The organism is Pseudomonas sp. (assembly GCF_002796985.1).
Classification (GTDB): Bacteria; Pseudomonadota; Gammaproteobacteria; order Pseudomonadales; family Pseudomonadaceae; genus Pseudomonas.
The window spans coordinates 1,034,526-1,445,940 of record NZ_PEKX01000007.1 but is presented as its reverse complement, the minus strand read 5'-3'; the positions used below and the strand labels follow the sequence as shown (position 1 = coordinate 1,445,940).

The 411,415-nt window shown below is 64.8% G+C and carries 392 protein-coding genes, 5 tRNA genes, 3 other RNA genes and 5 pseudogenes (1 of these 405 running past the window's edge); 214 read left to right on the top strand and 191 right to left on the bottom strand.

Going from position 1 to position 411,415, the window contains the following annotated elements:
• Window positions 1-24 precede the first annotated feature (24 nt).
• The 4 genes from CTR55_RS12480 to CTR55_RS12465 all read right to left on the bottom strand — a co-directional run bounded on the left by CTR55_RS12480 (window position 25) and on the right by CTR55_RS12465 (window position 10,580).
• Window positions 25-7,275: an Ig-like domain-containing protein gene (locus CTR55_RS12480; RefSeq protein ID WP_296286526.1), complete on the bottom strand. Its 7,251-nt coding sequence runs from the start codon at window positions 7,273-7,275 to the stop codon at window positions 25-27.
• Between the two features lie 150 nt (window positions 7,276-7,425).
• Entirely contained in the window at window positions 7,426-8,250 is an 825-nt protein-coding gene (locus CTR55_RS12475) for a sulfotransferase (RefSeq protein ID WP_296286465.1), read from the bottom strand.
• 327 nt (window positions 8,251-8,577) lie between these two features.
• A complete protein-coding gene (locus tag CTR55_RS12470; RefSeq protein WP_296286464.1) occupies window positions 8,578-9,900 on the bottom strand; it encodes an ATP-binding protein in 1,323 nt (440 codons plus the stop codon).
• Window positions 9,897-10,580 (bottom strand): response regulator, encoded by a 684-nt coding sequence (locus CTR55_RS12465; protein ID WP_296286462.1) that lies wholly within the window; start codon window positions 10,578-10,580, stop codon window positions 9,897-9,899. Before CTR55_RS12465 ends, CTR55_RS12470 begins: the two co-directional genes overlap by 4 nt.
• A gap of 158 nt (window positions 10,581-10,738) precedes the next feature.
• On the opposite strand from CTR55_RS12465, the gene dsbD reads away from it, so the two are divergent.
• Together dsbD and dsbG are read left to right on the top strand one after the other, a co-directional pair.
• Window positions 10,739-12,490 carry a protein-disulfide reductase DsbD gene (gene dsbD, locus CTR55_RS12460; RefSeq protein ID WP_296286460.1) on the top strand — a complete coding sequence of 584 codons (1,752 nt, stop codon included), beginning with the start codon at window positions 10,739-10,741 and terminating at the stop codon, window positions 12,488-12,490.
• A 199-nt stretch (window positions 12,491-12,689) separates the two neighbouring features.
• A complete protein-coding gene (gene dsbG, locus CTR55_RS12455; RefSeq protein ID WP_296286459.1) occupies window positions 12,690-13,454 on the top strand; it encodes a thiol:disulfide interchange protein DsbG in 765 nt (254 codons plus the stop codon).
• Between the two features lie 110 nt (window positions 13,455-13,564).
• Here dsbG and CTR55_RS12450 read toward each other — a convergent pair whose 3' ends face one another.
• Both CTR55_RS12450 and CTR55_RS12445 read right to left on the bottom strand, forming a co-directional pair.
• Window positions 13,565-15,334 (bottom strand): AMP-binding protein, encoded by a 1,770-nt coding sequence (locus CTR55_RS12450; protein ID WP_296286458.1) that lies wholly within the window; start codon window positions 15,332-15,334, stop codon window positions 13,565-13,567.
• Window positions 15,335-15,426: 92 nt separating this feature from the next.
• The gene (locus CTR55_RS12445) at window positions 15,427-16,329 is read right to left on the bottom strand and encodes a crotonase/enoyl-CoA hydratase family protein (protein ID WP_296286457.1); all 903 of its coding nucleotides are present in this window, start codon (window positions 16,327-16,329) and stop codon (window positions 15,427-15,429) included.
• Window positions 16,330-16,452: 123 nt separating this feature from the next.
• Between CTR55_RS12445 and CTR55_RS12440 the strand changes: the two genes are divergently transcribed.
• From CTR55_RS12440 to CTR55_RS12410, 7 genes are all read left to right on the top strand, one after another.
• Entirely contained in the window at window positions 16,453-17,076 is a 624-nt protein-coding gene (locus CTR55_RS12440) for a TetR/AcrR family transcriptional regulator (protein WP_296286455.1), read from the top strand.
• Between the two features lie 247 nt (window positions 17,077-17,323).
• The gene (locus tag CTR55_RS12435; RefSeq protein ID WP_296286454.1) at window positions 17,324-18,151 is read left to right on the top strand and encodes a PaaX family transcriptional regulator C-terminal domain-containing protein; all 828 of its coding nucleotides are present in this window, start codon (window positions 17,324-17,326) and stop codon (window positions 18,149-18,151) included.
• Window positions 18,152-18,167: 16 nt separating this feature from the next.
• The gene (locus CTR55_RS12430; protein WP_296286453.1) at window positions 18,168-19,187 is read left to right on the top strand and encodes a fatty acid desaturase family protein; all 1,020 of its coding nucleotides are present in this window, start codon (window positions 18,168-18,170) and stop codon (window positions 19,185-19,187) included.
• A 755-nt stretch (window positions 19,188-19,942) separates the two neighbouring features.
• Window positions 19,943-21,238, top strand: coding sequence for an OmpP1/FadL family transporter (locus CTR55_RS12425; protein WP_296286451.1), 1,296 nt, complete (start codon window positions 19,943-19,945; stop codon window positions 21,236-21,238).
• Window positions 21,239-21,307: 69 nt separating this feature from the next.
• On the top strand, window positions 21,308-21,976 hold the full coding sequence (locus CTR55_RS12420; RefSeq protein ID WP_296286449.1) for a DUF3313 domain-containing protein: 669 nt from the start codon (window positions 21,308-21,310) through the stop codon (window positions 21,974-21,976).
• Window positions 21,977-22,133: 157 nt separating this feature from the next.
• Complete coding sequence (locus CTR55_RS12415) at window positions 22,134-24,155, top strand: alkyl sulfatase dimerization domain-containing protein (protein ID WP_296286447.1); 2,022 nt, start codon at window positions 22,134-22,136, stop codon at window positions 24,153-24,155.
• A gap of 228 nt (window positions 24,156-24,383) precedes the next feature.
• Window positions 24,384-25,379, top strand: coding sequence for an AraC family transcriptional regulator (locus CTR55_RS12410; RefSeq protein ID WP_296286445.1), 996 nt, complete (start codon window positions 24,384-24,386; stop codon window positions 25,377-25,379).
• Between the two features lie 331 nt (window positions 25,380-25,710).
• On the opposite strand, the gene CTR55_RS12405 is transcribed toward CTR55_RS12410, so the two are convergent.
• The gene (locus tag CTR55_RS12405; protein WP_296286444.1) at window positions 25,711-26,112 is read right to left on the bottom strand and encodes a glycine zipper domain-containing protein; all 402 of its coding nucleotides are present in this window, start codon (window positions 26,110-26,112) and stop codon (window positions 25,711-25,713) included.
• A gap of 395 nt (window positions 26,113-26,507) precedes the next feature.
• Here CTR55_RS12405 and CTR55_RS12400 point away from each other — a divergent pair, with 395 nt between their 5' ends.
• The 3 genes from CTR55_RS12400 to CTR55_RS12390 all read left to right on the top strand — a co-directional run bounded on the left by CTR55_RS12400 (window position 26,508) and on the right by CTR55_RS12390 (window position 28,755).
• Entirely contained in the window at window positions 26,508-27,098 is a 591-nt protein-coding gene (locus CTR55_RS12400; protein WP_296286442.1) for a c-type cytochrome, read from the top strand.
• Between the two features lie 9 nt (window positions 27,099-27,107).
• Window positions 27,108-28,163 carry a c-type cytochrome gene (locus CTR55_RS12395; protein ID WP_296286441.1) on the top strand — a complete coding sequence of 352 codons (1,056 nt, stop codon included), beginning with the start codon at window positions 27,108-27,110 and terminating at the stop codon, window positions 28,161-28,163.
• A 61-nt stretch (window positions 28,164-28,224) separates the two neighbouring features.
• Complete coding sequence (locus CTR55_RS12390; RefSeq protein WP_296286440.1) at window positions 28,225-28,755, top strand: hypothetical protein; 531 nt, start codon at window positions 28,225-28,227, stop codon at window positions 28,753-28,755.
• Window positions 28,756-29,044: 289 nt separating this feature from the next.
• Here the strand turns inward: CTR55_RS12390 and CTR55_RS12385 are convergent, their stop codons facing one another.
• From CTR55_RS12385 to CTR55_RS12375, 3 genes and pseudogenes are all read right to left on the bottom strand, one after another.
• Window positions 29,045-29,389, bottom strand: coding sequence for a cupin domain-containing protein (locus CTR55_RS12385; RefSeq protein ID WP_296286438.1), 345 nt, complete (start codon window positions 29,387-29,389; stop codon window positions 29,045-29,047).
• 196 nt (window positions 29,390-29,585) lie between these two features.
• A pseudogene (locus tag CTR55_RS12380) lies at window positions 29,586-29,798 on the bottom strand (LysR family transcriptional regulator); the annotation flags it as partial.
• A gap of 88 nt (window positions 29,799-29,886) precedes the next feature.
• The gene (locus CTR55_RS12375) at window positions 29,887-31,815 is read right to left on the bottom strand and encodes an LTA synthase family protein (protein ID WP_296286437.1); all 1,929 of its coding nucleotides are present in this window, start codon (window positions 31,813-31,815) and stop codon (window positions 29,887-29,889) included.
• 291 nt (window positions 31,816-32,106) lie between these two features.
• Here CTR55_RS12375 and CTR55_RS12370 point away from each other — a divergent pair, with 291 nt between their 5' ends.
• Both CTR55_RS12370 and CTR55_RS12365 read left to right on the top strand, forming a co-directional pair.
• The gene (locus CTR55_RS12370) at window positions 32,107-32,766 is read left to right on the top strand and encodes a hypothetical protein (RefSeq protein WP_296286436.1); all 660 of its coding nucleotides are present in this window, start codon (window positions 32,107-32,109) and stop codon (window positions 32,764-32,766) included.
• 94 nt (window positions 32,767-32,860) lie between these two features.
• Window positions 32,861-33,271, top strand: a complete 411-nt coding sequence (locus tag CTR55_RS12365) for a hypothetical protein (RefSeq protein ID WP_296286434.1) — start codon at window positions 32,861-32,863, stop codon at window positions 33,269-33,271.
• A 9-nt stretch (window positions 33,272-33,280) separates the two neighbouring features.
• On the opposite strand, the gene CTR55_RS12360 is transcribed toward CTR55_RS12365, so the two are convergent.
• Complete coding sequence (locus tag CTR55_RS12360; RefSeq protein WP_296286433.1) at window positions 33,281-33,793, bottom strand: ATP-dependent zinc protease; 513 nt, start codon at window positions 33,791-33,793, stop codon at window positions 33,281-33,283.
• 223 nt (window positions 33,794-34,016) lie between these two features.
• A complete protein-coding gene (locus CTR55_RS12355; protein ID WP_296286431.1) occupies window positions 34,017-35,006 on the bottom strand; it encodes a zinc-dependent alcohol dehydrogenase family protein in 990 nt (329 codons plus the stop codon).
• A gap of 161 nt (window positions 35,007-35,167) precedes the next feature.
• Here CTR55_RS12355 and CTR55_RS12350 point away from each other — a divergent pair, with 161 nt between their 5' ends.
• Both CTR55_RS12350 and CTR55_RS12345 read left to right on the top strand, forming a co-directional pair.
• Window positions 35,168-35,722 carry a GNAT family N-acetyltransferase gene (locus CTR55_RS12350; RefSeq protein ID WP_296286430.1) on the top strand — a complete coding sequence of 185 codons (555 nt, stop codon included), beginning with the start codon at window positions 35,168-35,170 and terminating at the stop codon, window positions 35,720-35,722.
• On the top strand, window positions 35,709-36,392 hold the full coding sequence (locus tag CTR55_RS12345) for an AraC family transcriptional regulator (protein WP_296286428.1): 684 nt from the start codon (window positions 35,709-35,711) through the stop codon (window positions 36,390-36,392). The genes CTR55_RS12350 and CTR55_RS12345 overlap by 14 nt, the downstream gene beginning before the upstream one ends.
• A gap of 199 nt (window positions 36,393-36,591) precedes the next feature.
• Here CTR55_RS12345 and CTR55_RS12340 read toward each other — a convergent pair whose 3' ends face one another.
• Together CTR55_RS12340 and CTR55_RS12335 are read right to left on the bottom strand one after the other, a co-directional pair.
• Complete coding sequence (locus CTR55_RS12340; RefSeq protein WP_296286427.1) at window positions 36,592-37,485, bottom strand: sterol desaturase family protein; 894 nt, start codon at window positions 37,483-37,485, stop codon at window positions 36,592-36,594.
• A gap of 96 nt (window positions 37,486-37,581) precedes the next feature.
• Window positions 37,582-38,439, bottom strand: a complete 858-nt coding sequence (locus CTR55_RS12335) for a LysR substrate-binding domain-containing protein (RefSeq protein WP_296286425.1) — start codon at window positions 38,437-38,439, stop codon at window positions 37,582-37,584.
• Between the two features lie 111 nt (window positions 38,440-38,550).
• On the opposite strand from CTR55_RS12335, the gene phnD reads away from it, so the two are divergent.
• The 7 genes from phnD to phnX all read left to right on the top strand — a co-directional run bounded on the left by phnD (window position 38,551) and on the right by phnX (window position 45,596).
• Window positions 38,551-39,423, top strand: a complete 873-nt coding sequence (gene phnD, locus CTR55_RS12330; protein ID WP_296286424.1) for a phosphonate ABC transporter substrate-binding protein — start codon at window positions 38,551-38,553, stop codon at window positions 39,421-39,423.
• Entirely contained in the window at window positions 39,420-40,220 is an 801-nt protein-coding gene (gene phnC / locus CTR55_RS12325) for a phosphonate ABC transporter ATP-binding protein (RefSeq protein ID WP_296286422.1), read from the top strand. The genes phnD and phnC overlap by 4 nt, the downstream gene beginning before the upstream one ends.
• The gene (gene phnE / locus CTR55_RS12320; RefSeq protein ID WP_296286420.1) at window positions 40,217-41,035 is read left to right on the top strand and encodes a phosphonate ABC transporter, permease protein PhnE; all 819 of its coding nucleotides are present in this window, start codon (window positions 40,217-40,219) and stop codon (window positions 41,033-41,035) included. The genes phnC and phnE overlap by 4 nt, the downstream gene beginning before the upstream one ends.
• 229 nt (window positions 41,036-41,264) lie before the next feature.
• Complete coding sequence (gene psrA / locus CTR55_RS12315; RefSeq protein ID WP_296286419.1) at window positions 41,265-42,353, top strand: iron-containing alcohol dehydrogenase PsrA; 1,089 nt, start codon at window positions 41,265-41,267, stop codon at window positions 42,351-42,353.
• A 110-nt stretch (window positions 42,354-42,463) separates the two neighbouring features.
• Window positions 42,464-43,759 carry an MFS transporter gene (locus tag CTR55_RS12310; RefSeq protein ID WP_296286418.1) on the top strand — a complete coding sequence of 432 codons (1,296 nt, stop codon included), beginning with the start codon at window positions 42,464-42,466 and terminating at the stop codon, window positions 43,757-43,759.
• A 56-nt stretch (window positions 43,760-43,815) separates the two neighbouring features.
• The gene (locus CTR55_RS12305) at window positions 43,816-44,676 is read left to right on the top strand and encodes a LysR substrate-binding domain-containing protein (RefSeq protein WP_296286417.1); all 861 of its coding nucleotides are present in this window, start codon (window positions 43,816-43,818) and stop codon (window positions 44,674-44,676) included.
• 92 nt (window positions 44,677-44,768) lie between these two features.
• Window positions 44,769-45,596 carry a phosphonoacetaldehyde hydrolase gene (gene phnX / locus CTR55_RS12300; protein WP_296286416.1) on the top strand — a complete coding sequence of 276 codons (828 nt, stop codon included), beginning with the start codon at window positions 44,769-44,771 and terminating at the stop codon, window positions 45,594-45,596.
• A 231-nt stretch (window positions 45,597-45,827) separates the two neighbouring features.
• On the opposite strand, the gene CTR55_RS12295 is transcribed toward phnX, so the two are convergent.
• Window positions 45,828-46,118: a DUF6021 family protein gene (locus CTR55_RS12295; RefSeq protein ID WP_296286414.1), complete on the bottom strand. Its 291-nt coding sequence runs from the start codon at window positions 46,116-46,118 to the stop codon at window positions 45,828-45,830.
• A 194-nt stretch (window positions 46,119-46,312) separates the two neighbouring features.
• Between CTR55_RS12295 and CTR55_RS12290 the strand changes: the two genes are divergently transcribed.
• Complete coding sequence (locus CTR55_RS12290; protein ID WP_296286412.1) at window positions 46,313-47,599, top strand: OprD family porin; 1,287 nt, start codon at window positions 46,313-46,315, stop codon at window positions 47,597-47,599.
• A 325-nt stretch (window positions 47,600-47,924) separates the two neighbouring features.
• Here CTR55_RS12290 and CTR55_RS12285 read toward each other — a convergent pair whose 3' ends face one another.
• Window positions 47,925-48,047 carry a hypothetical protein gene (locus CTR55_RS12285; RefSeq protein WP_296286410.1) on the bottom strand — a complete coding sequence of 41 codons (123 nt, stop codon included), beginning with the start codon at window positions 48,045-48,047 and terminating at the stop codon, window positions 47,925-47,927.
• A gap of 718 nt (window positions 48,048-48,765) precedes the next feature.
• Here CTR55_RS12285 and CTR55_RS12280 point away from each other — a divergent pair.
• On the top strand, window positions 48,766-49,047 hold the full coding sequence (locus CTR55_RS12280) for a hypothetical protein (protein WP_296286409.1): 282 nt from the start codon (window positions 48,766-48,768) through the stop codon (window positions 49,045-49,047).
• On the top strand, window positions 49,044-49,538 hold the full coding sequence (locus tag CTR55_RS12275) for a hypothetical protein (RefSeq protein ID WP_296286407.1): 495 nt from the start codon (window positions 49,044-49,046) through the stop codon (window positions 49,536-49,538). The genes CTR55_RS12280 and CTR55_RS12275 overlap by 4 nt, the downstream gene beginning before the upstream one ends.
• Before the next feature lie 122 nt (window positions 49,539-49,660).
• On the opposite strand, the gene CTR55_RS12270 is transcribed toward CTR55_RS12275, so the two are convergent.
• Both CTR55_RS12270 and CTR55_RS12265 read right to left on the bottom strand, forming a co-directional pair.
• Window positions 49,661-50,347 carry a hydrolase gene (locus tag CTR55_RS12270; RefSeq protein ID WP_296286405.1) on the bottom strand — a complete coding sequence of 229 codons (687 nt, stop codon included), beginning with the start codon at window positions 50,345-50,347 and terminating at the stop codon, window positions 49,661-49,663.
• A gap of 97 nt (window positions 50,348-50,444) precedes the next feature.
• Entirely contained in the window at window positions 50,445-51,311 is an 867-nt protein-coding gene (locus CTR55_RS12265) for a pirin family protein (RefSeq protein ID WP_296286403.1), read from the bottom strand.
• Window positions 51,312-51,412: 101 nt separating this feature from the next.
• Here CTR55_RS12265 and CTR55_RS12260 point away from each other — a divergent pair, with 101 nt between their 5' ends.
• The 3 genes from CTR55_RS12260 to CTR55_RS12250 all read left to right on the top strand — a co-directional run bounded on the left by CTR55_RS12260 (window position 51,413) and on the right by CTR55_RS12250 (window position 53,598).
• Window positions 51,413-52,318 (top strand): LysR family transcriptional regulator, encoded by a 906-nt coding sequence (locus CTR55_RS12260; protein WP_296286402.1) that lies wholly within the window; start codon window positions 51,413-51,415, stop codon window positions 52,316-52,318.
• A gap of 245 nt (window positions 52,319-52,563) precedes the next feature.
• Window positions 52,564-52,938: an NUDIX domain-containing protein gene (locus tag CTR55_RS12255; RefSeq protein ID WP_296286400.1), complete on the top strand. Its 375-nt coding sequence runs from the start codon at window positions 52,564-52,566 to the stop codon at window positions 52,936-52,938.
• Between the two features lie 72 nt (window positions 52,939-53,010).
• Window positions 53,011-53,598: a hypothetical protein gene (locus tag CTR55_RS12250; protein ID WP_296286399.1), complete on the top strand. Its 588-nt coding sequence runs from the start codon at window positions 53,011-53,013 to the stop codon at window positions 53,596-53,598.
• On the opposite strand, the gene CTR55_RS12245 is transcribed toward CTR55_RS12250, so the two are convergent.
• On the bottom strand, window positions 53,585-54,229 hold the full coding sequence (locus CTR55_RS12245) for a histidine phosphatase family protein (RefSeq protein ID WP_296286397.1): 645 nt from the start codon (window positions 54,227-54,229) through the stop codon (window positions 53,585-53,587). The two genes, CTR55_RS12250 and CTR55_RS12245, sit on opposite strands and share 14 nt — an antisense overlap.
• Before the next feature lie 298 nt (window positions 54,230-54,527).
• Here CTR55_RS12245 and CTR55_RS12240 point away from each other — a divergent pair, with 298 nt between their 5' ends.
• From CTR55_RS12240 to CTR55_RS12225, 4 genes are all read left to right on the top strand, one after another.
• Complete coding sequence (locus CTR55_RS12240) at window positions 54,528-55,508, top strand: diguanylate cyclase (protein WP_296286395.1); 981 nt, start codon at window positions 54,528-54,530, stop codon at window positions 55,506-55,508.
• Window positions 55,509-55,708: 200 nt separating this feature from the next.
• On the top strand, window positions 55,709-58,357 hold the full coding sequence (aceE, locus tag CTR55_RS12235; RefSeq protein WP_296286394.1) for a pyruvate dehydrogenase (acetyl-transferring), homodimeric type: 2,649 nt from the start codon (window positions 55,709-55,711) through the stop codon (window positions 58,355-58,357).
• An 11-nt stretch (window positions 58,358-58,368) separates the two neighbouring features.
• Window positions 58,369-60,003, top strand: a complete 1,635-nt coding sequence (aceF, locus tag CTR55_RS12230; RefSeq protein ID WP_296286391.1) for a dihydrolipoyllysine-residue acetyltransferase — start codon at window positions 58,369-58,371, stop codon at window positions 60,001-60,003.
• A gap of 394 nt (window positions 60,004-60,397) precedes the next feature.
• A complete protein-coding gene (locus tag CTR55_RS12225; RefSeq protein WP_296286390.1) occupies window positions 60,398-63,745 on the top strand; it encodes an autotransporter domain-containing protein in 3,348 nt (1,115 codons plus the stop codon).
• A gap of 72 nt (window positions 63,746-63,817) precedes the next feature.
• Here CTR55_RS12225 and CTR55_RS12220 read toward each other — a convergent pair whose 3' ends face one another.
• The 4 genes from CTR55_RS12220 to CTR55_RS12205 are packed head-to-tail and all read right to left on the bottom strand — an operon-like array spanning window position 63,818 to window position 65,869.
• Window positions 63,818-64,681 (bottom strand): MBL fold metallo-hydrolase, encoded by an 864-nt coding sequence (locus CTR55_RS12220; protein WP_296286387.1) that lies wholly within the window; start codon window positions 64,679-64,681, stop codon window positions 63,818-63,820.
• Entirely contained in the window at window positions 64,678-65,112 is a 435-nt protein-coding gene (locus CTR55_RS12215) for a DUF6691 family protein (RefSeq protein WP_296286385.1), read from the bottom strand. The genes CTR55_RS12220 and CTR55_RS12215 overlap by 4 nt, the downstream gene beginning before the upstream one ends.
• On the bottom strand, window positions 65,109-65,543 hold the full coding sequence (locus tag CTR55_RS12210) for a YeeE/YedE thiosulfate transporter family protein (RefSeq protein ID WP_296286383.1): 435 nt from the start codon (window positions 65,541-65,543) through the stop codon (window positions 65,109-65,111). The genes CTR55_RS12215 and CTR55_RS12210 overlap by 4 nt, the downstream gene beginning before the upstream one ends.
• Window positions 65,540-65,869: a metalloregulator ArsR/SmtB family transcription factor gene (locus tag CTR55_RS12205; RefSeq protein ID WP_296286380.1), complete on the bottom strand. Its 330-nt coding sequence runs from the start codon at window positions 65,867-65,869 to the stop codon at window positions 65,540-65,542. The genes CTR55_RS12210 and CTR55_RS12205 overlap by 4 nt, the downstream gene beginning before the upstream one ends.
• 384 nt (window positions 65,870-66,253) lie before the next feature.
• On the opposite strand from CTR55_RS12205, the pseudogene CTR55_RS12200 reads away from it, so the two are divergent.
• Window positions 66,254-67,738 (top strand): annotated as a pseudogene (locus tag CTR55_RS12200) (RimK family protein); the annotation flags it as partial.
• Between the two features lie 21 nt (window positions 67,739-67,759).
• Entirely contained in the window at window positions 67,760-67,903 is a 144-nt protein-coding gene (locus CTR55_RS12195; RefSeq protein WP_296286378.1) for a hypothetical protein, read from the top strand.
• On the opposite strand, the gene CTR55_RS12190 is transcribed toward CTR55_RS12195, so the two are convergent.
• Window positions 67,882-68,985, bottom strand: a complete 1,104-nt coding sequence (locus CTR55_RS12190) for an exo-alpha-sialidase (RefSeq protein WP_296286377.1) — start codon at window positions 68,983-68,985, stop codon at window positions 67,882-67,884. The genes CTR55_RS12195 and CTR55_RS12190 overlap by 22 nt on opposite strands.
• Window positions 68,986-69,013: 28 nt before the next feature.
• Window positions 69,014-69,283 (bottom strand): MoaD/ThiS family protein, encoded by a 270-nt coding sequence (locus CTR55_RS12185; protein WP_296286376.1) that lies wholly within the window; start codon window positions 69,281-69,283, stop codon window positions 69,014-69,016.
• 232 nt (window positions 69,284-69,515) lie between these two features.
• Here CTR55_RS12185 and CTR55_RS12180 point away from each other — a divergent pair, with 232 nt between their 5' ends.
• The 8 genes from CTR55_RS12180 (at window position 69,516) to CTR55_RS12145 (ending at window position 78,282) form a co-directional block, all read left to right on the top strand.
• Window positions 69,516-69,704 (top strand): hypothetical protein, encoded by a 189-nt coding sequence (locus CTR55_RS12180; protein WP_138521641.1) that lies wholly within the window; start codon window positions 69,516-69,518, stop codon window positions 69,702-69,704.
• A 173-nt stretch (window positions 69,705-69,877) separates the two neighbouring features.
• Window positions 69,878-71,242 carry a glutamine synthetase family protein gene (locus tag CTR55_RS12175; RefSeq protein ID WP_296286374.1) on the top strand — a complete coding sequence of 455 codons (1,365 nt, stop codon included), beginning with the start codon at window positions 69,878-69,880 and terminating at the stop codon, window positions 71,240-71,242.
• A gap of 227 nt (window positions 71,243-71,469) precedes the next feature.
• Window positions 71,470-72,783: an FAD-binding oxidoreductase gene (locus CTR55_RS12170; protein ID WP_296286373.1), complete on the top strand. Its 1,314-nt coding sequence runs from the start codon at window positions 71,470-71,472 to the stop codon at window positions 72,781-72,783.
• A 496-nt stretch (window positions 72,784-73,279) separates the two neighbouring features.
• The gene (locus CTR55_RS12165) at window positions 73,280-74,203 is read left to right on the top strand and encodes a LysR substrate-binding domain-containing protein (protein WP_296286372.1); all 924 of its coding nucleotides are present in this window, start codon (window positions 73,280-73,282) and stop codon (window positions 74,201-74,203) included.
• A gap of 140 nt (window positions 74,204-74,343) precedes the next feature.
• Window positions 74,344-75,429 carry an ABC transporter ATP-binding protein gene (locus tag CTR55_RS12160; RefSeq protein WP_296286371.1) on the top strand — a complete coding sequence of 362 codons (1,086 nt, stop codon included), beginning with the start codon at window positions 74,344-74,346 and terminating at the stop codon, window positions 75,427-75,429.
• Window positions 75,430-75,486: 57 nt separating this feature from the next.
• On the top strand, window positions 75,487-76,602 hold the full coding sequence (locus CTR55_RS12155; protein ID WP_296286370.1) for an ABC transporter substrate-binding protein: 1,116 nt from the start codon (window positions 75,487-75,489) through the stop codon (window positions 76,600-76,602).
• 15 nt (window positions 76,603-76,617) lie between these two features.
• Window positions 76,618-77,454 (top strand): ABC transporter permease, encoded by an 837-nt coding sequence (locus CTR55_RS12150; protein WP_296286369.1) that lies wholly within the window; start codon window positions 76,618-76,620, stop codon window positions 77,452-77,454.
• Window positions 77,455-77,466: 12 nt separating this feature from the next.
• Complete coding sequence (locus tag CTR55_RS12145) at window positions 77,467-78,282, top strand: ABC transporter permease (protein ID WP_296286368.1); 816 nt, start codon at window positions 77,467-77,469, stop codon at window positions 78,280-78,282.
• 130 nt (window positions 78,283-78,412) lie between these two features.
• Here the strand turns inward: CTR55_RS12145 and tusA are convergent, their stop codons facing one another.
• Window positions 78,413-78,652, bottom strand: coding sequence for a sulfurtransferase TusA (tusA, locus tag CTR55_RS12140; RefSeq protein ID WP_015477744.1), 240 nt, complete (start codon window positions 78,650-78,652; stop codon window positions 78,413-78,415).
• A 150-nt stretch (window positions 78,653-78,802) separates the two neighbouring features.
• Here tusA and CTR55_RS12135 point away from each other — a divergent pair, with 150 nt between their 5' ends.
• Window positions 78,803-80,359, top strand: a complete 1,557-nt coding sequence (locus tag CTR55_RS12135) for an alpha/beta fold hydrolase (protein WP_296286367.1) — start codon at window positions 78,803-78,805, stop codon at window positions 80,357-80,359.
• 153 nt (window positions 80,360-80,512) lie between these two features.
• On the opposite strand, the gene CTR55_RS12130 is transcribed toward CTR55_RS12135, so the two are convergent.
• On the bottom strand, window positions 80,513-81,391 hold the full coding sequence (locus CTR55_RS12130) for a MaoC family dehydratase (protein WP_296286366.1): 879 nt from the start codon (window positions 81,389-81,391) through the stop codon (window positions 80,513-80,515).
• Window positions 81,392-81,491: 100 nt separating this feature from the next.
• Entirely contained in the window at window positions 81,492-82,559 is a 1,068-nt protein-coding gene (gene rlmM, locus CTR55_RS12125; RefSeq protein ID WP_296286365.1) for a 23S rRNA (cytidine(2498)-2'-O)-methyltransferase RlmM, read from the bottom strand.
• Window positions 82,560-82,919: 360 nt separating this feature from the next.
• Between rlmM and acnA the strand changes: the two genes are divergently transcribed.
• Together acnA and CTR55_RS12115 are read left to right on the top strand one after the other, a co-directional pair.
• A complete protein-coding gene (gene acnA / locus CTR55_RS12120; protein ID WP_296286364.1) occupies window positions 82,920-85,652 on the top strand; it encodes an aconitate hydratase AcnA in 2,733 nt (910 codons plus the stop codon).
• Window positions 85,653-85,846: 194 nt separating this feature from the next.
• Entirely contained in the window at window positions 85,847-87,412 is a 1,566-nt protein-coding gene (locus tag CTR55_RS12115; RefSeq protein WP_296286363.1) for a PAS domain-containing methyl-accepting chemotaxis protein, read from the top strand.
• A gap of 126 nt (window positions 87,413-87,538) precedes the next feature.
• On the opposite strand, the gene cprA is transcribed toward CTR55_RS12115, so the two are convergent.
• Both cprA and CTR55_RS12105 read right to left on the bottom strand, forming a co-directional pair.
• Window positions 87,539-88,696 (bottom strand): cationic peptide resistance protein CprA, encoded by a 1,158-nt coding sequence (gene cprA / locus CTR55_RS12110; RefSeq protein WP_296286362.1) that lies wholly within the window; start codon window positions 88,694-88,696, stop codon window positions 87,539-87,541.
• Window positions 88,697-88,806: 110 nt separating this feature from the next.
• Entirely contained in the window at window positions 88,807-89,508 is a 702-nt protein-coding gene (locus tag CTR55_RS12105; protein ID WP_296286361.1) for an alpha/beta family hydrolase, read from the bottom strand.
• A 123-nt stretch (window positions 89,509-89,631) separates the two neighbouring features.
• Between CTR55_RS12105 and ccoN (CTR55_RS12100) the strand changes: the two genes are divergently transcribed.
• From ccoN (CTR55_RS12100) to CTR55_RS12020, 17 genes are all read left to right on the top strand, one after another.
• On the top strand, window positions 89,632-91,056 hold the full coding sequence (ccoN, locus tag CTR55_RS12100) for a cytochrome-c oxidase, cbb3-type subunit I (RefSeq protein WP_296286360.1): 1,425 nt from the start codon (window positions 89,632-89,634) through the stop codon (window positions 91,054-91,056).
• 10 nt (window positions 91,057-91,066) lie between these two features.
• On the top strand, window positions 91,067-91,675 hold the full coding sequence (gene ccoO / locus CTR55_RS12095; RefSeq protein ID WP_296286359.1) for a cytochrome-c oxidase, cbb3-type subunit II: 609 nt from the start codon (window positions 91,067-91,069) through the stop codon (window positions 91,673-91,675).
• A 5-nt stretch (window positions 91,676-91,680) separates the two neighbouring features.
• Window positions 91,681-91,872, top strand: coding sequence for a cbb3-type cytochrome c oxidase subunit 3 (locus tag CTR55_RS12090; protein ID WP_296286358.1), 192 nt, complete (start codon window positions 91,681-91,683; stop codon window positions 91,870-91,872).
• Window positions 91,869-92,792, top strand: a complete 924-nt coding sequence (gene ccoP / locus CTR55_RS12085) for a cytochrome-c oxidase, cbb3-type subunit III (protein ID WP_296286357.1) — start codon at window positions 91,869-91,871, stop codon at window positions 92,790-92,792. Before CTR55_RS12090 ends, ccoP (CTR55_RS12085) begins: the two co-directional genes overlap by 4 nt.
• Before the next feature lie 342 nt (window positions 92,793-93,134).
• The gene (gene ccoN, locus CTR55_RS12080) at window positions 93,135-94,577 is read left to right on the top strand and encodes a cytochrome-c oxidase, cbb3-type subunit I (RefSeq protein ID WP_296286356.1); all 1,443 of its coding nucleotides are present in this window, start codon (window positions 93,135-93,137) and stop codon (window positions 94,575-94,577) included.
• The gene (ccoO, locus tag CTR55_RS12075) at window positions 94,577-95,185 is read left to right on the top strand and encodes a cytochrome-c oxidase, cbb3-type subunit II (protein ID WP_296286355.1); all 609 of its coding nucleotides are present in this window, start codon (window positions 94,577-94,579) and stop codon (window positions 95,183-95,185) included. The genes ccoN (CTR55_RS12080) and ccoO (CTR55_RS12075) overlap by 1 nt, the downstream gene beginning before the upstream one ends.
• Before the next feature lie 5 nt (window positions 95,186-95,190).
• A complete protein-coding gene (locus CTR55_RS12070) occupies window positions 95,191-95,382 on the top strand; it encodes a CcoQ/FixQ family Cbb3-type cytochrome c oxidase assembly chaperone (RefSeq protein ID WP_024763940.1) in 192 nt (63 codons plus the stop codon).
• A complete protein-coding gene (gene ccoP / locus CTR55_RS12065; RefSeq protein WP_296286353.1) occupies window positions 95,379-96,344 on the top strand; it encodes a cytochrome-c oxidase, cbb3-type subunit III in 966 nt (321 codons plus the stop codon). Before CTR55_RS12070 ends, ccoP (CTR55_RS12065) begins: the two co-directional genes overlap by 4 nt.
• Window positions 96,345-96,555: 211 nt before the next feature.
• Window positions 96,556-97,971, top strand: a complete 1,416-nt coding sequence (ccoG, locus tag CTR55_RS12060) for a cytochrome c oxidase accessory protein CcoG (protein WP_296286352.1) — start codon at window positions 96,556-96,558, stop codon at window positions 97,969-97,971.
• A gap of 141 nt (window positions 97,972-98,112) precedes the next feature.
• Complete coding sequence (locus CTR55_RS12055) at window positions 98,113-98,646, top strand: FixH family protein (RefSeq protein ID WP_296286350.1); 534 nt, start codon at window positions 98,113-98,115, stop codon at window positions 98,644-98,646.
• Entirely contained in the window at window positions 98,643-101,120 is a 2,478-nt protein-coding gene (locus CTR55_RS12050; protein ID WP_296286349.1) for a heavy metal translocating P-type ATPase, read from the top strand. The genes CTR55_RS12055 and CTR55_RS12050 overlap by 4 nt, the downstream gene beginning before the upstream one ends.
• Before the next feature lies 1 nt (window position 101,121).
• A complete protein-coding gene (gene ccoS, locus CTR55_RS12045) occupies window positions 101,122-101,337 on the top strand; it encodes a cbb3-type cytochrome oxidase assembly protein CcoS (protein WP_296286347.1) in 216 nt (71 codons plus the stop codon).
• Window positions 101,330-102,055: a sulfite exporter TauE/SafE family protein gene (locus CTR55_RS12040; protein WP_296286345.1), complete on the top strand. Its 726-nt coding sequence runs from the start codon at window positions 101,330-101,332 to the stop codon at window positions 102,053-102,055. Before ccoS ends, CTR55_RS12040 begins: the two co-directional genes overlap by 8 nt.
• Window positions 102,056-102,127: 72 nt before the next feature.
• Window positions 102,128-103,510, top strand: coding sequence for an oxygen-independent coproporphyrinogen III oxidase (hemN, locus tag CTR55_RS12035; RefSeq protein WP_296286344.1), 1,383 nt, complete (start codon window positions 102,128-102,130; stop codon window positions 103,508-103,510).
• Window positions 103,511-103,768: 258 nt separating this feature from the next.
• A complete protein-coding gene (gene anr, locus CTR55_RS12030) occupies window positions 103,769-104,503 on the top strand; it encodes a transcriptional regulator Anr (protein ID WP_296286343.1) in 735 nt (244 codons plus the stop codon).
• 115 nt (window positions 104,504-104,618) lie between these two features.
• Complete coding sequence (locus CTR55_RS12025) at window positions 104,619-105,167, top strand: adenine phosphoribosyltransferase (RefSeq protein WP_045209111.1); 549 nt, start codon at window positions 104,619-104,621, stop codon at window positions 105,165-105,167.
• A 291-nt stretch (window positions 105,168-105,458) separates the two neighbouring features.
• The gene (locus CTR55_RS12020; RefSeq protein WP_296286341.1) at window positions 105,459-106,289 is read left to right on the top strand and encodes a metal-dependent hydrolase; all 831 of its coding nucleotides are present in this window, start codon (window positions 105,459-105,461) and stop codon (window positions 106,287-106,289) included.
• Between the two features lie 165 nt (window positions 106,290-106,454).
• Here CTR55_RS12020 and CTR55_RS12015 read toward each other — a convergent pair whose 3' ends face one another.
• Window positions 106,455-106,850 carry a GFA family protein gene (locus tag CTR55_RS12015; protein WP_296286340.1) on the bottom strand — a complete coding sequence of 132 codons (396 nt, stop codon included), beginning with the start codon at window positions 106,848-106,850 and terminating at the stop codon, window positions 106,455-106,457.
• Between the two features lie 30 nt (window positions 106,851-106,880).
• Window positions 106,881-107,576, bottom strand: a complete 696-nt coding sequence (locus CTR55_RS12010; RefSeq protein WP_296286338.1) for a TetR family transcriptional regulator — start codon at window positions 107,574-107,576, stop codon at window positions 106,881-106,883.
• Window positions 107,577-107,690: 114 nt separating this feature from the next.
• On the opposite strand from CTR55_RS12010, the gene CTR55_RS12005 reads away from it, so the two are divergent.
• Together CTR55_RS12005 and CTR55_RS12000 are read left to right on the top strand one after the other, a co-directional pair.
• Window positions 107,691-109,235, top strand: coding sequence for an NAD(P)/FAD-dependent oxidoreductase (locus CTR55_RS12005; protein ID WP_296286336.1), 1,545 nt, complete (start codon window positions 107,691-107,693; stop codon window positions 109,233-109,235).
• The gene (locus CTR55_RS12000; RefSeq protein WP_296286335.1) at window positions 109,232-110,122 is read left to right on the top strand and encodes an SDR family NAD(P)-dependent oxidoreductase; all 891 of its coding nucleotides are present in this window, start codon (window positions 109,232-109,234) and stop codon (window positions 110,120-110,122) included. Before CTR55_RS12005 ends, CTR55_RS12000 begins: the two co-directional genes overlap by 4 nt.
• 101 nt (window positions 110,123-110,223) lie before the next feature.
• Here the strand turns inward: CTR55_RS12000 and CTR55_RS11995 are convergent, their stop codons facing one another.
• Window positions 110,224-111,036 carry a class I SAM-dependent methyltransferase gene (locus CTR55_RS11995; RefSeq protein ID WP_296286334.1) on the bottom strand — a complete coding sequence of 271 codons (813 nt, stop codon included), beginning with the start codon at window positions 111,034-111,036 and terminating at the stop codon, window positions 110,224-110,226.
• 28 nt (window positions 111,037-111,064) lie between these two features.
• Entirely contained in the window at window positions 111,065-111,337 is a 273-nt protein-coding gene (locus CTR55_RS11990) for a DUF4242 domain-containing protein (protein WP_296286333.1), read from the bottom strand.
• 183 nt (window positions 111,338-111,520) lie between these two features.
• Here CTR55_RS11990 and CTR55_RS11985 point away from each other — a divergent pair, with 183 nt between their 5' ends.
• Together CTR55_RS11985 and CTR55_RS11980 are read left to right on the top strand one after the other, a co-directional pair.
• Window positions 111,521-112,054, top strand: coding sequence for an OsmC family protein (locus tag CTR55_RS11985; protein WP_296286331.1), 534 nt, complete (start codon window positions 111,521-111,523; stop codon window positions 112,052-112,054).
• A complete protein-coding gene (locus CTR55_RS11980) occupies window positions 112,054-113,028 on the top strand; it encodes an AraC family transcriptional regulator (protein WP_296286330.1) in 975 nt (324 codons plus the stop codon). Before CTR55_RS11985 ends, CTR55_RS11980 begins: the two co-directional genes overlap by 1 nt.
• Window positions 113,029-113,119: 91 nt before the next feature.
• Here the strand turns inward: CTR55_RS11980 and CTR55_RS11975 are convergent, their stop codons facing one another.
• The 4 genes from CTR55_RS11975 to dnaX form a co-directional block, all read right to left on the bottom strand.
• Window positions 113,120-114,268 carry an acyl-CoA dehydrogenase family protein gene (locus tag CTR55_RS11975; RefSeq protein WP_296286329.1) on the bottom strand — a complete coding sequence of 383 codons (1,149 nt, stop codon included), beginning with the start codon at window positions 114,266-114,268 and terminating at the stop codon, window positions 113,120-113,122.
• 132 nt (window positions 114,269-114,400) lie between these two features.
• A complete protein-coding gene (recR, locus tag CTR55_RS11970) occupies window positions 114,401-115,000 on the bottom strand; it encodes a recombination mediator RecR (RefSeq protein ID WP_296286327.1) in 600 nt (199 codons plus the stop codon).
• Between the two features lie 131 nt (window positions 115,001-115,131).
• On the bottom strand, window positions 115,132-115,458 hold the full coding sequence (locus tag CTR55_RS11965) for a YbaB/EbfC family nucleoid-associated protein (RefSeq protein ID WP_045209089.1): 327 nt from the start codon (window positions 115,456-115,458) through the stop codon (window positions 115,132-115,134).
• Window positions 115,459-115,495: 37 nt separating this feature from the next.
• Entirely contained in the window at window positions 115,496-117,661 is a 2,166-nt protein-coding gene (dnaX, locus tag CTR55_RS11960; RefSeq protein WP_296286325.1) for a DNA polymerase III subunit gamma/tau, read from the bottom strand.
• A gap of 152 nt (window positions 117,662-117,813) precedes the next feature.
• On the opposite strand from dnaX, the gene CTR55_RS11955 reads away from it, so the two are divergent.
• Window positions 117,814-118,536 carry a transporter substrate-binding domain-containing protein gene (locus tag CTR55_RS11955; RefSeq protein ID WP_296286324.1) on the top strand — a complete coding sequence of 241 codons (723 nt, stop codon included), beginning with the start codon at window positions 117,814-117,816 and terminating at the stop codon, window positions 118,534-118,536.
• Window positions 118,537-118,597: 61 nt separating this feature from the next.
• Here CTR55_RS11955 and ffs read toward each other — a convergent pair.
• An RNA gene (ffs, locus tag CTR55_RS11950) (signal recognition particle sRNA small type) lies at window positions 118,598-118,694 on the bottom strand.
• Window positions 118,695-118,934: 240 nt separating this feature from the next.
• Here ffs and CTR55_RS11945 point away from each other — a divergent pair.
• Complete coding sequence (locus CTR55_RS11945) at window positions 118,935-119,303, top strand: hypothetical protein (RefSeq protein ID WP_296286322.1); 369 nt, start codon at window positions 118,935-118,937, stop codon at window positions 119,301-119,303.
• Between the two features lie 6 nt (window positions 119,304-119,309).
• Here the strand turns inward: CTR55_RS11945 and CTR55_RS11940 are convergent, their stop codons facing one another.
• The 6 genes from CTR55_RS11940 to CTR55_RS11915 form a co-directional block, all read right to left on the bottom strand.
• Window positions 119,310-119,687 (bottom strand): hypothetical protein, encoded by a 378-nt coding sequence (locus tag CTR55_RS11940; RefSeq protein WP_296286320.1) that lies wholly within the window; start codon window positions 119,685-119,687, stop codon window positions 119,310-119,312.
• Window positions 119,688-119,757: 70 nt separating this feature from the next.
• Window positions 119,758-120,060 (bottom strand): HU family DNA-binding protein, encoded by a 303-nt coding sequence (locus CTR55_RS11935; protein WP_256204898.1) that lies wholly within the window; start codon window positions 120,058-120,060, stop codon window positions 119,758-119,760.
• Window positions 120,061-120,089: 29 nt separating this feature from the next.
• Window positions 120,090-122,477: an NAD-dependent DNA ligase LigA gene (gene ligA, locus CTR55_RS11930; RefSeq protein ID WP_296286319.1), complete on the bottom strand. Its 2,388-nt coding sequence runs from the start codon at window positions 122,475-122,477 to the stop codon at window positions 120,090-120,092.
• Between the two features lie 89 nt (window positions 122,478-122,566).
• Complete coding sequence (zipA, locus tag CTR55_RS11925; RefSeq protein WP_296286317.1) at window positions 122,567-123,457, bottom strand: cell division protein ZipA; 891 nt, start codon at window positions 123,455-123,457, stop codon at window positions 122,567-122,569.
• A 299-nt stretch (window positions 123,458-123,756) separates the two neighbouring features.
• The gene (smc, locus tag CTR55_RS11920; protein WP_296286316.1) at window positions 123,757-127,245 is read right to left on the bottom strand and encodes a chromosome segregation protein SMC; all 3,489 of its coding nucleotides are present in this window, start codon (window positions 127,243-127,245) and stop codon (window positions 123,757-123,759) included.
• A gap of 36 nt (window positions 127,246-127,281) precedes the next feature.
• Window positions 127,282-127,941 carry a GntR family transcriptional regulator gene (locus CTR55_RS11915; protein ID WP_296286315.1) on the bottom strand — a complete coding sequence of 220 codons (660 nt, stop codon included), beginning with the start codon at window positions 127,939-127,941 and terminating at the stop codon, window positions 127,282-127,284.
• Window positions 127,942-128,124: 183 nt separating this feature from the next.
• Here CTR55_RS11915 and CTR55_RS11910 point away from each other — a divergent pair, with 183 nt between their 5' ends.
• The 5 genes from CTR55_RS11910 to guaD all read left to right on the top strand — a co-directional run bounded on the left by CTR55_RS11910 (window position 128,125) and on the right by guaD (window position 136,080).
• Window positions 128,125-129,261, top strand: a complete 1,137-nt coding sequence (locus tag CTR55_RS11910; protein WP_296286312.1) for an alkane 1-monooxygenase — start codon at window positions 128,125-128,127, stop codon at window positions 129,259-129,261.
• Window positions 129,262-129,732: 471 nt separating this feature from the next.
• On the top strand, window positions 129,733-131,196 hold the full coding sequence (gene xdhA / locus CTR55_RS11905) for a xanthine dehydrogenase small subunit (RefSeq protein ID WP_296286309.1): 1,464 nt from the start codon (window positions 129,733-129,735) through the stop codon (window positions 131,194-131,196).
• Window positions 131,189-133,579, top strand: coding sequence for a xanthine dehydrogenase molybdopterin binding subunit (xdhB, locus tag CTR55_RS11900; RefSeq protein ID WP_296286308.1), 2,391 nt, complete (start codon window positions 131,189-131,191; stop codon window positions 133,577-133,579). Before xdhA ends, xdhB begins: the two co-directional genes overlap by 8 nt.
• A gap of 183 nt (window positions 133,580-133,762) precedes the next feature.
• Complete coding sequence (gene xdhC, locus CTR55_RS11895) at window positions 133,763-134,614, top strand: xanthine dehydrogenase accessory protein XdhC (protein ID WP_296286307.1); 852 nt, start codon at window positions 133,763-133,765, stop codon at window positions 134,612-134,614.
• 161 nt (window positions 134,615-134,775) lie between these two features.
• The gene (gene guaD / locus CTR55_RS11890) at window positions 134,776-136,080 is read left to right on the top strand and encodes a guanine deaminase (RefSeq protein ID WP_296286305.1); all 1,305 of its coding nucleotides are present in this window, start codon (window positions 134,776-134,778) and stop codon (window positions 136,078-136,080) included.
• 210 nt (window positions 136,081-136,290) lie between these two features.
• Here the strand turns inward: guaD and CTR55_RS11885 are convergent, their stop codons facing one another.
• On the bottom strand, window positions 136,291-136,713 hold the full coding sequence (locus CTR55_RS11885; RefSeq protein ID WP_296286303.1) for a universal stress protein: 423 nt from the start codon (window positions 136,711-136,713) through the stop codon (window positions 136,291-136,293).
• A 164-nt stretch (window positions 136,714-136,877) separates the two neighbouring features.
• On the opposite strand from CTR55_RS11885, the gene CTR55_RS11880 reads away from it, so the two are divergent.
• The 4 genes from CTR55_RS11880 (at window position 136,878) to CTR55_RS11865 (ending at window position 142,090) form a co-directional block, all read left to right on the top strand.
• The gene (locus tag CTR55_RS11880; protein ID WP_296286301.1) at window positions 136,878-137,801 is read left to right on the top strand and encodes a LysR family transcriptional regulator; all 924 of its coding nucleotides are present in this window, start codon (window positions 136,878-136,880) and stop codon (window positions 137,799-137,801) included.
• A 163-nt stretch (window positions 137,802-137,964) separates the two neighbouring features.
• On the top strand, window positions 137,965-139,545 hold the full coding sequence (locus tag CTR55_RS11875; RefSeq protein ID WP_296286299.1) for an MFS transporter: 1,581 nt from the start codon (window positions 137,965-137,967) through the stop codon (window positions 139,543-139,545).
• A gap of 11 nt (window positions 139,546-139,556) precedes the next feature.
• Window positions 139,557-140,636: an HlyD family secretion protein gene (locus CTR55_RS11870; RefSeq protein ID WP_296286298.1), complete on the top strand. Its 1,080-nt coding sequence runs from the start codon at window positions 139,557-139,559 to the stop codon at window positions 140,634-140,636.
• Window positions 140,633-142,090 carry an efflux transporter outer membrane subunit gene (locus tag CTR55_RS11865; protein WP_296286297.1) on the top strand — a complete coding sequence of 486 codons (1,458 nt, stop codon included), beginning with the start codon at window positions 140,633-140,635 and terminating at the stop codon, window positions 142,088-142,090. Before CTR55_RS11870 ends, CTR55_RS11865 begins: the two co-directional genes overlap by 4 nt.
• 153 nt (window positions 142,091-142,243) lie before the next feature.
• Here CTR55_RS11865 and CTR55_RS11860 read toward each other — a convergent pair whose 3' ends face one another.
• Window positions 142,244-143,020 (bottom strand): GntR family transcriptional regulator, encoded by a 777-nt coding sequence (locus tag CTR55_RS11860; protein WP_296286296.1) that lies wholly within the window; start codon window positions 143,018-143,020, stop codon window positions 142,244-142,246.
• Between the two features lie 395 nt (window positions 143,021-143,415).
• On the opposite strand from CTR55_RS11860, the gene CTR55_RS11855 reads away from it, so the two are divergent.
• Window positions 143,416-144,762, top strand: a complete 1,347-nt coding sequence (locus tag CTR55_RS11855; protein WP_296286295.1) for an NCS2 family permease — start codon at window positions 143,416-143,418, stop codon at window positions 144,760-144,762.
• Window positions 144,763-144,863: 101 nt separating this feature from the next.
• On the opposite strand, the gene CTR55_RS11850 is transcribed toward CTR55_RS11855, so the two are convergent.
• Window positions 144,864-146,663 (bottom strand): ATP-binding protein, encoded by a 1,800-nt coding sequence (locus CTR55_RS11850; RefSeq protein ID WP_296286293.1) that lies wholly within the window; start codon window positions 146,661-146,663, stop codon window positions 144,864-144,866.
• 166 nt (window positions 146,664-146,829) lie between these two features.
• Window positions 146,830-147,183, bottom strand: coding sequence for a hydroxyisourate hydrolase (gene uraH, locus CTR55_RS11845; RefSeq protein ID WP_296286291.1), 354 nt, complete (start codon window positions 147,181-147,183; stop codon window positions 146,830-146,832).
• A gap of 408 nt (window positions 147,184-147,591) precedes the next feature.
• Here uraH and puuE point away from each other — a divergent pair, with 408 nt between their 5' ends.
• The 5 genes from puuE (at window position 147,592) to CTR55_RS11820 (ending at window position 152,783) form a co-directional block, all read left to right on the top strand.
• The gene (gene puuE, locus CTR55_RS11840; RefSeq protein ID WP_296286289.1) at window positions 147,592-148,527 is read left to right on the top strand and encodes an allantoinase PuuE; all 936 of its coding nucleotides are present in this window, start codon (window positions 147,592-147,594) and stop codon (window positions 148,525-148,527) included.
• Window positions 148,524-149,039: a 2-oxo-4-hydroxy-4-carboxy-5-ureidoimidazoline decarboxylase gene (gene uraD, locus CTR55_RS11835; RefSeq protein WP_054910388.1), complete on the top strand. Its 516-nt coding sequence runs from the start codon at window positions 148,524-148,526 to the stop codon at window positions 149,037-149,039. Before puuE ends, uraD begins: the two co-directional genes overlap by 4 nt.
• A 68-nt stretch (window positions 149,040-149,107) precedes the next feature.
• Window positions 149,108-149,614, top strand: a complete 507-nt coding sequence (locus CTR55_RS11830) for an ureidoglycolate lyase (RefSeq protein ID WP_138214778.1) — start codon at window positions 149,108-149,110, stop codon at window positions 149,612-149,614.
• Window positions 149,615-149,667: 53 nt separating this feature from the next.
• Complete coding sequence (locus CTR55_RS11825) at window positions 149,668-150,981, top strand: urate hydroxylase PuuD (protein WP_296286284.1); 1,314 nt, start codon at window positions 149,668-149,670, stop codon at window positions 150,979-150,981.
• Between the two features lie 455 nt (window positions 150,982-151,436).
• A complete protein-coding gene (locus tag CTR55_RS11820; protein WP_296286283.1) occupies window positions 151,437-152,783 on the top strand; it encodes a nucleobase:cation symporter-2 family protein in 1,347 nt (448 codons plus the stop codon).
• Between the two features lie 92 nt (window positions 152,784-152,875).
• Here the strand turns inward: CTR55_RS11820 and CTR55_RS11815 are convergent, their stop codons facing one another.
• Both CTR55_RS11815 and CTR55_RS11810 read right to left on the bottom strand, forming a co-directional pair.
• Window positions 152,876-154,435: a methyl-accepting chemotaxis protein gene (locus tag CTR55_RS11815; RefSeq protein WP_296286282.1), complete on the bottom strand. Its 1,560-nt coding sequence runs from the start codon at window positions 154,433-154,435 to the stop codon at window positions 152,876-152,878.
• Window positions 154,436-154,583: 148 nt separating this feature from the next.
• A complete protein-coding gene (locus CTR55_RS11810; protein ID WP_296286281.1) occupies window positions 154,584-154,925 on the bottom strand; it encodes a hypothetical protein in 342 nt (113 codons plus the stop codon).
• A 192-nt stretch (window positions 154,926-155,117) separates the two neighbouring features.
• Here CTR55_RS11810 and dusA point away from each other — a divergent pair, with 192 nt between their 5' ends.
• On the top strand, window positions 155,118-156,122 hold the full coding sequence (gene dusA / locus CTR55_RS11805; RefSeq protein WP_296286279.1) for a tRNA dihydrouridine(20/20a) synthase DusA: 1,005 nt from the start codon (window positions 155,118-155,120) through the stop codon (window positions 156,120-156,122).
• 62 nt (window positions 156,123-156,184) lie between these two features.
• The gene (gene tal, locus CTR55_RS11800; RefSeq protein WP_296286277.1) at window positions 156,185-157,105 is read left to right on the top strand and encodes a transaldolase; all 921 of its coding nucleotides are present in this window, start codon (window positions 156,185-156,187) and stop codon (window positions 157,103-157,105) included.
• Window positions 157,106-157,170: 65 nt separating this feature from the next.
• Here tal and rssC read toward each other — a convergent pair whose 3' ends face one another.
• The 4 genes from rssC to CTR55_RS11780 all read right to left on the bottom strand — a co-directional run bounded on the left by rssC (window position 157,171) and on the right by CTR55_RS11780 (window position 160,607).
• The gene (rssC, locus tag CTR55_RS11795) at window positions 157,171-157,653 is read right to left on the bottom strand and encodes an anti-sigma factor antagonist RssC (RefSeq protein ID WP_296286275.1); all 483 of its coding nucleotides are present in this window, start codon (window positions 157,651-157,653) and stop codon (window positions 157,171-157,173) included.
• On the bottom strand, window positions 157,650-158,834 hold the full coding sequence (rssB, locus tag CTR55_RS11790; RefSeq protein ID WP_296286274.1) for a two-component system response regulator RssB: 1,185 nt from the start codon (window positions 158,832-158,834) through the stop codon (window positions 157,650-157,652). The genes rssC and rssB overlap by 4 nt, the downstream gene beginning before the upstream one ends.
• A 182-nt stretch (window positions 158,835-159,016) precedes the next feature.
• Window positions 159,017-159,721, bottom strand: coding sequence for a VacJ family lipoprotein (locus CTR55_RS11785; RefSeq protein WP_296286273.1), 705 nt, complete (start codon window positions 159,719-159,721; stop codon window positions 159,017-159,019).
• Window positions 159,722-159,890: 169 nt separating this feature from the next.
• Window positions 159,891-160,607, bottom strand: coding sequence for a UTRA domain-containing protein (locus tag CTR55_RS11780; protein WP_296286272.1), 717 nt, complete (start codon window positions 160,605-160,607; stop codon window positions 159,891-159,893).
• 112 nt (window positions 160,608-160,719) lie between these two features.
• Here CTR55_RS11780 and CTR55_RS11775 point away from each other — a divergent pair, with 112 nt between their 5' ends.
• From CTR55_RS11775 to CTR55_RS11765, 3 genes are all read left to right on the top strand, one after another.
• The gene (locus CTR55_RS11775) at window positions 160,720-161,463 is read left to right on the top strand and encodes an HAD family phosphatase (RefSeq protein ID WP_296286270.1); all 744 of its coding nucleotides are present in this window, start codon (window positions 160,720-160,722) and stop codon (window positions 161,461-161,463) included.
• On the top strand, window positions 161,460-162,041 hold the full coding sequence (locus CTR55_RS11770) for a phosphonate degradation HD-domain oxygenase (protein WP_296286268.1): 582 nt from the start codon (window positions 161,460-161,462) through the stop codon (window positions 162,039-162,041). The genes CTR55_RS11775 and CTR55_RS11770 overlap by 4 nt, the downstream gene beginning before the upstream one ends.
• A gap of 78 nt (window positions 162,042-162,119) precedes the next feature.
• Window positions 162,120-162,383, top strand: a complete 264-nt coding sequence (locus CTR55_RS11765) for a DUF4404 family protein (RefSeq protein ID WP_205336445.1) — start codon at window positions 162,120-162,122, stop codon at window positions 162,381-162,383.
• A gap of 81 nt (window positions 162,384-162,464) precedes the next feature.
• Here the strand turns inward: CTR55_RS11765 and queF are convergent, their stop codons facing one another.
• The 5 genes from queF to CTR55_RS11740 all read right to left on the bottom strand — a co-directional run bounded on the left by queF (window position 162,465) and on the right by CTR55_RS11740 (window position 166,765).
• The gene (queF, locus tag CTR55_RS11760) at window positions 162,465-163,295 is read right to left on the bottom strand and encodes an NADPH-dependent 7-cyano-7-deazaguanine reductase QueF (RefSeq protein WP_296286264.1); all 831 of its coding nucleotides are present in this window, start codon (window positions 163,293-163,295) and stop codon (window positions 162,465-162,467) included.
• A 201-nt stretch (window positions 163,296-163,496) separates the two neighbouring features.
• Window positions 163,497-164,204 (bottom strand): copper resistance protein B, encoded by a 708-nt coding sequence (locus CTR55_RS11755; protein ID WP_296286262.1) that lies wholly within the window; start codon window positions 164,202-164,204, stop codon window positions 163,497-163,499.
• A gap of 9 nt (window positions 164,205-164,213) precedes the next feature.
• Window positions 164,214-165,899 (bottom strand): copper resistance system multicopper oxidase, encoded by a 1,686-nt coding sequence (locus CTR55_RS11750; protein WP_296286260.1) that lies wholly within the window; start codon window positions 165,897-165,899, stop codon window positions 164,214-164,216.
• A gap of 10 nt (window positions 165,900-165,909) precedes the next feature.
• Complete coding sequence (locus CTR55_RS11745; RefSeq protein WP_296286258.1) at window positions 165,910-166,461, bottom strand: cupredoxin family protein; 552 nt, start codon at window positions 166,459-166,461, stop codon at window positions 165,910-165,912.
• A gap of 172 nt (window positions 166,462-166,633) precedes the next feature.
• Window positions 166,634-166,765: a co-regulatory protein PtrA N-terminal domain-containing protein gene (locus CTR55_RS11740; RefSeq protein ID WP_296286256.1), complete on the bottom strand. Its 132-nt coding sequence runs from the start codon at window positions 166,763-166,765 to the stop codon at window positions 166,634-166,636.
• A 126-nt stretch (window positions 166,766-166,891) separates the two neighbouring features.
• Here CTR55_RS11740 and CTR55_RS11735 point away from each other — a divergent pair, with 126 nt between their 5' ends.
• Together CTR55_RS11735 and CTR55_RS11730 are read left to right on the top strand one after the other, a co-directional pair.
• Entirely contained in the window at window positions 166,892-167,572 is a 681-nt protein-coding gene (locus CTR55_RS11735; RefSeq protein WP_296286254.1) for a heavy metal response regulator transcription factor, read from the top strand.
• Window positions 167,569-168,885: a heavy metal sensor histidine kinase gene (locus CTR55_RS11730; protein WP_296286253.1), complete on the top strand. Its 1,317-nt coding sequence runs from the start codon at window positions 167,569-167,571 to the stop codon at window positions 168,883-168,885. The genes CTR55_RS11735 and CTR55_RS11730 overlap by 4 nt, the downstream gene beginning before the upstream one ends.
• A gap of 177 nt (window positions 168,886-169,062) precedes the next feature.
• Here CTR55_RS11730 and CTR55_RS11725 read toward each other — a convergent pair whose 3' ends face one another.
• The 4 genes from CTR55_RS11725 to CTR55_RS11710 form a co-directional block, all read right to left on the bottom strand.
• Window positions 169,063-169,842, bottom strand: a complete 780-nt coding sequence (locus CTR55_RS11725; protein WP_296286252.1) for an ABC transporter permease — start codon at window positions 169,840-169,842, stop codon at window positions 169,063-169,065.
• Window positions 169,839-170,771: an ABC transporter ATP-binding protein gene (locus CTR55_RS11720; protein ID WP_296286251.1), complete on the bottom strand. Its 933-nt coding sequence runs from the start codon at window positions 170,769-170,771 to the stop codon at window positions 169,839-169,841. Before CTR55_RS11720 ends, CTR55_RS11725 begins: the two co-directional genes overlap by 4 nt.
• A 107-nt stretch (window positions 170,772-170,878) precedes the next feature.
• Entirely contained in the window at window positions 170,879-171,496 is a 618-nt protein-coding gene (locus tag CTR55_RS11715; protein WP_296286250.1) for a glutathione S-transferase, read from the bottom strand.
• 129 nt (window positions 171,497-171,625) lie between these two features.
• On the bottom strand, window positions 171,626-172,318 hold the full coding sequence (locus CTR55_RS11710; RefSeq protein WP_296286524.1) for a transglutaminase family protein: 693 nt from the start codon (window positions 172,316-172,318) through the stop codon (window positions 171,626-171,628).
• A 252-nt stretch (window positions 172,319-172,570) separates the two neighbouring features.
• Here CTR55_RS11710 and CTR55_RS11705 point away from each other — a divergent pair, with 252 nt between their 5' ends.
• From CTR55_RS11705 to CTR55_RS11690, 4 genes are all read left to right on the top strand, one after another.
• Window positions 172,571-175,006 carry an acyl-CoA dehydrogenase gene (locus tag CTR55_RS11705; protein WP_296286249.1) on the top strand — a complete coding sequence of 812 codons (2,436 nt, stop codon included), beginning with the start codon at window positions 172,571-172,573 and terminating at the stop codon, window positions 175,004-175,006.
• A 159-nt stretch (window positions 175,007-175,165) separates the two neighbouring features.
• A complete protein-coding gene (locus tag CTR55_RS11700; protein ID WP_296286247.1) occupies window positions 175,166-175,582 on the top strand; it encodes a PA2816 family glutamine-rich protein in 417 nt (138 codons plus the stop codon).
• 73 nt (window positions 175,583-175,655) lie between these two features.
• A complete protein-coding gene (locus CTR55_RS11695; RefSeq protein ID WP_296286246.1) occupies window positions 175,656-176,066 on the top strand; it encodes a PA2817 family protein in 411 nt (136 codons plus the stop codon).
• 296 nt (window positions 176,067-176,362) lie between these two features.
• Window positions 176,363-182,698, top strand: a complete 6,336-nt coding sequence (locus CTR55_RS11690) for a DUF5801 repeats-in-toxin domain-containing protein (protein ID WP_296286244.1) — start codon at window positions 176,363-176,365, stop codon at window positions 182,696-182,698.
• A 79-nt stretch (window positions 182,699-182,777) separates the two neighbouring features.
• On the opposite strand, the pseudogene CTR55_RS11685 reads toward CTR55_RS11690, so the two are convergent.
• The 10 genes and pseudogenes from CTR55_RS11685 to CTR55_RS11640 form a co-directional block, all read right to left on the bottom strand.
• Window positions 182,778-183,535 (bottom strand): annotated as a pseudogene (locus CTR55_RS11685) (response regulator transcription factor).
• 649 nt (window positions 183,536-184,184) lie between these two features.
• Window positions 184,185-185,564, bottom strand: coding sequence for a TolC family outer membrane protein (locus CTR55_RS11680; RefSeq protein WP_296286243.1), 1,380 nt, complete (start codon window positions 185,562-185,564; stop codon window positions 184,185-184,187).
• Window positions 185,565-185,566: 2 nt separating this feature from the next.
• Window positions 185,567-186,880, bottom strand: coding sequence for an HlyD family type I secretion periplasmic adaptor subunit (locus CTR55_RS11675; protein ID WP_296286242.1), 1,314 nt, complete (start codon window positions 186,878-186,880; stop codon window positions 185,567-185,569).
• On the bottom strand, window positions 186,861-188,636 hold the full coding sequence (locus CTR55_RS11670; protein ID WP_296286241.1) for a type I secretion system permease/ATPase: 1,776 nt from the start codon (window positions 188,634-188,636) through the stop codon (window positions 186,861-186,863). Before CTR55_RS11670 ends, CTR55_RS11675 begins: the two co-directional genes overlap by 20 nt.
• 319 nt (window positions 188,637-188,955) lie before the next feature.
• Window positions 188,956-189,996 (bottom strand): TerC/Alx family metal homeostasis membrane protein, encoded by a 1,041-nt coding sequence (locus CTR55_RS11665; protein WP_296286240.1) that lies wholly within the window; start codon window positions 189,994-189,996, stop codon window positions 188,956-188,958.
• A gap of 55 nt (window positions 189,997-190,051) precedes the next feature.
• On the bottom strand, window positions 190,052-190,759 hold the full coding sequence (locus tag CTR55_RS11660; RefSeq protein WP_296286238.1) for an HAD-IB family phosphatase: 708 nt from the start codon (window positions 190,757-190,759) through the stop codon (window positions 190,052-190,054).
• A 321-nt stretch (window positions 190,760-191,080) separates the two neighbouring features.
• Window positions 191,081-191,156: transfer RNA gene (locus tag CTR55_RS11655), tRNA-Gly, on the bottom strand.
• 74 nt (window positions 191,157-191,230) lie between these two features.
• Window positions 191,231-191,306: transfer RNA gene (locus CTR55_RS11650), tRNA-Gly, on the bottom strand.
• A gap of 84 nt (window positions 191,307-191,390) precedes the next feature.
• Window positions 191,391-191,466 (bottom strand) — tRNA-Gly (locus tag CTR55_RS11645).
• A gap of 2 nt (window positions 191,467-191,468) precedes the next feature.
• Window positions 191,469-191,544: transfer RNA gene (locus tag CTR55_RS11640), tRNA-Glu, on the bottom strand.
• 216 nt (window positions 191,545-191,760) lie between these two features.
• Between CTR55_RS11640 and CTR55_RS11635 the strand changes: the two genes are divergently transcribed.
• Window positions 191,761-192,534, top strand: a complete 774-nt coding sequence (locus tag CTR55_RS11635) for a hypothetical protein (protein ID WP_296286236.1) — start codon at window positions 191,761-191,763, stop codon at window positions 192,532-192,534.
• A 45-nt stretch (window positions 192,535-192,579) separates the two neighbouring features.
• Window positions 192,580-193,242 (top strand): glutathione S-transferase family protein, encoded by a 663-nt coding sequence (locus tag CTR55_RS11630; protein ID WP_296286234.1) that lies wholly within the window; start codon window positions 192,580-192,582, stop codon window positions 193,240-193,242.
• A 55-nt stretch (window positions 193,243-193,297) separates the two neighbouring features.
• On the opposite strand, the gene CTR55_RS11625 is transcribed toward CTR55_RS11630, so the two are convergent.
• A complete protein-coding gene (locus tag CTR55_RS11625; protein WP_296286233.1) occupies window positions 193,298-193,780 on the bottom strand; it encodes a GAF domain-containing protein in 483 nt (160 codons plus the stop codon).
• A complete protein-coding gene (locus CTR55_RS11620) occupies window positions 193,777-194,673 on the bottom strand; it encodes an ATP-binding protein (protein ID WP_296286232.1) in 897 nt (298 codons plus the stop codon). The genes CTR55_RS11625 and CTR55_RS11620 overlap by 4 nt, the downstream gene beginning before the upstream one ends.
• Before the next feature lie 125 nt (window positions 194,674-194,798).
• Here CTR55_RS11620 and CTR55_RS11615 point away from each other — a divergent pair, with 125 nt between their 5' ends.
• Window positions 194,799-197,135, top strand: a complete 2,337-nt coding sequence (locus CTR55_RS11615) for an ATP-binding protein (protein WP_296286231.1) — start codon at window positions 194,799-194,801, stop codon at window positions 197,133-197,135.
• Between the two features lies 1 nt (window position 197,136).
• On the opposite strand, the gene CTR55_RS11610 is transcribed toward CTR55_RS11615, so the two are convergent.
• The 3 genes from CTR55_RS11610 to msrB form a co-directional block, all read right to left on the bottom strand.
• A complete protein-coding gene (locus CTR55_RS11610; protein ID WP_296286229.1) occupies window positions 197,137-197,607 on the bottom strand; it encodes a MarR family transcriptional regulator in 471 nt (156 codons plus the stop codon).
• Window positions 197,607-198,089, bottom strand: a complete 483-nt coding sequence (locus CTR55_RS11605) for a glutathione peroxidase (protein ID WP_296286227.1) — start codon at window positions 198,087-198,089, stop codon at window positions 197,607-197,609. The genes CTR55_RS11610 and CTR55_RS11605 overlap by 1 nt, the downstream gene beginning before the upstream one ends.
• Window positions 198,090-198,338: 249 nt before the next feature.
• The gene (gene msrB / locus CTR55_RS11600) at window positions 198,339-198,734 is read right to left on the bottom strand and encodes a peptide-methionine (R)-S-oxide reductase MsrB (protein WP_296286226.1); all 396 of its coding nucleotides are present in this window, start codon (window positions 198,732-198,734) and stop codon (window positions 198,339-198,341) included.
• Window positions 198,735-199,025: 291 nt separating this feature from the next.
• Here msrB and CTR55_RS11595 point away from each other — a divergent pair, with 291 nt between their 5' ends.
• From CTR55_RS11595 to htpX, 3 genes are all read left to right on the top strand, one after another.
• Window positions 199,026-200,237: a pyridoxal phosphate-dependent aminotransferase gene (locus tag CTR55_RS11595; protein ID WP_236170798.1), complete on the top strand. Its 1,212-nt coding sequence runs from the start codon at window positions 199,026-199,028 to the stop codon at window positions 200,235-200,237.
• A gap of 28 nt (window positions 200,238-200,265) precedes the next feature.
• Window positions 200,266-200,706 (top strand): hypothetical protein, encoded by a 441-nt coding sequence (locus CTR55_RS11590; protein WP_296286224.1) that lies wholly within the window; start codon window positions 200,266-200,268, stop codon window positions 200,704-200,706.
• A 172-nt stretch (window positions 200,707-200,878) separates the two neighbouring features.
• Window positions 200,879-201,754, top strand: coding sequence for a protease HtpX (gene htpX / locus CTR55_RS11585; protein ID WP_296286222.1), 876 nt, complete (start codon window positions 200,879-200,881; stop codon window positions 201,752-201,754).
• Between the two features lie 57 nt (window positions 201,755-201,811).
• On the opposite strand, the gene CTR55_RS11580 is transcribed toward htpX, so the two are convergent.
• Complete coding sequence (locus tag CTR55_RS11580; protein ID WP_296286221.1) at window positions 201,812-202,468, bottom strand: thiopurine S-methyltransferase; 657 nt, start codon at window positions 202,466-202,468, stop codon at window positions 201,812-201,814.
• Between the two features lie 11 nt (window positions 202,469-202,479).
• Window positions 202,480-202,674, bottom strand: coding sequence for a hypothetical protein (locus CTR55_RS11575; protein WP_296286220.1), 195 nt, complete (start codon window positions 202,672-202,674; stop codon window positions 202,480-202,482).
• A 328-nt stretch (window positions 202,675-203,002) separates the two neighbouring features.
• Between CTR55_RS11575 and CTR55_RS11570 the strand changes: the two genes are divergently transcribed.
• Window positions 203,003-203,773, top strand: a complete 771-nt coding sequence (locus CTR55_RS11570; protein ID WP_296286219.1) for a class III extradiol ring-cleavage dioxygenase — start codon at window positions 203,003-203,005, stop codon at window positions 203,771-203,773.
• Between the two features lie 197 nt (window positions 203,774-203,970).
• Here the strand turns inward: CTR55_RS11570 and CTR55_RS11565 are convergent.
• Window positions 203,971-205,703: pseudogene (locus tag CTR55_RS11565) on the bottom strand (DEAD/DEAH box helicase).
• A gap of 302 nt (window positions 205,704-206,005) precedes the next feature.
• Here CTR55_RS11565 and CTR55_RS11560 point away from each other — a divergent pair.
• The 3 genes from CTR55_RS11560 to CTR55_RS11550 all read left to right on the top strand — a co-directional run bounded on the left by CTR55_RS11560 (window position 206,006) and on the right by CTR55_RS11550 (window position 210,464).
• Window positions 206,006-206,797, top strand: a complete 792-nt coding sequence (locus tag CTR55_RS11560; RefSeq protein WP_296286218.1) for a crotonase/enoyl-CoA hydratase family protein — start codon at window positions 206,006-206,008, stop codon at window positions 206,795-206,797.
• A 259-nt stretch (window positions 206,798-207,056) separates the two neighbouring features.
• Entirely contained in the window at window positions 207,057-208,712 is a 1,656-nt protein-coding gene (locus tag CTR55_RS11555) for a collagen-like triple helix repeat-containing protein (protein ID WP_296286217.1), read from the top strand.
• Window positions 208,713-208,796: 84 nt separating this feature from the next.
• Complete coding sequence (locus CTR55_RS11550) at window positions 208,797-210,464, top strand: POTRA domain-containing protein (RefSeq protein WP_296286216.1); 1,668 nt, start codon at window positions 208,797-208,799, stop codon at window positions 210,462-210,464.
• Window positions 210,465-210,483: 19 nt separating this feature from the next.
• On the opposite strand, the gene CTR55_RS11545 is transcribed toward CTR55_RS11550, so the two are convergent.
• Window positions 210,484-211,260: a spermidine synthase gene (locus CTR55_RS11545; protein ID WP_296286214.1), complete on the bottom strand. Its 777-nt coding sequence runs from the start codon at window positions 211,258-211,260 to the stop codon at window positions 210,484-210,486.
• A gap of 400 nt (window positions 211,261-211,660) precedes the next feature.
• Here CTR55_RS11545 and CTR55_RS11540 point away from each other — a divergent pair, with 400 nt between their 5' ends.
• A complete protein-coding gene (locus CTR55_RS11540) occupies window positions 211,661-213,007 on the top strand; it encodes a class II 3-deoxy-7-phosphoheptulonate synthase (protein ID WP_296286213.1) in 1,347 nt (448 codons plus the stop codon).
• A 130-nt stretch (window positions 213,008-213,137) separates the two neighbouring features.
• The gene (locus CTR55_RS11535) at window positions 213,138-213,899 is read left to right on the top strand and encodes a M48 family metallopeptidase (protein ID WP_296286211.1); all 762 of its coding nucleotides are present in this window, start codon (window positions 213,138-213,140) and stop codon (window positions 213,897-213,899) included.
• A 34-nt stretch (window positions 213,900-213,933) separates the two neighbouring features.
• Here the strand turns inward: CTR55_RS11535 and CTR55_RS11530 are convergent, their stop codons facing one another.
• The 3 genes from CTR55_RS11530 to CTR55_RS11520 form a co-directional block, all read right to left on the bottom strand.
• Window positions 213,934-215,154 carry a winged helix-turn-helix domain-containing protein gene (locus CTR55_RS11530; protein WP_296286209.1) on the bottom strand — a complete coding sequence of 407 codons (1,221 nt, stop codon included), beginning with the start codon at window positions 215,152-215,154 and terminating at the stop codon, window positions 213,934-213,936.
• 60 nt (window positions 215,155-215,214) lie between these two features.
• The gene (locus CTR55_RS11525) at window positions 215,215-215,685 is read right to left on the bottom strand and encodes a DUF3291 domain-containing protein (RefSeq protein ID WP_296286207.1); all 471 of its coding nucleotides are present in this window, start codon (window positions 215,683-215,685) and stop codon (window positions 215,215-215,217) included.
• A gap of 87 nt (window positions 215,686-215,772) precedes the next feature.
• Entirely contained in the window at window positions 215,773-216,003 is a 231-nt protein-coding gene (locus tag CTR55_RS11520; RefSeq protein WP_296286523.1) for a DUF1127 domain-containing protein, read from the bottom strand.
• 97 nt (window positions 216,004-216,100) lie between these two features.
• Here CTR55_RS11520 and CTR55_RS11515 point away from each other — a divergent pair, with 97 nt between their 5' ends.
• Window positions 216,101-216,952: a LysR family transcriptional regulator gene (locus CTR55_RS11515; protein WP_296286206.1), complete on the top strand. Its 852-nt coding sequence runs from the start codon at window positions 216,101-216,103 to the stop codon at window positions 216,950-216,952.
• Between the two features lie 3 nt (window positions 216,953-216,955).
• Here the strand turns inward: CTR55_RS11515 and CTR55_RS11510 are convergent, their stop codons facing one another.
• Window positions 216,956-217,702, bottom strand: coding sequence for a sulfite exporter TauE/SafE family protein (locus CTR55_RS11510; protein ID WP_296286203.1), 747 nt, complete (start codon window positions 217,700-217,702; stop codon window positions 216,956-216,958).
• A gap of 105 nt (window positions 217,703-217,807) precedes the next feature.
• Between CTR55_RS11510 and CTR55_RS11505 the strand changes: the two genes are divergently transcribed.
• The 3 genes from CTR55_RS11505 (at window position 217,808) to CTR55_RS11495 (ending at window position 219,876) form a co-directional block, all read left to right on the top strand.
• Entirely contained in the window at window positions 217,808-218,764 is a 957-nt protein-coding gene (locus CTR55_RS11505; protein WP_296286202.1) for a LysR family transcriptional regulator, read from the top strand.
• A gap of 61 nt (window positions 218,765-218,825) precedes the next feature.
• Window positions 218,826-219,275, top strand: coding sequence for a MarR family transcriptional regulator (locus CTR55_RS11500; protein ID WP_296286200.1), 450 nt, complete (start codon window positions 218,826-218,828; stop codon window positions 219,273-219,275).
• Window positions 219,276-219,447: 172 nt separating this feature from the next.
• Entirely contained in the window at window positions 219,448-219,876 is a 429-nt protein-coding gene (locus CTR55_RS11495) for an organic hydroperoxide resistance protein (RefSeq protein ID WP_296286197.1), read from the top strand.
• 76 nt (window positions 219,877-219,952) lie between these two features.
• Here CTR55_RS11495 and efp read toward each other — a convergent pair whose 3' ends face one another.
• Both efp and earP read right to left on the bottom strand, forming a co-directional pair.
• The gene (efp, locus tag CTR55_RS11490; protein ID WP_296286195.1) at window positions 219,953-220,519 is read right to left on the bottom strand and encodes an elongation factor P; all 567 of its coding nucleotides are present in this window, start codon (window positions 220,517-220,519) and stop codon (window positions 219,953-219,955) included.
• 42 nt (window positions 220,520-220,561) lie between these two features.
• Window positions 220,562-221,689: an elongation factor P maturation arginine rhamnosyltransferase EarP gene (gene earP, locus CTR55_RS11485; RefSeq protein ID WP_296286193.1), complete on the bottom strand. Its 1,128-nt coding sequence runs from the start codon at window positions 221,687-221,689 to the stop codon at window positions 220,562-220,564.
• A 172-nt stretch (window positions 221,690-221,861) separates the two neighbouring features.
• Here earP and CTR55_RS11480 point away from each other — a divergent pair.
• Window positions 221,862-221,951 (top strand) — tRNA-Ser (locus tag CTR55_RS11480).
• 412 nt (window positions 221,952-222,363) lie between these two features.
• Complete coding sequence (gene oprI / locus CTR55_RS11475; protein WP_017517003.1) at window positions 222,364-222,615, top strand: outer membrane lipoprotei OprI; 252 nt, start codon at window positions 222,364-222,366, stop codon at window positions 222,613-222,615.
• Window positions 222,616-222,761: 146 nt separating this feature from the next.
• On the opposite strand, the gene CTR55_RS11470 is transcribed toward oprI, so the two are convergent.
• From CTR55_RS11470 to CTR55_RS11460, 3 genes are all read right to left on the bottom strand, one after another.
• Window positions 222,762-223,745 carry a L,D-transpeptidase family protein gene (locus CTR55_RS11470; protein ID WP_296286192.1) on the bottom strand — a complete coding sequence of 328 codons (984 nt, stop codon included), beginning with the start codon at window positions 223,743-223,745 and terminating at the stop codon, window positions 222,762-222,764.
• Between the two features lie 73 nt (window positions 223,746-223,818).
• Window positions 223,819-224,097 carry a hypothetical protein gene (locus tag CTR55_RS11465; RefSeq protein WP_296286190.1) on the bottom strand — a complete coding sequence of 93 codons (279 nt, stop codon included), beginning with the start codon at window positions 224,095-224,097 and terminating at the stop codon, window positions 223,819-223,821.
• Window positions 224,098-224,184: 87 nt separating this feature from the next.
• A complete protein-coding gene (locus CTR55_RS11460; RefSeq protein WP_296286189.1) occupies window positions 224,185-224,790 on the bottom strand; it encodes an arylesterase in 606 nt (201 codons plus the stop codon).
• 10 nt (window positions 224,791-224,800) lie between these two features.
• Here CTR55_RS11460 and CTR55_RS11455 point away from each other — a divergent pair, with 10 nt between their 5' ends.
• Genes CTR55_RS11455 through greB form a run of 3 tightly spaced genes read left to right on the top strand, consistent with a single transcriptional unit; the run spans window position 224,801 to window position 228,538 of the window.
• Window positions 224,801-225,484 carry an ABC transporter ATP-binding protein gene (locus tag CTR55_RS11455; RefSeq protein WP_296286187.1) on the top strand — a complete coding sequence of 228 codons (684 nt, stop codon included), beginning with the start codon at window positions 224,801-224,803 and terminating at the stop codon, window positions 225,482-225,484.
• Window positions 225,485-225,497: 13 nt separating this feature from the next.
• Complete coding sequence (locus CTR55_RS11450) at window positions 225,498-227,999, top strand: ABC transporter permease (RefSeq protein WP_296286185.1); 2,502 nt, start codon at window positions 225,498-225,500, stop codon at window positions 227,997-227,999.
• A gap of 41 nt (window positions 228,000-228,040) precedes the next feature.
• Entirely contained in the window at window positions 228,041-228,538 is a 498-nt protein-coding gene (gene greB, locus CTR55_RS11445; RefSeq protein WP_236170820.1) for a transcription elongation factor GreB, read from the top strand.
• Between the two features lie 96 nt (window positions 228,539-228,634).
• Here the strand turns inward: greB and CTR55_RS11440 are convergent, their stop codons facing one another.
• Window positions 228,635-228,955 carry a hypothetical protein gene (locus CTR55_RS11440; protein WP_296286182.1) on the bottom strand — a complete coding sequence of 107 codons (321 nt, stop codon included), beginning with the start codon at window positions 228,953-228,955 and terminating at the stop codon, window positions 228,635-228,637.
• Between the two features lie 181 nt (window positions 228,956-229,136).
• Between CTR55_RS11440 and thpR the strand changes: the two genes are divergently transcribed.
• Complete coding sequence (gene thpR, locus CTR55_RS11435) at window positions 229,137-229,655, top strand: RNA 2',3'-cyclic phosphodiesterase (RefSeq protein ID WP_296286180.1); 519 nt, start codon at window positions 229,137-229,139, stop codon at window positions 229,653-229,655.
• On the opposite strand, the gene CTR55_RS11430 is transcribed toward thpR, so the two are convergent.
• Complete coding sequence (locus tag CTR55_RS11430; protein ID WP_296286178.1) at window positions 229,641-230,540, bottom strand: LysR family transcriptional regulator; 900 nt, start codon at window positions 230,538-230,540, stop codon at window positions 229,641-229,643. The two genes, thpR and CTR55_RS11430, sit on opposite strands and share 15 nt — an antisense overlap.
• A gap of 93 nt (window positions 230,541-230,633) precedes the next feature.
• Here CTR55_RS11430 and CTR55_RS11425 point away from each other — a divergent pair, with 93 nt between their 5' ends.
• Window positions 230,634-231,662: a YeiH family protein gene (locus tag CTR55_RS11425; protein ID WP_296286177.1), complete on the top strand. Its 1,029-nt coding sequence runs from the start codon at window positions 230,634-230,636 to the stop codon at window positions 231,660-231,662.
• Between the two features lie 95 nt (window positions 231,663-231,757).
• On the opposite strand, the gene CTR55_RS11420 is transcribed toward CTR55_RS11425, so the two are convergent.
• Together CTR55_RS11420 and CTR55_RS11415 are read right to left on the bottom strand one after the other, a co-directional pair.
• Window positions 231,758-232,192 (bottom strand): DoxX family protein, encoded by a 435-nt coding sequence (locus tag CTR55_RS11420; protein ID WP_296286175.1) that lies wholly within the window; start codon window positions 232,190-232,192, stop codon window positions 231,758-231,760.
• 141 nt (window positions 232,193-232,333) lie between these two features.
• The gene (locus CTR55_RS11415; RefSeq protein ID WP_296286173.1) at window positions 232,334-233,758 is read right to left on the bottom strand and encodes a transglycosylase SLT domain-containing protein; all 1,425 of its coding nucleotides are present in this window, start codon (window positions 233,756-233,758) and stop codon (window positions 232,334-232,336) included.
• 224 nt (window positions 233,759-233,982) lie between these two features.
• Here CTR55_RS11415 and CTR55_RS11410 point away from each other — a divergent pair, with 224 nt between their 5' ends.
• The 5 genes from CTR55_RS11410 (at window position 233,983) to CTR55_RS11390 (ending at window position 239,043) form a co-directional block, all read left to right on the top strand.
• The gene (locus CTR55_RS11410; protein WP_296286172.1) at window positions 233,983-234,783 is read left to right on the top strand and encodes a TatD family hydrolase; all 801 of its coding nucleotides are present in this window, start codon (window positions 233,983-233,985) and stop codon (window positions 234,781-234,783) included.
• 136 nt (window positions 234,784-234,919) lie between these two features.
• Window positions 234,920-236,398 carry a methyl-accepting chemotaxis protein gene (locus CTR55_RS11405; protein ID WP_296286170.1) on the top strand — a complete coding sequence of 493 codons (1,479 nt, stop codon included), beginning with the start codon at window positions 234,920-234,922 and terminating at the stop codon, window positions 236,396-236,398.
• A 129-nt stretch (window positions 236,399-236,527) separates the two neighbouring features.
• Complete coding sequence (locus tag CTR55_RS11400) at window positions 236,528-236,887, top strand: Mpo1-like protein (protein ID WP_296286168.1); 360 nt, start codon at window positions 236,528-236,530, stop codon at window positions 236,885-236,887.
• 174 nt (window positions 236,888-237,061) lie between these two features.
• On the top strand, window positions 237,062-237,466 hold the full coding sequence (locus CTR55_RS11395; protein WP_296286167.1) for an oxidoreductase: 405 nt from the start codon (window positions 237,062-237,064) through the stop codon (window positions 237,464-237,466).
• A 5-nt stretch (window positions 237,467-237,471) separates the two neighbouring features.
• Window positions 237,472-239,043: a GGDEF domain-containing protein gene (locus CTR55_RS11390; RefSeq protein WP_296286166.1), complete on the top strand. Its 1,572-nt coding sequence runs from the start codon at window positions 237,472-237,474 to the stop codon at window positions 239,041-239,043.
• A gap of 56 nt (window positions 239,044-239,099) precedes the next feature.
• On the opposite strand, the gene CTR55_RS11385 is transcribed toward CTR55_RS11390, so the two are convergent.
• The 6 genes from CTR55_RS11385 to CTR55_RS11360 all read right to left on the bottom strand — a co-directional run bounded on the left by CTR55_RS11385 (window position 239,100) and on the right by CTR55_RS11360 (window position 245,705).
• Entirely contained in the window at window positions 239,100-239,900 is an 801-nt protein-coding gene (locus CTR55_RS11385) for an acyl-CoA thioesterase domain-containing protein (protein WP_296286165.1), read from the bottom strand.
• A gap of 98 nt (window positions 239,901-239,998) precedes the next feature.
• Window positions 239,999-240,769, bottom strand: coding sequence for a CHAD domain-containing protein (locus CTR55_RS11380; protein WP_296286164.1), 771 nt, complete (start codon window positions 240,767-240,769; stop codon window positions 239,999-240,001).
• Between the two features lie 68 nt (window positions 240,770-240,837).
• Window positions 240,838-242,853 carry a DUF3488 and transglutaminase-like domain-containing protein gene (locus CTR55_RS11375; protein WP_296286163.1) on the bottom strand — a complete coding sequence of 672 codons (2,016 nt, stop codon included), beginning with the start codon at window positions 242,851-242,853 and terminating at the stop codon, window positions 240,838-240,840.
• Window positions 242,850-243,803, bottom strand: a complete 954-nt coding sequence (locus CTR55_RS11370) for a DUF58 domain-containing protein (RefSeq protein ID WP_296286162.1) — start codon at window positions 243,801-243,803, stop codon at window positions 242,850-242,852. Before CTR55_RS11370 ends, CTR55_RS11375 begins: the two co-directional genes overlap by 4 nt.
• 10 nt (window positions 243,804-243,813) lie before the next feature.
• The gene (locus CTR55_RS11365) at window positions 243,814-244,731 is read right to left on the bottom strand and encodes an AAA family ATPase (RefSeq protein WP_296286160.1); all 918 of its coding nucleotides are present in this window, start codon (window positions 244,729-244,731) and stop codon (window positions 243,814-243,816) included.
• Window positions 244,732-244,844: 113 nt separating this feature from the next.
• Window positions 244,845-245,705 (bottom strand): LysR family transcriptional regulator, encoded by an 861-nt coding sequence (locus CTR55_RS11360; RefSeq protein ID WP_296286159.1) that lies wholly within the window; start codon window positions 245,703-245,705, stop codon window positions 244,845-244,847.
• A gap of 120 nt (window positions 245,706-245,825) precedes the next feature.
• Between CTR55_RS11360 and CTR55_RS11355 the strand changes: the two genes are divergently transcribed.
• On the top strand, window positions 245,826-246,275 hold the full coding sequence (locus CTR55_RS11355; RefSeq protein WP_296286157.1) for a multidrug/biocide efflux PACE transporter: 450 nt from the start codon (window positions 245,826-245,828) through the stop codon (window positions 246,273-246,275).
• Window positions 246,276-246,448: 173 nt separating this feature from the next.
• On the opposite strand, the gene pyrF is transcribed toward CTR55_RS11355, so the two are convergent.
• Both pyrF and CTR55_RS11345 read right to left on the bottom strand, forming a co-directional pair.
• On the bottom strand, window positions 246,449-247,147 hold the full coding sequence (gene pyrF, locus CTR55_RS11350) for an orotidine-5'-phosphate decarboxylase (RefSeq protein ID WP_279831226.1): 699 nt from the start codon (window positions 247,145-247,147) through the stop codon (window positions 246,449-246,451).
• 100 nt (window positions 247,148-247,247) lie between these two features.
• Complete coding sequence (locus CTR55_RS11345; RefSeq protein WP_296286154.1) at window positions 247,248-247,391, bottom strand: hypothetical protein; 144 nt, start codon at window positions 247,389-247,391, stop codon at window positions 247,248-247,250.
• Window positions 247,392-247,660: 269 nt separating this feature from the next.
• Between CTR55_RS11345 and CTR55_RS11340 the strand changes: the two genes are divergently transcribed.
• Both CTR55_RS11340 and CTR55_RS11335 read left to right on the top strand, forming a co-directional pair.
• Window positions 247,661-247,831: a DUF2897 family protein gene (locus CTR55_RS11340; RefSeq protein WP_296286152.1), complete on the top strand. Its 171-nt coding sequence runs from the start codon at window positions 247,661-247,663 to the stop codon at window positions 247,829-247,831.
• 100 nt (window positions 247,832-247,931) lie between these two features.
• Entirely contained in the window at window positions 247,932-248,696 is a 765-nt protein-coding gene (locus CTR55_RS11335) for a CPBP family intramembrane glutamic endopeptidase (protein WP_296286151.1), read from the top strand.
• Window positions 248,697-248,844: 148 nt separating this feature from the next.
• On the opposite strand, the gene CTR55_RS11330 is transcribed toward CTR55_RS11335, so the two are convergent.
• A complete protein-coding gene (locus CTR55_RS11330) occupies window positions 248,845-249,465 on the bottom strand; it encodes a TetR/AcrR family transcriptional regulator (protein WP_296286150.1) in 621 nt (206 codons plus the stop codon).
• Between the two features lie 219 nt (window positions 249,466-249,684).
• Between CTR55_RS11330 and CTR55_RS11325 the strand changes: the two genes are divergently transcribed.
• From CTR55_RS11325 to CTR55_RS11290, 8 genes are all read left to right on the top strand, one after another.
• Window positions 249,685-251,484 (top strand): acyclic terpene utilization AtuA family protein, encoded by a 1,800-nt coding sequence (locus tag CTR55_RS11325; RefSeq protein WP_296286149.1) that lies wholly within the window; start codon window positions 249,685-249,687, stop codon window positions 251,482-251,484.
• A 182-nt stretch (window positions 251,485-251,666) separates the two neighbouring features.
• Window positions 251,667-252,542 carry an SDR family oxidoreductase gene (locus tag CTR55_RS11320; RefSeq protein WP_296286148.1) on the top strand — a complete coding sequence of 292 codons (876 nt, stop codon included), beginning with the start codon at window positions 251,667-251,669 and terminating at the stop codon, window positions 252,540-252,542.
• Between the two features lie 3 nt (window positions 252,543-252,545).
• Window positions 252,546-254,162, top strand: a complete 1,617-nt coding sequence (atuC, locus tag CTR55_RS11315; RefSeq protein WP_296286146.1) for a geranyl-CoA carboxylase subunit beta — start codon at window positions 252,546-252,548, stop codon at window positions 254,160-254,162.
• Window positions 254,163-254,266: 104 nt separating this feature from the next.
• On the top strand, window positions 254,267-255,427 hold the full coding sequence (atuD, locus tag CTR55_RS11310) for a citronellyl-CoA dehydrogenase (protein WP_296286145.1): 1,161 nt from the start codon (window positions 254,267-254,269) through the stop codon (window positions 255,425-255,427).
• 127 nt (window positions 255,428-255,554) lie between these two features.
• Window positions 255,555-256,352 carry an isohexenylglutaconyl-CoA hydratase gene (gene atuE / locus CTR55_RS11305; protein WP_296286144.1) on the top strand — a complete coding sequence of 266 codons (798 nt, stop codon included), beginning with the start codon at window positions 255,555-255,557 and terminating at the stop codon, window positions 256,350-256,352.
• Between the two features lie 68 nt (window positions 256,353-256,420).
• The gene (gene atuF, locus CTR55_RS11300) at window positions 256,421-258,412 is read left to right on the top strand and encodes a geranyl-CoA carboxylase subunit apha (RefSeq protein ID WP_296286143.1); all 1,992 of its coding nucleotides are present in this window, start codon (window positions 256,421-256,423) and stop codon (window positions 258,410-258,412) included.
• Window positions 258,413-258,558: 146 nt separating this feature from the next.
• The gene (locus CTR55_RS11295; RefSeq protein ID WP_296286142.1) at window positions 258,559-259,380 is read left to right on the top strand and encodes an NAD(P)-dependent oxidoreductase; all 822 of its coding nucleotides are present in this window, start codon (window positions 258,559-258,561) and stop codon (window positions 259,378-259,380) included.
• Window positions 259,381-259,612: 232 nt separating this feature from the next.
• Entirely contained in the window at window positions 259,613-261,430 is a 1,818-nt protein-coding gene (locus CTR55_RS11290; RefSeq protein WP_296286141.1) for a long-chain-acyl-CoA synthetase, read from the top strand.
• Between the two features lie 210 nt (window positions 261,431-261,640).
• On the opposite strand, the gene CTR55_RS11285 is transcribed toward CTR55_RS11290, so the two are convergent.
• The 9 genes from CTR55_RS11285 to CTR55_RS11245 all read right to left on the bottom strand — a co-directional run bounded on the left by CTR55_RS11285 (window position 261,641) and on the right by CTR55_RS11245 (window position 269,846).
• Window positions 261,641-262,186: a hypothetical protein gene (locus CTR55_RS11285; protein WP_296286139.1), complete on the bottom strand. Its 546-nt coding sequence runs from the start codon at window positions 262,184-262,186 to the stop codon at window positions 261,641-261,643.
• Between the two features lie 127 nt (window positions 262,187-262,313).
• Complete coding sequence (locus CTR55_RS11280) at window positions 262,314-263,045, bottom strand: hypothetical protein (RefSeq protein WP_296286137.1); 732 nt, start codon at window positions 263,043-263,045, stop codon at window positions 262,314-262,316.
• The gene (locus CTR55_RS11275; protein ID WP_296286136.1) at window positions 263,042-263,635 is read right to left on the bottom strand and encodes an RNA polymerase sigma factor; all 594 of its coding nucleotides are present in this window, start codon (window positions 263,633-263,635) and stop codon (window positions 263,042-263,044) included. Before CTR55_RS11275 ends, CTR55_RS11280 begins: the two co-directional genes overlap by 4 nt.
• A gap of 1 nt (window position 263,636) precedes the next feature.
• On the bottom strand, window positions 263,637-265,373 hold the full coding sequence (locus CTR55_RS11270; RefSeq protein ID WP_296286135.1) for a VWA domain-containing protein: 1,737 nt from the start codon (window positions 265,371-265,373) through the stop codon (window positions 263,637-263,639).
• A 147-nt stretch (window positions 265,374-265,520) separates the two neighbouring features.
• Window positions 265,521-266,960 carry a PLP-dependent aminotransferase family protein gene (locus tag CTR55_RS11265; protein WP_296286134.1) on the bottom strand — a complete coding sequence of 480 codons (1,440 nt, stop codon included), beginning with the start codon at window positions 266,958-266,960 and terminating at the stop codon, window positions 265,521-265,523.
• A gap of 105 nt (window positions 266,961-267,065) precedes the next feature.
• The gene (locus tag CTR55_RS11260) at window positions 267,066-267,701 is read right to left on the bottom strand and encodes a response regulator transcription factor (RefSeq protein WP_296286133.1); all 636 of its coding nucleotides are present in this window, start codon (window positions 267,699-267,701) and stop codon (window positions 267,066-267,068) included.
• A gap of 153 nt (window positions 267,702-267,854) precedes the next feature.
• Window positions 267,855-268,667, bottom strand: a complete 813-nt coding sequence (locus tag CTR55_RS11255) for an OmpA family protein (protein WP_296286132.1) — start codon at window positions 268,665-268,667, stop codon at window positions 267,855-267,857.
• Entirely contained in the window at window positions 268,664-269,023 is a 360-nt protein-coding gene (locus tag CTR55_RS11250; protein WP_296286131.1) for a DUF4398 domain-containing protein, read from the bottom strand. The genes CTR55_RS11255 and CTR55_RS11250 overlap by 4 nt, the downstream gene beginning before the upstream one ends.
• Window positions 269,024-269,036: 13 nt before the next feature.
• Window positions 269,037-269,846, bottom strand: a complete 810-nt coding sequence (locus tag CTR55_RS11245; RefSeq protein ID WP_296286522.1) for a transporter substrate-binding domain-containing protein — start codon at window positions 269,844-269,846, stop codon at window positions 269,037-269,039.
• 115 nt (window positions 269,847-269,961) lie between these two features.
• Here CTR55_RS11245 and CTR55_RS11240 point away from each other — a divergent pair, with 115 nt between their 5' ends.
• Entirely contained in the window at window positions 269,962-270,909 is a 948-nt protein-coding gene (locus tag CTR55_RS11240; protein ID WP_296286130.1) for an alpha/beta hydrolase, read from the top strand.
• A gap of 55 nt (window positions 270,910-270,964) precedes the next feature.
• Here the strand turns inward: CTR55_RS11240 and fabV are convergent, their stop codons facing one another.
• The 3 genes from fabV to CTR55_RS11225 form a co-directional block, all read right to left on the bottom strand.
• Window positions 270,965-272,161, bottom strand: coding sequence for an enoyl-ACP reductase FabV (gene fabV / locus CTR55_RS11235; protein ID WP_296286129.1), 1,197 nt, complete (start codon window positions 272,159-272,161; stop codon window positions 270,965-270,967).
• A gap of 215 nt (window positions 272,162-272,376) precedes the next feature.
• Entirely contained in the window at window positions 272,377-273,306 is a 930-nt protein-coding gene (locus tag CTR55_RS11230) for an FAD-binding protein (protein ID WP_296286128.1), read from the bottom strand.
• The gene (locus CTR55_RS11225) at window positions 273,306-274,055 is read right to left on the bottom strand and encodes an electron transfer flavoprotein subunit beta/FixA family protein (protein WP_026078867.1); all 750 of its coding nucleotides are present in this window, start codon (window positions 274,053-274,055) and stop codon (window positions 273,306-273,308) included. Before CTR55_RS11225 ends, CTR55_RS11230 begins: the two co-directional genes overlap by 1 nt.
• Before the next feature lie 323 nt (window positions 274,056-274,378).
• Between CTR55_RS11225 and CTR55_RS11220 the strand changes: the two genes are divergently transcribed.
• Complete coding sequence (locus CTR55_RS11220) at window positions 274,379-276,052, top strand: electron transfer flavoprotein-ubiquinone oxidoreductase (protein ID WP_296286521.1); 1,674 nt, start codon at window positions 274,379-274,381, stop codon at window positions 276,050-276,052.
• Window positions 276,053-276,158: 106 nt separating this feature from the next.
• Here CTR55_RS11220 and CTR55_RS11215 read toward each other — a convergent pair whose 3' ends face one another.
• The 5 genes from CTR55_RS11215 to CTR55_RS11195 form a co-directional block, all read right to left on the bottom strand.
• Window positions 276,159-276,737 carry a DUF1285 domain-containing protein gene (locus CTR55_RS11215; RefSeq protein WP_296286125.1) on the bottom strand — a complete coding sequence of 193 codons (579 nt, stop codon included), beginning with the start codon at window positions 276,735-276,737 and terminating at the stop codon, window positions 276,159-276,161.
• On the bottom strand, window positions 276,734-277,345 hold the full coding sequence (locus CTR55_RS11210) for a DUF4823 domain-containing protein (RefSeq protein ID WP_296286124.1): 612 nt from the start codon (window positions 277,343-277,345) through the stop codon (window positions 276,734-276,736). Before CTR55_RS11210 ends, CTR55_RS11215 begins: the two co-directional genes overlap by 4 nt.
• Before the next feature lie 64 nt (window positions 277,346-277,409).
• Window positions 277,410-278,303, bottom strand: coding sequence for a radical SAM protein (locus CTR55_RS11205; RefSeq protein WP_296286123.1), 894 nt, complete (start codon window positions 278,301-278,303; stop codon window positions 277,410-277,412).
• Window positions 278,304-278,328: 25 nt separating this feature from the next.
• A complete protein-coding gene (locus CTR55_RS11200; RefSeq protein ID WP_296286121.1) occupies window positions 278,329-279,297 on the bottom strand; it encodes a radical SAM protein in 969 nt (322 codons plus the stop codon).
• Between the two features lie 94 nt (window positions 279,298-279,391).
• Window positions 279,392-280,030, bottom strand: a complete 639-nt coding sequence (locus tag CTR55_RS11195) for a TetR/AcrR family transcriptional regulator (protein ID WP_296286119.1) — start codon at window positions 280,028-280,030, stop codon at window positions 279,392-279,394.
• Window positions 280,031-280,114: 84 nt separating this feature from the next.
• Here CTR55_RS11195 and CTR55_RS11190 point away from each other — a divergent pair, with 84 nt between their 5' ends.
• Entirely contained in the window at window positions 280,115-281,248 is a 1,134-nt protein-coding gene (locus CTR55_RS11190; RefSeq protein ID WP_296286118.1) for an aminotransferase class V-fold PLP-dependent enzyme, read from the top strand.
• A 280-nt stretch (window positions 281,249-281,528) separates the two neighbouring features.
• On the opposite strand, the gene CTR55_RS11185 is transcribed toward CTR55_RS11190, so the two are convergent.
• The 13 genes from CTR55_RS11185 to CTR55_RS11125 form a co-directional block, all read right to left on the bottom strand.
• On the bottom strand, window positions 281,529-282,305 hold the full coding sequence (locus CTR55_RS11185) for a TatD family hydrolase (RefSeq protein WP_296286117.1): 777 nt from the start codon (window positions 282,303-282,305) through the stop codon (window positions 281,529-281,531).
• Window positions 282,306-282,406: 101 nt separating this feature from the next.
• Entirely contained in the window at window positions 282,407-282,763 is a 357-nt protein-coding gene (locus tag CTR55_RS11180) for a PilZ domain-containing protein (RefSeq protein ID WP_009621447.1), read from the bottom strand.
• A gap of 36 nt (window positions 282,764-282,799) precedes the next feature.
• Window positions 282,800-283,786 (bottom strand): DNA polymerase III subunit delta', encoded by a 987-nt coding sequence (locus tag CTR55_RS11175; RefSeq protein ID WP_296286115.1) that lies wholly within the window; start codon window positions 283,784-283,786, stop codon window positions 282,800-282,802.
• Window positions 283,779-284,411 (bottom strand): dTMP kinase, encoded by a 633-nt coding sequence (gene tmk / locus CTR55_RS11170; protein WP_296286113.1) that lies wholly within the window; start codon window positions 284,409-284,411, stop codon window positions 283,779-283,781. Before tmk ends, CTR55_RS11175 begins: the two co-directional genes overlap by 8 nt.
• Window positions 284,412-284,436: 25 nt before the next feature.
• A complete protein-coding gene (gene mltG / locus CTR55_RS11165; RefSeq protein ID WP_296286519.1) occupies window positions 284,437-285,531 on the bottom strand; it encodes an endolytic transglycosylase MltG in 1,095 nt (364 codons plus the stop codon).
• A gap of 6 nt (window positions 285,532-285,537) precedes the next feature.
• A complete protein-coding gene (gene pabC / locus CTR55_RS11160; RefSeq protein WP_296286112.1) occupies window positions 285,538-286,353 on the bottom strand; it encodes an aminodeoxychorismate lyase in 816 nt (271 codons plus the stop codon).
• The gene (fabF, locus tag CTR55_RS11155) at window positions 286,353-287,597 is read right to left on the bottom strand and encodes a beta-ketoacyl-ACP synthase II (protein WP_296286111.1); all 1,245 of its coding nucleotides are present in this window, start codon (window positions 287,595-287,597) and stop codon (window positions 286,353-286,355) included. The genes pabC and fabF overlap by 1 nt, the downstream gene beginning before the upstream one ends.
• Window positions 287,598-287,715: 118 nt before the next feature.
• Window positions 287,716-287,952, bottom strand: a complete 237-nt coding sequence (gene acpP, locus CTR55_RS11150) for an acyl carrier protein (protein ID WP_015477931.1) — start codon at window positions 287,950-287,952, stop codon at window positions 287,716-287,718.
• A 190-nt stretch (window positions 287,953-288,142) separates the two neighbouring features.
• Window positions 288,143-288,886: a 3-oxoacyl-ACP reductase FabG gene (gene fabG, locus CTR55_RS11145; protein WP_296286109.1), complete on the bottom strand. Its 744-nt coding sequence runs from the start codon at window positions 288,884-288,886 to the stop codon at window positions 288,143-288,145.
• Between the two features lie 14 nt (window positions 288,887-288,900).
• The gene (gene fabD / locus CTR55_RS11140; RefSeq protein WP_296286107.1) at window positions 288,901-289,839 is read right to left on the bottom strand and encodes an ACP S-malonyltransferase; all 939 of its coding nucleotides are present in this window, start codon (window positions 289,837-289,839) and stop codon (window positions 288,901-288,903) included.
• Between the two features lie 104 nt (window positions 289,840-289,943).
• A complete protein-coding gene (gene plsX, locus CTR55_RS11135; RefSeq protein WP_296286106.1) occupies window positions 289,944-290,951 on the bottom strand; it encodes a phosphate acyltransferase PlsX in 1,008 nt (335 codons plus the stop codon).
• A 3-nt stretch (window positions 290,952-290,954) separates the two neighbouring features.
• A complete protein-coding gene (gene rpmF / locus CTR55_RS11130; RefSeq protein ID WP_184586892.1) occupies window positions 290,955-291,137 on the bottom strand; it encodes a 50S ribosomal protein L32 in 183 nt (60 codons plus the stop codon).
• A 13-nt stretch (window positions 291,138-291,150) separates the two neighbouring features.
• On the bottom strand, window positions 291,151-291,681 hold the full coding sequence (locus CTR55_RS11125; protein WP_296286104.1) for a YceD family protein: 531 nt from the start codon (window positions 291,679-291,681) through the stop codon (window positions 291,151-291,153).
• Between the two features lie 112 nt (window positions 291,682-291,793).
• Between CTR55_RS11125 and CTR55_RS11120 the strand changes: the two genes are divergently transcribed.
• Window positions 291,794-292,372: a nucleoside triphosphate pyrophosphatase gene (locus CTR55_RS11120; RefSeq protein WP_296286102.1), complete on the top strand. Its 579-nt coding sequence runs from the start codon at window positions 291,794-291,796 to the stop codon at window positions 292,370-292,372.
• Between the two features lie 69 nt (window positions 292,373-292,441).
• Here CTR55_RS11120 and CTR55_RS11115 read toward each other — a convergent pair whose 3' ends face one another.
• Genes CTR55_RS11115 through rluC form a run of 3 tightly spaced genes read right to left on the bottom strand, consistent with a single transcriptional unit; the run spans window position 292,442 to window position 295,072 of the window.
• Entirely contained in the window at window positions 292,442-293,437 is a 996-nt protein-coding gene (locus CTR55_RS11115) for a S49 family peptidase (protein ID WP_296286100.1), read from the bottom strand.
• Window positions 293,437-294,123, bottom strand: a complete 687-nt coding sequence (locus tag CTR55_RS11110) for an HAD-IIIA family hydrolase (protein ID WP_296286099.1) — start codon at window positions 294,121-294,123, stop codon at window positions 293,437-293,439. The genes CTR55_RS11115 and CTR55_RS11110 overlap by 1 nt, the downstream gene beginning before the upstream one ends.
• Complete coding sequence (gene rluC / locus CTR55_RS11105) at window positions 294,116-295,072, bottom strand: 23S rRNA pseudouridine(955/2504/2580) synthase RluC (RefSeq protein ID WP_296286097.1); 957 nt, start codon at window positions 295,070-295,072, stop codon at window positions 294,116-294,118. Before rluC ends, CTR55_RS11110 begins: the two co-directional genes overlap by 8 nt.
• A 591-nt stretch (window positions 295,073-295,663) precedes the next feature.
• On the opposite strand from rluC, the gene rne reads away from it, so the two are divergent.
• Entirely contained in the window at window positions 295,664-298,825 is a 3,162-nt protein-coding gene (gene rne / locus CTR55_RS11100; protein WP_296286095.1) for a ribonuclease E, read from the top strand.
• 382 nt (window positions 298,826-299,207) lie between these two features.
• Here rne and murB read toward each other — a convergent pair whose 3' ends face one another.
• The 8 genes from murB to CTR55_RS11060 all read right to left on the bottom strand — a co-directional run bounded on the left by murB (window position 299,208) and on the right by CTR55_RS11060 (window position 306,058).
• Window positions 299,208-300,227 (bottom strand): UDP-N-acetylmuramate dehydrogenase, encoded by a 1,020-nt coding sequence (gene murB / locus CTR55_RS11095; RefSeq protein ID WP_296286094.1) that lies wholly within the window; start codon window positions 300,225-300,227, stop codon window positions 299,208-299,210.
• Window positions 300,224-300,688: a low molecular weight protein-tyrosine-phosphatase gene (locus CTR55_RS11090; RefSeq protein ID WP_296286093.1), complete on the bottom strand. Its 465-nt coding sequence runs from the start codon at window positions 300,686-300,688 to the stop codon at window positions 300,224-300,226. The genes murB and CTR55_RS11090 overlap by 4 nt, the downstream gene beginning before the upstream one ends.
• Window positions 300,688-301,452 carry a 3-deoxy-manno-octulosonate cytidylyltransferase gene (gene kdsB / locus CTR55_RS11085; RefSeq protein ID WP_296286092.1) on the bottom strand — a complete coding sequence of 255 codons (765 nt, stop codon included), beginning with the start codon at window positions 301,450-301,452 and terminating at the stop codon, window positions 300,688-300,690. Before kdsB ends, CTR55_RS11090 begins: the two co-directional genes overlap by 1 nt.
• A gap of 4 nt (window positions 301,453-301,456) precedes the next feature.
• Window positions 301,457-301,642, bottom strand: a complete 186-nt coding sequence (locus tag CTR55_RS11080; RefSeq protein WP_081519465.1) for a Trm112 family protein — start codon at window positions 301,640-301,642, stop codon at window positions 301,457-301,459.
• A 54-nt stretch (window positions 301,643-301,696) separates the two neighbouring features.
• Window positions 301,697-302,695: a tetraacyldisaccharide 4'-kinase gene (gene lpxK / locus CTR55_RS11075; RefSeq protein WP_296286090.1), complete on the bottom strand. Its 999-nt coding sequence runs from the start codon at window positions 302,693-302,695 to the stop codon at window positions 301,697-301,699.
• Window positions 302,695-303,144, bottom strand: a complete 450-nt coding sequence (locus CTR55_RS11070) for a biopolymer transporter ExbD (RefSeq protein ID WP_045211644.1) — start codon at window positions 303,142-303,144, stop codon at window positions 302,695-302,697. The genes lpxK and CTR55_RS11070 overlap by 1 nt, the downstream gene beginning before the upstream one ends.
• A complete protein-coding gene (locus tag CTR55_RS11065; protein ID WP_017519262.1) occupies window positions 303,141-303,776 on the bottom strand; it encodes a MotA/TolQ/ExbB proton channel family protein in 636 nt (211 codons plus the stop codon). The genes CTR55_RS11070 and CTR55_RS11065 overlap by 4 nt, the downstream gene beginning before the upstream one ends.
• Window positions 303,777-303,847: 71 nt before the next feature.
• Window positions 303,848-306,058 carry a DNA internalization-related competence protein ComEC/Rec2 gene (locus CTR55_RS11060; protein ID WP_296286517.1) on the bottom strand — a complete coding sequence of 737 codons (2,211 nt, stop codon included), beginning with the start codon at window positions 306,056-306,058 and terminating at the stop codon, window positions 303,848-303,850.
• A 152-nt stretch (window positions 306,059-306,210) separates the two neighbouring features.
• On the opposite strand from CTR55_RS11060, the gene CTR55_RS11055 reads away from it, so the two are divergent.
• Complete coding sequence (locus CTR55_RS11055; protein ID WP_296286088.1) at window positions 306,211-306,741, top strand: DUF2062 domain-containing protein; 531 nt, start codon at window positions 306,211-306,213, stop codon at window positions 306,739-306,741.
• Between the two features lie 172 nt (window positions 306,742-306,913).
• Here CTR55_RS11055 and CTR55_RS11050 read toward each other — a convergent pair whose 3' ends face one another.
• Genes CTR55_RS11050 through CTR55_RS11040 form a run of 3 tightly spaced genes read right to left on the bottom strand, consistent with a single transcriptional unit; the run spans window position 306,914 to window position 310,117 of the window.
• Complete coding sequence (locus CTR55_RS11050; RefSeq protein WP_296286086.1) at window positions 306,914-308,161, bottom strand: lipoprotein-releasing ABC transporter permease subunit; 1,248 nt, start codon at window positions 308,159-308,161, stop codon at window positions 306,914-306,916.
• Window positions 308,162-308,172: 11 nt separating this feature from the next.
• A complete protein-coding gene (gene lolD / locus CTR55_RS11045) occupies window positions 308,173-308,871 on the bottom strand; it encodes a lipoprotein-releasing ABC transporter ATP-binding protein LolD (RefSeq protein WP_296286084.1) in 699 nt (232 codons plus the stop codon).
• Complete coding sequence (locus CTR55_RS11040) at window positions 308,864-310,117, bottom strand: lipoprotein-releasing ABC transporter permease subunit (RefSeq protein ID WP_296286083.1); 1,254 nt, start codon at window positions 310,115-310,117, stop codon at window positions 308,864-308,866. Before CTR55_RS11040 ends, lolD begins: the two co-directional genes overlap by 8 nt.
• Window positions 310,118-310,241: 124 nt before the next feature.
• Here CTR55_RS11040 and CTR55_RS11035 point away from each other — a divergent pair, with 124 nt between their 5' ends.
• Genes CTR55_RS11035 through CTR55_RS11025 form a run of 3 tightly spaced genes read left to right on the top strand, consistent with a single transcriptional unit; the run spans window position 310,242 to window position 311,865 of the window.
• Window positions 310,242-310,817: a PilZ domain-containing protein gene (locus tag CTR55_RS11035; protein WP_296286081.1), complete on the top strand. Its 576-nt coding sequence runs from the start codon at window positions 310,242-310,244 to the stop codon at window positions 310,815-310,817.
• Between the two features lie 14 nt (window positions 310,818-310,831).
• The gene (locus tag CTR55_RS11030; protein WP_296286079.1) at window positions 310,832-311,146 is read left to right on the top strand and encodes a phosphodiesterase; all 315 of its coding nucleotides are present in this window, start codon (window positions 310,832-310,834) and stop codon (window positions 311,144-311,146) included.
• Window positions 311,143-311,865, top strand: a complete 723-nt coding sequence (locus CTR55_RS11025; protein WP_296286077.1) for a glycerophosphodiester phosphodiesterase — start codon at window positions 311,143-311,145, stop codon at window positions 311,863-311,865. Before CTR55_RS11030 ends, CTR55_RS11025 begins: the two co-directional genes overlap by 4 nt.
• 42 nt (window positions 311,866-311,907) lie before the next feature.
• Here CTR55_RS11025 and sthA read toward each other — a convergent pair whose 3' ends face one another.
• From sthA to CTR55_RS11005, 4 genes and pseudogenes are all read right to left on the bottom strand, one after another.
• Window positions 311,908-313,302 carry a Si-specific NAD(P)(+) transhydrogenase gene (gene sthA, locus CTR55_RS11020; protein WP_296286075.1) on the bottom strand — a complete coding sequence of 465 codons (1,395 nt, stop codon included), beginning with the start codon at window positions 313,300-313,302 and terminating at the stop codon, window positions 311,908-311,910.
• Window positions 313,303-313,512: 210 nt separating this feature from the next.
• Window positions 313,513-314,535 (bottom strand): FAD:protein FMN transferase, encoded by a 1,023-nt coding sequence (locus CTR55_RS11015; RefSeq protein WP_296286074.1) that lies wholly within the window; start codon window positions 314,533-314,535, stop codon window positions 313,513-313,515.
• A 174-nt stretch (window positions 314,536-314,709) separates the two neighbouring features.
• A pseudogene (locus CTR55_RS11010) lies at window positions 314,710-316,068 on the bottom strand (amino acid permease); the annotation flags it as partial.
• A 108-nt stretch (window positions 316,069-316,176) separates the two neighbouring features.
• A complete protein-coding gene (locus CTR55_RS11005) occupies window positions 316,177-317,643 on the bottom strand; it encodes a glyceraldehyde-3-phosphate dehydrogenase (protein WP_296286073.1) in 1,467 nt (488 codons plus the stop codon).
• A 140-nt stretch (window positions 317,644-317,783) separates the two neighbouring features.
• Between CTR55_RS11005 and mfd the strand changes: the two genes are divergently transcribed.
• The 3 genes from mfd to CTR55_RS10990 are packed head-to-tail and all read left to right on the top strand — an operon-like array spanning window position 317,784 to window position 325,232.
• The gene (gene mfd / locus CTR55_RS11000) at window positions 317,784-321,248 is read left to right on the top strand and encodes a transcription-repair coupling factor (RefSeq protein ID WP_296286071.1); all 3,465 of its coding nucleotides are present in this window, start codon (window positions 317,784-317,786) and stop codon (window positions 321,246-321,248) included.
• Window positions 321,249-321,259: 11 nt separating this feature from the next.
• Complete coding sequence (locus CTR55_RS10995) at window positions 321,260-321,922, top strand: CsiV family protein (protein WP_296286069.1); 663 nt, start codon at window positions 321,260-321,262, stop codon at window positions 321,920-321,922.
• 19 nt (window positions 321,923-321,941) lie between these two features.
• The gene (locus CTR55_RS10990) at window positions 321,942-325,232 is read left to right on the top strand and encodes a DEAD/DEAH box helicase (protein WP_296286067.1); all 3,291 of its coding nucleotides are present in this window, start codon (window positions 321,942-321,944) and stop codon (window positions 325,230-325,232) included.
• 61 nt (window positions 325,233-325,293) lie between these two features.
• Here the strand turns inward: CTR55_RS10990 and CTR55_RS10985 are convergent, their stop codons facing one another.
• Genes CTR55_RS10985 through CTR55_RS10970 form a run of 4 tightly spaced genes read right to left on the bottom strand, consistent with a single transcriptional unit; the run spans window position 325,294 to window position 328,356 of the window.
• Window positions 325,294-326,040 (bottom strand): S-methyl-5'-thioinosine phosphorylase, encoded by a 747-nt coding sequence (locus tag CTR55_RS10985; protein WP_296286066.1) that lies wholly within the window; start codon window positions 326,038-326,040, stop codon window positions 325,294-325,296.
• Between the two features lie 9 nt (window positions 326,041-326,049).
• Window positions 326,050-327,048, bottom strand: coding sequence for a beta-N-acetylhexosaminidase (nagZ, locus tag CTR55_RS10980; RefSeq protein WP_296286065.1), 999 nt, complete (start codon window positions 327,046-327,048; stop codon window positions 326,050-326,052).
• Between the two features lie 10 nt (window positions 327,049-327,058).
• Entirely contained in the window at window positions 327,059-327,583 is a 525-nt protein-coding gene (locus CTR55_RS10975) for a L,D-transpeptidase (RefSeq protein WP_296286063.1), read from the bottom strand.
• Window positions 327,584-327,639: 56 nt separating this feature from the next.
• Complete coding sequence (locus CTR55_RS10970; RefSeq protein WP_296286061.1) at window positions 327,640-328,356, bottom strand: TetR/AcrR family transcriptional regulator; 717 nt, start codon at window positions 328,354-328,356, stop codon at window positions 327,640-327,642.
• Between the two features lie 264 nt (window positions 328,357-328,620).
• On the opposite strand from CTR55_RS10970, the gene lexA reads away from it, so the two are divergent.
• The gene (lexA, locus tag CTR55_RS10965) at window positions 328,621-329,235 is read left to right on the top strand and encodes a transcriptional repressor LexA (protein WP_296286060.1); all 615 of its coding nucleotides are present in this window, start codon (window positions 328,621-328,623) and stop codon (window positions 329,233-329,235) included.
• A gap of 13 nt (window positions 329,236-329,248) precedes the next feature.
• Window positions 329,249-329,722, top strand: coding sequence for an SOS-induced cell division inhibitor SulA (gene sulA, locus CTR55_RS10960; protein WP_296286059.1), 474 nt, complete (start codon window positions 329,249-329,251; stop codon window positions 329,720-329,722).
• Window positions 329,723-329,772: 50 nt separating this feature from the next.
• On the opposite strand, the gene CTR55_RS10955 is transcribed toward sulA, so the two are convergent.
• The 6 genes from CTR55_RS10955 to fadB form a co-directional block, all read right to left on the bottom strand.
• On the bottom strand, window positions 329,773-330,012 hold the full coding sequence (locus CTR55_RS10955) for a hypothetical protein (RefSeq protein WP_296286057.1): 240 nt from the start codon (window positions 330,010-330,012) through the stop codon (window positions 329,773-329,775).
• A 109-nt stretch (window positions 330,013-330,121) separates the two neighbouring features.
• On the bottom strand, window positions 330,122-330,643 hold the full coding sequence (locus CTR55_RS10950) for a DUF6586 family protein (protein WP_296286055.1): 522 nt from the start codon (window positions 330,641-330,643) through the stop codon (window positions 330,122-330,124).
• Window positions 330,644-330,710: 67 nt separating this feature from the next.
• Window positions 330,711-333,317 carry a type I DNA topoisomerase gene (gene topA, locus CTR55_RS10945; RefSeq protein WP_296286053.1) on the bottom strand — a complete coding sequence of 869 codons (2,607 nt, stop codon included), beginning with the start codon at window positions 333,315-333,317 and terminating at the stop codon, window positions 330,711-330,713.
• A 92-nt stretch (window positions 333,318-333,409) separates the two neighbouring features.
• Window positions 333,410-333,673, bottom strand: a complete 264-nt coding sequence (locus CTR55_RS10940; RefSeq protein ID WP_296286051.1) for a DUF1653 domain-containing protein — start codon at window positions 333,671-333,673, stop codon at window positions 333,410-333,412.
• Between the two features lie 121 nt (window positions 333,674-333,794).
• Window positions 333,795-334,970 carry an acetyl-CoA C-acyltransferase FadA gene (fadA, locus tag CTR55_RS10935; protein WP_296286049.1) on the bottom strand — a complete coding sequence of 392 codons (1,176 nt, stop codon included), beginning with the start codon at window positions 334,968-334,970 and terminating at the stop codon, window positions 333,795-333,797.
• Window positions 334,971-335,000: 30 nt separating this feature from the next.
• Window positions 335,001-337,148 (bottom strand): fatty acid oxidation complex subunit alpha FadB, encoded by a 2,148-nt coding sequence (gene fadB, locus CTR55_RS10930; protein WP_296286048.1) that lies wholly within the window; start codon window positions 337,146-337,148, stop codon window positions 335,001-335,003.
• A 476-nt stretch (window positions 337,149-337,624) separates the two neighbouring features.
• Between fadB and CTR55_RS10925 the strand changes: the two genes are divergently transcribed.
• Window positions 337,625-338,431, top strand: a complete 807-nt coding sequence (locus CTR55_RS10925) for a hypothetical protein (protein ID WP_296286047.1) — start codon at window positions 337,625-337,627, stop codon at window positions 338,429-338,431.
• Window positions 338,432-338,458: 27 nt separating this feature from the next.
• Here CTR55_RS10925 and CTR55_RS10920 read toward each other — a convergent pair whose 3' ends face one another.
• Window positions 338,459-338,893, bottom strand: coding sequence for a hypothetical protein (locus CTR55_RS10920; RefSeq protein ID WP_296286045.1), 435 nt, complete (start codon window positions 338,891-338,893; stop codon window positions 338,459-338,461).
• Between the two features lie 81 nt (window positions 338,894-338,974).
• On the opposite strand from CTR55_RS10920, the gene CTR55_RS10915 reads away from it, so the two are divergent.
• Window positions 338,975-339,415 (top strand): universal stress protein, encoded by a 441-nt coding sequence (locus CTR55_RS10915; RefSeq protein ID WP_296286044.1) that lies wholly within the window; start codon window positions 338,975-338,977, stop codon window positions 339,413-339,415.
• 64 nt (window positions 339,416-339,479) lie between these two features.
• On the opposite strand, the gene CTR55_RS10910 is transcribed toward CTR55_RS10915, so the two are convergent.
• Together CTR55_RS10910 and CTR55_RS10905 are read right to left on the bottom strand one after the other, a co-directional pair.
• Window positions 339,480-340,166 (bottom strand): hypothetical protein, encoded by a 687-nt coding sequence (locus CTR55_RS10910; protein WP_296286043.1) that lies wholly within the window; start codon window positions 340,164-340,166, stop codon window positions 339,480-339,482.
• A gap of 66 nt (window positions 340,167-340,232) precedes the next feature.
• Window positions 340,233-342,143 carry an ATP-binding cassette domain-containing protein gene (locus tag CTR55_RS10905; protein WP_296286042.1) on the bottom strand — a complete coding sequence of 637 codons (1,911 nt, stop codon included), beginning with the start codon at window positions 342,141-342,143 and terminating at the stop codon, window positions 340,233-340,235.
• A gap of 210 nt (window positions 342,144-342,353) precedes the next feature.
• Here CTR55_RS10905 and CTR55_RS10900 point away from each other — a divergent pair, with 210 nt between their 5' ends.
• Window positions 342,354-344,279, top strand: coding sequence for a transglycosylase SLT domain-containing protein (locus CTR55_RS10900; RefSeq protein ID WP_296286040.1), 1,926 nt, complete (start codon window positions 342,354-342,356; stop codon window positions 344,277-344,279).
• A gap of 59 nt (window positions 344,280-344,338) precedes the next feature.
• Complete coding sequence (locus CTR55_RS10895) at window positions 344,339-344,719, top strand: lysozyme inhibitor LprI family protein (protein ID WP_296286038.1); 381 nt, start codon at window positions 344,339-344,341, stop codon at window positions 344,717-344,719.
• Between the two features lie 178 nt (window positions 344,720-344,897).
• Here the strand turns inward: CTR55_RS10895 and CTR55_RS10890 are convergent, their stop codons facing one another.
• Complete coding sequence (locus tag CTR55_RS10890; protein WP_296286036.1) at window positions 344,898-345,707, bottom strand: MOSC domain-containing protein; 810 nt, start codon at window positions 345,705-345,707, stop codon at window positions 344,898-344,900.
• A 265-nt stretch (window positions 345,708-345,972) separates the two neighbouring features.
• On the opposite strand from CTR55_RS10890, the gene CTR55_RS10885 reads away from it, so the two are divergent.
• The 4 genes from CTR55_RS10885 (at window position 345,973) to CTR55_RS10870 (ending at window position 350,227) form a co-directional block, all read left to right on the top strand.
• Window positions 345,973-346,992, top strand: coding sequence for an ABC transporter ATP-binding protein (locus CTR55_RS10885; protein WP_296286035.1), 1,020 nt, complete (start codon window positions 345,973-345,975; stop codon window positions 346,990-346,992).
• A 47-nt stretch (window positions 346,993-347,039) separates the two neighbouring features.
• Window positions 347,040-347,891, top strand: coding sequence for an ABC transporter permease (locus CTR55_RS10880; RefSeq protein WP_296286515.1), 852 nt, complete (start codon window positions 347,040-347,042; stop codon window positions 347,889-347,891).
• The gene (locus CTR55_RS10875; RefSeq protein ID WP_296286033.1) at window positions 347,881-348,702 is read left to right on the top strand and encodes an ABC transporter permease; all 822 of its coding nucleotides are present in this window, start codon (window positions 347,881-347,883) and stop codon (window positions 348,700-348,702) included. The genes CTR55_RS10880 and CTR55_RS10875 overlap by 11 nt, the downstream gene beginning before the upstream one ends.
• Window positions 348,703-348,802: 100 nt before the next feature.
• Window positions 348,803-350,227 (top strand): gamma-aminobutyraldehyde dehydrogenase, encoded by a 1,425-nt coding sequence (locus CTR55_RS10870; RefSeq protein WP_296286032.1) that lies wholly within the window; start codon window positions 348,803-348,805, stop codon window positions 350,225-350,227.
• Between the two features lie 147 nt (window positions 350,228-350,374).
• On the opposite strand, the gene CTR55_RS10865 is transcribed toward CTR55_RS10870, so the two are convergent.
• The 6 genes from CTR55_RS10865 to CTR55_RS10840 form a co-directional block, all read right to left on the bottom strand.
• Window positions 350,375-351,079, bottom strand: a complete 705-nt coding sequence (locus CTR55_RS10865; protein WP_296286031.1) for a type 1 glutamine amidotransferase — start codon at window positions 351,077-351,079, stop codon at window positions 350,375-350,377.
• Window positions 351,080-351,272: 193 nt separating this feature from the next.
• A complete protein-coding gene (locus CTR55_RS10860; protein WP_296286030.1) occupies window positions 351,273-351,611 on the bottom strand; it encodes a ribonuclease E inhibitor RraB in 339 nt (112 codons plus the stop codon).
• 289 nt (window positions 351,612-351,900) lie between these two features.
• Entirely contained in the window at window positions 351,901-352,584 is a 684-nt protein-coding gene (locus tag CTR55_RS10855) for a hypothetical protein (protein ID WP_296286029.1), read from the bottom strand.
• 155 nt (window positions 352,585-352,739) lie between these two features.
• On the bottom strand, window positions 352,740-353,498 hold the full coding sequence (locus CTR55_RS10850) for an SDR family oxidoreductase (RefSeq protein ID WP_296286027.1): 759 nt from the start codon (window positions 353,496-353,498) through the stop codon (window positions 352,740-352,742).
• Window positions 353,495-354,487, bottom strand: coding sequence for an alpha/beta hydrolase (locus CTR55_RS10845; protein WP_296286025.1), 993 nt, complete (start codon window positions 354,485-354,487; stop codon window positions 353,495-353,497). Before CTR55_RS10845 ends, CTR55_RS10850 begins: the two co-directional genes overlap by 4 nt.
• Window positions 354,471-355,946, bottom strand: a complete 1,476-nt coding sequence (locus tag CTR55_RS10840) for an NAD(P)/FAD-dependent oxidoreductase (RefSeq protein WP_296286022.1) — start codon at window positions 355,944-355,946, stop codon at window positions 354,471-354,473. The genes CTR55_RS10845 and CTR55_RS10840 overlap by 17 nt, the downstream gene beginning before the upstream one ends.
• 146 nt (window positions 355,947-356,092) lie before the next feature.
• Between CTR55_RS10840 and CTR55_RS10835 the strand changes: the two genes are divergently transcribed.
• On the top strand, window positions 356,093-357,109 hold the full coding sequence (locus tag CTR55_RS10835) for an AraC family transcriptional regulator (RefSeq protein ID WP_296286021.1): 1,017 nt from the start codon (window positions 356,093-356,095) through the stop codon (window positions 357,107-357,109).
• Window positions 357,110-357,128: 19 nt separating this feature from the next.
• On the opposite strand, the gene CTR55_RS10830 is transcribed toward CTR55_RS10835, so the two are convergent.
• The 3 genes from CTR55_RS10830 to speE form a co-directional block, all read right to left on the bottom strand.
• Window positions 357,129-357,914: a sulfite exporter TauE/SafE family protein gene (locus CTR55_RS10830; RefSeq protein ID WP_296286019.1), complete on the bottom strand. Its 786-nt coding sequence runs from the start codon at window positions 357,912-357,914 to the stop codon at window positions 357,129-357,131.
• Window positions 357,915-358,203: 289 nt separating this feature from the next.
• Window positions 358,204-360,279 (bottom strand): LTA synthase family protein, encoded by a 2,076-nt coding sequence (locus CTR55_RS10825; RefSeq protein ID WP_296286018.1) that lies wholly within the window; start codon window positions 360,277-360,279, stop codon window positions 358,204-358,206.
• Window positions 360,280-360,600: 321 nt separating this feature from the next.
• Window positions 360,601-361,461: a polyamine aminopropyltransferase gene (gene speE, locus CTR55_RS10820; protein WP_296286016.1), complete on the bottom strand. Its 861-nt coding sequence runs from the start codon at window positions 361,459-361,461 to the stop codon at window positions 360,601-360,603.
• A 193-nt stretch (window positions 361,462-361,654) separates the two neighbouring features.
• On the opposite strand from speE, the gene CTR55_RS10815 reads away from it, so the two are divergent.
• Window positions 361,655-362,560 (top strand): DNA-3-methyladenine glycosylase, encoded by a 906-nt coding sequence (locus tag CTR55_RS10815; protein WP_296286012.1) that lies wholly within the window; start codon window positions 361,655-361,657, stop codon window positions 362,558-362,560.
• A gap of 2 nt (window positions 362,561-362,562) precedes the next feature.
• On the top strand, window positions 362,563-363,039 hold the full coding sequence (locus CTR55_RS10810) for a methylated-DNA--[protein]-cysteine S-methyltransferase (RefSeq protein WP_296286010.1): 477 nt from the start codon (window positions 362,563-362,565) through the stop codon (window positions 363,037-363,039).
• A 22-nt stretch (window positions 363,040-363,061) separates the two neighbouring features.
• Here CTR55_RS10810 and CTR55_RS10805 read toward each other — a convergent pair whose 3' ends face one another.
• Window positions 363,062-363,595 carry a methylated-DNA--[protein]-cysteine S-methyltransferase gene (locus tag CTR55_RS10805; protein WP_296286008.1) on the bottom strand — a complete coding sequence of 178 codons (534 nt, stop codon included), beginning with the start codon at window positions 363,593-363,595 and terminating at the stop codon, window positions 363,062-363,064.
• A 24-nt stretch (window positions 363,596-363,619) separates the two neighbouring features.
• Window positions 363,620-364,198 (bottom strand): helix-turn-helix domain-containing protein, encoded by a 579-nt coding sequence (locus CTR55_RS10800; protein ID WP_296286006.1) that lies wholly within the window; start codon window positions 364,196-364,198, stop codon window positions 363,620-363,622.
• A 67-nt stretch (window positions 364,199-364,265) separates the two neighbouring features.
• Between CTR55_RS10800 and CTR55_RS10795 the strand changes: the two genes are divergently transcribed.
• Window positions 364,266-364,793: a dihydrofolate reductase family protein gene (locus tag CTR55_RS10795; protein ID WP_296286005.1), complete on the top strand. Its 528-nt coding sequence runs from the start codon at window positions 364,266-364,268 to the stop codon at window positions 364,791-364,793.
• 265 nt (window positions 364,794-365,058) lie between these two features.
• Here the strand turns inward: CTR55_RS10795 and CTR55_RS10790 are convergent, their stop codons facing one another.
• Window positions 365,059-365,775, bottom strand: a complete 717-nt coding sequence (locus CTR55_RS10790; RefSeq protein ID WP_296286004.1) for a helix-turn-helix transcriptional regulator — start codon at window positions 365,773-365,775, stop codon at window positions 365,059-365,061.
• A gap of 180 nt (window positions 365,776-365,955) precedes the next feature.
• On the opposite strand from CTR55_RS10790, the gene CTR55_RS10785 reads away from it, so the two are divergent.
• The 17 genes from CTR55_RS10785 (at window position 365,956) to CTR55_RS10705 (ending at window position 373,785) form a co-directional block, all read left to right on the top strand.
• Window positions 365,956-366,294, top strand: a complete 339-nt coding sequence (locus CTR55_RS10785) for a helix-turn-helix domain-containing protein (protein ID WP_296286003.1) — start codon at window positions 365,956-365,958, stop codon at window positions 366,292-366,294.
• A 2-nt stretch (window positions 366,295-366,296) separates the two neighbouring features.
• Window positions 366,297-366,740 carry a hypothetical protein gene (locus CTR55_RS10780; protein ID WP_296286002.1) on the top strand — a complete coding sequence of 148 codons (444 nt, stop codon included), beginning with the start codon at window positions 366,297-366,299 and terminating at the stop codon, window positions 366,738-366,740.
• The gene (locus tag CTR55_RS10775; RefSeq protein ID WP_296286001.1) at window positions 366,737-366,976 is read left to right on the top strand and encodes a hypothetical protein; all 240 of its coding nucleotides are present in this window, start codon (window positions 366,737-366,739) and stop codon (window positions 366,974-366,976) included. The genes CTR55_RS10780 and CTR55_RS10775 overlap by 4 nt, the downstream gene beginning before the upstream one ends.
• Window positions 366,973-367,167 carry a hypothetical protein gene (locus tag CTR55_RS10770; protein ID WP_296286000.1) on the top strand — a complete coding sequence of 65 codons (195 nt, stop codon included), beginning with the start codon at window positions 366,973-366,975 and terminating at the stop codon, window positions 367,165-367,167. The genes CTR55_RS10775 and CTR55_RS10770 overlap by 4 nt, the downstream gene beginning before the upstream one ends.
• The gene (locus CTR55_RS10765; RefSeq protein WP_296285998.1) at window positions 367,160-369,205 is read left to right on the top strand and encodes a Mu transposase C-terminal domain-containing protein; all 2,046 of its coding nucleotides are present in this window, start codon (window positions 367,160-367,162) and stop codon (window positions 369,203-369,205) included. Before CTR55_RS10770 ends, CTR55_RS10765 begins: the two co-directional genes overlap by 8 nt.
• A 17-nt stretch (window positions 369,206-369,222) precedes the next feature.
• Complete coding sequence (locus CTR55_RS10760) at window positions 369,223-369,942, top strand: ATP-binding protein (protein ID WP_296285997.1); 720 nt, start codon at window positions 369,223-369,225, stop codon at window positions 369,940-369,942.
• Window positions 369,943-369,944: 2 nt separating this feature from the next.
• The gene (locus tag CTR55_RS10755) at window positions 369,945-370,742 is read left to right on the top strand and encodes a hypothetical protein (protein WP_296285995.1); all 798 of its coding nucleotides are present in this window, start codon (window positions 369,945-369,947) and stop codon (window positions 370,740-370,742) included.
• On the top strand, window positions 370,739-371,125 hold the full coding sequence (locus CTR55_RS10750; protein WP_236199953.1) for a helix-turn-helix domain-containing protein: 387 nt from the start codon (window positions 370,739-370,741) through the stop codon (window positions 371,123-371,125). Before CTR55_RS10755 ends, CTR55_RS10750 begins: the two co-directional genes overlap by 4 nt.
• The gene (locus CTR55_RS10745; RefSeq protein WP_296285992.1) at window positions 371,109-371,435 is read left to right on the top strand and encodes a hypothetical protein; all 327 of its coding nucleotides are present in this window, start codon (window positions 371,109-371,111) and stop codon (window positions 371,433-371,435) included. Before CTR55_RS10750 ends, CTR55_RS10745 begins: the two co-directional genes overlap by 17 nt.
• A gap of 17 nt (window positions 371,436-371,452) precedes the next feature.
• The gene (locus CTR55_RS10740) at window positions 371,453-372,070 is read left to right on the top strand and encodes a DUF3164 family protein (protein WP_054906990.1); all 618 of its coding nucleotides are present in this window, start codon (window positions 371,453-371,455) and stop codon (window positions 372,068-372,070) included.
• Window positions 372,071-372,072: 2 nt separating this feature from the next.
• Window positions 372,073-372,378 (top strand): hypothetical protein, encoded by a 306-nt coding sequence (locus tag CTR55_RS10735; RefSeq protein ID WP_296285991.1) that lies wholly within the window; start codon window positions 372,073-372,075, stop codon window positions 372,376-372,378.
• Window positions 372,379-372,380: 2 nt separating this feature from the next.
• A complete protein-coding gene (locus tag CTR55_RS10730) occupies window positions 372,381-372,653 on the top strand; it encodes a hypothetical protein (RefSeq protein WP_296285989.1) in 273 nt (90 codons plus the stop codon).
• A gap of 1 nt (window position 372,654) precedes the next feature.
• Entirely contained in the window at window positions 372,655-372,873 is a 219-nt protein-coding gene (locus CTR55_RS10725; RefSeq protein WP_065083977.1) for a hypothetical protein, read from the top strand.
• Window positions 372,870-373,088: a hypothetical protein gene (locus CTR55_RS10720; protein ID WP_064979741.1), complete on the top strand. Its 219-nt coding sequence runs from the start codon at window positions 372,870-372,872 to the stop codon at window positions 373,086-373,088. The genes CTR55_RS10725 and CTR55_RS10720 overlap by 4 nt, the downstream gene beginning before the upstream one ends.
• Before the next feature lies 1 nt (window position 373,089).
• Window positions 373,090-373,455, top strand: a complete 366-nt coding sequence (locus CTR55_RS10715) for a hypothetical protein (RefSeq protein WP_296285987.1) — start codon at window positions 373,090-373,092, stop codon at window positions 373,453-373,455.
• 8 nt (window positions 373,456-373,463) lie between these two features.
• On the top strand, window positions 373,464-373,715 hold the full coding sequence (locus CTR55_RS10710) for a hypothetical protein (protein ID WP_236202351.1): 252 nt from the start codon (window positions 373,464-373,466) through the stop codon (window positions 373,713-373,715).
• An RNA gene (locus tag CTR55_RS10705) (hammerhead ribozyme type II) lies at window positions 373,714-373,785 on the top strand. Before CTR55_RS10710 ends, CTR55_RS10705 begins: the two co-directional genes overlap by 2 nt.
• Before the next feature lie 108 nt (window positions 373,786-373,893).
• Here the strand turns inward: CTR55_RS10705 and CTR55_RS10700 are convergent.
• Window positions 373,894-374,253, bottom strand: a complete 360-nt coding sequence (locus CTR55_RS10700) for a hypothetical protein (RefSeq protein WP_296285981.1) — start codon at window positions 374,251-374,253, stop codon at window positions 373,894-373,896.
• Window positions 374,254-374,315: 62 nt separating this feature from the next.
• Here CTR55_RS10700 and CTR55_RS10695 point away from each other — a divergent pair.
• The 31 genes from CTR55_RS10695 (at window position 374,316) to CTR55_RS10545 (ending at window position 397,498) form a co-directional block, all read left to right on the top strand.
• Window positions 374,316-374,387, top strand: an RNA gene (locus CTR55_RS10695) — hammerhead ribozyme type II.
• 5 nt (window positions 374,388-374,392) lie between these two features.
• The gene (locus tag CTR55_RS10690; protein WP_296285980.1) at window positions 374,393-374,671 is read left to right on the top strand and encodes a hypothetical protein; all 279 of its coding nucleotides are present in this window, start codon (window positions 374,393-374,395) and stop codon (window positions 374,669-374,671) included.
• Window positions 374,668-375,072 carry a regulatory protein GemA gene (locus CTR55_RS10685; protein WP_296285978.1) on the top strand — a complete coding sequence of 135 codons (405 nt, stop codon included), beginning with the start codon at window positions 374,668-374,670 and terminating at the stop codon, window positions 375,070-375,072. The genes CTR55_RS10690 and CTR55_RS10685 overlap by 4 nt, the downstream gene beginning before the upstream one ends.
• Entirely contained in the window at window positions 375,069-375,506 is a 438-nt protein-coding gene (locus CTR55_RS10680; RefSeq protein ID WP_054906983.1) for a Mor transcription activator family protein, read from the top strand. The genes CTR55_RS10685 and CTR55_RS10680 overlap by 4 nt, the downstream gene beginning before the upstream one ends.
• 80 nt (window positions 375,507-375,586) lie before the next feature.
• Entirely contained in the window at window positions 375,587-375,931 is a 345-nt protein-coding gene (locus CTR55_RS10675; RefSeq protein WP_296285976.1) for a hypothetical protein, read from the top strand.
• Window positions 375,921-376,424, top strand: coding sequence for a lysozyme (locus tag CTR55_RS10670; RefSeq protein WP_196913507.1), 504 nt, complete (start codon window positions 375,921-375,923; stop codon window positions 376,422-376,424). The genes CTR55_RS10675 and CTR55_RS10670 overlap by 11 nt, the downstream gene beginning before the upstream one ends.
• Entirely contained in the window at window positions 376,421-376,684 is a 264-nt protein-coding gene (locus CTR55_RS10665; protein ID WP_296285972.1) for a hypothetical protein, read from the top strand. The genes CTR55_RS10670 and CTR55_RS10665 overlap by 4 nt, the downstream gene beginning before the upstream one ends.
• Entirely contained in the window at window positions 376,681-377,316 is a 636-nt protein-coding gene (locus CTR55_RS10660; protein WP_296285971.1) for a hypothetical protein, read from the top strand. The genes CTR55_RS10665 and CTR55_RS10660 overlap by 4 nt, the downstream gene beginning before the upstream one ends.
• Entirely contained in the window at window positions 377,316-377,690 is a 375-nt protein-coding gene (locus CTR55_RS10655; protein WP_296285970.1) for a hypothetical protein, read from the top strand. Before CTR55_RS10660 ends, CTR55_RS10655 begins: the two co-directional genes overlap by 1 nt.
• The gene (locus CTR55_RS10650; RefSeq protein WP_065083988.1) at window positions 377,683-378,003 is read left to right on the top strand and encodes a hypothetical protein; all 321 of its coding nucleotides are present in this window, start codon (window positions 377,683-377,685) and stop codon (window positions 378,001-378,003) included. Before CTR55_RS10655 ends, CTR55_RS10650 begins: the two co-directional genes overlap by 8 nt.
• 1 nt (window position 378,004) lies before the next feature.
• A complete protein-coding gene (locus CTR55_RS10645; protein WP_296285969.1) occupies window positions 378,005-378,523 on the top strand; it encodes a DUF3486 family protein in 519 nt (172 codons plus the stop codon).
• Window positions 378,524-378,525: 2 nt separating this feature from the next.
• Complete coding sequence (locus CTR55_RS10640) at window positions 378,526-380,226, top strand: hypothetical protein (protein WP_296285968.1); 1,701 nt, start codon at window positions 378,526-378,528, stop codon at window positions 380,224-380,226.
• A complete protein-coding gene (locus tag CTR55_RS10635; RefSeq protein ID WP_296285967.1) occupies window positions 380,226-381,797 on the top strand; it encodes a DUF935 domain-containing protein in 1,572 nt (523 codons plus the stop codon). Before CTR55_RS10640 ends, CTR55_RS10635 begins: the two co-directional genes overlap by 1 nt.
• A gap of 23 nt (window positions 381,798-381,820) precedes the next feature.
• Window positions 381,821-382,621: a phage minor head protein gene (locus CTR55_RS10630; protein ID WP_296285966.1), complete on the top strand. Its 801-nt coding sequence runs from the start codon at window positions 381,821-381,823 to the stop codon at window positions 382,619-382,621.
• 85 nt (window positions 382,622-382,706) lie between these two features.
• A complete protein-coding gene (locus CTR55_RS10625) occupies window positions 382,707-382,979 on the top strand; it encodes a hypothetical protein (protein ID WP_296285965.1) in 273 nt (90 codons plus the stop codon).
• 250 nt (window positions 382,980-383,229) lie between these two features.
• Window positions 383,230-384,249: a phage protease gene (locus CTR55_RS10620; protein WP_296285964.1), complete on the top strand. Its 1,020-nt coding sequence runs from the start codon at window positions 383,230-383,232 to the stop codon at window positions 384,247-384,249.
• A gap of 2 nt (window positions 384,250-384,251) precedes the next feature.
• Complete coding sequence (locus CTR55_RS10615) at window positions 384,252-385,169, top strand: Mu-like prophage major head subunit gpT family protein (protein ID WP_296285962.1); 918 nt, start codon at window positions 384,252-384,254, stop codon at window positions 385,167-385,169.
• A 12-nt stretch (window positions 385,170-385,181) separates the two neighbouring features.
• On the top strand, window positions 385,182-385,667 hold the full coding sequence (locus CTR55_RS10610) for an HI1506-related protein (RefSeq protein WP_296285961.1): 486 nt from the start codon (window positions 385,182-385,184) through the stop codon (window positions 385,665-385,667).
• A gap of 5 nt (window positions 385,668-385,672) precedes the next feature.
• Window positions 385,673-386,083 carry a phage protein Gp36 family protein gene (locus CTR55_RS10605; RefSeq protein WP_192401378.1) on the top strand — a complete coding sequence of 137 codons (411 nt, stop codon included), beginning with the start codon at window positions 385,673-385,675 and terminating at the stop codon, window positions 386,081-386,083.
• A complete protein-coding gene (locus CTR55_RS10600) occupies window positions 386,080-386,523 on the top strand; it encodes a phage virion morphogenesis protein (RefSeq protein ID WP_296285957.1) in 444 nt (147 codons plus the stop codon). The genes CTR55_RS10605 and CTR55_RS10600 overlap by 4 nt, the downstream gene beginning before the upstream one ends.
• Entirely contained in the window at window positions 386,516-386,983 is a 468-nt protein-coding gene (locus tag CTR55_RS10595; RefSeq protein ID WP_296285956.1) for a hypothetical protein, read from the top strand. Before CTR55_RS10600 ends, CTR55_RS10595 begins: the two co-directional genes overlap by 8 nt.
• Window positions 386,984-386,991: 8 nt before the next feature.
• Window positions 386,992-387,186: a hypothetical protein gene (locus CTR55_RS10590; RefSeq protein WP_024767746.1), complete on the top strand. Its 195-nt coding sequence runs from the start codon at window positions 386,992-386,994 to the stop codon at window positions 387,184-387,186.
• A gap of 3 nt (window positions 387,187-387,189) precedes the next feature.
• The gene (locus CTR55_RS10585) at window positions 387,190-387,927 is read left to right on the top strand and encodes a hypothetical protein (RefSeq protein ID WP_296285955.1); all 738 of its coding nucleotides are present in this window, start codon (window positions 387,190-387,192) and stop codon (window positions 387,925-387,927) included.
• A gap of 51 nt (window positions 387,928-387,978) precedes the next feature.
• On the top strand, window positions 387,979-388,329 hold the full coding sequence (locus CTR55_RS10580; protein WP_065083999.1) for a hypothetical protein: 351 nt from the start codon (window positions 387,979-387,981) through the stop codon (window positions 388,327-388,329).
• Window positions 388,330-388,595: 266 nt separating this feature from the next.
• Entirely contained in the window at window positions 388,596-391,841 is a 3,246-nt protein-coding gene (locus CTR55_RS10575; RefSeq protein ID WP_296285952.1) for a phage tail tape measure protein, read from the top strand.
• 1 nt (window position 391,842) lies between these two features.
• Window positions 391,843-392,370: a hypothetical protein gene (locus CTR55_RS10570; RefSeq protein WP_296285951.1), complete on the top strand. Its 528-nt coding sequence runs from the start codon at window positions 391,843-391,845 to the stop codon at window positions 392,368-392,370.
• A gap of 107 nt (window positions 392,371-392,477) precedes the next feature.
• The gene (locus CTR55_RS10565; RefSeq protein WP_296285950.1) at window positions 392,478-394,124 is read left to right on the top strand and encodes a hypothetical protein; all 1,647 of its coding nucleotides are present in this window, start codon (window positions 392,478-392,480) and stop codon (window positions 394,122-394,124) included.
• 3 nt (window positions 394,125-394,127) lie between these two features.
• Window positions 394,128-394,469: a hypothetical protein gene (locus CTR55_RS10560; protein WP_296285949.1), complete on the top strand. Its 342-nt coding sequence runs from the start codon at window positions 394,128-394,130 to the stop codon at window positions 394,467-394,469.
• Window positions 394,462-396,135 carry a hypothetical protein gene (locus CTR55_RS10555; protein WP_296285948.1) on the top strand — a complete coding sequence of 558 codons (1,674 nt, stop codon included), beginning with the start codon at window positions 394,462-394,464 and terminating at the stop codon, window positions 396,133-396,135. The genes CTR55_RS10560 and CTR55_RS10555 overlap by 8 nt, the downstream gene beginning before the upstream one ends.
• 8 nt (window positions 396,136-396,143) lie before the next feature.
• Entirely contained in the window at window positions 396,144-396,614 is a 471-nt protein-coding gene (locus CTR55_RS10550; RefSeq protein WP_296285947.1) for a hypothetical protein, read from the top strand.
• 2 nt (window positions 396,615-396,616) lie between these two features.
• On the top strand, window positions 396,617-397,498 hold the full coding sequence (locus CTR55_RS10545; protein WP_296285946.1) for a hypothetical protein: 882 nt from the start codon (window positions 396,617-396,619) through the stop codon (window positions 397,496-397,498).
• A 365-nt stretch (window positions 397,499-397,863) separates the two neighbouring features.
• Here CTR55_RS10545 and CTR55_RS10540 read toward each other — a convergent pair whose 3' ends face one another.
• The 6 genes from CTR55_RS10540 to aroC form a co-directional block, all read right to left on the bottom strand.
• Entirely contained in the window at window positions 397,864-398,055 is a 192-nt protein-coding gene (locus tag CTR55_RS10540) for a PLD nuclease N-terminal domain-containing protein (RefSeq protein ID WP_296285945.1), read from the bottom strand.
• A 73-nt stretch (window positions 398,056-398,128) separates the two neighbouring features.
• Complete coding sequence (mtnC, locus tag CTR55_RS10535; protein ID WP_296285944.1) at window positions 398,129-398,812, bottom strand: acireductone synthase; 684 nt, start codon at window positions 398,810-398,812, stop codon at window positions 398,129-398,131.
• Window positions 398,813-398,954: 142 nt separating this feature from the next.
• Window positions 398,955-399,500 carry an acireductone dioxygenase gene (locus CTR55_RS10530; RefSeq protein WP_296285942.1) on the bottom strand — a complete coding sequence of 182 codons (546 nt, stop codon included), beginning with the start codon at window positions 399,498-399,500 and terminating at the stop codon, window positions 398,955-398,957.
• Between the two features lie 46 nt (window positions 399,501-399,546).
• Window positions 399,547-400,173, bottom strand: coding sequence for a methylthioribulose 1-phosphate dehydratase (locus CTR55_RS10525; protein WP_296285939.1), 627 nt, complete (start codon window positions 400,171-400,173; stop codon window positions 399,547-399,549).
• The gene (locus tag CTR55_RS10520) at window positions 400,157-401,317 is read right to left on the bottom strand and encodes an MFS transporter (protein WP_296285938.1); all 1,161 of its coding nucleotides are present in this window, start codon (window positions 401,315-401,317) and stop codon (window positions 400,157-400,159) included. Before CTR55_RS10520 ends, CTR55_RS10525 begins: the two co-directional genes overlap by 17 nt.
• A 55-nt stretch (window positions 401,318-401,372) precedes the next feature.
• Entirely contained in the window at window positions 401,373-402,464 is a 1,092-nt protein-coding gene (gene aroC, locus CTR55_RS10515; RefSeq protein ID WP_296285936.1) for a chorismate synthase, read from the bottom strand.
• Between the two features lie 122 nt (window positions 402,465-402,586).
• Here aroC and CTR55_RS10510 point away from each other — a divergent pair, with 122 nt between their 5' ends.
• Together CTR55_RS10510 and CTR55_RS10505 are read left to right on the top strand one after the other, a co-directional pair.
• Window positions 402,587-403,621 (top strand): alpha/beta fold hydrolase, encoded by a 1,035-nt coding sequence (locus CTR55_RS10510; RefSeq protein ID WP_296285935.1) that lies wholly within the window; start codon window positions 402,587-402,589, stop codon window positions 403,619-403,621.
• Window positions 403,622-403,669: 48 nt separating this feature from the next.
• Window positions 403,670-404,449, top strand: a complete 780-nt coding sequence (locus CTR55_RS10505) for a hypothetical protein (RefSeq protein WP_296285934.1) — start codon at window positions 403,670-403,672, stop codon at window positions 404,447-404,449.
• Window positions 404,450-404,839: 390 nt separating this feature from the next.
• Here CTR55_RS10505 and prmB read toward each other — a convergent pair whose 3' ends face one another.
• Window positions 404,840-405,754, bottom strand: a complete 915-nt coding sequence (prmB, locus tag CTR55_RS10500; protein WP_296285933.1) for a 50S ribosomal protein L3 N(5)-glutamine methyltransferase — start codon at window positions 405,752-405,754, stop codon at window positions 404,840-404,842.
• A 181-nt stretch (window positions 405,755-405,935) separates the two neighbouring features.
• On the opposite strand from prmB, the gene CTR55_RS10495 reads away from it, so the two are divergent.
• The 4 genes from CTR55_RS10495 to folE all read left to right on the top strand — a co-directional run bounded on the left by CTR55_RS10495 (window position 405,936) and on the right by folE (window position 408,341).
• On the top strand, window positions 405,936-406,532 hold the full coding sequence (locus CTR55_RS10495) for a cysteine hydrolase family protein (protein WP_296285932.1): 597 nt from the start codon (window positions 405,936-405,938) through the stop codon (window positions 406,530-406,532).
• Window positions 406,533-406,705: 173 nt separating this feature from the next.
• Window positions 406,706-407,026: a hypothetical protein gene (locus CTR55_RS10490; protein ID WP_296285931.1), complete on the top strand. Its 321-nt coding sequence runs from the start codon at window positions 406,706-406,708 to the stop codon at window positions 407,024-407,026.
• A 77-nt stretch (window positions 407,027-407,103) separates the two neighbouring features.
• Window positions 407,104-407,661: a Smr/MutS family protein gene (locus CTR55_RS10485; RefSeq protein ID WP_296285929.1), complete on the top strand. Its 558-nt coding sequence runs from the start codon at window positions 407,104-407,106 to the stop codon at window positions 407,659-407,661.
• A 134-nt stretch (window positions 407,662-407,795) separates the two neighbouring features.
• Window positions 407,796-408,341: a GTP cyclohydrolase I FolE gene (gene folE / locus CTR55_RS10480; RefSeq protein ID WP_024765420.1), complete on the top strand. Its 546-nt coding sequence runs from the start codon at window positions 407,796-407,798 to the stop codon at window positions 408,339-408,341.
• Between the two features lie 66 nt (window positions 408,342-408,407).
• On the opposite strand, the gene CTR55_RS10475 is transcribed toward folE, so the two are convergent.
• The 4 genes from CTR55_RS10475 to CTR55_RS10460 form a co-directional block, all read right to left on the bottom strand.
• On the bottom strand, window positions 408,408-409,259 hold the full coding sequence (locus CTR55_RS10475; RefSeq protein ID WP_296285927.1) for a cache domain-containing protein: 852 nt from the start codon (window positions 409,257-409,259) through the stop codon (window positions 408,408-408,410).
• Window positions 409,260-409,356: 97 nt separating this feature from the next.
• Window positions 409,357-409,818, bottom strand: a complete 462-nt coding sequence (locus tag CTR55_RS10470) for a bacteriohemerythrin (protein ID WP_296285926.1) — start codon at window positions 409,816-409,818, stop codon at window positions 409,357-409,359.
• Between the two features lie 367 nt (window positions 409,819-410,185).
• Window positions 410,186-410,788: a glutathione S-transferase family protein gene (locus CTR55_RS10465; protein ID WP_296285925.1), complete on the bottom strand. Its 603-nt coding sequence runs from the start codon at window positions 410,786-410,788 to the stop codon at window positions 410,186-410,188.
• A gap of 9 nt (window positions 410,789-410,797) precedes the next feature.
• On the bottom strand, window positions 410,798-411,415 hold the 3' portion of the coding sequence (locus CTR55_RS10460; protein ID WP_296285924.1) for a PLP-dependent aminotransferase family protein. The gene runs 546 nt beyond the window's last position; the window shows 618 of its 1,164 coding nt (coding positions 547-1,164); its start codon lies off the right edge, out of view; it ends in the stop codon at window positions 410,798-410,800.

Below are 411,415 nucleotides of genomic sequence, written 5' to 3'. Positions count from 1 at the left end.
TGAAGTTGTCCAGCCCGGTTGCCTTCAACTGGCCGGCCGTACCTGGCCGAGCTCGCCGAAGGCGTGCGCCAGGTCGGCGACCTGGCGCTGCTCGCGCTGATTCATTTCCTGCAATTGCTGGCCGAGACCGGCCGAACCGAACACACCCCGCAGCCCCTGGCTGATATCGGCCTGGCGCTGGCCGAAGGCCGACAACGCCTGCTCGTCGCCCTCGCGGGCGGCGCTGAAAATCGCTCCAAGGGTGCTGTTGCCGAAGACACCGGCATCACCGCCACCGAAGCCGAGGAAGCCATGACCGCTGCCGTCGCCGAAGGCGCTGTTGCCGTGGTTGGCGAAGATCAGCGCAAGCTGGCTCTGGCTCGGGCCCTCGCGGAACACACTGCCCAGCCCCGACTGCGCCGTGCCACGGTTGCTGCTGTCGAGCAGCGGTGCCTGGCCGAGCGCTGGCGGACCGGCGTTCTGCAGCACCGACGAAACCTGCGGCGCACTGCCCGCCATACCGCTGCCCGGCACCACAGGGCGAACGCCCTGCTCGATACGGTATTGCGGGTCGCCTTGCTGGGCGATGCTGTTGATCGCGTAGCTGTTGGACTGGCTGACGCCGACGCCGGTATTGCCAGCGGCATCGGTGTAGCCGAGGTTGTTCAGCGTTACCACGTTGTTCGAGCCGAGCACATTGACCAGCGGCGTCAGCGTCGCCGTCCAGGTCAGGCCACCGTCGCTGCTGCTCAGGCCGGACAGCGTGGCGTTGCTGGCGCTCAGGTCGGACAGGTCCAGGTCGATGACCGGCTCGCTGAAGGTGATGGTCACCTGCGAAGACTGCCCCTGGCGCAGGTCGGTGTTGGCCACTACGACGGTGGCGCTGGGCCGCACGGTATCGATGCTGAAGTTGGCCGAATGGGTCACGCCGGCACCGGCGTTGCCCGCCAGGTCGTCGACTCCGGCGTTGTCCAGGCTGATCAGGTTGCCAGCGGCGGTCAGGTCGGCGCTGGGCGTGAAGGTGGCCGTCCAGGTAATACCGCCGTCAGCGCTGCCGAGCCCGCTCAGGGTGCCGTTGGTCACGCTCAGGTCCGCCAGGGTGAAACCGCTCACCGCCTCGCTGAAGGCAATGGTCACCGTGGTCGTTTCCCCGGCCTTGAGCTGCGTATCGGCCAGTGTGATGGTGGCTGTCGGGCGCGCGGTGTCGATGGCGAAGGTGTTGGAATCGGTGGTTCCGGTGCCGGTGTTGCCGGCGTCGTCGGTGTAGCCGGTATTGTTCAGGCTGATGACGTTGCGGGTATCGCTGACGCCGGCATTCGGGGTGAAGGTGGCCGTCCAGGTCAGGCCGCCATCGCTGGAGGTCACCGCGCTGAGCGAACCATTGGCGACGTTCAGGTCGGCGTTGTCGAAGCCGCTGACGGCCTCGCTGAAGGTGATGGTGACCTGGCTGGTCTGGCCGATGGCCAGGGTCGGTTCCGCGACCACGATGGTCGCGGTCGGGCGCGCCGTATCGATCACGAAGCCGTTCGACACGGCGCTTCCGCCCAGGGCATTGCCCGCGGCGCTGTGCACGCCGGTGTTGTCCAGGCTGATGTGGTTGCCGGCCTGGGTGATATCGGTGCCCGGCGTGAAGGTGGCGGTCCAGGTGATGCCGCCGTCGCTGCTGCTCACCGCGCTCAGGGTGCCGTTGGCGACACTCAGGTTGGCATTGCTGAAACCGCTCACCGCCTCGCTGAAGGTGATGGTGACCAGCGAGGTTTCACCGGCCTTGAGCGCAGGCTCGGCGAACACGATGTTGGCCGTCGGCACCACAGTCTCGACGCGGTAGTTGGCCGACACGGAAACGTTCACCCCTTCGTTGCCCGCCAAATCGGTGCAGCCAGCGTTGTCCAGGATGATGATGTTGTTCAGGCCATTGATGCCGGCGGTCGGCGTGAAGGTCGCCGTCCAGGTCTTGCCGCCGTCGCTGCTGCTCACAGCGCTCAGGGTGCCATTGGTCAGCGTCAGGTCGTCGTTGCTGAAGCCGGTCACCGCTTCGCTGAAGGTGATGGTCACCAACGAGGTCTCGCCGACTGTCAGCGTCGTGTCGGCCATCACGATGCTGCTGGTTGGGCGTGTGCCGTCAATCCTGTAGTTGTTGGAGATGGCAATTCCCAAGCCGGAGTTGCCGGCGCCGTCGCTCACCAGCGCGTTGTCGAGCAGGATCAGGTTGGTCGCATCGTTTATCGCGGCGGTGGGCGTCAGGGTCGCTGTCCAGGTCCTGCCGCCATCGCTGCTGGCGAGGTTGGACAGGGTGCCGTTGGCAACGCTCAGGTCCGACAGGTCGAAACCGTTGACCACTTCACTGAAGGCGATAGTCACGGTGGTGGTCTGGCCGATGCCCAGGTTGTTGTCGGCAACCGTGATGGTGGCGGTGGGCTGCTGGGTGTCGATCGCGTAGTTGTTGGACGTGGTGGTACCGCTGCCGGTGTTGCCCGCAGCGTTCTCCACGCCACTGTTGTTGAGCGTGATGATGTTGCTGGTGTCGGTCACGTTGCTGTCCGGCGTGAAGGTGGCCGTCCAGGTGATGCCGCCGTCGCTGCTGGTCACCACGCTCAAGGTGCCATTGGTTACCGTCAGGTCGTCGTTGCTGAAGCCGCTCACCGCCTCGCTGAAGGTGATGGTCACCCGGGAGTCGGAGCCGGCAATCAGTGCTGGGTTGCCGACCACGATGGTCGCGGTCGGGCGCACCGTATCGATGGTGAAGCTGGCCGAGTTGGTCACACCGATACCGGTATTGCCGGCCAGGTCGGTATAGCCGGTGTTGTTCAGGGTGATCAGATTGCCGCTGCTGCGGATGTTGCTATTGGGCGTGTAGGTCGCCGTCCAGGTAATGCCGCCATCGCTGGAGCTGAGAGTGCTCAAGGTGCCGTTGGCCACGGACAGGTCGTCATTGCTGAAGCCGGTCACCGCCTCGCTGAAGGTGATGGTCACCGTGGAGGTCTCACCCGCCAACAGACTCGAGTCACCCAGTACGATGGTCGCCGTCGGCCGCACGCTGTCGACCCAATAGGCGTTCGAAATGGCACCGGTACCGACATTACCTGCGATGTCGACTACAGCGCCGTTATTCAGGGTGATGTGATTGTTGCCCTGGTTGATACCCGCCGACGGCGTCAGGGTGGCGGTAAAGGTGATGTTGTCGCTGGTGGTCAGGTTGCTTAGGGTGCCGCTGTTCGACGTCAGGTCGGCCAGGGTGAAGTCGGTCACCGGCTCGCTGAAGGTAATGGTCACCAGCGAACTGCTACCGATGCCCAGGAGATCGTTCGCCACCACGATGGTCGCGGTCGGCTGCTGGGTATCGATCGCGTAGTTGTTGGAGGTGGTGATGCCCATCCCGGCGTTACCTGAAGCTGCCGCCTGGATGCCGCTGTTGTCCAGGGTGATGTGGTTGCTCGGGCTGGTGATGTTGCCGGCCGGGGTGAAGGTCGCGGTCCAGGTGATGCCACCGTCGGAGCTGCTCACCGCACTCAGGGTACCGCCGACCACGGTCAGGTCGGCGTTGGTGAAGCCGGTCACCGCCTGGTCGAAGCTGATCGTGACCAGCGACGTGCCGTTGATCCCCAGCGTAGGATTTGCGACCACGATGGTCGCGTTGGGGCGCACGGTATCGATGCTGTAGTTCGTCGAACTGGTCGTGCCCACGCCGGCGTTGCCAGCCAGGTCGGCGACTCCGGTATTGGCCAGGTTGATGACGTTGGCCGCGCTGTTGGTGTTGGCGTCCGGTGTGAAGGTCGCGGTCCAGGTGACGCCGCCATCACTGCTGCTCAGGTTGCTCAGAGTGCCGTGACTGGCGCTCATATCGGCCAGGGTGAAGCCGCTGACCGCCTCGCTGAAGGTGATGGTCACCAGGCTGGTTTCGCCGGCGGTGAGCGTTGGGTCCGACACGACGATGGTGGCAGTCGGCCGCTGGGTATCGATGGCGTAGTTGTTGGACGTGGTGGTGCCAGTGCCGGTATTGCCGGCGGTGTCGTTGTAGCCGGTGTTGTTCAGGGTGATGACGTTGTTGGCGTTGGTGATGTTCGAGGTCGGCGTGAAGGTCGCCAACCAGGTGACGCCGCCGTCACTGCTGCTCACCGCACTCAGGGTGCCGTTGGTCACCGTCAGGTCGGCGTTGCTGAAGTTGGCGACCGCTTCGCTGAAGGTGATGGTCACCTGCGCAGTCTGGCCGATGTTCAGCGAGCTCCGGTCGATGGTCACGGTCGCGGTGGGTCGTACGCCATCGATGGCGTAGTTGTTGGAGCTGGTGGTGCCACTGCCGGCGTTGCCGGCGGCGTCCTGTACACCGGTGTAGTCCAGGGTGACGCTGTTGCTCGCGCTGTCGATGCCCGCGGTCGGTGTGAAGGTGGCGGTCCAGGTGACACCGCCGTCACTGCTGCTCACCGCGCTCAAGGTGCCGTTGTCCACCGTCAGGTCGCTGTTGGTGAAGCCGGTCACCGCTTCGCTGAAGGTGATGGTCACCTGCGCGGTCTGGCCAACGCCAATGTTGGTCTTGGAGAGCACGATGCTGGCGATCGGCCGCTGGGTGTCGACCGAATAGGCGTTGGAGACACTGCTGCCGACCCCGGCGTTGCCCGCCAGGTCGTCGACCCCGGAATTGGCCAGGGTGATGACATCGCCGTATTGGGTGACGTTGCTGTTCGGCGTCAGGGTCGCGGTCCAGGTGATGTTGTCGCTGGTGGTCAGGTTGCTCAGGGTACCGTCCTGGGCGGTCAGGTCGGCCAGGGTGAAATTGTTCACCGCCTCGCTGAAGGTGATGGTCACCTGGGAGGTGCCACCGATGTTCAGCGAAGTGTTGCTGACCGTGATGGTCGCGGTCGGACGCGTGGTATCGATCGAGTAGGTGTTGGACAGGGTCACGCCGCTGCCGGTGTTGCTCGAGGCATCGGTATAGAGGGTATTGTCCAGGAAGATGACGTTGCCACTGCTGTTGTTGCCAGCGTTTGGCGTCAGGGTCGCGGACCAGTGGATGTTGTCGCTGGTGGAGAGGTTGCTCAGGGTACCGTTGGTCGCCGACATGTCGCCCAGGGTGAAACCCGCCACGGCCTCGCTGAAGGTAATGCTCACCGTGGCTGGCGCCGTGGTGTTCAGGGCCGAGTTGGAAACCACGATGGTCGCGGTCGGCCGTACGGTATCGACGGTGTAGTTGTTCGACTGCGTGGTGCCGGTGCCTGCGGTGTTGGTGGACACGCTGGTGACGCCGGAATTGTCCAGGGTAATGGAGTTGCTGCCGCTGGTGACACTCGGATTCGGCGTAAAGGTCGCGGTCCAGGTGATGCCACCGTCACTGGAGCTCACGGTGCTGAGCGTACCGTTGGATACCGTCAGGTTGCCATTGGTGAGGCCGGTTACCGCCTGGTTGAAGGTGATGGTCACCAGCGACGTGGTACCGATGTGCTGGGAGGTGTTGCTGACGACGATGGTGGCGGTGGGAGCCGGGTTGTAGGCGGTATTCATGACGCCTCCGTCGTTGTAGAGACCGTCAACCGACGACGGCGTGCTTCCCATACCGCCCGCGCCCGGGCCGCCGAAACCGCTGCCACCCTTGTTGTTGCCAATGCTCAGCGCGTTGAAGTTGGCTGCGGTAATCAGCAGGGTGCCCTTGTTCCAGATCGCTCCGACGCCCTTGCCACCCACGCCGCCGGGGTCACTGGAAGCACCTGCTCCATTACCGCCGCCACCGCCACCGCCGCCACCGGCCGCAATGTTGCTGGAGATGAGCGAGTTGCCAACAATGGTCAGGGTGCCTGTGGTGTCGTTGAATATACCGCCAGTGGCAGCGGCGCCCGTGCGCCCGATGTTGTCCCAGCCGGAACCACCACCACCGCCACCGATGGAAAGCGAGCCACTGCTGGCGGTGCCACCCGCGCCACCATTGCTGTAGCCAAATGCACCCGCACCACCCGCACCACCCGCGCTGCTGCCGCCTCTTCCGCCTATGACGGTCAGGTTGTAGCCACCGCCATTACCGCCCGTGTTGGCGGTGCCGTTCCTGCCGGCGTAGTACCCCAGGCCGTTGCCCGTATCACCGCCACGTCCACCGGTCTGCCCGCCAAGAGCGCCGCCGCCCCCGCCAGCGCCGCCAAAGCTGCCGCCCCTGATACCGCCACCAGCACCGCCGCCAGACGCCGCGTTGGCCGTCACCGTGACGTTGTTGAGGGTCAGGTTACCGGCATTGGTAATAGCGCCGCCCATGGCCGCAGTCGCATCGGAGCCAGCGTTGGCGCCGTTGCCGACCACCAGGCCATGCTGGATGACCAGCCCGTCAAGGTTCACTGTACCCGCCCTGACTTCCAGCACCCGGCCGTTGTACTGGCCATCCAGGGTAATGTCGGCCGAACCGTTGCCATCGATATCACCCTCGATGGTCAGGCTCTTGTCGATCACCAGCAGCGAAGCGCTACTGGCATGGCCGGAAAGCGCAATGGTGTTGCCACTGAGCCCCGGGGCGAACTGGATGGTGTCACCGCTGACGGCCCAGTTGATCGCTTCGCGCAACGACAGCCCCGTGCCGTCCGCAAAGTCGGCGTCCTGATCAGCGCCGAAGGTCTGGTCGAGGCCGGTGTCGCTGACGGTAGTCACCGTGATGATCGCCAGGTTGTGCTGGTAAGCCGCTTCGGCAGCGGTCGACAGCACCGGGCGCACCTCGATGGTGCCGGTGGTCACTTCCAGATCCCAGTCGGAACCCTGGCCGGTGCGGTCATCGGAAGCGGCAATATCGCGGCCGGTCAGGCTCGCCAGTTCATCGACGAAGGTCTGCCCGCGCTCGCCCTGGGCGGTGTTGCAGGCGTAGATGAGGATGTCGCCGCCGGCTTGCATGCTGGCGCCGAGTTGGCTGAGCGAGTTGCCGTAGTCGGCGATATTCTCGGCACTGACGTAACTGTTACCCAGCCACAGATCGCCGGAATTGCCATGGGCGATGATCTGCACCGAAGCCGCGCCGGGGTGCGCGGCCAGGTACTGGGCCATCTGCTGCACACCATTTCCACGGCTGTCGAGGAACACCACGTCGGTGTTGGCGGCTACGCCTTGCAGCAGTTGCTGGGCATCTTCCACTCGGGAGTCGACGAAAACCACGTTGCGCCCGCTACCGGCTTCCGCGCCCTGCCCCGCATCGCTACGCGCGTCGCTGGTGGCGGCATGGCTGGTATCGGCGTTGTCCTTGCTGGCGGCGGCGTTGTCGGCGGCGGCATCCTGGGCATCAGTGGATTTGGCCACTTCGGCAGCAGTCGCAGCGACCGCACCGTCGAACATCATGCGCGGTTCCAGCGCCATGATCAGCGTCGGCGAAGGCGTCCGGGTTTCCTGCGGGCGACGCACGGCATCGCCGAACACGCGCTTGATCCACTGCATGCAATGCACCTCTTGGCTCCGCGCGGCTACCTGCCGCCGCGGTCATTCTTGTTATCAGTTGTTCTTGGTGCGAATCACGTTGGCCGCGCTGGCGCTGCCGTCTTCCCAGAAGGAAAGCTTGCTGTACTGCTCGAACAGGTCCGGTGGCAACAGGGTACGGCGCTCCTGCACAGTCACCTGCGGCCGCACCCGGTGCAGGCCGCTTACGCCCAGCGCGGCATCGAAGTCCGGCGCGTCGTAGGCGAGGTTGTCGAAGTCGTGCTCGAACCAGGGCTCGTCGATGAACTGGTAGACCAGCTGCAGCACCTTCTCCGGGCTCTGCACCAGCAGGTCATAGTCGACCACCAGCAGCGAGTCGGCCTGTTCGCCGTAGTACGCTTCCTTGAGCGCGCTCCAGGCGAAGCCGACCAGACGATCGCGCTGGGCCAGGGTTTCGGTGCGGCTGTAGACGGAGTTGCGCTCGGCGGCATCGGCGAACAGCTTGGTGTTCTCGAAGGGGTTGGCGCGGAACAGTTTTTCCAGGCTGTCCATGATCCAGGCGACGTTGCGCACGCAGGCGATGACCTTGCCCTGCGGGAACATCTCGCGCAGGGCCGGCAGGTTGGCGCACCAGAGTCGATTGGTGTCGAACACCACCGACTTGTCATGCTGATCTGCGTAGTAGGAGTCGAACAGCCCGCGCAACAGGCGACGGCGCTGATCAGCACTGATCAGCGGAGCGAATTCACTGCCGGCGCTGCATTGCTCGCGAACACCGGTAAACAGCCCGCCGACGGGGCTGGACATGCCGGCGTGGAAGCGTGGGTTCTGCAACAGAATGGCCGCCAGCAGCGTACTGCCGGAGCGCGGCAAACCCGAAATGAAGTGGAATTTCTGCATCCCTGCGCAACAACTCAATGGCACTTTGCAATTGTGGGATGCTATTCGTTTCAAGAAAATTCGTACAGATGTTTCATACAGCAATCGACAGCGTCGACAGCCCCGCCACTGCCCTGCATTCGGTAAGGCCCGGACTAGAGCCCTGCCCTCCTCCGGAGCGTTGGAAACCGCTCTCTCGAATTCCCACATCGCAGGCCGCCGCCGGGCGAGCGAAGGCAGACTCCGCCGCCTACCAGGCGCTGGATCAGAATGCTCACTTCCACTACAACGACCCGAACGCCAAGCTGGGTCAGCAGGCAATGGAAAGGATCATCGGCAACTGAACAGTCAGTGACGCAGCGGCAGTTCCAGAGTGACGCACAGGCCCTGCGCGGAGCTGTCGAATCGGAGCTGCCCGTGGCAACGCTCGACGATGGCCTGGACAATGGCAAGACCCAGGCCGCTGCCACCTTTGCCGTCCATGCGCCAGAAGCGCTCGGTCAGGCGCGGTAGCAGCTCGGCGCTGACACCGGGGCCTTGGTCCATCACGCAGGCCACCAGGCCGCCATTTTCCGTATGCAGCTCCAGCGTAACGGTGGTGCCGCTGCGGGTATGGCGCATGGCGTTTTCCAGCAGGTTGCGCAGCGCCAGGATGGCCAGCACCGCAGGCGCTTCGAAGCGTTGCCCGGCCGTTACCCCCTGGTTGACCACCTCGATGCTTCCGGGGCACCCGTGCATGGCGTCTTCCACGGCGTGGCGCACCACTTCCAGTACCGTGCTCGCGCCACCATCCTCGAAGGAAAGGCTGCCCTCCACCTTCGCCAGCATCAGCAACTGCTCCAGCGTCCGATGCAGACGATCCGCGCCCTGCTCCGCATAAGCCAGGGCCTGTTGCGCCTCTTCTCCGCGGGTCAGCCGGGCGACTTGCAGGTGGGTCTTGATCGCGGTGAGCGGGCTGCGCAACTCGTGGGCAGCATCCCCGGCAAAGCGACGCTCGCGCTCGATCGCCTTGGCGATCCGCGCAAACAGCTGGTTCTGCGATGCCACCAGCGGGCGGATTTCCGCTGGCAAGCGGCTCAACGACAGCGGCTCCAGTGAGTCCGCCCCGCGCCGGGCGATGGCCTCGCGGATTCGTCGCAAGGGGCTCAAGCCCTGGGTGACGCCGAGCCACAACAAGGCGAGGCTGCCGAGCAAGGCCAACACCACGGGCACCGCTGCGGCAAGCAGGATGGAGCGATTGAGCACATCGCGCTCCTCCATCCGGTCGGCAGTACTGACGCGCATGTCACCGACCTGCAGGGTGAAGCTGCGCCACTGCGAACCGTCGATCTCCTGCGTGTGAAAGCCTGTCCCGGACTCGCCCAGGGAGTGGTCCGGCGTGGCGTGGCTCTGCGCAAGCACCTCACCACGCAGGGATACCACCTGGCAGGCCAGGCCGTCTGGAATTCCCAGTTGCTCCGCCGTCAGGCGACTCGCCTCGTTCCTGCCGGGGAGTGGCTGCGGGAGCTGCTGCAACAGGCCTGCGACCATGCGGGCGGAAGCCGCCAGGCGCTCATCCAGCGAGTGCGACACGCGCTCGCGCAGGTCGCAGAGCATCCACAGCGCGGCAACCGACCAGAGCAGCAGGAAGGTGGTGCCCAGGATCAGGCTCAGCCGCGTGCGCAGGCTCATGCGTCGGGCTCGCCATCGAGGCCCGCCGCGCCGAGGCGGTAGCCAAGGCCACGGATGGTTTCGACGATACCGTTGCCGAGCTTGCGCCGCAGGTTATGGATGTGCACGTTCAAGGCATTGCTTTCCACATCGTCGGTCAGGCCGTAGATGCTGTCTTTCAGCTGGTCCGCGGTGAGGATGCGCCCGCGATTGTCGAGCAGCGCCATCAGCAGCGCCTGCTCACGGCGCGACAGGTCGACGGGCTGGTCCGCCAGCAGGGTTTCACGGGTACTGGGGTCGAAGCGCAGGCAGCCATGCACGATGACATTGACGCTTCGCCCCGCCGCGCGGCGCTGCAGGCTATGCAGCCGGGCGTGCAGCTCGAGCAGGTCGAAGGGTTTGAGCAGGTAGTCGTCAGCGCCCGCCTGCAGCCCCGCCACCCGGTCACTCACGGCATCGCGTGCGGTGAGGATCAGCACCGGCAGGTCTTCGCCGCGCCGCCGCAACCGGCGCAACAGTTGCAAGCCATCCTGGTCGGGCAGGCCCAGGTCGAGCACCAGCACATCGAAGCGAGCGACCTGCAGCAGGGCGTCGGTATCGGCGGCATTGCCGACCCGGTCGACGGTCATGCCCTGGGCGCGAAGCCCGGAGACGATGCCGGCGGCGATGAGGTCATCGTCTTCGGTGAGAAGTATGTGCATGGCGGAATTCGGTGATGGGGTTGCGGCACGCTGCCAGGCGAGGATTAAGCGAACGTTATGCGATGGGCACGATAACGTCGACCTCGGGCCGATCAGCTAATGCTGAGTTAATCCCCACGGATCAACCTCGCCGCCGATCGATCTGGCGAGAGGACTTCATGCAACGCTTCCTGTTACTCCTGATATTACTGCTGCCCGGCGTGGTGCTGGCACAAGCTGACGACCCGCTGTTCGGGCCGCGCAGCCAAACCACGAGCGACTTCCTGCCAGTGGAGCGGGCCTTCGCCTTCGACCAGACGCGCCTGGCGGATGGCCAGGTCAGGCTGCACTGGCGCATCAGCCCAGGCTACTACCTCTACCGCGACCGCCTGCGTATCGAAGGCGCGCCGAGTGCCCCGAAGCTGCCTCAGGGGGAAGAGCATTCGGATGCCTTCTTCGGCAACTCGACCATCTACCGGGACGATCTCGAAATCGTTCTGTCGCCAGGTTCGGCAAACTCACTGCAAGTGAGCTGGCAAGGATGCGCCGATGCAGGCCTGTGTTATCCCCCGCAACACCAAACCGTGGCGCTGCAAGCAGGCGTCTCCTCCATGCCGGTGACCAGCGACAGCGAAGTGGCTGCCGACCAGGGCTTTGCCGCGCAACTGGAGCACTCCGGGCTGGCCTATGGCCTCGCCCTGTTCTTCTCCCTCGGCCTGCTGCTGGCTTTCACGCCCTGCTCGCTGCCCATGCTGCCCATCCTGGCCTCGGTCGTCGTCGGCAGCGGCGCGCGCACCTGGCGCTCGGCCCTGCTTGCCGGCAGCTTCGTGCTGAGCATGGCACTGGTCTACGCCGCGATGGGCACCCTCGCCGCCGCGCTGGGCACCAATCTGCAAGCCTGGCTGCAGCAACCCTGGCTGATCGCTGGATTCGCCGCGCTGTTCGTCATTCTGGCGCTGCCAATGTTCGGCTTCTTCGAGCTGCAATTGCCGTCGGCACTCAGGCAGCGCCTCGATGCCGCCGGGCAACAGCGCAAAGGCGGGAGCCTCGGCGGTGCGGCGGCCCTCGGGGTGCTCTCGGGTTTGCTCGTCGGCCCCTGCATGACGGCGCCGCTGGCGGGAGCGCTGCTGTATATCGCCCAGTCAGGCGACCTGCTGCTGGGCGCTTCCGTACTGTTCGCCCTCGGGCTGGGCATGGGCCTGCCACTCATTCTGGTCGTGTTGTTCGGCCAGCGTTGGCTGCCGCGCCCTGGGGCCTGGATGGATGCGGTCAAGGGGCTGTTCGGCTTCCTGCTGCTGGCCAGCGCGTGGCTGCTGCTGCGGCCCCTTCTGGACTCGATGATCTGGCTCGGCCTCGGTGGCGCTCTCCTGCTGACCTTCGGTTGGGCCGCGCTCGAAACCGCTCGGAACCTGCCCAGAAGGCGAACGGCAGCGGGCGCCGCCGGAGTGACGGCGATCCTCTGGGGCGCGGCGATGTTGCTGGGTGCCGCGGGCGGCGCGGACGATCCGCTGCAGCCACTGAAGGTCTATGGTGCCGTGCGCGCTTCCGCGACCACCCCGTCGAACGGGTTCGTCACCTTGCGCACGCCCGCCGAGCTCGACGCGCAACTGCAGGAAGCGAAGGCACAGCAGCAATGGGTAGTGCTCGACTACTCGGCGGACTGGTGCGTGTCGTGCAAGGTCATCGAGCGGCAGGTCTTCGAGCAACCAGACGTACAGCAAGCCCTGAAAGGTGCCCGGTTGCTGCGACTCGACATCACCGCCGACGGGCCTGACAGCCGCGCCTTGCTGCGGCACTATCGCGTGCCGGGCCCACCCAGCATCCTGTGGATCGGCCCGGACGGCAGCGAACGCCGCGGGCAGCGGATCACCGGCGAGATCAGCCGGGTGGACTTCCTGGAACGCTGGCAACGCACCCGGAGCAATGGTTGATGCTGCGCCTCTCGACCTTCCTCGAACCGCTGCCGCATGGACGCCGGCGAACCGCCGACACAAGCCAGGTCACGCCTTTTGCCAAACCGTTGCCGACCCTGGAGCAACCTCCCCCGCTTCCCGCTACCCGCTCCGAGCCGCCACTGAAAAAAGGCGCTGGAGCGGACTCCTGACTTCAACATCCCACCAGAGGCTTTTCATGAACCGCAGAAACTCACTCACTCTCGGCCTGCTCGTCACCCTCGCGCTCGGTAGCGCGCAGGCGGCAGAAGAGCTGCCAGCTCCGATTCGCATGGTGGAGTCCAAAGGTGCCCGGGTCGTCGGGCAATTCGACGCGCCCGATGGCCTCAAGGGCTATGCCGCCGAGTACCAGGGGCAGGCCATGGCCCTGTACCTCACCGCGGACGGTAAGCATGTGGTGAGTGGTCGCCTGTTCGACGCGCAGGGCAACGACCTGAGCCGCGAACCCCTGGAGCGCCTGGTGTTTGCGCCCATGGCCAAGGAAATGTGGGCGAAAATGGAAAAATCGGCCTGGATCGCCGATGGCAAGGACAGCGCGCCACGAACCGTCTACGTCTTCACCGACCCCAACTGCCCCTATTGCACGATGTTCTGGCAACAGGCCCGGCCCTGGGTCGAAAGCGGCAAAGTCCAGCTCCGCCACGTCATGGTCGGCATGATCAGGGCGGACAGCATGGGCAAGGCTGCCGCGCTGCTCGCCGATGCCGATCCGGCTCGGGCCCTGCACAGCCACGAGCTGGCCGGGAAATCCAGCCCGCTAAAACCGGCGGGCAAGATTCCCGAAGCGATCCAGCAGAAGCTCGATGACAACATGGCCCTGGCCGAACAGATGGGCGTCACCGCCACGCCCTCGATCTTCTACCTCAACGAAAAGGGCCGGATGGAGCAGGTCCAGGGCGCGCCGCGACCGGAGCAGCTCGAACAGTTACTCGGCGCAAAGTGAGCTCAGGCCTTGCCCGCTCCTGCGCAATAGCCCAAGGCGCCAGCGGGCATTGCGCAAGAGCGGGCAAAGCCTGACCGCGTCGAAAACTCAGCCGTCTCTCGGGAGTTTTCCTAATCCTCTACCTGGAGATCGAAGCGCTTCAACATGCGCTCGATGTCCTTCCTCTGAGCGGCTGTCAGGCGCTTTTCCGAAGCAATGCCTACGCGCTTGGCCATGGGGTCGCTGCACGTCACGGAGGCGGCGTCGAAGACCTCTGCCAGCAGCTCCTTGACCCGATGTTCAACGGCCAGTTGGCGCAGGCGGAAGCGCGCGACCTTGCCGAAAGGGGTCAGGGGCAGTTCGTCCAGCACGAAGATGTGTTTAGGCCGAGCCGGCGGCTCGGCGATGTGCTGGGTCACAAAGCTGGAAAGCTCGGCAGGCCAGACCGCCATCCCGGTGCGGGCGACCACGAAGAGCACGGGTACTTCGCCGGCATACTCGTCGGGCATCGCCACCGCCGCCGCCTGAGCCACGCAGAGGTGCTGATGAGCTACGTCTTCGATGACCTGAGGATCGATGTTGTGCCCGCTGCGGATGATCACATCCTTGGAGCGGCCGACGATCCTCAGCTCGCCATTCGCCGCGACCGCCCCCAGATCGCCCGACGAGAACCAGCCACCCTGCGGGTCATCGATGACCCCCTGGGCGGTCAGGTAGCCCTGGAAGATGTTCGGCCCCCGGATCAGGATTTCGCCTTTTGCCCCTGGGCAATAGTCAGCGCCCGGCTCGCCCAGACTCACCTCGACGCCCGGCACGGGAGTGCCCGCCGCGTGCGCCGCACGCTGGCCATCGATCAGTTGCGCAGTCGCGATCCCGCTGGACTCGGTCATCCCGTAGAGCTGGTAGATGGGCTTGCCGACCCGGGCCTGCATCTGCAGGGAAAGGTCTTCCGGCAAGGAGGAACCGCCCGTCATGATCGCCCTGAACTGACTCAAGTCCGATACCCCGAGCGGGCTCTCTCTGATGGCCGCGAGCGAAGTCGGGACAACCCCCAGCAAGGTGATCCTGTGGCGAGCGATGACCTCCCAGATTCGCTGGATGACCGCAGGGTTGCGCATTCCCAGCGCCGTCGGAAAGACGACTGTTGCGCCAACCGCCAGGGCCGCCAAGAGGGCATCGATGGCACCGCCCACATGAAACAGCGGCAGCCCCGTCAGCAAGCGCTCGGACGAGTTGATACCCAGGCCTGCACTGGCCATGAGTGCCGCCACCGCCATATTGCGCAATGAGAGCCGAGCCAGTTTGGGATGCCCGGTCGTGCCGCCGGTATGAACCAGCGCGCCCACGCGATCCGGCGAACCTGCCGGTTCAAATGCCGAGCCTGAGTCGATGACCCCGTCCCACGGCACCCCGCCCTGAACATGCCCAGCCACGGGCACCTCGACCACGATTGGCGCGCTATCCATTGACTCGACAGCCTGCATGACCCGCGCATGCACATCCAGGGCTGGATGTGGCCCCAGGGTTACCACGACCCGGCAGCGAGCGAGGGTGAGCTGCGAGCGTATGGCTTGTGCCGACAGCAACAGATTGACGGGAAACGCCACCGCGACGGCACTGGCAGCGATGAGAGCCGACACGGCCTGGGGAACGAATGGCAGCAGAATGGCGACGGATTCATCCTCGCGAATTCCCGTCGCCTTCAGAGCGGCCGCGACCGACTGCACGTCCTGCAGCAACTGCTGATAACTGATCTTGAGAGGGGCCCCGTCAAGGTCGTTGGGAAGAAATTCCAGCGCGGTCTGCTGGGGCAACTGCCGCGCGGTATCGGCCAGCAGCTCAAAAGGGGTGGGCATCAATTCCATGCGGCGTCGCAGGCATGTGCTGGTGACAATCGACATCAAGCATCTCCTAGGGCCAGGCGGGATCCATCACGGCGCAGCGAGAACAGACGCTGCACTGTGCGTCAGGGTTGCAGCGAGCGACGGACACCTCACAGGTTCAGTCGCGCCTCCAGCTCCTTGATCAACGCCCGTGCCTCTTCCCGCTCCGGGATCGGACGACCGCTGTCGCGCCACTGCACCGCCGCCTTGAAGCCCTCCGCCTGGGCATAGCGGCGGAACCAGACTCCCTCCGGGTTGTGGCGAGTAATGCCATCGAACACCGTGGCCATCATCTGGGTCTGCTCCAGGCCCATGGTCAGCATCACCTGGTTCACCACCATCTTGTGCATGGCCAGGTGCGACTTGGGCACGCCGGCAATTCGTTCGGCGAGCTTCAGGGTGGCCGCCTCCAGGTTTTCCCGTGGTACCACTTCGTTGGCCAGGCCCCAGGCGGCGGCAGTGACGCCATCGATGGCGTCCCCGGTGAACATCAGTTGCTTGGCCCGCGCAAAGCCCAGGCGGAAGGTCCACATGGCGGTGGTCGGGCAGCCCCAGACGCGCGTCGGCATGTAACCGATCCTGGCATCCTCGGCCATCACCAGCAGGTCGCAGCTCAGCGCAATGTCACTGCCGCCTGCCGCCGCATAGCCATGCACTTTGGCGATGGTCGGTTTGCTGCAGCGCCAGAGGCTCATGAAGTCCTCGGTGTTGCGCTTCATGTAGGCGTAATCGACCATGGGGTCCCAGGGGCTGCTTTCCTGCTGGCACGGGTGCTCCTGCATCTGCTCGGCAGAATCGGCGAGGTCGTAGCCACCGCAAAACCCCTTGCCAGCTCCCTCGACGATGATCACATGGACCTCATCATTGGCCTCCGCCCAAGCCACCGCGGCCCTGATGTCGCGAGGTGTCTGATCGGTAATGGCGTTAAGGCGCTCCGGGCGATTGAGCAGCAGGCGCGCTACACGAGGTGACTGAGGATCTTGTTCGATCTGGACGGTTTCGAAAGTCGGCATCGCAGGCTCCAGGGAGTAGGTTCTTGGTTGACCAGAGGAAAACAGTCAGAATTGACTGTATGAGCCAGACCCAAAACAGTCAACGCTGACTGTACCTATCATTCACCGAGTAAATGTCCCTTCATGCAGACCGCCCCCCGCCCCGCAGCCCCCGCCAAGAAACTCGCCACCCGACAGCGCCTGCTGGATGCGGCGGTGTCCTCACTGATCGAACGAGGCGCCGCCGCCACCACGACACTGGAGGTGCAGCGCAGGTCCGGAGCGAGCCGAGGCGCGCTGCTACACCACTTCCCCACCCATGCTGCGTTGCTGTCGGCCACGATCGAGGAATTGGTCCGGCGTAACGACCAGGCAGTGCGCGAGGCGGAACTGACGATGGCGGATGTCTTGAATCCAGTGGAGCGGGCTATACGCATCCTCTCCGCCATGAGCCTACAGCCCGCATTTCTTGCAGAGCTGGAGCTTTGGGCAGCCTCCCGAACAGACTGTGATCTGCAGGCCGCTATCCGAGGAGCCGAGAGAGAGGCGCGAACGGAGCGAGAGCGGGTCGTGGAGAGCCTCTTCTCGGCCGTGCAGGAAAACCCGAACTACGAGGCAGTCAAATCACTGAGCGTTGAGTTTCTGCGCGGGATGGCGCTCTCGAGTGTTCTGGTGAGCAATCGGGAATACCACGAAAAGCTCATTACCCAGTGGGTATGGGCAGTGCGGGTGCTGCTCGAAGCCCCGCCATTCAAGGCAGGCAACTGAGGTCGACGAACCGGGTTGTGGCCTCGCCCACCAATGCCTGCGCGGCAGTCAGTGCAGGGCTACGCAGATAGCTCATCAGCCCTGAGCGCCGCACCCTCTCGGAGGGACCAGCCAGCGGATTTCCGCGTGAACGCCTGTCTGTCCTGGGCCCATCTTTAGGCCTGGGTAAAGTTACTCAAAATCAATTGATATGCACGGACAAGTAACATTACAGTGATGAGCACAACCTGAAACTAGAAGTCACCCCATGACACCCTCACCCCGCGACTTGATCCTCAAGTTCCTCCTGACGGCCGAGGAAGGTGTATTGACCGCCCGTGATGCGGTGGCCGCGTGCGCCCTGTTCGGCATTCGCGAGAACAGCGTGCGTGTCGCCCTGGTACGGCTGGCCGCCGCCGGCATGATCGAGGCCGCCGAGCGCGGCGCCTATCAACTGGGTGCCAACGCTACCGACCTGGCAGAAGACGTACGCGACTGGCGAAACACCGAAGCGCGGATTGGCCGCTGGAGCGGCGGCTGGATAGTCGCGCACTGTGCGGGCTTGGGCCGCACCGACCGCGCGCAGTTGCACCGGCGCGAACGCGCACTGGAACTGCTGGGTTTTCGCGAGCTGGAGCGTGAACTGTTCGTGCGTCCCGACAACCTCGTGGGGGGTGTAGCCCTGGTGAGGGCGCGGCTGCACAAACTGGGGCTTGAGGCAGCCGCCGCCGTCTTCCTGGCAACAGAATTCGACCCGGAACGCGAAGCGCAGGCCCGCAGGCTGTGGGACGGCAAAGGGCTGAACCGCGCTTACCGCAAGACGGCCGAAAAGCTCGGCCAGTGGCTGGCGCGCGTCGAGACGATGGAGCTCGAGACGGCGGCGCGTGAATCCTTCCTGCTGGGCAGCGCGGCAATTCGCCAACTGGTTTATGACCCACTGCTGCCCGCGCCGCTGGTGAGCCCGCCAGAGCGCAGCGCCTTCATCGAAGTCCTGCTGCGCTACGACGATGTCGGTCATGCCGTCTGGCGTGGCCTGAAAGCGCCGTCACTCGGCGAGCCTTCGCTGGGCGCCACCGCGAAACCCGTTCGCCACTGACAGTCACGAGGTTGCCATGCTCCAGGATTCCGCCGTTAGCCAGGAACGCTCATCCAGCATACGTCGCAAGGTCACGGACATTTTCAGTCGGGACGAGATCCGCATGCTGACCGAGCGTTCGGACGCCATGGGATTTGCCGCCGTCGGCTTTACCTGGGGTGTCATCGCCCTCGCCTTCGCCGCCATGGCCTGGGCGGGCGCGCAGCCGCTGATCGTGGCGATACCGGTGTTCCTGATCGCCATCGCCCTGCTCGCCGGCCGCCAGTTGGCCCTGGCGATCCTGATGCACGATGCCTCCCACGGCACGCTGTTCAAGCGCCGCTGGCTCAATGAGGTCTTTGTCGACTGGGTTTGCGCCAGGCCGATCTGGAACGACCTGAAGAAGTACCGCGCTCACCATCTGCTGCATCACTCCAGAACCGGCCAGGCGGAGGACCCCGATCTCTCGCTGGTCGCCCCTTTTCCGACGACGCGAGCATCGCTCGTCCGCAAGCTGCTGCGCGATGTCAGCGGCCTGACGGGCATCAAGTTCTTCGTCGGCCGCTTCCTCATGGACGCCGGCTATATCAAGTGGACAGTGGCCAACGAACAACTCAGGTTGCCCGCTGACGACCAGACGCTCATCAGCCGTAGCCGGATGTTCCTGCGCAACGTGACGCCGACCGTCCTCACCAACGCGGTGCTCTTTGGCCTGCTCTGGGCGCTGGGCCATCCCTGGCTGTACCTCGCCTGGATTCTCGCCTACATGACGCCCTTCTCCGCGTTCGTGCGCATTCGCTCCATGGCCGAACACGCATGTACCGACACTGCGGCGGACAACTTCCTCAATACCCGCACCACGCACGCCGGCTTGATTGCCCGCGCCACGGTGGCGCCCATCAATGTGAACTACCACATCGAGCATCACGTCATGGCCTCGGTGCCTTACTTCCGCTTGCCGTTAATGCATCGGATGCTGCGCGAACGCAACGCAACCAGTGCGCCGCCGGGCTATCTGGAGGTACTGCGGCTGGTGTCCTCGCATCACGCGGCCTGAAGAATACGGGGAGTCGGCGTAGGTCCCTGCCCTTGCACGGTGCTGCCCTCCGTTCACTGGGGCGCTGGCGGGCCAAGGCCAATCAGCCCCTGACACGGAGCGCTCTACGCTCGACGCAAAGCCCCGGCTCAGGTGCGCTGCCACCAACCACGCTTCTCTCATCAGGCGCGGCACATCGCTGAGCATGCCTCACACCTCGCCTTGCCGATGGCGAGGCGCCCCTCGCGGTATCGGTGACCGAGGGCGCTGTATTTCTATACGCCCCGGAAGGGTTCCCTCTCCGTCGAGGCCTTGCAGCATTCGTATTCGCTCAAGACGTCAATTGGGCCCCAATACACACTTGGAAAAAATGACGGCTACTCCCTCCGCGCGAACGCCAAGGCCGCCGGTTAAAGGGTTTCGAATCCCAAGCTCGGTTGGTGGCGCACTAAAAAACATAATCATTTGGCGACATTTTTTTGACCCTGCTTTGTGCTGGACCGGCTCGACAAAAGTGCGTTGCTTATCGCTAATCGCAATGAAATCAACGTCTACGCGGTTCTCTTTGCCCTCCAATCAGCGTCGTGAATTGCACAGAAAACTGTTCACAAACTGGTGTGCTGCGGTTGCAGAAGCGACATCTCTGACTAGGCTGACCTCTCACAGCCAAGCTGCATGCGCGCAGCTTGAGAGGTCGTCTCCAGAAAGTATTCGGAGCGAAGTAATCAGGCCCTCACGGCCTGACAGCCAATCCGAGAACGTTCAGGGGATGCGCAATGAAGGGATACCGTTTTCACGCGAAACAGGCTCTATACGGCACCGCTTTGGCCTATGGGCTTTGCGCTGGCTACGCGCAGGCCGGCGGCATCATGATCTACGAGGCCGGGCAGGAAGGCATGGGCCTGGCCAATGCCGGCTCCGCCGCCCTCGCCAGCGACCCCAGCATCCTGATGAGCAACCCCGCCGGCATCGCCCAGCTCAAGGGGACGCAGATCAGCGCCAACGCCCAGGTGATCCTGGGTGACATCCGCTTCTCCCGCGACGCCAACAACCAGTTCGACGGCAACGAGGGCGGCAATGCCCTGCAATGGCTGCCCGGCGCCAGCTTCTTCGTCAGCCAGCAGATCGACGAGCGTTCGGCCATCGGCTTCGGCATGTACGGCAACTTCGGCCTGGCGCTGAACTATGACGACGATTGGGCCGGCCGCTACTTCAGCCAGGAGACGGCGATTATCGGCGTGTCCTTCCAGCCCACGATCGCCCACCAGTTCACCGACGACCTCACGGTCGGCATCGGCCCGCGCATCGTCTACGGCTACTACCGCACCGAGATGGCCATCAACAACAACCTGCTCGGCCTGCGCGACAACCCCGACGGCCAGCTGGAGTACAAGGACACCGACGTTGGCGTCGGGGTCAACCTCGGCCTGCTCTACCGGCTCAGCGACAGCACGCAGATCGGCCTCGCCTACACCAGCAAGGTGAAGCTGGAGTTCGAGGACAGCCCGGACGTGAGCAAGGTCAGCAACCCCATCATCAACGCCGCGCTGAACCGCCTGGACGTGGGCTCTCTGGAACTGGACGTGAACATCCCGCAAACGGCGACCCTGAGCATCGCCCACCAGCTCGACCCGCAGTGGAAGCTGCTGGGCAGCCTGGGCTGGCAGGACTGGAGCGAGTTCGGCGAAATCGGCGTGGACGTGGACGCCAACGCCGGCGGCGTGGACCGCACCGTCGACCGCAAATACAAGGACACCTGGCACGCCTCCGTCGGCACCCAGTACCAGGCCACCCCGCAATGGCGCTGGAGCCTGGGCCTGGGCTACGACAGCTCGGCGGTGGACGACAAGGACCGCACCGTGGACAACCCCATGGCCGAGAACTGGCGCCTGGCGACCGGGGTGAACTACCAGGTCGAGGAAGGCCTGGACCTGCACCTCGCCTACACCCTGGTCTGGCTCGGCGACATGGACGTCGAGCAGAGCAAATCGCGCTCTGGCGAAACCCTTTCAGGCACCTACCGCAATGCCGCTCTGCACATCATCGGCGGCGGTGCCACCTGGCGCTTCTAAACCCTTGATACGGCTCGTTCGGAGCCGCGCACCTCACAGACTTCGGAATCGTTCACAAGGAGCTATACGATGAAGTTGATCCACACCGCAGTACCGCTGTCCCTGGCTTTCATGCTGTTGACCGGCTGCGCGAGCAAGTACGTCGAGCCCGAGAAATACTCAGGCTTTCTCAAAGACTACAGCGTCCTCAAGGAAGAGAAATCGCCCACCGGCGCACCGGTCATGCGCTGGATCAAACCGGGCATCGATGCCAGCCAGTTCACCAGCGTCTATGTCGAGCCGAGCCAGCTCTACCCGCAGCCGCAGCCCAGCGAGAAGATCCCGCAGGGCACCCTGGACGGCATCACCAAGTACTACGACCAGGTACTCCAGACGCAATTCTCCAAGGTCCTCCCCCTCGCCAGCGGCCCTGGCGCGGGTGTGCTGATCGTGCGCCCGGCGATCACCGCCGTCAGCGCCTCGACCAAGGGCCTGCAGCCGTATGAAGTCATCCCGATCGCTCTGATCGCCGCCGGCGTCAGCACCGCCACCGGTATCCGTGACCAGGACACCAGCCTGGCCACCGAAGCCGCTTTCCTCGATGGCAGCGATGGAAAGGTCGTGGCCGAAGTCGTGCGTAAAGGCGCGGGTGCCGAGCTGGATAACTCCTCTCAGGTCATGACCGCCAATGACGCCAAGGCCGTACTCGATGGCTGGGCGCGGGACATGGTCAAGTCGTTCGAACAACTGAAGAAGTGACCCTGCCATCGCGCCAGGGCGCCTGGCGCAAGCCAGGAGCCCAGCGCTCGCAGACGGCCGGAAAATGCCGCCGCTGAAATACTCGGGAAGTACCACAACACACAATGCTGGCAGTTGCCTCGAAGGGTACAGCGCGTCACGCAAGAAGGAGCTTGAAATGAAAGCGATCGATCGAAACTCGAACCCGCTTGGACACTCGCAGGCTAGCAGCCTCTGGAAGTTCAGTACCTCGTTCGCCCTGGCGGCGGCCATCTCGATGACCACCCAGGCCTGGGCCGCCGAGTCGCCCAAGGCGGCCACCGAGGCAACCAAGGCCGCCAACGATGCGTTGCTCAAGGAACTGCCCTTCAGTGACAAGACTTCGTTCGAATTGGCGCACAAGGGCTTCATCGCCCCGCTGCCTTCCGAGCCGATCAAGGGCGAGAAAGGCAACATGATCTGGGACCCGGCCAAGTACAACTTCATCAAGGAAGGTGAAGCGGCGCCTGCCTCGACCAACCCGAGCCTGTGGCGGCAATCGCAGCTGATCAACATCTCCGGTCTGTTTGAGGTCACCGACGGTATCTACCAGGTACGTAACTACGACCTGTCGAACATGACCATCGTCGAGGGCAAGAGCGGTATTACCATTTTCGACCCGCTGATCTCCGAGGAGACGGCCAAGGCCGCACTGGCGCTGTACTACAAGCATCGGCCGAAAAAACCGGTAGTGGCGGTGATCTACACCCACAGCCACGTTGACCATTACGGCGGCGTGCGCGGCGTAGTGGACGAGAAGGACGTCAAGGCTGGCAAGGTCAAGATCTACGCGCCACTGGGCTTCCTCGAACACGCCGTGGCCGAGAACGTGATGGCCGGCACCGCCATGAGCCGCCGCGCCAGCTACATGTACGGCAACCTGCTGCCGCCCAGCGATACCGGCCAGTTGGGCGCCGGCCTGGGCACCACCACTTCCGCCGGTACCGTGACCCTCATTCCGCCCACCGACATCATCAGCAAGACCGGTGAGAAGCGCGTGATCGACGGGCTCACCTATGAGTTCCTCTATGCGCCGGGCAGCGAAGCGCCGGCCGAGATGATGTACTACATCAAGGAGAAGAAGGCCCTCAACACGGCCGAGGACTCCACCCACACCCTGCACAACACCTACTCGCTGCGCGGCGCGAAGATCCGCGAGCCGCTGCCCTGGTCCAAGTACCTCAACGAGGCGCTGAAGATGTGGGGCGACGACGTGAAGGTGATGTACGCCATGCACCACTGGCCGGTCTGGGGCAACAAGGAAGTTCGTGAGCAGCTGTCGTCGCAGCGCGACATGTACCGCTACATCAACGACGAGACCCTGCGCCTGGCCAACAAGGGCTACACCATGACCGAGATCGCCGAGCAGGTGAAACTGCCCGCATCGATCGCCTCGCACTTCTCCAACCGCGGCTACTACGGCTCGCTCAACCACAACGTCAAGGCCACCTACGTGCTGTACCTGGGCTGGTTCAACGGCAACCCCGCCACCCTGAACGAGCTGCCGCCGGACGAGGAAGGCAAGCGCTACGTCGACATGATGGGCGGCGCCGATGCCGTGCTGAAGAAGGCCAAGGAGTATTACGACAAGGGTGACTACCGCTGGGTGGCCGAAGTGGTGAACCACGTAGTGTTCGCCGACCCGAACAACCAGGCCGCGAAGAACCTGCAGGCCGACGCACTGGAGCAACTGGGCTACCAGGCCGAAAGTGGCCCGTGGCGCAACTTCTACCTCACCGGCGCGAAAGAGCTGCGCGAGGGCGTGCAGAAGCTGCCGACCCCGGATACCGCCAGCCCGGACACCGTGAAGGCCATGGACCTGGACCTGTTCTTCGACTACCTGGCCATGCGTCTGAAAGGGCCTGAGGTGGCGGACAAGCACATCGCCCTCAACCTGGACTTCACCGACCTGAAGAAGAAGTACCTGCTGGAAATGGGCAACGGCGTGCTGAACCACACCGAGGGCCTGCAATCCAAGGAAGCCGACGCCACGCTCACGCTGACCCGCGACACCTTGAACAAGCTGATGCTCAAGCAGACCACGCTCAAGGACGCGGTCGCTTCGGGTGAGCTGAAGGTCGACGGCAACCAGGAGAAGCTCGGCGAACTGATGGGCTACATGGACAACTTCGACTTCTGGTTCAACATCGTCACGCCGTAACACCCGTCAGGGCACAACGGCACCTACCGCAAGCCACCGGCAGAAGCCGGTGGTTTGCTCTGCAAAGCGCTGTTATGGCCTTGCCGCAAGCAACGGCTCCAGGTCAACGCGACTCCAGCGTTTCGATGCCCTGCTCCATCCAGCCTACATCGACGAATCAAGGAATTTTCGTCGCCACGCACTGAGCGCCGTACTCGCTATCCGGCGCCAATTCGGGCGTTACAGACTATGGATACCATCCGCGGTACAGCCTTTCTTCAGTTTGGCGAACTTCTCTCTGAACGCGGAGCCTCGCTACGCGATCACCTGGCCCCTCATCGAATCGGGATGGACGTTGTCGGCGACTATGAGAAGAAATTCTCTTACCGGAGCCTCGTGCAGATCTTCGAAGGCAGCGCCCGAGCATTGAGCATGCCGGAGTTCGGCATGGAGCTGGCAAAACGTCAAAAATCTACGCTCCTGGGCCCGCTCCAGCATCTTGCCCAAACGGCGCCAACCGCTGGGGAAGGGTTGGCTGCAGTGGTGCGCTACATGCGCATCTACAGCCCCTCGATCATGTTTCACATCGAGCGGCGTCCCGGATGCCAGCTTCTCGTTTTCAGGAATGCATTGCCCTGCATCGAAGAGATCCCTCAGATCGTCGAGAAATCGCTCCTGCATGGTCGACTGCTGATGGCTGAAATTCTGGGCACACCGTTCCAGCCAGTGACCGTGCTCCTGCGGCATCAGCCCCAGGCAGAAGCCGAGGTTTACCGAGAATACTTCGGATGCCCCGTTCTGTTCGGGCAGGAACACAACGCCTTGGTGATCAGCAGGAAGGACATGCAGCGCCCCAGCGCCAGACACGATCCGATGCTCCATTCGATCGTTCGCTTCTATCTCGAAGCACACTCCACGGCAGACGAGAAACTCAGTCTTGAAGTGGAGCGCCAGATCCATGCCCTGCTACCGGTACAGCGTTGCAGCCTCGAACAGGTTGCGCTGGCGCTGAGATTGCACCCGAGAACCCTCCAGCGGCGATTGGCCAACGACGGCATCGACTTCGAGGAGCACGTCGACGCAATCCGCAAACATCGCGCGGAACAGTTGCTCTCCCAGTCGAATCTGACGATCGGGCAGATCTCTCTTCAATTGGGCTATACACGAGCCACCTCTTTCTGCCGCGCTCATCAGCGCTGGTTTGGCATGACGCCCGTTGAGCACCGACGACAGCTAAAGCATTAGTTGCGCCAAGAAAAGAGAGCACTTCTTTTGCGGAGAAAAGAGACATGCAGCTTGTGACGGACCAGCCGGGACCAATCGAGTAGATTCACTCGAACGGCAAGCGTGCATCAATTGAGTTTTTGTGGGGCGCCAACGGTGATCCGGCCCCCATTGAATGACTGGCATGCGTTTCCGGACACCGATCATTTGCGCGGAGAGGGGCCATGAAAGAACTTTGCCGAGGTAAAGCGCTACGGCCATGAGCCAACGTCAAGCTGGCTCGATCGAACAGGCCTTTGGACGAGGACAATGGCCCGCTAGTACACGGGCTCTCCAGCATCGCCAATAGCAGTTAACGGCGGTGCTTGTGGTGGTGATTGTCGTGATGGTCGTGGTCGTCATCAGCAAGGTTGTTGCCAATGGCGCTTCCTGCTGCCCCACCCAAACCGGCACCAATCAGTCCACCTGTCGAGCCGCCCACCTTGTTGCCTACGACCTGACCACCCGCCGCGCCAAGGCCCCCGCCAATCGCCGCCTCGGTCTTCTTTCCATCTTTCGCGGACATCGCTCCGCCTGCAGCACCCCCAACCCCGGCACCGATTGTGGCGCCAGTACTACCACCGACAGCATTACCCACTACGCTTCCCAAAGCGCCGCCGAGACCGCCACCGACAGCAGTGTTGGTGGTCTCGCCGGCCATAGCGCCCTGGGACGCCAGGAGGGTAAAAGCAAGTGCAGACAAGGACTTTCGCATCATTAACTCCAGAAACTGTATACAGAGCGACCAGTCTCCAGCATGCAAAACTTGCGAACAAATCGACCTTCACAGTTCATGGACCTGGGTCAATCAATCGGCACGTCAGCCACCCGCCTGTCGCTTCAGCGAACCATTTTCCGGGTATCTGCACCCAATCACTCAGCGGGTTGCATGCGCTTCCTCCTGGGGGCGCCCGTTATCGAGCTTGGGCATCAAATCATTGCGGGCAACGGGGATGAACATCTCCAAGCCACGGCGGCCAGGTTTGGATTGCGTCAGGGAGAGCGATAGTGGGCACCCACTCAGCAACGGCAGCCAGGCACAACTCGTTCTGCGCCTGTCGAAGCCGTCTACACTCAGCGCTGTTGCAGCATGAAGAGGCGGGAAACTCGATGCTCAGATGGACTTCTGTCGTACTTTTTTCATGTATTGCCGGAGCGGCCATCGCCGACGGAGTACCGGATGCTGTTCAAGCCTGCGCGGTCTGCCATGGCATGCAGGGCGAGGGGACCGCACAAGGACCGGTGCTGGCCGGGCTATCGGCCAGCTACATCTCCGCGCAGGTCACGAATTTCAATTCAAAACGGCGTAGCAATGCGCTGATGGGGCCGATGGCGGAAGCCTACGCCTCGGCCGATCTGCTGCAGCCTGCCGCTGCCTATTTTGCGGCGCAAGGCAAGCCACCCGTGCTCCAGGTGCGAGGCCAGAACCTGGCTGCCACCCCGGCGGAAAAGCTCTATTACCAGGGCGACATGGCGCGCGACATTCCAGCCTGCTTCAGTTGTCACGGCCCCTCCGCCATCGGAGATGGGCCCTTCCCAAGATTGGCCGGGCAGCAGGCTGCCTACCTGGAAGCCCAACTGCACGCCTGGCGCAAGGGCGAACGCAGCGGCGATCCCGACGGCATGATGGGAGCTATCGCCAAGCGTTTGAACGACAAGGACATCACTGCGCTGGCCAGCTATCTGGCGGCGATTCGCTGAGGAGCGCTCATGAACAGGCCCTTGCTCTATCTGTCGCTGGCGGGATGCATCGCCCTGCCCGTCCAGGCAGCCGACCCAGTGACCACCGCCATGGAAGAAATCACCGCGCAACCCAAAGCCAAGGACGCTCATTACTTCACGCCGCGGGATCTTTCGAGAATCCCGGATGGCGCCTTTGGCGACAAGATCCGCCGCGGCTATCAGCTCATCGTCAACACCCAGCGGCTCAAGGGGCGCAATGTTGGCAACCAGCTCAACTGCACCAACTGCCACCTCGATGCAGGCACCAAGGCCTATGCCGCCCCCCTGTGGGCGGCTTACCTCGCGTACCCGGCCTTTCGCAAGAAAGACAATCGGGTGAACAACTTCGCTGAACGCGTCCAGGGCTGCTTCAACTACTCCATGAACGGCAAGGCCCCCGAGCTGGGCTCGCCCGAGCTGGTGGCTATCTCCGCTTACTCGTACTGGCTGTTGATGGGCGGCCTGCTGGACATGTACGGCCTGCAGGACAAGCCAGTGCCTGAACTCAGCGATGAAGCGCTGCAACACGGTGGCCGCGACGAATCCTTCGAGCTGCCGGGGCCGCTGACAGGCAAGGTGAAGATGGAAGGACGCGAACGGATGCCCGGACGCGCCTTCGCCGCCCTGCCCGAGCCACCGCAGGCCTACTCGCCACAACGGGGTGAACAGGTTTACACGCAACACTGCGCCATCTGCCATGGTGCGCAAGGCGAAGGACGCAAGATGGCTGACGTACCAGTGATTCCGGCCTTGTGGGGAGCCGACTCGTACAACTGGGGCGCCGGCATGCACCGCGTCAATACGGCGGCCACCTTCATCTACGAGAACATGCCGCTGGGCAAGGCCGTGCAACTGAACGTCCAGCAAGCCTGGGACGTGGCGGCCTACCTCAACAGCCAGGAGCGACCACAGGACCCGCGGTTCAACGGTGATGTCGCCAGCACGGCCAAACGCTTCCATGGCTCCGATCAGGGTTATTACGGCAAAACCGTCGACGGCGCACTGCTCGGCAGCCAGGCCTACCCAGCCGGAATCGCCCCTTGAGCTGGCCGGCTCGACCGATGCACGCAAGCCCGAGAATCCGACAAATCAGACGGTGAAACCCATGGCATCGATACTGCTCAAGGCAAAACACGAACTCATCAAGGCGCTCCCGCCGACCATCTTCTTCTTCGTCATCCTGCACATCGTGGCCGTCATTCGCGCGCTCATGATCAAGGGATCGGGTGTTCCGCTTCCTGTGACCGCCTCGGTTCTGATCGCCTCCCTGGTGCTGGGCAAATCGGTTCTGGTAGCCGACATGCTGCCTTTCATCAATCGCTTCCCCGAAAAGCCGCTGATCTGGAACGTCAGTTGGAAGACCGTGATGTATGCGCTGGTCGCCCTGTTCGTGCATTACCTGGAGCGCCTCTACGAATACTGGAAAGAAGCCCCCAGCCTGGTAGATGCAAACTCCATGTTATGGACATCCATGAACTGGCCACGCTTCTGGGCGGTACAGATACTGCTCGTCACCTTGATCTTCATGTACTGCGTCATCTCGGAACTGGCGCGCGTGATAGGCCATGAGCGACTGAGGAAAATGTTCCTCGGACCACTTCCACCCCGCCCCACAGACGACAAGCCGGCTCAGTGAGAAACGTATCCGGCTGCAAGACAGCCAGACACCGATCGGAAAGCAGCCAAAGCGCACCGGGTGTGCTGGCAATGCCCAAGCTGGGTATCACGCGCAAACAGTTAGACAGCCCGTGGCCGCTTGAGTCGCGTGCACTGTCGAGGGCTAATCGCAATTCCGGTTCTGGTGCAAGCACTTCGAGGTTTCACCCAGCATGGGTCGGTAGCTACCGCTCCTGAGCGCCAGCAAACGACCAACAGGGCACCTCGGAGAAGTGCTGCAGTGGTCAAGGAAAGGATCGGGAAGCGCCCTACCCCAGCCGGACGATATCGACCGAGATTTCCACCGCCGTGACGCTGCCACGGTTCTCCAGCCAGTGCCGGGTGTTGTGGTCCTCGGGCCAGCCGACACCCGGCCCGTAGTCCGTGGCGATGCCATTGCGGTGGTCGGTGAGGGTGCCCTGCAGGATGAACACCGTGCCTGGCCGGTCGATGTGGTCATGCAGCGGGCCGAAGACGCCGCCGGGTTCGATGGTCACCCGGCGCATCCGCAGCTGACGGCCCGTCATGCCTTCGATCTCGGGGCCGAGATCGACCGTCGACAACAGCTCCACCGTCACGCCCCGTGTCTCGGGTACCACCTCTTCGCCGTTCATCACGCCAGCCTCGCTGATCGACAGGCCCTCTGTGCCAGTAAAGACCCTGGCGCGCGGGCTTCCCAGTGGCGCAACGGGCGGCGCGAAGCGAGGCGACAAAGGGTCGTTCAGCCCTCGGCCGGGGGAAGCGTCAACGCGCTATTGCAGAATCGCCACGGCCCGCACGAAGCCAGCGGAGGCATGGCGGATCTTGTAGGGGAAGCAGCTGACGCGCCAGCGAGGTCAGCTCCAGGCCCCGACCCAGGGGCACCAGCAGCGGGTCCTGGAAATGTTCGCGCAGACGGCCCAGCGCGGCACTGGTTGCCGACTGGCCGAGGTTGAGGCGCTGCGCCGCCCGGCTGACGCTGCCCTCTTCGAGCAGCACATCCAGGGCGACCAGCAGGTTGAGGTCCAGACGTCGGTAGCGCATGGGCGTCTTATACCCAAGCGCCGCGCCGGCAAGTGGCGTATTTCGAGCTGGCAGGTATCGCATCGCGCGATACCTGCCAGCTCAGGGCTCACTGCCCCGCCGTCGGTTTCCAGTCCAGCAGGTGATGGGTGAAGCCGTAGCTCGCCGACTGGTAGTAGCTGATCGCCCGGTCCACCAGCGGGTCGTCCGCTTTCTCCGGCACTTCCGTGCTCGCGCCGAGGGCCTGGTTGTGTCGGCGCAGTTCACCGCGCGGGCTGAGGATCGCCAGGTCCTGGCCGTCGAACAGCCCCAGGTGCTGGTAGTTGCCGATCACCACGCGCGGCGGCAGGGTGTTCGGCACCATCAGGTTGCGCCCGTAGAAGGTCGAGGTGTAGCTCAGGTTGAGGATCGACAGCAGGCTCGGCGCCAGGTCCAGCTGGCTCGCCAGTTCCGCGCGCTCCCCGGCCGGCAGCAGCTTGGGCGCATAGATGAACAGCGGGATCTGGTAGTTCGCCACCGGCAGGTCTTCCTTGCCGGCGCTGCCCGCGGTGTGGTCGGCGACGAACACGAACAGGGTGTTGTCGAACCAGGGCTTGCTCTTCACCGCCTTGAGGAACTGGCCAATGGCGTAGTCGGTGTACTTCACCGCGCCGTCGCGCCCTTCGCCGGAAGGGATGTCGATGCGGCCATTCGGGTAGGTGTAGGGCCGATGGTTGGAGGTGGTCATCAGTTGCAGCAGGAACGGCTGCTGGCGGGCATGGTCCTGGTCCGCCACCTTGATCGCCTGGGCGTAGAGGTCTTCGTCGCTCATGCCCCAGGCGTTCTTGAAGTGGATGTCCGACTCCTGGACGCTGGACTGGTCGACGATGCGGTAGCCGTTGCCGCCAAAGAAGGCGTTCATGTTGTCGAAGTAGCCGCGCCCGCCGTACAGGAACACGGCGTCGTAACCGACGTTCTTCAGCTGCTGGCCGAGGCTGGCGAAGCCGCTTTCGCGGCCGACGCGCTTGACGATGGAGCGGCCGGGCGTCGGCGGGATCGACAGGGTAATGGCTTCCAGGCCACGGTCGGTACGGGTGCCGGTGGCGTAGAAGTTGTTGAAGTAGAGGCTGTTGCGGCGCAGTTCGTCGAGGTTGGGAGTGAGGTTGCGCCCATCGCCGTTGCTGCCCATGTACTTGGCGCTGAAGCTCTCGATGGTCACCAGGACGATGTTGTAGCGCTTGGGCGCGCCTTCGCTGGAAATACTCCGGCGGATGTCCAAGGGGTCCGTGCCGACGAAACGCGCGTTGGGCTCGGCCAGCTCCGCGCGCATCTGCCGGGAGACTTCCTGCGCCGGCAGGGTGGAGTAGAACTGCGGGTAGTCCAGCTCGTTGTTACGGAAGGCGGCGAAGAACTGATACGGGCCGTTGCTCGCCAGCTCGCGGAAGTAGGTATTGCCGCTCTGGCCGCGCGGGGAATCCTGGTCCACCAGCAGGCCGGCCACCAGCGCCAGCACCACCAGGCCAACGCAGCCCAGCAGACGGCGCGGCGGGGACGCCACCTCGGCGTCGCGCAGACGGCCGATGACCTTGAACAGCGCCAGGGTCACGACCAGCGAAATGGCTGCCAGGATGCTCAGCAGCAGACCGATCGGGTAGGACTCGAGGATGTTGTTCAGCACCTCGTCCGAGTAGACCAGGTAGTCGACCGCGATGAAGTTGAAGCGCACCCCGAACTCGTCCCAGAACAGCCATTCGGCCACCGCGGTGAAGAGCATCACGTAGACGCTGACAAACAGCGTGGCCGTCAGCAACCAACGCCAGGTAGTGCTGCGCCAGACACGCGCGGGCATCAGCAGCAGGACCACGCCCATCGGCAACAGGGCATAGACCAGGAAACTCAGGTCATAGAGCAGGCCGACGGCAAAGACCGCCACGTGGGCCGTGCCGACTTCGGACAGATGGCCAACCAGGAGGACCAGGCGGGTCAGGAAGAAGACGGTCAGCCAGAGCAAGGCGATCAGCGCCAGGAAGCGCGTCGGAGCCGAGCGGAAGAGTTGCATGGGGTGGTCCTTGTAATGGTGCATCGAGCTGGACGGGTTGCAGCGCCAGTGGGGTGCCAGAGCCGGCAATCGAGCGGCACTCTACGGTGCGAAAGGAGAAGAATTCGTCAAATGGCGTCAGCGTATTCCGCGAACCTCATCAGTAGAGATAACAACCGAGCCCCTATCCAACGTCGGACAATCGCCAGAACCCAACCACGCCGCCCCGCCTCACGACGTCTTTTTCACACGCGCTTGACGAGTCCTTGATCGCGTAACTCGACAATGGCGGTAACTGACGAGTCCGCGCCCATGAACGAACCCCAACGCCTGTTTGTCCCCGCCGCCCATTGCGAGAACGCTGTCGTTGCCGGCAGCTCGGTCGTTGGCGGACTTCGCCAGCGCCTTCGCCAGTGGCGGTACAAACGCCTGCTCCGGCTTGCCCTGCGCCTGGCCGAGGAGCCGATCCTGATGCTCGAGGTTTCAATGTGCCCGGGCGTTGCCTGGCCGGTACTGCTGGAGCACAGCAACCGCATCATCGTGACGACCTGCCCCTCCACCGAGTCGTTGGTGGCGGCACATCAGAAGCTCCCCGAAACCCTGAAGCGACGGATCAGGGCGCTGCCCGCGCCCCAGGGCGAGGCCGAACTGCGCCAGGGTGCGGTGGACTGCCTGCTGCTCCCGGAAATCCCCCAGACCACCTGCAACGTGCCGAACATCCGGCTGCTCAACGAATGGATCCCGGTGACCCGCGACAGCGTGATTCTCTTCGCCCGTATCGGCCAACCCGATTCGACTGGCAGCGATCTCCAGGCTTGTCCCTGCGGCGTCGAGCCCCACCCCATCGGCCCGGATTTCGCCAGCGCCCGCGCCCTGGAGCGCGAGTTCCAGCGCCTGGGCTTCTCGCAAATCCGCCATCACAACGTCATCCCCGGCGTGGACGGGGTGCGGGTCTACTTACTGCGCAAGTGACGTTTGTCGAACTCCCCGGGCCTGCCCAGCAAATTCGAGGGTGCCGACTACACTGCCACTTTGCCATCACCTACGTTTCCAGGGGGCCTTCCCAATGCAGAACAGCACGGTTTTGCGCTATGTCCCCTGGTTCGCCGTGGCGCTGTTGCTGGGCAGCCTGACCGGCTGGTTCATTGGCAACGTGCTGGGGCTCAAGGGCAGCCAATGGTTCGCCGAGCCGGAATTCACCTTTGAGATCCTCGTGGCCCTCAGCGGTACGCTCTGCGGCGCACTGCTTGCTTACACCAGCGGGAGAGGGCCGGGGTGGCGAGCGGCCGGGGTGCTGACGGGCACCAGCTTCATCGTGGCCGTTCTGGCGTACTGCCAGCACAGCCTCGGTGTGCCGGCCCCGGACATGGCGCTGCTCGCTTACGCCCGGCAGTTCATCCTGGAGACCTTCGGCATCTGGATCTCACCGCTGTTCGGCGCCGCGCTGGTCGCCCTGCTGCGCGTGATCCTGCGCTGACCTTCCCGACTAGCCAGCGCCCTGGCATTTGGGCTGCTGGGTAAAGGTGCGGCGGGTGTCGACCGGGCCGATCCGATCCAGCGTCTTACGGCCGAACAGGATCGGGTAGATCATGTTCTTCCGATCCCGCAGGGAAAACTCCTCATCCAGCAACTGCTGGCCAATGCAGACCTGCATCTTCACCACGGGCCGGTGATCAGTGCCGCCAGCCCCGCGCAGCTTCACCTTGCGAATCAGCGGCCGCTCGAAGGTCTGGGAGGTTTCCTGCCCCGTGTCGCTGTTCTTCGCAACCACCTTGAAGCGCACCCACTTCTTCGAGCCCTTCTCGAAGTACTCGACATCCTTCGCATCCATGGACGAGGTCAGCGCGCCGGTATCGAGCTTGGCTTTCACCGGCACGGCTTCGGGATAAATCTCGGCTTCCTCGACCCAGCCATGCACGGTGCGCTCGTCCGAGTGCGCCTTGAACGGGATTGCCACGGCCAGGAGCAGCATGGCGATCAGGGGGGAGTTCTTTTCCACGGGAATCGTCCAACAGGTCAGAGATCGGGCGATCTTCCAGCGGAGCGCGTCAAGCCCGCGTCAAGACCGGGTCAAATCCCGGTCGTGAGCTCGACGCGCAGCGCGCCCCCGGAGAACGACCTGCCAAGCCGGGGTTTTAGCGCCGCTCCCGGACCGTCACTCCAGTCGCAAAAACCGGCGCTTCGGCATCGAAAACCGAGCGCCCGCTTCTGACTATCCGGGCTCAGACCGTCACGACAATCTTGCCCACCTGCTGGTTGGCTTCGAGGAAGCGATGCGCGTCCTGGATCTGCTCCAGCGGGAAGGTCCGCGCGATCACCGGGTACAGCGCGCCAGACTCCAGGCCCTTGACGATGAACGCCTTGGCGCGCTCCAGCGCGGCCGGATCAGCAACGATCTCGGCGTAGAGGTAGCCCTTGAGCGTCAGGCTCTTGCCCAGCACGGTGAACAGCGGGAACGGCGTCGGCTCCGGGCTCAGCGCGCCGTACTCGAGGAGAATGCCGCCACGGGCCATGGCCTGGGTCAGTACCTCGACGCCGGGGCCGCCGATCGGATCGAACACCACGCGGGCGCCCTGCCCGCCGGTCAGCGCCATCACCTTCTCGACGATGCTCTCGTCATCGCTGACGATCACATGATCAGCACCGGCCTCCAGCAATGCCTGTTTCTTGGCCTGGGTGCGAGTCACGGCGATGGACGTGGCGCCGACCATCCGCGCAACCTGGGAGGCGGCCAGGCCCACGCTGCTGGACGCCGCGGTGACCAGCACGAACTCGCCCTTCGCCAGCTTCGCCTGCTCCACCAGCGCGCCCCAGGCCGTGACGTATTGCATCCAGGACGCAGCGGCCTGCTCGAAGCTGAGGCTCTGCGGGTGCCTCACCACCAGGTACGCCGGCACGTTGGCCACTTCGCCGTAGGTACCCCAGCGGGCGATATCCAGCGGCGGAATCAGGCTCACCGCATCGCCGACCTGGATGTTCTTCACGCCGCCGCCCACCGCGCTCACCACACCGGAGGCTTCATAGCCCAGGCGGCTGGGGAACTCCGCTTCCTGCAGGTAGGCGTGGTTGCGGAACATCACTTCGGCGCGGTTCAGGCCGAACGCTCTGACCGCGATCTGCACCTCGTCCGCCGCTGGGGCGGCTACCTCCACCGCCTCCAGTTTCAGGACGCTGGCGTCACCGTATTGGTGGATTCTGACAATGCGGGCCATGGCAACCTCTCTTGAGCGGGGCCTACGCGAATGCGCCGACCGGAATGGGAGTGTAGAAAACTCATGTCGGCGCGCCCGGCTGTTCTTCCCGCTCAGGTTGTCCGGCTGGCCAAGCGCGCGCGAAAACCCGCAGACTGATCATCCGAATACAGGACTTCGACATGGATCGCCTGCCCACTCTGCCTACCGAACGCCTGCTGCTCACGCCCGTGCAGTTGAGCGACGCGCCGCTGATCCAGCACCTGTTCCCGCGCTGGGAAGTGGTGCGCTACCTCGACCGCCGCGTGCCCTGGCCCTACCCCGCCGACGGCGCGCTGGTCTACGTGCGCGACGTGGTGCTGCCGGCCATGGCCCGTGGTGAGGAATGGCACTGGATGATCCGCCTCGCCAGCGAGCCGGACGGCGCCATCGGCAACATCTCGCTCTTCGACCAACCGGGTGGGCACCGTGGCTTCTGGCTGGCGCCGGCCTGGCAGGGTCGCGGCTACATGAGCGAGGCCTGCGAAGCGGTCAACCGCTTCTGGTTCCAGACGCTGGGCCGGCCGCTGATGCAGGTGCCCAAGGCCGTTGCCAACGAAGGTTCGAGGCGTATTTCCGAACGCGAGGGCATGCGCCTGGTGGGCCGCGACGAAGGCCACTTCGTCAGCGGCGTACTGCCAAGGGAAACCTGGGAACTGACCCGGGAAGAGTGGCTGGCACGCCATGCAGCCGACTGAACAGGCCTGGCAGGGCGAGCTCTGGCTCGGCGCGGACTTTTGCCTGGTCGCCGGCACCACCGGCCATGCGCGCTCCCATGCGCACTACGCACACCAGTTGCTGATGGCCTGCGAGGGTGAAGTGAAGGCGCTGATCGACGGCCAGCCGCAGCAGGCATCGCTGCTGGTGATCGGCTCCAACCAGCGCCACGCGATCCTCGACAGTGACCAGCGTGTCATCACCCTGTTCGCCGAGCCGCTGGCGTTCGAACTGGGTGACCTGCAACGGCTCTGCCGGCAAGCCGGAGCGGACCTGCAAAAGCTCGCGGCAGGCTTATGCGCGCTGCCGCGCCGTGAGCTCGACCCGCGCCTGGAAAAAGCCCTGCAACGCATCCGCGCGCTGGACGACGGTGCCCTGCCCGCCCAGGCGCTGGCCGAGGCAGCCTCGCTCTCGCTGAGCCAACTGGAGCGGCTGTTCAGCGGCACACTGGGCCTGTCGGTGCGCCGGCTGGTGCTCTGGCAACGGCTGCGCCAGGCGCTGCGGCTGGCCATGACCGGGAGCAGCCTGACCAGCGCCGCCATCGCCGCGGGCTTCGCAGATTCCGCGCACTTCTCACGGAGTGTGCGTAGTCAGTTCGGGATTCGTGCTGATCTGACGTTGCGCCGCCTGAAGTTTCGCGTGCTGAGCTGAATATCGCAGACAAAGCGCGCTCCGAAGGTGAGGTTGGACCTCAGCGATCGGCAAGTCGTGGGGGCTTTTCGTAGGAGCGAGCTTGCTCGCGAATCCGCTTCACACCGAATGCTCCGGGAGCAATACGTTCGCGAGCAAGCCCGCTCCTACAGTCTGCATCTGGCTTTGTGCTGGCCTGCAGGAACAGGCCTTGCTCGCATCAGCGCGCGCCGACTCCCGCACGCCGCAGCCCCGCCGGCAGCGGCGCCGGCGGGTGCGCCACATCAACACGGCGAAACGGCTCGGCCAGTTGCGCGAAGTACGCCACCGGGTAGTCCGGGCGGTCGCCGATGCCCAGGTCATCCTCCGCCAGCGCGTAGTCCGGCAGGTACAGCGCGGTGCCCAGCAGGCGATCCCAGAAGCTGAAGAACAGCGCGAAGTTCACATCCCCCGCCGTGCCGTATTTCAGGTGATGCAAGCGATGCAGCGGCGCCCAGGCAAACAGGTGGCGCAGTGCGCCGATGCGCATGTCCACGTTGCTGTGCTGCAACAGCAACTGGATGGCAATGGCGAACGCCAGCAGCGCGGCAACCTCCACCGGAATCCCCAGCACCAGCAGTGGCAGCGTGCCGCCCAGTGCTTCCAGCATCTGATGCAGCGGGTGCTTCATCAGCCCGTTGAAACCGTACATGCGCGTGACGCTGTGGTGTACCGCGTGCAACCGCCAGAGCAACTGCGAACGATGACTGGCGTAGTGGACCAGGGTGATGCCGAAGTCGGCGATCAACAGCGCTGCCAGCAGTTGCAACGCCAGCGTCCAATCGTTTGGCCACAGCCCGACATGCGGCAGCCACAGGGCCATCAACGGGATCGCAGCAATGCCCAGGCCGTTCAGCGTCTCGTTGACCAGCGCGTGGAGCAGGTCACGGGCGCCGTCGCCGTGGCTCTCGTTCCAGCCCGCGCGATAGGGCCAGAGCCGCTCGGCGAGGAAGGCCAGCAGGATCGCCAGCGGCAACAGCGCCGGCAGGCAGAGCAGCGATACGCCTGCACCGACCAGGGTCAGGGCCAGGCCGATGAAACCGAAGAAGAACGCAGGGGCGTAGAGGTATCGCATGGGGCAGCTCCAGTGCAGTGGGAGCCGCCAGTGTTCCCGCGGCGCCCTCCGCTGCGCTTGAACAATCCGCGCATGTCGCCGGCACCGGCTGCTGTGCTATTGCGCGAGCGAGCGCAGGAAGGAGGCGATCACCTGGCTGCTGCGGCGCTCGGCGAGGTAGTACAGGTAGGTCTCGGTGCACACCGGGTCGCCGCTGATGCGGATGGCCTTCAGGCGCGGGTCGGCGATGTACTCCGCCTCGGACACCACGCCGATGCCGATGCCGCGAATCGCCGCCTCGCGCAGGGCCTCGCGGCTGCCGATCTCCATGGCGATGCGCGGCGTGACATCGGCCTTGTCCAGCTCGCGCTCCAGCGCCACGCGGGTGGTCGAGCCCTGCTCGCGGCGCAGCAGCGGCTGGCCCTGCAAGGCTTGCAGGCGAACTTCATCGTGGCGCGCGAACGGGTGGTTGACGTGGGCGAAGAGGATCACCGGGTGCCGCGCGTACAGCTGCGCGACGAAGGCCGGGTCATCATGCAGCCCGGCTAGCACGCCGACGTCGGTGACGTAGTTTTCCAGGTCGGCCAGCACCGAGGCAGAGTTGCCAATGCGGATCGATACGTCGATCTGCGGGTAGTCGCGGCGGTACAGGTCGACCATCTCGATCACATGGAACGGCCCCACTGCGCCGACCTTCAGTTGGCCGCGATTGAGCTGGCCGGAATCGCGCAGCAGGTTGCTCGCCTCGGCTTCGAGCATCGACATCTGCTGGGCGATGGGCAGCAGCGCGCGGCCCACGGCGGTCAGCTCGATGCGCCGGCCACGGCGATGGAACAGCTCGACGTTGAACTCCCGCTCCAGGCCCTGGATCTGCGTGGTCGCCGTCGGTTGGCTGAGGCCGATGGCCCGTGCCCCCGCGCTGAAGCTGGCGTGGCGGGCCACGGCGAGGAAAGTACGCAGGCGGGCGGTCGACATCCATAGCTCCTATCAATGGTTTTGTGCTCGAACCCATATTGATTTGATGGCGTGACTGTCACATGACAGCCCTAGCTTTGGCGCTACCGAACACAACCTCCGGGTAACGCCATGACTTCGCTGACCAGACTGTTCCGCTTCGCCGTGCTGCCGCTCGCCTTCGCCGCTGCCCTGCTGCCGACCGCCCAGGCGCAGGACGCTCTCACCATTGGCCTGATCCCCTCCGAGGATTCCCAGGCCATGATCAAGAGCAGCCAGCTGGTGCTCGACCAGTTGCAGCAGCGCCTGGGCATGCCGGTGAAGCCCTTCGTCGCCACCGACTACAACGGCGTGATCGAAGCGCTGCGCGCCGGCAAGCTGGACGTCGCCTACCTCGGCCCATTCTCCTACGTGCTGGCGAACAAGGTCGCCGGTGCCGACGCCTTCGCCGTGGCGGTGACCAAGAAGACCGGCACCAGCGCCTACCACAGCCTGATCATCGCCCGGAAGGACAGCGGCATCCGCAGCCTGGACGACCTCAAGGGCCATACCTTCGCCTTCGTCGACCCCAGCTCGGCCTCCGGGCACCTGTTCCCCAAGGCGGGCCTGGAGCAATCCGGGCATGACCCGAAGGCGCTGTTCTCGGGGGTGATCTTCTCCGGCTCCCACGACGCCAGCATCCTCGCCGTGGAGAACCGCAAGGTGGACGCCGCCGCCGTGGCCGACCGCATCCTCGCCGGCGCCATCAGCGCGGGCCAGGTGCAGCAGGACGACTTCCAGGTCGTCTGGAAATCCGACGACATTCCCGAATCGCCCATGGTCTGGCGCAAGAACCTCGACCCGGAATTGCAGCAGAAACTGCTTGCCGCGTTCGCCTCGATCAAGGACGTACCGTGGGGCGACCAGGGCATGCTCAATGGCTTCCAGCCCACCAACGACGCCGCCTACAACGTCGTGCGCGACACCGCCAAGGTGCTCGACCTCGACCTGCGGAGCCTGAAATGATCCGTGTCGCCCAACTGACCAAAGGCTACGGCGACAACCCGGTGCTGCGCGGGATCGACCTGCGCATCGAGGCCGGCGAGTTCGTGGTGATCCTCGGTCAGTCCGGCGCCGGCAAGTCCACCCTGCTGCGCTGCATGAACCGCCTGGCCCAGGCCGACGGCGGCGAATTGCAGGTGGCCGCCGTCGATGCCATGCAGGCGCGCGATACCCGCGAGCTGCGGCGCCGGGTGGCGATGATCTTCCAGCACCACAACGTGGTGCCGCGCCTGTCGGTGCTGAAGAACGTGCTCACCGGGCGGCTGGGCTGCGTCGGTACCCTCGCCTCGGTGCTGCAATTGTTCAGCCGCGAGGACGTCGCGCTGGCCCGCGAATGCCTGCGCCGCGTGGAGCTGGAACACAAGGCCGAAGCCCGCACCGATTCGCTCTCCGGCGGGCAGATGCAGCGTGTGGGCATCGCCCGTGCGCTGGCCCAGCGGCCGCAGGTGATCCTCGCCGACGAGCCGGTGGCGAGCCTCGACCCGAAGACCGCGCAACTGGTCATGCACTACCTGCGCGAGGCCACCCGCACCCTGGGCATCACCGTGGTGTGCAACCTGCACCAGGTGGACCTGGCGCGAGAGTTTGGCGATCGCATCGTCGGCCTGGCCAACGGCTGCGTGGTCTTCGACGGCAGTGCGGAGCAACTGGATGACTCCGCACTACGACGGATTTACCAGCAACGCCCGAGCAGCGAGGCAACCGCCTACCAGACGGCCGCCCGCTCGGTCTACGCCAGCGAAACAGGAGCCGGAGCATGAACCTGCGCCGCCACCACTGGATGGTCGAAACGCCGCACACCAAACGCGGCTGGCTGACCACCGGCGCCGCCGTGCTGGCGGTGCTCTACCTGCTGCACTGGAGCGCCGAGGGCGCGCAACTGAGCTGGAGCGAACTGGCCAGCGGCCTGCCGCAGATCGGCGACTTCCTCAGCCGCTCGCTGCCGCCGGACCTGAGCATCCTGCCGAGCCTCTGGCGCCCGGCGCTGGAGACCCTGCAGATTGCCCTCTGGGGCACCCTGCTGGGCATCGTGTTCGCCGTTCCGCTGGGCTTCCTCGCCGCGCGCAACCTGCACGGCAACCGCTGGCTGTACCTCGCCACGCGTCAGTTGCTCAACGTCATCCGCAGCATCAACGAGCTGATCCTCGCCCTGGTGTTCGTTTCCGCCGTGGGCCTGGGGCCCTTCCCCGGCGTGCTGGCCCTGGCGCTGCACGGCGTGGGCATGCTCGGCAAGTTCTTCGCCGAGAGCATCGAGGAGATCGACCAGGGCCCCATCGAGGCACTGCAAGCCACCGGCGCGCGGCCCTTGCAGGTGATCGCCTTCGGTGTGCTGCCGCAGGTAATTACCGCGTGGATCGCCGTGGTGCTCTACCGCTTCGAGGTCAACCTGCGCTCGGCCACGGTGCTGGGCATGGTCGGCGCCGGCGGCCTGGGCTTCGAGCTGGTCAGCAGCCTGAAGCTGTTCAAGTACCAGGAGACCGCCACCTGCATCGTCGTCATCACCGTCATGGTGGTGCTCGCCGACCTGCTCTCCAACCGCCTGCGCCACGCCATCCAGGGGAAGGGGCGGCACTGACCGCACCCGCTATCGGTTTCAGATCAGCCCCTTCTCACTTCCGCCACAACCTCCTGCCGCGTGCGTCTTCCGGGCGCGCGCCGGGCAGGCGCACGCCTGGAGTTTTCCGAAGATGCCCGCCCCCGCTGTTATCGGTCAGGCCGATGCCCACCTGCGATCAATCGATTGGAACGAAACCGAAGAGGCACCGAGCATGGCCGCACGTTCAAACAACAATAAGGAACTGCCCATGCCTGCCCGATTCCATAATCCGGTCGCCACCGTTTTCGGCGGCGGCAGCCTGGACCGCATCGCCGACCTCTGCGAAGGCAAGGTCGCCCTGGTGACCTTCCCCGAAGCCGCGCAACTGGGGCTGATCGACCGCGTCCGCAGCCTGCTCGGCGAGCGCCTCGCCTACGTCATCGACGACGTGCAACCCAACCCCGACGTGGCCTGGCTGCGCGATGTGCACGAGCGTTTCTGGCGTGACGCAGCCGATTGCAGCACCGTCTTCGCCCTCGGCGGCGGCAGCGCCATCGACACCGCCAAGGCGCTGCTCGTCGGCACCGCGTCCGGGCAGTTCGACGAACTGCTCGACCTGCTGGCCACCGGCAAACCCTTCGCCCCGGCGCGGCACAAAACACTCATTGCCGCGCCGACCACCGCCGGCACCGGCAGCGAGGTCACGCCCTGGGCGACCATTTGGGACGCCCAGCGGCAGAAAAAGTATTCCCTGCACCTGGACTGCACCTGGCCCAAGGTCGCGCTGATCGACCCGGACCTGATGCTCAGCGTGCCCGCCGGGGTGACGGTTTCCACCGGGCTGGACGCGCTGTCCCACGCGCTGGAGTCGATCTGGAACCACAACGCCAACCCGATCTCCGACACCTTCGCCGTGTCCGCCATCGAGGACATCCTCGACTGCCTGCCGCGCCTGCAGCAGGACCTGGGCAACCGCGAACTGCGCTCGCGCATGGCGCTGGCCGCGCTGAAGGCCGGCATGGCCTTCTCCAACACCAAGACCGCGCTGGCGCACTCCATCTCCTACGAGATGACCCTGCGCCACGGCCTGCCCCACGGCATCGCCTGCTCCTTCACCCTGCCACTGGTGCTGGGCCTGGCCTGGGGCCGCGATGCCGACCGCGACCGCATTCTGCAGCGCGTCTTCGGCAATGACCTTGCCGGCGCGCAGAAGCGCCTGTGTGAATTCCTCCATCGCCTCGGGGTCAAGACCGAGTTCGGCGACTACGGCGTGACTGCCACCGAAGCCGAAGCGATGATCGACTTCGCCATGCAGGGTGCCCGCGGCCGCAATTTCATCGGCTCGCAAGCCGCCTGAGGCCGTCCCTCACCGGGCGGCCCCGGCGGCCGCCTTTTCCTGTTGCACCAACAAGAGTGCCGACACGCCGAGCCTTGCTCCGGCGCGAGCGAACAAGAAGGAAAACCACCATGAACCGTGCACAAACCCTGTCTGGGCCTGTCTCCGCCGTCACCCCGTTTCGCCTCGCCCAGTGGCGCATGCTGCTGGCGGCCATGTTCTGCTACCTGTTCTTCTACACCGGCCGCCAGACTTTCGGCTTCGCCATCCCCGGCATCCAGGCCGAGTTCGGCCTGAGCAAGGAAACCCTCGGCTGGGCCTCCAGTGCCATGCTGTGGATGTACGCCATCGGCCAGGCGATCAACGGCAACCTCGCCGACAAGTTCGGCGGCCGGCGCATCATGAGCATCGGCGCGGCGCTGTCCTGCGCGGCCAACTGGGTCACCAGCTTCGCCGGCGGCTTCGGCAGCCTGATCCTGCCCTGGGGCATCAACGGCTACTTCCAGGCCCTGGGCTGGGCGCCGGGCAGCCGCCTGCTGTCGAACTGGTGGAGCGCCGCCGAGCGCGGCAGGGTCTACGGCTTCTATGTGTTCGCCGCCGGCTGCGCCTCGGTGCTGTCCTACGTCACCTCGGTGGTGGTCATCGACGTGTTGCACCTGGAGTGGCGCTGGATCTTCCGCCTGCCGGTACTACTGATGCTGGCCGGTGGCATCGTGTTCTACCTGGTCGCCCGCGAACGCCCGCAGGACCTGGGCTTCGAGCCGCTGACCGACACCGGCGTGGCGAATGCCGAGGACCGCGCCAGCGAAGCTGCCCACGGCGAGGAAGAGACCTCGACGCAACGCTACCTCGCCGTGCTGAAAAACCCGCGCCTGCTGGTCGCTGCGCTGTCGCTGGGCTTCCAGAACGCCGCGCGCTACGGGTTGATCGTCTGGGTGCCGGTGCACTTCCTCGGTGCCGACTGGCAGAAGGGCCAGAGCTTCATCGACCCGAAGTGGATCACCATCGCCCTGCCCGTCGGCATGGCCGTGGGCGCACTGAGCAACGGCTGGGTGTCCGATCGCCTGTTCGGCAGCAAGCGCTACCGCGCTATCGTGCTCTACATGGTGCTGGGCGCCCTCACCAGCCTGTGGATGTGGAGCCTGCCGGCGCACAGCGGCGTCGGCCTGCTCGCGCTGTTCCTCTGCGGCTTCTTCGTCTACGGCCCGGCGTCGAGCTTCTGGGCGCTCTGCCCGGACCTGGTCGGCGCGCGCCGCGCCGGCACCGCCACCGGGATCATGAACTTCTCCTCCTACCTCTTTGCGGGTCTGGCCGAACCCCTGATCGGTCGCATGCTCGACACGACCGGCAATACTTCACTGATCTTCATCGTGGTCACCACGGCCTGCGTGTGCAGCGCAGTGGTCGCCCTGTTCGTCCGGCGCTGAGGGCACGGCCATGCGGCAAGCCCTCGTGCCAGACACCCGCCAGATAAAGAGAAGCCATGTACCAGTACCACAAGTGGTTGCGCTCCTTTCACGCGGTGGCCCGCACCGGCAGCTTCACCCAGGCCGCGGCGCTGCTGAGCGTCGGCCAGCCGACCATCAGCGAGCAGGTCAGCGGGCTGGAGAAGCGCTTTTCGGTGGAGCTGTTCCACCGTCGCGGCCGCTTCATCGAGCTGAGCCCGGCCGGGCAGCAGCTCTACGCGATCACCCAGGGCCTGTTCGGCCAGGAGGACGAAGCCTTGCAACTGCTGCAGAGCTTCCAGCAGCGCAAGCAGGGCATGCTGCGCCTCGGCGCTGTGTCGCCGCCGATCGCCATGAGCCTGACCTATTCGCTGATGCAGCGTTACCCGGACATCGAGCTGGAGACCTCCTTCACCAGCGAGGCCGGCACCCTGGAGCGGCTGTACAACTTCGACATCGACGTGGCGATCCTCGCCCTCTCCGAGTTCGACCAGCGCCTCAGCACGCAGCTCTACCGCACCTGCCCGATCCTCGCGGTAGTACGCGACGACCACCCCTGGGCAGAGCAGGAATCGGTCAGCGTGCAGGAGATCGCGAAGGAGCGCGTGGTACTGCGCGAGCCGGCCTCGCGCACCCGCCAGCTGGTGGAGGAAGGCTGTCGCCAGCACGGCGTGGAGCTGGACTGCGCGATGCAGCTGAACAGCCGCGAGGCGATCGTGCATGCGGTGGTGCACGGCATCGGCGTGGGCTTCGTCTCGGCGGTGGAGTACGCCGACCGGCCGGGCACGCGCTCCATCGCCTTCGCCGAGGACCCGTTCCACATCAGCTACTACCTGTGCTGCCTGGGCATCCGCCGCAAGCGGCCGATCATCGCCGAGCTGTTCGACACCACGGCCTGATCTTCACCGCGAACACCCCTTGAACCCGCGAGCCCGCCATGTCGCCGGGCGGGCCGCACTCAGCCTGAATTTATCCTCACTGGAGTATCGCCATGCATTACCAGCAACCCCAGCAACTGCAAGCCGCCATCCTCGACTGGGCCGGCACCGTGGTCGACTTCGGCTCCTTCGCGCCGACCCAGATCTTCGTCGAGGCCTTCGCCGAGTTCGGCGTGCAGGTCAGTCTGGAAGAAGCCCGTGGCCCGATGGGCATGGGCAAGTGGGACCACATCCGCACCCTGTGCGACATCCCGGCCATCGGCGAACGCTACCGCGCCGCTTTCGGCCACCTGCCCACCGACGATGACGTCACCGCCATCTACGAGCGCTTCATGCCGCTGCAGATCGAGAAGATCGCCGAGCATTCGGCGCTGATTCCCGGCGCGCTGGACGCCATCGCCACCCTGCGCAAAGGCGGGCTGAAGATCGGCTCCTGCTCCGGCTACCCGGCCGTGGTAATGGAGAAGGTCGTCGCCCTGGCCAAAACCAACGGCTACGTCGCCGACCATGTGGTGGCGACCGATGAAGTGCCCAACGGCCGCCCGCACCCGGCACAGGCGCTGGCCAACGTGATCGCCCTGGGCATCAACGACGTGGCGGCCTGCGTGAAGGTCGACGACACCTGGCCGGGCATCCTCGAAGGCCGCAGCGCCGGTATGTGGACCGTGGCGCTGACCTGCTCGGGCAACGCCCTGGGCCTGACCTACGAGCAGTACCAGGCGCTGCCGGCGCACCAGCTGGAGCAGGAGCGCCAACGCATCGGCCAGATGTTCGAAGGCTCGCGCCCGCACTACCTGATCGACACCATCGCCGAGCTGCCGGCAGTGATTGCCGACATCAATGCGCGCCTGGCGCGGGGGGAAATGCCGCAGGGTAGCTGATCCGCACGGCCTAGGCTGGCGGCGCTCCGATCTACTTTTCGTAGGAGCGAGCTTGCTCGCGAACCCGGCCCCGCATCGTGGGTTGTTCGCGAGCAAGCTCGCTCCTACAAGGTCGTGCCACGTACGGTGCAATGGTGCCGGCTGAAGCGAAGGTGCCCCCACGCCGATCAGTCCCCTCTCCCGCTTGCGGAGCGGGGCGCGCAGCCAGGGTTAGGGTGAGGGGCCGTTGCTCTAGTGCTCCGAATACGGCGGATACTTGTCCCCCGGCACGCGCCGCTGGCCCTGCGGGTCCGGGCCATCCTGCGGTACATGGGGCGGGTGCGGCGGGTCGATCTGCGGGTCGGCGAGGTCCGGCGAATCCGGGTCGAAACCCAGCTCGGGATCCACATGGCGCGAGTCGCCCGGTGGGCCCTGACGCTGCGGGTAGCCCGGCAGCCCGCGCTTGTCACCGGGGCCGGACTGGGTTGGCCAACGTTCGGGCGCAACGCCCGGGCGCTCGCTGATTTCACCATGGCCTTTCATGCTCACCTCCAGCGGTTCGGGGAATCGCATGACAGTGGACGCGGGGCGGCGCCGAAGGTTTCAGCCGATTGTCCGACGGTAACGCCGGTGGATACGCCCAGGCGAAAACCCGCGATCTAGACCATGGTCGCAAAGACCCGGCCGCCCATCTGTGACACCTTCGCGCGCTTTTTTAGCGCCCCCGGAGTCACCCCATGCCCTCGCCCCTCTCCTCCAGCCCGCTCGCCCGCCTGAGCGCCCTCGCCCTGCTCGGAGGCATCGCCGCCCCGGCCAGCGCCGACTTCCTGGAGGACAGCAGCGCGCGCCTGGAATCGCGCACCTTCTACTTCAATCGCGACTTCCGCGACGGCAGCTCGTCCAACCCGCAGGGCGCTTCCAAGCGCGAGGAAACCGCGCAGGGCTTCATCCTCAATGTGCAGTCGGGCTACACCGAAGGCACCGTCGGTTTCGGCGTCGACGCCCTGGCCATGCTCGGCGTCAAGCTCGACTCCAGCCCCGCCGACAGCAACAGCGGCCTGCTGCCCTCCAGCGGCCACGACCCGCGCCACTCCGAAGACCAGTACGCCAAGGCCGGCGTCACCGGCAAGCTGCGTGTCTCGCACACGCAGTTCAAATACGGCGCCCTGCTGCCGGACATGCCGCTGCTCAAGTACAACGACGGCCGCCTGCTGCCGAACATGTTCCACGGCGCGCAACTGACCAGCGAGGAAATCGCCCACCTCAAGCTCACCGCCACCCGCCTGGAACGCTACACCGCGCGCGACTCCACCGACGCCCAGGACGTGCGCCTGAACTGCAAGAACAAGCGCTACGCCTGCGACACCACCGGCAACCGCTTCGATTCCTACCAGGCCGACTACCAGGTCAGCGACCAACTCCTGCTGCAATACGCCCAGGGCGGGCTGGAAAACGTCTACCGCCAGCGCTACGTCGGCCTCGTCGGCAAGCAGGCGGTGGGCGCCGGCAAGGTCACCGCCGACCTGCGCTGGTTCGATAGCGACGACGACGGCTCGGCCCGCGCCGGCGAGATCGACAACCGCGCGCTGAGCCTGCTGCTGTCCTACGCCCAGGGCGGCCACATCCTCAGCGCCGGCTGGCAGCGCATGAGCGGCGACAGCTCCATGCCCTACCTCGATGGCAGCAACCCGTACCTGGCCAACTACGTGCAGGTGAACGACTTCGCCAACGCCCAGGAGCGCTCCTGGCAACTGCGCTACGACTTCGACCTGCGCAGCGTCGGCGTGCCCGGCCTGAGCTTCATGACCCGCTACGTCAACGGCGACCACATCGCCCTGGCCAATGGCGACGAGGGCAAGGAGTGGGAGCGCGACGTGGAGTTCAAGTACGTGATCCAGGCCGGCACCTTCAAGGACCTCAGCCTGCGCCTGCGTAACGCCACCTACCGCACCAACTACGAACAGTCGGCGCGGGATGTGGATGAGGTACGACTGATCGCCAGCTACAACTTCTCGATTCTCTGAGGCGGGCAGAGTGCAAGCGGCGGGCCTCGTGCAGCCGCTTCAGACGGACTGCAAGCCCCGAAAGTCGACGAAGATCGAGATCACGTGGAGGACGAGGAAGAGAACCGCGATACAGAAGTTGACGCGCCGTCGACTGAGAAACGCGATGACCGGCAGCACGATGACGCCCCAGCATCATCAGCCCCCACCCGTTCAGGAAATGGTCGCCCCAGTACTCGATCGATTTCAGGAAGTCTTCCAGGAAGTAAACACTCAGGAAGATCAGCGCCCAATGCCCATGGGACTCGAACACTTCCTGGTGCATCGGGATAAGTCCATTCGCGGACTAACTCCTTGAGGTCGCGCGCGAGCGCAGGGTCGCCGCCACGGCGGTCAGCAGCCGCGTGACACCCAGGCCGGTCAGCATGCCGAAGATGACGGCTAGCCATTGGAATTCGGAACCGGACATTGGCAGGCACACTCCTCGCACACAGGGTTGTAATGAAGGGCGCGGATGCTAATCCCGGCGGATGCCGGCAGGCTTTGGCAGAAGCCGGGATGACCGGCGAGATCGCGAAATTGCGGTGTACATCCTGTGGCAGCCGACCCTGTCGGTGATGCACTTGTAGACAGCACCGGGGCGGAATCCGCTCTGACCGGGAAACACCGATGTGCAGCGCCCGTCTGTCGGGCAAGGTTCGCGAGCAAGCTCGCTCCTACAGGTACAAGGCGCGATCAGCCCTACGTATTGGGGAAAGGGATGAGACCCGTTTCATTCTGTCGGCAATGTCCTGCCGTTGCATCGCAGCCATCAACCGAAATGTCCCACGGCCCATTAGCCTTGCGGGCCTACAAGCGCCGTCCCTAGCCTTGTTCCGCCGCAGCGTTATCGCGGTCGGGCGTAGGAACCCGGGATTTAAGGATCAAGGTACGGCAACTCTGTAGTCACGATGCGGGCGAAATCCGCCTTACACATTCGTGCGTCTATGGCGGCCGTGCAGGGAGGCTTCGGCCTACCGGTCCCTTGGTCCCGGCATTCCTACCCTTGCACGGTCCGCCTCTCTCCCCGTAGGAAGGTTGATTGGCGGCTTCTTGATCCTTAGACCAAGTAGTGGCTGACATGAACTATCCCCCTTTCTCCCCCGCGCACCACCACACCCCGCGCCACACCTCCCCGGAGGTACCCCATGCGTGAATTCCTCCCCGTCCCCCTCACCGGCCAGTTCGGCGAGGAAGTCCTCTTCATCAACGCCCTGGCCCCCGCCGCACACCTGCGTGAAGCGGCCCTGCGCCGCCTGACGGCAGTCGAAGACCTCCTGCGACTGATGGAAGACGACAACGATCGTGGCCTCCTGCACGCCACCTCCCGCTTCGCCTCCGCCCTCGCCCCACTGGCCAGCGAAGCCCGCCAACTCTATGAGCTGGCCCTGGAGCGCCCCGGCTACAAAGCGGGGCCCGCAGACCGATGAGCGCCGCCACCGATTCGGCCACGACCCATTACAGCGCCGCCATGCAGGCCATCGACTCGATGCGCCCGCTCCTGCGGCAATACCGCGACCCTCATCTCCTGGCACTGCTCGCCAGCGTGCAGGACCACCTCGAGAGCGGCTTCTGGCTGGCTCACTTGCAGGTACTGAGCAACATTCGGGAAATCCCCGCAACGCCCTACTGCCGGCGTATCCCCCTGACACCGACACAGGCCTACCATCTCGACCTGCTGCGCATCGGCATGCTCGAGGCGCAGAACAGCCTGGCTCCGGACAACCAGGCCGCGCCATGGAATGCATTGTTCAACGCGCGCCTGCGCTTCCCGGCGGGCAAGAAGCGCGCCTGCTTCGAGGCAGGCTTTCTGATCCGCTTCTTCCAGTTGTTACAGGAGGCGCGGCATGGCGTGCCGCAGTGGTCGCTCGGCAAGCAGGGCATTACGCCGGGCGTGCGCCACTATCGCTATCCGAAATGAATCGCCGAGCCGCCGCAGGCAACTCCCCTGCGGCGGTCCGGGTCTTGTCGAGACAGGCGTAGGGCTTGCTCATGGCAGGTCGTTATTGCAGGGAAAGCCCGGCCGGAGCCGGGCAAGCGGACTCAGCGCTGGGAGTCCAGCACTTCGTGCTCGGTCACCACCTGCTGGGCCTTGGTGTAGCTTTCGATCAGCAGGCGATAGTGCGGGAAGATCAGGCTGTAGGCTTCGGCCCACTGCGCGGCGTCGGGGCGGTTCCAGGTGCGCTGGATTTCCGAAGCCACGGCGGCGGTGTCCATGGGCACCACGCCGGCCTGGACGACGCGGGCCAGGGTGATTTCCTGCGCGGCTTTGGAATAGGTGCCGGAAGCATCGATCACGGCGAATACCCGGTAGCCGGCGTTGACCGCGGCAATCGCCGGGAAGGCCATGCACACGCTGGTGATGGTGCCGGCAATGACCAGGGTCTTCTTGCCGGTGGCTTGCACGGCAGCTACGAATTCGGGGTTGTCCCAGGCGTTGATCTCGCCTTTACGCGCCACGTATGTCGCGTGTGGCGCCGCCTCATGGATCTCGGGGATCAGCGGGCCGTTGGGGCCCTGTGGCACCGAGGCGGTGGTGATCACCGGGATCTTCGCCAGGGTGGCGATCCTGGCCAGGGTGATGGCGTTGTTGCGCAGCTCGGTCATGGGCATGTCCTTGACCGTCTGGAACAGGCCACTCTGGTGGTCGATGAGCAGCATGGCGGTGTCGTCGGGGTCGATCACCGGACGCTGGCCGTTGAAGTTGGCAATCTGAGAAAAGTTGCTCATGTCGAGTTCTCCTGGGAGGGCATCCAGCCCGCGTGACCCGCGCTCCCTGCGCAGGTGTTCATCCAGCCCAGGCGACGCCTGAGTCCGGGGTGTGAGATCAGCGGGTCATCTGTCCGAAACGTCCGTGCTGAACGTCGTCGATGGCCTGCCGGATTTCGCTTTCGCTGTTCATCACGAAGGGGCCGTAGCCAACGATGGGCTCGTTCAGCGGCTCGCCGCTGAGCAGCAGCACCAGGGCGTCGCTCTCGGCTTCGAGCAGCAGGCTGTCGCCGCGCCGGTCGAACAGCGCCAACTGGCCTTCGCGCAGCGCTTCACCACTGCCCAGCCGGACATTGCCGCGCAGCACCACCAGGGCGGTGTTGCGCCCGGCCTTGACGGCCAGTTCCAGCGGGTGGCCCGGTTGCAGGCGCAGGTCCCAGACATCCAGCGGGCTGAAGGTGTGGGCCGGGCCGGCATGGCCGGCGTAGTCACCGGCGATCACCCGCAGGCTGCCGGCGCCATCGGCCAGGTCGATGCGCGGTATGTCGCCGGCCAGCAGCGTCTGGTAGGCCGGCGCGGTGCGCTTGTGGCGTGCCGGCAGGTTCACCCAGAGCTGGGCCATGTGCAGGTTGCCGCCATCGCGGGCGAAGTCCGGCGAGTGGTATTCCTCGTGGAGGATGCCGTCACCCGCGGTCATCCACTGCACGTCGCCGGGGCCGATGCGGCCACCACCGCCGCTGGAGTCGCGGTGCTCCAGTTCACCTTCGTAGACCAGGGTCACGGTCTCGAACCCTCGGTGCGGATGCTGGCCGACACCACGGCGCGCCGTGCTGGGGCCGAAGGCGTGGGGGCCGGCGTGATCGAGCAGCAGGAAGGGGCTGAGGTGCTCGCCCAGGCTGTCGTAGGAAAACAGTGTGCGAACCGGAAAACCGTCGCCAACCCAGTGCGGCCGGGCGGCGCTGTAAATGCCAAGAATCTGTTTCATGGGGTGCCTCCTGTAGTGCATGGAGGCAAAGATACGGGCGCAACAATTGCGGCGGTAGACGGCAAAAACTACTATCAGTGTTCCACATGAGGAACACCGAAATGGACGATCTCAACGACCTCTACTACTTCGCCCAGGTGGTGGAGCACGGCGGCTTCACCCCGGCCGGCCGCGCCCTGGACCAGCCGAAGTCGAAACTCAGCCGGCGCATCGCCGCGCTGGAGGAACGCCTGGGTGTACGCCTGATCCAGCGTTCGACGCGGCATTTCTCGGTGACCGAGATCGGCCAGGTGTTCTACCGGCACTGCGTGGCGATGCTGGTGGAAGCGGCGGCCGCCACCGAGGCCATCGAGCAGCACCGCTCGGAGCCGCGCGGGGTAGTGAACCTGAGTTGCCCTACGGCGCTGCTGAACTTCTGGGTCGGCCCGATGCTGGCGCGCTTCATGGTGCAGTACCCGCTGGTGGAGCTGCATGTGCAGAGCACCAACCGCCAGGTGGACCTGATCCAGGAAGGTATCGATATCGCCCTGCGGGTACGCTTTCCGCCGCTGGAAAGCAGCGACCTGGTGATGAAGGTGCTGGGCGAAAGCCGCCAAAGGGTGGTGGGGACCCCGGCGCTACGCGAGCGCCTGCCGACACGGCCGACGCCCGCGGATGTGGCAGCGCTGCCGACGCTGCACTGGGGCGCCGTACAGCGCGAGTATCTCTGGCAACTGGACGGCCCCAAGGGCGCGAGTGCGCAGGTGCGCCATCGGCCGCGAATGGTCACCGACGATCTGGTTGCCCTGCGTCAGGCGGCGCTTGCGGGCGCTGGCGCGGTGCACATACCCGCCGTGGTGGTGTGCGATGACCTGAACAACGGCCAACTGGTGAACCTGCTGCCGGACTGGGCACCGCGGACCGGCGTGGTCCACGCAGTATTTCCCTCGCGACGCGGCCTGCTGCCATCGGTACGAACCTTGTTGGATTTTCTCAGCGAGGAGTTCGAGAAAAGCGACATGTCCTGAACCCTCCAACCAGGTATCCCGCAGGTGCAGCAGAAAGATCGCACGTCAGAAAAGCGGCCTGGCCGATCCAGATACCAGTGAGTCGGAAATCTGAATCAGTGAATTGGGATTCCCCTTACAGACACGTCCGACAACAAATCCTTACCATTTGTCGACATTGTGTTCGTAACCACTTCATCCAACTTGAGTTTTCCGGTAGTTGTCTATGCTTGCCAAGGTAACTGTTTTGTCGCGGAGGTGTCGCCATGGGTAAGTCGCTGAAGGAACGCGCGACCGTTATCTGCCGCCTCGACGACAAGATCCTCTTCGTGCGCAAGTCCAAGTCGAAGTGGAACCTTCCCGGCGGCCGCATCGAGGCCGACGAACGCCCCGGCCAGGCCGCCATTCGCGAGCTGATCGAGGAAACCGGGCTGGCCATCGAGCAGATGAACTACGTGGCGCCGCTGGAGCTGTACCAGACGCTGCACTACGTATTCGAGACGCCGGTCGACCCGGCGCAACAGCCCACCCCGCAGAACGAAATTGCCGACTGCCGCTGGTTCGCCCCCGAAGAGCTGGAGCGTCGCCGCGTGAACAAGTCGGTGCGCCGCCTGTTGCGTACCTGCCTGAAGGCCGGCTGACGGGCTGACGGACGGCGCGGATCAAGGTATCTTCAGCGCCTTCCTACAACGCTCGCTCAGGATTCAGCCTCAATGCTTCGCGCCGCCCTACTCTGCGCCACTGCGCTTTTCACCACTGCGATGGGCTCCAGCCAGGCCTTCGCCCAAGTCGAGGTGAAGCCGGTGCAGCATTCCAAGGTTGGCGAGGTGCTGGCGGTCCGCATCAGCGAGGACATTGCTCCAGGCGACTACGAGCGTCTGTTCAAGGGGCTGCTGGCCAACCCCGGCAAGTTCGCGCGCAAGGTGGCGTTGCTGGACAGCATCGGTGGCAGCGCGGCGGAGTCGATCAAGATGGGCCGCCTGCTGCGCGAATCCGGCTTCGAGACGCTGGTGCCGACCAACAGTGTCTGCCAGGGCTCCTGTGTCTACCTGCTGGCCGCCGGCAAGCACCGCACGGTGCGCGGCTACGTCGGGCTGCATCGCCCGTACTACCCCGCTGGGGATTCGTCCCAGGCGGCGGGCAGCTACAACGCCCGCACCTACTTGCGCGACATGGACATCCCGCTGGAACTGGCCGACACCATGCAGGGCATCGACCCGCAGCGCATGCGCGTGCTGACTCCGCAGGAGTTGCAGCGCTACCGCCTGGGCGCCACACCCAGTCAGATCAGCGCTCGCTGACGTTCAGCGGCCACTGGTCCGCGTCGAGGTAGCCGAGCAGACGCGGCGGCTGGTCCTGCTCACTGAGCACGAAGAGCGTCGACGTGTAGTCAGGTGTCGCCGGGTCTTTCACGCTCACCGAATGTTCGAGGTCCTCGATGCATTCGCTGTGGGTCACCAGGATCAGGTTGCGGTGCGCAACCTTGTGCTGAAGGGCCCGGCTGAGCATCGAGCCTTCGCAGTTGTACAACCACTCCTGCTCTTGCGGGGCCTGGCCGAACATCGAGGTGGCGGTCTGCACGGCGCGGATCTGTTCGCTGCTGAGGATGTCGGCGTTGGCCAGGCCCAGCGCGGCGAAATCCTGGCCGATTTCACGGGCGTTCTCGCCTCCCCGCACGGTGATGCCATCGACGTTGCCCATGCAGGGCGCGCTGGAGCGGTCGCAACGCTCGGCATGGCGCACCAGCACGATCAGGTCGCCCCGCTGCCAGTGTGCGCGCAGCTCCGCCTGGCGCTGGGCGTCTCCCACCAAAGGCGTGGGCCGCGAGAAGTCCAGCGGCAGGAAGCCACTCAGCAGGGCGATGACAGGCACGATCGCCAGCAACGACAGCCAGCCGCGGGACAGTGAATGGAGGAACTTCGGGATGGGCATAGGTCCGGCCGTACTACAGGAATGAGGTCCGCTATCCGTTTCCCTCCTGGAAAGGAGAGAGGCCCGACCCATCCCTGGGATGTCCATCGCACTGCGGGGTTGTCAGATGGCGGGCATGCAAACCCTATCCCCGGATTCGTGAAGATCCCGTTATGAATTACTGAAGAATCCGTATCTGTGAAGTACGACCGTTTGTCACCGCGCCGCTTTCCGTGAGGCGGTGTGGCGCAATCGGTCGGTTTGGCTTCATCGCTTTCGTGGTAGAAACACGGCACAGTGCCATTAGTGGAACGCCGCCATGCCGTACGACGCCTCCCCGGAAAATCCCGTCTACCAGACCCTGCTCGAATCCACCCGCGCCATTCCGTGGAAGATCGACTGGAAAACCATGACCTTCGCCTACATCGGCCCGCAGATCGAAGCGCTGCTGGGCTGGAGCCAGGCCAGTTGGGCTAGCGCCAACGACTGGGCTGAACGCATGCACCCGGAAGACCGTGAGCGCGTGGTGGACTTCTGCGTGACGCAGTCCCGCGAAGGCACCGACCATGAGGCCGACTACCGCGCCCTCACCTCTTCCGGCGACTACGTGTGGATTCGCGATGTGGTGCATGTGGTGCGTGACGACAACGGCGAGGTGGAGTCGCTGGTGGGCTTCATGTTCGACATCAGCGAGCGCAAGCGCGCGGAGGAGCAACTGATCCTGCTGCAACGCCAACTGGAGGAGTACTCCTACAAGGACGGCCTGACCGGCGTGGCCAACCGGCGCATGTTCGATTCGGTGCTGGATACCGAATGGGGCAGTGCCCAGCGCAGCGGCCAGCCGCTGTCACTGGTGCTGCTGGATATCGACTACTTCAAGCAGTTCAACGATCACTACGGGCACATCCAGGGCGACGACTGCCTGCGCACCGTGGGCAAGGCCCTGGCCGGCGCCCTGCACCGCCCACGGGACTTCATCGCACGTTTCGGCGGCGAGGAGTTCGTGTTGGTGCTGCCGGAGACGGACAGCGAGGCCGCCCGTCAGATCGCCGAACGCTGCCGCGGCGTACTGCGCGAGCAGCAGGTCGCCCACGCGAAGTCAGCCATCTCCGAGCGGCTGACCATCAGCCTGGGTGTCGGCACCGCCGTGCCGGCCGCCAGCGACCGCCCGCTGGACTTCGTCGCGGCGGTCGACCGTCTGCTCTACCAGGCCAAGCAGTCCGGTCGTGACCGGCTGGTGGCGGCGCAGTGGAGCCGCGGCGATGACCTGAGACGCGACTCGGTGCGCGGCAAACCCTGATGGAGCCCACTGCGACGTCCTGACACGACGAGCCGGGCAGGCGCCTGCGTCAGAGCTGTCTAAGCTCTATAGCCACACGCGCGTGCCGGCGGCAGCGCGGTGGCCTCACGAGGGTTGCCGCCCACTGCGCCAAATCGAATGAGTACCTGGCCCGGAGCCGGCATTGCGTAGAGCCGACCCCGTAACCAGGATCTCTGACCATGCACGATATCGACCCCGTCGAAACCCAGGAATGGCTGGACGCGCTGGAATCCGTACTGGAAAAAGAAGGCGAAGAGCGCGCCCACTACCTGATGACTCGCCTCGGCGAGCTGGCCAGCCGAACCGGCACGCAATTGCCCTACGCCATCACCACGCCCTACCGCAACACCATCCCGGTGGGCCACGAGGCCCGTATGCCGGGCGACCTGTTCATGGAGCGACGCATCCGCTCACTGGTACGCTGGAACGCACTGGCCATGGTGATGCGCGCCAACCACAAGGACCCGTCGCTGGGCGGGCACATCTCCACCTTCGCCTCTTCGGCGACCCTCTACGACATCGGTTTCAACTACTTCTTCAACGGCCCCACCGAGGAGCACGCCGGTGACCTGATCTACTTCCAGGGCCACGCTTGCCCCGGCATCTACGCCCGCGCCTACATCGAAGGCCTGCTGACCGACGAGCAACTGGTGAACTTCCGCCAGGAGGTGGACGGCAAGGGCATCCCCTCCTATCCGCACCCCCGGCTGATGCCGCACTTCTGGCAGTTCCCCACGGTGTCCATGGGGCTTGGGCCGATCCAGGCGATCTACCAGGCGCGCTTCATGAAGTACCTGGAGAGCCGCGGCTTCATTCCCGCCGGCAAGCAGAAGGTCTGGTGCTTCCTCGGCGATGGCGAAACCGATGAGCCGGAATCCCTCGGTGCAATTTCACTGGCCGGGCGCGAGAAGCTCGACAACCTGATCTTCGTGGTGAACTGCAACCTGCAGCGCCTGGATGGCCCGGTGCGCGGCAACGGCAAGATCATCCAGGAGCTGGAGGGCGTATTCCGCGGCGCCAACTGGAACGTGATCAAGGTGCTCTGGGGTCGCTTCTGGGACCCGCTGTTCGCCAAGGATACTGCCGGCCTGATGCAGGCGCGGATGGACGCGGCGGTGGACGGCGACTATCAGAACTACAAGGCCAAGGACGGTGCCTACGTCCGCGAGCACTTCTTCGGCACGCGGCCGGAACTGCTGGAAATGGTCAAGGACCTCTCCGACGAGGAAATCTGGAAGCTCAACCGCGGCGGCCACGACCCGTACAAGGTCTACGCGGCCTACCACGCAGCGGTGCACCACAAGGGCCAGCCCAGCGTGGTGCTGGCCAAGACCATCAAGGGCTATGGCACCGGCACGGGCGAAGCGAAGAACATCGCGCACAACATCCACGAGATCGATGTGGAGAGCCTGCGCGCCTTCCGCGACCGCTTCGACATCCCGATCAAGGATGCGGACCTTGCCAAGCTGCCCTTCTATCGGCCCGAGGAGGGCAGCGCGGAGGCGCGTTACCTGAAGGAGCGCCGTTCTACCCTGGGCGGTTTCATGCCCCACCGCCACGGCAACAGCCAGCGCATCCCGGCTCCGCCACTGGAGACGCTCAAGGCGCTGCTGGACGGCTCCGGCGACCGGGAGATTTCCACCACCATGGCCTTCGTGCGGATCCTCTCGCAGCTGGTCAAAGACAAGGAGCTGGGCCAGCGCATCGTGCCGATCATCCCCGATGAGGCCCGCACCTTCGGCATGGAAGGCATGTTCCGCCAGCTCGGCATCTATTCCTCGGTGGGCCAGCTGTACGAGCCGGTCGACAAGGAACAACTGATGTTCTACCGCGAGGACAAGAAGGGCCAGATCCTCGAAGAGGGCATCACCGAGGCCGGCGCCATGTCGTCCTTCATCGCCGCCGGCACGGCGTACAGCAACTACCGCCAACCGATGCTGCCGTTCTTCATCTTCTACTCGATGTTCGGCTTCCAGCGCATCGGCGACCTCGCCTGGGCGGCCGGCGACAGCCTGACGCGTGGCTTCCTGCTGGGCGGCACCGCCGGACGCACCACGCTCAACGGCGAGGGCTTGCAGCACGAGGACGGCCAGAGCCATGTGCTGGCCTCGGTCATCCCCAACTGCCGCACCTATGACCCGACCTACTCCTACGAGCTGGCGGTGATCATCCAGGAAGGCGTGCGGCAGATGATGGAAGAGCAGCAGGAGGTCTTCTACTACATCACCGTGATGAACGAGAACTACCCTCACCCGCCGCTGCCCAAGGGCGCCGAGACCGGCATCATCAAAGGCATGTACCTGCTCTTCGAGGACCTCCGCGCTGCCGCGCACCATGTGCAGTTGCTCGGCTCCGGCACCATCCTGCGTGAGGTCGAGGCAGCGGCGAAGATCCTGCGCGAGGACTTCGGCATCGGTGCCGACGTCTGGTCGGTGCCCAGCTTCAACGAACTGCGCCGCGATGGCCTGGCCGTGGAGCGCTGGAACCGCCTGCACCCTGGGCAGAAGCCGCGACAGAGCTACGTCGAAGAATGCCTGTCCGGACGCAAGGGACCGGTGGTCGCCTCGACCGACTACATGAAGGTCTACGCCGAACAGATTCGCCAATGGGTGCCGACCAAGGAATACAAGGTGCTGGGCACCGACGGCTTCGGCCGCAGCGACACCCGCGCCAAGCTGCGCCACTTCTTCGAGGTAGACCGTCACTGGGTGGTGCTCGCCGCGCTGGAAGCCCTGGCGGACCGTGGCGACATCGAGCCGAAGGTGGTGGCCGAGGCCATCGCGAAGTTCGACCTCGACCCGGAAAAACCCAACCCGCTGGACTGCTGAGGAGAGGCACCGTGAGTGAGACCATCCGCGTACCCGACATCGGCAACGGCCAGGGCGAAGTCATCGAACTGCTGGTCAAGGTCGGCGACCGCATCGAGGCCGACCAGAGCCTGCTGACCCTGGAATCGGACAAGGCCAGCATGGAGATTCCCGCGCCGAAAGCCGGGGTGGTGAAGGCCATCAAGGTGAAGGTCGGCGACACCCTCAAGGAGGGCGATGACATCCTCGAACTGGAGGCCGAGGGCGGCGCTGAACAAGCCGCGACTGAGGCAAGGGCCGAGGAGCCAACCGCCGAAGCACCCACGCCAACCCCTGCGCCGCCGCCAGCCGCTGCGGCACCTGGCGGCGGTGGCGTGGACGGTGGCGGCATCGAGATCATCAAGGTGCCGGACATCGGCAACGGCCAGGGCGAGATCATCGAGCTGATGGTCAAGGTGGGCGAGCGCATCGAAGCCGATCAGAGCCTGCTGACGCTGGAGTCCGACAAGGCCAGCATGGAAATCCCCGCGCCGAAAGCCGGGGTGGTAAAGGCGATCAAGGTGAAGATCGGCGACACCCTCAAGGAAGGCGACGAGATACTCGAACTGGAAGTCGCGGGTGGTGCGCCGGCGCCGGCAGCCGCTGCCGCCGAACAGCCCGCCGCTGCACCGCCGGTGAAAGCCGAGCCAGCTCCTACTGAGCAGGCCAGGGCGCCGGAAGTGACTCCGGTGGGCGCCCCCAGTCGCGATGGCACCAAGGTTCACGCCGGGCCCGCCGTACGCATGGTCGCCCGCGAGTTCGGTGTCGACCTGGCGCAAGTCACCGGCACCGGGCCCAAGGGCCGCATCCTCAAGGAAGACGTGCAACTGTTCGTCAAGGAGCAACTACAGCGCGGCAAGTCCGGCGCGTCGGCAGGCGCAACCGGCGGCGCGGGCATCCCGCCGGTGCCGGAAATCGACTTCAGCAAGTTCGGCGAAGTGGAAGAAGTGGCAATGACCCGGCTGATGCAGGTCGGCGCCGCCAACCTGCATCGCAGTTGGCTGAATGTCCCTCACGTCACCCAGTTCGAGTCCGCCGACATCACCGAGGTGGAGGCCTTCCGCATCGCGCAGAAGGCAGCGGCGGAAAAGGCCGGGACCAAGCTGACCATCCTGCCGATCCTGCTCAAGGCGTGCGCTCATCTGCTGCGCGAACTGCCGGACTTCAACAGCTCGCTGGCCCCCAGCGGCAAGGCGCTGATCCGCAAGCAGTACGTGAACATCGGCTTCGCCGTGGACACGCCGGACGGCCTGCTGGTGCCGGTGATTCGCGACGTGGACAAGAAAGGGCTGCTGCAGCTTGCCCTCGAAGCGGCCGAGTTGGCGGAAAAGGCGCGCACCAAGAAGCTTTCTGCCGACGCCATGCAGGGCGCCTGCTTCACCATTTCCAGCCTCGGCCATATCGGCGGTACCGGCTTCACGCCGATCGTCAACGCACCGGAAGTGGCAATCCTCGGGGTGAGCAAGGCAGCCATCCAGCCGGTATGGGACGGCAAGGCCTTCCAGCCTCGGCTGATGTTGCCGTTGTCGTTGTCCTATGACCACCGGGTGATCAATGGCGCGGCGGCGGCGCGGTTTACCAAGCGACTTGGGGAAGTGCTGGGGGATATTCGTAGTTTGCTGTTGTAGACCACTCCGCGAACTACAAAACAGCCCCGCTTGCGCGGGGCTTTTTCACTTTCCGGAAGATCAAGATAAGCAATGAAACACCTTGCCGAATAAGCCGCTAAAACACCCTAACGTCGAGAAACTTATTCACACTCCTGTCACCTTCCGCACCATCGTTTCTACTTCACACTTAATTATTCGCTGAAGTGGGCAATACCACTTTGGGCCTTCGGAAAATACCGACGTACCATAAGCTACGACACCGATACTTCCACTACCAGACTTCCCTCAAGGTTAAAAGGAACGCGTCTGGAATGCTGGTTATAGCGATGCTCTGTCGTCACTTCCCGCACACCTTGCGCGCCAGATTCCGCATTGCGGAATGTCCCTGGAGCATTGAAGCGAGAAGTTCAACATGAAAAGAAAACGCACTTTCCTGCCCAACAAGATCACCTTTGCCCTGTCACTGGCTACCGCATTGCCCGGCCTCTCGGCAGAAGCCATGGAAACTCGAACGATCAATAACCCACAGGGTGCCCCGGTATTCCAAGTGAGGTACTTCGATGTGGGCGATGGTCCGTTCATGCAGGATGACCCGGTGCCTATGTCCTCGACCTGGAACCTGAATTCACTTCAGAAGGACAAGATCGCCAGCGCCATTAACTACTGGGCCACCGTGATCACTCCGGCTGCCGGACAGCCGCTGGCAATCGTTAACGTAGGAACATCGGACACCAAGAACAATGCATCGGGCACTAGCGACATGGTCAGTGGGGAAACGGAACCCAGCTTGACTCAAGCGCAGGCGGTACTGACTGGCCAACCCGTTGGTGAGCTGACGTTCGGCTCGCACGCACAATTCGAGTTGGGCCGGATGGACTTCGACACGCTCCCCTTCGTCCCCTCGCAACTGCCACGTACGGACAAAACGGATGTCACCGCCATCGCCTTGCACGAACTCGCCCACGGCCTGGGAATCATCAACTCCACCGAGCAGAGTAGAGAGGACAAGACCAAGCCGGCCTTCGGTGATCGGCTCGACAGTTGGGCCCAGCATCTGCGGGATGACAACGGCAATCCAGCGCAGGCAAAGAAAGAGATTCTCTGTTCGCTCTGCACCAATGAATACGACCCGACATCGTTCGATGTCCGCAAGGATCAGGGCTACTTCACCGGAGAAAATGTGAACGAAGTGCTCGCCGGGGCCATGCCGGGTGTGCCGGTAAGAATGTTGGGTGTGCTGACCGACGGCACCAGCGTACTGGACCCCGACTACATGAGCCACATCGAGCTGAAAAACAGCCTGATGAGCCACCAGAGCTACCGCAACTACATGACCTTCATGGAGGCCGAGTTGGCGGTCCTTCAGGACCTCGGCTACCAGATCGACCGGCGCAATATGTTCGGCTATTCGGTGTACGGCGACGGCCAGACGCTCTACAACCAGCACGGTTACTACCAGCGCAATGCCGAGGGCACTGATTATCTGGTGGGCGCCTATAGCACCACCACGCTCGGTCTGGGCCTGCATGTCTACGGCAGTCACAACCGGATCTTCCAGCAGGCCGACCTGCTCACCCGTGGTGATGGCGCTGCCGGGGTACGCATCGATGGCGAAGGCAACACCCTCATCGTTGAGCCCGGCACCCGCATCCATGCCGATGGCCTGAATGGCCGGGGCCTGCTGTTCGCGTACGGCAAGGATCACAACCTGATCCAGCGTGGCGATGTCGAGGCGCTGGGTGAGCTGGGTGTCGCCGCCGAATTCAATTTCGGCAATAACTTACTGCGCAATAGTAAGGAGTATCGCGGGTCCTTTATCCGTACCACCGACGACGAGCCAGCCGATCCACTGCCCGAACTCCAGGGCGCCTTGGTCAATACCGTCGACATCAGCGGCCGCCTGGCCGGCAGCGCGGCAGCCATCTCCATCTCCGACAACGCCTTGGTCAAGCAGATTAACGTGCTCTCCGGTGCGCAAATCGAGGGCAATATCCTCTCGGCTTACAACCAGAAGGACGAAGCCGGCCAACAGCGCCTGACCCAGCTCAGCTTCGGCCGCCTCAATGATGGCCAGGGTGTGGCGCTGGACCAGACCGACCCGAACTTCCGCATGCGCTACGACGGCAATATCCAGGGCATCAACAACCTGGCGCTGAACCTGCGCGGCGGCGAAACCTCCCTCGGCGGCCAGCACCAGCTCTACAGCGTCGACGTGAGCGAAGGCGCGACCCTGGCCGGCACGGGTACCTACCAGATAAATGGCAACGGCGCCTTCATCAACCGCGGCACCGTGGCACCGGGTAACTCCTTCGGCACCCTCACGGTCGACGGCAACTACCAGCAGACCGATTCCGGCCAGTTGCTGGCGGAAGTCAACGACAAGGGCCAGCACGACACCCTCAAGGTCAACGGCAACGCCGCACTTGGTGGCCGCCTGACCGTCGCACCGCTGCGCGGCTGGTACTCGCCGCAATGGACGATCAACTCCAATCAGTTGCTCTCCGCCACTTCTACTACCGGTGCGTTTACCGAGATGAACGCTGCGCCGATCTCGCCAACCCTGTCCCTGCTGGCCACCCCGCAAGGTGATGGCAACCAGTTACTGAGTTTCGCCCGTACCACTGACGCCTACAGCCAGTACGCCACCAGCCAGAACGGCCGCTCCGTCGGTGAAGGCCTGAGCCAAAGCGCCACCGCCAACGCCAACGCCAGCGCCAGCGCTGACCGCCAGCAGCTCTACACCACCCTGGACTTCTCCGCCGCTGACGGCAGCACCATCGCCAAGGCACTCGACCAGCTCTCCCCGTCCGCCTACAGCGCCATGATGGCCAGCTCCCTGCAACGCGAGCAGCAGGTCGCCGACGCCATCAGCGCCCGCGAACCGGGCAAGCTGCGTGACGATGAGTGGCAAGCCTTCATCCAGCCCTTCGGCGGCAATACCCGGCAGAACAGCGACAACCACACCGTCGGCTACACCACCAACAGCTATGGCGTGATCTTTGGTGCGGAAAAAGCTGCCAGCAGCGACGGCAACCTGGTCATCGGCCTGCACGGCGCGGCCAGCAAGCAGAACCTCAGCCTGAAGGACCCGCAGAACGGTGACGGCGACACGTCCGCCCTCGAACTCGGCGTACACGCCCGCTACGCGCAGGACCCCATGGCCGGCAGCTACATGCTCGGCAGCGCCCGCGTCGGCTACGAAAGCGGCGAGCTGAAACGCAAGCTGAGCTTCGACGACTATTCCGCGCAGAACAAAGCCGACTGGACCGGCAAGAGTGCGTCCGTGGTCGGTGGCGGCGGTTATCGCTTCAAGCTGAACGAAAACGTCAGCATGGGCCCGCTCGCCACCCTGACCTACACCAGCCTGTGGCGCGACGGCACCCACGAGAAAGGCGCCGATGGCTCAGCGTTGAAGCTCAAATCGCAACAGTTCGATTCGCTGCGCTCCAGCGTCGGCCTGAACAGCGCGATGAAGTTCCCGCTGGCCGGCGGCCGTGCGATCAAGGCTGAAGGCCAGATCACCTGGGACCACGAGCTGCTGAACACCGACCTGATCCAGGACGCGACCTTCGCCAACTACCAGGGCAACAGCTTCCGCAGCAAGAACACCGTGATGGACCGTGACTCCATGGGCCTGCGCGGCAACGTGCGCTACTCGCTGAGCGAGAACGTCGATATCGGTGCAGGGGTTTCCAGCAACCTGTTCCGTACCGGCTACAACTCGGTGGCGGGCAACCTGTCGCTGGACTGGCGCTTCTGATCCACCCTCCCCGCGCATGCGCGGGGAGTTCTGAACTTCCTCAGTGCTTGCCGCCCTTCGTGGGCGGCTTTTTTACATCCGGTCCAGCGGAATCCGCAGATAACGTACGCCGTTGCTCTCGGCCTCCGGCAACTCGCCGCCGCGCATGTTCACCTGGATCGACGGCCAGATCAGCGCTGGGGCATGGAGTGTCGCGTCGCGTTCGTTGCGCATGGCAACGAAGGCCTCCTCCGTTATCCCTTCATGCACATGAACATTGGTTGCACGCTCGCTTGCCACGGTCGTTTCGTACTGATGCTCGGCGCGCCCGGCCGTCAGGTAGTCATGGCACATGAACAGCCTTGTCTCGCCCGGCAGCGCGAATAGCCGCTGGATCGAGCGATACAGCTGGCGCGCATCGCCACCGGGAAAGTCACAGCGGGCAGTGCCGTAGTCAGGCATGAACAGCGTGTCGCCGACAAAAGCGGCATCGCCAATGAGATAGGTCATGCAGGCCGGCGTATGGCCCGGCGTATGCAGTGCCTGGGCCGGCAGCTCGCCGATGCTGAAGCGCTCACCGTCTTCGAACAGATGGTCGAACTGACTGCCGTCGCAGGGGAAGCCGTCCCCTAGATTGAGCAGGCCGGCGAAAGTGCGCTGCACCTGGGCAATGCTCGCGCCGATGGCCAGCCGGCCACCCAGCTCGCGCTTGAGCCAGGCGGCGGCAGACAGGTGATCGGCATGCAGATGAGTCTCCAGCAGCCACTCCACGGTCAGTGCCTGCTCGCGCACGTAGTCGAGGATGCGCCGGGCGCCGGCATTGCCAACCCGGCCAGCGGCGGCATCGTAGTCCAGCACCGGGTCGATGATGGCGCAGCGCCCGGTACTGTGATCCGCCACCACGTAGCTGTAGGTGGACGTGGCCGGATCGAAGAAGTGCTGGATAGTGGCGCTCATACGGGTTTCCTCTTTGTCTCGCGTTGCCATTCGTAACCGGCGTGCAATCCCATTCCCGCCAGCATGGCCAGGCAGAACAGCGCCCCCTGCCAGTAGCCGGCGGCGAAGGTCACCAATGCAGGACCCGGACAGATACCGGCGATGCCCCAGCCAACGCCGAACAACAGGCTACCGCCGACCAGCCGGGCGTCCAGGTCGCGACGCTGCGGCAGTTGCATCAGGCCGCCCAGCAGCGAGCGATCCTGCCGCCGCGCCCAGGTGAAGAACGGCAGCGCCACGGCGATGGCCGCCAGCATCACCAGCGCCAGTGACGGGTCCCAATGCCCGGCAAGATCGAGGAAGCCCAGCACCTTGGCCGGGTTAGCCATGCCGGCGAGCAGCAGGCCGAAGCCGAAGAGTAGCCTGGCCAGCAATGCGACGATCTTGCTCATGCTCCACCTCCCAGCAGATGACGCACGACGAAGACGGTGAGGAAGCCGGTGCCCATGAAGCACAGCGTCGCCACCAGCGAGCGGCCGGACAGCCGTGACAAGCCGCAGACGCCATGCCCGCTGGTGCAGCCGGAACCGAAACGGCTGCCAACGCCGACCAGCACGCCAGCCACCAGCAAAGTCATCCAGCCGGCCTCGAAGCGAATCTCCGGCAATGGGCGCAGCACCGCCCACAACAGCGGGGCGGCCAGTATTCCGAGCAGGAAGAACAGCCCTTCGCCCTTCCAGCCAGTGCTCTTGAACAGTCCGCCAAGCAGGCCGCTGATGCCGGCGACGCGGCCATCGAGCACGGCGTAGAGCCCGGCCGAAAGCCCGATCAGCGCGCCCCCGGCAAGGGCGCTCCAAGGCGTGAATTGGCTCCAGTCAATCATTTGGCCTCCTCCGCGCAGAACAGTCGGTACAAGGTCTCGATCACCGCCAGCGCCTGCTGGCTGGCGATGCGGTAATAGACCTGCTTGCCGTCGCGGCGGGTCTCCACCAGTTCCTCGCGACGCAGTACGGCCAGCTGTTGCGACAGGGTGGGCTGGGAAATGCCGGTGCGGGCTTCCAGTTCGCCGACATTCAACTCGCCCTGGGCCAACTGGCAGAGCAGCATCAGGCGATCGGCGTTGGCCAGGGCCTTGAGCAACTGGCTGGCGGATTCAGCGGATTGGTGCAAACGCAGGGCGTCGGCGGGGTCGAGCGTGGTGGCGGTCATGGCAATGATCTACAAATAAACAATCTATACTTTTATAGATTGTTTTCGATGCAATGACCAGCCCCTTCTCGTTCGCTCAGATCAGCGGCTTCTCGTAACGCCAGTCTGCGCAGCCATCCTCGTCGAAAGTGCTTTCCTCCAACGCCACAAGACGCGGTAAATCGGTGCGCGTGGCAAGGCGGTATAACAGCGATATGGGTTCCCGTAAAACTTTCGTCATGAACCGGGACATTTCAGGAAGTTGCTGCTTAATAGACACACGGCAACTTTCAGACAGGCCCTTCAACCATGTCTTCGCTACAGACCAACGCCCATGAAAAGTTCAACGAAAGTTCCCTCCAGCTAGTCGACGAGGCCGCTCCGGAGCCGCCATCCGCCCGTTTCAGCAGGGTTCTGATCATCGTCGAGCGCAAGGAAGACTGGGCTTCTTATATTCCCAGCGAGGACATGCTGACCGCGCGGGAATATCTGGAAGACTCCCGCCAGTTCGAAGCGGGAAAGCGCTTCCAGGTCATCAACCTGTGTCGCAACTATAAATATCTCGGCCACGGTTATTATTGTTCGCTGCTCGCTGAAGCACGCGGCCACAAGGTAATTCCGTCGGTGCGCACTATCAGCGAACTGGCGAAGAAATCCCTCTACGGTCTGGCGCTGGATGGCCTGGAAAAGACCCTGGAAAAAGCCCTCGACCAGCATCCCTGTGCCAGCACCGACGGCTTCACTCTGCGCCTGTACTTCGGCCGTACTGACCTGGAGCCGCTGCAACCCATCGCACGCCAGTTGTTCGAGGCCTTCCCCTGCCCGATCCTGCTGGTGGACTTCCGCCGCACCGACGCCTGGCACATCGCCGGCGTGCGCCCCGGCGCCCTGCACAAGCTGCGGGAAAACCAGGAAGACCAGTTCGCCGACGCACTCGACCGATTCAGCCGGCGCGTCTGGCGCCAGCCCAACTCACGACGCCTGGCGCGCTACGACCTGGCCATCCTGCACAACCCGGCGGAGAGCCTGCCGCCGTCCAATGCCCGCGCGCTGGAAAACTTCGTCCGGGTCGGCCGGCAGTTGGGCATCGACGTCGAACTGATCGAGAAGAAGGACTACTCGCGCCTGGCCGAGTACGACGCGCTGCTGATCCGCGAGACCACCCGCGTCGACGACCACACCTACCGCTTCGCCAAGAAAGCCGAGCGCGAGGGGCTGATCGTGATGGACGACCCGGCCTCGATCCTGCGTTGCACCAACAAGGTCTATCTCACCGACCTGCTGCGCAGCCAGGGCCTGGGCATGCCGGACACGGAAATCCTCTACAAGGACACCCCCCAGGAACTGGAGCGCGTCGGTGCGCGACTGGGCTTCCCCCTGGTGCTGAAGATCCCCGACGGCTGCTTCTCCCGTGGCGTCTACAGGGTCGAGGACGCCCAGCAATTGCGCAGCGTCAGCGCCGAACTGTTCGAGCACTCGGTACTGCTGCTCGCCCAGGAGTACCTCTATACCGAGTACGACTGGCGCATCGGCATCCTCAACCGCAAGCCGGTGTTCGCCTGCCAGTACTTCATGTCGCGCGGGCACTGGCAGATCGTCGAGCACAAGGCCGACGGCGAGGCGATCGGCGAATGCCGCACGCTGCCGGTGGAAAGCGCGCCGCCCGCCGTGGTGGAGCTGGCGCTGAAGACCGCCAGCCTGATCGGCGACGGCCTGTATGGCGTGGACCTCAAGCAGGTCGACGGCGAAGTGGTGGTGATCGAGGTGAACGACAACCCCAACCTCGACGCCGGCATCGAAGACGCCTGCCTCAAGGACGACCTCTACCGCCAGGTGCTGGAGGAGTTCATCCGCCGCTTGGAACTCAAGCGGCGCGGCCTGGCGCTGTGATCCCCGCCTCAAGGAGAACCCATGGAAGCCACGCACATCGGCCTGAGCATCCTGATCGCCATCGTCGTGTTCGGCACCGCGATCAACTATTTCGACCACCGCATGAAGCCGCGCGAAGTACGCGAGCAGGCCAGGCGCAAGGCTCAGCCGAAGCGCACGCAGTAGATCGGCGGCAGGTTCATCGACAGGCACTGCCAGTGGTCGCCGCCGTTCTCCGACAGCCACAGCCCGCCGGTGGTGGAGCCCATCGCCAGGCACACGCCGTCGTCATCCACCGCCAGGCCGTGGCGATACACCAAGTCGAAGGCCGCCCCCTGCGGCAGGCCGCTGTCGAGCACCTCGAAGCTGGCGCCGCCGTCACGGGTACGGGTGACGACGAAGCGCGCGTCCACCGGAATCCGGCAGACGTCCTTCACGGCGGGGACGAACCAGGCGGTGTCCGGCTGGGTCGGGTGGACGGCGACGGCGAAGCCGAAACTCGACGGTTTGACCTGCACGTCGCTCCAGCGCGCGCCGCCGTCGGTGGAGGTGAAGATGCCGTTGTGGTGCTGCACCCACAGGCGCTGCGGCTGCGCGGGGCATTGCACCAGGCGGTGCGGGTCCTGGATGGCGCCCTCCTCGCGCAGCTCCGGCGGCATGTAGTCGGCATACATGCCGCTGGTGGTGAGGCGCCAATCGGCGCCGCCATCGTCGCTCTGCCACACGCCGCCGCAGGACACGGCGACGGTCAGGTGCTGGCTGTCGCGCGGGTCGACGCTGACCGAGTGGATGCCCGGCCAGTCGTAGCCGCCGCCCATCCAGCGCGAGCGCTCGGGGCGATCCCAGAGCGGGCGATTGAGCTCCCAGCTATCGCCTGCATCGTCACTGCGGAACAGGCCGCCGGGAATGGTCCCGGCCCACAGCACGCCGGGCTCGGCGGCGCTGCCGGTCTCCAGGCACCAGATCTGTTGCAGGACCCAGGGCGCGGGTGGAGCTTCGCCCTCTTTGGGCTCGGGCAGCGGATCGGGTTGCGGCGGATAGGTCGGCACGGCCACCTCCTGCCAGTCCTCACCTGCGCGCTGACGCCACAGCTTGCAGCCAAAGTGGCCGAGGTTGAGTGCGGCGTAGAGGGTTTCATCGCGCGGGTCGGCGAGCACCGTGCTCAGCGGTTCGCCAATGAAATCCCGGCAGATTTCCTGCCAGCCCTCCGCACCACGCTGGAAGGTGAACAGCCCTTTGCGGGTCGCCACCAGCAGTCGATCGTCCATTTTGCTCTCCTGAAATTCCGCCTGGTCCTCAACCGCCACTCAGCGCCTGCACCACGTAGACCTCACTGTCCGCTGCCAGCGCATCGCTGAGGCGGGCACGGTCACGCAGGCGCAGGCCGTCGATGAAGATCGTCAGGTGCCGGCGCAGCCCGCCCTGGTCATCCAGCAGGTAGCCGCGCAGTTTCGGCGCCTCGGCGAACACCGCCTCCAGCGCGCCGGCCAGCGTATCCGCCGGCAACTCGCGCTCGGCTAGCGGAACGTGGCGCTGGATCGATGGGGCGAAGGCAATACGACACATGGGCAAACCCGCAACGGCGGCTGATGGCACCAGTCTAGGGCAGGCAGGGCGTGGGTTCCGGTTGCTTCGACGGACTGCGCGATGACGGCCGCAAAGGCTCTGGGGCGGCATTCATGGCGATGCGAGACGTGCATTCGGTTTCGATTTTGTAAAACTGAACGTCTTGAAAATCACATTTAACAAACGCATACGCCGTGCGAGTCTGCGGGAATCGTCAGCCAAATCCTTCGACATGCATCTGCTCGTTTCGCCCGCACCGCTGGAACCCGTCGCCGCCCGCAAGGCCGGCAGCGCCGTCCGCCTGCCGCGCAAACATGCCCGCTGGCTCGAACTGCAACCGCTGACCCTGCCTCTGGAACTGGCCTTCTGGGCGCTCTGGCATTGCCGCCACGCGCGCCCACCGGATAGCACCTCTCGCTGACCGGGCACCCCGCCCGACTTCGCCCGACGGAACTACGTTTACTCAAGGCCCCCGCGCCTTTGGAACAAGACGTAGCCCGTTGCATCGCTTGCCTGCCTTCAACCCCGTGCCCTTGGGCGCGGCCCTGGCCTGCAGGTCGTCAGCGCATCCGCGTGGATGCTAACGAGAGCCCCATGAATTTCGCCTCCGTGCAAGAAGCCCAGTATTTCCTGGCCCAGAACCCCGATATCGAGATGGTCGAGCTGTTCATCCTCGACGCCAACGGCGTGCCGCGCGGCAAGCTGCTGCACCGCGAGGAACTGCTCGCCGTGTACCAGTCGGGCCGGCCGCTGCCCAGCACCATCCTCGGCCTCACCCTGCACGGCGAGGATGTAGAGGATTCCGGGCTGGTCTGGGAGGTGGGCGATATCGACTGCCGCGCCTACCCGCTGGCCGGCAGCCTGGTGCGCCTGCCCTGGCGGCAGATTCCCACGGCAGCGGTGCAGGTCAGCATGCATCCCGAACAGGGCAAGCCGGCGGACATCGCCGACCCGCGCCATGTGCTGATCCACGTGATCGACGGCCTCAAGGCTGCCGGCTACCACCCGGTGATGGCCTGCGAGCTGGAGTTCTACCTGCTGGACGCCAAGCGCGATGCCAACGGCCGCCCGCAACCGGCGCTGGACGCCGACGGCGGCCGTCCGCGTGCAACCCAGGTCTACGGCCTGCGCGAGCTGGAGCAGATCGAACCGTTCCTCGCCGACCTCTATGCCGCTTGCAAGGCCCAGGGCATTCCGGCGCGCACCGCCATCTCCGAGTACGCGCCGGGCCAGGTGGAAATCACCCTGGAGCACGGCGACGCACTGGTCGCCATGGACCAGGCCGTGCGCTACAAGCGCCTGGTGAAAGGCGTGGCGCACAAGCACGGCATGCAGGCTTGCTTCATGGCCAAGCCGTTCGACGACCTGGCCGGCACCGGCATGCACATGCACGTTTCCCTGGCGGACGCCGAGGGCAACAACCTGTTCGCCAGCGAAGACCCGGCAGGCACCCCGCTGCTGCGCCAGTCCGTGGGCGGCATGCTGAAAAGCCTGCTCGACTCGCTGCTGCTGTTCTGCCCCAATGCCAACTCCTACCGCCGCTTCCAGGCCAACAGCTACGCGCCGCTGGCGCCGACCTGGGGCTGCGACAACCGCACCGTGAGCCTGCGCGTGCCCGGCGGTCCGGCCAACACCCGGCATGTGGAGCACCGCATCTGCGGCGCCGATGCCAACCCTTATCTGGCCGCCGCGGCCATCCTCGCCGGTATTCATCGCGGCATCCGAGAAGAAATCGACCCGGGTGCGCCGGTGGAAGGCAACGGCTACGCCCAGGCCAAGGAACTGCTGCCCACCGACTGGCTCACCTCGCTGCGCGCGCTGGAGCGCTCCAGTTGGGCGCGGGATGCGCTGGGCCACGAATTCCTCGGCGTCTATCTCAAGGTGAAGCAGGCCGAGTACCGCCAGTTCATGGGCGAAGTCGGCGAGCAGGACTGGCGCTGGTATCTGACGCAGGCGTGAGGGCGCTCTGTTGAGTCGTGGACTCAGGAGCCCCTCACCCCAGCCCAGGCTGCGCGCCCCGCTCAGAGGGAGAGGGCGCCGAATGTGCCGAGATGAGCTTTTCGCTCACTGAGGCACCCGGCGACAACCAGACATCAAGGCTTGCTCCGATCAGTCCCCTCTCCCTCTGGGAGAGGGTTAGGGTGAGGGAAGCAGGCGAAACGAACGAACAAGAAAGGAACACCGCAATGAACGCCGCTGTTAACCCCGCCACGCCAGCCCCCGAGCGCGCGAAGTCGTACTACTCCGCGAGCCTCAACGAAGAGACCGGCTACCCCACGCTGCAAGGCGAGGTGAACGTTGACATCGCCATCATCGGCGGCGGCTTCACCGGCGTCGCCACTGCCGTGGAGCTGGCCGAGCGCGGCTACAAGGTCGCCATCGTCGAGACCAACAAGGTCGGCTGGGGCGCCAGCGGGCGCAATGGCGGGCAGGTCACCGGCAGCCTCTCGGGCGACTCCGCCATGGAGAAGCAGATGCGCCAGTGGCTGGGCGACGACGTTGACGATTTCATCTGGCACCTGCGCTGGCGCGGCCACGAGATCATCAAGAACCGCGTGGAAAAGTACGGCATCCCCTGCGACCTGAAATTCGGCCACCTGCATGCGGCGATGAAGCCTGTGCACATGGACGAACTCAAGGCTGCCTACGACGAGGCCCAGCGCCGTGGCATGGGCGACCAGGTCAGCCTGCTCGATGGCGCCGGCGTGCGCGCCCATCTGGAAAGCGACCTGTACTGCGGAGCGGTGAAGAACACCCGCAACATGCACCTGCACCCGCTCAACCTGTGCATCGGCGAAGCCAAGGCCGCCGCCAGCCTGGGCGCGCTGATCTTCGAGCACTCCGAAGTGCTGGACATCATCCACGGCCCGCGCCCGGCGGTGGTGACATCGGGCGGACGGATCAACGCATCCCAGGTGATGTTGGCCGGCGACGTCTACCACAAGCTGGAGCGCAAGCAGCTCAAGGGCATGATCTTCCCGGCCATGGGCGGCATCGTCACCACCAAGCCGCTGGGCGAACTGGCCAAGCGCATCAACCCGCAGGACCTGGCGGTCTACGACTGCCGCTTCGTGCTCGACTACTACCGCATGACCGGCGACGGCCGCCTGCTGTTCGGCGGCGGCGCCAACTACTCCGGCCGCGACTCGCGCGACATCGCCGGCGAGCTGCGCCCGTGCATCGAGCGCACCTTCCCGGCGCTCAAGGGCGTGGACATCGAGTTCCAGTGGAGCTGCGCCATGGGCATCGTGATGAACCGTATCCCGCAGCTGGGCAAGCTGTCGGAGAACGTCTGGTACTGCCAGGGCTACTCCGGCCATGGCGTGGCGACCACCCACATCATGGGCGAGATCATGGCCACGGCGATGAGCGGCGACCTGGAGCAGTTCGACACCTTCGCCCAGTGCAAGCACGTCCGTGTGCCAATGGGCGACGTGTTCGGCAACCCGATGCTGGCGGCGGGGATGTGGTACTACCAGATGATGGAGAAGCTGCGCTGATTTGCTGAAAAGCGTTCGCGAGCAAGCTCGCTCCTACGAAGGGCGCTGAGACCAACCTGTAGGACCGAGGGGGACGCCTAGTCCTTGCTCGCGAACCAAGCCCTGCCGGCCTACCCGGCAAACGCCTACGTTGGATGGGTCGGGCGGCGTTCCGCGAGCTTGCGATACCCATGCTGCCGGCGCCCGGTCATCGATGGGTATCGCTGCGCTCCACACCATCCTACGTTCGTGCTCCGCCGTGATTTAGATGCAGAACGTAGGGCGCATAACCCGGAACGGGTTATCCGCCGATACCTCAACGGCGGATAACGCTGACGCGTTATGCGCCCTACGTACTGTAGGAGCGAGCTTGCTCGCGAACCCGGCCGCGCCGTTGCCCTCGTTCGCAAGCAAGCTCGCTCCTGCCAAGGTCCGCCCTCTCCGCCCGTACCCGCAGCCACTCGACACCACCGCTGCGCTCAGGGATAAAGGCTCCACTTCGAAATGGGAGTGAGCCATGCGTTTCCCCTCGATGACCGCCCTGCGCGTGCTGGACGCCGTCGCCCGCCTGGGCAGCCTGTCCGGCGCGGCCAGCGAGCTGAGCCTCACCCGCAGCGCCGTCAGCCATCAGTTGCACAGCCTGGAAGACTGCCTGGGCATCCCGCTCACCGAGCGGGTCGGCCGCGGCATTGCGCTGACCTACCACGGCGAGTGCTTCGCCCGCGAGACCCAGCGCGCCCTGGCGATCCTCAACGAGGCGCGGCGCTTCGCCAACGCCGAGGAAGTCTCCGGCCGCCTGTGCGTGAGCTGCACGCCAGGCTTCGCCACCTACTGGCTGTGCCACCAGATCGGCAAGTTCCAGCGCGCCCACCCGCAGGTGGAGCTGAACCTGGTTTCGCCACGGGTGCCCGACGACGTCAGCGACCGCGACGTCGACCTGTTCGTCGCCTACGGCGTGGGCGACTGGACCGACCTGCACGTGGACCTGATCGCCACCCTGGATACCTTCCCCGTGTGCAGCCCCTCGCTGATCAACTCGGTGGGCGGCCTGGACTCGCCGGAAGACCTCGCCAGCCTGCCCTTCCTGCACATGGTCGATCACTCCGACTGGCTACTGTGGACCGCCGCCGCCGGGGTGAAGAACCTCAACGTGCGCAACGGCATCGTCTTCTCCGACGCGCATCTGGTGCAGTCGGCGGCCATTGCCGGGCAGGGCGTGGCCATGGGCGATGCGCTGGTCAGCGGCGACGCCATGGCCAAGGGGCAACTGGTGCGGTTGTTCAACGTCGCCATCGAGCCACCCAATCGCTACTACTTCGTCACCGATCCGGCCAAGTCCGAACGACCCGACGTGCGGGCCTTCAAAACCTGGATGAAGGCCGAGTTGCGCATGTCCGAGCAGTTCCGCCAGAACAAGCGGACCGCCGTAATTGGTGAATGATTTCGAACAATGAGGGCGAAAAAACGCGATTGAAGCGGAGAGAGATTTAACAATACTGCATTAAAAAAAGGCCGCTGATTTTTACCCAGATCCTCACCCAGCGACCGCTCGAACAAGAACAAGAAATCGAGGTAAGTGCAGTGGAGCGACAGCCCCAACTACGTGCCATCGGCATCGGCAAGAGCTACGGCAGTTTCAACGCGCTGGACAATGTGTCCATCGACATCCAGCAGGGCGAGTTCCTCACCCTCCTCGGGCCTTCGGGCTCCGGCAAGACCACCTTCCTGATGATCCTCGCCGGCTTCCAGGACCCATCGCGCGGCAAGCTCGAAGAGGGCGGCGCCGACATCACCAAACGCCCCGCCGAGAAGCGCAACTTCGGCATGGTGTTCCAGGGCTACGCCCTGTTCCCGCACATGAGCATCGAAGACAACGTCGCCTTCCCGCTGAAGATCCGTGGCGTGAAGGCTGAGGAGCGCAACCGCCGCGTGCGCCACATGCTCGACGTGGTCGGCCTCGGCGAACACCTGGGCAAGCGCCCCGGCGAGCTCTCCGGCGGCCAGCAGCAACGCGTGGCCATCGCCCGCGCCCTGGTGTTCGAACCGGACATGCTGCTGCTCGACGAACCCCTCTCGGCGCTGGACAAGAACCTGCGCGAGCAGCTGCAGGCCGAACTGCAGCGCATCCACCGCCAGGTCGGCACTACCTTCGTCTTCGTTACCCACGACCAGAACGAAGCCCTCGCCCTGTCCACCCGCATCGCCATCTTCAACCGTGGGCAACTGGCACAGGTCGACGACCCGCAGACCATCTACAACCAGCCGAGCAACCGCTTCGTCGCCGAGTTCCTCGGCAAGATGAACCTGTTCCCGCTGAGCCAGGTGGGCCGCGCCGGCGAGCTGGCCTGCGGCCGCTTCGGCGAGGCCGAACTGCGCGCCAGTTATTCCAACGCCGTGCAGGCCGAAGCACCGCTGCTGGCGGTGCGCCCGGAACACATGCAGCTGCACAGCGCCCCGCCGCAGGTGAACGGCCACAACGTGGTGCAGGCCGTGCTCACCGCCAAGACCTACCAGGGCGCCAGCACCGAGCTGTGCCTGGGCGCCGGTACCGAAGGCAAGCAACCGATGAGCCTGGCCGTGCATGCCGACCACCAGGCCTCGCGCCTGGAACACGGCGCGAAGGTCTGGCTGAGCTGGCCCATCGAGAAAAGCCTGCTGATCGCCTGAGCCGCCGAACGCGTTCGTCCCCCTATTCGCCATCCCACCTGATCGGGAGCTGCACCCATGTTCAATCCGCACCAGCAAGACTGCATCGAAGTCCTCATCGAAAAAGCCCGCCGCGGGCAGATCGACCGCCGCACCTTCCTCAAGGGCATGGGCCTGATGGCCGCCCTGCCGCTGGCCTTGCGCAGCGGCGTGAGCTTCGCCGCCGGCGACAAGCCGCTGGTGGTGGTGAACTGGGGCGGTGACGCCATCAAGGCGTTCGGCAAGGCCTGGACCGAGGGCTTCGCCAAGGCCACCGGTATTCCGGTGAAGATCGACGGCAGCGGCCCCACCGAAGGCGCCATCCGCACCCAACTCTCCAGCGGCCGGGTGAGCTGGGACGTGGTCGACGCGGAAAGCTCGATCCTGCAGAACCTGGGCAAGGAAGGCCTGGTACAACCCATCGACTACAACGTCGTGTCCCGGGACAAGGTGCTGCCCGGCTTCGCCTACGAGTACGGCATCGCCGACTACATGCTCAGCTATGTGATCGCCTACGACAGCGAACGCTTCGGCGACAAGGCGCCCAAGACCTGGGCCGACTTCTGGGACGTGAAGACCTTCCCCGGCAAGCGCACCCTCTACAAATGGATGAACGGCATGCTCGAGGCCGCGCTGCTGGCCGACGGCGTGGCGCCGGACAAGCTCTACCCGCTGGACGTGCCGCGCGCGCTGAAAAAGATCGAGGAGCTCAAGCCTCACGTACTGGCCTTCTGGGGCTCGGGCGCAGAAACCCAGCAACTGCTGATCGAGGGTGAAGTCTCCATGGGCGCCATCTGGAACACCCGCGCCCAGGTCATCACCGACGACAGCGAAGGCCGCATCAAGTGGACCTTCGACAACGCCCTGCTGGGTTGCAGCAACTGGGGCGTACTCAAGGGCAACCCGGCCGGCACCGAGGCCGCGATGAAATTCATCGCCTACGCCCAGGACCCGCAGTCCCAGGTGGAGCTGTTCAAGATGTTCGGCAACGGCCCGGCCAACCCCGCCGCCGCCGCGCTGATCCCGGACGACCGCAAGCACCTGAACTGCACTGACCCTGCGAACCTGTCCAAGCAGGTAATGCTCAGCCACGAGTGGTACACCGACCACTACGGGGCGACCCTGGAGCAGTACCTGACCCACATTTCCAAGTGACGCGGAGCGCAGGTCATGGCCGATAACGCCCCCTCGCGGCTCAAGCTGGGCGCCCTGCTGCTGCCGCTGCCAGTGGTTCTGATCGTGTTCTACGTACTGCCCTTCCTCGGCGTGCTCGGCTGGAGCGTGACCCTGCCGGAGCCGGGGATCGAGCAGTACCAACGGATCATGACCGACCCGGCGATCCACGACGTGCTCTGGCGGACCTTCCGCCTGTGCACCACGGTCAGCGTGATCTCCCTGGTGATCGCCTACCTGATGGCCTACTGCTGGGTCTACAGCCCGCCGTTCTGGCAGCGCGTGGTGGAAATCTGCGTGTTCATCCCGTTCTGGCTGTCGGTGCTGGTGCGCGCCTTCGGCTGGCTGATCGCCTTGCGCAGCAACGGCATGCTCAATGGCTGGCTGCAGCAACTGGGGATCATCAGCGAACCGTTGCAACTGACGCGCAATGAGCTGGGCGTGGTGATCGGCATGGTCCACTTCATGGTGCCCTTCGCGCTGTTCCCACTGGTCTCCACCATGCGCCGCCTCGACCCGCGCGTGCTGCTGGCCGCGCGGGGCCTGGGCGCCGGGCAGATGCGCACTTTCTGGAGCATCTTCGTGCCGCAGACCATCCCCGGCATCCTTGGCGCCTTCATCATCGTCTTCGTGTTCTGCCTGGGCTTCTTCATCACCCCGGCGATCCTCGGTGGCGGGCAGACCGTGATGGTGGCCGAGTACGTCTACCTGCAGATGTTCCAGACCAGCAACTGGGGCCTGGGCGCCGCACTCTCGGTGGTACTGCTGGCGCTGGTCAGCGGGATGATCTGGGCCCTGCTGCGCATGACCCGCGTCGACAAGTTGGTGGGATAAGGAGCCGCAGAAATGAACGCACACGAAACCAGAGCCCCCAGCCGCCTGCTGGCGACCATGGCGATGATCTTCATGGTCTTCCCGCTGCTGGCGGTGATCCCGGTGTCCTTCACCAGCAAGCGCTTCCTGTCGATGCCCAACGGCAACTGGTCGCTGCGCCACTACCAGGCGCTGCTGGACAGCCCCGAATGGCTCTCGGCAATCGGCCAGAGCCTGATGGTCGCCACCGCCACCTGCATCATCGCCACCGCGTTGGCGGTGAGTTTCAGCCTTGGCATCTGGTACCTGCGCTCGCGCCTGGCGACCCTGCTGATCGGCCTGGTGCTGCTGCCCATGGCGATCCCGCCGATGATCTCGGCGATGGTCCTGTACTTCATGGAAACCAAGGTCAGCCAGTTCGCCCCGGGTCTGGGCTACGACACCCTGTTCGGCCTGACCATCGCGCACATCGTGATGGTCGTGCCCTACGGCGTGGTGACCATGCTGGTGGCACTCAGCCAACTGGACCGGCGCATCGAGCTGGCCGCGCGCAACCTCGGCGCGAGCCTGGGCCAGACCACCTTCATGGTGGTGTTGCCGAACCTCAAGCTGGGCGTGGCGAGCACGGCGCTGCTGTGCTTTGCGCTCTCCTGGGAGGAAATCGCGGTGACGCTGTTCGTGACCAGCACCGAGGTCAACACCCTGCCACGGCAGATCTGGTCCGGCCTGCGCGACAACATCGACCCGGCCGTGGCGGCCATCTCGGTGGTGCTGATCGCCCTGACCTTCGTCGCGCTGATCGGGCGGATGATCGCCCAGCGCATCGCCACGCGCCCAGTCGGCAGCTGAGAAATGCCCTTGTAGGAGCGAGCTTGCTCGCGAACCGCCCAGCGCTGAAGCTGACGGAAAACTGTTCGCGAGCAAGCTCGCTCCTACGAAGAGCCGTGTACGTCTCTACAGCCAATCCAACATCAGCGGATCACTCCGCCTTCTTGCGAATCCAGTACAGGTAGGTCCCCGCCTCTTCCTGCTGCTCCACCAGTTCGTGACCGAGGAAGACGCAGAACTTGGGGATGTCGCGGCGGGTGGAAGGGTCGGTGGCGATCACCTTGAGCAGGCCGCCAGCCGGCAGGTCGCGCACCTTGTTGTGCAGCATCATGACCGGCTCGGGGCAGTTCAGGCCGGTGGCGTCGAGAATCGCATCGACTGGCTGGGACATCGCATCACTCCAGAAAAACCAATGGCGCATTGTCGCGCAAAGCGCACCACGCGGTCACCCCGCGTCCGTCCGGGTCACCAATCCTTGGTTGGGGGTGGGCGCTGCAAACGCCGGGCATGCTGGCGCACCCGCCCCCACCATGGAATGTCGATGCGCGCCCTCCTCTGCCTGTGCCTTGTGCTGCTCGCCGGCTGCGCCGCCCGCGACCAGGTGCCCGACTTCAACGCCAGCACCGGCCAGGACCTGCCGGCCACCTGGTTCGAGGCGGTGATCATCGCCCGCGACGGCACCCGACTCTCCGCCACCGTGTTCCAGCCCGCACTGAAGGCCGGCGAGAGCGCTCCGCTGATCGTCCACACCCACGGCTGGGGCGGCTGGCGAGTCACCGGGCCGGACGGCTATTACGGCAAGAACATGATGTCCGGCCGCGCCGCTCTGCGCGCCTGGAAGGCCGGCTTCTGGGTGGTCAGCTACGACCAGCGCGGCTGGGGCGGCAGCGACGGGCGCATCGAGATGATGAACCCGCAGTTCGAGGTACAGGATGCCAGTGCGGTGATCGACTGGGCCGCCACGCACCTGGCCCGGCTGACCATGGACGGCCCGAACGATCCGCGAGTAGGCATGCTCGGCGAAAGCTACGGCGGCGCCGTGCAACTGCTGGCCTCCGCGGAAGACTCGCGTATCGACGCCATCGTCCCCATCGCCACCTGGTACGACCTGGCCGACGCCCTGGCGCCGGATGGCCAGCTGAAGATCGGCTGGGGTGGCGTGCTGGTGAGCCTGGGGCTGGCCACCGGTTACGACCTGGGCAAGTTCGTCCAGGCTGATTACCTGCACACCACCGGCGGGCGCATGGCGGCGCCGATACAGGCCGAACTGCACGCCAACAGCCTCGCCAGCTATTGCGCGGCCGGTCGCCTGCCCCACGCCGACGCCCTGCTGATCCAGGGCCTGCGCGACACGCTGTTCCCGCTGGACCAGGGCCTGCAAATCCGCCAATGCCTGAAGCAAGGCCAGGCCGACGTACGTCTGCTGGGCATGCAGGGCGGGCACATCCTGCCGCCCCCGATGCAAGGCTGGAGCGGGCTGCCGCCGTTCAACAACGAGCCGGTGATCCATTGCGGCTCGCGGGCGATCAACCTCTACACCGGTATCGTCGCCTGGTACGAGGAAAAGCTGCGCAAGCGCCCCGGCGCCGCCGACAGCGTGCCGGACCTGTGCATCAGTCTCGACCTCGATCAGGGCGTGGCGCTGGACGACCTGCCGCCGCCCGGCCCCACCGTGGCGCTGCCGACCGTAGCCATCCGCCCGGCGGTGAGCGGCTTGCTACAGCCGTCTCGATTCATTCCCTTGCAGCGTATCAGCGAGAGCAGCGCCCTGCTGGGTAGCGCCGAAGTGCGCCTGAGCCAGCCGTTGGCGGAGCGCCCCGACGCGCAGCTGTTCGCCGCCCTGGCGATCCGCAGCAGCGATGGACGTACCCGGCGCCTGGACGAGCAGGTGAAACCGCTGGCGAACCACGGCAGCACGCGGCTGAACGCCGTCAGCGCCAGCCTCGCCCCAGGGGATGAGATTGGATTGCTGGTAAGTGGATTCAGCGACCAGTACCTGTTCAACAGTTCCTGGCGGATTGCGCCGGTGCAGTTGCAGGGCGAGGTGCAACTGCCCAGTTTGCTGCCCTTACAGCCGCAGGTGGCGAATCGCCGATAGCCCCCTATGCGTCGTCGAATCGTAGGATGGCGTGGAGCGAAGCGATACCCATCAATGCCCTTCGACAGTGGCGATGGGTATCGCAAGCTCCACCCATCCTACGAAGAGCGCATCTGCGCACCAACAACAGCAGGAACGGGCCAGTCCGGCCGCTCAGCGCAACGGCCCGTCCGGCGCTTCGTCCAGCTGTGCCAGCAGCATCGGCTGGCCATCGCCGTCGACCGGCAGCAGCGCCCATTGCTCTTTCTTGCCCAGGCGGCGGTAAACCTGCTTCACCTGACTGCCCAACGGCAGCGGCGCCTTGAAGTGGGCGTCCAGCCGAACGTTCTCGGCCAGCCGGCGGCCAGTCAGGCTGCGCGCCAGGCCCCACATGCCATGGGCGAAAGGTTTGCCGAAACCGTAGTGAGAGGCCATCAGCCGTGACAGGTGCAGCGGATTGAAGTCGCCGCTCAGCCCCGCGTAGCGCCAGCCGACGATCTTCGGCACGCGCCACTGCACGCCGGAGTGAACCGGCGCTTCCAGGGTGCGCCACTGGGCGCGTTCGGGCAGCGGGTCGGGTTCGGCTTCAGGGTCTAGAAAATCGCCGCGGCGCAGGTAGGTGGTAATCGACTGCCAATAGAGCATGTCGTGGTGCCAGGCCTCGGTGACCACGTCCACCTCCAGGCCCGATTCGCTTCGGCGGCTGGTGAGGATGCGGCAATCGAACTGCAGCGGCTCGTTCTCGTCGAGCAGGCGGTAGCGCTGGATATGGCTGCGCAGGTGGATCAGCCCGACTATCGACAGCGGCATGCGCGAACGGCTGAGCAGGCGCAGGTGCAACGGCAGGCTGATCACCTGCGGATAGAGCAGCGGCACGCCCAGAGTCGGATCGAGACCGAAGTGCTCCCGGTAGGCGCGCAGGTGGCGCAGGTCGAAACGCAGTGTTCGACGGTCCATCGCCAGATAGGGAACGCGCTCGCCCTGGCCAAGGCCACGGCGCGGCAGCAGCATACGGCTGTAACTGCCCAGGAGGGAGGGCAACTTTCGCTTCACGAAGGTCTCCGGAGGATCTCGCGCCACATAGCATGGGCAATGCCGCGTAGGGCGGCAAGTCACCAAAGGTCGGGTGGCGCTGCCGAATGCTTCCGAGTCGCTAGCGCTCGCCCTTCTCGATGCGGCGCAGGTGGCAGGTCACTTCCTCGCGGTCGTGGTAGAGCTGCTTGCAGCCGATCTGCACCTTCAGCCCGCGCTCACGGAAGGACTCTTCCAGGCGGTCGAGGATGCGCCGCACCTCGGCGTAGCGCTGCTTCATCGGCAGCTTGAGGTTGACGACGGCCTCGCGACACAGCCCCTCGCCGATCCAGGTTTCGATCATCGCACCCGTGCGCGCGGGCTTTTCGACGATGTCGCAGACCATCCAGTCCATGCGCTGGCGCGGGCGGAAGGCGTAACCGTCCACACGCTGGTGCTCGACCAGCCCGGAGTACATCAGGTTCTCCGCCATCGGCCCATTGTCCACGGCGACCACGCGCATCTCCCGGTTCACCAGTTGCCAGGTCCAGCCACCGGGCGATGCACCCAGGTCAACGGCGAGCATGTCCGGGGCCAGGCGGCGATCCCAGTCGGCACGAGGAATGAAGTGGTGCCAGGCCTCTTCCAGCTTCAGCGTCGAGCGGCTGGGCGCCTCGCGGGGGAACTTCAGGCGCGGGATGCCCATGGGCCACATGGCGCAGTTGCGCGCCTCGGCCAGGCCAATGAAAGCCTCGCGACCTGAACGGAAGGTCAGCAGCAGGCGAGGCAGGCTGGGGTCTTCCACCAGCTTGCCGGCTTTCACCAGGGCAGCGCGCAGGGGCTTCTCGAACTTGCGGCAGAAGGTCGAGAGTTCCTTGCCGTCGTTGGTGTCGAACACCTCCAGCCAGAGGCTGCCGCATTGCGGGAAACCGGCCAGGGCCTCGAGGATCGCGCCAATGCGGTCCGTTTCCGGGAGCGCAGTAAAGCCGTTACCACGCGCCCACTGGCGCGGGAAGATCAGCTCGGAGAAGCGCAACTGGCGCATCAGGCGATCGGCACCGTCGTCCTCGGTGCAGATGAATTCGGCGTAGGCGGTAGCCGGCTTGGCGCGGGCGTAACCGGGGATGTCCAGGCGCGCGGCGTGCTCGGACAGCTCGGCGCAGACCTCGTTCTCGAAGCCCGGGCGGCAATGCAGTAACAGGGTATTCATCGGGGTGTCTCCTTGGCCGCGCACTATAGAGGCTGCCCGCGAAGGTTTCATGCAGATTCGCCAGAAATACCCCACGACCGCAGTCACTTATTCTGAACCCCGCCCAGGGACCCGGAGTCCAGAACAGATGGCAATCCCGCCGCGGGCGGTCTAGCTTGAGTGGTCTGGCCCAGATCGCCAGAAGACTGCCCGATGATTGCCCTGCCTGGTGAAGATTGCCACCGATCGCGGCCTGTCTACATGGAGTAGGCCTGCGATGGATCAGGACGTTAACGCCCTCCTTCGCCAAGTATCGCCAGTCCGCCGTTGAATCGGCCGCGCTGCCGATCACGAGCAGATTCCAAGCCTGAGGAGAATGTCATGCCCGCCGTGGATAGCCTGAACAGCCTGCGCACCCTGGAGGTCGCCGGCAAGACCTATCACTACTACAGCCTGCCCGAAGCGGCGAAGAGCCTGGGGGACCTGGGCCAACTGCCGATGTCCCTGAAAGTCCTGCTGGAGAACCTGTTGCGCTGGGAGGACGACAACACCGTCACCGGCGATGATCTCAAAGCCCTGGCCGGCTGGCTGAAGACCCGCAGCTCCGAGCGCGAGATCCAGTACCGCCCCGCCCGCGTACTGATGCAGGACTTCACCGGCGTACCGGCGGTGGTCGACCTCGCCGCCATGCGCGACGCCATGGCCAAGGCCGGCGGCGACCCGCAGAAGATCAACCCGCTGTCCCCCGTCGACCTGGTCATCGACCACTCGGTGATGGTCGACAAGTTCGCCAGCCAGTCCGCCTTCGCCCAGAACGTCGAGATCGAGATGGAGCGCAATGGCGAGCGCTACGCCTTCCTGCGCTGGGGGCAGAACGCCTTCGACAACTTCCGCGTGGTGCCGCCGGGCACCGGCATCTGCCACCAGGTAAACCTGGAGTATCTGGGGCGCACCGTGTGGACCAAGGATGAGGACGGCCGCACCTACGCCTTCCCCGACACCCTGGTCGGCACCGATTCGCACACCACCATGATCAACGGCCTCGGCGTGCTCGGCTGGGGCGTCGGCGGCATCGAGGCGGAAGCGGCCATGCTCGGCCAGCCGGTATCGATGCTGATTCCCGAGGTAATCGGCTTCAAGCTCACCGGCAAGCTGAAGGAAGGCATCACCGCCACGGACCTGGTGCTGACCGTCACTCAGATGCTGCGCAAGAAAGGCGTCGTCGGAAAATTCGTCGAGTTCTATGGCGACGGCCTCGCCGACCTGCCCCTGGCCGACCGCGCCACCATCGCCAACATGGCCCCGGAATACGGCGCCACCTGTGGCTTCTTCCCGGTGGACGACATCACCCTGGGTTACCTGCGCCTGTCGGGCCGCCCGGACGACGCCGTCAAGCTGGTGGAGGCCTACAGCAAGGCCCAGGGCCTGTGGCGTGAGAAAGGCCACGAGCCGGTGTTCACCGACTCCCTGCAACTGGACATGGGCGACGTCGAGGCCAGCCTCGCCGGGCCCAAGCGCCCGCAGGACCGCGTCGCCCTCGGCCACGTCAGCGGAGCCTTCGACGACTTCCTCGGCCTGCAGATCAAACCCGCCTCCAGCGAGGAGGGCCGCCTGCTCAGCGAGGGTGGCGGTGGCGCCGCCGTGGGCACCTCGGCGCAGACCGGCGAGGCCGACTACCAGCACGACGGCCACACCTATCGACTGAAGAACGGCGCCGTGGTCATCGCCGCCATCACCTCCTGCACCAACACCTCCAACCCCAGCGTGATGATGGCCGCAGGCCTTCTGGCGAAGAAGGCGCTGGAGAAAGGCCTGCAGCGCAAGCCCTGGGTGAAGAGCTCGCTGGCCCCCGGCTCCAAGGTGGTCACCGAGTACTTCCATGCCGCCGGCCTGACCCGCTACCTGGATGAACTGGGCTTCGACCTGGTGGGCTACGGCTGCACCACCTGTATCGGCAACTCCGGCCCGCTGCTCGACCCCATCGAGAGGGCCATCCAGCAGGCGGACCTGACCGTCGCCTCGGTGCTCTCCGGCAACCGCAACTTCGAGGGCCGCGTGCACCCGCTGGTGAAAACCAACTGGCTGGCCTCGCCGCCACTGGTGGTCGCCTACGCGCTGGCCGGCACCGTGCGTACCGACCTGACGAAAGATCCGCTGGGTACCGGCAAGGACGGCCAGCCGGTGTATCTGAAGGACATCTGGCCGACCCAGCAGGAAATCGCCGACGCCGTACAGAAGGTCGACACGAAAATGTTCCACAAGGAATACGCCGAAGTCTTCCAGGGCGACGAGAAATGGCGTGCGATTCAGGTGCCGGACGCCAAGACCTACACCTGGCAGGACGACTCCACCTACATCCAGCATCCACCGTTCTTCGAACACATCGCCGAGGCGCCACCGAAAGTCACGGACATCCAGGGCGCCAATATCCTCGCGGTGCTGGGCGACTCGGTGACCACCGACCACATCTCCCCCGCCGGTAACATCAAGAAGGACAGCCCCGCCGGCCGCTACCTCAGCGAACACGGCGTGGCCTACGCCGACTTCAACTCCTACGGTTCGCGCCGTGGGAACCATGAGGTAATGATGCGCGGCACCTTCGCCAACATCCGCATCAAGAACGAGATGCTCGGCGGCGAAGAGGGCGGCAACACACTTTATGTACCCACCGGCGACAAGCTGGCGATCTACGACGCCGCCATGCGCTACCAGCAGGACGGCACCCCGCTGGTGATCGTCGCCGGCAAGGAATACGGCACCGGCTCGTCCCGCGACTGGGCGGCCAAGGGCACCAACCTGCTGGGTGTGAAAGCAGTAATCGCAGAGAGCTTCGAGCGTATCCACCGCTCCAACCTGGTGGGCATGGGCGTGCTGCCGCTGCAGTTCAAGGACGGCCAGGACCGCAAGGCACTGAAGCTGACGGGCAAGGAAGTGCTGAGCATCAGCGGCCTGTCGGGCGAGCTGAAGCCGCACATGAGCCTCAAGGTTGCGGTGAAGCGCGAGGACGGCAGCCAGGACAGCTTCGAGGTGCTCTGCCGCATCGATACGCAGAATGAAGTCGAGTACTTCAAGGCCGGCGGCATCCTTCATTACGTGCTGCGCAGCCTGATCTAAAGCGTCGCGGCGGCCTGCAACGGGCCGCCGCCTCCTGCTTTCATTTCATTTTCGTGACCAGTGGCGATAGGCTATCGCCCTTCCCCCGGAGTCACACTCCTGACATTTTTCTGTGACAGCCATCAAATTTCCGATCCGGCGGCCGACAAGCTGGACAGACGTACCCATTCGCTTTATCCCGAGATCCCAGCCTGATGCGCAACAACCAGCCGGTCACCCAGCGTGAACGCACTTTCCCCGCCGAACAGCGGCTGATTTCCACCACCAACGCCCGCGGCGTGATCAGCTACGTAAACGACGCCTTCAGCGCTGTCAGCGGCTTTTCCCGCGAGGAGCTGGTGGGCGCCGCGCACAACCTGGTGCGCCACCCGGATGTACCGCCCGCCGTGTTCAGCCACATGTGGACGACCCTGAAAAAGGGCCGCCCCTGGATGGGCATCGTCAAGAACCGCTGCAAGAACGGCGACCATTACTGGGTCAGTGCCTACGTCACGCCCATGTACGAGCACAACGAGATCGTCGGCTACGAATCGGTGCGGGTGAAACCCACCGCCGAGCAAGTACGCCGCGCTGAAGCGCTGTACGCGCGGATCAACGCCGGCAAGCCGGCCATTCCCGCACGTGACCGCTGGCTGCCGGTGCTGCTCGACTGGCTGCCGTTCATCCTGATTGGCCAGATCGGCTTCCTTATCGGCGCCTGGCTGAACTCCCACTGGGGCTTCCTGCTGGCTGCCCTGCTGTCGATTCCGCTGGGCCTCGCTGGCCTCGGCTGGCAGCAACGCGGGCTGAAGCGCCTACTGCACCTGGCAGAGCAGACCACGTCGGACCCGCTGATCGCACAGATGTACACCGACAGCCGGGGCGCCCAGGCGCGCCTGGAAATGTCGATCCTCAGCCAGGAAGCACGATTGAAGACCTGTCTGACCCGTCTGCAGGACACCGCCGAAACGCTCACCGAGCAGGCACGCGAGGCCGACTCCCTGGCCCATCACAGCTCCGCCGGGCTGGACCGCCAGCGCCAGGAGACCGAGCAAGTGGCCACCGCCGTCAACCAGATGGCCGCCACTACCCAGGAAGTGGCCGACAACGTGCAGCGCACCGCCGATGCCACTCGCCAGGCCAACGCGCTGACCACCGAAGGCCGACAGATCGCCGCCGAGACCCGCCAAGCCATGCAGCGGCTGTCCAGCTCAGTGGGCGAAACCGGTGAAGCGGTCAGCCAACTGGCCCGTGACAGCGAGCAGATCGGTGGCGTGGTGGACGTGATCAAGGGCATCGCCGACCAGACCAACCTGCTGGCCCTCAACGCCGCCATCGAAGCCGCTCGCGCCGGCGAGATGGGCCGCGGCTTCGCCGTGGTAGCCGATGAAGTCCGCTCGCTGGCCCAGCGCACTGCTGAGTCCACCGGGCAGATTCACCAGTTGATCGCCAACCTGCAGAACACCGCCACCGAGGCGGTGCGCGCCATGGACTCCGGCCGCCGCCAGGCCGATGAAGGCGTCGAGCGCGTGCTGCAGGCGGACAACGCGCTGATGGGCATCAGCGACGCGGTGGCCAACATCACCGAAATGGCCACCCAGATCGCCGCCGCTGCAGAAGAACAGAGCGCCGTGGCCGAGGAGATCAACCGCAACATCAGCACCATCGCCAACCTGGCTGACCAGACCTCCGGCGAGGCCCAGCGTACCGCCCTGCTCAGTGAAGAGCTGACGCAGACCGCGCACCGGCAGTACTCCCTGGTGGAGCGCTTCAACCGATGACAGGCGCGCGAGCCTAGCGGTAGGAGCGAGCTTGCTCGCGAACGAACTGGCCGGCAGCTCCGGTGCGAAAGGGGTTCGCGAGCGAGCTCGCTCCTACAAGGTTCAGCGCTGTAGCGCCCGCCCGCGTTACTTGAAATCCCACTGCATCTGCGCCGGGATGCTTACGTTTCGCGAGGAATGCACGCACACGTCCACGTAATCGGTAAAGCGCGGCGGTGCGGCGATTCCTTCGTCCAGCAGGCGTTGATTGTCGAACAGGTAGTTAAGGTCAGCAAAGCCGCTGTACAAGCGCAGCGCCCGCAGTACCAGACGCGGGTTGGCCTTGCCGATGCGCGCCTCGAAATTGTTGGCAAGCTCGCGCAGATTCTCCGCCGAGACTTTCCGATAACGCTCCCCGACCGGCTCTTCACCCTGGGCATGGGCAAAGGCGCGATCGATCTCGCCGAAGGTGCACGCCGCTTCATTGCCTGCCGAAATGTGATAGAGGCTGTGTTCCAGGCTGGGCTTGAGCGCCAGCGCAACCAGCGCCTGCGCACAGTAGTCAACGGGTATCACGTCGATCTGCTCGTCCAGGTCGCAGGTGAAACTCTCCAGGGCGAAACCCATGCGGAACACCCAGAAGATGCTCCCGGAAGCCTGGCAGCCCAGCCGGCTGTGACCAACGACAATGGACGGCCGCGCCACCACCAGCGGCAGCGACGGCAGCTCCTCGCGCATGCGCCGCTCGATTTCCGCCTTGGACGCGGTGTAGTCCACCAGTTGCTCATCGCTGGGCGGGAACTCCCAGGATTCCCGCACCGGCGAGGGACGATCCGGGCCGCAGCACATCGCCGTCCCCACGTGCAGGAAGCGCTTGAGCCGCACTGACTCGCTCATGGTGCGGGCAAACGTGAAGGTACCTTCGACGTTGACCGGCCAGATGGTCGGGTTCTTCGAGAAGGACGCCACCGCGGCACAGTTGATGACCTGTTCGAGCTGCATCAGGCGCTGCCTCTCGCTCTGCAGCCATCCCGTCTCGAGCAGATCGCCGCAGATGATCTGGCCGACATGCAATCGCTGCAGGTCCATCTCCATCACCGCATGCAGACGCAGGTTATCGCGCAGTCGCGCCAGCCCTTGCTCTCGGCTTTCGGAGCGCACCAGGAATAGCAACGACTCGGTACCGCCCTCCTCGATCAGGTGGGCGGCCACCGAACCTCCCAGAAAACCGGTGGCGCCGGTCAGGAACAGAGAAGCGGGAATGGAGCTGGGAGTGGAGCCGGGAAGTACATTATCGGAGTTCATGCGAGCCTTGCTTCTTTAGCTTTAATCGCGGAAGTCAGCCGTGTCCGAACTGACAGCGAGCAGAGTAGGAAGCTCACATTACGAGAGGCTTAGGAATTGGCTATAGAGGCCTACAAGCAATCGAGAAAATTGGAAATTTCCTTCGCAGCAGACTCCAAATGATCAGCATGCGTGTAGCCACTTGCCTTCAGAGGTTTCAGATCGTGATCGGCGGCAGCCAACCACTGCAGACGGATTGCGGGTGACAACAGGTAACGCTCAACCGTGGGTCGATCACCCAGCGCATCGCGCTCGCCCTGGACTATCAGCGTTGGAGTCTTCAGCTCGGCCAGGTGCGCCACTCGTGGCTTCTCCGGCTTGCCGGCGGCATAGAACGGGTAGCCGAGGCAGACCAGCGCATCCGCGCCCAACTCGTCCGCCAACAGGCTGGCCATGCGTCCCCCCATGGACTTGCCGCCGATAGCCAGCTTGCCCGGCACTTCGGCGCGCACCTGCGCATAAACCCGTCGCCAGCACTCCAGCAACTGCTTTTGTGGGTTAGGCGGACGGCGCTTTCCGTCCTCCCGCCGCATAGCCATATAGGGGAACTCGAAGCGCACCACCGAGATACCTCTTTCGGCGAGGCGCGCGGCGATGTCGTCCATGAACGGACTGTCCATTGGCGCGCCTGCTCCATGGGCCAGAACCAGCGTCGCTGACAGTTCGCGCCGTGGCGGGTTCCGCAGCAGCGACAAAGGACCGCAGGCGCTCGAAACAGGGGTCTCAGGCGGCAATTGATCCGAATCAATATTCCAAGAGATGCCTTTATCCATCCTTCACTCCGCTAATTTCGAAATTAGTACCTATCCCAAGGGGGAGGGGCGGCATACGCCGTAAGCCGTAAAAAAACCTTGCCGGGATGGGCATAGCCCATAACCGTGGATGGAAGCCCATAAATGAGCACAACCAATCAGACCGCTTATAACTATAAGGTGGTCCGCCAGTTCGCCATTATGACAGTGGTGTGGGGGATCGTCGGCATGGCCGTCGGTGTCCTGATCGCCGCGCAACTGGTGTGGCCGGATCTCAACCTCGGCTTACCGTGGACGAGCTTCGGGCGCCTGCGCCCGCTGCATACCAATGCGGTGATCTTCGCCTTCGGCGGCTGCGCACTGTTCGCCACCAGCTACTACTCGGTGCAGCGTACCTGCCAGACCCGCCTGTTCTCCGACACGCTCGCTTCCTTCACCTTCTGGGGTTGGCAGCTGGTGATCCTGTGTGCCGCCATCACCCTGCCGCTGGGTATGACCTCCTCCAAGGAGTACGCCGAGCTGGAGTGGCCGATCGACATCCTGATCACCATCGTCTGGGTTTCCTACGCCATCGTCTTCTTTGGCACGCTGATGAAGCGCAAGACCAAGCACATCTATGTGGGTAACTGGTTCTTCGGCGGTTTCATCCTGACCGTGGCGATCCTGCACGTGGTCAACAACCTGGAAATCCCGGTCAGCCTGACCAAGTCCTACTCGCTGTACTCGGGCGCCACCGACGCCATGATCCAGTGGTGGTACGGCCACAACGCCGTGGGCTTCTTCCTGACCGCCGGCTTCCTGGGGATGATGTACTACTTCGTGCCCAAGCAGGCCGAGCGTCCGGTCTACTCCTACCGCCTGTCCATCGTGCACTTCTGGGCGCTGATCGCCGTCTACATCTGGGCTGGTCCGCACCACCTGCACTACACCGCGCTGCCGGACTGGGCGCAATCGCTGGGCATGGTGATGTCCCTGATCCTGCTGGCTCCGAGCTGGGGCGGCATGATCAACGGCATGATGACCCTCTCCGGCGCCTGGCATAAGCTGCGCACCGACCCGATCCTGCGCTTCCTGGTGGTATCCCTGGCCTTCTACGGCATGTCCACCTTCGAAGGCCCGATGATGGCCATCAAGACCGTCAACGCCCTCTCCCACTACACCGACTGGACCATCGGCCACGTACACGCCGGCGCTCTGGGCTGGGTAGCCATGGTTTCGATCGGCTCCCTGTACCACATGATCCCGAAAATCTTCGGTCGCGAGCAGATGCACAGCGTGGGCCTGATCAACACCCACTTCTGGCTGGCCACCATCGGCACCGTGCTGTACATCGCCTCCATGTGGGTCAACGGCATCACCCAGGGCCTGATGTGGCGCGCAGTGAACTCCGACGGCACCCTCACCTACTCGTTCGTCGAAGCCCTGGCCGCCGGCCACCCTGGCTTCATCGTACGGATGATCGGCGGCGCCATCTTCCTGCTGGGCATGCTGGTCATGGCCTACAACACCTGGCGTACCGTAGCGGCCGCCAAGCCGGCTGAAATGCAAGCCGCGGCGCAGATGGCCTGAGGAGACCGACATGAAACACGAAGTACTCGAGAAAAACGTCGGCCTGCTGGCCCTGTGCATGGCCGTCGCCGTCAGCATCGGCGGCCTGACCCAGATCGTTCCGCTGTTCTTCCAGGATGTCACCAACACCCCGGTGGAAGGCATGAAGCCCTACACCGCGCTGCAACTGGAAGGCCGTGACGTATACATCCGCGAAGGCTGCGTGGGCTGCCACTCGCAGATGATCCGTCCGTTCCGCGCCGAGACCGAGCGCTATGGCCACTACTCCGTCGCCGGCGAAAGCGTCTGGGACCACCCGTTCCTGTGGGGGTCCAAGCGTACCGGCCCGGACCTGGCCCGCGTCGGCGGCCGCTACTCGGACGACTGGCACCGTGCGCACCTGTACAACCCGCGCAACGTGGTGCCGGAATCGAAGATGCCCGCCTACCCCTGGCTGGTCGAAAACCAGCTCGACGGCAAGGACACGGCGAAGAAACTGGAAGTGATGCGTGTCATGGGCGTGCCCTACACGGACGACGACATCGCTGGCGCCAGCGACGCCGTCAAAGGGAAGACCGAAATGGACGCGGTCGTCGCGTACCTGCAGGTCCTCGGCACCTCCATCAAGAACAAGCGGTGACAACCTTGGATATCGGGACCATCCGCGGCCTCGGCACCGTCATCGTGATGGCTGCCTTCGTCGGCGTACTGCTCTGGGCTTACGGCGGCAAACGCAAGGAGCGCTTCGACGAAGACGCGCTGCTGCCCTTCGCGGATGACCCGGTAGCCAAGCGGCACGCTGAGCAAGAGCAAGCTTCTAGGAGCAACAACGCATGACTACCTTCTGGAGTCTGTACATCACCGTTCTAACCGTCGGCTCGCTGATTGCCCTGCTGTGGCTGGTATTTGCCACTCGCAGCGGGCAGTCCTCGAACACCACCGACCAGACCATGGGCCACGCCTTCGACGGCATTGAGGAGTACGACAACCCGCTGCCGAAATGGTGGTTCCTGCTGTTCGTCGGCACCATCGTGTTCGCCGCCGGCTACCTGGTCCTGTACCCCGGCCTGGGCACCTGGAAAGGCATCCTGCCGGGCTACGAAGGTGGCTGGACCCAGGACAAGCAATGGGAGCGTGAAGAAGCACTGGCCAAGGAGAAGTATGGCCCGATCTTCGCCAAATACGCTGCGATGCCAGTGGAAGAAGTCGCGAAAGACCCGCAAGCCATGAAAATGGGCGAGCGCCTTTTCGCCACCTACTGCTCTATCTGCCACGGCTCCGACGCCAAGGGCGCCCAGGGCTTCCCGAACCTGACCGACAGCGACTGGCGCTGGGGCGGCACCGCCCAGGACATCGAGACCACCATCCTCGGTGGCCGCCATGCCGCGATGCCGGCCTGGGGTGAAGTGCTGGGCGACAAAGGCGTGCAGGACGTAGCTGCTTTCATCACCGCCAACCTGGACGGCCGCAAGCTGCCCGAGGGCGTGAGCGCAGACAACGTCGACAATGGTGGCAAGCTGTTCGCCACCACCTGCGTCGCCTGCCACGGCCCGGAAGGCAAGGGCAACCCGATGATGGGCGCGCCTGACCTGACCCACCCGGGCGCCTTCATCTACGGCTCGAGCTATGCGCAACTGCAGCAGACCATCCGCCACGGCCGCCAGGGTCAGATGCCGGCGCAGGAGCAATACCTGGGCAAAGATAAAGTGCATATTCTCGCCGGCTACATCTACAACATTTCCGGCCAGGCGAAGTAAACTCCGCGCCCCTAACTCGCGCCCCTGAAAGTGGGCGCGAGTTTCTTTCTCCCGCAATATCGCGACGAAGTGTCGCACCCTCTCTATCCCCGTTCTTCACACCCTCCCCGTTCGCGTCTAAGCTGGTTTCCATTCGCAAACCTGCAATACGACTAACCTGACCCACTTCCCAGGCTGGTACGTGCGACCCGAAACGAGCGGCGGACAGCGGCATAAAGCGCTCTGAAGCAGGCGTCAAACCGGCATCGGACCAAGGTCCGACGCGTTGCAATGGCTACCTGCTTTCTCCATACTTGCCGCCGTTTTTTTGTCCATAAAATTCAAAAACCGTGGAACCTTAGAATGAGCACAGCAATCAGTCCGACTGCTTATAACTATAAGGTCGTCCGCCAGTTCGCCATCATGACGGTGGTCTGGGGGATACTTGGAATGGGGGTGGGTGTTTACATCGCCTCTCAGTTGGTTTGGCCCCAGTTGAACCTGGACCTTCCCTGGACCAGTTTCGGGCGCCTGCGTCCGCTGCACACCAACCTGGTGATCTTCGCCTTCGGCGGCTGTGCTCTCTTCGCAACTTCCTACTACGTCGTACAGCGCACCTGTCAGACTCGCCTGATTTCTGACAGCCTCGCCGCCTTCACGTTCTGGGGCTGGCAAGCGGTGATCGTGCTGGCCGGCATTACCCTGCCGCTGGGCTACACCTCCTCCAAGGAGTACGCCGAGCTGGAATGGCCGATCGACATCCTCCTGGCCATCGTCTGGGTCACCTATGCCGTGGTGTTCTTCGGCACCATCGTGAAGCGCAAGACCAAGCACATCTACGTGGGCAACTGGTTCTACGGCGGCTTCATCCTGGTGACCGCCATGCTGCACATCGTCAACAGCGCGGAACTGCCGGTCACCTGGTTCAAGTCCTACTCGGTCTATGCCGGCGCCACCGACGCGATGATCCAGTGGTGGTACGGCCACAACGCCGTGGGCTTCTTCCTGACCACCGGCTTCCTGGGGATGATGTACTACTTCGTTCCGAAGCAGGCCGAGCGTCCGATCTACTCCTATCGCCTGTCCATCGTGCACTTCTGGGCGCTGATCACCCTGTACATCTGGGCCGGCCCGCACCACCTGCACTACACCGCGCTGCCGGACTGGGCCCAGTCGCTGGGCATGGTGATGTCCCTGATCCTGCTGGCTCCGAGCTGGGGCGGCATGATCAACGGCATGATGACCCTCTCAGGCGCCTGGCATAAGCTGCGCACCGACCCAATCCTGCGCTTCCTGGTGGTGTCCCTGGCCTTCTACGGCATGTCCACCTTCGAAGGCCCGATGATGGCCATCAAGACCGTCAACTCCCTGTCGCACTACACCGACTGGACCATCGGCCACGTACACGCCGGCGCCCTGGGCTGGGTTGCGATGATCTCCATCGGCTCCCTGTACCACCTGATTCCGAAGGTCTTCGGCCGCGAGCAGATGCACAGCGTGGGCCTGATCAACGCGCACTTCTGGCTGGCTACCATCGGTACCGTGCTGTACATCGCCTCCATGTGGGTCAACGGCATCACCCAGGGTCTGATGTGGCGTGCAATCAACGCCGACGGCACCCTCACCTACTCCTTCGTGGAAGCCCTGCAGGCCAGCCACCCGGGCTTCATCGTCCGTGCGCTGGGCGGTGCGTTCTTCGCCTCCGGCATGCTGCTGATGGCCTACAACACCTTCCGTACCGTACGCGGTTTCAAGCAGGCTGACGCCGACGCCGCCGCTCAGATTCCTGCTGTAGGAGCTCACTGATGAAGCACGAAGCAGTCGAGAAGAATATCGGCCTGCTGGCCTTCTTCATGGTCATCGCCGTGAGCATCGGCGGTCTTACCCAGATCGTTCCGCTGTTCTTCCAAGATGTGACCAACAAGCCGGTCGAAGGCATGAAGCCGCGCACCGCGCTGGAGCTCGAAGGCCGTGACATCTACATCCGCGAAGGCTGCGTAGGCTGCCACTCGCAGATGGTCCGTCCGTTCCGCGCCGAGACCGAGCGCTACGGCCACTACTCCGTCGCCGGCGAAAGCGTCTGGGACCACCCCTTCCTGTGGGGCTCCAAGCGTACCGGTCCGGACCTGGCCCGCGTTGGCGGCCGCTACTCCGACGACTGGCACCGCGCGCACCTGTACAACCCGCGCAACGTGGTGCCGGAATCGAAGATGCCCTCCTACCCCTGGCTGGTGGAGAACAAGCTCGACGGCAAGGACACGGCGAAGAAAATGGAAGCCCTGCGTACGCTGGGCGTGCCTTACACCGACGATGACATCGCCGGTGCCCGTGACGCCGTCAAAGGCAAGACCGAGATGGACGCTGTCGTCGCCTACCTCCAGGGCCTCGGCACCATCATCAAGAGCAAACGGTGACTGTGATGGATATCGGAACCATTCGTGGTATCGGCACCGTAGTAGTGATGGTCGCCTTCGTCGGCGTCCTGCTCTGGGCCTACGGCGGCAAACGCAAGGAGCGCTTCGACGAAGATGCCCTGCTGCCCTTCGCGGATGATCCGGTCGCCAAAAAGCACGTCGAGCAAGAGCAAGCTTCTAGGAGCAACAAAGAATGACAACCTTCTGGAGTCTGTACGTCACCGTACTTACCCTGGGCACTATCTTCGCCCTGGCGTGGCTGCTGTTCGCCACCCGTCGCGGTCAGCGCAGCGAAGCCACCGACGAGACCGTCGGCCACGCCTTTGACGGCATCGAGGAGTATGACAACCCACTGCCGAAGTGGTGGTTCATGCTGTTCGTCGCCACCTTCATCTTCGCCCTCGCCTACCTGGTCCTGTACCCCGGCCTGGGCAACTGGAAGGGCCTGCTGCCGGGCTACCAGGACAAGGCCGAATTCGCCAACGGCGAACAAGGCTGGACTGGCGTGCACCAGTGGGAAAAGGAAATGGCCAAGGCCGACGAGAAGTACGGCCCGCTGTACGCCAAGTTCGGCGCCATGCCGATCGAGGACGTGGCCAAGGACGAGCAGGCCCTGAAAATGGGTAACCGCCTGTTCGCTTCCAACTGCTCCGTCTGCCACGGCTCCGACGCCAAGGGTGCCCACGGCTTCCCGAACCTGACCGACGCCGACTGGCGCTGGGGCGGCGAGCCGAAGGACATCATCGCCACCATCGAGGGCGGTCGCCACGCAGCCATGCCGGCCTGGGGCGAAGTCATCGGCGACAGCGGCGTTCACGATGTAGCCGCCTTCATCACCACCAAGCTGGACGGCCGCAAGCTGCCCGAAGGTGTGACGGACGAGCAGGTTGCCAACGGCCAGAAGGTCTTTGCCACCACCTGCGTGGCTTGCCACGGCGCTGAAGGCAAAGGCACCGCCGCCATGGGCGCACCGGACCTGACCCACCCGGCCGCGTTCATCTACGGCTCGAGCTTCGCCCAGCTGCAGCAGACCATTCGCTACGGCCGCCAGGGCCAGATGCCGGCTCAGCTGGAGCGTCTGGGCAAAGACCAGGTGCACCTGCTCGCCGCCTACGTGTACAGCCTGTCCCATGGCGAAGGTGAGAAGAGCGCCGAATAAGCCTCTCCCCTCCTACACCACTTGCAACACCCCGCGGCGCCGGTTTCTACACCGGCGCCGCTCTATTTCTGGGTCCATAATTCCTTGCGCGACCAACTGTCGCACCGTTGCAATACCCACCACGCCGTATCATTGTTTGGCGTGCAAGCCTATTTCTGACCCTGTCGGCATGTATCGACAGGGCGCCCTCCCGCTGCCGTGGAATGCACTGATGAGCAAACAAATTCCGGTCCAGGACGTCACTCCGCCCACCAAGGGCAAGAGTGAAAACGTCGACCTTTATGCCTCTCGGGAAAAAATCTATACCCGAGCCTTTACCGGTTTCTTCCGAAACCTCCGAATGGCCGGGGGCGCCCTCCTCTTCCTCCTCTACTTCGGCACCGTATGGCTGACCTGGAACGGTCGCCAAGCAGTGCTCTGGGACCTGCCCGAGCGCAAGTTCTACATCTTCGGCGCGACCTTCTGGCCGCAGGACTTCATCCTTCTCTCCGGCCTGCTGATCATCAGTGCGTTCGGCCTGTTCTTCATCACCGTATTCGCCGGCCGCGTCTGGTGCGGCTACACCTGCCCGCAGAGCGTGTGGACGTGGATCTTCATGTGGTGCGAGAAAGTCACCGAGGGTGACCGCAACCAGCGCATGAAGCTCGACAAGGCCTCCATGAGCGGCAACAAGCTGCTGCGCAAGATCGCCAAGCACAGCCTCTGGCTGCTGATCGGCCTGGTGACCGGCCTGACCTTCGTCGGCTACTTCGCCCCCATGCGGGAACTCCTGAGCGACATGGTGACCGGCCAAGCCGATGGCTGGGCCTACTTCTGGGTCGGCTTCTTTACCCTCGCCACCTACGGCAACGCCGGCTGGCTGCGCGAGCAGGTGTGCATCTACATGTGCCCTTACGCGCGCTTCCAGAGCGTGATGTTCGACAAGGACACCCTGATCGTCTCTTACGACCCGCGCCGTGGCGAAAGCCGTGGTCCGCGCAAGAAAGGCGCCGACTACAAGGCCCAGGGCCTGGGCGACTGCATCGACTGCACAATGTGCGTACAGGTCTGCCCGACCGGCATCGACATCCGCGACGGCCTGCAGGTCGAGTGCATCGGCTGCGCCGCATGTATCGACGCCTGCGACAGCATCATGGACAAGATGAACTACCCACGCGGCCTGATCAGCTACACCACCGAGCACAACCTGTCCGGGCAGAAGACCCACCTGGTGCGTCCGCGCCTGATCGGCTACGCCATGGCCCTGTGCCTGATGATCGGCCTGCTGATCACCGCTATCTTCCTGCGCCCGCTGGTAGGCTTCGACGTCAGCAAGGACCGCGTGCTCTACCGCGAAAACGCCGAAGGCCGCATCGAGAACGTGTACAGCCTGAAGGTCATGAACAAGGACCAGAAGGACCACACCTACGTGCTCAGCGCCAAGGGCATGGACGGCCTGGTCCTGGAAGGCAAGAAGGAAATCTCGGTGGCCGCCGGCGACATCTTCACCATGCCGGTGGAACTGTCGATCGATCCGGAGAAGCTGCCCTCCACCACCAACGAGATCAGCTTCACCATCCAGTCGGTGGACGATCCGTCCATCAGCAAGGAATCCTCCAGCCGCTTCATCGGCCCGCGCGTACGTTGAACGCACGCTGAACGAATTGGCACCCCATGTTGCTCATGGGGTGCCAGTACCGATCGAAGCACGTAGAATTCGCCCGCCCCTTCACCGGGTAGCGCCCCGCGCGGCGTTGCCAGCGAGAGAACAAAGAGCATGCAATCGGCCATGAAAACGCCCGTGGAACCCTGGTACAAGCACCTCTGGCCATGGATCATCATCGCCATGCTGGCCACCTCGATCGCCCTCAGCCTGACGATGGTCAACATCGCCGTGAACAACCAGGATTCCCTGGTCAGCGACAACTATTACGAAGCCGGCAAGGGCATCAACCGCTCCCTCGACCGCGAACACCTCGCCCAGCAGCTCAAGCTGCGGGCCAAGATCAGCTTCGACGAGCTGACCGGCGAAGTGGACTTGCGCCTCACCGGCGACAGCCGCCCGGCCACGCTCACCCTCAACCTGCTCTCCCCTACCCTGGAGTCCCAGGACAAGCACCTGGAACTGCGCGCCGCACCCGCCGAGCCGGGCCGCTACACCGCCAGCCTGGACGCTGCCGTGAAAGGTCGCCGCTTCGTCGAACTGCTCGGCGAAGAGAATGGCAAGACCTGGCGTCTGTTCGAGGAAGAGAAGGTCGCTCCCGGCGCTACGCTCGACCTCGGCGACGAGCCCCTCAGCGGAGATGAAGCCGAGCGCCCATGAGCGCCCCGCAGCCCTGCTACCACTGCGCGCTGCCGGTACCGCCCGGCGGCCGCTTCACCGCACCGGTATTAGGCGAGACCCGCGAATTCTGCTGCCCAGGCTGCCAGGCCGTCGCCGAGGCCATCGTCGCCGGCGGCCTGGAAGGCTATTACCGGCATCGCACCGAAGCCGCGCCCAACCCCGATGCCCTGCCCGAACAGCTCACCGACGAACTGAAGCTGTTCGACCGCCCCGACGTGCAGCAGCCCTTCGTCCAGCACCAGGGCGAACTGGCCGAGACGACCCTGATCATGGAAGGCATCAGCTGCGCCGCCTGCGGCTGGCTGATCGAAAAGCACCTCAAGGGTCTCCCGGCGATTGCCGAAGCCGGGCTCAACCTGTCCAACCACCGCCTGCACGTGCGCTGGTCCGACAGCCAGATGCCACTGAGCGAGCTGCTCGCCGAGCTGCGCAAGATCGGCTACGCCGCCCACCCCTTCCAGCCCGACCGCGCCGCCGAGCAACTGCACCAGGAAAACCGCAAGTCCCTGCGCCAGCTGGGCGTCGCCGGCCTGCTGTGGTTCCAGGCGATGATGGCGACCATGGCCACCTGGCCGGAATTCAACATCGACCTCAGCCCCGAGCTGCACGAGATCCTGCGCTGGGTGGCGATGTTCCTCACCACGCCGATCGTCTTCTACTCCTGCCAGCCCTTCTTCCGCGGCGCCATCCGCGACCTGCGCACCCGCCACCTGACCATGGACGTCTCGGTCTCCCTGGCCATTGGCGGCGCCTACCTGGCTGGCATCTGGACTGCCGTCACCGGCCACGGCGACCTGTACTTCGACGCCGTCGGCATGTTCGCCCTGTTCCTGCTCGCCGGCCGTTACCTCGAACGCCGCGCCCGCGAACGCACCGCCGCCGCCACCGCGCAACTGGTCAACCTGCTGCCCGCGTCCTGCCTGCGCCTGGACGACAGCGGCCAGAGCAGCCGCGTGCTGCTGAGCGAGCTGAATGTCGGCGACCGCGTGCTGGTACAGCCCGGCGCGGTGATTCCCGCCGACGGCCTGATCCTCGACGGCCAGTCAAGCGTCGACGAATCCCTGCTCACCGGCGAATACTTGCCGCAGCCATGCCAGAGTGGCGACAGCGTCACCGGCGGCACCCTTAACGTCGAAGGCCCGCTGACCGTGCAAGTCAAAGCCCTCGGCGGCGACAGCCGGCTGTCCGCCATCGTCCGGCTACTGGAACGCGCCCAGTCGGACAAACCGCGCCTGGCTGAACTCGCCGACAAGGCCGCGCAATGGTTCCTCATTGCCCTGTTGGTGCTCGCCGCCGTGGTCGGCCTGTTCTGGTGGCAACACGACGCCTCCCGCGCCTTCTGGGTGGTCCTGGCGATGCTGGTGGCGACCTGCCCCTGCGCGCTATCCCTGGCCACTCCCACTGCGCTGACCGCCGCCACCGGCAGCCTGCACAAGCTCGGCCTGCTAGTCACTCGCGGGCATGTGCTGGAAGGACTGAACCACATCGACACGGTGATTTTCGACAAGACCGGCACCCTCACCGAAGGCCGCCTGACGCTGCGCGCAGTCAGGCCGCTGGGCGCACTGGACAGCGATACCTGCCTGGCCCTGGCCGCTGCGTTGGAGAACCGCTCCGAACACCCCATCGCCCGCGCCTTCGGCCGTGCGCCGCAGCCCGCCGAGAATGTCGAGAGCCATCCCGGCCTGGGCCTGGAAGGCCGGGTTGGCGAACGCCGCCTGCGCATCGGTGAGCCGTCCTTCGTCTGCACACTGAGCGGCAGCGACGCGCCCCGGCACCCACAGGAACCCGGCCAGTGGCTGCTGTTGGGTGACGAAAGCGGCGCCCTCGCCTGGCTGGTGCTGGACGACCGTATCCGCGAAGACGCCGCCGACCTGCTCGAAGCCTGCCGCGCCCGTGGCTGGCACACCCTGCTGCTGTCCGGCGACAGTTCGCCCATGGTCGGCCGCGTTGCCGCCGAACTGGGCATCGACGACTGCCGGGGTGGTCTGCGCCCGGACGACAAGTTGGAAGTCCTGCGCCAACTGCACCAGCAAGGCCACCGCGTCTTGATGCTGGGTGACGGCGTGAACGACGTACCGGTGCTGGCTGCCGCCGACATCAGCGTCGCCATGGGTTCGGCCACCGACCTGGCCAAGACCAGCGCCGACGCCGTGCTGCTGTCCAACCGCCTGGACAGCGTGGTGCAGGCCTTCGGCCTGGCGCGCCGTACCCGTCGGGTGATCATCGAGAACCTGATCTGGGCAGGGCTGTACAATGGCCTGATGTTGCCCTTCGCCGCCCTCGGCTGGATCACCCCCGTGTGGGCTGCGGTGGGCATGTCGATCAGTTCGCTGACCGTGGTGCTCAACGCCCTGCGCCTGACCCGGCTGCCGAAGGGCGCCGGCGCCCCGCCAGCGACCACCGCCCTGCCAGCCGCCCCTCGGGCGACCCAGGCGCTGCCCCGGAGTTGAAATGCCCGCACTCTACATAATGATTCCAGTTGCCGTGGTGATCGTCGGCATCTGCATCGCGATCTTCTTCTGGGCGGTGAACAGCGGCCAGTACGACGATATGGACGGGCCGGCCCACAGCATCCTGTTCGACGACGAAGACCCCAAGCACCAGGCCGGCATCGACGAAGCCGAAGGCCAGGAGCAAAAGGATCAGAAGGACCGGGGCGATGCCTGAACTGGCGCCGCTGCTGGCGTCCGCGCTGATCCTCGGCCTGCTCGGCGGCGGTCACTGTCTGGGCATGTGCGGCGGCCTGATGGGTGCGTTGACCATGGCCATTCCGCCGGAGCAGCGCGGCCGCCGTCTGCGCCTGCTGCTGGCCTACAACCTCGGCCGCATCCTCAGCTACGCCTGTGCCGGGCTGCTGCTAGGCCTCGCCGGCTGGGCCGTGGCGCGCACACCGTTCGCCTCCGCGCTGCGGGTAATCGCCGGGCTGCTGCTGATCGCCATGGGCCTGTACCTGGCCGGCTGGTGGAGCGGCCTGACCCGTATCGAAGCCCTCGGTCGCGGCCTGTGGAAGCACATCCAGCCTTTCGCCAGCCGCCTACTGCCGGTCGCCACCGTGCCGCGCGCGCTGCTGCTCGGCGCGCTCTGGGGCTGGCTACCCTGCGGGCTGGTCTACAGCACGCTGCTCTGGGCCACGAGCCAAGGCTCGGCCGTGGACAGCGCCTTGCTGATGCTCGCCTTCGGCCTCGGCACCTGGCCGGTGCTGCTGGTGACCGGGCTCGCCGCCGAGCGCGTTACCGCCCTGTTGCGCAAGCGCAGCGTGCGCATGGCCGGCGGCATCCTGGTGATTCTTTTCGGCCTGTGGACCCTCCCCGGCCCGCACCAGGCCTGGGTCATGGGCCACGATATGCACGCCAGCGCCGCCCAACCCCACCATAAAGCCGTTTGATACAGGTCAACAGGCCACTGTCGGACTCTCCCTAGACTGCGTGGGAAAAGCTCGCCACCGGGGAACATCGGCATGCTCGACAATATTCGCTGGGACGCAGATCTGATACGCCGATACGATCTGTCCGGTCCGCGCTACACCTCCTATCCCACCGCGGTGCAATTCCACGAAGGAGTCGGACCCTTCGACCTGCTGCACGCGCTGCGCGATAGCCAGAAGGCACAGCGCCCGCTTTCGCTCTATGTGCACGTCCCATTCTGCGCGAACATCTGCTACTACTGCGCCTGCAATAAAGTCATCACCAAGGATCGCGGCCGCAGCGCCCCCTACCTCGCCCGCCTGATCCGCGAGATCGAGATCGTCAGCCGTCACCTGGGCCGCCAGCAGCAAGTCGAGCAACTGCATTTCGGCGGAGGTACCCCAACCTTCCTCAGCCCTGGCCAGCTGCGCGAACTGATGGCGCAATTACGTACCCACTTCCACTTCGTCGAGGGCGACTTCGGCGACTACGGTATCGAGATCGACCCACGCGAGGCCGACTGGTCGACCATGGGCCTGCTCCGCGAGCTGGGTTTCAACCGCGCCAGCATCGGCGTGCAGGACTTCAACCTGGAGGTGCAGCACGCCATCAATCGCCTGCAGAGCCTCGATGAAACACGCGCCATCATCGACGCTGCGCGTACTTTGCAATTCCGCTCGATCAACATCGACCTGATCTACGGCCTGCCCAAACAGACACCAGGCACCTTCGCCCGCACCGTCGAGCAGGTCATCGCCCTGCAGCCCAATCGGCTGTCGGTGTTCAACTACGCACACCTCCCCGAACGCTTCCCGACGCAGCGTCGGATCAAGGCCGAGGACCTGCCCTCCCCCGGGCAGAAGCTGGAGATATTGCAGCGCACCACCGAGCAACTGGAGGCCGCCGGCTACCGCTACATCGGCATGGACCACTTCGCCCTGCCGGACGACGAACTGGCCATGGCTCAGGAAGACGGCACCCTGCAGCGCAACTTCCAGGGCTACACCACCCACGGCCATTGCGACCTGGTGGGTCTGGGCGCATCCTCGATCAGCCGGATCGGCGACCTCTACAGCCAGAACAGCACCGACATCACGGACTACCAGAACACCCTCGACCAGGGCCAGCTCGCCACCCGCCGTGGCCTGCACTGCAACAAGGACGACCTCATCCGCCGCGCGGTGATCCAACAACTGATCTGCCATTTCCAGCTGAATTTCGAGGACATCGAGGACCTCTACAACGTCGACTTCCGCGGCTACTTTGCCGACATCTGGCCCGACCTCGAGCAATTTGCCGCTGACGGCCTGATCATCCTCGGCCCACGAGGCATCGATGTCAGCGCCTCCGGAAGGCTATTGGTCCGCTCGCTGTGCATGCTGTTTGACCGCTACCTGCCGATGCAAAACCTGCAACGTTTCTCGCGAGTCATCTGATCCTTGAGCTTCCCTTCGCACGACCGACGGTACGGGGCCAACTGTCGCACCCTTTGCTACAGGATATGTCTGTAGTCCTCAGATGTAGGAACAGCCCTGAACCGGCACTTTTCGAAAGTATTCGAGTCACAGCGCAACCCTTGAAAAGCCTCCTTCCCGTCGCTGAAAGCAGCGATTCAGACAGGTTGCCAACTGGCGCACGGTCCGCCGTCTGCGGTACCCTTGGTTTTTGTGTGCCATCCCATTCAAGGAACACTCATGGCCGAAACCATCAAAGTGCGCGCATTACCCCAGGCGCACTGCAAGGATTGCAGCCTGGCGCCCCTCTGCCTGCCCCTGTCGCTGAACCACAGCGACATGGACGCTCTCGATGAAATCGTCAAACGTGGCCGACCGCTGAAGAAAGGCGAATTCCTGTTCCGCCAGGGCGATGCCTTCAGCTCCGTCTTCGCCGTGCGCTCTGGCGCGCTGAAGACCTTCAGCATCACCGACGGCGGTGAAGAACAGATCACCGGTTTCCACCTCCCCAGCGAACTGGTCGGCCTGTCCGGCATGGACACCGAGAGCTACCCGGTATCGGCCCAGGCCCTGGAAACCACTTCGGTCTGCGAGATCCCCTTCGAACGCCTGGACGAACTGTCCGAACAATTGCCGCAACTGCGCCGCCAACTGCTGCGGTTGATGAGCCGCGAAATCCGTGACGACCAGCAGATGATGATGCTGCTGTCGAAGAAGACCGCCGACGAGCGCATCGCCACCTTCCTGGTCAACCTCTCCGCGCGCTTCCGCGCCCGTGGCTTCTCGGCTCAGCAGTTCCGACTGGCCATGTCGCGCAACGAGATCGGCAACTACCTGGGCCTGGCGGTTGAAACCGTCTCCCGCGTGTTCACCCGTTTCCAGCAGAACGGCCTGATTGCCGCCGAAGGCAAGGAAGTGCACATCCTCGACTCCATCGAGTTGTGCGCATTGGCCGGTGGCCAGCTGGAAAGCTGACAGACACGAAAGCTGACCAATTGGTTGACTTTCCGGTCATCGAAAACGGGCTCGCCGACTGGCGGGCCCGTTATACTTTGGCCTCTGCAAAAACCGCATCAGGTGCACATCCAGCATGATCCTCAACCAACTCGACCTGAAGTCCGTGATCCGTGCCGTTCCCGACTTTCCCAAGCCCGGCGTCATGTTCCGCGACATCACCCCGCTGTTCCAGTCGCCGCGAGCCCTGCGCTTCGTCGCCGACAGCTTCATCCAGCGCTACGTCGAGGCCGACTTCACCCACATCGGCGCCATGGATGCGCGAGGCTTCCTGATCGGTTCGATCATCGCCTACGAGCTGAACAAGCCCCTGGTGCTGTTCCGCAAGCGCGGCAAGCTGCCGGCCGACGTGCTGGCCCAGGCCTACGAGACCGAGTACGGCGAAGCCCTGCTGGAAGTCCACGCCGACAGCCTGTGCGAAGGCGACAGCGTGCTGATCTTCGATGACCTGATCGCCACCGGCGGCACCCTGCTGGCCGCCGCACAACTGGTACGCCGCATGGGCGCCAGCGTATTCGAGGCCGCCGCGATCATCGACCTGCCAGAGCTGGGCGGTTCGACCAAGCTCAACGACGCACAGATCCCCACCTACAGCCTGACTGCCTTCGCCCTCGACGAGCAGTGACAGATCGCTGTCAATAAAAACGGGCGCTTCGGCGCCTGTTTTCATTTCTGCACCTCCCCCCCTGCACACAACCGCCCCATCCAATGGCTGGTCGTGAGCCCTTTGGCCTGATTCGACCCAGCCACGGCCACATATGACCTTTCGATTGTCCGACAAGGCTCCGAACATGACATCAGCTAATGGCACATTCGCAAGGTGCATAGCGAACTAACGACAGGGCTTGTCCCAGGTCGCGCCCCTGCCGCGTCGCCCTTCGGAACACCAAGCCCGCACAACAAGAAGGAGTTAGTCATGAACGCCACTACCACACCGATCCGCGCCAATTTCCCGGTCCGCCGCATGGACTTCAGCTTCAGCGAAACGCCGAAATACTGGTGGGACGGGCAACCCTTCATGACTCACTTCATGAACAACCTGTCCTCGCTGTTCCCCTATGGCGAGAAGTTCTTCGTCGACAGCGTGCGCGCCGTGCGTGAGCGTATCCAGGACCCGCAGTTGCAGAAGGACGTCAGCGCCTTCATCGGCCAGGAAGCCATGCACTCCAAGGAGCACGCGGCCTACAACGAGTACGCCGACGAGCACGGCATCGACCTGGAAACCCTGGAGCTGCGCATCAAGGTACTGCTCGAATCCATCAGCAAGGTCACCACCAAGAAGCACCATCTGGCGATCACCTGCGCCCTGGAGCACTTCACCGCGAGCATGGCCGAGCAACTGCTTAAGCGTGAAGACCTGAGCAGCCAGATGAAGTCGGACAAGATGTACAAGCTATGGATGTGGCACGCCGTCGAGGAGAACGAGCACAAGGCCGTGGCGTACGACGTCTACCAGCAGGTCTACGGCGGTTACTTCACCCGCACTGCGGTGATGCTGATCACCACCGTGATCTTCCTCAGCGTCATCGGAGGCTTCCAGATCAACCTGCTGCGCCGCGACGGCCAGCTGTTCAACTGGCGCAGCTGGAAGCACGGCCTCGGCGTGCTGCTGCATCCGCGCCGCGGCTACCTCGTCAGCCTGATCCGCCCGTGGCTGGACTATTTCCGCCCCGGCTTCCACCCCTTCGACCACGACACCAAGGCGCTGGAAACCCGCTGGAAGGAAGCGCTGGATTTCGCCGGCTGACCTTCACGCCCCAACGAAAACGCCAGGCATTGCCTGGCGTTTTTCATTCAACCCCACCGTGCCGAATGACGGTTTCTGTAGGAGCGAGCTTGCTCGCGAACGGACGCCGCTCCGGCGCCGAGAGGTTCGCGAGCAAGCTCGCTCCTACAAAAACATGACCGGCCGTCAGCCCTCAGCACGGCGCGGCAGGTCATCCAGCGTCTCGAACCACGACAGCTGCGAAGAGCACCACACATGGCATTGCGGCTCGATCAGCTCAGGCTCGTCCAGGGTCACGGTGTTGAGCCCGACCGTTTCGCCGTCGCGCACGCGGAACTCCATCGGCGTGCCGCATTTCACGCAGAAGCGCCTTTCGCCGTCCTCACTGGAACGCCACATCCCCAGCTCCCCGGCGGTATAGGCAAAGCCCGTCAGCGGGATCACCGCCCAGGGCACCGCCGGCGCGGCATTGGACTTCTGGCAGATGCGGCAATGGCAGTAGCCGGTCTCTTCCGGCTCGGCATCCACCCGGTAGCGCACTGCGCCACAGGCGCAGCCGCCGAACAGGGGCAAAGGCAACATGCTGCAACTCCCGCTACGTCCCAAGAAGACTCAGAGCCTAGCCAGCATGCCGAAGGTCTGCAGCACCGCGACGCCAGTGAAGAGCAACAGGATTTGTCGCTCGGCCAGCACGCAGACCTCTTCGCGCTGCCCAGGTGGGCGTTCCAGGTAATCCAGCGACTGCTGGAACAATTGCCGGCTGATCAGCCGCGACAGCTGATTCAGCTCGTTTTCGTCGATGTCTGGCAGCAGGTGGAACTGGCGGATGTCCTCGGCCATGTCCTCACCGAAATCGTCCATCACCCGCGCCAGCGCTTCGCGAAGTACCGGCGACGGCCCGTGCAATTCACGCACGCCAATGATGAAAGCCTGCGGATTGCCTTCCACGAAATCGAAGAACAGCCGCACCGTCTCCCGCGTCACCCGCTGGCCGCGCTCCAGGTCCAGACCGAAAGGCACGCTGGCGGCGCCCTCCCCCGGCTGCGCCCGCTCGGCGGCTTCGCGGCGCAAATCGCGCAGCGGCTGGCGCAGCTGGGTGGCAATGTCGCGGATGATCGCCAACCCCAGGTCGTCCACGTCACCGAAGTGCCGGTAGAAGGTGTTCGGGTTCAGCCCCGCTTCCCGCGCCAGCTCCCGCAGCCCCAGGCTGCTCAGGCTGCGCCGGGTGGCCGCCAGGCGCAGCGCCGCATCGATCAGCGCGCGCTTGCCGGCGGCTTCCGCTGGCCGTTCTTCCTGTCCAATTTCCATGCGTCTGGTACTCGCCCCCATCTAAGGTTGGTTGCCCCAGAAGTATACAGATGTCTACATTTCATCACGTAGACAGTTGTATACGCCAGCAACAATCATAACAGGAGCTTGGCAATGGGCACCCAACCTAAGTCTGCCGCGAGCAGACACTGCAAAGTCGCCATCATCGGCACCGGGTTTTCCGGGCTGGGCATGGCGATCCGCCTGAAGCAGGAAGGCGAGAACGACTTTCTGCTGTTCGAGAAGGACGCCGGCGTCGGCGGCACCTGGCGGGTCAACAACTACCCGGGCTGCGCCTGCGACGTGCAATCCCACGTCTACTCCTTCTCCTTCGAGCCGAACCCGGACTGGACGCGCATGTTCGCCCGCCAGCCGGAAATCCGCGCCTACCTTGAGAACTGCTGGAAGAAGTACCGCCTGGAAGACAAGACGCTGCTGAACACCGCCATGGAGCGCTTTGAGTGGGACGACGAGCAGCAGCTCTGGCACCTGTTCGACGCCGCCGGCAACCACTACACCGCCAAGGCCGTCGTCTCGGGCATGGGCGGGCTGTCGATCCCCTCGATCCCGCCGCTCAAGGGCCTGGAGAACTTCCAGGGCAAGGCCTTCCACTCCCAGCAGTGGGACCATGACTACGACCTCAAGGGCAAGCGCATCGCGGTGATCGGCACCGGTGCCTCGGCTATCCAGTTCGTCCCGGAAATCCAGCCGCTGGTGGCCAAGCTCGACCTCTACCAGCGTACCGCACCGTGGATCCTGCCCAAGCCGGACCGCGCCATCAGCGACAAGGAGCGCGCGCGCTTCCGTCATTTCCCGGCCGTACAGAAGCTCTGGCGCGGCGCGCTCTACAGCATGCTCGAAGGCCGCGTACTGGGCTTCACCTTCGCCCCCTGGGCGATGAAGCTGGTGGGCAGGCTGGCCGAACGCTTCATCCGCCAGCAGGTCAAGGATCCGGACCTGCGCCGCAAATTGACCCCCGACTACACCATCGGCTGCAAACGCGTGCTCATGTCGCACAACTACTACCCGGCGCTGGCGGCTTCCAACGCCTCAGTGATCGTCGACGGCATCCGCGAGATCAAGGCCGGCAGCATCATCACCAGCGACGGCCGCGAACGCCAGGTGGACGCCATCATCTTCGGCACCGGCTTCACCGCCAACGATCCGATCCCCCGTGGCGTGGTGTTCGGCAAGGGTGGCGTCGATCTGCTCGACACCTGGAACAACGGCCCGGAAGCCTACAAGGGCACCGTCACCCGCGGCTTCCCCAACCTGTTCTTCCTCATGGGCCCGAACACCGGCCTGGGCCACAACTCGATGGTCTACATGATCGAATCGCAGATCGCCTACGTACTGGGCGCCATCAAGCTGATGGACCGCCGCGAGCTGCAGAGCGTCGAAGTCAAGCAAGAAGCGCAGGAGCGCTGGAACGAGAAGCTGCAGCGCGGCCTCAACCACAGCGTGTGGAACACCGGCGGCTGCAAGAGCTGGTACCTGCACCCGGTGAGCGGGCGCAACTGCACCCTGTGGCCGGGCTTCACCTGGCGATTCCGCGCGCTGACGCGCCAGTTCGATCCCAGCGCCTATCATCTGAAGGCCAAGCCGCTGAACAATCCCGTTGTCCAACCGCAACGCCATGCAGAAGAGGTGCCGGCATGAAGAACTTCGAGAACAAGGTCGCCGCCATCACCGGCGCGGGCTCCGGCATCGGCCGTGCCCTGGCGATGGAACTGGCCTCCCGTGGCTGCCACCTGGCCCTGGCGGACGTCAACGCCGCCGGCCTGGAGGAGACCCGCCAGTTGCTCGCTTCCTCCGGTGTGCGCGTGTCGATCGACACCGTAAACGTCGCCGACCGCGAACAGGTGCATGCCTGGGCCGACAAGGCCGTCGGCGAGCACGGCAAGGTCAACCTGGTATTCAACAACGCTGGCGTTGCCCACGCCGGCACCGTGGAAGCCAGCGACTATGAAGAGTACGAGTGGATCACCAATATCAACTTCTGGGGCGTGGTCTACGGCACCAAGGCCTTCCTGCCGCACCTCAAGGCCTCCGGTGACGGTCACATCGTCAACGTCTCCAGCGTCTTCGGCCTGTTCTCCCAGCCGGGCATGAGTGCTTACAACGCCACCAAATTCGCCGTGCGCGGCTTCACCGAGTCACTGCGCCAGGAACTGGACATGGAACGCGGCGGCGTCTCCGCCAGTTGCGTGCACCCCGGCGGGATCAAGACCAACATCGCCAAGACCGCGCGGATGAACGACAGCATGGTCAAGGTCACCGGGCAGAACGCCGAGCAGGCCCGCAGCCAGTTCAACGACCAGCTGCTGCGCACCACTCCACGGAAGGCCGCCCAGGTGATCATTCGCGGCGTGGAGCGAGATTCGCGGCGCATCCTGATCGGCCCGGACGCCCACGCCATCGACGTGATGCTGCGCCTGCTGCCGGTCTGGTACCAGAAGGTGGTCACCGGCAGCATGAAGCTGGCCAAGCGCTTCGCGCCCAAGCCCAAGCGCAAATCAACGGCTGACGGCTACGAGGCCAAGTAGCGCATCGACGTAAAGAGTCCCTTTTTCCCTGTCGGGCCGGCGCCCATCCCCCTTACCCCCGGATGGGCGCCGTTTTTTCACCGCCCCATGACGGGCAGCGGTCAACGACGGGTCAGCACCACCTCCAGGTATTCGCTGGGCACCACCAGCGACGAGGGGCCGGCGCGATTGCTCGCTTCGAGCAGCTGAGTCAGGTCATGCTCCAGCGACTTCCCATCCGCTTCCGGCAGGTTGGCGAAAGCCTTGTGCAGCGGGCCGTACCAGTCGCGGAATATCTCGATGAAATGCGCCGCTGAGCGATAGCGGAAGTTGAAGACTTGCCGCGTCGCGCGCAGCTCGCCGATCGATTCGCCGAACAGCTCGCGCAGATGCTCCTCCCGCCCCCACGCAGACGGCGGACGCACACCCGCCGCCGGCGGGATATAACCCGCAAGCACCTTGAACACCTGGCCGATAAAGCCTTCGGGCGTCCAGTTGGCCAGGCCGATGCGCCCGCCGGAACGACAGACTCGCGCCAGCTCCGACGCTGCCTTGGACTGGTCGGGAGTAAACATCACCCCGAAGGTCGAAACCACCGCATCGAAGCTGTCGGCCTCGAAGGGTAGCGCCTCGGCATCGGCCTCGCGGAACTCGACGTCCAGATGTTCGGCGCGGGCGCGCTCGGCACCCAGCTCCAGCAGCCGCGGCACATAGTCGGTGGACATCACCCGGCAACCGCGCCGGGCGGCAGCCAGGGTGACGTTGCCATTGCCGGCGGCGACATCCAGCACCCGCTCGCCGCAGAGCAGGTCGCAGGCTTCGGCCAGGCGTTCGCCAACGATCTGCAGGGTGGTGCCGATCACGGCGTAGTCTCCACTGGCCCAGGTGGCCATCTGGCGTTGTTTCAGGGCATTGAGGTCTACAGCGGTAGTCATTGTCGTTCTCCTGACAAGCGAGGCGCGCTCATTCGGCGGTGGTCGGATCGAGGGTGGTGACGACCTGCGATATCCGATTGGCCGGGAAGCCGCCCAGTCGCGCGTGCTCTCGCACGGCTGCTTCGTCGGGGGCGATGTACAGGCAGTAGATGCGGTCCGCGACCACATGGCTGTGCAACCACTGCACCTGCGGCCCGAGTTGGCTCAGGACGTTGCAGGACTTCTGCGCGATGGCCTGGAAATCGCGGGCGGTCAGGGCTCCGGCGCCGGGGATCTCGCGCTCTATGACGAACTTCGGCATGACACTCTCCATTAGTGGGCTGATGCGGGTACCGCGACATCCCGCACCTTCATGCTGCGCCGCCGCCTGATCGGCGTCCTGCTCCAGCGTCGGTCTTGCCTGTCCGATCGTCCGGCGGCCCGTCACAGCTGTGCTTTCGCGCCCAGACTTCGAGAAGAACCTCGCCTCGGAGGCGTCTTGGCCATGAGCACGCAAACCATCCTCTCTGCCCAACAGCGCCTGGAGCACCTGGTACGCCAGCGTCCCGGCGTTGCCCAGGTGAAAGACATCCCCGCCACCGCGCTCTGGGAAGGTGGCGGCAAGACCCAGACTCGTCATCCGGACGGCAACCTGATCCACACCGACCTGCCGCAGGAACTGGGCGGCGATGGCGAGCGCGTCAGCCCCGGCTGGCTGCTGCGCGCCGCGCTGGCATCCTGCGCCGTCACGCGTATCGCCATGCTGGCGGCCGAACGCGGTATGCAGCCGCAGCGGCTGGAAGCGGAAGTCACCAGCGACACGGACCTGCACGGCCTGCTCGGGTTGCCCCGCGAAGATGGCCAGCGCATCCCCGCCGGCCCGCTGGCTATCCACGTGCAGATCAGCATCAGCGTGCCGGGCGCCGCGCAAGCAGAGGTGCGCGAACTGGTCGAGCAGGCCATGCGCGTCTCGCCCATGCTCAGCGCCCTGGCCGAAGCCGTGCCGGTGCACCTGGACATCGACAGCGGCACCCCCTGATGGACGCACTGTCGGAAACCCTGCGCGTGGTCCGGCTGGTCGGCGCCATCTTCATCAATGCGCGCTTCACCGCACCCTGGTGCTATCAATCGCCACGGGCGGACTCGGTGGTCGAACTGCTGGAGCCCGGCGCCGAACAGGTGGTGATCTTCCACCTGATCACCGAGGGCGAATGCTTCGTCGAGATGGGCAAGGCCGAGCCGGTGCGGCTGGTGGCCGGCGACGCGGTGATCTTCCCCCAGGGCCACGCCCACCGCATGGCCTCGCAACCCGGCGTCCCGCCCGCCACGGGAGCACGACTGGACGCGGTGTTGGCCCGTCGGCCACGCCAACTGGCCTATGGCGGCGGCGGTGCCACGACGCGTCTGGTTTGCGGCTACCTCGCCTGCGATGCACGACTGGCGAGGCTGCTGCTCACGGGGCTGCCAGCACTGGTCAAGGTCAACGTACGCGGCTCGGCGGCCGGCGCCTGGCTGGAGTCCTCGGTGCGTTATGCGCTGGCCGAGGCACGCTCCCCACGCCCCGGCGGTGCTGGAGTGCTGGCCAAACTGGCTGAGGTGTTGTTCATCGAGGTGCTGCGCCTGTACATGGAGGAACAGGGCGAGGACCGCAGCGGCTGGCTCGCCGGGCTGCACGACCGCATCGTCGGCAGCGCCTTGGGTGCTCTGCACAAGTCGCCGGCGCATCCCTGGAGCCTGGAGGAACTGGCGCGCTGCGCCGGCACTTCGCGCTCGGTACTGGCCGAGCGCTTCCTCGGCCTGGTCGGCTGCCCGCCCATGCAGTACCTCACCCAGTGGCGCATGCTGCTGGCCGCCAACCTGCTGCGCGGCAGCAATGCCCCGCTGGCACGGATTGCCGAAGACGTTGGCTATCAGACGGACACCGCCTTCAGCCGCGCCTTTCGCCGCGAATACGGTTGCCCGCCGGCGGCGTGGCGACGCAGCCAATCCGCTGGCACACGCCCCACCATGTAGGAGCGAGCTTGCTCACGAACGCTTTCCGGCGATTAACGGCGTCAGGCAGATTCGCGAGCAAGCTTGCTCCTACAAGAGCTATCTGTGCGACTTACAGCCCCATCTGCTTGGCGATGATCTCGTTCATGATTTCCCGCGTGCCGCCGCCAATGGAGAGGATGCGGTTGTCGCGGTACAGCCGCTCCACCAGGCTCTCGCGCATGTAACCCATGCCGCCCAGCACCTGCACCGCGTCGTAGGTCACCCGGTCGGCGACGTCGGTGGCGAAGTTCTTGGCCATGGAGATTTCCTTGATCACGCTCTTTCCGACGGCCATCTTCGCCGCCTGGCGGTAGGTGAACTCGCGCGAAACCTCGACCTGCGTGGCCATCTCCGCCAGCCGGTGCTTGAGCACCTGGAACTTGCCGACGGGCTTGCCGAATGCCTCGCGCTCGCGGCTCCAGGCCAGCGCCTCGTCCAGTGCCAGCTGGGCAGTCATGTTGGCCATGATCGCCAGGGCCAGTCGCTCACTCTGGAAGTTCGCCATGATGCAGGCGAAACCCATGTTCTCCGTACCGATCAGGTTCTCCACCGGCACCTTGCAGTCGTCGAAGAACAGCTCGGCGGTGTCCGACGCCCACCAGCCCATCTTCTTCAGCTTGCGGCTGACGGTGAAGCCAGGCGCGCCCTTCTCCACCAGCAGCAGGCTGACGCCGCCGAAGCCATCGCCGCCGGTGCGCACGGCCACGGTGTAGTAGTCAGCGCGCACGCCGCTGGTGATGAAGGTTTTGCTGCCGCTCACGCGGTAGTGGTCGCCGTCGCGCACGGCGCGGGTCTTCAGGCTGGCGACGTCGGAGCCGCCGGACGGCTCGGTGACCGCCAGTGCCATGATCTTCTCGCCAGCCAGCACCTGCGGCGCGATGCGCTCGCGCAGCTCCGGGCGGCCCCACTTGATCAGCGGCGGCAGGCCGATATCCAGCGAGCCCAGCCCCGCCACCAACCCGCCGGAGCCACAGCGCATCAGCTCCTCGCTGGCCGCCACCTTGGCAAACAGGTCGCCCTCGTGGCTGCCGCCGAGCGCCTCGGGGTAGCCGATGCCGAGGATGCCGGCCTCGCCCGCCTTGCGGTACAGCTCGCGGGGAAACTCCTCGGCCTCCTCCCAGTCAGCGACATGAGGGAGGATTTCACGCTCGACGAAGCGCCGCACGCTGTCGCGGACCAGGCGGTGGCTGTCATCGAAGTATTCGGCGAACACGGACATGGCAAGGCTCCAGACGATTTGCCTGAAAACTTACCGAGCGCTTGCTTGGTTTACAAGGCGAGACACCCGCCATCGGCTAGGACAGATGCGCCGTCTACCGCCTAATTGAAGTGGAAATGGCGAAAGCCCGAGTTAGCCGTTGATCGGCCGGCGCCCTGCCAGGGCGTGGGCCAGGGTACCGCCATCCACCAGTTCCAGCTCGCCACCCAGGGGTACGCCGTGGGCGATGCGCGACAGCACCAGATCGCCGCCGCCGAGCAGTTGGGCGATGTAGTGGGCAGTTGCCTCACCTTCCACCGTGGGGTTGGTGGCGAGGATGATCTCGCTGAAGTTGCCCGCCTTGATCCGCGCTTGCAGTTCGGGGATACCGATGGCTTCCGGGCCGAGGCCGTCCAGCGGCGACAGGTGCCCCTTGAGCACGAAGTAGCGGCCGCGGTAGCCAGTCTGTTCGACGGCGAACACGTCCAGCGGGCCTTCCACCACGCACAGCAGGCTGTCGTCACGGCGCGGGTCGGTGCACTGCGGGCAGAAGTCGTCTTCGGACAGGGTACGGCACTGCTTGCAATGGCCGACGCCCTCCATCGCCTGGGTCAGCGCCTGAGCCAGACGCAGGCCGCCGCTGCGGTCACGCTCCAGCAGCTGCAGCGCCATGCGCTGGGCACTCTTCTGCCCCACTCCGGGCAGGGTGCGCAGGGCATCGATCAGTTGGCGGATCAGCGGCGTGAAGCTCATGGGGCGGTCTCGGATTTCCAAGTGGCTAGAACGACTGTAGGAGCGAGCTTGCTGGCGAACCTTGCCAGGCCGTGAGGCCGGGAGAGCGTTCGCGAGCAAGCTCGCTCCTACAGTTCGGGGTAAAGCGTGGATCAGAACGGCATCTTGAAGCCCGGCGGGAGCTGCATGCCAGCAGTCATGCCGGACATCTTGTCCTGGTTGTTCTGCTCGATCTTGCGCACGGCGTCGTTCACGGCGGCGGCGATCAGGTCTTCGAGGATTTCCTTGTCTTCCTGCATCAGGCTGTCATCCAGGGAGACGCGCTTGACGTCGTGGCGACCGGTCATCACCACGCTCACCAGGCCGGCGCCGGATTGACCGGTCACTTCGGCGTTGGCCAGCTCTTCCTGCATCTTCTGCATTTTTTCCTGCATCTGCTGGGCCTGCTTCATCAGGCCGGCCATGCCACCTTTCATCATGTCGAGTTCCTCGATTCGTTCAGTCGTCGGCGCAGGCTCAGGCCTTCGCCTCCAGGGGTTCGATAGTACCGTCGCGGACAACCGCGGCGAACTGTTGCTTCATCTGTAGCACATAAGGGTCGGCGGCAATCGACGCCTCGGCCTGGCGCTGACGCTCGGCGCGCCTGCGCGCTGCGGCCTGGGCCGGGGTTTCCTGCTCGGGCTTCTGCTGGGTGACGTGCAGAGTCAGGGTGCGGCCGTGGAACTGGTTCAGCGCGTCGTTCAGGCGGCGCTGCTGGGTGGCGTTGAACAGCGCGCTCTGCGCCGGGTCCAGGTGCAGGTGCCAGTTGTCGCCGTCCACCGCGACCAGGGTGCAGTTGGCGCCGATGCTCGCGGTCAGGCCGGCCAGGCCCAGGCGCGGGAACAGGTCCAGCCACTCGGCAGCCAGCCCGGTCGCGGGCATGGCGGCGGGTTCGGGTTCCGGTTCAGCCTGTTCTTGCGGCGCCTCGCTCTCGAGATAGCCGTAGGACTCCATGTCGACTTCGTAGTAATCCTCGGCGGGCGGCGGCTCATCGTCGCCATCGTCATCCTCAGCCGGGGCTTCGGCCAAGACCGGGGCAGATGCCGCCACCGGAGCCGGAGCAGCCGCTTGAGCCGTAGTGGACGCTGCCGCTACAGGCGCAGGTGCAGGTGCAGCAGGCTCGACCGGCGCGGGAGCAGCAGTAATCGGTGCCGAGGGTTCGTCCCACGGCAAATCGACCGGCGCTTCGGCAACCGGCGGCTGCGTCTCGACAGCCGGAGCAACAGGTTCTGCGGCAACGACCACTTCCGGCTGCGCTTCAATCGGCGCGGGAGCCGCTTCGACGACCGGCGCAGGATCAACAACAGGCGCTGCCTCCACCACCGGAGCCGGAGCCGGAGCCGGAGCCGGCTGAGGCTGCGGCTGCGGCGCGGCAACGGTCGGGACAACCTCGGCGACCGGAGCAACAGGAGCAGCCGGCGCAGGCGCAACGGGCGGCGGAGCAATGGAGGCAACCGGCGCTGCAACGGCGGCGCCGGCCACTGGGTTCGGGTTGGAATCAGCCGTGGCCTTGCTGATCCCCAGGTCCTTTAGTGGTGACCTCGGTGCTCCGTCGGCATCGGCCGGACGGAACGCCAGCATCCGCAGCAGCACCATCTCGAAGCCGCCACGGGGATCGGGCGCCAGCGGCAGGTCGCGGCGGCCGATCAGGCCCATCTGGTAGTAGAACTGCACGTCCTCGGCGGGCAACGCCTGGGCCAGCGCCAACACGCGGTCGCGATCGCCCTGGCCGTTGTCCACCGCCTCGGGCAGTGCCTGGGCGATGGCCACTCGGTGCAGCACGTTGAGCATTTCCGCCAGCACACCGCCCCAGTCCGGGCCTTGCTCGGCCAGGTGGCGGACGGCTTCCAGCAGTGCGCGGGCATCGCCTTCCAGCAGTGCATGGAGCACGCCGTAGACCTGGCCGTGGTCCAGGGTACCGAGCATGGCGCGCACATCAGCCGCCAGCACCTTGCCTTCGCCGAAGGCAATGGCCTGGTCGGTAAGGCTCATGGCATCGCGCATGGACCCGTCGGCCGCACGGCCGAGCAGCCACAGCGCATCGTCCTCGAACGGCACGTTCTCGGCGCCCAGGACATGGTTGAGGTGTTCCACCACGCGCTCCGGCGGCATGTTCTTCAGGGAGAACTGCAGGCAGCGCGAGAGGATGGTCACCGGCAGTTTCTGCGGGTCGGTGGTGGCCAGCAGGAACTTCACGTGGGGTGGTGGCTCCTCCAGGGTCTTCAACAGGGCGTTGAAGCTGTGGCTGGAGAGCATGTGCACTTCGTCGATCAGATAGACCTTGTAGCGCCCGCGGCTCGGCGAGTACTGCACGTTGTCGAGCAGTTCACGAGTGTCCTCGACCTTGGTGCGGCTGGCGGCGTCCACTTCGATCAGGTCGACGAAACGACCTTCATCGATCTCGCGGCACACCGAGCACTGCCCGCAAGGAGTCGAGCTGACGCCAGTCTCACAGTTCAGGCACTTGGCCAGGATGCGTGCGATGGTGGTCTTGCCCACGCCACGGGTCCCGGTGAACAGGTAGGCGTGGTGCAGGCGCTGGTTGTCCAGCGCGTTGATCAGGGCCTTGAGCACATGGGTCTGGCCGACCATTTCGCGGAACGAGCGCGGACGCCATTTGCGGGCAAGAACCTGATAACTCATTGAAATCCATCGCGACAGGTGAGCAGAAGTGCGCTAATCCTAGCGAAGCGGACCGTAAATTGCACCCGATGTCCGCACCGGTTGTTGCCGCATCTTGGCAAGGGCCGGGCTACACGGCATTGTGTCGTCGTTCTGCCATCAACGGAGCCTTGATGCGCTTCCTCGCCACCGCCCTGCTGCTGACCACTGCCCTCGCCCAGGCCGACGACCGTCCCCTGCGCTTCTCGGTGGTCGACAGCTGGGCAATGCCGCTGGCGCAGATCGAGAATGGCGAACTGACCGGCGGCATCATGTTCGAGCTGTTTCAGGAAACGGCGCGCGAACTGGGCCGCACCCCGGCCTTCCACATCGTGCCCCGCGCCCGCATCGAACAAGCCCTGCTCAGCCACTCCGTGGATGTGCGCTGCTACGTGTCGCGCACCTGGATCGAACACGAATTCAACGACTACCGCTGGACTGCGCCACTGATGGTACAGCGCGACCTGCTGGTGGTCCGCGACGCCCCGGCAGACAAGCTGGAAACCCTTCCCAGTCAGTCCGTCGGCACCGTGCTGGGCTATCACTACCCGCGTCTGCAGCCGCTGCTGGACAGCCACTGGTTGACCCGCGACGACGCGCGCAACCAGGAACTGGTGCTGAAGAAGCTGCGCATCGGCCGCTATCAGTACGCGATCAGCAGCGAGTTCGCGCTGAACTGGTTCAACCGTAGTTTGCCCGAGGCGGAACGCCTGAGAATCGCCAGCGTGATCGAGGAGACGCCGCTGTCATGCATGGTGCTGGATAGCCCGGAGGTACGCGCCGATGAAGTGCTCTCGGCACTGGCGAAGATCAAGGCATCGGGGAAGATCGAGCAGATCCTGGATCACTACCGCTGAGGCGGTTGCTGCGTCGACAGGAGAGGGGCGCGAGATTTTCCTGGCCCCAAAATGGAGGCGGCCCCGCCAGCCACACCCCGGCACACAATGTTCCCGCCATGGCTGCTTCCTTCCGGACCTGACCAGGTTAACGGGTAATCGTTGCGGGGGGACCGACAGGGCCACCATCACGAGAGCTCACCAGTTCGGCGAGCCGCGCCATTGTAGCGGCTTGAGCGCAAGTTACAAGCACTTCAAGCACTTAGCGGCGCCCCTTAAGCAATTTCTGACATCCATCACGAATCTGCCTTTTCATTAAGAGAATCGCCCTACAGCCAATTCAGAAAATTCCAACGGCACCGACGCTAAAGAGAGAACCGCCATCCCATGGCGGCCATTATCGAGCGAGGAATGCCAGCATGTCCGTTGCACTGCGATCCACCCCTCTCGTCGCCCTTCTCTTTTCCGCCCCACTGATGGCCTACGACGGCATCGTTCACTTCAGCGGCGCAGTGGTCGAGCCGACCTGTCAGGTCGGACTGACCGAGGTCACCGTCCGCAGCGCACGCGTGCGGTTGAGCGAGTGCAACCAGGCCATGCTGATGATGCTGAACGAGCCACGCGGCGCGCGGCCCAGCGTGAGCTACCGGCTGACCGATACGCACGGCAAGATGATGGGAAAAGGCATTACGGCCAGCGGCGATACCGACAGCGTCATCCGCGAGATCGCCAAGGATGGCGTCGCCGCGGATCAGCGCAATGTGGTGCTGGTGGCCGAATACCTATAAGCGACGTTACTGCGCCTGAAGCAGCCCTTCGGGCCGAGGCTGGGTGGAGACTTCCAGGTTCGGCCCGATGAACAGGTCCATCTTGCTGTAGCCCGGACGGGTGCTGAAGGTGGAATAGCGCTCCGCCCCCTGGTGGAACTGGAAGGCGACGCGGTATTCACCCGAACGCAGCAGGCGCAGCGGGAAGGCGCGTGCTTCGCCTGGCTTGATCTCACCCGCGAGCGACTCTTCGCCATTTTCCTTGAAGCTGTAGCTCACCGCCGGCCCACCCACGCCTTCGTAGTGAAGGACGATCTGCGGGCGCTCGGTCCAGGCCACATAGGCGCCGAACAGCAGCACCAGTGCCGCCACGCCGAGCAGGCGCTGTTTTCTTGCCTTGTCCATCTCGCTCTCCGTCAATCGTTGGCCCGCCCCGCCCTGCGCCGTAACGCAGGGGCCGGAGCAGGCCCGCCGATCAGTTCAGGCTGTCGACCAGGGCCTTGGCGGGCACCAGGCGTACCGCCTTCTTCGCGGCGATCTCGATGGTCTTGCCGGTCTGCGGGTTGCGGCCGGTACGGGCGGCGCGCTCGCTGACCTTGAGCTTGCCGATACCCGGCAGGGTCAGCTCACCGTCGTTCTCCAGGGCGTCCTGGGCGATCTGCGCCAGTTGCTCGAACACGCCGCGCACGGCGGCCTGGGTCAGGTCGAGGGATTCGGCGATATCGCGAACCAGTTGGTCCTTGGTCATGGGCATGGATTGACTCCTTGATGCGTTGATCTTGATTCTTTGATCGGAAGAAAGGCGTGTCAGGCGCCGAGGCCATGGTCGGCCAGCAGCTTGATCAGCTGCTCTTCGTCCATTACGGCGACGCCAAGTTCCTGGGCCTTGGCCAACTTTGAACCCGCTCCCGGTCCTGCAACGACGCAGTGGGTCTTGGCGGAAACGGAGCCGGCCACCTTGGCGCCCAGGCTTTCGAGCTTTTCCTTGGCGACATCGCGGCTCATGGCCTCCAGGGTACCGGTCAGCACCCAGGTCTGACCGGCCAGCGGCAGGCCTTCGACCACCTTGCGCTCGCTGCGCCAGTGCATGCCGAATTCCGCCAGTTGCGCTTCGACGGCCTTCGCGCGCTCGACCCGAGCGGCATCGGCGAAGTACTCGCGCACCGACTGCTTGGCCTTCTCGTTCACCCCCTTGAGGGTGCTGAGGTCCAGCCAGTCCTGGCTGAGGGTGATGAGCGCATCCAGGCTGCCGGTGCGGTCAGCCAGCTTCTCGGCGCCGGTAGCCGCGATGAAAGGGATGTTCAGCTTGTCGATGAAGCCCGCCAGCGTCGCGACGGCGGCGAACTCGGCGGACACCTCGCCCTCGTCCTGCAGCTCGATGCCGCGCTCCAGCAGTTGCCGGATCACGCTGCGATTGTGCTCGTCATCGAAGAAGTTACGGATTTCGTAGGCCACCTCGCCGCCGACGTCCGGCAGGTAGGTGAGCACTTCCGGCAACGCCTTCTGGATACGCGCCAGGGAGCCCAGTGAGCGGGCCAGCAGCTTGGCGGTTTCCTCGCCCACGTCCGGAATGCCCAGGGCGAAAACGAAGCGCGCCAGCGCCGGCTTGCGGCTGTCGGCGATGGCCGCGAGCAGGTTGCGCGTCGAGACTTCGGCGAAGCCTTCCAGCTCGATGACCTGCTCGAAGGTCAGGGTGTAGAGGTCCGCCGGGGATTTCACCAGACCCTTGTCCACCAACTGCTCGACGATCTTGTCGCCGAGGCCGTCGATGTCCATGGCGCGGCGCGAGACGAAGTGGATGATCGCCTGCTTGAGCTGCGCCTGGCAGAACAGCCGACCGACGCAACGGTAGATGGCGCCTTCGCTGACCGACTCCTTGCCCTTGCTGCGCTTGACCAACTGGGTGCGCTCCACCTGCGAGCCACACACCGGGCACTGGGTGGGGATGGCCACCGGGCGGGCGTCGGCCGGGCGGCGCTCGGTGACGACCTGCATGACCTGTGGGATCACATCGCCGGCGCGGCGGATGATCACACTGTCGCCGATCATCAGGCCCAGCCGGGCCACCTCATCCATGTTGTGCAGGGTGGCGTTGGACACTGTCACACCAGCGACCTGCACCGGCTTCAGGCGCGCCACGGGCGTTACCGCGCCGGTACGGCCGACCTGGAATTCCACATCGAGCAGCTCAGTCAGCTCTTCGCTCGCCGGGAATTTGTGGGCGATGGCCCAGCGCGGCTCGCGGGCACGGAAGCCCAGCTCACGCTGGAAGTCGATGCGATTGACCTTGAACACTACGCCGTCGATCTCGTAGGCGAGGCTGTCGCGGCGCGCACCAATATCTTCGTAATAGGCTCGGCAGCCCTCGACGCCCTTGGCCAGTTTCAGTTCACGGCTGATCGGGATGCCCCAGCCCTTCAGGGCTTCGAGAATATCCACCTGGGTGCCGGGCAGAGTGCCGCCCTCGACACGGCCGAAACCGTAGCAGCAGAACTCCAGCGGGCGGTTGGCGGTGATCTTCGAATCCAGCTGGCGCAGGCTGCCGGCCGCGGCGTTGCGCGGGTTGGCGAAGGTCTTGCCGCCGGCTTCCATCTGCCGCTCGTTGAGCGCCTCGAAACCGGCCTTGGACATGAAGACTTCGCCACGCACTTCCAGCACTGCCGGCCAGCCCTCGCCCTTCAGGCGCAGCGGCACATTGCGGATGGTGCGCACGTTGACACTGATATCCTCGCCGGTGGTGCCGTCACCACGGGTGGCGCCACGGGTCAGCACGCCGTTCTCGTACAGCAGGCTGACCGCCAGGCCATCGAGCTTGGGTTCGCAGCTGTACTCCACCTCGGCACCGCCGCCGAACAGGTCGGTCGCCGGCAACTGGTCCGCCAGGCCTTCGCGCACGCGGCGATCGAAATCGTTGAGATCTTGCTCCTCGAAGGCGTTGCCCAGGCTGAGCATCGGCACTTCGTGGCGCACCTCGCCAAACGCCGAAGCCGCTGCACCGCCGACGCGCTGGGTCGGCGACTCGGGAGTGATCAGCTCCGGATGCTCGGCTTCCAGCGCCTTCAGCTCGCGGAGCAGGCGGTCGTACTCGGCGTCCGGCACGCTTGGCTCGTCGAGCACGTAGTAGCGGTAGTTGTGATCGTCGAGTTCGCTGCGCAGCTGGGCGATGCGTTCGGCAGCGGATTGGGAGTCGGTCATGCGGGAATCTCGGGCGGCTTTTTCTGCTTGAGGTAGAAATGCAAAGCCCCAAGGGTCGCTTGGGGCTTTGCGTGCAGCGTGCGGAAAGCTTAGCGCTTCTGGGTAAGGGCGCGTCGCTCGAAGTCGATGATGCGCTGGCGGTAGTGCTCGATGGTCTGCGCGGTCATCACGCTGCGCTGCTCGTCCTTCAGCTCGCCATTGAGCTCCTGGGCCAGCTTGCGGGCGGCGGCGATCATCACGTCGAACGCCTGCTTGGGATGACGCGGGCCCGGCAGGCCGAGGAAGAAGCTCACCGCACGGGTACTGAACTGGTCGATGTTGTCCAGATCGAAGGTGCCCGGCTTGACCGCGTTGGCCATGGAGAACAGCACTTCACCGTTGCCGGCCATGCTCTCGTGGCGATGGAAGATGTCCATCTCGCCGTAGCGCAGGCCGCTTTCGAGGATGTTCTGCAGCAGCGCCGGGCCCTTGAAGCCATTCTCGTCGCGGCTGATGACGTTGATGATCAGCACTTCGTCGACCGGCGCCTGCGGTGCCGACGAAGAAGCAGCGGCGGGAGCTACGCGCTCCTTGTCCTTCTTGCGGTCCTTTTTCGGTTTGTCCGTCTCGGCCGGCGCTTCGTCCAGCGGATTGGGGAAATCCTCTTCGTCCATCGGGCCGAGCAGGTTCGGCGCCGGGTCGTCCAGGTTCAGGTCGCCCTGGCGCGGTTCGCCGCGGCGCTTGCCGCGCGACTCCTTGACGCTGACCTTGGGCAGATCGTCCTCGTCCAGTCCCGGCTCGCGATGGTCGACCACACGGGACGGCCCGATCAGTTCCGGATTGCTTTCATCTCCGTCATCGGGCTGGTTGGCAAACTGGCGATCCAGCTTGAAACGCAACTTGCCCTTGCCACCCCGCATGCGACGCCAACCGTCGAACAGAATGCCGGCGATGACGATAAGCCCAATGACGATCAGCCATTCGCGCAGACCGATATCCATCTAATCCCGTAGCCCCTGAACAAAAAATGATGATGAAAAAAAGGACATCCTATCCCTTGAAAACGTGGAGCCAACTTCATGTTCTGACAGATGTTTTCCACGCGATACAAAAGTGGGCATTAAGCTAACACGCTCTCACATAACTTTACACTGCCTGCAGCGACACTTCGCCGCGCTCTTTGCAACTTTTCATAGCCGTTACCGGCTTCGTCCGCAGAGTGCATTCTACCCCAATCAAATCAACGTCTTAGACTTTAAATGAGGCACCTTGCCAGCATCGCTCAAGTTTGCTTGCGGCATCAGGCCTCGGCCAGTGCGACAGCTTCCTCCACATCGACCGCCACCAGTCGCGAACAACCCGGCTCATGCATGGTCACGCCCATCAATTGATCGGCCATCTCCATGGCGATCTTGTTGTGGGTGATATAGATGAACTGCACTTTCTCCGACATCTCCTTCACCAGCCGCGCATAACGACCGACGTTGGCATCGTCCAGCGGCGCGTCGACTTCGTCGAGCATGCAGAACGGTGCGGGGTTCAGCTGGAAGATCGCAAACACCAGCGCCAGAGCGGTCAGGGCCCTCTCGCCACCGGACAGAAGATGGATGGTGCTGTTCTTCTTGCCCGGCGGCCGCGCCATGATCGCCACCCCGGTATCGAGTAGATCCTCGCCGGTAAGTTCCAGATAGGCGTGACCGCCGCCGAAAACCTTGGGGAACAATGCCTGAAGGCCAGCATTGATCTGGTCGAAGGTTTCCTTGAAGCGGTTGCGGGTTTCCTTGTCGATCTTGCGGATGACGTTTTCCAGGGTATCCAGCGCTTCCACCAGGTCGTCGTTCTGGTCGTCCAGGTAGCGCTTGCGCTCGGATTGCTGCTGGTATTCCTCGATCGCCGCGAGGTTGATCGGGCCCAGACGGCCAATGCGCGCGGCCAGCTCTTCCAGGCGGGTTTCCCAGACCTTCTCGGCGGCCTCGTGAGGCAAGGTAGCCAGCACGCCATGCAGGTCGTAGCCATCCTCGTGGAGCTGCTCCTGCAGCGACTTGCGCCGTACGCTCAGGGCCTGCCACTCCATGCGCTGCTGCTCCAGCTGGCCGCGCAGCAGTTGCGACTGCTGCTCGGCCTGGGTGCGGCGCTTCTCGGCGTCGCGCAACTGGCGATCGGCGTCTTCCAGCGCCAGGCGCGCGTGCTTGAGCTCGTCTTCCACCGCCATGCGCCGATCGAGGAGCTCTTCCAGACGCATGCGCAGCTCTTCCAGCGGCGCGGCGCCCTCCTCCAGATTGAGGTTGAGCTGCTCGCAACGCTCGACCAGGCGCACGGCCTGGCCATCCAGGCGTTCCAGCGCCTGACGGGTGGATTCGTGCTGGGCACGCAGGGAGCCGACGCGCACCGCCAATTGGTGCGCGTGGTCCTTGTGCTGGCGGGATTCCTGGCGGATGCGGTCGAGCTTCTCGCGCATGCCGTCACGCTCGGCGAGCAGTGACTCGCGGCGCTCGGTGTCCACCGCCATGGCGTCCAGTGCTTCCTGCAGACTCAGGCGGGCTTCGCCCAGCTGTTCCTGCTCGATGGCGTGCTGCTCGGCCAGCTCGACCAGTTCTTCGTCCAGACGGCGGCGGCGCAGGGTCAGCTGCTCGACCTTGGCCTGCTGCGCGGACAACTGCGCCTTCAGCTCGCCCTGGCGGCGGCCTTCGTCCTGCAGGCGGCGGCGTATCTGGTCGCGGCCTTCCTCGGCCTGGCGCTGCTCGTCACGCAGGCGCGCCAGTTGCTCGTCGACTTCGGCAAGGCGCTGCTCCAGCGTCTCGCGCTCGGCGTAAAGGCGCTCCAGCTCCTGGCCACGCGCCAGCACGCCGCCGTCGGCGGATTCGCCACGGCGCACGCGCAGGAAGTTCCGGCCAACCCAGTAGCCATCGCGGCTGATCAGGCTTTCGCCGTCACCCAGCGAGGCACGCTGGGTCAGCGCCTGCTCCAGGGTTTCGACCGGGCGCACGCGACCCAGCCAGTAGCTCAGGTCGACATTCGCCTCGACCTTGTCCAGCAGGCTGCCGGGACGGGAAACAGCGCCAGCGGCCAGATCGAGCAGGCGCAGCTCGCCCTTCTCCAGCGCGTCGAACGGCAGCCCCTTCACGTCATCCAGCAGCACGCCGTGCAGGTCGGCGCCGAGCACGGTTTCCACCGCCAGCTCCCACCCCGGCTGCACGCGCAGGCCTTCGGCAAGGCGCGGGCGCTGTTCCAGCCCTTGCTGACGCAACCATTGCGCGGTCCCGTCGCCCGGATCAAGCGCGGCCTGTTGCAGCGCCTCCAGCGAGGCGATACGGCCATTCAGCCGTTGCAGCGCGCCCTGCGCCTGATGCTGCGCGGCGGTGCTTTCCTGCAGGGACTGGCGCACGCGCTCCAGGCGCTCGGCCAGTTCCTGTTCTTCGATCTGCGACTCTTCCAGCAGCAATTCGATGGCGGCGACCTGCTCGCCCAGTTCGAGGATCGCGGCATCTTCCGGATCGGCGGCCAGCTGCGCGCGCTCGTCGCTCAGGCGGCGCTTGCGCTCGCCCTGGCGCTCCAGGCTCTGTTCCAGGTGCTGGATGCGCGACTGCTGCACTTCCGCCTCGCGGCGCGGCTCGGCGCTCTGCTGGTTGAAGGCCTCCCAGCGCTGCTGCCAATCCTGCATGCGCTGCTCGGCGTCCTCCAGGCCGACGGTGGCCTCCTCGGCGGCGGCGGCGCTGATTTCCTGCTCCGGCGCCAGGCGCTCCAGCTCCTCGCCGAGGGTGGCGAGCAGGGTGCGATCGTGGCCCAGGTGGGATTCGGTTTCCTGGCGGGTCTTCTCGGCATCGCGCAGGTCGTCCTGCAACTGGCGCAGGCGCTGTTGGCCATGCTGGATGCTCTGCTCGACGCGGGCGATGTCGCCACCCACGGAATAGAAACGGCCCTGCACCTGGTTGAAGGTTTCCGACAGCTCGTGGTGGCCGTCACGCAGACGCTCGATGCTGGCGTCGGCGCTGCGCTGCTCGGCGACAAGGGCCTCGAAGGCCACTTCCTGGTCGCCGATCACCTTCTCCTTCTGCCCGACCTGCTCGTTCAGGTCGCGCCAGCGCAGGGCGCCGAGCTGGGCCTTGAGGGTGCGCTCCTCGGCCTTGAATTCCTGGTACTTCTCCGCCGACTGGGCCTGGCGGTGCAGCCGTTCCAGTTGGCGCTCCAGCTCTTCGCGCAGGTCGGTGAGGCGCGCGAGGTTCTCCTGGGTGCGGCGGATGCGGTTCTCGGTCTCGCGGCGGCGCTCCTTGTACTTGGAGATGCCGGCGGCTTCCTCGATGAAGTTGCGCAGGTCCTCGGGCTTGGCCTCGATCAGCTTGGAGATCATCCCCTGTTCGATGATCGAGTAACTGCGCGGCCCAAGGCCGGTGCCGAGGAAGATGTCGGTGATATCCCGACGGCGGCACTTGGTGCCGTTGAGGAAGTAGGTGTTCTGGCCGTCGCGGGTCACCCGGCGGCGGATTGAAATCTCGGCGTAGCTGGCGTATTCGCCCAGCAGGGTCTGGTCGGAGTTGTCGAAGATCAGCTCGATGGAGGCCTGGGTCACCGGCTTGCGCGTGTTGGAGCCGTTGAAAATGACGTCGGTCATCGACTCGCCGCGGAGGTTCTTCGCCGAACTCTCGCCCATCACCCAGCGAACGGCATCGATGATGTTGGACTTGCCGCAACCGTTGGGGCCAACCACGGCCGCCATGTTGCTCGGGAAATTGACCGTCGTCGGGTCGACGAAGGACTTGAAGCCCGCCAGCTTGATGCACTTGAGCCGCATGCGCCCTCTTCCCCCTGTCCGTCTCTTGTTGAGAGCTTATCGTTCAGCCAGTGCGGCCAAGACCAGCTGGCTGTTGTGCCGACCGTAGTCGAGCAGAACCTCGCGGATGCCCGCCTCATCGCGACCCACCACCGCGCGCAGCAGATTTTCGAAGCTGCCGATGAACTGACTCATCTCGCCTTTGCGGCGTTCCAGGGCCAGATGATAGGTGCGACTGATGGCCGGCAGGAGATTTTCCACGGTTTCCTGCAGGTAGGGGTTGGCGGCAAACGGGAAGGCAGCGCGCATGATGTCGAAGCTGGATTCGACGAAGGCGTTGATGTCGCCGCGTTCGAGTTCATCGAGCAGGCGCTGCTGGATCGCCATGAAGGGCGCCAGGTCGGCTTCTTCGCGCCAGGTACGGGCCACGCTGCTGGCGAGCATGATGTACAGCTCCATCACCAGCGAGTAGAGGCTTTCGACGTGCGCGGCAGACAGCTCGGACACCTGCGCCCCCCGGCGCGGCAGGATCACGATCAGATGGCGACGTTCGAGGATCAGCAGCGCCTCGCGGACCGAGCCGCGGCTGACGTTGAGGGTCTGGGTGACCTTCTGTTCCTGGATGCGCTCGCGTTCCTTGAGTTCGCCCCGGATGATGCGCTCGGCAAGGTGATGCGCGATCTGCTCAGCCAGGCTGTCCGGGGCCTTGAACGTCATGGTTGTCCTTAAGAATCGGGGAGCTTTCGAGGGGGTCTTGCGGGCGCGAAGTGTAACACAGGGTGTTACCGCGCCATCCCCCGCGCAGGGAGGACGACTGAACAAAGGTTGGTGCGTCCGCCGGAAGGATCAGGCGCAGGATTGTCTGACAATCCTACGCAAGAGACGTATCGGGAGTCGTCCATGTTCGCTTTGTTCCTTTCCTCTGCCTGGATGTTGCGTCTGAAGAAAGCCGGCTACTGGATCTGGCTGGTCCCGGTCTTTGGCATCCCCCTCAGCTACTGGTGGTCCTACGGCAGCGACTATCCCAATGCCTGGCCTTGGCTGGTGATCACCGTGGTGTTCGGGGTGATCCCGCTGCTGGACTTCGTGGTCGGCCGCGACCCGGCCAACCCCGACGAGGCGGAGGAAGTCCCGCCCATGGAGCGCGAAGGCTACTACCGCTTTCTCAGCCTGCTGACCGTGCCGCTGCTGCTGGGCATGCTGGTCTACGGCGGCTGGGTACTGGCCACCTATGACGCCTGGAACTGGGTCGGCCAACTGGGCTGGATTCTTTCCGTCGGCACGGTGATGGGCGCTATCGGCATCACCGTCTCCCACGAACTGATCCACAAGGACCCGCCACTGGAGCAGAACGCCGGTGGCCTGCTGCTGGCGGCGGTGTGCTACGCGGGCTTCAAGGTGGAACACGTGCGTGGCCACCATGTGCATGTCTCCACGCCGGAAGACGCCTCGTCTTCGCGCTACGGCCAGAGCCTGTACGCCTTCCTGCCCCATGCCTACAAGCACAACTTCCTCAACGCCTGGCGGCTGGAGACCGAACGCCTCAAGCGCAAGGGTCTGCCGGCGCTGCACTGGCGCAACGAGCTGCTCTGGTGGTACGCGATCAGCGCACTGTTCCTGGTCGGCTTCAGCGTGGCCTTCGGCTGGATCGGCGCGCTGTACTTCATCGGCCAGTCGGTGATGGCCTTCACCCTGCTGGAGATCGTCAACTACGTCGAGCACTACGGCCTGCACCGCCGCCGCCTGGAGACCGGGCGCTACGAGCGGACCACCCACGAGCACTCCTGGAACAGCAACTTCCTGTTGACCAACCTGTTCCTCTTCCACCTGCAGCGCCACTCCGACCACCACGCCAACGCCAAGCGCCGTTACCAGGTGCTACGCCATTTCGACGAGAGCCCACAGCTGCCCAACGGCTACGCCGGGATGATCGTCCTCGCGCTGTTCCCGCCGCTCTGGCGCGTGGTGATGGATCGCCGGGTGCGCGCCTACTACGCCGGCGAGGAATACCAGCTGAGCGCCACCCAGCAAGCCTGATCGACCCGATCCACGCCTTGGCGGCAAGCTCTAACCGGGCTTGCCGCCTTTTTTTGCTTATGGCTTTTAGTAGGAGCGAGCTTGCTCGCGAAGCTCTTCGACCTGGGGCCGCCCTCACCCCACCCCTCTCCCAAAGGGCGAGGGGGCGGCATCAGCATGCCCGACAAGGACCGCGCTCACCGGCAATCACGGCGGTTCGCGAGCAAGCTCGCTCCTACAAAAGCGCGCAGTTGCTGAATGTAGGCCCTGCGGCGGATAACGCTGGCGCGTTATCCGCCCTACGGATCTGGGCGCCCCCTGCCATTCAGCGCGTAGTCCGCACGCGGAATAACCCTATCCAGATGCCGTTTATCACCCGCCGAAAAACTTTCTGACCATTGCGACAGAATTTTTATTGACTCTAAAGTCAGCTTTTCATAGATTCGCCATCCAGTGCCCTACCAAAAACAAGAACCAGCCTGGAGGCAAGCCTTGATCAGGTTCCTGCTCAATCGCGAGCTGCGCGTCGAAGACCGCCTCGATCCCAATCTCACCGTGCTCAACTACCTGCGCCAGCACCTGGGCAAGACCGGTACCAAGGAGGGCTGCGCCTCCGGTGACTGCGGCGCCTGCACGGTGGTCGTCGGTGAACTGGTCGGCGAAGAAGGTGCCGAGCGCATCCGCTACCGCACCCTCAACTCCTGCCTGACCTTCGTCTCTTCGCTGCACGGCAAACAGCTGATCAGCGTCGATGACTTGAAGCACCGCGGCGAACTGCACGGTGTGCAGCAGGCCATGGTCGATTGCCACGGCTCGCAGTGCGGCTTCTGCACTCCCGGGTTCGTCATGTCGCTGTTCGCCCTGCAGAAGAACAGTGCCGGCGAGAACGTCGACGAGCGCAAGGCCGAGGCCCATGAAGCGCTGGCCGGCAACCTGTGCCGCTGCACCGGTTACCGCCCGATCCTCGACGCCGCCGAACAATCCTGCTGCCAGAAGCAGCCGGATCAGTTCGACGTCGCCCAGCCCGAGATCATCGCCCAGCTCAAGGCCATCGCGCCCAGTGAAACCGCCGAGCTGAACAGCGGCGACAAGCGCTGCCTGCTGCCGCTGACCATCGCCGACCTGGCCGACATCTACACCGCCAACCCGCAGGCTCGCCTGCTGGCCGGCGGTACCGACCTGGCCCTGGAAGTCACCCAGTTCCACCGCGAACTGCCGGTGATGATCTATGTCGGCCACGTCGAGGAAATGAAGCGCGTCGAAGTCTTCGACGACCGCATCGAGATCGGCGCAGCGACTCCGCTGACCGACTGCTATGAAGCACTGTCCCGCGACTACCCGGACTTCGGCGAGCTGCTGCACCGCTTCGCCTCGCTGCAGATCCGTAACCAGGGCACCCTCGGCGGCAACATCGGCAATGCCTCGCCCATCGGCGACTCGCCGCCGCTGCTGATCGCCCTCGGCGCACGCCTGGTGCTGCGCAAGGGCTCCGAGCGTCGCGAGCTGCCCATCGACGAATACTTCATCGATTACAAGGTCACCGCGCGTCAGGAAGGCGAGTTCATCGAACAGGTGATCATCCCGCGTCCGCAGGCCAACCAGGCGTTCCGCGCCTACAAGGTCTCCAAGCGCCTGGACGACGACATCTCCGCCGTCTGCGCCGCGTTCCAGCTCACCGTCGAAGACTGCAAGATCACCGCCGTGCGCACCGGCTTTGGCGGCATGGCCGCCATCCCGAAACGCGCCAAGGCCTGCGAGGCCGCGCTGCTCGGCCAGACCTTCAACAGCGCCACCTTCGAACGCGCCGCGCTGGCACTGAGCGAGGACTTCGCCCCGCTCACCGACTTCCGTGCGAGCAAGGAGTACCGCCTGCTCACCGCGCAGAACCTGCTGCGCAAGTGCTTCCTGGAACTGGAAGCCCCTCAGGCCGTGACCCGGGTGACCCACTATGCATAAGCCCCAGAAGAGCCAGGAAGAACTCACGGCGCTGTTCCGCGCCGACCTCACCACCGGCGTGGGCCGCAGCGTCAAGCACGAGAGCGCGCCCAAGCACGTCAGCGGCGAAGCGCAGTACATCGACGACCGCCTGGAATTCCCCAACCAGTTGCACGTCTATGCCCGCATGAGCGACCGAGCCCACGCGCGCATTCTGAAAATCGACACCGCGCCGTGCTACGCCTTCCCCGGCGTCACCATCGCCATCACCAAGGATGACGTGCCCGGCCAGCTGGACATCGGCCCCGTCGTGGCCGGTGATCCGCTGCTGGCGGACGGCAAAGTCGAGTACGTCGGCCAGATGGTCCTCGCGGTCGCCGCCGACAGCCTGGAAACCGCGCGCAAGGCGGCCATGGCCGCGATCATCGAATACGAAGACCTGGAGCCGGTGCTCGATGTGGTCGAAGCGCTGCGCAAGAAGCACTTCGTGCTCGACAGCCACCAGCACAAGATCGGTGACTCCGAAGGCCAGCTCGCCACCGCGCCAAACCGCATCCAGGGCACCCTGCACATCGGCGGCCAGGAGCATTTCTACCTGGAGACGCAGATCTCCTCGGTGATGCCCACCGAAGACGGTGGCGTGATCGTCTACACCTCCACGCAGAACCCCACCGAAGTGCAGAAGCTGGTGGCCGAAGTGCTGGGCATCTCCTTCAACAAGGTGGTCATCGACATGCGCCGCATGGGCGGCGGCTTCGGCGGCAAGGAAACCCAGGCTGCCGCACCGGCGTGCCTGTGCGCGGTGATTGCGCGCCTCACCGGTCGCCCGGCGAAGATGCGCCTGCCGCGTGTCGAAGACATGCAGATGACCGGCAAGCGCCACCCCTTCTACGTCGAATACGACGTGGGCTTCGAGGACGACGGCCTGCTGCACGGCATCAACATCGAGCTGGCCGGCAACTGCGGCTACTCGCCGGATCTCTCCGGCTCCATCGTCGACCGCGCGATGTTCCACTCCGACAACGCCTACTTCCTCGGCAACGCCACGGTGAACGGTCATCGCTGCAAGACCAACACCGCGTCGAACACCGCCTACCGCGGCTTCGGCGGCCCGCAGGGCATGGTCGCAATCGAGGAGATCATGGACGCGGTCGCGCGCCATCTGGGCAAGGACCCGCTGGAAGTACGCAAGCGCAACTACTACGGCAAGGACGAGCGCAACGTCACCCATTATTACCAGCAGGTGGAACACAACCTGCTGCAGGAGATGACCGAGGAGCTGGAAGCCAGCGCCGAATACGCCAAGCGTCGCGCCGACATCCGCGAGTTCAACGCCAATAGCCCGGTGCTGAAGAAAGGCCTGTCGCTGACCCCGGTGAAGTTCGGTATCAGCTTCACCGCCACCTTCCTCAACCAGGCCGGCGCGCTGATCCACATCTACACCGACGGCAGCATCCACCTGAACCACGGCGGCACCGAGATGGGCCAGGGCCTGAACACCAAGGTCGCCCAGGTGGTGGCCGAAGTCTTCCAGGTCGACATCGACCGCGTGCAGATCACCGCGACCAACACCGACAAGGTGCCCAACACCTCGCCGACCGCCGCATCGAGCGGCGCCGACCTGAACGGCAAGGCTGCGCAGAACGCCGCCGAAACCCTCAAGCAGCGCCTGGTCGAGTTCGCCGTCAAGCACTGGAAGGTCACCGAGGAAGACGTCGAGTTCCGCAACAACCAGGTGCGCGTGCGCGAGTTGATCCTGCCCTTCGAGGAACTGGTGCAGCAGGCCTACTTCGGCCAGGTGTCGCTGTCCTCCACCGGCTTCTACCGCACACCGAAGATCTTCTACGACCGCAGCCAGGCGCGCGGCCGGCCGTTCTACTACTTCGCCTATGGCGTGTCCTGCTCGGAGGTGATCGTCGACACCCTCACCGGCGAGTACAAGATGCTGCGCAGCGACATCCTCCACGACGTCGGCGCCTCGCTGAACCCGGCCATCGACATCGGCCAGGTGGAAGGCGGCTTCGTCCAGGGCATGGGCTGGCTGACCATGGAAGAGCTGGTCTGGAACGCCAAGGGCAAGCTGATGACCAACGGCCCGGCGAGCTACAAGATCCCGGCCATCGCCGACATGCCCATCGACCTGCGGGTGAAGCTGGTGGAGAACCGCAAGAACCCCGAGCAGACGGTGTTCCACTCCAAGGCCGTCGGCGAGCCGCCGTTCATGCTGGGCATCTCGGTGTTCTGCGCGATCAAGGACGCCGTGGCCAGCCTGGCCGACTACCGCGCCCAGCCGCAGATCGACGCCCCGGCCACTCCCGAGCGCGTGCTCTGGGGCGTGGAGCAGATGCGCAAGCTGAAGCTGGCCCAGGCCGAGAAAACACCGGCTCAGGTCGAGCCGGCGTGATGTGACCATGGGGCACCGCTGGCCGGGAGAGACGTCCCCACTTCCGTCCTCCGCCCTGCCAGCGGCGCCCCTCCTTTCAAGAGTCGTGGAACGCTTCGCGCGCCCCACGAACGGACAAACCGTAGGGCGCATAACGCGGAACGCGTTATCCGCCCTACGACTACACCCTTGAGGTTCGTAACGATGAACTGGATCAGTGCCCTCGCCGACCTGCAACAGCGCGCCGAAGCCAGCGTGCTGGTGACCATCATCGAAGAGCGCGGCTCGACCCCGCGTAACGCCGGCTCGAAGATGGTGATCAGCGCAGGCAACGCCTACGACACCATCGGCGGCGGCCACCTCGAATTCAAGGCCATGCAGATTGCCCGCGACATGCTGCAGGCCCGCGAGCGCGAGCCAAAGCTGGAACGCTTCAGCCTCGGCGCCAGCCTCGGCCAGTGCTGCGGCGGCGCCACCGTGCTGCTGTTCGAACCCATGGGCCAGCCGCAGGCGCACATCGCCGTTTTCGGCGCCGGCCACGTCGGTCGCGCGCTGGTGCCGCTGCTCGCCAGCCTGCCGTGCAAGGTGCGCTGGATCGACTCGCGGGAAGCCGAATTCCCCGGCTACATCCCCGAGGGCGTGACCCGGGTGATCAACGAGGACGTGATCGACGAGATCGACGAGATGCCCGCCGGCAGCTACTTCATCGTCATGACCCACAACCACGCGCTGGACCTGGAGCTGACCGCGAAGATCCTCCAACGCAACGACTTCACCTACTTCGGCCTGATCGGCTCGGACACCAAGCGCGCCAAGTTCGAACACCGCCTGCGTGACCGTGGCTTCGCCGCCGACACCGTGCAACGCATGCGCTGCCCCATGGGCATCAGCGAGGTGAAGGGCAAGCTGCCAGTGGAAATCGCCGTGTCCATCGCCGGCGAGGTGATCGCCACCTACAACGCCACCTTCGGTCAGGAGACCGGCAAGGGTGAGAACACCGTGGCCAAACTGTTACCCACGAGCCGCCGCGCGCGCACTGCCGAAAGCGGCGCCTGAATTCAAACCTGCATGGCTTCGTGATGGGTATCGCTTCGCTCCACCCATCCTACGGAACCATGACCAGCTTTTTGTAGGATGGGTCGGGCGGCGCTCCGCGAGCGAAGCGATACCCATCGAAAAGCGTCGAAAGACGCGCCAATCCGATTTGCGAGAGATTGATGAGCACTCAAGCCAAAGCCTACCGCGCCAGCATCCTGCACAGCGTCGCCGACCCGGCCGAAGTCGGTGTGGAGAAATCCTACCAGTACTTCGAAGACGGCATCCTGCTGGTGGAAGACGGCAAGGTCGCCCGCGTCGGCCACGCCGCCGAGCTGCTGCCGCAACTGGGCGGCGTCGAAGTGGTTCACTACCACGACGCGCTGATCACCCCCGGCTTCATCGACACCCACATCCACTACCCGCAGACCGGCATGATCGCCTCCTACGGCGAGCAACTGCTGGACTGGCTGAACACCTACACCTTCCCCACCGAGAAGCAGTTCGCCGACCCGGCCCACGCCGCCGATGTCGCCGGCATCTTCCTCAAGGAACTGCTGCGCGCCGGCACCACCACTGCGCTGGTATTCGGCACCGTGCACCCGCAGTCGGTGGACGCGCTGTTTGGCGCCGCCGAGAAGCTCGACCTGCGCCTGATCGCCGGCAAGGTGATGATGGACCGCAACGCGCCGGACTACCTGACCGACACGGCCGAAAGCAGCTACACCGACAGCAAGGCGCTGATCGAGCGCTGGCACGGCAAGGGCCGCCTGCTCTACGCGGTGACCCCGCGCTTCGCCCCGACCAGCACGCCGGAACAGCTGGACGCCGCCGGCCGCCTGCTCAAGGAGCACCCGGGCGTCTATATGCACACACACCTGTCGGAGAACCTCAAGGAAATCGAGTGGGTCAAGGAACTGTTCCCGGAGCGCAAGGGCTACCTGGACGTCTATGACCACCACGGCTTGCTCGGCCCGCGCTCGGTGTTCGCCCACGGCGTGCACCTGTGCGACGGCGAATGCCAGCGCCTGTCGGAAACCGGCTCGGCCGTGGCCTTCTGCCCGACTTCCAACCTGTTCCTGGGCAGCGGCCTGTTCGACCTGGCCAAGCTGGAGAAGCACAAGGTCAAGGTCGGCCTGGGCACCGACGTCGGCGCCGGCACCAGCTTCTCCCAGCTGCAATCGCTGAACGAGGCCTACAAGGTGATGCAGCTGCAGGGCATCAAGCTCGACCCGTTCAAATCGCTGTACCTGGCCACCCTCGGCGGCGCCCGCGCGCTGGAACTGGAGGACAAGGTCGGCAGCTTCGCCCAGGGCAACGAGGCCGACTTCGTGGTCCTCGACTACAAGGCCACCCCGCTGCTGGACTACCGCCTGCAGCAGGCCAAGACCCTGGAGGAGAAACTCTTCGCACTGGTCATCCTCGGCGACGACCGTACCGTGAAGGAAACCTTCGCGCACGGTCGCAACGTGCATCGCCGCGGTTGACCCTTTACGGCTTCGGCGCCGGGTCCTCGCTCAGGACCAACCCGGCGCCGGGGCCGCTTTTCTTTCCGCACCCGCCGGCAATATCGGAATCCGGTAGGGTTCGCGAGCAAGCTCGCTCCTACGAAGAGCGCGCCGGCGTGGACCTGTAGGACCGAGGGGGACGCCTAGTCCTTGCTCGCGAACCGCACGGCACCGAACCCAAAGACGCCCCTATTCCCGCACCTCGACCAGCACCGGACACGGCGCTCGCTCGATCACCCGCTGCCCCACCGATGGGTCCAGCAGTCGTTCGATGCGCCCCAGGTGCCGGTGGCCAATCACGATCAGGTCGCACCCCAGCTTCTCGGCCTCGCGCAGGATCGCCCGCGCCGGATCACCCGCCACCACGGCACCCGACGCAACGCAGGGCTGTAACTGCACCACCGCCTCGTCAACAAGCGCCTGCGCCTGGTGCTGCTCCTGTTCGGCCGGCGGGTACTCCAGCGCGTCCTGGCGCGGCATGGTGAAGGCGCGGTCCACCGCGCAGACCACATGCACCTGCGCCCCATTGCAGCGCGCCAGCTCGCCGGCGGTCGCGATGATGCGCGGCGACTGCGCCGCGCCGTCGATGGCCAGCAGAATCCGCTTGAACATGCCTTTCTCCTTCGTGAAACGAAATCCGCCGCCATTCTTCGGGCCAGGGCGCGGAGCGTAAAGGCACGCAAAACGTAATGGACCATTGCATGAAACGCACGCTTGCCCATCGGGCCCGTCGCAATGGAACATGAATGGCATCGCGCCAACCCTCCGGAGTCGCCATGGCCCTGCCCGATCTCAACCTGCTGGTCGCCCTCAACATCCTGCTGGAAGAAGGCAGCGTGGTCGGCGCCGCGCGGCGCATGCACCTCAGCCCGCCGGCAATGAGCCGCACCCTGTCGCGCATCCGCGAGGCGGTGGGCGACCCGATCATGGTCCGCGCCGGCCGCAACCTGGTCCCCACACCCCGTGCGCTGCAGTTGCGCGAGGAAGTCAGCGACCTGGTGGAACACGCCATGCGCCTGTTCAACGCCAAGGGAAACCTGCGCATGGACCAGCTCGAACGCTGCTTCGTGCTGCGTTCCAACAACGTACTGGTGGGCGGCTTCGCCTCGCGCATGCTCGCGGTGATGAAGGACGAGGCACCGCGCTGCAGCCTGCGCATCGCTCCGGAGGCCGACTTCGACGACGAAGCCCTGCGGCAGAACCGTATCGACCTGTACATCGGCGGCGCTTCCACGCTGGAACCGGAAATCCGCACGCAGACCCTGTTCACCACCAACTTCGTCGGCCTGGCGCGGCGTGACCATCCGATCTTCGACGACGAGATCACCGCCGAGCGCTTCGCCTCGTTTCCTCAGATCAGTGTGTCGCGGCGCGGCAAATCCCGCGGGCCGATCGACGAGGAACTGGCCAACCTCGGGCTGCAACGGGAAATTCGCCTGACCGCGCCGACCTTCCACTCCTCGATCTTCGCCCTGCTGGAGTCCGAGCTGGTGCTGCCCATTCCGGAGCATTCGCTGTGGCGCCTGGATCGCCTGGGCTTCGCCCTGCGCCAGTTCGATATTCCGTTGCCACTCAAGTCGGTGGTGATCATCCAGGCCTGGCACCCGCGCTTCGACAATGACCCGGCGCACAGTTGGCTGCGGCAAACGGTGAAGCGCGTGTGCATCGAATTGCGCGAGAGCTCCGGCCTGCTGAGCTGAACGCGCACAAAGTGCGCTGCGCGCACTAATTAGCTGCAATCATTTCAATTTCCACAGCTATCACCCTTCCCTAGACTCGGTCGCAAATACCCGAGTTGATTCCTATGCCTTGCACAGCACCGCCCAAGGGCGGCGGCATCGGCCATCCCCATGGAGGCCGGCCATGACCGCGCTCGCCCCGATTTCCGCCGCCAGCCCGCAACCCGCGAAACCTGCCGCACCCGTTGCCCAGCCATTCGGCCTGCGCATCGTGGTCGGCATGCTTGGCGTACTGATCGCCTCCCTCAGCGCCGGCCTCAACGAGAAGGTCACCGACCTGGCCATGACCGACGTACGTGGCGCGCTGTCCATCGGCCACGACGAAGGCACCTGGCTGATCGCTCTGTACTCGGCGGCGCAGGTCGCCGCCATGGCCTTCGCGCCCTGGTTCTCGGTCACTGTCTCGCTGCGCCGCTTCACCCTCGGCGCCATCGCCTGTTTCGCTCTGCTCGCGTTGCTCTGCCCCTTCGCGCCGAATGTCGAGACGTTGTACCTGCTGCGCCTGCTGCAGGGGTTCGCCGGCGGCTGCATGCCGCCGATGCTGATGACCGTGGCGCTGCGCTTCCTGCCGCCGGGAATCAAGCTCTATGGCCTGGGCGCCTATGCGCTGACCGCGACCTTTGCGCCGAACCTCGGCATGCCGCTGGCGGCGCTGTGGACCGAGTTCGTCGGCTGGCAGTGGGTGTTCTGGCAGGTCATCCCGCTCTGCGCGGTGGCGCTGGCCGCCGTCGCCTGGGGCATCCCGCAGGACCCGCTGCGCCTGGAGCGCCTGCGCCAATTCGATTACCTCGGCCTGGCCCTCGGCCTGCCGGGCATCCTGATGCTGGTGATGGGCCTGCTGCAGGGTGAGCGCCTGGACTGGTTCGAGTCCGACCTGATCATCCTGCTGGTGGTCGGCGGCGCCGGGCTGCTGGTGGCGTTCTTCGTCAACGAATGGACGCACCCGTTGCCGTTCTTCCGTCTGGACATCCTCAAGCGGCGCAACTTCACCCACTCGCTGATCACCCTGGCCGGCGTACTGGTGGTGCTCGGCGCCTGTGCCGGCGTGCCGGCCTCCTACCTCGCCTCGGCCCACGGCTATCGCCCGCTGCAATCGGCGCCCATGGCCTTGCTGGTGGCGCTGCCGCAGTTGATTTCGCTGCCGCTGGTGGCCGGGCTGTGCAACATCCCGCGGGTGGATTGCCGCTGGGTGCTGGCCATCGGCATCAGCCTGTGCGGCCTCTCGGCCTTTGGCATGAGCCAGCTCACCAGCGAATGGACGCGGGAGAACTTCTACTGGCTGCTGGCGCTGCAGATTGTCGGCCAGCCGATGGCCATCGTGCCGCTGCTGATGTCCGCCACCAGTGTCGTCGCGCCCATCGAAGGGCCGTTCGCCTCAGCCTGGTTCAACAGCGTACGCGGTTTCTCGGCGGTGCTCGGCAGCGCCGTGGTGTCGATCCTGATGACCTGGCGCGAGCACTACCACTCCAATCGCCTGGTCGATCACCTGGGCAATGCCCCGCAAGCCCTTGGCCTGCGCCTGGAGCAGCTGGGCGGCGCCGAGAACATCGGTCGCCTGGCCGGCCAGGTGCGGGGCCAGGCCGGCGTGCTCGCCGCCTCCGACACGCTGCTGGCGATGTCCTGGCTGGCCGCCGCCCTGCTCGTCCTGATCCCCCTGCTGCCGCTGCGGGTCTACCCGCCGCGCCCTGTCATTCCTAATCAATGAAAGGTCTGCCCATGCCGAAACTGAGCTCCCGTCGCGGCAGTCTGGCCCTGGTTGCCGTGCTGCTGCTTGCCCTCGTCGTCTACCTCCTGCTGCGCCTGCTGGGCCCCAGCCGCGAGCAGAGCACCGACGACGCTTACATCCATGCCGACTTCACCCTGGTCGCGCCGAAAATCTCCGGTTTCATCGAGCAAGTGCTGGTGGAAGACAACCAGCCGGTGAAGGCCGGGCAAGTCCTGGCGCGCATCGATGCCCGCGACTATCGCGCCGCGCTGGATGCCGCCGAAGCGGACGTGCTGGCCGCCGAGGCGCGCCATCACCATGTCGCCGCCGACCTCGAACGCCAGCAGGCGGTAATCGCCCAGAGCGCCGCCCAGGTGCAGGCCGACCAGGCCGCGCTGACCTTCGCCTCGCAGGAACTGAACCGCTACCAGCACCTTGCCACCCAGGGCGCCGGCACACTGCAGAACGCCCAGCAGGCACGCTCGCGCGTCGACTCGGCGAAGGCCGTGCTGGACAAGAACAAGGCCGCCGCCCTCGCCGCCCGCAAGCAGCTCGATGTGCTGCTGGCCCAGCAGGCCGAGGCCCTCGGCGCGCTGAAGCGTGGTCAGGCACAACTGCAGCAGGCGCAATTGAACCTGTCATACACCGAGATTCGCGCACCTTTCGACGGCATGGTCGGCCGCCGCGCCGTGCGCGTCGGCGCCTACACCACGCCGGGCAATGCGCTGCTCGCGGTAGTGCCTCTGCAGAACGCCTACGTGGTCGGCAACTTCCAGGAAACCCAGCTGACCGACGTACAGCCCGGCCAGGCCGTGGAGATCAGTATCGACACCTTCCCCGGCGAAAAGCTGCGCGGTCATGTCGACAGCATCGCCCCGGCTACCGGCCTGAGCTTCGCGCCCATCGCCCCGGACAACGCCACCGGCAACTTCACCAAGATCGTCCAGCGCATCCCGGTGAAGATCGTCCTCGACGCCGACCAGCCGCTGCGCGACAGGCTGCGCGTGGGCATGTCGGTGATCGCCCGCATCGACACCGGCAAGCAAGCCGACAAGCACGTCGAAAAAGAACAGAAGGTGGCCGTGCAATGATCGCGGCACGCACGCCCCCACTCCTGGTGCTAGGGAGCATCGCCCTGCTGGCACTCGGCGCCTGCAGCGTCGGCCCGGACTTCCAGCGTCCGGACGATGCCGACGCGGTGGACTGGTCTGCCCGGCGCGGCAACGCACCGAGCCAGACCCTCAACGCGCCGCTGGAAGCGCAGTGGTGGACGCTGCTGGGCGACCCACAGCTCAACGACCTGCAACACCGCGTGACGGATGCCAACCTCGACCTGCGCGAAGCCGACGCGCGCCTGCAGCAGAGCCGGGCGATCCGCCAGGCGCTGGGCGGCGATGCCGTGCCCAACGTCGGCGCGGACCTGGGCTACCAGCGCAAGCGCAACAGCGAAGTGGGCCTGAGCGACCCGTCCGGCAAAGCCGGCACGGACAATTTCAACCAACTCGACGGCGGCTTCGACCTGTCGTGGGAGCTGGACTTCTGGGGCCGTGTGCGTCGCGAGCTGGAAGTTGCCGACGCCAATGTCCAGGCCACCGAGGAAAACCGCCGCGACGTGCTGGTCTCGGTGCTCGCCGAGACCGCGCGCAATTACCTGCAACTGCGCGCCGAACAGGACCTGGAAGCCATCATTCGCGGCAATCTGGAGATCGCCCAGCGCAGCCTGGAGCTGACCCGCCTGCGCCGCGCCGATGGCGTCGCCACCGAGCTGGACGTAGCCGAGGCGCTGACCCAGGTCGCCAGCATCGAAGCGCGCCTGCCCGACACCCAGAAGCGCCAGGCGCGGCTGATCAACGCCCTGGGCTACCTGCTCGGCGAAGCGCCCGGCGCGCTGCAGGCCGAACTCGCCCAGGCCAAACCCGTACCGCAGCCTCCGCGTGGCGTGCCAGTCGGGCTGCCCTCGGAACTGGCCCAGCGCCGCCCGGACATCCGCCGCGCCGAAGCCGCGCTGCACGCCGCCACCGCCAGCATCGGCGTGGCCAAGGCGGACTTCTACCCCCGTATCAGCCTCAACGGCAGCTTCGGTTTCCAGGCGCTGCAGCTGTCCAATTTCGGCGACTGGAACAGCCGCACCTTCGGCATCGGCCCGAGCCTGTCGCTGCCGATCTTCGAGGGAGGCCGCCTGAAGGGCATGCTCGCCCTGCGCGAAGCGCAGCAGCAGGAATCGGCCATCGCCTACCGCCGCACCGTGCTCAACGCCTGGCGGGAAGTGGACGACGCGCTCACCGACTACGCCGCCGACCAGCGCCGCCTGACGAGCCTCGATACAGCTGCCGAGCATGGCCGCACCGCACTGGCCAACGCCCGCGAGCAGTACAAGGCGGGCGCCGTGGACTTCCTCAACGTGCTCAGTGCCCAGCGCGAATTGCTGGCTACCGAAGAACAGCAGGTGCGGGGCCGCGAAGCCGTGGCCACCACGCTGGTGCTGCTCTACAAGTCCCTCGGCGGGGGCTGGCAGCAAGGCCAGGAAACCGCGCAGAACCTGTAGGAGCGAGGGGGCGCCCAGTTTTTGCTCGCGAACGCACGGCACCATTGGGTATCGGCGTGAATCAGGTTCGCGAGCAAGCTCGCTCCTACGGAGATCTGTCCGTGCCGAAACGAAAAAGCCCCGCATCGGCGGGGCTTTTTTCTGGCTCGGCGATCAGGCTGCCGAGTCGGCGTCAGCCTTGCTGCGGCGCGGCTTCTTCTTGCTGCCCAGCAGGTGCGAGAACACTGCGTGCAGGTCGCCGGAGGCGCCGTCCACGTCCAGGTTCAGCTTGTCGTCGATGTGCGCCATGTGGTGCATCATCAGTGTCACGGCCTTTTCCTTGTCGCCCTTCTCGATGGCGTCGAGGATCTCGTTGTGCTCGTCGAAGGAGCAGTGCGAGCGACCGCCGCTTTCATACTGGGCGATGATCAGCGAGGTCTGCGACACCAGGCTGCGCTGGAAAACCACCAGCGGCGCGTTCTTCGCCATCTCGGCGAGTTTCAGGTGGAATTCGCCGGAGAGGCGGATGCCGGCGCCACGGTCGCCACGGGCGAAGCTGGATTGCTCCTGTTTCACCATCTCGCGCAGTTCGGCGAGGATGTCGCCGCTGGCGTTGTCCACGGCCAACTCGGTGATCGCGCGCTCGACGGTGCGGCGGGCGAAGAGGATCTGCCGGGCTTCATCGATGCTCGGGCTAGCGACCACGGCGCCACGGTTCGGGCGCAGCAGCACGACCTGTTCGTGGGCCAGGCGCGACAGCGCACGGCGGATGATGGTGCGGCTGACGCCGAAGATTTCGCCGAGGGCTTCTTCGCTCAGCTTGGTGCCGGGCGCCAGGCGCTGCTCGAGGATGGCGTCGAAAATGTGCGCGTAGACGATCTCGTCCTGAGTGCCGCTGCGGGCCTTGCCATTGCGCGGCTGCTTCCTGATCTGTTGCAACTGGTCGGTCATCGGAGTCGAACCCTGCTCAGCCGGGTTGAACCGGCGCGAAATCCGTGGGGACTGGGGTAGAGCTGGCCGCGGGCCAGGCATGGGGCACAGTGTACACAAAGTGGCCACCATCGTGCAGCCGTCACGAATGACTCCCCATCCGCGCCAAAGCCGCACGATGAGGAAACAGGGAGAAGATCAGCCAGCGACCATTCCGAGCCTTTGCTTGTAAAAATCTTTCAGAAAGTCACCAAACATTATTTGAACTTTTTGTACACAACTGCATAATCGCGGCGTGACTTCCTGACCCAAAGGTCAACATTCACACCCTCACAACTCTTTCCGTTAGCGCAAGGGACGCAGGTGAACCAGCCAACGGCAAGGGACCAACAACAAGAGCGTTGAGGAGTACCGCTGTGGAAAGCACCAAACAAGAACAACAAACCTTTGCAACCAGCCCGCCTGCTACCGGCCTGCTCGAACGCCTGTTCAAGCTCAGCCAGCACGGCACCACCGTGAAGACCGAACTCGCCGCGGGTCTCACGACCTTCATCACCATGGCGTACATCATCTTCGTCAATCCCAACATCATGGCCGACGCCGGCATCGATCACGGCGCCGCCTTCGTCGCGACTTGCCTTGCCGCGGCGCTGGGCTGCTTCCTGATGGGCCTGTACGCCAACTGGCCAGTAGGCCTGGCCCCGGGCATGGGCCTCAACGCCTTCTTCACCTACACCGTGGTCAAGACCATGAACTACAGCTGGGAGATCGCGCTGGGCGCGGTGTTCATCTCCGGCATCGCCTTCATGATCCTGACCTTCTCGCGCATTCGTGAATGGTTGCTCAACAGCATTCCGGTGAGCCTGCGCTTCGCCATGGGCGCCGGCGTCGGCCTGTTCCTCGGGCTGATCGGCCTGAAGACTGCCGGCATCGTGGTCGCCAGCCCGGCCACCCTGGTGCACCTGGGTGACCTGACCAGCCCCGGCCCGCTGCTGGCGGCGATCTGCTTCCTGATGATCGCGGTACTGGAATACCGCCGCGTGTTCGGCGGCATTCTGATCAGCATCCTCACCGTCACCGTGGCCGGCATCGCCCTGGGCATCGTCCAGTTCGGCGGCGTGTTCTCCATGCCACCGAGCCTGGCGCCGACCTTCATGGCCATGGACATCAGCGGCGCGTTCAACGTGACCATGATCAGCGTGATCCTGGCCTTCCTCTTCGTGCACATGTTCGACACCGCCGGCACCCTGATGGGCGTCGCCCAGCGCGCGCACCTGGTGCGTGAAGACGGCCGCATCGAGAATCTGTCGAAAGCGATGAAGGCCGACAGCACCTCCAGCGCCTTCGGTGCCGTGCTCGGCGTACCGCCGGTGACCAGCTACGTGGAAAGCGCTGCGGGTGTTGCCGCGGGTGGCCGTACCGGCCTGACCGCCGTGGTGGTGGGCGTGCTGTTCGTCGCCGCGATGTTCTTCGCTCCGCTGGCCGGCATGATCCCCGCCTACGCCACCGCCGGCGCGCTGATCTACGTCGCCATGCTGATGATGGGCGGCATGGCCCACATCGACTGGAACGAGCACACCGAGACCATCCCGGCCATCGTCACCGTGATCATGATGCCGCTGACCTTCTCGGTCGCCGACGGCATCGCCATGGGCTTCGTGACCTACGTAGCGATGAAGGTCTTCACCGGCCGTCACAAGGACGTGACCATCAGCCTGTATGCGCTGTGCGCGATCTTCGTGGCCAAGTTCATCTTCCTCTGAGCCATTCCAGCGCACGATGAAAAAGGCCCCGGCGAATGCCGGGGCCTTTTGCGTTCAGTCGAAGGATCTCGCCGGGGCAGGTTTACCGCCAGCGCATGACTTCACGCCTCGACGCCAGGCAGCAGCAGCCTGACGCTGAACTCGGTCCCTGCGCCAAGACGGCTGCTCAACCCCAGGGAACCGCCCATCAGCCCCACCAATGCACGCGTGAGCGCCAGCCCCAGGCCTGTGCCGCCATGGCGGATGCGCTCAGCATCCAGCGGCAGCGCAAAGGGCTCGAAGGCTTCGTCCTGCTCCTGCTCGGTCATGCCAACGCCGCTGTCGGCGATATCGATCTGCACCTCGACCATCCCCTGTCCCGTCCCTCTGGCCAGTAAGCGCACGCGTACCGAGCCCTGGTCGGTGAACTTCAAGGCATTGCTCAACAGGTTGTGCACCACCTGCCGCAAACGTGGCGCGTCACACCAGACACGGGGGTTGAGCGCCAGGATGAAATCGACCTCCAGCGCCACGCCCTTGCCCTGCGCGGTCGCCTGTATCAGTTCCAGTTGGCGCTCGATCAGCGCACGCAGGTCCGTCTCTTCCGGCACCAGCGCCAGCCGGCCGGTCTTCACCCGATTGAGCAGCGAGATATCTTCCAGCAAGCCCAGCAGATTACCCGCCATGGAATGCGCGACCTGCAGAGGCTCGCGGCGGCGCTCGGGGTCTTCCTGGTTCAGTGCAAGACCGATCATCGCGATGATGTTCTGCAACGGCCCCTGCAACTCACCGCTCATGCCATAAAGGAATTGGCTCTTGCCACGACTGACCGACTCGATCCGGGCGTTGGTGCTGCGCAGGTTTCGCAGCAGGTCGTCACGATGCGTGACATCGATCGCACCGGTGATCGCCCCGACCAGCCGGTCCTGGGCATCCCGATAAGGTCGCGCCCAGAAATGCACGACCCTGCGCTGATACTGAGCCGAATGAAACTCGACATCCGAATCGATGGGGGTACCACTGGCGATAGCAGCCAGGACCTTTTCCCCCAGAAAACGCCCCTCGTCATCGCTGGCGAAGATGCCCAGGTCGGCCAGGAGATGACCGATCATCTCCTCCCTTGTCTTGCCCCACGCAAGATGGGCCGATTCGTTGCAGTACAGGATGCGGCCATCCATCCCCCGGAAACTGACCGGATAGGGAATCGCTTCGAGCATGTTGCGCAGCAGCCCCAGTTCACGGCGCTGCTCGTCGTCCAGTTCATGCTCCGCGGTCTCCAGCCCTTCGCGGGCGCCCCCCTCCACCAAACCATGGCGACGGGCGATATCGATCAGTTCCACCAGCGACTTGGCATGCAGCTTCTGCATCAGCCGCACCTTGTAGGTACTCACCGTCTTGTCGCTGATCGCCAGTTGATCGGCGATGGCGATATTGCTCAGGCCGCGGGCCAATAGCTGCAGGACACTGAGCTCCCGAACCGACAGCCCCTTGAGCAACTCCCCCTGACCAGCCTCTTCCGCGGCGCTGACACTGCCCAGTGCATGGGCCGGAAAATAACTGTGCCCCTGGGCGATGGCTCGCACCGCCTCGCGCACCGCCTGTGGATTCTCCTGCTTGCTGACGAAGCCCGCAGCGCCGGCAGTCAGGCAGCGCCCGGCGAAGTATTCGGAATCCTGCGAGGTGAGCACCAGCACCTTCACCGGCGACTCTTGTGCCACCAGCCGCTGCAAGACTTCCAGCCCGCCCAGGCGCGGAATCGACAACTCGAGGATCATCAGGTCCGGCTTGCACACGCGCACCTGATGCAACGCGTCAGGCCCGTTGTCCGCCTCGCCGACCACCTCATGCCGATCCGCCTCCATCATCAGCCGCAACGCGTGACGGGTCACCGGTTGTTCATCGACGATCAGAATCCTGCTCATACCATCCCTCGAAACAGATTTTCCCTCACTCCTTCTAGCCCAATTACGCCCATCCCGCCCGCGATTCCTAAGCACTTCCCTGAGCGACAGGCAAAAAAAAGCCCGCAGTGTGGGCGGGCTGAGGAAGACTCCACGAAGAGTCAGGGGGAAGACCTACGGGCGGGGACTAGCTGCCGCGGTAGGTGGAATAGCTGTAGGGGGAAATCAGCAGTGGTACGTGGTAGTGGTCGCTTTCCGAGGCAACACCGAAGCGCAGCACGACCTGGTCGAGGAAGGCCGGCTGGGGCAGCTCGACACCACGGGCGCGGTAGTAGTCACCAGCATTGAACAGCAACTGGTAAACGCCGGCGCGCATGTCCTCGCCCTGCAGCAGCGGCTCATCGCAGCGGCCGTCATCGTTGGTCACGCGGGTGGTGATCAGTTCCAGCTGCTGGCCTTCGACGCGGTACAGCTCGATCTTGATGCCGTGGCCGGGGCAGCCGTGGGCGGAATCCAGTACGTGAGTGGTCAGGCGTCCCATGGGCTTAACGGTGTCCTGCGGCGGAGCCGGCCGACACCTTCCTCCTCTGTCTTGTTGATACGGATGAGCGAGTCGCCATCAAGGCAACCCGCCGGTGCGTTTGGTTGAAGCGAATATACCCAGCGGCGCGCTTAATTGTATACAAAAAACTAATTCAACTCGCTAAAAAGCACTTGCAGCACCTCCCGCAACCCTCACGCATAACCGCTCGAAAAGCCGGAAAGCCCGTGTCAGAACAGGGCTCGCTGTGCACCCAGCCTCCATCGACCGGTGGCGAGCGGAATGAAACGACCGTTGCGCAGATTGTATTTACAGACCGCCCTACATTTTGTATACAATGCACCCATCACGGCGACGCCCGGTCCACCGACTCAGCGCCGACCGCCAACCACAAGAAGGAACACTGCAGTGAGCGCTGACTACCCACGCGACCTGATCGGTTACGGCAATAACATTCCTCATCCGCACTGGCCGAACGATGCCCGCATCGCCCTGTCCTTCGTCCTCAACTACGAGGAAGGTGGCGAGCGCAACATCCTCCACGGTGATGCCGAATCCGAAGCCTTCCTGTCCGAGATGGTCGCCGCCCAACCGCTCAAGGGCGCGCGCAACATGTGCATGGAGTCGCTGTACGAGTACGGCAGCCGTGCCGGCGTCTGGCGCCTGCTCAAACTGTTCCGCAAGCACGACCTGCCGCTGACCGTATTCGCCGTGGCCATGGCCGCCCAGCGCCACCCCGAGGCGATCCGCCAGATGGTCGCCGACGGCCACGAGATCTGCAGCCACGGCTACCGCTGGATCGACTACCAGTACATGGACCCGGAACAGGAGCGCGAGCACATGTTCGAGGCCGTGCGCATCCTCACCGAGCTGACCGGCCAGCGCCCGCAGGGCTGGTACACCGGCCGCCTGGGCCCGAACACCCGGCGCATCGTCCGCGAAGACGGCAACTTCCTCTACGATTCCGACACCTACGACGACGACCTGCCCTACTGGGACCCGGCGAGCACCGCCGAGAAGCCGCACCTGGTGATCCCTTACACCCTGGACACCAACGACATGCGTTTCACCCAGGTGCAGGGCTTCAACAAGGGCGACGACTTCTTCGAATACCTGAAAGATGCCTTCGACGTGCTCTACGCCGAGGGTGCCGAGGGCGCGCCGAAGATGCTCTCCATTGGCATGCACTGCCGCCTGCTCGGCCGTCCGGCGCGTATGGCCTCGCTGGAGCGTTTCATCCAGTACGTTAAGGGTCACGAAAAGGTGTGGATCGCCCGCCGCGTCGACATCGCCAAACACTGGCACGAGAACCACCCGTTCCAAGCGCAGGAGAACAAGGCATGAGCCGTTTCCAGACCCTGACCCCGGCCAGCCTCGACCGCGCCGCCTTCGTCGCCGCGTTCGCCGACATCTACGAGCACTCGCCGTGGGTCGCCGAAAAAGCCTATGACCTGGGCGTCGACGACAGCCTGAACGACATCGAGTTGCTGCAGCAGCGCATGGCCGACATCCTTCTGTCCGCCAGCCACGACGCGCAACTGGCGCTGATCAACGCGCACCCGGACCTCGCTGGCAAAGCCGCCGTGCGCGGCGAGCTGACCGCCTCCAGCACCGCCGAACAGGCCGGCGCCGGCATCCAGGACTGCACCGCCGAGGAGTTCGCTCGCTTCACCGAACTCAACGACGCCTACAAGGCCAAGTTCGGCTTCCCCTTCATCAAGGCAGTGAAGGGCAGCAACCGTCACCAGATCCTGGCGGCGTTCGAAGAGCGCATCCATAACACGCCGGAGCAGGAGTTCCAGACCGCCCTGGCGGAGATCAACAAGATTGCGATGTTCCGCCTGCAGCAGCTCTGAGCGAGCGGACCTTCACTCCCCTCCCGAGCGGAGGGGATTACTGCGAACAACGAAAAAGAAGACCAGCCATGCGCACCCTGAAGATCGAGCCGTTGACCAAGGAAGCTTTCGCACCGTTCGGTGATGTCATCGAGACCGAAGGCAGTGACTTCTTCATGATCAACAACGGCTCCACCCGCCGTTATCACAAGCTCGCCACCGTCGAAACGGCGCAGCCCGATGACAAGGCAATCATCAGCATCTTCAGCGCAGAGTCTCTGGAGATGCCGTTGCGCATCCGCATGCTGGAGCGCCATCCGCAGGGCAGCCAGGCTTTCATCCCGCTGCTCGGCAATCAATTTCTGATCGTGGTCGCGCCAGTTGGCGACGTACCTGTATCGGGTCTCGCCCGCGCTTTCCTGTCCAACGGCAAGCAGGGCGTCAATTACCACCGCGGCGTCTGGCACCACCCGGTGCTGACGATCGAAAAGCGGGATGACTTCCTGGTGGTCGATCGCAGCGGTTCTGGCAACAACTGCGACGAGCATTTCTTCACCGAGGACGAACAGCTCCTCCTCGACCCCCAAGCGAACTAATAAGAGAGGCCCGCACACCGCGACGGCGGTCTCCGGGCAAGAGGTAAAAAACTGTGGAAGCACATCTCATCGAATGGCTGAACCTGCTGGTCCGCTGGATCCACATGATCGTGGGTATCGCGTGGATCGGCGCCTCGTTCTACTTCGTCTGGCTGGAAAACAACCTCAACCGCGCCAACCCGCGCGAGGGGCTTTCCGGTGACCTCTGGGCGATCCATGGTGGCGGTATCTACCACCTGGAGAAGTACAAGCTCGCCCCGCCGAAAATGCCGGACAACCTGCACTGGTTCAAGTGGGAGGCCTACTCCACGTGGCTGTCGGGCGTCTGCCTGCTGACCATCGTGTTCTACCTGAACCCGACCCTGTACCTGATCGCCCCGGGCAGCGACCTGGCTCCGGCCGCCGCCGTGGCCATCGGCATCGGCTCGCTGATCGCCGGCTGGTTCGTCTACAGCACCCTGTGCGACTCCCCGCTGGGCAAAAAGCCCGCCCTGCTCGGCGCTATCCTGTTCGGCCTGCTGGTACTCGCCGCCTACCTGCTCAGCCAGGTGTTCAGCGGTCGCGGTGCCTACCTGCACGTCGGCGCCATCATCGGCACCATCATGGTGGGCAACGTGTTCCGCGTGATCATGCCGGCCCAGCGCGCACTGGTTAAGGCCATCGAGGAAGGTCGCGAGCCCGATCCGGTGCTGCCGGCCAAAGGCCTGCTGCGTTCGCGCCACAACAACTACTTCACCCTGCCGGTCCTGTTCATCATGATCAGCAACCACTTCCCGAGCACCTACGGCAGCCACTACAACTGGCTGATCCTGACCGGTATCGCGGCACTGGCGGTGATCGTGCGTCACTACTTCAACACCCGCCACAATGGCAACGGCATGGCCTGGGCGCTGCCCGCCGGCGCTGTCGGCATGATCGCCCTGGCCTTCGTCACCGGCCCGAACCTGCCGACCAGTGACACCAGCGCTCAAGCCGCCAAGGTGGAGTACCAGCCACTGCCGGAAACCGCCATCGGCGGAAAGACTCCGGCCGAGCGTGCCAAGGCAGCGGAAGCCGCCGCTGCACAACAGGCTCCGGCCCAGACATCAGCGGCTGCGGGCTCCGGTGAAGGCTTCAACGAGGTTCACCACGTCATCCAGGAGCGCTGCGCGGTGTGCCACTCCGCCAAGCCGACCAGCAACCTGTTCAGCACCGCGCCGGCTGGCGTGATGTTCGACACCCCGCAGCAGATCCAGCAGCTCGCCCCGCGCATTCAGGCGCAGGCGGTGGCCTCGCAGGTGATGCCGCTGGGCAACATCACCCAGATGACCCCGGAAGAGCGCAAGCTCGTCGGCGACTGGATATCCAGGGGCGCCCAGGTTAATTGAGCCTGCGGCACGGCCGAGAGAACCGCACCTTCGGGTGCGGTTTTTTTATGCCTGAACGGTCCTGCCCCGCCTTGGCTTCGGCGCACGCCATGGCCGATCGCGGACAGAGTCCGCTCCTACGCCAGGGTTGGCATTCGCGTAGGAGCGGACTCTGTCCGCGATTGCTTCCCGCCGGCACCAATGCCCGCAGAAACAAAGAATGTAGTCCACTCGACCAATGGCTACAGAAATCGCAAAACCAGGAAATACGCGGCCTAGAGCCCTACAGCACCACCGAGACAAAACGTGACCGACAAGTTGTATACAAAAATCGATTGAACGTAATACACATCGCGTTTATAAAGTCCCGCACCGCTTCACCCGCTCGGCCCCGGGGGTGAGACCGGCCAGTACTTCCCGGTTGTCGCACCCGTCCGACAACCAGCGACTGACAACAATAAAAACCGAGGTGTTGCATGTCCGTGGTAACTGAGCGCTCCCATACCGGCTCGCCTGTCGACCAGCGTTTGCCCTTGCTGCAGCTGCTGCTGGTCGGGTTCCAACACGTTCTCCTGATGTATGGCGGCGCCGTCGCCGTCCCGCTGATCGTCGGCCAGGCCGCCGGCCTCTCCCGCGAAGATATCGCCTTCCTGATCAACGCCGACCTGCTGGTCGCCGGTATCGCCACGCTCGTGCAATCACTGGGCATCGGCCCGGTGGGCATCCGCATGCCGGTGATGATGGGCGCCAGCTTCGCCGCCGTCGGCAGCATGGTGGCCATGGCCGGCATGCCCGGCGTCGGCCTGACCGGGATCTTCGGCGCCACCATCGCCGCCGGCTTCTTCGGCATGCTCATCGCGCCCTTCATGAGCCGCATCGTGCGTTTCTTCCCGCCGCTGGTGACCGGCACCGTGATCACCTCCATCGGAATGTGCCTGTTCCCGGTGGCGATCAACTGGGCGGGGGGTGGCGAAGGCGTGGCCAACTTCGGCGCCATCGAATACCTCGGGCTGTCCTCCTTCGTGCTGGCCGTCATCCTGCTGATCAACCGCTTCCTGCGTGGTTTCTGGGTCAACGTCTCGGTACTGATCGGCATGCTGCTGGGCTACATCATTGGCGCCAGCATGGGTATGGTCAGCCTGGACGGCATGGAACAGCGCCCCTGGTTCGACGTAGTCACCCCGCTGCACTTCGGCGTGCCGGAGTTCCACCTGGCTCCGGTGCTGTCCATGTGCCTGGTGGTGGTGATCATCTTCGTCGAGTCCACCGGCATGTTCCTCGCCCTGGGCAAGGTCACCGAGACCGAGATCTGCCCCAACCGCCTGCGCCGTGGCCTCCTGTGCGACGCCAGTGCGTCGTTCTTCGCCGGCTTCATGAACACCTTCACCCACTCCTCGTTCGCCCAGAACATTGGCCTTGTGCAGATGACGGGCGTGCGCAGCCGTTACGTCACCGCCGCTGCCGCGGTCTTCCTGATCATCCTGAGCCTCCTGCCCAAGGCCGCCTTCCTGGTTGCCTCGATTCCTCCGGCCGTACTGGGCGGTGCCGGCATCGCCATGTTCGGCATGGTCGCCGCCAGCGGCATCCGCATCCTCCACGAAGCGGACATCGCCGACCGCCGCAACCAGCTGCTGGTGGCGGTGAGCATCGGTATGGGCATGGTGCCGGTGGTACGTCCGGACTTCTTCGCCGCGCTGCCCCAATGGATGGAGCCGATCACTCACAGCGGCATCGCCATGACTTCGATCTGGGCGGTAGTGCTGAACATCCTGTTCAACATCCTCGGTGAACAGGGTCGGGATGCCCTCTGCGGGCATCACTGAAGCCCCTTTCGCGGGCGTCTCCCGGACGCCCGCACCCAAGCCGCGTCCAACTCCTTCGCGGCTTTTTTTCGCCTGCGATTCGGCTTCGGGATTCAGGCTTCCGGTCGGTAGCCCAAACGCAGCCCACCCCACTGGCGCCCACCCACGTAGATCGGCACCGAGAGGTCGTGCATCAGCTCGCCGGTATCGCGGCAGTAGGTCTGCAGCAGCATCGGCTGGTTGTGGCTACCGCAGCGCACGCCGGTGCGGTCATTGAACAGGCGCTTGCTGCGGCTCTTGAGCATGTCCACCTGCAAGTCGCCAGATAGCGAATGGCTGAACGCCTGGTTGTGCGTCGGCACGTAGCCTTCAGCAGTGCAGGCGATGGCGAACACCAGCCCTTCATGGCGCTGCAACAGGTCTTCCTGGATGCGTGGCAGCACTTCGTCGGTATAGCGGTCGAAGCGCGTACGGTACTTCTGCGGGCGCGTGCCGGGCATCGGCTGGTAGTCGCGGTCGAACAGGTCGTCGAAGCCGATCCGACCGCTCTCCACATCCGACTCGAACTTCGCACCGATGGCCTGGGCGCCGGCACGGGCGAGGTCGTAGGCGCGCTGGTGATAGTCATCCAGCGCCACTTCGGCCAGACGCTCGCTGATGGTTTCCGCCTGGCTCTCCAGCTGCATCGCCGCATCGGCCAGGCGATGGGTCTGCTCGTCGCTGGCGCGCAGGTCGCCGCGCACCTGCTCGACGGCGGCGAACAGGCTGTCCAACTGATTGCGGTTGATCTCGGCGCCCTCGGCAATCTCGGTGATCTGCGTTTCCACGATGGCGGCCAGCCCGGCGATATCCTGCAACTGGCGGCCGGTGCTTTCCACCTGGCTGACGCCCAGGCCCAGGTCATCGGTGAGCTGGCGAATCTGCTCCACCACCTCGCCGGTCTGGCGCTGGATATCCTCGACCATCTGCCCGACCTCGCCGGTGGCCTCGGCGGTGCGCCCGGCCAGCCCGCGAACCTCTTCGGCAACCACGGCGAAGCCTCGACCGTGCTCCCCGGCCCGCGCCGCCTCGATGGCCGCATTGAGCGCCAGCAGGTTGGTCTGGCTGGCAATGGACTGGATTACCTGGGTGACGCGCTGAATGTCCTCGCTGCGCGCATTCAGCGTCTCGATCAACGCACGGCTGGCGCTGGCGCGCTGACTGAGTTGGTGCATGCCGTCGATGGCCGCTTGCAGCTCCCCGCGCCCGGCATCACTGCCCGCGCGCGCCAGGGTCGCCGCTTCCTTCGCCTGCCGGGCCAGGTTCGATGTGGCGCGCTCGGTGTGGATCATCACCTCGGCGCTGCCGACGATCTGTTCAGCGGCAACGACCTGGGACTCGAGTTTTTCCACCAGCCGCTGCACCGAGTACGACACCCCGGCGGCGGACAGCGCGTTGCGGCTGGTGCCCTGGGACAGCTCGCGGGTCAGCTCGGCGACGTCCGGCAGCACCGCCAGCGCACTGGCCGGTATCGCGCCCCGGCGGATGAACCACGGCCCCCAGAGCAGCGCGGCGGCGAGCAGCAGGCATAACGACAGCGGCCAGCCACCCAGCGCCTGGGCGATGAACAGCAGCACCAGGCCACAAGTCTGCAGGGTAAGGATGAGGACGATACGCGGACGCGCGATATCCATGGCAACAGCTCTCTTCTGGCGGGCCCGACCGCTGTACAGCGCAGGCGCGCTGTCGGGGAGCCCGATTATTCTTGTCAGAGCCATTAGGCCGCCAGGTTGGCGCGGCGGCTATCGTTCCTTAGTGGTAGACGCGCCGCTGCTTGAGTCGCTAACGGCAGCCGCGTGCCGCCAGGGTGATCGCATCGTCTGGGCTCGGTGAATTGCGGCGATAGAGCAGCACATCGCTGCCCCTGTCCGCCGCCGTTGCCTCCAGCAGCACCTCGGCGGTATCGCCCGAGGCAGCCGGCACCAGCAGCCGGTAGCCGAAACGGATTTCCTTCACCGTCGCCGAGGAGCGGATGGCCTGCCATTTCGGCAGCAGACAGGTCATGTAGGCCGACGGCGACTTGCCGCTCTCCAGCCGCAATGCCGGCGCCTCCTCCTTCAACCTGCCCGGCGAGGAACAGGCGACCAGCAGGATCAACGGCAGTGTCACCAATAGGGCTTTCATCGAGTGAGATCCTTCTGTCAGCAACCCAGAGGGTAGCAGTTGCGTCCCGGCTGACCGCCTTGCCAGGTCAAGCCAGCGGCGGGCCGTTCGCCGGTTTCCGTGCGCGAGGCCGGCAACCTCGGTAAAATCTCCGCCCTTTCCGTGGGCGCGATCGATTTGGCGCCCTCCTGCGAAGCCAGATACGACGTAACCATGACCACTGCCGCACCGACCGCCACCACCCGCCCCGAGCCCTCCCGCCGCTTCTCCGTGGCGCCGATGATGGATTGGACTGACCGCCATTGTCGGTACTTCCTGCGCCAGCTTTCCGGCCACGCCCTGCTCTACACGGAGATGGTCACCACCGGCGCCCTGCTGCACGGCGACGCCGCGCGCTTCCTGCGCCACGACGAGTGCGAGCATCCGCTGGCGCTGCAGTTGGGTGGCAGCAATCCCGCAGACCTGGCGGCGGCGGCGAAGTTGGCCGAGCAAGCCGGCTACGACGAGGTGAACCTGAACGTCGGCTGCCCCAGCGACCGCGTGCAGAACAACATGATCGGCGCCTGCCTGATGGGCCATCCGGCGCTGGTGGCGGATTGTGTGAAGGCCATGCGCGACGCGGTATCGATCCCGGTGACGGTCAAGCACCGCATCGGCATCAACGGCCGCGACAGCTACGAAGAGCTCTGCGACTTCGTCGGCCAGGTGCGCGACGCCGGCTGCCGCAGCTTCACCGTGCACGCGCGCATTGCCATCCTCGAAGGCCTGTCGCCCAAGGAAAACCGCGAAATCCCGCCGCTGCGCTACGACATCGCCGCACAGGTCAAACGTGATTTCCCGGAACTGGAGATCATCCTCAATGGCGGCATCAAGACGCTTGAGGAATGCCGCGAGCACCTGCAGGTGTTCGATGGCGTGATGCTTGGCCGCGAGGCGTATCACAACCCCTACCTGTTGGCCCAGGTGGACGCCGCGCTGTACGGCTCGGAAAACCCTGCCATCACCCGCGCCGAGGCTCTGGCTCGCATGCGCCCGTACATCGAGCGGCACATAGCCGAAGGCGGCGCCATGCACCATGTGACCCGCCATGTCCTTGGCCTGGCCCAGGGTTTTCCCGGCGCGCGGCGCTTCCGCCAGCTGCTTTCGGTGGACGTTCACAAGACCAAGGACTCGCTGGCGCTGCTCGATCAGGCCGGAGAACTTCTCAGCGGTCACTGAGTCCCGTTGAGTGGCGCATCGGCCTCGGGTAAGGTCGATGCACTCTCTACGGAAGACGCGCCATGACCTCCAAGCTGGAACAACTCAAGCAGTACACCACGGTTGTCGCCGACACCGGCGATTTCGACGCCATTGCCCGCCTGAAGCCGGTGGATGCCACCACTAACCCGTCGCTGCTGCTGAAGGCCGCCGCCCTGCCCCGCTACAGCGAGCACCTGGCGCGCGCCACCGAAGGTGCGCAGGGTGATGCCGGCCTGGCGTGCGACCGCTTCGCTGTCGCTGTCGGCAAGGACATCCTCGGCGTGATTCCGGGGCGCATCTCCACCGAAGTGGACGCCCGCCTGTCTTTCGACACCGAAGCCACGCTGCAGCGCGCCCACCGCCTGATCGAGCTGTACGACCAGCAGGGCATCGGCCGCGATCGCGTGCTGATCAAGATCGCCTCCACCTGGGAAGGCATCCGCGCCGCCGAACAACTGGAGCGCGAAGGCATCCAGACCAACCTGACCCTGCTGTTCTCCTTCGCCCAGGCCGCCGCCTGCGCCGACGCCGGCGTGTTCCTGATCTCGCCCTTCGTCGGGCGCATCTACGACTGGTACAAGAAGGCCAACAACCGCGATTACCTGGGGGCGGAAGATCCGGGCGTGCAGTCCGTCTCGCGCATCTACCGTTACTACAAAGCCAACGGCTACGAGACGGTGGTGATGGGTGCCAGCTTCCGCAACCTCGGCCAGATCGAGCAACTCGCCGGCTGCGACCGCCTGACCATCAGCCCGGACCTACTGCAACAGTTGGCCGACGCCCAGGGCGAACTGCCACGCGCACTGCTGCCAGGCGGCGGGGAAGCTCGCCAGGTGCTCGACGAAAGCGCCTTCCGCTGGCAGATGAACGAAGACGCCATGGGTACCGAAAAGCTCGCCGAAGGCATCCGCCTGTTCGCCCGCGACCAGGAAAAGCTCGAGGCGCTGCTCACCAGCCGCTAAAAGCTTCAGACAAGCCAATGCAAACCGGCGCCCCAGGGCGCCGGTTTGCATTTCAGATCATCGAATCAGTGGCGCTCGAGGGCACTCACCAGATCGTGGAAGGCCTCGCGGTTGGTCTCGTTCAAGCCCATCAGGATACGGTGGGCTTCGAGCACCTTGCCGCGCACCACCTCCTCGGACTGGTCCTGGGGAGGCAGATCGGTCAGGCAATCCGAACACGGAATGGGGCGATCGACGATGTTGAACACCTGATCGAAGCCCATCGACTGCAGCAGCCGGGTGATGTCCGCGTTGGTGGTGACCAGCGTGGGCAACAGACCGACCTTTTGCCGCGAAAGAATCGACAACTTCGCCAGCAAGCCGAGCGTCGTGCTGTCGATACTCCGGGTTTCCGTGAGATCGATGATGATCGCCGAGAAATTCAACGCGGCGAAGATTTTTTCAATGGTGGCATCCAGCGCCGAACACAGGGTCAGTCGGACTTCGCCCACGAACTTCAGGACAAATGAGCCATCCTGCTCGGCGAACTGGATTTTACCGGTACTCATGCAAGGTTCCTGCTCAACACCAGCAATGCAATATCATCCGGCATCTCGGACAACTTGGCCAGTCCGAAGACTTGGCGCAGGCCATCCAGAGTTCCGCCGGCAGCGACGACCTGCTCGGGCAGGGCCGTCTCCTTCTCCTTCAGCGTAGCTCCCGGCAGCACGTCGAGAATGCCGTCCGAGAACAGGGAAAGGCTGAAGGACTTGGGAAGATCAAGGACATGATCCTCGTAAGTCGCTTCGTCGAACAGCCCCACCGGCAGGCCGCGGCCTTCCAGGTAACGGGCTTCGCCGTTGACGTAGAGCACAGGCAACGGCAGGTGACCGCCGATGCTGTAGGTCAGACGGTCGGTTTCCAGGTCGATCACGCCACCGAGCATGGTGACGTGCTTGCCCAGGTTGCAGTTGATCAGCCCGCGGTTGATATGACCGAGGACGTCCGACGGCTTGAACTCCGGCAACATGTCGTTGCGCTTTGACTCGTACAGCAGCCGCGTGGTCATGAACTTCAGCAGCACCGTGACGAAGGCGGATGAAGCACCGTGGCCGGAAACGTCGGCCAGGTAGAAGCCAATGCGGCGAGCATCCACACGGAAGTAGTCGACGAAATCCCCGGAGAGATACAACGACGGGATGATCTGGTGGGAAAACACCAGCCCCTCGGACTCCCACGGTGTCTCCGGCAGCATGTTCATCTGCACCTGGCGACCGGCGTTCTGGTCTTCCTGGAGCAGGTTCAGGCTGGCCTGCAGTTCGCGGTTGGCGGTTTCCAGCTTCTCGCGGTAGCGGCGGTTTTCCGAGCGCAGGAAGGCGCGATCCAGGGCGCGGCGAACCGAATGCTCCAGGACGGCGAGGTCTTCCAGCGGTTTGATCAGGTAGTCGGCGGCGCCCAGGCGCAAGGCCTCCACGGCATCGCTCATGACGCCGGCACCGGACAGCACGATCACGGGGGTTTCCACCGCCATCTCGCTGACACGACGGATCAGCTCTAGGCCGTCCATCTGCGGCATGCGCAGATCGCAGATCACCAGATCGGGAAGTTGGTGCTCGAAGACTTTCAGGCCTTCCAGACCGTTGGTGGCCTGTGTGACCTTGAATCCGCTGTCTTCCAGGTAGGCGGCGAGGCTTTCGCGGACGACGTCGTCGTCATCGATGATCAGCAGCGAGGCACTGGCTTTGTGCATGGGTCATCCAGGCAAACGGCGCCGGGGTTGTGGTTTGGCGCTCATTCTAGGGAACAGCAGCGCGGGTGGGTCGCGACAAGGCGCAGACACTACTCCCATCCGCTCAAGGGTTCAAGCAGGCGCAGCCCACGCCGCCAATGGCGCGGGCTGGAGGACAGAAGCAGGTTTGCGTTCAGGGCCGATCAGAAGTCATCTTCGACTTCGCCGTCCTTGACCTTGAACTCGCGGTTCTGCAGGTAAGCGTTGCGGATGAAGGTGTATTTGTCGCCGCTGATGAGCTTCTCGGACTTCAGCAGGTCGGCGCGGGTGTCCACCACATCCACGCCGCGCAGGCTGTTACGCACCGGCACGTTGTCGATGTACGGGTACGGTTCGGTGAAGGAGTCCGGGATCAGCGACGGCGCATCGCGCAGGGTGCTCGGGCCCAGCAGCGGCAGCATCACGTAGGGGCCGCTGCCCACGCCGTAGTGGCCGAGGGTCTGACCGAAGTCTTCGTCGTTGCGGCGCAGGCCCATGTGGGTGGCCACGTCGATGAACCCAGCCAGGCCGAAGGTGGTGTTGAACAGCAGGCGGCTGGTATCGACGCCGGCATTCTGGAATTTCAGTTGCAGCAGGTCGTTGACCAGGTTCTTCACGTCACCGAGGTTGCCGAAGAAGTTGTGCACGCCGTCCTGCACCACGTTCGGGGTGATGTACTGGTACCCCTGGGCCAGTGGCTTGAGCGCATAGGTGTCCAGGGTGTCGTTGAAGGTGAAGATCGGGCGGTTGACGCTTTCCCACGGGTCATCTTCGCTGGCGGCCTGGGCCACGAACGGGACCATGGCAATGCCGGCGGCGGCGAGCAGGCTGAAGCAGCGTTTCGTCCATTGGACGCCTGGTTGGCGCATCGGGAATTCTCCAGTAAATGTCTTTCGGGCCAGCCTGGGCGGCCCCGCTATGCGGGCAGATTATATAGAGACGAAACGAGTTTGCAGACCCGGACCGATATCGCAGAACTTCGATTTAAGGTCGTGGATTGCCGTTTCGCTTGCTTGCAGCAGAAAGCATAGTGCCACTTCAGTCCGGATACCGTGCGTCGATGACAATTTCCAGCGCATCGGAGCGCCAGAACTCCTGATCCCACTCCACCAGCCGGCCGTCTTCGACATGGCTGGCGCGTTCCACGTAGAGGCCCGGCGAACCCGGCGTGAGCTGCAACGGCGTGGCCCGTGCCTCCACCAGCGCCGTAGAGTGCATGGCCAGCTCGGAGCGCGACAGGCTTAGCCCCAGCTGTTCGCGCAACACGCGGGTGAGCGAAGTATCCAGCCCGTGATCGAGCAGGCCAGGGCACCAGCTCGCATCCAGATTGATTTCCTCCAGCATCACCGGGCGCTCGTCGACCCAGCGCCGGCGCAGGATGTGGAACACCTCAGCATCTTCCGCCAGCCCCATGCGCCGCGCCAATGCCGGCCCGGCGGCGCGGCGTTCGGCGGCCAGGACTTCGGTACGCGGCACGCGGCCCTGGGCCTCGACGTAATCCATGAAGCCCGTGGTGCGGGTCGGGTTGTAGCGGATGCGCGGCGGCGAGACGAACCAGCCACGGCGGTTCTCGCGGTACAGCACGCCTTCGGTCTCCAACTGCTGCAAAGCCTCGCGCAGGGTCACGCGGGTGCAGCCAAAGCGCTCGGCCAACTCACGCTCGGCGGGCAGGCGCTGGCTCAGGGTGGCGTTGGCGAGGTCCTGCGCGAGCTGGTCGCGGATGCGCAGGTAATGAGGCATGGGCTCGGCCGGCATGGGCATCTTCCGCAAAAGGGCGCGGCGATTATAACGGCAAGGCGGCGGACTTCATCGGACCGTCACATTGCCCCGCTAGCCTGGCCTAGACCAATCATCAGAAAAGCTCACCATGCCCGCGACCGCCGACCTTCCGCGCTTCACGACCCTGCTGTTCGGACTGTCGGGCGACCTGGTGGACTTCGGCGCAAGGACGCTGCCGGTTGCCCTGCAACGCACCTGCCCCGATTGCCCGCCTGAGCGCCTGACCAGCGCCCTCGCCCTGCCCCCGCTGGATGCCCTGGACCTTGCCCTGGGCCGCTGCGCCGATCCCCAGGAGCGCAACCGCTTCCTGTCCGCCTTGGACGCCGCCGCCCAGGACCACGCCGAGGCCACCCCTGGTGCTTTGGACGCACTGCAGGCATTGCACCAGCGCGGCGTGCCCTGCGCCTGGCTCGACGAGCTACCCAGCGACACCACAATCCACCTGGCTGCCGCCTTTGACGACCACCTCGCCAGCGGTCTGGCGATCGCCGGCCGCCAGTGGCCAGCGCCGGACTCCTGCTGGCACGCACTGATGCAGCTTGGCAGTCAATCTCTGGACGGCTGCGTGCTGGTCAGCGGCCAGCCCCGCCTGCTCCAGGCGGGCCTCAACGCCGGCCTGTGGACCATCGGCCTGGCCGCCAGCGGCCCCCTTTGCGGCCACGCGCCGGGGGACTGGGACGCCCTCGGCAACCTCGACCGTGACCGCCTGCGCGCCCAGGCAACGCTGGGCCTGTATCGCCTCGGCGTGCACTCGGTGATCGATCATCTGGGCGAGCTGGATTCCTGCCTGCAGGACATCGCCGGTCGCCGCCTGAAAGGAGAAAAGCCATGAAGCACGAGCGCCACCGCTTCCTCGACGAACTGGCCGAGCGCTTCGCCAGCCACGGCGCCGAACCCTACGGCGAGGCCGTCAGCCAGGCCGAGCACGCACTGCAATGTGCCACCCTGGCCGAGCGCGCCGGCTGCTCCGATAGCCTGGTGATCGCCGCCCTGCTCCACGACATCGGCCACCTCTACGAAGACCCGCAACTGATCGACGATCAGGACCAGCGCCATGAGGAGTTCGGCGCCAACCTGTTGCGCGAGCTGCTACCTGACTCCGTCTGGCAGCCGATCCGCCTGCACGTCGCCGCCAAACGTTACCTCTGCGCGGTGGACCCGGCCTACCACGCCGGCCTTTCCTGGGCTTCGCGGCAGAGTCTGGCACTGCAGGGCGGGCCGTTCGACGAGCACGGCGCCAGTGCCTTCCTCACGGCACCTTTCTCCCAGGACGCGCTGACCCTGCGTCGGCTGGACGACCTGGGCAAGGACCCGGCCATGCGCACACCGGAGCTGGAGCACTACTTCCCCCTGCTCGGACGTCTCCTGCGTGTTGATCGGCATCAGGCAAGGGTGCGCGCGGCGAGTTAAGCTCAAGGGCATGGCGATGGACCTTTTCCCCGCGTGGCGAGGTCCATCTTGGCGTACGTACCGCAGAAGGACACCACCATGCCGACCCAACGTCTCCAGGAAGAACTCCAGGCCCTGCGCGAGCAGCTGGAACGCCAGCCGCCGCTGAACGAGGAGGAGCGCGCCTCGCTGCAAGCCCTGATCAAGGACATCGAGTTGCAGTTGGCCAACGAAGAGGCGCTGGCCGACGAGACCCTGATGGACAACGTCAACCTGGCCGTGGAGCGCTTCGAGGCGAGCCATCCGACGCTGGCCGGCACACTGCGCTCCATCGTGCAGAGCCTGGCGAACATGGGGATCTGATTCCCGGACAGGCTCTCCCGACATGAAAAACCCGGCCAAGGCCGGGTTTTTCGTATCCGCGTTTTACAGCCGCGCCGACCGTTACTGGCGCACCAGCCGGCGATTGTCCGGCTGCACGGTTTCACTGCTGCGATAGGGGTTGATGTCCAGGCCGCCACGACGCACATAGCGCGCATAAACGGTCAGGCGGGTCGGTTGCAGCAGGCGTTGCAGGTCGAGGTAGATGCGCTCGACGCACTGCTCGTGGAAGTCCTGGTGCTGACGGAAGGACACGACGTAGGCCAGCAGGCTCGCGGCATCCAGCGCCGGGCCAGTGTATTCCACGACCAATGTGCCCCAGTCCGGCTGGCCGGTGACCGGGCAGTTGGATTTGAGCAGGTGGCTGTAGAGCACTTCGTCGACGCGGCGGGTGTCGTCGCAGCGCAGCAGTTCCGGGCGTGGGTGGTCGTAGCTCTCCACCGCGACGTCCAGGTCGTCGACGCAGGTGCCGTCGATGACGGCCACACCCTCGCTCGCCACTTCGTCCAGACCGCGCACACGCACGCCCACCGGCGCGCCAGCGGCAGCAGACAGGTCGCGCTCCATCACCGTGCGCACGGCGTCAGCGCTGTCGAAGGCGCTCTGGTTCAGCGAGTTGAGGTAGAGCTTGAAGGACTTGGACTCGATGATGTTCGGCGACTGCGCCGGGATCGAGAACTCGCCAATGGCGACCACCGGCTTGCCCGAGGCGGTCAGCCAGGACAGCTCGTAGCAGTTCCACAGGTCCACGCCCTGGTACGGCAGAGTCTGGGCGGTCAGGCCCAGCTCCGCCCACTTGGTGCTGCGGGCGATCGGGAACAGCAGCTCCGGCGCGTAGGTGGAGACGTATTCGCTGGATTTGCCCAGCGGCGAGTGTTCGGCGGGGTGCTGCATGTAGGGACCTGCTGGATCGGCGATACGGGTGGTGGCGCGAGGCGGCGAGTGTATACAAGTCCGCCGCCCCTTTCAGCAGCTCGCGGACGAGCTGGATGCCAAACCTGTAGGAGCGAGCTTGCTCGCGAACGGGTTTCCCCGCGACGCCGATGCTTGGGCGGTTCGCGAGCAAGCTCGCTCCTACGAAGAGCAGCAGAGGCGTCAGAACCACATCCGCACACCGGCGACCCAGTAGCCTTCCTCGTCGTCCTCGCCCTCCGCGCGGGCGATGTCGCCGCTGCGGCCGTAGGTCTTGCTCCAGACATAACCGAAGTACGGCGCGAACTCCCGGCGCACTTCGTAGCGCAGGCGCAGGCCCGCCTCCAGTTCGCTGCCACCGGCACCCACGCCGATGTCGCGGTCATCGGCCAGCGCCAGGTTGTACTCCAGCGACGGCTCCAGGATCAGCCGCTGGGTCAGCAGCAGCTCGTACTCGGTCTCCAGGCGCAGGGACGGGTCGCCGCGCTCGCTGAGAAACAGGTTGGCGTCCACCTCGAACCACTGCGGCGCCAGGCCCTGGATACCCAGCACCGCATAACTGCGCGACGGTCCCGGCTGGTCGTCGTGGCGCACACCCACCTGCCAGTCCCAGAAGTCCGCGACCATGCGCTGGTAAAGCAGCTGCACTTCGTTATCGGTGGTCGGGCCGCCGGCGTCGCGCTCGCCCTCCAGCTTCAGGCGCAATTTCTGGTAATCGGTGCCGTACCAGCCCTGGGCTTCCCAGCCCAGGGCCTGGTCGTTGCCGTGGAAGCGGCTTTCCAGGCGCTGGATCAGCAGCGAGCCCATGGGCATGTCGTCCATCTCGGCACTTTCGGCGGGCAAGGCCAGGCCCAGGGTCGCCGCGCAGGCCACCGTTGCTATGCGTTTCATGGCGGTTCCTCAGAGGCTGGCGCTGGCGGGGGCCGGCTCGACGATGACCTTGCGCATCATGCCGGCGGCCATGTGGTAGATCAGGTGGCAGTGGAAGGCCCACTCGCCCAGCGCATCGGCAGGCACATCGACATCCAGGGTGCTGCCCGGCGCCACGCTGACCACATGTTTGAGCGGGTTGAAGCGGCCGTTGCCCTTGTCCAGTTGCATCCACATGCCGTGCAGGTGCATGGGGTGGGTCATCATGGTGTCGTTGACGAAGCGGATGCGCACCCGCTCGCCGTAGGTCAGGCGGATCGGCTCGGCCTCGGAGTACTTCTTGCCGTCGATGGACCAGAAGTAGCGCTCCATGTTGCCGGTCAGGCGGAACTCGATGGTGCGATCCGGCGCACGGTAGTCAGCGTAGGGGCGCATGGCCTTGAGGTCCGCATAGACCAGCAGGCGGTTGCCTGGCTCGGCCGGCTGCGGCGTCAGCCCGCTACCCGGCGCGTAGTCGGACTTCGGCGCGGCCATGGCCGAGTGATCCATACCCGCCATCTGTGAATGGTCCATGCCGGCCATGCTGGAGTGATCCATGCCAGCCATGTCCCCGGCGCCAGCGTCGGCGCCCTGCCCCGCCATCGCCATACCGCCGTGATCCATACCTTCGTGGCTCATGCCCATGTCGGCCATGGTCAGCAGCGGCCGTTCGCGCAGCGTCGGCACCTCGGCCTGCAACCCGGCACGCGGTGTCAGGGTGGCGCGGGCGTAGCCGCTGCGGTCCATGGCTTCGGCGAAGAAGGTGTAGGCACGGTCTTCCTGCGGCTGGACTATCACGTCGTAGGTCTCGGCCACGGCGATGCGCAACTCGTCCACCGTCACCGGCTGCACGTCGTTGCCGTCGGCCTGCACCACCGTCATTTTCAGGCCGGGAATGCGCAGGTCGAAGTAGCTCATGCCCGAGCCGTTGATGATGCGCAGGCGCACCCGCTCGCCGGGCTTGAACAGGCCGGTCCAGTTCTGCTCCGTGTCCTGGCCGTTGACCAGGAAACGGAAGCCGGCGATGTCGGCGATGTCCGTCGGTGTCATGCGCATGCCGCCCCAGTCCAGGCGGTCACGCAGGGTCGCCATGAAGCCATTGGCGCTGGAGTCGGCGATGAAGTCGCCCAGGGTGCGCTGGTTGCGGTTGTAGTAGTCGCTCTGCTTCTTCAGGTTGGCGAACACGGTTTCCGGTTTCGTGTCGTGCCAGTCGGCCAGCAACAGGGTGTACTCGCGGTCGTAGCGGTACGGCTCGCGCGCCTTCGGCTCGATCACCAGCGGGCCGTAGAGCCCTTCGATCTCCTGGAAGTCGCTGTGGGCGTGGTACCAGTAGGTGCCGGACTGCTTCACCGTAAAGCGGTAGGTGAAGGTCTCGCCGGGCTTGATACCGGGGAAGCTGATGCCCGGCACGCCGTCCTGGGTATAGGGCAGGATCAGCCCGTGCCAGTGCAGCGAGGTGTCGCGATCGAGGGTGTTGGTGACGCGCAGCTCGACGTCTTCGCCCTCCTTGAAGCGCAGTTCCGGTGCCGGCGTCTGGCCATTCACCGTGAGCGCCTTGCGGGCGCCGTCGGACAGTTTCAGCTCGCCCTCGCCAATCGTCAGGTCATACACGCCCGCCTGCACCGCCAACGGTGCCAGCAGCAGCGCCCCCAGAGCCCATTCCCTTGCGCGGATCATCTTGGCGCGCTCAAGGCTTGACGGTGAGTTTGCCGACCATGCCGGCCTGGTAGTGCCCCGGAATGTTGCAGGCGAACTCCAGGCTGGTGGCCTTGCTGAAGGTCCAGGTCAGTTCGGCGGTCTTGCCCGGCTCCACCAGCACGCTGTTGGGGTCGTCATGCTTCATCATCTGGCCCATCGGCTTGTCGCCGTGGCCCATTTTCGAATGATCCATCTGGCTCATGTCGTGCTGCATGCCGGTGGGAGTGAGCATCCCGGAGTCCATCATCTGCTGCATCTCCTTCTGGTGGCCGGCGTGCATGGCGGCGCTGCCCAGGTTGAATTCGTGCAGCAGGCTGCCGGTGTTGTGGATGACGAAACGCACGGTCTCGCCCGGCTTCACGTCGATGCTTTCGGGCTCGAAGAACATCTCGCCCAGCTTGATCTCCACGGTGCGGGTGGCCTGGGCGGCCTTGGCCGGCTTGCCGAAGTCGTAGGCGTGCCCGGCATCGGCCAGGGCCGGCAGGCTGATGGCGGCGGCGAGGCCGAGGACGGAAGCTTGAAACAGATGACGCAGGGACATGGCGGTTCTCCTTCAGGGGACTGTGGCCATGGTCGCTGTCGGCGGCTGAGGGTTACCTGTCGGGAAGATTACAACGCTGTCAGCTTGGCGCTCGCCCGCCCGTCGCGGGGTATAAAGGGGGCGAAAAAAAGCCCGCCGGAGGGCGGGCAAGAGGCAGCACGATGAATCGAGTTCAGCAGGCCTGGCGTGCCGTGGCGGCTTGTTCCTGCATACGCTGGAAGGTGATGTCCCCTCCCCCATCGGCCAACGCCGGCGCGACGGGGAACAACAGCACGGCAAACAGCGTGGAGATGATCAGGTGCATGGCGGACTCCTTGAGGACGCTGGAAAATGAACACGCCGTCAGTCTGCGATACCGACGCTGTCAGCTCGCTGACCGCCCCATTACCCTGATGACAGCTGCGCCCCGAGCGCCTGAATGGATAACCGGATGAAACTTCTCATCGTCGAAGACGAACCACGCATCGGCCAGTACCTGCGGCAGGGCCTGAGCGAGGCCGGCTTCGCCGTCGACCTGACCGCCGACGGCGACGAAGGCCTGCAACTGGCCCTGGCCGGCGAACACGACCTGCTGATTCTCGATGTGATGCTGCCCGGCCGCGATGGCTGGCAGATCCTCCAGGCCGTGCGCCAGACCGGCAGCGCCGTGCCCGTGCTGTTCCTCACCGCGCGCGACGCCGTGGAGGACCGCGTGCGCGGCCTGGAACTCGGTGCCGACGACTACCTGGTGAAGCCTTTCGCCTTCGTCGAACTGCTGGCCCGCGTGCGCACGCTGCTGCGCCGCGGTGGCCAACAGTTGCAGGAAACCACCCTGCAACTGGCCGACCTGGAAGTGGACCTGCTACGCCGCCGCGTGCAGCGCGCCGGCAAGCGCATCGACCTGACCGCCAAGGAGTTCGCCCTGCTGGAGCTGCTGCTGCGGCGCAGCGGCGAGGTGCTGCCCAAGTCGCTGATCGCCTCGCAGGTGTGGGACATGAATTTCGACAGCGACACCAACGTTATCGAAGTCGCCATCCGCCGCCTGCGCGCCAAGGTCGACGACGACTTCCCGCAGCGCCTGATCCACACCGTGCGCGGCATGGGCTACGTGCTGGAAGAGCGCGAAGCATGAGCGCGCGCCTGTCCCTCGGCCTGCGCCTGAGCCTGCTGTTCGCCGCCTGTACCGCCGCCGTGTCGCTGCTGGCCGGGATCATCTTCAGCCGCGCCAGCGAAACGCACTTCATCGAGCTGGACCACCAGCTGATGGCCGGCAAGCTGGCGATCTTCCGCGATGTGCTGGGCGATGTCGGTGGCCCGGAGCAGTTGGCACCGCACACAGCCGAACTGCGCCGCGAGCTGCGCCGCCACCCCGACCTCGGCCTGCGCCTGCAGGGTGCGGACGGCAGCACCTGGTTCGAGCAGCGCCCGGCGATCAACATGGCCAACGGCGAGCAGCAGTCCTTCCGCGAGTTGCAGGCTCCGCTGGACGCCAAGCAGCGCGATGGCGCGCAGCTGACGCTGATCCTCGACATCACCCATCACCAGCACTTCCTGCAGCGCATGCAGCGGCTGATCTGGATGACCATGGGGCTCTCCGCCCTGGCCACTGCCCTGCTCGGCGCCTGGGCCGCCCGCGCCAGCCTGCGCCCGTTGCGGCGCATGAGCGAGGTGGCGGCGCAGGTCAGCGCGCACTCGCTGACCACCCGCCTCGACGCCGGGCAGATGCCGCAGGAACTGCGCGGCCTGGCCGGCGAGCTGAACGCCATGCTGGCGCGCCTGGAAGAAGCCTTCCAGCGCCTTTCGGCCTTCTCCGCCGACATTGCCCACGAGCTGCGCACGCCACTCACCGGGTTACTGACCCAGACCCAGGTGGTGCTGTCGCGCTCGCGCAGCCTGGACGACTACCGCGAGGCGCTGCACGGCAACCTGGAGGAGCTGGAGCGGCTCACCGCGATGGTCAATGACATGCTGTTCCTGGCCAAGGCCGACCACGGTCTGCTCACCCCCAGCAGCCAGTCTTTGGTGCTGGCCGACGAGGTAGACGAGTTGCTGGAGTTCTACGGGCCGCTGGCCGAGGAAAAGTCCATCCGCCTGGAGCGCGAGGGCGAGCTGTCAGTACAGGGCGACCGCGCCTTGTTGCGCCGGGTGCTGGCCAATTTGCTGGACAACGCGCTGCGTTTCACCCCGGACGGCGGGCAGATCCGCGTGCGCCTGGAGCCGGGCCGCCTGAGCGTGGAGAACCCGGGGCGGGAGATTCCCGCCGAGCGCCTGCCGCGCCTGTTCGACCGTTTCTACCGCGCCGATCCGGCCCGCCGCGAAGGCCAGGGCGAACATGCCGGGCTGGGGTTGGCGATCTGCCGCTCCATCGTGCGCGCCCATGGCGGGGAGATTCGTTGCGAGTCGGCCAATGGGTGGACGCGGTTCGTTATCGAGTTTCCGAAATAGCGCTTTTCGTAGGAGCGAGGGGGACGCCCAGTTCTTGCTCGCGAACGGATTCACCGGCAGCTCCGGCGTTGGGCGGTTCGCGAGCAAGCTCGCTCCTACAGGGGACTCACCCGCCGCGAATTGCCAAAAAAGCAAAAGGCCCCAACCGGGGCCTTTTTCATCAGCGCAACGCGCCGCTCACTGCCGCATCCCGCGTCCGCTCACCAGCAGGCGAATGCAGAACACGTAGAGCAGCACAGTCGCCACCAGCATGAAGATCACCGCCGTGCCGATGCGGATGTCGGACACGCCGAGGATGCCGTAGCGGAAGGCGTTGACCATGTGCAGGATCGGGTTGGCCAGCGACACGGTCTGCCAGAACGGCGGCAGCAGCGTGATCGAGTAGAACACCCCGCCCAGGTAGGTCAGCGGGGTCAGCACGAAGGTCGGGATGATCGAGATGTCATCGAAGTTGCGAGCGAACACCGCGTTGACGAAGCCGCCCATGGAGAAGATCGCCGCGGTCAGCACCACCACCAGCACGGTGATGCCGAAATGGTGAATCTGCAGGTCGGTGAAGAACAGCGACAGGATCGTCACGATCACCCCCACCGCCAGCCCGCGCAGCACGCCGCCGCAGACAAAGCCGAGGAGGATGGTGTGCGGCGAGACCGGCGAGACCAGCAGCTCTTCGATGTTGCGCTGGAACTTGCTGCCGAAGAAGCTCGACACCACGTTGCCGTAGGAGTTGGTGATCACCGACATCATGATCAGCCCCGGCACGATGTACTGCATGTAGGTGAAGCCACCCATGTCGCCGATCTGCCGGCCGATCAGGTTGCCGAAGATGACGAAGTACAGAACCATGGTGATCGCCGGCGGCAGCAGCGTCTGCGGCCAGATGCGCAGGAAGCGGCGGACTTCGCGGTAGACGATGGTGTTGAGGGCGACCCAGTTGGCGCGCAGTTCGCTGCTCATACCGCCACCCTCGACAGATTCTTCTCCACCAGCGACACGAACAGCTCCTCCAGGCGATTGCTCTTGTTGCGCAGGCTCAGCACCTGCACGCCCTGGGCGTTGAGCTGGACGAACAGGCCGTTGATGCCCAGAGACTTGTCCACCTGCACTTCCAGGGTGTGGTCATCCACCAGGCGCGCCGGGTAGCCATCGAGCTTCGGCGTTTCGCCCAGGGTGCCCTGCAGGTCGAGGTAGAAGGTCTCCACATGCAGCTTGTTCAGCAGCTTGCGCATGCTGGTGTTCTCCACGATGGTGCCGTGGTCGATGATCGCGATGTTGCGGCACAGCTGCTCGGCCTCCTCCAGGTAGTGCGTGGTGAGGATGATGCTGATGCCTTCGCCGTTGAGCTCGGTGAGGAAGTTCCACATCGAGCGGCGCAGTTCGATGTCCACGCCAGCGGTGGGTTCGTCGAGGATCAGCAGGCGCGGCTCGTGGACCAGCGCGCGGGCGATCATCAAACGGCGCTTCATGCCGCCGGAGAGTTCGCGGGAGGCGGAGTTGCGCTTGTCCCACAGGCCCAGCTGGGTCAGGTACTTCTCGGCGCGGCCCTTGGCCACGCTCATCGGGATGCCGTAGTAGCCGGCCTGGGTGACGACGATGTCGAACACCTTCTCGAACTGGTTGAAGTTGAACTCCTGGGGCACCACGCCCAGGCAGCGCTTCAGGCCGTACGGGTCCTTGTCCAGGTCGTGGCCGAACACGTTGACCGTGCCGCCGCTCTTGTTCACCAGGGTGGAGAGGATGCCGATGGTGGTGGATTTGCCGGCGCCGTTGGGGCCGAGCAGGGCAAAGAAATCACCTTCGGCGACATCCAGGTCGATGCCCTTGAGGGCCTGGAAACCGTTGCCGTAGGTCTTCGTCAGTTGACGGATGGACAGCGCGGAACTCATGGGGATTCCCGTTGCAAGGCGGTGGAAAGACGCATGTCTTTGGAAAAAGGGCCTGCTTGATAAAGGGCCGCCGCGAGGATTGCAACCTCCGGGGCACGCACAGGCATTCAGGTCAGGTCGGTCATCACCGCGTCACGGTAGGCCCGGCGCGCCTTCAGGCGTTCGTACCAGGCTTGCAGGTGCGGCTGCGGCGGGCGCGCGATGGGCATTTCGAACCAAGCATAGATGAAGCTGCCCAGCGGAATGTCACCCATGCCCAATTGTTCGCCGGTGAGGTACGGCTGTCTGGCCAGCGCGGCCTCGGGGATTTCCAGCAGTCGCACGCAGGTATCGATGGCGGCCTGGATGGCAGCGACATCGCGCTGCTCCGGCGGGGTACGCAAGGTACCCCAGAACACGGTGCGGAACGGCGCGGCGAAGGATGAGGTGGTCCAGTCCATCCACTTCTCGGCGTTGGCGCGTTGCTGCAGGTCCTGCGGGTACAGGGCCGGCGCGTAGCGAGCGGCAAGGTAGCGGACGATGGTATTGGATTCCCAGAGGACGAAGCCGTCGTCGTCCAGGGTCGGCACCACGCCGTTGGGATTCAGCGCGCGGTAGGGCGCGTCGTTGACCAGACCAAAAGCGCCGCCGGCGTCGATTCGCTCATAGGTCAGGCCCGCCTCTTCCGCGCACCAGAGCGCCTTGCGCACATTGGAGGAATTCTTCCGGCCCCAGATCTTGAGCATGCTGCGCCTCTCTTGTTGTCGTCATTCATTGGTCACACGCCCAACGGACGCGATTTCGGATGACGGCACCCTACCGGCTAAGGCGCGAGGAAAAAAGACACACGTACTGATGGTTACTATCGATTGCGTTCATGGGCGATTGCGTTCATGGGGGCGATCGCTTTCATGCCTTGCCGCTTCACTGCGCATGTCGCCGCCCAGCAGCGTGGTCTCACCGTTGAACAGGTGCGGATAGCACTGCTTGAGGTAGCCGAAGAAGAACTCCTCGGGCACATCGGGGAACTGACCGTGGTCGCGCAGGTATTCCATATGCCGCTCACCATCGCGGTTGAACGGGTGGAAGACGCTGTCGTTGCGCCCGTCGAACTCCAGCGGCAACACGCCGAAGGCCTCGCACAGGCCGATATCGAAGGCCGGCGTGGCCTTGACCCAACGGCCTTCGAGGAACAGTTCGGTGTAGCCATGCATGGCGAACATCTCGCTGCGCAGCAGTTCCAGCAGGCGCGGCGTGGCCAGGTGGTTCTTGACGTCGGCCAGGCCGATGCGTGCCGGGATACCGCAGTGCCGAGCGCAAGCCGCCAGCAGTGTTGCCTTGGGCACGCAGTAGGACTGCCCGGCCTCCAGGGCATGGCTGCCCTTGAGCGTCTGCGGGTCGCGGCTGAACACATAGGGGTTGTAGCGAATCTGGTCGCGCACCGCGTAATACAGGGCCACCGCCTGTTCCAGCGGGGTGGCGCCATCGCCCCGGTGATTCTGAGCGAACTCGATGACCCCGGGGTGGTCACTATCAACGAAGCGGCTGGGCGTGAGGTAAGGCTGCATGGCGTTGTCTCCGGGCTTGTCGTCCTTGGCTTGGAGCTTGAGATCGGACATCAGTCTAACCAGCGCCGGCGCCTGCACGACAAGGCGATCCGGCCAAGCTGTCCGGCCATGCGGCCATCGGTTCGGTTCAGCCAGCTAAGCTTCCGGTGCATGGTATGAGGCGTTCGCACTATCGCTCTGCTCGCGCATTGTTCGTCACCAAGCCCGCCGCGGCCTGCGGTCGCCGGGGCTGGCTGTCATGGAGGAATCCGCATGCTGCTCGTCTGGTTACTCGTCCTGATCCTTGGCGCCGCCTGGCTCGCGCACCGTCGCGCCGCTCCCCTCAAGGCACTCGGCATCGTCGCCGTGTACCTCGCACTGATGAGCCTGTTCAGCCACGCCCACGGCTGGATGGTGCTGTTGTGGCTGCTCTGGGCCGTGGTCGCGGTGACGATTCTCGCCACCGACCTGCGTCGCAGTCTGTTCACTTCACGGTTGTTCGCCTGGTTCAAGAAGACCCTGCCGCCGATGTCCGAAACCGAACGCGAGGCCATCGAGGCCGGCACCGTCTGGTGGGATGGCCAGCTGTTCAGCGGTCGCCCGGACTGGCAGACGCTGCTGGGCTATCCCAAGGCGCAATTGACGGAAGAGGAACAGGCCTTCATCGACGGCCCCACCGAGCAGCTCTGCGCCATGATCGACGACTACCAGGTCGGCAAGGACATGGACCTGCCGCCCGAGGCCTGGGCCTACATCAAGAGCCAGGGCTTCTTCGGCCTGATCATCCCGAAGGAATATGGCGGCAAGGGCTTTTCAGCCTTCGCCCACTCCCAGGTGGTGATGAAACTCGCCACCCGCAGCGGCGACCTCGCCTCCACCGTGATGGTGCCCAATTCCCTCGGCCCGGCCGAACTGCTGCTGCACTACGGCACCGACGCCCAGCGCCAGCGCTACCTGCCGCGCCTGGCCACTGGCGACGAGATTCCCTGCTTCGCCCTGACCAGCCCGCAGGCCGGCTCCGATGCCGGCGGCATGACCGACGTCGGCGTGGTCTGCAAGGGCCAGTGGGAAGGCGAGGAAGCCCTCGGCCTGCGCCTGACCTGGGAGAAGCGCTACATCACCCTCGGCCCGGTGGCCACCCTCCTCGGCCTGGCTTTCAAGTGCCATGACCCGGACCATCTGCTGGGCGAGGAAGAAGACCTCGGCATCACCCTGGCGCTGATCCCCACCGACACCGACGGCGTGCAGATCGGCCGTCGCCATGTGCCGCTGGGCGCCGCCTTCATGAACGGCCCCAACTCCGGCAAGGACGTGTTCGTGCCGCTGGACTACATCATCGGTGGCCAGGACATGATCGGCAAAGGCTGGATGATGCTGATGAACTGCCTGTCGGTGGGCCGCTCGATCTCGCTGCCGGCGGTGGGCACCAGCGCCGCCAAGGTCGGCAGCTACGTCAGCGGCCGCTACGCCCAGGTGCGCGAGCAGTTCAACGTGCCGCTGTCGGCCTTCGAAGGCATCCAGGAAGCCCTCGCCCGCATCGGCGGCAACGCCTGGATGATGGACAGCGCGCGGATCCTCACCGCCAACGCGGTGGACCTGGGCGAGAAGCCCTCGGTGCTCTCGGCGATTCTCAAGTACCACCTCACCGAACGCGGCCGCGAGTGCATCGCCCACGCCATGGATATCCACGGTGGCAAAGGCATCATCCTCGGCCCGAACAACTACCTGGGCCGCTCCTGGCAGGCCGCGCCGATCTTCATCACCGTCGAGGGCGCCAACATCCTCTCGCGCAACCTGATGATCTTCGGCCAGGGCGCCATCCGCTGCCATCCGTACGTGCTCAAGGAGATGGAACTGGCCCGCCGCGAGGACCAGGACCAGGCCGAGCGCGAGTTCGACGAGCTGCTGCTCAACCACGTCGGCTTCGCCGTCAGCAACGCCGCCAGCAGCCTGCTGCTGGGCCTGGGCTTCGGCAGCTTCGACCCGGTGCCGGGTGACCGCATCAGTCGCCCGTACTACCGCGCGCTGAACCGGCTCGCGGCATCCTTCGCCCTGCTGGCGGACTTCAGCATGATGCTGCTCGGCGGCGAGCTGAAGCGCCGCGAGCGCCTCTCCGCGCGCCTGGGCGATGCACTGAGTCACCTGTACCTCGCCTCCGCCGCGCTCAAGCGTTACCACGACCTGGACAACCCGGACTACCTGCACCCGCTGCTGCACTGGACCATGCAGGAAAACCTGGAGAAGGCCGAAGCCGCACTGGCCGACCTGATCGACAACTTCCCCAATCGCGCCTTCGGCTGCCTGCTGCGGGTGCTGGTACTGCCGCTGGGTCGCCGCCACCGGGGCCCGAGCGACACGCTGGACGCGGAGATCGCCGATATCCTCGGCCGCCCGCTCAGCGACCCGGCGTTGCAGGCGATCCTCGCCGGCGCTCATCTGCCTTCCGGCCCCGATGATCCGGTGGCCAAGCTCACCTTCGCCTATGACCAGCTCGCCGCCGCCGCGCCCTTGCAGAAGAAGCTGCACAAGGCGCTCAAGGAACACGGGGTGAATCCCAAGCCGGGACAGTCGCCGATCGATGCCGCGCGCGACGCCGGCGTGCTGGAGGCCGCGGAAGCGGAAACCCTGCACACCGCCGAACGTGCGCGTCGGGCGGTGATCGATGTGGACGATTTCTCGAAAGAGGAACTGGCCGGCAAGGCTGGATGACCTGCGGCTTTCAGCTACGGGGCGCCTTCTGGCGCCCTTTTTCTCCGACGCATAGCTCTGTAGGGCGGATAACGCTACGCGTTATTCACCCTACGGGGCATTATCGGGCGCACACTGAAGGCTTCACCGTCATGGACGCTCGCAATGGAGAACCGCACCATGCGTCGATCCCTTTTCCTCCTGCTGGCCATGCTGCTGATGGGCAGCGCCCAGGCCGACCCCTGGCTCTACCCCAGCCGGCCGCGCCCAGCGCCGACGCCCAGCCCGGTCATCGACCCGATCCAGCAACAGCAGGACAGCCTGCGCCGCCAACAGCAACTGCGGCAGAACCAGCTGGACAGCCAGCGCCTGAACTACGAAGACCAGCGCCTGCAGATGCAGCAGCAGGACCTGCAGCGCCAGCAGGACAACCAGCGGCGCTGGAACGAGCAGCGTCGGCAGAGCGACCAGATGATCCAGCGGCAGAAGAGCGAGCTGCAGCAGGACCAGTTGCAACAGCAGCAGCGGATACTCGACCAGCAGCGCCAGCAGATCGACAACCAGCGCCGGCAGATCCAGATGCGCCCCATCCGCTGATCGCACCGACGGCAGCGGCAGGGAAACCCGATATACTCCCCGGCCGTTTGCACACAGCTCCAGAGGAACCCCCATGGCCAGCGCCTATCTCGACCACCACATCGCCCTGCTCAACCACCTGCGCATGATCCTTGGCGCCCTGGGCGAAGCCGAGCAGGTTCCCGAGGACAACCACGGCCTGTTCCTCGAACGCTTCGATGAGCTGATGGCAGAACTGCCGCGCGACCCGGAAGGCGCCCAGTACCTGGGCCAGGACCTGATCAGCCAGATCTTCCACCGCTACCCGCAGATCGCCCACCTGATCCCGCGCGACCTGCTGTGGTTCTTCGGTGGCGACTGCCTGCACTACATGCCCGACGAAGAGCTGCAGATGTACCAGCAGCTCGACGAGCGTCGCTTCGAAGCCGAAGAAAACGGCGAACCCTTTGACTGGAACCGCGAGAAGCAACTGCTCGCCCTGCCGGACGACACACCGAAGCACTAAGCGCCGACCTGCACGAAAGAAGCCCGCATGATGCGGGCTTTTTCATGGGCGATCGCCAGCTATTCGCCACCTCCTTCCCCCAAACACCGGCGCCTCTACCTCTCGTCGGCCGGTGCAGCACCGCAACCCGCGCAGCGCCTGCGCTCCCCTGCCCTCCTAGTCCGAAACTCCCAGCCCGCCTGGGAGTATCGGCCGATGCGCATTCCCCGGAGCGTCCCCATAGTCGTGGCATGTAGCAGTAAAAGGCCAGCAGTCGAGGTCTGGCCGCCACGCATGGAAATGCTCGGGAGAACATCATGACCCTCCATAAGAAGATTGCGTCGCCAACGCGCCCCACCGCAGATGACACCAGCGCTCCTGCCGTTACCACCGACCAGAACGACTACGCCCCCGGCAGCACCGCCATCATCACCGCCAGCGGCTTCACCGCCGGCAGCACCGTGAAGATCGAGGTGGACCACGCCACCAGCCCCGGCGCCGACGGCGTATGGGGCACCCCGGATGACGTGCTCAACACCAGCGCCGGTGCCGGCCACGATCCCTGGTACGTGACCGATGGCGGCGCCGGCGACCTGGACGGCCAGGTCAACGGCAGCGTCACCACTTCCTGGTACGTCGACCCGGACGATTCGGCCGGGGCACGCTTCCTGCTCTCCGCTTCCAGTGACGGCGCCACAGCGACCGCCACCTTTACCGACGCCGGCCCCTCCGTGGTGGCGACCGGCGTGGAAGTCTCATTAGACGAAACCGCCGGCCTGCAGAACGCCACCGCCAGCCCATCCCCGGCGGGTGACGCGAACGACAATGACATCCTCATCGCCGCCCTGCCCTCGGTCTTCAGCGCCCGCCTGACCGCTCTGGGCGCCGGTACTGCCTCGGGCGCCGCGCTCAGCGGATATACCGGCGCGGCCGGCAACACCGGCAGCAATGCCTTCACCATCAGCGCCGCGCCCGGCGGCGCGATCACCGACATTCTCTTCACCGGCAGCGGCGGCGCGCCGCTGAACGGCCTGGACAGCGGCTTGGATACCCTCGCCGGGGTGGACATCCTTCTCTACACCGATACCACCAACAACAATGTCCTCGTCGGACGTGCCGGTGGCCCCGCCGGCGCCATCGTGTTCGCCGCCTACATCGAGGAGACCGGCTCGCCAGTCAGCGGCGGCAAGATCTGGACGGTGGAATACCAGCCGCTCAAGCACCCGGACGGCACCAACGCCGATGACGCCCTCAACCTGCTGAACAAGGTCTACATCGGCACCAGCCAGGACCTGACCTTCAGCCTGGCCGACGCGCCCTCCGGACAGAATCTGTTCCTGATGTTCACCACGGCGAGCCCGACCACGGTCAATGACAACGGGGTGATCCGCATCACCGACCCGACCATCATCGCCACCGGCAAGGACCCGGCCAACCAGTCCACCGGGGCCAACATCACTACCGGCGACACCATCAACACCAGCCAGGCCGGCGGCCCGACCACCTTCGGCACCAACAACCAGATGATCGTCGAGCAGGAAGGCATCCGCTTCACCTTCGTCACTGGTGCCCGGCAGAACGTGACCATTCCCAACCTGGACCAGAACGAAGCGGACGTTGAAGCCAACGTCGACTTCACCCAGATGTTCAACGCCAAGACCGCCAGCTTCGATGTCGTGCAGTTGCAGAGCGGCAAGAGTGCCGTGGTCAAGATCAGCGCCTTCAGCACCGCCGTCGAAGCGGGTAACGCCTTCATCGATGGCTACGGCAATGACAGCGCCGTCGCCATCACCAGCGTCCGGGTCATCAACAACGCCACCGGGCTAGTGGTGAACGACGGCAGCATCAGCATCACCCTCAACGGCGGAGTGGCAACCATCACCGGCGTGCTGGCCAACTACAAGATCGAGTACACCACCACGACGGATCACAACCGCGTACTGGTGGAGAACGGCGCAGCCGTCGACGCCAAGGGCAATAACCACGCCGACTTCGATATCGGCGGCTTCAAGCTGCTGCAGGTCTCTACCGCCACCACGGAAATCGGCTCGAAGATGGTCTTCGAGGACGACGGCCCGAGCATCAGCACCACCGGCACCGAACCCACGCTGACGGTAGATGAATCCGTCCTCACCACCGATGCCTCGCAGAGCTTCGCCGCGAACTTCACCTCGGCCTTCGGCGCCGACGGCGCCGGCACCCTGACCTATGCGCTGAGTGTGATCGCCGGCGCCTCCGGGCTGGTCGACACGGCCACCGGTCAAGCCGTGAACCTGGCCATGAACGGCGCCGTGGTGGAAGGCCGCACGGCCATCAGCAACGACCTGGTGTTCACCGTCAGCGTGGCCGCCAACGGCACGGTGACGCTGGACCAGCAGCGCGCCATCGTCCATGCCAACACCAGCGATCCGGATGACTCGAAGACCCTGACCGCCGACAACCTGGTGAAACTCACCGCGACCAAGACCGACGGTGACGGCGACAGCGCCCAGGCGACCCTGAACATCGGGCAGAACCTGGTGTTCAAGGATGACGGTCCAAGCATCAGCACCACCGGCGTCGAGCCAGTCATGACGGTGGACGAAACGGTCCTGACCACCGACTCCACGCAGAACTTCGCCGCCAACTTCAGCTCGGCCTTCGGCGCCGACGGCGCCGGTACCCTGACCTACGCACTGAGCGTAGTGGCTGGCGCTTCCGGGCTGACCGACACAGCCACCGGCGAAGCGGTGAACCTGTCGATGAGCGGCGCCGTGGTCGAAGGCCGCACCGCCACCACCAACCAGTTGGTGTTCACCGTCAGCGTGGCGGCCAATGGCGACGTCACCCTCGACCAGCAGCGCGCCATCGTCCACGCCAACACCAGCGACCCGGATGACTCCAGGAGCCTCACCGCCGACAACCTGGTGAAACTCACCGCGACCAAGACCGACGGCGACGGCGACGGCGCCCAGGCCACCCTGAACATCGGGCAGAACCTGGTGTTCAAGGACGACGGCCCGAGCATCAGCACCACTGGCGTCGAGCCAGTCATGACAGTGGACGAATCGGTGCTGACCACCGACTCCACGCAGAACTTCGCCGCCAACTTCACCTCGGCCTTCGGGGCTGACGGTGCCGGCACCCTCACCTATGCGCTGAGTGTGATCGCCGGCGGGTCGGGGCTGACCGATACGGCCACGGGCGAGGCAGTGAACCTGTCGATGAACGGCGCCGTGGTCGAAGGCCGCACCGCCACCACCAACCAGCTGGTGTTCACCGTCAGCGTGGCCACCAATGGCGACGTCACCCTCGACCAGCAGCGCGCCATCGTCCACGCCAACACCAGCGACCCGGATGACTCCAGGAGCCTCACCGCCGACAACCTGGTGCAACTCACCGCAACCAAGACCGACGGTGACGGCGACAGCGTTCAGGCCACCCTCAACATCGGCCAGAACCTGGTGTTCAAGGACGACGGCCCGAGCATCAGCACCACCGGCGTCGAGCCCACCCTGACAGTGGACGAATCCGCCCTGGCCACCGACGCTACTCAGAGCTTCGCCGCCAACTTCACCTCGTCCTTTGGCGCGGACGGCGCCGGCACCCTGACCTATGCACTGAGCGTGATTGCCGGGGCATCCGGGCTGGTCGACACGGCGACCGGCCAGGCGGTCAACCTGTCCGTCAACAATGGCGTGGTGGAAGGCCGCACGGCTGTCAGCGACGCTCTGGTGTTCACCGTGAGCGTGGCCGCCAATGGCGACGTCACCCTCGACCAACAGCGCGCCGTGGTCCACCCCAATACCGGCGATCCGGATGACTCGAAGACCCTGACTTCCGACGACCTGGTGAAGCTCACCGCGACCAAGACCGACAAGGACGGCGACAGCGTCCAGGCCACCCTCAACATCGGCCAGAACCTGGTGTTCAAGGACGACGGCCCGAGCATCAGTACCACCGGCGTCGAGCCCACCCTGACAGTGGACGAATCCGCCCTGGCCACCGACGCAACACAGAACTTCGCCGCGAACTTCAGTTCAAGCTTCGGCGCCGATGGCGCCGGCACCCTGACCTACGCGCTGAGCGTGATTGCCGGAGGATCCGGGCTGACCGACACAGCCACCGGTGAGGCGGTGAACCTGTCGATGAGCGGCGCCGTGGTCGAGGGCCGCACGGCCACCACCAACCTGCTGGTGTTCAAAGTGAGCGTCGCCGCCAATGGCGACGTCACCCTCGACCAGCAACGCGCCATCGTCCACGCCGACACCAGCAATCCGGACGATTCCAGAAGCCTCACCTCGGACGACCTGGTGAAACTCACCGCGACCAAGACCGACGGCGACGGCGACAGCGCCCAGGCGACCCTGAACATCGGCCAGAACCTGGTGTTCAAGGACGACGGCCCAAGCATCAGCCCCGCCGGCACGGAGCCTGTGCTGACGGTGGACGACTCGGACCTCAGCGCCAACGCCCTGCAGGCCTTCTCCTCCAACTTCACCTCGTCGTTCGGCGCCGACGGCGCGGGCACCCTGACCTACACCCTGGGCTGCGTCTCGGGCGCCTCCGGGCTGACCGACACGGCCACCGGCCAGTCGGTGATCCTGTCGCTCAATGGCACCGTGGTGGAAGGCCGCTGCGCGATCAGCAACGATCTGGTGTTCACCGTCAGCGTCGCTGCCAATGGTGACGTCACCCTCGACCAGCTGCGCGCCATCGTCCACGCCAACACCAGCGACCCGGATGACTCGCGGACCCTCACCTCGGACAACCTGGTGACCCTGACCGCGACCAAGACCGACGGTGACGGCGACAGTGCCGCAACCACGCTGAACATCGGCCAGAACCTGATCTTCAAGGACGACGGCCCGAGCATCAGCACCACCGGCACGGAACCGGCGCTGACCGTAGACGAAAGCGTGCTGGCAACCAATGCCACGCAGAACTTCGCCGGCAACTTCACCTCGTCCTTTGGCGCGGACGGCGCCGGCACGCTGACCTATGCACTGAGCGTGATTGCCGGGGCTTCCGGGCTGGTCGACACGGCCACCGGGCAAGCGGTCAACTTGTCCATCAACAATGGCGTGGTGGAAGGCCGCACCGCCGTCAGTGGCGTACTGGTGTTTACCGTCAGTGCGGCCACCAACGGTGATGTCACCCTCGACCAGTTGCGGGCGGTGGTCCATCCCAACGCCAGCAACCCGGATGACACCAGGACGCTGACTTCCGACAACCTGGTGGCACTCACCGCGACCAAGACCGACAAGGATGGCGACAGTGCCCAGGCGACGCTGAACATCGGGCAGAACCTGGTCTTCCACGATGACGGCCCGTCCCTGGCGTTCGGCAACATCGTCGGCACTGGCAGCACCCTGGCGCAGACCGGATACTGGGACAAATCATTCGGCGCCGACGGCAGTAGCGCGGCGGGCCTGGATATTGTCCTGGCGAACGGGCAGTTCACCCTGGTACGACCCGATAGCACGACCACCACCGGGACCGGCACGCTCGTCGAGCAGTCGCCATCGCCGGACGCCAATGGCGCGTACCACTTCGCCGGCACCTTGACCGGCGACTTCGACAACAACGCCGCCACGGCGAATACCAGCGTCGACTACACCCTGACCGCGCTGGCTGACGGCACCTACACCCTGGATCTGGTGCAGGGCTTCAGCTCCACTTTGGTACTGAGCACCGCCAACGGCCAGCTCGGCGCCGGCGGCCCGGACCCGGTGCAAACACTGACCATCGGCACTGACGCCGTGGTGTTCTTCGCCGCCAAGGCACTGGCACCGCAGACGGGCGCGGACAGCATCCTGACCGGCATCGGCCTGGGCCTGCCCGACCCGACCGAAGCGCAGTTGCAGACCGCCGTGCTGCCGTCGTACATCGACGATCAGAAGGCCCTCAACGTCAGCACCTCCGGTATCGGCGTGAAGAACAACGTCCTGCAGGGCAGCGGCGCCGGCATCACCGCCGGTGACGACAGCTTCGTTGCCAACCCGCAGACGCTGCTGACCTCGGTGAAGGTGTTCATCGACAACTCGGTGGGCGGCTACGACCCGACGTCGGAATCGCTGTACTACGTCGCCTACTACGACGACGGTACGACGTCCGGTGCGCCGATCAAGGTGCTGGCAGCCAACCTGCAGAGCGAGAACGGTGGGCAGAAATCCTTCACCGTGCAGACCGTCGCCGGCAAGCTGATCGACGCGATCCAACTGACCATGGCCGAGGGCATGATCAAGATCCCGACCATCCAGTTCATCAAGCAGGTCGAGAACCTGGCCAGCGACGTCAAGCTGTCGTTCAACGCCACGGTCACGGACAAGGACGGCGACGCGGCGACCAGCGCCTTCAGCGCCAATCTGTTCGCCAACAAGGCCGCCGGCGGAGCCTTCGACTACACGCTGGCGGGCCTGACTGGCACGAAAGAGGCCTTCAACATCGACTTGGCACGCACCGAGAACAAGTACCAGGTCACCGGCTTCGACACCACAGGCCAGCGTGACAAACTGGTCCTCAACGGCGATGCCACCTCGACCGTGCAGAACATCGACAACAGCGGCGCCAACAGCATCGTGACGATCCACGAGACCGGCGGCCAGCTGACGACCATCACCCTGGTCGGGGTCGACGTCCTGAATACCGACATCGTGCACGGCAGCGCCTGACAGTTCGCACGCGGGAAAGAGACGGGGGTGGTTTGGAAACCACCCCCGTCTCGTTTTATACCCGCCGCCGGTCAATGCTTCAGCTGTTGCGCAGGGGCGAACCGTTACCCTGGTGCGGCCCCCGATCCAGTTCCACCCAGGCGGACTCCGGCGGCTCTTCACTGCCGGCGAGCCTATGCTTCAACGCATACATCAGCAGGTCCATGCGATTGATCAGGTTGAGCTTCTGGTAGATGTTGCTCAGGTGGTTGTGCACCGTGTGTTCGCTGATGCCCAGACGCTCGGCGATGCTCATGTACTTGGCCGACGGGTCTTCGACGATGGCGCTGATCAGCTCCCTTTCGCGCAAGGTCAGGCGTGCCTGTTTCGCCTGTTCGTGATTGCACTTCAAGGGTACATGCCCGCTCGCGGCATAGCCGGAAAGCCCGCCCGCCCAGGCACGGTCCAGGCCGATATCACGGTGGTGGACATTGACGATCGCCTGGACGATCGACTCGGTCGGGTCTTCCGCCAGCACGATGCCCCGCGCGCCCGCCTCGATCGCCTGGGCAACGGGACCGCTTCATACAACCCCTTGAGCACCAGCACTTTCATTGCCGCGCTGCGGGCCAGCTCGGCGACCACTTCCAGCGGGTTCAGGGCATCGGGAAAGAAGCTGAAGAAGATCACGTCGGGGCGCTGCTGATCGGCCAGGTCCAGCGCATAGGTATAGGTGCTGGCCTGGCCAGTGACCTCCATGCTCGGCTTGCTGGCGTTGATCAGGTCATGCAGGCCGATCAGCACCAGGGGGCGGCAATCGATCAGCATCACCCGTATCGGCTTTCCGTGGTCAGACATGATTTTCTGACCCCCTTGGTGGCTGCACTCGCACGCGCTCTTCTCTTGGTGTTGTTCTCAGCGGCCCACAACGATTGGAAAGCACGAACAAGCGGCGACAGGATTTGACGGAGCCAGCCCCGTAGCTGGCCAAGGGGGACTTCTTTGGTGCGGGCGCTCCCTTCACCTGCTCGGTCGACAGGGGCCTTCCCGGAGCTATCGAAACGACATGAATACGAATATCTATCAATAACTTGCACATGATTCTGTGCTCCCTTACCGGTCACCTGAGTCTAGGTCAAGCCGGCACGCTGCCGACCTGCCCACCCGGCGACCAACGGTTCAGTTTCACAGCAGGCCGTGCGCTGACTCCCTTCGGCGACGAACAGGAAGCCCCAGAAAATCAAACACCTGGATAAGCCAACCAACGGGGGCGGCGCTTCAGCGACCTCGGCCGATATCGTCAATTAAACGACGAATGGCTTGCGAGAAATCACGATAAGCACAATCTCGTCAAAATATCGTCAAGCGCGGCGCCTTGCGCCCTGCCCCTTCAGGGAAAAGCGACAGCCGGCCAGGCCTTGCGCGACGAAGCAAGAGAGAACGCGGAGAAGGGAACGTAAACGACGAGGGCGCCGCAGGCGCCCTCGCAAAGCCCCGATCCGACGGATCAGGGGCGCATGAAGTCCTGGCTGGAGCTACCGGGGCCGAGCCATCCGTTTACGCTCTGTACGCTCTCGATCGGCGGCCTGCCGGCCCAGCGGTTGAGGGTGAAGACATTGCTGAGGAATTCGTACTGGGTCTTGAGCAGATCGCGTCGGGCGCGAAACTCATTGCGCACCGCCGCCAGCACGTCGACGGCGTTGACCATGCCGTAGCCCAGCGCCTTTTCCGCCGATTCGCGCGACTTGTGCGCCGACACCAGCGCCAGGCGGTTGGCCTGGATTTTCTCGCCATTGGAATTGGCCGTGAGGTAGGCGCTGGTGATCTCCTTGACCACCCGCCGGCGGATCTCCTCCAACTGCTCCTCAGCCACCAACTGATCCTGATACAGCCCGCGAACCCGCGCCGAGGTCGAGCCGCCGCTGTAGATCGGTACCTGCAGGCCGACACCGGCGACATAACTGTCGGTGCGCGGCGCCAGGGAGTTGTTGTAGCCCTCGTTGGTCTGCTGCGCGCTGAGGTTCAGGCTCAGGGTCGGGTAGTGGCCGCCCTTGCCGCTGCGCAGTGCAGCGTTGGCCACTTCGACGCCGCTTTCCCGGGCCTTGAGTGCCGGGTTCAGCGCAATACCGTCACGCACCCAGTTATCCAGAGTCTGCTCCGACACATGCAGGCGCACGTCGTCGCGGACCCGACTGAGTCGCTCCTTCACCGGGCGGCCGACGATCTCCGTCAGCGCTTCGCGGCTGATGATCGCCTGGTTGCGCGCTTCCAGCTCCTGCGCCGCGAGCAGGTCCACCCGCGCCTGCAGATCGAGCTGATCGGTCACCAGGGCCAACTGTTTGGCAAATAGCGCATTGACCCGATCCAGGCTTTCCTGGGTGGTGCGGCGCTCGGCGATCACCAGCTCCAGTTCGTCCTCGGCCGCCAACGCGGTGAAGTAACGCCGCGCCAGTTCCACCGTGGCCTCTGCCTGGACGTCCAGCGCCTCGGACTCCGACTGCAGGGCCATGCTCTTGAACTTCTGGTAGTTCTCCCAGGCCGCCTTGTTATAGAGGTACTGGCGCAGCACCAGGCTGTAGTTTTCACTGTCGTAGCTCTCGTCGATCAGGTCGTTGCGCTGGTGAATCTGGTTGGTTCCGGCGTTGAGCGACAGCTGCGGCAACAGCACGCCCATGGCTTCGCGCTGGTACTCCTTGCCCGCCTGGGCGTGGGCGTAGGACGCCAGAATCTGCGGATCCTCCAACCGTGCCTCCTGGTAAAGCCGCAGGAGATCGGTGGCCTCGTCCGCGATGCCGACCCCTCCCGGCGCCACCGTCGATGTCTGAGCCAGCGCCGTACCCGCCGCCAGCAGCAGCGCGCCCGCCAGTACAAGGGAAGATGCATCCATGGTCATTCCTCGATCATCGATTGGGCCAGGGCGTTGCGCGCCGGCTGCATGAGGTACTGCAACAAGGTGCGTTGCCCGGTGATGATCAGCACGTCCGCCGGCATGCCCGGCAGCAACTTGCGTTCGCCCAGCGTACGGGCCCCTTTTTCGGTGACCCGGACACGTGTGAGGTAATAGGCGGCGCCGGACTTTTCACTGACCAGGCGGTCCGCCGAGACATTGATGACCTCGCCCTCGATCACCGGAGTAGTGGCGCTGTTGAAGGCGCCGAAGCGAATATCCGCGCGCTTGCCGATGGCCACACGGTCGATGTCCACCGGCGGCACCTGCGCCTCGATGACCAGCTCGGACACCGAGGGCACGATGTCCAGCAACGGCGTCGCCGGGCGCACGACACCCCCGACGGTGTGCACCGTCATGCCGATCACCATGCCGGCATCGGGCGAGCGAATGACGATGCGGCCAAGCCGATCTTCCAAGGACGAGGTCTTTTCCTGCAGGTCGTAGAGACGCGTCTGCACCTCGGCCAGTTGCTTGGCGACCTCGGCATTGAAGTCCTTGTCGATCTGCAGGATCTGTAGCTGCGTTTCGTTGATCTGCAACCGCGTACGGTTGATGGTGGAGCGGTGATCGGCCATTTCCGCGCGGATCATCCCCAGCTTGCGCTGCTGCTCGAGCAGGCGCTGCTTGTCGACGTAGCCCTGCTTGAGCAGGTCGGACAACTCGCCGATCTCGCCACTGTAGGAGTTCGCCAATTGGCCCTTGGCGCCGATCATCGCCTCCAGCCCACCGATCTGCTGATTCAGCTGGCCGATGCGTTCGCGCAGCACGGAAATCTGCCCCTGACGTGAACCCTGGCGAGCGTTGAACACCTGGGCTTCGCTCTGCCGCGCTTCCACGCCGCGCGGGCTGGCCAGATCGCCGATTGCCGCGAAATCGATCGTCGTCTGGGCATCGCGCTCGGCCTTGAGCCGCGCCTCCATGGCCTCGGCCGCGATCATCTGGCTGCGGGTCATCTCGTATTCGAAGCGCAGCTGCGCATCGTCGAGCACGATCAACGGGGCGTCGCGTTTGACGATATCGCCGTCATGCACCAGCACTTCCTTGACGATGCCTCCCTCGGGGTGCTGCACCGTCTTGCGGTACGCCTGCACGGTCACCACACCGGGTGCGTACACCGCGCCATCGAGGGGCGCGAATGCCGCCCAGGTGCCGAACAGGCCGAAGGTCAGCACGACGATGGCCAGCCCCAGGCGACGGACCTTGAGGTCCGATACCGGCAGGTCGGTGAAACGCTCAATTGGATGACTGGACATCGACGTCACCCTTGTGGGTATCCACCGGGGAGATGCTGGCGCCCGCCGGCATCGAGCGTTGCTGCACCTGTTGCTGCTGTTTGGCGGTGAGCTCGGCCAGCACCTGGTCGCGGGAGCCATAGAGTGTGATGGTGCCGTCGTTCATCAGCATCAACCGGTCGAGCTGCGCGACGAGGTTGGTGCGGTGGGTGATGACGAACACGGTCGCACCGGTCTGCTTGAGCTGGTGGATAGCCGCCGCCAGGGCCCGATCGCCGACGTCGTCGAGGTTGGAGTTGGGTTCGTCGAGCACGATCAACCGCGGGCTGCCGTACAACGCGCGGGCTAGCCCGATGCGCTGACGCTGCCCGCCGGAGAGCATCAGCCCCTCGCTGCCGATGACGGTGTCGTAGCCATCGGGCAGCAACAGGATCATCTCGTGGACGCCGGCGACTTTCGCGGCCTGGATAACCTTCTCCGAATCCACCTCGGCGAAGCGGGCAATGTTCTCGGCGACGGTGCCCTCGAACAGCTCGATGTCCTGGGGCAGGTAGCCGATGTGCGGGCCGAGATCGTGCTTGTTCCAGGTACTGATGTCCGCGCCATCCAGGCGGACGACTCCGTGCAGCGGCGGCCAGACACCCATCAGCGCCCGCACCAGGGTGGACTTCCCCGCCGCGCTGGGCCCGATGATGCCGACCACGCAACCGGCCGGCACGCTGAAGCTGATGTTCTTGATGATCGCCGTCATCGAGCCCGGCGCAGCGACCACAAGGTTCTCTACCTGGATGTTCCCCTGGGGGGCCGGCAGCGGCATGCGCTCGGGTTGCGCCTGCAGCTTGTCGAGAATGTCGTTGAGCCGGCTGTACTGCGAACGGGCGGAGATGAACCCCTTCCAGCTGCCGATGATCAGGTCCAGCGGCGCCAGCGCGCGGCCCAGCAGCACGGCACCGGCGAACACCATGCCCGGCCCCACCTGGTGATCCACCGCCAGGTACGCGCCCAGCCCAAGCACCAGCGACTGCACCAGCAAACGGAAGGTACGCGAAAGGGTGCTGATGATCGCGCCCTTGTCGCTGGCCGTGGACTGCAGCAACAGCACACTACGCTGCCGACTGCCCCAGCGCTCCATCAGGGTTTCCAGCATGCCCATGGATTCGATGACTTCGGCGTTGCGCAGGCTCTTGGTGGTATGCAGCGTCGCGGCGATGTGTTCCTTGTTGGCCTGGGCCAGTGCCGGCGCGGTCAACTTCTCGTTGATGATGGCAAGTACCAGCAGCAACACGGCGCTGCCCACCGCGACCCAACCGAGCCAGGGATGGAACAGGAACATCACCGCGATATAGATGGGCAACCAGGGCGCATCGAAGAAAGCGAACAGGCCGCTGCCGGCGAGGAACTGGCGCAGGCCCGTCAGGTCGTTGAGCGGCTGAGCCGAGGCGTCCATCCCGCCACTGTGCAACGCGCGCTTGAAACTGGCCTTGTAGACCTGGCGGCTAAGCAGCACATCCAGCCGTGTACTGACCCGCACCAGGATGCGCGATCGAATCCACTCCAGGGAGCCGAGCGTGATCACCAGCAGGCTCATGATCAGCGTCAGCATGGTCAGCGTGGTCAGGCTGCCGCTGGTGATCACCCGCCCATACACCTGCAGCATGTAGAAGGTCGGCACCAGCATCAGCGCGTTGATGAACAGGCTGAAAAAGCCCACGAACAGGAAGCTCTCGCGGCAGGCCTTCAGTGCGCTTCGGAGGCTTTCTTCAGGAGTATTTCGCATGAAAACCTCTGCGCGAGAGGCCGACTTGAGTGGAGCTTAGATCAAGGAAAATACCGGCGTGCGGCCATTGGCCATGCCGCCACGGCGTTGGGTCAGGGTCCGTGAAGAACTCGTGAAAAATCCATGAAGATCTTGTTCAGCAAGGGACTCCCTGCATCTGACGAAACCCGCTCGGGCCGCTCTGCACTGGACCTTCATGCCATGAGCGATCAGGTTTCTCCCAGCCCTGAAGAATCCGATCACCGGCATGCAGCCCACCAGGTTCCAGGCACGAAAAAGCCCGCGGCGAGGCGGGCTCTCCAAAAGACGGCACGGCCGATCAGCGATCGGACACCTCAGCGGCCGGCTCGTCCTTCGCCGGGAACAGCACGCTGGCGCCGATACCCAGCGCCAGCACCACCAGCACGACGATCAGGCTGGTGTTCGGATCAATGCTGATGCCGTGATGGAACAGGTGATCGGTGGCGTTCAGGCCCAGCTTGGCGGCGATGAAGAACAGCAGCACGATCACTGCCTTCTCCAGGTGCACCAGGTAGCGCTTGAGCGCTTCGAGCACGAAGTACAGCGTGCGCAGGCCGAGGATGGCGAACAGCATGGCCGAGTAGACAATCAGCGGCTCGCGGCTGACAGCGATCACCGCCGGCACCGAATCGAAAGCGAACAGCACGTCCGACACTTCCACCACCACCAGGCAGAGGAACAGCGGCGTGGCGAACAGCGCGCCCTTGGCGGCGAGGCTGATGCCCTTGTTCTCAGGCTTGCGGATTTCCCCTTCGAGCTGTTTGCGCGCCACGAAGAAGCGCCCGCCCAGCAATTTCGGCCAGACCGGGAACAGCTTGCTGGCGAATCGGTAGGCCAGGTGCCGGGAGTAGTCTTCCTCCTCGTCGTCATCGCCGCCGCCCTTGAGCATCATCACGCCAGTCCAGCCAACGATCAGGGCGAAGACGATTTCCACCCAGGGCCCGAAGGCCAGCAGGCCGGTGCCGATGGCGACAAAGATGGCGCGGAACACGATGGCGCCGAGGATGCCCCAGTACAGCACGCGGTGGCGCAGGCCGTCCGGCACCTTGAACCAGGCGAAGATGGCGATGAAGACGAACAGGTTGTCGACGCTCAGCACCTTTTCCAGCGCATAGCCGGTGAGGAACAGGCTGGCCACCTGCGCGCCATGCTCAATATAGAGAAAGCCGGCGAAGCCCAGGGAAATCGCGACCCAGAAGATCGACCAGCCCACGGCACCCGCCAGCGATATCGCCTTGTTGTCACGGTGCGTCAGCAGGTCCAGCACCAGGGCGGCCAGGGCCAGTCCGATAAAGACCGCCAGGGTCAGCGGGGGAAAACCTATGTGTGTCTGTTCCACGATTGCGATTCTCGAAAAAGGAATGTCAGCCGGTGCGACCCGGCCATGGGTCGGATCAAGCGGCCGGGCGTGATGGGCCGGCGGTGCGCCGCCAATGGGGATGGAAGACCCGCCAATGCGGGTCCTGGGCAGCGCGCAATAGCGCGTCGTCGCCCTGCGTGTCGCCCCAGGCACGCAACCGGTAACGGGCAAGGGAGCCGTACTTCGCCTGCAGGCGCAGCACCTTGTTCTCGGCGCGGCAGTTGCCGCCAACGATGCGGCCGCTGAGCCGGCCATCGACAACCTCCAGCTCGGTACCGATCAGCCCCACGCCCAGACGCTCGGCGAAGGGCCGCAACACCAGCGCCGGGGAAGCCGAACAGAGCGTCACTTCGGCGCCCGAATCCAGCTCCGCCGCCACGCCGCGCAAACCCTCGGGGCGCAGCAGATAGCTCCAGATGAAGCGGCAATAGGCTTCTGCCCTGGCGGACAACCATTGCGCGTCGACGCCCCGAAGGAAAACCGCGATCAGGCGGGCCTTGAGCTCATCGCGGCTCCGCCGGCGAACGAGAAATGCCAGGCACGGAAACACCATGGCCGGCAGACGGCGCAAGCAGCCGAGCGTGCCGAAGGCAAACCACAGGAACGGCAGGAAGCTGTCATGCCGGGTCAGGGTGCCGTCGAAGTCGAAAACCGACAGCACGCTGACGCTGTCAGCCCTGCCTGCAACAGCCGGCACCGACTCGTGTCGATCCGGCTCGCGGCGACTCAGCAATTCCGACATCGGCGTAACGTCCTCAGCAGAACGACCTCCAGGAAATTCCGTCCAAGCAGCCGACAGGCAACCGGAACGGGCCCCGCTCCATCGCATGGCGATCGAGCGCTGGCATTCTCAGGGGCCTGTCCAGGCCGACAAACGGGATTCCCCTCAGGGCTGCGTCAGAATTTTCTTCAATGCAGGCACACGAGCAGCAAAGGCGGGTCAGCGACCGTAGAAAACTTCTTAGGCGGAGGACGCCTGGGCTGGATCAACCCAGGAGAGAAGGCGGGGAAACTTTTCTGCGCACAAACGAAAACGCCGCCCTGATGGGCGGCGTTTCGATTCTGGAGCGGGAAACGAGACTCGAACTCGCGACCCCGACCTTGGCAAGGTCGTGCTCTACCAACTGAGCTATTCCCGCATCAACTTGCTGTAACCTTCAGCTTACGCCGAGGGTTAACGAAAACGCCGCCCTGATGGGCGGCGTTTCGATTTTGGAGCGGGAAACGAGACTCGAACTCGCGACCCCGACCTTGGCAAGGTCGTGCTCTACCAACTGAGCTATTCCCGCATCAACTTGTTGCAACCTTCAGCTTTCGCCGAAGGGTAACGCCATTTCATCTTTCGTTCACCGCCTGGGCGATGATCGAGAATCTGGAGCGGGAAACGAGACTCGAACTCGCGACCCCGACCTTGGCAAGGTCGTGCTCTACCAACTGAGCTATTCCCGCAATGGCGTCCCCTAGGGGACTCGAACCCCTGTTACCGCCGTGAAAGGGCGGTGTCCTAGGCCACTAGACGAAGGGGACGCGGCCCGGAACTTAACATCTTTCCGACTTCGTCGTTCCGGCAAGTTCTGCGTTTCGCGTCGAAGTGGCGCGCATTCTAGGGAGGCTTTGAAGAGGCGTCAACCCTTCGTAGAAATATTTTTTAAATCAATGACTTCTGAGTAAAAACTGAGCTGCCGCTATCAGCAGTATCACTAAGACATTACACTCGCGGAAAAACATCCGGAGCACTCCACGGTGTCGCCAATCGTCATTACGGTCCTGGTTCTCGTCGGTATCGCCCTGCTGGTCGCCATCGGCTACATCAACCATCTGGTGGAAAACCGCAAGCTGGAGCAGGCGCGCCTGAAGGCCGATCTCTCCGACCGCTGCCGGCGTTGCTCCGATATCTCCGAATCCATGCCCGGCCAGTTCATGTCGCCGGCACTGAAGCTGCTGCTCAGTGGCTTCGAGCTGAATCTCAGCGAACGCCTGCTGGCCGTCGATAAACAGAACGCCACGCTGAAGCAGCGCATGGAAGAACTGCGCGGCCTGGTCGCCAAGGGCGAAGCCATCCCGGTCAGGAATGCGCCGCAGCCGATCCTCACCGAAGCCAAGGCCAAGGACGTGCGCTTCCTCTTCGAGGCACTGCATGCCCAGCTCACCCGCTGCGCCCAGGACAACATGCTGCCGCGGGTCGAAGCGCAGAAGTGGGTCAAGGAAATCCGCCACCTGCTCGCCCTGCTCCATATAGAGTTCTTCGGCAACCTCGGCCAGCACGCGCTGCAACAGGGTCAGCCGCGGCAGGCGCGCCTGGCCTTCGAGCGCGGCGCGCAGTACCTGCAGAAACAACCGGAAATCGGCCGCTACCAGGCACAGCTCAAACAGATGGAAGCCCAGTTGGCCCGCGCCAACGCCCTGGTACTGGAGACCTCGCAGCCCACGGCCGATGAGCAAAGCGAGCTGGGCGACGGTCTCAAGGCGCTGGACGAAGACGATATCTGGAAGAAGAAGAACCTTTACGACGACTGACCCGTCGAACCATCACCCCGGCCACCTTCACCCCAGGAGCCTTGCATGAGCCTCGTCGTCTTCGGCGCCCCGCTGTCCCCTTTCGTTCGCAAAGTCCGTCTGTTCGCGGCAGAGAAAGGCTTCGACTACCAGTTGGAGAACGTCAACCCGTTCAACCAGCCGGACTGGTACCGCGAACTCAACCCGCTGCGCCGCGTGCCGGCGATCCGCGATGGCGATTTCACCCTCGCCGACTCCAGCGTCATCTGCCATTACCTGGAAGACCGCGACCCGCAACGCGCTCCGCTGTGCGGCACAGGCGCCGAGTCCCGCGCGCGGATCAACTGGCTGGAGAAGTATGCCGACTACGAGCTGGCTCCACTGACCACCTTCACGGTCTTCCGCAACCGTCTGCTCAAACCGCTGATGGGCAAGGTCTGCGATGAAGCGGCCGTCAAGGGCGCCATGCAGGAGAAGCTCCCCGAGCACTTCGACTACCTGGAGAAATGCCTGGGCGAGCAGCAATGGTTCGTCGATGACCGTTTCAGCCTTGCCGACATCGCCATCGCCTGCCAGTTGGTCAACCTGCGCCACGGTGAGGAAGAGCTGGACGCGCAACGCTGGCCGAAACTGGCCGCGCATTTCGAACGCACCCTGGCCCGCCCTGCTCTGGCCGAGATCGTCCAGGGCGAGTTGCAGATCATCGCCAAGATCATGGCCAAGCGCTGAGCTGGCGCCAGCAACGAAAAGCCCCGCCTAGGCGGGGCTTTTTCATGAGCGCGGATCAGCAGTCGGAAAGACGCAGGAATATGTCCGCCAGACGCTCGATACCGGCCTGGTCGTCTTCGCTGAAGCGACCGACCTTCGGGCTGTCGAGGTCCAGCACGCCGATCAGGCGGCCGTCCTTCACCAGCGGCACGACCAGCTCGCTGTTGGAGGCGCTGTCGCAGGCAATGTGGCCGGGGAATGCATGCACGTCTTCGACGCGCTGGGTTTCACGGGTACGCGCCGCAGCGCCGCACACGCCCTTGCTGAAGGGAATGCGCACACAGGCCACCTGGCCCTGGAACGGGCCGAGCACCAGCTCTTCGTTGCGGTTCAGGTAGAAGCCAGCCCAGTTCAGGTCCGGCAGCTCGTTGAACAGGAGCGCGGAAAACTGCGCCGCGTTGGCGATGAAATCGCGCTCGTCGGCGAACAGCGACTCCGCCTGGGCGGCCAGCAGCGCGTAGCCGCCAAGGCCAGCGCCGGCCTGTTGCAGATCGATCATGGGGTCTCTCCTTCCAGCAATTGTCGGCCCACCCAGTAGCGGGCGAATTGATAGGCACAGCGGCCATTACGGTTGCCGCGGCCGAGCGCCCAGCGGATGGCTTCCTTCTCCAGCGCCTCGTCCCAGGTCCAGGCCGCCAGCCCGGACTTCTGCGCGAGCACCTCGACCCAGTGGCGCACCACGCTGAGGAAGTGCTCCTGGGTGAAGGGATAGAAGGACAGCCACAGGCCGAATCGGTCGGACAGGGCGATCTTGTCTTCGACAGCTTCGTTGGGGTGCAACTCGCCGTCGACCATCTTCCAGTTCTCGTTGTCGCTCTGTTTTTCCGAGACCAGGTGACGGCGGTTGGAAGTGGCGTAGAGCAACACATTGTCCGGCGCCTGCTCCAGCGAGCCGTCGAGCACGCTCTTGAGGACGCGGAACTCGCCTTCGCCCGCGTCGAACGACAGGTCATCGCAGAACAGCACGAAGCGCTGCGGCAATCCCTGGATCTGCTCCACCACGCGTGGCAGGTCGGCCAGGTGGTCGCGCTCGATCTCGATCAGACGCAGCCCTTCGCCGGCCAGTTCCGCCAGCAGCGCGCGCACCAGCGAGGATTTGCCGGTGCCACGGGCGCCCCAGAGCAACGCATGGTTGGCCGGCTGGCCAGCCACGAACTGGCGGGTATTGCGCGCGAGCTGTTCGCGCTGCTTGTCGACGCCCAGCAGGTCATCCAGGCGCAGGTCGAGGCTGACCTTCAGCGGCTGCAGGTAGCCGCTGCGCCCGTCACGGTGCCAACGCGCGGCCAGGCTGTGGTGCCAGTCCACCGTTTCGCGCACGGTGGGCAGTAACGGCTCCAGACGCGCCATCATGGCTTCGGCACGAGCGAGAAAATCGTTCAGACGGGAATCCACGCCAATCTCCATGTTCTCCAGGGAACGCCCGAGGAATTTCTTCGCCTGAGGGCTATCCCGACAGACGGTTCTGATGGGCTATGCTACGCCGCAGGAAAGCTTCTGCGAGGCGACGCTCCACAACCATGGATATTGCGCTCACACATCGCCTCTCGTTCAAGCAGGCCAGCCTGACGGTGCTGGTGGCGTTCATCCTGGGCACCTTACTGAGCCTCATCCAGGTAGGCGTCGATTATGCCAGCCAGGACGCCTCCATCAACCGCGAAGTACGCGCCCTGCTGGACGTCAGCCACAACCCTGCCGCGCGCATTGCCTACAACATCGACGCCGAACTGGCCCAGGAGCTGGTCGTAGGACTGTTGCGCTCGCCGGCAGTCATCCGCGCCGAGATCATCGATAACGCCGGCGTCCCCCTGGCCAGCGCCGAGCGCCCGCCAGCGGAAAGCCACCTGCGCGGCCTCAGCGACTTCCTCTTCGGTGAGCAGCGCTCCTATGAGGAGCCGCTGTTCGTCGAGCACGCGCCGGCCGAATCCCTCGGCGTACTGCGCCTGGAGATCGACACCTTCGTCTTCGGCAACGACTTTCTGCGCCGCGCCGGGATGACATTCATCTCCGGCTTTGTGCGCAGCCTGATGCTGTCGCTGATCCTGCTGGTGCTCTTCTATGCGCTGCTGACCAAGCCGCTGGTGAGTCTGATCGACGCCCTCTCCCGCCATGACCCGCGCTCGCCCTCGCGCTTGCGCCTGCCCTGCCCGCGCGGCCATGAGCGCGACGAGATCGGCGTGCTGGTGGAGGTTACCAATCGCCAGCTCAATCGCATCTCGGTGGAAATGGAGCAGCGCCGCGAGGCAGAGGATCGACTGACCCAGTACCTGGAGGAACTGGAAAGCATCGTCGCCGCGCGCACCGCCGAACTGAAAGCGGCCAACGCGCGCCTGACCCTGTCCAACCAGGAACTGGAACAGGCGCGCCAGACCGCCCTGGGCATGGCCCAGGCACGCGGCAGCTTCCTGGCCAACATGAGCCACGAGATCCGCACCCCGCTCAACGGCCTGCTGGGCATGCTTGGCCTGGCGCTGGACGGCCCGCTGACCGCCGAACAGCACCAGCAGCTGTCCATCGCCCACGATTCGGGCAAGGTGCTGGTGGAACTGCTCAACGACGTGCTCGACCTGTCCAAGTTCGAAGCCGGCCAATTGGAGCTGGAGCAGATTCCCTTCGACCTCGGCACCCTGGTGGAAGACACCGCCAGCCTGCTGTCGCAGAACGCCGGCCCGGCCGTGGAGCTCACCTGCCTGATCAGCCCGCAGTTGCCGACGCAGCTCTGCGGCGACCCGACGCGGGTTCGCCAGGTGGTCAGCAACCTGCTGTCCAACGCCCTGAAGTTCACCCGCCTCGGCCGCGTGGACGTGCGTGTCGAACCCTGGGGTGTCGAAACCCAGGATCAAGGCGTGCGCATCAGCGTGCGCGACACCGGTATTGGCGTGGCACCCGAGGCCCTGCTGAAGATCTTCCAGCCTTTCACCCAGGCCGACGCCGGCATTACCCGCCAGTACGGCGGCACCGGGCTGGGCCTGGCGCTGACGCGCAAGCTCTGCGAGGCAATGCAGGGCGAACTGAGCGTCACCTCGGAGCCAGGCCTGGGCAGCGAATTCGTCGTCACCCTGCCCCTGCCGGCGCTGGAGCCGGCACAACCGCTGGCGAAGCTCGAGGGCAAGCTGATCGTGCAATGCGCCGCCAGCAGCGGGCTGGCTGTGCTGCTGCAGAACTGGCTCCCGGAATGGGGTGTGAACTACCAGCGCCTGGACATCGACGCGAGCCTCGCCGGCGTGGAGCTGGACGTGCTGCTCTCGGACTGCCCGGATTGCCTGGTCGTGCTGCGCCAGAACGTCACCAAGCCGGTGCTGCTGGTGACGGCGTACGGCAACTTCCTCGAACCGGAACTTGCCCAGCGTCTCGCACCCTTGCGGCAGTTGGCGCGGCCACTGTCGCGCGCCGTGCTCTACCAGGCGCTGCAGCAAGCCTTCGAGCACCAGCCGCCGCCCTCCGCGAAAGCACCGGGTACGACTCCTCAGGAGCAGTTCTCCGCCCGCGTGCTGCTGGTGGAAGACAACCCCGTCAACCAGCTCGTCGCACGGGGCTTGCTGCAGAAACTAGGCTGCCAGGTAGACATCGCCATCAACGGCGAGGAGGCCCTGAAGCAGCTCGATGGTGCCGAGTTCGACCTGGTGCTGATGGACTGCAACATGCCGGTGATGGATGGCTACCAGGCCACCCATGAAATTCGCCAGAGCGGTCGTTGGCCGGGCTTGCCGGTGATCGCCCTGACTGCCAACGCGCTACCGGACGAACGCGAGCGCTGTCGCGCCGCTGGCATGGACGATTACCTGGCCAAGCCCTTCCACCGTGACGAACTGGCGGCCATCCTCGAACGCTGGGCCGGACAGCCGTCGCGCAGCTGATTCAGGCGTCCAGCTTCGCCAGTTGCAGCAATAAACCATCAAGCTGCTCGCGCAAGCCATCGGTGACGCTCAGGTCGATACCGCTGCGGCACAGCAGTTCTTCACGCAGCGGCAACACTTTCTCGCGCAATGCCCCCCCTTCGGCAGTCAGGCCCAGATGCACTTCACGCTCGTCATGCTGCGCACGGCGGCGCAGCACCAGACCGAGTTGCTCCAGGCGCTTGAGCAACGGCGTGAGGGTGCCGGAGTCGAGCATCAGGCGCTCGCCCAAAGCCTTTACCGACGGCTGTTCGGGTGGCTCGGCCTGCCACTCCCAGAGCACCAGCATGGCCAGGTACTGCGGGTAGGTCAGGCCGAGCACTTCGAGCATCGGCCGGTAACCACGGATCACCGCGCGGGACACGGCGTACAGGCGGAAGCACAGCTGGTTGTCCAGCTGCAGTTCGGCCGGCAGGGAGACAGCGTCTTTCATCACAGCAGCGCTTCGATCTCGGCGGACAGTTGTTCGGGCTTGGTGGTCGGGGCGAAACGCTTGACCAGTTGGCCGTCCTGGCCGATCAGGAACTTGGTGAAGTTCCACTTGATGCCCTGGCTGCCCAGCAGGCCGGGAGCGCGCTTCTTCAGTTGCACATAGAGCGGGTGGGCCTCGGCTCCGTTGACGTCGATCTTCCTGAACAGCGGGAAGCTCACGCCGAAGTTCAGCTCGCAGAACTGGGTGATCTCCCCTTCGCTGCCCGGCTCCTGCTTGCCGAACTGGTTGCAGGGGAAGCCGAGTACCACCAGCCCCTTGTCCTTGTACTGCCGCCAGAGTTTTTCCAGCCCCTTGTATTGCGGGGTGAAGCCGCACTGGCTGGCGGTATTGACCACCAGCAGGGCCTTGCCGCCGAAGTCGGCGAGGGTCTTCTGTTCGCCCTTGATCGTGGTCACGGGGATATTCAGCAGTGCGTCGCTCATCGGACATGGCTCCGGCGGAAAGTGGGAAATCAAAGAATAGCGATCAATTCAATTGCGCACAATTCGATTGATCACGAACCACTCGATGAATACTGCAGTATCAAGGGACATCCTGCAGGAGCGAGCTTGCTCGCGAACAAGGTTCCCGGGGATAACTGAGCCGGGCTGTTCGCGAGCAATAACGATGGCGTCCCCCTCGCTCCTACGAAGAGCCCAAAAGAAAAGGCCCGCTTGTGGCGGGCCTTGAGGTCACGCTTTCGGCACCAGCTTCAACGATGCCGAGTTGATGCAGTAGCGCAGCCCGGTTGGCCGCGGGCCGTCGGGGAAGACGTGGCCCAGGTGCGCTTCACACTTGCCGCAGCGCACTTCGATGCGATGCATGCCGTGGCTGAAGTCCTCCAACTCCTTGACCACCTCGCCGTTCACCGGCTGGAAGTAGCTCGGCCAGCCGCTGCCCGAGTCGTACTTGGCGTCAGAGTCGAACAGCGCGGTACCGCAGCACACGCAGTGGTAGATGCCCGGGGTCTTGGTATCGTGGTATTCGCCAGTGAAGGCGCGCTCGGTGCCGCCCAGACGGCAGACATGGAACTGCTCGTCGGTGAGTTCGTCACGCCAGGAATCCAGGGGCTTTTCCAGCTTTTCCATTGATCTGCCTCCATTAATGGAAAAAATGCCCGATGCCTCCTTTTCCGGGAATCGGGCCGCACGTATGATGCGCGTGGTTAACGTCATGTTCAGAATCTGCCGCACAGAGACATTCTCGCGATAGAAAAGCCTTAAAAACTCTACTTTTTCGAGAAATCCACTGTTTTCCTGTCGATTTTCAGGGTCGATACCAGGGAAAAGCACTTCCGAACCGATCATTTGACGCCAGTCTGTCACCCGCGTTACAGCCTGCCAAGTCGCCGGCCGCGGACTATTTCGGAATCCCAGATCATGCAGGTCACCAAATCGAACAAGCTCGCCAACGTCTGCTATGACATTCGCGGGCCCGTGCTCAAGCACGCCAAGCGCCTGGAAGAGGAAGGCCACCGCATCCTCAAGCTGAACATCGGCAACCCGGCGCCGTTCGGTTTCGAGGCGCCGGACGAAATCCTCCAGGACGTCATCCGCAACCTGCCCACCGCCCAGGGCTACAGCGACTCCAAAGGCCTGTTCAGCGCGCGCAAGGCGGTGATGCAGTACTACCAGCAGAAGCAGGTGGAAGGCGTTGGCATCGAGGACATCTACCTGGGCAACGGCGTGTCCGAGCTGATCGTCATGGCCCTGCAGGCGCTGCTCAACAACGGTGACGAGGTGCTGATCCCGGCGCCCGACTACCCGCTGTGGACCGCCTCGGTCGCACTCTCGGGCGGCAAGCCGGTGCACTACCTGTGCGACGAGCAGGCCGGCTGGTTCCCCGACGTTGCCGACATGAAGGCGAAGATCACCAGCAACACCAAGGCCCTGGTGCTGATCAACCCGAACAACCCCACCGGTGCGGTGTACTCGAAGGAAGTGCTGCTGGACATCGTCGAATTGGCGCGCCAGCACAACCTGGTGATCTTCTCCGACGAGATCTACGACAAGATCCTCTACGACGAGGCCCAGCACATCTCCACTGCGTCGCTGGCGCCGGACGTGCTCTGCCTGACCTTCAACGGCCTGTCCAAGTCCTACCGGGTGGCGGGCTTCCGCTCCGGCTGGATCGCCATTTCCGGCCCGAAACACAAGGCACAGAGTTACATCGAAGGCCTGGATATCCTCGCCAACATGCGCCTGTGTGCCAACGTGCCAAGCCAGCACGCGATCCAGACCGCGCTGGGCGGCTACCAGAGCATCAATGACCTGGTGCTGCCGGGCGGACGCCTGCTGGAACAGCGCAACCGCGCCTGGGAGCTGCTCAACGACATTCCCGGCGTCAGCTGCGTGAAGCCCATGGGCGCGCTCTATGCCTTCCCGCGCATCGACCCGAAGGTCTGCCCGATCCACAACGACGAGAAATTCGTCCTCGACCTGCTGCTTTCCGAGAAGTTGCTCATCGTTCAGGGCACCGCCTTCAACTGGCCCTGGCCGGATCACTTCCGGGTGGTTACCCTGCCCCGTCTCGATGACCTGGAACAGGCCATCGGGCGCATCGGTAGCTTCCTGAAAACCTATCGCCAATAAATCATCGCCAGTGAATCCCCGCGCATAAATGGACCTGCAGATCGACGACTTCTACAAGGATGCCGCTTCCGGCCTGCTGACCCTCTACCAGGCCTTCCCGCGCAAGATCGCCCTCTACGTCGAGGACCTGATCGGCCGGGAAGAGCCCGACGAGTTCGGCCTGCCCAGCACCCGCCACCAGAGTTGCCTGGGCGCGCTGCTGTGGCTGGCCGATGAAGGCTACCTGCGCTTCGAGGCAACGATTCGTTACGAAGCGCTGGACCAGGCGGTGCTCAGCGAAAAGGCCTTCATGCGCCTGACCCGCATCGTCCCCCAGGCCGTGCGCGACGGCGAAGAACTGCCGCCCAGTGTGCGTCGCGATCAGGCCACGCTGGCCAACCAGCTGCGCGAAGCCCTGGCCACCCGCCACGGGGAACGCATCGCGCGGCTGACCCGTCTACTCTTCGAGAGCGACCTGGGGCGCCCGTAATACGGGCAGGCGACACAAGTTGAAATAGTCCCCGAGTTGAATCGCCTGGGGGCCAACCGTATATACCCCGCATACTATTCAGCGATCCTGGGCGCGCTTGTGCCTGGCGATCCGGAAAGCCGCGTTCCCAGGCGGTTTTCCCCAATGTCACCGTGAGGAGAAGCTTTACGCCATGATGCGCATCCTGTTGTTCCTGGCCACCAACCTGGCAGTTCTGGTGATCGCCAGCATCACCCTGAAACTGCTCGGCGTGGACCGTTTCACCGGCCAGAATTACGGTAGCCTTCTGATTTTCTGTGCCGTCTTCGGCTTTGCCGGCTCGCTGGTTTCGCTGTTCATCTCCAAGTGGATGGCGAAGATGAGCACGGGCACCGAGATCATCAGCCAGCCGCGCACCCGTCACGAACAGTGGCTGCTGCAGACCGTGGAAGAGCTGTCCCGCGAGGCCGGCATCAAGATGCCGGAAGTGGGCATCTTCCCCGCCTACGAGGCCAACGCCTTCGCCACCGGCTGGAACAAGAACGACGCACTGGTCGCGGTCAGCCAGGGCCTGCTGGAGCGCTTCTCGCCTGAAGAGGTGAAGGCCGTGCTGGCCCACGAGATCGGCCACGTAGCCAACGGCGACATGGTCACCCTGGCGCTGATCCAGGGCGTGGTGAACACCTTCGTGATGTTCTTCGCGCGGATCTTCGGCAACTTCGTCGACAAGGTCATCCTGAAGAACGAAGACGGCCCGGGCATCGGCTACTTCGTCGCGACCATCTTCGCCGAGCTGGTCCTGGGCATCCTCGCCAGCATCATCGTCATGTGGTTCTCGCGCAAACGCGAGTACCGCGCCGACGAAGCCGGCGCCCGCCTGGCCAGCACCGGGGCGATGATCGCCGCCCTGCAACGCCTGCGCGCCGAGCAGGGTGTGCCGGTGCAGATGCCCGACTCGCTGCAGGCCTTCGGTATCAACGGCAACCTCAAGCATGGCCTCGCCGGCCTGTTCATGAGCCACCCGCCGCTGGAAGAGCGCATCGAAGCCCTGCGCGCCGCTGCCCGCTAAGCCTCAAGGCAATAAAAAAGGGCGACCCTCGGGTCGCCCTTTTTTCATGCCGGCGGCTCAGCCACGACGGAGCGCGAACACCACTTCGTCAAGGTGGCTGACGCCGCGCTTGAGGAACTTGGGGTTCTCGGCCAACACATCCAGGCGCTCCACTTCTTCCACTTCCCAGCCGTCGGCGAAGAACCCGCGCACTTCATCCGCCGGCACGGCGAACGGCGGGCCATCCATCTCGGCCTGGGGGTATTCCAGGCTGATCACCAGCCCACGCGCCTGATGCGGCAAGATGCGCTGCAAATGCGCTGTGTAGTCGGCACGCAGATCCGGCGGCAAGGCAATCAGCGCCGCGCGGTCGTACAGCGCGCTGCAGCCGGCCACCTGCTCGGCCGTAACGTCGAAGAAATCGCCCTGGAGAATCTCCAGGCGCTCAAAGCTGTAGCGACGCAGCGCTCCCTCCTGAGTGATCTGCGGCTCGACGCCCAGTTCGGCGAAGAAGTCCACGGCGGCCCGCTCGGCCAGCTCGACACCCAGCACGCGGTACCCCCATTGCGCCAGCCAAAGCATGTCCAGGCTCTTGCCACACAGTGGCACCAACACCTGCGACTCCTCGGGCAAACCCAGACTCGGCCAGTGCCGCTGCAGACCGGGGTTCACCGATTGCTGATGGAAGCCGATTTCATTTTGCGCCCAGCGCGACTGCCAGAATTCATGCTGCATAGGTCACCTGCTCAAACACTGCGCAACGCGCGGGGCAGCAGCCAGCGCCACCAGGCGCCGCGCCGCTCGCGCTGACTTTCTCCGTCGTCGAGGATCTTCAGCCGCACCTGGTCACCACGGACTCGCTGCACGCAGATTTCGGTGCCGTCCTCCAGCCGGAGGCAGTCGCCAATAGCGAGCACGAGGACTTGTTCGACTTGTTGCATAGCTAAATTCGCCATTCGCTTCGGAAATTTCCGCAGACTCTAACGCATCATCCGACTGACATCCCACCAAAGTTCTCCATAGCGATTGGCGCCCTGACTCTGTAATCGAGTTCGCAATTTCCTGCACTTTGTAGTGTGAGCCTGCTCGCGAACGAGGGTCGTCGGCCAGCACCGGCGTCGAGACGATTCGCGAGCCCGTTCGCCCCCACATTCAGCCCCTCGCCCGCTATTTACCATCGACAAGCTCGATCATCATCTTCAAAAACCTATACTGGATTTCGATCTTTTCGCGCGTAAACATAGGGGTATTCCAGTAGCGAGGTTCGCCATGCTCCCTGCCCTGTTCATTTCCCACGGCTCCCCCATGCTGGCCCTGGACCCCGGCGCCAGCGAAGCTCCCCTGAAGCGCCTGGCCCACGAGCTGCCGCGCCCCAAGGCCATTCTGGTGGTCTCCGCCCACTGGGAAGCCCCGGACCTGCGCGTCACCGCTTCCCCCACGCCGGACATCTGGCACGACTTCTACGGTTTCCCGCCTGAGCTCTACGCCGTGCAGTACCCCGCCATCGGCTCGCCGGAACTGGCCAGGCGCGTCGTCGAACTGCTGGCGGAAGACGGCCTGCCGGCCACCCTCGACTCGGAACGCCCGCTGGACCATGGCGTCTGGGTGCCGTTGAGCCTGATGTACCCGGATGCCGACATCCCCGTCGTGCAGCTTTCCCTGCCCAGCCGCCTCGGCGCGCCCATGCAGCACCGCATTGGCCAGGCCCTGCGTGCGCTGCGCGAAGAAGGCATCCTGCTGATCGGCTCGGGCAGTATCACCCACAACCTGGGCGAGCTGGACTGGCATGCCGGCCCCGAGGTCATCACGCCCTGGGCCAAGGCCTTCCGCGACTGGATGGTGGAGCACCTGGAAGCCGACGACGAAGCCGCCCTGTTCGACTACCGCCAGCAGGCGCCCTATGCGGTGCGGAACCACCCGCGCGACGAACACCTGCTGCCGCTGTATTTCGCCCGCGGGGCCGGCGGTTCGGCAATGACGGTGGAACATGCCGGATTCACGCTCGGCGCGCTGGGCATGGATATCTACCGCTTCGACTGAAGCAAAGGCTCTTCTGTAGGAGCGAGCTTGCTCGCGAATTCGTTCCCGGCAACTCCTGCATTGTGAGGTTCGCGAGCAAGCTCGCTCCTGCAAGGGCGCACCTGCACCCCCGCCTGGCAACGAATATCGATCGCTCCGCCGGAAACGAAAAAGCCCCGCCAATGGCGGGGCTTTTTCATGCGCGAGAGACTGACGGATCAGTCTTCGCGGTAGCGGCGCAGGCGCAGGGCCTTGCCGGCAACGCGGGTGTCCTTGAGCTTGGTCAGCAGGCGTTCCAGGTTCTCTTCCGGCAGCTCGATCAGGCTGAAGGTTTCGCGAATCTGGATACGGCCGATGGCCTCGCGGGACAAGCCGCCCTCGTTGAGGATGGCGCCCAGCAGGTTCTTCGCCTGTACGCCGTCACGGGCGCCCAGGGCGGTACGGCAACGAGCCTTGCCTTCCGACGGTGCAGCCATCGGACGACGCTCGCCACTGCGCTCCGGGCGATCACCGCGCTCGGGACGATCACCACGCTCGCTGCGCTCGTAACGGTCACTGCGCTCACGCGGGGCGGCCGGGGTCAGCGGCTGTTCGCGACGAACCGATTCCAGGTCCAGCGCCTTGCCTTCGGCCAGCTTGGCCAGCAGCACGGCGGCCAGGGTGTCCATGTCGGTACCCAGGCGACGGCACAGCTCGTCACGCACGGCGCCACGGCTGGCCACGGCGTTGGCCAGCAAAGGTTGCAGGCTGTTGGCGAGACGGGTCAGGCGCGCTTCGAGCACGGTTTCGGCGTCCGGCAGGCGAACTTCGCCGACTTTCTGGCCGGTCACACGTTCGATCACCTGCAGCATGCGGCGCTCGCGCGGAGTCACCAGCAGCAGGGCGCGACCTTCGCGGCCGGCACGGCCAGTACGGCCGATGCGGTGCACGTAGGATTCGGGGTCGTAGGGCATGTCCACGTTCAGTACGTGGGTAATGCGGGCTACGTCCAGACCGCGGGCAGCGACGTCGGTGGCGATGACGATGTCCAGCGAGCCGTCTTTCAGCGACTCGATCACGCGCTCACGCTGGGCCTGCGGCATGTCGCCGTTCAGTGCGGCGGCACGGTAGCCCTGGCGCTCGAGCAGCTCGGCGATATCCAGGGTGGCCTGCTTGGTGCGGACGAAGCCGATCAGCGCGTCGAACTGCTCGACTTCCAGCAGACGCAGGATCGAGGCCGGCTTCTGGTCGGCATGGACCATCAGGTGCACCTGCTCGATGCGGGCGACGGTCTGGGTCTTGGCAGCGATGCGGACGTGCTTGGGTTCTTTCAGGTGGCGTTCGGCGATGCTGCGGATCGAGGCCGGCAGGGTCGCGGAGAACAGCACGCTCTGGCGGCTGGACGGCATGGCTTCGAAGATCACTTCGAGGTCATCCATGAAACCGAGCTTGAGCATTTCGTCCGCTTCGTCGAGCACCAGGCTCTTGACGGTGGACAGCAGATTCTCGTCGCGGCGCAGGTGGTCGCACAGGCGGCCCGGCGTGGCTACCACGACCTGAGCGCCCTGGCGCAGGGCCTTGAGTTGCGGGCCCATGGGCGCGCCGCCGTAGACGGCAATGACGCCGACGCCCGGCATCTGCTTGGAGTAGGTTTCGAAAGCGGTGGCCACCTGCAGGGCCAGCTCGCGGGTCGGGACCAGCACCAGCACCTGCGGAACGCGGCGGCTGGGCTCGATCTTCGACAGCAGCGGCAGCGCGAAGGCAGCGGTCTTGCCGGTACCGGTCTGGGCCTGGCCGATCATGTCGTGGCCTTCGAGGATCACCGGGATCGACTGGGCCTGGATCGGCGACGGCTCTTCATAGCCGACAGCGGCAATGGCAGCGAGAACATTGGGGTGAAGACCGAGCACGGCGAAGCCGGCGGTTTCCTGGGTCATGGGTTTTGCCTCTAAGTACATCCGCAAAGACCCAATAGCCGAGCTGCGCATGCCCTGTACGACAATAAAGTCACCCAGGCAGCTGGAAGCGGGGATTTGCGAAATGAAGATTGGAAGAATGCGTCAAGGAAGTCCGCACTGCGGACGCACAGCCCGAGCGTGAAAGCTGCGAAAAATGCGGGATCCGAAACGAGGCCAGCGTTTGGCCGGCGCGTATCATACCGGAAAATCCTGACCAATGTGTTTCTTTTCGGAACAAGCCCGGCGAACGGTCATTGCGTGGACAACCACGACCCCGCCGGCTATACCGTGCAAGCCACTTCACCGGAGCCCGCCGATGACCGCCAGCAGCGAACCACGCATCACCGTCGAACGCCAAGACCACGTCCTGCTGCTCGGCCTGAACCGAGTGGACAAGCGCAATGCCTTCGACCTGGAGATGCTCACCCAGCTGGTACTGGCCTTCGGCGAATACGAGCGCAACGACGACCTGCGCTGCGCCCTGGTATTCGCCCACGGCGAGCACTTCACCGCGGGCCTCGACCTAGCCAATATCGGCGAGACCTTCCGCACCGGCTGGAGCATGCCCGAAGGCTCTGCCGACCCTTGGGGCACCTTCGGCGGGCGGCGTCTGACCAAGCCACTGCTGGTGGCCGCGCAGGGCTACTGCTTCACCCTTGGCATCGAGCTGATGCTCGCCGCCGACATCAACCTCTGCGCCAGCAACGCGCGCTTCGCCCAACTCGAAGTGCAACGCGGCATCTTCCCCTTCGGCGGCGCCACCCTGCGCATGCACCAGGTAGCCGGTTGGGGCAACGCGATGCGCTGGCTGCTCACCGGCGATCCGTTCGACGCCCACGAGGCCTACCGCATTGGCCTGGTGCAGGAAGTCACTGCGCCGGAAGAGCTGATGCCCCGCGCACTGTGGCTGGCCCAGCGGGTCGCCGCCCAGGCGCCGCTGGGTATCCGCGCCACCCTCGCCTCGGCGCGCCGCAGCCTCGACGAAGGCGAGGAAGCAGCCGCGAAGCTGCTGCCGGCGATGGCCAGCGAACTGCTGTCCACCGACGATGCGCAGGAGGGGCTGAACGCCATGCTCGAACGCCGCGAAGGCCGATTCCAGGGCAAATGAGCAAGCCTTGGAAAAGCGAAACGCAGGCCTCGTGCGAAAAGCGCTATATCCAAGGTATTAAAAAGCCCCGAAAAGCCATCATAATTCTTTAGTTTTCCCTTAAAAATCAGATACCTGCAAATCACAAAACGACTATATACAAGTTCCAATTTCGCGCCTGAAAACAAACCTCTAGAACTGACTCCAGAGCAACGCAGCGACTCACCGGAATACCGACCGGGAACCCCGCTGGTTGACGTTCGTCATGGAGGAATTTCCTATGTCAGGCCCGATTCGTGTTTTCGCACTTTCCCTTCTCGTCGTAGCCCTGTCGCTGCAAGGTTGCAGCAGCCACGGTGGCAGCAGTCATCACCGAGCTTCCGATAGCAGCAGCACCGACGATGGTTCCGGCGCGGGCGGCGATGGCAGTGGCGGCAGCGGTGGTACCGATGGAAGCGGCGGCACGGGCGGGACAGGCGGCACCGATGGAACTGGCGGTACCGGTGGCACGGGCGGGACAGGTGGCACCGACGGAACCGGCGGTACTGGTGGCACGGGCGGGACAGGTGGCACCGACGGAACCGGCGGTACTGGTGGCACGGGCGGCACTGACGGAACCGGCGGTACCGGTGGCACAGGCGGTACAGGTGGGACAGGCGGCACCGGTGGTACTGGTGGCACGGGCGGCGGCGATGGCACCGGAGGCGGCGGCACCACTCCGCCGGCCAGCACCACCGGCAACATCCTGACCAATACCGGCGAGGCGGTCTCCAATGTCGGCGATACGGTGAGCACCGTGGGCGCTGTGGTGAAGTCGGTCGATCTGCCGGTGCTGGGTAATGGCGTCACGCAGAACGCCGGCACCCTGATCCAGGAAGTCGGCGCCGGTGTGGACAGCGTCGGCGCCGGCGTCACCAACGGCCTCGGCCAACTGGGCAACAACCCCAATGCCCTGGGCACCACGGTCGTTGGCGCTACCGGCCTGGTCAGCCACACCGGCGGCGCAGTGAGCAGTCTGGGCGATACCGTAGCGGCCATCGGCGATGCTCCGGTACTGGCCAACACCCAGCTCAACGGTCTGACCGGCCAGGTCGGAGGCCTGGTGGATGGCGTTGGCGGCAAGATCACCATGCTTGGCGACTCCCTCAGCGGCGCAGTCACTACCGGCCCGCTGAGCCAGCTGACCACCCAGCTCAGTGGCACCACCGCCGGCCTGGTCGGCAAAGTCGAAGGAACCACTCGCGGCCTCGGCGCCGCCACCGGACTGGGAACGCCGGTGAACAACCTGTTGACCACCGTCGGCGGCGTTGTGACCCAGACAGGCAACCAGGTCGCCAGCCAGAATCCGGCGCTGGCCCCGGTCGGCGGAATCGTCAGTGATGCGGGTCAGGCAGTCAGCGCGGCCGGCGGCTTGGTCAATGGCAGCAACCCGGGCGGCGGCCTGCTCGGCGGCGTCACTGGCGCGCTGGGTGGCGCGGCAGGTGGCAGCAACCCGGTGGGCGGCGTCGTCAGCGGTGTGACCGGCGCGGTCGGTGGCATCACCGGCTCCCTGGGCGGTGCCACGGGGGGTAGCAATCCAGTCGGTGGCCTGGTCAGTGGCGTGACTGGCGCGGTCGGTGGCATCACCGGCTCGCTCGGTGGCGCGACCGGAGGCAGCAACCCGGTAGGCGGCCTGGTCAACGGTGTGGCCGGCGCCGTCGGCGGCGTCACCAGCAGCCTCACCGGTGGTGGCGGCCTGGTCGCCGGGGCGGGTGTAGGCATCGGCAGCAACAGCCAGGGTTCGGGCGTGGCAGTCGGGGCCGGTGCCGGTACGACTGGCGGTACCAGCGGCCAGGGAGGCCTGCTGGGCAATACGCTGGGCGCCGTGGGTGGCGTGCTGGGCGGTGTGACCGGCGGACTGGGTGGTGGATTGGCGATCGGTACGCCCAAGCAATAATCCGAATTCCACCCATACTGTGGTTACCAGGAGCCGCCCACGGCTCCTGGTCCTTTATCGAAGTCGGTCTCATGGAGGAGCCAGATGCGCAAGCTTGCTGTCCTGCCCCTGTTGTTGGCTGCACCTTTCGCCTGGGCCGATCGCCCGATCCAGCTTCCCGGCTCCGATATCGAACAGACCCTGCCCCGCCCCAACCTTCCCGGCGGCGATATTCGCCCCAAGGCCCCCAAGGTCACCGCACCGGAACCTTCGGCCACCCAGCCCGCACAGATTCTCCAGCAACGCATCCGTATCAAGCGCATCGAGCTGGCTGGCGGCAAGCACTACCCCGTCGAAACCTGGAAACCCCTGCTGGAGCCCCTGACCCAGCGCACCATCCAGGTCAGCGAACTGGTGGCCGCCGCCAAGACCATCACCCAGCGCTACCAGGACGACGGCTACTTCATCTCCTTCGCCTACGTGCCCAACCAGGACTTCCGCAACGGCGTCGCGCGGATCGTGCTGGTCGAGGGGCACATCAGCCAGGTTCGCGCGGCCGGCGACCTGGGTGTGCACCAGCAGCGCGTGGACCGCTGGATCGAAAAGCTCAAGGCGGAAAAACCCCTGACCCGCGCAAGCTTCGAGCAATTCAGCGTACTGATGAGCCGCGTGCCCGGCATGCAGATGGCCATGGCGCTCAACCCGCCCACCACCAGCGACGGCGGCGCCGTGCTGGAACTGGCCGGCAAGCAGAAGCGCTTCGATACCGGGATGAACCTCGACTCGCGCCGCGGCGAGCAGCGCGGGCTGTTCAATGCCGAGGTGATGTCAATGCTCGGCTGGGGCGAGCAGCTGCAGTTCAGCTACCTCTATCCGCCGGGCGACGACCACGAGCATTACCGCGCCTGGAACTACAGCCAGTTGCTGAACGACAACGGCCTGCAGCTGCTGGCCGGCTACAGCAAGTACAACTCGCGCCCCGGCGAAAACCTGCGCCTGGCCAGCGGCCTGGAGTTCGAGCGCAAGCGGCAGAACGAGCGGGTCAGCGCCGGCCTCGGCATTCCGCTGGTACTGCGCCGCGACCTGACCTGGGACCTCAACCTGCGCGGCTACACGGTCAACGACACCAGTACCTACGATCTGGTCTATCCGGCCATCCCCTTCCGCATCGAGCAGAAGAGCAAGCTGCGCGTGGTGGGCATCGAAAGCGTCGTCCAGCAGTTCGCGGAAAAGCGCGTGCGCGCCGGCAGCGTGGCGGTCTACCAGGGGCTGAACGGCATGGGCGCGGAAGCGCCGGAGCCGATCAAGAAGAACTTCACCCGCCTGCTCGGTTACGGCGCGCAGCAGGACCAGTTCGGCTCCAACTGGCAGGGAGTGGTGAGTGCCGCCTTCCAGTGGAGCGACGACGTGCTGCCCGACTCAGAGCAGGTCACCTACGGCGGCGGCAACTTCGGCCGCGGCTACCCGGACGACCAGGCCAGCGGCGACAAGGGCTGGGGCGCCTCCTACGAGGTGAACTATTCGTTCCTGCGGCAAAGCGTGGTGCTCAACCAGATCCAGCCCTACTTCGTCGTCGACACCGCACGCACCCGATACAACCAGGACGGCCTGAGCGAAGGCAAGCTCGGCTCGGCGGCGCTGGGTGTGCGCCTCTCCAACCGCAAGCACTACCTGGTGTCGATGGAAGTGGCCAAGCCCTTCGGCGACCGCGCGCTGGACAACAACGAACGCAGCCCGCGACTGAACTTCGCCTTCAGCTACCAGATTCCGTGAAGGATTCCCCTGCGGAGAGTCACTGCGCCGGGCGCAGCGACTCGATATAGGTCCGCAACGAATAGCCCAGCTTCGGCTCAAGCTGGCCGACGCGCTTCTTCAGGCCGCGCAGGTTGAGCTTCTGATCCAGCTCGGCAGGGACGAAGACAATCACGTTGCCCTCGGGCACCGGGCACTCCCAGTAATGCCGATGGAAGCGCCCGCGCAGCAGCGCGGCACCCAGCGGCCGGCCATCGTCGGTGCTCCACTGGTTGATCACCAGCCAGCCGCCCGGCCGCAGGCGCTCGCGGCAGGCACCGAGAAAATCCCAGCCGATATGCGCTGGCGCAGGCCCGGTGTCGGTGTAGAGATCGAGGAAGATCAGGTCCGCCGGCTCACACTCGGCCAGTTCCTGCACGGCGTCGCCGATGCGCAGGTGCAGGCGCTCATCCTCCACCAGCCCCAGGTGCTCGCGGGCCAGACGCGGAATGGACGGGCGCAGCTCGATGGCTTCCACCTCCTCCAGCGGCAGGTACTTCAGGCAGGCCTGGGTCAGGCTACCCGCGCCAAAACCGAGGAAGAGCGCGCGGCGCGGGCGCGAATGACACAGCGCGCCGACCAGCATGGCGCGGGAGTAGTCGTACTCCAGCCAGCTGGGGTCATCCATCAGCACACAGCTCTGCTCAACTTCGTCGCCGAACTCCAGGTAGCGAAACGCACCGCTTTCCACGACGCGGATCACGCCGAAGTCATCGCGTTCCTCGGCGATCAGCCGCTCTTCGCTCAGCAGCTCTTCCGTCAGCAACTCCTCGGTCATGGCCGGCTCCAGCAAGGAGCGGACATGACAAAGCGGTCCGCCAGGAACGGCGAACGGCACGGATTGCCATTGAAATACAGGGGCTCGCGCACGCAATAATCCTTGAATCAAGACGGCCAACCGCGACCGCCCGGTCGGTAAGGCCGCAAGAATAACAGCCCAAGAGGCACAACCGAGCATGCCCCCGCGCAACACCCTTCGCGATTCAGCCGAACGAATCTCCGTCCCGCCGACATTCCAGCACCCGTGCGCCCCCGCGTGCTGCGCAGGCGGCTGATCGTCATCCAGAGTTCCCCTGGACAAGGATGTCCCCCCTCTTTGCACGCCAGCGATCACGCGCGGGGCAAAAGCCGAGCTGATACCATGGGCGGATACCGTCCACAGCCGCGAAGACCCGCCGATGAGCCTGCCCTGGAGCCCCGATAGCTGGAGAAGCAAGCCGATCCAGCAACAGCCCGCCTACCCCGACGCCAACCGCGTGAGCGAAGTCGAGCGCACCCTGGCTGGCTTCCCGCCGCTGGTGTTCGCCGGCGAGGCGCGCGAGCTGCGCCGGCAGTTCGCCGAGGTCACCGCCGGCCGTGCCTTCCTGCTGCAGGGTGGCGACTGCGCCGAGAGCTTCGCCGAGTTCTCCGCAGCGAAAATCCGCGACACCTTCAAGGTGCTGCTGCAGATGGCCGTGGTGATGACCTTCGCCGCCGGCTGCCCGGTGGTGAAGGTCGGGCGCATGGCGGGGCAGTTCGCCAAGCCGCGCTCCTCCGGCGATGAAACCATCGGCGGCGTGACCTTGCCCGCCTACCGCGGCGACATCGTCAACGGCATCGGCTTCGACGAGAAGAACCGCGTACCCGACCCCGAACGCCTGCTGCAGGCCTACCACCAGTCCACTGCCTCGCTGAACCTGCTGCGCGCCTTCGCCGGGGGCGGCTTCGCCGACCTGCACCAGGTCCACCAGTGGAACCTGGACTTCATCGCCAACTCGGCGCTGTCCGAACGCTACCAGCAACTGGCCGCGCGCATCGACGAGACCCTCGCCTTCATGCGCGCCTGCGGCCTGGACACCGCGCCGCAGCTGCGCGAGACCAGTTTCTTCACCGCCCACGAAGCGCTGCTGCTGAACTACGAGGAAGCCTTCATCCGTCGCGACAGCCTCACCGGCGACTGGTACGACTGCTCGGCGCACATGCTGTGGATCGGCGACCGCACCCGCCAGCTCGACGGCGCCCATGTGGAAATGCTCCGCGGCGTCGGCAACCCCATCGGCGTGAAGGTCGGCCCCAGCATGGACAGCGAAGAGCTGATCCGCCTGATCGACCTGCTCAACCCGGACAACGACCCCGGCCGCCTCAACCTCATCGTGCGGATGGGCGCGGACAAGGTCGGCGACGGCCTGCCGCGCCTGATCCAGACCGTGCAGCGCGAAGGCAAGCAGGTGCTGTGGAGTTCCGACCCCATGCACGGCAATACCATCAAGGCCTCCAGCGGCTACAAGACCCGCGACTTCGCGCGCATCCTCACCGAGGTCCGGCAGTTCTTCGAAGTGCACCAGGCCGAAGGCAGCTACGCCGGCGGCATCCACATCGAGATGACCGGGCAGAACGTCACCGAATGCATCGGCGGCGCCCGGCCGATCACCGAGGATGGGCTGAGCGACCGCTACCACACCCACTGCGACCCGCGCCTGAACGCCGATCAGTCGCTGGAGCTGGCGTTCCTGATCGCGGAAACGCTGAAACAGGTCCGTCGCTGAATCCGACGCGGACCTCAGAGCAGTCCTAAAACCACTTCCCGCAATTGACGCTGCCGGGGCGGCTGCCTAAGGTGGCGCCCCGCGCGGCAGCCGCCGCGCCATGGAAAACCGTCAACCAAGGAAGATTCCGATGCAACTGCACCGCTCCCTGCTCGCCCTGCTGATCGGCGCCAGCGCCACCCTCTCCGGCTGCCAGAACATGAACACCGACAGCCTCGTGCAGTCCGGTATGATGGCCATGAAGGCGGCCACGCTGAGCGACGCCGAGATCAAGCAGGTCGCCGACGAAGCCTGCGCCAAGCAGGACGCCGAAGCGCAGATCGCGCCGGCCTCCAGCCCCTACGCGCAGCGCCTGGACAAGATCGCCGCGGCCCTGGGCAACCCGCTTACCGGCACCTCGATCAGCTACAAGGTCTACCTCACCGACGACGTCAATGCCTTCGCCATGGCCAACGGCTGCGTGCGCGTTTATTCCGGCCTGATGGACCTGATGAACGACAACGAAGTGGAAGGCGTGCTCGGCCACGAGATCGGCCACGTTGCCCTGGGCCACATCAAGAAGGCCACCCAGACAGCCTACGGAACCGCTGCCGCACGCTCCGCCGTGGCCGCCTCGGGCAATGCCACCGTGGCCGCGCTGTCGCAGTCGCAACTGGGCGAGATCGGCGAAGCCCTGGTCAATGCGCAATTCTCCCAGTCGCAGGAGTCGGCCGCGGACGACTACTCCTTCGACCTGCTGAAGAAGCGCAACATCCCGCTCGAAGGGCTCGCAACCGCGTTCGACAAGCTGGCCAAGCTGAGCGGCGGCAAGGAAAGCAGCATGTTCGACTCCCACCCCGGCTCGCAGCAGCGCGCGGACCACATCCGCCAGCGCATCGCCAGCGGCAAGTGATCCCAGGCGGGCCTCTTCGGAGGCCCGTTTCTTTTCAGGCCTGCGCCAACAGGCCCTGCAAACGCAAGCCGGACGGCCGCCGGCAGTTCACCGCCACCCGCTCCAACCCCAGCCAGCTCGCCATCTCGCCCAGTTGCTGCGCCAGCGCGACGCGCCCCTCTTCGCCCAGCCCCTTTTCCTCCTCGTGGACGGCATGCACCACCAGCTTTCCGGAAGCGCGATCGGAGCGCAGATCAACCCGTGCGGCCAGGTGTTCGTCGAACAGGAACGGCAGCACGTAGTAGCCGTAAACCCGCTTGTGCTGCGGCGTGTAGATCTCCAGGCGGTAGCGGAAGTCGAACAGGCGCTCGGTGCGGGCGCGCTCCCAGACCAGAGAATCGAAGGGCGAGAGCAAGGCACTGGCGCGCACCTTGCGCGGAATCACCGGGTCCGCCAGGCAGTAGGCCGGCGCCTGCCAGCCCTGGACCTGCACTGGCAACAGCTCGCCGGCCTCCAGCAACTCAGCCAGCCGCGCCTTGCTGTCGGCAGGGTCGAGGCGGAAGTAATCGCGCAGGTCCTTCTCGGTAGCCACGCCCAGCGCCTGTGCCGAATGCAGCAGCAACTGGCGCTGCGCCTCGTCTTCATCCAGCTCGGGCTGCCGCAACAGGTCGGCGGGCAGGACTCGCTCCGGCAAATCGTACAGACGCTCGAAACCGCGCCGCCCGGCGACCGTCACCTCGCCCGCAGCGAACAGCCACTCCAGCGCGTGCTTCTCGTCGCTCCAGTCCCACCAGGGGCCGGCGCGTTCTTCGCGGGTAGTCAGGCTGCCGGCACCCAGCGCGCCCTGCTCGCGCACGGCATTGAGTACCCGTTGGATCACCGGCTGCTGCTCACGCCCGAAGCGTGCCAATTGTTGGTAGATGCCACGCCCTTCCGCCGCGCGGCGCATGCGCCAGCGCATCAGCGGATAAAGCTCCAGCGGCAGCAGAGAAGCTTCATGCCCCCAGTATTCAAACAGCCGACGATGCCGCCCGCCGCTCCAGGCCGCCTCTTCCAGCAAGGTCGGCGCGTAGTTGCCCAGGCGCGAGAACAAGGGCAGGTAGTGTGAGCGCACCAGCGCGTTCACCGAGTCGATCTGCAGTACGCCCAGTCGTTCCAGCAGGCTGCGCACATGACGGCGCTGCACCTCACCGCCGGGCTTGCGCAGGGTAAAGCCCTGGGCCGCCAGGGCGAGGCGGCGGGCCTGCTTGAGGGACAAGGATTCGACGGTCGGCATCGTGGACTCCAGGGCTGGGCAAGCCCTAGAGCCTAACGCCAATCGCAGCGCCTGGCTGCATCAGGCGGGTTCGCCCAGTCGCTCGGGCATCGGGAAGGGCCGGGCGAAAGTGAACACGTCCGCCGAAGGGCCTTCCAGTCGCAAACGCTCCAGACGCTCGCGGGCCATCGTCACATCGGGCAGTTGACCATCGGGCAGCCACCAGAGCGCGAGGCTCGGCGACGACAGACGCTCCATCCACTCGCGCTTACTGCGCAGCACCTGCAGGTGCTCGCCGGCATAGACGTAGTCCTTGAGCGCCTCCACCGACTCCCACACCGACAGGTTGACGATGATCAGCGGGTCGTCGAAGACGCGGATGGCAGTGGCGTCGCCCTCCTCCGTCTGTAGGCGCCAGATGAAGCCTGGGCTGCGCTCGGCGAGGGCGTTGATGTAATCGAGCTGGTCGACAAAGCCCTTCATCAGCGGGTGACCCAGCGGGGCGCGGGCCTTGGCGATGTTGACCTGGGCGAGGTGGTAATGGGTGGACATGGGCTTCCTTGTCATCTTGCGGGTCATGGGCCTGATCAGACTTGCAGGAGCGGGCGGCACGACGAGGGTCCATGCCGCCCGGCGGGTTCAACGACGGACATAGTCCATCCAGAACGGGCGCTCGACTTCCTGCTGGATATCGGCACGACTCAGGCCGATGTCCTTGAGCGCCTCATCGCTCATCGATGCCAGCTCATGGCGCTGGCGGGCCAGTTCGTGCCAGTGCAGGACACGTTGCATGGCGCGCTTCCACAACGGCGCGGCCGGCACTTTATGCACATGGTAGGACGCTGCTACGAAACCGAGTTGACCTTTCATCATGCTTCCCTCCCTGTGGGGTTGGATGCAGTTTCAGGCTCGCGCTAAGATCAATCCAACGAATCATTCTTATGCGACCCATCTCGGAGATTGATGAATGAGCAGCTTCCCCAGCATCGACAGCGAACTGCTGCGCACCTTCGTCGCCATCGCCGACCACGGCGGTTTCACCCGCGCGGCCGAGATGGTCAACCGCACCCAGTCGGCGGTGAGCATGCAGATGAAACGCCTGGAAGAAGACGTGCTCGAGCGCAGCCTGTTCGAGCGCGAAGGCCGCCAGGTGCGGCTGACGCCGGAGGGGCAGATCCTGCTGGGCTATGCGCGGCGCATCCTGCGGTTGCAGGGCGAGGTCTTCAACACCTTCCGCCAGCCGCATATGGTCGGCTCGGTGAAGATCGGCACGCCGGACGACTACGTGATGCGCTTCCTGCCCAGCATCCTCTCGCGCTTCGCCGAGGCTTACCCGCTGGTGCAGGTAGAGGTGCACTGCGATTCGTCCGCGCAGCTGCTGATGCGCAACGACCTGGACCTCTCCATCGTCACCCGTGAGCCAGGCACCGAGATCGGCCAGTTGCTGCGCCAGGAATCCTTCGTCTGGATGGCCGCCGAGAGCTTCTGCCCGCAGGACCAGCGCCCGCTGCCCCTGGCAATGTTCAACAGCGCCTGCTTCTGCCGCGCCTGGGCCTGCAATGCCCTTGAGGCAATGGAGGTGGACTACCGCATCGCCTACAGCAGCCCGAGCCTGTCAGCCCTGTTCGCGGTGGCCAGCGCCGGGCTGGCGGTGACCGCCCAGTTGCGCAGCCTGCTCACCGGCAACCTGCGCATCATCGGCGAGGACGAGGGACTGCCAGTGCTGCCAAACGCCAGCATCGTGCTGCTGCGCGGGCAGAAGATGACGCCGGTGACCGACAAGCTGGCCGAGTACATCGTCGAAGGGTTCCGTTCGTAAGACTCAACGCACCGCCAGCAGCGCCGCGCAGACGATCAGGAAAGCGCTGAAAGCCATGCGCAGCTGGCGCTCCGGCAGCACATGAGCCAGGCGCACGCCCCAGGAAATGCTCACCAGCCCGCCCAACGCCAGCGCGCTGCCCATGTGCCAGTCCACGTGGCCGTGCAGCGCATAGGTCGCCAGCGCCACGCCCGTGCTGGGCGCCGCCAGTGCCAGCGCGAGGCCCTGGGCGATCACCTGGGTCAATCCAAAAATCGAGGTCAGCACCGGCGTCGCCAGTACACCACCACCCACGCCGAACAGCCCGCCGAGAGAACCAGCCCCCAGCCCCAGCACGCCCATCCACGGCAAGCCGTAGCGAGGCGTACTGCCGCCCTGCGGCACGCGCTGGAACAGGCGCACCAGCAGATACAGCGCCAGCAGCACGAGGAAGACCACGAAGGCTGTACGCATGCTGCGGGCATCCAGGTTCACCGCAATGCTGGAGGCGAAGAACGCGCAGACCAGACCGGTCAGCGCCAGCACGCCGGCCTGGGCGAAGTCGATGCGGTTGCGCTGGTGGTAACGCCAGATCGCCAGCAGCACGTTCGGCACCACCATCACCAACGCGGTGCCCTGCGCCAATTGCTGATCCAGCCCGAACAGCACGCCCAGCGCCGGAATCGCCAGCAGCCCGCCACCGATACCGAACAGCCCACCGAGGCTGCCCAGCACGACGCCGAGCAGAAAGTCCAAAACCAGGTCCCACATGACGCACCTCCACCACAGTGCATCCATGCTAGAAAAACTCGGCTGGATGGGAAACGCAAAGCGCAGCACAATGGTTTTGCCATTTCTGCACAGCCTTGACGCGCCATGAACCCTTCCAGCCTCGAAGAGCAGCTCGACCTCTACCTGGACGTGCTCGACAACGGCAGCTTCTCCGCCGCCGCCCGCCTGCGCCAGCTCACACCCTCGGCGGTGGCGCGACGCATGGACACGCTGGAACAGGGATTGGGCTCGACCCTGCTGGTGCGAAGCACCCACAGCGTGCGCGCCACACCGGCGGGCCTGGCGTTCGCCGAGCGGGCAAGGCGGATCGTCAGCGAACTACGCCAGGCACGAGCGGAAGCGGTATCCCTGAGTACTGCACCGGAAGGCCTGATCCGCATCGACGCTCCCGTGCCTTTCGGCCGCCGCCACCTGGCCCCGGCGCTGGCGGACTTCCTCACTGCCAACCCCGGCCTGGACGTGCAACTGCGGCTGATCGACAGCTTCACCGACACCCGCGGGGAAAACCTCGGCCAGGTCGACCTGGTCCTGCGCATCGGCACCCTGCCCGACAGCCGCCTGGTAGCCACCCGCCTGGCGCCCATGCGGCGGATCGTCTGCGCCAGCCCCGCTTATTTGGAGCAGCACGGCAGACCTACATCGCCCCTGGAGTTGCCGGAACATATCGGTCTCGACTGGGAGGGCCTGGCGCCGCCGCTGGCGTGGCGCTTCCTCATCGACGGCAAGCTGCAGCACCTGCGGCCGCGCCGGCTGCGCATGACCGCCAACAATGCGGAAACGCTGGTGGAAGGCGCGCTGCAAGGAATTGGACTGGCCCACCTGCCGACCTGGCTGTGCAGCGAATACCTGATCAGCGGCGAACTGCTACCGATGTTCTGCGAGAGCGGCCTTCCAGAGCCTGAGCCCGGCGTGGTCCACGCATTGCGCCTAGAGCGCGGCACACACCCGCGCAGCGAACGGCTGCTGGCCTTCCTGCTGGAGCGTTTCGGCTTCCCACCGCCCTGGGATGCCGCGCTGGCGGAAGCGCTGTCCAAGAATTAACCGCCGCGCTAAATTAAGGCGTAATCACCTACTCGCTGCGAGCGCCATCCGGGAGCACGTCATGACCCAGTCCGATCCGACCTGCAAAGCACTCAAGCTCGATAACCAGCTGTGCTTCGCCCTCTACTCCACCTCCCTGCAGATGACCAAGGTCTACAAGCCCCTGCTGCAGGAGTTGGGCCTCACCTACCCGCAATACATCGCCATGCTGGTGCTGTGGGAAGAAGACGGTATCACCGTGGGCGAGATCAGCTCGCGCATGCTCACCGACCCCGGCTCCCTCACGCCGCTGCTCAAGCGTCTGGAGGCCGAGGGCCTGATCACCCGCACCCGCAGCCAGGCGGACGAACGCGTGGTGCAGTTGCGCCTGACCGACAAGGGCCGCGAATTGCGCCGACAGGCGGAGAGTATTCCGGCCTGCATCCTGGCCAGCAGCGGTCTAACGTTGGACAGTCTGAAGCGCCTCCAGGAGGAGCTCGTGGACCTGCGCGGACATCTGCAAGCCCCGTAATCCGGGGCTTATGCCAAGGCTGCAGGTTCTTTAGTCAGAAATCTTCCAATAATTATCTTGCGCACAAAATTAAATCGAACTAACTTTCATCTCACGAACTGCTTAGCGCACAAGACTTTAAGCAGCAAGACATTTCCAACCAGACACACCTGACAGCGAATCGGAGACCACCATGCAAACCATCAAAGCCCTCTACACCGCCACCGCTACCGCCACCGGAGGCCGTGATGGCCGCGCCGTTTCCTCGGATGGCATCCTCGACCTGAAACTGAGCACCCCGCGTGAACTGGGCGGTGCGGGCGGCGAAGCCACCAACCCGGAGCAACTGTTCGCCGCCGGCTACTCGGCCTGCTTCATCGGCGCCATCAAGTTCGTCGCCAGCCAGAGCAAGAAGCAGATCCCGGCGGACGCCTCGATTACCGGCAAGGTCGGCATCGGCCAGATCCCCGGCGGCTTCGGCCTGGAAGTAGAGCTGAACATCAACCTGCCGGGCCTGGACCAGGCCGAGGCCGAAGAGTTGGTCGCCAAGGCCCACCAGGTCTGCCCCTACTCGAACGCCACCCGCGGCAACATCGACGTGCGCCTGAACGTCAGCGTCTGATTGCCCTCTGGCCAACCAAAACGCCAGAAACGAAAAAGCCCGGCATCTGCCGGGCTTTTTGTGTCTCGGGTCAGGCTCAGGCCTTGACGCGGGACTTGTACTCGCCAGTGCGGGTATCGATCTCGATCGAGTCGCCGATTTCGCAGAAAGCGGAAACCTGGACTTCAGCACCGTTCTTCAGGCGAGCGGTCTTCATCACCTTGCCGGAGGTGTCGCCACGAACGGACGGCTCGGTGTAGACGATTTCGCGAACGATGGTGGTCGGCAGTTCTACGGAGATGACTTTCTCGTTGTAGAAGACCGCTTCGCAGACGTCGCTCATGCCGTCTTCGATGAAGGTCAGCACGCCTTCCAGGTCAGCCTTTTCGATCTCGTACTGGTTGAACTCGGTGTCCATGAAGACATACAGCGGGTCCGCGAAGTAGGAGTAGGTCACTTCCTTGCGATCGAGGATGATCGGCTCCAGCTTGTCGTCGGCCTTGAACACGGTCTCGGTGCCAGCGCCGGTCAGCAGGTTCTTCAGCTTCATCTTGACGACCGCAGAGTTACGGCCGGATTTGTTGAACTCGGCTTTCTGGATCACCCAGGGGGTGCCATTGATGTTGGCAACCTGGCCAGCGCGGAACTCTTGTGCGGTTTTCATACGATTATCCGATTGGATTGGAGACAAAAATCAGGGGCCATATCATAGCCAATTTGTATAAAAACGCACCAGCCCCGCAGCAAGATCGGTTTGTTCGCTCAGACGTCGCTGCCAATTGCCAATCCACCCAGCCCATTCGGGCAGCCGGTTTTCCAACTTTCGCCATGTTGCCCCCACGTCACCCTGGCCGTTCCAGGCTTGCCAGAATTCGCCCAGTGCCTCCCGCAGCGAGTCGTCCATTCCCGCACCGAACCGAGCCAGGAATGCCTCCAGCTTCTCCAGGTGAACGCTCTCGTCCTGCTGATAGATGTGCCACACGAACGGCCGCCCCGCCCACTGTGCGCGCACGAACGAATCCTCGCCACGCACCGCGTTGAAGTCGCAACTCCAAAGCAGCCGGTCGTAGTCTTCCTGACGTACGAACGGCAGCACCTGCACCCGCAGGGCATCGCGCGGGTACTGCTCGCCGACGCTCAGCGCTCTTCCCGCCCAGCGCTCGACGTCGGCAAGCACCCTCCCCTCGGGCACCAGCAGCAGGGTTGCGGTGGCGCTCGCGGCCAGCGCATCCAGCCAACTGCCCAGCGCGGCATTTTCATAGGCGAACAACGAGATGCGCCGCTCATGGGCCTGCGGGTGCACGCCCAGGCTTTCCAGGAAGCCTAGGCTGAGCGCTGGATCGGCCTGGAAGGCGTCACGCCGGGCAAGCAGATCGCTCTCGCGCAGCAGCCCCCCTGTCGCCGGAGTGAAACCGGGGAAATAGAAGTACTTCTGCAAGCCGCTGACCTGCATCGACGGCAGCCCATGGCAGGATTCCACCCAGGACTCGGCGCTGAGGTATTCCAGGTTCAGCCAAAGGGAAGGTGTCTGGCGCCGCGTCATCGCTTCTATATAGGCGGCCGGCATCTCACAGGCGAAGGCTTCGATCACCACGTCCGCTGCGGGAGTGTCCTGCCAGGGCTTGGGCCACAGGCAAACTTCCACACCCGATTGCCGCTGCGACGCAGCCGCGCCATCGGCTGCCGGGCAGATGCGCACGAAAGCCGCCAGGTCGTCGACCCATAGCCTCACCTGCTGCCGATGCTCTGCGGCCAGTTGGCGGGCCAGCCGCCAGGTGACGCCAATATCGCCATAGTTGTCGACTACGCTGCAGAAGATGTCCCAGCTGGCCATGCGCTTTCCTACGTACCAGAGCGTGTTTCAGAAGGCGCCAGTGTACCCGCGATCCGCCTTTGCTCCTTAAGCCGATGAATCCGTTGGGAAAAATTTTAAAAAAACATTTGCCAACCCGGAAGCCTTTGAGTAAAGTGCGCGCCTCGACAGACACAGCGCTGTCGAGAAATCTGGTGAGGTGTCCGAGCGGTTGAAGGAGCACGCCTGGAAAGTGTGTATACGAGAAATCGTATCGAGGGTTCGAATCCCTCCCTCACCGCCAGATTCATGAAAAAGCCCGGCTAAGCAATTAGCCGGGCTTTTTCGTTTTCCGCTTCACACTTTCTTCACTCGTTGCGGCCTTGTTGCAAGTTGTCAGTTGGACAAATGCGCAACGGCGATTAAACAGTTGTTCGACCATTGACGACAGTCATCTGACAGCTTGGTTCCGCGGGCCGGAAGCCTATCTCAGTCCCTTCCTGACACCCTCTGGAAACACTCCTTTGCCAGATTGGACAGTTTTTGCCCAAATCGGCCTCGCATAACTGCGAAGAGCAGCCTTACATGAAAAAAAAGTGCCGTACTTGCGCTTGGTCAGTTTACTTACTACAAGTAATGGGTACTATGTAGTCCGGCTAATTTCCCAGTCATGGGAGATTGCTTTTAATGGAAATGTCCACCTTAAGGGGAACACGATGAACAACGTTCTGAAATTCTCTGCTCTGGCTCTGGCTGCTGTTCTGGCCACCGGTTGCAGCAGCCACTCGAAAGAAACCGAAGCACGTCTGACCGCTACTGAAGACGCCGCTGCTCGCGCTCAAGCCCGTGCCGATGAAGCTTATCGCAAGGCTGACGAAGCTCTGGCCGCCGCTCAGAAAGCCCAGCAGACCGCTGACGAGGCTAACGAGCGCGCCCTGCGTATGCTGGACAAAGCCAGCCGCAAGTAATAGATCTTCGGATCTGTTAGAAAAAGCCGACCCTTCGGGGTCGGTTTTTTTATGCCCGCAGTTTGTCTCCACAGCAAAGCAGGCCGGCAACAAAAAGCCCGCTCGACCAGTCACGGCCAGCGGGCTCCTTGATTGCGCGCTGCTAGTTACTGCAGCGGCATGGCGTCCTGATCAACAGTCGCGGCAACCGAACCACCCTGCTGCACTTGCTGCGGCTGGGCAATGGCCACCGGCAGGCCGTCTTCGGCGGCTACCACTTCACGCACCACATTCCAGTCCATCTGCATCTGGCTGGCAATGTCTTCGCGCTTGAGCAGGGCATTGATCACCGCAGTGTGCTTGTCGACGACCGACGGATCGCCGTTGTCATCGATTGGCGCATGGGCCTCAAGGTAGATCTTGCCCTCACTGCGACCGAACTTGTACGGCTCGTTGATGATGCGCACCTTGGTGCCCACCGGAATCATCGAGAACAGCTGGGTCACATCCGAGTTGTACATGCGGAAGCAACCATGACTGGTGCGGGTGCCGATACCGAACTTCTTGTTCGAACCGTGGATCAGGTAGCCGTGGAAGCCCAGGCTCATCTTGTACGGGCCCAGCGGGTTGTCCGGACCCGGCGGAACCACGGATGGCAGCGGGTCGCCATCGGCGGCGTGCTCGGCACGGATCGACGCCGGCGGGTACCAGGCCGGGTCCTTGGTCTTGGCAATCACGCTGGTGCTGCCGACCGGGGAGCCCCAACCTTCACGACCGATACCCAGGGCGTAGGTATAAACCACATCCTTGCCCTTGGGGAAATAGTAGAGGCGGTATTCGGCGAGGTTGATCACCACGCCTTCGCGCGGCCCCGCCGGCAAGACGAAGCGGGTCGGAATGATGACCTCGGTGCCCACACCCGGCAGCCAGGCATCGACACCCGGGTTGGCGGCGATCATCTCGGAGTAGCCGAGGCCGTATTTCTCGCCCAGATCGGCGAAGGTGTCTTCGTACTTGGCCTTGATTACCTGGACCTGGCCGACGATATCGTCGCCCGGTGCCGGCAGTGGCAATTCAATGGCGGAAACGGGGCCGGCCGAGAGCAGCGCGGCGAGGGACAGCGAGCAGGCGGCAATGACGCGCGACAACATCCGAGGATCCTTGACGTGAGCAATGAGCAAAGGGTGATCAGTTTACCACCGCAAGCCCCGTCAACGGGAGATATCAGACGAGCCAGGAACTGCGCGCGCCGCGCTTTTCCTCTTCCAGTTGTTTCAGGCAGGCCGCACAGATGCGCCTATCACGCAGCAGCGGCCGCTCAGCTCCGCGCCACAGGGGCTGCGCTGGCAGCAGGCTGCCGCACAACGTGCGGTCCGCCGGAGTCCCCAACTCCAACTGGCGCGCGACCAGGTGCACCCGGATCTCGCGGCAGGCGAACAGGTCCAGCTGCTCATCGGGCTCGATCAGTTGGTAGGCGAACAGGGTCCAGGCGGGGCGCGACATAGGGGGTTCCAGAAGGGTGCGCAAACATAGCCGAAAGGCCGTGCGCGGGGAAGCCTCGATTCCGGGGTTTATCAAAGCAGCGATTGATCACAGCAGAGGCTTGAGCGTCGGCCACACGTTGTCGAGCAGTTTGGGTTGAGCAGCCACCGCCGGGTGGATCCCGTCGGCCTGCATCATGTCCGGTACACCCCCTACCCCTTCGAGGAAGAACGGCACCAGTGGAATCTGCTGCTCGCTTGCCACGGTATCGAAGACCTTGGCGAAAGCATCGGTGTAGCGCTGCCCATAGTTGGGCGGCAGGCGCATCCCCAGCAGAACGACCTTGGCCCCCACCTTCTGCGACTGCTGAACCATACCGTTAAGATTCTGTTGCAATTGTGCCGGCGCCATTCCGCGCAGACCGTCGTTGCCACCCAACTCGATCACCACCAGCTTCGGCTTCTGCTCCGAAAGCAGCACAGGCAGGCGCGCGAGGCCACCTGCGCTGGTGTCGCCGGAGATCGACGCATTGACCACCTGGTAGTCGAAACCCTGCTCCTTCAGACGTTTGTCCAGCAGGCTGACCCAACCCTGGCTGGTATCCAGCCCCAAACCGGCGCTGATACTATCGCCGACGACCAACAGCGTCTGCGCCGCGGCCTGCTGCGTGATCAGAAGCAACGCCAGGCAGCCGCCCATTAGCCATGCACGCATCGGATTCTCCATGAGCGAAAGCATTCTCACCGCGCGGAACCTTAGCAAGGTTGTTTCCAGCGCGGAAGGCAAGCTGACCATCCTCCACGACCTCTCCCTCGACCTCGCCCGCGGTGACAGCCTCGCCATCGTCGGCAGCTCCGGCTCGGGCAAATCCACCCTCCTCGGCCTGCTCGCCGGGCTGGACCTGCCCAGCGGCGGCGAGATCGTTTTACTCGGCCACGCCCTCGGCAGCCTCGATGAGGACCAGCGTGCACGAGTGCGCGCCGCCCACGTAGGCTTCGTCTTCCAGTCGTTCCAGTTGCTCGACAGCCTCAACGCGCTAGAGAACGTCATGCTGCCGCTTGAACTGGATGGCCGGAAAGACGCTGGCGAACGCGCTCGTGAACTGCTTGAACGGGTTGGCCTCGGCCAGCGCCTGACCCACTACCCGCGCCAGCTCTCCGGGGGCGAACAGCAGCGCGTCGCCATCGCCCGCGCTTTTGCCGCCGAACCGGATGTACTGTTCGCCGACGAGCCCACCGGCAACCTCGACACCCACACCGGCGAGCGCATCAGCGACCTGCTCTTCGAGCTGAACCGCGAACGCGGCACCACGCTGATCCTGGTGACCCATGACGAGCGCCTCGCCCACCGCTGCCAGCGCCATATCCGCCTGGAAAGCGGCCACCTGATCGACCACGTCGAACCCTGACGGACGAGAGCCGATGAAACCACTGTCGCTGCCCAACCTGTTCCGTCTGTCCCTGCGCCAGCTCTGGCGCGAAGGCCGCAGCGGCGAACTGCGCGTGCTGTTCTTCGCCCTGCTGGTGGCAGTGGCAGCCAGCTCCGCCATCGGCTATTTCAGCGCGCGCCTGAACGGCGCCATGCTGGTGCGTGCTGCCGAATTCCTCGGCGCGGACCTGGTGCTCACCGGTACCCAGCCGGCGCAACAGCAACAGATCGACAGCGGCCTCAAGCTCGGCCTGCAACACGCACAGAGCGTGGAGTTCTCCAGCGTGGTAGCCACCGATAACGGCATCCAGCTGAGCAGCGTGAAGGCCGTGGGCGAGAGCTACCCCCTGCGCGGCGAACTGAAGAGCGCGCCGGCACCACTTCAGCCGGAAGTCGAAGGCGGCCGCCCGGCGCCGGGCGATATCTGGGTCGAGTCGCGCCTGCTGGCGAGCCTCGACCTGAAGATCGGCGACAGCGTCGACATCGGCCGCAAGTCCCTGCGCATCGCCCGTGTACTGACCTATGAACCAGACCGTGCCGGCGACTTCTACAGCCTCACCCCGCGCGTGATGATGAGCCTGCAGGACCTGGACGCCACCGGCGTGGTGCAGCCCGGCAGCCGGGTGCGTTATCGCGACCTCTGGGGTGGCGCGCACGACGCACTGCAAACCTATCGCCAGGCCACCCAGGGCAACCTTGCCGCCAACCAGGAACTGCAGGACGCCCACCACGGCAACCGGCAGATCGGCGATGCCCTGGGCCGCGCCGAACGTTACCTGAACCTCGCCAGCCTTGCCGCGGTGCTGCTCGCCGGCGTGGCCGTGGCGCTGTCGGCCAACCGCTTCGCCACCCGCCGCTTCGATGCCAGCGCACTGCTGCGCTGTCTCGGCCTGTCGCGCCGCGAAGCCCTGCTGCTATATGGCAGCCAACTGTTCGTGCTGGGGCTGGTCGCCAGCGTCTGCGGCGCCTTCCTCGGCTGGCTCGCACAGCTCGGCCTGATGCACCTGCTGGGCAACCTGCTGCCACCGGAAATCCCCGAAGCCGGGATCGTCCCGGCGCTCGCCGGCATGGCAACCGGCTTGGTAGCGCTGGCCGGCTTCGCCCTGCCGCCGCTGGCCGCCCTCGGCCGCGTGCCACCACTGAGAGTGCTGCGCAGCGACCTGCTGCCCGTACCGATGCGCACCTGGGCCGCCTACGGCTGCGCCCTGCTTGCCCTGGGCCTGATCATGTGGCGGCTGAGCCTGGACCTGAAACTCACCCTCGCCCTGCTCGGCGGCGGCGCCATCGCCGCAGTGATCCTCGGCTTCATCCTGCTGCTGGCCTTGCGCGGGCTGCGTCGTGCGCTCCAGGGCGCCAGCCTGCCGTGGCGACTGGGCCTGGGCCAGCTGCTGCGCTACCCGCTGGCCGCCGCCGGGCAGAGCCTCGCCTTCGGCCTGATCCTCCTGGCCATGGCGCTGATCGCGCTGCTGCGCGGCGAACTGCTGGACACCTGGCATTCACAACTGCCACCCAACGCACCGAATCACTTCGCGCTGAACATCCTGCCGGCCGAGAAAGACGGTTTCGAGCAGCGGGTGAAGGCACTGTCGCCCAACGCCGAAGACCTCTACCCGATGGTGCCGGGCCGGCTGGTGGCAGTGAACGGCAAGCCCGTCCAGACATTGAAGGAGGACGTCCGCAGCGAGCGCGCCTTGCACCGCGACCTCGGCCTGACCTGGTCGGAGCGCCTGCCTGCAGGCAACCAGATAGTCGCTGGCGACTGGTGGAAGGCCGGCGAGAAGAGCGAGCTGCCGGGCGTCTCGGTCGAAGAGAAGCTCGCCGGCAACCTCGGCCTGAAGGTCGGCGACCACCTGAGCTTCACCGTCGCCGGGCAGACCCGCGAGGCACAGATCCGCAGCCTGCGCTCGGTGAAGTGGGACAACTTCCAGCCCAACTTCTTCATGGTCTTCGAGCCCGGCACCCTGACCGACCTGCCGGTGACCTACCTGACCAGCTTCTACCTGCCGGCCAGCCAGGAGCGCCAGCTGATCGAACTGGCCCGCGCCTACCCCACCGTCACCCTGCTGCCGGTGGACGCGCTGCTGGCGCAACTGCGCAGCATCCTCGACCAAGTGACGCTCGCCGTGGAATACGTGCTGGTGTTCGTCCTCGCCGCCGGCTTCGTGGTGTTGTTCGCCGGCCTGCAGGCGACCCTCGATGAACGCCTGCGCCAGGGCGCACTGCTGCGCGCACTGGGCGCCGAACGCGGCCTGCTGATGCGCACGCGGCGCAGCGAATTCGCCCTGCTCGGCGCGGTCAGCGGCCTGCTGGCGGCGCTGGGCTGCGAGCTGATCAGCTACCTGCTCTACCGGCTGGTGTTCGACCTGCCCTGGAGCCCGCACCTCTGGTTGCTGGTACTGCCGGTCCTGGGTGCGCTGCTAGTGGGCGGAGCCGGCTTACTGGGCACCCGCCGCGCACTCAACGTGAGTCCGTTGCGCCTGCTGCGCGAGAGCTGATCGGGTAGACTGCCCCGATCACTCTCGCCGCACTGGATGCCATGAGCCGCTATCGTCCGCCCCGCCCCGCCGGTACCCCGCTGATCACTCCCGAAGGCGAAGCGCGCCTGCGCGCCGAGCTGCATGAACTGTGGAACGTGCGCCGGCCACAGGTGACCCAGTCGGTCAGCGAGGCTGCCGCACAAGGCGACCGCTCGGAGAACGCCGAATACACCTACGGCAAGAAGATGCTGCGCGAGATCGACAGCCGCGTGCGCTTCCTGCGCAAGCGCCTGGAAAACTGCAAGGTGGTCAGCGAGCGCCCGGCCGATCCGAACAAGGTCTACTTCGGCGCCTGGGTCACCCTGGAAGACGAGGACGGTGAGCAGGCCCGCTACCGCATCGTCGGCCCCGACGAACTGGACCTGCGCAACAACCACATCAGCATCGACTCGCCCCTGGCTCGCGCCCTGGTGGGCAAGGAACTGGACGCCGAGGTGATGGTGCGCAGCCCGTCCGGCGAGAAGCTGTGGTTCGTGGTGGAAATCGAGTATCCCTGAAAGCCTGTCCCTGTAGGAGCGAGCTTGCTCGCGACCCCGTCTCAGCGTTGGTGCTGCCGGTAAAAAGCGTTAGCGAGCAAGCTCGCTCCTACAAGATCAAAGCGGCAGCGGACGGCGAGTAATCAGCCCCTGCCGGGCAACACGGGTCAGCTCGTGAACAGCGGACTCCAGTTGCTCGGCCACCGGCGACTGGACCACCGCGAAGTCGAAGCTATCGGACGGAAAACGCGCGAGATCGGCAAAGGTTTCGGCGAACTGGATCAGGAAGGTACGCGAGCCGTTCCAGCGCTTGGGCCAGCCATCGAGGTAACGGACGAGGGTGGGCTGGTGATTGCCGCCCAGGAGAATCTTCGGATTGCGGCGTACCAGACCCGTGGTGATCGGGGCCAGGCGCACATGCGGGTTGGGACAGGTCATGGTGTCACGTCTCCGCCTCAGGGGTCCTGCTGGACGCGGCGAGAGGCACACCGAACCAGCGCTTTAGCGGTATTTCGATGTCAGCCATCGCTGCATCCGCGCCCCGCAAGTTGCTACTTAAATCGGCGCTGTGCGGCATCCTAGAGAAGCCCCGGCAAAGCTGTCAAGGAGACTTCAGTCGATGACCACCCCACCCCTGCGGCTATTCTTCGCCCTGCCCTGCCCGCCGGAACTGGCGGCGCGGATCTGTGCCTGGCGCGATGGCCTGCACCATGACGGCCAGCCCGTCGCCCAGGCCAACCTGCACCTGACCCTGGCCTTCCTCGGCTCGGTGCCACGCGGCCGCAAGGCAGAGCTGCGCGCTATCGGCGAACGCCTGCCACGCCAGGGCTTCAGCCTGGAATTGGACCATCTTGCGCGCTGGAACAACGGCATCCTGCACCTGGCACCCAGCAGCGTGCCGACCGCCCTGCATGAACTGGTGCAAGCCCTGCTCGAGGCACTGCGGGCTGGCGGATTCGAGGTCGAGGCTCGCCCGTTCCACCCCCACATCACCCTCGCCCGCCACGCTCACCACACACCGGCCACCACTGTCTGCTTCCCCCTGCCAGCCCAGGCCGTGACGCTGTTCAGCTCGGAAAACAGCCCCACCGGCGTGCGCTACCGCGCCATTGGCGAATGGCCGCTAGAGAGCGCCTGAGCGCGCCGCCCAGCCCTGGGCGTAATCGAGGAATCGGCGCAGGCCCGTCGTGGGGTACTTGTCGATATGCAGCGCGCGGAAGAAGGTGCGCCGCAGCGGCCCCAGCGGGTTGTGCAGGCGCACCAGTTCGCCACGATCCAGCTCCGCCTGCACCACTCGTTGTGACAGGCAGCCAAGGCCGAAGCCGCTGCCGACCAGGTACTTGATCGCCTCGGCATTGCTCACTTCCAAAGGCGCGTTGACGCTCCCCAGGTGCGGCAATACCTGTTGTTCAAAAGTCACCCGCGTGCCCGACCCCGCCTCGCGCAGCACCCAGCGAGCCGCCGCGAGGTCTTTTAGCGTGATGCGCTCAGCCAGCGCCAAGGGGTGATGCGGTGCCACCACCAGCAGCAGTTCATCCGCCATCCAGGGCGTGAGCTGAATTTGCGGGTGCTGGATCGGCGCCTCGATGAAGGCTACGTCCAGCCTGAACTCGGCCAGCGCCTCGATCACGCCGCCGCTGTTGGCCACCTGCAGCTCCAGGCGGCTCTCGGGCAGCTCGCCGAGAAAGCCGGACATCACCTGCGGCAGCAGATAGCCGCCGATGCTACGGCTGGCGCCCAGACTCAGCTGTACCGGCGCCGACTCGAACAGGCTCTCCAGCTCGGCGCTCTGCGCCAGCAGCGCACTGGCCCTGGGATAGAAGGCGCGGCCGTTGTCGTTCAGCGCCAGGCGCTTGCCGCTACGGTCGAACAGGCGCGTGCCGAGCGCGCGCTCCAATTCCTGCAGCGCCTGGCTGGCGGCAGACTGCGAAAGCGCGATGCGCACCGCCGCCTGGGTCACGTTGCCCAGCTCGGCGATAGCAGTGAAGGTCGCCAACTGGCGAAGGGTGATGCGCGGGCCCATATCGATAAAACCGGTCAACCTAATAAGAACAATCCGTTTTTACACTAAGCGAGCCCACGGCACCATGGCTGCACCTTACACAAGGAGCCTGCAATGAACGCCCTTCGCCGCCTGCCCTATTACGTCCCCGGCGCCCTGCTCTGCCTGGCCATCGCCTTCGGCGCCCGCCAGCTCATGGAAATCCCCGCGCTGCAGCACCTGGGGCTCGGCAGCCTGACCCTGGCGATCCTGATCGGCCTGCTGGCCGGCAACCTGGGCCTGGCCCGGTTCGGCAGCATCCGTCCCGGCATCGACCTGTCGCGCCAGCAACTGCTGCGCCTGGGCGTCGTGCTGTACGGCCTGCGCCTGACCTTCCAGGACATCGCCGCGCTCGGCCCGGCCGCCCTGATCATCGACGTGCTGATGGTCACCAGCACCCTGACCGTGGCCTGGTGGATCGGTGTTCACTGGCTCAAGCTACCGCGCGAAAGCGCCCTGCTGATTGGCGCCGGCAGCGCCATCTGCGGCGCGGCGGCCGTAATGGCGAGCAGCCCGGTGCTCAAGGCACGGGCCGAGCACACTGCTGTCGCCGTAGCCACCGTGGTGCTGTTCGGTACGCTGGCGATGCTGCTGCACCCGTTGATCTATGCCGCACTGCCCAACCTGTTCGGCAGCGAGCAGGCATTCGGCATCTTCACCGGCTCGACCATCCACGAAGTCGCCCAGGTGGTTGCCGCCGGCCGCGCCATGGACCCGGCCGCCGCCGATGCGGCGCTGATCAGCAAGATGCTGCGCGTCCTGCTGCTGGCACCAGCCCTGCTGATTCTCGGCCGCTTCGGCAGCACCGAAACCGCCGAGCCAGGTACGCGCCGCAAGCTGCACATTCCCGGCTTCGCCGTGGCCTTCGTGCTGGTGACCGGCCTGCGCTCGCTGGGCTGGGTGCCAGAAAGCTGGTTGGCACCGCTGCAGCAGCTGGACGACGTGATGCTGGGCATGGCAATGGCCGCCCTGGGCCTGGCCACCCGCCTGGGCGACCTGCGCAAGGAAGGCCCGAAACCGCTGCTGCTGGGCGCCGGGCTGTTCGTCTTCCTGCTGGTGGGCGGCGGCCTGATCAACGGTGGGGTGCAATATCTCCTCCACTGAATCGGGCTCCACTGATTCTCGCGGCAAACAAAAAAGGGCGGGCACCTGAGGTGCCCGCCCTTTTCACTTCTGTGTTTTCGTTCTGGCCTGGGCGATCAGCTGGACAGTTTGCGGTCCAGGGAGAACGGACCGGCGCCGCTGATCAGCAGCGCAACGCTGATCATGATCAGGGTGAAAGCGTATTCGAAGCCGTTCTCGGTGATGAAGAAGCCGTTGGCCAGGTGCACGCTGAACACGGCGACCAGCATGGCAACGATCAACGGAATGCTCGCCAGACGCACCAGCAGGCCGAGGACCAGGGCCAGGCCGCCGAAGAACTCGGCGCTGCCGGCCAGGGCAGCCATCAGGTAGCCCGGGGTCACGCCGAGGGATTCCAGCCAGCCCGCCATGCCTTGCAGGCCTGGGCCACCAAAGGCGCCGAAGAGTTTCTGCGAGCCGTGGGCCATGAAGGTCAGGCCGGTGGTGATGCGAAGGACCGCGATGCCGGCGCCAGCGTTGGTGGTCAGGATGGATTTGATCAGCGAGTTCATGATGCGTCCTTGTGGGAGGCTCGTCGAAGAGCGGGGCTGCGTAGGAAGTAGGTGACAACCGTGGTTGCTTGGCGACCAATATATCCAGTTTTTCCGATATAAAAAGCGCAAATTGGCGCTAATAACTATCGAATAAACAGATTACTTCTTGATTGCCGCCACGCTTTCACGTGGCTCGAGGCCATCACGTTCCCGCTGATATGCAAGATAGTACTTGTTGACGCTGCTGACATAGTTCACCACGCCCATACCCAACTGCTCGGCCGCCACGCGCTCGACCTGGAAGAACCATTGATTGGGGTTCAGGCCCTGGCGCTTGGCCTCCGCGCGCAGGCTTTGCACCCGCTCGGGACCGGCATTGTAGGCAGCTAGAACGAAGGCCATGCGGTCACGTTCGTTGATGCGCGGGCTGGAGAAGAAGCGCTTGCGCAGCATGGCCATGTAACGGCTGGCGGCCTGCACGTTGCTCTCCTTCTGGTGCACGGTACTCACGCCCACGGAGCGGGCCGCCGCCGGGGTGATCTGCATCAGCCCGGTGGCGCCGCCAGCGCCGCGCGCGCTGGCATCGAGATTGGATTCCTTGAAGGCCACGGCGGCCAGGGCCAGCCAGTCGACCTTGCTCTGCTCGGCATAGCGCTGCAGGGTCGGGCGCACCGCTTCCAGGCGCTTGCGGTCGGTCACCACCAGCGGGTTGCGCACCTGGTAGGCGCGGCGGTAGAGGCGCTGGAAGGCCACGTCCTGGTCCGCTGGGGCGCGGTAGTCCTTGAGGAAGCGGTTGACGCTGGCGCGCAGCATCGGAGCATCGCGGCGCACGTACCAGGCCATCGGCTCGCTGTTGTCCAGCACCAGATGGCGGTCGACACGCAGCTTGGTGAAGACCTTGCTCCAGCGCTCGGCGATGGGCTGCTCGACCACGGTGTAATTGAAGATGCCGGCCTGGACCATCTCCAGCACGTCTTCCACGGCCAGGGAGGAATCGGTCCACTCCAGCACCAGCGGCGCCAAGCGCTTCTGCGCCAGGCGCTCGTTGACCTTGCGCACGGCCTCGCCGGCAGCGCTGCCAGCCGGCAGGGTGATGGTGCGACCGGCCAACTGCTCCAGGCGGACGAACTTGCGGTTGCCCTGCTTTGTCACCAGCACCAGCGGCACGTTGGTTTTCCACGGCAGACTGGGGCTGACGTTCTGGCCATCACGGGCCAGCAGGACTTCCCCAGGCGCGACCAGGTCGCCTTCGCCGCGCTGTAGCGCGCCGAGCAATTGATCCTTGGCCTTGGGAATGAATTTGACAGTGAGCGGCTTGCGCCCTGGGGCGCTGTCATTGAGGTACTGCTCGAAGGCGCGCAGACGGCGGTACTCGACGCCGATGGGCTCGCCCTTGATTTCACCGGAACTGTTGCGGCTCTGATTGACCAGGACCCGGAGGGTGCCACCGGAGCGAATGCTGGCGAGGTCACGGGCGTCGCTGCTTTCCTGCTCCCAGTTTTCCGGCTGGGCCGTCAGACGCGCGGCCGCCGGCAGTGGCGTCAAGGCCACGAGGCACAGCAGTAGCAGCAACAGTCGGGTCATCCAGCTCTCCGGGGGCTCGCACTCGGCGATGGGCCGTTTAGAGTGCGGTTTCGGCCGGTAGTTCCCGACCGCCAAGGGCGCGCAAGACTCTCACAGGAGGGGCTCGATACCAACCCGAAACGTCCGATATACACTCGGAAATTTCCTCAACCTGCTGTTTTTGAAGAATTTTCGCCAGAAACGGGGTATTTGCTATGCTTCGAATCCGGACAAAAGGAACAAAAATGCAACTGATCGACATCGGCGTCAACCTCACCCACCCGAGCTTTGCCTCGGAACGTGAAGCTGTCCTCGCTCGCGCCATCGAGGCGGGTGTCGCGCAACTGGTGCTTACCGGAACCAGCCTGGACGACAGCGAACAGGCCCTGGAACTGTGTCGGCAATTGGACGAAGAACAGCGTCTTTACTGCACCGCTGGCGTCCATCCGCATGAAGCCAGCCATTGGGATAGCAGCAGCGCCAAGGTACTGCGCGGCCTGCTCGCCGAGGATCGGGTGAAGGCCGTGGGCGAATGCGGGCTGGACTTCAACCGCGACTTTTCGCCGCGCCCGCAGCAAGAGAAGGCTTTCGAAGAACAACTAGGCCTGGCGGTGGAACTGCAATTGCCAGTGTTCATCCATGAGCGCGATGCCGGCCAGCGCCTGTTGTCGATCCTCAAGGACTTCCGCGACCAACTGCCCGCCGCCGTGGTGCATTGCTTCACCGGCGAGCGCCGCACTCTTTATTCGTACCTCGACCTCGACCTGCACATCGGCATCACCGGCTGGATCTGCGACGAACGCCGCGGCACCCACCTGCAGGAACTGGTGCGGGAAATTCCCGAAGGCCGGCTGATGCTGGAAAGCGACGCGCCTTATTTATTGCCGCGCACCCTGCGCCCGAAGCCGAAAAACGGCCGCAACCAGCCGGCCTACCTGCCCGAAGTATTGACCTGCGTGGCCCAGCACCGGGGCGAGAGCGCAGAGCGGGTCGCGGCTCACACCACCGAGTGCGCGCGGCGCTTCTTTGCCCTGCCGGAAGTTTGAACCAGCGCTCAAGATTGCCCTTCGTCGGTCGATAAGTCGGGAGCGGAAGGTGGCTTGATGCCCATCAATGGCCACCTTCATCCTTTTCACGACAATAATGGCACCCAGCCACTATTCGACCGACAAGAAGAGATTTATGGCCGCCTGGATCCGCGATATTTCCCTCAAGTACAAGTTCTGGGCCGTCAACGCGGTCGCCTTCGTCACCACCCTGCTGCTGGTGCTGTTCGCCATGCACCAGGAACTCGACGGGCGCAACCTGCAGGCACGCCAGGGTGCCGAAGCCCAGGCCCAGTTGCTCAAGAACTGGCCGGCCGGCTCGCCCCTGCCGACGTCGTCGAATCTCGTCAGCTTCGCCAGCGGCAGCGCGCCACAGATCGCCGGCGTCGACGGCTCCGCCCTCGCCCGCGCCAATGGCTGGGTCGACCTGCCGGGTGCCCAGACCCGCACCGGCGCGCTGGCCGGCGCCTATGTGCAGGACATCGGCAACGGCCAGCGCGTTGCTGTGCTCGCCCCCGGTGCTGACTTCTGGACCGTCTTCGAGGACCGCGCCCTGCCCTTCGCCGGTGCCGTGCTGGTGCTGATGCTGGCCCTGCTGGCCGCCTCGCAATTGCTGATCCGCTTCATCCTCACCCACCTGCTGACCCTGCGCGACGTGATGCTGCATGTGGAGAAGAGTGGCGACCTGGCCGCCCGCGTGCCGCTGGAAAGCCGCGACGAAGTCGGCCAGATGGCCACCGCCTTCAACGCCATGCAGGCCGGTTACCAGCGCGTGGTTGGCACCGTGGCCCAGGCTGCCGGCCGCCTAGACGAAGGCGCGCGCAGCCTCGCCAGCAGCATGGGCCAGGTACGCCAGGGCATGCTCGGCCAGCAGAGCGAGACCGACCAGGCCGCCACCGCCATCAACGAGATGTCCACCACGGTCCATCACATCGCCCAGCACGCCGCCGACACCCGCGACCAGTCGCAGGAAGCCGACCGTCTCGCCGGTAATGGCCAGCAGGTCGTCGGCCGCGTCGGCCAGTCCATCGCCGGGTTGTCCCAGGGCGTGCAGCAGACCGCCGAGATGATCCAGCAACTGGCCCAGGACAGCCACAAGATCAGCAGCGTGGTCAGCGTGATCCACGGCATCGCCGAGCAGACCAACCTGCTCGCCCTCAATGCCGCCATCGAGGCTGCTCGCGCTGGCGAGATGGGCCGTGGCTTCGCCGTGGTTGCCGATGAAGTGCGCAACCTCGCCAAGCGCGTACAGGACTCCACCGACGAGATCACCCAGATGATCGGCGCCTTGCAGTCTGGCACCCGCGACGCCGTGGAGTTCATGCAGGAAAGCTCGATCAAGGCCGACGGCTGCGTCGAGGAAGCCCGCGAGGCCGGCGAAGCCCTGGCGGCCATCGCCTCGGCCGTGGCGCTGATGCGTGAGAGCAACACGCAGATCGCCGTAGCCGCCGAGCAGCAGAGCCAGGTGGCCGAGGAAATGACCCGCTCGGTGGTGGGCATCCGCGACGTCACCGAGCACACCGTGCAGCAGACCGTGGACTCAGCCGGCACCAGCCACCAGCTGGCTGACCTCGCCGGCGAACTCAGCCGCGCCATCCGCCAGCTGCGCCTGTAATCGCTATCGCCCACATAGCCTGCGCCGATTGGCGCGGGCTTCAGGGTGGCACCTAGACTGCTGATATTCCGCCCGCCTGCGCTCAGGCGGGCTTGTCTGTTTCGGGCTTGCAGTCCAAGGAGATGCGCCATGGGCAAACGTCACCCCAACCTCCTCGCCTGGCAATGGCAGGGCTACGCTGCCAACCACCGCAACTCGACTAACCTGGCGCTGCACATCATCGCCGTACCGCTGTTCATTCTTGGCGCCCTGACGCTACTCAGCGGGCTGTTCGGCCTGAGTCTGTCGTCCATTCTGCTGGGGCTGATCGGCATGATCGCTTCGCTGGCCATCCAGGGCCGCGGGCACAAGCTCGAAGCGCTGGCGCCCGAACCCTTCACCGACCGCAAGGACGCCATCAGCCGGCTATTGGTCGAACAATTCGTCACCTTCCCGCGCTTCGTTCTCAGCGGCGCCTGGTGGCGCGCCTGGCGCAACCGCAGGCGCTGAAAGCGGGCGCGGCATTTCGGCCATTCAAGTCCGGGGTGGGTTCGCCGATATAATCGTCGGAATTTCGTCACGAGCTGTTGAGATGTCGGCTTTCGTCATTTTATTGGCATTTTTGCCTGCCTGTTTATTGTCACGCCCGCGCACTCTGCACCGGAAACGGCGGCCGAGCGCATCGTGCTGACCATTGCGGTGAAGGACCAGCCAGAGCTTCAGCGCCACTACAGCCTGCGTGACCTCGAAGCGCTGCCGCCGATAGAGCGGCGCGCCATGCTTCCGAATGAAACCCACGTCTACAGCTGGCGGGGCGTGCGCCTGAGCACCCTGCTCGCAGGCCTCTATCGCAGCAGCACCCAGCGCTTGCGCATCGAGGCGCTGAACGACTACTCCGCGCTGATTCCGCTGAGCGACCTCGACGCCTTCGATCCGATCCTTGCCTACCGCCGCGACGGCCAATCCATCGGTATCGCCGAGCGCGGCCCGCTGCTCGTCATCTACCCGATGCTCGATCGCCCGGAGTTGCGGACCCAGGTCTATTTCAACCGCAGCGTCTGGCAGGTCAGCCGCATGACCCTGGAGTGATCGCCGTGCCCCCGCAACCTCCCAGACGGCGTCGGCACCGCCTGATCGTCATCATCCTCAGCGGCCTGATCGCGGCGCTGACTGTCGGCGCCGGCGCGGCGCTGCTGATGGTGCACCAGCACATCCGCCAGCGGTCGCATCCCGATACCCATGACGAGCTGTGGCAGGCCTACCAGTTGCGCACCGAGCTGGAACGCTCGCTGACCACCGCGCGGCAGGTGCTTGCAGGCAAGAGCGACAGCGATGCCCTGGCAACCCGCGTCGAAGTACTCGCCAGCCTCCTGCCGCCACTGCGCAATACGCCCGTCTACAGCTGCCTGGTCGTGCCGCGCCCGGAGGCTCAGGCCACCCTGGAGAAGATCCAGCGCCTGAGCGATGCCTGGCTCACCCGCGCCCCCTGGGGCCAACCGGCGGCAGCGAAGCTTCTGGCCGGCGAGATGCTGCGGGACCTGCCGCCACTGCTCGAACCTACCCATGAACTGGTGGTGGTCACCCACATCGCCCTGACCAACTACATGGATGCCGAACGCCTGGACCTGCAGCGCGCCTTCAGCCTGCTGGCCTGGGTGCTCTTCGGCCTCGGGCTGTGCAGCGTGCTGCTGGCCCTGCGGGTGATTGCCAACTCGCGGCGCAAGCTGCTGCTGACCCAGCGTCTGCATGACCTCAACCAGTCCCTGGAACAACGCGTCGAACAGCGCACCCAGGAACTGAGCGAACGCAAGGCGCTGCTGCGCTACATCCTCGACACCAGCCCCAGCGATGTGGCGCTGCTCAGCGACGAGGATTCCCACGCCCACTACGTCAGCCCACGCCTACTGCAGCGCACCGGCATCCGACCGCATGAGCCGTTCACCCTGCGCCGGCTGTTCGACGACCCGGACGAGGAAGCACGCTTCCGCCAGTCGCTGGCCGACCACGGCCAACTGGACAGTTGGGAAACCCGCCTGGCCGGCGAGCCCTCCTACTGGGCGATCGTCTGGGCGCGGAAGATGGACGTGGACGGCCGTCCCGCCTCGCTGGTGTGGAGCTTCGACATCAACCAGCGCAAGGCCATGGAGCAGGAACTGCGCCTGCTGGCCACCACCGACCCGCTGACCGGTCTGCAAAACCGCCACGCCTTCGTCAAACGCGGCGTGGCCCTGCTCAAGAGTGCGCAGCGCTACGAGCGCCAGTGCTCGGCGCTGATGCTCGACATCGACTTCTTCAAGCCGATCAACGACAGCCATGGCCATGCCTTTGGCGATGCGGTGCTGCAGGCCGTGGCCAAGGAGCTGACGCAAGGATTGCGCGAAGTGGACCTGCTCGGCCGCCTGGGCGGCGAGGAGTTCGCCGCGATCCTCCCGGAAACCGACCTGCCGCAGGCATTGCTGGTGGCCGAACGGGTGCGCACCAGCGTGCAGGCGCTGTCCTTCACCAGCGCGGACGGCAGCCGCGTGCGCCTGACCCTGAGTATCGGCGTGGCGGTACGGCGCGAGGGAGAACTGCGCCTGGAAGACCTGCTCGCCCGCGCCGACCGCGCGCTCTACCGAGCCAAGGCTGGCGGACGCAATCGCACGGAAACCACTCCGGAGCTCTAGCTGAAGGGGCTCTAGCTGAAGGGGCTCTGGCTGAAGGGGTTCGGGTTGAAGAGCCTCTAGCCGAAGATGGTCACCGTCTGCCGGCCGATCGCCAGCAGTTGGCCGTCGGCGGACCAGGTCTGCGCGGCAATATGGCCGTAGCCGTCACGGGCATGTTCGATGGTCGCCAGGTACTGGCACCAGCCGTTGGCCGGCATCGCGGGCAGCGGCTGGACGAACTCCACGGTCCAGGTCAGCGAACTGGAGGGCGCTGGTGCTTTCAGATGCGGCAGGTTGGCCGGCGGCCACGCATCGATCAGCGCCAGCAGATGGCTGATCTCCATCGGCTCGTCACCCACATCATCACCGCGAAAGCGCATCCAGCCGCCCATCTCACGCTCGCGGCTGGACGAGAACGGCATGTGCCCGACCGCCCAACGCATGGCGATGTTCTGGGTGAAAGCCGGCATCAGCCGGCGGATATAGGGCAGCTCCTGGCAGTCTTCCACGGCCTTGAAGGCCGGTGGCGACAGGCCATCCATCTGCACAGTGGATTCGCGCGCCACCCCGAAGCTGCCTTGCGCCAGTAACACCACCTGGCCGTTCTGCACGGCGCGGCAGAACACCTGGCTGACCGACTTGCCCTCGCGCAGGACTTCGGCCTCGAAGCTCACCGGCACCTCCACTTCGATAGGGCCGACGAAAGTGATCGCCAGCGAACGCACCGGTCGCCCGGCCTCGGCCACTGCCGCCATGGCCTCGTAAGCCAGCGCTGCCACCAGACCGCCAAAGCTGGCGCGACCCTGGGCCCAGGTGGCGGGAATGACGATGGAAAGTGGCGCGGAGCGCACTGCCTGGAGCATTTCGCTGAAGGACATGGTCGACTTCCTTGAAAGGGATTGGCTGCGATCTTAGGGGCACCGGCAGCGCCGGCAAACCATCCAAAGCCTTGTCCCTTCCAGGAAATACCCTGCCATCAACGGGCTCTATGCAGCGCCTTCTGCAGGGCCTCGAGGCTCTCGTCGGCGAGACGCTCGGCGAGGTCGTGACGGGCGTTCCAGTGCGGCTGCAGGGGCATCAGGTCCAATTCGCGCTCACTGCGGATCAGCCACTGCTCGTAGTCGTGCCATTCACCGAGGGCGGACTGCGCGTCCTTCAGCGGCGCCAGCAAACGCTGCGGCACGGCGGATTCGCGCGGATAGGCTTCCAGCGAATAGCGCACCCGCTTGATCAGCAGGCGCAGGCGATGGCGGTCGTGGGCAGGGTCTTTCAGCGCATCGCGCAGCTTCTGCCATTCCTTGGCCAAACGCTTCTCCACCTTGCCGTGCAGCCCCTTGAGCACGCCGTGCCGCTCGGAGGTGCGCCACAACTGCGGCCAGCCATCCAGGCGCATCATCAGGCGCTCCCACTGCGGGCTGGCGAGCAGCGTGGCGTAGCCGGAGATCAGCGCCGGACGGCGTAGCGCGGCCGCGTGCTCGTAACCTTCGGCTTCCAGGACCGGAAGCAACACCTCCAGGTCACGCAGCGGGCCGCTGAGCCGCCCCATCTCGCCCAGCGACTGCTCCAGCTCGTCGATACCCGGCATGCCCCGCACCGGATGCAGCAGGCTGCGCAGCCGGCGCACCGCAATGCGCAGGTCGTGCAGCGCTTCGGGATCGGACGAGGCCTGCAGACGGGAAGACGCAGAGATCAAGGCGACCTCCTGCTCGATCAGATGGCTCACCAGGTAATCGCTGAAGGAGGTCACGGCAGGCTCCACTCGATAGTTGAAATATCAGGTTAGCCCCCGCCAACGCCGCGGCAAGGGGCGCGATGTCACGTCGGGTTTCTGCGCGAAATTCGCCAGTGCCAGGGCAGCTCGCGGCGCAGGCGCGTCAGGTGCGCACGCAACTCGGCCGGCGATGCGGCTGCACCACCATAGCGCTGCGCCTCGAAGGCGTTCAGGTACTCGTGAATGGCTGGCGCATGCGCCGGCAGCAACCTGATGGCGCGCTGGCAGAAGTCCCGCGCGCCCTCCCCCGGCTGACGGCGCATGCCCAACGGTGCCAGCATCCACTCGAACCGCTGGAAGCTGCGTAGTTGGGCATCAGTGGAGCGCTGCCAGGGCTTGAACAGCAGCAACGCCAGCAGACCCAGCAACAGTGCGCCACCTCCCACCAGCAGTACGCCGACCCATTGCCGATCCAGCCCGCCAAACCATCTCTTCAGCATGTCGCCCTGTTGCTCGGCCTGGTAGCCCAGCACCCAGCGCTGCCAACCGTAATTGGCGTTATCCCAGGCCATGCGCAACGTGTTGAGCAGGGCGAAGTTGCGGTAGCGCAAGGGAGAAAACGGATCCCCTTCGAGGAAGCTGCCTTCCCGGCTCATGGCAGCCTCCAGCCCTTGCTCGATACGTTCGGGCGCCACGGCGCCGGTGGGATCGACTCGCGTCCATCCCCGGCCGGGCTGCCAGTACTCCACCCACGCGTGGGCATCGAACTGGCGTATCGCCAGGTAATTACCCGAGGCACTCGCCTCGCCGCCCTGGTAACCCGTCACCACGCGCGCCGGAATGCCAGCGGCGCGCAGGACGAACGTCATGGCGCCGGCATAGTGTTCGCAGAAGCCGGCCTGGGTGTTGAACAGGAAGCCGTCAATGCGCTGCGGGCCGGCATCCGGCGGCCGCAGCGTGTAGCGGAACGGCTGCTCGCGGAAGTGCCGCAGCATCGCCTGCACCAGCTCGGCAGGCTGCGGGTAACGCTTGTGCAGCTGCTCCGCCCAGGCCTGGGCCTGCGGGTTGCTGCCCCGAGGCAAAGCGAGGTTGACCCGCTGTGCGCGCGCGGCGTCCTCCGGTTCCAGCAATGCATCCGGCCAGGAGGTCGCGCGATAAAGCAGCGCCTGGCGCACCGGCAAACGCCGCTCCAGATGGAAGTCACTCATCATCCGCGTATCGCCGAGCGGGGTCTGCGCCACATCCAGGGCGAACAGCCAGGGCCGACCGTTGGGCTCCATGATCACCTGGTAAGCCAATGGCTGCCCCTGCTGCTGCCATTGCGGCTCGCGGTCGCCGCGCTGGAACGCCGTACTCCAGCGCACACCGTCGAAGCGCTCCAGGGTCAAGGCACGCCAGTACAGCTGCGAGCGAGGTGGCGGACTGCCGTCGAAGGTCACCCGGAAGGCCAGCGCCGAAGACTGGCTCAACTCCACCATGTCGCCCGGCGCCATGCTGTCGCTCAGCCCGGTCATGGCCTTGTCGCCAGGCATCGGCAACGACCACAGCGGCCCCAGTCGCGGGAACAGCAGGAACATCAGCAGCATCAGCGGCAAAGCCTGCAACAGCAGACCACCGGCCAGGCGCAGAGTGGACATCGGGCGCGCGGCGAAACTGCTCTGCTGCAGCCCGATGGCCGCCGCCAGCAGGGCCAGGACCGGCAACAGGCTGAAGGCGGCGGCAAGGATGTCGTCCTGGAACAGGTAACTGGTGGTCACCGCGAAGAACCCCAGGAGGATCAGCACCCAGGCGTCGCGGCGGGTCTTGAGTTCCACCAGCTTGACGACGAAGGCGGCGATCAGCAGCACCACGCCGGCATCCAGACCGAGCAGCGAACCACGGGAGAACCACACGCCGACGCCAGCCAAAGCCACCAGCGCCAGCTTGGCAATGCCGCTGGGGTAGTTGGCGCGCATGCGAAACACCTGGATGCGCCAGAAGCCGCAAGCCAGCCAGAGACCGACGATCCAGATCGGCAGGTGCTGCAGATGCGGGATGATCACCACCGCCTGGGCCACCAGCAGCCAGGTCAGCGCTACCCGTGGAATCGGTTGGGCGGAAGTGGCGGTCGCACTGCTCATCGCTGAGTCCCATGCAATGCCAAGGCACGCAGGCAGGCTTCGCAATGGGCATCATCCTGCCCCACCGGCAGTTGCGCATCTGGCAGGCGCAGGCCGAACGGCTGCTGACGCTGCGAGAGTTGCAGCACCCAGTAGCACAGCCGTGACAGGCGCCCTTCGGTGTCCCCGCCCAGACTATCGAACTCAAGCCAGACATTGCGCCCAGCCAGTGCCGAGAAGTCCTTCACCAGCAACCCCTGGCCGCGCGAATAGGCTTTCCAGTGCAGGCGCCGGCGCGAGTCGCCCGGCTGGTAGGGCCTCAGCCCCTGAAAATCATCGACGCCACGCCCACTGGGCCGCACGCCTTCGTCGTCGTTTTCCGCCAGCCCGCTATCCAGCGGCAGGTCGCCGGGCTGCGGATGCGGGTAAACGAGCGCCGACTGGTCCAGGTCCACCCAGCTCCAGGCCACCAGCAGGCCCAGCGGGAAGCGACTTTCCACCCGCAGGCGGCCGGGGCGCAGCCAGCCGCGCCGGGGCGCCGCCATGCTGAGCAGCAGTTCTTCGGCGTGGTCCGCCGCGACATCGGCGAACTGCATGCGCTCGGCTTCCCAGCCCAGGCCGATGGCCTGTCGCGGGCGCCCTTCGCCTTCCAGACGCACGCGGAACGTGGCCTGCTCGCCGACGAACACCGGCGGCGCGCCGAGGGCCGTCAAGCGCAGGCCACCCAGATTGCGGTACGTGTGCAGGATGGCGACGATGAACAGCGACAACAGCAGGAAGGTCAGGCCATACGCCAGGCTGTTCTGGTAGTTGATCGCCGTGAGCAGCATCAGCAACAGGGCGACGCCGAACGCCAGGCCCTGCCGCGTCGGAATGATGAAGATGCGCCGCTGATTGAGCTGCAACGACGGCGACGGCGGTATGCGCCGGGCTATCCAGCTCTGCCACAGCGGCCTGACTCTGACGAACATCGCGTGCCCCTCAGAGAGCCGGGACTTCGCGCAGCAACCACTGCACCAGCGCACCGCCACCATGCCCCGCCGGGTCGGCCTGGTCGCGCAGGCGGTGGCCGGCCACCGAGGGCAGCACGGCCTGCACGTCTTCGGGAATCACATAGTCGCGCCCGGCGAGCAGCGCCCAGGCGCGGGCTGCCGCCAGCAGTGCCAGGCTGCCGCGCGGCGACAGGCCGAGGGCGAAGGCCGGCTGGCCGCGCGTGGCTTCCACCAGGCGCAGCACGTAATCCACCAGCGCGTCGCTGGCACGCACTGCCAGCACCTCAGCTTGCAGGGCCTGCAGCTCCTGCGGATCGAGCATCGGCTCCAGGCGCGGCAGCAGGTCGCGGCGCGCCTCACCCAGCAGCAGTGCCTTCTCCGCCGCGCGGCCGGGGTAACCCAGGGACAGACGCATGAGGAAGCGGTCCAGCTGGGATTCGGGGAGCGCGAAGGTGCCGCCCTGGGTCACCGGATTCTGCGTAGCGATGACGAAGAAGGATTCGGGCAGCGGACGGGTCGCCCCCTCGATGGTCACCTGCCCCTCCTCCATGGCCTCGAGCAGCGCGCTCTGGCTCTTGGGCGTGGCGCGGTTGATCTCGTCGGCCAATACCAGCTCGGAGAAGATCGGCCCGGGGTGGAAGACGAACTGCCCGGTGTCCTTGTCGAACACCGAGGTGCCCAGCACGTCGCCGGGCAACAGGTCGGAGGTGAACTGGATACGCTGGAAGCTCAGGCCCAGCACCCGCGCCAGGGCGTGGCTCAGGGTGGTCTTGCCCATGCCGGGCAGGTCTTCGATGAGCAGGTGACCACGGGCCAGCAGGCAGGTCAGGGCCAGCCTCACCTGCACTTCCTTGCCGAGCAGGACCTGATCGACTGCCTTCAGACAATTCTCCAGCTTGGCGTGCATCCTGACCCTCTCATCCCCGGAAAACTCCGATCCTACTGATCCGCGAGGGAGCATCAAAGGCCTCGACACATTTAGTCCGCAATCTGTGATGTAGAGCTGTGATCCAGAGCGCCTCAGCGCCCCAGCAGGCGCTCCGCCAACCAACTCGCGGCCGGCCCCAGCCGGCGCTGCCGCGACCAGATCACATCCACCGCCACCCGCCGCGGCCAGCCAGCGACCTTCAGCTCGCACATACGCCCGCTGGCGAAGCGTCCTACCATCCAGCTGGGCAATTCGATCCAGCCAAAGCCCAGTACCGCCATATCCAGCAACAGCAGGTAGTTCGGTGCGCTCCAGCAGCGGCCGCCGAGCATCGGCGCGGCGTCGTCCAGGTAGGTGTTCAGGCGCAGCGCGCGGTAAGCCAGCAGATCCTCGCGCTCGACCCGCTCGCGACCAGCCAGCGGATGGTCACGGCTGACGAACAGACCAAACTCGGCCTGTTCGCTCAGGGTCGCCGAGCTGATATCCGGCGCGTACTCCGACTGCGCCGCCAGCAGGCCAAGGCTGGCGCGGCCCTGGACGACCAGGTCGAGTACATCGCTGTCTTCGGCGATCAGCCATTCGAATTCCAGGTCCGGATAACGCGCGTCGATCTCCGCCAGCCGCGCTTCGAATTCGGCGGACTGGTAGGTGTCCGACATCGCCAGGGTCACCCGCGACTCCAGCCCGCCAACGAGCTGATGGGCCAACTGGCCCAGGCGGTCGTTGGCCATCAGCACTTCCTCGACTCGGCCGAGCAGTGCGTGGCCGGCTTCGGTCAACTGCGGCTGGCGGCTGCTGCGATCGAACAGGGTCAGGCCGAGGTCGATCTCCAGGCGGGCGATGGCCTCGCTGACGGTGGACTGGCTCTTGCCCAGCTTGCGCGCGGCGGCGCTGAAGGAGCCCAGGCAGGCCGCCTCGGCGAAGGCCTGCAGGGATTCGGGGGAGTATTGCATCACGGCACTCTCTTCCATCGGTTAAGCCGATGGTATCCAACTTAGATCCAGCCGGTCGACCGATGATAATGGCGCCGGACCGACGGAGTCGGCCTGTATTTCTGATCGTTGGAGACACCCATGAGCCCGAATAAAACACTGAAAGAACGGATGTTCCATGCCGGCCTTTTCGAACTGCTGGCGGTCGTCATCTGCGCGCCGACCCTGGCCTGGCTGATGGACAAACCGCTGGGCCACATGGGCGCGATGACCCTGATGTTCTCGGCCATCGCCACCGTGTGGAACATGCTGTTCAACACCGCCTTCGACCGCGCGCAGAACCGTATGGGTTTCAGCCGCACCCTGTCGGTGCGCGTGCTGCACGCCTCGCTGTTCGAGCTGGGCCTGATCATCCTGCTGGTGCCGCTGGCCGCCTGGTGGCTGTCGGTGAGCCTGCTGGAAGCCTTCATCCTCGACATCGGCCTGGTGCTGTTCTTCCTGCCCTACGCGCTGGTGTTCAACTGGGTGTACGACGTGCTGCGCGAGCGCTGGGTCGGCCGGACTCAATCGACTGCCGAAGCACACGGCTGAACCTTACTTTTGTAGGAGCGAGGGGGACGCCATCGTTCTTGCTCGCGAACGGATTTCCCGGCAGCGATTGAGCTGGGCGGTTCGCGAGCAAGCTCGCTCCTACAGAAATGAAAAAGCCCGCAGCGATGCGGGCTTTTTCATTTCCGGCGGCTTTCTCAGTGCAGAGAAAGCACTCAGGCCAGGCTGGCGGCGATCTCGGCCAGGGCCTTGGCCGGGTCGGCGGCCTGGCTGATCGGGCGGCCGATCACCAGGTAGTCCGAACCGTTGTCCAGCGCCTGGCGCGGGGTGAGGATGCGCCGCTGGTCGTCCTGGGCGCTGCCGGCCGGGCGGATGCCCGGGGTGACCAGTTGCAGCGCCGGGTGCGCGGCCTTGAGCGCCGGCGCCTCCTGGGCGGAGCATACCAGGCCGTCCATGCCGGCCTTCTGCGCCAGTGCAGCCAGGCGCAGCACCTGCTCCTGGGGCTCGACGTCCAGGCCGATGCCGGCCAGGTCCTCGCGCTCCATGCTGGTCAGCACGGTCACGCCGATCAGCAGCGGCGACGGGCCATTGAAGGCGTCCAGGGTCTCACGGCAGGCGCTCATCATGCGCAGGCCGCCGGAGCAGTGCACGTTGACCATCCACACGCCCATCTCGGCGGCGGCGCGCACGGCCATCGCGGTGGTGTTGGGGATGTCGTGGAATTTCAGATCGAGAAAGACTTCGAAGCCACGGCTGTTCAAGGTCTCGACGATACCGGCGGCGCAACTGGTGAACAGTTCCTTACCCACTTTCACCCGGCACAGTGTCGGGTCCAACTGGTCGGCCAGCGCCAGCGCGGCTTCGCGGGTGGGGAAATCCAGGGCGACGATGATCGGGGTCTGGCAGGCGGACATGGGCTCTCTCGCGGGTATCGAAAAAATCGGCGCGCATTGTCGCAGAAACACGCCAACTTCCGTAGCCCGCCCTGCAGGAATGCTGCATCGCCGACAGCAATCAGGCACTCGGCCGCTCGCGTTCCTCGCGCGGCACCTCGGCGCGGCCCGCAACCTCCTGCTCGGGCTGCGCGCGCCACAGCAGCGCCTGCTCCAGGCCGAATTTTTCCATTGCCTGGGCGGCGTTGGTCAGCAGATTGAGCAAGCACCTGATTGATCTAGCTGGAAGCGCGGACCATCGCCATTGCCGACGGCCTCTCCTCTGTACCTCCAACCAACGCGCGCCTGCAAGGTCTGCCCATACGAACTGGCGGCGCACAAGCTCGCCCATCTGCTGCAACAGGCCCTGCACCTGCGGGGCAGTGGAAAGACGACAGCGACCTGCCCGCAGCGATCGGTCTGAACCGGCGCGCCTGACAAGCCCTGAAGCACAGCGTATCGTGATGTTTCACTGCCACTGTCGGAGACGGGACCATGCCCTGGTATGCCTGGTTGATCATCGCCCTAGCCATGGGTTCTATCGTCGGCGCGCTGATGATGCTGCGCGATACGGCGAAAAAACTCCCGCTCACCGAGGAGCAGCTCAAGCGCATCCACGAGCGCAACGCCGAAATGGATGCCAAGGACGCCGACGAGAAACGGTGAAAATCACCTAACCGACTGACGCCTCAGTCAAAAACTGGCCGCAGGCATGGCCAGCGGCCGTCGAAATTGCCTAGACTGCGCCTCCTTGATGGAGGAAAGAATGCCCAGGAAACTCCTGCCGCTGCTGCCAATCCTGTTGTTGCTCTGCGGATTCGCGCTGGGTTTCGTCCAGCCGGTGGGGTTGCTGATCGGCGCCGCCTACATCACCTGGACGCTCTACGGCGAGCCGCGCATGCCGCGCTTGCTCTGGTGGCTGGTGTGCCTCGTGCTCAGCATCGCCCTGGCTGCGCACCTGCTGCCGGGCACTACTTCGTGGACGCTCTGGCCGGTGCGCCAGCTCAGCCCCGATGCACCGGTTTACGCCCTGCACCTGTCCTGGGACAAGGCACTGGTCGGCGCCACCCTGCTCGCCTGGTGGCTGCGCCGCGAGCCGGTACCGGTGGAGAAACGTTCGCCGGACTTCGCCGCCATCGTCATCGTCACCACGCTGTTCGCCGTGCCAATGGTAGCGGTGGCCGGCGGGCTGGTGGTGTGGAATCCGAAGTGGCCGCCCGGCTTCTGGCTGTGGATGCTGGTCAACGTCTGCGTAATCTCGCTGACCGAGGAAGCCTTCTTCCGCGGCCTGCTGCAGAGCGAGCTGGTGCGCCGCTTCGGTGCCTTCGCCGGAGTGGCGGCCGCCAGCGTGCTGTTCGGCATGGTGCACTGGCCGATCAATCCGCTGTTCGCCGTGGTCGCCGGTATCGCCGGCCTGGGTTACGGGCTGGCCTTCCACTTCAGTGGAAGGCTGGCCGTACCGGTGCTGCTGCATGCGGCAGTGAACTGCCTGCACCTGCTGCTGTTCAGTTATCCGTTGCGGATTATCTGAACCGAGGCGCTTTTCTGTAGGAGCGAGCTTGCTCGCGAACCGGGCCTGCAGCGGCCTGAAGACAATCGCGGATAAATCCGCTCCTACGAAACCTGAACCCTGCGTAGGAGCGGACTCTGTCCGCGATCGATTTCCCCCAACGCCAAACTCACTCGCGCATCACCAGCAGCAACGCCTGCTCGGCCAACTCGTCCAGGGTCAGGCTGCCCTCGGGGCGGAACCAGGTGATGGACCAGGACAGCGCCCCGGTAAGGAAGCGCCGCAGGATGAACGGGTCGCCCTGGCTGACCCCCGCCAGGCGTGCTTCTTCCAGTACCTCCAGCCACATCTGCTCGTAGATGTCGCGCAGGCTGAGGATGTAAGCCTGGCCCTCTTCCGACAACGAGCGCCATTCGTAGACCAGCACCGCCATCGCCTCGCCGGTGCCGCCAGTGATCGACTGCAACTCGCAGCGGATCAGCGCCAGCAGCCGCTCGCGCAGAGTCGTCGCGTCGGCCAGGGCCGCGCGCATCAGGGCGGTGTTGTAGAGGATGGTTTCCTCCATCACTGAGCGGAGGATTTCGTCCTTGCTCTTGAAGTGATGGAAGATGCTGCCGGACTGGATGCCCACCGCGCCGGCCAGGTCACGCACCGTGGTGCGTTCGTAGCCCTTGCTGCGGAACAGATGCGCGGCCATGTGCAACAGCTTGCCGCGAGCGCTCTCCGGGTCGGTGATCTGCCCGGTCGCGACCAGCTCCAGCATTACTTCGCGGGCTTTGCGGTCATCCACGCTGTTCTCTCCCCATGGGGCTCATCGGCCGGTCTGCTCAGGGCGATTCATCGAAACGCCCTGCAAGTGCTTGTGTTGTCTGACGAAATGTAAGCCCGCGAGCACCAACCAAGCAAGCGCTTGGCCATCCATTGGTTGGGGTTGTTGCTCCGCCGGGGCTTTTCAACCAAGCGCTTGCTTGGTAATGTCATCCCATCACTCAGCGTCACGGGCAGAACAATGACTAGAACCGTACGTATCGGCTGCGCCTCCGCCTTCTGGGGCGACACCTCCACCGCTGCCGCCCAACTGGTGCGCGGCGCGCAGATGGATTACCTGGTCTTCGACTACCTCGCCGAAGTCACCATGTCGATCATGGCCGGCGCCCGCCTGAAGAATCCCGAGGCAGGCTACGCCACCGACTTCATCGAAGTGATGACACCCCTGCTGGGCGACATCGCGGCGAAGCAGGTGCGCGTGATCAGCAACGCCGGCGGCGTGAACCCGCAGGCTTGCGCCAGCGCCCTGGCCGCCGCCTGCGAGAAGGCTGGCGTGGCGCTGAAGATCGCCGTGGTGCACGGCGACAACCTGCAACCGCGCCTCGGCGAGCTGGCCAAGGCCGGCATCCGCGAGATGTTCTCAGGCGCACCGATGCCGCCCATGTGCGTGTCGGTCAACGCCTACCTCGGCGCCCCCGGCATAGTCGAAGCGCTGAAGGCCGGTGCCGACATCGTGATCACCGGCCGCGTGGTGGACAGCGCAGTGGTCAGCGCCGCCCTGGTCCACGAATTCGGCTGGGCCTGGAGCGACTACGACAAGCTGGCCCAGGCCGCGCTGGCCGGGCACATCATCGAGTGCGGCGCGCAGTGCACCGGCGGCAACTTCACCGACTGGGAAAGCGTGCCGGACTACGAGCACATCGGCTTCCCCCTCGTCGAAGTACAGGCCAGCGGCGACTTCGTGGTGACCAAGCCGCAAGGCACCGGCGGGCTGGTGACACCGCTGTCGGTGGGCGAGCAGATGCTCTACGAGATCGGTGACCCGCGCGCCTATCTGCTGCCCGATGTGGTCTGCGATTTCACCCATGTGCAACTCACCCAGGTAGGCGACAACCGCGTGGAAATCAGCGGCGCACGCGGCCTTCCGCCCACCGGGCAATACAAGGTCAGCGCCACCTACCCGGACGGCTTCCGCTGCACCGCCAGTTGCCTGATCGCCGGCATCGACGCAGTGAAGAAGGCCGAGCGGGTCAGCCAGGCGATCATCGCCAAGACCGAGGAAATCCTCATGGAACGCGGCTGGGGCCCGTACCGTGAGGTGAGCGTCGAACTGCTCGGCAGCGAGTCCACCTACGGCCCGCACGGGCGCCGCAGCGACAACCGCGAGATCGTGGTGAAGCTCGCCGTGCGCCACAGCCGCAAGGAAGCCCTGGTGCTGTTCTCCCGCGAGATCGCCCAGGCCGCCACCGGCATGGCGCCGGGCCTGACCGGCATCGTCGGCGGCCGCCCCACCGTTTACCCGGTGATCCGCCTGTTCTCCTTCCTGATCGACAAGCACCACTGCGAGTTGGCCGTGGACATCGATGGCCAGCGCCAGATCGCCGCCCTGCCCGCCCTCGATGCCTTCGACCCCGCCGCGCTGGCCGACGACATTCCCGTACCGGCCGCCAGCGGCCCGGCCCTGGCCAGCGTGCCTCTGGTCAAGCTGGCCGTGGCGCGCTCCGGCGACAAGGGCAACCACAGCAACATCGGCGTAATGGCGCGCAAGCCCGAGTACCTGCCGTGGATCGCCGAGGCATTGAGCGAAGGCGCGGTGGCCGAGTGGATGCAGCACGTGCTTGACCCGCAACTGGGCCGCGTCAGCCGCTGGCACCTGCCGGGCAGCCACAGCCTGAACTTCCTGCTGGAAAACGCCCTGGGCGGCGGCGGCGTCGCCAGCCTGCGCATCGACCCGCAGGGCAAGGCCTTCGCCCAGCAACTGCTGGAATTCCCGGTGTCGGTGCCGCAACACATCGCCGATGAATTGAACTCGCGCCGATGAAGGCCCCTCACCCTAACCCTCTCCCAAGGGGAGAGGGGACTGTTCGGCGCAGGGTGAAACCGTAGCATCAGCCGGCACGGACGGCCCCCTCTCCTAGGGGAGAGGGCTGGGGTGAGGGGAAATTGCTGGCACAGGAATTCCTCAAAACGCACATAGAACGATTGAGCAGGACGAAAACAACAATGAGCTACGACTCGATCTTCAAACCCGGCCTGTTCGACGGCCAGACCATCATCGTCACCGGCGGCGGCAGCGGCATCGGCCGTTGCACCGCCCACGAGCTGGCGGCCCTCGGCGCCCATGTGGTGCTGGTCGGGCGCAAGGCGGAAAAGCTGGAGAAGACCGCCGGCGAAATCATCGAGGACGGCGGCAGCGTCAGCTGGCACAGCTGCGACATCCGCGACGAGGAGGCGGTGAAGGCGCTGGTGGCGCAGGTCATCGCCGAGCGCGGGCCGATCCACCACCTGGTCAACAACGCCGGAGGCCAGTACCCCGCGCCGCTGGCCTCGATCAACCTGAAGGGCTTCGAGGCCGTGGTGCGCACCAACCTCGTGGGCGGCTTCCTGATGGCCCGCGAAGTGTTCAACCAGAGCCTGAGCAAGACCGGCGGCAGCATCGTCAACATGCTCGCCGACATGTGGGGCGGCATGCCCGGCATGGGCCACTCCGGTGCCGCCCGCGCCGGCATGGAAAACTTCACCAAGACCGCCGCCATCGAGTGGGGCCACGCCGGGGTGCGGGTCAACGCCGTGGCGCCGGGCTGGGTCGCCTCCAGCGGCATGGACACCTACGAAGGCGCGTTCAAGGCCGTGATCCCGACCCTGCGCGAACACGTGCCGCTCAAGCGCATCGGCACCGAGTCGGAAGTCTCCGCCGCCATCGTCTTTCTGCTCTCCCCCGGCGCCGCCTTCATCAGTGGCAACACCATCCGCATCGATGGCGCCGCCAGCCAGGGCAGCCGCGCTTTCCCGCTGGTGAAGGGCAAGCCGGGGCAGAGCCGCTCCTACAACGGCTTCCACCGCGCCTACCTGCCGGACGTCCTCAAGGATCAGGAGTAAGCGATGCCGGTCATCCAATCCGAACTCGACCCCCAGGGCGAAGACTTCGCCCGCAACCGCGAGGCCATGCTGGCCGCCGTGGCGAGCTTCCGCGAGGTTGAACAGAAGGTGCTGGACAAGGCCGCCGAGGCCAAACCCAAGTTCGACAAGCGCGGCCAGTTGCTGCCGCGCGAACGCCTGAACCTGCTGCTGGACGCCGGCGCGCCGTTCCTCGAACTGTCCTCGCTGGCCGGCTACAAACTGCATGACGACAAGGACGGCACCCAGGCCGGCGGCGGCATCATCTCCGGCATCGGCTACATCGCCGGCGTGCGCTGCCTGGTCACCGCCAGCAACAGCGCAATCAAGGGTGGCACCATCTCCCCCACCGGGCTGAAGAAGACCCTGCGCCTGCAGCAGATCGCCTTCGAGAACAAGCTGCCGGTGGTGGCGCTGACCGAGAGCGGCGGCGCCAACCTGAACTACGCGGCGGACATCTTCGTCGAGGGTGCACGCGGCTTCGCCAACCAGGCGCGCATGTCGGCGATGGGCATTCCACAGGTCACCGTGGTGCACGGCTCGTCCACCGCCGGCGGCGCCTACCAGCCGGGGCTGTCGGACTACGTGGTGGTGGTGCGCGGCAAGGCCAAGATGTTCCTCGCCGGCCCGCCGCTGCTCAAGGCCGCCACCGGCGAGATCGCCACCGATGAAGACCTCGGCGGCGCCGAGCTGCACGCCCAGGTCGCCGGCACCGCCGAGTACCTGGCCGAGAACGACGCCGACGGCGTGCGCCTGGCCCGCGAAATCCTCGCCGCGCTGCCATGGAATGCGCAGTTGCCGGCGCGCCCGAAGCAGGAATGGGACGCCCCGCTGCACCCGGCCGAGGAGTTGCTCGGCGTGGTCCCGGCCGATGCGAAGAAGCCCTATGACGTGCGCGAGATCGTCGCGCGCATCGCCGACGGCTCGCGCTTCCTCGACTTCAAGAACGAGTTCGACAGCCAGACCGTCTGCGGCCACCTGCACATCGAAGGCCACGCCTGCGGCCTGATCGGCAACAACGGCCCGATCACCCCGCAGGGCGCGGCCAAGGCGGCGCAGTTCATCCAGCTGTGCGAGCAGAGCAACACGCCGATTCTGTTCCTGCACAACACCACCGGCTTCATGGTCGGCACCGAGTCCGAGCGCCTGGGCGTGATCAAACACGGCTCGAAGATGATCCAGGCGGTGGCCAACGCCACGGTTCCCAAGCTCACCCTGGTGGTCGGCGGCTCCTACGGCGCCGGCAACTACGCCATGTGCGGCCGTGGGCTGGACCCGCGCTTCATCTTCGCCTGGCCCAACAGCCGCACCGCCGTGATGGGCGGCGCCCAGGCCGGCAAGGTGCTGCGCATCGTCACCGAGGAGAAGCACGCCAAGGAGGGCAAGGAGCCCGACCCGAAGATGCTCGATATGCTCGAACAGATGACCGCGCAGAAGCTCGACGCCCAGTCCACCGCGCTCTACGGCACGGCGAGCCTGTGGGACGACGGGCTGATCGACCCGCGCGACAGCCGCGCGCTGCTCGGCTACCTGCTGGACATCTGCGCGGAGGCGGCCGTGCGGCCGCTGAAGAACAACCGTTTCGGCGTTGCACGATTTTGACCGTAGGGCGCATGACGCCCCCGGCGTCATCTGCCAAGCCGGCGGATAAAGCGTTCCGCTTTATTCGCCCTACCTGACTTGAAAGATCCCACGGAGAACAAGAAATGATCTTCACCCAGGAACACGAAGAACTCCGCCGTACCGTGCGCAACTTCGTCGAGCGCGAGATCAACCCCTACGTCGACGAGTGGGAAAAGGCCGGTCGCTTCCCGATCCATGAGGTCTTCAAGAAGGCCGGCGACCTGGGCCTGCTGGGCATCTCCAAACCGGAGAAATTCGGCGGCATGGGCCTGGACTACAGCTACTCGGTGGTCGCCGCCGAAGAGTTCGGCACCATCCATTGCGGCGGCGTTCCCATGGCCCTCGGCGTGCAGACCGACATGTGCACCCCGGCCCTGGCGCGCTTCGGCTCCGACGAGCTGCGCGAGGAATTCCTCCGCCCGGCGATCGCCGGCGAGATGGTCGGCTGCATCGGCGTCTCCGAAGTCGGCGCCGGTTCCGACGTGGCCGGGCTGAAGACCACCGCGCGCAAGGATGGCGACGACTACATCATCAACGGCAGCAAGATGTGGATCACCAACTCGCCGTCCGCCGACTTCATCTGCCTGCTGGCCAACACCTCCGACGACAAGCCCCACGTCAACAAGTCGCTGATCATGGTGCCGATGAAGTCCAAGGGTATCAGCGTCAGCCCGCACCTGGACAAGCTCGGCATGCGCAGCTCGGAGACCGCCCAGGTGTTCTTCGACGACGTGCGCGTACCGCAGCGCAACCGCATCGGTGCCGAAGGTTCGGGCTTCATGATGCAGATGCTGCAGTTCCAGGAGGAACGCCTGTTCGGCGCCGCCAGCGGGATCAAGGGCATGGAGTACTGCGTCAACGCCACCATCGAGTACTGCAAGGAGCGCAAGACCTTCGGCCAGTCGCTGATCGACAACCAGGTCATCCACTTCCGCATGGCCGAGCTGATGACCGAGATCGAATGCCTGCGCGCGCTCACCTACCAGGCCACCGAGCAGTACATCCGGGGCAAGGACGTGACCCGCCTGGCCTCGATGGCCAAGCTCAAGGTCGGTCGCCTGTCCCGCGAGGTCACCGACGCCTGCCTGCAGTACTGGGGCGGCCAGGGCTTCATGTGGGAGAACCCGATTGCCCGCGCCTACCGCGACACCCGGCTGGTCTCCATCGGCGGCGGCGCGGACGAAATAATGCTGGGCATCATCTGCAAGCTGATGGGCACCCTGCCGGGCAAGAAGAAGGGCTGATGCCGCTTTTGTAGGAGCGAGCTTGCTCGCGAACCGCAAGGCACCTCGGCGCCAAGTGAAACTCCGTTCGCGAGCAAGCTCGCTCCTACAGAAAGCCTGCCGACACCGAATTGACGAGGATTCCGGCATGAGCCAATTGCCGAACTGCGAAACCCTGCTGCTGGAACGTGACGGCGGCGTGCTGCACGTCACCCTGAACCGCCCGGATAGCCGCAACGCCATGAGCCTGGCGATGGTCAGCGAGCTGCGCGCGGTGCTCGCTGCCGTGCGCGACGACCGCGGCGTACGTGCCATCGTCCTGCGTGGCGCCGGCGGGCACTTCTGCGCCGGCGGCGACATCAAGGACATGGCCGGCGCCCGCGCCGCCGGTCCCGATGCCTACGCCGCGCTGAACCGCGCTTTTGGCGGCCTGTTGGAAGAAGCCCAGGCGCAACCGCAAGTGCTGGTCGCCGTGCTGGAAGGCGCGGTGCTCGGCGGTGGCTTCGGCCTCGCCTGCGTCTCGGATATCGCCATCACGGCGGCGGACGCGCAATTCGGCCTGCCGGAAACCAGCCTCGGCATCCTGCCGGCGCAGATAGCGCCCTTCGTAGTGAAGCGCATCGGCCTGACCCAGGCACGCCGCCTGGCCCTCACCGCCGCCCGCTTCGACGGCCGCGAGGCATTGCGTCTGGGCCTGGTGCATCTGTGCGCGGACAGCGCCGAGAACCTCGCTGAACAACTGGTGCAAAGCCTGGAGCAAGTGCGCCGCTGCGCCCCCGGGGCCAACGCCGCCACCAAGGCGCTGCTGTTGGCCACCGAGAGCGAAGCCCTCGGCCCGTTGCTGGACGACGCCGCGCGCCAGTTCGCCGCCGCGGTGACCGGCGCGGAGGGCGCCGAAGGCACCATGGCCTTCGTACAGAAACGCAAACCGAACTGGGCGCAGTGACCCAACGCGCGCACCGAACAACCCCCTCTCCCTTCAGGGAGAGGGCTGGGGAGAGGGAAACAGCCACCATGCCCAGCTTCGACAAGATCCTGATTGCCAACCGTGGCGAGATCGCCTGCCGGGTGATCCGCACCGCCCATGACCTGGGCTACCGCACCGTGGCCGTGTACAGCGAGGCCGACGCCAACGCCCGCCATGTGCAACTGGCCGACGAAGCCGTGTGCATCGGCCCGGCGCCGGTGGGCCAGTCCTACCTGAAGCCGGAAGCAATTCTCGATGCGGCGAAACGCACCGGCGCCGGCGCCATCCACCCCGGCTACGGCTTCCTTTCGGAGAACGCTGACTTTGCCCGTTCCTGCGAAGCTGCCGGCATCGTCTTCATCGGCCCAGGTGTGGAAGCCATCCACCTGATGGGCAGCAAGCGCCTGTCGAAGATCGCCATGCTCGAAGCGGGCGTGCCCTGCATCCCCGGTTACGAAGGCGCGGAGCAGGACGACGCCACCCTCACCCGCGAAGCGCAGCGCATCGGCTACCCGCTGATGATCAAGGCCAGCGCCGGCGGAGGCGGGCGCGGCATGCGCCTGGTGACCCGCAGCGAAGACCTCGCCGAACAGCTGCGCACCGCGCGCTCGGAAGCGCAGAACGCCTTCGGCAGCGGCGAGCTGATCCTGGAGAAAGCCGTGGTGCAGCCGCGCCACGTGGAAATCCAGGTGTTCGGCGACAGTCACGGCCACATCGTTTATCTCGGCGAGCGCGACTGCTCGGTGCAGCGCCGCCACCAGAAGGTGATCGAGGAAGCGCCCTGCCCCGTACTCAGCGAGGAGCTGCGCGCGGCCATGGGCGAGGCCGCGGTGAAGGCCGCCGCCTCGGTGAACTACCTGGGCGCCGGCACCGTGGAGTTCCTGCTGGACGCCAGCGGCGCCTTCTACTTCCTGGAAATGAACACCCGCCTGCAGGTGGAGCACCCGGTCACCGAACTGGTCACCGGCCAGGACCTGGTGGCCTGGCAGATCCGCGTCGCCGAAGGCCACCCGTTGCCCCTGAAGCAGGAAGAAATCCAGCTCAAGGGCCACGCCATCGAAGTGCGCCTGTACGCCGAGGATGCCGGTAACGGCTTCCTTCCGCAGACCGGCCAGGTACTGCGCTGGAGCCCGCCGCAGCTGGACGGGATCCGCATCGACCACGGCCTGCGCGAAGGCCAGCCGGTGACGCCGTTCTACGACCCGATGCTGGCCAAGGTCATCGCCTACGGCGCTACCCGCGACGAGGCTCGGCGCAAGCTGGTGCGCGCCGTGGAAGACTGCGTACTGCTGGGCGTGACCGGCAACCAGCGCTTCCTCGCCAACCTGCTCAAGCACCCGGACTTCGCCGCAGGCAAGGCCACCACAGCGTTCATCGGCGAGCAGTTTGCCGGCGACCCGAGCCTGGCCCCGCGCCAGCCGCAAGCGCTGGAACTGGCCTGCGCCGCCGCCCTGCTCTACCAGGCCTCGGCCAGCGACCGCGCGCACCAGCCCGGCCTTTCCGGCTGGCGCAGCGCGGGCAGCGCACCGTGGCGCTTCACGCTCAAGCATGGCGAGGAGAAATTCGTCGTCGAACTGCAAGTCCGCGAGCACGGCAGCCAGCCGGCATTGCTGGCGCGCATCGGTGACACCGAGATCGCCCTGCGCCTGCTCGGCGAAGACAACGGCGATGCCATCCTCGAAGCCGACGGCATCCGCCGCCGCCTGCCCTTCCACCGCGACGGCGCAAGCCTGTGGCTGTATGGCGCGGACGGCAACCTGGAGCTGCTCGACGTCACCCACGAACCGGCCGGCGCCGCCGCAGGCGCGGGCTCCGGCACAGTGAAGGCGCCGATGGATGGCGCCATCGTCGACGTACTGGTGGCCGAGGGTACGCGGGTCAGCAAGGGCCAACTGCTGCTGGTGCTGGAAGCGATGAAGATGGAGCACCCGCTCAAGGCCGGCGTCGACGGCATCATCCGTCGCGTGCAGGTGAGCAAGGGCGAGCAGGTGAAATCCCGGCAGTTGCTGGTGGAGGTCGAGGCGCTGGAGTCCGCCTGAAACGCTTTTCGCTTTTCGCTTTTCGCTTTTCGTAGGAGCGAGCTTGCTCGCGAACAATCCCCGCTGCGAGGGCGGGTTCGCGAGCAAGCTCGCTCCTACAGTTCCCATCCGTCAGAACAAGACAACAAGAACACGGAGCCCCAACCATGTCCCTCAAAGGCAAAACCCTCTTCATCACCGGCGCCAGCCGTGGCATCGGCCGCGAGATCGCTCTGCGCGCCGCCCGCGACGGCGCCAACATCGTCATCGCCGCCAAGAGCGCCGAACCGCACCCGAAACTCGAAGGCACCATCTTCAGCGTCGCTGCGGAAGTCGAGGCCGCGGGCGGCAAGGCGCTGGCCCTGCAACTGGACGTGCGCGACGAGAACGCCGTACGTGAGGCCATGGCTCGCGCCGCCGAGCACTTCGGCGGGATCGACGCGGTGGTGAACAACGCCGGCGCCATCAAGCTGGTCGGTGTGGAGCGCCTGGAGCCCAAGCGCTTCGACCTGATGTACCAGATCAACACCCGCGCGGTGATGGTCTGCAGCCAGGCTGCGCTGCCCTACCTGAAAGAAAGCAAGGGCCACATCCTCAGCCTGTCGCCGCCAATCAACCTGGCCGGCAAGTGGTTCGCCCAGCACGGCCCCTACACCGTCACCAAGTACGGCATGAGCATGCTCACTCTGGGTATGCACGAGGAGTTCAAGCGCTACGGCATCAGCGTCAACGCCCTGTGGCCGAAGACCATGATCGCCACTGCCGCCATCGAGTTCGAACTGGGCAGCCGCGACGCCTTCAAGCGCGCGCGCACCCCGGCGATCATGGCCGATGCGGCTTACGCGATCCTCGCCAGCACGGAGCGCAGTATCAGCGGGCGCCTGCTGATCGACGAGGACATCCTGCGCGAACAGGGCCAGAGCGACTTCGAGCAATACCGCTTCGACCCGCAGGGCGGCAGCCTGATCCCGGACCTGTTCCTCGACTGACCGCTCGCCCCCTCACGGACTCCCGCCCCGGGAGTCCGTTTACCATTCGACACAATCCCCGCCTGGCCGACCCGCCATCCCCTCCTAGACTGCGATGAACGCTCTGCCGGCCAGTTTGCCGATCTGCCCGGCCGCACGCGCGCCGGGGCCATAGCCTCCCGCCGGGGGCCGACCTAGAGTCGCGCTGGAGCGTCTGCACGCCAGACAACAATGACAATAAGGGCACGCGTCAATGAGCCACGCCGACATCATCACCCCGACCCGCTTCCTCGCCCACCTGCCGGCTACTCTCGGCCGCGTGCCGCGCATGCTGCGCGGGCTGTATTACACCGGCATCCGCAACCGCGAGAAGAACCTCTCCCTGGGCTGGGCCCTGGAGCGTGCCGCGCGCCTCTACCCGGACAGCCCGGCGCTGATCGATGAACGCCGGCGCCTGTCCTACGCCCTCTTCAACGGCTGGGCCAACCGCCTGGCGCGGGCCTTCCAGGCCGAAGGCGTGGGCCACGCCAGCGTGGTCGCGGTGATGCTGGAAAACCGCGCCGAACTGATGGTGGTGCTCGCCGCCCTGGCCAAGCTCGGCGCCATCGGTGCGCTGGTCAACACCACCCAGCGCGGCCAGGTGCTCAGCCACAGCCTGAACCTGGTCAAGCCCAGCCACTTCGTGGTCGGCGAGGAACTGCGCGAAGCCTTCGAGGACGTCCGCCCGGCGCTGGAGAACAGCGGCGGTCGCTGCTACTGGATCGCCGACAGCGACGAATCGGCACCCGCGCCCATCGGCTGGCAGAGCCTGATGCGCCTGGCCCAGGAGCAGGACTCGAACAACCTGGCCGAGACCGCGCAGGTGCGCCTGAAGGACGCCTGCTTCTACATCTACACCTCCGGCACCACCGGCCTGCCAAAAGCCTCGATCATGAGCCACGGCAAGTGGATCAAGGCCTATGGCGGCTTCGGCCATTCCGGGCTCGCGCTGACCAACAGCGATGTGCTCTACCTGACCCTGCCCTGCTACCACAACAATGCCGTGACCGTCTGCTGGAGCGCCGTGCTGGCTGGCGGCGCCGCCATTGCCCTGCGCCGCAAGTTCTCCGCCAGCGCCTTCTGGAAGGACGTGCAGGCCTATCAGGCAACCTGCTTCGGCTACATCGGCGAACTCTGCCGCTACCTGCTCAACCAGCCCGAATGCGCGGAGGAGCGCGGCAACAGCCTGACGAGCATGATCGGCAACGGCCTGCGCCCGTCGATCTGGAACGAGTTCAAGGAGCGCTTCGGCATCGAGCGGATCACCGAGTTCTATGCCTCCAGCGAAGGCAACATCGGCTTTACCAACGTGTTCAACTTCGACAATACGGTGGGCTTCTCGCCGGCAACCTACGCAATCGTTCGCTATGACCTGGAGAACGACCAGCCGGTGCGTGGCGCCAAGGGCTTCATGGAAAAGGTCGACAAGGGCGAAGCCGGCCTGCTGATCAGCGAGATCAGCGACAAGTGGCCATTCGACGGCTACACCGACCCGGCCAAGAGCGAGGCGGTGATCTACCGCAACGTGTTCAAGGAAGGCGACACCTGGTTCAACACCGGCGACCTGATGCGCGACATCGGTTTCAAGCACACCCAGTTCGTCGACCGCCTGGGCGACACCTTCCGCTGGAAGGGCGAAAACGTCTCCACCACCGAGGTGGAAAACGCCCTGGGCGCCTTCCCCGGCGTGGAGGACGCGGTGGTCTACGGCGTGGAGATTCCCGGCACCAACGGTCGCTGCGGCATGGCCGCACTGCGCCTGGCCGACGGCGCCAGCCTGGACACCGCGCTGCTGGCGGCACACCTGGATCGCGAACTGCCGGCCTACGCCGTGCCGCTGTTCCTGCGCCTGCTGGCCCAGGTGGAGACCACCGGGACCTTCAAGTACAAGAAGACCGACCTCAAGCGCAACGCCTACGACCCGGCAGCCGTCACCGAGGCACTGTTCGTGCGGCTACCCGGTGAGGCGAAGTATCGGACGCTGGATGGGGCGCTGTTCGAGGCGATTCGCGGCGGCGTGCACCGCTTCTGAGTTGGTCCATGGCGCTTACAGCCGCTCACGGTTGCAGGCCATTGCGCCAGAGCTTTCTGCCGGAGCGCGCCATGCGCACGATCGCGACGTGGCCCGCTACCTGAAGTCAAATGCCAGGGCCTGCCCTCTCCCTTCAGGGAGAGGGCTGGGGTGCGGGGAGGCGCTGGCACAGTTATCCCAGAAGAAGACAGTTGCTCCTGCATGGGGAGCTCAGTTGCGGAACTGAAACAGCACCTCGGCGCCGCGGATATCCGAGTGCCAGCTGTCGTCATTGGATTCGCGCTCGTTGGGCTCGCGTGAGATCAGCCGCCCCCCCACCTCGAACGGACTCTGCCCGGCCTTCTCACCGAACATCTGCGGCAGGATCGGCTTGTCTTCCAGCTCGGTCACCGGCTTGTCCGTGTCCATCTGGTGGGTAAAGTCCCTGGGCAGGCGCAGGTCGAGCTTCACCGGTGGTAGCGGATGCTTGACGATCGGGTCGACCGGCTTCTTCACCTGCGCTGGCGTCTTCGAGGGCGCCTTGGCCTCGGGCTTGACGGAGGCCTCGACGGCGGGCGCCTTGGGCGACGCGACGGCCTTGGCCGCGGCGGGCTTGGCTTCCGACTCGCGCGGCTGCTCGGCGGACGGCTGGGGCGCGGGCACACTGGCCGGTGCAGGGGCAGAAACTGGCGCGGCAGCCTTGTCCTTGTGCTCGTCGCCACAGGCGGCGAGCAGCAGAGACAGACTGGCAAAAACGAGAATTCGGATTGTCTTCATGGAGCGGACCGTCAGAAAAACCGCGCAATGCTGGCGCGAGATGCGTGGCAGAGCAATAGGTTTGCCATGACAAACCGTTACGACGGATCAGTCTGACAGGCACAGCCTGAACTCGGCCTGTCATTGATCAATCGGATATGTCAGGCAACTCCTTTAACGCCTGGTCGATATCCAGGTCCGGGAAGCGCTGACGGAGGCTCTCGCGCACCCGCTCAGCCGCCTCCTTCTGCCCCTTTTCCTGCAAGTCACGCAGGTGCAGCAGACTGGCGCGCGGCTCGGCGCTTGCGAGCGAATCCTCCGCGAGCGCCTGCAGCTTGCCCTGAGCTTGCGCAGCAGGCTGTGCCTTGGCGTCGGCAAGTTCACGGTGCGAGGCCTGGGCTTTGGCCTTAGCCGCCTCTACAGCCAGTTTCTTGCTCATCGGCGCAGGCTTGGCCAGCTCTTCCACCGAAGCCCCCGCGGTGGCACTGTCCATCTGCGGCGCGGCCATGCTCGGCTCCGCCGCATAGGGTGCGGCAGCCGGAGCGGCCGGCGGCGCCATGGCCGGAGCGGGAGCCGGCGAGCGCATCATCGCCGGAGCGACTGGCGCATCGAAGCGATTGGGCGCCTCCTCGTAGGTACGCAGCGTCAGACTCAGGCCGATGCCCAGGGTCGCCAATCCGGCCACAGCAACACCCCAACGCTGGCGGCTGCCAGCGCCCAGCAGCCAGTGGTGCAGGCGCTGGGCGAAACTCGGTTTTTTCTCCTCCACGGCAGCGCGGGCGGCGGCCAGGATGCGCGCGTCCAGCTGCTCCGACGGCTGCTCAGCGCTGTGCCGGCGGTAGTGCTCGAGCAGTTCCTGCTCGTGCGGGTCGCGGTTCATGGGTTCACCTCCTGGGTCTGCGCCGGGTCCGACAGCAATCGACGCAATTTCTGCATCGCATAGCGAAGACGGCTCTTCACCGTTTCGGCCGGAGTCTTCGTCAGCTCGGCAATTTCGTTCAGCTCCAGATCACCGTGGGCGCGCAGCAGGAACACTTCGCGCTGCTCCTGTGGCAAGGACTCCAGCGCGCCCTGCAGGCGCTGCTGATCACGAGCGAGGCTCAGCTCGCGCTCAGGGTCGATGCTCTCGCCGGCCAGCGCCTCGCCGTGCAACTGCTCGTCGAAGCTTTCCTGGCGGCCCTGGTGGCGACCCAGCTTGCGCCAGTGGTCGATCAGGCGGTTGCGGCCGATCTGGTACAGCCAGGTCTTGAAGCTGGCCGCGCCCAGCGGCTGGCTGTCGCTGCGGATCAGGCTCAGCCAGGTTTCCTGGAACACTTCCTCGGCCTGGGCATTGTCGCCGCACAGGCCGCAGAGGAAGCGGAACAGGCCGAGGCGATGGCGAGCGTAGAGCTCACCGAAGGCCTCGGCGTCGCCTTGTCGGTAGCGCCGCAGCAGCGCGGCGTCACTGTCGTCCGTGAGGGGTTTGTTCAAATCACTCGATCCGTGCCTGTTCGGGTACCGGGGTCTGCAGGCTCTGCGCCAGCTCGGCGAGCTGGACGAACTCGGCGCGCAGGCCGAAGCGATCCTCGCCTCGCGCGGCGCGAGCCAGCTGCACAGTATCGCCGATGTCGAAGCCGCCGGTGTAGCGCCCGCCTTCCAGTTGCTGGGCAAAGGCCGCGACGGCGGCGGCGAAGCGCAGGTCGTCGCTGGCCTGGGCGATGTTCGCGCGCTGCTCGGCGGCACGAATCGGCCGTTCGATCAGCTGGCTGGCGCCACCCTGCGGGCCTTTGTAGCGCAGGCGCAGCAGGGCCAGCTCGTCTCCCTTGGCGTCAGTCTTCGCCGCCCCGTTCTGGTAGCGCAGCGGTTCCAGCCAACCCTTGCCGCCGGCCGGGACAATCTCGTAGAGCGCGGTGACGGTATGCCCAGCACCGATCTCGCCGGCGTCCACCTTGTCGTTGCTGAAGTCCTCGCGCTTGAGGGCGCGGTTCTCATAGCCCAGCAGGCGATACTCGCTGACTTGAGCCGGGTTGAATTCGAGCTGGATCTTCACATCCTTCGCCACCACCGCCAGGGTCGAGCTGAGCTGGTCCACCAGTACCTTGCGCGCTTCGCGCAGGTTGTCGATGTACGCGTAGTTGCCATCGCCAGCGTCGGCCAACTGCTCCATGAGCTGCTCGTTGTAGTTGTCCACGCCGTAACCGAGGGTGGTCAGCGAGACGCCGCTACGGCGTTTCTCGGCAGCCATCTGCTTGAGCGTCTCGAAGTCACTGATGCCGACGTTGAAGTCGCCGTCGGTGGCCAGCAGGATGCGGTTGATGCCTTTGGCCAGGTAGCCCTTCTGCGCCATCCGGTAGGCCAGCTCGATGCCCGAGGCGCCGGCCGTGGAGCCGCCGGCCTGGAGCTGCTCGATGGCGCTGCGGATGGTTGCCTTGTCGCGCCCGGAGGTCGGTTCCAGCACCACTCGCGACTCACCGGCATAGACCACCAGAGAGACCTTGTCCTGGTCGCGCAACTGGTCCACCAACAACTTCAGCGTGCTCTTCACCAGCGGTAGGCCCTCGCGGCGGTCCATGGAACCGGAGACATCCACCAGGAATACCAGGTTGGCCGGCGGCAACTCGGCAACACTGCGGTCCGAGGCCTTGATGCCGACGCGCAGCAGGCGGGTGTTAGGGTTCCACGGCGTCGGCGCCAGCTCGGTGGTGATGCCGAAGGGCGAGTCACCCTCGCCAGCCTGCGCGTATTCGTAGGGGAAGTAGTTGACCATCTCCTCCAGGCGGACCGCGCCCTTGGGTGGCAAGCGCCCTTCGTTGAGGATGCGCCGGACATTGGCGTAGCTACCGGTATCCACGTCGACGCTGAAGGTCGACACCGGTTCCTGGGCGACGGCGTGGACCGGGTTGTCCGGCAGGCTCTGGTACTGCTCGCGGGGCACATCCACGTAGCCGGGTTGCTGCAGGTCCGCCATGGGCGCGGGAGCGATGCTGGCGATAGGAGCCTGTGCTACATAGCCGGCGGAGCGCTGCAGCTTGGCGCTTTCCTCCCTCATCTGTACCGGTGGTGGGCTGGCAGGCTTGGCCAGCGGCTCGACCTGAGCCGCGGCGTCCTGGGCGGCAGCCTTCTGCTTCGGCTCGCCCTCTCGGGAGATACCACAGCCGGCGACGGCGATCAGCAGACCGATGGCAAAGCCCTGGGCGGCAGGGCGGAGGAAATGAACGGGTAGCGACATGGCGGCAGCCTCGTGGAGGGATTCAACTCCTCAGACGAGGCGGAGCGGGGAAACGGGTTAAGGCGGTTCGGACTGTAGCGCTCGGGCAGGAACTGTCGCGGGCATGGCCCGCTCCGTTGCAGGAGTGAGCCATGCCCGCAACAACGGTCACGCCGCGATCAGTTCCTCCTGGCACAGCTGGCAGGCCAGCATGCCGAGGGTCATGATCGCCCGCTCCGCTTCGCGATCCCATGGGATGCCGCAGGTCAGGCGCAGGCAGTTGTTGAACTGCTCCGTATTACTGAAGATAAGCCCCGGCGCGATGCTGATGCCCTGCTCCAGCGCGCGCACGTGCAGCTCCTTGGTGTTCACCTTGGCCGGCAGGCTGACCCAGAGGATGAAGCCGCCCTTGGGCCGGGTCATCTGCGTGCCTTCGGGGAAGTACTGTTGCACCGCCAGTTGGTAGGCGGTCATGTTCTTGCGGTACTCCTGGCGGATGTAGCGCAGGTGCCGGTCGTAGCCACCGTTCTCCAAGTACGCCGCCACGCCCATCTGGGTGACGGTGCAAGCCGAATGCGTGGTGAAGGTCTGCAACCGACGGATCTCCTCCTGATAACGCTCGGTGATGATCCAGCCGATGCGCACGCCGGGGGAAATCGTCTTGGAGAAGCTCGAGCAGTACACCACCCGGCCATCACGATCGTGAGCCTTGAGCGCCTTGGTCTGGCCCTGGTCGAACATCAGCTCGCCATAGATATCGTCTTCGATCACCCCGATGTTGTGCTCGCCGGTAAGTTTGAGCAGCGCCTTCTGGCGGTCTTCCGGGATGGTGCCGCCCAGCGGGTTGCTCAGGCGCGCGGTCAGCACCAGCGCCTTGATCGGCCACTGGTTGGCGGCCAGTTGCAGGGCTTCCAGGCTGATACCAGTGAGCGGGTCGCTGGGGATCTCGATGACCTTGAGGCCGAGGATGTCGGCCAATTGCAGCAGGCCGTAGTAGCTCGGCGATTCGGTGGCGATCAGGTCACCGGGGCGGGTCATCACGCGCAAGGCCATGTGGATGGCATCCACGCAGCCATGGGTGATGGTCACCTGGGTCGGGTCGACCACCACGCCGGCGTCGCGCATGCGGATCGCCACCTGGCGACGCAGCGGCTCGTAGCCGGGGCTGAACATGTAGCTGAAGGCACGCGGGCTGGAGAAGCGGGTGACCTTGGCCAACTGCTGGTGCAGCGCGCGGACCGGGAGGTAATCCACATGCGGCACCGCGGCGCCCAGCGGGAACACGCCTTCGCGACGCGCCTCGGCGAGCACCTGGTTGATGATGCTGCTGCGGGTGACCAGGCCGGGCCGCTCGACGCGGGCGATATCCGGGGTCGAGGCGGTCAGCGCCGGCGTGCGATGCACGTAGAAGCCCGATTGCGGGCGAGCGCGGATCAGGCCCTGGTCTTCAAGGGTGGCGTAAGCCTGCAGCACCGTGGCATGGCTGACGTTGAGCTGGGTGCTCAACTTGCGCACGGACGGCACACGCTCACCCGGCTGGTAGACACCCCGACGGATGTCTTCCGCCAGTTGCTGGGCGATGCGCTGGTATAGAAGCAGACTGGACATGACGGCCATCCTCGGTCATTGAACCGAAACAGTAGCCAAAAAGTGAAAACTGTTCCAGAACAGTCTTCAGTATTCCGTCCGATACAGTTGCACCGCCCTGCCCGCTCAGATCTCCCCGAGCCAGTCCAGCAACCCTGCCACCACCAGTTGCGCGTCGGTGGTCAGGCCGAGCTTCTGCATGGCGTTGCGCTTGTGGGTGCTGATGGTCGAGACGCTGCGGTTGGTGCGCTCGGCGATCTCGCCAACCGTGGTGCCGTGGGCGAGGCGACGGATGATGTCGATCTCGGTCGGGCTCAGCGGCTTGCCGGTGTGCCGTGGCGGTCGCAGCATCGGGTCGATGTAAGTCTCGCCCTTGCGAATGCGCGCGAAGGCATCGTCCAGCAGGCTCAACGGGTTGCGTTTGCAGACGTAGCCCACGGCACCGCACTTCACCGCAGCGCTCGCCAGCAACGGCGCGCCCATGACCGAGTAGACCAGCACCGGCACATCCGGATGGTGGCGCTGCAGCCACTCGATCAGGTGCACGCCGTCACGCCCGCGGGCACCGGGCAGCGCCAGCTCGACGATGGCCAGATCAACCTCGGGATGGGCAGTCAGGACGTCCAGCAGGCTGTCGGTATCGCTGACGAAGGCTTTCACCTGCGCCAGTTCGCGCTCTAGCAGATAGCGTTCCAGGCCCCAACCGATCATCGGTTGCGGGTCCGCCACGATTACGTTCAAAAGCTTCTTTTCGGATGACATCAGGTTCTCTCGTTTACAGCTCCCCTGAGGGGGAATAGTCGCACCCGGCTATTTTCGCCAAGCTACGACTCGAAAGATTTCGAGATCACCCTAACGAAAAACCCCGGCATCGAGAATTCCGGGGCTTCCTGTGTCGGCGTATTGCCTGAAGGCTCAGCGTTCAGCGCCGAGCTGGCCCTTCTCGTCGGAGAAGACGATCTCCACCCGGCGGTTCTGCGCGCGCCCAAGCGACGAGGCGTTGTCCGAGACCGGATAGGCCTCGCCGTAGCCCTGCACCTGCACGCGCTTACTGTCCACGCCCAGGTCGGTCAGGGCGTCCGACACGGACTGCGCACGGTTCCTGGAGAGTTGCAGATTCTGCTCGCGGTCGCCCTCGGCGTCGGTGTAGCCCTCGATGCGAATCACCCGGCGCGGGTTGAGCTGGAGGAACTGCACCACCTTGAGCACGGTACGGTTGGCCGAGGGCTTGAGATCCGCCTCGCCACTGTCGAACAGCACGTCCCCGAGCGTCAGCACCAAGCCACGCTCGGTTTCGTTGGTCGCCAGGCTGACCATCTGCTGTTCCAGCCACTTGTTCTGCTCCTGCACGTTGAGCAGGCGCGCTTCGCGCATCGCCAGTTGCAGGCGCTCGCGCTCCAGCTGCTGCTTGGCCAGGCGCTCCTGGTTCACCGCCAGGTTGCTGTGCTCGCGGGCAATCTCGCTGTAGCGCTGGCTGAGGTAGGAGTACTGCAGCACGTCATCGCTGCTGCCCCAGTAGTTGGACAGCCGCTCGGCCCGGGCCAGGGACTCGCCGGCGCGGATCACGTCCTTGGGCGCGCTGCGCAGCACCGCGGAATCCTCCTTCACGGCCTGGAATTGGCTCCGCGCCTGCTCCAGGGACTTTTCGCTCAGTTGACTGTTGGCGCAGCCCGCCAGAGTGATAACGGAGCCCAGCGCCGCGAAACGCAACAGTTGCAGCGAAGTCATTGCACTTCTCCCAACTGTTTGCGCAGACGATTGATGCTCTTGCCCTGCTCGGCCAACTGATCCGCGCTCTTGCGCGTCAGTTCCTTGGCCTCGGCCAGGCGGGCGTCGAGTTCAGCCTGCTCGGCGAGTTGCCGCGCCTTCTTGTTCGACCCCACCGCCAGGGCGCCCTTGGCGGCCTGGTACTTGTCCTCGGCGAGCTTGAACTCGGCCACGTCATCGGTCGCGCCCACAGCCTTGGCCTGTTCCAGCGCCTGTTCGGTGAGGCGCATCTGCTCGTGGGGTGCCGGGTCGTTCGTCGTGCAGCCGGCCACTGCAAACAAAGCCAGGCCGGCGACCATCATCCGTCGATTGATCACGAAATCTATTGTCCTACTCGGTGGGAGTGCTGGCAGGCTGCAGTTGCTGGGCCTTCCAGCGGGCCAGGTTGTCCTGCAGCAGGCGCTGCGGGACTCCGGCGGCCGTCAATTCTGTCATTTTTTTTGCCAGTTGTCCGCGCAGCCACGGGTCATTGCAGGCCGAGTTGTGCGCCACGGTCAGGTACAGACCTTCGCTGGAGATGGGCGGCTCCAGCGGTTGCAGGTCGTCGGCCATGCCGAGGGTATCGGCGACCGCCAGGCCGGGATAGTGCTCGTAGATCACATAATCCGAGCGCTTGAGCAGCAGCTTCTGGAACGCCTGGGTCAAACTGGGCACCTCTTCCAGCGTCAGTTCCTGCTTGGCAAAAGTATCGAAGTCCGGACCGAAGCTGTTGTTCACCAGGGTGCCGCCCTTCAGGCCGCGCAGGTCGTCACGACCGGTGTAAGGCGTGGTGGCGTCCTTGCGCATCCACACCACGTTGTCGGTGGTGAGGAAGGCGGGGTGTACGTAGTCCATGGTTTCCAGCCGCGGCGGCGTGAGGAAGGCACCGGCGATCAGATCGACTCGCCCCAGTCGTGCCTCTTCCTGCGCACGCGCCCAGGAGCCGGTGTAGATCACCCGAATGTTGACCCCGATGGACTTGCCGATCTGTTCCAGCAGGTCGGCGTTGGTGCCGATCAGGCGCTCCGGCTGCGCCGGGTCACGCCACAGGTAGGGCGGGTATTCCGGGTTGCCGGTGGCCACCAGGCGCTCGCACTTGCCGGCGGCAAAACCGGCCAGGGGCATGGAGAAAGTCACCAGCAACAGTGCCGCACGGAGCATCGTGGAGCAATCAGGCATCGATAGTCTCGCTCGCCAGAAGAAAGAACGGCCATGCTTAGAGCCGCAAAATGCTAGCGTAAAGCACACCGACCTGATTTGGTAATAAGGACTTCTCATGAAGAAAGCCCTTCTGGCCCTTCTCCTGGCGATAGCCGTCGCCGCTGGCGTGCTCTACGCCTTCCCCTCCACCCTGCTGGCGACCGCGCAGTACGTCGAAAGCGCCCGCGCCCGGCTGTCCACCAACAGCCTGCAGGTCGACGACCTGAACATCACCTATTACGAGGGCGGCCCGGAAAAAGCCCAGACCATCCTGCTGGTCCACGGCTTCGGCGCCGACAAGAGCAACTGGCCGCGCTTCGCCCGCTTCCTGACCCAGGACTATCACGTCATCGCCGTCGACCTGCCGGGCTTCGGTGACAGCAGCAAGCCCGCGAACATCAGCTACGACGTCGGCACCCAGGCGGAGCGCCTGGCCGATTTCATGCGTGAGCTGGGCATCGGCCGCTTCCACGTGGTCGGCAATTCCATGGGCGGGCACATCGCCGCGCTGCTGGCTGCGCGGCATCCGCAGGAAGTGCTGTCGGTCGGCCTGTTCGACAATGCCGGAGTGACGGCGCCGCACCCGAGCGAGCTGTTCGAACGCCTCAAGAACGGCGACAACCCGCTGGTGCTGCGATCGGTGACTGACTTCCCTGCCCTGCTCGACTTCGTCTTCGTACAGAAGCCGCCGCTGCCATCGCGGCTGCAGGACTACCTGGCCGAACGTTCGCTGGAGCGCAGCGCGTTCAACGGCATGGTCTTCCAGCAGCTACGTGAGCGCTATATCCCGCTGGAGCCAGAACTGCCGAAGATCACCGCACCGACCCTGCTGCTGTGGGGCGATCGCGACCGCTTGCTGGATGTTTCCAGCATCGACGTGATGAAGCCGCTGCTGAAGAAACCCAGCGTGGCCATCCTGCGCGATTGCGGCCACGTACCGATGATCGAGCGCCCGGAAGAGACTGCCCGCCTGTATCTGGACTTCCTGAAGCAGAACCACGCGCCCGTCACGGCAGCGAACTGACCCTCCCCTGAAAACAGAAACGGCGCCCAAGGGCGCCGTTTCTGCTTCTACGAACTCAGAGCTGGATCAGATTCGGAATCTGTACGTCCGGATTGACGTCCTGCTCGTAGTCCACGCCGGCAATTTCGAAGCCGAACAGGCGCAGGAATTCGGACTTGTAGCCAGTGAAATCAGTCAGCTGGTACAGGTTCTCGTTGGTCACCTTGTCCCACAGATCCTTCACCTGGTTCTGCACTTCGGGTTGCAGTTCCTTGTAGTCGGCGCGCAGGCGGCCATCGGCGTCCAGATGCGGCTCGGCGCCGTACAGGCTCTCACGGAACAGGCCGTCGACCTGCTCGATGCAGCCTTCGTGGGTACCCTGCTCCTTCATCACCTTGAACAGCAGCGACAGGTACAGCGGCATCATCGGGATGGCCGAACTGGCCTGGGTGACCACAGCCTTCAGCACCGAAACACGGGCGTCGCCACCGGTAGCGGCCAGTTTCTCGCGAATGCCCAGGACCTTCTGGTCCAGGTCCTTCTTGGCGGCGCCGATGGAGCCGTTCCAGTACAGATCGTGGGTGATCTCTTCGCCCAGGTAAGTGAAGGCGGTGGTCTTGGCGCCGTCGGCCAGCACACCGGCTTCCTGCAGGGCGTCGATCCACATCTGCCAGTCTTCACCGCCCATTACGGCTACGGTGTTGGCAATTTCCTCAGGCGTCGCCGGCTCCATCACGCTTTCCTTGATCACTTCCTTGTCGGTGTCCAGACCACGGAAGTTGACAGCCTTGCCCACCGGCTTGAGCACGGAGTTGAAGACCTCACCGGTCTTCGGATGGGTACGGCGCGGTGCGGCCAGGCTGTAGACGACCAGGTCGACCTTGCCCAGGTCCTGCTTGATGGTGTCGATGGTGACTTTCTTCACTTCATCGGAGAAGGCGTCGCCGTTGATGCTGCGCGCATACAGGCCCTTGGCCTTGGCGAACTTCTCGAAGGCAGCGGAGTTGTACCAGCCGGCGGTGCCCGCCTTGGTCTCGCTGCCGGGGCGCTCGAAGAACACGCCCAGGGTGTCGGCACCTGCGCCAAAGGCAGCACTGATGCGCGCAGCCAGGCCGTAGCCGGTGGAGGAACCGATGACCAGGACCTTCTTCGGACCGTTGGCGATGGGGCCGTGCGCCTCGACGTACTCGATCTGTTCCTTGACGTTGGCTTCACAGCCGGTCGGGTGGGTAGTGACGCAGATGAAGCCACGCACGCGCGGTTTGATGATCATGAAAACCTCGGTAGCCAGGTGTCGATTGAACACATTCAGGAACTGGAGACGTCGCGCATTGTAGATGAGACACCTTCGCCGGTGGACTTCTCGGCAAAGATTCGTGACCAATGGGTCATCGGCGCAGAAAGACGCTCATTTCCCGAGAAAAATCAGGGACTTGAAATGAAAGAACCCGCCACAGGGGGCGGGTTCCTTCAGCAAGCGGATCGGGCTCAGATGGCCTTTTCCAGCTCCGGTACAGCTTCGAACAGGTCGGCGACCAGGCCGTAGTCGGCGACCTGGAAGATCGGCGCCTCTTCGTCCTTGTTGATCGCAACGATCACTTTCGAATCCTTCATGCCCGCCAGGTGCTGGATGGCGCCGGAGATACCAACGGCCACGTACAGCTGCGGAGCAACGATCTTGCCGGTCTGGCCGACCTGCATGTCGTTCGGCACGAAGCCGGCGTCAACGGCAGCGCGGGAAGCGCCGACGGCAGCGCCCAGCTTGTCAGCCAGGGAGTAGAGGATGCTGAAGTTGTCGCCATTGCCCATGCCACGGCCGCCGGAAACGACGATCTTGGCAGCGGTCAGTTCCGGACGGTCGGACTTGGCCAGTTCTTCGCCCACGAAGGCGGACTTGCCGGCATCGGCCGGGCCGGAAACGGCTTCAACAGCGGCGGAACCACCTTCGGCAGCGACGGCGTCGAAGCCGGTGCCACGAACGGTGATGACCTTGATGGCAGCCGAGGACTGCACGGTAGCGATGGCGTTACCGGCATAGATCGGGCGCTTGAAGGTGTCGGCGCTGACGACGTCGATGATCTCGGAGATCTGGTCGACGTCCAGCAGGGCTGCGACGCGCGGCAGGAAGTTCTTGCCGTTGGTGGTGGCCGGGGCCAGCACGTGGCTGTAACCCTTGCCCAGCTCAGCGATCAGCGGAGCAACGTTCTCCGGCAGTTGGTGAGCGTAGGCGGCGTTGTCGGCGACCAGCACCTTGGCAACACCAGCGATCTTGGCAGCGGCTTCGGCCACGCCACCGACGTTCTGGCCAGCGACCAGAACAGCGATGTCACCACCGATCTTCTGCGCGGCAGCGACAGTGTTCAGAGTGGCAGCGCCCAGTGCGCCGTTGTTGTGCTCAGCGATTACCAGGATAGCCATCAGATTACTTTCGCCTCGTTCTTCAGTTTCTCGACCAGTTCGGCAACGGACTTGACCTTGATGCCAGCGCTGCGCGCAGCCGGAGCTTCGACTTTCACGGTCTTCACGGTGGAAGCGGTGGAAACGCCCAGGGCGTCCGGGGTCACCACGTCCAGCGGCTTCTTCTTCGCCTTCATGATGTTCGGCAGCGACGCATAGCGCGGCTCGTTCAGGCGCAGGTCGGTGGTGACGATTGCCGGCAGGTTCAGGGCAACGGTCTGCAGGCCGCCGTCGATTTCACGGGTGACGTTGACCTTGTCGCCAGCGACTTCGACCTTGGAGGCGAAGGTGCCCTGGGCGTAGCCGGTCAGCGCCGCCAGCATCTGGCCGGTCTGGTTGTTGTCGCTGTCGATGGCCTGCTTGCCGAGGATGACCAGCTGCGGCTGCTCTTTGTCGACGAGGGCTTTCAGCGACTTGGCGATGGCCAGGGAGCTCAGTTCTTCGTTGGTTTCAACCAGGATGGCGCGATCAGCACCCAGAGCCAGCGCGGTACGCAGTTGCTCCTGGGCAGCGGTCGGGCCGACGGAGACCGCAACGATCTCGGTGACGACGCCTTTCTCTTTCAGGCGCACGGCCTCTTCCACGGCGATTTCGCAGAAGGGGTTCATGGACATCTTGACGTTGGCGAGATCGACGCCGGAGTTGTCCGCCTTGACGCGGACCTTGACGTTATAGTCAACCACTCGTTTGACAGCTACAAGAACCTTCATGGATTCCTCGTTTTCTCCGGTGAATAGGAATGTCGCCAGACAGGCCTGGCCGGTAGTGCACGCCATCTGCGACTACATCCAGCGCAACGCGACCGCAAAACCGCAGGTATCTTGACCGCATCGACCGAGCGGGTCAATACACGAAAATACCCCTTCATAAGCCGCGGACCCCGATTCTATCAGGGCTACACGCGATTCAAACAAACGTTTGTATTGCGTTCGATAAAGGGTTTAGATATAGCAACAGGTCTAGCTATAATGCGCCCGCTCTTACTGGGTGGGGGCACGCCCATCCCAATACCTACAAAATACCCAGAGCCTTGATTCAGGAGAGATCGATAGTGGAACGCGAATTTATGGAATTCGACGTCGTCATCGTCGGCGCCGGCCCTGCCGGTCTGTCCGCCGCATGCCGACTGAAACAGAAGGCCGCCGACGCGGGTCAGGAAATCAGCGTCTGTGTGGTCGAGAAGGGTTCCGAAGTGGGCGCCCACATCCTCTCGGGCGCCGTGTTCGAGCCCCGCGCGCTGAACGAGCTGTTCCCCAACTGGAAGGAACTCGAAGCGCCGCTCAACACCCCCGTCAAGCGCGACGACATCTATGTGCTGAAGAGCCCGGAAGCGGCGGCCAAGGTGCCGAACCTGTTCGTGCCCAAGACCATGCACAACGAAGGCAACTACATCATCTCCCTGGGCAACCTGTGCCGCTGGCTCGCCCAGCAGGCCGAAGGCCTGGGCGTCGAGATCTATCCGGGCTTCGCCGCCCAGGAAGCGCTGATCGACGAGAATGGCGTGGTGCGCGGCATTGTCACCGGTGACCTGGGCGTCGATCGCGAAGGCAATCCGAAAGAGGGTTACTACACCCCGGGCATGGAACTGCGCGCCAAGTACACCCTGTTCGCCGAAGGCTGCCGTGGCCACATCGGTAAACAACTGATCAAGAAGTACAAGCTCGACAGCGAAGCCGACGCCCAGCACTACGGCATCGGCATCAAGGAAATCTGGGACATCGATCCGTCCAAGCACGAGCAGGGCCTGGTGGTACACACCGCCGGCTGGCCGCTGAACGACGACAACCCGGGCGGCTCCTTCCTTTATCACCTGGAGAACAACCAGGTGGTGGTCGGCCTGATCATCGACCTGTCCTACACCAACCCGCACCTGTCGCCGTTCGACGAGTTCCAGCGCTACAAGCACCACCCGGTGATCAAGCAGTACCTGGAAGGCGGCAAGCGCGTAGCCTACGGCGCTCGCGCCATCTGCAAGGGCGGCCTGAACTCGCTGCCGAAGATGGTCTTCCCGGGCGGTGCGCTGATCGGATGCGACCTCGGCACCCTGAACTTCGCCAAGATCAAGGGCAGCCACACCGCCATGAAGTCCGGCATGCTGGCCGCCGACTCCGTGGCAGAAGCCCTGTTCGCCGGCCGCGAAGGCGGCGACGTGCTGAACAACTACGTCGATGCCTTCAAGGGCAGCTGGCTGTACGACGAACTGTTCCGCAGCCGTAACTTCGGCGCGGCGATGCACAAGTTCGGCGCCATCGGCGGCGGTGCGTTCAACTTCATCGACCAGAACATCTTCGGCGGCAAGCTTCCGTTCACCCTGCACGATACGACGCCGGACTACGCGACCCTGAAGAAGGCCAGCGAAGCGCCGAAGATCGACTATCCGAAGCCAGACGGCAAACTCAGCTTCGACAAGCTGTCCTCGGTGTTCCTGTCGAACACCAACCACGAGGAAGACCAGCCGATCCACCTGAAGTTGACCGACCCGAACACCCCGATCGCGAAGAACCTGCCGCTCTACGACGAGCCTGCGCAGCGTTACTGCCCGGCCGGCGTGTACGAAGTGGTAAGCAACGACGACGGCAGCAAGCGCTTCCAGATCAACGCCCAGAACTGCGTGCACTGCAAGACCTGCGACATCAAGGACCCGGCCCAGAACATCACCTGGGTCGCCCCCGAGGGCACCGGCGGCCCGAACTACCCCAACATGTAAGCCGTTGGTGGTAACGAAAAAGGCTCCCTCGGGAGCCTTTTTTGCAAGTTCGAAAAAGTTGTAGCGAAGCCGGAATCGAACTACCGGCCGCGTTCAGACCGCCAAGTCACGGCTGCGGCGCGATAGGGAAGAACTCCCCCGAACTCCAGACGCCGAGCCAGGCAACGCCGTCGATCTCGCGGGGAACTGCCAGCTCCACCAGCTGATAGAACACGTTGCGGTGGATCAGCGCTTCCAGGTTCACTCGCACCAACACATACGGCGACGGCTCCTGGGTCTGCGGATCCAGTTCGACACGGATCGGATGCGCGGCATCAGCCACCACTTCGTCCTCGACATTAGTGGCGAAGCGCAGCACTTGCTGCTCGCCCTCCCCTTCGACCGCCAGGGTAACCGCGACGAAAGGTGCGTCATCGACGGTGATCCCGCACTTCTCCACCGGCGTGACCAGGAAATAGTCGTCACCATCGCGACGGATGATGGTGGAGAACAGCCGCACCATCGGCTTGCGGCCGATCGGTGTGCCCAGGTAATACCAGGTGCCGTCGCGGGCGATGCGCATGTCGATATCGCCGCAGCAATCGGGGTTCCACAGATGCACCGGCGGCAACCCCTTGTCCTTGCTGGCGGGAATCTGCGCCAGCAGGTTGCCGGCCCGGTCCGATTGAATCTGTGGATCAGTCATTGGTACTCCTCTCGCATCTTCACCCCCAGCAGGCTGCGGGCATAGTCTTCCAGCGGTCGCCCGATCAGGTCCTCGGGGCTGGCGTCATAGAATGTCAGAAAACCGCCGCGGCTGCGGATAGTCGCACTGTCCACCAGATAGCGGTTGTCGGTTTCGATCAGCATCACCTGGATCACGCTGCGGTCGCGGCCTACGGCATTGTCGGTGTCTTCGTACTGCTCGTAGGTCCCGACATTGTCCTCTCCGCGGGCAAAGCGGGTGTACAACAGATAATTGGCGCCCGCCGTGCGCGCTTCCTGCATCGCCCCTTCCAGGCCAAGCGGGCTCTTGGCCCGGCGCACCAGCGGGAAATACTGGACGAAGCCGTCGAACGCCTCCTCCGCCACCACATTGGGCCGCGCATAGGCGTGCCCCGGCGGAACGAAAGGCCCTTGGGCGATATAGATGAAGGAGTCCTGCTGCAGGCGCCAGTTCGAGGTGCGGCGGGTCTGGCTGTGATCGAGGAAGCCCGAATCGCGCAGGTAATAGTCGGTTCCGTCGGCCAGGTCACTGGGATTCATGCAGCCGCCCAAGGCGGTGAAGGCAAGGATCAGTATCAGTTGGCGCATGCAAAGTCTCCGGAGCCGGCGACGAAAAACCGGCATTCGGACAGGCAATGCAGCTTCCGCGCCATCACAGGCCGCGCTGCCATTCCTGGCGCAGGCTCGCGCGCTGCGGCTGCTCGATGGCCTGGCGAACCTGGGCGAGCAACTTCGCCTTGTCCGCCCCCAGCGTGCCCTTGAGCACCAGGTAGTTGGACGCATGGTCGCTGCGAAACACCGTGTCACGCAGCTCCAGCGCACTCAGCAGCCGCTCGACCTCGACGAACAGTTCGGCCTGGGACAGCGGCTGGAAGTCAGGGAAGCCTGCGCGGTAGCGCTCCTCGCCAGTCGGGAAGCTCACCACCAGGGTGGAGAGAAACTCCGGCTGCGCCTCGTTCATCAGGCGTGCCGAGTTGTCGGCGTGCTGGGCGCTCAGCGTGCTGCCGCCCAGGCCGTTGAGGATCATCACCGAGCGGTTGATCCCCGCCTCGCTCAGCTTCTGCAGGGCATCCAGCGTGGAGGCATAGGTCTCGCCCTTGTTCACCCGCGCCAGAACCTCGTCGTCGCCGGACTCGGCGCCCACGTAGGCCATGCGCAGGCCGGCGTCGGCCAGCTCCTTCAGCTCTTCCACCGACTTCTTGCGCAGATTGCGCGGCAAACAGTAGCTGGAGACGCGGTCCACCTCAGGCATGTGCTCACGGATAGCACGCAGGATGTTGAGCAGCCGGCGCGTCGGCAGCACCAGCGCATCGCCGTCGGCAAGGAACACCCGCTGGACGATCAGGCGCTCGCCACAGCGGCGAATTTCCTCCAGCACTTCGGCTTCGTCGCGGGCGCGGAATTTCTTCTGCGGCTGGGTGTACATCTCGCAGAAACCGCACTGGTTCCACGAACAACCGTTGGTGACCGGAAGAATGAGCGAGTGCGCCTCGCTCGGCGGACGAAACACCGGCTCGATGTAGGCAATGGGGAATTCGTTGGGCATGGGCTAATCAGGTCTGGGGGCGGTCTCAGCCGCCGATGATCTTCATGATGGTGACGCCGCCGGAGAAGGCGATTTCCTGCTTGTCCGCCAGGGCGCGCACCAGCAGCCGTTGCAGGGCCGGGAGCGCCTGGTGGCGTGGCTTGTCCAGCAGGTCACCGACATAGTGGCGGTTACTCGACGACAGGCAACCATGCAGCCAGCCAGTGGACGACAGGCGCAGGCGCGAACAGGTCCGGCAGAATGGCACGCTTTCGTTGGCGATCACGCCGAAGTAGCCCTGGCCCGGCACTTCATAGCGCAATGCGGTGGCATCCACCGGCGCATCAGCCTGGACGTAGGCATGACGTTCGCCGATCAGATCCAGCAAATCCTGCATGCCGACGAACTGCTGGTTGAAGGTATTTGCGTCGCGCGCCAAGTGGCCCATGCGCATCAGCTCGATGAAGCGCAGCTCGAAGCCGTGCTCCAGGCAGTAATCCAGCAGCGGCACCACCTGGTCGAGGTTCTGCCCACGCAGGGGCACCATGTTCAGCTTGATCTTCAAGCCCGCGGCGCGAGCCTCGTCGAGCCCCTTGAGTACGGTCGCCAGGTCGCCGCTACGGGCAATGCGACGGAAGGCTTCGGCATCCAGGGTATCGAGGGAAACATTGAGGCGGCGGATACCGCAGTCCAGCAGCAGCGGCAGCTTCTTCGACAGCAGTTGGCCATTGGTGGTGATGGCGATGTCCTGCAGGCCGAGGCGGCTGACGCCGTGCAGAAAGGCATCCAGTTTCGGACTGACCAGCGGCTCGCCGCCGGTCACACGCAGGCGCTCGATGCCGGCAGCCTCGATCAGGTAGGCGACGCCGTGCACCAGCGATTCGGCGGAAAGCTCATCCTGCGCGGCGACCAGACGCTTGCCGTTCGGCACGCAGTAGGTGCAGGCGTAGTTGCACGCGGCGGTCAGGCTGACTCGCAGGTTGCGGAAACGCCTGCCCTGGCGATCGACGATCATGCTCGGCTCCGGTGGAGATCACTCATGCAAGTATATCCCCACCCTCACCATACGCCCTGTCGCGACAGCGACGATGGGCAACCTGAATGACGACTCAGGCGGCCGGCGTATCGCCGTCGCGCTTGCGCTTGTTGCCCATGCGCACACCAATGTCCATGAGGAACTGGAAGAAGCCTTCCTGGTCCTCCAGCACTTCCCGCCAGAACGGCGAGTGGTACAGCGCCACGGCGCCATGCACCAGCGCCCAGGCCGCACAGTAGTGGAAGTAGGCCGGCACGTCTTCCAGCTTGCCCGCCGCGATGCGTTCCTTGATCAGTTGGCTCAGGCGCTCGAAGTTGGACTCGCGGATCTTGTGCAACTCCTCGACCATCTCCGGGACCTGGCTGGTCTTCACCACCTTCTCTTCCAGGCGGTCGAACAGGCGATAGCGCTGCGGGTCGCGCATGCGGAACTCGAAGTAGGCGCGCGACAGGCGCTCCTTGTCGCGGGCGACGTCTTCGGAGTGGAACAGGTTGGCCAGATCGCGCTCGTAGTCCAGCATCAGGCGCAGGTAAATCTCCGCCTTGGACTTGAAGTGCTTGTAGATGGTGCCTTTGCCGATACCCACGGCATCGGCGATCATTTCGACCGTGACACTGTCTTCGCCCTGTTCGAGGAATAGCTTGAGGGCGGTATCGAGGATTTCCTGTTCGCGACGACGGAATTCGCGAACCTTGCGCGGCTCTTTCTGCATAAAAAGACTGTTTGGTCAAAAATAGTCAAAATTCGAAGCCGCGTATTATGCCTGTTCAGCGCCAAATTGCACGGATCATCCGACATGAATAGCTTTTCTTCCGAGTTTCCCCAACAAACCGGCCTGCGCTACCTGAACCACGCGGCCGTGGCTCCATGGCCCAAGCGCGCCGCAGACGCCGTCGCCGCCTTCGCCCAGGAGAACATCCTGCAGGGCGCCCGCGACTACCCGCGGTGGCTGACCATCGAGAAGCGTCTGCGCGAACGCCTGATGCGCATGGTGAATGCGCAGACCACCGGCGACATCGCGCTGGTGAAGAACACCTCCGAGGCGCTGTCGTTCGTCGCCTTCGGCCTGGACTGGCGCGCCGGTGACCAGGTGGTGATCAGCGACCAGGAATTCCCTTCCAACCGCATCGTCTGGGAAGCGCTGAAGCCACGCGGCGTGGAAGTCATCCAGGTGAGCCTGGACGGCGATGACCCGGAAGGCGACCTGCTGGCCGCCTGCACCCCGCGCACGCGCCTGCTGTCGATCAGCGCCGTGCAGTACGCCAGCGGCCTGCGCATGGACCTGGAGCGCCTTGGCGCCGGATGCCGCCAGCGCGGCGTGCTGTATTGCATCGATGCCATCCAGCAGTTGGGCGCCCTACCCTTCGACGTCCAGGCCTATGACTGCGCCTTCGCCATGGCTGACGGCCACAAGTGGATGCTCGGCCCGGAAGGCCTGGGGGTGTTCTATTGCCGCGCCGCCGAGCGCGACCAACTGGCGTTGCAGGAATACGGCTGGCACATGCTGGAAAACGCCGGCAACTACGACACAGCCGACTGGCAGCCGGCACGCAGCGCGCGGCGCTTCGAGTGCGGCAGCCCGAACATGCTCGGTGCGGTGGCGCTGGAAGCCAGCCTGAGCCTGCTGGAGGAAGTCAGCATGGCAACGGTGGGCGAGTTGCTGCAGGCGCGCGTTCAGCAATTGCATGACGGCCTAGGTCGCATCGACGGAGCCTCACTGCACAGCCCACTGGACCCGGCGCGTCGCGCCGGCATCCTGACCTTCAGCCTCGCCGGCTGGGACAATACCCGTCTGCTGGAGCGCCTGCGCGCCGAGCAGGTGGTATGCATCCAGCGTGGCGCCGGCATCCGCTTCTCGCCGCACTTCTACACCAGCGATGCGGTCATCGAGGAAACCCTGGGGCTGATCGGGGCTCTGGCGGGGCAATAACCCAGGCGCGACCGAGAAAGCTGCTCAGCCCGGTGTGATGTATTCCAAATCCGTTTAAAAAACACCGGGCACCCTGTGGCAGCCGCCGCATCTTGGCCAATACTTGTAGATACCGGTGCGCGGCATCTCCCCCCAAGTGCCCCGCCGGTGAAGGTACCGAGGATCGCGTACCTTATTGTTACACTCCTAATGGTCTTGACCCGGATTCATCCCCCAGAACCCGGGTTTTTTTTGCGCGCAGGAAATGTATCCGCGCCAAGACAATTCCACATCAAGACAATCAGCTAGCGAGCGGGAACAGCCGGCGGAAGTTGGCGGTGGTCTGCTCGGCCAGGGTCTCGAAGCTCACCCCGCGCAGCACGGCCAGGTACTCGGCGACTTCACGCACGTACTCGGGCAGGTTCGGCTTGCCGCGGTGGGGCACCGGCGCGAGATAGGGCGAATCGGTTTCCACCAGCAGGCGATCCACCGGCACCTGGCGGGCCACTTCGCGCAACTGCTCGGCATTGCGGAAAGTAACGATGCCCGACAGCGAGATGTAGAAGCCGATATCCAGCGCCGCCTTGGCCATCTCCCAGTCTTCGGTGAAGCAGTGCAGCACGCCGGCCTGCGGCAACGCTGCCTCGCGCAGCAGCGCCAGGGTGTCGGCACGGGCTTCGCGGGTGTGCACGATGACCGGTTTGCCGGTGACCTTGGCGGCCTCCAGGTGCAGGCGGAAGGCTTCCTGCTGCAGCTCGGCGGCTTCGGGCTCGTAGTGATAGTCCAGGCCGGTCTCGCCGATGGCCACCACGCGCGGGTGGTTCAGCTCGCCCAGCAACCAGTCCAGCGCCGGCGCGGCGCCAGGCTCCAGATCGAGCGGGTGGACACCCACCGAGCAGTGCACGTCGGCATAGCGATCAGCCAGGTCCTTCACTGCCCGGGCGTTGTCCGCACTCACGCCAATGCACAGGAACTGGCTGACTCCGCGGGCACGGGCGGCGTCCAGCGCGGCATCCAGCGACCCGTCATGGGCGGCGAGATCGAGGCGATCGAGGTGGCAGTGGGAATCGACCAGCATGAAAACACTCTCCGGAAATGACGAAGCGCCCGATCGGGCGCTTCGTAGTTGCAGCCTGTATAGCCTGCAATTCTTACATGGTATGAGCTACAGGGTATGAGCTACATGGTATGGGTCGGGCGGTCTGACTTCAGGGCACCGGCGAGATAGGTCTCGATCTTGTTGCGCGCAGTGTTGTCGCCATCATTGAACTGCACGCCGATACCGGCGGCACGGTTGCCCTGGGCGCCCTTCGGGGTAATCCAGACCACTTTGCCGGCGACCGGAATCTTCTCCGGCTCGTCCATCAGGTTGAGCAACATGAAGACCTCGTCGCCCAGCTTGTAGGTCTTGTTGGTCGGAATGAACAGCCCGCCATTGCGGATAAACGGCATGTAGGCGGCATACAGCACGGACTTGTCCTTGATGGTCAGGGACAGGATTCCGTTACGCGGACCCAGATTTGGTGGCAAGCTCATTCAGCTGTCCTGGCAGATTTTTCCGATGGCCGGATTCTAGCCCGGCCCGGGGAGACTTGCCCACTGTACGAGCAAGGCTTCGAGAAGCAAGGCACGGTTGAGGTTGGCCTTATTGAGGACTTTCTGCCGCTGCAACAGCAGCCAATCCTGCATAGCCAGCACTTTGGGCTGCGTCGATTTCTCGGCGAGATACTGCACGACCTTGCGCATGTCGGTCAGGCCCAGACCCTCTTCGTCGCGGGCCAACTGGTAGCGCAGGATCAGCAGGGACCAGTCGCAGAACCAGTCGAACAGGAGTGGCAAAGGTACGGCATTCCAGCTTTCGGCCAACTGACCCGGGGCAACCTGCTGTTTGAGCAGCTTCTTCACCCCCTCTACCACCAGTGCGCGCTGTTCGCGTACGCCCTGGCCCTGCAATCGCAGCGCGGTCAGGGGCGAGCCACCGGCCAGCACCAGCAATTCGTCCAGCGCCTCTACCGATTCCTCCGGCAGCGAACCGGCCAGCCAGGCACGGGCCTGCTCGGCAGTCGGCTGCGGGCAGGCCTGCTGCACGCAGCGGCTCTTGACGGTCGGCAGCAACCGGCTGGGCTGGTGGCTGATCAGCAACAGCACGGTGTCGCCGGAAGGCTCCTCCAGGCTTTTCAGCAGCGCGTTGGCGGCATTGAGGTTCATCGCCTCGGCCGGCTCCAGCAACACCACCTTGCGCCCACCCAACTGCGCGGTCTGCACCACGAAGCCCACCAACTCACGGACCTGGTCGACACGGATGGGCTTTTCCGGCTCTTCCGGCTCCAGCAGGAAGTAATCCGGATGGGTGCCGGCGGCGAGCAGGTGGCAGGCCTTGCACTGCCCGCACGCCGTGCCGCCCTCGGGGCGCTGGCAAAGCAGCAGGTGCACGAGGTTTTCCGCCAGCACGCGCTTGCCGATACCGGCCGGCCCGTGCAGCAGATAGGCATGGGCATGTCGCGGACGGCTGCTGAGCTGCTGCCAGAGACCCTGCTGCCAGGGGTAGATGTCAGCCATTCAGGCGCTCCAGCAGAGCAGGCAGCAGGCCATCCAGGTCGCGCTGCACCTCGGCCAGCGTTTGCGCAGCATCGAGAATGTGGTACCGCGCAGGCTCGGCGCGGGCGCGATCCAGATAGGTACCGCGCACCGCCTCGAAGAAGGCGCGGCCTTCCCGCTCGAAGCGATCCAGCCGACCACGGGCCGCCGCACGGGACAGGCCGATTTCCACCGGCAGGTCGAAGACCAGGGTCAGGTCCGGGCGCAAGCCGCCCTGGACGAACGCCTCCAGTTGGGCAATGCGCTCCACCGGCAGGCCGCGACCACCGCCCTGGTAAGCGTAGGTGGCGTCCGTAAAACGATCGCAGAGCACGACAGCGCCGCGCTGCTGGGCTGGGCGGATGACCTCGGCGATGTGCTGGGCGCGAGCGGCGAAGACCAGCAGCAGCTCGGTATCCACCGCCATCTTCTCCTCGCTCGGATCCAGCAGCAACTCACGGATGCGCTCGGCCAGCGGCGTGCCACCGGGCTCGCGAGTCAGCTGGACTTCAATGCCACGTTCGCGCAGGCGCTCGGCCAGGTACTCACGATTGGTGCTCTTGCCCGCGCCTTCGGGGCCTTCCAGGGTGATGAACAGGCCGGTCACTCGGCTCACTCCTTGTCTTGTCGGGCTACTGCGCTGCAGGAGGTTCTGCGGCGGGTACGTCGGCTTCCGGCGCCTGGGCCGGCAGCGGGACGGGCGCCGGGCTGGAACGATAGTCGGCGCGACGCTTGATCTGGAACTCCTGGACGGCCTTGTTGTGGTCGTCGAGGTTGTCGGAGAAGGTGTGGCTGCCATCGCCACGGGCAACGAAGTACAGGCTCTGCCCCGCCACCGGGTTGAGCGCGGCGTGGATGGCCTCGCGACCAGGCAGCGCAATGGGCGTCGGCGGTAAGCCGGCGACCACATAGGTGTTGTACGGCGTCGGCGTGCGCAGGTCGGCGCGGGTGATCTTGCCGGCATAGCGCTCACCCATGCCGTAGATGACGGTCGGATCAGTCTGCAGCAGCATGTTCTTCTGCAAGCGGCGCACGAAAACGCCGGCGATCTGGCCGCGCTCCTGAGGCACGCCGGTCTCCTTCTCCACCAGCGAAGCCATGATCAGCGCCTGGTAGGAGTCCTTGTAGGGCAGGTCTTGCGCACGCTTGTCCCACTCCTCAGCGAGGATGCTGTCCATGCGCTGGTAGGCGTGCTTGAGGATGTCGACATCCTTGGTGCCACGGACGAAGCGATAGGTATCAGGGAAGAAGCGGCCTTCCGGGAAGACGCCAGGCTGACCGAGCCTGGCCATGACCTCGGCGTCGCTCAGGCCATTCAACGTCTGATCCAGCTTGGGTTGGCGGGCGAGCAGCTCGCGGACCTGGCGGAAATTCCAGCCTTCCACCAGGGTCAGGCCGTATTGCACCACATCGCCTTCGCGCCACAGATCGAGCAACTGGGCGGCGGTCATGCCCGGAGTGAGCCGGTACTCGCCGCTATGCAGCGCCTCACCCGCCAGGTTGAAGCGCCAGTACAGGCGCAGCCAGAAGCCGCCATGCAGGACGTCCTCGTCCTCCAGTCGGGTCAGCAGGCGGCCGGGAGTGGCGCCACTGGGAGCGTCGAGCAGACGCTCCTCGGTGAGCTGGAGCGGCTGCTGCAGCGCACGCTGCTGTTCCCAGGCCGCCAGCCCCAGCACAAGCCCGGCCAGCAGCAGACCGCCTTCCAGCAGCACCAGCAATTTGCGTATCACGTATCAGAAATCCAGAAGTTCGCGGAGTTGGCCCTGCAGTTTACGGGTCAGCGGCCCGACCGGCCAAGCGTGCTCGGCAAAGCTGCGCACCGGCCAGATACCGTAGAGACTGTTGCAGAGAAAGACCTCAGCGGCCTGCGCCAGTTCGCTGGACTCGATGTCGCGAACGATGACCGGCAGACCCTGCTCGCGGGCGCGCTCGATGATTTCGGCACGCATCACACCGGCGACGCCGCAGCGGCTGAGTTCGGCGGTGATCAGTTCACCCTGTTTCACCAGGAACAGGTTGCTGAACACGCCCTCGACGATTCGCCCGGAAACATCACGCATCAATCCTTCGGCAAAGGCGGGGTCGCTCCACTCGGCGCGAGCCAGGACCTGCTCCAGGCGATTGAGGTGCTTGAGGCCGGCGAGCAACGGCTGCTCGGCCAGGCGGGCGCTGCAGGGGAAGAGCTGCACACCCTCCTCCCAGTTCTCCGCCGGGTAGGTCGGCGCAGGCGATGCCAGCAGCAGGCGGCGCACCTGGGCATCGGCCTGCGGGGCATAGCCGCGCGCGCCGTCACCACGGGTCAGCATCAGCTTGGCAACGCCATCGCCGAGCAAGGCGGAAAAACGCAGGAGTTCGTCTTCGACGAGATCGAGAGAGACTGGCAGGGACAGGCGCCGAACGCCCTCCTCCAGCCTTGCCCGATGACGTGCCAGCAGGCGCGGTCGGCCTGCGGACACGCGGAGGGTCTCGAACAGCCCATCGCCGTAGGCCAGCCCGCGATCACGCGCGGACAGGGCCTCGGCGTTCTGGCCGTCGATCCAGCTCAGCATCAGCCGTGGAACCGGCGGAACACCAGGGAGCCGTTGGTGCCACCGAAGCCGAAGGAGTTGGACAGGGCCACGTCGATCGGACGCTCCTTGGCCTGATGCGCGACCAGGTCGAGGTCGCAGCCTTCGCCGGGGTTATCCAGGTTGATGGTCGGCGGAGCTACCTGATCGCGCAGGGCGAGCACGCAGAAGATCGCCTCGACCGCGCCGGCGGCACCCAGCAGGTGGCCGGTCATGGACTTGGTGGAGCTCATCGACAGCTGATAGGCGTGGTCGCCGAAGATCGACTTCACCGCAGCGATTTCCGCGATGTCACCGGCCGGTGTCGAGGTGCCGTGGGCGTTGATGTAGTCGACCTGCTCCGGGTTCAGCCCGGCATCGCGCAGCGCGGCCTTCATGCAGCGCGCAGCACCGGCGCCGTCTTCCGGCGGAGCGGTCATGTGGAAGGCATCGCCACTCATGCCGAAGCCAACGACTTCAGCGTAGATGTGCGCGCCACGGGCCTTGGCGTGTTCCAGCTCTTCCAGCACCAGCGCACCGGCGCCGTCGGACAGTACGAAGCCATCGCGATCCTGGTCCCACGGACGACTGGCCTTGGTCGGCTCGTCGTTGCGGGTGGACAACGCGCGGGCTGCCGCGAAACCGCCAATACCCAGACCACAGGCCGCCATTTCGGCGCCGCCGGCCACCATCACGTCAGCGTCGCCATAGGCGATGTTGCGCGCGGCCATGCCGATATTGTGGGTGCCAGTGGTACAGGCCGTGGTGATAGCGTAGTTGGGCCCCTGCAGACCAAGGTTGATCGACAGGAATCCGGAAACCATGTTGATGACCGAGCCGGGCACGAAGAACGGCGAGATACGCCGCGGGCCCTGTTCGAACAGCGAACGACAGGTGTTTTCGATGTTGGTCAGGCCGCCGATACCCGAACCGATGGCAACGCCAATGCGCTCCCGATTGGCATCGGTGACTTCCAGGCCGGAATCGCGCACCGCCTGGTAGCTGGCGGCCAGGCCGTACTGGATGAACAGGTCGAGTTTGCGAGCTTCCTTGGCGGACATGTATTGCTCGACGTCGAACCCTTTCACCGAGCCGCCGAAACGGGTGGCAAAGGCGGACAGGTCCATGTGTTCGATCGGGGCGATACCGCTGCGCCCGGCGAGAATGCCTTCCCAACTGCTCGGCACATCCACACCCAAGGGCGACAACATACCCATGCCAGTGATGACTACGCGTCTACGCGACACTGTGACTTCCTCTCATGTGTTTCACGGCAATAACGCCGGCAGAAGCCGGCGTTAAAGAAAAGCCGCACGCCTTTGCAGGCCGTGCGGCTTCTTTCGTCGGGGAGCCGACGACTACGTCTTATGCCTGGTGGGCAACGATGTAGTCGATGGCTTCCTGAACGGTGGTGATCTTTTCGGCTTGCTCGTCGGGGATTTCGGTCTCGAATTCCTCTTCCAGAGCCATCACCAGCTCAACGGTGTCAAGGGAGTCGGCGCCCAGGTCTTCGACGAAGGAAGCGCTGTTGGTGACTTCTTCTTCCTTAACGCCGAGTTGCTCAGCAACGATCTTCTTGACGCGTTCTTCGATGGTGCTCATACCTTGTTTTCACTCCTATGGACAATCCGTACAGCTGGGCTGCGGGTAAGTGTATATAAAGGGTTTTCTGCATTTCAAGCTGAACGCTGATGCCCCTTCCCGGCAATCCAGATGCTCTGTCTATTCCAACGTCTATGCGTGGAGAATTTTAGACAGCGCATAGGACATCGCCACGAAGGAACTCGTCACATCAGCTCATGTACATTCCGCCATTCACCGGTACCGTGGCACCCGTTACATAAGCTGCGCCCTCGGAAGCGAGGAATGCTACCACTTTGGCGATCTCTTCGGCTTGTCCCAGTCGACCCAGCGGAATCTGACCGAGAAGCGCTTCACGCTGAGCCTCGGGCAGTTCGCGGGTCATGTCGGTGTCGATGAAGCCCGGAGCAACCGCGTTGACAGTGATAGCACGGGAACCGACTTCGCGTGCCAGGGCACGGGTGAAGCCTTCCAAACCGGCCTTGGCAGCGGCGTAGTTGGTCTGCCCAGCGTTGCCCATGGCACCAACGACGGAGCCAATATTGATGATGCGACCCCAGCGAGCCTTGGTCATGCCGCGCAGGACGGCTTTCGACAGACGGTAGAGGCTGTTGAGGTTGGTATTGACCACATCGAACCACTCGTCGTCTTTCATGCGCATCAGCAGGTTATCGCGGGTGATACCTGCGTTATTGACGACGATAGCCGGTGCGCCGGATTCCTTCTGGATGGCTTCGACAACGGCGGTCACGGACTCGTCGTTGGAGACGTCCAGGACCATGCCCGAACCCTGGATGCCGTTTTCCTTGAGGTACGCGGAAATTTTCTGCGCGCCGGACTCACTGGTGGCAGTGCCAACCACGGTGGCGCCCATGCGACCCAGTTCCAGCGCGATAGCTTGACCGATACCACGGCTCGCGCCGGTAACCAGCGCAACCTTACCTTGCAGACTCATGCCATATCTCCTGTTCAAGCCAGAGCCGCGCGGGCTGCACCGAAGGCGTCCGCGGAGTCCAGGTTGTGGGTGGTCACGCCCTTGGCGCAACGCTTGTTCAAACCAGCCAGCACCTTGCCCGGGCCGCACTCGACCAGATCGGTGACACCTTTTTCTGCCAGCAACTGGACGCTCTCGACCCAACGGACCGGACTGTAGAGCTGTGCCAACAAGTCACGCTTGAGCGACGCCAAGTCGGCGGGAACCTGTGCGGTGACGTTCTGCACCAGCGCAATCTGCGGCATCTGCCACTGGACAGCTTCGACGGCTTCAGCGAAACGCTCGGCAGCCGGACGCATCAGTTCGCAGTGCGACGGCACGCTGACCGGCAGCGCGATGGCGCGCTTGGCGCCACGCGCCTTGCACGCCTCAATGGCGCGCTCGACGGCCTGGGCCGCACCGGCGATCACTACCTGACCAGGGGCGTTGAAGTTCACAGCACTGACCACGTCGCCCTGGGCCGCTTCGGCGCAGGCGGCAAGCACATCAGCGTCTTCCAGGCCGAGAATAGCGGCCATGCCGCCAGTGCCGGCAGGAACGGCTTCCTGCATCAGTTGGCCGCGGCGCTCGACCAGCTTCACTGCATCGGCGAAGGCCAGGCTGCCAGCAGCGACCAGTGCGGAATATTCGCCCAGGCTATGACCGGCGACGTAAGCCGGCTGCACGCCACCTTCGGCCTGCCACAGGCGCCACAGGGCAATGGAGGCCGTGAGAATGGCGGGCTGGGTCTTGTCGGTCTGGTTCAGGCGCTCTTCCGGCCCCTCCTGCACGAGGGCCCAAAGATCGTAGCCGAGGGCGGCGGAGGCTTCGGCGAAGGTATCGCGCACAATGGCGTGCTGTGCACCCAGCTCAGCGAGCATGCCGAGCGACTGCGAACCTTGGCCGGGGAATACGAAGGCGAGGGATGCGGACATTGCAACAGGTCCCTTTTGTCTGTGTCGTCAAATGGATAGCGCCGGCGGAAGCCTGGCGTATTGAACTGACAGTTGGATGACGGCCCGAGGGCCGCGGTCACACATTAGAGCAGATGTTCCAGGCGGCCATGCAGCCGCTGGGGCAGATTCTCGCGAACTTCCAGTAACGCGCGGCGCAATGCGCTCTGGATGCCCTCCTCTTTCGCACTGCCGTGACTCTTCACCACGATACCCTGCAAACCCAGGAAACTCGCGCCATTGTGCTGCGACGGCGTGAGTTCGCCACGCAGCCGACGCAGGAACGGCATCGCCATCAGGCCGACCGCCTTGGCCGGCAGGCTGGAGTTGAACAGCTCCTCCAGACGCGCAGCGACCATCGCCGCCAGCCCCTCGCTGGACTTGAGCAGGATGTTGCCGACGAAACCGTCGCACACCACCACATCCGCCAGTCCGCGATACAGGCCGTCGCCTTCGATGTAGCCGACGTAATTCACGCCACGAGCCTGTTGCAGGAGGCTGGCCGCCAGCTTCACCTGCTGGTTGCCCTTGATGTCTTCGGTGCCGACATTCAACAGCGCGACCCGGGGATTGCTCTTGCCCAACGACTCCGCCGCCACGGCCCCCATGACAGCGAACTGGTAAAGGTGCTCTGCACTGCAATCGACATTAGCCCCCAGGTCGAGCAGATGGCAGTGGCCGCTCTGCGTCGGCACAGCCGTCACCATCGCCGGACGATCAATGCCGGGCAAAGTTTTCAACAGGTAGCGGGACAACGCCATCAGCGCACCGGTATTGCCGGCACTGACGCAGGCATGGGCCTTGCCATCACGAACCAGCTCGAGGGCAACACGCATGGAGGAATCAGGTTTGCCGCGCAATGCCTGGGACGGACGTTCGTCCATCGTGATGACTTCGCTGGCGTGGTGGACATGAAGGCGCTGACGCTCGACCGAGGAAAGGCCGCGCAGATGCTCTTCTATCAGAGAAGCTTGGCCGACAAGGACCAGCTGGAGGGATGCATACTCGGCCAGAAAGGAAATGCAGGCCGGAACAATGCAGTGGGGACCGTAGTCCCCACCCATTGCATCAATCGCGATGATTGGTGCGGACAAAGATTACTCGTCAGAGCCTTTGTCTACGACCTTGCGGCCGCGATAGAAACCGTCCGGGGAAACGTGGTGGCGCAGGTGAACTTCACCAGTGCTCTTTTCCACGGACAGAGCGCTCGCGTCCAGGGCATCGTGCGAACGACGCATGTCACGAGCGGAACGGGATTTTTTGTTCTGCTGAACAGCCATGATTGATTAACTCCTAAACGTTTGGGTCACGCTTCAACTGCGCCAGTACGCTGAACGGATTGGGCCGCTCTTCGACGTTCTCGCTCGGTTCGGGCGCTGTAGCGTATCCCACCGGCTGCTGGCAATCCTCAGGGTCATGGACCGGCACGATGGGCAAGGCGAGCAGCAACTCATCCTCAGCCAGCGAAGTCAGGTCGAGGGGATCTTCCCCCACTTCCAGCGCATCGTAGCCACTGGGCAGATCTTCGATCGACTTGCCTTCCGGGATGATGACGTAATCATACGCACCACCCACCTGGAATTTAGCCGCTTCGAGACAGCGCTGGCATACCATGCTCACCTCGGCGTTGAGCTCGACGTGCATGACCGCCAGCTTCTGCGCATCACGGAAGAAGGAAAACTTCGCGTGAACATCGCCGTCGCTGCTGGTCAGTTGCTCGCTGAGACGTGGCATCCTGGCGATCGGCAGCACACCTTCGAGGGTGGCGGCGCGCTCTACCAGCTTGCGCGGATCAACGTGAGGTGGAATCGGTCCATTCAACATAAGCGCGCCATTATAGGGACGCCCCCGAAGCTGTCAAAGGAAATTAGCCATAAACCGCTGTATGGACAGCCCTTTTCGCTAGAATCCCGCCGTCGCTCCAAAGGAATTCTCCATGCTGCCTCTGATCCTCGCCTCCAGCTCACCCTACCGCCGCGAATTACTGCAGCGACTGCGCCTGCCATTCGAATGCGCGAGCCCCGACATCGACGAAACCCCGCTACCCGGCGAAAGCGCCGAACACCTGGTGCGCCGACTGGCGGAAAGCAAAGCGCGCACCCTGGCACAGCACTACCCCAACCACCTGATCATCGGCTCGGACCAGGCTGCCGTATGCAGCGGCCGAATCCTCGGAAAACCGCATGACATCGAGCGCGCCACCGAACAACTAAGAGCCGCCAGCAGCGAGAGCGTCAGCTTCCTGACCGGCCTCTGCCTGCTCAACAGCCAGAGCGGCAAAGCCCAGATCAGCTGCGTACCCTTCACCGTGCATTTCCGCGATCTCGACGACGCACGCATTCGCCGCTACCTGGAAGCCGAACAACCCTTCGACTGCGCCGGCAGCTTCAAGGCCGAAGGCCTGGGCGTCAGCCTGTTCCGAGCCACCGAGGGCGAAGACGCCACCAGCCTCGTAGGCTTGCCACTGATTTGCCTGGTGGACATGCTGCTGGCCGAACAGGTGCAAATCCCCTGACGCCCCATCGAAAAACAAAAGGCCCGGCAATCGCCAGGCCTTTTTCCTTCTTTATATAAGGGCGCGCACTCAGCGCAGGACCGGCCCCTGCCAGCCCATCCACATCGCCATGCGCTCGGCGACGCTGGCGCCCAGCTTCTTGGTGAAGCGGTCGAAGGCGGTTTCCTGGACGGTGTAGTCCACGATTTCCTTCTCCTTGATGATCTCGCGCGCCACGTAGCTGGTACTGCCCAGGCCATCGATCAGACCCAACTGCAGTGCCTGCTCGCCAGACCAGATCAGACCGGAGAACAGCTCCGGATGATCCTTGTCTTTCAGGCGATCGCCGCGCCCCTTCTTCACCACATCGATGAACTGCTTGTGAGTGGTATCCAGCACCTGCTGCCAGAAGGCCGTTTCATCCGCCTTCTGCGGCTGGAACGGATCCAGGAACGCCTTGTGCTCGCCCGAGGTATAGATGCGGCGATCCACACCCAGCTTCCCCATGGTGCCGACGAAGCCGAAAGTCGCCGCCGTCACACCAATGGAACCGACCAGGCTGGCCTTGTCCGCATAGATCTCATCCGCTGCGCTCGCGATGTAATAGGCACCGGAAGCGCCCAGATCACTGATCACCGCGTAGACCTTGATATCCGGATGCTCACCGCGCAGGCGCTTGATCTCATCGTAAACATAACCGGACTGCACCGGACTGCCGCCCGGACTATTGATACGCAGGACAATGCCCTTGGTGCCAGCATCCTCGAACGCCGAACGCAACGCACCGACGATATTGTCGGCACTGGCCGGCTCATTGTCGGCGATCATGCCTTTCACCTCGATCAGCGCCGTATGACTGGCGCTACGCGAGGCGGACTTGGACAGGCCACCGAAAGGACTGAACAACGCCAACGCGCCGAACAGGTAAACGAAGGTCAGCAACTTGAAGAAAATACCCCAGCGACGCGACCGACGCTGCTCCTGGACGCCAGCCAGCACGGCCTTCTCCAGCAACTTCCAGCTCTTGTCGTCACCCGCCGAGGCTTGAGCAGCCTTGCTATCGCCCGCCTTCCATTCATCCGACATCAGTTGCCTACCTTAAGCAGCGGTTTGACCGAACGCCCGGCCAGCCAGGCGCGCAATTCATTGAAATGATCAACTTCCAGCGCCGGAGCATACTCCCGAAGGATCTCCAGCGACTGAGCACCATAGCCCACCGCCACCGAATCCATGCCGGCGCGGCGCGCCATTTCCAGATCGAAGGGCGAATCGCCCACCATCAGCGCATCGCGGGCATCGACCCGGCAATGCTCAAGAATCTCATGCAGCATGCGCGGATCCGGCTTGCTCGCCGACTCGTCGGCGGCACGGGTGATATCGAAGAAATCGGTCCACCCCTGCCCCGCCAGTACGCGATCCAGCCCACGGCGGTTCTTGCCGGTAGCGACGGCCAGCTGGTAGCCAGCCCCGCGAAACTCGGCCATGGCCTCAGCGACGCCCGGGAACAGCGGCGAAGGCTGCACCTCCAGGCTCAGGTAGTGATTACCGTAATCAAGGCGGAAGCGATCCAGCGGCTCGCCCTCTTCCACTTCCGGGTACAGGGTCTGAATGGCCTCCGGCAGCCCCAGGCCGATAATGCCCTTGATCGCCGCCTCGCTGCGCTCCGGCAGGCCGGAACCGATCGCCGCAACCCGCATCGCCTCGACGATACGGCCGATGGAATCCACCAGCGTGCCATCCCAGTCGAAGATCAGCAGGGAATACTCACGCATCCAGGCGCTCCACGGTGCGCTGCCAGACTTCGTCCACCGGCGCCTCCAACTCGAGCACACCGCCATCAGGCAACGGCACGCGCAGGTAGGCCGAGTGCAGGAACAGACGCTTGCCGCCCAGCTCGCGGATTTCGCGGGAGAAGTCTTCATCGCCGTACTTGGGGTCACCAGCAATGGAGTGGCCGGCGTGCTTGGCGTGCACACGAATCTGGTGGGTACGACCGGTGATCGGACGCGCCTCGACCAGCGTGGCAAAGTCACCGAAGCGGCGCAGCACCTTGAACTCGGTCAGCGCTTCCTTGCCTTCGGGATTCACTTCGACCACTCGCTCACCCGAGCGCAGGTTGTTCTTCAGCAGCGGCACAGCGATCTGCTTCTTCGCCGCCGGCCAGTTGCCACGAACCAGGGCGTGGTAGCGCTTGTCCACGATGCGCTCGCCACGCAGGGCGTCGTGCAGGTGGCGCAACATGCTGCGCTTCTTGGCGATCATCAGCAGGCCGGACGTATCACGATCCAGGCGATGCACCAGCTCCAGGTCCTTGCACTCCGGGCGCAACTGACGGAACGCCTCGATAACTCCGTAGCTCAGGCCGCTGCCGCCGTGCACGGCGATTCCGGTCGGTTTGTTCACCACGATCAGCGCCTTGTCTTCGAAGACAATGGCGGCCTCCAGCCGCTCCAGCAGGCCCTGGGCCAGCGGTACCGGCTCATCGCGCTCGGCCAGACGCAGCGGCGGCACGCGTATCACATCGCCAGCCTGCAGCTTGTACTCGGGCTTGATGCGACCTTTATTGACCCGCACCTCACCCTTGCGAAGGATGCGGTAGATCAGGGTCTTGGGCACGCCCTTGAGCTGGGTGCGGAGGAAATTGTCGATTCGTTGGCCGGCATACTCCGGCGCGACTTCAAGCAGCTGAACGCCGGAAGTCGGAGGGGCGGGATTTGTCATGCGGATATAATAACAATTTTTCATTCAATTGAAGCACTTAATCATTGCTGCTATATTCGGGAGGCCGCCAAAAGTGGCCAGGCCTGCGGATGATCGCGAAATCGCCATCCCCCAACCGCCTGCAAACACATTGAATGGACACGAGGCAGTCCCCGGAAGCGTTGCAACGGCCCGAGCGATTCTCGCGCCGACAGCGCCTCGAAACCCAGGCCTTGAGACATGACCACGACCACCAAGGTAGTCGTGATAAAAGCCAACCCCGCTCCCGGATTCAGCGAGTGGCACCCGGCTCTTAGGGAAATGTGCAGGGCGGAGATGCACAACTGTCGGATTGCGTTGCGTTCATGCCTTGAACGCCTGCCTTGAACGTAGACGCACTTATCGTCCGCATCTGACAGCTAATTCCTCCTCCTGATGAGTGCTTGTTCTTACTCGACAAGCAGGAAACGTAGTCGCGGCACAGCAGATTTATCCTGCTGCCGCTGGACACTGGAATGGTCCGCCATTCCTGAGTACGTGCCTTAGCACCGACCGTGAGAGTCGTGTGTGCCGATCGCCGTTTCCGGTGGCCCCGGAAACCATTGGTACTACATGAAAAGAATGCTGATCAACGCAACTCAACCCGAAGAGTTGCGTGTCGCGCTGGTAGACGGCCAACGCCTGTTCGACCTGGACATCGAGTCCGGTGCGCGCGAGCAGAAGAAGGCCAACATCTACAAAGGCCGCATCACCCGCATCGAGCCGAGCCTCGAAGCCGCATTCGTCGACTTCGGCGCCGAACGCCACGGCTTCCTCCCCCTCAAAGAAATCTCTCGCGAATACTTCAAGAAGAACCCTGAAGGCCGCATCAACATCAAGGACGTCCTGAGCGAAGGCCAGGAAGTCATCGTCCAGGTCGAGAAAGAAGAGCGTGGCAACAAGGGCGCCGCCCTGACCACTTTCATCAGTCTCGCCGGTCGCTATCTGGTGCTGATGCCCAACAACCCGCGTGCTGGCGGCATCTCCCGTCGCATCGAGGGCGAAGAGCGCAACGAGCTGCGTGAAGCCCTGAACGGCCTGACCGTTCCCGGCGACATGGGCCTGATCGTCCGCACCGCGGGCCTGGGTCGCAGCTCCGAAGAGCTGCAATGGGACCTGGACTATCTGCTGCAACTGTGGGGTGCCATCAAGGACGCCTCCGGCGAGCGCAGCGGCCCGTTCCTGATCTATCAGGAAAGCAACGTCATCATCCGCGCCATCCGCGACTACCTGCGCCAGGACATCGGCGAAGTACTGATCGACAGCGTTGAGGCCCAGGACGAAGCGCTGAACTTCATTCAGCAGGTCATGCCTCAGTACGCGAGCAAGGTGAAGCTGTACCAGGACAGCGTTCCGCTGTTCAACCGCTTCCAGATCGAGAGCCAGATCGAAACCGCCTTCCAGCGCGAAGTGAAGCTGCCGTCGGGCGGCTCCATCGTCATCGATCCGACCGAAGCCCTGGTGTCCATCGACATCAACTCGGCGCGCGCCACCAAAGGCGGCGACATCGAAGAAACCGCCCTGCAGACCAACCTGGAAGCGGCCGAGGAAATCGCCCGCCAGCTGCGCCTGCGTGACATCGGCGGCCTGATCGTCATCGACTTCATCGACATGACCCCGGCCAAGAACCAGCGCGCCGTGGAAGAACGCGTCCGCGAAGCTCTGGAAGCCGACCGTGCCCGCGTACAGGTTGGCCGCATCTCACGCTTCGGCCTGCTGGAAATGTCCCGTCAGCGCCTGCGTCCGTCCCTGGGCGAGACCAGCGGCATCGTCTGCCCGCGTTGCAACGGCCAAGGCATCATCCGCGACGTCGAATCCCTGTCGCTGGCCATCCTGCGCCTGATCGAGGAAGAAGCGCTGAAGGACCGCACCGCCGAAGTTCGTGCGCGCGTGCCGTTCCAGGTTGCCGCCTTCCTGCTCAACGAAAAGCGCAACGCCATCACCAAGATCGAACTGCGCACCCGCGCGCGCATCTTCATCCTGCCGGACGACCACCTGGAAACCCCGCACTTCGAAGTTCAGCGCCTGCGCGACGACAACCCCGAGCTTCTGACCGGTCACGCCAGCTACGAGATGGCTCCGGAAGAGCACGAGGAAGTTCAGCCGGTCAGCGCCACCCGCACCCTGGTTCGCCAGGAAGCCGCGGTGAAGACCGTTTCCCCGCAGACTCCTGCACCGCAGCAGACTGCCGCTGAAGCACCGGTCGTCGAAGCCACCAAACCCATGCCGGAACCGAGCCTGTTCCAAGGCCTGGTGAAGTCGCTGGTTGGCCTGTTCGCCGGCAGCAAGCCCGAACAAGCTCCGGTTGCAGCCGCCACCAAGCCGGCCGCCGAGCGTGGCGAAAGCCAGGGCGAGCGCCGCAACGGTCGCCAGCAGAACCGTCGCCGTGACGGTCGCGACGGCGGTCGTCGTGACGACGAGCGCAAAGAGCGTGGTCGTCGCGACGAGCGAGGCGAGCGTGCCGAGCGCCCAGCCCGCGAAGAGCGCCAGCCGCGTGAGGAGCGTCAACCGCGCGAAGAGCGCGCCGAACGCCAGCCACGCGAGGAGCGCCAGCCCCGTGAAGAGCGCGCCGAGCGTCAGCCGCGTGAGGAGCGTCAGCCTCGTGAAGAACGCGCCGAGCGTCAGCCGCGCGAAGAGCGCCAGCCCCGTGAAGAGCGGGCTGAGCGTCAGCCACGCGAAGATCGCCAACCTCGTGAAGAGCGTGCCGAACGTCAGCCGCGTGAAGAGCGCCAGCCGCGTGGCGAGCGCACCGAGCGCCAGCCCCGCGAAGAGCGTCAGCCGCGCGAGGACCGTCAGGCCCGTGATGCCGCTGCCCTGGAAGCCGAAGAGCTGCCGAACGAGGAGCTGCTGGATCAACAGGACGACGAAGGCTCGGATGACGAGCGTCCGCGTCGCCGTTCCCGTGGCCAGCGCCGCCGCAGCAACCGCCGCGAACGTCAGCGTGAAGCCGGCGTCGATGGTGTTGAAGGCGAAGTGAGCGCCGAAGGCACTGCCTCTGAAACTCCGTCGCCCGCCGCCATGGTCGCTGCCGCCGCTACCGTCGTTGCCGTAGCCGAAGCTGCTGCCGAGCAGGAGCCGTCCACTGTCCAAACTCAGGCCGACGTTCAGCCGCTCGAGTCCGGCGTGGTTGAAGCCGTTCGTACCGAAAGCGCCCTGGAGCACACCATCGAGTTCCTGGCCAAGCCCGTGGAACAGGTTGCCGAGCCAGTAGAAGCGACCGCCAACGAAGCCGTTGAAGCTGCTGCCGAATCGGTCGTGGCGGAAGAAGCGCCGAGCCCGGCTGTTGAAACTGTGATCGAGGCCGTCATCCAACGGATTGAAGAGCCTCAGGTGGAAGCTTCGGTTACCGCCGAAGAAGCTCCGGCTACAGCTCCGGCACCTGCCGAAGAAGATGCCCCGGCAGTAGCAGCCAATGCCACTGGCCGTGCCTCCAACGACCCGCGTGAGCGTCGTCGCCAGGAACGCGCCGCCCGCGAAGCCGCAGCAGCTGCAGCTGCTGCCCCGCAGGTCGAGCAGGCTCCTTCGGCCGAAGCCGTGGCCGAAGAGACCGCTGTCGTGGAAGCCGAAGTCGTGGTCGAGCCGGCGACTGAAGTCACTATCGAGGCCGCCGAAGCCGAAGTCGTGAACGAAGCTGCTGAAGCCACCGAGCAACCGGCAGCCGAAGAGGCTGAAGGCGACAAAGCCGAGAAGACCGAGGAAGAAGAAGGCTCCGTGGTGGAAAAACACCACAGCTGATAGCTTCCTGATCTGAAAAAGGGGATGCATCTGCATCCCCTTTTTTATTGTTCTTACACTACGGACCCGCCTCTTTCGTAGGAGCGGACTTTGTCCGCGATAGATTCGCATCGCGCCGGAAGTCATCGCGGACAGAGTCCGCTCCTACCTGGAAACTCTACACGGGCCCCAACCCTCTCCCCACGCCCTGGCTGCGCGCCCCGCTCCGAAGGGAGAGGGCGCGCAGCCAGAGTTAGGTAGAGGGAAATTCCAGGCACGGACTTTCAGAGAAAGACAGTTGCTCCTACGCCCCGCTCATGTCGTCAGCGCGGGGCTAATCGAGAGCCTGGAAGCACAAAAAAGGGGATGCACCGGCATCCCCTTCTTCGCATCCGAAGCAATCTCAGTAGAGATTCGGCTCCATCTCCAACTCCACGCCAAAGCGCTGCTGGATATCGTCACGAATGCGCGTGGCCAACGTGTGCAATTGCACCCCCGTGGCACCTCCGTAATTGACCAGGACCAGCGCCTGTTGGGCATGCACACCAGCTGCCCCGTCGCGAAAGCCCTTCCAGCCTGCCTTGTCAATCAGCCAGCCAGCAGCCAGCTTCATCTGGCCATCGCCTTGCGGATAGGCCACCAGATCGCTGTAGCGCTGATGCAGAGCGTCGGCCTGATCGGCGGACACCACCGGGTTCTTGAAGAAACTGCCGGCATTACCCAACAGCGCCGGGTCAGGGAGCTTCTCACGGCGGATCGCGCAGATTACCCGCGAAACATCGGTCGGGGTCGGCGCGGTCACGCCCTCCTCCGCCAGACGCTGGCGCACCGGGCCGTAGCCCAGATGCAGCTCCGCTGCGCGACTCAGCGCAAAACGCACCCGCAGGATCAGCCAGCGGCCCGGCTCACGCTTGAAGCGACTTTCACGGTAGGCAAAGGCGCAGTCTTCCAGACCGAACTCGTGCAGCTCCCCGCTCTCGCGGTCCAGCGCGGTCAGGCCGGCGAATACATCCTTGATCTCGACGCCATACGCGCCGATGTTCTGCATCGGCGCAGCGCCCACGGTACCGGGAATCAGGCTGAGGTTTTCCAGCCCGCCAAAGCCCTGGGACAGGGTCCAGCGCACGAAGTCATCCCACACTTCGCCAGCTTCCGCCTCCACCACCACGCGCTCGCCATCGTCACTGAGGACGCGGACGCCACGGGAGGCCATGCGCATCACCAGCGCCTCGACGTCTCGGGTCAGCAGCAGGTTGCTGCCGCCACCGATCACCATCAGCGGCAGCCCCTTTTCAGCGGCGCCGGCGATACCCGCACGCACCTCGGCATCGTCGTGAGCCTGGCCGAACCAGCGCGCCGCGACCTCGACACCGAAGGTGTTGTAGGGCTTGAGGGAAACATGCTCTTGCAGTTGCAGCGTCACAGGCGCCCCTTCACTTCCGTCAGCAGGCCGTCGCAAGCCTTTTCGATCAAGTCCAACACCTGCTCGAACCCGTCCTCGCCGCCGTAATACGGATCGGGGACTTCGTCGATTTCCAGCTCGTAGCGGCGCAGGAACAGGTCCAGCTCCGCCTTGCCGATGCTGCCTCGCAGGTGTTTCAGGTCGCGCAGGTTGGCGCTGTCCATGGCCAGGACCAGGTCATAGCGGGAGAAGTCGGCGACGCTGACCTGCCGTGCCCGCAGGTCCGACAGGTCATAGCCACGGCGCAGCGCGGCGGCGCGGGTGCGCGCGTCCGGCGCCTTGCCAACATGCCAGTCACCGGTACCGGCCGAGTCAATTTCGACCCGCTGCTCCAGGCCCGCTTCGCGGACCTTGTGGCGGAATACACCCTCGGCGGTGGGCGAGCGGCAGATGTTGCCCAGGCAAACGAACAGGACCTTCATCAGGCCCCCAGGATGCGCCGCACGCGCTCCAGGTCTTCCGCGGTATCAACGCCGGCCTGCGGCGCCTCCAGGGCGTCAGCCACGTGGATGCGCACGCCATGCCAGAGCGCGCGCAACTGCTCCAGGCACTCGGTATCCTCCAGCCAGCACGGGCCCCAGGCCACGAAATCACGCAGGAAGCGTGCACGGTAGGCGTAGATGCCGATGTGGCGGCGATACGGTACGTTGGCCGGCAGGCTTTCGCGGTTCACCGCGAAGGCGTCGCGCGCCCAGGGCAGCGTGGCGCGGCTGAAGGTCAGCGCCAGGCCGTTCTTGTCGCTCACCACCTTGACGATGTTCGGGTTGAACAGCGCGGCCGGTTCGTGAATTTCCTCGCACAGAGTGGCAATGCCCGCTTCCGGATGCGCCGCCAGGTTGGCGGCCACCTGATCGATGATCGACGGCGGTACCAGCGGCTCGTCACCCTGCACGTTGACCACGATGGCGTCATCAGCCAGGCCCAGCGCGTCGGCGACTTCCGCCAGGCGGTCGGTGCCGGAGTTGTGGTCGGCGCGGGTCAGCACGACCTGCGCGCCGAAGCCCAGGCAGGCATCGAAGATGCGCTGGTCATCGGTGGCAACCACCACCTGGGTGGCCGAACTCTTACCGGCCTGCGCCCAGACGTGCTGGATCATCGGCTTGCCGGCGATGTCCTGCAGCGGCTTGCCGGGCAGGCGCGTGGAGGCGTAGCGGGCGGGAATGACGACGGTGTAGGCCTGGGTCATGGCGTTACTTGTCCAGACGCTCGTCGACGTTCAGGGTGCGCGCCTCGCCTTCGAGCATCACCGGGATGCCGTCGCGCACCGGGTAGGCCAGGCCATCGGTCTTGCAGATCAGCTCGGACTTGTCATCGGTGAGCTTGAGCGGGCCCTTGCACAGCGGACAGGCGAGGATATCGAGGAGTTTCGGGTCCATGGGTGCGTTCCTTGAGCATAAACAGCGAACAGTTTGAATGCGGGCGACGGCGGATCAGCGGGCGAGCAGGCGCTCGAGCTGAACGTCGAACCAGGCGACGAAGGCCGGCGACGGCTGCGCTTCGACGGCGAGGTACCACCAATCGGGCGCGGCGAAGGACCGGCATTTCACCGCGTCCTTCTCGGTCATGACCAGCGGCAGTTCCGGCGTGAAGCGCAGCTGCTCGGCGGTATAGGCCGCATGGTCGGGGAAGGGATGCGGAATCGGCCGCCAGTTTAGCGCCTCGAGCGTCTTGAAGAAACGCTGCGGATTACCGATCCCGGCCAGGGCATGCAGTGCTTGCCCTGCGGGGAAATGCTCGACGCCACGGCGCTCGCCGCTGGCCAGGTTGACCAGGGCAGAAGGTCGCAGGACGAAGGAGAAGGCGCCTGGCGGATCGGACGGCGCGCCGTTGTGCAGCACGGCGTCGACTTCGGCCAGTCGCTCAGCGGGTTCGCGCAGCGGCCCGGCGGGCAGGCAGCGCCCGTTGCCCAGGCCACGGGCGGCGTCGATCAGCACCAGCTCCAGGTCACGTGCCAGACGGTAGTGTTGCAGGCCGTCGTCACAGAGGATCAGGTCCAACGGCTCCTCGGCCAGCAGCGCACGCACGGCGCTGGAGCGGTCCGGGTCGATCATCAGCGGCACGCCGCTGCGGCGCACGATCATCAGCGGCTCGTCGCCCGCCTCCGCCGCCGACTGCTCGGCGCGTACGCGCCAGGGCGTCTGTGGCGGCTTGGCGCCGTAGCCGCGACTGACCACGCCAACCTTCAGCCCACGGGCGCGGCAGTGCTCGATCAGCCAGAGGATCATCGGCGTTTTGCCGGTACCACCCACTGTGATGTTGCCGACCACGATGATCGGCACGGGAGCGCGGTAGGCCGGCTTGGCGCCGGAGAGGAAATCCTGCCGGCGGCCTTGGGCGACGCGCCGGTAGAGCCGTTCGAGCGGCCTGAGGAGAACAAGGGCCGGGTGGCCCTTGTACCAGGCGTCGAGCAGGCGGTCGGAGAAGGCCATCAGGGGGTCTTCTTGTCCGCCCGGGACTCGATGGTGGTGATGCGCAGGTGGGTGAAGCCCAGCTTGCCGGCGGCATCCATCGCGGTGACCACGGACTGGTAGTCCACCTTGCCGTCGGCGGTAATCACCACCGGCAGGCTGTTGTCGCCGGCGGATTCGCGCTGCATGGCGTTCATCAGGTTTTCCAGGTCGTCGCGCGCCAGGCTCTGGCCGTTGAGCGCGTAGTGACCTTCGAGGCTGATGGAGATTTCCAGCTGCTTGATCTCGGTGGCTTCAGGCGGCGTGCCGCTGACTGCTTCGGGCAGTTCGACCTTGAGCTGCGAAGGCTTGGTGAACGAGGTGGCAACCACGAAGAACAGCAGCAGCACGAAGATCACGTCGATCAGCGACGCCAGGTTGATGAAGACGTCCTCGCGGGCCGCTCCGCCCGCTCTACGGCGGAATTTCACGCTTTGCCTTCCTCGACGAAGTCGACTTCGCGGTCACCCTGGGTCACTTCCACCAGCTTGATGGCTTCCTGCTCCATGGCGATGACCAGCTCATCGACGCGGCGCAGCAGGTAGCGGTGGAAGAACACCGCCGGGATCGCCACGATCAGGCCGGCCGCGGTGGTGATCAGGGCCTTGGAGATACCGCCGGCGAGCATCGGCGCGTTGGCCATGCCGTCGCCCATGAAGGCGCTGAATATCTGGATCATGCCGAACACGGTGCCCAGCAAGCCAAGCAGCGGGGCCATGGCGGCGATGGTGCCCAGGGCATTGAGGTAGCGCTCCAGCTCATGGATGACGCGGGACGCAGCCTCCTCGATGCACTCCTTCATGATCTCGCGGCCGTGCTTGGAGTTGGCCAGACCGGCGGCGAGGATTTCACCCAGCGGAGACGACGCGCGCAGGTCCTTGAGGGCCTGGCTGTTCATCTTCTTGTCCTTGATCTGCTTCCACACCTGACCGAGCAGTTGCGGCGGCGCCACACGGCTCAAGCGCAGTGTCCAGAGACGTTCGGCGACGATCGCCATGGCAGCGACGGAGCTCAGCAAGATCGGCAGCATCATCCAGCCGCCAGCTTTGACCAGTTCCCACACAGTGGTGAATCCCCTGAAAAAAAGTGGCGCCACTCTAGCACAGGGGCCATGGCGAGCCGACCGCCCCGGTCTCAATTTTCCTGCCAGAAATGTGCGCCTTCCCGCACTCCCCGGAGCTCGCCATGGGCACCGAGCGTCAGGGTCAGCGCGCCCTGCTCCGCCGTATCCTGAATCCGCATGCCCAGCGCGCGGAAGCGCTCGACGACCGACGGGTGCGGATGGCCGTAAGGGTTGTTGGCGCCGCGGGAGATGATCGCCGTCGACGGCCCGATTGCCCGCAGGAACGCCGGCCCGGAGGAGCTGCGACTGCCATGGTGCCCGGCCAGCAACCAGTCGATATGCTCGCCGGGATGCGCCGCGAGCCACGCCAGTTCGGCGGGTTGCGGCAGGTCGCCGGTGAGCAGGATGCGCTCGCCGTTGGCTTCGATTTCCAGCGCGCAGGAGCGGTCATTGCTTTCCTTGGCGCCCGCCCAGGTCCAACTGCTGAGGCGAACACCGTCGATAGCCCAGCCCTCGACTCGACAGGGGTGCGCCTGCAACTCCCTCGGGAGGCGCTCCGGTTCACCACTGACGACCTGCGCCGGCCGCAGCGAGCGCTTCACCGCCAAGGCGCCGCCGGCATGGTCGTTGTCCGCGTGACTGAGCACCAGCATATCCAGATGACCGATGCCCAGGCTCCGCAGCGTCGGCACGACCACGCGCTCGCCGATGTCGAAATCGCCATTGCGCGCCCCGGTGTCGTAGAGCCAGACCTGACTGCGCGTACGGATCAGCACCGACAGCCCCTGCCCCACATCCAGCACGCGGATCTCGGCCATGCCCGGCGCGGGCAGCGAGACTGTCGGCCAGAACACCGGCAGGAACATCGCCAGCCCCAGCGAACGCAATGGCACGCCGGCCGGCGCAAGCAGCAGGAGCGTCCCCAGCATCGCCAGCGCCACCGCCCAGGTCGGCGCGGCTACCGGCTGCCAGGCGGGTGCCAGCTCGGCCATCCAGCCCAGCAGGCGGAACAGCAATTCCAGAAGACCACCCGACACCCAGAGCAGGGATTCGCCCAGCCAGGGAATGCCAAGCGCCAGACTCCCCAGCAGGGCCAACGGCACCACGACCAACTCCACCCAAGGTACCGCGATCAGGTTGGCGACCACGCCGGAAACGCTCAGCGGCAGGCCCAGGGCGATGGACGCTGGCAGCAGCCCGACCGCCATCAGCCATTGCGCGCGCAGCCAGGTGCGCCAGGCGCTCCAGCGCCCCAGCCGCCCCGAGAAGCCGAAGATCAGCAACGCCACCGACGCATAGGACAGCCAGAAGCCCGGCAACAGCACCACCAGCGGCTCGGCCAGCAGCACCGCCAGCAAGGCGCCCAGCAGAGGCGTCCACAGGCCGCGATGGCGGTAGCGCAGACGCCAGAAAAGGACGATGGAGACCATGACGCACGCGCGCTGCAACGGCACCTCGAATCCCGCCATCAGGCTGTAGGCCCAGGCGCCGATGGCGGCCAGCCCGCAGGCACAGGGCAACCAGGGCAGGCGCACCGGCCAGCAACCGAAGCGCGCCAGCCCGGCAACCAGCGCATAGAGCAAGCCGGCCAGCAGCGAGATGTGCGAGCCGGAGATCACCATCAGGTGCAGGGTTCCGGTGTCCTGCAGGACCTGCCAGTCCGCCGTGGTCAGCCCGGAAGCATCGCCCAGCACCAGGGCCGCCAAAGCCCCGGAACGACCGTGTGCATCTACCGCCAGCAAGCGCTGCCGCCAGGCTTCGCGCCAAGCACGCGGGCCGCTGGAAGCCTCCAGGCGTTGCCCGTCCTTAACACTGCCGGTGGCGCCGATACGCTGGGCGGTGAGCCAGGCCTCGTAATCGAAGCCTGCGCCATTGACCATGCCATGAGGGCGCTTGAGCTTCACTGCCAGCCGCCAGCGCTCGCCGCCCTCCACCGGCGGCCCGCCGAACCAGGACAGACGTAGCGTGGCGGGAACCTTCGCGCGAGGGCTGGAGGCATCAGCGAGCACGAAGCGCACCGAGGCTCCGGAGCGATCCGGCAAGCCCTCCACCCTGCCCTCAAGCCATAGCGTGCGGCCGTCCAGATCCGGCGCCAAACGCTCCTCCAGCGCCCACTGCGCCGACTGGCAGGCCCAGGCGAAACCGAGCAGGAACAGGCCGACGAAGTAACCACGGGTGAACAACAGAGGTAACGCAAGCAGCGCGAGCAGCAGCAGAACCCAGCCGGGTGGAAGCGCCGGCATCCAGCGCAGCGCGAGCAATCCCAGGGCCAGCGCGAACATCCCTGTACGAGGCAACGGAGCGACTCCCTGACTCCGGCGCAACCGCCGATCCGATTGGCAAGCGGCGGTTACACACGGACATAGTTGGCAACGAATGACTGCCACCTAGCTAGGCATAATGGGCCGTCGTCCGTCTGCCAGAGATTTCCTCCATGCCGCGCCGAATCTTCAAGCGCTACATGCCGGATCCGGAGAGCATCAGGCACCACAAGGGCCTGCGCTTTCTCGGACCGCTGATCCAGTCGCCCAACCTCTGGCACCTGAATCGCCGCTCCGTGTCCCGCGCCATGGGCATGGGGCTGTTCGCCGCCTTCATCCCGATCCCACTGCAAATGCTGCTGGCCGCCTCGCTGGCGGTGTGGGTACGGGCCAACCTGCCGATCTCGGTCGGGCTGGTCTGGCTGACCAACCCGATCACCATGCCACCGGTGTTCTACTGCACCTACAAGATGGGCGCCTGGGTCATGGGCATCCCGGCGCGCGTCCTGCCCGACCACCTGACCTGGGAGTGGATCAGCAGCGAGCTGGCAGCGCTGTGGCAACCGTTCCTGCTGGGGTCAGTGATCTGCGGCATCCTGGTGGGCATCCTCGGCTACCTGGCCACCGAGGGTTACTGGCGCTGGTGGATCGGCCGCAGTTGGCGTCGCCGCCGGGCGCTGCGCAACCTGCAGAACGGAATTTGATGGTTCAAACGTAGGAGCGGACTTCGTCCGCGATCGTTTCAACGCCGCTCCGGCCAATCAGAGAGCGCGGCCAGCCAATCGCGGACAAAGTCCGCTCCTACGCCAATCCCCAGCGTCGATAGCAGGTACAAAAAAGCCGCCCCGAAGGGCGGCTTTTTTGCGGACGGATGAATCACTCGTAACGCAGCGATTCCGCCGGCTGGGTCGAGGCCGCGCGCCAGGCTGGGTACAGCGTGGCGAGGAAGCTCATCGACAGCGCCGCGACGCAGATCAGCACGATATCGCTGATCTGCGGGTCCGACGGCAGGTAATTGATGAAGTAGATGTCCGAGTTGAACACGTGAGTACCGGCCACGCGCTCCAGGGTCGAGACGATGGCGGTGACGTTGTACGCCGCCAGCACGCCCAGTACGCAGCCGATGACGGTGCCGATCAGGCCGATCACCGTGCCCTGCACCATGAAGATCGCCATGATCTGCTTCGGCGTGGCGCCCAGTGTGCGCAGGATGGCGATGTCCGCGCGCTTGTCGGCCACCACCATGATCAGCGTGGCAATGATGTTGAAGGCGGCAACCGCGACGATCAGCAACAGCAGCAGGCCGATCATGGTCTTTTCCATCTTCATCGCGCTGAACAGGCTGCCCTGGGTGTGGGTCCAGTCCACCGAGCGATAACCTTCGCCCAGTTGTTTGGCGATGGCCGCGCCGACTTCCGGCGCCTGGAACAGGTCTTTCAGGGCAATGCGTACGCTCTGCACCTGGCCAGGCTGCCAGCGCAGCAGGCTCGCCGCGTCGTCAACGTGGATCAGTGCCAGGGAGCTGTCCAGCTCGGCGCCTACCTTGAAGATACCGACCACATTCAGGCGCTGCATGCGCGGGGTGATACCGCCGGGCGCGGTGCTGGGTTCGGGGACGATCAGCAGCAGGCTGTCACCGACGTTGACGTGGAAGCGCCGCGCGGTGATCTCGCCGATGACCACGCCGAACTCGGTGGCCTTGAGGTCGTCGAGGCTGCCGCGAACCATGTGCTGGCCGATGATCGACACCTGGGTTTCCAGCGCCGGATCGACGCCGTCGACCTCGATGGGCTGCATCATGCCCTTGTAGGAGAGCATGCCGTCGACTTCGGTGTAGGGCACCGCGCCGACGATCTTGGGGTTCTGCTTCGCCACCTCGGCGACATGCTGCCAATTATCCAGCGGACCGCTGGTCTGTTGCAGCACGGCGTGCGGGACCATGCCGAGGATGCGCGAGCGCATTTCCTTCTGGAAGCCGTTCATCACCGAGAGCACCACGATCATGGCCAGCACGCCCAGGGCGAGGCCGATCATCGAGGTCAGGGAGATGAACGAGATGTAGTGGTTGCGTCGCTTGGCCCGCGTGTAGCGGGTGCCGATGAAGATGGATAGGGGTCTGAACATTCCGGTATCCCTCAGGCGGCGACCAGCCGACCCTCCTCCAGGCGCAGCACACGGTCCATCTGCTGGGCAAGGTAAGTGTCGTGGGTCACGACCAGGAAGGCGGTGCGCAGGGACTGCGACAGTTCAAGCATCAGTTCCTGGATACCATGGGCAGTGTGCTGGTCGAGGTTGCCGGTGGGTTCGTCGAGCAGCACCAGTTTCGGCGTGTTCACCAGGGCGCGGGCAATGGCCACGCGTTGGCGCTCACCGCCGGAAAGCTCGGACGGTTTGTGGCTCAGGCGATGGCCCAGGCCAACACGCTCCAGCAACGCCGTGGCACGCTGACGCGCCTCTGGGATCGGCGTCTTGCCGATCAGCAGCGGCATGCAGACGTTCTCCAGGGCGGTGAACTCCGGAAGCAGGTGGTGGAACTGGTAGACGAAGCCCAGTGCGCGGTTGCGCAGCAGGCCGCGCTGCTTCTCGTTGAGCGCCGACAACTGCTCGCCGGCCAGCCAGACACTGCCGGTGCTGGGCGTGTCGAGGCCACCGAGCATGTTCAACAGGGTGCTCTTGCCCGAACCGGAGCTACCGATGATGGCGACGCGCTCGCCGGGCAGCAGCTCCAGTTGCACGTCGGAGAGGACCTCGACCGACTGCGGGCCTTCCTCGTAGCGTTTGCCAAGATCGCGGCAGCTCAGGACAGCCTGGTCGTTGGGGGTCGGCTTACTCATAACGCAGGGCCTCCGCGGGCTGGGTGCGGGCCGCACGCCAGGCCGGATACAGGGTGGCGAGGAAACTCAGGATCAGCGCGGCGCTACAGACCAGGACCACGTCCTCGCTCATCAGCTGCGAGGGCAGGTAGTCGATGAAGTAGACGTCCGCGTTGAGGAATTTGTGGCCCAGCAGGCGTTCCAGCAGGGCGATGGCGGAGCTGACGTTGAGCGCCGCTAGCACGCCAAGCACGCCGCCGATGAAGGTGCCGATCACGCCGATCACCGTGCCCTGGACCATGAAGGTCGCCATGATCTGGCCCGGCGTGGCGCCCAGCGTGCGCAGGATGGCGATGTCGGCCTTCTTGTCGGTGACGACCATGACCAGGGTGGAAATGATGTTGAACGCGGCAACCGCGACGATCAGCAGCAGCAACAGGCCGATCATGGATTTCTCCATGCGGATCGCCTGGTACAGGTTGCCGTGGCTGCGGGTCCAGTCGCGGGCGAAGTAGTCGTTGCCCTTCAGGGTGCGGGCGATTTCCCAGGCGGTGCGCGGCGCCTGGAACAAGTCGTCGAGCTTCAGGCGCAGGCCTTCGACCTGGCCCTCCTTGAGGCGGCGCATGCGTGCGGCGTCATCGATGTTGACCATGGCGACGTATCCGTCCAGCTCGCCGGCGCCAACGTGGAAGGTGCCAACCACGGTAAAACGCTTCATGCGCGGGAACATGCCGGCCGGGGTGACCGAGACCTCCGGGGCGATGAAGGTCACCTTGTCGCCCAGCTTCACGCCGAGGTTCTTCGCCGCCTTGTCGCCGATGATGATGCCGAACTCGCCGGGCTTCAGGCTTTGCAGCGAGCCTTGCTGGAAGAACTGGTCGATGATCGAGACCTTGCTCTCCTCGTTCGGGTCCACGGCGTTGATCAGCACCTTCTGCACCGTGCCACCAGCGCTGAGCAGGCCCTGCATCTGAATGAAGGGGGCGACCTCCAGCACGTTGGGGTGCTGTGTCTTGATCTGCCCGGCGATACCCCGCCAGTCCTGGATGGGCTGGTAGGACTCGACCGTGGCGTGGGGCACCATGCCCAGCACGCGGGTGCGCATCTCGTGGTCGAAGCCGTTCATCACCGAGAGCACCACGATCATCACCACCACGCCCAGCGCGAGGCCGATCATGGAGGTGAGCGAGATAAAGGAAACGAAGTGGCTGCGGCGTTTGGCGCGTGTGTAGCGCGTTCCGATGTAGACGGAAAGAGGTCTGAACATGAGGGGCCGATTGAGAAGATGAAGAGTGCGTCGGGCGTCAGATCCATCTGGCGTGCGACTTCCGTGTGGCGAGGCCAGGCAGGCGGCTTTACACTCAGACCATCACTGCTGCCGTGGGTTCGCCATGTCCACTCCAGACGCGGATGACCGCCGCGAATACTATCGTATTGAAGACACGCTCGCATTGGAATTTCGCCCGCTGCGCGAGGACGAAATCCAGTCGCAAGAAGTGCTTCAGGATGATTCCGCGCTGTTCAATCTGCTCAGCGACCTGCACCTGACCGACTTCGAGTCGCAGCACCTGCTGCGCCATATCAACGAGCGCGACCGCCCGCTGGCCAGCTACCTGAAGGTGATGAACAAGCGCATCGACCTGATCGCCCAGGCGCTGACCCAGAGCCTGCTCCGCGAGATCGGCCCGGCGCGCAAGGTGACGCTGTCCGAAGGCGGCATCAATTTCCGCGACACCCAGCCACTGCTGGTCGGCCAGTACCTGGCGCTGAAGATCGTCCTGCTCCCCCACGGCCTGGGCCTTCTGTTGCGCGCCAAGGTCACCCATTGCCAGCAGCAGCCTGAGGGCGACTACGAGATCGGCACCGAATTCGAGATGCTCGGCGATGCCCAGCGCCAGTTGCTGGCCCGCCACATCCTCCAGCACCAGGCACTGGAACGCCGGCAGGCCAAGGCCCGCGAAGAATGAACGAAAGGAAATCCATGCGCCTTCTGCTGCTCCTGTTGAGCCTTGTCACCCCGCTGCCACTGCTGGCCGATACCATCGAGATTCCCGTGGGCGCCCAGGGCGACCCACACATCTCGCTACCGGCCCGCGGCGAGAGCCAGAAAGCCGTGCTGGAGCGCTTCGGCCTGCCGGACGAGGAGCATCCGGCAGTGGGCAAGCCGCCCATCTCGCGCTGGGACTACCGCGAATTCAGCGTCTATTTCGAGAGCGGGGTGGTGGTCGATGCCGTTCGCCAGCACCGCTCGCACTATCTCAAGGACCTTTCACCGACTCCCAAGGAGCCCCAGTGACTCTGATCTATGGCCATCGCGGCGCCAAAGGCGAAGCACCGGAAAATACCCTGACCAGCTTCCAGCGCTGCCTGGAACATGGCGTGAAGCGCTGCGAACTGGATCTGCACCTGTCCCGCGACGGCGAGCTGATGGTGATCCACGATTCGACGCTCAAACGCACCACCGGCCGGCGCGGCAAAGTGTCCGAGCAACTGGCGGACGATCTGGTGACCATGGACGCCCGTGAAGGCGGCCCGGGCTGGATACGCCCCTGCCCAATTCCGCGCCTGGCGGAGCTGTTCGAGCGCTGCGAGTTCGAGCACTGGCAGCTGGAAGTCAAAAGCGCCTCGAAGGACCGGGCCGGGCGCACGGTGCAGGCAATCCACCAGTTGGTGGGCCGTTTCGGCCTGCGCGACCGGATCACCGTGACCTCGAGCTCACGCACGGTGCTGCGCGCGCTGGACGAGCTGGCGCCGGACCTGCAACGCGGGCTGGTGGCCGAATACGCCTGGCTCGACCCGTTGAAGGTCGCCGCGCACTACGGCTGCCATCTGCTGGCGCTGAACTGGATGCTGTGCACCCCGGAGCGTCTGCTCAAGGCGCAGAAGCAGGGGCTGCATGTGTCGGTCTGGACGGTCAACGAGCCGGCGCTGATGCGCCGGCTCGCCGATTTTGGCGTGGATAGCCTGATTACAGACTTTCCCGGTTTGGCCACTGCCACGATCGGGAATCGCTGAGCAGGTTCCCCCCGACCGGCTCAGGCCGCCGGTCGGGGTACCTCAAAAAATCCGGTTCAGGCCGTCGAACGCCGCTACGCGGTAGGCTTCGGCCATGGTCGGATAGTTGAAGGTGGTGTTGACGAAGTACTTCAGGGTGTTCAGCTCGCCCGGCTGGTTCATGATCGCCTGGCCGATGTGGACGATCTCCGAGGCCTGGTCGCCGAAGCAGTGCACACCGAGGATTTCCAGGGTCTCGCGGTGGAACAGGATCTTCAGCATGCCCACCGGCTCGTTGGATATCTGCGCGCGAGCCATGCCCTTGAAGAAGGCCTTGCCCACCTCATAAGGAATCTTCGCCACGGTCAGCTCCTGCTCGTTCTTGCCGATCGAGCTGATCTCCGGAATGGTGTAGATGCCGGTCGGCACGTCGTTCACGAAGCGCCAGCCATCGTGCTCGACGATGTTGCCGGCAGCCGAACGACCCTGGTCGTAGGCGGCGCTGGCCAGGCTCGGCCAACCAATCACGTCGCCGGCGGCGTAGATGTTCGACACCGAGGTGCGATAGTTCTCGTCCACCTCGATCTGGCCACGGCTGTTGACCTTGATGCCGATGTTCTCGAGGCCCAGGCGGTCGGTATTGCCGGTACGGCCGTTACACCACAGCAGGGCGTCGGCCTTGATCTTCTTGCCCGACTTCAGGTGCAGGATCACCCCGTTGTCCAGGCCTTCCACGCGCTCGTAATCCTCATTGTGACGGATCAGCACGTTGTTGTTGCGCAGGTGATAGCTCAGCGCATCGGAGATTTCGTCGTCGAGGAAGCTCAGCAACTGGTCGCGGGTGTCGATCAGGTCCACCAGCACGCCCAGGCCGCTGAAGATCGAGGCGTACTCGCAGCCGATCACGCCGGCTCCGTAGATGATCAGGCGGCGCGGGGTGTGGCTCAGGGAGAGAATGGTGTCGCTGTCGTAGACGCGCGGGTGGTTGAAGTTGATGTCCGACGGGCGATACGGGCGCGAGCCGGTGGCGATGACGAACTGGTCGGCCACCAGGCGCTCCACGGCGCCGCTGGGGGTCACGACTTCAACGGTACGCTCGTCGACGAAACTGGCGGTGCCGTTGAACATGTCGATGCGGTTGCGCGCGTAGTAGCCGGTGCGCGAGGAGACCTGCTTGGAGATCACCCGCTCGGCGCTTTTCAGTACGTCCGGGAAGGAGAACCAGCGCGGCTCGCCGATCTGGCGGAACATCGGGTTGGTGTTGAACTCGATGATCTGCTTCACCGAGTGACGCAACGCCTTGGACGGGATGGTGCCCAGGTGCGTGCAGTTGCCGCCGACCACGCGACGGCTGTCCACCACCGCCAGCTTGCGCCCGTACTTGGAGGCGTTCATCGCTGCCCCCTCGCCTGCCGGGCCCGTGCCGAGAATCACCACGTCGTAGTTGTAGACAGCCATGCGTACTCCTTCAGAACAGGCCGGGGCGCCCGCGTGGCGCTCCCGGCGAAGCCCCGGCACCACATGCGCCGAGGCGGATCGAAATCATTGGCGCAGCTTAGCCCTGCGGCAAAAGGCTGCACATTAGCGGTTGGTCGGCAGGTAGGCGAATTTTGCCGCCACTACATGCCTTGACCAGCCGGCGGGCCGCCATCATGCCCGCCGAAGCTTTCATTCAGGCGACGGGAACAGCGCCTCGAAGCGCGTCGTCGCGCGGGTCACGAAGCCCTCGCCCTGGTGCACGATGAAGAAGGCCGCCAGCCCGTTGCGCTCGGCAAAGGTATAGCCCTCCTCCGGCCCCAGCACCATCAGCAGGGTCGACAGACCATCGGCATGCAGAGCCTGGGCATCCGCCACCGTGACCGCCGCCAGCGCATGCTTGATTGGCGTGCCACTGCGCGGATCGAAGGTGTGCGAATAGCGCTGCCCACCTTCCTCGAAATAGTTGCGGTAGTTGCCGGAGGTGGACAGCCCGAAGCCGTCCAACGCCACCGAGCGCTCCACCTGACGTTCGCGCTCACCGCTGGGGACTTCCAGGGCGATGCGCCAGGGCGTGCCATCGGGCTTGTGGCCCACGGCCTTGAGCTCGCCGGTGATTTCTACCAGGTAATCCGTCAACCCCAGCTCGGCCAGGCGCGCGCTGACCTGATCCACCGCGTAGCCGGCGACGATGCTGTCGAAGTCCAGTTGCGCGTCAACGTCCTTGCACAGCTGCTCGCCTTTCAGCTGCAGATGCTGATGACCGACGCGGGCCCTTGCCCGCTCCAGCGCAACGGCATCCGGCACCTTCTCGCCGCGCGACTGCGGGCCGAAACCCCAGAGATTCATCAGCGGCTCGACGGTGAGATCGAAGGCACCGCCGCTCTGCCGTGAAAGCTCCTCGCCGTAGCGCCAGAGCTTGAGCATGTCCGCCGGCAAGGCCATGCAACTGCCGGCCGGGCGGGCGTTGAAGCGCGAAATCACGGAGTCGTCGCGGTAGGTGGAGAACTGCTCGTCGAGGCTCGCCAGGATCGACTCGACCTCGGCCTTGAGCCTCGCAGTGTCCGGCGCCTTGTCCGTGGTCACGTACTGCACCGTGTAGCTGCTGCCCATGGTCGGCCCGCCAAAGCGTTCGACCGACTCCCCGCAACCTGCCAGGGCCGCCACCAGGACAGTCTGCACCAACACCGCCAACAGCCAGCTTCCACGCAACACTCGGCACCTCCTGCCGTCCCTCATCTGCCCGCCGCCGGGCATTCTACCGCAAGCACCCCGAGCCACTGTTTCCGCTCTGGCAAAGGTGCATTACCAAAAGAAAACGGGAGCCGAAGCTCCCGTTTCTCAACCGGTTCAGGCGTTGGCCTTGGCCGGGGACTTGCGCTTGAACAGGTAGCACAGCCCCATCAGCACGATCCACACCGGGATCGCATACACCGACACATCGATACCCGGGATCTGCAGCATGATGCCCAGGATGAACACCACGAAGGCCAGGCACAGCCAGTTGCCGAAGGGGTACCACAGCGCGCGGAAGAACGGCTGCACACCCTTGGCCACCATGGCCTTGCGGAACTTCATGTGGGCCAGGCTGATCATCGCCCAGTTGATCACCAGCGCCGCGACCACCAGGGACATCAGCAGCTCCAGCGCCTGGTGCGGGATCACGTAGTTGACCACCACGCAGGCGAGGGTAATGAACGCCGAGACGCCGATAGCCAGCAGCGGCACACCGCGGTCATCGACCTTGGCGAACGCGCGCGGGGCATCGCCCTGCTCGGCCAGGCCGTAGAGCATGCGGCTGTTGCAGTACACGCAGCTGTTGTAGACCGACAGCGCGGCAGTCAGAACCACAAAGTTCAGTACGTTGGCCGCCATGTCGCTGCCCATCAGCGAGAACACCTTCACGAACGGGCTGCCGCTGTAGGGGTCGCCAGCGCTGCTGATGCTCTGCAGCAGCGCATCCCAGGGGTACAGCGAGAGCAGGACCGCCAGGGCGCCGATATAGAAGATCAGGATCCGGTAGATGACCTGGTTGATCGCCTTGGGGATCACCTTCTTCGGCTCCGAGGCTTCGGCGGCGGTGATGCCCACCAGCTCCAGACCACCGAAGGAGAACATGATGATCGCCAGGACCATCACCAGCCCCTTCAGGCCATTGGGGAAGAAGCCGCCGTGCACCCACAGGTTGCTCACTGATGCCTGCGGGCCGCCAGTGCCGGTTGCCAGCAGCCAGACGCCGAGCAGGATCATGCCGATGATGGCAACCACCTTGATGATCGCGAACCAGAACTCGGTTTCGCCAAAGGCCTTCACGTTGAACAGGTTGATGGCGTTGATCAGGACGAAGAACACCGCCGCCGTCGCCCAGGTCGGGAAGTCCGGCCACCAGAACTGGATGTACTTGCCGACCGCGGTCAGCTCCGACATACCCACCAGAATGTACAGCACCCAGTAGTTCCAGCCGGACATGAAGCCGGCGAAACCGCCCCAGTACTTGTGCGCGAAGTGGCTGAAGGAACCGGCGACGGGCTCCTCGACGATCATCTCGCCCAGCTGGCGCATGATCAGGAAGGCGATGAAGCCACCGATGGCGTAGCCGAGGATCATCGACGGGCCGGCGGATTGCAGGACCCCGGCCGAGCCCAGGAACAGGCCGGTACCGATGGCGCCGCCGAGGGCGATCAGCTGGATATGGCGGTTCTTCAGACCGCGCTTCAGCTCGCCTTCATGCAGATGTTGTCCATCCATTTGAAGTCTTTCCAGGTTCGGGAATTGGCAGATTTTATCGATGGTTATGGGGGTGCCACTAACGAAAAACGGGAGCCCGAGAGCTCCCGTTTCCCTAATCCGCCTGAATCAGCACGGGAAAGCCGGCGGGTTTACACCAGCCATGTCTTCCATCACGCGGACAACCTGGCAGCTGTAGCCGAACTCGTTGTCGTACCAGACGTAGAGGACGACGCGGTTGTCGTTGGCGATGGTCGCCTCGGCATCGACGACGCCCGCATGGCGGGAACCGACGAAGTCGGTGGAAACCACTTCCTGGGAGGAGACGAAGTCGATCTGCTTCTGCAGATCCGAGTGCATGGCCATCTGGCGCAGGTACTCGTTGATCTCTTCGCGGTTGGTGGCCTTTTCCAGGTTCAGGTTGAGGATGGCCATGGAGACGTTCGGCGTCGGAACGCGGATGGCGTTGCCGGTCAGCTTGCCTTTCAGAACCGGCAGAGCCTTGGCAGCAGCGGTAGCGGCGCCAGTCTCGGTGATCACCATGTTCAGCGGCGCGGCGCGGCCACGGCGGCTGCCCTTGTGGAAGTTGTCGATCAGGTTCTGGTCGTTGGTGAACGAGTGAACGGTTTCGACGTGACCGTTGATGATGCCGTACTGGTCATTCACAGCCTTGAGCACCGGCACGATGGCGTTGGTGGTGCAGGAAGCGGCCGAAACGATCTTGTCGTCAGCGGTGATGTCGCCATGGTTGATGCCATGCACGACGTTCTTCAGCGCGCCCTTGCCCGGAGCGGTGAGGATCACGCGGTCGATACCCGGGCACTTCAGGTGCTGGCCCAGGCCTTCGGCGTCACGCCACTTGCCGGTGTTGTCGACCAGCAGGGCTTTCTTGATGCCGTACTGGGTGTAGTCGATCGACGCCGGGTCGTTGGAGTAGATCACCTGGATCAGGTTGCCGTTGGCGGTGATGGTGTTGTTTTCTTCATCGATGGTGATGGTGCCATCGAACGGACCATGCACGGAGTCACGACGCAGCAGGCTGGCGCGCTTGACCAGGTCGTTCTCGGCGCCCTTGCGCACGACGATGGCGCGCAGACGCAGGCCGTCGCCGCCACCGGTCTTCTCGATGAGGATACGGGCCAGCAGGCGACCGATACGGCCGAAACCGTACAGGACGACGTCGGTGCCTTCGCGGGCGCCGCCGTTCTGCTTGCCGACCACGTCGGCGAGCTCGTCCTTGGTGAACTGCTCGATGCTGCGGCCGTTACCTTCGGTCTTGAACTTGGCGACCATCTTGCCCAGGTCGACGGAAGCGGCGCCCAGCTTGAGCTCGCTCATCGCCTTGAGGATCGGGAAAGTGTCGTGAACCGACAGCCCGCCTTCTTCGGCCAGGCGGTGACGGGCGAAACGGTGCGCTTTGAGGATCGCGATCACCGAACGGTTGATCAGGCCACGGCCGTAGATCGAGGTCACCACGTTGTTGTTACGGTACAGCTGACCGATCAGCGGAATCATGGCTTCCGCGAGGGCTTCACGATCGATCCACTCACCGAGACACTGGTCGGGCTTCTGGGTCACGGGCAATACCTTCCACATGTAGGAGAAGAAAAAAGGGGCTACATTATGACGGCGTGAACAATCGCCGGCAATCCGCAGCGGTCGTATGACTGACATCCGTCAATCGGGATAGTTACAATCCCCCCGGTCAAATCCCTCGACCGGAGCCACGACTGCCCGTGTCCGTATTGCGCATTCCTACATTGCCGACCGCTGCCGGCAAGCAATCCTGGGGCAACCTCCCCGGAGCCGCCCTGAGCCTGGCCATCGCTGAAGCGGCCGGGCCGGCGAAGCGTTTCACCCTGTTGCTGACTGCCGACAGCCAGAGCGCCGAGCGCCTGGAGCAGGAGCTGCGCTTCTTTGCGCCGGACCTGCCAGTGCTGCAGCTGCCGGACTGGGAAACCCTGCCCTACGACGTGTTCTCGCCGCACCAGGACATCATTTCCCAGCGCGTCGCCACCCTTTATCAGTTGCCCGAGCTGCGCCGCGGTGTGCTGGTGGTGCCCATCACCACCGCCCTGCACCGCCTGGCGCCGGCCAAGTTCCTGCTCGGCAGCAGCCTGGTCCTGGATGTCGGCCAGAAACTCGACGTCGAGCAGATGCGCAGCCGCTTCGAGGCCGCCGGCTATCGCTGCGTGGATACCGTCTACGAACACGGCGAGTTCGCCGTGCGCGGCGCGCTGATCGACCTGTTCCCGATGGGCAGCGAGCTGCCCTACCGCATCGACCTGTTCGATGACGAGATCGAGACGCTGCGCACCTTCGACCCGGAAACCCAGCGCTCCATCGACAAGGTGGAGAGTATCCGCCTGCTGCCGGCCCGCGAGTTCCCGCTGCGCAAGGACGCCGTTACCGGCTTTCGCGGCCGCTTCCGCGAGCGCTTCGACGTCGATTACCGTCGCTGCCCGATCTACCAGGACCTGGCCAGCGGCCTGACACCTGCCGGCATCGAGTACTACATCCCGCTGTTCTTCGAAGATGGCGAGACTTCGACGCTGTTCGACTATCTGCCGCAGGACACTCAGGTGTTCTCCCTGCCCGGCATCGAGACTGCCGCCGAGCAGTTCTGGACCGACGTGCGCAGCCGCTACGAGGACCGTCGCTACGACCCCGAGCGTCCGCTGCTGCCGCCCGCCGAAGTATTCCTGCCGGTCGAAGACTGCTTCGCCCGCCTGAAAAACTGGCCGCGCGTGGTGGTCAGCCCCGAGCCGCTCGAGGCCGGCGTCGGCCGCGAGCGCTTCCCTGCGCAGCCGCTGCCGGAGCTGGCCATCGAGGCCAAGGCCACCGAACCATTGGCGCGCCTGCGCCAGTTCATCGAGCAGTTCGATGGGCGCATCCTGTTCACTGCCGAATCCGCCGGCCGCCGCGAAGTGCTGCTGGAACTGCTGGCGCGGCTGAAGCTGCGTCCGGTGGAAGTCGAGGGCTGGCCGGGCTTCCTGGCGCACAAGGACCGCCTGGCGATCACCATCGCACCGATGGACGAAGGCCTGCTGCTCGACGGCGAGAAGAGTCAGCCGGGCATCGCCCTGGTGGCCGAGAGCCCGCTGTTCGGCCAGCGCGTCATGCAGCGCCGGCGCCGCGAGAAGACCCGCGAAGGTGGCGACAACGTCATCAAGAACCTCACCGAGCTGCGCGAAGGCGCGCCGGTGGTGCATATCGATCACGGCGTCGGTCGCTACATGGGCCTGATCACCCTGGAGATCGACAGCCAGAACGCCGAATTCCTCGCCCTGCAATACGCCGACGAAGCCAAGCTCTACGTGCCGGTGGCCAACCTGCACCTGATCGCTCGCTACACCGGCAGCGACGACGCCCTGGCACCGCTGCACAAGCTCGGCTCGGAAACCTGGCAGAAGGCCAAGCGCAAGGCCGCCGAACAGGTCCGCGACGTCGCCGCCGAACTGCTGGACATCTACGCCCGCCGCGCCGCGCGCAAGGGTTATGCCTTCAAGGACCCGCTGGCCGACTACGCCACCTTCTCCGCCGGCTTCCCCTTCGAGGAAACCCCGGACCAGCAGACCGCCATCGAAGCGGTAGTCGCCGACATGCTCGCCGACAAGCCGATGGACCGCCTGGTCTGCGGCGACGTGGGCTTCGGCAAGACCGAAGTGGCGATGCGCGCGGCCTTCGTCGCGGTCCATAGCGGCAAGCAGGTCGCCGTGCTGGTGCCGACCACCCTCCTCGCCCAGCAGCACTACAACAGCTTCCGCGACCGCTTCGCCGATTGGCCGGTGACGGTCGAGGTCATGAGCCGCTTCAAGTCCGCCAAGGAAGTCGAAGGCGCCGTGGCACAGCTGGCCGAGGGCAAGGTCGACATCGTCATCGGCACCCACAAGCTGCTGCAGGACGACGTCAAGTTCAAGAACCTCGGCCTGGTGATCATCGACGAGGAGCACCGTTTCGGCGTACGCCAGAAGGAACAGCTCAAGGCCCTGCGCAGCGAGGTGGACATCCTCACCCTCACCGCCACGCCGATCCCGCGCACGCTCAACATGGCTGTGGCCGGCATGCGCGACCTGTCGATCATCGCCACGCCGCCGGCGCGCCGCCTCTCCGTGCGCACCTTCGTCATGGAAGAACAGAAATCGGTAATCAAGGAAGCCCTGCTGCGCGAACTGCTGCGCGGCGGCCAGGTGTACTTCCTGCACAACGAAGTGAAAACCATCGAGAAATGCGCCCGCGATCTGGCCGAACTGGTGCCGGAGGCGCGCATCGGCATCGGCCACGGGCAGATGCACGAGCGCGATCTGGAGCGGGTGATGAGCGACTTCTACCACAAGCGCTTCAACGTGCTGGTGGCCTCGACCATCATCGAAACCGGCATCGACGTGCCCAGCGCCAACACCATCCTCATCGAACGCGCCGACAAATTCGGCCTGGCCCAGCTGCACCAGTTGCGCGGGCGTGTTGGCCGCAGCCACCACCAGGCCTACGCCTACCTGCTCACCCCGCCGCGCAAGCAGATGACCCCGGACGCCGAAAAACGCCTGGAAGCCATTGCCAACGCCCAGGACCTCGGCGCCGGTTTCGTGCTGGCCACCCATGATCTGGAAATCCGCGGCGCCGGCGAACTGCTTGGCGACGGCCAGAGTGGGCAGATCCAGGCGGTGGGCTTCACCCTCTACATGGAAATGCTCGAGCGCGCGGTGAAGGCCATTCGCAAAGGCGAGCAACCAAACCTGGAGCAACCGCTGGGTGGCGGCCCCGACATCAACCTGCGCGTGCCGGCGCTGATCCCCGAGGATTACCTGCCGGACGTCCACGGCCGCCTGATCCTCTACAAGCGCATCGCCAACGCCGCCGACGAAGATGGCCTGCGCGAGCTGCAGGTGGAAATGATCGACCGCTTCGGCCTGCTGCCGGAGCCGGCGAAGAACCTGATCCGTCTGACTTTGCTGAAACTGCAGGCAGAAAAGCTCGGGATCGTGAAGGTAGATGCCGGCCCACAGGGCGGACGGGTAGAATTCGCCGCCGATACCTGCGTCGACCCGCTGGTTCTGATCAAGATGATCCAGAGCCAGCCCAATCGGTACAAATTCGAAGGGGCCACCCTCTTCAAGTTCCAGGTGCCCATGGAGCGCCCGGAAGAACGGTTCAACACGCTGGAGGCGCTGCTTGAGCGCCTCACGCCACAGACTCACTAAGGACCTTGTGCATGCGCCTGTTCCAACCCCTGCTGCTGTCGCTGGCGCTTCTCTCGCCAGCCGCCTTCGCCGAGCCCTACCAGGTGGAGCTGATCCTGTTCCAGCAGTCTGGCGACGCCGTGTTCGCCAGCCGCCCCGCGCCCGACGACTGGGCCAAGGGCGCGCAACCGCCGGGCCCGGATAGCTCGCGCCCGACCGCAATGGATGCGCAGGTCGCCAAGCTCAAGCAGAACGAAGGCTTCCAGGTGCTGATGCACAAGGCCTGGCGCCAGGAGATCGATGCCAACCCGGTGAAGATCTCCCTGAGCGAAGGCGCCCAGCGTGACGGCCACTTCCCGGTGGAAGGCACCGTCACCCTGAGCCAGCAGCGCTTCGTGAACACCCAGACCGACTTCTGGATCAACCAATTCGGCCAGGATGGCCTGCTCGCCGCCAGCCAGCACATGGTCCAGGAAGCCAGCCTGAAGAACAGCGTGCTGACCTACCTTGACCACCCCAGCCTGGGCATGCTGATCAAGGTCACCCCGCTCAACGCCCGCCCCGCCTCCGCGCCGCCGCCCGGCATGGAAGACGAGGCGCCCACCGGCCCTGACACCCCGCAGCAGCCGGCACCGGCTGCGCCGGCAGATGGCGGCTTTGAGGCCCCACCGCAAAGCCAGCCCGAACAGCAGTAAAGGGAGATAGGCGTGCGCCATGGGCGAATTCGTAGAGCACTTGCAACGCATTCCCTGGCGCAGGCTTTTTCCAGCCGTCACCCTCGTTCGCGGAGAGAGCTATGCCCGGGAAGGCCGGGCGAGCATTCTGCGTATCGCCGAACGCTCGCTGGAAGGCTCGTGCAAAGGCTCAAGCAGCTATCGCTATCGGCAGAAAATCAGTCTGTCGCAAAGTGGCAACACCCTCGACTGCCGTTGTGATTGCCCGGTCGGCTTCGACTGCAAGCACTGCGTCGCCCTGCTGTTGCGGTTCATTGACGAGCACGGCGAGTCGCCACCTCCGGCACAATCCGCCGGGCCGGCAGCCCCCAGACCGGCGGTCAAACCTGCCGCCCACTTGTCAGCAAACCTGGCAGGTTGGTTGAAAAAGCTTCCGGGGGCGCTCAAGGCTCCCGCCGAAGCCAAGGCTCCCCATACCCAGCCCCTGTACTACCGGCTAACCAATAATGGTCGGGTCTTCATTCACACGCAGTTGCAGGGAGAAGACGGCCGGAGCCTGGGCCATGTCAGGCTCAGCTCGATCTCCACGGCCCTTGGGCGCGGTGTCACCGAGCAGGATCAACGCATCCTGCTGCGCGCACTGGGCTGCACAGGTGTTCAACCCCACGACAACGAAGTGCTCCTGAGCGGCCGGGACGGCTCCGAGTTACTGGAGATGATCGTCCGCAGCGGCCAGCTGTTCTTCGACCTGGAGCATCCGGATGGTCGCTTGCAGGCCGGTGCCGAACTGCCGGCGCAGATGACCTGGCGTGAACAGGCCGATGGCAGCTATGTCGCCGCCTGGCAAGTCGAGAGCGACCCGCAACCCCAACTGCTGACACACCTCTGCCCACCCTGGTATGTCCAGCGCCAGAGCTCGCGCATCGGCCCACTGCGCCACGACCTCCCCGATGCACTGGCAACCCATCTACTCGGCGCACCACCGGTCTACCCCGAGGAGGCGGCGCTGTTCGGCCTGCAACTCAAGCAGTTGGCGCCCCAGGCACCGCTGCCCCTGCCCACCAAGGAGCATCGGCTCGTGGACGTGCAGCCCGTGGCGCACCTGCTGTTGAGCGGGCAACATGACCATTACCGTCGCTCCGATCAGTATCAGGCCAGCCTGCGCTTTGCCTATGGCAAACACTTCGTGCATGGCCCGGCCCGTAGTGATCAGCCGATTCGCACCCTTGAGGATGACACTTTCGTGGTCATCGAACGGCAGCCGAAAACAGAGCAGGCCTTGCGCAAGAAACTGCAACGCCTGAAGCTGAAAAAGCTCGCCAAGTACCACGCCCCCGTCCAGCTCGGGGATCACTATGAATGCTATCGCCCGCTCGACGAGAGCCTGTGGGCGGCCATCGTCCCCCTCCTGCGGGAACTGCGTCATGAAGGCTGGGTAGTCGAGATCGACGCTCGCTTCCCCTTCGATTTCAGCGCGGTCGAGAACTGGTACGCGCATGTCGAGGAGGAACCGGGCCTGGCCTGGTTCGAGCTGGAACTGGGCATCGTGGTCGATGGGCAACGGATCAGCCTGCTGCAGCCACTTCTGGAGATGATCCGACGGCCCCCACCCGCCTTGCTTGGCGGCGATGCGCAGGGTGAATTGCCACTGCGCCTCAATGCCCAGCGCCAAGCCGACGGCGCGCCGCTCACCGTCAGCCTGCCGCTGGCGCGCGTGCGGGCGATGATTCAGCACCTGGAAAGCCTGTTGCTGGCCAGCTCAGAGCACGATGACACCCGCCTGCGCCTGCCCGGCGCCGATGCCAGCCTGCTGACCCTGCTCGACGAACAGCCGCTGCACTGGGAAGGCAGCGACAACCTGCTGCGCCTTGCCCGCCGCCTGCGCGACTACCACCAGCAGCCGTGCGCGACACCCGACGGCCTGCATGCCCAGCTGCGCCCCTATCAGACACAAGGCCTGACCTGGATGCAGGCGCTGCGCAACATGGAATTGGGCGGCATCCTCGGGGACGACATGGGGCTGGGCAAAACACTCCAGTTGCTCGCCCACATCCTCACGGAGAAGAACGCCGGGCGCCTGGACCAGCCCGCCCTGGTACTGATGCCCACCAGCCTGGTGGCCAACTGGCAGGATGAGGCCGCGCGCTTCGCCCCTGAGCTGCGAGTACTCACCCTGCATGGCAGTAACCGCCACAAGGACTTCGACGCCCTTGGACAATACGACCTGCTGCTGAGCACCTACGCCCTGCTACCCCGTGACATCGAGGAACTCTCCCGGCAACCGCTGCACATGGTGGTGTTCGACGAAGCGCAGTACCTGAAGAACGCCCGCAGCAAGTCCGCCAAGGCCGCCGCCCGCCTCACCGCGCGGCAACGACTGTGCCTGACCGGCACGCCACTGGAAAACCATCTGGGCGAGCTGTGGTCGCTGTTCAACCTTGTGCTACCGGGCTGGCTGGGGGATGAACGCAGCTTCGCTCGCCTGTACCGCAATCCGATCGAGAGGGCCGCGAACGGCCAGCGCCTGGCTCACCTGAATACACGGATCAAGCCTTTCCTGCTGCGCCGCCGCAAGGATCAGGTGGCCAGCGAGCTGCCGCCCAAGAGCGAGATCACTCATTGGGTGGAACTCAGCGATACCCAGCGCGACCTCTACGAGACGGTGCGCCTGGCCATGGACCGTAAGGTTCGCGAGGAAATCCAGCGCAAGGGCCTGGCACGTAGCCACATCGTGGTCCTGGAAGCGCTGCTCAAATTACGCCAGGTCTGCTGCGACCCGCGCCTGCTGGACAAAGACCTGGCGGCGGCGGACTCCGGAAAACTCGCCAGCCTGCTGGACATGCTTGAAGAACTGCTGGCCGAAGGACGCCGTGTCCTGCTGTTCTCGCAGTTCACCTCGATGCTCGAGCTGATCCAGGCGGAGCTGGACGAACGCGGCGTCCCCTATTCCTTACTGACCGGCGAGACCCGCAACCGCCGCCAACCCGTGGAAAACTTCCAGCAAGGGCGCGTGCCGCTGTTCCTGATCAGCCTGAAAGCCGGCGGCACCGGCCTGAACCTCACCGCAGCGGACACCGTGATCCACTACGACCCCTGGTGGAACCCGGCCGTGGAGCAACAGGCCACCGACCGCGCCTACCGCATCAGCCAGGACAAGCCGGTATTCGTCTACAAGCTGATCGCCCGCGGCACCCTGGAAGAAAAAATCCAGCAATTACAGGCGAAGAAAGCGGCGCTGGCGGCGGGCGTACTCGAAGACGGCAAGGACAGCGGCCTGCAGTTGCAGAGCAGCGACATCGACGCCCTTTTCGCTCCGCTGCCGAAAGGCTAGAACGCCATCTGCGATATCCCCGCGCGATTGGCAGGCAACACCCTGCCGACGCAGCGCCTGCCTACCGGTCCTGGCCGAGCAAAACTCGCCCCAGCACCTCGCGCACCTTGCCGATGCCGTCGTGCAACGCTTGCTCGATCTCGGCCATGGTGATGATGCCGCTGGATTTGCCGGCCGCCGGGTTCACCACCAGCGACAAGCAGGCGTAAGGCAGGTCCAGCTCGCGGGCCAGGGCGGCTTCAGGCATACCGGTCATGCCGACGATGTCGCAGCCGTCGCGCTCCAGCCTGGCGATCTCCGCAACCGTTTCCAGGCGCGGCCCCTGGGTCGCGGCATACACACCATGACTGCTGTACGCATAGCCCTGCGCCTGCAGTGCGGCGATCAACTTCTGCCGCAGCGGCTCGTCATAGGGATGGCTGAAGTCGATATGGGTGACATGCTCGATGTCCCCGGCGAAATACGTGTGCTCGCGGCCCCAGGTGTAATCGACAATCTGGTGCGGCACGCAGAGGTGACCGCTACCCATCGCCGCATGGATGCCACCCACGGCATTCACCGCCAGGATGGCTTCGGCGCCGGCCTGCTGCAGCGCCCAGAGATTGGCGCGGTAGTTCACCTGGTGTGGCGGGAAGCGATGTGGATGGCCGTGGCGGGCGAGGAACAGCACTTCGCGGCCGGCGAACTCGCCGCGCTGGACGGTCGCCGAGGGCGCGCCGTAGGGCGTATCCAGTTTGATGGCGTCCTTCAGGGTCAGCCCTTCCAGCTGGGTCAGGCCGGTACCGCCGATGATGGCGTAGACAGTCATGGCAAATCCTTAGTCGATCAGTTGTGCGGCGCGTAACTCACCGACGGCCTGCTGCCAACGCGGCAGTTGCTTGTATTCGGTGCCAGGCCAGGCCTTGGCGCGCATGCGTTGCAGGCGCTGCGGCGCGCTGACTTTCAGACGCTGCAATGCACTCAGGGCCAGCTCGGCGGAGGCGCGGTCATTGCACACCAGGCCCATGTCGCAACCGGCGTTCAGCGCGGCCTCGATACGATTGGCGGCATCGCCGACCACGTGAGCACCTGCCATGGACAGGTCATCACTGAAGATCACCCCGTCGAAGCCCAGCTCGCCACGCAGGATGTCCTGCAACCAGCGACGGGAGAAGCCGGCAGGATTGGGATCGACCTGCGGATAGATCACATGGGCCGGCATCAGCGCATCCAGATCGCCGGACAGGCGCTGGAACGGCACCAGGTCGACGGCACGGATCTGCTCCAGCGTGCGCTCGTCCTCCGGAATGCCCACGTGAGAATCCACTTCCGCCCAACCGTGACCAGGGAAGTGCTTGCCAGTGGCGGCCATGCCGGCAGCGTGCATACCACGAATGAAGGCGCCGGCCAGTTCGACAGCGCGCTGCGGATTACCCTCGAAGGCGCGACTGCCAACCACGGCGCTGCGCTGGTGATCCAGGTCCAGCACAGGGGCGAAACTCAAGTCCAGCCCTACCGCCAGCACCTCGGTCGCCATCAGCCAGCCACACTGCTCGGCCAGGCGTTCGGCATTGGCGTTGTCGGCGATAGCGCGCATTGCCGGAAGACGCAGGAAGCCCTGGCGCAGGCGCTGTACGCGGCCACCTTCCTGATCCACCGCCAGCAGCAGGTCCGGACGTACCGCGCGAATGGCCGCGCAGAGCTCGCGAACCTGGCGCGGCGACTCGATGTTGCGGGCGAAGATAATCAGGCCGCCCACTTCCGGGTGGCGCAGGATCTGGCGGTCCTCGGCGGTCAGCCAGGTGCCGCCGATGTCGAGCATCAGGGAGCCGTGCATGTGCATTCCTTTAGTTCAGTTGCGCCGCCTGCCAATCGGGGCAGACAGTCTCTTCGATTCGAACCTGGCAATGGAGAGGAACCTGCGGAAAGAGTTCCAGCAGATCGTCATTGCGAAGGCGGATACAGCCGTGGGAAAGCGGCGTGCCCATGGGCTCGCAGTCCGGCGTGCCATGCAGATAGATATAGCGGCGGAAGGTATCAACCTCACCCAGCCGATTGCGCCCCGGCTCGCAGCCGCTGAGCCAGAGGATGCGCGAGAGAATCCAGTCGCGGCCGGGAAAGGTTTCGTGCAGCTCGGCCGTCCAGGTCTCGCCGGTCCAGCGGCGCCCCCTCAGGACTGCGCCCTTTGGCAAACCATCACCGATGCGCGCACGAACCTGGTGCAAGCCGCGCGGCGTGCAGCCGGAGCCGTTGCGCTCCCCCGCGCCGTTGGCGGCGCTGGATACCGGAACACGCACGACAAGACGCCCCGCGGCAAATCCGTAGAGCATCTGGTCAGCAAGGGAGATATGGAGAAGATCGAGATCAGCCATGGCCGGCTACTGTAGCCGATCAGGCCGGTACAGCCCAGCGCGAAGCCGGGGCTGAATCAGACCTTGGCCGGCGTCTGCGCGACGCTGGATTTGGCGCGCGGCTTGAGCTGCGCCCCGGCAAGCGATGGATCACTGACCCCGCTGTCGGCACGCATGCCGGCGGCCAGGAACGGCACCATCAGACGCATCACCTGCTCGATGGAGGTGTTCACGCCGAAATCGTTCTCGGCCATGGCACGCAGCGCTTTGATGCCGGACATGCTGAACACCGCGGTACCCAGCATGAAGTGCACGCGCCAGAACAACTCCAGCGGCGGCAGGCGCGGCGCGGACTCGTGCACCAGCAGCATGTAGCGGCGGAACACCTTGCCGTACACCTCTTCGAGGTACTTGCGCAGGTGTCCCTGGCTCTGACTGAAGGCCAGGCCCAGCAGGCGCATGAAGATCGACAGATCGTTACCGCTGCGCGGCTTCACCGCCATCGCCTGGACCACGAGCAGTTCGAGCAGCTCTTCCAGCGTGGCACGCGGCGCGTCGGGCTTGGCCTGACGGCGATCCAGTTCCTTTTCGAGGCTGGTGCAGAAAGGGCCGAGGAAGCGCGAGAAAACAGCCTGAATCAGCGCCTTCTTCGAGCCGAAGTGATAGTTCACCGCCGCAAGGTTCACCCCCGCCTTGCTGGTAATCAGACGCAAGGAGGTTTCGGCGAAGCCTTTCTCCGCGAACAGCTGTTCCGCAGCATCCAGGATGCGTTCGACGGTTTCCGACTGGGCCATGGCTACTCCGCCTGACAAACACTTGTTTGAAACATACGTTTCAGCGTCTTGTATTGTCAAGCAAAGTGCGATGGATTGTTACCAATATCATGGCAATGCGACGAGACAGCTGGTTAATTCAATACCTACAAAGCAAGACGCTTGCCAAGCTCCAAAGGTTACATGCACGAACGTTCCACCGACAGCGGCGCGCAACAAAAGCATTGCCAGCCCGCCATCACTGTATATAATCCCAGTCACTGTATAAAAAGCCAGAGTATGGACATGCTGAAGCTCACGCCGCGCCAAGCCGAGATCCTCGCCTTCATCAAACGCTGCCTGGAAGCCAACGGCTACCCGCCCACCCGCGCAGAAATTGCCCAGGAACTCGGCTTCAAGTCGCCCAACGCCGCCGAGGAGCACCTGAAGGCCCTGGCCCGCAAGGGCGCCATCGAGATGACCCCAGGCGCCTCTCGCGGCATCCGTATCCCCGGCTTCGAACCCAAGGCCGCCGCCAATGACGACGAACTGCCGATCATCGGTCGCGTCGCCGCGGGCGCACCGATCCTCGCCGAGCAGAACGTCGACGACACCTGCCGGATCAACCCGACCTTCTTCAACCCGCCGGCCGACTACCTGCTGCGCGTCCGCGGCCAGAGCATGAAGGACGTCGGCATCATGGACGGCGACCTGCTCGCCGTGCACGTCACCCGCGAGGCGCGCAACGGCCAGATTGTGGTCGCTCGCCTGGGTGAGGAAGTAACGGTGAAGCGATTCAAGCGCGAAGGTAGCAAGGTCTGGCTGCTAGCCGAGAACCCCGAGTTCGCCCCGATCGAGGTCGATCTCAAGGAACAGGAACTGATCATCGAAGGCTTGAGCGTCGGCGTGATCCGTCGCTGAACAGGAGATACCCATGCAGTACCCGCAGCCGCTGAACCTGCCGCAACTCCCGCTGTTCCAGGAAGCACTCTGGGCGAGCGGTACTGCTCCTCTGCTCCCGGAGCTGATGGACGATGAACCCACCGACGACGAAAGCGCCTTCAGCGAAATCTCCCTGCGCGGCCTTCCCGGCCAGTGCCTGACGCTGCTGGCGCCGATGCTCCGCGAGCTGAGCGAGGAAAGCGATTCACGCTGGCTGACACTAATCGCCCCGCCCTCCAGCCTGACACCAGACTGGCTGCGCAAGGCCGGCCTGAACCGCGAAGGCATCCTGTTGCTGCCCGCCCGCGATCAAGCCTCCGCCCTCGCCCTGACCTGCGAGGCGCTGCGCCTGGGTAACAGCCACACAGTGGTGAGCTGGCTGAATCTCAACGCGAAAGCACGCACTCAGCTTTCTCGCGCCGCCGTTGCCGGCCAGGCACAAAGCCTGAATATTCGTCTGGGATGATTTGATCGGGAAGCTTCGCCGCGAACGCAGCGAAGCGGAACAGCAGAAACTCAGTGCAGGACGCGCGGGCCTTCTTCGTCCATGTTCATGTCGCCACCCTCGGCGAGACGACCAGCCATCTGCACACCCACATTGAACATCGCCTTGGCGATCTCGATGTGCTGGCCCTGCAGGAAGCCCTTGGCATCGGCAGAGAACTCCAGGGTCACCAGCGCCTCCTCCTCGTCCGCACGACGCAGCACGATACGCCCGTCAGGCAGCTCGACAATTTCCAGAAATGAGGTTGGCATAGCGACGTTCTCCACAGCAGAACGCGTAGTGTAACAGCCACATCCGCTACACCCTAGCCAAAGCTTGCACGGACCGACCGGAAGACCGGCGCTGCGAACAGGGCGTGAATCAGAGTTCGGTGAGCGATGCGCGGAAGCGCAGGACCAGCTCTTTGAGGGATTTGCGCCAGGCTTCCAGCTCGTCATGACCCAACTCGACCGGCGCCTCGTCGTAGACATTCACCGCCTGGATCAGCGGCTGGGTTGGATCGACCTTGGCTTTCTTCGGCTCGCTCGGCGGTTGGAACAGCGCGGCGTAGGCCCCCAGGAGACGGCCCAGCCAGGCTTCCGGAGATTGTGCCAGCTCGACCATCTCTGCCAGCTCCGGGCTCGGCGCGGCGGCCAGCACTTCGGCGTTCAGCAACATGTCGACACGGGGCGCACCGGCCTGAGGCAAGCGATAATAACCGGCGATCTCATGGGCCACGCCCAATACTGCGCCATAGAGGTGGAACAGCGCTGCTTCGCGCTCGGCCTGGATACGTGCCTGGGCGTTCATTGCGCGCGCCGCCTCGGCGCTGCGCCAGGCTTCCAGGGCGAGGCCGGCGAAGAACAGCTTCTGGTTGGTGCGGGTATAGAGTTCGTTCGCCATGGCCAGGCCCTCCAGCATTACAGGTCGCAGTATAAGCACGCCCCACATCTGCGGGGCGTGCCTTCCATCAGCGCTTGTCTTCGACCTTCCACTTGCCGCCGTCGTAGAACGCGCGCCAGCCGGTGGGCTTGCCCTCGACTTCGGACTGCACATACTGCTCCTTGGTCTTGCGGCTGAAGCGGATCACCGCAGGACGGCCATCCGGGTCTTTCGCCGGAGCGGAGAGCAGGAAGTGGTACTTCGGATCCAGCTCGTCCTTGTGCGGTACCAGCTCGGCAACCAGCGGAGCACGGGTCTCGCGGTTCTTCGGGAACTGGCTGGCGGCGAGGAACAGGCCGGAAGCGCCATCACGCAGCACGTAGATGTCATCGACCTTCTCGCACTTGAGTTCCGGCATGCGGATGGCGTCCATTTTCGGCGGCGCCGGCTCGCCACTCTTCAGCAGCTTGCGGGTGTTCTTGCAGGTCGGATTGGTGCAACCGAAGAACTTGCCGAAGCGACCGGTCTTGAGCTGCATCTCGCTGCCGCACTTGTCGCATTCCAGGCTCGGGCCTTCGTAGCCCTTGATGCGGTACTGGCCTTCCTCGATCTCGTAGCCGGCGCAATCAGGGTTGTTACCGCAGATATGCAGCTTGCGCTTCTCGTCGACCAGATAGGCATCCATCGCGGTGCTGCAGATCGGGCAGCGGTGCTTGCCCAGCAACACGAGGGACTCGGATTCACCCTCGTCATCCGCGGCGATTTCGTCGCCGGGGATCAGGTTCACGGTGGCCTTGCAGCGTTCTTTCGGCGGCAGGCTGTAGCCCGAGCAACCGAGGAACACACCGGTGGAAGCAGTGCGGATCATCATCGGCCGGCCGCAGTCACGGCAAGGGATGTCGGTCTGGGTCGGCTGGTTGGCACGCATGCCGTCATTCGAGGCTTCGGCCAGGTCGAGCTTCTTGCGGAAGTCGCCGTAGAACTCGTCCAGCACGTTTTTCCAGTCGCGCTCACCTTGAGCCACGTCGTCGAGGTTCTCTTCCATGCCGGCGGTGAAGCCGTAGTCCATCAGGTTGGAGAAGCTCTCGTTGAGACGGTCGGTGACGATGTCGCCCATCTTCTCCGCGTAGAAGCGGCGGTTATGGGTAGTGACGTAGCCGCGCTCCTGAATGGTCGAGATGATCGCCGCGTAGGTGGACGGACGGCCTATGCCGCGCTTTTCCAGCTCCTTGACCAGGCTGGCTTCGGAGAAGCGCGCCGGCGGTTTGGTGAAGTGCTGGCTCGGATCGAGCTTGAGCAGCTTCATGGCATCGCCCTGGTTCATCAGGGGCAGGACGTCGTCCTCGCCCGGCTTGCCCTGCTGCGGCTGCACCTTGGTGTAGCCGTCGAACTTGAGGATGCGGCCCTTGGCGCGCAGCTCGAAGTCACCGGCAGCTACGCTGACGGTGGTGGACAGGTATTCGGCCGGCGGCATCTGGCAAGCCACGAACTGGCGCCAGATCAGCTCGTACAAGCGCTCGGCGTCGCGCTCCATGCCCGACAGCTGGGTCGGACGCAGATTGACGTCGGAAGGACGGATCGCTTCGTGCGCTTCCTGTGCGCCTTCCTTGCTGGAGTAGAAATTCGGCTTGGCCGGCAGGTACTTGTTGCCGAACTCGCTGTCGATGAAACCGCGCACCATGTCGATGGCGTCGGCCGACAGGTTGGTCGAGTCGGTACGCATATAAGTGATGTAGCCGGCTTCGTACAGACGCTGGGCCATCATCATCGTCTTCTTCACCCCGAAGCCCAGGCGATTGCTCGCAGCCTGCTGCAGAGTAGAAGTAATGAACGGTGCCGAGGGCTTACTGGAAGTCGGTTTGTCCTCGCGCTTGACGACGCTGTAGGAGGACGACTTGAGCTTCTCCAGCGCTGCCGTGGCCTGTGCCTCGTTCAGCGGTTTGAAGGCTTCGCCCTTCTCGCGCACCACTTCGAAGCGGACCTTGTCGCTCTTCGGCGTACCGAGGTCAGCATGCACTTCCCAGTATTCTTCCGGAACGAAGGCACGGATCTCGCGCTCGCGCTCGACCACCAGCTTCACCGCTACCGACTGCACGCGGCCGGCGGACAGGCCACGGGCGATCTTCGCCCACAGCAGCGGCGAGACCATGTAGCCCACTACACGGTCGAGGAAGCGACGTGCCTGCTGGGCATTCACGCGGTTGATGTCCAGCTCGCCCGGCTGGGAGAAGGCTTCCTGGATGGCCTTCTTGGTAATTTCGTTGAAGACCACGCGCTTGTAGCGCGAGTCGTCGCCGCCGATGGCCTCGCGCAGGTGCCAGGCAATGGCCTCCCCTTCGCGGTCCAAGTCGGTTGCGAGATAGATGGTGTCGGCATCCTTGGCCAGGCGGCGCAGTTCCTCGATCACCTTTTCCTTGCCGGGCAGGATCTCGTACTTGGCCTTCCAGCCGTGCTCCGGGTCGACGCCCATGCGGGTGACGAGCTGGCGCTTGGCCTTCTCCTTGGGCGACAGGGCCGGCGCTTCGGAAGCGGTCTTGCGCGCTTTCGCCGCAGGCTCCTTCGACGCGGACGAGCCACTGGTGGGCAGGTCGCGGATGTGGCCGATGCTCGACTTCACCACGTACTGGTTGCCCAGGTACTTGTTGATGGTCTTGGCCTTGGCCGGTGATTCCACGATGACCAGCGATTTACCCATGGATCGGAAGATTCCTGCGTCGAAAAGATGAATTTATAAGGAGGGAGGCGCTTGGAGCGGCACCGCTATATATAGTGGCGGTCGCGCCAAGGTCAAGCTTGGGTTTCGCCGGACGGGCCAGTCTGAAGCCCCAGCGGATCGTCTTCGGCGCTCACCAGAGCGAAGCGCGGAACTCGTTCGCCATTCACTTCAACCGCTTCGATGAACATGCTCAGCGGGCGTACCCAGAGGCCGAATTCGCCGTACAGCGCCTGGTAGATCACCAGTTCTTCCTCGGTTTCGGAATGACGCGCCACAGCGAGTACACGGTACTCCTGCCCCTTGTAGTGTCGATACAATCCGGGCTGCATGTGCATGTCGGTTCTCCCTCGCCGGCCAAAAGGCGGCGATTGTGCTCATTGTGCTGCCGCTGGGCAATCCCACCCGACAAAAACGAAAGCCGGGGCACAAGGCCCCGGCTCTCCCATCCACGAAAGCTTAGACGCGTTCGAAGACGGTGGTGATGCCCTGGCCGAGGCCCACGCACATGGTGGACACGCCCAGGGTACCGCCGTTCTGCTTCATCACGTTCAGCAGGGTGCCGGAGATACGCGCACCGGAGCAGCCGAACGGGTGACCCAGGGCGATGGCGCCGCCGTGCAGGTTGACCTTCTCTTCCATCTTGTCGAGCACCTTGAGGTCCTTCAGCACTGGCAGGGCCTGTGCGGCGAAGGCTTCGTTGAGCTCGAAGAAGTCGATGTCATTGATGGTCAGGCCGGCGCGCTTGAGCGCCTTGTTGGTCGACGGAACCGGGCCGTAGCCCATGATCGCCGGATCAACGCCAGCCACAGCCATGGCACGAACCACGGCCATCGGCTGCACGCCGAGGTCCTGGGCGCGCTGGGCGCTCATGACGATCATGCAGGAAGCGCCGTCGGTGATCTGCGAGGAAGTCCCTGCAGTCACGGTGCCGCCCTTCGGGTTGAACGCCGGCTTCAGGGCAGCCAGGCTTTCCAGGGTGGTTTCCGGACGGATGGTTTCGTCGAAGTCGAAGACCTTCAGGAAGCCATTCTCGTCATAGCCTTCCATCGGGATGATTTCGTCTTTGAACTTGCCTTCCTGGGTCGCTTTCCAGGCCAGCTGGTGCGAACGCACACCAAACTTGTCCTGCGCCTCGCGGGTGATGCCGTGCATCTTGCCCAGCATCTCGGCGGTCAGGCCCATCATGCCCGACGCCTTGGCAGCGTAGAGGGACATGTGCGGGTTCGGGTCCACGCCATGCATCATGCCGACGTGGCCCATGTGCTCCACGCCGCCGATGACGAAGACGTCACCGTTGCCGGTCTGGATCGCCTGCACGGCAGTGTGCAGGGCGCTCATGGACGAGCCGCACAGGCGGCTGACGGTCTGGCCGGCGCTGGTGTGCGGGATCTGGGTCATCAGCGACGCCATGCGTGCGATGTTCCAGCCCTGCTCCAGGGTCTGGTTCACGCAGCCCCAGATCACGTCCTCGACTTCCGCCGGGTCGATCTTCGGGTTGCGCTCCAGCAGCTTGCTGATCAGGTGCGCGGACATGTCCTCCGCGCGGGTGTTGCGGTGCATGCCACCCTTCGAACGGCCCATCGGGGTGCGGCCGAAGTCGACAATGACAGCGTCTCTCGGATTCAGGCTCATAAATTCACTCTCGCTCTATTCGTTGCGCACTCAACCGAAGAACTTCTGGCCGTTCTTGGCCATTTCACGCAGCTTCGCGGTCGGGTGGTACAGCGCACCCAGGTCGGCATACTTGTCCGCCAGGGCGACGAATTCGGCCACACCGATGGAGTCGATATAACGCAGGGCGCCGCCACGGAAGGGAGGGAAGCCGATGCCGTAGATCAGGCCCATGTCGGCCTCGGCAGCGGTTTCAACGATGCCGTCTTCCAGGCAACGCACGGTTTCCAGGCACAGCGGGATCATCATGTAGTTGATGACGTCCTCGTCAGTCAGCTCGCGCTGCTCGGTGACGATGGACTTCAGCAGCTCATAAGCCTGCGGGTCAGTGACTTTCTTCGGCTTGCCGCGCTTGTCGGTCTCGTAGGCGTAGAAGCCCTTGCCGTTCTTCTGGCCCAGACGATTGGCGTCGTACATCACGTCAACGGCGGTCTTGCCTTCCACGGCCATGCGGTCCGGGAAGCCTTCAGCCATGACGTCGCGGCCGTGGTGGCCGGTGTCGATACCGACCACGTCGGACAGGTACGCCGGGCCCATGGGCCAGCCGAACTTCTCCATGATCTTGTCGATGCGCACGAAGTCCACACCGAAGCCCAGCAGCTTGGAGAAGCCGCCGAAGTACGGGAACAGCACGCGGTTGACCAGGAAGCCGGGGCAGTCATTCACCACGATGGGGTTCTTGCCCATCTTCTTGGCGTAGGCCACGGTGGTGGCAACGGCAACGTCGCTGGACTTCTCGCCGCGGATGACTTCGACCAGCGGCATCATGTGCACCGGGTTGAAGAAGTGCATGCCGACGAAGTTCTGCGGACGCTTGAGCGCTTTGGCCAGCAGGTTGATGGAGATGGTCGAAGTGTTCGATGCGAGGATCGCATCTTCCTTCACCACGCCTTCAACTTCAGCCAGAACGATCTGCTTGACCTTCGGATTCTCAACCACGGCTTCGACGACGATGTCGACGTTGCCGAAGTCGCCGTAGGACATTGTCGGGCGAATGGCGTTCAGGGCCTCGGCCATCTTGGCCGGGGTCATGCGACCTTTTTCGACGCGCTTGCCGAGCAGCTTCGAGGCTTCGTTCAGACCCATCTGGATACCGTCTTCACGGATATCCTTCATCAGGATCGGAGTGCCCTTGGAGGCGGACTGGTAGGCGATGCCGCCACCCATGATGCCGGCGCCCAGTACGGCGGCCAGTTTCACGTCCTTGGCAATCTCGTCGTACTGCTTGGCCTTCTTCTTCAGGTCCTGGTCGTTGAGGAACAGGCCGATCAGGCTTTGCGCAACGGAGGTCTTGGCCAGCTTGACGAAGCCCTGGGCTTCGATTTCCAGCGCCTTGTCACGACCGAAGTTGGCGGCTTTCTGGATCGACTTGATCGCTTCGACCGGAGCCGGGTAGTTCGGGCCAGCCTGGCCTGCGACGAAGCCCTTGGCGGTTTCGAAGGCCATCATCTGCTCGATGGCGTTCAGCTTGAGCTTTTCCAGCTTCGGCTGACGGCGGGCCTTGTGATCGAGCTCGCCGGCGATGGCGCGCTTGACCAGGTCCAGAGCGGCGTCCTGGAGTTTCTCCGGAGCCACGACGGCGTCAACGGCGCCGACTTTCAGCGCGTCTTCAGCACGGTTTTCCTTGCCCGAGGCAATCCACTCGACAGCATTGTCGCAGCCGATGACGCGCGGCAGGCGGACGGTGCCGCCGAAGCCTGGGTAGATGCCCAGCTTCACTTCCGGCAGGCCGACCTTGGCGGTGGCGCTCATGACACGGAAGTCGGCAGCCAGGCACATTTCCAGACCGCCGCCCAGGGCGATGCCGTTGATCGCGGCCACGGTCGGAACGTTCAGGTCTTCGAAGTCGCTGAAGATCTTGTTGGCTTCGAGGTTGCCGGCCAGCAGCTCTTCGTCGGACAGCTTGAAGTTGTCGACGAACTCGGTGATGTCGGCACCGACGATGAACACGCCTTTGCCGCTGGTCACGATCACGCCCTTGACGGACGCATCGGCCTTGATGGTATCGACTGCTTGACGCAGCTCATTCAGGGTGAGTCGGTTGAACTTGTTGACGGACTCGCCCTTGAGGTCGAAATTCAGTTCGACGATGCCGCTCTCAAGAGCCTTAACCGTGATGGCTTTACCTTGGTAAATCATCAACTGATCTCCACGCTAGGGAAGCTTGAAATCACACGTCGGACACCGTGTATCGGGACAGCCCGGCAGTCGCCGAGGATAGTCCCAAAGCTTGCGGCACACCCGCCGACGCGATAGCCGGGGCGTTCTGTCCGAGTCGCTGCACATAGCAAACGCTCGATTCATACGCCCGTTTGATTTGGGTGCGCCCACCTTCTAGCAAAAGCCAATGCTTGTCAATCGGCGAGACGTAACAGTCGCAAAGCGGCCGGGGCGTCTGGCCCGGAGCATTCAGCGCAGCCCTGACGCCCTATTCATCCTGCCTATCGTGACAATTGCCACCTGGCACCAGCGTCCCGACAGCCACTGTTCAAACCCCATGACCCGCGCTAGAGTCGGGACGCAATGGCGATCTGCCTGCTGCCAATACCGGCAGACGCCTGGAACCTGTGGAAAACAAAACAACAAGAAGCCCATGGCTCCAAGGAGTTGGATCGATGCCCAGCCGTCCGCTAGTGCGTCTGCTGTCTGCGCTCGCGCTCACCGCCCTGCCTCTCTTCGCTGCTGCCGACACCGCCAGCGACCTGCTCAACGTCCACCAGACGCGCCTCGCCGCCCAGCGCAGTCTTGGCGATTTCTTCATGTTCAATGCGATGGAAGGCGACCAGAAGTACGCGAAGATGGTCGAAGCCTCGTCGCAGAGCGCCAACGATGCCCTGGGCAAGCTCGGGGAAATGCCCGGCAACGAATCGAAGAAGCTGAGAGCCGACCTGCAGGAACAATGGAAAGCCTACGCAGCCCAGCTACAGACCCTCACCGGCACACTGGACAAGAGCGGCTACACCGACCTGCAACCGGTGGCGGACCTCGCCGCGCAGAACCGCAAGCTGCTGGACACCGCCGAGCAGCTCTACGGGAAAATCCAGGAGGAAAGCGGCAGCAAGGTTCCGCCGCTGACCCAGCAGACACGTGAGCAGAGCCTGCTGATGCAGGACATCGCGGTGGACTACGCCTCGCGCAACGCCTCGGTAGGCGCCAGCTTCTTCGGCGGCGGCGAGGAACGCCCGCTGGACGACCTGGCCAACCGCTTCGCGATCAACCTGGTGAAGCTGCAGCAGGCGCCGCAAACCACCCCGGAGATCGGCCAGGAACTGCGCGGCGTGGCGATCAAGTGGCGCTACATCGAGAAATCGCTGCAGAACTACAACCAGAACAGCGTGCCGTTCCTGATCAACAAGTACTCCGACCGCATCATCGAAGACCTGGAGAAAGTCTCCGGCCTGTATGCCGCGCAGCAGAGCTGATCGCTTCAGGCAGGCTGCTTGAGGGCTTCAGGCTTGCTGTTTAAGGAAGGTGGCGACCCGCTCGAGGTCACTACTATCGCCCCGCTCGCCCCAGTACAGCGCGAGGAACTGGGGTGTCGCCTCGACCATGTAGACGTCCTTCGGCAGGCTGGCCAGCGCTTCGGCCAGCTCGGCCGGGGCGCTCGCCTCGCGCCAGCGGTCCAGCCAGACACCCGGCTCGCTCTGCCAGTAGCACCAGGCATCACGGTTCCTGCCACGGGCGCGATGGTACTGCGCGCACTGGCGTGGCGGCTGCCGCTCCAACCAGTGAGGCCATTCCTGCCGCGCCATCTGCATGGCCAGACCCAGGCGCCGCGCCTGCAGGCGCAGGTCCATCTGCCCGCGCTGGCCGCGCGAAGGGATCAGCCAGGTCAGCGGGCTGAGCACCAATGCAATGAGCAGGATTACCATCCACGTGGTCATATCGGTTATACCGGTCCAACAGGTCAAGCACGGCCATTGGGGCCATACTGATTAATAACGAGTCCCCCGGAGGAGACGCTCATGCCCTACCAACACATTCTGGTCGCCGTCGACCTTACCGAAGAATGCGATCCGGTGATGAAGCGGGCGGTCGCACTGGCCAAGGCCAATGACGCCCGGCTCTCGGCGGTGCATGTGGTCGAGCCCATGGCCATGGCCTTCGGTGGCGACGTGCCAATGGACCTGTCGATGCTGCAACAGCAGCAGTTCGACCAGGCCAAGGAGCGACTGCACCAGTTCACCCTTACCTACGCCGAGATCACCGGCTCCCAATGTCACCTGGTCTACGGCCAGCCGCGCCAGGAAATCCACCGCCTCGCCGATGAGCAGGACTGCGACCTGATCGTCGTCGGTAGCCACGGCCGCCACGGCCTCGCTTTGCTGCTGGGCTCTACCGCCAACGACGTGCTGCACGGCGCGCCCTGCGACGTTCTCGCGGTACGCCTGCAGAAAACCAGCTGAGCCAACGGCTAGCTGAACCAACAGAGACAGACAGCGGGCCCTGATGGGCCCGCTTCGTTTCAGATCAGGCCCCGAGCATGTCCCCGCTCATCAGCAGCGGTCGCACCTTCTGCAACTGCGCCTCCAGCGAATAGCTCATGCTCGACGCCATGGAGAAGAAGCTGAGGAAAGCCTTCAGGTTCGAGTCGCCGTCACAGGTTTCGTGAATGCGCTGCCAGAACGCCTGGTTCACCAGCTGCAACTGCTGGAACTGCTTCACCAACCCCTTCAGCTCCCAGTCCGCATGTCGCCCTTCGCGGAAGTTGAAATACTGGCGCATCAGATACAGCGACACCGCGCGCAGGATGAACTCCTGGTTGCTGGCGAATGGCAGGTGCTGCTGCGCCATCGGCTTGAGCCTGCCCAACAGCGGGCAGGCGCTGGTGGCCATGATCACACCCAACAGCGCCCGCAGCCCCTCTTCCAGCCCGGCGTGCTTGACGTACTCACGCTCTGGCGTACGGACCTGTATCGCGACCTTCTTGAAGGCCGGCAAACCACGGAAATCCTCGATCACCCGGTGCAGGTCCACCGCCGCAGGGCAATGGCTGTGCTGCCCGGGGTTCAGCGGGCAGTTACTGCAACGGTTGTAGTCCAGGAGCGTCCAGCGCGGCGCCTCGGCGGCGACCTGCGGGTCGTAGTGGCGCTCCAGTTCGATGCGATAGCTGAACTCGTGCTCATCATCCAGGGTGATGCGGTACTCGATTGCCATTCGGCCATCCCTAACAGTCTTTGATCAGCGATTCGCACACACAGACACATCACCGGACCGAACGGATCACTTTTCCAGCTCGGCCCAGCGCTCGATCAACTGGTCCAACTCCCCCTGCAGCGAACCCAGGCGCTCCAGAACCGCCTGCGCTTCGTTCGGCGGACGCTGGTAGAAATCCGACGACGCGGTTTCTGCTTGCAGCGCGGCCATCTCCGCCTCCAGGGCGTCGATCTGCCCGGGGATGGCTTCCAGTTCACGCTGCAGCTTGTAGCTCAGCTTCTTCTTCGGCGCCGCTTCCACCGGCGCACTCACAGCCGCCGGTTGCTCGGGAGCCGGCGCAGCGGCAGGCTTGTCGCCCTTTTCCTCGCCGACACCGAGCAGCTTCGGCGAGCCGCCCTGGCGCAGCCAGTCCTGGTAGCCGCCGACGTATTCGCGCACACGCCCTTCACCTTCAAACACCAGGGTGCTGGTCACCACGTTGTCGAGGAAGGCCCGGTCGTGGCTGACCATCAGCACGGTGCCATCGAAGGTCAGCAGCACCTCTTCGAGCAGCTCCAGGGTTTCCACGTCCAGGTCGTTGGTCGGTTCGTCCAGTACCAGCAGGTTGGACGGCTTGCTGAAGAGCTTTGCCAGCAACAGGCGTGCCCGTTCACCACCGGAGAGCGCCTTGACAGGGGTGCGCGCACGCTGCGGGGAGAACAGGAAGTCGCCCAGGTAGCTGAGCACGTGGCGATTCTGCCCGTTGATGGTGATGAATTCGCGACCTTCGGAAATGTTGTCGATGACGGTCTTTTCCGGCTCCAGCTGGTGACGCAACTGGTCGAAATAAGCCACTTCCAGTCGGGTACCTTCCTTCACGCTGCCGGAAGTCGGCTGCAGGTCGCCCAGCAGCAGCTTGAGTAGCGTGGTCTTGCCGGTACCGTTAGCACCCAGCAGACCGATACGGTCGCCGCGCTGCAGCACCAGGGAGAAATCACGGATCAGCGCCGGGCCGCCCGGATGAGCGAAACCGGCTTTCTCGACGACAATCACCTGCTTGCCGGACTTCTCCGCCGTCTCCATCTGGAAACTGGCCTTGCCCTGGCGTTCACGGCGCTCGGCGCGCTCGTTGCGCATGGCCTTCAATGCACGCACGCGGCCTTCGTTACGGGTACGGCGGGCCTTGATGCCCTGACGAATCCACACTTCTTCCTGGGCCAGGCGCTTGTCGAACAGCGCATTGGCTGCCTCTTCCGCCGCCAGTTCCTGTTCTTTATGCGCGAGGAAGCTGGCGTAGTCGCCGTTCCAGTCGATCAGGTGGCCGCGGTCCAGTTCGAGGATGCGGGTTGCCACGGCCTGCAGGAAGGCACGGTCGTGGGTGATGAACAGCACGGCGCCGGGGTAGTCGGCCAGGGCGTTTTCCAGCCAGGCGATGGCGCCGATGTCCAGGTGGTTGGTCGGTTCGTCCAGCAGCAGCAGGTCGGGTTCGGCGACCAGCGCCTGGGCCAGCAGCACGCGGCGGCGCCAGCCACCGGAGAGCTCGGCGAGAGTCTTGTCGGCCGGCAACTGCAGGCGGCTCAGGGTGGTGTCCACCAGTTGCCCCAGGCGCCAGCCGTCACGGGCTTCGAGGTCCTGCTGGACGTGCGCCAGCTTGTTCAGGTCCTCTTCGCTTTCGATATGCATGCTCAGGTGGTGATAGCGCGCCAGCAGCTCACCCACCTCGGCCAGGCCTTCGGCGACGACGTCATAGACCGTACGGTCATCTGCGCGCGGCAACTCCTGCGGCAGCTCACCGATCTTCAGCGAGGGCGCACGCCAGATCTCACCGTCGTCGGCCTTCTGCTCGCCCTTGACCAGCTTGAGCATGCTCGACTTGCCGGTACCGTTGCGGCCAATGACGCACACCCGCTCACCCCGAGCGATCTGCCAGGACACCTTATCCAGCAGCGGAGTGGTGCCAAAGGCGAGGGACACGTCGGTGAACTTGAGCAGGGTCATGAGAGCATCTTCCGTAAAACTGGGCGCGCAGTTTAAGGGAAAGCGCGGAAAAGTCAGAGGGGGTCGGACAAAGTGCCGAGGCGAGACATTCGTCCGCCTTTGAGCCAGGCGCCCGTGGTGGCGCTTTCGCCCCGCGCGCGCAACAGGCTAAGCTACCCGGCAGCGGGCGCGCGCCCTCCAGCGCCCACCGATCATCTTCCCGGAAGAGCCATGCGCGGTCGCCTTTTCTCACTGTTTTCCTGCCTGATCCTCAGCCTGTCCGCTTCGACAGCCAACGCAGCGTCCCTGCCTCAGCAGCGCCAGATGTACGACGAGGCGCAGAAAGCACTGGCGCGGGGCGACAGCAGCCCTTACTTCAGCTATCAATCGGCACTGGCCGATTATCCGCTGCAGCCGTACCTGGCCTACGACGAACTGACCAGCCGCCTGAAAAGCGCGAGCAACGCCGAGATCGAGCGTTTCATCGAGCAGCACGGCGATCTGCCGCAGATCAACTGGCTGAAACTGCGCTGGATGCGCCAATTGGCGGATCGAGGCGACTGGAACACCTTCGTTCGCTATTACGATCCGAAGATGAATTTCACCGAGCTGGACTGCCTTTACGGCCAATACCAGCTGGGCCACGGCAACAAGGCCGAGGGCTACGCCACCGCGGAGAAACTCTGGCTGGTGGGCAAGCCGCAGCCCGACGCCTGCGACACCACCTTCGCGATGTGGCAGGCCGACGGTCAGCTTACCGAGGAAAAAGTCTGGAAGCGCCTGAAGCTCGCGGCCGAGAAAGGCAACTACAGCCTCGCCACGGTGCTCTCCAAGCGTCTGCCGACCCTCGGCAGCCAGGGCACGCTGATGGTCAACGTGGCGCAGAACCCCGCACAGCTGAGCCAGACCACCCGCTTCGGCGCCCGCGACCACGCCACCGCCGACGTCGTTGGCCTGGGCCTGCGCCGGCTGGCCAAGCAGGACCCGGAGAAGGCCATCAACCTGCTGGACTACTACAGCTCGGTGCTGCCCTTCTCCAGCGACGAGAAAGTCTCCATCGCCCGCGAGATCGGCCTGAGTCTGGCGCGCCGCTACGATCCACGCGCCTTGCCGATGATGGTCAAGTACGACCCGCAACTGCGTGATGACACCGTCACCGAATGGCGCCTGCGCCTGTTGCTGCGCCTGGGCCGCTGGGAAGACGCTTACGAGCTGACCCGCGCGCTGCCACCGTCACTGGCCGAAACCAACCGCTGGAAGTACTGGCAGGCGCGTTCGCTGCAACTGGCGCAGCCACAGAACAAGCAGGCCATCAGCCTGTACCAGCCGGTGGCGGGCGAGCGTGATTTCTACGGTTTCCTCGCCGCCGACCGGATCAATGCGCCCTATCAGTTGAACAACCGCCCGGTCTCGCCGGACGCGGGAACGATGCAGCGCGTGCGCAACGCCCCGAGCACTCGCCGCGCTCTGGAGTTCTACGCCCGTGGCGAGATCATCAACGCCCGCCGCGAGTGGTACAACGCCGCCCGGCACCTGAGTCACGACGAACTGCTGGCCCAGGCCAAGATCGCCTACGACATGCAGTGGTACTTCCCGGCGATCCGCGCGATCAGCCAGGCCAAGTACTGGGACGACCTGGATATCCGCTTCCCCATGGCCTACCGCAACACCCTGGTGCGCGAGGCACGCAACCGCGGCCTGCATTCGAGCTGGGTGTTCGCGATCACCCGCCAGGAAAGCGCCTTCATGTCCGATGCGCGCTCCGGCGTCGGCGCCACCGGCCTGATGCAGCTGATGCCGGCCACCGCCAAGGAAACCTCGCGCAAGTTCGGCATTCCGCTGGCCTCGCCGCAGCAGCTGATCGTGCCGGACGTGAACATCCAGCTCGGTGCCGCGTACCTGAGCCAGGTGCACGGCCAGTTCAACGGCAACCGCGTGCTCGCCACCGCCGCCTACAACGCCGGCCCCGGCCGTGTGCGCCAGTGGCTGAAGGATGCGCGCCACCTGGCCTTCGACGTCTGGGTCGAGACCATTCCGTTCGACGAAACCCGCTCCTACGTGCAGAACGTGCTGTCCTATGCGGTGATCTACGGGCAGAAGCTCAACGCACCGCAGCCCATCGTCGACTGGCACGAACGCTTCTTCGACGAGCTTTGACTCCCCCGCCCGGCACTTGCCGGGCGGTCTTCATCTCCCCAAGGAAAAAGGAAGTTCCCATGCGCAAGACCGTGCTGTCCCTGACTGCCCTGGCCACAGGCCTGCTGAGCACCGACCTGGCCCTCGCCGCCTGCGAGAAGCCGCGCAACGCCTTCGACAGCGTGTACTGCCTGAGCACCGAGTACGCCCAGGTCGACCGCGAGCTGAACAATGAATTCGGCACCCTGCGCAAGATGCTCAACGATGGCCAGAAGGCCGCGCTGAAGAAAAGCCAGATCGCCTGGATCAAGGACCGCGACGCCCAGTGCAGCTACGAGCGCGACGGCGGCTACTTCGTCAACCTGCAGTGCGCCGTGGACAAGACTAATGAGCGTCTGGCTGTGCTGCGCGAGCGTGAACGCGAGTGCCAGAGCACCGGCTGCGTCGACGCCAAGCTGTAACGCGCCGACGGCGTACAACCGCGAGCGGTTGTACGCCCTGCCGCTACCTGTAGGAGCAAGCTTGCTCGCGAACAGATTTTCCGGCGGCACAGGCGTCAGGCGGGTTCGCGAGCAAGCTCGCTCCTACAAATGCCCTCAATGTTGGGGCCGGGATGCGCCTATCTGCCCTGGCTGCACGCTACTCCAGAACTTCCACGTCCATGCCTACCCGCAGCGCTCCGCTGTTCAGGGCGATCAGGTTCTGGCCGAACAGCGCCTCGCCATTGACGTTGCGGTAGCCCAGCAAGGTCGCCAGCGGCTCGCGGGCGGCATCACGTTCGCCGGTGTGCGGGTCGATGGTGGTGAGGATGCAGCGCGAACAGGGTTTGGCGACCTTGAAGGTGACCTCGCCAATGCGGATGAGCTTCCAGCTGTCTTCGGCGAAAGGTGCTGCGCCGGCCACCACCAGGTTCGGGCGGAAGCGCAGCATTTCCAGCGGGCGGCCGACCTTGGCCGACAGATCGTCCAGCGAGCCCTGGCCGATCAGCAGTAGCGGGAAGCCGTCAGCGAAATGCACGTGCTCGCCGGGTTCGGCGTAGGCGGTATCGACCTGACGCGCACGTTGCTCGGGCATCTGCACCAGGCGCACGTCGCGACCGAGGAATGTGCTCAGCCATTGCGCGGCTTCATCGCCGGCATCCGGCACCTGCAACGTGTCGCGCCAGATCAGCACCCCGCGCAGATCGTCGTCACGGCCCGGCACGCTCACCAGCAGGTCATCCATGCCCGGCGCGCGCAGGCGCAAGGCGGCGAAATCATCCTGCCAGCGCGCCTCGATGCGGCCCATCTGCGGCAGCAGGCGCTGGGTCAGGAAGCGGCCGTTGGCAGCCTCTACCACCATCCAGCGTCGATCCCCCTCCAGGCCCAGAGCGTCCAGGCGGACGGCCTCCAGGGGCTCGTAGGCGGTGGATTTGACCGGGTAGCGGTAGAGCTCACTCAGGCTGTACATCGGTGGCTTCCTTTCATGCGGGCGAAAGCGACCTTATACGGGGTAGAACAGGCGTCTAGCAATGGCTTCGCAAAGGCCAAACCAGGACGGTAGGAGCGAGGGGGACGCCTGGTTCTTGCTCGCGAACCAGCCTCCGTTGCGGGGCTGCTAGCGAGCCCCCTTCGGCCCTACGAAGAGCACGGATGCCTCCGGCACGCAGAACAGGCGCTCCGCCTTCCATGCGCTACCTTTTCTGATGCAGCCCCACCATTCAGGTAGCAGCAGCATGACCACAGCCGTCCAGTTCACTGACGTGAGCCGTCACTACGGCGACGTGCGCGCCGTCGACAAGGTGTCCATCGAGATTCGCGACGGCGAGTTCTTCTCCATGCTCGGCCCCTCCGGCTCGGGCAAGACCACCTGCCTGCGGCTGATCGCCGGCTTCGAGCAACCCACTGCCGGCTCCATCCGCATCCACGGCCACGAGGCCGCCGGCCTGCCGCCCTACGAGCGCGACGTGAACACGGTGTTCCAGGACTACGCGCTGTTCCCGCACATGAACGTGCTGGACAACGTCGCCTACGGCTTGAAGGTGAAGGGCGTGGCCAAGGCCGAGCGCTATAACCGCGCCGAAGAGGCCCTGGGCATGGTCGCCCTGGCCGGCTACGGCAAGCGCAAGCCGGCGCAGCTCTCCGGCGGCCAGCGCCAGCGCGTCGCCCTGGCCCGCGCCCTGGTCAATCGTCCACGCGTGCTGCTGCTGGACGAACCCCTGGGCGCGCTGGACCTGAAGCTGCGCGAGCAGATGCAGGTGGAGCTGAAGAAGCTGCAGCGGCAGCTCGGCATCACCTTCATCTTCGTCACCCACGACCAGAGCGAAGCACTGTCCATGTCCGACCGCGTGGCAGTGTTCAACAAGGGTCGCATCGAACAGGTCGACACTCCCGACAACCTCTACCGCCGCCCTGCCACGCGCTTTGTCGCCGAGTTCGTCGGCACCGCCAACGTACTGCGCGGCGACCTCGCGCAACGCCTGCTGGGTGAGTCACGCCCACACTCGCTGCGCCCCGAGCACGTGCGCTTCGGCCATGCTGGCGAGGGTGAGCTGGAAGTCAGCGGCACGCTGTTCGACGTGCAGTACATGGGCGCCAGCAGCCGCTACGAGATCGAACTGGAAAACGGTGTACGCCTGGTCGCCGCCCTGCCCAATGGCGAGCGCGAGGAGCAGCGGCCGAAACCGGGTGACACGGTCACCGCCTGCTGGGCACGCAGCGCGCTGGTGCCGCTGCTCGAGGAGCCGGCGCCGTGAGGGCGATCTCCAGCTTCCTCTACCGGCGCAGCACGCTCTACCTGCTGATGCTGCTGATCCCGCCGCTGCTGTGGTTCGGGGTGATCTACATCGGCTCGCTGTTCGCCCTGCTCTGGCAGAGCTTCTACACCTTCGACGACTTCACCATGGCGGTGACGCCGGATCTGACCCTGGCCAACTACCAGGCCCTGTTCAACCCGGCCAACTACGACATCGTCCTGCGCACCTTCAGCATGGCGATTGCCGTGTCGTTGGCCAGCGCTATCCTCGCCTTCCCCATCGCCTACTACATGGCGCGCTACGCCGGGCCCAAGGAAAAGGCCTTTTTCTACATCGCCGTGATGCTGCCGATGTGGGCCAGCTACATCGTCAAGGCCTACGCCTGGACAGTGATCCTGGCCAAGGGCGGCATCCTCTACTGGGTGATCGAGCACCTGCACCTGCTCGGCCTGCTGGACCTGCTGCTGCAAGTGCCGGGCGTGGGCGGCAACACGCTGTCCACCTCGCACCTGGGCCGCTTCTGGGTGTTCACCTACGTCTGGCTGCCGTTCATGATCCTGCCGATCCAGGCCGCCCTGGAACGCCTGCCGCCGACGCTGCTGCAAGCCTCGGCGGACCTCGGCGCGCGCCCGCGGCAGACCTTCTTCCAGGTGATCCTGCCGCTGGCCTTCCCCGGCGTGGTGGCCGGCTCGATCTTCACCTTCAGCCTGACCCTGGGCGACTTCATCATCCCGCAGCTGGTGGGCCCCAGCGGGCTGTTCATCGGCACCATGGTCTACGTGCAGCAGGGCGCGGTGGGCAACATGCCGCTGGCGGCGGCCTTCACCCTGGTGCCCATCGTGCTGATCGCCGTCTACCTGTCCATCGCCAAGCGGCTGGGGGCCTTCGATGCGCTCTGACACACACTCCACGGACCGCCCCTCCTGGCTCTTGCGCCTGGCCGCCTGGGGCGGGCTGCTGTTCCTGCACTTCCCGATCCTGGTGATCCTGCTCTACGCCTTCAATACCGAAGAGTCGGCCTACAGCTTCCCGCTGCAGGGCTTCACCCTGAAGTGGTTCAGCATCGCCTTCGGGCGCGGCGACGTACTCGACTCCATCTGGCTGTCGGTGAAGATCGCCTGCGTGGCCACGCTGATCGCCATGGTCCTCGGCACCCTGGCCGCCGGCGCGCTGTATCGCCGCGACTTCTTCGGCAAGGAAAGCATCTCGCTGATGCTGATCCTGCCCATCGCCCTGCCCGGCATCATCACCGGTATCGCCCTGCTGTCGGCGTTCAAGACGCTGGGAATCGAGCCGGGCTTCCTGACCATCATCATCGGCCACGCGACCTTCTGCGTGGTGATCGTCTACAACAACGTCATCGCGCGCTTCCGCCGCACCTCGTTCAGCCTGATCGAGGCGAGCATGGACCTGGGTGCCGACGGCTGGCAGACCTTCCGCTACATCATCCTGCCGAACATCGCCACGGCGCTGCTCGCCGGCGGCATGCTGGCCTTCGCCCTGTCGTTCGACGAGATCATCGTCACCACCTTCACCGCCGGCCACGAGCGCACCCTGCCGCTATGGCTGCTCAACCAGCTGAGCCGCCCGCGCGACGTACCCGTCACCAACGTCGTCGCCATGCTGGTGATGCTCGCCACCATGTTGCCGATCCTCGGCGCCTACTACCTGACGCGCGGCACCAGCGACGTGGCGGGGAGCGGGAAATGACCGGCATTTTGCCAAGCACCCTCACCCCAACCCTGGCTACGCGCCCCGCTCCGAAGGGAGAGGGTTGGGGTGAGGGGAACCCATTGAAGGAGGAGCTCCCATGCAAACCAAACTCCTGATCAACGGCCAGTTCGTCGCCGGCGAAGGCGCCCCGCTGGATATCCTCAACCCATCCACTGGCACGGTGATCGGCCAGATCGCCGAAGCCAGCGAAGCCCAGGTGGACAGCGCCGTGCGCGCCGCCAACGCAGCCTTCGACAGCTGGTCGCAGACCGCGCCGAAAGACCGCGCCCTGCTCCTGCTGCGTCTGGCCGACCGCATCGAGGAACATGCCGAGGAGCTGGCCCGGCTGGAGTCGGACAACTGCGGCAAGCCCTACGCCGCCGCGCTGAACGACGAGATCCCGGCCATCGCCGACGTGTTCCGCTTCTTCGCCGGCGCCTGCCGCGTGCTGCCCGGCTCCGCCGCTGGGGAATACATTCCCGGCTTCACCTCGATGATCCGCCGCGACCCGGTGGGCGTAGTCGCCTCCATCGCACCGTGGAACTACCCGCTGATGATGGCCGCGTGGAAGCTCGGCCCGGCGCTGGCCGCCGGCAACTGCGTGGTGCTCAAGCCTTCGGAGCAGACGCCACTGACCGCCCTGCGGCTGGCCGAATTCATCGCCGAGCTGTTCCCCGCCGGCGTGGTCAACCTGGTCTTCGGCCGTGGCCCGACGGTGGGCGCGCCGCTGGTGAGCCATGACCTGGTGCGCATGGTTTCGCTGACCGGCTCGGTGGGCACCGGCAAGGCCATCATCAAGAGCGCGGCCGACAGCGTGAAGCGCCTGCACATGGAATTAGGCGGCAAGGCGCCGGTGATCGTCTTCGACGATGCCGACCTGGAAGACGTGATCGCCGGCATCCGCACCTTCGGCTTCTATAACGCCGGGCAGGATTGCACCGCTGCGTGCCGCATTTACGCCGGCAAGAAGGTCTACGACAACTTCGTCGCCGACCTGGCCAGCGCAGTATCGAGCCTCAAGACCGGTTTACAGAACGACCCGAACACCGAACTCGGCCCGCTGATCACTGCCGCTCAGCGCGACCGCGTCGCCGGCTTCGTCGAACGTGCCAAGGCCAGCCCGCACATCCAGATCGCTACCGGCGGCAAGGTGGTCAGCGGCAACGGCTTCTTCTACGAACCGACGGTGGTGGCCAACGCCCAGCAGGACGACGAGATCGTCCGCCGCGAAGTGTTCGGCCCGGTGGTCTCGGTGACGCCGTTCAGCGATGCGGACGAGGCGGTGCGCTGGGCGAACGACTCGGACTACGGCCTCGCCTCGTCGGTGTGGACGAAGGACGTCGGCCGCGCCTCACGGGTGGCGGCGCGGCTGCAGTACGGCTGCACCTGGGTGAATACCCATTTCATGTTGTGCAGCGAAATGCCCCACGGCGGCTTCAAGCAGTCCGGCTACGGCAAGGACCTGTCCATGTACGGCCTGGAGGACTACACCGTGGCGCGGCACATCATGTTCAAGCATTGAGCCAGGAAGACGTGCTTTACCTGTAGGAGCGAGGGAGACGCCATCGTTACTGCTCGCGAGCGAATTGGCCGGCGCCTCCGGAGCTGGGCAGTTCGCGAGCAAGCTCGCTCCTACGAAGAGCATCGCACCCGACACAACCTCGCGGGATCAGACCAACCCGGCCAGCTTCAGCCAATGGCTGTAGAAACCTTCCGCCACGCGGTTCATCGCCGCGACCTTCTGCGGCAGGTCGGCCAGCATCACCCCTGCGCTTTCCTGGCTCGGCTGGCTGGGGTCCTGGTATTCCGGGAAGCCATTGACCCAGCCGCTGACCAACTCCTCGGTCATCTCCGGATGGCCCTGCAGGCCAAGGATGCGCTCGCCGAAGCTGAAGCCCTGGTTCTCGCACCATGGGCTCGACAGCAAGCGGGTGGCGCCTTCGGGAATATCAAAGGTATCGCCATGCCACTGGTAGATAGGGAACTCCTCGGGCAGGTGCGCCAGCCACGGGCTCTGCCCTTCCTGACGACGCATCGGCTGCCAGCCCATCTCGGTGTACGGCAGTTGGTGGATGTCGGCGCCCAGCGCCTTGGCCAGCAACTGGCCGCCCAGGCAGTGGCCGATCATTGGCACATCGCGCTCGATGAAACGACGGATCGCGGAGACTTCATCGCGCAGCCACTGCAGGTCGTCGTTCACGCTCATGGGGCCGCCCATGATGGCAACGGCTTTCGGCCGCTCCAGGTCGTAGCCTTGCAGCTCGCCCAGGTCGACGCGACGTACGTCGAACGGCAGTTGCAGACGGTCGAGCAGCGCGCCCAGATGGCCGGGCGGGCAGAAATCGACATGGGTCAGGATCAGGATATCGGTCATGGTCACCTCCGCGCGGCAGTCTGCCGCATCGGTGGCGATGAAGAAACCTGGCGTGTCCGCAAGCTTGTCCTTGCACCACTGCCGCCCAGGCTTGGCTGACCCTGCAAAAAAAACGCGCCGCCACTGCTGGCGACGGCGCGCGTTCTGCTTTGCGGAGCGGGCCGTCGGGTGACGGCTCAACGACGTATTGCGATCAACGCAGGGAAGTGACCTCCTGTGTCACGCCCCAACCATCGAGAATACCGCCCAGTGGCACCACGACTTCCTCAAGGTCGTGCTCGAAATCGCCGATGGCGGCGTGGGTGGCGAACATCACCTTGCTGATCTGCAGGTTCCAGCTGCCGTCATCACGGGCTTCGACCTGGGTTCTCAGCGACTCGCCGCGAAACTGCCGGGCAGCTTTGCGGGCGTTCTGTTCATCGGAAAAGATGGCGAAAAAATCGATGGGATGAATGCGAGCGAAATCGAAGCCACCTTCCTTCATCCGGCGCAACACGTTGACGCTGATATCCTCCGAGAGGGGCTTTTCCATGGTACGCACCTCCTGTCGAGACGTTCAGAGTGTATTCCCCGCCAACGAACACGCCCTGCGAGGGCGTATTCCGGGCACTTCAGTGTGCCGCCAGGAAACGTCATTTAACGCAACGTCCCCCGAAATGGTGGCCAACTCCGCCGAACGCGCCGAGCGGCGCAACGGAATTCCCCGGCCACATTTCTCAGCGTAGCGTCTGCAGGCGCGGCCTGCCGCTCCTTTGACGCTCAGGGCCGCCCAGCGGCGACAGGCGGCAGCCAAGCGGCGCGGGCCGCAGCCTCCAGCAGGTTTACCCGCCCAGCGCCAGGCAGATTCCCGTCATCGCCACGCCCAGAGCGGTGAAGCCAACAGCCCCCTGCCAGGGCCTGCCACCCGCCCAGTGCGCCAGCAGCCAACCCAGGCCGAACATCAACAGCAAACCCGTGGCCTGTGCCAGACGCAGCGCCAGTACGTCATTCGGAACGAAGACCAGCGGCAGGATGATCGGCAAGGTCGCGACGAAGGTATGCCCGGCCAGAATCAGCCACGCGAGCCAATGTTCGCGACCCAGGCTCGGTGTGTCTCCAGTGCCCAGCAACGATTTCAGCAGACTCTGCCGCAGGCGCTGGACGTCGGTCCTCTGCATGTGATCCACCACTGGGTCAGGCAGGAAGCCCCGCAGGCCCTCGCGAAAGCTTTCTTCATCTCCCGACTGACGCAACGCGCGTAGTCCGGCATGACGGTGCTCGCGGTCCACGCGCATGCCCACCAGCGTCATGAGGGCGTCGACGATGCCCCAGGCCAGGTTGCAGCCCAGCGCCGCCAGCACCAGTTGCTCCCGGCCAGCACCGCCCGCCGCGGTGGGAATGACCGTAATGATGGTCAGCGCCATGATCACCCCGAAGGCGACCTCGCTGAGGCGGTCGAACGGGTCGGTCAGATCGTTCCAGGCCTTGTTCCAGGCGGCTTTCCAGGAAAGACGCAATTGCTCCACGAATCTGGCTCCTTCACTGCGTTGTCGCTCTGGCCGTCAGGTGGCCAGGGCGGGTTTCCAAGCACGCAGTCTATAGGGAGCGATCAATGCGAGCCTTGCCAAAACGCATCAGTGCGCGCGGAGCTGAAAGGAGCGTGAACGCTCGTGCGCCGTACTCAACGGCTCAGCCAGGCCATCACCCAGCGATTGATCGCCGGCGGCGACAGCTGGCCGGACCAGTACATGGCGCGGAACATCGCACCGATGGGCCGGTGCACACCGCCGCTCTGCGCCTGGCGCCACGCGGCCTGGGCGATATCCTCGGCCACCAGGGTCACGCCCAGCCGGCGCAGCACCGGTGGCTCGACCGTCTGGCTGGCAACCATCGGCGTGCGTACGAAGGGCGGCATCAGGTCGGCGACTCGGATGCCCAGCTCGCGCCACTCCAGCTCCAGCGCTTCGGTCAGCCCACGCACGGCAAACTTCGACGCCGAATAGCTGGCCATCTGCGGCACGCCATAGAGCCCGGAGGCCGAGCCCATGTTCAGCACCTGCGCACCAGGCGTGCGCTTGAGGTACGGCAACGCGGCATAGCAGCAGTTGAGTACGCCCTGCACGTTGATGGCGATGATGCGGTTGTGCTCGGCCAGGCTGATGTCCTCGAAGCGGCCAAAGCGCAGGATGCCCGCGCAGTTGAACAGCAGCCGCAGGTGACCATCGTGGGCTTGCGCAAACTCGCGCACTGCCGCCGCTACCGCCTCGGCATCGGTGACGTCCAGCGCTCGCTGCCAGGCGCCGCCCAGTTCGGACGCCAGCGCCGCCAGCGGCTCGGGATTCAGGTCGATCAGGCCGACGCGCCAGCCGCGCTGGTGGAACAGTTTTGCGGTGGCGGCGCCGATGCCCGAGGCCGCCCCGCTGATCAGGATGGTGTTCATCGTGGCGTTCCTTGCTCAAGGACGGATTGCATGACGGCGGGTTGCCGATGCCCTGCTTGCAAATGACTGGCAAGAAAATTGGCAACGTCCTGCAAGGCGCGATCCGCCACATCCAGCAGGCCGGCATGGGCCTGGAACACATGCCAGCAACCGGGGAAGCGTTGCAGTTGCACGGTATTGCCGTAGCGCCGCGCGGCATCGACGAAGCGCAGGCTGTCGTTGCGCAGTACCTCGTCCTCACCGACCTGAATCAGCAACGGCGGCAAACCGCTGAGATCAGCGTGCAGCGGTGACAGCTGGGCGTCTGCGCGGGGCACGCCCGGCGGGCAGAACATCTCCATGGCACTGTCCATCCAGGCGCGGGTGATCAGCGGGTCGCCCGCCGCCGGTGCGTGCAGGTGCCCGGCGGAGAGATCAGTCACCGGCGAGAAGGTCACCAGCGCGCCCGGCGCCGGCAACCCCTGGGCCTTGGCTTCCAGCGCCAGTTGCAGGGTCAGGTGACCACCGGCGGAATCCCCGGCCACCGCAATGGCATGGGCAGGAATGCCCTTGTCCAGTAGTGCGCGATAGGCCGCCACGGCGTCTTCGCGCTGGGCAGGGAAACGGTGCTCGGGGGCCAGCCGGTAGTCGATCACCCAGACTTCTGCACCGCAGCGCCGCGCCAGATTGGCGGTGATCGCCCGGTGCGTGGCCGGCGAGCCGATCAGGTAGGCGCCGCCATGCAGGTAGAGGATCACCCTGCCCGTGCCGACACCTTGCGGCCGCCAGACTTCGACAGGCAAGCCGCCCAGTGTCGTCTGCTCACGGTGTACGCCGCGCGGCGTCAGCGTGGCTGCCGTCAACCCGCGCAGCAGGGCGCGCTGCGCCTTCACCGGCAATTGCGGGCCCATCAGCCCACGGAACAGCAAGGTGAGTGTGCCGCGCAGGGTGGCGGTGAGGATTTTCTGGCGTGCCGACAGCGGCACCTGGGGTTCAACGGATGCAGTCATAGTCGGCGAACTCCGGCTGACGGGTCTGTTGGCGATAACGGAAGGTGAAGCCCGGCCAGTTGACGGTGTTGCGCCCACTGGCGGTCTTGTACCAGCTGCTGCAGCCGCGCTCCCAGATGGTGTGCTGCAGGTCGTGCTGCAGCTGGCGGTTGAAGCCCTGCTGCGCCTGTGGCTTGAGGTCCAGGTACTTCAGGCCCTCGCGCTGGATCCGCTGCAGGCAGCCGAGCACGTAGGGGAACTGGCTCTCCAGCATGTAGATGATGGAGTTGTGCCCCAGGTTGGTATTCGGCCCATAGAGAATGAAGAAGTTGGGGAAGCCGCTGACGCTGATGCCCTTGTAGGCTTCGGCGCCGTCGCTCCAGGCCTGGTTCAGCTCGCGCCCGGCAAGACCGGTGATGCGCATCGGCGCCAGGAACTCGGTGGCGGCGAAGCCGGTACCGTAGATGATCGCGTCCACCGGATGCCGCACACCGTCGCGGGTGACGATGGCGTCCGCGGTGACCTCGCGGATACCGGTGTCCACCAGCTTCACATTGCTGCGCGCCAGTGCCGGATAGTAGTCGTTGCTGATCAGGATGCGCTTGCAGCCCATGGGGTAATCCGGTTGCAGCCGCGCGCGCAGTTGTGGATCGCTGATGCTCTTGCGCAGATGCAGATGGAAGCTGATCCGCATGAGTTTCATCATCGGCGGGAACACCGTGAAGGCCAGCGCACGCGCCTCGTGCTGGATGTACTTGAGACCACGGTCCAGACGCTGCAACCACGGCAGACTGGCCTTGATGCGGCGCTCCCAGTCGGCGTAGGGGCGGTCCGGTTTGGGGATCACGTAGGCGGCACTGCGCTGAAACAGCAGCAGCTCGGCCACTTTAGGAGCGATCTGCGGGACGAACTGGATGGCGCTGGCGCCGGTGCCGACCACCGCGACACGCTTGCCCTCCAGCGGCGCGGCGTGGTCCCACTGCGCAGAGTGGAAGGCCTTGCCCTGGAAGCGCTCGATGCCCGGCAATGTCGGGATCAGCGGGCGACTCAGTTGGCCGAGGGCGCAGACCAGCGACTGAACGCGCAACTCCTCGCCGTCGGCGCAGGTCACCCGCCATTCGCCGGCCGCTTCGTCGAAGCTCGCCTCACGCACTTCGCAGTTGAAGCGGATGCGCTCGCGCAGCCCGTACTTGTCGGCGCAGTGCCGCGCGTAGTCGAGAATCTCCGCCTGCGGCGCGAACTTGCGCGACCAGTCGGCCTTGGGTTCGAAGGAGAAGGAATACAGGTGCGAAGGCACATCGCAGGCGGCGCCCGGATAGACGTTCTCACGCCAGCAGCCGCCAACATCGGCAGCCTTCTCGAGGATCAGGAAGTCCTGGATGCCGGCTTTCTGCAAGCGGATCGCCAGGCCCAGGCCGGCGAAGCCGGCACCGATGATCAGCACGCGCGGGGCGGCCGATCGACGGGATGGTGTTGTCATTGTTGTGCTCCCGGTTTCGAAGTCCGCACAGCGGCGGATGACACCATCCTAGTGCGACTTCCCACGACGGGTTATGGCATAGTCGGACATAAAATTGTGACTTTCGGTCACCCCTGATTTTCGGTCATTTGAAAGCCGAGGTTCCAATGCCTGCCACCCCACCCTGGTCGCCCCGGCGCAGCGCCATCAGCGTGCAGCTCATGACCCAGTTCGGCCTCGACCATGGCATGACCCTGGAACAGTGCCTGGACGGCACCGGGCTGGATATCCGCGTGCTCGCCGACCCTGGCGCCGAGGTGGAAGCCGCACAGGAGCTGGAGCTGCTGCGCAACATCAACCGGCAGATCGGCCAGCGCCCCGGCATCGGGCTCAAGGCCGGCTTGCGCTATCACCTCAATACCTATGGCATCTGGGGCTTCGCCCTGCTCAGCAGCTCGACCTTCCTCAGCGCGGCGCACCTGGGTCTGCGCTATCTGGACCTGACCTACGCCTTCCACCGCATGACGCTGGAGGAACACGACGGTGAAGCGCACCTGGTGCTGGACGATTCTGCCGTACCGGAGGACCTGCGCAACTTCCTCATCGACCGCGACGGCGGCGGCGTGCTACGCATCCAGCGCGACCTGACCAACCAGCCGCCGCCGATTCGCCAGGCGCTGTTCCGCCGCGAGAGACCGGCCGACTTGCAGCCCTATATTGATGAACTGGGAGTGACGCCACTGTTCGGCCAGGCGGAAAACCGCATCGTCTTCGACAGCCGCATCCTGGAGATGCCACTGCCAGGCGCCAACCCGGAAGTGGCACGACGCTGCGAGGAACAATGCCGCGCCCTGCTCGCCCGGCGTCAGGTGCGCACCGGTTTGTCCGGGCAGATCCGCGACCGCCTGCTGGGCACGCCGGGGCGGTTGCCGGACATGGAGCAACTGGCGGACGAGCTGCACATGACCTCGCGCACGCTGCGGCGCCGGCTGGAAACCGAGGGCAGTAGCTATCGCGCCTTGCTGGACGAGGTGCGCCAGGCGCTGGCCGAGGAGTTGCTGGCCACCGGGGCGATTCGCCTGGAGGAGATTGCCGAGCGGCTCGGCTATGGCGAGGCGTCGAACTTCATTCACGCCTTCCGCCGCTGGAAAGGCGTGACGCCGGGGCGCTTCCGCCGCGGCTGAGCGTCAGGCAAACGAGCGCTTAGAAGACCAGCTTGTAGCCGATCATCGCCAGCATCACAGCCAGGCACGGACGCAGCACGCCGTCCGGAATGCGCCCGGCCAGGTGGCTACCGACGTAGATGCCCGGCAGCGAGCCGATCAGCAGGTAGCCCAGCAGGCCCCAGTCCATGTTGCCCATGCTGGCGTGGCCGAGGCCGGCGACCAGGGTCAGGGGCACGGCGTGGGCAATCTCGGTGCCGACCAGACGGCGGGTAGCGAGGAAGGGGTAGAGGATGAACAGCGCCACGGTACCCAGCGCGCCAGCGCCGATGGAAGTCAGCGCAACCATCGCACCGAGGATCACGCCGGTGAGTACGGTGAACGCGTTCAGCTTCGGGCCACTGAAGTGGAAGCTGTCGCCGGCATGGCGCTGGGCGAAGGCCAGCACCTGCTTCTTGAACAGCACGGCCAGCGCGGTGAGCAACAGCACGACACCCAGGGCGTTCTTGATCACGGCATTCATCGCCGCGGTATCGGTGTGCAGGCTGTGCAGGAACAGCAGCGTCAGCGCCGCCGCCGGGACGCTGCCCAGGGCCAGCCAGCCGGTGATGCGCCAGTCGATGTTGTCGTTCTTGCGGTGAACCAGGACGCCGCCGGACTTGGTAATGGCGGCATAGAGCAGGTCGGTGCCCACCGCGGCAGCGGGGTTGATACCGAACCAGAGGAGAATCGGCGTCATCAGCGAGCCGCCGCCGACACCAGTCATTCCAACGATAAAGCCAACGACAAGACCCGCGATTACGAAACCGATATTGCCAACTTCCATCTACGCGTCCTGACTGGCGAAACTGATCACCTCGTGGTGTGGGCGGCAGGATAACGACTTTTTTTATAACCCATTAGATCGATGTGGTCTTACTTTATAACTGCTTCTTGCCTGTTTTTCGCTTATCCACTCCTACGCCAAGGCTCTGGCAAGCTGCTTTCCCTGCAGGAGCGAGCTTGCTCGCGAACCAGGCCGTGGCACTGTCGCCAAAGCTGTTCTCAAGCAAGCTCGCTCCTGCGAAGAGCCAAAGAAAAAGGGGCCCGAAGGCCCCTTTTCACTTACCACTCGATCACTTCGCGTCAGGCTTGCCGTCCACGACGCCAGCGGTGTTGTCCAGCAGGCTCTTGGTTGCGGTCTGGATGAAGGACTCCAGGCGAACGCGCAGGCTTTCCTGGTCGGTCGCGCCGTCCACGCGCTTGACGCCGAAGTCACTGCCCAGCTTGTAGTCGTAGACGCGGATGTCGCCTTCCTTGGGGCGGATCAGGATGCGGTTGCCGGAAATCACGGCAACCACCTGCTCGCTGCCCGACGGCTTGATCACGCCGATGCCCTTGTCGCCGGCCGGCAGGTTCAGCAAGTCACGGCCCCAGCACTGGTGGCGCACTTCGCCGCCGAGGCGACCCATGATGGTCGGCACGATGTCGATCTGGGTGCCGACGGTATCGCGAGTAGCACCGAACTTTTCCTGGATGCCCGGAGCGATCAGCAGCAGCGGCACGTTGAAGCGGAACAGGTCCATCTCGGTCAACTGCTCGGGGCTGCCGAAACCATGGTCGCCGACGACCACGAACAGGGTGTCCTTGTAGTACGGCGACTTCTTCGCCTTCTCGAAGAACTGCCCCAGCGCCCAGTCGGAATAACGCATGGCGGTCAGGTGCTCGTCGAGGCTGCCGTTACCGGTCACGCGCTCCACCGGCAGGTCCTTGGGCAGTGCGTAGGGCACGTGATTGGACAGGGTCTGCAGCAGTGCGTAGAACGGCTTGCCGGTGGCTTCGAGCTTGTCCAGCTCCTCGTTGCCGCGAGCGAACATGTCCTGGTCGGACACGCCCCAGGTCGGGTCGGAGAACACCGGATTGACGAAGTCGTTGCGGCCAATGAACGAGGTCATGCCCTGGTTGGCGAAGAAGCCGGACTGGTTGTCCCAGGCGAAGTCGCCGTTGTAGACGTAGACGTCCTCGAACTTGCGCGCCGACAGCAGTTGCGGCAGGCCGGAGAACTTGTGGCCACCCTCGGGCGTCTGCATCAGGTACTCGAAGCCCGGCAGGTTGGGGAAGCACGCCATGGTGGCGAACATGCCCTGGTGGGTGTGGGTGCCGTTGGAGAAGTACTGGGTGAACAGCAGCCCGTCCTTGCTCAGCTTGTCGAAGTACGGCGTGATGTTGCCCTTGCCGCCCAGCGCGCCGACGTAATGGCCGGCGAAGCTTTCCATCAGGATCACCACGACGTTCTTGATCGGCAGCGTGCCATCGGCCGGCGGGGTGTAGTCGCGGCGCACGGCGGCATCGTCGGCGTCGACCAGCTTGTCGTCCGGCATCACCAGCATCTTGCGCACCACGTCGCGCGCCTGGTCCACCGGCAGGGTGGCTTTCCAGATGTTGTCGCGGTCTTCGGAGAAGCGGCTCTCGGCGGCCTTGATCAGGCTCAGGGTGCCGTTCAGGCCGAGCTGGTTGGCGAACATCGAATCGGTGGTGAAGGCATCGCCCCAGCGCAGCGGCGGGCCCTGGCGCAGGGTGCCGCGAGCGGCCACCACGCAGAGCACGATCACCACCAGCATCACGGCCACGCGGATGTACCAGGCGGCGGCGGAGGGACCGGAAGCCTCCGGACGGGTTGCGCGGTCAATGCCGCGGAACAGCAGGTACAGAATCCAGGTGGCGAAGGCCCAGGCCAGCAGGTAGCGGACCACCGGGTAGCCGTACCAGATCATGCTCATGACCGTCTTCGGGTCTTCGGACATGTACTGGAACACCAGGCTGTTCAGGCGCTGGTGGAACTCGCGGTAGAAGTCCATCTCCAGCACGCCGAGGAACAGCGTGATGCTCGCGGCGACCGTCAGCCAGGTCTTCCACAGCCAGCGCCAGCCCATGGCGCGCACGCTGGCGATGGCGAACACCAGCGGGGCGACGATGTAGACCACGGCGCGGATGTCGAAGCGCATGCCGGTGATGAAGGCTTCGACGAAGGTGGACGCCGGGGTGCTGCCGATCAACTCGCGGTTATAGATGAGCAGCGCCACGCGCAGCAGGGAGAACATCACCATCAGCGCAACGACGCTGAGCGCGGTGAACGCCAGGTGGCTGGACAGGGTCGGCCGCGTGAGGCTCGCACCGGTCTGGCGATTGGTCAGGACTTCTGATTGGCCCATTTCTTGGTTCCGTTGTGAACGTTCAGGGTTCGAAGGAGCGTCGCCATGGCCGGGCAGAAGGACTGCCCGCGCGAGCGTGAAAGGCTGCGGCATTACACCGCAAAAGCAGCGGCGTCGCATTCTATTGTGCGCGCCTTAAGCCGGCATTAAGCCTGGCCGGGGATTCGTTTCGAGATGATGCAAGTGTGATCCGGCCCAGCTGGGACCACCTGACGGCGGGCATAGTGCCGGGCGGCCTGTGAAGAAAATGTTCCGATGGGCGGGAAATCCGGGCATTACTCCCCTGCCCGCCGCGCGAGGAGCGCGACGGGCAGCAGCGGATCAGTCGTTGGCCGGCTTGCCGATGGCCTGCAGCACGTACTGCGGCAGGGCGAAGGCGCCCTGGTGGATGGCGGGATTGTAGTAGCGGGTCTGGATGCCGCTGGCGGCGAAACGCTGGGCCAGGGTGGCCACGTCGACCTTGCGCAGCGCCGGGTTGGTCGAGCCCCAGGCGAAGGTCATCGAGCCGCCGATATAGGTCGGCACGGCCGCCTGGTAGAAGTGCCAGTCGGCGAACAGGCCGTTCATGCGGCCGGCGGTGTTGCGCACAGTGTCCAGCTGCATGAACGGCGTGCCGTTCTGGGTCACCAGCACGCCGCCTTCGTTCAGGCAGCGGTGGCAGGCCTGGTAGAAGTTCTCCGAAAACAGCACCTCGCCCGGGCCGATCGGGTCGGTGGAGTCGGAGATGATCACGTCGAACTTCTCGGTGGTGGTGGCGACGAAGCGCATGCCGTCATCGATCACCAAGCTCAGCCGCGGATCGTCGAAGGCGCCCTGGGAATGGTTGGGCAGGAATTCCTTGCACATGTCGACCACGGTGCCGTCGATCTCGACCATGGTGATGTGCTCAACGCTGGCGTGCTTGGACACCTCGCGCAGCATGCCGCCGTCGCCGCCGCCGATGATCAGCACGCGCTTGGCCGCGCCATGGGCGAGGATCGGCACGTGGGTGAGCATCTCGTGGTAGATGAACTCGTCGGCCTCAGTGGTCTGGATCACGCCGTCCAGCGCCATCACCCGGCCCATGCGGGCATTCTCGAAGATCACCAGGTGCTGGTGCTCGGTGCGCACCTCGTGGAGCATCCTGTCGACGCTGAAACGCTGGCCATAGCCGTCGTAGAGGGTTTCCTGGTAATCGTGCATGCGCTGGGCTCCCGTCGGGACAAGACACTAGGAGGGGACGGCCGGGCCGCCCCGAAAGAGGCGCGCATTCTACGTGCCGGAAGATGACAGGTCGAACCCTGCTGTCGGTGCCTTCTATAAAGGAGCTTACCCGCGCCAGTTTGAAAGTCAGGCGCGGGACGACAGCCCGGTGCGCAACAGGTAAGGTCGCTGCATGAAAAACACAGCCGCCGACTCCCGCATTATTCGCCTGCCCTACCAGGCCCCCTGGAACTGGCAGCAGTTCCACGACCACTTCGCCCTGCGCAGCCTGGCCGGCGTCGAATGCCTGTCGCCCCGGCGCTACGCCCGCAGCGTGCGGCTGGGCGCGGACAGCGGCTGGTTCAGCGTCACGCCGCTGGACGACACCGCCGAACTGGAGCTGGAACTGCACCTGCCGGCCCATCACAGCGAGGCGCTGACGGCGCGGGTACGCAAGATGTTCGACCTGGACAGCAACCCCGCGCACATCGCCGGGCACCTGGGTGACGACACCATCCTCGGCCCACTCCTGCTGCAAGCGCCCGGCCTGCGCCTGCCGACCGCGTTCGACCCATTCGAGCAGGCCGTGCGCGCCATCGTCGGCCAGCAGGTCACGGTGAAAGCGGCGGTGACCATCGTCGGGCGGCTGGTGCAGCGCCTGGGCGAAGCGCTGCCCGGTGACGCCGAGGGCCAACCGACCCGCCTGTTCCCTACACCTGAAGCGCTTGCGGAGGCCGACCTCGCCGGCATCGGCATGCCGGGCAAGCGGGTGGAAACACTGCAGCGCTTTTCCGCCGCCTGCGCCAGCGGCGCGCTGCAACTGCATGTGGACGACGGCGCCGACGACCTGGTCAAGCGCCTCTGCGCCCTCCCCGGCATCGGCCCGTGGACCGCCGAGTACGTCGCCCTGCGCGCCTTCGGCGATCCGGACGCCTTCCCCGCCGCCGACCTGGGCCTGCTCAAGTCACCAGTCTGGGGCGCCGAAGGTATCACCGCGCGCGAACTGCAACGTCGCGCCGAAGCCTGGCGACCGTGGCGCGCCTACGCCGCCGTCTATCTGTGGCACGCCTATTCCCAGGCCGGCCGCAGCGGAGGATGACCATGCACTACCGCTACCACGACAGCCCCACCGGCCGCCTGCTGCTGGCCGGCGACGAAGGCGGCTTGCGAATGCTCTACATGGACCTGGAGACCCGTCACTACCCCGAGCCGGACTGGCAACAGGGCAGCCCTTTGCTGGACGACGTGGCGCGGCAGCTGGACGAGTACTTCGCCGGCAAGCGCCAGCGCTTCGACGTACGCCTGAACACTGGCGGTACCGAGTTCCAACGTCAGGTCTGGCAGGCTTTGCTGGAGATCCCCTACGGCTACACCACCGTTTACGCGGAACTCGCGCGGCGCATCGGCCGGGCCAAGGCGATCCGCGCGGTGGGCGCGGCCAATGGTGCCAACCCGATCAGCATCATCGTCCCTTGCCACCGGGTGATCGGCAGCAACGGCAGCCTCACCGGCTACGCCGGCGGCCTGCCGCGCAAGGAACTGTTGCTGCGCCTGGAGGGCGCGCTGCAGCGCACCTAAAAGTCTGGCCTAGAAGACCGGCCTAGAAATCGAAGGCGGTCTGCGCCGCCTGCGGGTCCTCGAAGCCTTCCAGCGCCAGCATGCGCAGCTTCGAGGTACTGCCGCCCGGCGCGGAAAAGCCACCGGTCTTGCCGCCGCTGGCGAGCACTCGGTGGCAAGGAATGATCAGCGGGATCGGGTTGCTGCCCATCGCCTGCCCCACCGCGCGCGACAAGCCGACATCGCCCAGGCGCCGGGCAATCTCGCCGTAGGTCGTAGTTTCGCCGCGCCCCAGCTGGAGAATGTCGTCGTAGACACGGCGGTGGAAATCGCTCACAGCGGACAGGTCCAGCGGCAAGCTGTCGAAGGACACCGCCTCGCCCCGCGCATAGCCCAGGATCAACTGACGCGCCTCATCGATGAACGCAGGCCAGTGGGCAGTCTCGCTGCCGAGCTTGTCGAAGCGCTCACGCACACTGTGCACCGAGTCGCCCGGCAGATAAGCGCGCGTGATCCCCTGTGGGCTCCAGGCGAGCCCGAACCAGCCGAGGTCTGTTTCGATCAGGCAGTAATGCATCGGACGAGTCTCCATCCCTGCGTCTTATCCCGCAACCCTTTCCGCCCTCAGCACGACTTCGCACCAGCGCCGCAACTCTGCGCCGATGGCGCTGGCCGGATCGCCCTGGCGCTCGAAGGCCCACCACAATTGCGCGCCCTGCCATTGGCTGGCCATCAGCCGGCCAAGTACGGGCTGCCTCTGCGGGTCATCGCTCAACCGGCGCCCCAATGCCTTGGCCAATGTGGCGCCCCACTGTGCACCACGCTCGCGAAGCAGCGGATCGCGCATGTCCTCGCGCAGGATCAGCAGCCCCTCCGCGTAGTCCGCCTCGCCCTCGCCCACCGGGAACATCGCCACCAGCATCTGCACTGCGCCTTCCGGGCTCAACTCGGCGCTCTCGTCCAGGCGCGCGGTCTGCTCATCCAGCTGATCCCAGGCGCGCAGCAGCACGGCGCGGAGGAACTCGGCCTTGGTTGCATGCCGCTGCACCAGCGTCGCGGCGGACAGCCCGACCTCGCGGCCAACGGCGGCGAAGGTCACCGCCTCCGGTCCTGCGCGCACCATCAGCACCATGGCAGCGTCGAGTACCGCTTCGTCACTCACCGTTTTGGTCCGAGCCATGAAATCTCCTTTTATAAATGAACGTTCATTTATATATTGATAAGGAGCTTACCCAAGGAGACTCAACATGGCCAGGATTCTCGGCTACATCGCCAGCAGCCTCGACGGCTTCATCGCCACCCCGCAGCACGGGCTGGACTGGCTGTTCAAGCATGACCAGCTACAGCTGGGCGAACATGACTACAGCCTGTTTCTCCAGCGCATTCGCACTCTGGTCATGGGCCGCGCGACCTACGACTTCCTCGCGGCCGACCCCAGCCCCTGGCCCTATGGCGCCCAGCGCGTGCTGGTGGTGACCTCCCGCCCCATCGACGAGCCGAACGGCCCGCTGGAAACCCGCAGCGATGTCGACGCGCTGATCGCGGAACTGCGCGCGCTGGAGGATGGTGATGTGTGGATGCTCGGCGGCGGCCAGTTGCAGATGGCCTTCCTGGAGCGTGAGGCGCTGGATGAGCTGGAGGTCTATGTGATGCCGGAGATCATCGGCGGCGGCTTTCCGCTGTTCCCTGCCACCGGGTTGCGGGTGTCGCCGACGCTGCTGTCGGCCAAGGTCATCGAGCCGGGCTGCGTACGGATGCATTATCGGTTTGATTGATGAAGGCGTTCGCGAGCAAGCTCGCTCCTACGAAAAGCCGCACACCGCTCTGGCTCGGCTCTGGCTGTGAGGAGGTTATGAGGTTGGCACTGGTGGGGTGCTGCCGGAAGAACCCGGATGAAGCCGGACAAGCCCGAATGACGCGGCTTGTAGGCGAATGGGCGGTGCCAAAGGTATGCAAGGTCGAAACGGGCCAGTAACGACCCCGGAGCCTGGATTTCGCAAAGCCTTTGGCATCGCTCCGAGAGGAGGTGCGGGGCGCCCCTCAGATTAGCCAGCCCCCCGCCCACACCACACGCCCGATGATCTGCAGCTGATTCATGCTGGCCCTCGGCACGGTCATCATGGGGTATGCCTTGTTCTCACTGATGATATGGATAGCTCCATCAAACTGACGCTGCAGTCGCTTAGCGTAGAGGTGGTCATCCAGGAGGATGACATAGACACCCTCACCCTCAAGGCTATCGCGGCTCAGGTCGATCATGACGGTGTCATCGTCATCGATCAGACCCAACATCGAATCGCCATCGTTCCGTAGACACGCCAAATTCGCCGGACTGAGTCCCTTCTTACGCAGCGAGTAACGCGTGAACGCCAAGCTGGTAAGCACTTGGGCTCTCTCGTTCCAGGCGCCATTACCAGCACTGCAACGAGCGTCGTAGAGAGGGACGTAGGCGTAGATATCCTCACTGTCGGTCTGAGTCGCCGACTGTCGGGGGAGCTTCTCGCCCTCTCCCGTCATGAGCCAAGCCAAGCTAACGCCAGTGCATTTTGCCAGGCTGATGAGTACAGGCCGCGTTGGTTCCCCGCCTTTCAAATAGCGCTGCAGCCCGCCTTGAGAGATGCCTGCCGCCTTCGCTAAAGCGCTCGCACTACCCGCTATAGAAGCTATCTCACGAAGCCTTTCGATGAAGGCTTTGTCGCTTTCAGGTTCGCCGCCCGAACCTGAAAGCTGCGTAGTGTCTTGACTTTCAAGTTTCAACTTTAGCAACCCTTTGATTTTGCACGTATTTTCTCTATAGGAGTCGCCGCAACCCGCTTTAGAACTTGAAAATGCGCTATCGCGCTTGAGTTTCAACTTCTATAGCGATATGTTTATGCCGTTGGACACGTTAAACATCACCTCAAGACCACCCCGCCAGGCGGTCTATGGATCAACGACATGAACACAGCGGAAATCCCATCTGACCCAGGTCTGCGCTGGGAGTGGATCAAGTTCCAGCTACGCGCCAAGGGCACGTCGCTGGCGAAGCTCGCACGCGACCTGCACGTTTCCGGCCCTGCCGTGAAGAACGTGAAGCGTACTGCCTACCCCCGCATGGAGCGGGCTATCGCCAAGGCCCTGAGCCTTGAGGTCCAGGAGCTCTGGCCGGAGCGCTGGGATGCCAACGGCAACCCCAATCGCATGCGCCCCAAGCGCTCAGAAGCTATGCCGGCACGTACTCAAAAGCATAACCCAGCTTATGTCCTTGGGCACCGTAAAACAGGCACGGAGGCATAAACATGCGTCACGGAAAAGACGACCGCACCATAAACATCGACTTCGATGTGCCGCAGCCCCAGTTGGTTAGCGCCTGCGACTTCCGCGTCCAGGTAAGCGAGATCGTCAGCGAGATGCTGACTGGAGCGAAGGGCACTGGGCTTGAGCGCATTGACGTTGCCGCCCAAATGTCTCGCCTTTCGGGTGAAGACATCAGCAAGGCGATGCTCGACGCCTGGTCATCGACAGCCCGCATCGATCACAACCTGCCGTTCTACCGCGCAGCCCTCCTGGAGCAAGTCTGCGGCAGCCATCAATTGACTGACCTGATCGTCACCGTTCGCGGTGGTCGGGTTAGCTGGGGACGTGACGCCTTGCTGGCTGAGCTGGGCCGCGTAGAGAGCATTAAAGAGGAGGCGACCCGTCAGGCACGTGAGCTGCGCCGCCGCATAGGAGGTGCCGCATGAGACCGTCGCACTTGAAGCCAGGCACCTGGCTGATGATTCGCGATGCCTTTGGCACTGGTGAGTATCGCGCTCGCTTTGAGGGCCGCACTCCCGCTCAAGGCAAAGGACGCCCTGCGATCAACCATCTGTTCAATCCTGAATGGATCGGTTTGTCCGGCCCGGAAGATCGCGGCATGGCGATCATTAGCGACTACGAACTTGCTCGGCGTGGTCGAGTACTGGGAGGTCGCCCATGACTCGTATTCCTCAGGCGCTACTGGATGACCTGCGCCACGCAACCGAGTTCTACAGGTGCGTAGAGGCCGAAAGCGAGGCAGTGGATGTCGGCGCCTGGACCGACGCTCGCGAGTGGCTACGCACTGCAGCCCTGAACCTTGGCGCCGCTCTGATCGCCGAGCTTGAGGCAAGCGAGGCTCCCCATGCGTAAGTGGTTCACCGCCCAAGAACTGGCCGGGCAGCCTGGGCTTCCGGGCACTGTGCAAGGGGTTAATCAGCGTGCGAAGCGCGAGGGGTGGGAGGCTCAACTTCGCCTGGGGCGCGGTGGCGGCCAGGAATACAGCTTCGCCATATTGCCGCCAGAAACCCAGGCAGCCCTGCTGACCGCCGCAGTCAACCTCGAAAAATCGGAAGTCGCCCCGGCCGAAAGCCAGAACATCGTAATGCGTGACGCTATTCCAGCGTCACGCCTGACTGATGATCAGCGTGGAGTGATGATCGCGCGCCTGTCGCTCGTGCGAGAAATCGAGCGCATGAGCCAGGCGGTCAGCCAGCAACGAGCGATCATGACCTTGGTCGGCCTGGCTCGTGATAACCAGCTCAGCCCGTACTTGGCCGAACGCGTCGAGCGTGCCAACGACCGCAAGACTTCCGACCGCTCGCTGTCCGAACGCACCCTCAAGCGCTGGCTGGCAGACTACCGCCGCGACGGCGAGGCAGGCCTTGCTCCAGCTCGGCGTAAGGCCGACATAGGCATCCCGACCTGGGCAGCTGACTTCCTGCGCTGCTACCAGCGCCCGACCAAGCCTGCTGTGGAGCGCGCCTTTGCCGAGTTCACCGAGAAGTACCAGGGCGACCGCCCGAGCATTCACCAGGTGCGGCGCTTCCTCGACAAGCTGAGCCCGGAAGCGCGCGAGCGTGGCCGCTACAGCCCGCAGGAACTGAAGGCCTTCAAGCCGTTCCGACGCCGTACCACGAAGAACCTGCTGCCTGGTGACGTGTACACAGCCGACGGTCACAAGTTCGATGCTGAGGTGATCAACCCGATCACCGGAAAGCCCTACCGGCCGGAGATCACGGCCACCCTCGATGTGGCCACCCGCCGAGTGTTGGGCGTGGCCATCGGCGAGTCCGAGAACAGCATCGACGTGATGTATTCCCTGCGCGATGCCATTCAGCGTGGCGGCATGTTTGCTCTGTTCTATGTGGACAACGGCAGCGGTTTCGCCAATGACGCGGTGCGCGAGGTTGTGGACCGCCTAGGGGGCGAGATGGTCCACGCACTGCCCTACAACAGCCAGGCTCGCGGCCTTATCGAGCGGGCTCACCAGTCCATCTGGGTGGCCGCAGCCAAGAAGCTGACCAGCTACATCGGCGCCGACATGGACAAGCACGCAGGCACCAAGGTGCACCGCATCAGCCGTCAGCAACTGCGCGACCATGGCCGCACCCGCCTGATCCCAACGCACATCGAGTTCATGGCTGCGGCCGAAGTCGAGGTCGAGGAGTACAACAACCGCCCGCACCGTGCGCTGGCGAAGATGCGCGACCCGCAGACCGGGCGTATGCGCCACATGAGCCCTAATGAAGCCTGGGAAGCCGCACGCGGTACAGGCTGGGAGCCGGTGCTCGCACCCCCGGAGCTGGTCAGCGATCTGATGCGTCCGCAGGTGGTGCGCCGCACCCTGCGCGGCGAGGTCACTTGGGACGGTAACCGCTACTTCCTCAATGACCTGCGCGACATCCACGGCGAAGACGTGCGCATTGCGTACGACGTCCGGGACGCCAGCCGGGTATGGGTTCGCTCGATGGATGGCGAGCTGATCGGCGAAGCACTACTCGACGGCAATGCCAGCGACTACATGCCGATGAACCGCATCGAGAAGGGCCGCGAGCGGCGCGCACAGGGTCAGCTCAAGCGCGGCATCGACAAGCTGGAGGGCCTCACTGGTCAGCGTGTTGAGCTGGTGACCACCACCAAAGCGCCGAGCGCCGACCTGGAACCGGCTGCGCTTGAGGAAGCCCGGCGCTATGCCGCCGCGCTGGCAGCCCCCTCCAACACCTTTGAGATTCCGACCGACTCCATGGCGCGTTATCGCCTGTGGAAGCGCGTTGACCGCCGTATCACCGCTGGCGAGCAGATGGAGCCCGAGGCCCATCGCTGGCATGGCGACTACCCCCGCACCGATGAATTCAAGTCCACCCAGGACATGTACGACTTTGCCGAGGCCGGCCTGGCCCGCGCTTGACCACAGGAGTAACGACCATGAATGCCAAGAGAATCGTTCCGCTGACCAACGTCGGCCTTCTCGCCAACGCTATCGACCGTGCTATGCGCCGCCCTGTGGGCCTGCCAGGCCTTGTGGTTGCCTACGGCAAGACCGGCTACGGAAAGTCCTTCGCTGCAGCGTTCGCCGCCACCAAGCACCGCGCCTATTACGTCGAGTGCCGTGAGACTTGGACTCGCAAAGCCTTCCTGCAGGCAGTCCTGCGCGACATGGGCATCACTCCGGCCAGCACCTTGTCCGAGATGGTTGACCAGATCGCAGAGCAGCTCAGCCGTAGCAACCGCCCGCTGCTGATCGACGACGCCCAGTACCTGCTGGACAAGGCTGCTGCGAACGTCATCACCGACATTTTCAACGCCAGCCAAGGAACCATCGTTCTGATCGGGGAAGAGCGCGTACCGACCAGCCTGGCCAAGCTGGAGCGCCTACACAATCGCGTCCTGGAATGGGTTCCGGTACAGCCGGCCACCGCTGACGATCTGCGTGACCTGGTGGACGCTACCTATCCCCACCTCACCATCGCCGACGAGCTGCTTGAAGACCTGCGCAGCAAGACCAAGGGATGCCTGCGTCGCGTGGCCGTAAACCTTTATCGCGTCCACACCGAGGCCCAGGCCATTGGTACGGACAAGATTGACCTTGCAACCTGGGGCAATCGCGAGTGGTTCACTGGCGAAGCCCCGGCGCGGAGGGCTTGAGCATGGCCCGCAAACCCGTGCACCTCACCATGACCGGCGGCAAAAGCCCGCGCCAACACATGTGGGAAGCCATCCGCTCGCTGTCCCGCGACCCGAAGGGCCTGACCACCTACAACGTGTCGCGCCTGTCCAGCCAGGAAGACCAGGCCGTAAGCAGCTACCTGCGCGACCTGCAGAAGGCCGGCATCGTCGAGCGTGTTGAGGTCCTGGTCCAGCGTGATGCCCGCTGGAAGCTGCTTGCGGATGAAGGCGCCGAGGCTCCGCGCGTGAACAAGCGCGGCGAGCGCGTGCCGCCGTCTGCAGTCGAGAACATCTGGCGCACCCTGCGCATCCTAGGTGAGATGAGCGCAGCCGAGGCCGCAGAGCACGCCAGCGTCAACGGCGTAACCATGACCGAGCTGGCTGCCCGCACCTACCTGCAAGGTCTGACCCTAGCCGGCTACGTCACCCGCACCGACGGCACCCCAGGAAAGCCCGCCCGTTACTACCTGGTGCGCCAGTGCTACACCGGCCCGCAGCATCCGGTCTATCAGCGCAGCACCTTCGAACAGGTCTACGACCCGAACCTGGACCAAGTGGTCTGGACCAAGGGCATACCGGACAGCCCCGAGCTGGCTGGCCTGCGGCTGGAGAAGGCTTGCTTGGAGAAAGCGCTAGCCGACCTGATCGCAGCAGCCAAGCCCATCGAGCGCCTGGCCGGCCGGATGGTCGCTCAGTTCCACCCCGACGACAGCGAGCGCGCGGAAGGCATCGAATCGCTGCGCCTGTTCAACGACCTGGTGCGTGAGGTGCGCGCATGAATGCCCGCGTCGATCTGTCCGCATGGGGGGAGCAGCCCCCGCAGTGGGTCTGCCTGCTGGCCGCCGAGGTCGAGCAGACCAACCGCACCCGTGCCGGTGAGCGCATCGGCATGAGCCGCTCTGCCGTCAGCCTGGTGCTCTCCAACCGCTACCCGTCGCCGAGCACCTCGGCCGTGGAACGTCGTGTGGTGGCCGCCCTGGGCGGGCTGGACTGTCCCGCCCAGGGCGAGCCCATCAGCCTGATCGAGTGCCAAAGCTACCGCGAAAAGAAGGCTCCGACGCACAACCCGCAGGCCATGCAGCAGTGGAAGGCCTGCCAGCACTGCACCCACAACCCCAACTGCGCGAATGCCCTGGAGGCGAGCCATGCAAGCCAGCACTAACGCTGTCCTGAAAGTCCTGACCCCGCGCCTGGCTGATCGGCTGCGGACCTTCAACAGCGCGGCGCGTGATCTGCAGCGCATGGGTATCCGCCTGCACCGCATCGAGCCGAACGAAAACCGCCTGACCATCGGGCCGGAAGACGGCCAGCGATTAGTCAGCCTACAGCGGGCCTGGGGTTATCAGCGCCACGGCACTGCTGGCAGCACCCGCTACAGCGCGCAGTTCATGGGCGTAGAGATCGTCTGGTCCGAGCCGATCAGTTACCGCGACTTCGCCAGCCCGTCCCCCATCGACCTCACTTTTCACTGATCAACAGGAGCCATCCCATGAACCAAATCGCAATCCCCGAAGGCTTCCGCCTGGACGCGCAGAAGCGCCTGGTACACGAAAGCCTGATCAAGCCCATCGACCAAGCACGCGACCAGTTGGTGCTGGAGCTTGTGGAAAAGGCCAAGCAACTGCACAGCCTGATCGCCGAGTTCAAGGTGTCGGCGTTCGGTGACGTCGCCGCTTTCGTGGAGCTGTCCGCCGATCAGTACGGCGTCAAGCTGGGCGGCAAGAAAGGCAACGTGAGCCTGGTGTCGTTCGATGGACGCTTCAAGATCACCAAGGCCGTACAGCAGTCCATCCAGTTCGATGAGCGCCTGCAGGCGGCCCGCGCCCTGATTGACCAGTGCTTGCTGGAATGGACCGAGGGCGCCCGCCCGGAGGTCGTCACCCTGGTCAACGACGCTTTCCGCACCGACACCAAAGGCGAGGTACGTACCGCCAACGTCCTTGCGCTTCGCCGCTTGGAAATCACTGACGAGCGCTGGCAACGCGCAATGAAGGCCATCGCTGAGGCCTGCCAGGTCGTCGGGTCCAAGGACTACATCCGCGTCCATGAGCGTGTGGGCGACTCTGACCAGTGGCGGGCGATCCCGCTCGACATCGCGGGGGTGTGACCATGGCCGCACGCAACAGCAAGCAACAGCTCTGCGTCGTCACCTTGGGCTACCAGCGTTTCCTGCTGCCCCAGCCCGACGCTCTCAAGCTCATCGACATCATGAGCCGTGCTGCCCAGGTAGAGCGTGGCTACGCAGACGGCGACTTCAAGTTCGTCGTTGGCGAAGCGCCCGAGGCGGAACTGTCGGTTGTTCGTCCCGGCCAACTGGCCATGCCACAGGCTGCTGCGGCTCCAGTGCCGACGAGTAGTCGCCGGAAGTCTCCGGGCCAGCTCCCGCATCAGACCTTCCTCCTGGAGGGCAAGTGATCATGGTCAAGACCTATGCCGTGTGCCGCATTGACGGCCTGATTGAGCTGCACGACGAGCACCCCGGTGACGGCTACTTCGCCCTCGCCGTGGGCGACTCGGCCGAGTTACGCCGCGTGATCGATCTCAGCGCCGACCCCGTTGCGGGCCTGGCCTGGCGCGTCCCTGGCGTCCGAGCTGGTGCGGAACCGCGCACCAATCTCTGCGCCATCGCCCGCTACATCCGCGATCTGTCCACTCACGATGCGCCCGGTGTCCGGGCGTTGGGGGTGTGACATGGGGCAAGCACCTCTGCTCGATGACATGAACCCGGACAAGAGCATCCGGGACATCATCCAGGACGCCGAGCTGCTCGACGTGGATTGCTTCGACGTCATGCACCTGCAGCTGGACAACGACAAAGAGCTGGTGATGGTCGCCATCACTGGCGAGTACCTGGACCCCGTGGCAAAGGTCCTGGAAGCCCTCCGGGAAATGCGGGAGGCCAAGGCATGAGCAACTCCGTCGAGTTCAACATGCGCCGCGCTGGCGACGGCTACACCGCCACCAGCAAGGGAAAGTCGGCCAGCTGCAGCTGGAGCCGCGAGCAATGCGCCAAGCGCCTGGGCCACAAGCTGTTCCCTGATGCCGCCCTGCGCGTCGAGTGCATCGAAGACGTGCGCGAAGGCAGCCGCGACAGCCGCTGGCGGATCACTGCGGAGGGGCACTGACATGCACGAGCGTGCAGCACAGCTGATCTACCGGACACTCTGCCGCGTCGAGGCACGCCTGGCGCGTCAGGCCCTGGGCATGGACCAGGTGCCGCCAATGCCAGCGCTCCAGGTCGAGGAAGTCGCTGCAGTCGAGCCGGCCGAGCTGGAGGAAGTACTCCAGCCGAAGGCCGCGCCTGTCGACGCCTTCGACGACGAGCCAGCACCGTCGCCCAGCCCGCTCTTGCCGCCGATGGCCGCACGGATCGAGGCGATGGCGAAGCGCGGATGGACGCCGCAGATGGCGGCCCATGACTTGCGCCTTCATCCCAAACGGGTGCGCCAGATCGCCCGCGACTATCACATCACCTTTCACTGCCTGCGCTAGGGGGATTCATGAGCAAGTTCACCATCACCATCACCGAGGAAAGCGACGGCCTGAGCATCCTGCTGGATGGCACGGGCAGAAAGGACGGCCCGGCCGCCATCACCGCATTGGCTCTTCTGCACGTCGCCAAAGACATCGTGCCGAAGGCCACCAAGAGCGCGGCAGAGAAAGGGACTTGCCAGTGCGACAAGTGCAAGGCCGCCCGTGCGGAGGCTCAGGAGCAGGCGCCATCTACCGAAGGGAAACCCACCATCCACTAAGCGAAACCGCCCCGGCCTGGCCGGAGCGGTCTGCCCAGCGTGGTAGCTGGGTACTGATGAGCAGCCGAGGACGTTATGCAGAAACAAACCAGGACCTATCGAGGCGCAGATCATGAGCGTGCCTTTCAAGCTGCACAGTCAATTCCTTCTGATTCGCTGGAGCGAATGGCTAGTGCACTTACTGAGGAAGCATCTGCGGGAATGGCCAGCGATGCTCAGCCATGTACTGCAGAAGCTGAAGGCCAAGAACTGTCTCGGACGTACCTACCAGGAAGTCTGGGGCGAACTTCAGGTCCTTAAACATCGTGAGGAACATGACGTACTGAGTCAGAAACATCGAAAGAACGCTCTTTCTGTCCGGCGCCAGCTTGATCGCTTCCTTGATCGTTAGCGGAGTCCCGGAGAGGCGCTCGAAGAGCCAGTTCTCGGCGCTGGATGAGAACGGCACCTGCTGCAAGGTCTTCAGCTCAGGGCCGTAGGCCATCTGGAGGAAGTTGTACACCGGTTCAAGAACGGTCTGAGCGCTTAGCGATGACATCGAGTAAGTCCCTTTAATGAGGTGATCCCGGATCGTAGTTGATCGGAAATCACCTTTCTACAGAGCGAAACCGTCCCGGCCTGGCTGGAGCGGTCTGCCCAGCGTGGTGGCTGGGTACTGATGAGCAGCCGAGGAAAACATGGCAAAGCCACGCACCGACAAGATTCGCAAGCAAGACGCTATTCGCCAGCGTCGGCTGCGCGCCAATCGCAAGGCCCGTAAGGCCGCCCTGGGCGCCGAGAAGATCAAGCTTGAGGCCTACGCAGGCACTCGGGCCGACATCGAGGCGGTACGCCTGGTGGGTGGCTTCGACGATGAAGCCGAGGCCATCACCCTGGGGCTGCGCCTCCTGGGCAACATGGCCCGCCGTAGCCCCGCGAAGCTCCGCCACGACATCCAGCCGAGGAACCTGGTATGAGCACCAAAGGCCGTCAACTGATCCAGATCGCCCGCCGTCAGCTGGGCATGGAAGACGACGTTTACCGCGCGCTCCTGGAGCGTGTGGCCGGTGTGTCCTCGTCGACCAAGCTGACCCCGCGCCAGATCGGCCGCGTGCTGGCCGAGCTGGAGCGCCTGGGGTGGCAGTCCACCGGCAAGCCGGCAGACCGCCCAGCCCCGCAGGTATCCGATGATCGCCAGCGCCTGGTCGCCAAGATCGAAGCTTTCCTGGCCGAGGCCAAGCGCCCCTGGAGCTACGCCGAGGCGATGGGTAAGCGCATCTGCAAGGTCGATCAGATCGAGTGGATGGACTGCAAACAGCTGGGCAAGCTGGTCGCGGCCCTGGCCTATGACGCCAAGCGTAACGGGCGGCCGGTATGAACCTGGAGCAGGTGCGCGACCAGCTTCCTGGGCAAGTCCTGGAGATTGCCCAGGTTGTCGGGATGAATGCGGCGCTGCGCCTGGTGAGCGAGCTGGGCGGTACAACCTGGGAGTTTTCACGCGGCAAGGGGCGGAACGGCCAGATCAAGGTCGCCGCCCTGGTGGACATCATCGGCGACGAGGCGGCCCAGCGCCTCACCGCCCGCCTTGGCGGCGAAACCATCTACATCCCGCGCTGTGACGCGGCCTTGCGCCGGCTCCGCGACTTGGAGATTCACCGCCAGTTTGAGCAAGCTGTCCGGGAGGGCGTGGGCGCTCGGGTAGTTGTTGCCGAGCTGGCGCGAACTTATCAGCTCAGCGACCGTCGTATCTGGATCATCCTTGACCAGGTACTGCCGCCAGCGCTCGACAGCACGCCTGACCTCTTCGACTAAGCCCCGCACTCGCGGGGCTTTGTCTTTCTGCTGAACCCCTTCCTCTAAATCCGCAGTCGCCAAGTCAGCACCATGGCGGCATGGACAAATCACCGACCCACCACGCCCCCTGCAGCCCGCGCGAGTTCGCCGCGCTGGTCCTGGCTGAGTCGAGCCTGGAGCGCCGCCGCAGCCTGATGGAGCGCTGCCCGTCCCACTGGCGCGACCTGGTGGAAGAGCACGTCCGAACCGGCTGGGCGCAAATCCAGGCCTACCGCCAGTTCATCAGCGGCCGTCGCCGCTCGATGGCCGAAGGCCCGCAGCCTGCACCGCGCCGCGATGACACCAGCTATCGCATCAGCGACTTCAAGAAATCGGCGCCCGAGGTGGGCCAGCGCGAGCTGGCCAAGCTCAAGGCCCTGGTGGGAGGTGGTCATGGGGATTAAGGCGCGGGTCCTGGCGGCGGCGCTGCTGATCGCTACGCCCGTAGTCGGCCACTTTGAAGGCCGCGAGCTGGTCGCCTACCTGGATGCCGTCGACAAGCCGACCATCTGCGACGGCTGGACCCGAGGTGTGAAGCTGGGCGACCAGGCCACGCCCGCCCAGTGCGACGCGCTGACCCGCAAGGGCCTGGAGGAAGCCGCCCAGGTGTTCGGAGCCTGGGTGCCCCAGGACGTCATCGACCGGCTACCGGCCAAGACCATCGCCGCCTTCCTGTCCTTCATCTACAACGTCGGCCCCGGTGGTCCGGGCGTGAAGGACGGATTCGTCTGGCTCAAGAGCGGCACCCACTCAACCATGCTGCGCGAGCTGCAGGCGGGCAGGATCGCCCAGGCCTGCGCGCAGCTTCCCAACTGGACCCGCGCTGGCGGTGTGCAACTTCGCGGCCTGGTCCGTCGACGTGCGGCCGAGCGCGAACTGTGCGAGGCCGACCTGTGAGCGTCTTCTTCAACCGAGTGCCGGCCAGCGAGCTGGGCACCACCTTCACCCACTACGGCCTGTTCTGCGGTTGCGTGCCGATCTACCTGGGCGATCTGGAGACGGACTGCCCGAACGTCGCCGTACGTAACGGCGTTCCTGACTTCCTCCTGGACATGGTGGATGGGCTGTTTTCCGCCTTCTGCCTGGTCTGCTCCTTGGCGAACCCCGCATTCATCGCGGAATACCCGCTGCTGATCACCGGGAGGATCAAACCTTGAATCTCAACCTCTCGCGCCTGATCGCGCCAGTTGCCGTCCTGGTGCTATTCGGGGTGGCGCTCTATGGCCTAGGGCTTCGCCTGCAATCGGTGCAGGACACCGCGCGGGCTCAGGGATATGCCACGGCGCAGGCCGAGGGAAAGGCCGCCCTGGAGCTGCAGCAGCGCAAGTACGCCGAGGCGGAAGCTCGCAGAGCCCAGCAGGTGGCGGCTGATGCCAAAGCCAGCGCGAAGCGTGAGGCCGAACAAGCCACCCGAGCTGACCGCCTCGCCGCCGACCTGGCCGAGCAGAAACGCCAGTACCGCACCACCACCGACCGACTCTCTGGAGAGATTGCCCGTGTCAACGACCTATACCGGGATGCGCTCGATGCCCCGCCTAAGCCTGTGCCTGCTTGCGTGCTTACTCGCGGCTGGGTGCGAATCTACGACGAAGCAACCGGAGCCCGAGTGCCAGCCGCGGTTGATCCCGCAGGAGCTGCTGCGCCGGCCACCGCAGGCGACCCCGCTGAGCAACTCCCCTCAGGCGTCGACCAGCGCGCCGTCCTGGCCCACCACGTCCGCTATGCCGAGCAGTGCCAAGGCACGGCCGCTCAGCTGGACGCTCTGATCAACGTCCTGGAGGGCCATTGATGGCTATGGAAATGATCGGCTGGGCAATCACGCTGCTGTCCACCTTCACCGGGATTGTGGTCGGCCTGGTACGGCTGCTGCTGTGGCAGTTCGAGAAACGCCTCTCCGAGAAGTTCGCCGCCCAGGACGAGGCACGCCGCGAGGCTGGCGAGCACTGGGAGAAGAACTTCGCCAAGGTCCTGGAGCGCCAGGACAAGGACGCGGCCGCCGTGCAGCAGCTGGAGCGCGCCTTCCTCAACTTCAAGGCTGAGCTGCCCATGGAATACGTCCGTCGTGAAGACTGGGTGCGTGGGCAGTCCGTGATCGAGGCCAAGCTGGACGGCTTGGCGCTCAAGTTCGAAAACATCCTGCTCAAAGGAGCGCGCAATGATTGACCCCGCCAAGGCTCGCCGGGAATCCCTCCGCTGGTTCATCCTGCTGACCCTCAACACCTCGCGCCCCGTGGACCCGCACGAAACCGTCGTGCTCTCCACCATCCAGGGCATCTACCCGGACGCCACGCCACTGGAGCTGCGCCGCGAGCTGGACTACCTGGCCGACCGCAGCCTGGTCACTCTGGACAAGAAACCCTCCGGGTTTTGGGTCTGTGGCCTGACCCACTACGGCGTCGACATTGCCGAGTACGCCATCGAATGCCACCCCGGTATCGCTCGCCCCGAGAAGTACTGGGGCAACGGGAGCGCCTGACATGCCGCCCCGTTCGAAGGTCAAGCAACTGCCGGCCAAGGTGAAAGCCTGGCTGGACCAGGCGCTGGTGGAGTCCAACTTCTCCGGCTATGAGGCGCTCTCGGCCGAGCTGGAGGCGCGTGGCTTCAGCATCGGCAAGTCAGCCCTGCACACCTATGGCCAGAACTTCGAAGAGCGCCTGGCGGCCCTCAAGATGGCCCGCGATCAGGCGCAGGCTGTGGTTGCCGTGGCGCCCGACGATGACGGCGCAGTCAACGAAGCCCTGGTGCGACTCACCCAGGAGAAGCTCTTCAGCCTCCTGCTGTCCTCCGAGGGCAAGCTCGACATCAGCAAGGTCGGCAAGACCGTGGCCGAGCTGGTCAAGGCATCGGTGGTGCAGAAGAAGTACGCCGCCGAGGCCGAGGTACGCCGCACGGCGCTCCAGCAAGCGGCCGAGCGCATCGACAACGCCGCCCAGGCCCGAGGCTTGAGCGCCGAGGAAGCCAGCTACTGGCGCGAGCAAGTACTCAAGGGGATGTGACGATGGCAGTTCCTGCAGCGCTGCCGGATACCGAGCGGCTTGTTGACTGGGAAGAGCTTCCTGCGGCTGTCCGCGCGCTTCCTGCTGACTTCGATCCCAGGGCCTCGGGTGTGCTGATGGCCCACCAGGCCGAATGGATCAGCATGCAGCAGGACCTGGACATTGCCGTGTGTGAGAAGGGGCGCCGGACCGGTATCACCTTCGCCCAGGCCCTGACCGATACCATCACCGCCGCGTCCGCCAAGGACGCCGGGGGCTCCAATATCTGGTACATGGCCGACACCAAGGAAAAGGGGCTGGAGTTCATCGGCTACGTCGGCAAGTTCGCGCAGATCGTGGCGCGCGGCCAATGCACGATGGTTGAGCAGCACATCTTCACGGACCAGCTGGAGGATGGCAGCAGCCGGGAAATTCAGGCGTTCCGCGTGCGCTTCGCCAGTGGCTTCCGGGTGACGGCACTGTCGTCCAGGCCGGAGAACATCCACGGCCTGCAGGGCCAGGTCGACATCGACGAGGCCGCGCTGCACAAGAACGTCAGCCACGTCCTGGAGTCGGCCACCGCGCTGCTGATCTGGGGCGGCCGCATTCGCGTCTGGTCGTCCCACCGGGGGAAGAAGAACGCCTTCAACCAACTGGTCCAGGACGTGAACGCGGGGCGCTATGGCAAGAAAGCCCGGTGCATTCGCATCTCCTTCGACGACGCCGTGGCCAATGGTCTGTATGAGCGGGCCTGCTTCATGCGTGGCGCGGTGGCCACCGCCGATGGTAAACGCGACTGGTACACCGCGATCCGCTCGGCCTACGGCCCGCGCAAGGCCGCCATGCGTGAAGAGCTGGACGTGATCCCCAGGGACGGCGATGGCTCGGGCATTCCGGGTGTCTGGATCGAGCGCGCCATGTCCGAGGAAGGACGGCCGATCCTGCGTATCGTCTTCGACGATGACTTCCCCAAGCGCTCCGAGCGTGAGCGCGAGGTGTGGGGCGCCACATGGTGCGCCGTCAAGCTGCTGCCCGAGCTGGAGAAGGCTGCCGAGGGATTCGAGGGCCGCTGGGCTGTGGGCATGGACTTCGCGCGGCACCGGCACTTCTCGGTCATCACGCCCGCACGAATCCCCCAGGACCTGCGCCGCGATGTGCCTTTCGTGATCGAGCTGGCCAACGCACCCACCCGCCAGCAAGAGCAAATCCTCTGGTCAATGCTCGACTGGCTCAAGAATGGGAAGCGGCAATGGACCTTCGCCGGGGATGCCAGCGGCCCTGGCCTGATTCTCATGGAGTACACCGGCGACCGCTACGGCCGCGCGGTGTGGAACAAGGACGAGGCACGCTGGGAAGGCGGCAGCATCCACGAAGTCACGCTCTCCAGGGCGTGGTACGGCGAGTGGATGCCCAAGTACATCGATCTGTTCCAGGACGGCTTCATCTCCCTACCTCGGGACGCCTCCCTGGAGGATGACCACCGGGCCGTGGAGTTCATCGACGGCATTCCGATGGTGCCAAAGCTGGAGCGAAAGGACCTCAAGGACGCCGATCTGGTGCGCCACGGTGACGGCGCCATCGCAGGCGCGCTGATGAACTTCGCCGCGCTCAACCATGTGGCCGGCTGGACCTATGCCTTCCACGCGGTGCCCAAGCCCGGCGCCCGAACTAAAGACGACGATGACCAGGTGTCCCTTGGCTGGGGCATCGGAGGTGTTCTGTAATGGCCGATTCCCCCATTCTCGATAGCGCTGGGCGCCCGATCCCGAAGCTCAACATCCTGGACGAGGTGGTACACGCCAGCGTTACCGGCGTGCGCCAGGCCTGGTCGACTGACAGCATCGCCACCAGCATCGACCCTGGCCGGCTCCGTACCATCCTGCAGGCGGCCGCCCAGGGCGATGCGCGGGACTACCTGACCCTGGCCGAGGAAATGGAAGAGAAGGACCCGCACTACGCGGCGGTCCTGGGCACGCGAAAGCGCGCAGTGTCGGGCCTCTCCATCGCAGTCGAGGCGGCCAGCAGCGACCGGCGAGATGAAGAAATCGCCGACGCGGTGCGCCAGCTGGTGGAGGCGCCGCAGTTCGGTGACATGCTCGATGACCTCCTGGACGCCATCGGCAAGGGCTATTCGGTCGTCGAGCCGCTGTGGGAGTACCGCGACGGCAAGCTCTGGCCCAAGGCCTACAAGCACCGCGACCCGCGCTGGTTCCAGTTCGACCGGGAAACCGGCGAGCGCCTGCAGCTGCTGCAGCTGGATGGAACCCTGACCGAGTTGCCGCCAGATCGGCTCCTGGTCCACACACCACGGCTCAAGTCCGGCCTCGCTATTCGGGGCGGCGTGGCGCGCCTGGTGGCTGTGGCGTTCATGTGCAAGGCATTCGGCCAGAAGGACTGGATGCGCTATGCCGAGCTGTACGGCATCCCGCTGCGGATCGGCCGTTATGATGCCGCTGCGAAGCCTGACGACATCGCCGTGCTGCGCCGCGCCGTGGCCCAGCTGGCGGCCGATGCGGCGGCGGTACTGCCGGCCGGCATGAGAATCGACTTCCAGGAAATCGCCAACGCGGCGGGCGGTGCCGAGCTGTTTGAGAAGCTGGCCGAGTGGCTGGACAAGCAGATCAGCAAGGCGGTCCTGGGCCAGACCATGACCACGGACGATGGGTCCAGCCAGAGCCAGGCGAACGTCCACAACGAAGTCCGCAAGGACATCCTGAAGGCCGACGCCAAGCAACTGGCCGCCACGGTCAACCGCGACCATGTGCGCGTATTCGTCGACCTGAACTTTGGCCCGCAGAAGGTTTACCCCAAGGCGGTGCTGCAGGTCACGGAGCCCGAGGACCTCAAGGCCCTGGCCGATGCCCTTGCGCCCTTCATTGATCGTGGCCTGCAGGTCAGTGCTGACGAGATTCGGGATAAGTTCGGCTTGGCCACCCCCGAGGCCGGCGCGGCGATCCTTCGCCCGGAGGCTGGCGCATTCACCCCTGCTCTGAACCATGAGCAGACCTGCAGCTGTCGCGGCTGCGGCAAACAGCGGCTGGCTCTGAACGCCGAGCAGCTGCAGCGCGACGATCTGGACCAGCTGGCCGACGACGACCTGGGCGACTGGGTTCCGCTGATGCGGCCGGTGCTCGATCCCATCCAGGCGCTGGCCGACAAGGCGAAGGACTTCGACGAGTTCAAGGCTGGGCTCGCGGGGCTGCTCGATGAGATGGACCCTGCTGCGCTGATCGAGGCGCTGGCCTCCGCAAGCTTCAAGGCTCGCGCCCTGGGCGATGTGAGGGACGCGCTTTGACGACAGATCAACCCCAAGTTCCAGTGCCAAAGGAAGCGCTAGATTGGCTGCGCGCCAAGGGCGTCAAGCCCGGCTTTGACCATCGCGACGTGTTCCAGGAAGAGCACGCCACCATCTTCACGGTGGCCAAGGCCATGAAGCTGGACATCCTGGAGGCGATCCGCGCCGCCGTGGACGAGATGGTCCTGGACGGCCAGGACTTCAACACCTTCCGCCGCGAGCTGCAGCCGCTCCTGGTCAAGCAAGGATGGTGGGGCAAGGCCGACCTGCTCGATCCGTTGACCGGGCAGACCCGCGAGGTCCAGCTGGGGAGCCCGCGCCGGCTCCGGGTCATCTATGACACCAACCTGCGCACCGCCAACGCGGCGGGCCAGTGGGACCGCATCCAGCGCACGAAGAAGACTCAGCCCTTCCTCCTGTACCAGCTCGGCCCGAGCCGGCACCACCGGGCGGAGCACCTGGGCTGGGCCGGCATCCTGCTGCCTGCAGACGATCCGTTCTGGCAGACCCACTTCCCGCCCAACGGCTGGGGCTGTAAGTGCTGGGTGCGTCAGGTCAGTCGCCGTGAGGCCGAGCGCCTGCAGGCGAGTGGCAAGTACATCACCGAGGCACCGACCGGCAAGCTCCTGGAGTTCATCAACCAGCGCACCGGCCAGGTGCTCCAGGTGCCCGAGGGAATCGAGCCTGGCTGGGCCTACAACCCAGGCGCAGTGCCCCGGCTGAAGCAAGCCGAGCAGCTCCTGGAAGAAAAGGAAAAGACGTCCACCGTCTTGGCGAAACCGAAACGGCCTCAGAAATCGCGCAGGCGCGACGATCAGGAATGAGGCGCGGCGGATGTACTCGGGAGAAGGGGTTTGCGCGTCCTGCGCAAATCTAACGGCGGTCTAACGGTAGAGCGAGGGTTACGCGATGAGCAGAGTTAAGGCTAGCGGGTGGATTGTTGCGATGAGGGCAGGTGTTCGGAAGGGGCTGCGATTCATTGGCCTGGTGCCCGCCTCTGAGCATAAGTGGGTGGTCGCCGAGTCGGAAGAGTTTCGCATCAGTTCTGATATCAAGCACGCGAACCTGGAGCTGAGCCAGGCCCTGGTGCGGGAACTTGAGCGTCTCGTCTGCAGTCTGCGTAACGACCTGGCCCTGGCCAACCTGCAGGAAGCTAACCGCCAGGAACGAGCGGAACGCTGATCCTCCGGCCGGCATCAGTCGATGCCGGCCGGAAGTCATAGGACGGGGGTCAAACGCGCGCACCACAGAAGATTGACAGAGGGGGGAGTGCTGGGGCCGGAGGGGCCTTGATGCGGACCCCCAAAAAACTGGGGGACGCCATTCTGACTTCCCGCTGCACCTGGTGCAACTTAGCCCCGCCATCTGCCCTGCAGTTCTGCTGAACCCCTTCCTCTAAAACTGGCCCCCACCTGTCGCCGACTATGGCGACATGAAAACGACGCCCCCACTCAAAGCCACCCTCGCCACCGCGCTCTGTTTCGAGCTGGGTACTGACGTGCCCGAGTGGGTCGAGGTCCTTCCTCCTGGTCCAACCATTGGCGGCCGCGATGGCCGTCAGTGGTCCTACGACCCGAACCAGGTCATCACCGAAACGGTTGCCCACACCCAGGGCATCGATCTGCCTTTCGACTACAACCACGGCACAGAGCTGAAAGCCCCCAAGGGCGAGAAGGCCGAGGCCTCCGGCTGGGCGCGTGAGTACCGCGTAAACGAGCGGGGTGCGGTGGAGGCCCGCGTGGAATGGACGCAGAAGGCGCGCAACGCCATCGAGTCGAAGGAGTACCGCTACATCTCCCCGGTGTTCGCCTTCGACGAGCACACCGGGCGCATCGCCCGCTTCAGCAGTTTCGCCCTGGTCAACAAGCCGAACCTGCTCACCAAGGCCCTCAATTCCGAGCAGGCCGCTTTCCTTTCACAACAACCGGAGGAATCCGATATGGCGCTTGCAGCCATCCTGGCGGCCCTTGGCTTGCCCGAAACCGCCACGGAAGAGGAAGCCGTGGCAGCCATCAACAAGCTGCTGGAAGACAAGAAAGTCGCCCTGCAGACCGCAGCCAACAGCGAGAAGGCTCCGTCCCTGGCCCTCTACGTCCCGCGCCAGGACTACAACACCCTGGAACAGCGTGCCCTCAACGCCGAGAACCAGCTGCAGCAGCACCAGAAAAGCCAGCTGACCCTTGCGATCAATGCCGAGATCGAGGGCGCCCTCAAGATCGGGAAGATCACTCCGGCAACCAAGGACTACCACCTGGCGGCCTGCCAGGAAGAAGGCGGCCTGGAGCGCTTCCGCGAGTTCGTGAAGAACGCGCCGTCTGTCACCGATCCCGTCACGCCCAATGGCGAGCACCAGGGCGAGAAGAAGGCGCTCAACGCGGAAGAGCAGGCGGCCGCCAAGGCCTTCGGCTGGACCGATGAGCAGTACATCGAAAACACCAAGGGGGTGAAGTAACCATGGCGACTACCGTCACGCCGGCCGTACTGGCCGCACTGTTCAAGGGCTATCGCGCCGAGTACCAGCGGGCGCTCAGCGACAACCAGACCAAAGCCAAGTGGCAGCAAGTCGCAACGCTGGTGCCCAGCGTCAGCGCTTCGAACCTCTACGCCTGGCTGGGCCAGTTCCCCATGCTCAAGGAATGGGTGGGGGCTCGCGTAGTCAAGGCCATGACGGCTGAAGGCTACGAGGTAGCCAACAAGCTTTTCGAGAGCACGGTGTCGATCCTGCGCACTGCGATTGAGGATGACCAGGCTGGCATCTACATGCCGATGTTCACCGAGATGGCTCGCGCTGCTGCCTATCACCCCGACGCGCTGGTGTTCGCAGCGCTCAAGGCTGGTATGACCTCGGCCTGCTATGACGGCCAGAACTTCTTCGACACCGATCACCCGGTGTACCCGGAAGTGGACGGCACCGGGGTGGCGACCTCGGTCAGCAACGTCGACATTCCCGGCGCGAATCCGGGGCCGACCTGGTTCCTCCTGGACGTCAGCCGCGCGATCAAGCCGATCATCTTCCAGGAACGCACCAAGCCGGAGCTGACCAGCAAGACCAACCCGGAAAACAGTGATCACGTCTTCGATCACGACGAGTTCGTGCATGGCATTCGCTACCGCTGCAACGCTGGATTCGGCTTCTGGCAGATGGCCTACGCCAGCCAGCAACCGCTGACCGGCGAGTTCTACGGCAAAGCCCGTGCAGCCATGGGTCAGTTCAAGGCCGACGGCGGGCGCCCGCTGAACATCACCCCCGGCCTCCTGGTAGTGCCGCCGCAGCTGGAAGCTGCAGCCCGGAAACTGCTGATCAAGGATGAGAACGGCGGCAACGAATGGGCCGGCACTGCCGAGCTGTTCGTATGCAACGAGCTGGCCTAAGGGGGCGCCGCCATGATCGTGCGCATCAAGTCTGCTCGGGACGGCTACCGTCGCTGTGGCGTCGCCCATCCCAGACAACCCACCGACCACCAGGCCGACCGATTCACCGAGGCCGAGCTGGAGCGACTCCAGGCCGACCCGGTGCTGACCGTCACTTTGGTGGATGGCGATCTGGAAGGCGACCGAGAGCCGTCTGGTGGCCCAGGGGCAGTCCCGGCTGGTGCCTCGTCTGAGCCGGCACCGGCACCAGCTCCTGCAGCTGAACCTGCAGCAGCTCCTGCTGCAGCACCGCAGAAGCCGGCGAAAGCTCAGGTGAAAGCTGCGCAGAAAACGCCGGCCAAAAAAGGGAATGCCAAGGTAAGTGCGCGCGGCAAGGGCGGTGCCAAGGCACCCGCCAAGGAAGGCACTGAGGCTGCCCAGGAAGGGCAGTCAGTCGACGATGCCAACTCTTCCGCGAAACCTGCGGAAGGTGAAGGCAGCGAAGGCGGTCAGGAGTAACGGTCATGCCCTACGCCACCCGCGAAGAGCTGATCAAACGCTGGGGCATGGATGCCCTCCTGGTCGTCGCTGATGACGACCAGGACGGCGTGCTCGATGACGTTGTGGTCGATGAGGCGCTGGCTGGTGCCAGCGCCGAAATCGACGCTTATGTGGGCGTGCTGCACCGGCTACCGCTGGCGGAGCAGCCGGCCACCCTTATCCAGCCGTGCTGCGACATCGCCATGTATCGGATGTCGTCGGACGGCGCCAGCAGCACTGACGAGAAGCGCAAGCGCTACGAGGACGCGGTGGGCTACCTGCGCCGGGTCGCCGAGGGCAAGGCCTCTCTAGGCTTGGCCACGCCGCCTGATCAGGAAAGCAGCGGCTTTGCCTACTTCGAGGCCGAGCCCAAGCGATTCGGGAAGCTGCTGTGAGCGGCGCCTCGATCAGCGTCAACCTCCTGGAGGATCAGCGCCTTGCACGGCGGATCGACCGCCTGGCCGCGCTGGACATCCTGCCGCTCCTGGAGGGCATTGGCGCCGAGGTCGTCAGCCAGACCCAGCGCCGGATCGCCGTGGACAAGGCCAGCCCATCGGGCCAGGCCTGGCCGGAGTGGTCCGCTGAGTACGCCGAAACGCGGCACAGCGGGCAAAGCCTGCTCCAGGGCGAGAACCACCTGGTGAACAGCATGACGTTTCAGACCATGGGCGACAGCGTTCTGGTCGGCAGTCCCCTGGTCTATGCCGCCACTCACCAGTACGGCGACGAGGATCGCGGTATTCCGCAAAGGGAATACCTCGGCCTGGAGGGCGTGGACCTGGACGACGTGGTCGGCCTGATCGAGGACTACCTGGAGGAACTGGCAGATGAGTGAGTTAACAGCCGACCAGGTGCTGGATGGCATCAAGGTTTGGGCTGAGAGCGTTTTCTCAGCCAGCGGCCTGACGGTCGAGACGCAACTGCACGGCGGTCGATTCGTGGCCGCCGAACTGGAGCGCTACGCGACGCGGACCATGGCCTGCCGCATTGCCCTGGAGGGGCTCAAGTTCACATTGACCGGCCAAGGGAAGCTGGTGGCCACCGCCCTTGTGGTTGTCGTCGGCCTGGCCGGCGACCAAGGCAAGGCAGGGACCAGGGCCAGCAACGTGCTGCGCGTACTGACTCCCCTGCAGGCGGCACTCCCTGGAACCAAGCACGACCTGGAACTGGTGGACAGCATCGACGCCAAGGATGTGCGTGCAGCGAACCTCTACAACGCCGCGCTGGAAGGCCGCAACTGCGCCGCCTGGGTACTGGCCTGGCCTGTGAAGTTTCAACACCCCCGAGTCCGATAGGAGGACACATGAAAGTAGAAAAGGCCCCCGCCTCGGCAGGGGAAACCAAACCGGCCGACGTGAAGGTGAAGATCACCCACGACAATGGGCACCGTCATGCCGGCACCAAGCACCCCAAGGACGCGGTTATCACCGTGACCGAGGCCGACGCAAAGCTGATCGAAGAGCACTTCAAGGTCGGCGAACGAGTGAAGGGGGAGTAACCCATGGCAGGAGTCAAGGTATTCAAGGGCATTGGCATCGTCTCTGCCCAGCGCCTGGGCATCGAGAACGCACCGATGCGCGATCTGGGCGACGTCGAGCAATTCAAGATCGCGCACCGCACCAGCTCGATCACCTGGAAACAGCATCGCCGCGTGGGTGGCGGCAACCTGGCCAAGCTCGATACCCCTGAGGGTGTCGACCTGACCGTGCAAATGCAGGAGTGGTCCGAAGAGAACCAGGCCATGGTCACTCAGGGCAAGGTCATCGAGCTGGAGCCGGAAACCGTTACCGGCGAGGCCGTCGTCCTGATTCCGGGCAGCCTGGTCCTGACTGACTTCCCCGGCCCCAAAAGCCTGGTCATCACCAAGACCCAGGGCAGTACTCCGGTGCCCAACACCGAAGTCGAGGTGTCGGCCGCAGGCTTCCGCGTCAAGGCAGAGAGCACCGCGATCACCGAGCCGACCCCGGCAACCATCGCCTACACCAGCACCAAGGCGATCCGCATCGAACCCATCGTGGAGGCCGGCGCCGAGTACAAGCTGGTCCTGGACGGCCTCAACGAAGCCGACAGCGGTCGCCCCGTGGTCGTGACGATCTGGCGCTGGAAGGCGCCGCCTGCAGAAGAGCTGGCACTGATCGACGCCGAGAACCCCGGCAAGCTGCTCTCCAAGGGCGAAGTGCTCGCCGACACCACCCGCCCGGTGGGCGAGTCGCCCTTCTACCGCATCGACTGGCTGTAAGCCTTCCACCCTCCCGGCCCCGCAAGGGGCCGGCTCCTGGAGTTCCCGAATATGAGCATGGCCCTAACAAAGACCATTCCCCTGGGCGAGATCAGCGTGGAAGTGCGCGAGCTGACGGTGGGTGAGATTCGCCACCTTCTCAAGATGATGGCCGAGGGCGACAGCAGTGACGTGATCAGCAGCACGCTCCTGCCGGAGATCAGCCTCACCGAGCTGGCCCTTATGACTGACCTCGATGTCGATCAGCTGGATGACCTGGCGCCCAGCCAGCTGCGCAAGGTGTTCGAAGCCACCCGCGAGGTGAACACGGATTTTTTCGTCCTGCGCGAGCGAATCGTGGAGGTGGGGAAACAAGTCCTCGGGAAGCTCTCCGAAGGCTCGAAAGAAACGCTAGTGCCCTGATTCGCCAGGGGCATACAGGGGTGTGGGATTACCCCTGGGGAACGTGGCAGTCAGCTGTAGACGAGGCAATTGAAGCGGCAGAGCGGATGAAGGCAGGAAGCTAGTCCTCCTTCTTCGCCTTCTCCTTGGGGACTAGTGGGGAGACCAACACTCCCATGATCACTAGCGACATGAGCACTATGAACCCAATCGCCACTATCCAAGTTGCGGCCTTGGGAGAAAAGCAGGCTACGACTGCAATCGGAATTACTAGGTGGTAAACCTTCATGACTGATGTCCGTCTCTCATTAAGTGTCGATGCCAGTCAGGGCCGCAACGAACTGCAGCAGTTCAAGGCCGGCTATTCGGCCCTAGTGGAGCAGCTGCGGCGCCCACTGAATCAGATCGCGTCCGTGCGCGATTTACAGGCGAGCCTAGTCGAGAACAGCAAGCAGCTCAATGACGTGAGGGATCGCGTCCGCGACCTGGCTAACGAGCTGATCGCCTCCGAGAAGCCCACCAAAGCCCAGCAGATGGCCTATCGCGCCGCCACGACTGAGGCCAAAACGCTTGAGCAAGCGATCAGCGGTCAGAAGTCGCAGCTCGCCCAGCTGTCCGCCTCGCTCAAGTCTGCAGGTGTCGACACCAACTATCTGAGCAACGAGCAGAAGCGCCTATCGGAAGATTTGGCACAAGCCAGCGCTGCGGCCGACCAGCAGGCGCGGATTGCTGGCGCACGGCAGGCCCTCGGAGTGCGCCCCCATCGCGAGGTGCGTGCCGAGATTGAGAAACTCCGGCAGCAGTACGCGCTCCTGCAGCGCGATGGGCAACTGTCCACGGTTGAACTGGCCCAAGCGCAGATCAACCTGCAGCAACGAACCGAACAGCTGACCCAGCAGACTACTGGCTGGGCAGGTTCGCTGCGCCAGGTGCAGATCGAGGCCGGTCTGGCTGTGGCAGGACTCGGCGCCTTGATCTACGGCGGAAAGCAGCTCCTGGAGTTCTACGCCAAGTTCGCCCAGGCAATGGCTGCGGTCGATTCCATCACCAACCTGACACGCCCCCAACTTAAGGAAATGTCCAAGGACGTGCGGGATCTGGCTGTCGCCTATGGTCGCGATGCCACCGAGTCGGCCGAGGCGCTCAACGACATCCTGTCGTCTGGTGTCTCCGAGGACAACGGCATCAAGGTCCTGGAACTGTCCATCAAGGCGGCCATTGCAGGGATGACCGAGACTGGCACCGCTGCGGCGGGTGGTCTCGCCATCGTCAACGCCTACGGTGAGGGCATCGAGAACCTTGGGCTCCGCTACGACCAAATGTTCCTGGCGGTCAAGGATGGCGTGACCACCTTCCCCGAGCTGGCCCAGTTCATTGGTGATGTGCTGCCCACGGCCAAAGCCGCAGGCGTTGGCTTCGATGAAGTCGCGGCAGCAATCGCTCGGATGACCATTGCGGGGATCAAGACGCCCCAGGCCACGACGGCCTTGAAGGGTGCCATCAACGCCCTCGCCGCGCCGACACCGGACGCGCAGAAGAAACTGGCTGAAATGGGCATCTCCTGGAAGGGGCTCACCGCCACCCTGGAAGACATCGCGTCTCGGAAACTCGGCCTGGATGCAATGCGGCAGATCATCCCGGACGTAGAGGCACGCACCGCAGTGCTGAGCCTCACGCAATACATCAGGGAAATGCGCGCCGAAGTGACGGCAATGGGCGAGGCTGGCGGCTCGATGGAATCGGCCTACGCCAAAATGGCCGACACGCCTCAGGCTGAGCTGGATCGGTTCAATGCCTCTTGGCGGGAGTTCAAGTTGCAGCTCGGCGAGGCTGCTGAGGCATTCGCTCCAGTTCTGGACTTTGGCACGAAGATTCTCGCGCTATTTGGTGAGCTACCAAAGTCAATGCAAGTGACGATCCTAAGCCTTGGCCTTGTAGGGGTCGCGTTGTTCGCTGGCGCAAAAGTCGCGACTGCTATGAAAGACCCGCTCATCATGCTCAAGGCGGCTCTCACTGCTCTGCCTGGTGCAGGTCCTGGTATCTCCTCCCTCGTCGGTCAGCTCGGCACCCTGGTCGCCTCGCTGAAAACCGTCGCCGGCTGGGCATCTGTGGCAAAGGGCTCCCTAGCTCTGGGTCTAGTCGCCTGGACCGGCAGCAATCTCCTGGAGCTGTACAACCTCCACAAACAGAACCAGGAACTCACCAAGAGCCAGCTGGACTACGAGAAGGCGCTGAACGACACCATCACGGCAACGGCCAAGTACGGCGATGTGGTGATCCAGCCAACGCAGGCACTCGCCCGGATGGACGATGAGCAGCGCAAGGCCTACGCCGAGTCGCTGCGCCTGGCGGAAGAGCACTACCGCAAGCAAGCGGAGCTAACCAGTCGCAACGACATGAAGCGCGACGGCCCTACGGCCCCGGTCAGCAACGAGGCACTGGCAGCAGCCAAGCGTGCCCGCGAGTACCGCGAGGCGCTGCAGCAGATGAGCGCTGACCAGGCTGCAGCAGCCGAGGCCCAGGAAGCGGGCGAGAAGCGGCACAACGACAACATGAACAAGATCAGGGCTGACAACCTGGCCAAGCTCCAGACCGCGCTAGCGACTGAAATGCGCATGTACGACGCGGCCAACAAGCGCCTGGAGACTGCGAAGAAACAGCGCGAGACGGTGGCCAAAGAGTTCACCGACCTGGCCAAGGATATGCGCGCGGCGCCCCAGGGTCAGGCCTCGCTGTCGGATGTGTACCGCCTGCAGGCCGGTGCCCGCCAGTCGCTGCAGAAGGGGCGCAACGATGACGCGCTGCGCCAAGCACGCGAGGCGGCCAAGGTGCTGCGCGAGCTGAAGGACGCGGGCGAGAACGGCTATGGGCTGGAAGGCATCGCCGACGAGCTGGGCACCATCGCCAACCAGGCCGCCACAAACATTGAGGGCAATGAGAAAGCCAGGCTCGCGGTCATCAAGGCAGACATGGACGAAATCATCGCCAAGGCTGAGGCGATGAAGCGCGTGAACATTGAGTTCAGCGGAGACGAGAAGAGCATCCAGGAGCTGGAGTCCCAGGCGCTGGCCCTGGCCGACCGACTGAAGAAGTACATGGTCATCCCGATCAACTACGTCGGGGTGGACCCCGGTGTCGCCAGCAGTGAGAAGAGCGCCGGCAAAGTCATCGACGGAGCTGACGGTAGCGTGAACCGCGCGGCAGGCGGCTGGATCGATGGTCCTGGTAGTTACACCAGCGACAGCATTCGGGTGAATGCCTCGCGTGGGGAATACATGCTGCAGGCTCGGGCAGCGCAGCGCCTGGGGGCGATGAACCTGGAGCACATGAACCGAACGGGTGAGCTGCCAGGTCGGGCCGATCTGGTGCCCTACATCCCCAACCTCCCAGCCATGGAACGAAGCGGCGAGCGTCAGCCGCTCAACCTCGCCGTGCCGTGGGGTGGTTCCTACGCCCTGGAAGGTTCGCCTTCTGAGGTCCAGCGATTCGACCAGGACCTGCGCAAGGCCCGCATCAAGTTTGGGAGGGGCTGATATGAGCAACATGCCAACGCCTCTGGTCCTGGGCGGACTGTCGATCATCCAGCACGCGGGCGCCGGTCCGATTCGCCAGAGCTACGAGCCCATCGGCGGCAGCACCGCGCTGCGCCTGAATGGCGGGACCGGGATCAAGATGACCAACTGGGGCAAGACCGCAACCAGCGCCAGTGGGACCGGCAACCTTGACCCCGGCCTGTTCGCCCTCGATGTCAGCCAGCCCCTGGAGCTGCTGTGCGTTGCCCCTCGCGCGATGATTGGCACAGGCCGGCAATTCGTCCTCCCGCCAGCCGCGCAACGTCGCCCTGACGTGGCGCCCTGGGGATGGGCGTTCGCTGGCGGCCAATGGCTGGACGTGGCTGTCCTCATGAACGGTGACAGCGCCGAGCTGCAGGCCGTCGCCGGGGCTACCGCCTACCGAGTGTTCTGGCTGCCGCGCCTGGTGGTGTTCACACCTGGTCTGACTTACGAGTTCGACGAGGCCAGCGGGCTCTATGACTGGTCGCTGAGCGCGGAGGAAATCTGATGTTCGGCGCACCGTTCAACTCGGTCACGTTCAACGGGGCTCTGGTGCTTGGCCAGGCACCAGGTGAGCCCGTTGTCATCCAGCCACCTGAGCCGCCAGGCCTGGGCGTGCCAGCAGCCGGCTATGCGTTCCGCTGGTGGGTATCGGTGCTGATCGGCGGCGCCCAGGTAGCTGCGAACCTGACAGGACGCATGCAGATTGACCGTGAGGAAGGGGCGGCGGGTGTTGCCACCTTCACGCTGTACTACCCGCCAGGTGCCTCGGTGCCGACAGACCTGGGCGGCGATGCCGTCGTGGTCGACTTCATCAGCGAGACAGGCGGCGCCACGACCTCGGCCCGCCGATATACCGGCGTTGCCGTTGAGCCACGCTGGGATGCGGTCAACCGGGTGATGGAGATCACCTGCAGCGACAAGCTGCAGCAGCGCATCGAGCAAATGCAGGTGGCAGAGATCGACGCCCTGGTGGGCGGTTCCTGGTCGCCCGACGTCTTTGAGGCCGTGGAGGGACGTAGCCGCTTCGACTACACCACCGAGCGACTGAGCACTGTGCCAGCGGCCCTGGACGTCAGCGCCGATGGCGTGATCCGCGTGACCTCCTGGTACTCCCAGGCCCCGGCGTTCGTCTTCGCCGAGGGCAGCACCCTTTACCAGACCGTAAACGTCGAACTGGCCCAGGCACAGAGCGCCACCAACCGCATTGAGCTGAACGTCGATTACCGATACAGCCGGCTGTGGGAGCGTCACGACCACTACTCATGGGAGCACCCCGGCACGGGCGGGCTTGGTGGCGTGGGCGGCTTCTGTCATTGGCGGCCGCAGTCCACTGACCTGCCCGACGTCGACATGATCGAGCAGGCGACCTCCAGCGCGGGAATGAAGCTGCTGGCCGACGCGGAGTACAACAGGCTACCGCCATCCAATGGCGACCCCTGCGGCACTGGCCAGGGCTGGACCAACAGGTATCCCAACCTGGTGCTAGGCGCGACCTGGACAGGTGGCCGTCGCTGGTCGCAGTCGATCACTGAGCGCTACGCGATCCTCATGGGTACCCAGGTCGGGCTTGAGGGTGCCAGCGAGGTCCAGGTCCTGAACCGCCAGAGCGCCGCCTTTGAGATCGAGGACAGCCGTAGCGAGTCCTGGGAGAGCGACGACTTCGATGCAGGCGAGCCAGGCGCCGTCGACCTGGTGAGCGACGAGCGCCGCGAGGCCGCCTTCCTCTGCACCCTGCAGCGCGCGGCCGTCTCGGTCATTGGCGCACATCGCGGCACCACCGTGAGCTGGCAAGTACCAACGCCGATGGGCATCGGCTGCGACCTGGTGCACACCCTTGAACTACGCGACCAGGTGAAGGTGCGCGGCAAGTGCCGTCGCATCGTAGATGAGTACGACTTCGACGCCGGCACCGCCATCACCACCCTGGCCATCGCCGTGATGCGGGGCGGCGGTGCCTCCGATCCTTTGACGCCACCGGCTAAGCCGGCCGTCGACGTCGCCCAGGCTGATTTCGTCCACGACCCACTGGCCACCCAGCTGGGCCTACGCAACGAAAGCCCGATCTACGACGACGCCCTGGACGGATTCGCGGGGAACTACGACGACCGCGACGACGATATCAACCCGAACCTGGAAGAGTTCCCCCGCCGTATGACGCTCACCGCGCCGGAGATTGACTCCGGCCTGCGCGACGAGCGCGAGGTACCCGTCTCCGTCATCTATCGCGTCGGCATACCTGACGATTTGCTGGAGCTTTGACACATGGCAGACAACAGCACACGCAGCGCCTCGATTGTCGCGGACCTGCGCGCCCTCACTGGCGGCAACACCACACAGAGCCGGCAGCTGAAAACACTGGAACCACGGGGCGCGCTCGCGGCGCAGCGGGGCCGAGCTGACTACCAGGAGCCCGCCGCCGCATCGACCGGGGGAGGCATTGCCAGCCCCCTGACCGAGACCAGCCGCGAGACGTGGGATACCCAGTACCTGTACAGCTCCGATGGCGTTTACGTCATGGAGCTGAAGCCCATCAAGAGCGTCACCTTCGAAGACGCCAACAACGCCGAGGCGCAGTTCCGCTACCTGGAGCCCTCCGATGATTGAGCAACTGACCAAGGTCAGCGCCTGGGGCTGCCCCTGGCACGGCAAGATCACGGGCAGCACCTTGCGACTGCCGAATGGCGCCACCCGCGCAGGCTATGGCGCAAGCGGGGCTCCGGGCTGGTCCTGGCGGCTGAAAGTGCCAAATGTCGCGCCTATCGAGCGCTCCCTCGAAGAGGCAGTGCAGGACGCGGCACGCGGATGGACCTGGCGAAACGAGGTGATTGTCACGCCTAGCGGTGGGCAGGTACTGCTGCACGGCGTACAGCCTGCAAGGTCGTGCCAATGGTTGTACGCAGCGGCGCCTGGCAACGTCTGGAAGGTCCAGGCCCCGGCATTCGCGATCAACGGCGGTACCTTGGCCCAGCCTTTGACACTCACCCGCTTTGGTGAGCTGCGCCTTCGCAAGTCCACCGACTCCTGGGACCCGCAGTCCGTCCAGGTGCCTGTCGAGCTGGTCGGGATCAGTCCTGCAGACACCTGGATCGAGGAAGCAAACGTGCTTTGGGATGTCGACGCCAGCGGCGGCCGTGGGCTGTTCATCGCGGGTAGCAGTGAGCTGCCAGCCGCAGGGAATGGCGCTCTGATCTTGCGCATCGCCGGCTCTGGCCAGCCAGGCGATGAGTTCAGCGCGCGGCTTGAAGTGCTGAGCGCGCCTGATGCCGGTGATTACAGCGCATCCAATAACTGGGGAGCGGTGCGTAAGAGATGGGGAGCGGAGCCCACGATAAGCGAACGATGGGAGCCTGATTCCGGTTCCTGTCCAAAGGACTTTGTGCGATCCACTGACGCTTACAGCATCGTGCTTGTGCCAGTGACCGAAGGTCTGCCGGTCAATGAGTTCGGGTACTGGGAGGGCACGCGCTCCTGCAGCATCCGCTTCCCGCTTGCCTTCTGGTTCAAGCCTAACGGTGACATCGGGAAGATCGAGCTGCAGGCCGATTACACCCTGGATGAGCAGAACTCCCACACCGGCAGCGCCACCGCAGTGACGCCCGCGCAGACCCGGCAGCACTACGGCCCAAACGCCAGCCATACCGAATGCGTCTTTGAGTCGACCTCTTCATCTGCTGGGCTCTACGACTGGCACACGCTGATCACCAACACCTACGACGAGCACTACGAAGTATCGCTCCTCGTCGACGGTGAGCCCTTCGACAGCGCAACGATTCACTACCACGTTGAGCGGCGGAATGAGGGCACTGGTCAAGCCAGCGATATTTCGCTCGTTCCGTATGAGGGGCGCTCGACGTACCGCCTGGAGCTGAACGGCGAGACCTGGGATACCAGCGTCTCCGATGCCATCGGCCAGTTGTTGGGCTTCCAGCCCTTTGGCAGCCGGATCGCACCGCACATGCTCTTCGAGCTACCGCTTAATCCCGAAGACCGGGCCACCAACACCAGGGCGATGCTGAGCCTGGCTGTCGGCAGTTTCGACGGGAAGCGCGGTCTCAGCGCTCGGCCGTGGGTCTACAGCAACCACCTGATATGCCTGCTCACCACCGGGGCGGGGACCGGCAATCAGCAGCTCTACGGCCCCACTGCGCACCCCTCTGGGGTCGATCCTCGCACCTTCCTTGTCTCCGGCAGCTCGCCGCTCTATGGCAGCTGGAACCCGATCACGGGCGAGGTGGCAGTAGGTGAGCAGCTGCCCGTCAACTTCGCGTAGGTAATCCCATGCAGAGATTCGTAAACGACTACTTCATCCAGCTGACCGGCCCACTGGCTCCAGCTGGAGGCACGCTGCCCATCGCGGCCGCCGATGCGGCCCGCCTTCCGATGGCGGCGGAAGACTTCTACCTGCTGACCCTGGCGGACTCCCTGGACATCCGCGAGCGCACGCGGGTGGAGATCGTGAAGGCGACCGCAGCACCGGGCGGCGGCATCGCCCTGGTGCGACAGCAGGAGAGCACCCAGGCCGGGGCATTCGTGGCCGGGGACTGGGTGCTATGCGGCCCCACTGCGGGAACAGTCGCCGGCCTGGTGGCAAAGGCCGCGCAGGTCGACGCGCTAGCCGCCCAGGTGCTTGAGCTGCAGCAGCGCGTTTCAGCGCTAGAGGGTGGAGAGCCCGAGCCGGAAGACTTGCTGACCGACCAGGGCGGCAACCGCTTGACCGATGAACAAGGAAACTATCTGAAAGGGGTATGACCATGGCAAACGTACAACATATCGTCACTGGCGCTGGGGCGCCCGCAGACGCACCTCCCAGCATCGGCGCTCACTACGTCGACACCACAAGCAAGAGAACCTATGTCGCCACGGGCACCACGGCTGCGGGAGATTGGGGGCAGCCGCTACAGACCGGGGCCTTTCCCATCGTGACCGGCACCAGTGCGCCCGCAGCGGCGCCCCCTGTAGTAGGAGCGCACTACGTCGACACGGAGGCCAAACGTACCTACGTGGCGGTGGGCACCGCCTCGGCCTCCGACTGGCTCCCGATTGTTACCGGCACCAGCGCGCTGGTAACTGGCGCGGGGGCGCCTACCAGCGCCCCGCCCAGCGTAGGCGCGCAGTACGTCGATACGACGAACAAAAAGAGCTACCTGTCCACCGGCACCGCCTCGGCCGCTGACTGGGGCGAGCCCATCTTCAAGGGCACGCCTGCTGGCGGTGGTGGCGGGAGCAATGGCATTGAGTACGCCGTGACCATCAATGACGATGACTTCATGGTGGGCGGCCAGAGCGTTCTGAACTGGCCGGCAGGCCGGCGAGTTGTCGTCTTCCGCATGTCTGGGAGCTACACCACTTACACCATCAATCTGCGCGGCATGGCAGCAGAAGATAACGTCTACGAACTGCTGCTAGTGGTGATAGGCGGCTCTAGCGCGAAGACCTTGAAGATCGTGCCGGGGGTGGATTATTCGGTGAACACCCACGAGGTCTACCTGCTGCCGGAGTCGGCGGGCACGCCGACGGAGAATGGTGACAACTCGGTCACGTTCAGTGTCCCGAGTGGGGTAAACGTGTTTCGGATCATCCGGTATTTCGACGGTACGGTGATCGCCACTCAGATGCAGCCAGCTGTTACCTGACGGGGCCTGACCTAGGCCGAGCTGCGAAGCAGCAGGCGGCGTGCCAAATATCCCGCAAGAACTTAGGGCGCCACCAGCTGGCGCCCTATGCCAAGAGTCCCGCAAGGCAATGCCAAAACCGCCGCGCGCTTACACTGGCTCAGAAAGAATTCCAGAGAAACACCCGCGCACTCCGAACCGCCCCGTTCAGGAGGCCTCGTTGAAGCGGAGTTTCAGGGGTTGAGCGGCATGGATGCCGCGAGAGCTGCGATGGGCCAAGAATGGCCCTTCGTGGGGGGACGCCTGGTTCGTGCCCCTGAAACACCGCTTCAACAGCGCCGGCCTTGCCGGCGGATCGCCAGCAAGGCCGGCTCCGCCAGGGAGCGCTAGCCCTTCACATTCCCCCGCGGCCCGGCAACGGCCCAGATGATCAGCCCCAGCACCGGCAGTATCGCCACCACCAGAATCCAGATGACCTTCTTCGGTATGTCGGCACCGCTTCTTGCGATATTGATGATTGCCCAGATATCCAGGGCAAAGATAATCAGGCTGATCAGGCCACCCAGGGTCGAACCCATATGAAAGATCCCTCTATGAGAATGTCGGCCTGATCATCATAGCTGCCCGCGCCGCAACAGCACGGGCATCGGCTCACACCCGCGCAGGATCGATCACCGCAAAGCTGGCCACGCTGTCGTGGCCTTCCAGCACGCCGCCCTCACGGGCCAGGCCGATGGTCTGCAAGCCGGCTTGCTGCGCGGCGTCCAGCTCCTGCACCACATCGGAAAGGAAGAGGATCTCCTCGCCCGGCAGGCCGATGGCGGCGGCGATGCGCTGGTAGGACGCGGCCTCGCGCTTGGGCCCGCAGGTGGTGTCGAAGTAGCCGGAGAACAGCGGCGACAGGTCGCCCGCCTCGGAACAGCCGAAGATCAGCTTCTGCGCCTGGATCGAGCCGGAGGAATAGACGTACAGCTGGTAGCCCTCGGCGTGCCAATGGCGCAGCGCGTCGACGGCGTCCGGGTAGACGTGGCCCTTGAGCTGCCCGGCGCGGTAGCCCTGTTCCCAGACCATGCCTTGCAGCGCCTTGAGCGGCGTGGCCTTGCGGTCTTCGGCAATCCAGCCGAGGAGGATTTCGATGCAGCGTTCGGTGTCGGCGTTCGCTTCGCCGCTGTCGGCGCGTACAGCGGCCAGTTGTTCGGCGACTGCGGGCTCGGCGGCGTGCTCACGCACGTAGTCAGGCAGGTGCGCGGCAGCATAGGGGAAGAGCACGTCGAAGACGAAGCTGACCGCGCTGGTAGTGCCTTCGATGTCGGTGAGGATGGCTTTGATGGGCATGGAAACTCCAAAGGCCTGCCCCAGGCGCAGGCGGGAATGTGACTGCAGGAGCGAGCTTGCTCGCGAACCAAGTCCGCAGCGGAGCTCGTTCGCGAGCAAGCTCGCTCCTACGAAGAGCAACGAATGCCCTGGCGACTGCGTTTCAGTCTTCCAGCAACGGGAACCGCTTGGCGATCTCGTCACCGGTGAACTTCGCAACCCAGCCCTCGGCGTTGTTGAACAGGCGGATGGCGACGAAGTGCGGGCGCTCGCCCATGTCGAACCAGTGTCGAGTGCCGGCGGGCACCGAGATCAGGTCGTTCTTCTCGCACTGCACGGCGTAGACGTGATCTTCGATGTGCAGGGTGAACAGCCCACGGCCAGCGACGAAGAAGCGTACTTCGTCCTCGCCGTGGCGGTGCTCGTCGAGGAACTTGGCGCGCAGCTCATCCTTCTGCGGGTGGTCGGCGGTGAGGCTGACCACGTCGACGGTGACGTAGCCCTCCTCTTCCTGCAGGCGGCGAATCTCGTGCTGGTAGGCGGCGATCACTGCTTCCTGGCTCGCGCCGGGGACGATGGGGGCGTTGGCCGCCCAGCGTTGGAAGCGCACGCCCAACTCGCCCAGGGTGGAAGCGATGTCCTCGGCGTGGGTCAGCAGTTTCAGTGGCTGCTCGGGATTGGATTCGTGGTAGACGGTCAGGCTGCTCATGGTCGTTATCCTTCTGGGCCTTATCGCAAAAGCGGATCGGATTCGCTCAGCGCGCGCCGCCGCGAAGGCTCAACACTTTCAGCTCGCATTCGAAGAGGAATTCAAAGGCTTCGATCTGGCGCAGGGCATCGGCCATGCGCGGCCCCCAAGTGTACAGGCCGTGGCCGCGGATCAGGTAACCGGGGCAGTCCGGATGCGCATCGAGCCAGGGCTGTACCTTGGCGGCCAGGCGGGCGATGTCCTGGTCGTTGTCGAAGATCGGCACGGTCACGCGCCCCTCATGGGTGCTGACACCCGCGAAGGCCTTCTGCAACTCGTAGTCTTCCAGCTCCAGGCGGTCGCCGAGGGTCAGGCGCGACAACACGGTGGCGTTGACCGAGTGGGTATGCAGCACCGCGCCGATCTCCGGGCGCCACGCATAGAGCTGGGTGTGCAGCAGGGTTTCCGCCGAAGGCTTCTTGCCCGACTCCAGGCTGTTGCCGGCCAGGTCGGTTTCCAGCACGTCGTCCTCGCCGAGCTGGCCCTTGTGCTTGCCTGAAACGGTGAGCAGCGCGCGGTCGGCGGCCAGGCGCGTGGAATAGTTGCTGCTGGTGGCCGGCGACCAGCCGCGGTCATAGAGGAAGCGGCCGGCGTCGATGATCTGCCGGGTCAGCTGTTCACGGGTGTCGTTCATGCGGGTCCTCGTTCAGACGGGTCCAGATGATGAAAGCGGCGGCCAACGCGGCGACGCTCGCGATGGCGAAGGTCCAGGCCGGTCCAAGGCTACCCCAGCTGTAGCCGGAGTAAAGCGCGCCCAGCGCGCCGCCGGTGCCCGCCAACGCGGCGTAGAGCGCCTGGCCCTGGCCCTGCTGGCGCGCCTGGAAGCTGCGCTGGACGAAATGGATAGCGGCAGCGTGGAAGCTGCCGAAGGTCGCCGCGTGCAGCAACTGGGCAAACAGCAACACCAGCAGGTGCCCGGCCAGCGTACCCAGCAGCAGCCAGCGCAAGGCCGCCAGCAGGAAGCTCGCCACCAGCACCTGGCGCAGGGAGAAGCGCTTGAGCAGGCGCGGCATGACCAGAAACAGCAGCACCTCGGCCACCACGCCCAGCGCCCAGAGCTGGCCGATCAGCCCACGGGCGTAGCCGAGCGCTTCCAGGTGCAGGGTCAGGAAGGTGTAATACGGGCCGTGGGACAGTTGCATCAGGCACACGCAGAGGTAAAACGCGAGCACGCCGGGCCTGAGCAATTGCTGGCGGAAGCCGCCGGCACTGGCTTCGTCCAGCCGCACCGGCGGCTGGGCGTTAGGCACCCACCAGCTGGCGCCGACGATGCCGAGCATGATCGCCAGCAACGCCAGCGGGTAGGCGTCCAGGCTGGCGAACTCGAACAGCCAGCCCAGGCCGACCACGGTGCAGATAAAGCCGATGGAGCCCCACAGGCGGATACGGCTGTAGCTCTCGGTGCGCCCGCTCAGGTGCGCCAGTGTGATCACCTCGAACTGCGGCAGCACGGCATGCCAGAAGAACGCGTGCCCGGCCATGATCAACGCCAGCCACGCATAGCTATGGCCGAGGAAGATGCCGGCGAAACACAGCGCCGTGCACACCGCGCCAAAGCGCACGATGGCCAACCGCTGGCCGCTGCGGTCACCCAGCCAGCCCCACAGGTTTGGCGCCACGCAGCGCATCAGCATGGGGATGGCGACCAGCTCGCCGATACGCGCGCTGGAGAAGCCCAGGTGGTGGAAATACAGCGCGAGGAACGGCGCCGTCCCGCCCAGCAGGCAGAAGTAGAAGAAGTAGAAACTGGACAGCCGCCAGTAGGGGACCTGAGTCATCGGCGGCGCGCCAATACCCCCGCGAACCAAGCGGCTCGCGGGGGTATCACGTCAATCAAAGCTGGCCGAGAACCGGAGTGCCGACCTTCACGTCGGCGTTCTGCGCACGATTGCGCAGCAGGTGGTCGAGCAGCACGATGGCCATCATCGCCTCGGCGATGGGGGTCGCGCGGATGCCCACGCACGGGTCATGGCGACCCTTGGTGATCACCTCCACCGGGTTGCCGTTCACGTCGATGGAACGGCCGGGGGTGGTGATGCTGGAGGTCGGCTTGAGCGCCAGGTGGGCAATGATCGGCTGGCCGGAGGAGATGCCGCCGAGGATGCCCCCGGCATTGTTCGACAGGAAGCCTTCCGGGGTCAGCTCATCGCGGTGCTCGGTGCCGCGCTGGGCGACGCTGGCAAAGCCGGCGCCGATTTCCACGCCCTTCACCGCGTTGATGCTCATCAGCGCGTGAGCCAGTTCGGCGTCCAGGCGGTCGAAGATCGGCTCGCCCAGGCCCGGCGGTACGCCTTCGGCGACCACGGTGATCTTCGCGCCGACCGAATCCTGGTCACGGCGCAGCTGGTCCATGTAGGCCTCCAGCTCCGGCACCTTGTCCGGGTCGGGGCTGAAGAAGGCATTGTCTTCGACGCTGTCCCAGGTCTTGAAGGGGATTTCGATCGGGCCGAGCTGGCTCATGTAGCCGCGCACACTGATACCCATGCCCGCCAGCACTTTCTTGGCGATGGCGCCCGCGGCTACACGCATGGCGGTCTCGCGCGCCGAGGAGCGGCCGCCGCCACGGTAGTCACGCACACCGTACTTGTGGTGGTAGGTGTAGTCGGCGTGGGCCGGGCGGAATTGGTCCTTGATTGCCGAGTAGTCCTTGGACTTCTGGTCGGTGTTGCGGATCAGCAGGCCAATCGGGGTGCCCGTGGTCTTGCCCTCGAACACGCCGGAGAGGATTTCCACCTCGTCGGCTTCCTGGCGCTGGGTGGTGTGGCGGCTGGTGCCGGGCTTGCGGCGGTCCAGGTCGCGCTGCAGGTCTTCCAGGGAAATCTCAAGGCCAGGCGGGCAGCCGTCGACGATGGCGACCAGCGCCGGGCCGTGGCTTTCGCCAGCGGTGGTGACGGTGAACAGCTTGCCGTAGGTGTTGCCGGACATGCGAGGCTCCGCGAAAAGACTGGTATCGAAAAGGCCGAGCAGTATACCTGCGTCAATCCGCCCTGCGAACCTTCGCGCCGGTTGAGGATCAAAGCGCCATCAGCCCCGTCGCGAAGCCCCCGATGCGCCGTATTGCCCTGTTCTTCTTCCTGTTCGTCTCGACGCTGGCCCAAGCCGCCCCCACCAGCATCCTGCAACGCCCCTATGACCTGGACACCGGCCACGGCGTGCTGCGCGGCACGCTGCTGCTGCCGCAAACGCCGCCCTCCCAGAGGCAGCCCCTGCCGCCGGTGGCCCTGCTGATCGCCGGCTCCGGCCCCACCGACCGCGACGGCAACAACCCCGAGGGCGGGCAGAACGCCTACCTGCGCAAGCTGGCCGAGGCGCTGGCGGAAAACGGTATCGCCAGTGTGCGCTACGACAAACGCGGCGTCGCTCGCAGCCTGCCGGCGGCACCGCGCGAGGAAGAGCTCAGCGTCGAGGCCTACGTGGCCGATGTGGTGGCCTGGAGCGACAAGCTGGCCCGCGACCCGCGCTTCGGTCGGCAGATTCTCATCGGTCACAGCGAAGGCGCACTGATCGCCAGCCTCGCCGCCCCGAAAAGCCACGCCGAAGCGCTGGTTTCCCTGTCCGGCAGCGCCCGCCCGATCGGCGAAGTGCTGCGCGAACAGTTGCAGGGCCGCCTGCCCCCGCCCCTGCTGGCCCAGGCCGAGCAACTGATCGACGGCCTGCAAGCCGGGCAGCTGCAACCGCGAGTGCCGGAGCCGCTGAACGTGCTGTTCCGCCCCAGCGTGCAGCCCTACCTGATCTCGCTGTTCCGCCAGGACCCGGCCCGTGCCTTCGCCGAGCTCAAACTGCCCACGCTGATCCTGCAAGGCACCAACGACATCCAGGTTGGTGTCGAAGATGCGCAGGCACTCAAGCGCGCCAAGCCCGACAGCGACTTCCACCTGATTTCGGGGATGAACCACATCCTGCGCATCGTTCCGACCAGCGGTCCGCAGCAACTCGCCTCCTACAACAACCCCAATCTGCCGCTGGCCCGCGAACTGGTACAGCGCGTCACGACTTTCATCCGGCAGGCGCAGAGCCTGCCCGGAGGCACACTGGCGACATCTGGAGCGAACGTCTCAAGAAATCCACCGGTGCGTCGATAACCCACGGGAGAGCCCTGGCCACGCCCACCAGGCCCCGAGGTAGATCCCATGACCGAAGCCGAACAGACCGTCGCCGCCGACGAGAGCGCCGCCGCCCGCCCGCACCCGTGGGCGGAGCTGGCGCCGGAACACTATCGCCTGCTGCGCCTGGCGCCGCTGCCCACCGACCGCACCACCGGCGCACGACCACTGCGCTTCGTGCAACTCGGCCGGGTGGAACGCCACAACAGCGAGCAGAGCCTGCTGCGCCTGACCGTGCAGGTGCCCGGCCAGGCGCTGCGCAAGGAGCAGAACCTGCTGGAGGTCTGGGCGGACCACCGCAACAAGGAAGTACGCTTCGGTGCCGACGCAGGCTTCGCCACCGAACCGCAGAACCGCGGCCTGGGGCGCTTTCTGCTGGCCCAGGGAGTGGCCTGGGCGAAAAAGAAGTGGTCGCACTACCGCGTCGAGGGTGGCGCACTGGCGATAAAGGACGTGCCCAGCGAAGAGGCCCGGCAGCGTCGCGACCACTTCCTGCGCGCCCAGGGTTTCGACGTGATCTACGAGGACTCGCGGCTACTGAAGGCGCGCTACAGCGTCGGCCGGGTCAGCGAGCTGTATGACGATTGGCACAAGGACAAAGTCCAGATCGTCCCGCTGCTGGAGGCTGGCTCCATGCTGGAGCAGGCCGACCAGAACCTCGCCACCCAGGCCAACGAGATCCGCCGGCTGGAGCTACGCATCGAAACCTTCCGCCGCGACGACACCAGCCTGCGCTTCACCATTGCCTGCCTGACGGTGTTCGCCGTGTTCCAGGCTGGCCTGCTGATCTGGATCGCCACGCACTGATCCGTGGCATTCAAACGAACGTGCCCCTTTGATGTGTCGAAGGGGCCGTCGAGCAATCGCGGACGGAGTCCGCTCCTACCTGGAATATCACGCGAGGGCATGCCCTCTCCCCCCGCCCTGGCTGCGCGCCCCGCTCCGAAGAGAGAGGGAACCATTCGGCGCTCTCGGATAGGGCAGAGCCAGCCGATGAGCACAGGGTTATTTGTGCGCGTCGGACAGTACCCTCTCCCTTCAGGGAGAGGGTTAGGGAGAGGGAAACACGGGCACGGACTTTCAGAAAAAGACAGTTGCTCCTACCCAAAGCCTGACCTCGCGTAGGAGCGGACTCCGTCCGCGATTGGCTGAAGCCCGCACCAACGCCTCGCAAGGACGCCTCCTACAGGTTCGACGTCAGGCGTTTACCCGAGCCTTGAACAACGCCTGATGCTCGCGGCATTGCTGCGCCGAGAGCAGGAAGACGCCATGGCCGCCGTATTCGAAGTCGAGCCAGGTGAAGTCCACTTCCGGGTAGAGCGCCGCCACATGCACCTGGCTGTTGCCCACTTCCACCACCAGCGTGCCGCGCTCGGTCAGGTGGTCCCCGGCCTCGGCCAGCATGCGCCGCACCAGATCCAGGCCGTCATTGCCGCAGGCCAGTCCCAGCTCGGGCTCGTGGTGGTACTCGGCGGGCATGTCGGCAAAGTCTTCGGCGTCGACATAGGGCGGGTTGGACACGATCAGGTCGAAACGCTGGCCCGGCAGGCCTTCGAAGCCATCGCCCTGCACGGTGTAGACACGCTCGCCCAGCTCATGGCGCTCGATGTTGATGTTGGCCACTTCCAGCGCGTCGAACGACAGGTCGCCCAGCACCACCTCGGAATCCGGGAAGGCGCTCGCGCAGGCAATGCCGATGCAGCCCGAGCCGGTGCACAGGTCCAGGATGCGTGCAGGGTCGGCGGCCAGCCAGGGCTCGAAGCGGCGCTCGATCAGTTCGGCGATGGGCGAGCGCGGCACCAGCACACGCTCGTCCACCACGAAGGGCATACCGCAGAACCAGGCTTCGCCCAGCAGGTAGGCGCAGGGCACGCGGTCCTCGATGCGTCGGCGCAGCAGGTGCATCAGGTACTCGCGCTCCTCGTCCTCGAGGCGGCAGTCCAGGTAGGCATCGGCCATTTCCCAGGGCAGGTGCAGCGCGCCCAGTACAAGCTGGCGGGCTTCATCCCAGGCATTATCGGTACCGTGGCCAAAGAACAGTTCCTCGGCGTGGAAGCGGCTGACGGCCCAGCGGATGTGGTCACGCAGGGTCAGCAAACGGGATTCGGTCACGGCGGTGTGTCCTCGCAGCTCGCAAAAAGGGGCGCATTCTAGCGGAACGCGGGGGCTCTGGGGCGCCTCCGGGCGGTTCCTGAGAAGAATGCCAATACCACTTTGGCGCGAGTTCGCAAAGATTCACAGCGGACGCGTTACGGCCCACAATGAGTGAACATGCATTTACAGGAGTCCAGACATGTCCCATCCGCTCAGCATGCTGCAGATCAGTGGGCGCGGATATCCGCCGGCCACCCTGCGCCAGAGCACTCTGTTGATCATCGATGCCCAGGAGGAGTACCGCAGCGGCGTACTGGCGCTGCCTGACCTGGACGCCGCGGTGGCGCAGATCGGCCTGCTGCTGGAAGCGGCACGGGCCATGGGAACTCCGATCGTCCATGTGCACCACCTGGGCGTGGTCGGCGGCCTGCTCGATCCTCAGGGCCTGCGCGGCCGCTTCCTGCCGGAGCTGGCTCCGCTGCCGGGCGAGGTGGTGGTGGACAAGCGCCTGCCCAACGCCTTCGCCGGCACCGACCTGCATGACCGCCTGCAGGCCGGCGGTCGCCTGGACCTGATCGTCTGCGGGTTCATGACCCACTCCAGCATCAGCACCACCGTCCGCGCCGCCAAGGACTACGGCTACCGCTGCACCCTGGTGGACGCTGCCTGCGCCACCCGCGACATCCCCACTCCCGAAGGTGGCGTGCTCGCCGCCCGCGACCTGCATCGCGCGGAAATCGCCGCCCTGGGCGACAACTTCGCTGCCGTGGTCGCACAAGCGCAGGCGCTGGTCTGAAGCCATTCGTCCCGACGGGCGGCAACGACAAGCGCCCGGGGTTAGGCTCAGCTTAGGCGCGAAAGCCTGTGAACCCGCTCACCCAGCGGGTTCGCCGCGCTTCCCGACCCTGGGGTTGGAACCCCACCCATCCCCACCGGTCATAGCCTCGTTCAACAGATGAGGAAGTCGGGATGAAGATGACCGAAAAATTCGACCCACCCAGCCTGCGCCCGAAACGTCCGGGCCGCTGGCGCTGGCGCTTCGCCGCTGCGATCGCCGCGATAATCGCCACCTTCGGCATCCTGTCCGGCATGGCCGGCGTCGCCGCCCTGCTCCGCCGCCAGCCCGCCGTGGGCGTATTGCACATCGAGCCGGGCGCCGGCGCCGTGCTGTTGGTGGTCGGCCTGGTCTGCCTCTGGCTGGGCGTCACTTTCTGGCGCGCCGCCCGCCGCCGTGCCCGTGGCAGCGAGGGCCTGAGCCTGTCGCCGAGGCTGATGAAGCGCCGCGACTGAGCCTTGTAGGCAATGCAGCGGATTTCCGTAGGAACGGAGCGATCCGCTACACTGCGCGGCTCTTCGAGGAGGTGCGCGTGCAAGACGACGATTTTTCCCAGTTCGCCCGCGAGATGCGCGGCGTCAAGCGCATCACCGTGGACCAGGCCGATACCGGCAAACCCAAGGCCGACCGCAAGCAGCTCAAGGAGCTGCGGCAGAACGCGACCGTGCGCACCGAAAGCATCAGGGTGGACGGCCTCTCCGACCAGTTCGTCATCGACGTCGGCCCCGAGGACGAACTCTACTGGGCCCGCGACGGCGTCCAGGAAGGCCAGATGCGCAAGCTCAAGGCCGGCCAGATCGGCTTCGAGGGCAGCCTCGACCTGCACGGCATGAAGATCGAGACGGCCCGTGAAACCCTCTGGGACTTCATCGCCGAAGCGGCTCGATTCGAGGTCCGCTGCGTCCGCGTCACCCATGGCAAGGCCGCGCGCATCGACGGCCGCAGCCCGATGGTGAAGAGTCACGTCAACACCTGGCTACGCCAGCACCCACAGGTGCTCGGCTTCGCCTCCTGCCTGCCACGCCACGGCGGCACCGGCGCCATCTACGTGATTCTGCGGCGCAACATGCTCGAAGGCCGCGACGAGTAACGCGACCCGCGCCACGAGCGACGCCAATCCGCGCGCCATTACGCGCCAACCGGCGCCGGGGCCTTGCCAGGCAAAGCCGCTCGCCCTACCCTGCGCCTCGGTTTTTCATCTTTGCCATTGCCACAGGTAGATCCATGTCCCTGGAACAAAACTACTCCGCGATCCTCAGCCAGCTGGGTGAGGACGTCACCCGCGAAGGACTGGTCGACACGCCCAAGCGTGCAGCCAAGGCCATGCAGTACCTTTGCCGCGGCTACCAGCAAACGCTGGAGGAGATCGTCAACGGCGCCCTGTTCAGCTCCGACAACAGCGAAATGGTGCTGGTCAAGGACATCGAGCTCTACTCGCTGTGCGAGCATCACCTGCTGCCCTTCATTGGCAAGGCCCACGTCGCCTACATCCCCAATGGCAAGGTGCTGGGGCTGTCCAAGGTTGCGCGCATCGTCGACATGTACGCCCGCCGCCTGCAGATCCAGGAGAACATGTCGCGGCAGATCGCCGAGGCCGTGCAGCAGGTCACCGGCGCGCTGGGCGTGGCCGTGGTGATCGAGGCCAAACACATGTGCATGATGATGCGCGGCGTGGAGAAGCAGAACTCGTCCATGGTCACCTCGGTGATGCTCGGCGAGTTCCGCGAGAACGCCGCCACCCGCAGCGAGTTCCTCAGCCTGATTCGCTGAGCGCAAACCGCCAAACGGAAAAAACCGGCCCAAGGGCCGGTTTTTTTTGTGCCTGCCAGCAACCGATCAGCGGGTGTAGTAACCAACCGCAACCAGGTAGTGGCCGACCTTACGCAGGAAGGCGTGCTTGTTCTCCACCTTGCTGGTCACCGGGTTGCGCCACTGGTACTCGAATTCGGCCTCGCCCTTGGCCTTCACCAGTTCCAGCATGGCGTGGCCGACCGGGTTGCCGCCCGGGTCCTTCAGCGAGTCGAAATCGGTGCCGACCATGCGCGTGTTGAAGCCGTGGGCAACGAACTTGCCGGTGTCCAGGTCGACCACGAAGACGTACAGGTCATCCTCGATAAAGGTCTTGTCCCGCGCATTGATCTGCCTGAAGGTACCCTGCGGGTCGGCCTCGACGGCTTTCGCCGCCTTGTCGAGCATGGCCGCCGCCCGCTCTGCCGAGGCACGCGGAATGTAGTAGCCCACAGCGAGGAAGCGCTCGCCGACACGCTGGTAGTACACGTGCTTGCGCTCCACCTTGCCATCCGCCCAGTTCTTCCAGCGGTAGTCCGCCTGCTGCACCTTGCCGGTTTCCGGTGACTTCAATGCCTTGGCGAACTGTTCCTGGAGCGAGGGATCGAGGGTGGACGACACGTCGCGGTCGATCAGCACCACCGACGGCCCGCCGCTGGCGAGCATGGTGCCCTTGCTGTCCACCACGAAGACATAGAGGTCGCCATCGACGAACTCGCCCTGGCGGCTGAACGCAGCAAAGGCCTTGTCGCCCTCCTCCTTATAGGTGGCCACCGCCTTGGCCAGCAACGCCTTGGCGCGCTGGTCGTCAGCGTTCGGCGTGGTGCCCGACTGAGCGGCGAACAGCCCGAAGGAGGACAGGAAGGAAAGCAGCAGCAGTGACTTCAACAGCGTCTTCATACGCGAATACCCCCGTGGCATTGCTTGTCGTTGTGCACAAAGCATAGTCAGGCGAAGAAGGTTCGCATCGGCATTCGCCGCCGAAGTGGCGGGCTATTCAGCCAAAGAATCGCTTCATCGAGCGCGACAGCCAGCCACCATGGCTCTGGTCGCGGGTCAGCTCGTGCATGCTGGCCCTGACCGCTTCCACGTAATTGGCGTCGTCGTTGCGGATGTGATTGAACAGCCAGCGACCGAGCAGGCCCTTGAGTTCCTCGGCGACATCCTCGCCGGCCTCGAAACGCTGGCGGTAGTCGGAAACGCGCTTGATGAAGAGTTCGTGGACCTTCTTGTGTGCGCGGGTGAACTGATAGCCGGAGTCCTCCAGCAGCGTTTCTTCGAAGGCGAAGTGCGAGAGGGTGTAGTCGACCAGTTCCTCGATCACACCGCCGAGCAGGGCTCGGTCGTGATGGGCCTGGGCCTCGTGCAATTGGTTGATCATTTCGACGATGCGTTTGTGTTGTGCGTCGATCACTCCGATCCCGGTGTCGAGATCCGCCTGCCAGACCAGATAGGCCATCTTTCCCCTCCCCATGCCAGGCGACGACACTGCCTGCCGCTCGCGCCCGGCCACATCGGTACGTCCCGCATGGCAGCCCGTCCAGAGTAGGGAGAGCGGCAAAGCGCCGCCATGATGCCGGTCAACCCCAAAGCGCCGAAATCAGCGGTTTAGAGAGGCTTTTTCGGATTCGCCCGATGGCAACCTGCCGGTTTTCAGCACAAAAACTCAGACAAACTTGTAGGAGCGCGCTTGCTCGCGAATCGCCCAAACTCAGGAGTTGCCGGATACCTGTTCGCGAGCAAGCTCGCTCCTACCGAGAGCACCGGGCGCACAACGAAAAACGCCGCTTCAAGGAAGCGGCGTTTGCAATCACCGGGCGTGGCGATCAGTCCTGCATCCCCACATGCCTCGGGTGATCCGCCACCCGCGCCAGCCAGGCGTTCACCGCCGGGTAGTTCGACAGGTCGAAACCGCCCTGGTGCGCCACATGGGTATAGGCGTACAGGGTGATATCGGCGATGGAATAGCTGTCACCCACCAGGTACGGCGTCTGCTCCAGTTGCCGTTCCATCACCTTCAGCGCCTTGTATCCGCCCTTCTGGCAGCGCGCGTACTCCTCGCGACGCTCCTCGGGCAAGCCAAGGTAGAACTCGATGAAGCGCGCCACGGCCACGTAGGGTTCATGGCTGTACTGCTCGAAGAACTGCCACTGCAGTACCTGGGTGCGCAAGCGCGGCTCGCTGGGCAACAGGTCGCTGCCATCGGCGAGGAAGTTGAGGATGGCATTGGATTCCCACAGGCAGGTGCCGTCTTCGAGCTGCAGCACCGGCACCTTGCCGTTGGGGTTCATCGCCAGGAACTCGGCGGTCTGCGTCTCGCCCTTGAGGATATTGATGTCGCGCCACTGGTAAGGCAGGCCGAGCAGGTGCAGGGCCAGTTTGACCTTGTAGCAGTTGCCGGACAGTTGATCGCCGTAAACGGTGTACATGCTCTCTCCTCAGTGTGCGTGGGCTTGGGCGTCGCGGATCACCGTCGCCAGGCGGCGCAGGCCTTCACCGGCGCGCTCGGGCGCGACGTGGCTGAAGTTCAGCCGCAGGTAGCCGGGGTTGGCGTCCGGGTCGGTGAAGAACGGCTCGCCGGGCATGAAGGCTACGTTCTGTGCCAGCGCCGCGTCCAGCAGCGTGCGCGTATTCAGCGGTTGTTTGAGCTTGAGCCAGAAGAACAGCCCGCCCTGGGGTACGTTCCAGTCGGCCAGATCGGCGAAGTGCTCCTCCAATTGCGTCTGCATGGCGTCGCGGCGGATGCGATAGAAGTCGCGCAATTCGGCCAGGTGGCCACGGTAGGCCTCGGTGCCGAACCACTGCAGCGCCTGCCACTGGCCAACTCGGTTGGTATGCAGGTCAGCGGACTGCTTCAGGCGCAGCAGGTGCGGGAACAGGTCCGGCGTGGCGATCAGGAAACCCACGCGCAAGCCGGGCAGCAGGGTCTTGGACACAGTGCCGGTATAGATCCAGCTGGATTGCTTCAGGCGGCTGACCAACGGAGTCGCGGCGCCCTGGTCGAACATCAGCTCACGGTAGGGTTCGTCCTCGATCAGGGTCACGCCGAACTCGTC

What these genes read in the sequence shown, in the direction of transcription:
- CTR55_RS12480 (WP_296286526.1), bottom strand. Translation starts at nt 7,275, where the DNA reads ATGATGTTCGACGGTGCGGTCGCTGCGACTGCTGCCGAAGTGGCCAAA.
- CTR55_RS12475 (WP_296286465.1), bottom strand. Translation starts at nt 8,250, where the DNA reads ATGCAGAAATTCCACTTCATTTCGGGTTTGCCGCGCTCCGGCAGTACG.
- CTR55_RS12470 (WP_296286464.1), bottom strand. Translation starts at nt 9,900, where the DNA reads ATGAGCCTGCGCACGCGGCTGAGCCTGATCCTGGGCACCACCTTCCTG.
- CTR55_RS12465 (WP_296286462.1), bottom strand. Translation starts at nt 10,580, where the DNA reads ATGCACATACTTCTCACCGAAGACGATGACCTCATCGCCGCCGGCATC.
- dsbD (WP_296286460.1), top strand. Translation starts at nt 10,739, where the DNA reads ATGCAACGCTTCCTGTTACTCCTGATATTACTGCTGCCCGGCGTGGTG.
- dsbG (WP_296286459.1), top strand. Translation starts at nt 12,690, where the DNA reads ATGAACCGCAGAAACTCACTCACTCTCGGCCTGCTCGTCACCCTCGCG.
- CTR55_RS12450 (WP_296286458.1), bottom strand. Translation starts at nt 15,334, where the DNA reads ATGTCGATTGTCACCAGCACATGCCTGCGACGCCGCATGGAATTGATG.
- CTR55_RS12445 (WP_296286457.1), bottom strand. Translation starts at nt 16,329, where the DNA reads ATGCCGACTTTCGAAACCGTCCAGATCGAACAAGATCCTCAGTCACCT.
- CTR55_RS12440 (WP_296286455.1), top strand. Translation starts at nt 16,453, where the DNA reads ATGCAGACCGCCCCCCGCCCCGCAGCCCCCGCCAAGAAACTCGCCACC.
- CTR55_RS12435 (WP_296286454.1), top strand. Translation starts at nt 17,324, where the DNA reads ATGACACCCTCACCCCGCGACTTGATCCTCAAGTTCCTCCTGACGGCC.
- CTR55_RS12430 (WP_296286453.1), top strand. Translation starts at nt 18,168, where the DNA reads ATGCTCCAGGATTCCGCCGTTAGCCAGGAACGCTCATCCAGCATACGT.
- CTR55_RS12425 (WP_296286451.1), top strand. Translation starts at nt 19,943, where the DNA reads ATGAAGGGATACCGTTTTCACGCGAAACAGGCTCTATACGGCACCGCT.
- CTR55_RS12420 (WP_296286449.1), top strand. Translation starts at nt 21,308, where the DNA reads ATGAAGTTGATCCACACCGCAGTACCGCTGTCCCTGGCTTTCATGCTG.
- CTR55_RS12415 (WP_296286447.1), top strand. Translation starts at nt 22,134, where the DNA reads ATGAAAGCGATCGATCGAAACTCGAACCCGCTTGGACACTCGCAGGCT.
- CTR55_RS12410 (WP_296286445.1), top strand. Translation starts at nt 24,384, where the DNA reads ATGGATACCATCCGCGGTACAGCCTTTCTTCAGTTTGGCGAACTTCTC.
- CTR55_RS12405 (WP_296286444.1), bottom strand. Translation starts at nt 26,112, where the DNA reads ATGCGAAAGTCCTTGTCTGCACTTGCTTTTACCCTCCTGGCGTCCCAG.
- CTR55_RS12400 (WP_296286442.1), top strand. Translation starts at nt 26,508, where the DNA reads ATGCTCAGATGGACTTCTGTCGTACTTTTTTCATGTATTGCCGGAGCG.
- CTR55_RS12395 (WP_296286441.1), top strand. Translation starts at nt 27,108, where the DNA reads ATGAACAGGCCCTTGCTCTATCTGTCGCTGGCGGGATGCATCGCCCTG.
- CTR55_RS12390 (WP_296286440.1), top strand. Translation starts at nt 28,225, where the DNA reads ATGGCATCGATACTGCTCAAGGCAAAACACGAACTCATCAAGGCGCTC.
- CTR55_RS12385 (WP_296286438.1), bottom strand. Translation starts at nt 29,389, where the DNA reads ATGAACGGCGAAGAGGTGGTACCCGAGACACGGGGCGTGACGGTGGAG.
- CTR55_RS12375 (WP_296286437.1), bottom strand. Translation starts at nt 31,815, where the DNA reads ATGCAACTCTTCCGCTCGGCTCCGACGCGCTTCCTGGCGCTGATCGCC.
- CTR55_RS12370 (WP_296286436.1), top strand. Translation starts at nt 32,107, where the DNA reads ATGAACGAACCCCAACGCCTGTTTGTCCCCGCCGCCCATTGCGAGAAC.
- CTR55_RS12365 (WP_296286434.1), top strand. Translation starts at nt 32,861, where the DNA reads ATGCAGAACAGCACGGTTTTGCGCTATGTCCCCTGGTTCGCCGTGGCG.
- CTR55_RS12355 (WP_296286431.1), bottom strand. Translation starts at nt 35,006, where the DNA reads ATGGCCCGCATTGTCAGAATCCACCAATACGGTGACGCCAGCGTCCTG.
- CTR55_RS12350 (WP_296286430.1), top strand. Translation starts at nt 35,168, where the DNA reads ATGGATCGCCTGCCCACTCTGCCTACCGAACGCCTGCTGCTCACGCCC.
- CTR55_RS12345 (WP_296286428.1), top strand. Translation starts at nt 35,709, where the DNA reads ATGCAGCCGACTGAACAGGCCTGGCAGGGCGAGCTCTGGCTCGGCGCG.
- CTR55_RS12340 (WP_296286427.1), bottom strand. Translation starts at nt 37,485, where the DNA reads ATGCGATACCTCTACGCCCCTGCGTTCTTCTTCGGTTTCATCGGCCTG.
- CTR55_RS12335 (WP_296286425.1), bottom strand. Translation starts at nt 38,439, where the DNA reads ATGTCGACCGCCCGCCTGCGTACTTTCCTCGCCGTGGCCCGCCACGCC.
- phnD (WP_296286424.1), top strand. Translation starts at nt 38,551, where the DNA reads ATGACTTCGCTGACCAGACTGTTCCGCTTCGCCGTGCTGCCGCTCGCC.
- phnC (WP_296286422.1), top strand. Translation starts at nt 39,420, where the DNA reads ATGATCCGTGTCGCCCAACTGACCAAAGGCTACGGCGACAACCCGGTG.
- phnE (WP_296286420.1), top strand. Translation starts at nt 40,217, where the DNA reads ATGAACCTGCGCCGCCACCACTGGATGGTCGAAACGCCGCACACCAAA.
- psrA (WP_296286419.1), top strand. Translation starts at nt 41,265, where the DNA reads ATGCCTGCCCGATTCCATAATCCGGTCGCCACCGTTTTCGGCGGCGGC.
- CTR55_RS12310 (WP_296286418.1), top strand. Translation starts at nt 42,464, where the DNA reads ATGAACCGTGCACAAACCCTGTCTGGGCCTGTCTCCGCCGTCACCCCG.
- CTR55_RS12305 (WP_296286417.1), top strand. Translation starts at nt 43,816, where the DNA reads ATGTACCAGTACCACAAGTGGTTGCGCTCCTTTCACGCGGTGGCCCGC.
- phnX (WP_296286416.1), top strand. Translation starts at nt 44,769, where the DNA reads ATGCATTACCAGCAACCCCAGCAACTGCAAGCCGCCATCCTCGACTGG.
- CTR55_RS12295 (WP_296286414.1), bottom strand. Translation starts at nt 46,118, where the DNA reads ATGAAAGGCCATGGTGAAATCAGCGAGCGCCCGGGCGTTGCGCCCGAA.
- CTR55_RS12290 (WP_296286412.1), top strand. Translation starts at nt 46,313, where the DNA reads ATGCCCTCGCCCCTCTCCTCCAGCCCGCTCGCCCGCCTGAGCGCCCTC.
- CTR55_RS12285 (WP_296286410.1), bottom strand. Translation starts at nt 48,047, where the DNA reads ATGTCCGGTTCCGAATTCCAATGGCTAGCCGTCATCTTCGGCATGCTG.
- CTR55_RS12280 (WP_296286409.1), top strand. Translation starts at nt 48,766, where the DNA reads ATGCGTGAATTCCTCCCCGTCCCCCTCACCGGCCAGTTCGGCGAGGAA.
- CTR55_RS12275 (WP_296286407.1), top strand. Translation starts at nt 49,044, where the DNA reads ATGAGCGCCGCCACCGATTCGGCCACGACCCATTACAGCGCCGCCATG.
- CTR55_RS12270 (WP_296286405.1), bottom strand. Translation starts at nt 50,347, where the DNA reads ATGAGCAACTTTTCTCAGATTGCCAACTTCAACGGCCAGCGTCCGGTG.
- CTR55_RS12265 (WP_296286403.1), bottom strand. Translation starts at nt 51,311, where the DNA reads ATGAAACAGATTCTTGGCATTTACAGCGCCGCCCGGCCGCACTGGGTT.
- CTR55_RS12260 (WP_296286402.1), top strand. Translation starts at nt 51,413, where the DNA reads ATGGACGATCTCAACGACCTCTACTACTTCGCCCAGGTGGTGGAGCAC.
- CTR55_RS12255 (WP_296286400.1), top strand. Translation starts at nt 52,564, where the DNA reads ATGGGTAAGTCGCTGAAGGAACGCGCGACCGTTATCTGCCGCCTCGAC.
- CTR55_RS12250 (WP_296286399.1), top strand. Translation starts at nt 53,011, where the DNA reads ATGCTTCGCGCCGCCCTACTCTGCGCCACTGCGCTTTTCACCACTGCG.
- CTR55_RS12245 (WP_296286397.1), bottom strand. Translation starts at nt 54,229, where the DNA reads ATGCCCATCCCGAAGTTCCTCCATTCACTGTCCCGCGGCTGGCTGTCG.
- CTR55_RS12240 (WP_296286395.1), top strand. Translation starts at nt 54,528, where the DNA reads ATGCCGTACGACGCCTCCCCGGAAAATCCCGTCTACCAGACCCTGCTC.
- aceE (WP_296286394.1), top strand. Translation starts at nt 55,709, where the DNA reads ATGCACGATATCGACCCCGTCGAAACCCAGGAATGGCTGGACGCGCTG.
- CTR55_RS12225 (WP_296286390.1), top strand. Translation starts at nt 60,398, where the DNA reads ATGAAAAGAAAACGCACTTTCCTGCCCAACAAGATCACCTTTGCCCTG.
- CTR55_RS12220 (WP_296286387.1), bottom strand. Translation starts at nt 64,681, where the DNA reads ATGAGCGCCACTATCCAGCACTTCTTCGATCCGGCCACGTCCACCTAC.
- CTR55_RS12215 (WP_296286385.1), bottom strand. Translation starts at nt 65,112, where the DNA reads ATGAGCAAGATCGTCGCATTGCTGGCCAGGCTACTCTTCGGCTTCGGC.
- CTR55_RS12210 (WP_296286383.1), bottom strand. Translation starts at nt 65,543, where the DNA reads ATGATTGACTGGAGCCAATTCACGCCTTGGAGCGCCCTTGCCGGGGGC.
- CTR55_RS12205 (WP_296286380.1), bottom strand. Translation starts at nt 65,869, where the DNA reads ATGACCGCCACCACGCTCGACCCCGCCGACGCCCTGCGTTTGCACCAA.
- CTR55_RS12195 (WP_296286378.1), top strand. Translation starts at nt 67,760, where the DNA reads ATGGAAGCCACGCACATCGGCCTGAGCATCCTGATCGCCATCGTCGTG.
- CTR55_RS12190 (WP_296286377.1), bottom strand. Translation starts at nt 68,985, where the DNA reads ATGGACGATCGACTGCTGGTGGCGACCCGCAAAGGGCTGTTCACCTTC.
- CTR55_RS12185 (WP_296286376.1), bottom strand. Translation starts at nt 69,283, where the DNA reads ATGTGTCGTATTGCCTTCGCCCCATCGATCCAGCGCCACGTTCCGCTA.
- CTR55_RS12180 (WP_138521641.1), top strand. Translation starts at nt 69,516, where the DNA reads ATGCATCTGCTCGTTTCGCCCGCACCGCTGGAACCCGTCGCCGCCCGC.
- CTR55_RS12175 (WP_296286374.1), top strand. Translation starts at nt 69,878, where the DNA reads ATGAATTTCGCCTCCGTGCAAGAAGCCCAGTATTTCCTGGCCCAGAAC.
- CTR55_RS12170 (WP_296286373.1), top strand. Translation starts at nt 71,470, where the DNA reads ATGAACGCCGCTGTTAACCCCGCCACGCCAGCCCCCGAGCGCGCGAAG.
- CTR55_RS12165 (WP_296286372.1), top strand. Translation starts at nt 73,280, where the DNA reads ATGCGTTTCCCCTCGATGACCGCCCTGCGCGTGCTGGACGCCGTCGCC.
- CTR55_RS12155 (WP_296286370.1), top strand. Translation starts at nt 75,487, where the DNA reads ATGTTCAATCCGCACCAGCAAGACTGCATCGAAGTCCTCATCGAAAAA.
- CTR55_RS12150 (WP_296286369.1), top strand. Translation starts at nt 76,618, where the DNA reads ATGGCCGATAACGCCCCCTCGCGGCTCAAGCTGGGCGCCCTGCTGCTG.
- CTR55_RS12145 (WP_296286368.1), top strand. Translation starts at nt 77,467, where the DNA reads ATGAACGCACACGAAACCAGAGCCCCCAGCCGCCTGCTGGCGACCATG.
- tusA (WP_015477744.1), bottom strand. Translation starts at nt 78,652, where the DNA reads ATGTCCCAGCCAGTCGATGCGATTCTCGACGCCACCGGCCTGAACTGC.
- CTR55_RS12135 (WP_296286367.1), top strand. Translation starts at nt 78,803, where the DNA reads ATGCGCGCCCTCCTCTGCCTGTGCCTTGTGCTGCTCGCCGGCTGCGCC.
- rlmM (WP_296286365.1), bottom strand. Translation starts at nt 82,559, where the DNA reads ATGAATACCCTGTTACTGCATTGCCGCCCGGGCTTCGAGAACGAGGTC.
- acnA (WP_296286364.1), top strand. Translation starts at nt 82,920, where the DNA reads ATGCCCGCCGTGGATAGCCTGAACAGCCTGCGCACCCTGGAGGTCGCC.
- CTR55_RS12115 (WP_296286363.1), top strand. Translation starts at nt 85,847, where the DNA reads ATGCGCAACAACCAGCCGGTCACCCAGCGTGAACGCACTTTCCCCGCC.
- cprA (WP_296286362.1), bottom strand. Translation starts at nt 88,696, where the DNA reads ATGAACTCCGATAATGTACTTCCCGGCTCCACTCCCAGCTCCATTCCC.
- CTR55_RS12105 (WP_296286361.1), bottom strand. Translation starts at nt 89,508, where the DNA reads ATGGATAAAGGCATCTCTTGGAATATTGATTCGGATCAATTGCCGCCT.
- ccoN (WP_296286360.1), top strand. Translation starts at nt 89,632, where the DNA reads ATGAGCACAACCAATCAGACCGCTTATAACTATAAGGTGGTCCGCCAG.
- ccoO (WP_296286359.1), top strand. Translation starts at nt 91,067, where the DNA reads ATGAAACACGAAGTACTCGAGAAAAACGTCGGCCTGCTGGCCCTGTGC.
- ccoP (WP_296286357.1), top strand. Translation starts at nt 91,869, where the DNA reads ATGACTACCTTCTGGAGTCTGTACATCACCGTTCTAACCGTCGGCTCG.
- ccoN (WP_296286356.1), top strand. Translation starts at nt 93,135, where the DNA reads ATGAGCACAGCAATCAGTCCGACTGCTTATAACTATAAGGTCGTCCGC.
- ccoO (WP_296286355.1), top strand. Translation starts at nt 94,577, where the DNA reads ATGAAGCACGAAGCAGTCGAGAAGAATATCGGCCTGCTGGCCTTCTTC.
- CTR55_RS12070 (WP_024763940.1), top strand. Translation starts at nt 95,191, where the DNA reads ATGGATATCGGAACCATTCGTGGTATCGGCACCGTAGTAGTGATGGTC.
- ccoP (WP_296286353.1), top strand. Translation starts at nt 95,379, where the DNA reads ATGACAACCTTCTGGAGTCTGTACGTCACCGTACTTACCCTGGGCACT.
- ccoG (WP_296286352.1), top strand. Translation starts at nt 96,556, where the DNA reads ATGAGCAAACAAATTCCGGTCCAGGACGTCACTCCGCCCACCAAGGGC.
- CTR55_RS12055 (WP_296286350.1), top strand. Translation starts at nt 98,113, where the DNA reads ATGAAAACGCCCGTGGAACCCTGGTACAAGCACCTCTGGCCATGGATC.
- CTR55_RS12050 (WP_296286349.1), top strand. Translation starts at nt 98,643, where the DNA reads ATGAGCGCCCCGCAGCCCTGCTACCACTGCGCGCTGCCGGTACCGCCC.
- ccoS (WP_296286347.1), top strand. Translation starts at nt 101,122, where the DNA reads ATGCCCGCACTCTACATAATGATTCCAGTTGCCGTGGTGATCGTCGGC.
- CTR55_RS12040 (WP_296286345.1), top strand. Translation starts at nt 101,330, where the DNA reads ATGCCTGAACTGGCGCCGCTGCTGGCGTCCGCGCTGATCCTCGGCCTG.
- hemN (WP_296286344.1), top strand. Translation starts at nt 102,128, where the DNA reads ATGCTCGACAATATTCGCTGGGACGCAGATCTGATACGCCGATACGAT.
- anr (WP_296286343.1), top strand. Translation starts at nt 103,769, where the DNA reads ATGGCCGAAACCATCAAAGTGCGCGCATTACCCCAGGCGCACTGCAAG.
- CTR55_RS12025 (WP_045209111.1), top strand. Translation starts at nt 104,619, where the DNA reads ATGATCCTCAACCAACTCGACCTGAAGTCCGTGATCCGTGCCGTTCCC.
- CTR55_RS12020 (WP_296286341.1), top strand. Translation starts at nt 105,459, where the DNA reads ATGAACGCCACTACCACACCGATCCGCGCCAATTTCCCGGTCCGCCGC.
- CTR55_RS12015 (WP_296286340.1), bottom strand. Translation starts at nt 106,850, where the DNA reads ATGTTGCCTTTGCCCCTGTTCGGCGGCTGCGCCTGTGGCGCAGTGCGC.
- CTR55_RS12010 (WP_296286338.1), bottom strand. Translation starts at nt 107,576, where the DNA reads ATGGAAATTGGACAGGAAGAACGGCCAGCGGAAGCCGCCGGCAAGCGC.
- CTR55_RS12005 (WP_296286336.1), top strand. Translation starts at nt 107,691, where the DNA reads ATGGGCACCCAACCTAAGTCTGCCGCGAGCAGACACTGCAAAGTCGCC.
- CTR55_RS12000 (WP_296286335.1), top strand. Translation starts at nt 109,232, where the DNA reads ATGAAGAACTTCGAGAACAAGGTCGCCGCCATCACCGGCGCGGGCTCC.
- CTR55_RS11995 (WP_296286334.1), bottom strand. Translation starts at nt 111,036, where the DNA reads ATGACTACCGCTGTAGACCTCAATGCCCTGAAACAACGCCAGATGGCC.
- CTR55_RS11990 (WP_296286333.1), bottom strand. Translation starts at nt 111,337, where the DNA reads ATGCCGAAGTTCGTCATAGAGCGCGAGATCCCCGGCGCCGGAGCCCTG.
- CTR55_RS11985 (WP_296286331.1), top strand. Translation starts at nt 111,521, where the DNA reads ATGAGCACGCAAACCATCCTCTCTGCCCAACAGCGCCTGGAGCACCTG.
- CTR55_RS11980 (WP_296286330.1), top strand. Translation starts at nt 112,054, where the DNA reads ATGGACGCACTGTCGGAAACCCTGCGCGTGGTCCGGCTGGTCGGCGCC.
- CTR55_RS11975 (WP_296286329.1), bottom strand. Translation starts at nt 114,268, where the DNA reads ATGTCCGTGTTCGCCGAATACTTCGATGACAGCCACCGCCTGGTCCGC.
- recR (WP_296286327.1), bottom strand. Translation starts at nt 115,000, where the DNA reads ATGAGCTTCACGCCGCTGATCCGCCAACTGATCGATGCCCTGCGCACC.
- CTR55_RS11965 (WP_045209089.1), bottom strand. Translation starts at nt 115,458, where the DNA reads ATGATGAAAGGTGGCATGGCCGGCCTGATGAAGCAGGCCCAGCAGATG.
- dnaX (WP_296286325.1), bottom strand. Translation starts at nt 117,661, where the DNA reads ATGAGTTATCAGGTTCTTGCCCGCAAATGGCGTCCGCGCTCGTTCCGC.
- CTR55_RS11955 (WP_296286324.1), top strand. Translation starts at nt 117,814, where the DNA reads ATGCGCTTCCTCGCCACCGCCCTGCTGCTGACCACTGCCCTCGCCCAG.
- CTR55_RS11945 (WP_296286322.1), top strand. Translation starts at nt 118,935, where the DNA reads ATGTCCGTTGCACTGCGATCCACCCCTCTCGTCGCCCTTCTCTTTTCC.
- CTR55_RS11940 (WP_296286320.1), bottom strand. Translation starts at nt 119,687, where the DNA reads ATGGACAAGGCAAGAAAACAGCGCCTGCTCGGCGTGGCGGCACTGGTG.
- ligA (WP_296286319.1), bottom strand. Translation starts at nt 122,477, where the DNA reads ATGACCGACTCCCAATCCGCTGCCGAACGCATCGCCCAGCTGCGCAGC.
- zipA (WP_296286317.1), bottom strand. Translation starts at nt 123,457, where the DNA reads ATGGATATCGGTCTGCGCGAATGGCTGATCGTCATTGGGCTTATCGTC.
- smc (WP_296286316.1), bottom strand. Translation starts at nt 127,245, where the DNA reads ATGCGGCTCAAGTGCATCAAGCTGGCGGGCTTCAAGTCCTTCGTCGAC.
- CTR55_RS11915 (WP_296286315.1), bottom strand. Translation starts at nt 127,941, where the DNA reads ATGACGTTCAAGGCCCCGGACAGCCTGGCTGAGCAGATCGCGCATCAC.
- CTR55_RS11910 (WP_296286312.1), top strand. Translation starts at nt 128,125, where the DNA reads ATGTTCGCTTTGTTCCTTTCCTCTGCCTGGATGTTGCGTCTGAAGAAA.
- xdhB (WP_296286308.1), top strand. Translation starts at nt 131,189, where the DNA reads ATGCATAAGCCCCAGAAGAGCCAGGAAGAACTCACGGCGCTGTTCCGC.
- xdhC (WP_296286307.1), top strand. Translation starts at nt 133,763, where the DNA reads ATGAACTGGATCAGTGCCCTCGCCGACCTGCAACAGCGCGCCGAAGCC.
- guaD (WP_296286305.1), top strand. Translation starts at nt 134,776, where the DNA reads ATGAGCACTCAAGCCAAAGCCTACCGCGCCAGCATCCTGCACAGCGTC.
- CTR55_RS11885 (WP_296286303.1), bottom strand. Translation starts at nt 136,713, where the DNA reads ATGTTCAAGCGGATTCTGCTGGCCATCGACGGCGCGGCGCAGTCGCCG.
- CTR55_RS11880 (WP_296286301.1), top strand. Translation starts at nt 136,878, where the DNA reads ATGGCCCTGCCCGATCTCAACCTGCTGGTCGCCCTCAACATCCTGCTG.
- CTR55_RS11875 (WP_296286299.1), top strand. Translation starts at nt 137,965, where the DNA reads ATGACCGCGCTCGCCCCGATTTCCGCCGCCAGCCCGCAACCCGCGAAA.
- CTR55_RS11870 (WP_296286298.1), top strand. Translation starts at nt 139,557, where the DNA reads ATGCCGAAACTGAGCTCCCGTCGCGGCAGTCTGGCCCTGGTTGCCGTG.
- CTR55_RS11865 (WP_296286297.1), top strand. Translation starts at nt 140,633, where the DNA reads ATGATCGCGGCACGCACGCCCCCACTCCTGGTGCTAGGGAGCATCGCC.
- CTR55_RS11860 (WP_296286296.1), bottom strand. Translation starts at nt 143,020, where the DNA reads ATGACCGACCAGTTGCAACAGATCAGGAAGCAGCCGCGCAATGGCAAG.
- CTR55_RS11850 (WP_296286293.1), bottom strand. Translation starts at nt 146,663, where the DNA reads ATGAGCAGGATTCTGATCGTCGATGAACAACCGGTGACCCGTCACGCG.
- uraH (WP_296286291.1), bottom strand. Translation starts at nt 147,183, where the DNA reads ATGGGACGCCTGACCACTCACGTACTGGATTCCGCCCACGGCTGCCCC.
- uraD (WP_054910388.1), top strand. Translation starts at nt 148,524, where the DNA reads ATGAGCCGTTTCCAGACCCTGACCCCGGCCAGCCTCGACCGCGCCGCC.
- CTR55_RS11830 (WP_138214778.1), top strand. Translation starts at nt 149,108, where the DNA reads ATGCGCACCCTGAAGATCGAGCCGTTGACCAAGGAAGCTTTCGCACCG.
- CTR55_RS11820 (WP_296286283.1), top strand. Translation starts at nt 151,437, where the DNA reads ATGTCCGTGGTAACTGAGCGCTCCCATACCGGCTCGCCTGTCGACCAG.
- CTR55_RS11815 (WP_296286282.1), bottom strand. Translation starts at nt 154,435, where the DNA reads ATGGATATCGCGCGTCCGCGTATCGTCCTCATCCTTACCCTGCAGACT.
- CTR55_RS11810 (WP_296286281.1), bottom strand. Translation starts at nt 154,925, where the DNA reads ATGAAAGCCCTATTGGTGACACTGCCGTTGATCCTGCTGGTCGCCTGT.
- dusA (WP_296286279.1), top strand. Translation starts at nt 155,118, where the DNA reads ATGACCACTGCCGCACCGACCGCCACCACCCGCCCCGAGCCCTCCCGC.
- tal (WP_296286277.1), top strand. Translation starts at nt 156,185, where the DNA reads ATGACCTCCAAGCTGGAACAACTCAAGCAGTACACCACGGTTGTCGCC.
- rssC (WP_296286275.1), bottom strand. Translation starts at nt 157,653, where the DNA reads ATGAGTACCGGTAAAATCCAGTTCGCCGAGCAGGATGGCTCATTTGTC.
- rssB (WP_296286274.1), bottom strand. Translation starts at nt 158,834, where the DNA reads ATGCACAAAGCCAGTGCCTCGCTGCTGATCATCGATGACGACGACGTC.
- CTR55_RS11785 (WP_296286273.1), bottom strand. Translation starts at nt 159,721, where the DNA reads ATGCGCCAACCAGGCGTCCAATGGACGAAACGCTGCTTCAGCCTGCTC.
- CTR55_RS11780 (WP_296286272.1), bottom strand. Translation starts at nt 160,607, where the DNA reads ATGCCGGCCGAGCCCATGCCTCATTACCTGCGCATCCGCGACCAGCTC.
- CTR55_RS11775 (WP_296286270.1), top strand. Translation starts at nt 160,720, where the DNA reads ATGCCCGCGACCGCCGACCTTCCGCGCTTCACGACCCTGCTGTTCGGA.
- CTR55_RS11770 (WP_296286268.1), top strand. Translation starts at nt 161,460, where the DNA reads ATGAAGCACGAGCGCCACCGCTTCCTCGACGAACTGGCCGAGCGCTTC.
- CTR55_RS11765 (WP_205336445.1), top strand. Translation starts at nt 162,120, where the DNA reads ATGCCGACCCAACGTCTCCAGGAAGAACTCCAGGCCCTGCGCGAGCAG.
- queF (WP_296286264.1), bottom strand. Translation starts at nt 163,295, where the DNA reads ATGCAGCACCCCGCCGAACACTCGCCGCTGGGCAAATCCAGCGAATAC.
- CTR55_RS11755 (WP_296286262.1), bottom strand. Translation starts at nt 164,204, where the DNA reads ATGAAACGCATAGCAACGGTGGCCTGCGCGGCGACCCTGGGCCTGGCC.
- CTR55_RS11750 (WP_296286260.1), bottom strand. Translation starts at nt 165,899, where the DNA reads ATGATCCGCGCAAGGGAATGGGCTCTGGGGGCGCTGCTGCTGGCACCG.
- CTR55_RS11745 (WP_296286258.1), bottom strand. Translation starts at nt 166,461, where the DNA reads ATGTCCCTGCGTCATCTGTTTCAAGCTTCCGTCCTCGGCCTCGCCGCC.
- CTR55_RS11740 (WP_296286256.1), bottom strand. Translation starts at nt 166,765, where the DNA reads ATGCACCTGATCATCTCCACGCTGTTTGCCGTGCTGTTGTTCCCCGTC.
- CTR55_RS11735 (WP_296286254.1), top strand. Translation starts at nt 166,892, where the DNA reads ATGAAACTTCTCATCGTCGAAGACGAACCACGCATCGGCCAGTACCTG.
- CTR55_RS11730 (WP_296286253.1), top strand. Translation starts at nt 167,569, where the DNA reads ATGAGCGCGCGCCTGTCCCTCGGCCTGCGCCTGAGCCTGCTGTTCGCC.
- CTR55_RS11725 (WP_296286252.1), bottom strand. Translation starts at nt 169,842, where the DNA reads ATGAGCAGCGAACTGCGCGCCAACTGGGTCGCCCTCAACACCATCGTC.
- CTR55_RS11720 (WP_296286251.1), bottom strand. Translation starts at nt 170,771, where the DNA reads ATGAGTTCCGCGCTGTCCATCCGTCAACTGACGAAGACCTACGGCAAC.
- CTR55_RS11715 (WP_296286250.1), bottom strand. Translation starts at nt 171,496, where the DNA reads ATGCTCAAGATCTGGGGCCGGAAGAATTCCTCCAATGTGCGCAAGGCG.
- CTR55_RS11710 (WP_296286524.1), bottom strand. Translation starts at nt 172,318, where the DNA reads ATGCAGCCTTACCTCACGCCCAGCCGCTTCGTTGATAGTGACCACCCC.
- CTR55_RS11705 (WP_296286249.1), top strand. Translation starts at nt 172,571, where the DNA reads ATGCTGCTCGTCTGGTTACTCGTCCTGATCCTTGGCGCCGCCTGGCTC.
- CTR55_RS11700 (WP_296286247.1), top strand. Translation starts at nt 175,166, where the DNA reads ATGCGTCGATCCCTTTTCCTCCTGCTGGCCATGCTGCTGATGGGCAGC.
- CTR55_RS11695 (WP_296286246.1), top strand. Translation starts at nt 175,656, where the DNA reads ATGGCCAGCGCCTATCTCGACCACCACATCGCCCTGCTCAACCACCTG.
- CTR55_RS11690 (WP_296286244.1), top strand. Translation starts at nt 176,363, where the DNA reads ATGACCCTCCATAAGAAGATTGCGTCGCCAACGCGCCCCACCGCAGAT.
- CTR55_RS11680 (WP_296286243.1), bottom strand. Translation starts at nt 185,564, where the DNA reads ATGGATGCATCTTCCCTTGTACTGGCGGGCGCGCTGCTGCTGGCGGCG.
- CTR55_RS11675 (WP_296286242.1), bottom strand. Translation starts at nt 186,880, where the DNA reads ATGTCCAGTCATCCAATTGAGCGTTTCACCGACCTGCCGGTATCGGAC.
- CTR55_RS11670 (WP_296286241.1), bottom strand. Translation starts at nt 188,636, where the DNA reads ATGCGAAATACTCCTGAAGAAAGCCTCCGAAGCGCACTGAAGGCCTGC.
- CTR55_RS11660 (WP_296286238.1), bottom strand. Translation starts at nt 190,759, where the DNA reads ATGTCGGAATTGCTGAGTCGCCGCGAGCCGGATCGACACGAGTCGGTG.
- CTR55_RS11630 (WP_296286234.1), top strand. Translation starts at nt 192,580, where the DNA reads ATGAGCCTCGTCGTCTTCGGCGCCCCGCTGTCCCCTTTCGTTCGCAAA.
- CTR55_RS11625 (WP_296286233.1), bottom strand. Translation starts at nt 193,780, where the DNA reads ATGATCGATCTGCAACAGGCCGGCGCTGGCCTTGGCGGCTACGCGCTG.
- CTR55_RS11615 (WP_296286231.1), top strand. Translation starts at nt 194,799, where the DNA reads ATGGATATTGCGCTCACACATCGCCTCTCGTTCAAGCAGGCCAGCCTG.
- CTR55_RS11610 (WP_296286229.1), bottom strand. Translation starts at nt 197,607, where the DNA reads ATGAAAGACGCTGTCTCCCTGCCGGCCGAACTGCAGCTGGACAACCAG.
- CTR55_RS11605 (WP_296286227.1), bottom strand. Translation starts at nt 198,089, where the DNA reads ATGAGCGACGCACTGCTGAATATCCCCGTGACCACGATCAAGGGCGAA.
- msrB (WP_296286226.1), bottom strand. Translation starts at nt 198,734, where the DNA reads ATGGAAAAGCTGGAAAAGCCCCTGGATTCCTGGCGTGACGAACTCACC.
- CTR55_RS11595 (WP_236170798.1), top strand. Translation starts at nt 199,026, where the DNA reads ATGCAGGTCACCAAATCGAACAAGCTCGCCAACGTCTGCTATGACATT.
- CTR55_RS11590 (WP_296286224.1), top strand. Translation starts at nt 200,266, where the DNA reads ATGGACCTGCAGATCGACGACTTCTACAAGGATGCCGCTTCCGGCCTG.
- htpX (WP_296286222.1), top strand. Translation starts at nt 200,879, where the DNA reads ATGATGCGCATCCTGTTGTTCCTGGCCACCAACCTGGCAGTTCTGGTG.
- CTR55_RS11580 (WP_296286221.1), bottom strand. Translation starts at nt 202,468, where the DNA reads ATGCAGCATGAATTCTGGCAGTCGCGCTGGGCGCAAAATGAAATCGGC.
- CTR55_RS11575 (WP_296286220.1), bottom strand. Translation starts at nt 202,674, where the DNA reads ATGCAACAAGTCGAACAAGTCCTCGTGCTCGCTATTGGCGACTGCCTC.
- CTR55_RS11570 (WP_296286219.1), top strand. Translation starts at nt 203,003, where the DNA reads ATGCTCCCTGCCCTGTTCATTTCCCACGGCTCCCCCATGCTGGCCCTG.
- CTR55_RS11560 (WP_296286218.1), top strand. Translation starts at nt 206,006, where the DNA reads ATGACCGCCAGCAGCGAACCACGCATCACCGTCGAACGCCAAGACCAC.
- CTR55_RS11555 (WP_296286217.1), top strand. Translation starts at nt 207,057, where the DNA reads ATGTCAGGCCCGATTCGTGTTTTCGCACTTTCCCTTCTCGTCGTAGCC.
- CTR55_RS11550 (WP_296286216.1), top strand. Translation starts at nt 208,797, where the DNA reads ATGCGCAAGCTTGCTGTCCTGCCCCTGTTGTTGGCTGCACCTTTCGCC.
- CTR55_RS11545 (WP_296286214.1), bottom strand. Translation starts at nt 211,260, where the DNA reads ATGACCGAGGAGTTGCTGACGGAAGAGCTGCTGAGCGAAGAGCGGCTG.
- CTR55_RS11540 (WP_296286213.1), top strand. Translation starts at nt 211,661, where the DNA reads ATGAGCCTGCCCTGGAGCCCCGATAGCTGGAGAAGCAAGCCGATCCAG.
- CTR55_RS11535 (WP_296286211.1), top strand. Translation starts at nt 213,138, where the DNA reads ATGCAACTGCACCGCTCCCTGCTCGCCCTGCTGATCGGCGCCAGCGCC.
- CTR55_RS11530 (WP_296286209.1), bottom strand. Translation starts at nt 215,154, where the DNA reads ATGCCGACCGTCGAATCCTTGTCCCTCAAGCAGGCCCGCCGCCTCGCC.
- CTR55_RS11525 (WP_296286207.1), bottom strand. Translation starts at nt 215,685, where the DNA reads ATGTCCACCCATTACCACCTCGCCCAGGTCAACATCGCCAAGGCCCGC.
- CTR55_RS11520 (WP_296286523.1), bottom strand. Translation starts at nt 216,003, where the DNA reads ATGAAAGGTCAACTCGGTTTCGTAGCAGCGTCCTACCATGTGCATAAA.
- CTR55_RS11515 (WP_296286206.1), top strand. Translation starts at nt 216,101, where the DNA reads ATGAGCAGCTTCCCCAGCATCGACAGCGAACTGCTGCGCACCTTCGTC.
- CTR55_RS11510 (WP_296286203.1), bottom strand. Translation starts at nt 217,702, where the DNA reads ATGTGGGACCTGGTTTTGGACTTTCTGCTCGGCGTCGTGCTGGGCAGC.
- CTR55_RS11505 (WP_296286202.1), top strand. Translation starts at nt 217,808, where the DNA reads ATGAACCCTTCCAGCCTCGAAGAGCAGCTCGACCTCTACCTGGACGTG.
- CTR55_RS11500 (WP_296286200.1), top strand. Translation starts at nt 218,826, where the DNA reads ATGACCCAGTCCGATCCGACCTGCAAAGCACTCAAGCTCGATAACCAG.
- CTR55_RS11495 (WP_296286197.1), top strand. Translation starts at nt 219,448, where the DNA reads ATGCAAACCATCAAAGCCCTCTACACCGCCACCGCTACCGCCACCGGA.
- efp (WP_296286195.1), bottom strand. Translation starts at nt 220,519, where the DNA reads ATGAAAACCGCACAAGAGTTCCGCGCTGGCCAGGTTGCCAACATCAAT.
- earP (WP_296286193.1), bottom strand. Translation starts at nt 221,689, where the DNA reads ATGGCCAGCTGGGACATCTTCTGCAGCGTAGTCGACAACTATGGCGAT.
- oprI (WP_017517003.1), top strand. Translation starts at nt 222,364, where the DNA reads ATGAACAACGTTCTGAAATTCTCTGCTCTGGCTCTGGCTGCTGTTCTG.
- CTR55_RS11470 (WP_296286192.1), bottom strand. Translation starts at nt 223,745, where the DNA reads ATGTTGTCGCGCGTCATTGCCGCCTGCTCGCTGTCCCTCGCCGCGCTG.
- CTR55_RS11465 (WP_296286190.1), bottom strand. Translation starts at nt 224,097, where the DNA reads ATGTCGCGCCCCGCCTGGACCCTGTTCGCCTACCAACTGATCGAGCCC.
- CTR55_RS11460 (WP_296286189.1), bottom strand. Translation starts at nt 224,790, where the DNA reads ATGCGTGCATGGCTAATGGGCGGCTGCCTGGCGTTGCTTCTGATCACG.
- CTR55_RS11455 (WP_296286187.1), top strand. Translation starts at nt 224,801, where the DNA reads ATGAGCGAAAGCATTCTCACCGCGCGGAACCTTAGCAAGGTTGTTTCC.
- CTR55_RS11450 (WP_296286185.1), top strand. Translation starts at nt 225,498, where the DNA reads ATGAAACCACTGTCGCTGCCCAACCTGTTCCGTCTGTCCCTGCGCCAG.
- greB (WP_236170820.1), top strand. Translation starts at nt 228,041, where the DNA reads ATGAGCCGCTATCGTCCGCCCCGCCCCGCCGGTACCCCGCTGATCACT.
- CTR55_RS11440 (WP_296286182.1), bottom strand. Translation starts at nt 228,955, where the DNA reads ATGACCTGTCCCAACCCGCATGTGCGCCTGGCCCCGATCACCACGGGT.
- thpR (WP_296286180.1), top strand. Translation starts at nt 229,137, where the DNA reads ATGACCACCCCACCCCTGCGGCTATTCTTCGCCCTGCCCTGCCCGCCG.
- CTR55_RS11430 (WP_296286178.1), bottom strand. Translation starts at nt 230,540, where the DNA reads ATGGGCCCGCGCATCACCCTTCGCCAGTTGGCGACCTTCACTGCTATC.
- CTR55_RS11425 (WP_296286177.1), top strand. Translation starts at nt 230,634, where the DNA reads ATGAACGCCCTTCGCCGCCTGCCCTATTACGTCCCCGGCGCCCTGCTC.
- CTR55_RS11420 (WP_296286175.1), bottom strand. Translation starts at nt 232,192, where the DNA reads ATGAACTCGCTGATCAAATCCATCCTGACCACCAACGCTGGCGCCGGC.
- CTR55_RS11415 (WP_296286173.1), bottom strand. Translation starts at nt 233,758, where the DNA reads ATGACCCGACTGTTGCTGCTACTGCTGTGCCTCGTGGCCTTGACGCCA.
- CTR55_RS11410 (WP_296286172.1), top strand. Translation starts at nt 233,983, where the DNA reads ATGCAACTGATCGACATCGGCGTCAACCTCACCCACCCGAGCTTTGCC.
- CTR55_RS11405 (WP_296286170.1), top strand. Translation starts at nt 234,920, where the DNA reads ATGGCCGCCTGGATCCGCGATATTTCCCTCAAGTACAAGTTCTGGGCC.
- CTR55_RS11400 (WP_296286168.1), top strand. Translation starts at nt 236,528, where the DNA reads ATGGGCAAACGTCACCCCAACCTCCTCGCCTGGCAATGGCAGGGCTAC.
- CTR55_RS11385 (WP_296286165.1), bottom strand. Translation starts at nt 239,900, where the DNA reads ATGTCCTTCAGCGAAATGCTCCAGGCAGTGCGCTCCGCGCCACTTTCC.
- CTR55_RS11375 (WP_296286163.1), bottom strand. Translation starts at nt 242,853, where the DNA reads ATGAGCAGTGCGACCGCCACTTCCGCCCAACCGATTCCACGGGTAGCG.
- CTR55_RS11370 (WP_296286162.1), bottom strand. Translation starts at nt 243,803, where the DNA reads ATGTTCGTCAGAGTCAGGCCGCTGTGGCAGAGCTGGATAGCCCGGCGC.
- CTR55_RS11365 (WP_296286160.1), bottom strand. Translation starts at nt 244,731, where the DNA reads ATGCACGCCAAGCTGGAGAATTGTCTGAAGGCAGTCGATCAGGTCCTG.
- CTR55_RS11360 (WP_296286159.1), bottom strand. Translation starts at nt 245,705, where the DNA reads ATGCAATACTCCCCCGAATCCCTGCAGGCCTTCGCCGAGGCGGCCTGC.
- CTR55_RS11355 (WP_296286157.1), top strand. Translation starts at nt 245,826, where the DNA reads ATGAGCCCGAATAAAACACTGAAAGAACGGATGTTCCATGCCGGCCTT.
- pyrF (WP_279831226.1), bottom strand. Translation starts at nt 247,147, where the DNA reads ATGTCCGCCTGCCAGACCCCGATCATCGTCGCCCTGGATTTCCCCACC.
- CTR55_RS11340 (WP_296286152.1), top strand. Translation starts at nt 247,661, where the DNA reads ATGCCCTGGTATGCCTGGTTGATCATCGCCCTAGCCATGGGTTCTATC.
- CTR55_RS11335 (WP_296286151.1), top strand. Translation starts at nt 247,932, where the DNA reads ATGCCCAGGAAACTCCTGCCGCTGCTGCCAATCCTGTTGTTGCTCTGC.
- CTR55_RS11325 (WP_296286149.1), top strand. Translation starts at nt 249,685, where the DNA reads ATGACTAGAACCGTACGTATCGGCTGCGCCTCCGCCTTCTGGGGCGAC.
- CTR55_RS11320 (WP_296286148.1), top strand. Translation starts at nt 251,667, where the DNA reads ATGAGCTACGACTCGATCTTCAAACCCGGCCTGTTCGACGGCCAGACC.
- atuC (WP_296286146.1), top strand. Translation starts at nt 252,546, where the DNA reads ATGCCGGTCATCCAATCCGAACTCGACCCCCAGGGCGAAGACTTCGCC.
- atuD (WP_296286145.1), top strand. Translation starts at nt 254,267, where the DNA reads ATGATCTTCACCCAGGAACACGAAGAACTCCGCCGTACCGTGCGCAAC.
- atuE (WP_296286144.1), top strand. Translation starts at nt 255,555, where the DNA reads ATGAGCCAATTGCCGAACTGCGAAACCCTGCTGCTGGAACGTGACGGC.
- atuF (WP_296286143.1), top strand. Translation starts at nt 256,421, where the DNA reads ATGCCCAGCTTCGACAAGATCCTGATTGCCAACCGTGGCGAGATCGCC.
- CTR55_RS11295 (WP_296286142.1), top strand. Translation starts at nt 258,559, where the DNA reads ATGTCCCTCAAAGGCAAAACCCTCTTCATCACCGGCGCCAGCCGTGGC.
- CTR55_RS11290 (WP_296286141.1), top strand. Translation starts at nt 259,613, where the DNA reads ATGAGCCACGCCGACATCATCACCCCGACCCGCTTCCTCGCCCACCTG.
- CTR55_RS11285 (WP_296286139.1), bottom strand. Translation starts at nt 262,186, where the DNA reads ATGAAGACAATCCGAATTCTCGTTTTTGCCAGTCTGTCTCTGCTGCTC.
- CTR55_RS11280 (WP_296286137.1), bottom strand. Translation starts at nt 263,045, where the DNA reads ATGAACCGCGACCCGCACGAGCAGGAACTGCTCGAGCACTACCGCCGG.
- CTR55_RS11270 (WP_296286135.1), bottom strand. Translation starts at nt 265,373, where the DNA reads ATGTCGCTACCCGTTCATTTCCTCCGCCCTGCCGCCCAGGGCTTTGCC.
- CTR55_RS11265 (WP_296286134.1), bottom strand. Translation starts at nt 266,960, where the DNA reads ATGTCCAGTCTGCTTCTATACCAGCGCATCGCCCAGCAACTGGCGGAA.
- CTR55_RS11260 (WP_296286133.1), bottom strand. Translation starts at nt 267,701, where the DNA reads ATGTCATCCGAAAAGAAGCTTTTGAACGTAATCGTGGCGGACCCGCAA.
- CTR55_RS11255 (WP_296286132.1), bottom strand. Translation starts at nt 268,667, where the DNA reads ATGACTTCGCTGCAACTGTTGCGTTTCGCGGCGCTGGGCTCCGTTATC.
- CTR55_RS11245 (WP_296286522.1), bottom strand. Translation starts at nt 269,846, where the DNA reads ATGCTCCGTGCGGCACTGTTGCTGGTGACTTTCTCCATGCCCCTGGCC.
- CTR55_RS11240 (WP_296286130.1), top strand. Translation starts at nt 269,962, where the DNA reads ATGAAGAAAGCCCTTCTGGCCCTTCTCCTGGCGATAGCCGTCGCCGCT.
- fabV (WP_296286129.1), bottom strand. Translation starts at nt 272,161, where the DNA reads ATGATCATCAAACCGCGCGTGCGTGGCTTCATCTGCGTCACTACCCAC.
- CTR55_RS11230 (WP_296286128.1), bottom strand. Translation starts at nt 273,306, where the DNA reads ATGGCTATCCTGGTAATCGCTGAGCACAACAACGGCGCACTGGGCGCT.
- CTR55_RS11225 (WP_026078867.1), bottom strand. Translation starts at nt 274,055, where the DNA reads ATGAAGGTTCTTGTAGCTGTCAAACGAGTGGTTGACTATAACGTCAAG.
- CTR55_RS11215 (WP_296286125.1), bottom strand. Translation starts at nt 276,737, where the DNA reads ATGACTGATCCACAGATTCAATCGGACCGGGCCGGCAACCTGCTGGCG.
- CTR55_RS11210 (WP_296286124.1), bottom strand. Translation starts at nt 277,345, where the DNA reads ATGCGCCAACTGATACTGATCCTTGCCTTCACCGCCTTGGGCGGCTGC.
- CTR55_RS11205 (WP_296286123.1), bottom strand. Translation starts at nt 278,303, where the DNA reads ATGCCCAACGAATTCCCCATTGCCTACATCGAGCCGGTGTTTCGTCCG.
- CTR55_RS11200 (WP_296286121.1), bottom strand. Translation starts at nt 279,297, where the DNA reads ATGATCGTCGATCGCCAGGGCAGGCGTTTCCGCAACCTGCGAGTCAGC.
- CTR55_RS11195 (WP_296286119.1), bottom strand. Translation starts at nt 280,030, where the DNA reads ATGCAGAAAGAGCCGCGCAAGGTTCGCGAATTCCGTCGTCGCGAACAG.
- CTR55_RS11190 (WP_296286118.1), top strand. Translation starts at nt 280,115, where the DNA reads ATGAATAGCTTTTCTTCCGAGTTTCCCCAACAAACCGGCCTGCGCTAC.
- CTR55_RS11185 (WP_296286117.1), bottom strand. Translation starts at nt 282,305, where the DNA reads ATGCTGGTCGATTCCCACTGCCACCTCGATCGCCTCGATCTCGCCGCC.
- CTR55_RS11180 (WP_009621447.1), bottom strand. Translation starts at nt 282,763, where the DNA reads ATGAGCTTGCCACCAAATCTGGGTCCGCGTAACGGAATCCTGTCCCTG.
- CTR55_RS11175 (WP_296286115.1), bottom strand. Translation starts at nt 283,786, where the DNA reads ATGGCTGACATCTACCCCTGGCAGCAGGGTCTCTGGCAGCAGCTCAGC.
- pabC (WP_296286112.1), bottom strand. Translation starts at nt 286,353, where the DNA reads ATGCTGAGCTGGATCGACGGCCAGAACGCCGAGGCCCTGTCCGCGCGT.
- acpP (WP_015477931.1), bottom strand. Translation starts at nt 287,952, where the DNA reads ATGAGCACCATCGAAGAACGCGTCAAGAAGATCGTTGCTGAGCAACTC.
- fabG (WP_296286109.1), bottom strand. Translation starts at nt 288,886, where the DNA reads ATGAGTCTGCAAGGTAAGGTTGCGCTGGTTACCGGCGCGAGCCGTGGT.
- fabD (WP_296286107.1), bottom strand. Translation starts at nt 289,839, where the DNA reads ATGTCCGCATCCCTCGCCTTCGTATTCCCCGGCCAAGGTTCGCAGTCG.
- rpmF (WP_184586892.1), bottom strand. Translation starts at nt 291,137, where the DNA reads ATGGCTGTTCAGCAGAACAAAAAATCCCGTTCCGCTCGTGACATGCGT.
- CTR55_RS11125 (WP_296286104.1), bottom strand. Translation starts at nt 291,681, where the DNA reads ATGTTGAATGGACCGATTCCACCTCACGTTGATCCGCGCAAGCTGGTA.
- CTR55_RS11120 (WP_296286102.1), top strand. Translation starts at nt 291,794, where the DNA reads ATGCTGCCTCTGATCCTCGCCTCCAGCTCACCCTACCGCCGCGAATTA.
- CTR55_RS11115 (WP_296286100.1), bottom strand. Translation starts at nt 293,437, where the DNA reads ATGTCGGATGAATGGAAGGCGGGCGATAGCAAGGCTGCTCAAGCCTCG.
- CTR55_RS11110 (WP_296286099.1), bottom strand. Translation starts at nt 294,123, where the DNA reads ATGCGTGAGTATTCCCTGCTGATCTTCGACTGGGATGGCACGCTGGTG.
- rluC (WP_296286097.1), bottom strand. Translation starts at nt 295,072, where the DNA reads ATGACAAATCCCGCCCCTCCGACTTCCGGCGTTCAGCTGCTTGAAGTC.
- rne (WP_296286095.1), top strand. Translation starts at nt 295,664, where the DNA reads ATGAAAAGAATGCTGATCAACGCAACTCAACCCGAAGAGTTGCGTGTC.
- CTR55_RS11090 (WP_296286093.1), bottom strand. Translation starts at nt 300,688, where the DNA reads ATGAAGGTCCTGTTCGTTTGCCTGGGCAACATCTGCCGCTCGCCCACC.
- kdsB (WP_296286092.1), bottom strand. Translation starts at nt 301,452, where the DNA reads ATGACCCAGGCCTACACCGTCGTCATTCCCGCCCGCTACGCCTCCACG.
- CTR55_RS11080 (WP_081519465.1), bottom strand. Translation starts at nt 301,642, where the DNA reads ATGGACCCGAAACTCCTCGATATCCTCGCCTGTCCGCTGTGCAAGGGC.
- lpxK (WP_296286090.1), bottom strand. Translation starts at nt 302,695, where the DNA reads ATGGCCTTCTCCGACCGCCTGCTCGACGCCTGGTACAAGGGCCACCCG.
- CTR55_RS11060 (WP_296286517.1), bottom strand. Translation starts at nt 306,058, where the DNA reads ATGTTCGCGCTGGCCCTGGGATTGCTCGCGCTGCGCTGGATGCCGGCG.
- CTR55_RS11055 (WP_296286088.1), top strand. Translation starts at nt 306,211, where the DNA reads ATGCCGCGCCGAATCTTCAAGCGCTACATGCCGGATCCGGAGAGCATC.
- CTR55_RS11050 (WP_296286086.1), bottom strand. Translation starts at nt 308,161, where the DNA reads ATGTTCAGACCCCTATCCATCTTCATCGGCACCCGCTACACGCGGGCC.
- lolD (WP_296286084.1), bottom strand. Translation starts at nt 308,871, where the DNA reads ATGAGTAAGCCGACCCCCAACGACCAGGCTGTCCTGAGCTGCCGCGAT.
- CTR55_RS11040 (WP_296286083.1), bottom strand. Translation starts at nt 310,117, where the DNA reads ATGTTCAGACCTCTTTCCGTCTACATCGGAACGCGCTACACACGCGCC.
- CTR55_RS11035 (WP_296286081.1), top strand. Translation starts at nt 310,242, where the DNA reads ATGTCCACTCCAGACGCGGATGACCGCCGCGAATACTATCGTATTGAA.
- CTR55_RS11030 (WP_296286079.1), top strand. Translation starts at nt 310,832, where the DNA reads ATGCGCCTTCTGCTGCTCCTGTTGAGCCTTGTCACCCCGCTGCCACTG.
- sthA (WP_296286075.1), bottom strand. Translation starts at nt 313,302, where the DNA reads ATGGCTGTCTACAACTACGACGTGGTGATTCTCGGCACGGGCCCGGCA.
- CTR55_RS11005 (WP_296286073.1), bottom strand. Translation starts at nt 317,643, where the DNA reads ATGTGGAAGGTATTGCCCGTGACCCAGAAGCCCGACCAGTGTCTCGGT.
- CTR55_RS10995 (WP_296286069.1), top strand. Translation starts at nt 321,260, where the DNA reads ATGCGCCTGTTCCAACCCCTGCTGCTGTCGCTGGCGCTTCTCTCGCCA.
- CTR55_RS10990 (WP_296286067.1), top strand. Translation starts at nt 321,942, where the DNA reads ATGGGCGAATTCGTAGAGCACTTGCAACGCATTCCCTGGCGCAGGCTT.
- CTR55_RS10985 (WP_296286066.1), bottom strand. Translation starts at nt 326,040, where the DNA reads ATGACTGTCTACGCCATCATCGGCGGTACCGGCCTGACCCAGCTGGAA.
- nagZ (WP_296286065.1), bottom strand. Translation starts at nt 327,048, where the DNA reads ATGCACGGCTCCCTGATGCTCGACATCGGCGGCACCTGGCTGACCGCC.
- CTR55_RS10975 (WP_296286063.1), bottom strand. Translation starts at nt 327,583, where the DNA reads ATGGCTGATCTCGATCTTCTCCATATCTCCCTTGCTGACCAGATGCTC.
- CTR55_RS10970 (WP_296286061.1), bottom strand. Translation starts at nt 328,356, where the DNA reads ATGGCCCAGTCGGAAACCGTCGAACGCATCCTGGATGCTGCGGAACAG.
- lexA (WP_296286060.1), top strand. Translation starts at nt 328,621, where the DNA reads ATGCTGAAGCTCACGCCGCGCCAAGCCGAGATCCTCGCCTTCATCAAA.
- sulA (WP_296286059.1), top strand. Translation starts at nt 329,249, where the DNA reads ATGCAGTACCCGCAGCCGCTGAACCTGCCGCAACTCCCGCTGTTCCAG.
- CTR55_RS10955 (WP_296286057.1), bottom strand. Translation starts at nt 330,012, where the DNA reads ATGCCAACCTCATTTCTGGAAATTGTCGAGCTGCCTGACGGGCGTATC.
- CTR55_RS10950 (WP_296286055.1), bottom strand. Translation starts at nt 330,643, where the DNA reads ATGGCGAACGAACTCTATACCCGCACCAACCAGAAGCTGTTCTTCGCC.
- topA (WP_296286053.1), bottom strand. Translation starts at nt 333,317, where the DNA reads ATGGGTAAATCGCTGGTCATCGTGGAATCACCGGCCAAGGCCAAGACC.
- CTR55_RS10940 (WP_296286051.1), bottom strand. Translation starts at nt 333,673, where the DNA reads ATGCACATGCAGCCCGGATTGTATCGACACTACAAGGGGCAGGAGTAC.
- fadA (WP_296286049.1), bottom strand. Translation starts at nt 334,970, where the DNA reads ATGAGCCTGAATCCGAGAGACGCTGTCATTGTCGACTTCGGCCGCACC.
- fadB (WP_296286048.1), bottom strand. Translation starts at nt 337,148, where the DNA reads ATGATTTACCAAGGTAAAGCCATCACGGTTAAGGCTCTTGAGAGCGGC.
- CTR55_RS10925 (WP_296286047.1), top strand. Translation starts at nt 337,625, where the DNA reads ATGCCCAGCCGTCCGCTAGTGCGTCTGCTGTCTGCGCTCGCGCTCACC.
- CTR55_RS10920 (WP_296286045.1), bottom strand. Translation starts at nt 338,893, where the DNA reads ATGACCACGTGGATGGTAATCCTGCTCATTGCATTGGTGCTCAGCCCG.
- CTR55_RS10915 (WP_296286044.1), top strand. Translation starts at nt 338,975, where the DNA reads ATGCCCTACCAACACATTCTGGTCGCCGTCGACCTTACCGAAGAATGC.
- CTR55_RS10910 (WP_296286043.1), bottom strand. Translation starts at nt 340,166, where the DNA reads ATGGCAATCGAGTACCGCATCACCCTGGATGATGAGCACGAGTTCAGC.
- CTR55_RS10905 (WP_296286042.1), bottom strand. Translation starts at nt 342,143, where the DNA reads ATGACCCTGCTCAAGTTCACCGACGTGTCCCTCGCCTTTGGCACCACT.
- CTR55_RS10900 (WP_296286040.1), top strand. Translation starts at nt 342,354, where the DNA reads ATGCGCGGTCGCCTTTTCTCACTGTTTTCCTGCCTGATCCTCAGCCTG.
- CTR55_RS10895 (WP_296286038.1), top strand. Translation starts at nt 344,339, where the DNA reads ATGCGCAAGACCGTGCTGTCCCTGACTGCCCTGGCCACAGGCCTGCTG.
- CTR55_RS10890 (WP_296286036.1), bottom strand. Translation starts at nt 345,707, where the DNA reads ATGTACAGCCTGAGTGAGCTCTACCGCTACCCGGTCAAATCCACCGCC.
- CTR55_RS10885 (WP_296286035.1), top strand. Translation starts at nt 345,973, where the DNA reads ATGACCACAGCCGTCCAGTTCACTGACGTGAGCCGTCACTACGGCGAC.
- CTR55_RS10880 (WP_296286515.1), top strand. Translation starts at nt 347,040, where the DNA reads ATGCTGCTGATCCCGCCGCTGCTGTGGTTCGGGGTGATCTACATCGGC.
- CTR55_RS10875 (WP_296286033.1), top strand. Translation starts at nt 347,881, where the DNA reads ATGCGCTCTGACACACACTCCACGGACCGCCCCTCCTGGCTCTTGCGC.
- CTR55_RS10870 (WP_296286032.1), top strand. Translation starts at nt 348,803, where the DNA reads ATGCAAACCAAACTCCTGATCAACGGCCAGTTCGTCGCCGGCGAAGGC.
- CTR55_RS10865 (WP_296286031.1), bottom strand. Translation starts at nt 351,079, where the DNA reads ATGACCGATATCCTGATCCTGACCCATGTCGATTTCTGCCCGCCCGGC.
- CTR55_RS10860 (WP_296286030.1), bottom strand. Translation starts at nt 351,611, where the DNA reads ATGGAAAAGCCCCTCTCGGAGGATATCAGCGTCAACGTGTTGCGCCGG.
- CTR55_RS10850 (WP_296286027.1), bottom strand. Translation starts at nt 353,498, where the DNA reads ATGAACACCATCCTGATCAGCGGGGCGGCCTCGGGCATCGGCGCCGCC.
- CTR55_RS10845 (WP_296286025.1), bottom strand. Translation starts at nt 354,487, where the DNA reads ATGACTGCATCCGTTGAACCCCAGGTGCCGCTGTCGGCACGCCAGAAA.
- CTR55_RS10840 (WP_296286022.1), bottom strand. Translation starts at nt 355,946, where the DNA reads ATGACAACACCATCCCGTCGATCGGCCGCCCCGCGCGTGCTGATCATC.
- CTR55_RS10835 (WP_296286021.1), top strand. Translation starts at nt 356,093, where the DNA reads ATGCCTGCCACCCCACCCTGGTCGCCCCGGCGCAGCGCCATCAGCGTG.
- CTR55_RS10830 (WP_296286019.1), bottom strand. Translation starts at nt 357,914, where the DNA reads ATGGAAGTTGGCAATATCGGTTTCGTAATCGCGGGTCTTGTCGTTGGC.
- CTR55_RS10825 (WP_296286018.1), bottom strand. Translation starts at nt 360,279, where the DNA reads ATGGGCCAATCAGAAGTCCTGACCAATCGCCAGACCGGTGCGAGCCTC.
- speE (WP_296286016.1), bottom strand. Translation starts at nt 361,461, where the DNA reads ATGCACGATTACCAGGAAACCCTCTACGACGGCTATGGCCAGCGTTTC.
- CTR55_RS10815 (WP_296286012.1), top strand. Translation starts at nt 361,655, where the DNA reads ATGAAAAACACAGCCGCCGACTCCCGCATTATTCGCCTGCCCTACCAG.
- CTR55_RS10810 (WP_296286010.1), top strand. Translation starts at nt 362,563, where the DNA reads ATGCACTACCGCTACCACGACAGCCCCACCGGCCGCCTGCTGCTGGCC.
- CTR55_RS10805 (WP_296286008.1), bottom strand. Translation starts at nt 363,595, where the DNA reads ATGCATTACTGCCTGATCGAAACAGACCTCGGCTGGTTCGGGCTCGCC.
- CTR55_RS10800 (WP_296286006.1), bottom strand. Translation starts at nt 364,198, where the DNA reads ATGGCTCGGACCAAAACGGTGAGTGACGAAGCGGTACTCGACGCTGCC.
- CTR55_RS10795 (WP_296286005.1), top strand. Translation starts at nt 364,266, where the DNA reads ATGGCCAGGATTCTCGGCTACATCGCCAGCAGCCTCGACGGCTTCATC.
- CTR55_RS10785 (WP_296286003.1), top strand. Translation starts at nt 365,956, where the DNA reads ATGAACACAGCGGAAATCCCATCTGACCCAGGTCTGCGCTGGGAGTGG.
- CTR55_RS10780 (WP_296286002.1), top strand. Translation starts at nt 366,297, where the DNA reads ATGCGTCACGGAAAAGACGACCGCACCATAAACATCGACTTCGATGTG.
- CTR55_RS10775 (WP_296286001.1), top strand. Translation starts at nt 366,737, where the DNA reads ATGAGACCGTCGCACTTGAAGCCAGGCACCTGGCTGATGATTCGCGAT.
- CTR55_RS10770 (WP_296286000.1), top strand. Translation starts at nt 366,973, where the DNA reads ATGACTCGTATTCCTCAGGCGCTACTGGATGACCTGCGCCACGCAACC.
- CTR55_RS10765 (WP_296285998.1), top strand. Translation starts at nt 367,160, where the DNA reads ATGCGTAAGTGGTTCACCGCCCAAGAACTGGCCGGGCAGCCTGGGCTT.
- CTR55_RS10760 (WP_296285997.1), top strand. Translation starts at nt 369,223, where the DNA reads ATGAATGCCAAGAGAATCGTTCCGCTGACCAACGTCGGCCTTCTCGCC.
- CTR55_RS10755 (WP_296285995.1), top strand. Translation starts at nt 369,945, where the DNA reads ATGGCCCGCAAACCCGTGCACCTCACCATGACCGGCGGCAAAAGCCCG.
- CTR55_RS10750 (WP_236199953.1), top strand. Translation starts at nt 370,739, where the DNA reads ATGAATGCCCGCGTCGATCTGTCCGCATGGGGGGAGCAGCCCCCGCAG.
- CTR55_RS10745 (WP_296285992.1), top strand. Translation starts at nt 371,109, where the DNA reads ATGCAAGCCAGCACTAACGCTGTCCTGAAAGTCCTGACCCCGCGCCTG.
- CTR55_RS10740 (WP_054906990.1), top strand. Translation starts at nt 371,453, where the DNA reads ATGAACCAAATCGCAATCCCCGAAGGCTTCCGCCTGGACGCGCAGAAG.
- CTR55_RS10735 (WP_296285991.1), top strand. Translation starts at nt 372,073, where the DNA reads ATGGCCGCACGCAACAGCAAGCAACAGCTCTGCGTCGTCACCTTGGGC.
- CTR55_RS10730 (WP_296285989.1), top strand. Translation starts at nt 372,381, where the DNA reads ATGGTCAAGACCTATGCCGTGTGCCGCATTGACGGCCTGATTGAGCTG.
- CTR55_RS10725 (WP_065083977.1), top strand. Translation starts at nt 372,655, where the DNA reads ATGGGGCAAGCACCTCTGCTCGATGACATGAACCCGGACAAGAGCATC.
- CTR55_RS10720 (WP_064979741.1), top strand. Translation starts at nt 372,870, where the DNA reads ATGAGCAACTCCGTCGAGTTCAACATGCGCCGCGCTGGCGACGGCTAC.
- CTR55_RS10715 (WP_296285987.1), top strand. Translation starts at nt 373,090, where the DNA reads ATGCACGAGCGTGCAGCACAGCTGATCTACCGGACACTCTGCCGCGTC.
- CTR55_RS10710 (WP_236202351.1), top strand. Translation starts at nt 373,464, where the DNA reads ATGAGCAAGTTCACCATCACCATCACCGAGGAAAGCGACGGCCTGAGC.
- CTR55_RS10700 (WP_296285981.1), bottom strand. Translation starts at nt 374,253, where the DNA reads ATGTCATCGCTAAGCGCTCAGACCGTTCTTGAACCGGTGTACAACTTC.
- CTR55_RS10690 (WP_296285980.1), top strand. Translation starts at nt 374,393, where the DNA reads ATGGCAAAGCCACGCACCGACAAGATTCGCAAGCAAGACGCTATTCGC.
- CTR55_RS10685 (WP_296285978.1), top strand. Translation starts at nt 374,668, where the DNA reads ATGAGCACCAAAGGCCGTCAACTGATCCAGATCGCCCGCCGTCAGCTG.
- CTR55_RS10680 (WP_054906983.1), top strand. Translation starts at nt 375,069, where the DNA reads ATGAACCTGGAGCAGGTGCGCGACCAGCTTCCTGGGCAAGTCCTGGAG.
- CTR55_RS10675 (WP_296285976.1), top strand. Translation starts at nt 375,587, where the DNA reads ATGGACAAATCACCGACCCACCACGCCCCCTGCAGCCCGCGCGAGTTC.
- CTR55_RS10670 (WP_196913507.1), top strand. Translation starts at nt 375,921, where the DNA reads ATGGGGATTAAGGCGCGGGTCCTGGCGGCGGCGCTGCTGATCGCTACG.
- CTR55_RS10655 (WP_296285970.1), top strand. Translation starts at nt 377,316, where the DNA reads ATGGCTATGGAAATGATCGGCTGGGCAATCACGCTGCTGTCCACCTTC.
- CTR55_RS10650 (WP_065083988.1), top strand. Translation starts at nt 377,683, where the DNA reads ATGATTGACCCCGCCAAGGCTCGCCGGGAATCCCTCCGCTGGTTCATC.
- CTR55_RS10645 (WP_296285969.1), top strand. Translation starts at nt 378,005, where the DNA reads ATGCCGCCCCGTTCGAAGGTCAAGCAACTGCCGGCCAAGGTGAAAGCC.
- CTR55_RS10640 (WP_296285968.1), top strand. Translation starts at nt 378,526, where the DNA reads ATGGCAGTTCCTGCAGCGCTGCCGGATACCGAGCGGCTTGTTGACTGG.
- CTR55_RS10635 (WP_296285967.1), top strand. Translation starts at nt 380,226, where the DNA reads ATGGCCGATTCCCCCATTCTCGATAGCGCTGGGCGCCCGATCCCGAAG.
- CTR55_RS10625 (WP_296285965.1), top strand. Translation starts at nt 382,707, where the DNA reads ATGAGCAGAGTTAAGGCTAGCGGGTGGATTGTTGCGATGAGGGCAGGT.
- CTR55_RS10620 (WP_296285964.1), top strand. Translation starts at nt 383,230, where the DNA reads ATGAAAACGACGCCCCCACTCAAAGCCACCCTCGCCACCGCGCTCTGT.
- CTR55_RS10615 (WP_296285962.1), top strand. Translation starts at nt 384,252, where the DNA reads ATGGCGACTACCGTCACGCCGGCCGTACTGGCCGCACTGTTCAAGGGC.
- CTR55_RS10610 (WP_296285961.1), top strand. Translation starts at nt 385,182, where the DNA reads ATGATCGTGCGCATCAAGTCTGCTCGGGACGGCTACCGTCGCTGTGGC.
- CTR55_RS10605 (WP_192401378.1), top strand. Translation starts at nt 385,673, where the DNA reads ATGCCCTACGCCACCCGCGAAGAGCTGATCAAACGCTGGGGCATGGAT.
- CTR55_RS10595 (WP_296285956.1), top strand. Translation starts at nt 386,516, where the DNA reads ATGAGTGAGTTAACAGCCGACCAGGTGCTGGATGGCATCAAGGTTTGG.
- CTR55_RS10590 (WP_024767746.1), top strand. Translation starts at nt 386,992, where the DNA reads ATGAAAGTAGAAAAGGCCCCCGCCTCGGCAGGGGAAACCAAACCGGCC.
- CTR55_RS10585 (WP_296285955.1), top strand. Translation starts at nt 387,190, where the DNA reads ATGGCAGGAGTCAAGGTATTCAAGGGCATTGGCATCGTCTCTGCCCAG.
- CTR55_RS10580 (WP_065083999.1), top strand. Translation starts at nt 387,979, where the DNA reads ATGAGCATGGCCCTAACAAAGACCATTCCCCTGGGCGAGATCAGCGTG.
- CTR55_RS10575 (WP_296285952.1), top strand. Translation starts at nt 388,596, where the DNA reads ATGACTGATGTCCGTCTCTCATTAAGTGTCGATGCCAGTCAGGGCCGC.
- CTR55_RS10570 (WP_296285951.1), top strand. Translation starts at nt 391,843, where the DNA reads ATGAGCAACATGCCAACGCCTCTGGTCCTGGGCGGACTGTCGATCATC.
- CTR55_RS10560 (WP_296285949.1), top strand. Translation starts at nt 394,128, where the DNA reads ATGGCAGACAACAGCACACGCAGCGCCTCGATTGTCGCGGACCTGCGC.
- CTR55_RS10555 (WP_296285948.1), top strand. Translation starts at nt 394,462, where the DNA reads ATGATTGAGCAACTGACCAAGGTCAGCGCCTGGGGCTGCCCCTGGCAC.
- CTR55_RS10550 (WP_296285947.1), top strand. Translation starts at nt 396,144, where the DNA reads ATGCAGAGATTCGTAAACGACTACTTCATCCAGCTGACCGGCCCACTG.
- CTR55_RS10545 (WP_296285946.1), top strand. Translation starts at nt 396,617, where the DNA reads ATGGCAAACGTACAACATATCGTCACTGGCGCTGGGGCGCCCGCAGAC.
- CTR55_RS10540 (WP_296285945.1), bottom strand. Translation starts at nt 398,055, where the DNA reads ATGGGTTCGACCCTGGGTGGCCTGATCAGCCTGATTATCTTTGCCCTG.
- mtnC (WP_296285944.1), bottom strand. Translation starts at nt 398,812, where the DNA reads ATGCCCATCAAAGCCATCCTCACCGACATCGAAGGCACTACCAGCGCG.
- CTR55_RS10530 (WP_296285942.1), bottom strand. Translation starts at nt 399,500, where the DNA reads ATGAGCAGCCTGACCGTCTACCACGAATCCAATCCCGAGCAGCCACTG.
- CTR55_RS10525 (WP_296285939.1), bottom strand. Translation starts at nt 400,173, where the DNA reads ATGAACGACACCCGTGAACAGCTGACCCGGCAGATCATCGACGCCGGC.
- CTR55_RS10520 (WP_296285938.1), bottom strand. Translation starts at nt 401,317, where the DNA reads ATGACTCAGGTCCCCTACTGGCGGCTGTCCAGTTTCTACTTCTTCTAC.
- aroC (WP_296285936.1), bottom strand. Translation starts at nt 402,464, where the DNA reads ATGTCCGGCAACACCTACGGCAAGCTGTTCACCGTCACCACCGCTGGC.
- CTR55_RS10510 (WP_296285935.1), top strand. Translation starts at nt 402,587, where the DNA reads ATGCGCCGTATTGCCCTGTTCTTCTTCCTGTTCGTCTCGACGCTGGCC.
- CTR55_RS10505 (WP_296285934.1), top strand. Translation starts at nt 403,670, where the DNA reads ATGACCGAAGCCGAACAGACCGTCGCCGCCGACGAGAGCGCCGCCGCC.
- CTR55_RS10495 (WP_296285932.1), top strand. Translation starts at nt 405,936, where the DNA reads ATGTCCCATCCGCTCAGCATGCTGCAGATCAGTGGGCGCGGATATCCG.
- CTR55_RS10490 (WP_296285931.1), top strand. Translation starts at nt 406,706, where the DNA reads ATGAAGATGACCGAAAAATTCGACCCACCCAGCCTGCGCCCGAAACGT.
- folE (WP_024765420.1), top strand. Translation starts at nt 407,796, where the DNA reads ATGTCCCTGGAACAAAACTACTCCGCGATCCTCAGCCAGCTGGGTGAG.
- CTR55_RS10475 (WP_296285927.1), bottom strand. Translation starts at nt 409,259, where the DNA reads ATGAAGACGCTGTTGAAGTCACTGCTGCTGCTTTCCTTCCTGTCCTCC.
- CTR55_RS10470 (WP_296285926.1), bottom strand. Translation starts at nt 409,818, where the DNA reads ATGGCCTATCTGGTCTGGCAGGCGGATCTCGACACCGGGATCGGAGTG.
- CTR55_RS10465 (WP_296285925.1), bottom strand. Translation starts at nt 410,788, where the DNA reads ATGTACACCGTTTACGGCGATCAACTGTCCGGCAACTGCTACAAGGTC.